This window comes from Ruegeria sp. HKCCA6707 (assembly GCF_013033515.1).
Classification (GTDB): Bacteria; Pseudomonadota; Alphaproteobacteria; order Rhodobacterales; family Rhodobacteraceae; genus Ruegeria.
The window spans coordinates 566,173-1,027,545 of sequence record NZ_WQEG01000001.1 but is presented as its reverse complement, the minus strand read 5'-3'; the positions used below and the strand labels follow the sequence as shown (position 1 = coordinate 1,027,545).

Genomic DNA, 461,373 nt, shown 5'->3' with positions numbered 1-461,373 from the left:
TATCACCACCCCGAACGGGCAGCTGTGTTTCCTCTACGATGATGATGAAGACGGTTTGCCCGTGTGCTGGTGGCCCTTTCTGCACGAAGATCGTCTGATGGTGCGTCTGGTCGAATTTCCACGCAGCGAGATACAAGAAGTGCGCAGCATCACCGAAGACAGTCTGGACTGCCCAGTCACTCCGATAGGTTGAAGAAAGTGGTTGCGGACGGGGGTTTTATCCCCCAAAATATCCACAGGGTCCGACAGAGGCCTAGCGGCAGAGCTTTGAGCAGTGATCCGCACAGATAGGTGAATCAGTTTGCATGGCGCATGGCCCTTTCGGCGATGTGCAAGTCATGGTTGTTGTGGTGCGCTTGCTATCGACCCCAACATATGATGCATGGCGCGAAATGTCGCCGGTCACTGCCATAATTCCTCCATATTTTGTAGGAATCCGCGATTTTTGGCGTGACCTTTGCGGATTCGAAAGTTAAAATCCCTGCAGGATAGGTCAGAAAAACACCGCATTTTGCGGAAAACTTATAGACAGGCGGACAGAGCATGACATTGAATCTTTCGATGCCCGGGCACGACGAATTGAAGCCACGGATTACGGTTTTTGGCGTTGGTGGTGCGGGTGGCAACGCTGTTAACAACATGATTGAGAAGCAGCTGGACGGTGTCGACTTTGTCGTTGCCAATACGGATGCTCAAGCTCTGCAGCAAAGCCAGTCTTCTGCCCGTGTTCAACTGGGTGTCAAAGTGACTGAAGGCCTGGGGGCGGGTGCGCGTCCCGCTGTTGGCGCTGCTGCGGCTGAGGAAAGCATCGAGCAGATCGTCGATCATCTGGCCGGCGCGCATATGTGCTTTATCACCGCGGGCATGGGTGGCGGCACCGGCACCGGGGCTGCGCCGATCATTGCACAGGCCGCGCGTGAGCTGGGTGTTCTGACCGTTGGTGTTGTCACCAAGCCGTTCCAATTCGAAGGCGCCAAGCGGATGCGTCAGGCCGAAGACGGTGTCGACTCGCTGCAAAAGGTGGTCGACACGCTGATCATCATCCCCAACCAGAACCTGTTCCGTCTGGCCAATGAAAAAACCACCTTCACCGAAGCATTCTCGATGGCCGATGACGTTCTCTATCAGGGTGTCAAAGGTGTGACTGACCTGATGGTGCGTCCGGGTCTGATCAACCTCGACTTTGCAGATGTCCGCGCCGTGATGGATGAGATGGGCAAGGCCATGATGGGCACCGGCGAAGCGACCGGCGAGGATCGCGCCATTCAGGCGGCTGAAAAAGCCATTGCCAACCCGCTGCTGGACGAAATCAGCCTGCGCGGTGCCAAGGGTGTGCTGATCAACATCACGGGGTCCGACGATCTGACCCTGTTCGAACTGGACGAAGCAGCCAACCGCATTCGCGAAGAAGTGGACCCCGAAGCCAACATCATCGTCGGCTCAACCCTCGACACCGCGATGGAAGGTGGAATGCGGGTATCGGTTGTCGCAACCGGGATCGACGCAGCCGAAGACCAAGGCGAAACTCCGGTCGCGCGGCGCTCGATATCCGAGCCCTTGACGCGGACGGTCGCTGCCGAAGCTCCGGCGGCAGAGACGCAGGTGGCTGAGCTGGAACAGGCACCTGCTGCGGAAACCACTGTGGCCCCGACGCTCTTTGAATCGATGGAGAATTCCGAAGCACAGGACAACTGGCGTGAGGAACCTGCTGCGCGGCAAACAGAGGATGATGGTTTGCCTCCACCGGCCTATCAGCCGCAAGTCGCCGCATTCGAACCGCAGCCGGAAATGGTTGAACCCGAGCCCTATGCCGCACCCGCTGCTGCTGTCCCGGGAACCCCTTCGCCTGAGGCGCTTGAGCGACTGCAGAAAGCCGTACAAAACGTGCCGGGCGGACAGCGTCGTTTCGCAGCCGAGCGGCCGCAAGCACCGGTCGAGCGGGCCCCGGTCGAAGCCGAAGATCGCCCCCGCTTTGGCTTCAACCGGTTGATTGATCGCATGACCGGTCATGCCGGTGACACTCCGGCCCCAGCACCGCGTCATCAGCCAAGTTTGCGCCAAGCTGACGCTACGGCACCTGTCGCAGAAGAGGCGGATCCTGACCAGGATCGCATCGAAATTCCGGCCTTCCTACGCCGTCAAGCGAACTAAGGCTGGTCACAAAATCCTTGGAAAGAGCCGCCGTCGGGCGGCTCTTTTTATTTTAAAAACAACATACTAACCTCCGGTAAGCAGGGTTTCGCTTATCTGTCACATTCATGTTTCAATCGGTTGCAAAGAGTGAGTTGAGCCTAGACGCCCTGTTCCTTAGGTGAGGATGCGTTAACTCCGCTTCGGCGGGACACCACTCTCGGGGGCACAATTTGCAACATACGCTCAAATCTCCGGTCACGTTCACTGGTTACGGTTTGCATGGCGGCAAGCCCGCGAAAATGATTCTGAAACCGGCAGCTGTCGGCCACGGTATCTGGTTCAAACGAACCGATATCGAGGTCGGCGATACGATGGTTCCAGCCGCCTATGACATGACCGAGCATGTGCCCTTGTGTACGCGTCTGGTGAATGCCAGTGGTGTTTCGGTTTCGACGGTCGAGCATATAATGGCGGCGCTTGCTGGATGTGGATTGCACAACGTTCTGATCGAAATAGATGGCCCCGAAGTTCCTGTGATGGACGGTTCGTCCGTTGCTTTTGTTCGCACCATCATGGCGGCGGGTTTGCGCCGCCAGGCGGCTCCGGTTTTGGCCTATGAGATTCTCAAGCCCGTCAGCGTAGAGCACAATGGCGGCACAGCCAGCTTGGTCCCCTCTGAGAATTTTGAAATCGAGTTTACAATCGATTTTGAAGACAAGATCATCGGACGCCAAAGCGCTTTTCTGAACATGTCCAACGGAGCTTTCGCGCGCGAGCTGTCTGATAGCCGTACTTTCTGCCGCAAGTCCGATGTCGATATGATGCGCGAGAATGGACTGGCGCAGGGTGGTACGCTTGATAATGCGGTCGTTGTTGACGGAGAAACTGTCCTGACACCGGGTGGTTTGCGGCATGAGGACGAAGCAGTTCGTCACAAGATGCTTGATGCGTTTGGCGATCTCTATCTGGCAGGTGGTCCGATTTTGGGTCGCTATATCGGTGAACGGTCCGGCCATACCGCAACCAATAAACTGTTGCGCAAACTGTTCGAGACCCCGGGTGCGGTGCGCCCGGTACTGTGCACGCCTGAACAAGCCGCGCGTTTGCCCGGCCAAGGGCTAGTCGCGAGTGAAATTCCGCAGGTCGCCTGAGAAAGATCAGCTCTGACAACAATTGCGTCAGAGACCCTATAAGGCGTTTTGCACCGGAATTTTATGTGCTAGACCGTTTCCGATCAGGGGCGTGCCCCGATAAGCAAGACGACAAGGATGGGCGGAATGGTTGGCACCAAAGCGGCAGTCAGGTTCGCGGTTGCGATTCTTCTGACAGCAACTTTGACGGCATGCGGAAGCGGCGGCCTTTTCAAAAGCCGGGGGGCGGACCGCAGCCAGAACCTTGAAGGGTTCACGCCGGAACAAATCTATACCCGAGGCGAGTACGAGCTTTCGCAGAATCGCTCGGATGACGCGGCGTGGTATTTCTCGGAAGTCGAACGCCTCTATCCTTATTCCGATTGGGCCAAACGCGCGCTGATCATGCAGGCGTTTTCGTTCCATTCCGATCAGAACTATGCAGAAAGCCGCGCAGCCGCACAGCGCTATATCGATTTCTATCCTACCGACGAAGATGCTGCCTACGCGCAATACCTGCTTGCGCTCAGCTATTATGACCAAATCGACGAAGTTGGTCGCGATCAGGGGCTGACATTCCAGGCCCTACAATCCTTGCGCACCGTGATCGAGGTTTATCCTGATAGCGAATATGCAACCTCGGCTGTTTTGAAATTTGATCTGGCATTTGACCATCTGGCTGGCAAAGAGATGGAGATCGGTCGCTATTACCTGCGTCAGGATCACTATACCGCTGCGATCAACCGGTTCCGTGTTGTGGTCGAAGATTTCCAGACCACCTCACATACGGCCGAAGCGCTGTATCGTTTGGTTGAAGCTTACCTGTCTCTGGGTCTGGTCGATGAAGCTCAGACCGCTGGCGCGATCCTTGGGTTCAACTACCAGTCGTCCGAATGGTATGATGACGCTTATACCCTGCTGACCTCTCGCGGCCTGGATCTGAAGAGCCGGGGCAACAACTGGCTTGCCACGATCTACCGTCAGACCATCAAGGGTGAGTGGTTGTAATCGCTATGGCTTTTGGCTTGGGACGCTAAAGACCCGATGCTGCGCGCCTTGGATATTCGCGACATGCTTATCATCGACCGGTTGGAGCTGAGTTTCCAACCGGGCTTGAACGCGTTGACTGGCGAAACGGGTGCGGGGAAATCGATCCTGCTGGATTCGCTTGGCTTTGTTCTGGGCTGGCGCGGGCGCGCGGAATTGGTGCGCCAAGGCGCGGCCCAAGGTGAGGTTGTGGCCGAATTTGATCTACCCGCCAATCACCCTGCTCATGCTATTCTTGAAGAGGCTGGATTGCCCGGCGGTGACGAGTTGATTCTGCGCCGCATCAACACGGCTGAGGGGCGCAAGACTGCTTGGGTCAATGATCGCCGTTGCTCGGGCGAGGTGCTGCGGGCTTTGTCGGAGACGCTGATTGAATTACATGGCCAGCACGATGATCGCGGCCTGCTGAACCCTCGGGGCCATCGGGCGATGCTGGATGCCTATGCGGCTGCTGGGGACGAACTGGAGGCTGTGCGCGCGGCGTGGTCTGAAATGTCGCGGGCGCGCAAGGCGCTGGAACAGACCGAAACGGCGTTGAACGCGATGCGTGCCGAAGAAGAGTTTTTGCGCCATTCGGTTGCCGAGTTGGATCAGCTCGACCCGCAGCCCGGCGAAGATGCCGAGCTGGATGCGCGCCGCCGCATGATGCAGGGGGCCGAGCGGATCCGCGATGATGTGGCCCGCGCGTTCTCATTGTTGGGGGGTGACGGTGCAGAAGCTGCGATGACCGATGCTGTGCGTTGGCTGGAGAGTGTTTCAGACAGTGCCGGTGGCCAGTTGGAAGAGCCGATCGCCGCGTTGGGGCGCGCCCTGATCGAATTGGGAGAGGCGCAAGATGGTGTTAACGCCTGCCTGCAAGCGCTTGATTTCAACCCGGCCGAGCTGGAGCAAACAGAAGAACGTCTTTTTGCCATCCGTGCATTGGCCCGCAAGCATGATGTGGCCCCGGATGATTTGGGCGCGTATGCGGAAACGCTGCGCGACAGGCTGGGGCGGTTGGATGCAGGTGACGCGGATCTTTCGGAAAAACGCGCGGGTGTTGAAGCCGCGCAAGTCGCTTATGACAACGCAGCAGCTGCGCTGAGCACGAAGCGGCAAGAGGCAGCCACCGCCTTGGACGATGCGGTGATGGCGGAACTCACCCCGCTGAAGATGGAGCGCGCGGTTTTCCGGACGGAAGTCACCACAAGCGATGCAGGGCCAGAAGGGATCGACGCTGTGGCCTTTACTGTGGCCACCAACCCCGGTGCGCCCTCTGGACCGCTGAACAAGATTGCATCGGGCGGGGAACTCAGCCGATTTCTTCTGGCGCTCAAGGTCTGCCTGACGGGGGACGACAGCGCCCGCACGATGATCTTTGATGAGATCGACCGGGGCGTCGGTGGTGCCACAGCCGACGCGGTGGGGCGCCGCCTGGCCGCTTTGGCGCAGGGTGGTCAGGTGTTGGTGGTGACCCACTCACCCCAAGTCGCCGCCCGCGCAGCGCATCATTGGCGGGTGCAGAAACATGTGACAGGTGATCAGACCCTCTCGACCGTGATTCCGCTGGATGATCCTGACCGGGTGGACGAAATTGCTCGCATGGTCGCAGGCGACACAATCACCGACGAGGCGCGCGCTGCTGCCCGTGCTTTGTTGGACGCATGATGGCCAATTCAGCGCCCTAGCGTCTTCCCACGGTCAGGCACGTCGCCTAGTAAGGGTTAAGGACCACCTTCCGAGGATCAATGACCCAGTCAACCCGCACCGTGCTGCGCAATCAGCTCAATCAGGCGCTTTCCGCGTTGCGAGACGCCTGGCGCGTCCTGCACCATCGCGGTCCCAGTCAGGTTCAATTCTGGTTCATTGCTTTGGCCATCGGGATCGCCGCTGGCTTTATGGCGCTTGGGTTTCGGATGGCGATCACCTGGCTGCAGGCATTCCTCTACCAAACCGACAACATTCTATTCCTGCACAGCCATGCTGAAAGGCTTTCGTGGCTGTGGATCCTGCTGTTGCCAGTATTCGGTGGGCTGGTTGTTGGGATAATCCTGCACAAGTTCACCGAAGACGGACGTGTGCGGTCGGTCGCGGATGTCATCGAAGGGGCGGCGATTACAGATGGTCGTGTCGAGACGAAGGCTGGCATCGCCTCTTTCTTTGCATCGCTGATCACGCTCAGTTCGGGTGGTTCAAGCGGTCGGGAAGGGCCAGTGGTTCACATGGCCGGGGTGATTTCCACCTGGGTGAGTGATCGAATTCACGCGGATGGCATCACCGGGCGCGACCTGCTGGGTTGCGCCGTCGCGGCTGCGGTTTCAGCCAGTTTCAACGCGCCCATCGCGGGAGCCCTGTTTGCGTTGGAAGTGGTGCTGCGCCATTTCGCCGTCCATGCGTTCGCACCGATTGTCATTGCCTCGGTCGCGGGCACGGTGATCAACCGGTTGGCCTATGGCGATGTTACGGAATTCACGCTCAATACGCCGGGATCTTTGCAGTTCTACGTAGAGCTACCTGCTTTTCTGATCCTGGGACTGATCTGCGGGTTGGTGGCCTTGCTCCTGATGCGGTCGATCTTTTTTGCCGAGGACATTGGCACCCATATCCAGAACCGGCTGTCCCTGCCACGCTGGCTGCGCCCGGCGGTGTCGGGGGCGATGCTGGGTCTGCTGGCGATCTGGTTTCCGCATATCATTGGTGTGGGGTATGAGACCACGATCCGCGCCTTGACCGGGGATCTGGTTCTGACAACAGCCATCCTTTTTGCGGTGATCAAGACAGTGGCTTTGGCGATCACCATGGGCGGTCGTATGGGGGGCGGGGTGTTCTCTCCGGCCTTGATGATCGGTGCGTTGACGGGGCTGGCCTTTGGCCTGATTGCTACCGGTTTGCTGCCGGATGTGTCGGGAACCCATACGCTTTATGCCTTCGCGGGCATGGGGGCGGTGGCGGCGGCTGTTTTAGGCGCGCCAATTTCAACAACATTGATTGTGTTTGAATTGACAGGTGATTGGCAGATCGGCCTGGCCGTTATGGTTTCGGTCTCGATGTCCACAGCCTTGGCCTCGCGCCTGGTGGATCGGTCTTTCTTCCTGACACAGTTGGAACGGCGGAACGTGCATCTGGCGGCAGGCCCGCAGGCTTATTTGCTGGCGATGCTGCGGGCGGGCACGGTGATGCGCCCAATCGGAGATCCGCGCGCGATCTCCGAGGACGAGGCCAAGGCTCTGATTGAACAGGGGCTGTGTGTCAGCGCCAGCGCTACGCTTGAGGCCGCGATGCCCTATTTCGACCGCGCTGACCTACCGTGTATCCCCGTCGTCGTTCAGGATGATACGGGGCAAGAGAACCCGGTCGGGGCTCTCTATCATGTGGACGCCCTAAAGGCTTATAACCGCGCGCTTGCGGCCACGGCTGCGGAAGAACATTCCTGATCAGCCGCCATAGACGCTGGCCGCATCGCCAAGGTAATTGTCCCAGGCAAACCAATACGAAATATGGCCCGCCACGCGCGGCAATTCCGTGCCATCGGGGCTGATCAAAGCCTCTTCGGTAACGCGCCAGCGTACGCCCTTGGCATCTTGCAAAGTGCCATCCACAGTTTTGAACCTATGCGACTTGCGTTCATAGGCCCGCACACTGCGTTTCTTGGGATCGCCCATCAGAACAACGGGCCTGTCAGCGATGGCGTCGTTGATAACGGGTTTGCCCTGGAACGCATCCAGTGGCCAGGCCCGCGCAGCCCCGAACTGGCGGATGGCAAATACATAGTCCTTTTGGCGGTGCTGCGATTGATCCACCAGTGCGGGGAACATCAACTCGGGCGATGCAAAATATTCCTGATAGACGACCCCCGACCCATAGTTGCGGCGATGTCCGGTGCTGAGCGAAAGAACCTTGCTGTCGGGATGCGAGGCTTTCCAGCTGTCCCAGCGGGTTATCACGACCGGGCGCTGCTTCAGCTCGATCCCGCTGTCGACCAAAGGTCCAACCACCGGTTTGCCGGTATATTGGTTCCATAGTGAATGGGTGGCGCGGTCGAACATCAGTTTATTGGACCGATAGAGAAACCCGGATGAGCCGAAAACCAGCGGTTTGCGCTGTCCGGGAACCTGCGTTTCAAACAGGATGCCCGATCCGCACAAGGTGCAATAGGCCAGAGCGACGGGCACACCTCCGATCACCTCGTTGAACATCTCGTGCCAGCCCATGATGCGCAGCGGATAGGCACGCACATCGCCATTGATTGAAACACCAAAGACCAGATCGTCGTCTTTGAGGTATGAGGCTCCTTTGGCCGAAATCAGCGTTGGATTGTCCAGCGACGGGATACCGTCTTTCTTGACCCCGCCCCAGGTGATTTCTTCAAGGCGGATATTCATCTTGTCGCGCTGCAAATACTCGGGGCGCAGGAAGACGTCAAAATTCTCGTCGATACCCAGAAAAACCTCACGTTTGAACGGGATCAGCGAGGGGTGGGGTACGATCTGCGGATTACGCTCTTGCCAGAGCATCCATTCGAACCAATCTGTTCCAAGATCCTGCCCGCTTAACTCGGCCATGACGGCGGCGATTTCGTCGCGACGTCTGCCGGAATAACGTAGTCCGGTCAACAGGGCGGCAACAACGTCGGGGTCGCCGCGTTCGCGCAGAAAATCCATCCCATACTGAAATTCCGAGGTGATCCCGAACAAGGTGGACCGCACGGCGTCGAGCACGGGATCTTCCTGGGCCCATCCGATATTGGGCAGCATCGCGCCGGCCCCAAGCAGGCTGGCAAAATGGCGGCGAGTTATCATCATGGCTCTCTCTCCAATCGCATCTGGACAGAGTGTGCCCGCAAACGCGATCACATTCACGCAACAGGCGCGTGATCGCGCCGCGATTGAAACGAAAGGACCTAGGCCTTGGGGGTTGGATCAGACTCGTCGGCCTTGGGGGGGCTGTCTTCGGCCCTCAAGGTCAAGGGTGGGTCGTTGGTTTCCGCGGCAATCGGGGCAGGGGCTGAAACTTTTGGTTCTGGGTCTGGAACCGATTCTTCGGGCCCCGGAACGGGCACCGCGCGAGGCGTTCCATCGTCTTCGATCGCGGATGCGGGCTCTACCAACGGTTGGGGCACGGCTTCTTCGACGCGCCGGCGAAACACCAGAAGATTGCGCCAGTTGGTGGACGATCCGGTCAGGCCAGACCGGTCCTCACTGGGCAGAAGTTCCGCGCGCTGATATTCCCACCCGTCCCGACCCATCTGGTTCAGGATCTGTTCGACCGAAACGGCAAAGCGCCCTTCCGGGGTCTTCACACCTTTGGCCTTGGTGCCCTTCTGCGGGGCGGGAACAACTTTGTATTCGTAACGCGACATCACTTGGTCCTGATCTTTTACCGGCGCAAATTAACATGCCATCACGCAGGTGAAAGCACTCTCGGCATATTCTGCAATTTCACTGTGAACTGTTGCGCGAACCCTGCGCTGCTTTCTCGACCAGGGTCAGGCAAACCTCGGTTGCCAGTGCCATATCCTGCACTGATATCCATTCAAGCGGGCCATGGATGCACTGCATGCCCGTAAAGATATTCGGTGTGGGCGTGCCGAATTCTGTCAGGCGCGAGCCATCGGTGCCGCCACGAATGGGAACCGAGATCGGTTCGATCCCATGGGCGCGGCAGGCCTCACGGGCCAAATCCACCGGTGTCATATCGTTTTCCAGCCAATAGCGCATGTTGCGGTATTGGTGACTGATGTCGCAGCTGATCTGGGCGCGCGGCTCGGTCGCTTGAACGGCTGCGCAGACCTGGCGGACAATGTCGCGCTGTGCTTCCAGCCCTTCCATTTCAAAGTCACGCAGGATCAGTTTGATCTCCATCTCGGATGAGCCGCCATTCATGTCGGTGACATGAATAAAGCCCTCGCGCCCGTCGGTGACTTCGGGAGTCATGGTCGCCTGTGGCAGAGTTTGAATGATTTTGGCTGCCAGATGCGCCGCGTTGACCATCTTGTCCTTGGCCAGCCCGGGGTGGATCGGCACGCCGGTGATCTTGATCACGGCGCGGTCAGCCGAGAAGCTTTCATATTCAATCTCACCCACTTCCTGCCCGTCCAGAGTGTAGGCAAAATCTGCTGTCAGATCCTTGGGCAATTGTTCGGTCACGCCGCGCCCGATTTCTTCGTCTGGTGTAAATGCGATGCGGATCGGGCCGTGCGGGATGTCAGGGTTTTCGATCAGATGCCGGGCCATTGTCATCAGGATAGATACGCCCGCCTTGTCATCACCTCCCAGCAGGGTGGTTCCTGACGCGGTGATAAGGTCATGACCGATCTTCGTCGCTAGATAGGGGTGATCGTCGGGGGACAGCACCAGTTCGGCATCATCGGGAAAGGTGATATCACCGCCGTTATACCCTTTGATCACGCGCGGTTTGACGCCGGTTGCGTTGAATTGCGGCGCGGTGTCTACATGGGCCAGAAAACCGACGGTCGGCCCCTCAGCCGTGCCCGGAATCGTCGCCACAACGACGCTGTCACCGGTCATTTCGACATCCTGCGCGCCAATCTCTTTCAATTCGTCACGCAGCAGGTTCAGCATATTGAACTGAATGTCGGTGCTGGGGGTCGAGGCCGAGGTCTCGTCGCTTTGGCTGTCGATGGCCGCGTAGCGCACCAGCCGGGTTTCGAGTTCCTGATCAAATCTGCTTTTCATGGCACCTACCTCTCTGGTGCCGAAGAAAGAGCGCAAACGAAAACGGAGTCAAGCAGATGGCCTGACTCCGCTCAGAACTGGATTGGTTGATTAGGACCCGAGCTTTTTGCTGACCAACTCGTTGACCGCCTTAGGGTTGGCCTTGCCACCGGTGGCCTTCATCACCTGACCGACAAACCAGCCAGCCAGTTTCGGGTTCACCTTGGCCTTTTCGACCTGCGCCGGGTTGGCAGCGATGATCTCATCCAGTGCGGCCTCGATCGCACCGGTATCCGTCACCTGCTTCATACCGCGCTCTTCGACGATCTGCGCCGGGTCGCCGCCTTCGGTATAGACGATCTCGAACAGATCCTTGGCGATCTTGCCCGAGATGGCGTCCGAGGCGATCAGGTCGATGATCCCGCCCAGCTGCGCCGGAGACACGGGCGAGTCGGTGATGTCGTGGTCTTCTTTCTTCAAGCGACCAAACAGTTCGTTGATGACCCAGTTTGCGGCCAGCTTGCCATTGCGGCCTTGTGCCACCTCTTCGAAATAGGCGGCGGATTCCACCTCGGCTGTCAGCACGGAGGCGTCATAATCGGTCAGGCCAAACGCGCTGATGAACCGTGCCTTCTTATCGTCAGGCAATTCGGGCAGCTTGGCGGCGATATCGTCCACCCAGGCTTGCTCGATCTCAAGCGGCAGCAGATCGGGGTCGGGGAAATAGCGGTAATCATGCGCCTCTTCCTTCGACCGCATCGAGCGGGTCTCGCCTTTGTCTGGGTCGTACAGGCGTGTTTCTTGCTCGACCTCTCCACCAGCCTCGACAATGGCGATCTGACGGCGGGCCTCGACCTCAATCGCTTGCTGGATAAAGCGCATCGAGTTCATGTTCTTGATCTCACATCGCGTGCCCAGATGCGAAAAATCCTGCGTTTCCTGATATTTCTCATAGGCACCGGGCAGGCAGATCGAGACGTTCACATCCGCCCGCAGGTTGCCATTTTGCATGTTGCCGTCACAGGTGCCCAGATACCGCATGATCTGGCGCAGCTTGGCGATATAGGCGGCGGCCTCTTCGGGGCCGCGGATATCGGGGCGGCTGACGATCTCCATCAGGCAAACGCCAGTGCGGTTCAGATCAACGAAAGACATGTTAGGGTCCATGTCGTGGATCGATTTGCCCGCGTCCTGCTCCATATGGATGCGTTCGATCCGAACCATGCGCGCGGTGCCATCGCCCAGTTCAACCAGCACTTCGCCTTCACCCACGATGGGGTGGTACAGCTGAGAGATCTGATAGCCCTGCGGCAGGTCAGGGTAGAAATAGTTCTTGCGGTCAAAGGCCGATTTCAGGTTGATATCCGCTTTCAGGCCCAGCCCCGTCCGCACGGCTTGTTCAACGCAATACTCGTTGATCACCGGCAGCATTCCAGGCATCGCGGCGTCCACGAAAGCGACGTTCGAGTTCGGCTCGGCCCCGAATTGGGTCGATGCGCCCGAAAACAGCTTGGCGTTGGATGAGACCTGCGCATGCACCTCCATCCCGATCACCAATTCCCAATCGTGCTTGGCCCCGGCAATGGTCTTGGGTTTGGGCATTTCGTATGTCAGGTCGAGCATGGCGCGCCTCATATCCGCAATCGTCTAGGCCAGCGTATTAGGCCCGGTGCGGCAAAGGAGCAAGGGGGAATGGGGGCAATTCAGTGAAATCGCCCCCGCAGGATCAGTTCCCCGAAAACTGAAGGCCCGAAGGCGTGAAAGTTACGCTCTGACCGCTTCGCAGTTCTTCGCGGAACAGGTCCGAAATGGCGCGCAGCGCGTCAGTGTGGCCACGAGCGGCAAAACGTTCGGGCGAATTGATCCGCAGGCTGTTGTTGAACCCGTCTGCGGCGTGGGCCCAGATCATCGGGTGCAGCTCGGTCATGTGATCACGGATTAGCCATTGCGCGGCTTCGCAGATCTGTTCACGCGCTTCATCAGCCTTGGGGTTGATCCCCGCGCGTTTCTGCAAGGTGATGGCGCAATAAGCGGCCAGCAGGTTGATCATCTGCTGATCCGGGCGACGATGAACGATGTCGCACAAGCCTTCCAGGAAGTACTCGACATCCACCTGTGCAAGCGCGTCGTCATCCAGCGCAATCGCGTCAAACTGAACCCAGGTGTATCCACCTGCGCCCCAGACCGAATGGGTCTGAGCTGCAATGCGCAGCGCCTGAACTTCGAGTTCTTGATGGCTGCCGAACCAGCGCGGCAACAGATGCGTACCCATGGCGCGCATGTGACGTTGGTTCTGCGGATCCAGCGCGATCAGCGCCTCGTATTTCTGTGCAACCCGCGCCTGTGCCTGTGGCTGAGAGGCCAGCAGCGCGCATTCGGCTGCGGCCAAAGCCGGGCTGTCAGCCAATCTGGACTGGCACAAAGGCAGAACCGCTGCCGCTCGGTCGAAATGCGCTGCGCACCGGGCGCTGTGGAGCGGTGGCAACGTCGCGTCGGTCGCTGTTCCGCGCCAAGCCCAGGCCATGTCGATATGGGTCAAGGCAACCACCAGGCCGATCATCGGATCGCCCGAATGAAGGCGGTATTCATTCTCAAGCTCTGAGACCCCGCACAACAGGTCGTATTCCTGAATGGCTTTCCCATCTGACAGCGCGTGTTCGACAGCCAGAACCACGTCGGAACGCGCGCCAAAGGCCAAAAGGTCCACCACGGGTTGGCCGCACGGTGTCACTTTTCGCGCCGCGTCGGCGGCGTGCATTTCTTGCGACAGCTCGTCCCAAAGGTCCTGACGCGCTAGGTATCTTCCGCGTTCGATCAGCTTGTGACCGACTACATCTTCAGGTTGCATCTGGGCAATTGGAATATTCAGTTGTCCCGACGCCAAAAGCTGGGCGGGCACATCAGCAGTAGCCGAGAGCGTTTCGGGATTGGATTGGTCTAGGCGACCGGGTTTTCGGGCGAACATTGCCCCAAGAGACCGTAACATAGTGAACTCGTATTTAACTGAACATTCGTAACGTATTCAGTTTGAAGAGTATTTGTTTTTAATTCAAGAAATCCGCCCGAAAACCTCTGAATCCGAAACCAATATCGTAAGATTCCAGTGAATCGTTTCTAGAAAACGCGGAAATGATGCCGCTCAACGTCGAATCCGGCGCTTTGCAGAACGATCTCGAGTTGTTTGTGGGGTGGCAAAGATTCATCTGGCAAACGTATTCTCTTGTCGGTCTTCAAGATGGCCGAAACCCTGACGGAAAAGTCCCAACGGGTGTCGAACCGGAATTTTTTTACCTCGGCCAAAGCAAGCGACCCCTCTCTTTTTCCACTGTACCAACTCAGCTTGTCGTCGGTTATGGACATTCCGGCACGGGTATCCATGGCGACGTCCCAAAGGGCTGGGAGGGTCGCCAGGGCCAAAAGGCCCATCAACCACCAGGCTGCATCCAGAACGATAATCAGCCCGACCAGAACCGCATAAATGCAGATCAACACCGTAACGGTGCGCTGGTTACGGTTCTGCCGGGTGAATTCGAACACTGGCTTGGTCATGCATTGAGAATCCGCGAGATCATTTCGGTGGTGTCGCGTGAAAGATCCGGCGTGTTTGCGATGCGCTGCAACTGCGTCTTGATCAGTGCTTGTCGGTCGGCATCATAGCGTTTCCAGGTCTGGAACGCACTGCACATGCGCGCTGTGGTCTGTGGGTTGACCGGATCAAGCCGAACCAGCCAGTCAGCCAATAGCGCATAGCCGGCTCCACCTGCCGCATGGAACCCCGCGTGGTTCATCGCCAAAGCACCCATCACAGCGCGGAACCGGTTGGGGTTCTTCCAGTTGAAATCGGCATGTTCGGTTAGGGTCCGCGCGGTCTTCACCGCCGCATCAGGCGCCGCCAACGAGACCTGAAGCCCAAACCACTTGTCCATCACCAGCCTGTCATGTCGCCACTGATCGTAGAAGGCCGACAATTCCTCTTGACCTTTGCCCGCGCGCAGCAGGCACGACAGCGCTCCGAGCTGTTGGGTCATGTTGTCGGCCCGTGTATAAGCCTGAGCCGCCATGGCCCCGCCATCCAGACGCGTAGTCAGCGCCAGAGCTGCTCCGCCCAAGGCGCGCTTGCCCGATTGGCGGGCGTCCGGCGCATAAGGTTCGTCCACCACCGTTTCGCTGTGCAGGCGCGGCAGCAGGTCTTGCACATGTTGGGCGGTTGCTTGTCGCAGAGTCTCAATCGCGGTCCAGATCGCCATGGGGTCGGGCGTGTGGCCCTGTTCGTGCAGCGCGGCGGCCAGTTCGGATTGGGTCGGCAAGCCCAACATCAAAGCCCGGTAGGCCGCATCCAGATCCGCATCCCGCAAAACGGCCAGCAACCCATCCAGATAATCCGCGCCAGGTGTTGCATCCTGCGTGATCATGCGCAGCAGCGTATCCTGAGCCAGCGACTGCCCCGCTTGCCAACGATTGAACGGGTCGGTGTCATGGGCCAGCAAAAAGGCGCGCTCGGCGTCGCTGTGGTCTTGTTCAAGGATCACTGGGGCCGAAAACCCGCGCAGGATCGAGGCCATCGGCTTGGCCGGGAGGCCGGAAAAGACAAAGCTCTGCTCCGCCTCTGTCAGCTCAAGAATTTCCGTTTCGCGCAGCTCATCTCCGTTGGGGCCAAGCAAGCCAACGGCGACCGGGATGACTTGGGGTAGCTTCTCATCCTGACCGGGCGTGGGCTCGGTCCGCTGGCTCAGGGTCAGGGTATAGTTGCCGTTGGCCCAGTCTTCGCTGACGCTGAGGCGCGGGGTGCCCGACTGGCTGTACCAGCGCTTGAACTGGCTTAGATCGCGGCCGGTGGCATCCTCAAAGACCTGCAACCAATCCTCGATTGTGCAGGCCTGGCCATCGTGACGCTTGAAATAAAGATCAAGCGCCTTGGCATAGCTGTCGTCACCCACAAGCGTTTTTAGCATCCCGATGATCTCGGCGCCTTTTTCATAGACGGTTGATGTGTAGAAGTTGTTGATCTCTTGAAAGCTTTCGGGCCGAACCGGATGGGACAAGGGGCCATTGTCTTCGGGGAACTGCCGTGCGCGCAGGTCGATGGCATCGTGAATGCGCTTGACCGGGGCCGAGCGCATGTCGGATGTGAAGTGTGCGTCACGAAAGACCGTCAGACCCTCTTTGAGACACAGCTGGAACCAGTCGCGGCAGGTGATGCGGTTGCCGGTCCAGTTGTGGAAATACTCATGCGCGATGATCGCCTCGATCCGTTCGAAATTCATATCGGTCGAGGTTTCGGGGCTGGCCAGCACGGCAGAGGAGTTAAAGATATTCAACCCCTTGTTCTCCATCGCGCCCATGTTGAAATCATCGACGGCCACGATGTTGAACACATCCAGATCATATTCGCGGCCATAGACGTCCTCGTCCCACTTCATCGACTTTTTGAGCGCCTCCATCCCAAAGGCACACTTGCCTTCATCGCCGGGGCGGACCCAGAGATTCAGGACAACATCGCGACCCGACATCGTGGTGAAGTGGTCAGAGTGTGCGACGAGCTCGCCCGCAACCAGCGCAAACAGATAGGCCGGTTTGGGCCATGGATCGACCCATTCCGCCCATCCGTCACCCTGGTTTGATGGGTTGCCGTTGGACAGCAGCACCGGCAGGTCGCCATTGATGCGCACGGTAAACGTGGACATCACATCAGGTCGGTCGGGATAGAAGGTGATCTTTCGAAACCCTTCCGCCTCACATTGGGTGCAATACATGCCATTTGACATATAGAGCCCCTCAAGCGCGGTGTTGTTGCCTGGGTCAATCTCGACCACGGCCTCCCATATGAAAGGCGCATTGGGGACATCGGCGGTCAGGCCTTTGTCAGTCACTTCGGGCGAGATAGTCGCGCCGTCGATAGAGGTGCGGATCAGTTTCAGCTCTTCACCATGCAGAAAGAACTGGTGATCACTGGCGTTGGGATTGGGTCTGAACGCGATGCGGGACGTGACCCGCGTGGCATGTGCTGCCAAGTCAAAGGTCAGGTGTACAGAGTCGACCAGAAATCCAAAGGGTGTGTAGTCTTTGAGGTAGATTGTGGTCGGAGCAGCGTCGCGCATCGGGGCCTCGTATCAGTTGGGTCGGCGCAGACGTTAGGGGCATCGCAAGATGGCTGCAAGCCGCCGTGATCGTGCGATTTGAAACTGCTTTTTGATATTTTGGTAAATTATTTTTACCAAAATTTGCGCGTTTTTGTTGCCTATCGGAAATTTTCCCCCTAACTGAGGTCGAGAGGAAACTTCGGCACAGTCGGAAAGGGATCGATATGAGTGACAGAGTAAACCGAAACGGGCTGCAAATTGATCCGGTGCTTGTAGATTTTGTCGAGACACAGGCGCTGCCGGGCACGGGTATCGCGGCCTCTGATTTCTGGGCGGGTCTTGCACGGCTGGTCAATGAACTGGGACCAAAGAACCGGGACTTGCTGGCCAAACGATCCGATATTCAAAGCCGTATTGATGGCTGGCATGCCGCACGCAAGGGGCAAGAGATTGACGCCGCCGAGTACCACGGTTTTCTGCGAGAGATTGGGTATCTGGTCGAAGAGGGTGACGCTTTTCAGATCGAAACAGCAAATGTCGATCCCGAAATCGCGAAAACTCCGGGCCCGCAGCTGGTTGTGCCCATCACCAACGCGCGCTTTGCATTGAACGCGGCCAATGCCCGTTGGGGCAGCCTTTACGATGCGCTTTATGGTACCGACGCAATGGGTGATCTGCCCTCAGGCGGCGGATATGACACCGAGCGCGGTGCGCGGGTAATTGCCTGGGCAAAGGCGTTTCTGGATGAGGCCGTACCTTTGGCGTCCGGATCTTGGACAGATGTGTCCGGTCTGGGTGTTGCAGATGGGGCTTTGACCCCCACACTGGCAAATCCGACACAGTTTGTAGGCTTTGGCGGTGGCGCAGAAGCCCCCGAGTTTATTCTGCTCAAGAATAACGGGCTGCACATTCAGATCATGGTTGATGCCTCCAGCACAATCGGGGCAAGCGACCCGGCTGGCATTTCGGATGTGCGGTTGGAATCTGCGCTCTCCACGATCATGGATTGCGAAGACTCGGTGGCCTGCGTCGACGCGGCCGACAAGGTCGTGGCCTATGGTAATTGGTTGGGCCTGATGAAGGGCGATTTGACAGAGGAAGTCAGCAAGGGTGGCAAAACCTTTACGCGCAAGCTGGCCGATGATGTTGCCTATACGGGCGCCAGCGGCGAAGCGGCCACGTTGAAAGGCCGGTCGCTCATGCTGGTACGTAATGTCGGGCATTTGATGACCAACCCTGCCGTTCTGGATGCCGAAGGGCGCGAGATTGGCGAGGGGTTGTTGGATGCGCTCTGTACCACGTTGATCGCAATGCACGACCTGAGCCGCGATGGCGGCAACTCGGTCGAAGGCTCGGTCTATGTCGTCAAGCCCAAGATGCACGGGCCGGAAGAGGTGGCTTTTGCGGTCGAGATCTTTGACATGGTCGAGGACATCCTTGGCTTGCCGCGCAACACCGTAAAACTGGGCATCATGGATGAGGAACGTCGCACCTCGGCCAACCTTCGGGAATGTATCCGGGCCGCTAAATCGCGTGTCGCCTTTATCAACACTGGTTTCCTGGATCGGACCGGGGATGAGATCCACACGTCGATGGAAGCCGGTCCGATGTTGCCTAAGGGTGACATCAAGAACACGCCCTGGATCGCCTCGTATGAGGATCGCAACGTCGATATCGGTTTGGCCTGCGGGCTGAAAGGCAAGGCGCAGATCGGCAAGGGCATGTGGGCGATGCCCGACCGGATGGGCGATATGCTTGAGGCCAAGATCGGTCATCCGATGTCCGGCGCGACCTGCGCCTGGGTGCCGTCGCCGACAGCTGCAACCTTGCATGCCACGCATTATCACAAGGTCGATGTACTCGCCCGACAGGACGAGATCGCGGCAGGTGGCGCGCGCGGCACGCTTGAGGATCTGCTGACCATCCCGTTGTTGGGCGGGCGCAACCTGAGCGACGACGAGATCACGCGTGAGATCGAAAACAATGCGCAAGGCATTCTGGGCTATGTGGTGCGTTGGGTTGATCAGGGCGTGGGCTGTTCCAAGGTTCCCGACATCAATGATATCGGCTTGATGGAAGACCGCGCGACGTGCCGAATTTCCAGTCAGGCCTTGGCCAATTGGCTGCACAACGAGCTGATCAGCCAAGAGCAGGTTATGGCTGCGATGCAGAAGATGGCCGCTGTGGTGGACCGTCAGAATGCGGGTGATCCGTCTTATCAGCCGATGGCGCCTGGGTTCGACGGGATCGCCTTTCAAGCCGCTTGCGATTTGGTGTTCAAAGGGCGTGTCCAGCCTTCGGGCTATACCGAGCCGGTTTTGCATGCCCGTCGGTTAGAGCTCAAGGCCAGCCTGGGCTAAGAGACAGGTATTGGGAACGAGGAGTCTGTCTGCCTCCTCGTGCTCCTCAGAAGATAGTATTGGTCAAATGAAAGGGATCAGGCATGGCAGTTTCCTTGCGCAAGGCGCGTACGATTATTCGCAAGGCTCTGGAAAAAGGGCGTGAACTAGAGTTAAAGCCGCTGTCGGTTGTGGTTCTGGATGCCGGTGGTCATGTCATCGCGTTCGAGCGCCAAGATGGCGCGGCACCCGGACGGTTCGCGATTGCGCAGGGCAAGGCCTATGGGTCGGTCATGCTGGGCATGGCGGGCACCGCGCAGATGCAGCGGGCCGAGGCGCAGGCCTATTTCATGGCGGCTGTGAACGGCGTTTACGGTGGTCAGGTGGTGCCGGTGCCAGGTGGCGTCTTGCTGCTGGATCGCAAGGGGGCTGTCATCGGCGCGGTTGGCGTGACCGGCGATACCTCGGACAATGACGCAGTGGCGGCGATGGCCGGGATCGAAGCGGCTGGCCTGATCGGCGAGATCTAAGCGTCCCCGTCAGAAACAGCTCGGGGCGGCGCAGTGCGTGTCGAACCACGAAACGCTTGCGTGATTTCTACCGAGATACCGTGGTCGACATCTTGCCTGGGTCAATTGTTGATCTTTGTGACGAAAATACACTCATTTGAGGCATATATTTGTTGCTTTGATGCGGTTGTTGAGAAATTCACAGACGAAGCTGCGCCCATGCACTTTGAAACCTGCAACGGATTTGGCATTAAGGCACGAGCCGTCTTGGAGCATGGAGAAAACTGAATGGCGCGTCCGGTTGTCGGAATTATCGGAAACTCGTATCTGCTGAACGATGAGTACCCGACCCATACAGGCGGCACGATGAATTCTGATGCTGTGGCGAATGTTTCGGACTGTATCCCATTGCTGATCCCGTCGGACCCGCGGTTTGTCTCTGTCGCAGAACTGCTTGAGGTCTGTGACGGGTTTCTGCTGACCGGTGGTCGCCCAAATGTGCATCCCGAGGAATATGGCGAGTCTGCAACCGAGGCGCATGGCGAGTTTGACCGCGCGCGGGATGCGATCACGTTGCCTCTGGTCCGGGCTTGCGTAGAGCGCGGTCAGCCGTTTCTGGGCATTTGCCGCGGGTTTCAAGAGGTCAATGTGGCCATGGGCGGCACGCTCTATCCCGAGATCCGCGATCTGCCCGGGCGTCAGAACCACCGGATGCCGCCGGATGGGACGCTGGAAGAGAAATTTGCGCTGCGCCATGTGGTGACGCTCAGCGAAGGAGGCGTGTTCCACCGGTTGTTCGGGGCTCAAGAAGTGATGACCAACACGCTGCACGGGCAGGGTATCAAGAGCGTCGGGCAGAACGTCGTCATCGACGGCCACGCTCCTGATGGTACGCCCGAAGCAATTTACGTTGATGGCGCGCCCGGCTTTACCCTGTCGGTCCAGTGGCACCCGGAATGGGATGCGGCCAACGATCCGGTGTCGCGGCCTTTGTTTCAGGCCTTTGGAGAGGCCGCTCGGTCTTGGGCCGGATGCAAGCGGTCCACACCGCTGCAACGCATGGCCTAGCGTCGAAGGGGAACCGGCCCCAAGGGCCGGCCCCGCATTTCAGATCAGATCAGCAGATCGAACTGCCGGTTCAGCGGCAGCGTGCGTGCGCGCTCGCCGGTCAGGTCAAAAAGCGCATTGCCAAGCGCAGGCATTGAGGGCGGTGTGCCGGGCTCTCCGGCGCCACCCATATGCTTGTTGGTCTCAAGGATGCGCACCTCGGTGAGCGGAGTGTTATGCATCCGCAACCCGTCATAGTCGGGGAAGTTGTATTGCTCGACCTCGCCGTCAGCAAAGGTGATCTCGCCCTGAACCGCGGCGGAAAGGCCATAGATCATGCCCCCGATCATCTGTGCCTCGACCGTCGCCGGATCCAGTGCCAGACCCATATCGCAGGCAATCCAGGCCTTGCTGATGCGGATGCTGCCGTCTTCGTCGACCACCTCGATCACCTGCGCGACCGGAGTGCCAAAGCTGTAGGTCAGAGCCACGCCGCGTCCTACGCCATCGGGTGTTTGCCCGGTCCAGCCAGACATCTCTTTGACCGCAGCCAGACATCCAGCCGAAGGCGCGTGTTCCGACTTGGCCAGAGCCAGACGGAATTCCAACGGATCCTGACCTGCGGCATGGGCCATTTCGTCCATGAAGGTCTCGTGGAAGAAGCCGTTATGGCTGTTGCCGACAGATCGCCAGAACCCCACAGGAATGTCTAGCGGTGCGATATGGCCGCTCATCCGGTAGTTCGGTATTGCGTAAGGCTGATTGAAGAACCCTTCGACCAGAACCTTGTCGGGGCCGCCGCCGGGAAAACCGGTATAGCGTTCCATCGCTTGCTGTGTGCTGGATTGTGCGGCCACCTTGCCGTCGATCAGCACCGCCTGACCGTCTTTGACAGCGCCGCGCATCCGGGCGATCGCGCCAGGGCGATAGAAATCATGGCGCATGTCTTCTTCGCGGCTCCATGTGGTCTGGACCGGTACGCCCGGCATAGCCATCGCGACCTTGGTGGCGATCTCACCAAAGTCCAACTCACCGCGGCGCCCAAAGCCACCGCCCAGATAGGTGGTGTGGATCTCGACCGCCTCAGTGTCCAGATTGGCCACATTCGCCACGCGCATCTGGATCAGGGTCGGGGCCTGATTGCCGCACCACAGATCCAGCTTGCTGCCGGTAAACAGCGCGGTGGCGTTCATCGGCTCCATAGTGGCATGGGCCAGATAGGGTACAGTGTATTCTGCCGTGATCTCGGTCGCGCCTTCGGGCAGCACCGACACATCGCCATCATCGCGCATGGTCGAGTTCGGCTCGGTGTCGAGCGCCTTGGCGATTTCGGCGAAAATGCCCTCGGTTTCAGGCGGGTAGGGGGCATCGCCCCAATCCACGTCGATAGCCTCAACCGCCTGAATGGCCAGCCAGGTGTTCGACGCGATGACCGCAACACCGGTCTCCAGATCAACGATCTTTTCAACGCCCTGCATGGCTTCGGCGGCACTGGCGTCAAACCCTTTCATGTCGCCACCCAGTTTCGGGTTCATCCGCACGCTGGCGAATTTCAGACCTTCGGGCCGGACATCGATGCCAAACTCGGCTGTCCCTGTGGACTTGCCTGCCATATCCAGACGCAGCTGCGACTGTCCCAGTAGCCGCCACTTAGACGGGTCGCGCAGCGGGGCTTCAATCGCTTCGATCTGGCCTGCGGCGGCGGCAAGTTCGGTATAAGGGATCTGTGTGCCATCGGGTGCGATGACTGCGCCTTTTGCCGTTTTCAACTGCTCGCGATCCACGCCCAATTGGTCGGCTGCCGCCTGTTTCAGCGTCTCGCGCGCTGACGCTCCGGCCAGACGCATCCGTTCGAAACCGTCTTTCATCGAGGTTGATCCACCGGTGATCTGCAGGCTGAGCGTTCGGCCCAGAACGCCCAGGGCTTCGCCCAGATTGTGCTGGAAGTCGGTGACGTCATAGCCTTTGTTCGGCAGGCCCTCACCCACAAGGGCCGAGTTGTAATAGGCCGCCGCAGCGGGCCCGTGCAGCACGCGAATGTCGTCCAGCTCAACGTCCAGCTCTTCGGCGATCAAAGCGGCCCATGTTGTCATCACGCCCTGGCCCATTTCCGCGCGCGGGGCGAACAGGGTGATCCCCTCTTGGTCGATCATCACAAAGGGGCTGAGCGCGGTTTCACCCTCTTGAGGTTTCAGCGGGTTGGCCGGAGGGCGGGTGACGTAATAGGCCCCAAAGGCAACGCCACCTACAACGGCGGCAGATCCAATCAGGAAGGTGCGGCGCAGGATTTTTCCGATGCTTGCCATGGATCAGGCCTCCTTCAGCTTAGCGGCGGCATCATGGATGGCCGCACGGATCCGGGGGTATGTCCCACAGCGACACAGGTTGCCCTGCATCGCGTCGTCAATGTCGGTGTCTGTTGGCACCGGGTTCTCGGCCAGCAAGGCGGCGGCCTGCATGATCTGACCGGACTGGCAATAGCCACATTGCGCCACCTGATTGTCAACCCAGGCTTGCTGGATCGCGGCCATCGCGTCGGGTGTGCCCAAGCCTTCGATCGTGGTCACATCGCCCCAGACATCCGACAGGGCCACCTGACAGGATCGCACGGCCTCGCCGTCGATGTGAACGGTGCAAGCGCCGCATGAGGCCACACCGCAGCCGAATTTGGTGCCGGTCAGGCCGACCTCATCGCGCAGTACCCACAAAAGGGGAACGTCATCAGGCAGATCTACCTGATGGGTCTTTCCGTTGATCTTCAGAGCGGTCACCATGGCGCACCTCTTTCGGTTGGAATTGGTCTGACATAATTGTCGAAAAGTGTCAGGGTGTCAATTGACAAAATAAACAAAAACTGTCAAAGGGTTTGTTATGGAAAAAACGATTGACGATCCGAAGCTTGCGGCAATCCTGAATTCGGCGTTTCAGGCCTTTGCCTCTTACGGGTTTCGAAAAACCTCGATGGATGACATCGCCAAGGGGGCGGGGATGTCGCGCCCGGCGGTCTATCTGCATTTCAAGAACAAAGAGGCGATCGTCCGCCATCTGACCGAGTTCTACTATGGTGGGAAGATCGCCGAAGTCGGGCAGGCCTTGGCGCAAGAGGGGACTATTCCTGACGTTTTGGCCGCCGCGATCAATGCACAATCGGACGGGATGGCGGCGATCCTGGCCTCACCCCACGGGCTTGAGATGTTGGATGCCACCAAATCCATGGCAACTGATATCGTCGAAACGGGCGAGGCCGAGTTGACCCGTCTTTATGCCAACTGGCTGCAGCGCGAGGCCGCTGCGGGCCGGGTCAATCTGACCACAGAGGCCTATGAGACTGCAAAGACGATGACCGCCGCCTTGAAAGGTATCAAAATGACGGCCTCTGGTGCGGATGAGTTCGAACAGAGGGTCGCCCAGTTGGCGGCGCTGTTTGGTGCAGCGCTTGAGGTCAGGTAACGCGCTGACGAATCTTGTATTCAGGACGGTCCCATAATCTGTTACCGATGATATCAGCCAGAATATCCACAGCGCGTCCGACGTCTGTTTCGTCGATGTAAAGCGGTGTGAAACCAAAGCGCATCACGTCCGGTGCGCGGAAATCTCCGATCACCCCTCGCGCGATCAGCGCCTGCATGGCGGCGTACCCTTCGTCAAACCGGAACGAAACCTGACTGCCGCGCAAGGCCGGATCGCGGGGGCTGGCCAGGGTCAGGCCCGGGCAGGTTGCTTCGACCTGCGTGATAAACAGCTCGGTCAGTTCGATTGACTTCGCCCGAACCTGGGCCATGTCGGCCATATCCCAGATATCCATGGCGACGGAGAGCGCAGACATCTGGATGATCGGCGGTGTGCCCACGCGCATCCGTTCAATCCCCGCGCCCGGTCGATAGTCGAGATCGAAGGCAAAGGGCGAGGCATGGCCCAGCCAGCCCGACAGGGCGGGGCGCACCTTGTCTGACAGGCGCGGTGCCACATAGATAAAGGCCGGAGCACCGGGGCCGCCATTGAGATACTTATATGTGCACCCGACGGCAAAATCGGCCTTGCACCCGGCCAGATCCACTTCGATGGCTCCGGCTGAATGCGCCAGATCCCAAACCGTGATCACACCATTTGCATGGGCCAATTCGGTCAGAGCCTTCATGTCGTGCCTGCGTCCTGTGCGGTAATCCACCTCGGTCAACATCAGAACCGCCACGTCCTCAGTAATCTGCGCGGCCACGTCTTCGGGGTCGACAACCCGCAGCTCGTGTTCAGGCCCAAGCGAGCACAGCAATCCTTCGGCCATATAGAGGTCAGACGGGAAATTGCCGTTGTCTGACAGGATCACCCGGCGCTGTGGAACGAGTTCCAGCGCTGACGCGACGGCCTGATAGACTTTGATCGACAAGGTGTCGCCGACAACGACGCTGCCCGGCTCTGCTCCGATCAGCCGGCCAATCCGGTCGCCCAGTGCCAGGGGCAAAGCCATCCACCCGGCTTTGTTCCAACCGGTGATCAGCATCTCACCCCACTCGTCTTCAACCATTTCGGTGACGCGCGCCGAGGCGGCTTTGGGCAGGGGGCCAAGGGAATTGCCGTCGAGATAGATGATACCTTCCGGTAGATGGAATTTGGATTTGGTCGCTGCAAAATCGGTCATTTGAGCCCTTGCGAGTTGGGTGGTGCATTCGGCGTATCTGATAGTGGTGCAACTGTCTATCGTGCTGAAACGCAAGGCTCAGCGGCTGCCTGCTGCCAAATCCCCTATCTGCGTCAACCTGAGCTTTTGCCTTCGGGGACGGAAAGCGGTAGGACAACGGTCAAAAGCGACACTTTACCCTAGGGAATGCACTTGCGTCGAATCGATATTCCACCCGTTTGGCTGATCGCGTTTGCAGCGCTGGCATGGCTGCAGGCGCGCAACCTGTCGTTGGGATTGTCGCTTGAGGGTGCGGTGACCGATTTGCTCAGTGGCCTATTGATCGGAGCCGGGATCGTGATTGCCATTTTGGCTGTGGTCGAGTTCCGGCGCCACCGAACAACGGTTTTGCCTCATGAAACACCCAGCGCCATGGTGCAGGCCGGGATCTATAAACGCAGTCGCAATCCGATCTATCTGGGGGATGTGCTGATCCTGACCGGTCTGATCTTGCGCTTTGACGCGGTGCTGTCTCTGGTTCTGGTTCCGATCTTTGTCTGGGTGCTGGAACGCCGTTTCATCTTGCCCGAAGAAGACCGGTTGCGCCGCAAGTTCCGAGCCGATTTTGCCCGGTATGAACGCCAAACCCGACGCTGGATCTAAGCCTGTGATGAATGTGACACAAAGGAATGGATGCTGCGCTTGCGAAATAATCTTTCGCGAGTTAGACCAAGCGTTGACGAAGAATACCTGCCAATCGCACGAACAGTTCGAAAATTAGGGGGAACACCGTTGAAGATAGGAACACCAAAAGAAGTATTTGACGGTGAGAACCGGGTGGCGATGACCCCGGACTCGGCTCGTCAGTTGCAAAAGCTGGGCTATGAATGCCTGATCGAAAAAGGCGCTGGTGCTGCGGCGGGGTTTTCGGACGCAGCCTATAAAGAAGCCGGTGTCGAGGTGATGAAAACCGCGGCCTCGCTGTGGAAAGCGGCCGATATTGTGGCCAAGGTGCGCCAGCCGAATGAGACCGAGCTGAAACGCCTGACCAAAGGCAAGACCCTGATTTCCTTCTTCAATCCTGCTGGGAATGAAGAAGGGATGGAGGCCGCCAAATCCAAAGGCGCCAACGTCATCGCGATGGAGATGGTGCCACGCATCAGTCGTGCGCAGAAGATGGACGCGCTGTCCTCGATGGCCAATATCGCTGGCTACCGCGCGGTGATTGAAGCGGGCAACAATTTTGGCCGGTTCTTCACAGGGCAGGTGACCGCAGCCGGTAAGGTGCCACCAGCCAAGGTGCTGATCGTGGGTGCCGGAGTGGCTGGTCTGGCGGCCATCGGTACCTCGACCTCGCTGGGTGCGATCACCTATGCCTTCGACGTGCGCCCCGAAGTGGCTGAGCAGGTCGAATCCATGGGGGCCGAGTTTGTCTATCTGGATTTCGAGGAAGAACAGCAGGACGGTGCGGCCACAGGTGGTTATGCCAGCGTGCAGTCGGAAGAATTCCGCGAAGCACAGTTGGCCAAATTCCGTGAGCTTGCCCCGGAAATGGACATCGTCATCACCACCGCGTTGATCCCAAACCGCGAAGCGCCAGAGCTGTGGACCAAGGATATGGTTGAGGCTATGAAGCCGGGCTCGGTCATTGTTGACCTCGCGGCGGAAAAGGGCGGCAACTGCAAGCTGACGGTGGCGGATGAGAAGATCGTGACGGATAATGGCGTGACCATTATCGGCTATACCGATTTCCCAAGCCGGATGGCAGCGCAGTCTTCGTCGCTCTATGCCACTAACATTCGTCACATGATGACCGACCTGACCCCTGAAAAGGACGGTCAGATCAATCATGACATGGAAGATGACGTGATCCGCGGTGCAACCGTGACCTTTGAAGGTGACATCACTTTCCCACCGCCGCCGCCCAAGGTGCAAGCGATTGCGGCGCAGAAAAAGCCCGAGGTCAAGGAGCTGACCCCGGAAGAGAAAAAGGCGCAAGAGATTGCGGCCTTCAAGGCGCAGACCAAACAGCAATTCACCCTTTTGGGTGTAGGCGGCGCGCTGATGCTGCTGGTGGGGCTGGTTGCTCCGGCCAGCTTCATGCAGCATTTCATCGTCTTTGTGCTGGCGATCTTTGTGGGCTTCCAAGTGATCTGGAACGTGTCGCATTCGCTGCACACTCCGCTGATGGCGATCACCAACGCGATCTCGTCGATCATCATCGTTGGGGCCTTGATGCAGATCGGTTCGGGATCGTTCCTGGTCATTCTGCTGGCGGCGCTCTCAGTCTTCATGGCCGGGATCAACATCTTCGGCGGCTTCCTCGTAACCCGGCGCATGCTTGCCATGTTCCAGAAATCTTAAGGAGGCCGGGCACATGGAATTTGGCTTCACCACTGCCGCTTATGTTGTTGCGGCTGTTCTGTTCATCCTTTCCCTCGGCGGTTTGTCGAACCAGGAAAGCGCCAAGCGCGCGGTCTGGTACGGCATCGTCGGTATGGCGCTGGCGGTCTTTGCGACGCTGGTTGGCCCGGGGTCCGGCCTGTGGCTGTTGTCGCTGCTACTGATCATTGGCGGTGGCCTGATCGGTCAATATGTGGCGCAGCGCGTGCAGATGACCGAGATGCCGCAACTGGTGGCCGCGATGCACTCGCTGGTTGGTCTGGCGGCTGTGTTCGTCGGCTTCAACGCGCATTTCGAGATTGGCAATGTCGCGCAGGTCATGGCGATTGCCGACAGTGCCAGTCAGGCGGACCTGTCCGATCTGGGCGCCTTTGCCAAGCTTATTGCTAAAAAGACGTCGGCGGAACTGGCCATCCTGCATGTGGAACTGTTCCTGGGCATCTTCATCGGGGCGATCACCTTTACCGGTTCGGTCGTGGCCTATGGCAAGCTTGCGGGCAAAGTGACCTCGGCAGCGACCAAGCTGCCCGGTGGCCATGCGCTGAACGCGGCGGCTGCTGGCCTCTCGTTCATCTGTCTGATCTGGTACACCAGTTCGGGTGGATTCTTCCCTCTGTTCCTGATGACGCTGGCGGCGCTTTTCATCGGCTATCACCTGATCATGGGCATCGGCGGTGCTGACATGCCGGTCGTTGTGTCGATGCTGAACAGTTATTCGGGCTGGGCCGCAGCTGCGATCGGCTTCTCGCTGGGTAATGACCTGTTGATCGTGGTCGGCGCGCTGGTGGGCTCAAGCGGTGCGATCCTGTCCTACATCATGTGTAAGGCAATGAACCGCCATTTCGTCAGCGTGATCCTAGGCGGCTTTGGCGGCACTTCGGGTCCGCAGATGGAGGTCGAGGGGGAGCAGGTTGCCATCGAGGCGGATGGCGTTGCAGCCGCGCTGAACGACGCGGACAGTGTTATCATCATCCCCGGATACGGGATGGCGGTGGCGCAGGCGCAGCAATCAGTGTCTGAACTGGTCCGCAAGCTGCGCGCCAAAGGCAAGAACGTCCGCTTTGCGATCCACCCGGTTGCGGGACGCTTGCCGGGCCATATGAACGTTCTGCTGGCCGAGGCAAAGGTGCCTTACGACATCGTTCTGGAAATGGACGAGATCAACGAGGACTTCCCCGACACTGATGTGGCCATCGTCATCGGCTCGAATGACATCGTGAACCCTGCGGCGCAGGAAGACCCCAACAGCCCCATCGCCGGGATGCCGGTTTTGGAGTGCTGGAAGGCCAAGCAGGTATTTGTTTCGAAACGTGGTCAGGGTACTGGCTATTCGGGCATCGAAAATCCACTGTTCTTCAAGGAAAACACACGTATGTTCTATGGCGACGCAAAAGCGAGCCTGGACAAGCTGTTGCCCATGATCGACTGAACTTTGGATTGAGCAAATTGCAAAGGGCGCCTGCGGGCGCCCTTTTCTTTTTTGATGTGCAGGAAGCTTTGCCTTCTGACCTTCAAGGTATTTTTGAACAGAAGAAGCAGAGGGCGTGGTATACTGATCAAAAATCGAAGCTGCGGGAGATCTGTCTTGGAGAAAGTGAATGGTATCGGCGGGGTGTTCTTTCGGGCACGTGATCCGCAAGCGCTGAGCGCCTGGTATGAAACACATCTCGGGGTCAATCACTTTGACCCGATGCCCTGGAAACAGAGCGAAGGCTATACGGTGTTTGCACCCTTTGCTGAGGACACCGACTATTTTGGTCGCGCCGAACAGCAATGGATGATCAATTTTCGTGTCGATGATCTGGCGGCTTTGACTGCGCAGCTTGAAGCGGCGGGAATCGTGGTCGAGACCAACCCGGACTGGGACAGTGAGGTTGGAAAATTTGCGCGCATTCATGACCCAGAGGGCAATCCGATCGAGCTCTGGGAGCCAAATCAATGAGATAGTGGGGATGTATACCGTAGTATTCTCGTAACTATATGAAATAAAAAGATAATTGATCAAATCCGCGTCTGGCGTATAGTGCGTGCACCGAAGTGGAGCCCGCAATGACCCCGATAGACGACCACCCTTTGCGCTATGCTGTCGCCAATGAGTTGCACGCGCGGCCATTTCCGGTGGCAAACGCGCCGTGCACGGTGATCTTTCTTGCCATCAAGAACCCAGAAGCCGCGGTTGGGCGAGACAAGGGGAAAGACATCGCCCATCTGACCGATTTGTTGGACCGCCACGGAGCTCCGCATCCGCAGCCGGGCGCGACGCATTTCGCGGGTCAAATTGGCCGCCATTGGTTGAAATGGGAGCAACATACGGAGTTTGTCACATATACCGCGATCGCCCAGAATGTCAGCGAGCGGGCCTTTGATCCGGCGGATTTCGAGGTTTTTCCAGAAGATTGGTTGATGTCCAGCACCGGGCAGCGGATCACGTCGATCCTGATGCGTGTCGTTCCGCGACCCGAGAACGAAGATGCGATCAAAGGTGCTTTGAACGATTGGTTCGAACCGGAAAGCCTGGCGGCCTCGCGGGTTCTGGATGACTCGGCCATTTGTGGCAGTGACTTCCGGATCGATCCATCGAGGCATATGCGCTTTGCCGTGTTTGTTGGCGAAGGAACAGGCGAGCGCCGCATCGGACGCATTATCCAGCGCATGTGCGAGATCGAAACCTATAAAGCGATGTCGATGCTGGGTTTTGCCCGCGTCAAACAATTGTCCCCCCGCATCGGAGAGTTGGATGGCAAGCTGACCGAGTTGATGGTGGAAATGACAGATGATACCGCGCCGCCTGACAAGTTGTTGCCTCAGTTGCTGAGCACCTCGACCGAGCTTGAGACGATAGCGGCCCGGTGTTCCTTCCGGTTCGGCGCGACCGGTGCGTATGAGGCGTTGGTGACCCAGCGGATCGCCGTTCTGCGCGAACAGCGGTTCAATGGCAGACAGACCTTTTCTGATTTCATGATGCGTCGTTATGATCCCGCGATGCGGACGGTGAAATCCACGGAACGGCGACTCAAGGCGCTGTCGGACAGGGCTATTCGCGCCGGTGAATTGCTGCGGACTCGTGTGGATGTGGAACGCAGTGCGCAGAACCAGGCCTTGCTGGAAAGCATGGATCGCCGCGCCGATCTTGCCCTGCGATTGCAGCATACTGTCGAAGGGCTTTCGGTGGTTGCCATCAGCTATTACGCGGTGTCGCTGGTCAGCTATCTTTTGTACCCGCTGACAGAGATGGGTCTTAGCAAAGGAGCGCTGACAGCAGCAGTGACGATTCCCGTTGTATTGGCAGTATGGTTCAGCGTAAGGACGGTGCGTAAAAGGCTGGAGTGATCCTTTTTGGCGCTTTGCCGTTTTGGTGTCTGACGTTGCCTTGCTGGTTTCTGACAAGAGGTTTTCCTTGATCAGCGTGTATTCCGCTTGGCGTGCTGTGACGGCAGCCTTTGTCTTGAACGGAGCTTTGTTGGGCATCTGGGCGTCTCGGATCCCGGCGGTACGCGATGTGCTGGATCTGAGCCATGAAGATCTTGGACTGGGGTTGTTGTTTGTCGCTGTAGGAGCGGTCTGCTCATTTCCGGTCACCGGACGATTGACGGATCGGTTTGGTGCGTTTCGCGTGACGCGTATCATTTCGGTTTTGTATCCGGCCTCGCTTGTTCTGCTCGCGTTGGCGGGGGATTTCGCATCCCTGGCGGCGTTTCTGTTCATTTTTGGTGTTTTTCACGGGTCGATGGATGTGGCGATGAATGCCTGGGCGGCCGAGGTTGAGCAGGTCTATGACAAACCCTTGATGCCCTCGTTTCACGCCATGTGGAGCTTTGGAGCCGGGCTTGGGGCGGCGAGTGGGTTTTTCGCCATCGGCTATGGTGTTTCGGTCTTTGATCACTTTCTCTGGGCGGGTCTTGCGGTTGCGGTTTTGACCCTGGCCATGTCGCATGTCCCTTGGGTGTCGAAACGCTCAGCGTCGTCCGATGCGCCTGCTTTTGCGCTGCCATCGGGCATACTGATCCTGGTTGGTTTGGCTGCTTTGTGCGGCACTTTGGGCGAAGGGGCCATCACGGATTGGAGCGCGATCTATTTGCGCGACGAGCTGGGCGCGGCAGAGAACATCGCGACCTTGGGGTTCACCACCTTCTCGATCACTATGGTTTTGTGCAGGTTGTCGGGCGGCTTTGTCATTGCGCAACTGGGAACTGTGCTGGCGGCACGGCTCAGCGGTGTCTGCGCGGCAATAGGTGTGCTGTGCGTGGTGACCGGTCAGGTTTTGGGGCTTGTCCTGTTTGGATTTGCCATGATGGGTGTGGGCTATGCGCTTCTGGTGCCAATTGCTTTTACGCGCGCAGCGAATGACCCGAAGGTCCCACCGGGACGGGCGATCGCGAGCGTTGCGACATTGGGTTATGGTGGGTTCCTGATCGGTCCGCCTCTGATCGGGTTTCTCGCAGATCTTCTGACGTTGCGGCTGGCCTTTGCGGTGCTGTTGCCGCTGGCGATCTTGTCGATTCTGGTGGCCGGCGCGCTGAAGCGCGCCGCCTGATCTTGTTCAGCGCCCGCGAATGCGGGGATCCAACGCGTCACGCAGACCGTCGCCCAGATAGTTCACGCTGAGCACTGTCAGCGAGATGGCCAGGCCCGGCCAGAATACGCGTTCGGGGTATTGCTGAAGGTAGTCCACACCGTCAAACAGCAACCGCCCCCAGGTTGGGAAATCGGGCGGAAAGCCCAGCCCCAGGAAAGACAGCGCGCTTTCGGTGATAATTGCCGTTGCAATGCCCAGCGTGGCCGACACCATGATCGGAGACAGCACGTTGGGCAGGATATGCCGCGTGATGATCTGGCTGTTGCTGGTGCCAATGGACCGCGCGGCCAGCACGAACTCGCGTTCCTTGATGGCCAGCACATCGCCGCGTACGATCCGGGCCGTGGGCATCCATGAGGTGATGCCAATGGCGCAGACGATCAGGATGAAGATCCCGCGCTCTAGCCCGAAGGCCGCCGACAATGGTTCGCGGAACAACAGCATCATGACCAGCAGCAATGGCAGCAGGGGCAGGGCCAGGAACAGGTCTGTCAGGCGCATCAGCGGACCATCCAGACGTTTGAAGAACCCAGCCAGAACGCCGATCAGAGAACCCAGGAACAGCGCCAGAAGCATCGCGGTAATCCCGACCGAGACCGAGGTCTGACCGCCCGACATCATCCGCGCCAGAATATCCCGGCCCAGCTGATCGGTGCCGAACGGATGCGCCCAGCTTGGGCCCTGATTGCGCGAGCGGATGTCGATCTGTGTTGGATCGATGCTCCACAGGTAGGGGCCCAGATAGACACCAGCGACGATGAAAATGAACAGGATCGCCCCGATCATCGCACCTTTGTGGGTCTTGAACTGGTCCCAGACGTCGCGCCACTGGCTACGGGGTGGGGTGGTCAGTTCTTCGGCAACCCCGGCGCCGGGAACGGCGGTTGAAACCGGGGCCAGGCCTTCGTCAGGGATCAGCGTGTCTGATTTGTCGATATCAGTCATAGCGAATCCTCGGGTCCAGAATGCCGTAAAGCACGTCCGCGATCAGGTTGAACAACACGATCAGTACGGCAAAGATGAAGGTCAGAGTTTGCACCATCGGCAGGTCGTTGGCCTGAATGGCCCCGATCAGAAGCTGGCCGATGCCGTTCACCTTGAACACCTGTTCGGTGATGATGGCACCGCCAAAGATAGCGGGAATACCCAGCGCGATCACCGTGACCACGGGGATCATCGAGTTGCGCAGAACATGCACCATGACCACGGTGTATTCGCTCAGGCCCTTGGCGCGCGCGGTGCGGACGTAATCCTGATTGAGGTTGTCCAGCATCGAGGCGCGCATGAACCGGCTGAGCTGTGCGGTGATCTGAAGGGCCAGAACCATGACGGGCATGATCATTTGCTTCAGTTGCACGACAAAGCTGTCCCAGCTGTTCACTACATGGGTGGTGTCATAGATCGATGGGAACCAGCCCAGTTGGACCGAAAAGATCACGATCACCAGCACGCCCGAGAAGAAGGGCGGAACCGAGAAACCGACCATCGACACGAATGTGCCCATCTGGTCGAACCACGAGTACTGGCGGTACGCGGAATAGATACCGATGGGCAAAGCGATCAGGATGGCGACCACATAGGCGGTGCCAACAACCCACAGGGTCTGCGGGATACGCTGAACGACGATGTCCATAACGGGCGAGCGGGTCTGCCACGAAATCACACGCAGGTCACCTTCGGAAAAGGTGGTGCCAAACATGTGGTCGATCAGAACCTGCGGTTCGATCCAGAAAAACTGCACGATCCATTTCCAGAACCGGATATGCATCGGCTGGCCAAGACCCAGCGCTTCGCGCATTTTTTCTTTGACTTCGGGCGGAACAGTAAGCGGAACCTGCGCCATCGGGTCGCCGGGGGCGAGCTCGAGCAGCAGGAAAATGACGAGACTGATGAAGAGTAGCGTGGGTACCGCCAGCACCAGTCGTCTAACAGTAAAGTTGAGCATTCAAAGGCGCCTTTGTTGATGCGTCTTCTTGTAGGGGTGATGCAAACGACCGCGCCCCGATCAATGTCGGGGCGCGGCTTTGCAAGGTTAAGGCTTAGGAACCGGTTTTGCGGTACCAGTCCGCAATGTTCCACAGCTCGCTGTCCCAAACGTTCAGGACAACACCACCCAGTGTGTTTGCGTGGGCCGACAGACGACCACGGTGTACCAGCGGGATCATGCCGCCATTTTCAACCATGATGTCATTCAGCTTTTTCGCGATTTCAGCGCGCGCTTCCAGACCAGCGGTTTCGGCCAGTTGGCCGTGCAGCTTGTCAAACTCTTCGTTGCAGAAGCGGCTGATGTTTTCACCCTGCCACTGCGTGTCAGGACGCGGAGCCTTGTCGCACAGGCCGTTGCCCAGGTAGGACTGCGGGTCGGTGCCGTTGAAGGTGTTGGCGTACATTTCAACGTCAGCATAGAACTTCTGGAACGTGTCAGGCGAACCCGGGTCACCGCCAAAGAAGACCGATGCGTTGATGTTGCGCAGTTCGGTTTCGATGCCGATCTGGCTCCACCACTCTTTGATCAGCGCCTGGAAGTCCTGACGGACAGCGTTGGTCGACGTCTGATAAACCACTTTCAGCGGAACACCGTCTTTTTCACGAATGCCGTCGCCATCAGTGTCTACGATGCCAGCGTCATCCAGCAGTTTCTTTGCGCCTTCAATGTCCTGCGTGTCGCAGGTCATCGAGGTTGAGTTGAACGCCGCAGGTGCCGGAACCCAGTTACAGGTCACTTTACCAGCCTGGCCGTATCCGATCTCAACCAGCAGCGGACGGTCGATGGCCAAAGACATGGCTTTGTAAACCGCTGGATCCTGCAGGAACGGATGCGGATGCTTGGCGGTCGAACGCTCACCTTCCGGCAGGTCGGGGGACGGGTTGGTCTGGTTCAGCATGATACGCTCGACCAGCGGGCCAAAGCCTGCAACCGGTGTGCCCTTGCCGCCTTCCTGCATCTGCGCGATCACTTCGGGCGCCAGCTGAAGGTTCCAGGCATAGTCGAACTCGCCGGTTTCCATCACGGCACGGCCAGCAGCTGTCGCGTCACCGCCGCCCTTGAATGTCACGGTCGCAAAGGCGGGCTTTGCCGGATCGCGATAGTTGTCATTGGCTTTGAATGTGATCACGTCATTCGGTTTGAATTCGGTGACAACAAACGGGCCGGTGCCAATTGGGTTAAAGTTCTGTTCGGTGCACTCAGGTGCTTTCGCGCCCAGGCAATCGGCGAACTGAGCGGCCTGGATGATCGGGCTTTCGCCACCGACAAACGGACCGTAAGGGAAGGGGGTCGGGGCGTCGAATGTGACCTTAACGGTCAGATCGTCCAGCGCTTCGACATTTGTCACGCCTTCAAATTTGGTCACCTGCGCACAACCACCTTCCGGGTCCATGCAGTAGTTCGCGGTGAAGACAACATCAGCCGAAGTGAACGGTGTGCCATCTGACCATTTGATTCCCGGTGCAATCTTCCAGGTGATAGAGGTGAGATCTTCGCTGACGCCACCGTTTTCAACCGTCGGGATCTCGGAGGCCAGGAACGGCACCATGTTGCCGTCTTGGTCGTAGCGGGCCAGAGGTTCGATCACCAACGAGGCGGATTCAACGTCCTTTGTACCACCGGACAGGAAAGGGTTCAGAATGGACGGAGCTTGCCAATAAATGATGCTGACGTTTCCGTCCGATCCACGCTCGGCAAAGGCCATTGGGGCCATTGCCGTGCTTGCAATCGCACCGAGCAAAAGGGTTTTGATCTTCATAATTAACTCCCTAGAAGGGCACGTTCGTGCCTCGATTATTTCCGCAATGCCTGCGGACTTGGCGTTGCCGCTTAGGGGTAAGCTTTTGTCAAGAAACGAAAATTCAAGCGAAGTGCCGTTTTTTTGACCATCTCCCCAGGCGGTTACGAAGGGTATCGAAACAGAACTTGAGAAAAAAGCAAGTGGTGCCGTTGCGAAATCGTGCAATAGGTTTGACTTTTCTACTGACACCGCCTTAGCGTTTGGCATTCAGAAGAAAAATCAACGCCAAGGGGAGCGTACGCGTGCTGGATCAGCCTATTGCCCAGATCAAAAAACTGCGGGTGGAGTTTCAGACCAAGGATGGTCCAGTTGTCGGGGTCGAGGATGTTTCGTTCGAAGTGAATCCCGGCGAAACCGTTTGTATCGTTGGCGAATCCGGGTCGGGAAAATCGGTCTCGTCTTTGTCTTTGATGCGCCTGGTCGAGTTTGGCGGAGGCGAAATTGCAGGCGGTCAATTGCTGTTTGATCGCCGCGAAGGCGATGAGATGGATCTGTCGAAGGCCGATCAGGATCTGATGAAACAGATTCGCGGCAATGAGATCGGAATGATCTTTCAAGAGCCGATGACGGCTCTGAATCCTGTGTTCACGGTGGGCCGCCAACTGACCGAAGGTCTGCGCATTCACAAAGACATGTCCAAATCGCAGGCCGAAGCGCGCGCGCTGGAACTGTTGCGGCAAGTGCGGATCCCCGAGCCTGAACGGCGGTTGAAACAGTATCCGCACGAACTGTCCGGCGGGATGCGGCAGCGCGTGGTCATCGCCATGGCCATGGCCTGCGAACCGCGTCTGCTGATTGCCGATGAACCGACCACCGCTTTGGACGTGACAATTCAGGCGGAAATTCTGGCGCTGATGGACCGTCTCAAACGCGAAACCGGCACGGCGGTGATGTTCATCACCCATGATATGGCCGTGGTTGCCCAGATGGCCGACCGCGTGGTTGTCATGTTCCGGGGCAACAAGGTCGAAGAAGGTACGGTCACCGAAATCTTTGAGAACCCGCAGCATGATTATACCAAAGCGCTGCTGGCAGCCGTGCCGAAGCTTGGTGAGATGCAGGGCAAATCCGCGCCCGAACCGATGAAGCTGCTGGGTGTTGAAGGCCAGAATATCGCTCCTATTCCGGGCACCGAAGAGGTGTTGCTGTCGGTCAAGAATCTGACCACACGTTTTCCGGTCAAGGGCGGGTTGCTGCGCCGGACAATCTCGAATGTGCATGCGGTCGAAGATGTGTCTTTCACGTTGAACAAGGGGCAGACCCTCAGCCTTGTGGGCGAATCGGGCTGCGGAAAATCTTCGGCCGGGCGGTCGATCCTGCGACTGGTCGAGCCCTTGCGGGGTGAGATCAATCTGGACGGCGTTGACATCATGAAGCTGGATCAGAGCGGTCTGCGCAAAGCGCGGCTGGACATGCAGATGATTTTTCAGGACCCTTTCGCCTCGCTCAATCCGCAGATGCAACTGGTGGATCAAGTGGCCGAACCGATGCGCAATTACGGCGTTGCTTCTGGATCGGAATTGCAAGACCGCGTGGCGCAGCTGTTTGACAAGGTGCAACTGCCGCGCAGCTTCATGCGCCGTTTCCCGCATGAGATGTCGGGTGGACAGCGGCAACGGATCGCGATCGCACGTGCGCTGGCCCTGAACCCCAAGCTTATCATCGCGGATGAGGCGGTCTCGGCTTTGGATGTATCCGTGCAGGCGCAAGTGTTGAACCTGATGATGGAACTGCAATCCGAACTTGGATTGTCATATCTGTTCATCAGCCATGACATGGCTGTTGTGGAACGAGTCAGCCACTATGTAGGCGTGATGTATCTGGGCCGGATTGTCGAGCTGGGCCCGCGCGCGCGGGTCTTTGAAAACCCGCAACACCCCTACACGCAGGCGCTGATGAAGGCGGTTCCGATTGCAGATCCGAACAAGCGCAAGTCGGAAAAAGATTTGAATTTCAAGCCGATCCCATCGCCAATTCATCCGATTGACTACCAGCCGGAACCGTCAGAGTACAAAGAAGTTGAACCGGGGCATTTCATTCTGACGACCGACAGCGGGTACTGATCTGCATGGCACAGCGTCTGACGCCGCTTGAGATCATGACCAAGTTGATCTCATTCCCCACCGTTAGTCGAGACACCAACTTGCCGCTGGTGGACTGGGTCGAAGGCTATCTGGAAGACCATGGGATCGTATCGCACCGCTGGCCCGACCCGGAACAGCCGCACAAGGCTGCTCTGTTCGCGCATGTAGGACCCGACGAAGAAGGCGCTGTCGTCCTGTCCGGGCATACAGACGTCGTACCGGTGGATGGGCAGCCTTGGGATACAGACCCATTCATTGTCACCGAAAGAGACGGCAAGTATTTCGGTCGCGGCACCTGCGATATGAAAGGCTTTGACGCGCTTGCGATCTGGGCGCTGGTCGAGGCGCAATACGCGGATATCAAACGTCCGGTGCAATTGGCCCTGAGCTTCGATGAAGAGGTCGGCTGTACCGGAGCGCCACCGATGATCAAGGCGATGCAAAAGGTTCTGCCCAAAGGCTCGGCCGTCATTGTTGGCGAACCGTCGATGATGCAGGCGGTGACCGGCCACAAGGGGGGCTTTGGTTTTAGCACGCATGTCGTCGGGTTCGAGGTTCACAGCTCGATCATGCATACCGGTGTGAATGCCATCATGTCCGCCGCACCCCTGATTGATTGGGCCAATGCGCGCAATTCCGAAAACATGGCTGCGCTGCCGAGCGATCTGGCCTCGGTCTTTGATCCGCCCTGGACCACCTGTCATGTCGGCATGATCAACGGGGGGACGGCCCACAACATCACGGCCAAGGATTGCCGGTTCATGATGGATTTTCGTGTTGTTCCGGGTGAGCAGATCAGCAGATGGCGCGATGCCTACCTGGATCAGGTCCGCGCGGTCGAGGCCAAGATGCAAGCCGTGCACCCTGAGGCTCGCATAGATGTTACCGAAACTTTCGGGGTTCCGGCGTTGACCCCAGAGACGGATGGTGAGGCCGAAACGCTTGTGCGTGCGTTAACTGGGGATAACGCGTCACATGTGGTAAGCTATGGTACCGAGGCCGGTCAGTTCCAAGAGGCCGGCTATTCCGCTGTGATCTGCGGACCGGGGGATATTGCTCAGGCTCACCAGCCAAACGAATTTATTGAAGTAAAACAATTTGATCAGGGCCACCAGTTCATGGAACGACTGGTTCAGCGTTTGTCGCAAGACGCCCGGTAAAGGAGTTTTCTAATGCCTGTCAAAAACCGGTTGGCGGAAATGCAGGACGAAATATCCAAATGGCGCCGCCACCTGCACGCCCATCCCGAACTGATGTATGACGTGCATGAAACCGCGGCCTTTGTCGTCGAGCGGCTCAACGAGTTCGGCGTGGATGAGATTACGCCGGGTATCGGTAAAACTGGCGTTGTTGCCGTGATCAAGGGGCGCACAGATACCAAAGGTCGGGTGATCGGATTGCGGGCCGATATGGATGCGCTTCCCATCGAAGAGGCAACCGGGCTTGATTATGCCTCGACCGTTCCGGGCAAGATGCACGCTTGCGGGCATGATGGTCATACCTCGATGCTCTTGGGAGCCGCGCAATATCTGGCTGAGACACGGAATTTCGATGGCTCGGTCGTGTTGATCTTTCAACCCGCCGAGGAAGGTGGGGCCGGGGGGCTTGCCATGTGCCAGGACGGGATGATGGACCGCTGGGGCATTCAGGAGGTTTATGGCATGCACAATATGCCGGGCCTGCCGGTGGGCGAGTTTGCGATCAGACCGGGGGCCTTATTGGCGTCGTCTGACGAGTTCGAGATCGTTGTCACCGGCCGTGGCGGCCATGCCGCTGCGCCACATGATGCGGTTGATACAACGCTTGTTGCCTCGCATATCGTGGTGGCTCTGCAATCGGTCGTTGCGCGCACTGTGGATCCGATCAAGCGTGTGGTTCTGACCGTTGGAACCTTTGAGACGGACAGCGTGGCCTCGAACGTCATTGCTCACACGGTACGCTTGCGGGGTACGGTGCGCACGCTGGACTCTGAGTATCGTCAGATCGCAGAGCAGCGCGTGCGGCGCATCGCGGAAGACACAGCCTCAGCCTTTGGGGCATCGGCCTCGATGACATGGACACCAGGCTATCCGGTCACGGTGAATTCCGAAGCAGAGACAGCCTATGCCGCCGAAGCAGCGGCAGCGGTGGCGGGTAAGGTCAATGATGGCACGGATCCAATCATGCCCTCGGAAGATTTTGCCTACATGCTTGAAGAACGGCCCGGAGCCTACATCTTTATCGGAAACGGGGACACGGCCATGTGCCATCACCCGGAATATAATTTCGACGATAACGCCATTCCTGCCGGGTGCAGCTGGTTTGCTGAACTGGTCGAACGGCGATTACCGATCGCGTAACAGATAGCGGAGGACCATATGCCAATCAGAAACCGGCTTGCCGAATTGCACAGGGAAATCACCGATTGGCGTCGGGACATTCACGAAAATCCCGAAATCCTCTATGAAACGCACCGCACCAGCGCATTGGTCGCAGAAAAGCTGAAAGCTTTTGGGTGCGATGAAGTGGTCACAGGCATCGGGCGCACCGGTGTAGTGGGTGTGATCAAGGGCAAAAGCGACACCAAAGGGCGGGTCATCGGGCTGAGGGCTGATATGGACGCGCTGCCGATGCAGGAACAGACCGGTTTGGATTATGCCTCGAAAACCGATGGTGCCATGCACGCTTGTGGCCATGATGGTCATACCGCGATGGTTCTTGGGGCCGCGAAATACCTGACCGAGACGCGCAATTTCGATGGCACCGCTGTGGTGATCTTTCAGCCCGCCGAAGAAGGTGGGAACGGAGCCGAGGCTATGTGCAAGGACGGTTTGATGGACCGGTTCGGCATCCAAGAGGTCTATGCCATGCACAACGTGCCCGGTTTGCCCACGGGCCAGTTCGCCATTCGCTCGGGGCCGTTGCTGGCGGCAGCCGACGAGTTCGAAATTCAGATCGAAGGGCATGGTGGTCACGCGGCGAAACCGCAAGAGACGGTAGATACCACAGTGATGCTGTCGCAAATGATCGTCGCGTTGCAGACAGTGGTTTCACGCAATGCGGATCCGATCGCACAAGGCGTGCTTTCTGTCACCTCGGTCGAGACATCCTCCAAAGCGTTCAACGTAATCCCGCAATCTGCGCGTGTGGGCGGTACGGTGCGGACCCATTCCAATCAGATGCGCGGGATGATCGAAAAACGGCTGACCGAGATTGCCGAGGGTGTCTCTGCAACAATGGGTGGCACCGTCAAAGTTACCTATAACCGGGGTGTTCCGGTCACGATCAACGCCGAGGAACAGACGGGCTATGCCGAAGAGGCTGCCATTGCCGTCGGCGGCAGCTGTGCCGAAGCGCCGATGGTGATGGGGGGTGAGGATTTCTCGTTCATGCTGGAAGAACGCCCCGGAGCTTTCATCGTGTTGGGCAATGGCGACAGCGCCGGGTTGCACCACCCCGAGTACAATTTCAACGACGAGATCATCCCGATCGGATGCTCGTGGTTTGCCGAAATGGTCGAGCGCCGGATGCCGGCGGCTTGAGTTAGGAGAGAGAGAAGACATGCCAGTTAAAAACCGATTTGCCGAATTGCAGGATGAAATCACAGCGTGGCGACGGGATATTCATGAAAACCCTGAAATTTTGTTCGAAACTCACCGCACCAGCGCCTTGGTGGCCGAAAAGCTGAAAGAGTTCGGCTGTGATGAGGTCGTCACCGGCATTGGCCGCACCGGTGTTGTGGGGGTGATCAAGGGCAAATCCGACAGCAAGGGCAAGGTGATCGGCTTGCGCGCCGACATGGATGCGCTGCCGATCCATGAGGCGACCGGGCTGGATTATGCGTCCAAAACCGATGGGGCGATGCATGCCTGTGGCCACGACGGTCACACCGCGATGTTGCTGGGTGCGGCGAAGTACTTATCAGAGACACGCAATTTCGACGGGACGGTTGTGGTGATTTTCCAGCCCGCCGAAGAGGGCGGCGGCGGCGGTCGCGAGATGTGCGAAGACGGCATGATGGAGCGCTGGAACATCCAGGAAGTTTATGGAATGCACAACTGGCCGGGTAAACCGGTTGGCAGCTTCTCGATCCGTCCGGGATCGTTTTTTGCCGCGACCGATCAGTTCGACATCACGTTCGAAGGGCGCGGTGGCCATGCGGCCAAACCGCAAGAGACCGTGGACACAACTGTCATGACAGCTCAGGCGGTGCTGGCACTGCAGACGATTGCGTCGCGCAATGCGGACCCGATTGATCAGGTCGTGGTGTCTGTGACGTCATTCGAGACCTCGTCAAAAGCGTTCAACGTGATCCCGCAAACCGTCCAGATCAAGGGTACGGTGCGGACCATGAGCAAAGAGATGCGCGATCTGGCCGAAAAGCGGATCAATGAGATCTGTACTGGCGTCGCGGCGACTTTTGGTGGCACCGCTGATGTGACCTATATCCGCGGCTATCCGGTGATGGTGAACAGCGACGAGCAGACCGAATTTGCAGCGGATGTCGCACGTTCGGTCTCTGGCGCATGTGAAGATGCCCCGTTGGTCATGGGGGGCGAGGATTTTGCCTTTATGCTGGAAGAACGTCCGGGCGCCTATATTCTGGTCGGCAACGGCGACACAGCAGCCGTGCATCACCCGGAATACAACTTCAACGATGAAGCCATACCAGCCGGGTGCAGCTGGTGGGCCGAGATTGTCGAGCAGCGCATGCCTGCGGCGTGACGGCACGGGCGGGGGCTCTGCCCCCGCACCCCCGGGTTTTTTTCAGCCAGATGAAGATGGATCCTGTGGGTTCAGGTCCAGATGGGTGCATAGGGTTTCGATAACGTTGTCGAGGGCGTTGGCCTGGATGCTAACGCAGGATTGCGCGGCATTCTGGGCCTGTTGGAGAGCAGCCGGGTCCGACAGCCAGTTTGACACGGCGGCTGCCAGTTCGGTGGATGATGTGACTTCCACAGCGCCGCCGGTTTCGATCAGTGGCGCAAAGGTTTCCGCGAAATTGAACGTGCCCGGGCCGGTGATGACAGCGGCCCCGGATTGGGCTGGTTCAAACGGATTGTGGCCGCCGATCTCTTTAAGTGAGCCGCCCAGGAACACGATCGGCGACAGCGCGTACCAGGTGCCCAATTCGCCCAGAGTGTCCGCCACATAGACCTGTGTTTGATCCGAGATGGGTTGGGCCGCGCTGCGCAGGGCGCTGGTCAGGCCGGCCTGTGAGATCAAGGCTTGAACTTCGTCGCGACGTTCAGGGTGACGGGGGATCAGCAGAAGCAGCAGCTCCGGGTCTTGCTTGATCAGTTGAGCATGCGCGGCCAGCACCGTTTCTTCTTCGCCTGCATGGGTAGAGCTTGCAATCCAAAGCCTGCGGGATGTGATCTGGTCATGGATCTCCGCCTTGGCGGCTTGGTCCACAGGAAGAGGGTTGGACATGGCCTTGAGATTTGTGCCGGGGTGTACATTTTTAGGTTTTGCGCCCATGTCGATCAGGTTTTGAGCCGTACTGTCGTTCTGGGTAAGAAACAGGCGGAACTGGGACAGTATGAACCCGGCCGTGGCAGGCCGCTTTTTCCAGCCTGCGACAGATTTTTGTGATAGCCGCGCATTCAGCAGTGCCAGGGGAATACCCCGTTTCCCGCTTTCTACGATCAACCGGGGCCAAAGCTCGCTTTCAACAAAGATCGCCGCATCCGGGCGCCAATGGGTCAGGAACCGGCTCACCGGTCCGGCGCTGTCGATCGGAGGGTATTGGTGGCGGCTGCGCAGGGGCAGGCGTTTGGCGATCAGCGCGGCTGAAGTGGGCGTGCCCGAGGTGATCAGAAACTCGGCATCCGGCAGGTGCTGACCCAAGCGATTGATCAGGCTGAGCACCGAGAGGCTTTCGCCCACACTGGCGGCGTGAAACCAGATTACCCGGCCTTTGGGGCGCGGCAGGCTGGCATGGCCCAGCCGTTCATGCTGACGTTGCGTTGGCACATCCGCAGCGGTCAGCTTTTTGCGCACCACGTGCCAGACCAGCGGTGCTGCAACCATGGTGAGGCCGCAATACAGCCGGTAGAGAAACGTCGGTGTGCCGGGCATATCAGCCGCCAGTATGGCTCATGTGACGGCTCATCTGGCCGTCGACCGCCTGCCGGGAATAGTCGAAATCATGACCCTTGGGCTTGAGATTGATGGCGGCGCGAATTGCCTCTTCCAACGCATCTTCGCTATCGGGATGATCGCGCAACGGCGCACGCAGATCGACCATGTCTTCCTGGCCCAAACACATATAGAGCTCACCCGTGCAGGTCAGACGCACGCGATTGCAGCTTTCGCAAAAATTATGCGAGAGCGGCGTGATGAAGCCGATCTTCTGGCCTGTTTCCTCAAGCCGGACGTAACGCGCCGGGCCTCCGGTCCGTTCGGCCAGATCCGTCACCGTATAGTGGTTTTCGTATTCCTTGCGCACGTCTTTGAGCGACCAATATTGGTCCAGCCGGTCTTCGTTGCCGATATCGCCCATGGGCATGACCTCGATCCAGGTCAGGTCCATGTCGCGCTCGGCGCACCATTCGGTGATTTGCGGCAGTTCCGGCTCGTTAAACCCTTTCAGCGCCACCGCATTGATCTTGACGCGCAGCCCCGCCTTTTGTGCCGCATCAATCCCGTTCAGCACCTGTTTCAGGCGGCCCCAGCGGGTGACGCGGGCAAATTTGTCGTCGTCCAGCGTATCGAGTGAGATGTTCACGCGACGCACACCAGCGGCGTAGAGCTGATCGGCAAAGCGATGCAGTTGCGAGCCGTTAGTGGTCAGCGTCAGTTCTTTCAACGCGCCGCTGTCCAGATGCCGGGTCATCCCATTGAAAAACGCCATGATATTGCGGCGCACCAAAGGTTCCCCCCCAGTGATGCGCAGCTTTTCGACGCCCATCTTCACAAAGGTCGAGCACATGCGGTCCAGCTCTTCCAGCGTCAGCAGGTCCTTTTTGGGCAGGAACGTCATGTTCTCGGACATGCAATAAACGCAACGAAAATCGCATCGGTCCGTGACAGACACACGGAGATAAGTGATCGCGCGGGCAAACGGGTCGATAAGCGGAGCAGTCATGCCCCAAAGGTAAAGCGGCAAAGGGGGAGCGGCAAGGGGGATGTGGTGTCTCGGTTGATCGGCGCTTTTGCAGGATCGAGAGGTTTGCCCGTCAAAACCTGCTGCGCTAGGCAAATGTGATGAACACAGCCGTCACTCGGCAAGCAGTTTCAAAACCGCTTTGACGTCTTCTCGACCCAACTCAAGCGTTTCCAAGACTTCTTTGACCTTTGCCCAGTCTTTGCGAGAAATGGCTTCGTCAAATGCAGGCATGAGCCCGCTCGCGAAAAGGCGCTCATTGATGGTTAATCCGGCGTATTTACAAGTCATTTCCCGGTTTCGCCTTTCACAACGCCAAAAAACATTTGCTGGCCAAATCGAATGAGGGCTATGCACTCGTATCACGACAGAGGCAGTTGCGGAGAAAGAAATTGGGGAAAGCTCTTATTTTTGACTGCGAATTTCTGACCGCACCGGGCTCACCTTCTCGCTTTTGGTGTGGCCCTTACGATCCCGACCCTGTTGTTGCTCAGATCGGTGTCACCAAACTTGGATTGACGGATCCCTTTCCGATCTTGGATTCAATGCGCATCTATGTGGTTCCCAAAGATCGAAACGGAAACCGAATTCCACTTGATCCTTTCTTTACCAAACTCACCGGCATTACCGAAGATAACCTCGATGCAGACGGTGTTTCCCTGTTGGCGGCCCTCAAGAGCGTCGAGGAATTTGCTGAAGGGGCGAAGCTTTGGTCGTGGGGCAAAGACGAGTTCAATATGGTAGCAATAAGTTGCTATGTAGAAGGGGTGGCCCCTCCGCTTCCTGCATCTCAATTTGGAAATGCCTGCGATCTTCTGCTCAAGGCCGGGATGCCATACGAGGACTTGAAGACAACCCGCAGCAACACACTTAAAGATTACTACCAAATCGATCACCCGGATCTGCGTGGCCATGCTGCGTTGGATGATGCCTTGTCGGTTGCTTATGTCTTGCAGCACCTGCTCGGCCAAGAAGCGCTGGTTGCGCAAGATTTTTCGTAAGGTTGGAACGCGGCAGTCGCTGCAGTACCCACTCAATTCGGTGTTCCGAAGATTGAGGTCAGAGCTCTACTTTTCCCTCTCGAAGCGTCGTTAGTTTCCCTGGCTAGAATTGCCTATCGGCAACCGCATCATTCCACTGGCAGCTCGGCGCGCAGGCGACTAAGGTTCGCTTATGAAATACATCCTGCTGATTTTCTGCTGCCTGCTCATGGGCTGTGACGCCATTCGGTCGACCTCGGATCGTTTGTTCAATCGGGAAAACCCTGCGCCTGAGGTCGTTTCAACCGCAGAAGAGACGGTGGTTTCGGTCACGCCCGAGGAGGATCTGCCGACGCAGGCGACCGTGAAGACGGGCTGGACAGGGGCCAGGACCGTGGTTGCGGGGTTGGGGGATCCCACAACGCCAGGTCGGTGGCTCCAAACACCATTGGTGGATGTTGAGGTCAACGGGCGCGTGGTGGTGCCCAGCACCGGGGCGCAGGCTTTTGTCACGCTGATCCCGGCCGAAACAGGTGGCAGCCGGTTGTCACTAGACGCGATGCGGGCTTTGGTTTTGCCGTTTGATGCACTGGTTGAACTGGACGTTTACACTTACTGAGCACGCAGGTATTTGCCAGCTTCTCGGCGGGCAAAGGGTTTCATATCTGCGCCGTGTGCGTCCAGGAAAGCGGTCACGCGATCCGGGTCGTGTTTCGACAACTCGCGCAGCCACCAGGCGATAGATTTCTGGATGAACCAGTCTCGGTCAGGCACATAACTTGCGGCCCAACCCAGAATGCGGTCGCGGTGGTCTAGATCTTCGGGCTTGGGGTGGTTCTGCTTGGTCCAGGGCAGGGTGGCGACCAAGGCTGCGCGGCGGGTCCACATATGGTCTGCCCGTGTCCAGCCTTCGACCTGATCCAGCCGGTCGGGCTGTGCCGTCAGGCGTTTCTGCATCGCCATGCAGGCGTGATCGGCGATGGCCCAGGCGTCGAAATCAGGCAGCCAGCTTTGCAGCAGATCCCATACCGCGTCATCCGGGCGGATGCGGGCCTGTGTCAGCAGTTTTGCAGCAGCGACGCGCACCTCGTGAATATTACTGGCCCAAAGCGCATCCGCCAAAGCAACCCGCGCAGGCACGTCCAGCGTTTGGCGCCATGTTTTGGTCAGGTCGTTCAGAACCGGGTTGGCAACGCCCAGATAGGGGCGTTCGACCTTGTGATAAGCGGCCATCTGCACAGCCTTGTCCGGGTCGCTCTGCGCCTTGAGCGCGTTTAGGGCGTCGTCCAGCGTCATCGGCCCAGTTTGTGTAGCAAATGCGCCCGCACGGTGGGCCATTCGGGGGCAATGATCGAATAGACGGCGGTGTCGCGCAGCGTGTCGTTGGGCATCACCATATGGGCGCGCAGGATTCCATCCAGCTGGGCCCCTAAACGTTCAATAGCGCGGCGCGACTGGGTGTTCATCCGATGGGTGCGGAATTCGACGGCATTGCAGCCCAGCTCTTCGAAGGCATGGCGCAGCAACAGAAACTTGGCCTCCGAGTTCAACAAAGTACGCTGCACCGCCTTGCTGATCCAGGTCGAGCCGATTTCGACCCGGCGATTGACCTCATCGGTGTTCATATAGGTCGTCATGCCAACTGGCGTGCGGTCTGGCGTCATCACCGTGAAAGGCTGCATGTCATGCAGCCCAATACGCCGGGTGATTTCGGCCTCCATGCCCTCGGGCGTGGGGATGGAGGTGTACCAGAGCTGCCCCAGATCCGCAGCGGCAGCTTTCAAAGTGTCCGCATGGGACAGGTCCAGCGGTTCAAGCCGAACGTGATCGCCGGACAGGGTGATGGGGGCGGGCCAGGTCATTCGACGGTTACGGATTTTGCCAGATTGCGCGGCTGATCCACATCCGTACCTTTGGCAACCGCTGTGTGATAGGCCAGCAATTGCGCCGGGATCGAGTACAGGATTGGCGCAAGGCTGGTGTGGATATTGGGCATGCGGATTGTCGTCCAGACGCCGTCACCAGCCTCGGCAATGCCATCATCGTCCGAGACCAGAATGACTTTGCCTTTCCGTGCCATCACTTCTTGCATGTTCGATACGGTCTTGTCGAACACCGCATCGCGCGGGGCCATAACCACCACCGGCATATGCTTGTCGATCAGCGCAATGGGCCCGTGTTTCAGCTCACCCGATGCATACCCTTCGGCGTGTATATAGCTGATTTCTTTCAGTTTCAGCGCGCCCTCCATCGCCAGCGGATACATCAGCCCACGGCCCAGAAACAGCACGTCCCGTGCCTCGGACAGGCGTTGGGCCGATTTACGGATCGCGGTGTCCTGATCCAGCGCGATATTCATGACTGACGGCAAGCCACGCAGCGCTGCTGCGTGATCTGCGATTTCATCAGCGCCGAGCGTGCCGCGATCTGCGGCGGCCTTCAGCGCCAACATCAGCAAAACGCTCAGCTGACAGGTGAAGGCTTTGGTCGAGGCAACGCCAATCTCAACACCTGCATGGATCGGCAGCGCAACATCGCTCTCGCGTGCGATCGAGCTTTCGGCCACGTTGACCACAGACACGATCTTGTCCGCCTTGCCTTCGCAATACCGCAAGGCGGCCAGCGTATCCGCAGTTTCACCCGATTGACTGACAAACAGGGCAAGCGTGCGGTCCGAGATCGGCGGTTCGCGATAGCGGAACTCGCTGGCGATATCGACCTCGACGGGCATCTGCGCCAGCTGTTCGAACCAGTATTTGGCGGTCAGACAGGCATAGAACGCGGTGCCGCAAGCGACCATGGTCAGGCGGTCAAGCTTGGAGAAATCCAGATCCGTATCAGGCAGCACGACCTGATCGCCCCCGGTGGGAAGATAGGACCCGATGGCCTGCGCCACGACGACGGGCTGCTCGGCGATTTCCTTGGCCATATAGTGTTTGTGCTCACCCTTATCGGCGCGGGTGTGATCCAGCTTGATCTTGCGCTTTTCACGATTGGCCAGTTCACCGGACTCATTGCGGATTTCAAGCGAATTGCGGGTCAGGACCGCGCGGTCGCCTTCTTCCAGATAGGTGATTTCATCCGTCAATGGTGCCAGAGCAATCGCGTCCGAGCCCACATACATTTCACCATCGCCATGGCCGATGGCCAGGGGCGAGCCCTTGCGCGCGGCAACGATTAGATCATCCTCGCCGTCAAACAGGAAGGCTAGTGCAAAAGCACCCTCTAACCGGTCAATCGTCTTGAACGCGGCCTCGACCGGGGACAGGCCGGATTGCAGGTAGTACTGGGTCATCAAGGCGACGGTCTCGGTATCCGTCTCGGTCTGGAACGAAATACCATTTTCGGCCAGTTCAGCCCGCAAATCGCGATAGTTTTCGACAATCCCGTTATGCACAACTGCCACCGGGCCCGCCTTGTGCGGGTGCGCATTGGTGACGGACGGCGCACCATGCGTGGCCCACCGGGTATGGCCTATGCCGGATTTGCCCGGAAGAGGATCATGTACCAGCAGGTCGCTGAGATTGACCAGCTTGCCCACCGCACGCCGCCGGCCCAATGCGCCGTCATTAACTGTTGCGATCCCGGCGCTGTCATAGCCGCGATATTCCAAACGCTTTAACGCTTCGACCAGAATAGGGGCGGCCTCATGCTGACCCAGAACACCTACAATACCACACATAATTCAAGACCCTTTGTCGCGGCGAGCTTTCTTCGCCTTTAACATGTCAAACAGTTTTCGCGCATAACCCGGTTTGTTCTCTTGGCGCGCGCGCGCCACAGCCAGCGCATCCGGTTCCACATCGCGGGTGACCACGGTGCCGGTTGCGGTCATTGCGCCATCGCCGACAGTAACGGGGGCAACCAGCATAGTGTTCGAGCCGACAAAGACGTTTTCGCCAATGGTTGTCTTGTGCTTCATTACCCCGTCGTAGTTACAGGTGATCGTGCCCGCGCCAATATTACTACCCGCGCCGACGGTTGCATCGCCGATATAGCTGAGGTGATTGACCTTGGCGCCCTCGGCAATCTCGGCATTCTTGATCTCAACAAAATTGCCGACCCGTGTGTTCTCGGCCAGTTCTGCACCGGGGCGCAGGCGCGCATATGGGCCGATTGTGGCGCCACGGCTGACATGGCAACCCTCCAGATGCGAAAAGGCCCGGATCGTCGCGCCGCTTTCCACGGTGACGCCGGGGCCAAAGACCACATTGGGTTCGATTACTGTGTCGCGCCCGATCACCGTATCGGCGGACAGGTAAACCGTCTCGGGTGCCATCAGGGTCACGCCCAGCTGCATCAGTTCAGTGCGGGCGCGGGTTTGGAAAACTCCGTCTGCTTCCGCCAGATCAACGCGCGAGTCCACACCCAGCGTTTCGGCCTCATCACATTTGATCGCCGTGCAGGACAGGCCGCGCGCATTGGCTAGCGCGGGCAGCTCGGTCAGGTAATACTCGCCCGAGGCGTTTTCGTTGCTGACCTGATTGATCAGCTCAAACATCAGTTTCGTGTCACAGGCCATGAGGCCGCTATTGGTAAAGCGGATTGCACGTTGCTCTTCGGTAGCGTCCTTGTATTCGACGATCTGAACCAGCCGGTTGCCCTCCATGATCAATCGACCATAGCGTGGCTGGATTTCGGCAATATCAAAGCCCAACATGACCAGATCATGGGACTGCCGCGCCTCAACCATCCGCTGCAGGGTTTCAGGATTGATGAAAGGCGTGTCGCCAAACAGAACAATCACATCGCCCTCAAAGCCCTGCAACGCGTCGCGCGCCTGAGCCACCGCATGGGCGGTGCCCAACTGTTCGTCCTGAACCACAATCGTCGCTGTTTCGTCTTCCGCACGCGCTGCCTTGGCAACCAGTTCCGCACCGTGGCCGGTTACAATGACCGTGTGCTCTGGGTTCAAGGCACCACCAGCCCGCATAGCATGAACCAGCATCGGTGTCTGGGCGATGGGGTGCAGAACCTTTGGAAGATCTGAATTCATTCTTGTGCCTTTTCCGGCCGCCAGAATGACTAGGGCAATACTCATAAACGCGATTTCTCTTTTGTTTTTTACCGGACCGTTTTATCCGCTGCGTGCAAAGGCGCAAGCCGTTCGGCCATCAAAGAAGATTGCCGATTGCAACACAGGCAGGCGAAAACCTGCCAGAACGGAGGCAGAATGCGAACGGTGATCTTCGATCTTGATGGGACATTGGCCGACACTTCGGGCGATTTACTGGCTGCAGCCAATCATTGTTTCCGTTTGATGGGGCATGGCGATGTGCTGGTTTCAGATCAGGACGCGGGAATCGCCTTGCGTGGCGGGCGGCGGATGCTGACCCATGGGCTGGAACGGGTCGGGGCTTACGATGAGGCAACCGTAGCCGAGTATTATCCGGTTTTGCTTGACGCGTATGAACAAGCTATCGACACCCATACCGCGTTTTACCCCGGTGCGCTGGACGCGGTCGCGGCACTCAAAGGCGCGGGCTATGGCGTTGGCGTCTGCACCAACAAGCCCGAAGGTCTGGCGGATCTGTTGCTGACCCGGTTGGGTGTACGGGATCACTTTGCGTCGCTGGTCGGTGCTGACACGCTGCCCGTGCGCAAGCCTGACCCGGAACCGCTGCGTGAGGCCGCACGGCGCGCTGGTGGCCATCCAGACCATTGCGTGCTGATCGGCGACAGCGACACGGATCGAAACACGGCGCGCGCGGCGGGTGTACCCTCGGTGCTGGTGACCTTTGGGCCGTCTGGTGATGATATGGCCGCATTGCAGCCCGAAGCACTACTGCATCATTTCGACGACCTGCCGGAAATCGTACAGAGCCTTATCGGCGCGGCGGCATGATCCCTTGACCCAAGTGAGGCATGACCTCAAAACAGAAGCCATGACAGAGATATTCACCGGCAATTTCACCCAACAGGAACCCATCCCGGAAGAGGCGATTGAGGCCGCCCTGGCCGTGCTGCGCCATGGGCGCCTGCATCGGTATAATGTGGCCCCGGACGAGTTGGGTGAAACCGCCTTGCTGGAGCAGGAATTTGCCGCGCAAATGGGGGCCAAGTACTGCCTTGCGGTCTCGTCCGGCGGTTATGCTCTGGCCACGGCGCTGCGGGCCGTTGGCGTGCAACCCGGCGATACGGTGCTGACCAACGCCTTCACACTGGCCCCGGTGCCCGGGTCCATCGCCTCGGTTGGAGCGCGGCCAGTGTTTGTTGGCGTGACCGAAAGCCTGACCATTGATCTGGACGATCTGGAGGCCAAGCTGGATCAGGCGAAGGTTCTGATGCTAAGCCATATGCGGGGACATCTGTGTGATATGGACCGCCTGATGGCGCTCTGTGACGCCGCCGGTGTCACCGTGATCGAGGATTGCGCCCACACAATGGGCGCCGCCTGGCGCGGGCAAAAATCCGGGCGACAGGGGGCGGTGGGCTGCTATTCCTGCCAGACCTACAAACATGTCAATTCCGGTGAAGGCGGGTTGCTGATCACCGATGATGAAGAGATTGCGGCACGGGCCACAATGCTGTCGGGCTCCTACATGCTGTTCGAGCGTCACCTTGCGGGCCCCGATCCCGAAGTGTTTGAGCGGATCAAATACACCACGCCCAATATTTCCGGTCGCATGGACAATTTGCGCGCGGCCATTCTGCGCCCGCAACTGCGCGAACTGGACAGACAGGTCGATCGCTGGAACGAACGTTACGTTGCAATTGAAACCGGCCTACGCGACACCCCGGGGCTGACCATTGTCGAACGGCCAGCCGAAGAAACCTATGTTGGCTCCTCGCTTCAGTTTCTGCTGCTGGATTGGACCGCGGATCGCATCGCCGAGGTTCTGCGCCGCTGCGCTGTACGCGGGGTCGAGCTGAAGTGGTTTGGTGGGGCCGAACCCACCGGGTTCACATCTCGCTATGACAGTTGGCGCTATGCCGAGAGTGAGGCGATGCCGAAAAGCGACAGGATTTTGGCGGGGATCGTAGACATGCGGGTGCCGTTGACCTTCACTTTGGAAGATTGCCGGTTGATCGCGCGGATCATCAGGGCCGAGGTCAGCGCCGTCTTTCAATCCTGATCCAATAGCGTGCGTCTTCGACGCACACAGATAAGCAAAAGCCGCCCGTTTCAGGGCGGCTTTTTCTATTGGGTTACGCTGTTGTTGACCGACTCAGCTTTCGTTGATATCTGATTATTGAACACTTGTTCATTAACGCAGGGAAGGGAGCCCCGCATGTTTATGGCCACAATGCAATTCGATCTGGGCGAGGATGTGAATGCGCTGCGCGAAATGGTGCACCGTTGGGCTCAGGAGCGGGTCAAGCCGATGGCGGCTGAGATTGACGCCAGCAATGCTTTTCCCAACGCGCTTTGGAAAGAGATGGGAGAGCTTGGCCTGCTGGGGGTTACCGTCCCCGAGGAGTATGGCGGGGCAGGGATGTCCTATCTGGCGCATACCATTGCGGTCGAGGAAGTGGCGCGGGCCTCGGCCTCGGTATCGCTTTCTTACGGGGCACATTCGAACCTCTGTGTGAACCAGATCAAACTCAACGGCTCAGAGGCGCAAAAACAGAAATACTTGCCACGGCTGATTTCCGGCGACCATGTGGGCGCGCTTGCAATGTCAGAGCCTTCGGCGGGATCTGATGTGGTGTCGATGAAATTGCGGGCTGAAAAGCGCAACGACCACTATCGCCTGAACGGCAATAAATATTGGATCACCAACGGCCCGGACGCGGATACTTTGGTGGTCTATGCCAAGACCGACCCAGAGGCGGGCTCAAAAGGCATAACGGCCTTTCTGATCGAAAAAGAGATGAAAGGGTTCTCGACCTCACCCCATTTCGACAAACTGGGGATGCGGGGGTCGAACACGGCAGAGCTGATCTTTGAAGATGTCGAAGTGCCGTTCGAAAACGTTCTGGGCGAAGAAGGCAAAGGCGTCGCCGTCCTGATGTCGGGTTTGGATTATGAACGCGTGGTACTGGCCGGGATCGGCACGGGCATCATGGCTGCCTGCCTGGATGAGATCATGCCTTATCTGGCCGAGCGCAAGCAGTTCGGTAAGCCGATTGGCAGCTTCCAACTGATGCAGGGCAAGATTGCCGATATGTACACGGCGATGAACTCGGCGCGTGCCTATGTCTATGAGGTCGCCAAGGCCTGCGACAGGGGCGACGTCACGCGACAGGATGCGGCGGCATGTTGCCTCTATGCGTCCGAAGCTGCGATGACCCAGGCGCATCAGGCGGTGCAGGCGATGGGCGGGGCCGGGTTCCTGTCTGACGCGCCGGTCAGCCGCATTTTCCGCGACGCCAAGCTGATGGAGATCGGCGCGGGCACCAGCGAAATTCGCCGGATGCTGATCGGGCGGGAAATGATGAACGAAATGCTCTGATTAAGCAGCCCCGCCACAAGGTGGCGAGGCTCTTCAGGAAAGGATCAGAAGCGATGGACGTAGGATATGCCGACCAGCCAAGGGTCGATATCAGCGGTGCCGATGTCGGTACCGTTCAGCGAAACGTCCGTGTCGATATCGAACCAGCGCAGGTTCAGACGCACTGCTCCGTTTTCACTGACCATGTAGTCAAGGCCAGCTTGTACGGCGATGCCAACGGAATCGTCCAGTTCCAGATCACCCAAGGCCGAGCTTTCGTCAAAGAAAATGGTGTAGTTGATGCCAGCGCCGACATAGGGTTTCCATACCGAATTGGTCGGGAAGTGGTAGTTCAGCGACAGGGTGGGGGGCAGGTGTTTGGTACTGCCAGCATCGATGCTGCCACCCAGTGTGACGTCATGGCTGAACGGTGTTGCAGCCAGCAGCTCGATACCGAGGTTGTCGCGAAAGAAGTATTCAGCGGTAAAGATGACGCTGGTGTCCGAGTCGACTTCCGCGTCGAGCCCGGCCAAAGTTCCATTGTCGGATTTCGGGTCGAGATACCCGGCCCCGATCCCGAAAGTCCAATCGCCCTGGGATTGCGCCGAAACGGGGGCTGCGAGGGCGATGAGTGCGGTGCTCAGGGTCAATGCAGCAAGTGTCTTGGTCATGATTTTGCCTTTGAACAGTGTGATGGCACGATTTTGCACCAAGACCGGGTGCAGGGCCCTGATCTGCATCAAATTCCTGCATTTCGATGTCAGCGGATTGATGTCTTTAACAGACAGAAAATAAATGGAAAAACCAGTGCTTTCCTCTGAGCGCATACCGGGTTTGCACGCTGATGGCAGCTGGGCGATTCCTGACCGGCTGAACATGGCGCGGCAATGCTTGTCACAGCCTGGGGACCGCGTCGCCATTGTCGATTTGAGCGAGGGGCGCACTGAGGTCACTTACGATCAGTTGGGGCAGATGGCAGACGGAATCGCCCATGCTCTGCGCACGCAAGTGCAGCCGGGGGATCGCGTCGGCGTGCTGCTGAGCCAGTCACCGTGGTGCGCCGCGGCGCATCTGGCGATCTGGAAGCTGGGTGCGATCTCTGTGCCGCTGTTCAAGCTGTTCAAACGTGACGCGCTGGCCTCTCGCGTGGGCGATGCCGGGGCGCGTATCGTGGTGACGGACGCAGAGGGCGCTGAACTGCTGGGCGATCTCGCCCGGCCGCTTCTGGTTGATCAGATCACGCCCTCGGATGACCCACTGCCCTTTGCCGAGACCGGACCCGAAGACCCCGCCGTGCTGATCTATACCTCAGGCACCACCGGCAGCCCCAAGGGCGCGCTGCACGGGCACCGGGTGCTGACCGGCCATCTGCCCGGCGTCTCGATCAGCCACAATCACCTGCGCCACGGGGATTGCCTATGGACCCCTGCCGACTGGGCTTGGATCGGTGGGTTGTTCGACGTGCTGATGCCGGGGCTGGCGCTGGGGATTCCAGTAGTCGCGGCCCGGCTTGAGAAATTCACGCCCGAAGCCTGTGCCGATGTGATCGCACGTGGCGGAGTGCGCAACGTGTTCTTTCCACCGACTGCGTTGCGAATGCTCAAAGCGGCGGATCAGAGCATCCCCGGCCTGCGTTCGGTCGCTTCAGGCGGTGAGCCTTTGGGGGCCGAGATGCTGGCCTGGGGGCAGCGTGCCTTTGGCCTGGTGATCAACGAATTCTATGGGCAGACCGAATGCAATATGGTGGTTTCGTCCTGCGCGCAGGATTTCCCGGTACGCCCGGGCTGCATCGGCAAACCGGTGCCCGGGCATGAGGTTGCCGTGATCGACGAGGCGGGCAACCCGACGGATCAAGAGGGTGACGTAGCGGTAAGACGCGGCTCAGCCTCGATGTTGCTGGAATATTGGAACCGGCCCGAAGCGACGGCTGAGAAGTTCCGGGGCGATTGGCTGATCACCGGGGACCGGGGCATCTGGGAGGACGACTATCTGCGCTTTGTGGGCCGGGATGACGACGTGATCACCTCGGCCGGATACCGCATCGGCCCGGCTGAGATCGAGGATTGCCTGCTGACCCACCCGGCGGTGGCCACGGTCGGCGTGGTCGGCAAGCCCGATCCTTTGCGCACTGAAATCGTGAAGGCCTATGTGGTGTTGAAACCGGGGGCAGCGGCGACGGGCACGGAGTTGCAAGACTGGGTCAAGGCTCGTCTGGCGCATTACTCGTATCCGCGTGAAGTGGCGTTTTTGGATGCGCTGCCGATGACGGTGACGGGGAAAGTGATCCGCAAGGAGTTGAAGGCACGAGCGGCGGGAGAATTGTTATGAAAATGTTATTGGTTTCGGTTTGCGTATTTACTCCTGTACAAACAATGGCGGATTGGATGCCCGAGCCAGTACCTGAGAGTGAAATTTGGGACTGTGTGACCCGGTCCGGTAGCGATTGGCATGCTGGCGCTCAGTGTATTGGGACTTTCTCAAACGCCTGTATCGAATCCAGTGGTGCTTATGACAGCATAACGGTTTCACAGTGCAAAGACGCTGAAATGCTAGGCTGGGACGCCATTCTAAACACGGCCTATAACTCGTTGCGAGCCGAATTGTCTGCGCCTGGTACTTTGCCCATCGCAGCCGAGGCTTTGAAGGATGCGCAAAGGGCTTGGATCATCTTCCGAGATGCCGAATGCGTTTCGCGCGGGAATCTCACAACTGGAACAGGGCATTTTGAGGATGGGGCAGATTGCCTGTTGCGGGTCACGGCAACAAGGGCGTTGGACCTCATCGGCTATGGAGGCACACAATGAGTAGACTGAATTCCAAAGCCATGCCCACATCCGAGGGCTTCAAAGCAAACCGTACAGTCCATCTCGAAGCACTGGCGCAAATCTCTGCCGCTGCCGAAATCGCCCGCATGGGCGGTGGAGATAAATCCCGCGCGCGGCACGAATCCCGCGGCAAAATGCTGCCTCGGCGCAGGGTGGCGAACCTGTTGGACCCGGGGTCTCCGTTCCTCGAAATCGGGGCGACGGCGGCGCATGGGATGTATGAGGGCGCGGCCCCTTGTGCCGGGGTGATCGCGGGGATTGGCCGCGTTCAGGGACATGAGGTCATGGTCGTCTGCAACGACGCAACCGTGAAGGGCGGCACCTATTATCCGATGACGGTCAAGAAACACCTCCGCGCGCAGGAGATCGCCGAGGAAAACCGTCTGCCCTGCATCTATCTGGTCGATAGCGGCGGGGCGAACCTGCCCAATCAGGATGAGGTGTTCCCCGATCGCGACCATTTTGGCCGTATCTTCTATAATCAGGCGCGCATGAGCGCGAAGGGCATCCCGCAGATCGCTGTCGTGATGGGCTCGTGCACGGCGGGCGGGGCCTATGTACCTGCGATGTCGGACGTCACGATTATTGTCAAAGACCAAGGCACGATCTTTTTGGCCGGGCCGCCTTTGGTAAAGGCCGCGACGGGCGAGGTGGTCAGCGCCGAAGATCTGGGCGGTGGCGATGTCCATACCCGCCTGTCCGGCGTGGCGGATTACCTGGCCGAGGACGACGCCCATGCGCTGGCTTTGGCCCGGCGCGCGGTCGGGTCGCTGAACCTGCGCAAACCGCGGGCCGTAAATTGGGCCAGCCCCGAGGACCCGGCCTATGACCCGGACGAAATCCTAGGTGTTGTCCCTGCCGATCTGCGCACGCCCTATGACATCCGCGAGGTGATCGCGCGACTGGTCGATGGCTCTCGGTTCGACGAGTTCAAGCCCCGGTTCGGTGAGACGCTGGTGACCGGTTTCGCCCATGTCAAAGGCTGCCCGGTGGGGATCATCGCCAATAATGGCGTGCTGTTTTCCGAGGCCGCGCAAAAGGGCGCGCATTTTGTCGAACTGTGCTCACAGCGCCGTATTCCTCTGGTGTTTTTGCAAAATATCACCGGGTTCATGGTCGGGCGCAAATATGAAAACGAAGGCATCGCGCGGCATGGGGCCAAGATGGTCACGGCGGTGGCGACGACCTCCGTGCCAAAGATTACCATGCTGGTGGGCGGTTCGTTCGGGGCCGGGAATTACGGCATGGCCGGGCGGGCCTATCAGCCGCGCTTTCTGTGGACCTGGCCGAATTCGCGGATCTCGGTCATGGGCGGTGAACAGGCCGCAGGCGTGCTGGCCACTGTGAAACGCGACGGCATCGAGCGGCAGGGCGGCACCTGGTCGGCTGAGGAAGAAGCCGCGTTCAAACAACCCACCCTTGAGATGTTTGAGGAACAATCCCACCCGCTCTACGCTTCGGCGCGGCTCTGGGATGACGGCATCATCGACCCCCGCAAATCCCGCGACGTGCTGGCCTTGTCGCTGAGCGCCGCGCTCAACGCCCCGATTGAGGAGACACGTTTCGGCGTGTTCCGGATGTGATCATGGGTTTTCAGATTGTCAAATCCGACATCACACAATTGCGGGTGGACGCGATTGTGAATGCTGCCAACCGTTCTTTGTTGGGTGGAGGAGGTGTGGATGGCGCCATTCACCGCGTAGCCGTGCCGAAATTGCTTGAAGAGTGCCGTGAACTCCGAGGATGCGAGACTGGCGAGGCAAAGGTAACCGGAGCTTACAATCTTCCGGCACGCATCGTCATCCATACAGCAGGTCCGATTTGGCGCGGCGGAGAATCAGGCGAAATTGATCTGTTGGCTCGCTGCTACGCCAATTGTCTAAGGCTCGCGAGCGCCCATAAGTGTCAGAGGATTGCTTTTCCGGCAATCTCCACAGGTGCATACGGGTTTCCGCATGACAAGGCAGCCGAGACCGCAGTGAACGCGGTCGCTGATAGCCACCTTGAAGTAAACCTTGTTGCGCTCGATGCGCGCACTGAACGACATCTGAATAACGCAATCAAGAATTGGAAAAATAATGTTCAATAAAATCCTGATTGCCAACCGTGGCGAGATTGCGTGTCGGGTTATGGAGACGGCTCAGAAGATGGGCTTGGCTTGCGTGGCCGTTTATTCTGATGCGGATGCGCAAGCCAAACATGTGCAGATGGCTGATGAGGCAGTGCATATCGGAGGGGCGGCTCCGGCTGAGAGTTATCTTAAGGGTGATGTGATCATTCAAGTCGCGCTGCAGTCGGGCGCGCAGGGGATTCATCCGGGCTATGGGTTCCTGTCTGAGAACCCCGATTTCGTTGAGGCTGTTGAGGCCGCAGGGCTGACATTCATTGGACCTTCGGCTCAGGCGATCCGGCAGATGGGGCTCAAGGATGCGGCCAAGGCGTTGATGGAAGAGGCGGGTGTGCCGGTGGTGCCCGGCTATCATGGAGATAACCAGGATGCCGCGCATTTGGCGGGTGAGGCCGCGTCGATTGGTTACCCTGTTCTGATCAAGGCGGTTGCGGGCGGTGGCGGCAAGGGGATGCGGCTGGTTGAGCGGCCCGAGGATTTTTCGGCTGCTCTGGACAGCGCGCGGGGCGAGGCCAAGACGGCCTTCGGCAACGATGCGGTGTTGGTCGAGAAATTCGTCACGAAGCCGCGCCATATCGAGGTGCAGATCTTTGGTGATGGCACCCATGCCGTGCATTTGTTCGAACGCGATTGTTCGTTGCAGCGGCGACATCAGAAGGTGATCGAAGAGGCTCCGGCGCCCGGCATGACCGATGAGATGCGCGCGGCCATGGGGCAGGCGGGTGTGCGCGCGGCTGAGGCTATTGGGTATAAGGGTGCAGGCACGGTTGAGTTCGTCGTTGATGCCTCGGACGGGCTGCGTCCGGATCGGTTCTGGTTCATGGAGATGAACACGCGATTGCAGGTCGAACATCCGGTGACCGAGGCGATCACCGGCGTCGATTTGGTCGAGTGGCAATTGCGCGTGGCGGCCGGAGAAAGCCTGCCCAAGCAGCAAAGCGAACTTGAAATCAACGGTCATGCCTTCGAGGCACGGCTGTATGCCGAGGACGTACCCAAGGGCTTTCTGCCCGCGACCGGTACACTGACCCATTTGCGTTTTCCACCGGAATGCCGCGCCGATAGCGGTGTGCGCTCGGGTGACACGATCAGCCCCTGGTATGATCCGATGATTGCCAAGGTTGTGGTGCATGGCCCGACGCGCGCGGTTGCGTTGGAAAGCCTGCACCGGGCGCTGCGCCGGACAGAGGTTGCCGGAACCGTGACCAACCTTGCCTTTCTGGGGGCGCTGACTCGGCATAACGGGTTTGCGGCGGGCGATGTGGATACGGGCCTGATTGGGCGTGACCTGGATGATCTGGTGCAAGAGACCCCGGCCAGCAAGGCTTCTTCGGTTGCTGCAGCCATGACGGCGCTTGGTCTGACGGAAACCGGCCCTGAGACCGGGATCACTTTGTGGGGCTCTCTGCATCGGGCGGTGCAATTGATACGTGAAGGTGAGATCATCGATCTGGACGTTCAGGTCGAAGGCCCTGATCGGCAGGTTTGGACCATCGGCAGTGACCGGCTTGACGTGCTGCGCCAAGGCGAGGGATGGGTCATAAATGAACAGCTTATGCCTAATGTCGCGGTGGCGGGATCCAGGATTACCGTGTTCGACGATTATGGTCAGGTGTTCGAGATGGTCGACCCTCTGGATCGCGATGCCAGCGCAGCAGGCGATACCAATGTGATCGAAGCGCCGATGCCCGGTCTGGTCAAAGCCGTCTTTGCCACGGCGGGGCAGGCAGTGAAGGAAGGCGACCGTTTGGCCATTCTAGAAGCCATGAAGATGGAGCATTCCCTGCTGGCTGCCCGCGATGGTGTGGTGGCCGAGGTGCTGGCGGATGCAGGTGCTCAGGTCGAGGCAGGTGCGGCGCTGGTTCGGTTGGATGATGCATAAGCTGTTCGAAACGCGCTTGGCGTGTCACTGTCGCGCCATCCGTATTTGGAACGAGAAGAAGCAGGGAAGGTGAAGCCATGAGTGAACGCGTCGAAATCTTTGAAGTCGGGCCGCGGGATGGGCTTCAAAACGAAAAGCGCGATATTCCGGTTGCCGAGAAGATCGCACTGGTGGATTGCCTGAGCCAAGCGGGGTTCAACCGGATTGAGGTCGCCAGCTTTGTCTCTCCGAAATGGGTGCCTCAGATGGCGGGCAGCGCCGAGGTTTTGGCCGGGGTCAAACGCGCGGATGGCGTGCGCTATGCTGCGTTGACACCGAATATGCGCGGATACGAAGACGCTTTGGCCGCACAAGCTGATGAGATTGCGGTGTTTGCTTCGGCCTCCGAGGGGTTTTCGAAAGCCAATATCAACGCAACTATTGCCGAATCCATCGAGCGGTTCGTGCCGATCCTTGAGGCCGCGCGGCATATTGATCTGCCGGTTCGCGGCTATGTGTCTTGCGTGACGGATTGCCCCTATGACGGGCCGACCCCACCCGAGAAGGTGGCCGAGGTGGCAGATACCTTATTCGCGCATGGGTGCTATGAGATTTCGCTAGGCGATACGATTGGAAAAGGGACGCCGGATACCATCGCGCATATGTTGCTGGCAGTGCGGGAAAGGGTGCCAGTGACGCGGCTTGCGGGGCATTTCCATGACACGAACGGGCGGGCCATCGACAATATCGATGCCTCTCTGGCGCTGGGCGTGCGTGTGTTTGATGCGGCGGTGGGCGGATTGGGCGGCTGTCCTTACGCGCCCGGCGCGGCAGGGAACGTCGCGACCGAAGCGGTTGCCGCGCATCTGGACCGGTTGGGGTACGAGACCGGGTTGAATGCTTCGGTTCTGGAACAGGCTGCCGAAATGGCGCGGGCGATGCGAGGCGGTTGATGCCTGTTCTGATAAGTTTCACAGGCTTGCCCGGGGTGGGAAAGACCACGATTGCTCGAAGTCTGGCGCAAGAAACCGGGGCGTTGTGGTTGTGGATAGATCAGATCGAAGCTGCCATGAGATCATCGCACATGCAGGTCTCGGATCTTGCTGATGGGGGATATGCGGCGGCACAAGCCATTGCGGCGGGGGCGCTGCAACAGGGCTATGATGTGATTGCTGATTGTGTGAACCCCATTGCGCTGACGCGTGGGGCTTGGCGCGACGTGGCAACGCAGACAGGAGCGCGGTTTTTGGATATTGAATTCACCTGTTCCGACCCGCAGACACATCGGTCACGGTTGGAAGAGCGGCGCGTGGATCTTGAAGGCTGGGTAGGGCCCACATGGTCTGACGTTTTGAAACGCGAATATGACCCCTTGCCAAATGCATCACTCCATATCGACACGGCGCGGTTGTCTGTCGCGCAAACCGTCGCGCTGATCCGTGCGGCGGTCGATCAGGACCTGGAAGCGGAGAAAAGTTTTGGAAACCCTTGAATTGTCTGTCGATACCCGTGGTGTTGCCACATTGACCCTGGCGCGCCCGGAAAAGCACAACGCGCTGTCGGCGCAGATGATCGCGGAATTGATTGAAGCCGCCAATCGGCTGGCCCGCGATGATACCGTGCGCGTTGTGGTTCTGGCCGCGCAGGGCAAGAGCTTTTGCGCTGGTGGTGATCTAAGCTGGATGCAGGCACAGATGGCGGCCGATGCCCGGACCCGGTTTGTCGAAGCCCGCAAGCTGGCCGAGATGCTGAATGCGCTGAACATTCTACCCAAGCCTCTGATCGGAGCGGTGCAGGGCAATGCTTTTGGTGGTGGGGTTGGGATGGCTTCGGTCTGCGACGTGGCCATTGGGGTGGATAGCCTGAGGATGGGATTGACCGAGACGCGCCTGGGCCTGATCCCGGCCACGATTGGCCCCTATGTGATCGCACGTATAGGCGAAGCACGGGCGCGCCGCGTTTTCATGTCGGCCCGTTTGTTTGATGCGGCAGAAGCGGTGGAACTGGGCTTGTTGGCACGCGCCGTATCGGCAGAGGCGTTGGCCGAGGCCATTGAGGCCGAGGTTCAGCCCTATCTGTCCTGCGCACCGGGTGCGGTGGCCTCGGCCAAGGCCTTGGTCCGGTCGCTTGGCCCGACCATTGATGATGCGGTGATTGACCACACCATTCAACAGCTTGTGTCCCGATGGGAAACCGAAGAGGCGCAGGAAGGAATCGCTGCTTTTTTCGACAAAAGAAAACCTGGCTGGACGTAACACCGGTTGATCAAGTCTGAATTTCCAGCGCTGCAAACGGCCTCAGCTTAACATCTGTAACAATCCCGCGTTGCGGGGTTGTGTTGAGTTGACCCTCTGACCCCACAGGGATAGAGAATGTCCTGTCAAATCGCCAATTGACGGCGCGCCCTTTCGGGACAAGCGCAGGAAAGGAGCTATACGTGGAAGACCTGCTGCGGGAGTACCTCCCGATTCTGGTGTTTCTGGCCGTGGCCATTGGTCTTGGAATCGTCCTGATTCTTGCCGCTGTGGTGCTGGCTGTCCGCAATCCCGACCCCGAAAAGGTCAGCGCATATGAATGTGGTTTCAACGCGTTCGACGATGCGCGGATGAAATTCGACGTCCGATTTTATCTGGTGTCGATTCTCTTCATCATCTTTGATCTGGAAATCGCCTTCCTGTTCCCCTGGGCCGTTGGCTTCCGCGACATCAGCGATGTCGGCTTCTGGTCGATGATGGTGTTCCTGGGTGTTCTGACCATTGGCTTTGCCTATGAATGGAAGAAGGGGGCCCTGGAATGGGAGTGATGACGGGTGCAAACACCGCTGGCGTCGACAAGGAAGTCGCCACCCAGGCCCTGAACGCCGAGTTGCAGGACAAAGGGTTTCTGTTGACCTCAACCGAGGACATCATCAATTGGGCCCGCACCGGGTCGCTGCACTGGATGACCTTTGGTCTGGCGTGTTGCGCGGTTGAGATGATGCACACCTCGATGCCGCGCTATGACGCCGAACGGTTTGGCATCGCGCCGCGTGCGTCGCCACGTCAGTCGGACGTGATGATCGTGGCCGGAACGTTGACCAACAAGATGGCGCCTGCGCTGCGCAAGGTCTATGACCAGATGCCCGAGCCGCGCTATGTGATCTCGATGGGGTCCTGCGCCAATGGGGGCGGGTATTACCACTATTCCTACTCGGTCGTGCGTGGCTGCGACCGCGTTGTGCCCGTGGACATCTATGTCCCCGGCTGCCCCCCCACGGCTGAGGCGCTGCTTTATGGTCTGATGCAGTTGCAGCGCAAAATCCGCCGAACCGGGACGATTGTCAGATGAGTGCTGCTGTCGTCAGGCGCTGGGAAGCCGTTGTTGCTCGGGACGATGTTCCGGGCTGGGTCGAAACATTCCGTGCCCGAGCTTTGCCTGCAATGCGCGCGTTGGACGGGTTCTTGTCGGTTTCGTTCTTGGTCAGACGGGAGCAGGATCCGTGTCACGTTGTCGTGCTGACAAAATGGCGCGATATGGCGGCTATCGTGGCTTACGCTGGCCAAAACGCCGAAAAGACGGTCATGCCTGACTTTATGGCGAAGTTTTTCAAGTCATACGATGCCGAGGCGACGTTTTATGACGAAGTTCTTCAGGAGGGACGCAATGAGTGAAGCACTCAAAGAACTCGGCGCGCAGCTTGAGCTGAAGCGGACCGATTGCGTTCTGTCCTGGGACGTGACCCATGGCGAACTGAACGTGGATGTGGCCCCGTCGAACCTGGTGGAATTCGTCGAATTCCTGAAATCCGATCAGGCTTGCAAATTCTCGACCTTGGTGGACATCACCGGCGTTGATTACCCCGAACGGGCCAAACGGTTCGATGTGGTTTACCACTTCCTGTCGATGTACCAGAACCAGCGAATCCGCTTGCGGGTTTCGGTGCGCGAAGAGGATATGGTACCCTCGATCGTGGATGTTCACCCCTCGGCCAACTGGTTTGAGCGTGAGGTGTTTGACATGTTCGGCATCCTGTTCTCGGGCCACCCGGACCTGCGTCGGATCCTGACCGATTACGGGTTCCGCGGCTATCCGCTGCGCAAGGATTTCCCGACCACCGGCTATACCGAAGTCCGCTATGACGAGGCGCAAAAGCGCGTGGTCTACGAGCCTGTGTCGCTGGTGCAGGAATACCGTCAGTTTGATTTCATGTCCCCTTGGGAAGGCGCGAATTACATTCTGCCGGGGGATGAGAAACAGGAGGCAGAGTAATGGGCAGTATCTGGTGGCTGATCCTTTCAGCGCTGACCATCATTCCGATGTTGAAGATCCTGCCCTTTTTCGGGATCAACAAATATTGGTCTCTGCTCTGCCTTATCCCGTTTGGCACCATCGCGCTGCTGTGGTGGGTTGGTCTGAAACTGCAGGAATTGGAGCGTCGCTGAGATGTTGGGGGAACTGATCATACTGGGCGCATTGGGTGTTCTGCTTGCCGGGGCGGCAGCCAAGGCACAAGACGCTGAAAAGGTCCAGGTTCGGACTGAGGCGAAAAAGAAGAAACGGGGGCGTTGATGGACGGCTCAAGATATGATGACGGCAGCACCGACGCGCTGAGCGGCGAGCAGAAGATCCGCAACTTCAACATCAACTTCGGCCCGCAACACCCTGCGGCGCATGGTGTTCTGCGTTTGGTGCTTGAACTGGACGGTGAGATCGTCGAGCGCTGCGATCCGCATATCGGCTTGCTGCACCGGGGCACCGAAAAGCTGATGGAAAGCCGGACGTACCTGCAAAACCTGCCCTATTTCGACCGGTTGGATTACGTCGCGCCGATGAATCAGGAACATGCCTGGTGTCTGGCCATCGAAAAGCTGACCGGTGTGGAAGTGCCGCGCCGAGGGTCGTTGATCCGTGTGCTCTACTCCGAGATCGGGCGCATCCTGAACCACCTGCTGAACGTGACCACGCAGGCGATGGATGTGGGTGCTTTGACACCGCCTCTTTGGGGATTCGAAGAGCGCGAAAAACTGATGGTGTTCTACGAGCGTGCCTGCGGGGCTCGCCTGCATGCCGCCTATTTCCGCCCCGGTGGTGTCCATCAGGACCTGCCGCCCGAACTGCTGGATGATATCGAGGCCTGGAGCCATGAGTTCCCGTCTGTGCTGGATGATATTGACGGGCTGCTGACCGAAAACCGCATCTTCAAACAGCGCAACGCCGATATCGGCGTGGTGACCGAGGATGACATCCAGAAATACGGGTTTTCGGGCGTGATGGTCCGTGGCTCGGGTCTGGCGTGGGATCTGCGCCGCGCGCAGCCCTATGAATGCTATGACGAGTTCGAGTTCCAGATCCCCGTCGGCAAAAACGGCGACTGCTATGACCGCTATCTGGTGCGGATGGAAGAAATGCGCCAGTCGCTGCTGATCATCCGTCAGGCCATCGCCAAAATCCGCGACTGCCCCGGAGACGTGCTGGCACGCGGCAAGATCACCCCGCCGAAACGCTCGGACATGAAGACCTCGATGGAGAGCCTGATCCATCACTTCAAGCTCTATACCGAAGGCTTCCACGTGCCCGCAGGCGAGGTCTATGCCGCCGTCGAAGCCCCCAAAGGCGAATTCGGCGTCTATCTGGTCGCCGATGGCACCAACAAACCCTACCGCGCCAAACTCCGCGCGCCGGGCTTCCTTCACCTGCAAGCCATGGATTACGTCGCCAAGGGCCACCAATTGGCCGATGTCGCGGCGATCATCGGGACGATGGACGTTGTGTTCGGGGAGATTGATCGCTGAATTGGAGTGAGTTTATTGAGCTTGGGAAGGATGTACTAACTGTGGCTGCGTTGATCGGTGCAATTTGGTCGGCAAAGGAGTTTGTCGTGTCTCGTCAACGAGCGAAGGAGCTTTCGCGTGCTCAGAAAACTGATCACTGGCGTAAGCTTGCCATCCACCAAGTGCTGATGACGTCTGAACAATTCCTCTCAACTAGCCAAGTCACAGAACAGCTGCGGGCAAGTTCTTTCGATCAAAACATCGAAATTAAGAAAAACGAATTGAGTTTACCTTCTGTTCGAAGCGTTCTGATGGAAATGGTTGCTGATGGGACCATAGGACAAGTGTTTCCTGACCACTACGGTATCGTTCAAATCCCCAGAGATATAACTGTTGGGGCAGTTGCAGATAACATAAGAGGAAACCGGGCCGCGCGTGATGCGTTTGCCGAAATTCTAAAGCATCCGGGCCGTTTCACGACTCAGGAATTGTTCGAAGAAATTGGAGGGAACTTCGACCTTTCTTCCTCCGACTTTGCTCTTGCGATTCTGGTGCTAGAACAGAACCATGCAGCCAAACGTGACCAAGCTGGTAAATGGTCACCGACAAGCTCGAAAGAGAACTAATGCTCCGCCGTCTTCACCCCGAACAACCCGATACCTTCGCCTTCACTGCTGCCAACCAGCAATGGGCCGAAGCGCAGATTACCAAATATCCCGAAGGCCGTCAGGCCAGCGCGGTGATCCCTCTGCTGTGGCGCGCGCAGGAACAGGAAGGGTGGCTGACCCGTCCGGCAATTGAATCCGTCGCTGACATGCTGGGCATGGCCTATATCCGCGTGCTTGAGGTGGCCTCGTTTTATTTCATGTTCCAACTGCAACCGGTGGGTTCAGTGGCGCATATACAGGTCTGTGGAACGACCTCCTGCATGATCTGCGGGGCCGAGGACCTGATTGCGGTCTGCAAGGACAAGATCGCCGCCAAGCCGCATGTGCTGTCTGCCGATGGCAAGCTAAGCTGGGAAGAGGTCGAGTGCCTGGGATCATGCGCCAACGCACCGATGGCGCAGATCGGCAAGGATTATTACGAAGATCTGACCGCTGAGAGTTTTGGCAAGATCATTGACGCTCTGGCCGCTGGTCAGGTTCCGACCCCAGGCCCTCAGAACGGGCGCTATGCGGCAGAGCCGAAAAGCGGGCTGACCAGCCTGACCGACCATGAGGCGGGCAAGCCGCAATACAATGCCAGTGTCGCGCTGGCGACCGATCTGGGTGACACGGTCAAGCGCATCGACGGGACAGAGGTGCCGATCCTGACCCCGTGGCTGGGCAAGGATGGCAAGGCAGCCGCGACCAAATCGGCACCGAAACCACCCAAAGCGCCTGCACCCGCAAAACCTGCGGTGAAACAGGCGCAAGAGGCGAAAGAGGCGCAGCCCGAGACATTGACCGCAGCGCGGGATGGCAAGGCAGATGACCTCAAGATGTTGAAAGGCGTCGGGCCAAAGCTTGAACAGACGCTGAACGCTTTGGGCTTTTACCACTTTGACCAGATTGCTGCCTGGACACCGGAACAGGTGGCCTGGGTCGACAGCCGCCTCAAGTTCAAGGGCCGCATCGAGCGTGACGGCTGGATCGAACAGGCGGCGAAACTGGCCGCTGGGGAAGAGACCGAATTTGCCAAACGTGCCAAGAAAGACGGCACTTACGAAGACTAAGACAGGATGCCCATCCGGGGCGTCGGGATGAGATGGATAAGGACAAGGAACAGGCCATAGCCCGCAAGGGTCGCCATATCGGTATCGTCATCGCGGTGACGATGCTGCTTTGGCTTGCCATGTCCTTTATTGGTCCGCAGTTGGGTCTGCCGGGCCGCTATGCACTGCTTTTTGATTTCGCCGCGCTGGCGGGGTTCATTTATGCGGGCGTCAACATTTTTCAACTCTGGCGCATGCGTCAGGACAGCTGAAGGTAACACGCGATGCTGAAGGATCAGGACCGGATCTTTACCAACATCTACGGGATGCACGAGCGTACTCTGCGCGGCGCGCAGGCCCGGGGGCATTGGGACGGCACTGCTGGCCTGATCGAAAAGGGCCGCGACTGGATCATTCAGACGATGAAGGATTCGGGCCTGCGTGGTCGCGGAGGCGCGGGTTTCCCGACCGGCCTTAAATGGTCGTTCATGCCCAAGGAAAGCGATGGCCGCCCATCCTATTTGGTGGTGAACGCCGACGAATCCGAGCCCGGCACCTGCAAAGACCGCGAGATCATGCGCCACGATCCACATACGCTGATCGAGGGCTGTCTGATCGCCTCTTTCGCGATGAATGCGCATACCTGCTATATCTATCTGCGCGGCGAATATATCCGCGAGCGTGAGGCGTTGCAGGCCGCGATTGACGAGGCCTATGACGCAGGGCTTCTGGGCAAGAACGCCGCCGGTTCGGGCTGGGATTTCGACCTGTTCCTGCATCACGGGGCTGGTGCCTATATCTGCGGTGAGGAAACCGCGCTGATCGAAAGCCTTGAGGGCAAAAAGGGCATGCCGCGGATGAAGCCTCCGTTCCCGGCGGGTGCGGGGCTCTATGGGTGTCCGACCACTGTGAACAATGTGGAATCCATCGCCGTTGTGCCCACAATCCTGCGCCGTGGTGCGGATTGGTTTGCAGGCTTTGGTCGTCAGAACAACGCAGGCACCAAGCTCTTTGCGATCTCGGGTCATGTGAACAACCCCTGCGTGGTCGAAGAGGCGATGTCACTGTCTTTTGAAGAGCTCATCGAGACTCATTGTGGTGGCATTCGCGGCGGCTGGGACAATCTGCTTGCTGTGATCCCGGGGGGATCGTCGGTGCCTTGCGTGCGCGGTGAAAACATGCGCGATGCGATCATGGATTTCGACTATCTGCGCAACGATCTGGGCTCGGGTCTGGGGACGGCGGCGGTGATCGTGATGGACAAATCCACCGATATCATCAAGGCGATCTGGCGGCTGTCGAAGTTCTACAAGCACGAAAGCTGCGGCCAGTGTACTCCGTGTCGCGAGGGCACCGGCTGGATGATGCGCGTGATGGACCGACTGGTGCGTGGCGAGGCCGAGCTGGAAGAGATCGACATGCTGTTTGACGTGACCAAGCAGGTCGAAGGCCACACAATCTGTGCCCTGGGCGACGCGGCGGCCTGGCCGATCCAGGGCCTGATCCGCAACTTCCGCGAAGAGATCGAAGACCGGATCAAGGCTCAGAAATCGGGCCGTATGGGCGCAATGGCAGCGGAGTAAAACGATGGATGTCTTTGCAGAATACGGACACGCGATTGCCTCGGTGGTGATCTTCACCCTGATCGTTTTGTTCATGGCGCCCTTCACGGCGCTGGCCAAGCAAAGCAAAGGTCTGGCTCCGGGGGCCACACCCGAACAGGATTATTCAGACAAAGCCTATCGGTTGAACCGGGCCTATCTGAACGGAACCGAAACGCTTCCGGCCTTTGCTGCGGTCACCTTTGCGGCGATCCTGTTGGCGGCAAGCCCGTTTTGGGTGAACCTGCTGGCCTCGGTTGCGCTGGTCGCGCGGCTGGTGATGCTGATCGTACATATTCGCGGAATTGGAAGCCCAAACAGCGGCTTGCGCTCGGTTCTTTATGTATTGGGCTGGGCGTGCATGTTCGTGATTGGCATCATGGCGCTGGTGGCGGCGTTCTGATGGTGCGATCGGAACGTCATAATTGTTTCGAGGGTCACAGCCGGTTTGGACGTGCGGTTGTGATTGCCGCGCTTGTTGCCGTTTCAATGATTGCCGGATGCGGCAACACGATCAAATCATCAGCCGAACGCGTTGCTTTCGATGGTCATGTCTTTCGTGCCAGCGCTAAACAAACAGCCAAACGGACTGAGCCCGCAGCGTTCAGCGTAACGGTCAATGGTGTTTCGAAATCTTTTGATGGTGCGCGAGAGGCGGGCAGACACGAAGGAATCCGGTTCTGCATTCGCAACTTCGGATCATCGCGCATCGACTGGAGCGTCGGGCCGGACACTGAGCAGCTTCAGGTCGAAAACGACAAACTGACCTTCGTGGGGCGTTGCCAACGACCATGAGCGTTTCATTGACATATCCGGCCTCTGGCCAGCCGCTGCTATTGCATAGCAGTGCCGAGCAGCCCCGTCTTGGAGGTTCCAAGACGAAGGGATATGTCATGTCTGTATTGAAAATAGTTGCCTTGTCGGCAGCGATGGTCGTTCCTGCCTCAGCTGATGCGAAACCGCCCTTGCGCGACGTGTCGGAAATAGACAACGAGCTGTACTATATCGCGGTCGCAAACGAGATTTCTGAGTACTGTCCCACAATCAGTGGTCGCCGTTTGAAAGCAATCAGTGTGTTGTGGAGTTTGCGCTCGAAAGCCAACCAGCTTGGGTACACGGACAGCGAGATCCGGTCCTATGTTGAATCGGATGCCGAAAAGGATCGGATGCGCGCCAAGGGCGAAGCCTATCTTGCCGATAACGGCGTTAATTATGAAAAACCGAATTCATTCTGCGCCTTGGGCCAGAAGGAAATCCAAAGAAACAGCGCCATAGGCGTGTATTTGAAGGCGAAGTGAAAGCCATGTCTGACCTCCGCAAGATCAATATCGACGGGCAGGAAATCGAAGTCGATGGTGCGATGACCTTGATCCAGGCCTGCGAAGAGGCCGGGATCGAAGTGCCGCGTTTCTGCTATCATGAACGTCTTTCGATCGCCGGCAACTGCCGGATGTGTCTGGTTGAAGTCGTGGGTGGCCCGCCGAAACCTGCGGCGTCCTGTGCGATGCAAGTTCGTGATTTGCGACCGGGGCCGGAAGGACAACCGCCGGTGGTCAAGACGAACTCTCCTATGGTCAAGAAGGCCCGAGAAGGGGTGATGGAGTTCCTACTGATCAACCATCCGCTGGATTGTCCGATTTGCGACCAGGGCGGTGAGTGCGATCTGCAAGATCAGGCGATGGCCTATGGCGTCTCGGGGTCGCGCTTCAAAGAAGCCAAGCGCGCGGTGGATGATCTGGATCTGGGGCCACTGGTGGGTACCGCGATGACCCGCTGCATCAGTTGCACCCGCTGTGTGCGTTTCACCACCGAAGTCGCAGGGATCACCCAAATGGGTCAGACCGGGCGCGGTGAAGATGCCGAGATCACCTCGTATCTTAACCAGACGCTGCAATCGAACCTGCAAGGCAACATCATTGATTTGTGCCCGGTGGGTGCGCTGACCTCGAAGCCCTATGCCTTTACCGCTCGCCCGTGGGAGCTGACCAAGACCGAGAGCATCGATGTGATGGATGCATTGGGGTCGAACATCCGGGTCGATACCAAAGGGCGCGAGGTGATGCGCTTTCTGCCGCGCAACCATGATGGTGTGAACGAAGAGTGGATCAGCGACAAGACCCGCTTTGTCTGGGATGGCCTTCGCCGTCAGCGGTTGGACAAGCCCTATGTGCGCGAAAACGGCAAGTTGCGCCCGGCGTCCTGGGCAGAGGCCTTGGGCAAAGCCGCCGAGGCGCTGAAAGGGGCCGAAAAGCCGGTGGGTATCGTAGGCGATCTGGCCCCGGTCGAGGCCGCTTTTGCGCTTAAACATATGATCGAGGGGCAGGGCGGTGTTGTCGAGTGCCGCACCGATGGGGCCAAACTGCCTGCGGGCAACCGTGCGGCCTATGCCGGGACCGCAGCGATTGAGGACATCGACAGCGCCGAGCGTATTCTACTGATCGGAACCAACCCGCGCGAAGAGGCTCCGGTGCTGAACGCGCGGATCCGAAAGGCGTGGGCGCATGGGGCTGAAGTGGCCTTGGTGGGGCCCGCCGTCGATCTGACCTACGCCTATCACCACATGGGGGACGACCGCGCTGCGCTGCAACAGATTGTTGATATGGGCGGTGATGACGAGATCAAGGGCAAGCCGTCGCTGGTGATCATCGGCCAAAGCGCGCTGCAAGAGGCCGACGGGGCGGCGGTTCTTGCCGCAGCGCAAACCATTGCTGCCAATACGGAAAGCGGTCTGATCGTCCTGCACACTGCCGCTGGTCGTGTTGGCGCCATGGATGTGGATGCCACCAACGCAGACGGTATGGACGCCGTGAGCGCGGCGGATGTGATCTATAATCTTGGGGCGGATGAGGTCGAGATCGGCGAGGGCGCTTTTGTCATCTATCAGGGCAGCCACGGCGACCGGGGCGCGCATCGCGCAGATGTGATCCTGCCAGGTGCGGCCTATACCGAGGAAAACGGGTTGTTCGTAAACACCGAAGGCCGTCCGCAACTGGCCATGCGCGCCGGGTTTGCACCGGGCGAGGCAAAGGAAAACTGGGCCATCCTGCGGGCTTTGTCCGCCGAGCTGGGCGCGACACTGCCCTATGATTCTCTGGCCCAACTGCGCAGCGCGCTGATCGAGGCCGTGCCGCATCTGGCCCGTATCGATGAGGTTATCGAAAACGAGGTTCAAGCGCTTGAGGCCGGCACATTGGGCAAAGCCAGCTTCCGCTATGCCATCAAGGATTTCTATCTGACCAACCCGATCGCGCGGGCCTCGCAACTGATGGCCGAGCTATCGGCGCAGGCGCAAGCGCTTAAATCTCGGAAGATCGCGGCAGAATGATACAAACCGGTTTCATATCGCATCTGAGCGCGGCGGGTTTCGGGCCCGATGTCGCGCAAAATTTGCGCGTGAAACCAAAGAAAAAGGGTAGCGCACGGGGAACAGATGCTGTTTACACCAACGCGCCGACCCAGCCGCAATATGCGCAGGCACATGGCCTTTGCATCGCGCGCGGAAAACGGAATACCCACGGTGTGAGGACCAATGGCTGAATTCTTTAACACCCCGGGCGGAATAGCCCTCATCGTCCTGGCGCAAGTGCTTGCGGTTGTGGCCTTTGTGATGATTTCGCTGTTGTTCCTTGTCTATGGTGACCGCAAGATCTGGGCCGCCGTACAGATGCGCCGGGGTCCGAACGTGGTAGGTGCCTATGGCCTGCTGCAAACCGTGGCTGATGCGCTGAAATATGTGGTCAAAGAGGTGGTGATCCCGGCGGGTGCTGACCGTACCGTGTTCATCCTCGCGCCGCTCACCTCGTTTGTGCTGGCCATGGTCGCCTGGGCGGTGATCCCGCTGAACGATGGCTGGGTGCTGTCGGACATCAACGTCGCGATCCTCTATGTCTTCGCCATCTCCTCACTAGAGGTTTATGGCGTGATTATGGGCGGTTGGGCGTCGAACTCAAAGTACCCTTTCCTGGGTTCGTTGCGCTCGGCGGCGCAGATGATTTCCTATGAAGTCTCCATCGGTCTGATCATCATCGGCGTCATCATCTCGACCGGCTCGATGAATTTCGGCGCGATTGTCGAGGCGCAAGATGGCCGGTTCGGGTTCTTCAGCTGGTACTGGCTGCCGCATTTCCCGATGGTCTTCCTGTTCTTCATCTCGGCGCTGGCTGAAACCAACCGGCCTCCGTTCGACCTGCCCGAAGCGGAATCGGAACTGGTGGCTGGCTACCAGGTCGAATACTCGGCCACGCCATTCCTGCTGTTCATGGCTGGCGAATACATTGCCATCTTCCTGATGTGCGCGCTGACTACACTGCTGTTCTTCGGCGGCTGGCTGTCGCCGATCCCGGGCCTGCCCGACGGCGTGCTGTGGATGGTTGCCAAAATGGCGCTCTTCTTCTTCCTTTTCGCGATGGTCAAGGCGATCACGCCCCGCTACCGCTATGACCAGCTGATGCGGTTGGGCTGGAAAGTCTTCCTGCCCTTCTCGCTGGCCTGGGTGGTGTTTGTAGCCTTCGCGGCAAGGTTCGACTGGTTCTGGGGCTCGTTTGCCCGTTGGAGCGTAGGAGGCTGATATGACACAAATCGACTACACCCGCGCTGCCAAGTATTTCCTGCTGCAAGATTTCTGGGTCGGCATGAAACTGGGGCTGAAGTATTTCTTTGCCCCCAAGGCCACAGTGAACTATCCGCATGAAAAAGGCCCACTGAGCCCGCGCTTCCGAGGTGAACACGCCCTGCGCCGCTATCCGAATGGTGAGGAGCGCTGCATTGCCTGCAAACTCTGTGAGGCGATTTGCCCGGCGCAGGCTATAACCATCGACGCCGAGCCACGCGAGGACGGCTCGCGCCGCACCACGCGTTATGACATCGACATGACCAAATGCATCTATTGCGGCTTCTGCCAAGAGGCGTGCCCGGTCGATGCCATTGTCGAAGGCCCGAATTTCGAATTCGCGACGGAAACCCGGGAAGAGCTGTTCTACGACAAGGAAAAGCTGCTGGATAACGGCGAGCGCTGGGAAGCCGAGATCGCTCGCAACCTGGAACTGGACGCGCCCTACAGATGACTGACGCGCCCTTAAACCCGTTCGAGCTGATGATGCGTCAGGCGCAGGATATGGCCAAGGCGATGAACCCGGCGATGGAGAGCTTCTCGCCCAAAGGGTTCGAGGCGCTGTGGCCGACCATGCCGAAAGAGGTCATGGAAATGATGTTTGGCAACACCGTCAACCCCGACGGGCTGGATGCCAAGACCCGCTTGCTGCTGACGCTGGCCGGGCTGACCTGTCAGGGCGCGCAGGCCGACACCGCCGTGCGTCAGACCGTTCGCCACGCGCTCGAGGCAGGGGCCAAGAAACAAGAGATCGTGGAAACGATCGGTCAGATGTCGGTCTTTGCCGGCATCCCGGCCATGACCCGCGCGCTGGATCTGGCGCAAGAGGTTCTGGGCGATAACGAGGATGAGGATCAATGACCGTCTTTGCCTTCTATCTGTTTGCCATCAGCGCCATCACCGGCGGGCTGTTCACGGTGATCAGCCGTCAACCGGTGCACTCGGTGCTGTGGCTGATCCTGTCCTTCCTGTCCTCGGCGGGGCTGTTTGTTCTGCTGGGGGCCGAGTTCGTGGCGATGCTGCTGATCATCGTCTATGTCGGCGCGGTCGCGGTTCTGTTCCTGTTCGTTGTGATGATGCTGGACGTGGATTTTGCCGAGCTCAAGGCCGAGATGGCGCGCTATATGCCATTGGCCCTGCTGATCGGCCTGGTCATCCTGATGCAGTTTGTCATGGCCTTCGGAGCCTGGGACAGCGCCCAAGGGGTTGAGGCCAATCTGGCCCAGCCGGTTCCGGTGGACCGCCACAACACCGAGGCGCTGGGCGTTATCCTTTACGATCAATATTTCCTTCTGTTCCAACTGGCGGGCCTGATCCTGCTGGTCGCCATGATCGGCGCCATCGTTCTGACCCTGCGCCACCGTCAGGACATCAAGCGCCAGGACATCGTCGGCCAGATGATGCGCGACCCGGCCAAGGCGATGGAGCTGAAGGACGTGAAACCGGGGCAGGGGTTGTGAGGTTTTTCGTAGTTATGACGATAGGCCTACTGAGTTCCCCAGCGAACGCTTTTACTTTTGAGCCTTACCATTGCGGTAGTGGCAAAGGGGCTCCGTTGTCGGCATCGCATTTCCACATTCTGACTGAACACGTGCTTGCCTACCCGACTCTCGAAGCATACCTGATGCTCGACTGTCGGAGCAAAAGCGCAATTATTGTGCATAACCCCGAACGGGGTTCGAAGAAATATGAAACATGGGGGCATGAGCAACCACAACAGGAAATAAGGAACATTTCGCGCGACATGATTTGTTCTGAGACTCCCGTCGGGTTTCAGGATGCGAAGCACGTTTTCGAAGAGTTGGACTATGAAGTCACAGTGCGCGGTAGTGGGCTGTTTTCTTATAGATTTGGATGCATCTGCCGACAGCACTATGCCGATGGTCACGGCAGGATCGGCGATTTCCTTAGTTGGGAAGATGGGGTAATTGCACCGGCGGAAAATCCAGTAAAAACAAGTTGTTGTGGCGGAGACGAATAATGATCGGACTTGAACACTATCTTACGGTCGCGGCGACGCTGTTCGTCATCGGCATCTTCGGTCTCTTCCTGAACCGCAAGAACGTCATCATCCTGCTGATGAGCATCGAGCTGATGCTGCTGGCGGTGAATATCAACCTTGTGGCGTTTTCCAGCTTCCTGGGCGATTTGGTCGGGCAGGTGTTCACGCTGTTTGTTCTGACCGTTGCGGCGGCTGAGGCGGCGATTGGTCTGGCCATTTTGGTTTGCTTCTTCCGCAACCGCGGCACCATCGCGGTTGAAGATGTCAATATGATGAAGGGCTAAGAGCACTATGGAAACCACCATCCTCTTCGCCCCGCTGGTGGGCGCGCTGATCTGCGGGTTTGGCTGGAAGTTCATTGGCGAGAAAGCCGCCATGTGGACGGCCACGGGCCTGTTGTTTCTGGCCTGTCTGCTGTCGTGGATCGTGTTCCTTGGCTTTGACGGTCAGACTCAACAGATCGAGATCCTGCGCTGGATTGAAAGCGGTTCGCTCTCGACAAGCTGGGCCATTCGTCTGGACCGGCTGACCGCGATCATGCTGATCGTGGTGACAACCGTCTCGGCACTCGTGCACCTTTATTCCTTTGGCTACATGGATCACGACCCGCAATGGCGCGAGGGAGAGAGCTATAAGCCGCGTTTCTTTGCCTATCTGTCCTTCTTCACCTTCGCCATGCTGATGCTGGTGACGGCGGATAATCTGGTGCAGATGTTCTTTGGCTGGGAAGGCGTGGGCGTCGCATCCTACCTGCTGATCGGGTTCTATTATCGCAAACCCAGTGCCAATGCGGCGGCGATGAAAGCGTTCATTGTCAACCGGGTGGGTGACTTTGGCTTTGCGCTGGGGATCTTCGCGATCTTCCTGCTGACCGACAGCATCAACTTCTCGGATATCTTTGCGTCGGCCTCGACCCTGTCGGAGACGCAACTGCATTTCCTCTGGGGGGAATGGAACGCGGTTGAGGTGATCTGCGTGCTGCTGTTCATCGGTGCGATGGGCAAATCGGCGCAGCTGATCCTGCACACCTGGTTGCCGGACGCGATGGAGGGCCCGACGCCTGTGTCGGCGCTGATCCACGCTGCGACCATGGTGACGGCAGGCGTTTTCCTGGTCTGCCGCATGTCGCCTCTGATGGAGTTCGCGCCGGGCGCAACCGGGTTCATCACCTTCCTTGGGGCTTCGACTGCCTTCTTTGCCGCGACCGTAGGTCTGGTACAAACCGACATCAAACGCGTGATTGCCTATTCGACCTGCTCGCAGCTTGGGTACATGTTCGTGGCGGCTGGCGTTGGGATGTATTCGGCGGCGATGTTCCACCTGCTGACGCACGCGTTCTTCAAGGCCTTGCTGTTCCTTGGCGCCGGTTCTGTGATCCACGCGATGCATCACGAGCAAGAGATGACCGAGTATGGCGGGCTGCGCAAAAAGATCCCCTATACGTTCTGGGCGATGATGATCGGCACGTTGGCCATCACCGGTGTTGGGATCCCGCTAACCACCTTTGGATTTGCAGGCTTCTTGTCGAAAGACGCCATTATCGAAAGCGCCTTTGCCGGTGGCACCGGCTATGCCTTCTGGATGCTGGTGATCGCGGCGGTGTTTACCTCGTTCTATAGCTGGCGTCTGATCTTCCTGACCTTCTATGGAGAGCCGCGCGGCGACAAGCACACGCATGATCACGCGCATGAAAGCCCAAAGGTCATGCTGATCCCGCTGGGCGTTTTGTCTCTGGGTGCGGTGTTTGCCGGGATGATCTGGTACAACAATTTCTTCGGTCACACCGACAAGGTCGGCAAGTTCTACGGCATCCCGGTGGCGGAAGCGTCAGAGCATGGTGACGGCCATTCCGCTGATACGCATGCCGCGCATGAGGAAGATGGAACCGCAGACGCCCATCACGGTGATGACGCCCACGCAGATGACAGTCATGCCGATGAGGGACATGGCGCAGAAGGTCATGGTGAGAAAGACGCCCATGGCGACCACCACTATGTGTTTGCCGGAGAGCCGGGGGAAGGCGCGCTCTATATGGCGCCGGACAATACCGTGCTAGATGATGCGCACGCGGTTCCGAAATGGGTCAAGGTCTCACCTTTTGTGGCCATGCTGCTGGGCTTTGTCGTCGCCTATTGGTTCTATATCGTGAATACCTCTCTACCCGCACGTCTGGCGGCGAACCAGCGACCGCTTTATCTGTTCCTGCTGAACAAGTGGTATTTTGACGAGATCTATGACGCGATCTTTGTCAAACCCACTGTCGCGATCGGGCGGTTCTTCTGGAAGCGCGGCGATGGCAACACGATCGACGGCTTCCTCAACGGGATTGCGATGGGTGTTGTGCCCTTCTTCACCCGCCTCGCAGGCAAGGCGCAGACCGGCTACATCTTTACTTACGCCTTCTGGATGGTTCTGGGCATCGCGGCCCTGATCACCTGGATGTCTATCGGCGGGGGCGCGAACTAATGGATAATATCCTCTCCATGGTCACTTTCATTCCTGCGATTGCGGCAGGTCTGATGGCGCTGTTCCTGCATGAGAACGACGCGGCGGCCCAGCGAAACGCGAAGTGGATCGCGTTGCTTGCCACCACCGTGACCTTTTTTGTGTCGATTGGCATTTATACCGGCTTTGACCCGTCCAACACCGGGTTTCAGATGGTGGAAGAGGCCGAGTGGCTTTTGGGTCTGAAATACAAGATGGGTGTGGACGGTATCAGCATCCTGTTTGTGCTGCTGACCACCTTCATCATGCCGCTGACCATTCTGGCCAGCTGGCAGGTTACCGACCGTGTCAAGGAATACATGATCGCCTTCCTGTTGCTGGAAACGCTGATGCTGGGCGTGTTCATGGCGCTGGATCTGGTGCTGTTCTATCTGTTCTTCGAGGCTGGCCTGATCCCAATGTTCCTGATCATCGGTATCTGGGGTGGGGCGAACCGGATCTATGCCAGCTTCAAGTTCTTCCTCTATACCTTCCTCGGCTCGGTGTTGATGCTGGTGGCGATGGTTGCGATGTATGCCGATGCGGGCACCACGGATATCGAGGCGCTGATGAGCCATCAGTTCTCGTCTGATGGGTTCAGCGTTCTGGGCGTCTATATCGTGGGCGGCATGCAGACCCTGATGTTCCTGGCTTTCTTCGCGTCCTTCGCGGTGAAAATGCCGATGTGGCCGGTGCACACCTGGCTGCCGGATGCGCACGTGCAGGCGCCAACCGCGGGCTCGGTTGTGCTGGCGGCGATCCTGCTGAAAATGGGCGGCTATGGCTTCTTGCGGTTCAGCCTGCCGATGTTCCCTGTGGGCTCTGCGGTGATGACTGATTTGGTGCTGTGGATGTCGGCCATCGCGGTGGTCTACACCTCGCTGGTCGCATTGGTGCAGGAGGATATGAAAAAGCTGATCGCATATTCCTCGGTCGCGCATATGGGCTTTGTCACCATGGGCATCTTTGCGGCGAACCAGCAGGGCATTGACGGCGCGATCTTCCAGATGATCAGCCACGGGTTCATCTCGGCAGCCCTCTTCCTGTGTGTGGGCGTCATCTATGACCGGATGCACACGCGTGACATCGACGCTTATGGCGGCCTGGTTATTCGGATGCCTGCCTACGCGCTGGTCTTCATGCTGTTCACGATGGCAAATGTCGGCCTTCCGGGCACGTCCGGCTTCATCGGCGAATTCCTGACCCTTATGGGCGCGTTCCAAGTGAACACCTGGGTGACAGCGGTGGCCGCGACCGGGGTGATCTTTTCGGCGGGCTATGCTCTGTGGCTTTATCGCCGGGTCGTCTTTGGTGACCTGATCAAGGAAAGCCTCAAGTCCATCACCGACATGAGCGCGCGTGAGCGGCTGATCTTTGCGCCTTTGATTGTGATGACGATCCTGCTGGGGGTTTACCCGTCGCTGGTCACGGATGTGATTGGCAATTCCACGGCAGCCCTGATTTCGAACTATGACACGGCTCTGACCGCGGCAGAGGCCGCGACCCAGACCGCCGCATCGCATTAAGGAGGCTTTGGAGACATGATCCAGGCTGATCTGACCGTAATCCTGCCAGAGATCATTCTGGCCGTGTATGCGATGGCCGCGCTGATCGGGGCTGTTTACACCACCAAAGACAAACTGGCCCCGGCTCTGGTCTGGGTCACCGCCGGACTGATGGCTGCGCTGTCCTTTTGGATCGCGACCAATGGTGAAGGAACGAATGTGGCCTTCAACGGAATGTTTGTCGATGACGGCTTTGCCCGCTTTGCCAAAGTCGCCATTCTGTTGTCTGCGGCGGCTGTATTGCTGATGAGCCAGGAGTATATGGCGCGCCGGGATCTGTTGCGCTTCGAATTCCCTTTGCTGGTCGCCCTGGCCGCGGTTGGCATGATGATGATGGTCAGCGCGGGCGATCTGATGTCGCTCTATATGGGGCTCGAACTGCAGTCGCTGGCGCTTTATGTCGTGGCCGCGCTTAGACGTGACAGTGCCAAATCGACCGAGGCGGGGCTGAAGTATTTTGTGCTGGGCGCGCTCAGCTCGGGCCTGCTGCTCTATGGTGCGTCGCTGGTCTATGGCTTTACAGGCACCACGCTGTTCTCGGGTATCATCGCGACGGTGCAGGCAGGGGACGTGTCTCTTGGCCTGTTGTTTGGTCTGATCTTCCTGATCTCGGGTCTGGCCTTCAAGGTCTCGGCGGTTCCGTTCCACATGTGGACGCCCGACGTGTACGAAGGCTCACCAACGCCCATCACCGCGTTCTTTGCGACCGCGCCCAAAGTGGCGGCCATGGCGCTGTTTGCGCGGCTGTTGCATGACGCCTTTGGGGGTATCGTCAAAGACTGGCAGCAGGTGATTGTGCTGTTGTCGGTTCTGTCGATGCTGCTGGGTGCGATTGCAGCGATTGGGCAGCGGGACATCAAGCGGCTTATGGCGTTTTCGTCGATTGCCCATATGGGGTACGCGCTGATTGGTTTGGCTGCAGGGACCGAGATGGGCATCAAGGCGATGCTCATGTATCTGGCGATCTATGTGACGATGAATATCGGAACCTTTGCCTTCATCTTGATGATGGAACGCGATGGCAAACCTGTCACTGATATCGACGCGCTGCGGCAGTATTCCAAACGTGATCCGGGCAAAGCGCTGGCTGTGCTGATCCTGATGTTCAGCCTTGCGGGCGTGCCTCCGATGCTAGGTTTCTTCGCCAAGTTCGGCGTCTGGCAGGCCGGTGTCAGCGCAGGCCTGACGGGTTTGGTTATCGTGTCGGCCATCGCCTCTGTGATCGGGGCGTTCTATTACCTGCGGATCGTGTTCTACATGTATTTCGGGGATGAAAACGAAGATCCGATCGAAACCCGCTCGACCCCGGTTCTCTGGGGTGCGTTGATGGGCTCGGCAGCATTGATGCTGATTGGGGTGTTCTATCAGTTCGGCGTCGAAGGCGCGGCGGCAGCAGCGGCGGCTACGCTTGTCAACTGACCCAGGATCACAACAGACATGGGAGGCTCGGTCAGGTGACCGGGCCTTTTTGACATGAGCGATTGGCCACAGGGATACGGGTTGCACATCGTGCAAGAGGTGGACAGCACCTTGAACGAGGCCGCGCGCATTGCCCCAACCGCCACTGGCCCGGTGTGGATCTTGGCACACCACCAAACCGCAGCACGCGGGCGGCGCGGACGCGCATGGACTCACCCCAAGGGCAATCTGGCGGCAACCTTGCTTTTGCGCCCGGATGAGCCGCCGGAGAAAGCGGCCTTGCGCAGCTTTCTGGCCTCCTTGGCTTTGTTCGATGCCTGTGTCTCGGTCACAGGTCGCGCCACTGGGCTGGCGCTGAAATGGCCCAATGACGTGTTGCTGAACGGCGGCAAGCTTGCAGGCATCTTGTTGGAAAGCACCGGGCAGGGTCGGGGTCTGTCACATCTGGCGATTGGCATTGGCGTGAACCTGTCCGAGGCTCCGGGTGCAGATCAGGTTGAGCAGGGCGCTGTGCGCCCCGTCTCGTTGCTGTCAGAGACCGGAGCGCATGTCACGCCCGAGGACTTTCTGACCGAGTTGGCTGCAGCCTATGCGCAGTATGAAACACAGTTTGCCACCTATGGCTTCGCGCCCATCCGCACCGCCTGGCTGTCACGCGCGGCCCGGCTGGGTGAGGTCATCACCGCCCGTACCGCAACGTCGGAAACTGTCGGAACCTTTGAAACGGTGGACGCCGGTGGCAACCTTATCCTAAACACCGCCAAGGGCCGGGTCAGCATTCCGGCGGCCGAGATTTACTTCTGAAAGGGGCAAATGATGCTTCTGGCGATAGATTGCGGGAATACCAACACCGTTTTCTCGATCTGGGATGGCGAGAAGTTCCTGTGCACCTTGCGCACTTCGACCCACCATTCGCGCACAGCGGACGCGTATTTCACCTGGTATTCCACGCTGGTGAAGCATTACGGGATCGAGGCCAACATAACGGATGTCATCATCTCGTCCACGGTGCCCCGGGTTGTGTTCAACCTGAGGGTCTTTGCGGATCGTTTCTTTGGGTGCCGCCCGCTGGTGGTGGGCAAGCCGGAAACGCTCTTGCCGTTCGAGCCCCGTGTGGATGAAGGCACTCAGGTCGGGCCTGACCGACTGGTCAACACCGCAGGCGCTTTTGATCGGCATGGTGGCGATCTGATCGTGGTGGATTTTGGCACGGCAACCACCTTTGACGTGGTGGCGCATGATGGCGCGTATGTGGGCGGCGTTATCGCCCCGGGTGTGAACTTGAGCCTTGAGGCCCTGCACCTTGCGGCTGCGGCATTGCCGCATGTCGACATTTCCAAGCCGCAGAAGGTAATTGGCACCAACACCGTCGAATGTATGCAATCGGGTGTGTTCTGGGGCTATGTCGGGCTGGTGCGCGAGATCTGCGACAGGATCAAAGGCGAGGCCGGTGTGCCCATGAAAGTGATATCGACCGGTGGCCTCGCGCCGTTGTTCCAACAGGCGGCCGAGCTATTTGATGCTTTTGAAGATGATCTGACGATGCACGGTCTGACCGTGATCCATCGCTATAACAAGGAAAATGGCTCAGCATGAGCAATGAACGACTGATCTACCTGCCGCTGGGTGGGGCGGGTGAAATAGGTATGAATGCCTATGTCTATGGCTATGGCGCACCGGGAAAAGAGCGTCTGATCCTGGTGGACCTTGGGGTTGCGTTCCCCGACATGGACAGCTCACCCGGGGTTGATCTGATCTTTGCGGACATCACCTGGCTCAAGGAACGTGCCGATCAGCTTGAGGCCGTCTTTGTCACGCACGCGCATGAGGACCATGTTGGCGCCGTGGCCCATTGCTATGAAGCCTTGGGCGCACCGATCTATGCGCGCGCGTTCACCGCCAATATCGCGCGGCGCAAGATGGAGGAACATGGCCATCCGGTTGAGGCAGTACGCACCGCCTCGGCCTGGCCCGAACAGATTGAGCTTGGGCCGTTCAAGGTGGGCTTTCTGCCTGTCTCGCATTCGATCCCTGAAAGTGCCGGGTTGATTATCGACAGCCCTGCGGGCCGGGTTGTGCATACAGGCGATTTCAAGCTTGATCCCAATCCGATTGTGGGTGAGCCGTTTGACGCGGACCTGTGGGCCGAAGTGGCCAAGCCCGGCGTCAAGGCGCTGGTCTGTGACAGTACCAATGTGTTTTCAAACCACGCAGGCCGCTCTGAATCCGAAGTTGGACCCGAGATCACGCGGCTGGTCAGCGAAGCGTCGGGCATGGTGGTAGCCACAACATTTGCGTCGAACGTGGCGCGGGTGAAGACCTTGGCCGAAGCCGGGCAGCGGGCCGGGCGTTCGGTTGTGTTGCTGGGTCGCGCGATGCGGCGGATGATCGAGGCCGCGACCGAAACGGGTATTCTGGGTGACTTTCCCAAAGTAATCAGTGCCGAACAGGCATCTGAGGTTTCACGCGATAACCTGATGCTGATCGTCACCGGCAGCCAGGGCGAACGCCGCGCAGCCAGTGCGCAACTGGCGCGTGGCAAATATCTTGGGCTTGAGGTGAAAGAGGGTGATCTGTTCCTATTTTCCTCCAAGACCATCCCGGGCAACGAACGCGGTGTCATCCGCATCATCAACCAATTCAGCGAAAAAGGCGTGGATGTGGTTGATGACAGCTCGGGGCTGTATCACGTGTCCGGCCACGCCAACCGCCCGGATCTTGACAAGGTGCATAAGTTGATTGACCCGCAAATGGTGATCCCGATGCATGGCGAACACCGTCACCTGCGCGAGCACGTCAAGCTGGCTGAATCAGGCGGGCGCACGGGTGTATTGGCGGTGAACGGCACCATGCTGGACCTGACAGGCAACGCGCCGACGGTAGCGGATTACATCGAAACCGGCAGAACCTATCTGGATGGATCTGTGCAGATTGGTGCGTTGGACGGTGTGGTGCGCGATCGCATCCGCATGGCGCTGAACGGGCACGTCACCGTGACTGTCATTCTGGACGAAGAGGATGAGCCGCTGGGCGAGCCTTGGTGTGACACGATTGGCCTGCCTGAAACCGGATCGTCCCGCGCAGCATTGGTCGAGGTGCTGGAAGAAGACCTCAATCAGTTCCTGATGCGGGCAGATGCCAAGACTTTGCGCGATGACGACCAGTTGGAGGAAGCCTTGCGGCGCATTGTCCGCCAAAGCACCAAGTCGGAACTGGGTAAAAAGCCGGAAGTGACGGTTGTGATCAGCCGTATGCGCGCCTGAACTTTAGTCAGCCTGCGGCATGGGATAGCCTTTCAGCCGCAGGAACAGGCTGGCCTCTTCGTTGTTGAGGAAAAACGGGACGCTGTTTGGCGGTTCGGCGTCCGCCGCCCGGGCTGCGACTTCCGCCAGCACCACTTCGGTGATGAATGGCAAGTCAAAGTCGCGAGCGTCGCGGATCTTTATCCATTGCAAATGTGACAACTCGTCTGAGGCATGAGTGAAATCATCCAAGTCCCCGGAGATATCATCCGCGTCGACCAGAAAAAACCGTGCATCAAACCGGCGCGGGCGCCCCGGTGGGGTCAACGCGCGGAAGACAAACTGAAGCGATTGCGCGGACGGCAGAAACCCCATCGCGGCAAAGCTTTGCCAATCTGGCGGAACAGGGTCCGACCACTGGCCGGGCTGACCCAGGATAAGGCCTGTCTCTTCCCAAAGCTCTCGGATCGCCGCCACGGCCAGCGCGTTTTCTAAACCAGGCTCGGACCGGTGCGATAACCTCTCATGACATATGGTCGGAAGGGGTGAGGCAAGGCCGATACTTGCATCGTCTTCGTCGACCGCACCGCCCGGAAAGACAAATTTGTTCGGCATAAAGGCTGCAGACGCGCCCCGTTGCCCCATCAGAATCGACGGATCACCTGTGCGATCTCGCAATACGATGACTGTTGCAGCATTGCGGATTGCAGCCTTGTCTGCACTCATGCGGTTTTGCCAAATCCATGCATGCGTCGTGCCCATTGATAGGCAACCACCACCCCTTTGAGCCGTGGCAGCAAATACAGGGACAGGGCAACACAGCCAATGGAAAAGGCGATGGCCATGACCCAAGGGTCCGGACGCCAGTGTACATAGGACACGTGCAGCGCCGGGGCCAGCAAATGCCCGACGATGAGAATGGTCAGATAGGCGGGGCCGTCATCTGCACGATGGTGAAACAGCTCTTCTCCGCAATGGGCGCAGCTGTCGTTGACCTTCAGATAACTGTGCAGCAGGCTGCCTTCGCCACATTTGGGGCACTTGCACCGAAAACCCTTGAGCAAAGCTGGTTTGGTGGGGCGCTCTTGTTCGACTGTGCCGTTGATCGTCTGGTCTGTCATCCTGATACTCGCGCGATTTGGTGCTCGGTATATAGCGCCATCGTGACCATGTTGAAACGGGGGTGCGTCGCTTTGTGCAGGTCGGCACCAGCTTAGCAAGCTTGCGAATTTCGGAAAGGGGCAAAAAAAACTTTGACGAAAAGCGACGGAAACAGGCGGTGGTGTCGTTTGACTTGACATCAACAGCGGCACAGAGCCGCGCAGTCAAAGGAAAACGACATGAAAACGGTAGGTTTTATCTCGGCGATTGTTGTAACAGCTATCGCGGTCACGGGGTCATCGGCTCTGGCCAAAGGGGGACGTGACAGGGCGCTTCCGACGTTTCAGGAATTGGACGCGAATGGCGATGGTGTGATTTCTGAGGCAGAGGTCACGGCCTTTGGCCAACAGCGCTTTGGCGCGGCGGATACCGATGGTGACGGCCAGCTGAGTCTGGAGGAATTGCAGGCATCGGCACAGGCACGGGCCTCGGAACGTGCAAGCAAGATGTTTAACAAGCATGACGTCAACCAAGACGGCTTTCTCAGCACAGACGAGTTGCCCAAACCGCGCCGCGGCGCGAAGATGTTCGAACGGATCGATGCGGATGGGAATGGCACGATCTCGGAACAGGAATACGCGGATGCCCAAGACAAGATGGAACGCCGGCACAAGCGCAAGGGTGCGCCGGACGCTGACAGCAACTGATGCGGGATGGAGGATCTGACCTCCCAGACGTCTCTGTCGTGCGGCGAGGATCTTGCCGCACAACGGCTCAGCGACGCGCAGTTGCTGAGCCGGTTTGCCGATGGTGATGCCCGGGCGGCGCGAACGCTGACGGATCGGTTGGGGCCGCGCAGCTATTCGGTGGCCATACGCATTCTGGGCAATCGGGCCGAGGCGGAAGACGTAACGCAAGAGGCGATGATGCGGCTCTGGCAGATCGCACCCGATTGGGTGGCCGGGCAGGCGCAGGTTTCGACATGGCTCTATCGCGTGACTCTGAATCTATGTGTCGATCTCAGGCGCCGTAGGCGGCCCACTGCGTTGGAGGACGCGCCCGAACCCGAAGACGGTGCTGCCAGCGTCGCAGAACAGATGCAGGACGTGGCCCGTAGGGACGCGTTGCAGCAAGCGCTGGACCAGTTGCCCGAGCGACAGCGGCAGGCGGTCGTTCTGCGTCATATCGAGGAACTGTCTAATCCGGAGATTGCCGAGATCATGGATATTTCGGTCGAGGCGGTCGAAAGTTTGACAGCGCGTGGCAAACGGTCTCTGACTGCCATTCTGGCGGGTCGCAAAGATGAATTGGGGTATGAAAATGGCTGACCAAGACGAGTTGGAAAATCTGTTCGCCCAAGCGCGGCAGGACCGACCCGCGTTGCCTGAAGCGCTCGCGGTTCGTATCGAAACCGATGCCGAAGCCGTACGTCTGGCGCGTCAGGCACCTGCACCGAAAACCTATCGGCGCTGGTGGCAGGATCTCGGGGGATGGCGCGGTCTTTGCGGTTTGGCCGCAGCGAGTGTCGCCGGTGTCTGGATCGGATTTTCGGCCCCGTCCTTTCTGCCGGATCCAGCGGATTACCTGGTGTCGCAGGATGCCAGCTTTTTGGTGGCAGACTTGAATTTGGACTTTGAAGACCTGGAGGACACGGAATGAGTGAAGCTCCCACACGCAAACGCAAATGGATGAAGGTTTTGCTGGTGGCGTCACTGGCGGTGAACCTTTTGGTCGTCGGCGTGGTCGTTGGGACTGCCCTGCGCTTTTCCAAAGGAGATCCGGGCCGCGTCCCTCCCGGCTTTGGCTACGGTCTTTACAAGGCGTTGCCAAAGGATGACCGCAAGGCCCTCCGCGCGCAGCTAGGGGATGCGCGCACTTTGGGCTCTGGGCGCCGACAGCAGGATTTCGATGCGCTGAGTGCGGCGCTACAAGCCGTACCTTTCGAGCCCGCAGACGTTCAGGTGTTGCTGGATCAGCAGGCTAAAGCCTCAGCTGATTTGCGTGAGACGTTGCACCGGCTTTGGCTGGACCAGATCGAAGCTATGACCGATGTAGAACGCGCGGCCTACGCCGAACGTCTAAAAGAAATTGCGCGCCGTGGGCCGGAAGGCAAAAAGGGAAAAGACAAACCCTAAGCCGCTGTTTTCCCGATCTGAACCTGATTTCGACCCGCTTGTTTGGCAGCGTAGAGCGCCTGATCAGCTGACCGGATCAGGTGATCAATCGGGTCCTTTTCCAGTTGCCCGGACAATTGAGGCGGTTCGCAGAGGTTGACGCCCACGCTGATCGTGGCGGTTATCAAACTGTGTTGATCCGGAAGAAGGAACGGCGTGTTGCAGATGCAATTGCACACCACATCCGCCAGCTCCAACGCCTGCTTCGAGGTGGTTTCGGGAAGAACGATCATAAATTCTTCACCACCAATCCGTGCAGCAAACCCCTTTTTCCCTATCGCGGATTTCAGACGGCGTGCAGTTTCCGTCAGCACCAGATCCCCACCAGCGTGACCAAAACGGTCATTGATGGTTTTGAAATGGTCCAGGTCGGCCAGCATGACTGCAAAGCCACACCCGGATTGCAGGGATTGGCGGGTGATCTGAGCCATTGCCCGCATGGCATAGCGGCGATTGTGTAGCCCCGTCAGAGGATCTGTAAGCGCGTCGGCAAGCCCTTCGCGCATGGTTGCGCGTAAGTTGTCGTCCCGGGATTTACGGGCAATCAACGCCTCAAGCCGCAGCGCGATTTCGTCGGCATCAAACCCGCTCATACAGACCGCATCGGCCCCTCGATCCAGTGCCTCGGCGGCGAGGTTTGTGTTTTCATCCTCTAACACGGCAATCAGCACCGTGTGCCGTGTTGCGCGGCGCGACCGGAGGTCAGCCAAGATGCTCAGCCCATCGCCTTCGCGCCGCATCTTTACGATAACCGCGTTTGGAAGTGTCCCGGACAGCAGCCCGCTCAGGTTCATTCGGGTGTGGCAGTTGACGGAATAAGTCGTGCGCTCGGCCAGAGCGTTGCGCCACAGCATACTCATCTGCGCGGATTGAGACAGAATGGCGACATGGCTGATGCTGGGGGCCAGCAACAGATCCGCTGCGGGTTCTGCAAAGCCCATTGTTTGCGAGTCGTTCCCGATCCGCAGCTCTTGCCGTTCGGCCCGTGCGCGCAGCAAGCTGCGTACACGGGCCAGCAATAGTGTATCCTTGAAAGGATGCGCGATCGCGTCGTCCAACCCTGCGGCCAGAGCCTGCATTCGCGCCGATTTATCATTCTGCGGAACGATCGCAACAATCGGTACGTCTTCGAGTTTGGGATCCGAGGCCAGCAGCTTTTTCACATCTTCGGCGGTCCCATCCGGTAGGCTTTGTGCCGTGAGCACCAGGTCAGGCCGCACCCTGCGCAGAAGCGCCGCCAATCCGTCCAGGCATTCGGCTTGCACGACCTGATACCAGGCTGCGGTCAATTGAACCTTCAGCATGATGCGATTGGTCGAAACCCCGTCGAGGACGAGTATGGTGTCTTGTAGGGACATAGCATCTCACCGTTGGATTGCATGCGTGTCCAAAGTGTTTATGAGTCTGGTTAACAAACCCTTTCCAAATGAGTTACAAAGGCGAGTTTATGCCGATCTCTGCAAGTAACGCCGAAACTCTTGCCTTGAATGTCCTGGGTTGGCTGGTCGCCAATGACGAGCTTTTGCCCGTGTTTCTTGGCGCGACAGGTGCGTCCGGACAGGACTTGCGCGAGTGGGCAGGCGAGCCAGAGTTTCTGATATCCGTGCTTGAGTTTCTTTTGATGGACGATTCGTGGGTTATGTCGTTTTGTGACGCCAATTCCGTTCCTTACGAGTTGCCTGGCCAGGCGCGTGCGCTATTGGCAGGGGATTCCGAGATGCATTGGACTTAACCCACAGGAGCCTGAATTCATGGCCATCGACGCCCTTCTTTTTGACAAGGACGGTACCCTTTTTGACTTCGCCCAGACTTGGGGGGCATTTGGGCGCATGTCGCTGGATCTGCTGACAGCGGGTGATACCGAACAGGCAAGTCGGCTGGGGAAAGCCATCGGCTTTGACTATGCCCAGGATCGCTATGAACCTGACAGCGTCGTCATCGCAGGGACAGTGGACGAAGTCGCCGAGGCTTTGCATCCGCATTTAAACGGCATATCCGTATCCCAGATCGTTGATACTCTGAACGAAGCTGCGGCAGGAATTAACCAGTACCAGGCCGTACCACTGGCCCCATTCTTGCAATCTTTGCGCGGGTTGGGACTTAAGTTGGGGGTGGCTACTAACGACGCCGAAAGCTCGGCGCTGCAGCATCTGGCATCGGTGGGCGTTCAGGATCACTTCGACTTTGTCGCCGGTTACGACAGCGGGCATGGCTACAAGCCTGAACCGGGACAAATGCTGGCCTTTGCCAGACATCTGAATGTCGATCCATCGCGTGTCGCCATGGTCGGAGATAGCCGTCACGATCTTTTGGCCGGGCGGGCAGCGGGTATGGTGACGATCGGCGTGCTGACGGGCATGGCGCCAGCAGATCAGCTTGAACCGCTGGCGGATGTGGTTCTGCAAGATATCGGCCATATCCCGGCCTGGCTCGCCACCAAGTAAAGCAACCGACGCAAAACTGCCGGACCGGAATGGAAAAGCGACATAGGCTGTCGCAGACAGAACGGCCACAAGGTCTGAGTTCGGGGCTTGCTGAAACAGCAGCAAATCCCGGAGGGCAAGATGGCAAATCCCAGAACATCTCGGCGACGCAGTGGCGGGCGCGCAGGTGCGGCGGCGCGGCGCGGCAGCGCAGTGATAGATCAGATGCCCTGGGATCCACCGATCAACACGGACGCGCCAACCGAACCTCTTGGCCCGGAAGGAATCGAGGCCATCCATGATGGCGCTATGCGGATTCTTGAAGAGATCGGGATCGAGTTCCTGAACGAAGAGGCACTGGGTATTCTTCGCGAGGCCGGGTGCACTGTCGAAGGCAGCAATGTGCGGATGGGCCGGGACTTTGTGATGGAAATGGTGGGTAAGGCACCTTCCAGCTTTACCATCACGCCACGTAACCCTGATCGCACAATCACGATAGGCGGGCGCAACCTGTTGTTCGGGAATGTGTCCTCGCCACCCAACTATTGGGATATGGAGATCGGCAAGAAAGTGCCTGGCAACCGGCGCATGTGTCAGGATCTGTTGAAGCTGACACAGTATTTCAACTGTATCCACTTTGCTGGCGGTTACCCTGTCGAACCGGTCGACCTCCACGCCAGTATTCGCCATTTGGATGTACTTTATGACAAGCTGACTCTGACCGACAAAACCATGCACGCCTATTCGCTGGGCAAGGAACGTGTCGAAGACGTGATGGAAATGGTCCGCATCGCTGGTGGTCTGAGCCACGAAGAGTTCGAGGCCACCCCCCGGATGTATACCAACATCAACTCGACCTCGCCTCTGAAACATGACCATCCAATGATTGACGGCTGTTTGCGTTTGGCACGGCGAGGTCAGGCGATCGTGGTCACGCCTTTTACGCTGGCAGGGGCCATGGCTCCGGTTACGATGGCCGGTGCTGTGGCTCAGTCTTTGGCCGAAGCGCTCTGTGCCATCGCTCTCTTCCAGTATGTCCGCCCCGGAACCCCTTGTGTGATCGGGACATTCACGTCGAATGTCGACATGAAAACCGGAGCGCCCGCATTCGGAACGCCGGAATACATGCGCTCGACTCAGATGACGGGCCAGATGGCTCGGTTCTACAACCTGCCTATGCGGTCTTCGGGTGTCTGTGCCGCAAATGTGCCCGACGGCCAGTCGATCTGGGAGACATCGAACTCGCTGTGGGCAGCGGTGCAGTCGGGAACCCACATTGTCTATCACGCGGCGGGTTGGCTTGAGGGCGGCCTGATCGCCAGCCCCGAGAAATTCATTATGGACTGTGAGATATTGCAGCAGATTCAGCGGTATATGCAGCCCGAACTTGTGGCGACCGGACCTGATGAAATCGCGCTCGACGCGATCCGAGCGGTGGGAAATGATGGCCATTTCTTTGGCATTCAGCACACTCAGGATCGCTATACCACGGCCTTCTATCAACCGTTTCTAAGCGATTGGAAGAACTTTGAAGGGTGGGAGGCTGCTGGCGGTATTTGGACCGCCGAACGTGCGCACCACATGTTCAAAGAGATTGTCGGCAGCTTTGAAGCGCCACCGATGGAGGACGCCATCCGCGATGAGCTGGCTGACTTCGTTGCCCGCAGAAAAGCCGAAGGTGGAGCGCCTACAGACTTCTGATCGACTGAGGTATCAGGCGGGTGATGCGCTCAATTCGCTGTATCAAACAGAGAATTTTCGCGGTTTATTAAGTTTTCTGAGCTCAGATCGCATAACGCGTCATTTCAAAGGCACATTATGCATGGTCTGATCATCAAAGCGATTCAGTCGTTTGTTTGCGCTAACTACGGGCGACAAACATGGGTGGATTCGACGACGGCTGCAGGGCTCGAATTTGCCGATTTCGAGGCGATGTTAACCTATGATGTCGAAATCTACCCTAGGGTCCTGGGCGCGCTGTGTTGCAAACTTGATCGCCCGCGCTCGGATGTACTTGAGGATCTTGGAACCTACCTCCTTTCCCATCCAAATATGGAAGGTTTGCGCCGGTTGCTGCGCTTTGGCGGTGTGACCTATGTGGAATTCTTGCAATCTCTGGACGATTTGTCCGACAGGGTAAGGCTGGCCGTATCCGATTTGATTTTGCCTCAATTGGAGCTTCAGGAACTTTCACAATCGGATTTCCGCCTTCATTGCCATTCTGGGCTTGAAGGCTATCCCAGTGTGATGACTGGTGTCTTGCGCGCCATGGCCGACGACTATGGTTCGCTGGTTTTCCTGTCTCAGGAAGCTACACAAGGCCCGATTGAGGTGTTGAAGATCACATTGGTGGAAAGCGCGTTTGCGAAAGGACGGAATTTTGAGCTAGGAGCGCACAGTCATGATCGCTAGAGCGGCATTGGCCCGTCTTATGGATACGTTGTGCCCGATGTATTTGTTGGTGGATCAGAATGGAAACATTCAAGAGGTCGGCCCGACATTGCAAAAGCTGCGTCCCGACATGCCAATGGTCGGTCGTGCATTTCTGGACCTTTTCAAGCTTGTTCGGCCAAGGGATGTGACCACAGTTCCGTCACTACTAGCCACGCCGGGGGCGCGTTTGCATCTGAAATTCCACGACGATCCGCAGACCGCGCTGAGAGGGCTGATAGCGCCTTTGCCAAACGACGCGGGGGCTGTCATCAATTTGTCTTTCGGGATCTCCATCCTCGACGCGGTGCGAGATTATTCCCTGACCAGCGCAGATTTTTCGGGCACGGATTTGGCGATCGAACTGCTGTATCTGGTCGAAGCCAAATCCGCTGCCATGGAAGCGTCGCGTTCGTTAAACCTGCGTCTGCAGGGCGCTATGCTGGCCGCAGAAGAACAGGCCTATTCGGATGCATTGACCGGCCTGAAAAACCGCCGTGCGATGGATCACATTTTGGGCCATTTGGTTTCGATGAACTCAACATTTGCCTTGATGCATCTGGATCTGGATTTCTTCAAATCGGTCAATGACAGGTTGGGCCACGCGGCGGGGGATTTCGTACTGCAACAGGCCGCGCGGATCATGTTGGAGGAAACGCGGGACGACGATTCTGTTTTCCGAATTGGCGGGGACGAATTTATTCTGGTTTTCAAGGGGTTGCAGGATCGCCGAAAGATTGAAACCATTGCAAATCGATTGATCGAGAGGTTATGTGAACCTCTGCAATTTCAAGGACATAGCTGTAAAATCTCGGCCAGTATCGGTATCGCGCTGTCCACACAGTTCGATGCGCCAGATCCGGCAGGGGTCGTCAATGCTGCCGACCTTGCACTGTACTAAGCTAAGCGTGCAGGGCGTGCCCAGCATATGTTCTATGGAAAACTCGCCGGGGCTAGATAGTGAGCCCGCCTTTTTCACATCCGGGTGGGCGGCGCTTAGGCGACCAGTGCTTTGCCAAGCTGATCAGCAATGTGTCGCTGAATGACGGGCAACTCACCGACCACTGGCATCACCAGACCGGAAAACCCGGCCTTTCCAAGCTCTTCGGGGACGTCTTCAAGCACATGGCCGCCTGTACATGCAAAGAACGGCAGGCAAACCGATTGCGAACCAACATCGGATGCAGCTTCGGCGATCGAAGGCGCTTCTTCTACAAACCCTGTGCGAATATCCGCAAACGGGACAAGGGCCGCAAGCTCGGACGCAAAGGCCAGGGTTACTTGGGATGGGTTCAGACTGCGGCCGGATCCATGCGCGGCTACGACCAGATTGGTCTGTTCCGCCTGCCAATCTTTGTTTTGCAGTTCCGTACGCAACGCTTCGGCCACCAGCATGGGCAATTTCGGATCGACGCCCAGCGGGTCCAGAATACGCACAGAGCGGCCAGCAACGCGTTTGGGAAGGGCGCTGGTGACGAACCAACCTTTGGCCATGAACAGGGGATAGATGACTGTATCGGCGGGCAGGCTGTCCAGACAACGTTCTAGCGCCAGGGGCGCAGCCAGGGTCGCAGAGTGGACCTGCATATCAGGGCAAATCGCATGGACCTTCGCGGCAAAACGCGCCAGAGCGGTTTCGGCTGGGTCTGGGTCAGACGGTTGACCATGGGCGACGATAACAGCGTGGGGCATTGGTGGCTCCGAGATGATCCTTTCGCTTAGATGTGATAAACTCGAGCGATGTCAAACTCTTTGCTACCCCAGCAGGGTAAGCCACATCCAGACGGTGAGGATCGAGCCCGCAGTTCCGATCAGAACTGACGAGGCCGCTACGCGTTTGGCACGCCCGTACATATTGGCAAAGACATAGGAATTCACACCAGGCGCCATGGCGGCCGTTATGATGCCCGAGCGGAAGATATCTTGCGGCAGGTCCGATGCACTGCCGAACATCCAGACCAAGCTGGGGTGGATCAGTAGCGAGATGGCACAAACGTACAGGATCGTGCGCAAGTCTCCTTCGGGCCGGTATTTCACCAAGACACCGCCCAGGGCAAAGAGTGCCGCTGGCAGTGCCGCCAGGGTGATCATGCGCAAGGCGTCGTCCAGAACGCTGGGAATCACGATCCCCGAAAGGTTCACGGCAAATCCCAGTGCGATCCCCAGGATCAGTGCATTCTTGAACATGGCAGACAAGACCGACCGCACTGTCTGCATTCCGCCGCGCCCCCGGTTTCGGACGACCTCCATCACCGTGATGCCAAGTCCGTAACAAAAGGGCGAGTGAATGGCGATGATCGCGTAGTTTCCTGTCAGGTTTTCGGGGCCATATGCGCGTTCGGTGATCGGCAGACCCAACAGGACCGAGTTCGAGAAGAGGCAGCAGAACCCGATTGCAACGCTGTCTTCCCAATCGCGGCCAAAGATTATGCGCGCTCCGAAAAGACCTGCAGCAAAGCACAGACCGGCTGCACCATAAAAGCTGCCCAACAGACGCGGATCAAAGCTTGCGCTCAGGTCAAGGTTCGAGATGGCCAGGAACAACAGACAGGGAATCGCGAAGCCTTGGGTGAATTGCATCAACCCATCGACATGAATTTCTTTGAAATATCCAAAGCGCGTGGCGGCGTACCCGGCGCCGATCACGAAGAAGACGGGGAGGATGACGTCGATCAGGCTTTGCAGCATCTGCTCAGCATTCTTGATTTTGCTGCATGTCGCTGACCCTTAGAGATCTTGCAAGATAACCATACCATCATAGGCAGGTGTGATGTGATCCGGTGTTTCCGCAGCCACCGTGTCATAATCCAAATCGATATGCATATTGGTCAGAACCGCACGTTTGGGTGACAAGCGGTCGATCCAGCCGAGGGTTTTGTCCAGATGCGCATGGGTCGGGTGCGGGGTTCGGCGCAGGGCGTCGATGATAAGACAGTCCAACCCTTCAAGATCGGCCCAGGCCGCATCATAGATTTCCGAGACATCTGGCAAATACGCCAGGTTGCCCATGCGAAAGCCCAGCGAGTCAATCGATCCGTGCTCAACGCGGAAGGGATGGAACGGGATTGGACCGCCGGGGCCGTCAATCTCGAACGGGCCATCAATTGTTTTCAGGTCAAGGATCGGCGGGTAGGGTGAGCCTTCGGGTTGCACGAACGCATATCCAAACCGGCCCAGCAGCGCGTTTTGTGTGTCACCGTCGGCCCACACCGGCACGCGGGACTTCATGTTGAACACGATCATGCGCAGATCGTCGATCCCGTTGGTGTGATCAGCGTGCGCGTGGGTGAACACTACGCCGTCCAATCGTCCGGTATCGGTATCCAGCAACTGGCTGCGCATATCGGGCGAGGTGTCGATCAGCACCGATGTGGTTCCATCGGGCCCGTCGCGTTCCACCAGCATCGAGCAGCGGCGTCGGGTGTTCTTGGGGTTGCCGGGATCGCATTCACCCCAATGCCCACCCAAACGGGGTACGCCACCCGAGGAACCGCAGCCTAGGATGGTACAGCGCAATCCGGTCATGCAGCGGCCTGAAAGGATGCGGCTTTCGTGAACAAGCGATCAAAATTTGCCTGAGTCTGCGCGGCGAAATCGGCATAGTTCATGCCGAATACCTCTGCCCCCTTGCGCGCGGTATGGGCGGTATAGGCAGGCTCATTACGTTTGCCCCGATGTGGGGGCGGTGCCAGATACGGCGCGTCGGTTTCTACCAGAATACGGTCGATCGGTGCGGCGGCGAAAATATCCCGCAGCTCCTGGCTTTTGGGGAATGCTGCGATGCCCGACATGGACAGGTAGAACCCAAGCTCCAAGGCGGCGCGGGCCAGTTCGGACGAAGATGAAAAGCAGTGCATGACGCAACCATAGGGCGCATTGCAATACTCTTCGGTCAGAATGCGCGCCATGTCTTCATCTGCGGCACGGGCGTGGATGATCAATGGCAGCCCGGTGCGTTGTGCGGCCTCGATATGAATGCGCAACGATTGCTTTTGCACATCGGCGCTCTCGGCGGTGTAGTGATAGTCCAGCCCGGTTTCGCCAATGCCTACGAATTTCGGATGCTGGGACATCGCGACCAATTCTTCGACGGTTGCCATGGGCTCGTCCGCCGCGCTCATCGGGTGCGTGCCGGCGGCGTAGAAGACGGGGGCATACGCTTCGGCGATGGCGCGAATTGCGGGTTCGTTGCGCAGTTTGGTGCAGATGGTGACCATGCGGGTCACGCCTGCATCAGCGGCGTTGGCGATGATCTGATCCAACTGCCCATCAAAATCCGGGAAATCCAGATGGCAATGGCTGTCAGTGATTTCCGGTGTGATGCTCATCTGCTTTGACCAGCGGTTTCCTGAATCTTGAACACCGTATCTAGGACCAGAGCGGCAGGGTCAAGGTTCACCGCCTGACCATGTCGCGCGCGGGCTGTGATCGTGGCGGCCACTTCGGCCCAGTGGCGGGCCTGTTGCGGAGTGGCCGAAAGGCGGGTCAGGATTTCCGCCTCGTTTTGGGCGGCTTCTGGCTGAGGCGGCAGGCCGCAGGCGCCAGTGATCGCAAGCCGAGACAGAGCGATGTCGATCAGGGTCAGCAGCAGTTCGAACCGTTCAGCCGCACCGCGCTGGGCAGCGGCTTCGGCCAGGGCCAAGGCGCGCTGGCGGTCCATCCGGGGCAGGGTGCCCAAAATGGCGATCAGCTCTGCATAAATCTCAAGCCCACCCAGATTGACCAGCCGCACCGCATCGCCAACCGAACCTGCAGCCAGGGCGGCCAGGTGATCCGTATTCTGGGGCAGCTCGGCCCCGGTCTGGGCCAGTGCCGCATTCATATCGTCTGGGCCCAGCGGGGACAGGCGCAAGCTGCGACAACGTGATCGGATCGTGGGCAACAGCCGGGAGGGTTGGTGCGAGATCAGCAGCAGCGTGGTGCGGGCCGGTGGCTCTTCAAGCATCTTCAGCAGCGCGTTTGCCGCGCTTACATTCATCTCATCGGCTGCATCCACGATCACAACACGCCGCCCGCCATCCGCCGAGGACAAGCCGAAGAATTTGCCCAGCTTGCGGATATCATCCACCACGATTTCGTTGCGCAAACGGCCCTGATCGTTCACCGAGCGCGTGATTGCAGCCAGTCCCGGTTCCGCGCTGGCCAGAATGCGATGGGCAACGGGATGGTCGGGGTCAATCTCAAGCGTCTCAGGTGGGGGCGGTGCCCCAAACAGCCCGCCGTCATCCATGGGGGGCGTGGCCAGCAAAAACCGTGCGATGCGCCAGGCGAGCGTCGCCTTACCCACCCCATGGGGGCCGGTCAGCAGCCAGCCATGGTGCAGCCGGTCAGAGGTATAGGCCTCAAGAAACGCCCGCTCAGCTGCGTCCTGACCAAACAGGCGCATAGTCTCGCGCGGATGTGGCGCACCGGGCGCCTGATCTGGTGCAGGAGTGTCGTCGCTCATGTTTCGTCTAACGCAGGGCTGTCCCAACGATATCTGTCACATCCTGAGCCACAGAGTCCACGTCCCGATTGCCGTCGATGACACGAAAGCGCTTGGGGAACTCTTTGGCCAGATCCAGAAACCCCGCACGCATACGGCGCTGCAGATCGGGGCCAAAGTCTTCAAATCGCTCTTCGACTCCCTGACGCCCTTTGGCGCGCGACAGGCCGGTATTGGGGTCCATGTCGATCAAAAGTGTCATGTCAGGCTCTCGCCCGATCATCAGCGTGTGCAGTTGGTCAACGGCAGCTCGCAGATTGCCACGTGAAAGCCCCTGATACATCCGGGTGCTGTCGGCAAAGCGGTCGCATATCACCACCTTTCCTTCTGCCAGGGCGGGTTCGATGGTGCGTTCCAGATGATCGCGACGGGCGGCGGTGAACAGCAGCAATTCGGTCTCGGCCGACCAGCGATCAGGATCACCCTGCAACACCAGGTTGCGGATTTCTTCGGCCCCGGGGGACCCACCAGGCTCGCGGGTCAGAACGACCTCATGGCCTGCATTTCGCAGGTGATCGGCCAACATGCGGGCCTGGGTCGATTTGCCCGAGCCGTCAATGCCTTCGAATGTCAGAAACAGTCCTTGCTGTGTCAAAGCGACCCCAGCGGGTTGTTCTTGACGACATCTTTCAAAACAATGCCGCCCACGGTCAGCATGCGTACGACAAATCCACCTTCGGCAACAGCATTGGCGGCCACCAATGGCCGGCGTATTTCTGGCAGACCTTCGGGTTTGATCACAAGTTCAGCAAGCTGCTGACCTTTCTGGATGGGTGCATTGACTGGCCCGTCATAGACGACTTCGGCCTGAATATCCTTATCTCCCAGGATCGGGAAAAGTACGGTCAGGTCTTCTTGCGGCACCAGACCTACAGTTTTTTCTGCCCCCATCCAAACCTTGGCTTGTGCTATCGGTCGGTCCGCGTCGGCAACTGTCCTCTCGACAAAATTGCGAAACGACCAGTTAACCACGGCCTCAGCCTCCTCTGCGCGGCGGGCGGTTGTGTCGAGGCCTGTGAGGACAAAGATGACCCTGCGGTCGCCCTGTTTTGCGGACCCGACAAGGCCGTATCCTGCCTCTTGGGTGTGGCCGGTCTTCAGCCCATCTGCGCCGATACCCAATCTCAGCAGGGGGTTGCGGTTTCGCGAGTTTGACGGCGCACGACCATCAAACTCGAACTCTTCTTCTGCAAACAGCGGGTAAAATTCGGGGAAATCCGAGATTAGCCGATCCGCAAGCACCGCCAGATCATGCACTGACATGCGATGCCCGGCTGATGGCCATCCGTTCGAGTTGGTGAAGTTCGAGCGTGTCATGCCCATCTGCTCGGCGCGCTGGGTCATGTATCTGGCAAACCCGGCCTCGGTCCCGTCAGGGCTCAGCGCTTCGGCAATGACAACGCAGGCATCATTTCCCGACAACACAATGATTCCGCGCAACAGGTCCTCGACCGTCACCCGATCCTGGGTGTTCAGGAACATGGTCGAGCCGCCATAACTCATGGCATGTTCGGACACTGGCAATGTCTCGTCCAAGGTCAGGCGGCCATCCCGAAGGGCTTCGAACGCGACGTAAAGCGTCATGAGCTTGGACATCGACGCAGGTGGCAAAGGCTCGTCGGCGTCTTTCGACAGCAGTACCGTCCCTGTTTTCTGGTCCATCACATAAGCGGCGCGCGCCTGTGTGTCGAAGGCGTGAGAGGGCAGCGCCATCAGCGTCAGCCCCACCACCAGGGATGTCGATCGCAGTACAGAAAGCATCATAGTCCTCCTGAATGTCAGTTTTTCGCCGTGAACGCGTCGGTAAAGCCCAGATCCTTAACGTCTGAAAGGATGGCTCTGCGCTCGGCCCGTGTTTTTGCCGGGCCAACCAAGACGCGCCAGATTGTGTTTTCGTCCGTCTTCAACTCCCGCACTTCGGCGGACATGCCGTTGCGGCGGATCTTTTCGGCGGCACTGTTGGCGTTGGACTGAACCGAGAAGGTGCCGACCTGCACATAAGGCTGCGACAAGTTCGAAACAGCAGCCGAGGTGCCAGCCGCTGCTGCCGCGGCTTCGGTCGCTGTGGGCTCGGCCGCGTCAATGGCTGCGGCAGCGCCAGCGATAGGATCCAGCGGTGTTTCGGTGATCTCCTGAGGATCTTTCTTCTGCCACCACTTGCGTTTTTTCGGAGCCTCGTCCGGCGCGGTGACAACCGGATCCGTCAAAGCGGCTGTTTCAACGGCCACGTCAGCTTCGGCTTCTGCTGCATCCGATGCCGCCGATGCACCTGCCTCGGCTGCTATCGCCGCTCCTGTTGCCGCTCCGGCAACAACAGCGCCGGTCGCGGTGTCTTCGGCAGGTTTTTTCTGCCACCACTTGCGTTTCTTCGGCTTTTCCTCGGCATCCTGCGCGGCGCTTTCAGTGTTTTCGGTATCCGAAGACTCCGTAGCTTCCGGCAGGCTTTCATCCTCTGAGTCCGAAGCGATTGCCGCCCCAGCAGCGGCCCCGGCAACAGCGGCTCCAGCCACCGCCCCACTCGCGTCGTCTACAGGTTTCTTTTGCCACCATTTGCGTTTTGGGGGAGTTTCTGCGCCGTCGTCGGCAGAGGTATCGTCAACCGCGGTGTCGGTCTCGGCGCTTGCAAGTTCGGTCGTGTCCGCCTCGGGTTCCGCTGGGGGTGGGGTCGGCGTGATCGCTTCTCGCCTCAGCGCCACAACCTCGACCCGTGTTGGGGCACCTGCCAGAAGGCCCAGCTCTTCCGCTGCCGCAGACGAGACCTGCAGGGCCGGTCCGGGCAGGTTCCGCTCACGCCGGAAAAGAGCCCCGGTGACCGATTTGTTGTTGGTGGTGTTCACAATCCTGACGCGTTCGGGTTGCGCCACATCCGGGTGCGCGACCCAGATACCGCCCAGCGACGGACGACCGTCCCAAAGCCCGGCCTCGGTTATCTGGAATACCTCAGGCGCTTCAACGTCGCGCTGTTCGCCATTGGCAGCTTGCGGAAACAGCTCGACCGCATCGTCATTTTCAACCGTTTCGCTTTCCGCTTCTTCTGGTGTTGCGATCGCAGGAATAAAACCTTCTTCGCATCCAGCCAGAACCAAAGCTGCGGCCAATGCCAACAGCTGATGCGATCCAAAGCGTGTGCCAATCGCTCGCTTCATTGCATTTTCCCTTGCCTGACAAGGCCTTATGGCTGCGCCTCTCCGCGATTAAGCTGGTTCTTTTGCCAGTCTCTAGCGGTCCTCTGCCCGAATCATAACCTGCCCTTGGTCTTATGGAAAGACGCAGCTTGGACTTCGGCAAGATTTCCCGATTTATGTCTTGCCTCTGCCGCGCAGGGGCCTTAGACCCGAGCCCCAAGCGGGGAGGTGGCAGAGTGGTCGAATGCGGCGGTCTTGAAAACCGTTGAACGTGAGAGCGTTCCCAGGGTTCGAATCCCTGTCTCCCCGCCACCCACCCCTATCTCTGTCAGCAAATTCCTAATTTCCCTGTTTTGTCTCGTTTTTTCGGGCGCTTGAGCTATGCCATCTGCCAGAGAGACGACCGTAATACCGTGAGCTGGCCCGATTTAGGCGCAGTGTCTCTGGAGGCACCATCACGCGCTTCGGTTAGGGCCAAATTTCCCTGCTAACAGGGAATTAACATGGAAAATCTTCGGATTTGGGGCATTTTGGTGATTTTGCGCCCTGAATCTATGCTTATTATCAATGGGTTGCGGAAGATTTCCCTACGCAAAATAACAGGGAACATTTTTGCAGGTATCAGGGAAATTTTCCACGGGGAAAAGGGAACGACACGTCCAGATGAGGGATGTCACTGACCGCCTTCGAAGCCGTACAACCTGGCCTGGGCACCCCAGTCCAATGGCACTGGTTTTCGGATGATCCGTTCGAGGGTCAGGTTCGTCGGCTGGCGCCCCTCGAGGATTGCGCTCCGGATCGCGGGCGACAGGAACGCCAGCTGCGAACGGTTGCGAATGTAGGCTTCTGCATGCCCCGTCGCCGCGGCGATCTCACCAAGGGGCCTGCCGTTGCGCAAGTCGGCTGCCCAATCATGCGCAGAGGACAGAGCGCGAAGGAGCGTACGATCTGGTTGAGGCTCGCAGTCGCCGATGACGATCTTTCCTTCGACACCGCGCCGGCGTAGTTCGAAGGGAGCCTCGATCGTCCGAACCGCGCGGTCCATCTCATTGGGTTGCATTTCCAACGCCTCAGCTATACCATCCGCATTCAGCCGCAAGACAATGCCGTTCTTTGTGATCTGCCCATCGTCCAAGATCTTCCGCAGATGCTCTGGCGCGCCCTCTGAGAGCCGACTGGCGAGTCGTCGTGCTTTTGCTTTGATGGTATCGTTGCGCTGCAGTTCGGGTTTTGCGCAAATCCGATAGTCATGGGCCAGCTTGGCGATGTGCCCTGCAGTGGCGTCTGCAACAGCCTACTCCAGTGCCGTCGCTGGCAATCGCCAGCCTCGCGGGTCCGTTCCGCCAGAGACCAGCCGGTTCGAGACGTAGTATCGGATCTGCCGTCCATGACGACGGGTGTGCGTCGGGGTTAGTCGATCTCCGTTTTCATCACGGAGTTTCCCTATGAGCGGTGCGATAGGCCTGGCACCGAGTTGCCGGGCAGCAGTCTTTCGACCCCGCGGCCGTGCACTGGCAGCCTCCAGCTTTTCTTGGACCCGCTCCCAAACGGCCTCGCTTACGATCGGCTCATGCTGCCCCTCCCAGACCTGCGCCTTATGACGGATCTTTCCGATGTAGATCGGGTTACGAAGAACCGCATAGATCTGGCCGCGTGAGAATAGATTGCCGCCCTGGATATGCCCGGATTTGAATCGGTGCCGCTTCGAGCGTAGGCCGATCTCACGTGCACGACGCATGACCGCACTCAGGCAGCCGAGCTCATCGTAGAGCGCGAAGATCGTGCGCACCGTTTCCGCTTCCTCCGCGTTGACGACGAGGCCGCGGATCTTCGGATCAGGATGCGGATCGACCCCCAGCGGGGGCACTCATACCTGTCTCACCTCGGTTGTGTTTTCTGATCCGGAATTGTGCCGCAATTCCCGCGAGTTGGCGCATACGCTTTCAATCAGAGACGGAGCAGACTGTACATTCAGAGGACAATTCAGGCACCAGTCTCAGTGTCACATTTTAGCGGGGTCGCTTTGGGCGGGATTCAGTGTGACGATCTCGACGATCCCGCGGCCGCACCTATTTCACCGAAGCGCCCTGTAGAACGGTCAGTCCACTGTAGCGTCTGTTCAGCGAGGAAAAATCGACGTCACCTCATTTTAATAACGCCTAACAAAGCCTTAGATAGTACAGGAGTAGACATCAACGTTTACGGATAAGCGGAGGGCGTTGCACCTCACAAACACACCTTAATCTGTATTTCGAGTAGTGCGAAAAGCAATCATGGTTAAGTCATCCAAACGTTCTTCATTCGTACTATAATCTTGAAAAGCGCTGTGAATAGCCGACAATAGATCTTCTGAACACGACCACTTTTCCTGTTCAAATACAGATACAATTCTTTGAAAACCAAAAGCTAAGCGTTTTTCTCCACCTAATTGGTCAATCAACCCATCAGTTGAAACAAAAAAATCTGTGATTTGATCTATTTGAACTTCGTGCTCCAAGAATTTTGGACCAATAGGAGTGTCCACATACCCAATGCTCAGCTTATCACCTCGGATTCGGTCAATGCCGATCTTGGATTTGACCAAAAGAGACATACGCGCACCTGCAAACGTCGCCACCCCTTTTGCTGAATCGATCTGGCAAATCGCGGCGTCCATGCCGTCGTTGGAAGTCCCGTTTGCAGTATCCTGATTTAGAAGTGCACGCGTCAAATCGCTCAACTTGGACAGTGCCAGCGACGGGCTAAGCGTTTCATTTTCGAAGTAAAGCCGCTCGAGTGTAGCGATTGCCAACATCGTCATGAAGCCTCCGGGAACGCCATGTCCAGTGCAATCAATTAAAGCGAGCGTCGTAATTGGGCCGTCCGTTTTGATCCAGTAGATATCCCCACCAACCAAATCGCGTGGTTCCCATATGACAGCGAAATCAGCAAAGGCGTCCTCGCACTGGCTTGTCGTAGGCAACAAACCCTGCTGAATTCGCGTGGCATAATTTACGCTTGCGACGATCTGATGGTGCGCCTCTCGGATTTCATTGACACGTTCAACCTCGCGGTCCAGCATTGAGTTATAGCTTTGAACAACCTTGCCAATCTCATCTTCCGACTCGTATGGGACAATTTTAGGGTCATCGTATTGCTCGAACCTTTCGATGGCTTTCAACATTTGGCCTAGAGGTCTGTTGATAAGCCATAAAAATGCAGCAGCGCCTGCTAAGATGAGCGCAAATCCCCCGAGGATTCCAAGAAGGACCACAACACTTACTTCTGTCTTTAACTCATTGTTCAATATCTCCTGATCAATTCGGACCAACATCGTGGCTGGCCCTGCGGCCGTAGGAACAGAAACGACGATGTCTAGACCAGATTTATTTATCTTGTCGCATCCAATAGCAGGCCAGGAAACCAGTGTTTCCAAGCTTCGCTCTAACCTCTGTTCAGCGCAAATAACGTAAGGAAAACCCGAGTAGACGGCGAGCAGACTCGTTGCTTGCGCAAAATTCCCTACTTCAACCAATTCAGCCAACGGGCGCGCTATACGATTGGCAATCGTTGCAACCTCTGCGGCAACCTGATCCGATTGAGCTTTCTTTTTGAATTCATAGTAAAAAAGAAGCACAATGGCATTTAACACGCCTCCGAGCAGGAGGGTCGCCAGAATATGCTTCAGAAATATTCGGCGCTTCAAGAATGCCCAGAGTTTACGCACTAAATGCCTCTATAGTGTCCGGCATCTAGTTCCCGATGTTCTTCATCGCGGCCTGAAGAGCGCCACGATTGTTGACGATCATCTGTACAACTTTGTAGTCCCCGGAAACTTCACGCACTAGAAAGTCTGCGGTCACGGTGTCGCCATCTTCGGTTATCATTTCAGAGCAGACGAAATAGTCATTTCCCGCAAGAAGAACCATGGGATGAACATTTGCTGGGTAAACGGTTTCAAACGCGTTGGTGGTCGTGTCCAGATACGTGTAAGAACCGTCGACCATGACCCCATCGACATGCGAAATCATGGCGGATTGGAGCTTTGCCTTAACCTCAGTTGGAATGTCGGCCGCTGTAGCCGGGTCGGACGATATTACTACGGCGACCACACACAATAGCCTAATCATATTAACCTCCCCACTAACAACCCTGCACGATTGATACACTAAAAATGCATAAATGTGTATCTTATGATATTAAGACGTGAATTGAACTTGGTGCCACCCAAGCATGACCAAGGGGAACAGATGCTTGCAAGCGAAGTCTACGAACTACGCGCCAACCTGCGTCGACAAGGCGTTGTCTTTGCATACAGCGGGTATGTAACCGAAGGTATCCTCAGTGGTGTTGGCGATGCGTTAAAGCAGAAATTAGTGTCTGAAGATGCCGACACCAAAACTCTCCGAAGCGTTTTCGCTGTTTTCGTAGAGCAAATGCAGAACATCATCAGATATTCAGTCGAACGGCTACCAGCCGACGATGAGACCGAGGTACTGGATATAAGTTACGGCATCGTGACCATAGGAAACGAGGCCGACGGCTACGTCGTTCATGCGGGCAATCTGATCCTTTTGAGTGACGTAGACAACATGCGAAAACGACTTTCCGAACTACGCGCCATGAATCGTGAGGAACTTAGGGCTGCGTACAAAGGCCAACTCCGGTCAGAAACTGACGCCGTCAGCAATAGTGCAGGTATCGGGTTAATTGAAATTGCGCGCCGAGCGTCAAAGCCAATCGAGTTTGATTTTATGCGGATTGACGATCAGCACGCATTCTTCGCACTCAAAGCGACGGTTTAAGAGGGTACGAATGCAGAAAATTGATATCCCGGCAACAAACCGCACCCCGGCCGTGGCGTTCGATTTTGACGTTGGCCACCTCAAACTAATTGGGGAATCCTACCCTGAGGATGTTACGACATTTTACAACCCGTTGTTTGATGCCTTAAAAAGTTGGTTGTCGGATGGTTCAATATCCAAATGTCGTTTTGACTTTGAACTCATCTATTTCAATTCGTCCAGCGCCAAGGCCATCATGTTGATCATGGAGCTTTTGGATTCCGCGGCTGAGGCGGGAAAAAGTGTTGACGTTTACTGGTTTCACGACCCCGAAGACGAAACCATGGAAGAACTTGGGGAGGAGTTTGGGGAAGACCTGAAACATGCCAAGTTCACACTGGAAAAGTTGTTGGATCGATGACTATCGACGATCTCTTTGTTCGCGAGAATGAGGCTTTGGAAGTCGCGGAAGCAGCTTTAAACAGTGGACAATTTCCGAATGATGAAACACGCAAATCAATTGAAAACCTTGTCGGAGAATACAGAAAGCTGCTCAGAACCACACGGCGCATGATGCGATTAAGTGATCGTAACGAGCGGGAACTGAATGCATTAGCCGAAAAACAGCGCATCGCCGCCGAAGAAGTTACCCAAAAAAACCAAGAGCTTGAGGCATTGTCAGGAAAGCTTGCCAAATACTTATCGCCTCAAGTCTACAACTCGATCTTTTCCGGTCGCCAAGAAGTTAAACTCGCGAGTAAGCGAAAAAAGCTGACAGTGTTTTTCTCGGACGTCGCCGGCTTCACAGAGCTTACGGATCAGATGGAATCGGAAGATTTAACAGAACTCCTGAACAGCTACCTGACCGAAATGGCGGAAGTCGCTCTGAACCATGGTGCGACGATAGATAAGTTTATCGGCGACGCAATCCTTGTCTTCTTTGGAGATCCGGAGACTAAAGGGGTGCGGGAAGATGCTATGGCATGCGTGAGAATGGCAATTGCAATGCGAGACAAGTTGACAGAGTTGCGGGCAAAATGGAGCCGTCAAGGAATAAGGCAACATTTACAATGCCGTATAGGTATCAATACAGGCTTTTGTACGGTTGGGAATTTTGGAAGTGACGACCGAATGGATTACACCATTATCGGCGGCGCTGTGAACGTAGCATCAAGGTTGGAGCATCAGGCCGAGGAAGGAGAGATTTACATCTCGTACGAAACCTGGGCGCACGTGAACCACGAAATAGAGACCGAAGAAGTCGGTGCTATCCAAGTCAAAGGCGTGGCTCAACCTGTCATGACATACCGCGTCTTGGGTCAAAAGAAATCGAGACCGCGCGCAGAAAAAGTTGTATATGAAAATCCGAATTTTCAAATGTTGTTGGACCCGAGCTCGATGACACCAGAAGAACGCGCTGCAAGCTTAGAGATACTAAAGACGGCGCTTGCGTCACTCCGCAAAGACGAACACTGAGGTCTCGCAGCCAGTGTTTGAACGTGTCTCGGCAAATTCCCACGAATACTCAAGAGTTGTTCCATGCTATGGACAAGGTCGGTTTTGTTCATAGATCTGAATTAGATGTATCCAGCCTCAAGGGTAGCTTCGCCCGCGGACTGTGAGCTCACCCAGCCCAAGACATTGCTCTTGCAGCGGACGGCTGCAATTCGATCTGCGACCGCAGAATAAAGACCTACCATTGGATGTAAGAAGAGAGCTGTTCGCCAAACTTTGCAAAGCCCGCTTTCTGCGCATTGATGTCATTCGGGCATTGCGCAGCATCGGTCAAAGTGGGCTCTCACCGGCCCAATGCTTACGCGGCGATGCCGTTGCGGCAGGCTGACCGAGACCAGTCATCTGTGATTTTCGCCAACCACATGAATTTTCTATGACAAAACAGAGTATCGGACCTTAGACAGCATTGAGCCGACCTTTGTGCGGCTGGCGGCTAATCTTGAAGGTGATCCCAAAGCGGAACTGGAAGTTTTCAGTGTCAACTTGAAAGGAGTGTACTTAGATAGGCATCTCGAAGTTTAGTACTTCGGCGTCCAACAATTGAATTGGCGATACCCGAGCAACTTAAAGTCCAGACTCCGAAACCGGCGTATCGCTGACGAGCTCCAAGAAACTTGAGGCCAAGGTCCTCGCACAATTGAGTTCCAAGACCGTTCACTGAGATTGCCCCAATCTCACGGACAAAGATCTCCCTCTCGAGAAGCTCTTCCAACTCCGTAACAAAACCGGCAAGGAGCAAGCGGGTTGCATTCTCGTGACCACGCGCAACGTAAATCGCTGGACAATACGCGAAGTAATCCCCTGGTAGCAAAGGGCGCTTCAGAAGATCCGGCGTAAGCTACGCTTCATCAAATAGAAGTTCATAAAAACTCTTTTCGGGATCGGATTTTGGAAAAATCAAACCAACGTGTCCAACGATTTTCGACCCGAGCATTACATAGGGCCCTGACAAAAGGCCCGATTTTTGTATGTCACGCCACACAGTATCAGCGGCCGAGAAGCCACCGGGTAAGCCATCTCCATCGTCCACCTCCATGCATGCCACAGCTTGTGTTACCGCCGATGAGGAGCCGCCGAATTCGTTGATCACTTCCTGGTTGTTTAACAAACGATAGGCAGAACCTGAATGTTGTGCTCGCCCGGCCTCCCAATCCTCTCGGCAAGCAATCACATCCTCCAAGCTCCAACCGAGCTTTTCTTGCAGCTGGTACTCAAGGTCACCACGGATATACGACAGCGAGCGCTCATATTTGCTAGCGGCGTCGACACTTACGTTGAGCATCAAAGCCAATTCTTCTTGAGTCATACGGCCATGGCGACCGCTGCCGAGTCGATGGGAGCGTAGTTTCTGAGAAAATAGAGACGTGCAATTTTTCATTTTGGTCTTTGGAACTGCTGGGTTCAACGACGCTAGCATGCCAATATTCCACGCTTTACCCAAACTTCTTACGGGTTTCTTACAGGTCTTTACGATTGTGGTCCGTGGGTTTCAGCCGCGGGTTCGGGCAGCTTGTAAGTTGTCGAACTTTGATTTGGAGAAATACTATGCCCTACTGGACGATGCCCTTTGCGTCGCTTTTTGAAATGCTATGCTTTGCGGGACCGCGTGGTCGAAGAGGTCATGGACGACGAGCAAATGCGGCAAGAAAATAGAGTTCTGTGGAGGCCTATGATGGGATCGGGGCTCAGCAAAGCTGTTCAACTTGCAATGCCCCTAATAACCGCTTTGTCCGCGTCTTCGAGTTTATGACCCTTGCAGCGAACGTGCGGTTTCGGTTCAGGCCAATTCGACACCCGCGAACGACCGGTCTTAAGACATCGAAAGAAGTGCAGCGAAATACATGCCGCGCCTGCGAGCACATGCTGCGTCAGCGAAGGTCAAGAATCCAAATTCGGCTTTGTCCGCGAGACAGCCCTTCGCAATCATTCCACTGAATGCCCACTACTCAACCAGAGATCGCTTCACATAACGCCCATTCAGTGATGTTCTCGGTTCGTTAAGATGTCGACAATCATCCAATGATTGCAAAACTTGCAATCAAACACGAATGCGAACCTTCGCGACAATGCGGAACTAGCCGCAATTGGTTGGGTGCAATGTAGGGATTTTTTCCGTTGGAAGCGCGGGCTGCCAGACAAGGTCGGTCGAGGGACACCAATCTGCCTCAAGTCAGCTTCAAAAGCTTATTGGAAAGTTTGATGTATATTTTTGGATGTCTCGATAAGCGCTTGTTCGATGGTTGCTCTTTGCCGTGCAAATCGCGTCGTTGGCACTGGAATTGAGATCGCGTGCAGGTCTCCGACCCAGTCGACGAAAGAAAACCCGATTGCCGATACGCCGGCAGAATGCTCGTCCAAATCATAGGCAAGGCCCTGTTCGCGGACTGTATCAAGTTCGGAAAGGAACTCATCCAAGTTTCTTTGGATACCATTCCGTTCCCATTCGTTCTTAATGAGCTTTGTTGCATCTCCTTCATCGAGCTGAGCGAGACAAGCTTTCCCGTTTGCAGTGGTGGTCAGTGGAAAAACCTCGCCTACTTGCGAGACCGTAGTCAAACGGTAAACGCCCGGAACTTGATCCAGAAAAACCATACCAATCCCACGCATCACAGCGAGGTCTGTGGTTTCCCCGGTTTTTTGGGTTAATTCCGTCAAAAGCAGCCGGCAGTGTTCGACGATGCTGTACTGCGCGGCGCCTGCGAGAGCGCTTAGTTCGGGGCCGAGCCTTAAGCCACCCCCATTTGCATCTGCTATGACGAGTTTTTCTTCAGCAAGTGCGCTAGTGATTCTCTGTACCGTAGAGCGAGGCAGGTCAACACGCTCGGCGATCTTACCCAAGCTCATTCCGGATTGGTTTTCTTTTAGAACACGCAAAATCGAGGCCGCTCTGGAAATGACCTGAATGCCACCTTTATCTGCTTTTTCAGACATTTATCTACCCCATTCTGTCTTGGCATCGTAGCTGCGGATGCCTGGCATTTTTACAGTGTTGTACCACAATGCGGTGCAAGTCAACCGTATAGTGAGTTTTCTGTTGACCATAATGCGGTGCGTGTGCATCATCATGCGGGACAGGTGGGGAGGCCACCCAGACAATTGAAAAGCGAACACCGCCGCGTTGCCGGCGAACAGAGGAGATATGCCCTATGGTCGAAATCCGCGGCATTGAGTTTCAGGCAAACACCGACAATGACATGGGGCTTGAGTTTTACAATCTGAGCCACAGATATGGGTTTCAGTGCCCCAACTGGCCGTATTTCAAGGACGTCCAGATCGACCGAAAGCACTATATGGCTAAGTCAGGCGTGTTGTCTCAGACGATTACCACGACGATGCACGTAACCACTCATATTGATGCACCGGCGCATGTCGTTCAGGGAACGCCGTTCATCGATGAGGTACCGTTACCCCATTTCTTTGGCTCGGGTTTGGTGGTTTCTGTACCTAAAAAGAAATGGGAGCAAATTACTGGCGATGATCTGGAAAAGGCCTGTGGTCACGCAATCCGCAAAGGCGATGTGCTGATCATCAACACCGGCTGGCACAAGCAGTATGAAGATGGCGACTACTTTGCTTATTGCCCGGGTCTCGTTCCTTCCGCCGCTGAGTGGATGATCGAGAAAGGTGTGAAAGTCGTCGGCCACGATACCCAGGCGAACGATCACCCGCTGGCAACCGCCATTGGCCCGCAGCGCAACGGTCCGATCATGCCGCATCTTGAGGAGGAATACCTTGAGTGGTCAGGTGGAACGCCCTGGGACGTTGACTTCCCAGAATGGGAGCCTGTGCACAACATGCTGTTCTCCAAGGGTATTCTCGGTATCGAAAATGTTGGCGGCGATCTCGATGCAGTAACCGGCAAGCGCTGTACCTTCGCGTTCTTCCCTTGGAACTGGGACCGGGGCGATGGCTGCATTATCCGACTGGTGGCGATGATCGACAAGAACCAGTCCTACCGCATCGAGGCTGGTGAAGATTTCTGAACACTCACGGACCGGTCGCCGGTTCGCCGGTGGCCGCCAATAACCTTGAGCGGAGACGGACATGCATCTGAAGCGTTTTCAAGACGCACAACCCTACGAAGCACCAAACCATTTTGGGTGTCTTGGGCTGCGCTTACAAGGGTTTGAGGAAGGCGGGCCGACAAATCAGTGGATTGGCTTCAGCCAGTTTTTACCAGGCGGTGGTGCCGGGCCGGACTCCACGCCCTTCGAGAAAGTCTACGTCGTTCTGGAGGGCGAGATGACCATCATCGTTGACGGCACAGAAACCAATCTTGGACCCATGGATAGCTGCACGATCGCACCGGGCGAAGTGCGCAAAATAGAGAACCGCGCCAACCACACCTGCAAAATGCTGGTGGTCATTCCGTATCCGCCAGAAAGCTAAGGACGAAAAGAATGTCTGATCCACTCAAGATGTTTGACGTAAAAGACAACGTCGCACTGATCACCGGAGCATCCGGCGCGTTTGGCATGGTTGCTGCGCGCGTTCTGGCTGGTGCCGGGTGCAATCTGGTTCTGGCTGCGGGCAATCAAGAAGCGCTCGACGAGATTGCCAAAGAGTGTAAGGCGCTTGGTGCGACCGTAGTTGCAATAAATTTGCGCCCGACTGATGAAGCGTGCTGTGGCGCATTGGTCGACGAAGCCGTTAACAACTTTGGTAAGCTTGACATTCTCGTTGTCGCGTCCGGCATGAACAAAGTTGCACCGATCAACGACATGGCGCCGGAAACCTTTGACGCAGTGATGGACGCCAATGTGAACCAGAGTTGGCTTTTGGCGCGCGCGGCGGCGGCACACATGAAGCAAAGCGAATATGGCAAGATAATTTTCGTCAGTTCTGCGCGCAGCATCCTTGGACACCCTGCCGGTTACACGGCGTATTGCGCATCAAAGGCTGCCGTGAACGGGATAACCAAAGCCTTGGGATGTGAGCTGGGTCCAACAGGGATTACCGTCAACGCGATCGCGCCGACGGTATTCCGCTCGCCTTTGACGGCTTGGATGTTCGAAGAAACCGACGAAGCTAAAGCAGTGCGCGATGGCTTCCTAACCCGTGTTCCCAAAGGACGACTGGGTGAGCCTGAAGACCTTGCCGGTCCGCTCCTGTTTCTCGCGTCGCGGGCATCTGATTTTTACACCGGGCATATCCTTCATGCCGACGGTGGTTACACGGCGGGTTAAGTGATGGTGCGCAAGAAGCAGCAAATAGCGGTAATTGGCGCGGGTCTGATGGGGCACGGTATCGCCCTAACCTTTGCAAAAGCAGGTCAATGCGTCGCCATCACAGATCCAGTTGAAGAGGCGCGAGCCAGCGTGCCTGCCCGCGTCCGCGCCAGCATGGCCGCGATGGGGGACGACGAGGTCACAATCACAGATACGCTCAAGATGATTGAAATCTTTGCGACGACAGAAAGTGCGGTTCAACATGCCGATGCTGTTTTTGAAGCGGCGCCGGAAAAGTTGGAGCTCAAGCAAGCGATCTTTGCTGAGATCGAGGCGCATGCACCAAAAACTTGCATACTCGCATCCAATACCTCGGTCATGCCGATCACTCAGATCATGTCCGGTTTGCGACCGAAAAACCGAGCTTTGGGAACCCATTGGTGGAATCCCCCGCACATGATCCCGTTGGTCGAAGTCATCAAGACGGAATGGACAGACCCTGAGATTGCACAGACGATGTTCGATCTATTGAAGGATGCTGGAAAAACTCCGGTGATGGTCGAGAAGGACGTACCCGGCTTTATTGGCAATCGCCTTCAACATGCGTTGTGGCGCGAAGCGGTCAGTCTGGTGGAAAACGGTATTTGCGACGCGGAAGCCGTTGATACTGTGATCAAGTCCAGCTTTGGGCGACGATTGGCGGTTCTCGGTCCATTGGAAAACGCGGATTTGGTGGGTACCGACCTGACTCTCGATATCCACGAAAACGTACTGCACGATCTCGAAGCGCACAAGGGACCTTCATCTTATCTCAAATCGCTTGTCGATGCAGGTAAGCTTGGCATGAAATCAGGTGAAGGTTTCAGAAAATGGGCCGAGGGCGAGGCGGATCAGGTTCGCCAACGTGTCGCGAAACATCTGAAAAATCTCGAAAAGAGTTTGTAAGATCAATCAAACACTGGCGGGAGGCCGGTGAAGGGAGGACGTAATGACAAGGACTTTTAGAACGGCCACTAGGCGCAGTTTTATTGCCGGTGCCGCGGCGGCAATCGCCACGCCGGCCATTCTTCGGGCGACGCGCGCCTACGCCGCAAACCCAACGCTGCGGGTCGGCAACGTTAGCCCTCGCACCGGACCGCTTGCTGGTTTCGCTGAGGCCGACGAGTACGTGCTTCAAGCCATACAGCAGGTCTTTTCGGCCGGGTTGGACAACAATGGAAAGACCTGGAATGTCGAGATCATCTCAAAAGACAGCCAGTCCAACCCGAACCGAGCAGCAGAGGTTGCAGCTGACCTGATCTTGGGCGATGAGGTCGATATCATCGTTGCGGCTTCAACACCGGACACGGTGAACCCTGTCGCTGATCAGGCAGAGATCAACGAAGTTCCCTGCATCACCACCGACTGTCCTTGGCAGCCCTATTTCTTTGGCCGCAATGGTGTTCCTGGTGAGGGTTTTGAAACGACCTATCACTTCTTCTGGGGTTTGGAAGACGTGATCGCAGCGTTCCTCGATATGTGGGACAAAACGGGTGTCACAAAAACCGTCGGCGGTCTTTTCCCCAACGATGCCGACGGTAATGCTTGGGGTGATGCGGAGCTGGGCCTGCCTAAACCGCTCGCTGCCGCCGGGTACACGCTGACAGATCCCGGTCGCTATCAGCCACTATCCGACGATTTCTCAAACCAGATCGCAGCGTTCAAGGCTGCTGGCTGCGAAATCGTCACTGGCAACATGATCCCGCCGGACTTTGCGACGTTCTGGAGCCAAGCGGCCCAGCAAGGGTTTAACCCGAAGGTCGTCACAATTGGCAAAGCACTTCTGTTCCCATCCGTCATTGAATCGCTGGGAGACCGCGGTGACGGGTTGTCGACCGAGGTCTGGTGGTCCCCGCATCATCCGTTCTCGTCCTCACTCACCGGCATTTCCTCGAAAGACCTAGCTGAGGGTTATACGGCAGAGTCGGGCCGACCTTGGACCCAACCCCTTGGCTTTAAACATGCCCTGTTTGAGGTCGTCGCAGACGTCATCAAACGAGCGGATGATCTGGAAGACCCGTCTGCGATCATTTCGGCAATCACGTCCACCAACCTGAACACAATTGTCGGGCCGGTGAACTGGGGTGATGGGCCAATGAACAACGTCACCAAAACTCCGCTGGTCGGTGGCCAATGGCAGAAGTCCGGAGACGCCTATGAGTTGCAGATTGTTGCAAACAGCACCGCGCCCGAAGTTCCGGTGACGGCAGATATGAAATTGCTGGGCTAACCAGACATTCGGCGCCGATCTTGGCGCCGAACCCTCCATCCGAGAGAAGTATGACGACAATCTTGAGACTCCAAGAACTGAGCAAGGCATTTGGCGCATTAACTGTCGCCGATGCCATGAGCTATGAGGTTCAGCAAGGCGAGGCACTCGGGGTAATAGGCCCCAACGGCGCTGGCAAAACCTCGATGTTCAACTTGATCACGGGGACGCTCAAATCCAATTCCGGGGTGATAGAATTCAGTGGGCAGAACGTCACCAAATGGAGCGCGGCAAAGCGCAGCCATGCAGGTATCGCGCGTTCTTTTCAGGTCCCGCAGCCGTTTTCGGGCATGACTGTTTTCGAAAACGCGATGATCGCCGCCACGCAATCAGCTGGCATGCATGGACACCAGGCCGAAAACTTTTGTCTGGAGATTCTGGACCAAACAGAACTGCTGCCCAAGGCAAACGTTCTTGCTGGTAGCCTGACTTTGCTGGAGCGTAAACGCCTGGAACTAACACGTGCGCTTTGCGCCAAACCCAAACTGCTGTTGCTGGATGAGATTGCCGGTGGTTTGACCGAAGCCGAGTGCAAGTCACTGGTCCAGACTATCAAAGACATCCACGCCTCTGGCGTCACCATCATCTGGATCGAACATGTTGTGCACGCCCTGCTGGCCGTCGTGGATCGTCTGATCGTCATCGACTTTGGCAAAAAAATCGCCGAAGGCGAGCCACAGGCAATTATGGAAAGCGCTGAAGTAAAGGAAATCTATCTGGGAATCGAAGCCGATGCCTGACTCAATTCTTCAGACACGCGGTTTGAACTCCTACTACGGCGATTTCCAAGCGCTCTATGATGTCGAATTGGACGTCGGCGAGGGAGAAGTTCTGGCAATCATTGGTGCAAACGGCGCAGGCAAGACGACCCTGATGCGGTCAATCACCGGGTTGCTGACGAACGGAGTGGATCAGATTCACTACCGAGGTCAGGATATCAGCCGGCTTCGCGCAGACGAGGTTGCAGAACTTGGCCTCGCCATGGTTCCAGAAGGTCGCCAGTTATTCCCATCTTTGTCAGTCAAAGAAAACCTGATGATCGGAGCCCAAGTTGGTCGCTCGGGTCCTTGGGATCTGAAAGCTGTCTATGATCTGTTCCCGATCCTCGAAGTGCGCAAAAATCAGGCATCAACATCGCTTTCAGGCGGTCAACAGCAGATGGTAGCCATCGGGCGCGCATTGATGGCCAATCCTGATCTGATCCTGTTCGACGAAATTAGCCTGGGGCTGGCACCGATCATCATCAAAGACATCTATGAGGCGCTGCCCGGGATCATCGGCGAGGGCATGAGCGCGATCATCGTCGAGCAGGACATCACCAAGGCACTTTCGGTCTCAAGCCGTGTCTTTTGCCTGCAGGAGGGGCGCGTTTCGTTGGAAAGCGCGTCTGACACCGTTTCGCGCGAAGAGATTTCGCGCGCGTATTTCGGGATCGAATAATATGGAATGGCTGAATCCTATCGTGCAGGGAACTTTGCTTGGTGGACTCTACGCCCTGTTTGCCGCAGGTCTGTCGTTGATTTTTGGGGTCATGCGGCTCGTCAATATTGCCCATGGCGATCTGATTGTGTTGGCCGCATACCTCGGACTGACCGTGACGACCGCGACCGGGATGCACCCAATGGCCGCGTTGGTGATTGTCGTTCCCGCTATGGCGCTGATTGGGTATGCCCTTCAACGCGGCCTACTGAACCAAACTCTGGGCGACGATATTCTTCCACCGCTGCTTGTGACCTTCGGGGTGAGTGTAATTATCCAGAACGGATTGCTGGAGGTCTACACGGCCGACCCCCAAACACTGAATGCCGGTGCGCTGGAAACAGCCAGCGTTGCAGTAGGCGGTGTGACCCTTGGGATCTTACCGCTGCTGACCTTCGGGATCGCCATCGCTGTGATCTGGGGGCTGCAATGGACCTTTTATCACACCTCACTTGGTCGAGCATTTCGGGCTGTTTCCGACAATCAAGACATCGCCCAGCTTATGGGCCTCAATCGCCGGCACATCTTCGGGCTGGCCATGGCGCTGGCTCTCGGAGTGACAGCTGTCGCCGGTATCCTGCTTGGCATTCGTACAAGCTTTGACCCTTCCATCGGTGGAGGTCGCCTGATCTTTGGCTTTGAGGCCGTTATCATCGGCGGGCTAGGCAACCTTTGGGGTACTTTGATTGGCGGCGTTATCCTTGGCGTTGCGCAAACCATCGGGGCCAAGATTGATCCGGGTTGGCAAGTACTAGCCGGCCATATTGCTTTCCTCGTCATTCTTGCCGTTCGTCCGAACGGCCTCTTCCCGAGGGTCTCCGGATGAACTTACAAGACTGTTCTGTTTCCCGATCGTCAAAAGCAGCGAGGGTTGCTGCAATCCTGGCCGCAGTCGGTCTGCTCGTATTGATTGCAGCGCCGTGGTGGGCAGGCCGCGCCGACATGCGCTTGATGGGAGAGCTGTTTCTCTATCTTTCCCTCGCCACCCTTTGGAACCTCATGGCGGGTTACGCCGGTCTCGTCTCTGTTGGGCAGCAAGCCTATGTGGGCTTCGGCGGCTATATGCTCTTCGCACTTACGATGCTGGGTGGGCTGAACCCCTTGGTTGCTATTGCAGCAGCGGGAGCGCTGGGGGCTTTGATCTCGATCCCGGTTGCTGTTCTGATCTTCAGGCTTCGGGGCGCATATTTTGCCATTGGCACCTGGGTCATCGCAGAGGTCTTTCGACTGAGCTTCGCGCAAATCTCAGCGCTTGGTGGAGGGTCAGGATCTTCGCTGCCCGTTGCTATTGTGAAATCACTAGCTTCCGGGCGCGCGATGCGTGAGGCGCTGAGCTATTGGCTGGCACTCGGGGCCGCCGTGCTGGTTGTAACCGCCGTGTATTTCTTCCTGCGTTCGCGCCAAGGTTTGGCGTTGACGGCAATTCGGGACAACGAACTGGCCGCCGGTAGCCTTGGCATCGATATCTGGCGAACGAAGTTCATAGTGTACGTTGTCACGTCGGCATTCACGGCGATGATCGGCGCGCTGATCTTCTTGCAAAAGCTGCGCATATCGCCGGATGCGGCGTTCAGCGTCAATGATTGGACTGCCTTCGTCATCTTCATCGTAGTGATCGGCGGCATCGGTACCATCGAAGGACCGATCATCGGCACACTCGTCTTCTTTGCGCTGCGCGAAACGCTGGCCGACCTAGGAACAACTTACCTGATCGTTCTCGGCGTGGTCGCAATTGTCGTCATGCTCAAGGCGCCAAAAGGCATTTGGGGCGTGATCCGTAGTCGCTATGATCTGCAACTTTTCCCGCTGGGCTATCGCGTAAAGCACACCGGACAATCCAAGGAAAACTGAACCTATGGCCCGTCAGAAAAAGACCATCATTACATGTGCTGTAACAGGAGCGATCCACACACCAACCATGTCGGATGCGCTCCCGTACACTTACGACGACATCGCACGGCAGGCGATCGAGGCCGCCGAGGCCGGAGCGTCGATCCTACACCTCCACGCCCGCAACCCTGAGAACGGGTCGCCATCGGTCGATCCGGACGACTTCGCGCCATTCCTGCCCCGTATAAAACAGGCAACGGACGCTGTTGTGAACCTATCGACCGGTGGATCGCTGACATTGTCCATTCAGGACCGGATCAATCCGGCCAAGACTTTCAGCCCCGAAATGTGCTCGATGAATATGGGTTCGATGAATTTCTCGTTTCACCCATTGGCCAACCGGTATGGCGATGATGATTGGAAATTTGATTGGGAGAAAGAGTATGTCGCGAACTCCGATCAGAACATCTTTCGCAATACGTTCCGGGACATTCGCGAAGCGGCAGAAACACTCGCGCCGCATGACATTAAATTCGAACATGAATGCTACGATGTCGGCCACTTGTATAACTTAAAATTCTGCATGGATATCGGGTTGTTCAAAGCACCTGTTTTCATTCAGTTCATCTTTGGAATCCTCGGTGGTATCGGGCCTGAGGTCGACAACCTGATCTTCATGAAACGCACAGCAGATCGCCTGTTTGGTGATGACTACCGCTGGTCCGTTCTCGGAGCCGGCGGTGCGCAGATGTCGCTTGCTACCACTGCAAGTCAGATGGGCGGCAATCTTCGCGTCGGTCTAGAAGACAGCTTGTTCATCTCACGTGGAAAGCTGGCCGAAAGCAACGCTCGGCAAGTCGCCAAAATTCGACGCATCGTAGAAGATCTAGGCAGTCAGGTGGCGACACCTGATGAAGCCAGGGAAATTCTGGATTTGAAGGGTGGTGATCGCGTAGCCTTCTGACGATTGGACGCTTGGCCTAACCTCTCGTCGAGTGACTTATTTATGTAGTTTCGAAAACCCTTAGGAGGTCGAACCATGCGATTGGTATATTTGGCAATCAGCGCGCTTTTCGTGGGCTTTTTTACCGTTCAGGCTAATGCGCAAAACGAAGCCCAGGACATCACCAACCTTTTGCTCAGCAACCGATCTGGAGACTGCGCGGATTATGCAGGAGTGTATTCCGCTTCAGTGGAGGATGTAACGCGCCAGCAACGTTTTAACTCCGAAATCGAAATCTCGGCAAATAGCCAGCACTGCATCCTCAAGACCAACGGTATCCCCAATCATGATTTCAACGGGCCTACAGCCAACTTCGCTAATAATGTGCGAGAATTGCCTGGCACTTTTCGGATTCCCAGAAATCCGGAAAAGGCCCGCAACCAAACCACGCTGTCGCAACGGAGTTATGATGCGATTTTGTTGAATGGCGTGCCGGTCGATTTGCTTTCGGCTGGGTGTTATCGCCCGAGCGGTCGGCGAGCAGACAAGAACGGCAATGTATTGGCGGGGTGTCGAGACACTGATCCATGGCTGCTCGATCCGCCGTCTTACGATCAGTATTTTGGTGTAGATCTGCACAATGCCCATGCCCAGCCCGATGGCAGGTATCATTACCATTCCAATCCAAATGCTCTGTTTTTGGATAACGACCTTGATAAGCCGTCACCAGCTATTGGCTTCGCCGCTGACGGCTTTCCGATCTACGGGACGATATTCAAAGACAGGGATGGTACGATAAGACCTGCGATTTCCGGCTACCAACTCAAAACTACGCCTCGGCCTGCGCCGCCTAACGGGCCGGGTGGTACTCCGGACGGGACATATATCGACGACTACGAATTCACTGGGGCTGGCGATCTAGATAAGTGCAATGGCATGACTGTGGATGGCCAGTACGGATACTATGTCACGACAAGCTACCCGTGGGTGCTCAACTGCTTGGTCGGAGCACCTGACAGGTCATTCGACAAAAGGTGATCTCTAGCCCCAATTTCGGAGATCCAGTTTTGACCTATCCTGGATTGACCCAGACACTTTGCGTTTTCTCCGCGATGCTAACGGTATCGCGAAATCGCTCGCAATTCTAATCTGATTGGGATTGCCATCTGTTTAAAGCGGTCAAAGTGATTCATTGAATTTGAGACTGCTGCCTTGGGGCTCAAATCAAATGTTCTTTGCACCCAAGCCTTTTAGTCAAGCGTTCCTGTCGATCTATCGGATCATGAGAAATAGAATACTGGGGCTTCAAATGACTTGGCCCCGGTAAACTGTGGGTTGCGACGAAGCGACGAAAACACAATGCTCGCTTCGCCGTACACTGTAGTTACTTTAGGTAGGTGTTGAACCAATCAATAGTGCGGTCCCAGGCTAGGCTTGCCATTTCCTCGTCATAACGAGGCGTACTGTCGTTATGGAAACCGTGATTGGCATTTTCGTAGATGTAGGCTTCGTATACCTTTCCGTTGGATTGCAGAGCGGCTTCAAAATCCGGCCAACCTGCGTTGATGCGCTCATCAAGCTCTCCCATCTGAATCAGCAACGGTGCCTGAATTTTGGCTACATCCTCAACTGCTGGCTGGCGACCATAGAATGGCACGCCCGCGGCCAATTCGGGGTAGGCCACGGCAATTGCGCTGACCACACCGCCGCCGTAGCAGAAACCCACAGCACCGACCTTTCCAGTACAATCATCTCGGTCCAATAGGTATTCAAATCCATTGAAGAAATCGTTCATCAATGCGACCCGGTCCACTGTCTTTTGAAGCTCGCGCCCATCCGCGTCGTTGCCTGGGTAACCTCCCACTGACGTCAGACCGTCGGGGGCCAGTGCCATAAACCCGGCTTTTGCCAACCTGCGCGCCACATCCTCGATGTAAGGATTCAGGCCGCGGTTTTCGTGGATCACCAGCACCCCGGGCAGGGGCTCTTCAACGCCGGCAGGTCGGACAAGGTATCCGCGAACATCACCGGTTCCATTCGGTGAAGGATAGGTGATGTAGTCTGCGTGGATATCGGGATCGTTGAACGAAACTTGCTGAGCCATCGCGTAGTTCGGGCTGAGCATGTTCAGCAGCGCTACCGCTGTCATGCCGCCGACCGCGAACTTACCTGCGCGGTCCAGGAATTGGCGCTTGGTGATCTTGCCGTGCGCGTAAAAGTCATACAGGTCCAGAAGTTCCTGGTCGAAGTCTTTTGCCGTCATGCGAGTCATTGTGGATCTCCTGATGAGTTTGGCTGTCTGAAGGTTGGGTAGTATCCGATCTGAAGGTCTTGATTTGATTGAGCGTCTGGATGGGCTTCCTAAGATACCGCCGGTGACAGTTCCTTGTTCGCGAACCGTTCGCGCAGCACGTTCTTTTGAACTTTTCCCATAGCGTTCCGCGGCAACTCTTGGACGAGTTCGTAGCGGCGAGGATGTTTGAATCGCGACAGCTTGTTTCTGATGATCGACTCGATCTGTTCCACCTGAAGCTGTGATCCGGGCTCAGCAACCAGAGTGGCAATGATCGCTTCGCCGAAGTCTCTGTCGGGGATTCCGAAAACCGCCGATTCCTGAACGCCATCGACATCGGTCAAAACGTCTTCAATTTCTTTAGGGTAGACGTTGTATCCACCAGTGATGATCAGGTCTTTTGACCGACCTACAATCGACAGGTAGCCATCCTCGCTGTATTGGCCCAGATCTCCGGTGATGAAAAATCCATTTTCTCGAAGCTCTTCAGCCGTTTTTTCGGGCATTTGCCAATAGCCCTGAAAAACATTGGGGCCACGTACTTCGATCATTCCGATCTCGCCCTGGGGCAGCGGTTCTCCAGTTTCAGGGTTGGTTACGATCACCTCAGTGCCGGGTATGGCCATACCAACAGTTCCCGCGCGACGCTCACCGCCATAAGGGTTAGAGGTGTTCATGTTGGTTTCGGTCATACCGTAGCGCTCAAGGATACGGTGGCCCGTGCGCGTTTCGAACGCCACATGGGTCTCTGCCAGCAACGGGGCTGAGCCGGAAACAAACAGACGCATGTTCTCTGTGATCTCATCGGTGAAACCTTCGTCGGCCAGCAATCGGGTATAAAAAGTGGGGACTCCCATTAGAAGGGTCGAGTGGGGCAATTCCTCCAAGATCATTCCAGTGTCGAATTTTGTCATCAGCCGCACTTTGGAACCGGCGAGTAGTGTGGTGTTCATCGCCACGAAAAGCCCGTGCGTGTGAAAGATGGGCAACGCGTGAATCAAGCGATCAGCGTCGGTGATACCCCACAAATCCACAAGGGCTTGGGCATTGGACAGCAGGTTTCGGTGGCTGAGCATCGCGCCCTTGGACCGGCCCGTGGTACCTGATGTGTAAAGAAGCGCCGCGAGGTCGTCCGGCGCGCGATCCACAGTTTCGAATACACAAGGCTGTGCGTCCGCTTCGCGGCTCAAACTTGGATTTTCGCCGCCCAAGGTCAACAGCTTTGCACCAGAGCGGGTCGCCAATTGTTCGAATTCAACTTTGTCGTGGCTGTCGCAAACGATTAACGCAGGTTGCGCATCAGAGATGAAATAGTCCAACTCTGCCATGGTATAGGCAGTGTTTAGGGGCAGGTAGACAGCACCTGCCTGAACCGAAGCGGCATAGAGCGCAATCGTGTCGGCCTGCTTGGGCACTTGCACAACGATGCGACTGCCAGGGGAAACTCCGCTGTTCCGCAAGACATGCGCGATTTGCGCGGTGCGCTGCAGAAACGCATCATAAGTGACCACCTGGCCATTATCGAGTTGCAGGAATGGAGCCGTGTTGCCCTCGTGGCGGGCAAACAAACTGTCGTAAAGTGTATTAGTCACGCTGTATTTTCCCTGGGCTTTACCGCAAGCGTCGCAGTTGAAGCCGCGCGAATTGAACGCGAGGCTTGGATCGTGGCACTTGTCGCGAATTCTTCGTGGTAACGTTCTGTTTTGTTCAAATCGTAAAGGTAATTGACCATCGCACCTCCGGACTGGGCGCGTCCGTTTGGCGACTGATCTGCCTGGGCATGCAGGTCATGAAGCTCGGCACCATTTCCCAAGTGAAAGCGCGCTACAGGGTCAAGCGGCATGCCATCTTCGCGCTTGGCGAACATCAAGTACCGGGCGGCCATCGCGCGCAGGTCCTGCGGTGTTGCTGTTTCTGCAAGCACGGCCTCGGCGGCATGCCCGTGTTCCGGGTTGCCTGTTTCACCAGCCAGCCACCGGTTTAGCCCCGGTATCGGCGACAATGTCACAAAGGTATCAAGCCCGCGAAGCTCCCGCGAAAGCTCGGTCACAACCTGCTTGATCAATAGATTCCCAAAGCTGATGCCCGCCAAACCGTTTTGGCAGTTTGAAATGGAATAGAACGCCGCGACCTTTGCCTCCTCGGCTTCGATCGGTTCTGGTGCTTCGGATAGAAGCGTATCTATTGCATCCGGGATTTCGGCGGTCAGAGCGACCTCAACAAAAATCAGTGGCTCATCTGGCATCGAAGGATGGAAGAACGCGAAACAACGACGGTCTGGCGGGTAGAGCCTTCGCCGCAAATCGTCCAGATCGTTGATTTGGTGCACCGCTTCATAGGCGACGATCTTATCCAGAACGCGGGCAGGGGTGTCCCAGCTGATTTGCTTGAGGACAAGAAAGCCCCGGTTGAACCAGCTGCGCAATAAATGGACGAAATCGATATCTGTTCGCTTGAGTTCCGGTTTGGATTTGAGAAAGCGCAGCAGATCAACGCGCATGGCTACAAGTTCCTGCGTCGCACCAGACGGCTGGTTCAGCCGTCGCAATAACTCTTGCCGCCGTGGCTCTGAAACTTCGCTAAGTCTTTCATAAAGGTTGACACTTTGGTCACTGGCGTAGAGGCGGGCTGCTTCAGAAAGCTGATTTGCGTCCAACTCTAGCTTGTCATTCAAATAGACAAAAAAGTCTAGTTTCTCCGCATCATTCAGGGTGTGGTAGCGCTCAAGGATCGTAGACGCGAGCGTGAATCCGGAAACTTCACCTTCCGCAGATAAAAGCGCCTCACATAGTTCGGCAATGGACCGTTTGTCATCCTTGCCACGCCTTTTGTCGGGACGGTCCAGCAATTGGTTTAGTAGATCACCCAGAAACCAATTCCGCTGCATTTCAGGGCTCCATCTGGCTGCTAAGGTACTCACCTGTTCGGCGGTAGTGATCGATTAGGTGCCGAGTTGCGCTGTCTGCGTCGTGATTTAATGCGGCGTCTAGGATTTGCTGATGTTCGGCGGCGATGTCTCGCTTTTTGTAGCTCGACCCGCCGGCCGCAAGATAGCGGTAGCGAATGTTCAGGTCGTAAAGCTGCGAGCAATACCGCAGCAGCAACGGCATTTTCGAATTGTCCAACAAGGCCATATGAAACGCCTTGTGAGCGTTCTCAAAGTCTCGTGCCCCGTTCTGGCTGGCCTTTTTCATATGATGGTGACGCAAGACAAGCCGATCTTCCCAGGCCGCATCCGCATTGGTGATGGAAGCGTGCAACGCGGTTTCTTCAAGGTTGCATCGAAGCAGAAGGATTTCCTCAAAGTTACACTTGCTGACTGGCGCTGCCCGAAATCCGCGCTGATCAATCCGCTCGACCAACATGTCCGAAGTCAAAAGGCTAAGCGCTTCGCGAACCGGACTAGCACCAGTGTCCAAAAGCCCGCGAAGCTGTTCGATCTTAAGCTTTTGGCCCGGAGGTAATACTCCGGTCAGGATCATTTCGCGCAGCCTTCGATACGCTCCATGAGTGGCTGATGTCTCTTTGCCCTCAGTATCAAGCATGGCGCCCATATCCGACTTTTCCTATTTCGCGGTAAATACTCTTGAGCGCTCTTAACTGAGGGCACTCGTTCCAGTCGATAGACCAACTGAAATGTTCAGCGAGCCTTCGTTGATCAACCAGCGCCGAAGTACAAAGCTACGTGCCCCACTTTTGTGCATGGGATCGTCTTCGGCCAGCTTCCGGGCGGACTCAAGGCTGTCGGCGCGATAGATGATCAGCCCTATCCCCTGCATATGCTCGCCGGTTTCATCTGACATGGGGCCTGCAAAAGCCAGCTGCCCCGAACGTTCCAGCTGCGCCTGATACGCCAAGTGATCTGGCAGTGACGCCTTTACATCTTCGGGCGCTTTGGCAGGCGTGCTCAGCGCGACGTAAAGCTCCAAAGCAAGCGCACCGCGGCCTTTTGCTACTGATTTGTAGTCTGCCCAAGCAACCATTTGCCGACTCCAAAAATATCGATATTATTTGACATATGGCAAAATAGTCGGCAAAAATCAAGCGAACTGACATGGATGGTGAAAATGAAATACCTGGTGGGAGAGACTTCGGAAGGCACAGCGGTTTTTGCTGTCAACGGCGAAAACGCATTGAATCTAACGGCTTTGGACCCTGCTGTCGGTTCGGATTTGATGGGTTTGATAGCCAAGCCTGAACTGGCCGACTCACTTGCCAGCAAAATAGACACGGCAGACAGTGTGCCCGTGTCTTCCATCACTCCGGCATTGCCCGTTACCGCTCCAGGAACGATCATTTGCATGGGGTTGAACTACACGGACCACATCAAGGAAGGCGGGTATGATATTCCAGAGTATCCGACGCTGTTCATGCGCGGGAAGAATTCGATCATGGCGGCGGGGCAACCCATGGTGCGGCCTGCTTGTTCCGAGAAGCTCGACTACGAAGCCGAACTTATGCTGATCGTTGGAAAGCGCGGACGCCATATCTCGGAGCGGGACGCGCTGGATTATGTCTTTGGCTACACTGTATTCAACGATGGTTCGCTGCGGGACTATCAGCGCAAAACCGTTCAGTGGACGCCCGGCAAAAACTTTGATGACACGGGCGCGATCGGTCCTTTCACCGTGACTCCGGATGAGTTGCCCAAAGGGGCATCAGGTCTGAAGATCGAAAGCCGTGTGGGTGATGAAATCCTTCAAAGCTCGAATACTGCCAACATGATTTGGGGGGTTCGTCAGGTCATCGCGACGATTTCGGAATATACTACTTTGGAGCCGGGGGATCTGATTGCGCTAGGTACGCCTCCTGGTGTCGGGCACGCCAAAAAGCCCAATCCCCGTTGGTTGAAGCCCGGTGAAACCGTTGAGGTCGAGATTGAAGGCATTGGAATTTGCGCCAGCCCAGTCATTGACGAAAAAGACGCCAAGTCCAAGGTGGCCGCAGCATGACCGCACCAACCGGGGCAGAGCTGGAAGTACTTCGCGCCAAGGCGCAGCAAGATCATCGTGATCTGCGCGAGCGCATTCCACGCTTGTCGGATGACGCGATCGCCTTGATCCTGCGCGAATCCAGATCGCACTACGCGTGGACCAACAAGCCTGTTTCTGACGACATACTTGAAGAGATCTACGACATCACGATCAACGGCGCGACCAGCATGAATACGTTGCCCGCGCGCTTCGTTTTCGTGAAAAGTCCTGAAGGGAAAGAGCGGCTTGCAAAGTCTTTAAAGCCGAAGAATGTGCCAAAGATGATGGATGCTCCGGTCACGGCGATCATTGCCTATGACATGGACTTCTGGAAGGAACTACCCTTTCTTTTCCCGCACGAAGACCGTCGGCCATTGTTCGAAAACAAGCCTGACTACGTGGCAGACACGGCCTTTCGAAATGGCACGCTTCAGGGCGCTTACTTCATGATTGCGGCCCGGGCTGTCGGGTTGGACGTCGGCGCCATGTCAGGTTTTTCGAACAAGATCGTCGATGAGGAGTTCTTCGCGGGCACGACGCTCAAGTCCAATTTTCTTTGCAATCTGGGCTATGCGGACGAAACCGGATTGTTCCAGAAGCTTCCACGTTTTTCATTCGAAAAGGTTTGCTCGTATGCTTGAGGAGGTGACGCTATGGCTATGAGAGTGAAACCCGTCGTGACTTACCGTACGACAGCTCAATGCCCGACTCATGCGCGGACTGAGATACCGATTCGCGATCTTGATGTTGTTGTCGATGAACCCGTAGAACGCGGCGGGACAAATCTTGGTCCGTCTCCGACCGAAACCGCAATGGCAGCCCTGATCGCCTGTACGAATGTCATCGGGCACAAGAACGCACATCGGTTGGGAGTTTACCTCGGCAATGTGACAATCGACGCGAAATGCAGGTTGGACCGGCGTGGTGTGCTGATGGAGGAGGAGATCGATGTTCCGTTTCCGGAAATTGAACTCACCGTGAATTGTGAGACGCCCGCCAGTCAGGAGGAACTGACGCGCGTGGGCGAGGAGACAGCCAAGTATTGCGCCATCGCAAAACTGTTTGAAGCGGCAGGCACGGACCTGACCGTAAACTGGGTCAAAGCAAAAAAATAAAAATGACCCGACTTTCTGGGAGGAGAGAAATGAAAAACTGGACCAAACGCAGCCTAGTGGGCGCTGCTCTGGCAGGTGTCATGGCGATGCCCCTCGCGGCAGAAGAGACCATTTCAGCTGTTGTGATTGATGGGTACCCAGATCGGGCCTTATGGGTGAAGGAATTCACCAACTTCTTTATTCCTGAAGTGAATAAGCGGTTGGCCGAGTCCGGCAATTACAAGATGAACTGGCAGGAGAACTATGGCGGTTCTATTGTAAAACCCAAAGGTGTTCTGGAAGGCATACAGTTGGGTTTGGGCGACATTGGCATCGTCACAACCATCTTCCATTCGTCCAAGCTGCCCAGCCAGGGAATCTCGGGCTCGACACCATTCGTCGCGTCGGATGCTCGTGCAGTGGCCAAGGCAGTTGACGAGATCGCGCGAGAATACCCGGCTATGCAGAATGAGTTTGCTGCGCAAAATCAGGTTTATCTGGCGACAGGCGTTGTGCTCGACACATATCAGATGTTCTGCTCAGAGCCGGTCGAGAAAGTTGCAGATCTTGAAGGACGCAAGATCGCGGGTGCCGGCCTGAACTTGCGCTATCTCGAGGGTATCAAGGACGCGGCAGGCGTACGCGGAGGCCTCACTGATTTCTACAACATGGTTCAAACCGGCCTTGTCGATTGCGTAATGATTTGGCCGGAAGCTTCCAAGACGTTCAAAATCGTCGAAGTGGCCCCTTACATGTTGAAGGCAGACCTTGGTGCGGTGAATACAAAAACAGTCACCGTCAATGCCGACTACTGGGCGAGTCTGCCCGATGAGGTCAAAGAAGTACTACAGGCCGTGGCTATCGACTACCGTGACCACGTGGCAGGTATTGCAATGGATCGAGCCGCTGCATCGCGAGATGCATTTGTAGAAGCTGGCGGATCGATCATTGAAATCTCGGACGAAGACCGCGCTGCGTGGGCAAATGCGATGCCCAATGTTGCGCAGGAATGGGCTGCAACGCTGAATGAGAACGGCGAGCAGGGCACAGATATGCTGGCCGCTTATCTCGGCAAGCTTCAGGATGCTGGTTTCACTGGTGTGCGGGACTGGACGGCCGAATAACTGGCTGGCGATCCACGAAAGGGGCCTTTCATGCTGAAGACCGCAGTTGCTGGCTTGTCGCGGGTCGCCAATTCGCTTGCTATCGTCGCCAATGCATTGGGTACGCTTGTCGTCCTAGCGTTGGTGGTCGTTCTGAATGTTGACGTCATTGCGCGGGGCCTGTTTTCGGCCCCACTGCGCGGCACCTATGAGATGGTGCAATTCTCGGTCGTGATGATCGTGTTCCTGCAGCTGGCCGACGTTGTCAGAGTGGATCGATTGACGCGCTCAGATGGGTTTCTGAACCTGCTACACCATCGTCGCCCCGTTCTGACAGCCAACCTGAGGCGCATCATCAACGCCATTTCGGCAATCTTCATGGCCTTGATCGCCTATGTAACCTTCCCAGAATTTCTTCACATGTGGGAGACACAGGACTACTTCGGAGTGCCCGGTCTTTTCACATTGCCTTGGTGGCCGGTCAAACTGGTCATCGCGTGTGGTACTGCGCTTGCCTGCGTGATCTTCCTGCTCAAGGTCGTCACGGCGCAGGACCGCCCGCAACTTATTCGCACCCCAGAGCATGACGAGGTCGCAGAATGACGCCGATTGAGATTGGCCTGATCTCGGTCGTTGCCATAGTCTTTCTGATTTACGCGGGCGTCTACATTCCGATTGCTTTGGGTGTGGTCTCCTTCGTGTCGATCTGGCTGATGCGGGACAACTTCACGCTTGCGCTCAACCTGCTGAAGGTTGCGGTGGGCGACAGCGCGATGGAATACAGTTTCGCGACAATCCCTCTGTTTACCTTTATGGGGCTCATCGTTTCAAAAGCGGGACTAGGCGGGGATATTTACGAGGTCATGACCATGCGATTTCGCAAGGTCAAAGGCGGTATCGGAATGGCGACCGTCGGAGCAAATGCCGTGTTTGCGGCCGTTACTGGGTCGTCAATTGCGTCCGCATCAGTGTTCACCAAGGTCTCTGTCCCGCAGATGATGGCGCAGGCATATAATCCACGTTTTGCGGTTGGGGTTGTGGCCGGGTCGTCGGTTTTGGGGATGATTATTCCACCCTCGGCGATGCTGATCATCTATTCCTTTGTCGCCGAACAGTCCGTAGGGGACATGTTTCTGGCGGGAGTAATACCCGGTATCATGCTGGCAATAGCTTATGTGGGCGCGATCTGGTTGATGGGCCGTTTTAAACCTGCATTTGTGGGCGGCCGGGTCGTCGAAGACACCGAATGGATGTCCGGGCGCGAGATCGCATCCAAGACCCTGCCCACATTGTTCATTATCACGGTAGTGCTCGGTGGTATTTACACAGGATGGCTAACCGCTGTCGAGGCGGGTGCCGCTGGGGCACTGGTTGCGCTCGTGATCGCAGTCGTACGCAAATCCATGACACCAAGAGCGTTCTGGGACGCGTTGCTGGAAACCGGTCACATTACAGCGGCGATCTTGTTCCTGATTACGGCGGCTTCGATCTATAGTCGCATGCTGGGACTGGCGGGGTTGCCCAATCAGTTGCAGGATTTGCTCGCGGGAAATTCCGCGTCCTTTTGGTCGATCATGCTGCTCTACGTTCTCTTGATGCTTTTTCTGGGAACTTTGCTCGATACGGCGTCCATCATTCTGATCGTCGTCCCGCTGTTCCTGCCCATGGCCGAAGCCCTGGACATGTCGTTGATCTGGTTTGGTATTATCACTGTGGTCGGCGCCGAAATCGGTCTTTTGACCCCGCCTTTGGGCATATCTTGCTTCGTCATCAAATCGACGATCAACGATGACCGAATATCGCTCAAGGATGTGTTTATGGGCGCACTTCCCTTTGCGTTCGTGATGCTGATCGTTCTGTTTATTCTGATCGAGTTCCCGATCCTCAGCCTTGCCCTGATTTAAGGAGGCCCAGATGCGCTCTGTCACCAAAGACAATATCACCGACGTGTTCATGGGATACCTGTCCAAGGACACCGATCCGCGGATGAGAGAAATCATGGGGTCTCTGGTCAAACACCTCCACGACTTCGCGCGAGAAACCAACTTGACACATGACGAATGGCGCGCCGGGATTGCGTTTCTGGAGGGATGCGCTGCAGTGGAATCAGAGGACAGGCATGAGTTCGTGCTCGCCTCGGATGTGCTGGGCCTGTCGTCATTGGTGGACATGTTGCATTCAAGTTCTGATGCAACAAGTTCGTCCGTACTTGGCCCTTTCCATGTCTCTGGCGCGCCGCCACTGCCATTCGGCGGGGATATGAAGCGCCACTACGGTGGACCTGTGCTGCTTGCTGAAGGCGTGATCCGGGACACCGATGGTAATCCGATTTCCGGTGCAGAGCTGGATATCTGGCAAACCGCGCCGAATGGAATGTATGCAAGCCAGGACGAAGAACAGGACACCTATTCTTTTCACGGCCTGATGACTACCGGTGACGACGGTAAGTATGCATTCACGACCGTCAAGCCAGTTGAATACACGGTACCGTCAGATGGGCCTGTCGGGGATATCCTGCGCGCCTGCGGCCGCCATCCCTGGCGACCTTCGCACCTGCACTATATCGTCAAAGCTTCTGGCTACCGTTCTTTGGTCACTGAGATTTTCCCCGACGACGATCCTTATCTAGATCAGGATACAGTGTTTGGTGTTCGGGATGATCTGGTGATGACCTATGTTGAAAGGCCAGTTACAGAATTTCCTGATGGCATGGAGCTTTCTGGTAAGATCACTGAACCATTCTTGCACGTGAAGTTCGATGTGAAGCTTGCCAAAGTCTGAACGATATTGAGGAGGCTTGTGGTGCTGAAACAAATCTTCATTTTAGGTGCCGCGCTGATTTGCAATAGTGCTATCGCAGAAGAGCGCCCGATCTTTGACGCGCATATTCATTACAGCCACGATGCCGTCAAACTGGTTCCTCCCGAACAGGTGGCTAATATCCTTCGGGATGCGGGCGTGCGTAAAGCCCTGGTTTCCAGCTCGGATGACAATGGCACTCAGCTGTTGTTGGCCGCGGCACCAGACATCGTCGTTCCAGCGTTGCGCCCGTACCGTCGTCGCGGTGAAATCAACACCTGGATGCACGATGAAACTGTAATTGACTATCTGGAAGAAAACCTGGCCAAAAACGACTACGAAGCCATCGGCGAGTTTCACGCTTACGGAGACGACATTAAGACGCCGGTTATCCAGAGCATGATTGCACTGGCGAAAGAGCGGAACCTCATTCTACACCACCACGGTGATCGAGAGGCAGTTGACCTGATCTTCAAAGCCTGGCCTGAAGCTCGGGTACTGTGGGCCCACTCTGGCTTTGATGATCCGGCGAGTGTTGTTGACGCGCTGGACACCTATCCCAGGCTTTGGGCCGATTTGGCATTTCGTTCAGACATGGTCTCACGAGGTAGTATCGACCCGAATTGGAAGGCTGCGTTCGAAGCCCATCCCGATCGGTTTATGGTCGGTACGGATACATTTGCGCCGGAACGCTGGTACTATGTCGGCCCCCACGCAGATTTTTCGCGTGAATGGCTGGATTTGCTGCCGGATCAGATTGCGGACAACATCGCCTATGCCAACGCAGAACGTTTGCTGGCATCAGAATGATCCGCAGCGCTTTCTGGTTTATGATTTGGTCCAGCACGGCTTTTGCTTGTGACGTAACTGGGCAACGTATGAATTCGGAAGTTCAAAACGCACCCGAGGTTTATCTGTCCGTCGATGAAATCCCGTTGGCTCGACCGTTTTCCGTTCTGGTTTCTATTTGTAGTGAAACTGCCGTGGGCCAAATGCGTGTGGATGCAACCATGCCCGCTCATCGACACGGTATGAACTATACCCCCAAAGTTACCGCCTTGGGCGGCGGAGCGTTCCGCGTTGATGATATGCTGTTTCACATGCCGGGTTTGTGGGAGCTGCAGGTCTATGTCGACATCAATGGCCAATCAATTTTCTACTCGTCAGAAATTACGCTGAAATGACACTGTGGTTTACAGCTGCGTTAATAGCCCTGACAGGTGCAGTGCGTGCAGAGGTCTTGTTGTCTGCAGACGAAATTGAACAAGCGCTTTCCTTTGGGCCTTGGCCACCATCCTTCCATACGGACCCAAGCAATAGAGTTTCGAACAATGCCAGAGCGATCGCGCTTGGAGAGGCCTTATTCAACGATCCGGTGTTGTCCGTCGACGGTGCATTTTCTTGCGCAAGTTGTCATGATCCGGAACAAGCATTTACAACTCCAGAGGCGCGGGCGCTCGGCCGCGTACTGTTAGATCGAAACACTCCATCGCTGCGGAACCTGGCCGGACTCCGCTGGTATGGGTGGGGTGGCAAAAGCGATAACCTTTGGGCAGCCAGCCTGCATCCGATCATCGAAGAACAAGAGATGGCGCACAGCCCTGAAAGCCTAAAAACAGCAATGTCTGAAAGTGCCTACATTAATGACTTTGAAGCTATTTTTGGCGTCATCCAAAATCAGGGCCCAGAGCTTGTTCTGGTGAATGCCGCGAAAGCTCTTTCGGCTTACTTGGGGACTTTGGTTACAGACCGGACGCAGTTTGACGATTTTCGCGATGCCTTAGAGCGTCGAGATTTTCCAGCGGCTGCCTACTACCCCGAGGCAGCCCAGCGAGGTCTTCAGCTGTTTTTAGGGCGCGGGAATTGCGTGTTTTGCCACAACGGCCCGAGGTTTTCCAACAATGAGTTCCACGATGCTGGTGTACCATATTTTTTGAATGAAACCGAGGTCGACGAAGGTCGGTTTAGTGGATTGAACTTTTTGCTCTCAAGCCCCTACACACTGGAGGGCGACTGGAATGACGATCCGGATAGGCAAGGTGCTTGGGCGGTTCGTAATGTACGCCGGAGCCACGCTGATTTTGGAACCTTCCGCACGCCCAGCCTGCGCGGAGTGGCTGAAACCGCACCGTACATGCATGACGGCAGCCTAAAGGATCTGAACGCTGTGGTCCGACATTACAGCAAAATCAATACGGAAAGGCTGCACGCCGACGGTGAAGCCATTCTCTCGCAATTGAATTTGTCTGAGCAAGAGATTGCAGACTTAGTTGCGTTTTTGATGACGCTGTCCAAGGCGCCTTACTAAAGCGTTTGTGTTCTAAGCCCGGGAATGGGTTATTTGGTAAGCTGGTTCGGCGACTATCGTTAGCAGTGCCGATGAGGGGGTGCTGCTCGCTCTGGGTCAGAATTGCTTGACGTTTGGGTCAGAAATGGATGACGTGATCGGCCGATTTGTTGAGGTTTTGAAGTCGATTGAGTCAAATATCAGTGACGTTCCACATAACTCCCGAAAAACAGTGTTTTCGTCAGTATGGCCCATGTGGTGAATCCGAGGTGTTTTGTCTCAAGACATCTTCGAGGCAACTGCGCTGGGTTTAATGGGGTGTTTCACCCCATTCCATATGGTCCGCCTTCCTGTGGTTCGCCGAATGCCGCCCAAACCTCGTGGCAGGCGCGTTCGAACGCCACATCATCTTTTGGGATGCAGGCCTTGAAATTGGGGTAAGAAATTTGGTTGCCCAAGTTCATCAGCACGGTCACGAGGTGGTTGTGCGGTATGAATGCCCGGTAACGGTAATCGCCGCCCGGTGTTTCGATCACCTGACCGTCCATGCCATAGTCGCGCAGCAATTCAGCGTCCTGTGCGCGGCGAAACCGCAGGCAGACGCGGGATCCCATGTGCGGCCCGCTGGTGTTGCCGTCCTCATTCTTGGCAACGGCTGAGAAAAAGCCCGAACCCTCGGCCTTCGAGAATGCTACCTACATCTGAAGGTCCTCCTATTTTTGGGAAAGGGCGCGCTGTCTATCAGAAAAAAAACATAGGGTCGTCAAATCGAGGGGCTTGCGCGCTTCGTTGCTTGGCCTGGAGGCGCAAACCGAGATCTCAAAATCCGGCAGCGGATACGTGATGGTTGGAGGCTTCGTCCCGCGTAGCAGCCGTCGACACCGAGGGCAGCGAACGTCTGCTTTGAGCCCATAGTTCCGGATTCCGTGCTGGCGACAAACGTCCGCTTCAGCGTTCTTAAACCAAAAAGAATCGTGTTTTGTGCTATTGAGTTGACGGTTTAGAATGCTCAGTAGAATGATCCGCTAGTAATGTTTCTCGGATGCCGACTATTATTGAAGGATGGGTATTTGCAGGAGTTGACCCCTCTTAGATCCGAGGAGCTGGCATCTCAACGGGCAGCCGCTATTGGGCGTTCGATAGCTCTGTTTTTCATAGCAGTTCTTGTGACCTTTTTGTCGCCTTGGCCTGCACCCATCTTCACGGTTGCATTGTTGTTGATCTTTGCGCTTCTGGGTTGGGCCCCTTGGTTGGTTGCAAGTTCGTCGTGGGGAAAACCATGGCATCAATACGCGTTTGTTTTTGCAGATTTCTCATTACTTACGTTCACGTTGTTGTTCCCAAACCCTCTGGTTCCGTTTGATTATCCACCGCAGTTTGCATTTCGCTTTGGCCCCTTCATTTACTTTTTCGTTTTACTCTCGGGACTGGCCTACGTTTATCAGCCGCGATTGGTTTTGTGGGGTGGTGTTTGCGGATCGCTCACTTGGGCAATCGGCGTCGGATTTCTTTTCAACCTTCCCGACACCGTTTCGCCGGAGATCAACAACGCTAATTTGGAAGACGCTTTATCTATGGCAGCCCAGCCGACATTCATAGACATTGATGTTCGAATACAGGAAATTGTGGTTTTCCTCATAGCATCGGGTCTGCTTGCTTTGGCAGTCAAAAGATCGAGAAATATCGCGGTCAGGCAGGCGAGTCTTGCGAGGGAGAAAGAGAATCTCGGGCGATACTTCCCGAAGAAGACAGCGCAGTTTCTCGCGGAACGCTCAGATCCATTTTGGCGCCCGAAGGAGCACAGCGCGGCAGTTCTTTTTGCAGATTTGGTTGCATTTACAACCTGGTCGGAAGAACGCGAACCTGTAGAAACGATTGGCATATTGCGCGAAGTGCACGGAATACTCGCAAACATCGTGTTCCGCCACAACGGAACATTGGACAAGTTCATTGGAGACGGTCTAATGGCTACGTTCGGGACACCCGAGCCAACGGACAGTGATGCGTCAAACGCATTGCAGGCAATGATTGAGATGGTTAACGAATTTGAGCGTTGGAAAAAGACCAAGAGCAAGCTTGAGGGGGGCGATCTCAAGCTCGCAATCGGCGCGCACTATGGTCCGGTCGTAATCGGAAACATTGGAACAAGGCAACGCCTTGAGTTTGCTGTTCTGGGCGACACAGTGAATGTCGCTAGTCGGCTGGAAAGCGCGACGCGAAACGTCGGCTGCTGTGGTTTGGCAAGTAGTGAGCTCGTTGAAGTCGCACGAAAAGAAACCAAAGGAGAAGAATCCGGTTTCATTGACAATTTGATTGAACAAGGTCGGATCAAACTGCGCGGACGGAAAGAGGAAATCGATGTCTTTGGCCTATAGGCCGTTGTCGGTTCGTCCGTCTGAATTCAAACCACGTACCGCTCATTCCGCACTTGCTGTACGGCGGATGGCAACAAATTGGTCAGCGGATTCAGCATTTGAAGAGCAGACATTGGGTGGATTTCACTGAGTGTCCGCTCTGCACAGGAGGCGGACTGTGCAAAGTCTGGGTACAGATCGTAACGAACTCTATTCTCTCAGTATTCCGGCCTTACCGTCTTCAACCCAACCGTTTCTTGAATCTTAGAGTCGCCACCAGCAACCCGAATGCTGCGAACCCGATCATCCAGAGAATTCCCCAACGTAACTCGTATAGCGACGCGTCGCGCAGGACCACGCCGCGGATCATGTCCATGAAATGGGTTGCCGGCAGGACCTGAGCAATCATCTGGACGGGTTGTGGCATGCCGTCGAAGGGGAACATGAAGCCCGACATCAAGATCGAGGGCAACAGGACAAAGATAGTCATCTGCATCGACTGCAATTGGTTCTGCGCAAGCGTGGAAATCACCAGCCCAAGCGACAGGCTTGCGATGATGAACAACAAGGTCACCACAAGCAAAGTGCCCAACCCGCCGTTTATCGGTACATCGAAAAGAACATGCCCTAGGCCGAGGATTATTACGACCTGTATCAAGCCCAGAAAGATGTAGGGGATGATCTTGCCGATCATCAGTTCGATCGACTGAATTGGCGTGTTGATCAGCATCTCCATATTGCCCCGCTCGCGTTCGCGAACAATGGCGGCTGAAGTGAACAGGATCATCGTCATGGTCAGGATCACACCGACAAGGCCCGGCACGATATTGACCGCGGACCGCTGCTCCGGGTTGAAGTAAAGCGTCACCTCGAAGGTAGGCACCTGCCGGTTTGGTGGTTGTTTCAGTAGTTCTGTCAAAGGCATCATGCGCAAGGATTTGATTGCGCTGGAGACCATCGTGTCTGAGCCATCGACGATCCAGTGGGCAACCGGTCGGCTGCTGGTCTGGTTGGTTGCGTTTGGTAGGCCCAGCCCAACAGACGAGCTGCGAGCAAGGCGTTGGCTGACATCCGGAGGTATGATCAGTGCGGCACGCACGCGGGACTCAGTGATTGCGCGCTCCGCCTCTTGAGGGGTGGTCAGCTCTTCAGTGATTGCCACGACCTGTGTGGCCTGAACGATCTGCGCCAGCGTGCGCGACAGCTCGGTTCTGGATTCATCTACCAGAGCGACAGGGACGTGGCGTAAGTTGGTGTTGATGGCATAACCAAATAACAGCAGCTGGATCAGAGGTATCATGATCACCATAGCAAATGTCATCCGGTCCCGCCGCAGTTGCAGCAGCTCTTTTTTCAGCACAGCAACGGTGCGGCGTGGCGAGATCATTGTTCTGGCCCCCGTGTGGCGCTGACAAAGACGTCCTCGAGGTTCGGTCGTTGCGGTGTCAGGGACAGGTCGGGATATGCACTTAGCTTTGTGCGCAGCATATCCGCTGGCTGTGGCTCGGATTTATCAACAAGCACACGCAGCCGTGACCCGACTTGCGCGGTTGATAGGATTTTAGGCTGGCCGTCCAATAGGTGTTTCACCTTTCTCAGGTCAGGTCCTTCAACCTCTATAACATTGGCTTGCAAATCATCCATCAACTGATGCGGAGATCCATCTGCCTTTTTCACCCCGTGTTGCAGGATGGCCAGCCGGTGACAGCGCTCGGCTTCGTCCATGAAATGGGTCGACACGATCATTGTCGCCCCCTGATCCACAAGATCAAACAGCTGTTCCCAGAACGTGCGACGGGTTTCAGGGTCAACGGCCGAGGTCGGTTCATCTAGAAATAACAGTTTTGGTCGGTGTATGACGGTGGCTGCAAGCGCCAGCTTCTGTCGTTGCCCGCCGCTCATGCTGCCGCTGAGCTGATCAGTGTTTGTTGTCAGGTCATAGGTGTGCAGTAGCTCTTCAATCCGGTCCTTGGCCGACTTCACTGGAATGCGATATATTTCCGCCGCGAACCGAAGGTTCTCCAGTACTGTCAAGTCGCGGTAATACGAAAAGATCTGCGTCATATACCCGATCTCGTTCTTCAGCGGCTCAGCCGCTTCGGGCATCGATTGACCTAAAACCGAGATCGCCCCGCTACTGGGTGTCAGCAGCCCAGTCAGCATGCGCATGGTCGTGGTCTTGCCGCAGCCATTGGGACCAAGAAACCCGTAAATCTGGCCTGTTCGGATTTCGAGATCCAGATTGTTAACGGCAGTATTGTCTCCGAACTGCCGGGTCAGACCTTTCGTCGAGACGACAATATCATTCATGGCATGGGGACCTGCACGGGCACTCCGGCGGGCAGGTCAGGGGATGCGGTGGGTAGGTCTATCTCGGCCAAATAGACAAGCCGGGTTCGGTCATCCTGGTTCAAACCGTAATAGGGGGTGAAGGACGCGTTGTCGCTGATCCAGCGGATCACGCCGTCCAACGGATCGGCCAGCCCGTCTACGCGCACTTCCAGCGTTTCGCCGGGTCTCAGATTGACGCGATGTGGCTCAGGAACGTAGACACGCGCATAGGGAGCTTGGCCCGTGACGATCACGGCCACCGGGCTGCCGAAGGTTACTCGTTCACCCAAATTCCACGGTAGGGAATCCAGCACGCCATCTCGGGTGGCGATAACCGTCAAGTTGTCCAGAACAGTTCGCTGCGCGGAAACCGACGCTTCGGCGGCCCGTACGTTGGCTTCGGCAACTGCCAGGTCTTCGGGCCTGGTGCCGTTCTGCAGCTCTTTCAGCGATTCCCGAGCGCTGGCCAGTTCAGCCCGCGCGGAATCGCGTACGGCCAGATCATTTTCCACCTGAGCCTCAGTCACGACCGACTTCTTGACCAGTCTGGCGTTTCGGTCATAGATGGCCTCGGCATCGGCAAGACGTGCAACAGCGCCTGCGACTTTGGCTTTGGCAATTGCAATCTCTTCCTCGCGTGGCCCCACCTGCAACTTCAGAAACGTGGCCCGCGCCTTTTCCAGTTCAGCCTGCGCCAGTGCCAGCTTTGCGCTTTGCAGTGTGGGGTCGAGCTGAACCAGCGTGTCGCCAACCTTGACCACAGCGCCTTCGGCAATTGGTAGATCAACGACGATTTCGCTGGCGGTCGCGGTCAAGGCCACCCGGTCGCGCGCCAATACGCCCAAAGCGACGCTGGTATCGGAACCAGAGCACCGGTCCAGAAAAGCGGGCAGTGCAGCCGCCAAAATAAAAGGTGTGGAGATAGTCAGATTCAACAGGGCTTCCCTCCGGTGATTGGCCTTCGAGCGCGTTGGATAGCAGTCAAAGTATACAATCAGGAAATCTGATTTATGTATACGGTTCAGCAACTACAGATAGCAGGAAAGGTAAAAGGGGCAGGCGCGTCAGCCACTCCTTCAGTATTTCTCCGATCAAATGGAGATTATCTCCCTGCAGGAAATAAGTATCTTTCCCGGTATCAACCACTTCGAAATTGCGAATGGTCCGACGGTACCATGTCACCTTTTTGCCCCAATGGCTCCTCCGGAGCGACGCGTAAAATATCAGCATCGGGGTCCCGCGCTGCGAAGGCCACTATCTTCTCCGGTATTGTTGTATAGTTGGATAGATATCTACAGGGCACCAGGACTTTTTGCCAGGCGATACCCGGTCGATATTTTCAGAATTGTTCGTTTCTACCTCCATCTCGTTCAGGAGGAAGTCTCAAATCAGATTTTCGAATGGCAGATGCACTGCACCAAACGATATGGGTTAGCGGCAGAAAAGTCCGCACACTCCCAGTTCGCCCGCGTATCGTTTTGCATCCGCAGCGAACGGCGGCTCTGACAGGCCGCACCGCGGCGATGGTCATAAAGGATGAACGGCAGCAATGGGCCGAGCAACGCCAATACAAACCATTGATACCAAAAAGGGCATATCGCCACGTGCCAAGGGGCCGTCAGATGCTCTTAAACATCTGCCCCCTCTTTGCTACCCTTGGCCATGCTTACCCAGAACCGATATGCTTTTCGCGAGATGACGTCTGAAGATTTTGCTATGATCTCGGAATGGCAATCGCACCCGCATGTTCGCGAATGGTGGGATTCCAATGAGCCAAGCACGAACAAAGAACTGGAAGACGCACGAGTCCGACGATGGATCGTTTCGCTTGCAGAACGCCCGTTTGCATATATCCAGGATTACACTGTTCACGGTTGGGAGGATCACCCTTTCTATTCCCTTCCGCCGGGATCTCGGGGCATCGACCAGTTCATTGGTGAGCCAGATATGATCGGGCGTGGGCACGGCTCGGCCTTTATCTCTGAGCATCTTAGACGGGTGTTTTCCGCAGGAGTCCCGGTTGTCGCAACAGATCCGCACCCGGACAATGCGCGTGCGATCGCGGCCTATCATAAGGCGGGATTCTCTGTCTTTGGTGAAGCGCGGCAAACGCCCTGGGGGCCGATCCTGCCGATGAAGGTCAGCCTTTAGACAATCTTGCTGCGCCAGCCTGTACATCTGGCGCAAACATTTCTCGCCTTAAACGATTCCATGTTCCGTGACTTGCAGGGGATGCGCTTCCGCCCAATCAGCCAGAAAGGAGGACATCTCGGGAACGGTTGCGAATTGTGAGGTGTTTCGAGGAAGCGCTACACCGTTCGCCAGGGCCAGGCGCGCGCATTCGATGTGTTGGCGATGTGCTTTTTGCGGACAGTTTTCGGACCCGTGAACGATCGTTGAGAGCAAGGTCCCTCCGTAGGCGTTTGTATGGTCGAGGTCAGGGCTCTGGCCCAGAAAATATGACATGACGTCGGGCATTCCTTCCCAACCAGCAAGGTGCAGGGGCGGCATACCCATCTCATCCGGCAGATTTGGCTCAAAGCCAATTTCGACCAGTCGTTGCATGTGAGGCAGGGTTCCTTCGCGCCAGACGAGGCGGCAAAGAAGAAGCTTCATCTCTTGCGACAGGGCATTCATGTCAATCTGGTCGTCCTCCTTTGACGTTCCGTCCGCTGCCCGCGCCAGTTGCTCTTCAATCAACGTCAACTGAGTGGATGCACCTGCGTGTTCCAGAACCGTCGCGACGCCCCTGTTTCCGAAAATGCGGGCAAAAGCATAGGGAGAGTGGCCGCGGCTAACAGCATTTGGGTTTGCGCCATGATCCAACAAGAGCCGAGCGATTTCGCCAGAAGCCAAACGTCGGGCCGCTTGATGCAAGGCTGGGATCACCAAGAAAGGTTCACCCGACGGATGAGGGTTGATGCCTTCATTGGGATCAGCACCGTTTTTCAGCAACAGCCGAACAGCATCGGCGCTGTTGAAGTCAATCGCCCGCGGCAATGCATTTGTTCCCTTCGGATTTGCCCCGTGTGCCAGCAACATACGAAGACCGTCGGTATGGGCCAGTTCCGTGGAATGGTAGAGGGATTCATTGTCGTCGGGATTTGCCCCATGCTCCAACAGCCACCTGGCCAAAGGCATGTTGTCTGCATGGCCGATGGCACCGTAAAGCGCGGACAAGCGATGATCTGCTTCGGGGTCGAAGGCGAAACTGTCATTCACATCTGCCCCGTGTTCGACAAGCAATTCCGCCATAGCAAGCATCTCGGGTTCTTTCTCAGGTTTCATCCCCAGATATCTCGAAAACGCCAGATGCACATAGGTCTCCGCGGCGGGTATTCGCGTGTCGCAGCACCGGGATCCTGCGCAAGGATCTCGCGCATCGCGGTCACGTCATAAAGAGCAACGAGCAAAGGCACCTGACCCTCGGCAAGGTCCGGCTCATCCGCAAGCAGATGCTGGATCGTCGCTTTTGAGCCGTTGTAGAGCGCCCAACGCAGCCGCCCCTGTTTCTGCGCGCGATCCATGCCCTGCGTTTCAACGGCAAGTTTCAATGCTGGCCAAGAAGCGTATCCCGTCTCGCGCGCAATGACATGCAGACAATCCGCGTGTTTGTAGGCACCGTTTGCGGGGGGCGCTACTATGCCATGGACGCGAAGCATGGCACCTTTGTCGCCTTCTGTCAGAGCTTTGCCTAAAGCCTTGGCATCACGGCGCAGTTGATCGAGTGATTTGGTCATCGGTCTTCCCTCCAATGCCCGACCGTCCGCTAATCCGGGCTGAGAAACCGATGTGGTTTTCACACATTCTGTTCGAGGTGCCGATGACAGCTTTCCGCGGACCAGGGAGTCGCCTCGGAACGACCTCAGTTCAGCGTAGCGCTTGCGGGAATTTCCCGCAAGTCAGTAGCGGATCAGAGGGCAGTTTGGGCAATTAATGTTCGCATTAGATGGCTGCCGATTGGGCAGCGATCGCGGCTTTTCGGTTGGCGACTTGCCACCGACTTTTGGGCCAGTCAATTCATCGATTTTGACTGGCAATCAATGTATACTATCGGCTCTAGCTGCCAATCCAACTGTGCGCGGGAGGATCGAATGAACGATAGGAGCAGCCCAACTGAGGGAATGATTGACTATGCAGGAAATTCCCTCCCGCAGAAGCACTCTATTCAATCTCGCGCGGACGATGTTCGGGAGATGGCCGATAAGGTTCTGGCCGCATCAGATGAAATACACATTGCTGACTATGGCTGTGGCACCGGATCAAACGCGATTTTGTCAATCAAGCCTGCCGTAAAGTCTTTTGCTGACCGCTACCCTGGATGCACCATCTATGTTCACCATGTCGATCAGGCGGAAAACGATTGGAATACCCTATTCGAATGCGCTGCTGGCTAGGACGGTTACATCACTCTCTCTTCCAATGTTCGCCCAGTTGCAAGTGTGGGTAGTTTTTTCTCAATGGCTGCACCGGCGTCGTCCATTGACGTTGGAACTTCGTTCGGTGCGAGCCATTGGCTCAGCTTACAGCCCAGCATTTCTTCAAAAGGTGCGCTCTGGTTCGCAGACCTTCAGGGAGAAGCTCGCCTGGCGCTCAAAAGACAAGCGCAACGAGACTGGGAAACCTTCCTAACCTTGCGACTTCGAGAGTTGCGTCGTGGTGGCAGGCTTATGGTCTCGACGCTGGGGGCTATTCCAGATGCGGGCGAGGTCAATGGAATTTGCAGCTCTGGCAGGCATACCTATCGCGCGATGTACCACGTCGCCGAAACGATGGTCAACGACGGGTTGATATCTGAGCATGCGCTTCGTGACTTCCTTATGCCAATCTGGTTTATGTCCAGGGAAGAGGCGCTCGAGCCATTTCTACGTAACAAGGACTTGGCAGATGGCTTTTCGATCGAAAGAGCGGAGGCTGTCCCGGCTCAGCACAACCCGAAAGATATCTTCGCAGACCAAATCAAAGCGCCTCAAGACTACGCCAACAGCTATAAGGGCTTTGTTCGTGCCTTTACCGAGTCCACGTTCAGGCAATCTTTGTTGCGCGGTGAAACTGACCAAATGACCGAAGCAAATCTGAACGAGTTCTACGACCGCTTTGAAGCGCTTATCAAAAACGGGGCAGGCAAATACGCGTTTGAAATCTGGTTGTTGACGATTGAGCTTAGAAAACAATGAGCGGACAGCGAGGCGAATGTGTTTCAAGCTTGCCTTTTTGCAGCACCTGTCTAGCAATTTCGCTCAGCCTTTTTTCCAGGGGGAGCCAAAATGCGTTTTGTTATCTTTATTCTTCTTATTGCCCAAGCCCTTCCGGCGTTTGCGGATAGCGTTCCGGAATGCGGCAAATTTACTGTTTATTTGGAAGACCTTAAAATTACGTCAGGTGGTAACAGTATCGGAGATGTTGCGGTTGGGCATGTCACAGTTTTCAGTGAAAACGACCAGATGATCGGCATGCAGAACGTCACAACGCTGATTGCACCAGATTCGGGCGAGGGTGAAACTCAGCTCATAGTAAACGCTTACCTAACCATCGACGGCAACCAACTGATCTATTCTGGTTCCTACCCCAGCCCGACTAACCCCGACACCGTACCCCATTTCGAAACCCAATTGGCAGTTGTCGGTGGCACTGGAGTGTTCCAAGGAGCGAATGGTCAGGTGAGCTTTTTCGAGAAAGACGCCAAGCGCGCTGCCGCGTTTGATATCGAGTGTTTGGGCTAGCCAAAGTCTTCAAGGGGCGAGGGCGGTCAGAAGAAAAGTCAGCTGCTGGCTATTGATGCACAGATAAAACAGGCAGCAACCTGTCCGCGTTTTTTTTTGCATTCCGCCAGAGGTGGCATCTTGCCGAGTGGCACAAATTGGGCGCGGGACAATGGACAGTTTCACTTGCCTATTAGAATCGAGTTCGAATTCGCACGAAAGCACCCTGGCGTGGGCTGCTAAGTCGATACTGTCGCCTCCGATTGCGCAACAAACCGTTCCATTGTTGCTGACGTACAAATTACGTTCTTTTTAAAGAAATCTTCTGGGCGGTTCACGATGTCGCTGACTTCGCGGCGTTTGCTGAGCAAGACGCTGGTAAAGACTGCACGGAGATAACAGCCAATCGGACGGACAAGAAAATCGTGGATAGGTTCGCAATGGGCACAAAGCCGCATCGTTGACGTAATAGTGGGTAGAAGAATTACAAATTATGAAAAACGTCTCATGTCGAACGTGTTTTACTTGATTTGGCGTTTGAAAACAGATGTATCCCAATGCGGACACAGGCGAAGCCGAGCTGAAACACGACGCCAAAAGCAAATACGCCGATCATAAAAACCAACATCTGATCACCAAGGGTTGAGTATCTTTCAGCCTCACGCAGAACGACTGCGATACCTTCATTAACGCCTATTGCCACGCCAGCGCTGGAGGACATCACCAGAACGACGAAGGCGCGTATCAAATTAGGTATGAGCAGTAGCGCTGCTTCATGCGAGCCTTTGCGCAGTTCGATTATGGCGGTCTTGCCGTTATCAACCACATAGGCCGCAACATACGGTACCAGTGACAATGCGACGATCAGCTCGGGCGAAAGCGAGACGTTGGCTCCCAAGACCTGAAATTGCCGTGGAACAGTGTTTAATAGAAAGAACATGACGACAAACGTTGGGGCTGCGCGCATCAAACCGACGAGCGGATTGATCGCATGCGTCCAAAAGCGCCCCGTGAGCAAGATCAGCACGCACGGAACACCTAATGCCAGCCCAAACGCCAGGGCGATCAGCGCGATCTGGAAGTTGACCACCATGCCAGTAAGCAATTCGCTTGGATAATCCGAATTGAGCAGATTAATCAGCTCGGTCATGATCCGGCCTCCTGCCAACGCACATCAAGTCTTTTGCGCATGACTTCACATACCCAGACGACGCAAATCACAACGGTAATATAGAACAGTAAGACCAGCGTGTAGGTGGTAGCGCGGCCAGCCGCGAAAGATGTTATGTCGGTGAGGGCACTCAGAAGCTCGGGTGCCCCAGTGAAACTGGCAATGGGTGTGCCTTTGGCTGCGTTCACCAAAAATGAAAGAATCTGCGTCAGAGACCGCCGTACAGCCTCGCGATAGAGCGATAGGCTAAAACGCCCACCATGACGTCCGTCTCGGCGCAGACTGTATGCGGCTTCGCCAATCGCTTGACCCGCGTTACAGCCATTCATCAGGCCAAGTGCGATGATCGCCGACCCCAGAGCCACAGCGGGAGAATAGGTGAAGGTTGCGTTCGCGACGGCGGCTACTACCACCAGCGTCAGGATGACCGGCGAAGACTGGATCACCGAGATCACGCTCCAGGCCAGAAAGCGCGCCAGACGATTTGGAAATGCGGCCAGAAGACCGACGATCAAGGCAAAGCCCAGCGTTGCGGTCAACGACCCAATGACAAGGACAAAAGAATTGACGACGCCAGCGGTAAAGATTTCGAAAGCCGGTTGGCTCGTCAGCATTGGCAATGTCGGGGACAACCCAAGCTTGTCTTCCATCCAACTGCTTGTCGATTTGACTGTATCAGCAAACGCCGTTGGGGGTGGAGTTGCATCGAGGGCAGGCAGAACACATGAGGGGTCTTGTAACGCAGCAATTGTTGCGCATCCCGATGACTGCCAGAGACCTCGTTGTTCTTCCAGGAATTGTGTGAAAATTCCGTTCTCGCGCGCAAGTTCGAGGAATTCACCGTCGCGATGCATTATTTGACTTATGAGTTCCAATGCCCGTGCCAGATCGTCGCTGTCGGATTGAGCAACTGCTATTCCCCAGGGCACAGGGTCAAAACCGAATTTGGGCTCGAACCGATCACCAAAGGAGGGTTCCGCAAGGTACGAGGCCAGGAAACTGTCATCATGTGCGACCAACCGACAAACTTGTTCCGTCAGCGCCTCTGGCAGGCGGCTGGCATCTTCGAACAGCATTAAGCGAACGCCTTCTGTGACCAGATGAGCATTCGCGTAGTTACCAATTGTGGTGCAGACACGCTGGCCAGAGACATCGGACCAAGCCGAAACATCTGTTTCGAGCGGGCCTACTATGATTGTTTCTGATTGATAATAGTGGGGGCGGATGAACTTTGCCTGACTGTCCCGGCGCGTATTGTGCCCCATGGTCGCAATCACAACGTCGGCGCCGTCTTCAGCAAGGGTTGATATCCGTGTTGCCGCGCGAACATGTACCCACTCAGGCTCTACGCCGAGCCGGGCAGCTATTGCTCGGGCCACATCTGTGTCGTAGCCGATCCTGTCGGATCGATCTGCATTGCGTGTAGCAAAAAGCGGATAATGCCCTCTTATCCCCGTGCGCATACGGCCAGAACAAAGTATCCGGACAAGACGATCAGCCGTCGGATCGTCGCAGGCTGTGGGCAACTTGACTCGCGCCTCGGTCAGTAGTATTTCGAGGGCTTCATCTGGAGTTTGGGCGCTAACAGGTGCAACTACCAAGGCCGAGGTCAGTATAAAGACGGCCAAAACAATTGCTGTTGCAACCTTCATAAAAGTTCCTCTCCAGCGCCAGATCGAGCGAGCGACAACACAGCCACTTCGCCGAAAGTGTGGTCCCCGAACCGAAAGATCGAATTCCCGGTTTCCCGCTTCAGAATAACTCGATTCATAACATCCAACTTGGTTTGGGGTAGGGGAACCAGAAAGGAGTTGAGTAGGCGAACTGTGAACCCCAGCGCAGCAGCTTTGTCTCGGGTCTCTCCAAGGCCGATGAATGCATTGTGCACGATCAGCGCGCGGCCACGTGGCGCAAGATGCGGGAGCAAGCCTTCAAGGAATTGATCTAGCAGTCTTCGGCCGCTAAGGCCGCCAGCGCTCCAAGTCGCTAAGCGTCCTGCAACAGTGGCTTGATACATTGGAAAGTGAGGAAGGTTAGCCAGCACCAGATCGAACTTCCGATTACCCAAAGGGTCAAAGAGCTGACCTTGGTGAATGTCGTATACCGCCGCAGTCCCCTGGCTTTCTAGCAATGCGATGGTCGACGCGACCGCGTCGGGCTCAATATCAACACCTGTTAGTTGTGCCGCACCCTTTGCGCCTGCTGCAGCGAGTAAAACTCCGCTTCCGCAGCCCACATCAAGTACACGAGCCCCGACCAAACTATTGTTTTCATCTTGAAGACATCGCACCAACGCGGCTGAGTAATCGCTGGGACGAAACGGATCAGTCGTCGACGCACCGTATGCGCTACACATCGTTGATTTCTCGTACCCAAGCGCGTGAGGGCGGGTCGATTTCACCCGCCTCCAACCGCTTCACATGCAAGCTGGCCACCGGATCATCGGGTCGCCTTTCTAGGACTTCGCGATAGGCTTTGAGAGCAGTGTTGTGATCTTTTGCGACCAAAGCATCAAACGCGCGCCGACTAAGCCGAGCTATCTCCAGGGTGCTCTCTGATGGCTCAAACTGGTCACCCGCACCATGTGCTCCTAAAAGTTCGTAAATTGTGACGAGAGAGCGTCGTCCTTTTACCTGCAACTCGTCGATCGGACGAACGCACAAACGATCACCGGCTTCGCGAAAGGTGTCATGGCTGATGCATATTTGTGTACCATAAATTTTGTTACAGTCTTCAAGCCGAGCCGCGATGTTTACCCCATCGCCCAACACAGTGTAGCTCATCCTTTCTCGTGAGCCGACGTTACCGACCAAAACCACGTCGGAATGAATGCCGACCCTAAGCCGCATTTCGGGCTCGTCGGATTTGCGCCAATCCTGGTTCAGACGCTCCAGATCATTTTGAACAGCCAATGCGGCAACGCAGGCATGAAAAGCATGTTCATCCAGAGGTGACGGCGCCCCCCAAAAGGCCATGACACCGTCGCCGACAAACTTGTCGATTGTGCCCTTTTCCTCAAGAACGCGACGGTTGAACATCCCCAATAGCGAAGAAACGCGACTAAGAAGATCCCGCGCTGCAATTCGCTCGGCTAAGGTCGAAAACGCCTCGACGTCGCAGAACAAGATCGACAGGAACCGACTCTGCCCGCCCAGTTCAAGCTTTTGATCTGACTTTAGCAACTGCCGAACCAACTCAACTGGAACAAAGCGAGCAAAAGCCTGGACAGCAGTATCTAAGGTCTCAATTGCAGATGAGAGAATCGCAATTTCTCTCACGCGTGAGCGAACTATCGAGATGTCCGAAGCGCTATCTAGCGATTGTATCCGCTCGACCTTGCGCGCGAGCCGTTGGAGAGGGGAGGCGACGAGGCCTGCAATAATCGTGATTACAGTTAGTTGGATCGCTACGGCGGCCAGCCCAATGATCAGCATCTTGCGGTTGCTCGCGTGAAATTCAGCCGTAAAATCGTCAAGTGGTGTAACCACCATTAATCGCCAGGGCTTGCCCAAGTTTTCGTGGAACGAGGATAGCGAGACGATGAAATCCTGTCCGTCATAAGAAAAGTCGTATACTTCCGCCCCCTCGGATTCGTGGCTCTGGCTATATGCCGTGGCCGCAATTCGATTCTCGGCATCTGCGACATGAGTCAAAGCCACTTGGTTGTTGCCACCGCCGAATTGGGTCATGCCGTCTGAAGCCGCCAGAACCAGCCCTTTGTCGTCCAGCATATAGCTTACGCTATTGTCGCTGACAGGGTTCTCAGCCAGGTACTGCGAAAAGCGATCCAGTGTAACATCTGCGGCGACGACGCCCAGTAAACTACCGTCGATAGAGTAAGGTTCGGCGACAGTAAATCCTACAAGTCCAAATGCCCAGAAGAGCTCTGGATCTGTGATAATAGCGTCGCCTGCCTCTTCTGCCTGTAAATACCAAGATCGACTGCGAGGATCATAACCGCTGTCTATCCCAACGTCGCCAAGAACAGACTGTTCGTTATCAAGAAAGATATACCTATCGAGAATTGGCGGCCCCATGTCCGGTTCGATCAAGCGATAGGCATAGACCGCGTCTTCGGGAGGCTTGGCTCCGTGGAAGGATGCGTCATGATCATGAATGCGTCGCGCTTGACGAAATCCGCCGTCGTTTGTTCCGACATAGATGTTCAACAACGTTTCACTGTAGCCCAACATCTCGAAAAGATAGACTAGCGCTCTGCTGTCGGTGAATAGATCTGGGGCTTGCCGACCAAGCTCTGCCGCCGTCGCGACGAGAGATTTCAATGCTTGGAACTCTGAGTTTATCTGTCGGATTGTTTCGTTGCGGAACCTTTCGACAATGTCCGCAGCGTGATTCCTGAGTACACGCTCACTCGATTGGTAGTTGATCTGAATTGTCGCTAACAGAACCGGAACTGTTGTTAAAAAGAACACCACAATAATTGTAGCTTTGAGCGGAACCGAAAAGCGTCGCCTGGCTACATTTGACCCGTTTAGGGGCGCGACGTCTGTCTGGCTTTCCTGTGTGTTTTGCATAAAGCCAAACCCCGGTAATACTTCAACTGATCATAACACACCTATTTTCCAAAGGTTCCAACTTAAATGTTAGGTAGTAGGCAGTCGCTCAGTTACCAATCGCACAAAGATTAAGCGCCTGTGATGAGCTAACACATGCTCCTTTATCGTCAGATCATTCTTGCCTTATTTCACACGTGTCTCGTATCCCAGCTATGTTTCGGGCCCAGTTTTTTCCAAACAAATCCCGTTCCAGTGAATCCTGTCTTAGGAGAGGCAACCGACAGTAATGCTTGCTTGAACGCGGGCTAGAGTTGATCCGTTTAGGTTTCGCTTATCACACTAACCGATATCCGCCCTATCGGTTGCTCTTGAGTGGTTGATTGCTTGATCCTTTGAGACGGCTCTGTCGAGGTTTTGGAATTTGTTCGGGACATGACCCGACGCTGTTGCCCGAACAACGCCATTTTGCGTGAGAACCGCCGCCTGCGAACCAGGTTCTGGCGGACCAAAGAATTCAACATCTTTGTTGCTTAGGTAGAATTTTGCCTGTCCAACTTAAGCGCTCAAAAACTGTTGTATGGGCGTTGCAACGCAGTTTTGATGTTTTCATGACTAGCACCTCACTTTCCTGGCCCGAAGCGTTGGCCGCGATGAACGCTTGTATCTGTGCATACCAAATCCGCCGTGTGACCACTGTGCACAGCGAACAAGCACCAATCTTGCGCAGCGAAACGCGCGGCAATGGTGATGAAGCCTTCGTTTATGATGTGATGCCCGTTTTTCAGGATGCCGTTGGTTTCCGGGCGCTAAGCGAAACTTATACGCCTGATTTTGAAGCCTGTGGTACCGATGACATAGGCGCCGCACTCGTCGGAGCACTATCACGAGATCGCGCCGTCCTTGCATTGCGTGGAACACTATCACCCAATTTGGTTCGAAACGATTGTGCCGGGTGGATCAGAGATTGGCTACAGGATGCCGAAGCCAAACCTGAACCTTGGTCTGTCGGCGATCAAGGGACTGATGAAGCCGAAACCGGATTTGCGACCGCCGTTATGCGTCTCTGGCCTTGGATCGAACGTAAGCTCGCACCGCGTGTCGCTTCACTCTCGGGTGGGTTGGTGATTACTGGACATAGCAAAGGAGGTGCAATGACCTTTCTTGTCGCGTCGCTCGTCAGGGAAAAATGGCCCGACCTTCCAATTGTGGTCTACGCCTTCGCGCCGCCTGTGGCTTGCAACAGTGCGTTTGCGCGTGCCTACGCGGCTAGCGAATTAACTGATGTAACGCACAGAATCCAAGTTATCCGCGATGCCGTTCCGTATCTGCCCCGGTGGGATCGCGCAGACATTTGGGCAGCGCTCAAACCATCTGGGGTTTTGGAACGCGTTGGTTGGGACGTTCTTGCGCGGCTTGCGCATGATCTGACGGGTAAAGGTTATACCGCTGTGGGTGACGTCGTCGTGATTACGGGCTCACAGGGGTCTGTTTCATACGGGATCGAAGCCGTCCGAGCTTCACTAACCGCAATTGCAACGGCCCTTGAGGCTAAGGAATACGAGGCAGTCGCATCCGCACATTCCAGCGTCTCGAGTTACCTTCGAATGATAAAAACTGCGGCGCGTAAGGCCGGGAATGACGGCTGAGTGCGCCTGATCTTACGCATCGCAGCCTGCAAATTTTTGGCTGCTTTAAGTAAGAGCGCGTTAGACTTCGAAATGGGGAAATCACTAGGACTACGATTACTCCAACTACCTCATCATGCTGAGTTTTTCCCAGTGCGTTTCGCCAATGTCAAACTATGACTGACCAATCGATAACGGTGCTGTTTTCTCAGTGTTTGTGCGTCGTGATAGAGTGTATGCGATTAGAGGTAAGCTTAGTTTCGTCGCAGACTATTCAGCAATAGATCGTAGGTCGAAACCTGCGGGAGACTTTCCCATTCGCAGAGGATTGAGGAACCATTTTCATACGAGTCAGCTTTGACCGCCGCTGCTCGTCGCTTGCTTGGTTGGGGGTAGACGGAACGCATAAAACATCGCGATCAGATTGAGCGCCGCCAGCACGAAAATTGGTGTGATTGGATCCTGAAGATGCGCCACCGCGCCCAGGATTGCGGCAAATGCAATACCCACAAGACCGGCGATGACGTCACCGAGAGCCACGAGATAAGGGCGCTCTTTCTCGTTTGTCATTTCGATTACATACAAGTATCGGCCGTAGATCACGCCGTTGCCGCCCAGAGAAAGCAGTAGGATGACCAATGCGTACAGCCAAACATTCTGTGCATAGCCGATCATTGTAAACCCAAGTGCCAACAATGCCGACAGGGTCGAGATTAAGCATCCAAGCCACATCACCGGTTTAACTGTGACCCGACCGCTGAGCCAACCCCACGCAATGGACCCAATCACCACACCAGCGCTTGCCGCAATAACAAAGTAGCTGAGCGAGTGTTTTGTACCGACGTGGTAAGTAGCGGCATGGATCGTGTAGAAAGGCATGGCCAGCTCGACTGATACAAAGATAAGCCGCGCGGTTAGGAATCTCCTGTACCAGGGGTAAGCCATGCCAGTCTTAAACCCGGTTTTCAACTCGGCCATCGGTTTTGGCTTCTTGGCGGGCTGTGGTGCTACGGTTTGTTCTTCGAAAATCTTGACACCGGCGAAGCTGATCCCTGCAGCAAACATGGCAATCACACCGCACCACATTACCACGATATGGCGCTGCATCGGCTGGTCCGAGACCAAAAGGTCCTTGGTGACCCAGACAACTATGATCGCGAGAATCCCGGAAATGGTAGCCTGGGCAAAAACCATCCGGTTGCGCTTGGCATCTGGGACGGAAACGCCGTAGATCTGACTGGTGCCAAGGCTGGTGATACCCTGACATAGCCCCATGACGATGGCAGTTACTAGGAACAGCAAGATCACCATGAGTTGCGGCAGCGTCGTCGCAAACAACGCAAGTATCGCCAGAACCGTTCCTGTTAGGATGTTCGGTATATAGACTGCCAGTTTTGCGCGGGTCACACGGTTTATGAAGGGTGAGACGAAGATTTCAGCGATCAGGCGCGCACCGGTGACGAAAGGCAGCAAGAGACCTGCTATGAAAGTGGGAGCCCCAAGCGCGAGATACAAGAACGGCAAAACCAGCCGCGGGTTGACCAACTGGTTGCCAATGGTCGACAGCGCTCCGGACCAGAAAATCAACTGATAATTGCGACCGTCAACCGATTTGGGTTGGGGTGGTAAATTCGATTTGCTCATTGATATTCACACACTGCCCTGCGGTTCCGAGTTTTAACAACGTTCACGCAGATACTCAATTTGTTCAACGGCTTGGTGAGGTTGCAAAGCAGTTGGAGCTGAAAGCGCCTCCAAAATGCGCGGATTCTGGCTGAAACGGACGTTAACCGAACGCCTACGATGGTTTTGGTAGGAGGTCTGCGGAGATTCGCGCGAGGCGGCTATGTGGCTTGGCGGGTAAGCCTTGAAAGCGGGCTGTGACCGCAGAGCTTAATTAGGTTGTTTTAGGGTCCGGTATCGGTGTTTCGTCGAAGCTTTACGGTCATTGGGGCATCGCGCAGTCTCAGTTAATTTGTCGTGAAAACCAGCCGTTGACATCTTCTGTTCGCGTGACCGTTTCGTGTGCTATACAACCGCTGTCGACGACAAGTCCGGGCGTTTTCCGTCCAACAGCTTCCAACGCAAGGTCATGGTGCCGAGACAGCAATATCGGACGTTCGGAATTGCTCGAAACCGAGCATCGCGCCGCATGATCGCAAGTCGGCTTCGAGCCTTTGCGAGCACGGCTCATGCTGTGCAAGAGGCTCATCTCAGCCCCTGGGGTGCAACGGCCCAAGGGCCGCGCTGAGACGGCCGATCATGGGCGTTGCATAGGTATTTCGGTTAACGCGTCCCAGGCGTCTTCTTGCGTTTGCGCGGCCTGCAAACTGTCCCAGACCTCTGCCACAAAGGGGTCAGCCGCGGCCATCTCGGAGACAAGCGCGTCCCAGGCTTCCCGGAGGCTGTCTAGGGTCTCGGCGTTGTAAAGGCGGACTTCCACGCCCTGTTGTTCCATTTGCGCGACGGCGGCGGCTTGTGAGTATTCCATCTGCAGGACTGAACGCATCGCGTTGGATCTGGCCGCCATGTCGATGATCTTGCGTTGGCTGTCTGTCAGTCCGTCCCAAACATCGCGGTTGATGACCAACTCAATCATCGTCGAGGGTTGGTGCCAGCCGGGGAAATAGTAGAAAGAAGCCACATCCGGGAAATTCAGCGCAAGATCCACCTGGGGAAAGCTGAACTCGGTCCCATCGATGGCACCACTTTCAAGCGATGGAAAGATCTCTCCGCCTGCGATCAGCACGGTATCCGCACCCAAGCTTGCCAGCACTTCCGCGGCCAAACCCGTCCAGCGCAGCTTGAGCCCGGCAAAATCGTCAGTCCCTTCGATCGCTGTATTGAACCAGCCGCCCGATTCCATGCCGGTGAAGGTTACTGGCATTGTCACGAGGTCAAAGCCTGCATCGTCATACATGCGCTGATTGAGTTCGAGCCCGCCGCCTTCGTAGAACCAGGCCATATAATCGAGCGCTGGCGGCCCGAACGGCATCGACGTGAAAAACGACGCAACGGGCAAGGACCCATGAAGGTAGGCCGCAGCGGTATAGCCCGCTTCGATCTTGCCGTCAGAAACCGCCTGTTGAATGTCGAGGGGTGGGACAATCGCGCCAGGTTCCGCCAGCTCGATCTGGATCGTCCCGCCGGAGGCTGCCTCGACATCTGCTTCGAACTGCCGGATCGTGTTGACGACCGGAAGGCTGGTCGGAAAAGCCGATTGCAGGGTGATCGTGACATCCTGAGCCAGGCTTGGCCCGCTCATGGCCACAAAGGGTAAGGTAGCTAGGGCCAGTTTGGTCATCTTTGTCATGTTGTCCTCCGGGTCTAATGGGTCAGCGTTTTAGGGTGCGCGATTGTCGATGCGATGCATTGGATCATGCTATTTCGAAAAGCTGGTCGATGAGCTGGATCTTGCCGCGGATGCCAGGATTTCTGTCTTAGGAGTGACCGCGTTTGATTGTCTTTGCCGTCTCGATCCAGCTCAGTGCCGCTTTGGGTGATAAAAATGCTTTGAATGCACTCACAATACCCAAGCAGCCGCTTCATAGTTGCATGATCACTCTTGATCAGATTGTTCCGCGACTTTTTGTCGATGTGCAGATTGCTTTCGAAATGTGGATCAAAGATGGCTCCATTGCCCGCGAACTTACATGTATACGGTCAATACGCAAACGCTGCTTTGTCCACATGTCGCAAGTTTGCACAGGGCTGCTTTCCCAAGCTCCGAGAATGACCCAAAAAGTGGGCTGTAAGCGCCACATTTTGACTAATCAGTTATCGGCAGATTTGACCATTTACGAGGGTCTGCAAACATCCGCGACATCTATCGAATCCGCAAAACTATTCGGGGATTGGGGTGAGAGCTGACACAAGCTTTTTTACTAACTCATCCACTCGCTCGGGAGAATAAGTGTTGGTCGCCGCAGCAATCACTAATTCGTCTTCTGGCACCATGTATAGAACTGCATACCACATTGTGTTTGATCCATTGTGCCAAACAGCTTTGGGCTTAGATTTGGTCGTTTGGATAACCCATCCGAGGCCGTAGCCTGACGATACCGGCGTTCGCATGGTCTGACAACTTGTAAGCTCTAAAAAGTCGTTCCGATGACCGGCGCATGCTTGAAGGTGCAACTGTCCCCACTTCATAAGGTCCCTCAAGTTCAAATGCAGTGTTCCCGCCGGCCCCATCCAACGTGGATTGTCTGACAACGGATTTTGAGGTGGGACAGGCATTGGAATCCCCAAAATTGATTTGTGCCCTGTCGCGGCGTCTTGCGGTACTGGCGCACCAAAACCCAATGATCTTAGGCCGAAAGGCATACCAATTTCGGTCTGAATGAGCTCCTCCCAAGTGCTTTTGGTAACCTCTTCGACCACAAAACCCGTAAGAACATACCCGACGTTTGAGTAGTAAAACTCGCCGCTCCGCTTCAGTGGTTCACTCCACATAGCCGATAGGGCCGCGTATCGACCAGCGGAAGGTTTGTTGTTGAATGTCTTTCGCATAACCTTGTTTGGTGGGTTTGCGGGCAGACCTGCAGTGTGACTGAGAAGCTGCCGAAGATTCAACGACCTCCAATCTGGGTGCATGCTATCTTTGTGGGACGGAAGGTATTGGTCGATCGGGGTATCGAGGTCCACCATACCCTTGTCAACCAATCGCATCACCAACGTGGATGTAAAGGATTTGCCAATGGACCCAATATGCCAGGGGGCGTCATCAGCGACAGCCGTTGACCCGCGAAAGGTGGTGGGTCCCGAGGTCTTAACCTTTGGCTCATTTTGCCCGACGACATATGCAACCCCGAGCGCGAACTGCGGATTTGCCTGAGCCGCATTTTCGAATAGTTCGCTTGGATCGCGTTTCTGAGCGCTTACTCCCGCGGGTAGAATTGTACTAACAACGGCGAAAAGCAGAACCTTGGACTTACAAATCTTGAACATCTGGTAACGCTGCACTTGGAAAACGTCGATTTCAATCAGCTTGAGACGAACATTTTGATAACGTGGACAGCTGTATTGCTGCGACCGATCCCAAGTGGCGCGAATGGACAGTGAACACAATACACCCTGGTGTCAGACAGGCGGACGCAACTTGTGCCAATGGGTAAGCTCTTGAAACTTTTGAGCAAGCTCCAGTAGAGACGTCTCCTCGTAATGGTGACCCACCATCTGCAGCCCAATCGGCAAGCCATTTTGGGTCTGGCCGCAAGGCAGGCTTAACGCAGGGTTGCCGGTGAGATTAAATCCGCATGTGAAGGGTACCAGACTCGCAAGTTCTTGCGTTGGGTCAAAATCCGCCAGAGGCATTGCGGGGCGCGGTGTCGTTGGTGTCAGCAAGGCTTGCACATTTGCTTTCTGGAGTGTGATGGCTAGTTCCTGTCGCAATTGAGACCGAATTTTTACCGCGTTTCGCAATTGGTCTTTAGGAATTCCAATCCCGTTATCGATCATCTCCGCGACGGCTGGCGCAAAGTCGTCTCGTCGTTCGTTTAAGGTGCGAGCATTGGCGCAGGCCAACTCTGCGGAAAAGAACGTGACGGTTGCGTCGACAGCCAATCGAAGTGTGGGAATGTCAATTTCGATCAGCTCGATGCCAATTTGGTTGAAAACAGCAACGGCGTCAGAAAATGCGGCTTTGACTTCTGGGTCGAGGTCGCAAATTTGGGCAACCGCCTCAAATGTAGCCTCTCCCAGAACGGCGATCTTGGATGTGGTAGGGTACCTATCGCGATGCGCCGGTTGGTTCTGCAAAGTTGCTTTGTCCCAAGGATCTGGACCTGCAAGAATTGGCAGAATCTGGCGTAGATCTGCAGCGGATCTGGCGATGATACCAACATGATCGATCGACGGCGCAGATGCCTGACGCATCACCCCATGCGAGCTGATCAGGCCCCAAGTTGGCTTCAACCCCGTTGTTCCCGTCATGGCCGCCGGAATGCGAACGGATCCTGCAGCATCGGTCCCGAGTGCAAAGCGGGCGGATCCGACAGCAACCGAAACACCGGCGCCTGCGCTCGATCCACCTGGGTAGCAGGAAACATTCCATGGATTGCGTGTTGGTGGCTGATCCAGTCCGCAGGTCAATTCATGCGCGATTTGCGTTCCGACCAATATCCCGCCCGCTGCGCGAAGCCGTTCGATGGCTGTTGCGTCTTTTGAAGGCACACGATCTTTGTACGCTTTCGAGCCCCCAGATGTCACAACACCCGCCACATCAAAAACCTCTTTGACAGCAAAGGGCCATCCCTCGATCTGGTGCTTTTGCGTGTTTACATGGGCACCTGCCTCGCCGGCCTGAGCGCCAGAAACCATCAGATGTCTGAACGCGTGTACTTTGTCCTCACTGCGCGCTAGGGCATCCAGGGCATTGTCAAGCTGATTGCTGGTGGAGGCGGACATGGGTTTCTCAGATCATTGATGATATTCTATGCAGCCCAATGGCAAATGCTTTTTGGTCCAGGCGCTTTTCGCTCGCTTATGAATCGGTCGTGTTTTCAAGGTCATCCAACAGCTTGTAATCTGTCGGCGGATCGTCGCAAATTCCCGGCCCACATTCTAACAGCGCTGAACCGGCGTTGACGATCGCCAAGCCTAAGATCAGAAAAAACGCGGTCTTGGCCAACGGGCTCCCGCCAAATCTCTCCGTCGCTCTGACGTCGGATGCAAGATCGTACTGCTTCTCAAAGACGAGCATTATTGCGGTCCCAAGGATCACCAAACCAAAGGCGATCCCGGCCCAAGTATAAAAATGCAGGCCGAACACGGGCGAGCCGTAGTGACCCGTCCCAGGAACGATGTGCAACAGAATCTGCCGTATTGAAACGCTGATGCCAAAGATCGCAGCCACCAGGACTATTCCATAGTTTCTTGCCCGGGTCCCCCATAACAGATTCAAACCCAGACCAAATCCGACCGCCACAAAGCCTACGCGTTGAAGCAGACACAGCGGGCAGGGCAGTTCGTACAATACGAGTTGAAAATAAAAGGCCAGAATCAACACAAGGCAAACCGCGAGGACACCAAGCGCGTTCAGATTTCGAGCGAATTCAGGTGACATCGGCAACTCTCACAGCTGGATGGAAAGGGCGGTCGTGGCATGAAATTTCAGCCAATATGCGCTCATCAATAATGTCAGTACAAAAACGGCGTATGAGAACCTTACGAGTTTTAAATACGCAAGCGTCATTGAGCTGGCAAAAAGTGCAAATAGCAATGCAATCATGGGATGCTCCTTACGGATCGAATATATCCGTGGTGACCAATCTCCCAAGCTGAACCGGTTCAGGTTTATTAATCAAGCCCCTAGCGATCATTTCATGGGCAGAGCTTTTTCGGCTGCTGACGACACGTTCATCGTGTAATCGCAGCGACTGTCAGCAATACGGCCTATGCCAGCGGCGTTAGAGTTGAGTTGTAAATGTCTCCTATGTGCTGGTCTTTTCAGTGCCAAATTTTGGTTTTAGGCACATCGCTTCGACCTATTCATCGCGGAACATATGGAAGATTTGGGCTCGAAGCGGACGTTAAACCTGTTCCCCAGGATGATTGCTTTTCGGTTATTGCTGTACTTCGTATTGTTTTGGCGGCGAGCTAGCTTGCGATAGATCGATATCAAACGCGGCTCAATTTAGTTTCTTCACGCAAAGCTGTTGGGTACCCTCTCTATTACAGAAGTTTTCGAGAACGTTGGCGATGTACGGTAAACGTGGTGAGATCATATGACGGGCATTTTGCGGGTAACAGTGCGAGCCGCTTTGTTCCTCGTTCTCATTCTCTTGCTTCTCTGGTCAGCTTTAGCTCTGCCCGTTTTCTCCGGGCTTCGAACTCCGATTTTGGAGAGGATGCTCTCGGAACAGATCGGACAGACGGTTTTGATTGAAGGTGAAGTCAGCATCATACTTGGGGCAACCAGCCACATCCATGCAACCAAAGTGGAGGTGCCCAGCGAGACCATAGAAAATGTGAACCTGGCCGCCCTAAACGTTCTGGAGCTGGAATTGAACCTGCCTGCGCTGATTTCAGGCCAAATCGATATCGACAACCTGATCATCGATGGCCTCAATGTTCGATTGCTAACCGATACAGATGGGAAGCAAAGTTGGGTTGCGGACAATCGGCCTGAGGTCAGTGCCACAGCGTTAGATATTAAAGACAACACGGATGGCATCCTGGATTTTCTGAGCGACAAAACCGTGACGTTCACATCCGTTGCTCTGAAGGTGAACAACGAGACAACTGGTTTCGAATTCGATTTCGAATTGGCAAATCTGTACTTGGATCAACTGGGCGATGATGCGGGTGCTACAGTCACAAGCCAGGGCACTGTGAACGGGCAGAGCTTTCAGATCGAAGGTGACTATCCTCGCGGCCAAGCATTCACCACACATGCGAATTTTGGTGAGATGACCCTTGATTTCAATGGAACTCCCATCACCACACAGAACGGTGGCGGCTTCGAAGGCAAGCTGACTTTGGACACTGGCGAAATTGGCGATCTACTCGAACTTCTTCGTCTCGACCGTGATTTGGAAGGTCAGGCAAGTCTGACGGCCGACATTAAAAGCCAGCACCCGAAGCTGAAAATCTCGGATATCAGCTCTGCTTTGAACCTTGCGGGTGGTGAATTGTTAACAGCGAAAGGCTCGGTCGAAGATCTGATCGATTTTGAGGGTGTCGATCTTGCAATTGACGGACGCTTCTATCCGCAGGGCAATTCACCTGAAACGGCCACAGATCTAAAGGATCTAAGGCTCACAAACCTCTCAACTCAGATCATCGGTGCCGAAAACGCGCTGGAGTTTCAGGATCTGACACTTACGACAAATGCGTTTGACAACGAACTAAAACAGATCGGACCGGTTCGCTTTGGCCGCGTGTTTCGCGCTGACAATGGTAACCTGATGCTGGAAGATATCACATTGCAGGCAGGGCCGCAGGATCGACCATACCTGACTGCGAAAGGCAATATCAAAGACCTGTTGCGCCTGAGAGAGATCGACTTCAGCGGGACGATGTCGATACCGGCATCACTGTTCTTTCAAGAGCAGAGCACGATAGACATAAAATCGCTTGGTAGCGTCGAAGGCAGTTTTTCTGCGGATGACTTGCATGGGTTTCTCAGTCTCAACAAATTCGATGCACACACGGTTGATACCGAAATATGGCAGCTGAAAACCCAGGCCAAGCTTGGGAACGTAAACGACTTTGAAGACCTGTCGTTTGATCTCGACCTAGAGGTCAAAAACAGCGCCCAGTTTCTTGCCGCTATCGGCCGGAAAACAGTCAAAGCCGGACCGTTTAAGCTCAGCCTGTCCGCGCAAGGTAAGCAAGAGGACTTTTCAAGTATGATCGCGTTGACATCCGGCAATTCGACGCTGAGCGCCAACTTGGAAACATCCACCGCTGGTGCGCGTCCGGTGACGAAAGGAAAGGTTTCCAGTCAAAGTATTGCACTTCAGGATATTAAAGACGCGGTTGTCTTTGCTTCACGGATTGAAACGAGCTTTCGTCAGCCCGGAACAACGGGGCAAAAACGCAAAGGTCCGACGGGGAAGGTGACGGACCTGATCGAAGCAGAAGATTTTCTGCTTGATCAAGATGTCGATGTGTCCGTTGAGATCATGAAAATCGAGGGCGAACAGATGATAACAAGTTTGTCCAGCCAATTGAGCGCGAGTAATGGCCTCGCCCAGTTGGGCCCTGTCGATGTCGCCTATGATGGCGGCCATTTCTCCGCCACAGCAAAAATGAATATGGTGAAGAGCCCGCAGTTGCTTTCGCTTCAAGGCACAATAAAAGATTGGAATCTTGCAACCCTCTTCAGCGAGCTTAAAACTAAATACTCTGCCGAAGGGCGCCTTCATGGAAGTTTCGAGTTCACCGGGAACAGGCGCTCGATCGTGGCTTATGTCAACTCGATGAAAGGGTCTGCTTTGATCCTGATGTCCAATGGAGGAATATCAACTAGCCTTCTCGAGTTGTCCGGGCTTGGTATTTTTCCATGGCTGATTTCTGAAGAGCTCAGAAAAGGCTATAGCAAGATCACATGCCTGGCCGCTCCTATCAAAATCACTGCTGGCGACGTGTCTTTCAGTTCGTTTGTTGCGGAAACCAAAAAGGTACAGCTTGTCGCCCATGGCGATCTGGATTGGATAAAGAACACGATTTCAATTCAGGCCGAGGCCCGAAAGCTCGGCAAGCCCTTGTCGCGGAGTGCCTGGCCATTCGAAGTCGTGGGTTCGCTGACGCATCCCAAAATAAAGTTGCTTCATAATAACATATTCCAACAACGCAAGGATGGAGCTACGGAGTTACCCGAAAACCGAAAGTCCTGCGTCCCGGATATTAGTCAACTAAGATAGTAGATTGAGTTTTCCGTATCGAATTCGCTTCGATCCAGACGGTCTCTCAGGAAAATTCGTGTCTCGGCAAAACGTTCTTGTGAGTGCACATATTCATTGAAATCTGAGCCGCCTCTACGCTCAAATAAGCTTGTTTCATTTTCCGGAAAGGGGCCAGCATGTTGACCAGAAACGCTTCATTCGTTTTCGTGGCATGGGTATGGCTGTGTTTTACCGTTTCGTCTTCTAGAGCCGACGTATTGCATCAATGGGTCCAACTCGGACCTTACGAAAAAATCATTGTGAGAGCAATCTCTGCCTTGCCTAACTGCCCTTTGTTGCAGATCGATGGCGTGGCTGTTGCGATGAAGAAGCGCGCGATGCCACAGGACCAGTTTCCTCATCTGGTGTGCGAATACCACGCGCCAAAACTGGCTCAGAAAATAATGCTCGAAGGAAACCTGCTGCCAACGCTGAAGCCAAACGTACGACGAATTGCCGTGATCGGGGATACTGGGTGCCGAATTCGCGGCACCAGAGTACAAAACTGCAAGGATCCAACTGCTTGGCCTCTGAAATCCATACTGGAAGAAATCGCAACCAGATCGCCGGATCTGGTTATCCATGTCGGTGACTACGTCTATCGAGCATCGGAATGTACGGACGCAGAAAAATGCGGCGGATCTCCATTTGGTGATACCTTCAAATCCTGGTCCGTAGATTGGCTGAACCCGGCGGACATTTTGTTCAGGAGCGCCCCGTTTGTCCTCCTGAGGGGCAATCACGAAAACTGTGGACGCAGCGACAAGGGGTGGTTTCGGTATTTTGATGTAGGGCCCGTTCCTACGGATTGTCCCGCTGTAACCCTGCCTTGGATTGCAACCTTGAATGGTCTCGATCTAATTTCGTTTGACTCCTCGGCTGGCCCGGCACCGCAAAGCAGCACAGACCTGTTAGACATCTACCGACTCATGGCCAAAGACCTGTTTGAAAAAATCCGTAGCGAAGCTTGGTTTCTCACGCATAGACCACTTTGGGTAAACATGCATGCGTTCGGGGAACTAATTGATGGTGACGACACTCAGCGGGCAGCGTTTGGCAAAGTCGTCCCTGAGACGGTCAACCTTGTTTTGTCTGGCCACATCCATGCGTTTCAGGCGATCGATTTACTGGACGGTCCAGTGCAGGGGATAAGCGGTAACGGAGGAACGCAGCTCGATCCTATGCCCACCGATATTGCTACCAATGTTGAAGTTGCTGGCAGCCTGGCAAGTGTGGTGGTCAGCAATAACGATTTCGGTTTCTTAATGTTAATCTCGGAAGCAGAGGGTAGCTGGTCGATGGAATCGATTGATGCGAAAGGAAGAACCCGGAATCGATGTCGACTTGTGGGCCGAATGCTTTCTTGCGAATGATGGAAAGCCGAATGTGACTAGAATGGTTCCATTTATCGATGCGTCGCGAACTTATCGGACGGCGAGATTTAGCGTCTTACTGGATACACTTATCCTTCTATCTTGGCGAATAGCTGAAAGCCGAGAGCCCTAGTGCTGGAGAATTGCTGCATACGGATAATGTTCTCTGGCTCAGCACCGGTCAGAGTAGTCGAAGCGGATCTGGACAATTTGAACCCGCAGATGTGCCGCACGCGATACTAGATAAACCGATGATCCTGCTCGATCAGGTTATTGAAATACTTGGACTTGACCGCTCGGATTTTGGTTGGGCAGCCAAATCGTCTCAGTATCCTGTTCACCACTCGAATGCCAGCAGCGTTGACACCACTTTTGTCGAAGACGATCTTGTTTGGGATTCCATTCGAAGACAGGGCTTCAGGAACGATGGGTGATTTACGTTCCTGCGAAGCTCGTGACGGTAGGAGACTGTTATAATTGAACCTCAAACATCGGTGCCGGTCGGCCTCACGGCCGGCGTTTGGCTCATTGATGTTGGGAGCGTTCACGACTGCGGATCCCTGCGAATTGGGTCTTAGGTTTAGCTTGAGTGGCTAACAGTTCGCAGCGGTTACTCATCGGCATAGAAGACTTTTTGTTTGGCGCAAACGGTAAATCAATTATCCTCATCCGGCAGTGTTTTACCGCTTCGGGTAATTCGTATCCATGACGGAGGTTTCATGCCGATATCATAGGCAAGCAAACCATAGAACGCGGTCGCAAGAGGGATTCCATTTGCAGCGATCTCGACGAGTGATCCGGTCACAAAGCCATGCATCATCCACATGGAAAAAGATGACATCGCTCCAATTCTTACAGCCATCGCAGAGTCACGGCTTAAGAGAGTTAAAGAAAGCACTGACGTCCCAACTGCAGGAAGCAATTGCGTAAGAGATCGACTCAGCAAAAACGAAATCGAAACTGCGGACGCCCCAACCGCAGGTAGAAGATGAAGAGGGTTCTCAAAGGTGACATAGGCAGCTATCCAATAGAGTAGAATGAAGAAAACGATAATTGGGTTTCGATATTTCTGATTCACAACACTCGAAACAATCAGCTGTACGGCGATCAGTGCGGCAATTATCGCAGCAAGAGGTACGCCCAGTGCCACGTAGTGCGCTACCCAGAAAATATTTGAAAACCCTAGAAATAGAGTGAGTTTGTTTCGCTCTTAAGATCTGGCAGAAAAAACTTGAAACCCGAAAGCAATCGCACCAAGGAATTGTGTCAGAATGTATGAGATCGAAATCAATAAATGCTATCCCTTCTTTCTTCTTGCGAAGTCGGTTTAGTAAGTCTTTTAGAGGGCAGTGTCTGAAGAAACATACCCAGCCGAGCTTCTCGGACCATCATTCTAAAGAGAACGTACAGCGACCTGATCTGTAAAGGAAAAACCTCCCTGGGGCCCGCTGAATTGAAAAATACGCAAGTACCAAGCTTGGAACAGCTTGATCACGAAAAACATTGAGATCATCGTCTTTGTCGAGACGTGGTCTACTTTGAGCACCTTTCAATCTCTGGCGCCACTCAAGCACCGGCTCATTGCAATCCGCCAACCCTAAGGCGCATAGAATCCATACTTTGCTGCCAAATCCAGACATTCAGGTAATGGACGAATACCATCCGAAGCGGAAGGCGAAGTAATGCAGGCAGCTGCAGCGCTAACGGCATATTCTAGGGATTCCTGCAAGTGATGCTCACCATGCAACCCCATAAGAAACCCTGCAGCAAACGCGTCACCTGCACCCAGCTTCGATTGAATCATCGAATGAGGTAAACAAACGGCAGTTTGTGAGTAATTAAGCCCATCATGACCTGCGCAGACCGCCCCAAATTCTGAATGAAGCACAACGGCTCTGCGAACCCCAAGCTTTAGTATTTCTTGGGCGGCGCGTTGCATTTCGGGAAGCCCTGTCGACGTTTCATCAACTCCGCGTCCCGTGAGCCAGCTGGCTTCGATCTCGTTGAGGATCAGGTAATCCAAGTGCGGCGCTGAACTGGCGATGATTTCACCAAACTGCGGGTGCTTGCGACTGACCAGATCAGCCACCGTCGTTATCCGTGCATCGCTGGCGCATTCCAGTATTCTACTTGCCTGCGTTCTCCCATCCGCGTCAAATGCATCCAAAGCTTCAAGCATGGTCAAATAGCCAAGGTAGAAAATCTTGGAATCAAACCCCAGAACGTCGGAAATTTTTAAGTCGAATTCGTTGTTGGCGCCCGGGTAGTGAAAGAATGTTCGCCTTCCTGTGGATTGGACCGACATGACATCCGTCCACGACGTGCCAAGATCGGCGGAAATTCTAAGCCCGCTTGTGTCTATGCCATGGCGTTTGCAGTCATCGATTATCCAGTCTCCGTCGCTGTCATTTCCCAACAGGCCCTCTGCATGCAGGGGGAATTCAGCGCCCAAAGCCACAAGGTCACGGAGTAAATTATAAGGACCGCCTCCGTTGAACTGGGATTGCGATTGTACCAGTGCCAGTTGATCTTGGTTCGGGTATTCATCGACGGTCTTGACGTGATCAACAATGAAGTTCCCAGCTGCGACCAATCCGCTGCGATGTAACTCTTGCATCTGATTTCCCCTTTGTTTTGATGGCGAAATGCATCGCTGTGTGCTCAGCTTCGGTTTGGGGCAGTGGATTTTAAGTCTGGCTGTTTTTTCTGGGTCATTCTTGCAATGTATTGGTTCTCCACTGTCATCAAGGTGAGCTTAGGCAAAACCTACTCAATGCGAAAGCCACGGTCGTACGGTTTAACCCGTTGATTATCCGATCTCCAATTACTGGTATTTGTTTTGACATTGCTGACACATAACTGAAAACTGTACTGGGTGACGCAAACGGATCGAGCAAGGCCAGTCTTTCGTCACCGATCAGCAGCTTGCAGATGCTCTCGATGCAGCTGTTCATACCGAAGACCAAGGGCATGCATTTCGACACATTTTTTTGTGTCTGGTTTTCAAATTGAAGCAACAGACGCCAGCTCAGTTGATCGAACACATTGGAATTGTTGCCAGGTCTGCCTTGGAGGTCTCTCCATACTTTGAGCGCCGCGATCCTCGGTACGCGGCAACTACAAAACACAGCTCACGAACTAAGTTTGTAGCCAGCTGGATCGTTGGGAGTGTGCAACAACGTACTGTCGAATTTCGGAAGATCATCATGTAACTTCAGCCAGGGCAGCTTGCTCTGGTAGTTGACATGAAAGGTTGGCTTGAATTGCTCGGGGCACTCCATCGATGGCGCATAAAGATGCATGCCACCGGGATAATGCTCGGCCTCAAAACCCATAGGCGATCCGCACGCTTTGCAGAAGTGGCGAAAGACATCCTTGGAGCTTTCAAATGTCTTTGGGTCGTCTCCGGTCCAGCTAAAGGCTACCAGCGGAACGCCCAACCATGCAACTACCGGCGCTGAACAGTTTCGGCGGCAATCATCGCAGTGGCAGTAACAAGCCCAAGTGGGCTTACCCGCGAATTCCCAGCGCGTGCGCTTACAAAAGCAAAATCCTCGAGTCGTCAGATGCTGAGCCTTAGGTATAGCTTCTTAAAGTTCTCACCAGCTTTAGTCAGAAACGCGACCAAGAGGGACATGTTTTAAGTGGTTTACGACACTGCAATCGAAATCTGACCTCTTGTTTCTTGCTCACAGGGATCGCTGATTGCTTCTCAGTTTTTCACTGAGGACGGAATATCCAATAGGGTTCGACCTAAGCGGCGAGTAAGTCTTATTTTGCTCGTAACATTGGTTGCTTTGCAGGCTAACAGACAGCAAACGCTTCTTGACCCAAGCCGTTTTGACAGCAGTAAGGTAATCTTGAATTTGAATAATATCGCGACGGGGCAGCCAAAACTCGTCTAGTACAAACTCGGTGATTTCGGTTCGCTGGTCCAAATCAAAATTGTGCACGTCTGGAAAAAGCATGATCATCCAGACAACCGCCATCATTTCCCGAAAACTGTTGGGCCGAAATCTTGTTGCGCTGGTATGTGCGGAGAAGCGCAAAACCTGCGACATTGATTGCATCTGTGCGGGCAGCTCAAGAAGATTCTGAGAATTCGAATGCCCTAGAAACTTGTTTGCAAAATGGTTGTACAGCCAAGTTGTCGTGTGCGGACGCCCTGTCGACGACGACATCAGAACCATGTGCATCATCCCCGGCTCGCGCAGGACATGGGTTCCCAGCTTGTTCACCAACTCTGGCCAGTACGCGGGCTCAGAGTAGTACAAAGAATGGTGGAGGGTGATCAAATCGAACCGCTGGCCACCGAGCTTCTTAATCACTGTCTCTTGTGCTGACTCATCCGTTCTAATGTCGGTCAGGTAGTCTCCTACTTCAAGGTGGATGTCCTCGAGCATATGGCGTTCCACGACGCAATTGACCGCTCGCAATGCCGCTGGGTCCTTGTCGTAAAGCCATAGACCACCATCAGATAACGCGTGCAGCAATTTTAGCTGCGGTTCTTCGCTTGATCCAATTGAAAGCGACTGAAACCCATAATCCGCTGGCGTTCCACGCAAAATAGATTTCACGCCAAGCATCATGTTTTTGGCTACATCGGCCTTTTCGTCCGTGTAGTTTTCCCAGGTTTTGACCTGATCACGCAGGCTCATCGAAGATGCAGCCAGGCCTTCCTCCAGCAAGTCCGTTCTGTTGGTCACCGCATGCTCCGTTGTCGCAAAACCATGTTTGCTTCAATTCACAACTGCCCGTCTCACATATAAGTTTCAAGCCAGTCTTCAACACCAATGAGCCTTCTCAACTGAGCGAGTCCTCCGTTGTGTTCAGGAAACGGAGGACTCAGGATGAAAGACAAGAGACCGAAGCCCAAAGGCATTGTCTCGAAGTTACGGCAGGTTGAATTACTGATGGGTCTTGTCAGCAGAACTTTGCTTGAGCGGGGCAGGGTGCTCTCGTAGCCTTCGCGTATGATCAAACAATCGCCATTCAAGTATTTCAAAACCAGCCCCGAGATCATCCGCCTTGCGGTGATGTTGCACCTCCGCTTCCCGCTGTCGCATCGGATGTCGAAGATCTGTTGCATGAGCGAGGCATCGACGCGAACGCGCGATGCAGCTTTTCGGGCGCATGCGAAGTCTACAGAAATTCGCCACCGTCCGTTCCTCCGTCTACAACCACTTCAACCACGAAGGTTCGCTCGCCATTCGAGACACCTTCAAGCAGACACGCACCGCCACTCTCGCAGATTGGCGTCAACTTTGTTCCGGATAGGTTCGTGGTTTCCGCGGCAAACTGAGACTGGTTCGAATTCGTCTGACAGCACCGCCAAAAAAACAAACATTCGGTTGTTATGATGTTATGATGTTATGGTGTTATGGTGTTATAAGTTGCCAACACATCAAAGTTTAAGCACCGAAGCTCAGCTTCAACCTCGGGGGAGAAGGAATGAAACTACAATGGCTTTTGTTTTTGTGTGCAAGCCTGGTGGCACCATCGTTGCAGGCACAAGACGACCCAATTCAACACGATGCAGAGTATTACATATTGCAAGCACAACGCGCAGAACAATGGGCGCAGGATGATACCGCTGTTGATGAGGCTTTGGCCGCCTTTCGTGACGGTAACAATGGGCAGCCCCCAAACATAGTCAGCGTGCTGATAGATGATATGGGCTTTGGCGACATGGGCATACCCGAGCTTAACGCGGTCCGTGGGTACGACACTCCGAACATCAATGACTTTTCGGACGAAGCGCTGCGTATGGTTCGGATGTATACCGAACCGTCCTGCACACCAACGCGTGTGGCCCAAATGACCGGCCGCTTGCCTGTGCGTATGGGAATGGGTGACACGACGGTAGATATCGCTGGCTTTGGATTGCCGGGTAGTGAAGTGACACTGGCCGAAGTCTTGAAACAGGCAGGATATGCAACCAGCCACGTTGGTAAGTGGCACATGGGCGACATTTCCGAAAGTTGGGCGATGAATCAGGGTTTTGATTACGCTCAGCACGCCATTCATCAGCAGGGCCAGCTGACCATTTTTAACGATGATGCGATCAAGGAACAGGTCTCGGTCGCGATTCGTGATTATGACGACAAATACACGCTGGATGGCTGGTTCCGACCGGATGCCTCGGCGATGATGACCGTCATCGAGGGTGAAACCGGTGGGCCGATCCGCGAAATCCGCATGGAATCCGGAGAGCGCTGGAACGCTGCCAAATACGATGAGATGAATCAGGCCTTTCAGGACAAAACGCTGAATGAGCTGGAGCGGCTTGCGGGTAGTGACGCGCCATTCTTTTTACAATACTGGCCTATGATCCCGCTGGACAATACCCGCGCCGGCCGTGAAGGGCCGGAAAGCGCGAATGGTGGTCTGTATGTCGACAAGATGCAGCTTTTGGATCAGTGGCTGGGCGATCTGTTCACGCGAATGGATGATCTAGGGCTCAGCGATAACACCATCGTTGTGGTCATGGGCGACAATGGGCATTTCACTAAATACGCGCCGCAATCCGGGTTTACCCCACTGATTTACGCGGGCGGTAAAGGCGACACGACCGAGGGTGGAGTACGCGTCGATGCCTTCATCCGCTGGCCGGGCATGATTGAAGCCGACGGGTTGCTAAACAGCATCATTCACGTCTCAGACCTCTACACCACGCTCTCGCGATTTGCCGGGGCGGATGGGTTCATTCCTAGGGATCGTCTGGTCGATGGTGTCGATCAGTCAGCGGCGCTACTGTCTGCGGATGAATCGAAAGCGCGACGCGATCACGTGATCATCTATTCGGTCGCGAAACCCGAGGCGATCGTTAAGGATCAGCTCAAGCTCAAATTGCCAGGACCGGGCGAGAGTGCAATTTTAGCAAAATTCTTCGATCTTTACCGCGACACCCGCGAAGAATACTCGGTCTCAACCGAAGTCGGATCTTGGGGTGGGCAGGAATTCGTACGTATTCTGGGCCGCCACAAGGCGCGGAAAGAGAAGTACCCCGATACTCCGCCTGCCTACGGCATACCTTATGAGGGGATTGAGAACATTCGTCCCGAGACACAGCAAGCCGTTGAAGCTTTCATGATCAAGCGCGCGTCGCCACAGAAGTAAGCCTGATCCTTCGCAATGAACCTGTGAAGGACTGTGTTAACCAAAGTCGAGGGTAACAGCATGATTGGTAGCATAATATTCGCACTTGGATTGATTGTGTCTCTCGGCATTGGGTTTGTCTATTTTCGCGATCTGGGCGACGTCTCTCAAATGCTGCTCAAAGTAAAGCGCGAGAATATGGTGCGCTTTATCCGCAACGAATACCGCCTGCTCGGCATCGGACTTGGCGCTTTTGCAGCAGCAACACTCGCGCACTTCCTTTTGGGGGGCAGCCCTTTCTGGCTTTGGCTTGTAGCGGCGGTGCTTATCCTTTTTCTTTATGGGTTTCCCTACGTTTGGGTGCATTTGGGGCTAAGGAACCAGCTTAATGACGCCCGGTATTTTCCCATTGAGGAGGCCCGGAAACATGTCGGACCAACTGCGCCGGTCATCGTCATCGAACACAATGGTCATGCGCGCGCACACCCGGATGCGCAGATCATGCGCCCTCACCTGGCGGGCGATGCAGATGGGCTGGGAGGTGAGGATGTGGTCATGACCTATTGCGCAATGGCCAATCTGGGACAGGGCTACACGCCGCGAATAGACGGGCAACGGCTGAACCTCGAGGTTTTGGCCCAGCACGGTAACAACCTGATCCTGCGCGACAACGACACGGGCGAGCCGATCCAGCATATCTACGGTTTCCGCGAGGCGGACCGCGATCCCAACCCTGACGGTCCTGCTTGCCCTCTTCGGCCCGAAGCGAAAATGAAGCCTTGGCCCACCTTTCGAATGACGTTCCGCGGGTTTCAGAAAGCCTATCCCGCAGGTGAGGTGTTTCTGAACAAGCCATCCCCGAACCCCTTGCTGCGCCTACTGGACATGATGACCGAGATCACTTTTGGCTGGGGCATCGGGCGCCAACATCAGGAAGACGCGCCCGTGATGGACAACATGGATCGCTCAGACCACCGGTTGCCGAACAAAACCTACGTCTGGGGAGTGACGATCGGAAAAGATGCGGCCTGCTGGACCGATGGTTTTATCGTCGAGAACAAGTGGATCGTAAATGCCAATGTCGGAGGACAAGATGTCGTGATTAGCCTGGATCCGATATATGAAAGCCTGGGCGTTTGGTATAACGACTCCGGTCAACCTGTGACCCATTGCGATTTCTGGGGCCATTCAGATCAGGGTCAGCTTAAACGTGTCGAAACCCTGCGCGCAGGCGTGTTCTGGCACGTCTGGTCCGAGTTCTTCCCGACCACAGATATTAATCGTGTCGGCAACGCTTCGACGGCAACCGATAGCGCTGCATAAAGAAACTTATGACCAAACAGCCACAATACTTCTACCAATTGTACAAACTTGTATGTTCGATGGGAGGTGCAGAATGATTTCATCAACATGGGTGAAAAACTGCGCTTGCGGAGCAGCTTTATCCGCATCTGTGGCCACCGCGGCTTCGGCATAGCAATCCGATTGGTCCTATGAGGCCACAATCTACCTATTCATGCCTGAAACGGAAACAGCACTGAGCACACCATCGGGCACTCAGGACGGTACACTCAGCTTTTCTGATGCATTGGAGAACCTCGATTTCGCCTTTATGGGAGCGTTCTCGGCCACCAACGGACGTTGGCTGATACTGGCCGATTACAACTACACAGATCTGTCATTCAGCAACAATTCCCCCGGCCCTGTCAGTTCGGGTCTCGAGACATCATTTACCACACAAGACCTGAGTGGTTATCTCGGCTACCGAGCCTATGAAGCGCCAACCATCACCGTGGACATTGCCGGAGGCTTCCGGTGGTTCAGCACCGAAACGGAGTTCACCCTTCTACCCGGCTCGTTACCGGGGCGCACGACAACGGCTGACGACAGCTGGACCGACCCTGTCATCGGTTCCAGAGCACGCGTTCAGTTCTCGGATAAATGGTCGGGCTCCGGTTTTGTCGACTACGGAGGCTACCGCAGTGGCAGTGAAACCTGGCAGGTTCTGCTGACGGCAGATTACGCAATCAAGGACAGGTGGTTAATCCGCGGCGGTTATCGCTATATCTCATTTGACCATGAGATCGACGGTAACGATTTTACATTTGTCCAGTCGGGGCCTGTGCTAGGCGCGACTTATCGGTTCTAGAATTCTTTGCTGGCAAACCCGAGACAAGGTTGTGATGTTACGAACGTCGTTTCGTTGGCGCGTTTCTACCGTAAAACGGTTTAGAGAAACGAATTCGCATGTATCCTCGAATTTGTTTTCGTGTCTGGAACCAGATCTTGCCTCCCGGCTTCGATAGCTGTTTGGAGTTTGTTGTAGCCTTAGAAGTATAGCAATGAATTAAGACAAGTCTAAGGTATCGATGCCACTTTCGACCGCGGATTAAGAATTCACCTAGGCTAGCTTTCGCAACTACAGCGAATGTCGACAACGCGGGCTGCTACCGCGGTATTTCAAAGAGCGGGTGGATGTCGGCTATGGGCCGTGAATGGCGGGACTGATGATCGCCTCACACTCAGTATCCTGCACCGCCTCCGGTCTCTGGTTCGAGCCCATAGCGACCGATGCTGCGGTCGCCATCAACGCCGGCGATGCGGACGAATCTGCCCCTGGGCACAGATACAACTTATCCGCGTCCGCTCACGCTCGCCTGATAGGTCTCCAACGAGCCCGAAAGGGCCAGGCCGTAAGGCGCGTCGTGCCTTTCGCAGAACTCCTGCCAGACCATTCCATAAGGCAGGTCTTTGAGCTCTTCGGTGAAAATGAGACGCTTTGTAAAATTCAGCGTTGCTTCCGCGTCTTTGAGCTCAGCCTGCGGCATGAGCAGTGAACGCAGCAAGGCTTTCTGCATGTTCCGTGTCCCGATCACCCAAGCGGCCGTTCGGCTGATCGTGGCGTCAAAGAAGTCGAGCCCGATGCGTGTCCGCTCGAGTAGGTTGGCAAACACAAGTTCGTTCGCCATCGCTTGAATGTCATCATTCAGCAGGATCACATGATCGCTGTCCCAACGCATGGGGCGCGAGACGTGAAGGAGGATTTCATCAAGCGAGAGGGCGACCGCACTGAGTTTGTCCGCGATGTTCTCGGTGGGGTGGAAATGCCCCATGTCGAGGCAGAGAAGTGTGCCTTTGCGGATCGCGTAACCCAAGTAGAATTCGTGGCTGCCGACTGTACAGGCCTCGACCCCGATCCCGAAGAGCTTGCTTTCGACAGCGTCGACCATCTTTGCTGGCTCTTGTTTCTCATCGCACATGGAGTCGAGCGATGCCTCGAGGCGCGCGCGCGCTGCCATACGGTCTACAGGGATGTCTTTGTAGCCGTCGGGTACCCAGATGTTGTTGACCGCCGACGAGCCAAGCTCTTCACCCATTTTCGCCGCGATGTTGCGCGTGCGACGGCCGTGCTCGATCCAGAAGTCGCGGATACCTTTGTCAGGGTGGCTTAGGGTGAGATTGTCGTCTGCTTTCTCATGCGCGAAGAAAGTCGGATTAAAATCGAGACCAATGCCCTGATCCTTGGCCCAATCGACCCAAGATGCGAAGTGGCGGTATTCGATTTCGTCGCGGTCGGGCGTTTCGTCCGTGTCGAGGTAAATGGAGTGCAGGTTGAGCCTGTGTGTGCCAGGGATTTGACCGTAAGCAAATTCGAGGTCAGCGCGGAGTTCATCCGGTGTTCGGGCGCGGCCCGGGTGGTTGCCTGTCGCCTGGATACCACCTCCAGAGGTGCCGCTACGGGTTTCGAACCCCACCACGTCGTCACCTTGCCAGCAATGCATTGAGATCGGGATCGTTGCAAGCCGGTCAAGCGCTGCTTCGGTATCGACGCCCCAATCGGCAAAAACGGCCTTCGCGCTTTCGTAGGTCATAAGATTCTTCTCCTAGCGCGTAAAGGCCTGAACGTTGCCGGCGTCGACATTGACGATATTGCCAGTTGATTTCGCGGACTTGTCTGAGGCAAAGAAATAGGCTGCTTCGGCGATGTCCTCAGGCAGGACCGAGCGTTTTAGCATTGAACGCTGCCGATACATCTCTTCCAGACCGCCCTTGTCGGTGCCGTAGGTCGACGCGCGTTGGTCGAGCCACTCCCCCTCCCAGATGCGCGACCCACGAAGGACGGCGTCAGGGTTGACGACGTTGACACGGATGCTGGCCTCAGCGCCTTCAAGCGCAAGACAGCGTGCCAGATGGATTTCGGAAGCCTTAGCGGTGCAATAGGCTGACGCATTCGGGCTGGCAGCGAGCCCGTTCTTCGAAGCGATGAAGACGATCGAGCCGCCAATGCCCTGAGTCCGCAGAACCTTGAACGCCTCGCGACTGACAAGGAAATAGCCCGTGGACAGGATTTCCATGTTCTTGTTCCAAAGCGCGAGCGAAGTATCTTCGACCGGGGCAGACGAAGCGATACCAGCGTTCGAGACGAGGATATCGATGCCGCCAAACTCGACGGCTGCCTCGGCGAAGGCCGCGAAAACGGCGTTCTCATCGGTAACGTCCATCCGGACGCTGCGAACGACATCATCGGAGTAGCGGGATTTCAGGTTCTCTTCGACAGACACGAGGGCGTCCGCGTCGATATCGGCCAGGACGACACAGGCCCCCTCGGACAGGTAGCGTTCTGCAGTAGCCGCACCAATGCCGCCGGCTCCGCCGGTGACGAGCGCAATGCGTCCGGCAAGCGATTTCGGTTTGGGCATACGCTGTAGCTTGGCTTCTTCGAGCAGCCAGTACTCGATATCGAAGGCTTCCTGTTCGGGCAGGCCGACGTATTCACTGACAGAAGACGCGCCGCGCATCACGTTGATGGCATTGACATAAAACTCCCCCGAAATGCGCGCAGTGGCCTTGTCTTTGGCAAAGGTGATCATGCCGACGCCGGGAACGAGGTAGACGACCGCATTCGGATCCCGGATCGCAGGGCTGTCGTCGTGTTTGCAGCGTTCGTAGTAGGCGGCGTAGTCGTCTCGATATGCGGCGACCTGAGATGGCAGGCCTTCAAGAACGGTGTCCACATTGTTCTCTGCCGGGTTAAAGTCCACGACAAGCGGACGAATTTTAGTCCGAAGGAAGTGGTCGGGGCACGACGTGCCGAGCGCAGCATGCGGTCGCATATTCTTGGCATTCACGAATTCGAGGACGGTTTCGCTGTCATCGAAATGGCCAACCATGTGCTGTTTGCCTGAAACCATTCCGCGGATCGCGGGCATCAGGCGCGCGGCTACGGCTCGGCGGTCTGCTGGCGCAAGGCTTTCGTGAACCGCTCCGCCGAAAGCTGCGACACCATCTGTTTGGGCCTCGAACCAATCCATGGCTTTCTGAATGATCGCGAGAGAAAGCTCGTAACACGCCTTGGCGTCATCCGCCCAAGTGAAAAGTCCATGCGATTCAAGCACCACGCCATTGGCATCTGGGTTTTTCTTGCAAAAGTCTTCCAGCCAGAGCCCGAGTTCATAGCCCGGTTTTTTCCATGGTAGCCAGCCGATCTCGTCGCCAAATATCTCTTGCGTCAGTTCTTTTGAGTTCTTCGAAGCGGCGATGGCAATGATCGCATCCGGGTGCAGGTGGTCGACGTGCTTCTGCGGGACATAAGCGTGGAGCGGTGTATCGATTGAGGCTGCGCGCGGGTTGAGCCTGAACGTGCAGTGCGGGAGGTATCCGACCATCTCGTCTTCAAACTCGACGCCGCGGTAGAGACCTTTCAACGCGACCAGCTTATCCATGTAAAGTGTCGCGAACCCGTCCATCTTGATGGAACCAATGTCACCGCCCGAGCCTTTGACCCAAAGGACTTCGACATCATCACCAGACAACGGGTCCTGCTCCATCACCTTAGCCGACGTGTTGCCGCCGCCGTAGTTGGTGATACGCTTGTCCGAGCCCAAGAGATTGGAGCGATAGAGAAGCTTTTCCGACTCGCTCATCGTTGCTGCTGCACGGTCGTCCCAGAGGTTCTCAAGTGGTTGTTTCTCTAAGGTCTTCAACATCTGGCCCTCCCGGCTGCGTCCAAACTTCGGATGTGCGTTGTCGATGAGGGTGAGCGAGATGCGTTGTTTTGTCAATCATAAACGATCATAAACGATCATGCTGCAATGCAGAATGATTGATTATGATTGAAAATGATTGACAGATGATGCGAATCTGGACATCGTGGAGTACCAAGGGAGGCGAAAATTGCACGAAACTGAGCGTCATACTGTTATTTTGTCGGCGGTTCAGGATCGCCCATTCGCCAGCGTTGTCGATCTTTGCGGGCTAACCGGCGCGTCCGAGGCCACCATTCGTCGCGACATTGCTACGCTTCATATGCAGAAAAAGCTGCGCCGTGTTCGCGGGGGTGCCGAAGCAATTGCACCACCACAATTCGTCGGTCTCGCGGGGCGGACGTTTGCTGTGAACGAAACAATACGCATAGACGAAAAGCAGGCGATCGCACGGGCTGCGGCAGAACTCTGCGAAGATGGCGACCCGATCATCATCAACGGGGGCACCACGACCTTCCAGATGGTGCACCCGCTGGCCAACAGGCGGATGCAGGTCTTCACCAACTCGTTTCCGATTGCCGAGCACCTGCTCAAGCACTCGAAGAACACAGTCATGCTGCCAGGTGGTGCGATTTACCGCGAGCAAAACATCATTCTTTCCCCGTTTGAAAATGACGTCACACGCAACTTCTATGCGCGTCGCATGTTCATGGGTGCTCAGGGCATTGGCCCAATGGGTCTGATGGAGGGCGATCCGTTGCTCATCCAGGCCGAGGAAAAATTGATGGGGCAAGCGGACGAACTGATCGTTCTGGTCGACAGTAGCAAGTTCGACGCTCGCTCCAGCCTCGTGCTCTGTCCGCTGGATCGAATTGACACTGTCATCACCGATGCGGGGATCTCGGATCGTGCTGCTGCGATGCTGGAAGCCGCTGAAATCAAACTGATCGTGGCGGAAGGGAATGCCGCGGCCGAAACCGGTTCGACTTAAGCGAACCATTCACTATCGCTCGACGGGGAGGATTATCCATGAGCATTACCAGAAGACTGTTTGGCGGCACCGCGATAGCGGCCGCAATGCTGGCCGGAAGTGCTGTGCACGCACAAGACGACATGCGTATCGCGCTCGTGGTTAAAGCACTGGGTATTGGCTTTTTTGAAGCAGCCGCTGAAGGTGCTGAGGAAGCGGCGGCTGAGCTCGGCAACGTCGAGATCATCTATACCGGGCCGACCGACACCACCGCTGAAGGCCAGATTGAGGTCATCAACTCGCTGATCGCCCAAGGTGTCGACGCCATCGCGATCTCCGCCAATGATCCAGATGCTGTCTCCCCCGCGCTCCAGCGGGCTATGCAGCGCGGCATCACGGTTATCTCGTGGGACTCGGGCGTCAACGAAGAAGGTCGGATGATGCACCTGAACCCGTCTTCGACCCCGCTGATTGGAAACACAATCATCAAGCTTGCCGCGGACCACATGCCCGATGGTGGCCAGGTGGCTATCCTGTCGGCATCGGCAACCGCGACAAACCAGAACGCCTGGATTGCAGCTGCGGAAGAGGTGCTCCCGAACTACGAGGGGATCGAGCTGGTCGCCACGGTTTACGGCGATGACCTGTCGGACAAGTCCTATCGTGAAGCACAGGGCCTTATGGCATCCTATCCGGATCTCAAAGCTATCATCGCGCCAACCACGGTCGGTATTCTTGCGTCGTGCCAGGCCGTATCTGACGCCGGCAAGATCGGAGAGATCAACGTCACCGGACTTGGCTTGCCGTCCGAGATGGCGGGCTGCGTCGAGTCTGGTGCGACGGAGAGCTTCGCCATCTGGAACCCGATCGACCTCGGCTATTCGGCAACGATGATCGCGCACGCACTTGCCGCGGGTACCGCGACGGCTGAACCGGGCGCGGAAATCCCGACGGGTCGTATGGGTTCTGTCACGCTCGATGACACGAACGCCGCTGCGATGTCGGATCCGTTCACCTACGACGCGTCCAATATCGATCAGTTCAAAGACATTTTCTGATCGTCGAAGTTGATCGGCGCAGCATGACCGCTGCGCCGACATTCCTCCGAAATGGCAGCTGACCCTGATGTTGATGAAAGCAGAGAAAAAGTCCGAGCCCGCCAGCGCTGAAAACGATATGCCGGTACTTACGCTGAACGGAGTGACAAAGACGTTTCCGGGCGTCACTGCTTTGTCTGAGGTTTCGCTCGAACTGTTCCCGGGTAAGGTCACGGCATTAGTTGGAGAGAATGGCGCCGGAAAGTCCACCGTCGTCAAGATCCTGACCGGCATCTATCAGCCGAACGGCGGCCAAATCGAAATCGATGGATCGCCCATTCGGTTTCCGACGGCACAGGACGCTGGCGACGCTGGTGTCACCGCAATCCATCAGGAAACGGTCCTCTTCGACGAATTGTCGGTGGCAGAGAACGTGTTTCTCGGCCACGCACCGCGAGGGCGCTTTGGCTTAATCGATACCTCTGTGATGATGGACAGGGCCCGCGAAATTCTTGAGGGCATCGGCGCCAACATCGAGCCCAGAACGAAACTAAAAGACCTTGGCATCGCGAACAAGCACCTTGTGGCAATTGCCCGTGCGCTATCGATCGACGCACGTGTGGTGATCATGGACGAGCCGACTGCCGCGCTTAGCCAGAAAGAAATCGAAGAGCTTTATGAGCTGGTCGAAGAACTGAAAACTCAGGGCAAAGCCATTCTCTTTATCAGCCACAAGTTCGATGAAATATTCCGTATCGCCGACAGTTACACGGTTTTCCGGGACGGTGCGCTCGTCGGGAACGGCGCGATCGCCGATGTGACCGAGGCCGAGCTCGTCAAGATGATGGTGGGCCGGGAGGTCAGCCAGATTTTTCCCAACCGGGAGCACAATACCGGTGACGAGATTCTCGTGGTCGAAGGCTATGAACACCCCACCGAGTTCGCGGACATCAGTTTCACTCTGCGCCGCGGAGAGATTTTGGGCTTTTATGGTCTTGTGGGCGCGGGGCGTTCAGAGTTCATGCAATCGCTCTTTGGCATAACCCGTCCCTCGGCCGGTGAAGTAACCATCGACGGCGAGCGCGAAATCATCCGCTCCCCTGCCGACGCGGTTGGCAAAGGCATTGTCTATGTGCCAGAAGATCGGGGACGACAGGGCGCCATTGCAGCGCTTCCGATTTTTCAGAACGTCACGCTCCCATCGCTTGGCCGTACTTCCAAGAATGGTTTTCTGAAATTGGCGGAAGAGTTCAAGCTTGCGCGGGAATACACTGAACGGCTCGACCTGCGTGCAGCCTCGCTGGACACCGACGTGGGTAATCTGTCCGGCGGCAACCAGCAAAAGGTTGTCATTGCCAAATGGCTCGCGACCCAGCCCAAGGTCATCATCTTGGATGAACCAACCAAGGGCATCGACATCGGGTCCAAGGCCGCGGTGCACGAGTTCATGGCGGAACTGGCCGCTGAAGGGTTGGCGGTTATCATGGTCAGCTCTGAAATCCCCGAGGTTCTAGGCATGTCTGATCGCGTCATCGTCATGCGCGAGGGCCGGATTGCGGCGGAACTTTCGGGCGACGACATGGCCCCGGAAACACTCGTGCGGCACGCGGCCGGAATCTAAAGGTGCGAACGATGCCGAAGCAAATCCTCATGTCCCGAGAAGTGCTGCTGACCGGCGCAATCGCGCTTCTTCTCGCGATCATCGCCACGCGCTTCCCCGCGTTCATTACGCCATCGAACCTGGCCAATGTTTTCAACGATACCGCGCCGCTGATCCTGTTGGCCATCGGCCAGATGATCGTGATCCTGACGCGCTGTATCGACCTGAGCGTCGCGGCAAACCTCGCCCTGACGGGGATGGTCGTTTCAATGATCAACGTCGCTATGCCGGGGCTGCCTGTGCCGATAATCATCTTGGTCGCGGTTGGGTTCGGCGCACTGCTTGGAATGGTAAATGGTATCCTCGTCTGGAAGCTCGAGATTCCCCCGATCGTTGTCACCCTTGGGACGATGACAATCTTTCGTGGCACGATCTTCCTCTTGTCCGAGGGCAAGTGGATCAACGCGCACGAGTTTAGCGATCCGTTCAAGGCTTTCCCCCGGGCAGAACTTCTTGGTCTGCCGCTGATGAGCTGGATCGCTATCGCCGCAGTCATTTTCTTCTCCATCGTAATGTCCCGTACCACCCTTGGCCGGGCGTTCTATGCCGCCGGGGGCAACCCGCACGCGGCTACTTACGCCGGGATAGATGTCGGTCGTACCCAGTTCTGGGCCTTCACCATTTCGGGCGCGCTGGCGGGTTTGACCGGATACCTCTGGGTGTCTCGCTTCGCGGTCGCATTTGTCGATCTCGCCGGAGGGTTCGAACTCAGCGTCGTTGCGGCCTGTGTCATTGGCGGAGTCGCCATAATGGGAGGTATCGGTACGGTTGTCGGAGCAATGCTCGGTGCGTTGTTCCTCGGTATCATCAGCAACGCGTTGCCGGTCGTGAACATCTCTCCTTTCTGGCAACTCGCAATTTCCGGAGGCGCGATCATCATCGCCGTCGCCCTGAATGCACAGGCGAACCGTGAGAAGGGCCGGATCATCCTCAAGCGCGCGGAGCATGCGACATGACCAACACCGCCCGTTTCATACCGGATCGCCTGGAGTCGCCTTTGGAACGGCGCTTGAAAAGCTGGGAGACACTTCTGCTGGCCGTGGCAGTGGGCATTTTCATCGTCAACAGCTTTACATCGCCTTACTTCCTGAACGCGTGGAACCTGAGCGATATGACGTTCAACTTCACGGAAAAAGCGATGATCGCTTTCGCGATGGCGCTTTTGATCATTGCCGGCGAGATCGACCTTTCCGTGGCCTCGATAATTGCGCTGGCGTCGACGGCCATGGGCGCTGCGGTGCAGGTTGGCGTGGGCACGCCGGGGTTGGTACTGATCGGTCTCGGTGTCGGGCTGATCTGCGGGGCTTTCAACGGCTTTCTTGTCACAAAGATGGGACTGCCATCCATCGTGGTGACCATTGGCACGATGAGCCTCTTCCGAGGGATCAGTTACATCGTTCTCGGTGATCAGGCCTATCGAGGTTACCCGTCGGATTTCTCGTTCTTCGGACAGGGCTACGTGTTCTGGGTGATCTCGTTTGAGTTCGTTCTCTTCGCCATCATCGCCCTCCTATACTTTGTCATTCTTCACAAAACGAACTTCGGTCGGGCGGTCTATGCCATAGGAAACAACGCGATCGGCGCAGAGTTCTCAGGCATTCGCGTCGCCCGTGTGAAATTCATCCTGTTCCTGTTGACCGGGCTCATGTCCGGTATTGCTGCCATCTGTCTGACCTCGCGACTGGCCTCGACCCGCCCATCCATTGCGTTCGGTTGGGAACTAGAGATCGTGACGATGGTGGTACTGGGTGGGGTCAGCATCCTTGGCGGATCCGGATCGATCCCGGGTGTCGTGATCGCGGCTTTCGTAATGGGGCTGGTCACCTTCGGCCTTGGCCTGCTCAACGTGCCAGGCATCGTGATGTCTATTGTGATCGGACTCCTCCTGATCGGGGTCATCGCATTGCCGCGCCTTTGGGAAAAGTGGAGAGCGTGATGGAGAAATATGCGTTCAAGATGCACCTCAATCCAGGGATGAAGGCCGAGTACAAGAAGCGCCATGACGAGATATGGCCAGAGCTTGTGACCCTTCTGAAAGAGGCGGGGGTCTCGGACTATTCCATTCACCTCGACGAAGCGACGAATATCCTTTTTGGCGTTCTCTGGCGCGCAGACGATCACGGAATGGACGATCTTCCGTCCCAAGACATCATGAAGAAGTGGTGGGCGCACATGGCCGATATCATGGAAACACATGATGACAATGAGCCGGTCACTGTTCCGCTCTCAAACGTTTTTCACATGTCATGACCGGCGGACACGTCGCGGTTATCGATATCGGTAAGACGAATGCCAAACTGGCGCTCGTGCGGCGTTCAGACCTGTCCGAAGTTGCCGTCGTCACCAGGCCAAATGCCGTCCTGCCGGGCCGGCCATATCCTCACTTCGACGTCGAAGGCCATTGGCAATTCCTCTTGGATGGACTTGCGTCCTTCCATGCGGATTTAGGGATCGAAGCCATCACGATCACGACACACGGCGCAGCGGGCGCTTTGATCGCTGCGGATGGATCGCTTGCGGCGCCAATTCTCGACTACGAGCACACAGGTCCGGACGAATGCGCGAGGGCTTATGACGCGATCAGGCCGCCTTTTTCAGAAACAGGGTCACCCCGTCTGACAATGGGTCTGAATCTGGGAGCGCAGCTTCATTGGCAGTTTGCACGCGATCCACTGCTAAAGGAGCGCGTCTCTCACGTCGTGACCTATCCTCAGTTCTGGGCGCACAGACTAACCGGCGTCTTCGCTACTGATGTCACGTCTCTGGGCTGCCATACGGACCTGTGGAATCCCTACAAAGGGCAGTTCTCATCTCTACCAGCCAGACTGGGTATCGAAAACAAGATCGCGCCGCCACGCAAACCCAGCGATGTCCTCGGCAGTGTTACTGCGGAGGTCGCGCAACTTACCGGTCTCCAGGCGGACACAGCTGTCTATTGCGGCATCCATGACTCGAACGCCTCTCTTCTTTCGCATCTCGTCGCTCAAGAGCCCCCATTCAGCGTTGTCTCGACCGGCACTTGGGTGATTGCCATGGCAGTCGGCGCGAGACCGGTGACTTTGGACCCGTCCCTCGACACGCTGGTCAACGTAAACGCTTTCGGTGATGCCGTGCCTTCCGCCCGCTTCATGGGGGGGCGAGAACACGACATTGCTCTCGGCGGCGCTACCGCTCAAGCTACCGAAGCTGATATGCTTCAAGTGTTGAACCGCGGGAGCATGCTTTTGCCAGCTGTGGTGTCTGAGACAGGTCCGTTCGCAGGGGCTCAATCAGAATGGGTAGGTGACGAGCCACAACTGGGGTCGGGGCAGCGAAGTGCTGCCGTCGGCTTTTATCTTGCCATGGTCACGTCGTATTGCCTCGAACTCATTGGTCATGAAGGACCCGTGATCGTTGAAGGACCGTTCGCACGGAATTCAGCATACCTCTTGATGCTAGGAACGGTCTCGCATTCGCCAATCGTTCCTACAGCAAGTGCAACGGGGACAAGCCAAGGGGCAGCCCTTCTCGCGGCGCTGGATAATCCTCTACGACACCAAATGCCCGCAGTTTCAGTTCCTGACAAGCAGATGAGCGAGGCCCTTTTGAGTTACGCGGCCGCGTGGACCCGCGGCCTTGCCAAAGCCTGACTGAGCGGCGCCCGATTCGGGCTCGAAGCGGTCATCCGCGTTTTTTTGCCCGATGACCGCTCTGCGTTCAATGCAGACATTAAGGCGAAAATTCTCGGGATGACCACCAACAATGATCACTATCCGTTCCCAAGCCGTCATCTGACTAATTGAATCAGCTGACTGCCTTGAGCCCATTTCAGCCATTAGAAGGGCCGATTCAAAAGGGTAAATTCAAGTGCCTGAGTTTGGCCCGTTTTCGCGAATCTTGAATATGTGGCATTCTCAGTTCTGGACGAAATCAGAAAAAACTTGATTTAGATCTGTCGTCCGCGGCCTGGGAGGAGCCAGCTATGAATCTAAGACCTGACCCGACTTTTCACGCAACTCCAAAACTTGCTATGGAGGCACCTGCGGAAACGCTCGCTTTTACATTGATGCTCAGTCCCGACGGCTCACAGCCGGATGGCCTAGCCGTTGTAGATGTTGACCCGAAATCGAAGACTTACGGCCAGATCGTTCATCAGCTCATCATGCCCAACAAGGGTGATGAGTTTCATCACTTTGGCTGGAACGCGTGCTCTTCTGCACTTTCGCCCCTGACAGGGCATGCCTTTCTGGAACGCAGATATCTGATCGTACCGGGTATCCGGTCCTCGCGCATCTACGTGATCGACGTGAAGGAACCGTTGAAGGCAAAAATTCACAAGATTATCGAACCCGAAGAGGTGTTCGCCAAAACGGGCTATTCCCGTCCGCATACCATCCACTGCGGTCCTGAAGGAATTTATGTTTCGACACTCGGCGGCGGCGGTGCCGACGGCACAGATGGCCCTCCGGGTATCTTCATCATGGATTGCGAGACCTTTGATATCCTTGGCCGCTACGAGATGGACCGCGGTGAACAGGACAAGCACTATGATTTCTGGTGGAACCTGCCGCGCGACTACATGGTAAGTTCTGAATGGGGGCTGCCGCCGCAGTTTGAAAATGGCATCGTGGCCGAGGATCTGCTGTCCAACAAATACGGTCACAAGATCCATTTCTGGAACCTGCGCGAACGCCGCAACGTCCAAACCATAGATCTGGGTGAAAACCATCAGATGGCTTTGGAAATAAGACCTGCGCATGATCCGGCAAAGGATTATGGTTTTTGCGGCGTTGTCGTGGACACAACAAACCTCCAGGGCGCAATTTTCACGTGGTGGCAGAAGGATGACGGAACTTTCGAGGCGAAAAAGACGATCACAATTGATCCGCGACCCGAGAAGGCCGAGAATCTTCCGCCTCTGTTGCAGGGTTTTGAAGCCGTACCCCCATTGGTCACCGATATTGACCTGAGTCTGGACGACAAGTACCTCTACGTCGCCTGTTGGGGTCAGGGTGAAATGCACCAGTATGATGTGTCCGACCCGATGAATCCCAAGCTGACCGGCAAGGTTGAGCTTGGCGGGATTGCGCGCGGGGCGAAACATCCAAACGGCAAGGATTTTGTCTACGGCCCCCAGATGGTTGAGATCAGCCGGGACGGCAAGCGGGTCTACTGGACCAACTCGCTGTATTCGACGTGGGATGATCAGTTCTATCCTGATGACGAGGGCGGACAAATGGTCATGGCCAATGTCGGGGAAAACGGTGGTCTGGAACTGGACAAGGATTTCTATGTCGAGTTCCCCAAAGGCTATCGCAGCCACCAGATCCGCTTGGAAGGCGGAGACTGCTCAACCGACAGCTTTTGCTACCCGTCTGTCTGACGCGTGGAAGGTTTAAACACGGCGACAGCCCTGTGGTGGGCTGTTGTCGCCTCGGGCATTTATCACGGGGTCAATCCCGGTATGGGTTGGCCCCTGGCCGTGTCCGCGGCGCTGATGGACAAGCAGCGCAACAGCCTGTTCAAGGCGTTGATCGCTTTGGCGGTCGGGCATCTGGTGGCGATGGGTGCCATTCTGTTTCCCTTTACCGCCCTGCTGTTTCTGGCCGAATGGCAGCGTGAGATTCAAATCTTCGCAGCCTGCCTCGTAATCGGACTAGGTGTCTATCTGTTGTTCAACCGGCGTCACCCGCGGATCCTTGCTCGGGTACCACCGTCGCGACTTGCGCTATGGTCGTTTTTGGCAGCGATGGCGCACGGAGCAGGGCTGATGTTGGTTCCTATCTATCTGGGCATCTGTCGTACAATAGCCACTGACGCTGGCCATGCAGCAGCCGCTGATCTGATGACCGGAAACGTCAAAATCGCTGTTGGTGTCGCTTTAGCCCACACCTTGGCCATGACAGCCTCAGGCGGTATTCTTGCGTTCGGTGTTTATCATTGGCTGGGTCTGAGATTTCTCTCAAAAGGGTGGTTCAACCTGGACGTCGTTTGGGCGCTGAGTTTGATCCTTGTGGGATCAATTTCGCTTCTATTTGTTCATTCTGCTGGCTAACACTAATGCCGGGCCGGATAAACCGCAGAACCGCAGTTTGCTTCGTATCGCAGAGAACGGCAGCTTCGTCCGCTGACTGTGAGTTCGCAAAAGCCCCGAGTTTGCAGTAGCGGCGAATGACAGCTTTGGCGGGCCGCAATGCAGCGATGAAGGTTCTTGGCCGATGGCGGCAAAGGGCCGTGTGCGACGGTGAAACGGATCGCTGACGGGTGTTTGCTGAGCGGCATCCGAAGGCGGCAGCGAGCCCGCAGCAGACAGTCCCAACCAAGTGTGCTAGTATGAACTTCCGAGGCATGCATACATCCAAGAACCGGACCTTTGGGAGGATTGTGTATGATTCTGCGTATCTTTCAGGTGACAACACGTCCCGGAAAAGAGGCTGAGTTTGGCCGCTTTTTTCATGAAACTGCTATTCCCCTAATGAATAGTACTCCGGGGATCGTGCGCGTTCTTCCGGGGGGGGCGAGAGAGGAGTCCCCACGAGAATTCAGTTTCGTCATGGTATGGGAGAGCTTGGAGGCCCTTAGGGCCTTCGTGGGAGAAGACTACCAAAGCCCGCACATTGATCCAGCAGAAGCGGAGCTCGTCGAGTCTCGATCCATCAAGCATTACGATCTGGTTGATAGTTGATCACCCAAAAGGATGATCGACATGTCAAAGGGTCAGAGAACATCGCAACCGGACGTCGTGCCCGATCCGCCCAACAAAACCGCTGACGCGTTAGAGGCTTTGGAAATCCAGCTGAAGGAAGCGCTGGATCGACAAGTGGCGACGGCCAAAATTCTGGACGTGGTAAACAGCTCGATTAGAGATCCCCAACCGGTTTTCAACTCCATTGTTGAAGCGGGTCAAATGCTGTTTCCAAAATCCACAGTTAGTATCGGATTGCGGGAAGGTGACACACTGGTATTGGGCGCAATTTCTGGACCAGAGCCTACTGGTGTTGAGGCTTGGCGGGGTCGCTTTCCGGCTCCGCTTCACCCGGAAACCATTCATGGCCACGTCATATTGGCTGGTGAGGCGATTGATTTACCGGATGTCGCAACAGCCCAAGATCAGTTTCGCATGGGTGCCGGAAACTTCCTCGCCTCAGGGTTTCGGGCAGTCACAATGGTGCCAATTTCACAAGGAGGACAAACCGTCGGAGCTCTCGCCGTGTTAAGGCATTCAATCGGTAAACTGCAAAAGGAGCAGTTCGATATTCTAAAGACGTTTGCGGCACAGGCAAACATCGCGCTGGATAATCTGCATTTGCTGAACCAAATGCGAGAAGCGAATGAGACCTTGGAAAACGTCTCCGAACAGCTTGCCAAGTACATGCCGCCGCAACTTTATAAGTCAATAATAGCTGGCAACCAGCAAGCGGCCATCGAGAGCCGACGTCGCAAGCTCACGATCTTCTTTTCCGACATCGCGGATTTTTCCGAAATTACAGATCAGCTCGAAGCAGAGGAACTGACCTCTTTGTTAAACGAGTATCTTTCGGCAATGTCCAAGATCGCGATGAAGCACGGCGCATACTTCGATAAGTTTATTGGCGACGCGATGATGCTGTTCTTTGGTGAACCCGAAAGCCTCGGGGCCAAGGAAGATGCTTCCGCTTGCGTTCAGATGGCGATCGACATGCAAGTTCGCCTGAATGATTTGCAAACGGGGTGGCAACGCAAAGGCTTGATCGATCGACCATTTCTCGCTCGCATAGGCATCAACACCGGTTACTGCACAATTGGCAATTTCGGTTCAGATGATCGAATGGATTACACGGCGATTGGTCGAGAAGTGAATCTTGCTGCACGGCTTGAGGGTGAGTGCGATCCGGGAGGTATCTTGCTCGCAGCGGAAACCTATTCATTGGTGAAAGATTGGCTCGCCGTAGAAGAGCGCGAGCCAGTTCACGTGAAAGGATTTAAGAATCCCGTCCGCACTTACGCGGCGACAGCGATCTACGCTGCTGATCCGCGTGAGAGCCGCATAATTCACGAAGAGGACGAGGGCTACTCACTTACTGTGGACCAAGACCGCATAAGCTCCCAAGCAATCCGTCGGCTAAGGTCCATTATTTCCGATTTGGGCGACTAAACGACAAAACGGTTGGCGTTCAGAAACCTTGGAGCAGACGACAAAAGCAAAGAACGGGCGCTAGTCTAAACTGGAAGGCGCGCGTGGATTTCAATTGGGGCAATTAATCCACGTTCGATATTTCTGACCATATGTTGAACCTTGAGCGAAGTGTTTTCGCCCATGATGAGATGAAGGCCTAACGGTGGAGGGCCATCTGAACGGCTTTGCGCAGACGCCAGATCGGCAAAGAACTGCTTCGCGAATGCTGTACGGTCGATCCGTTCGCTCACCTCGAAACCAACGGAATTCAAAGCCGTCTCATATGTCTCCGGTGGAGCAAGTGCGCTTTGATCTGAGGACGACGCCCATGGCGCCGGATAGTCCATCTGCCCCTCGCCGACTTGCATCACATCGTAAATCGCGAAAATCCCCCCTGGTTTCAGCACTCTCTTTGCCTCGCGGGCGATACCAACTTTGTCCGCGATGTTCATACCCACGTGGATCATGTAAGCCGCGTCCATTGACTTTGCTTCTAGCGGCAAGTCGAGCACGCTGCCTTCGATGAGGTGAACCCGGTCTGACAAGCCTGTCCATTCAGTGAGTGCGCGTCCGGTCTCCACAAACTCATCGGTAAGATCGATGCCCGTTACATGCGCCCCGGTGGCTGCCGCGACATAGCGTGCCGGCCCTGCGAGACCGCATCCAAAATCAACAACCCGGCTTTCTGCTGAAAGGTCAAGAGACTTCACAAACCGTTCGGTCGCGAGACGCCCGCCAATGTGAAACTCGTCAACTGGAGCCAAATCGTCGTGGGAAATCGGAGGGGTCAAGTCCAGCCTTGAACAACCATCGGATATCCTCTTGAGCAAATGTCCAGAATGGTAGTGGTGTGCGACTTCATTGGGATTGGTCATTTGGCTGCCTCCCTAATCGATCGCCATAGAGTACAGGTATTGATCCCGATTGTCAGCTTCGTCCGCAAAGAAGACACCCATCGGACGCTCAATAGGCCAGCAGCTAGGCCTGACGCCGCGCGTTCATTGCGGCCACCTCGGTCTGCCATTCCTTCAATGATCTTCCTCCCTCTAATGCCGCCGCCATCATTTCGGCTTGGCTGAGTGGGATTAGACCATCCACCGGAGGATCGCGATCAAGGTTTGTTGGAAAGGCATAGCCCTCGGCGGAGGCTGCGATCACATTGGCAACCATCCGCCCCGACATGCTCTGCAACACCGGGTAAAGCGCCAGGGACATGGCTGAGCGATCCACGCTTTCAATCGACCGCCCAAATGCTGAACCGACCTGCAATAGGTTCGCCATCCGCTGAATATCGGTTGACCGGTTCGTCCCCGCGCCGTGCATCACGGCTGGGTTGAAAAACACGACGTCGCCTTTCTCAAGCGGCAACTGCACATGATGCTCCGCGAAATAAGCCTGAAACTCAGGTCGATGAAACGCCACATAACCCGCCTGATAACGCTGCGAATAGGGGAGCAACATCGTTGGCCCGCTTTCCAGTGGCATATCGCAATGGGCAATTGCCCCCTGCAGCGTCAAACAGGGTGACATCCTGTGGGCCTGCATCGGATAAGTCGCCAATTGCTCGGGGTTCATGAAGCCCAGATGATAATCACGATGCGCTGTCTGCGCCGCTCCACCCGGGTTCACCCGATTGACTTGCGCCGTCATCTGATACCCGCGCCCCAACCATGCACGCGAAGCCAAAGCAATTGCGTCACTCGAATAGTAGGCGGCAAAATTCTCGGGCGCCGCCCGGCAATGCTTTTCCGCCGCATTCCATACTCGATCATTTGCGCCCGGCTTGGCAAAGTGATCCCCACCGCCCGAGCCTGTGGCGCTTTCTGTTTCGATGATCTGTTCGAAAATCGCTGTTGCTGCGTCCACGACGGACAGGTCTTCCATCCCGCCCTTGATCACGATAATGCCCGGACCCTGATCGAAGACAGCGTTCCATTCCGCCATCAAGTTCAGCGGCGCCTCTGCCTCGGTGCGCACCTTGGCCCCGTCATAGACCGGAATGTTCGACATGACGTCCACGGCGAAGGGCCAATCTGCACGTTGCGTCTCGACCTCAATTTCGGCCCGAAACGCGGCCAAATCGCCCACGCTCTCATCCAGCCAAACCGCAAGCCGTCGCGCAGCTTTCATGTTTTTGACGTCCATCCCGATCCTCCCAAATCGCTCGGAAGAGGAACGATGACACGTGATGCTAAGAGGCTCAACCATTTATCCGGATATGCCCGCCAAGCTCGCGTAGCTGTTGTGGCGCAGTAAGCGAGCAATGATCAGGAGGAACGAAGGGCAGCAAAGTCCGCTTTGGTGAGTTCGGCATGTCGTCGACTTTGCCGGCGCGGCGAATGTCCGTTAAGCGGGCTGCGACTGCGAAACACCAAAATGCGACGAACGGCAGGTATGGGCCGCGGCTTTTTGGGGCGCCTCTAAGTTGTGTCGCCGACATGGTCGACCAACAGCCGGGTGAGAGAGACGCGGCGGCTGGTGTCAAGCCAGACGGCGTAGGTGCCGAGGTCCGGGATCGACCAGTCTGGGATGAGTTCAACGAGCGTGCTTTCACCATCAAACAAAAGAAACGTGCGTTAGAACGGCTGTGCTTTGCCGGAATGACTGTGGTAACCTTTAAGGGACGTGCGGGTTTCAGACGTCAGATGTGCGCCTCCGGCGGTTAGTTAGAGCTCTCTGAATTGTTGAAGTTCTTCGCGCATTGTCGGCCATTCGAAAAATTGGCGCGCTGGAGTTTTCTGCCATTGCCATAGCCGGAGGAAACCGCTTGGAAGGACTTTTGTGACTCGCAGATGACACAAAAACGCTTACCCGGAATGCCGTTACTTGCAGTACTGGGGCGGGTTGCGTCCTTGGCAAGGTAGCAAGGGTTCCTGACTTCGCCTCGGCGTAGTTTCTTGATGTAAATCGCTCGTGCCCTTTCCAATACGATTGGTGCGATTTGCCCCTCAGCCGTACCGACGTACTTTTGTAGCCACGCTGGAACTTCTTGCGTTATCGCATTGGCGCGGTCTGGTAGGGCGCCCACTGACATGGCGATTGTTATGACCGAGAATGCGAGACGGAGTGAATTCGTTGGCAACGGGAGATTCTCTGCCAGAATGCCCTCGGGGTCAGTCTAACATAATTCGCAATCGCAAGGATGCTGGTCAATTGTACCAACGAAGCCTCCTATTGCCTCAAATCCCACTTTTCGGTTGCGGAGGCTTTCTGACATCTTGGACAATAAATCTTGGGATGTTGATTAAGTGTCTGGACAATCCGAGATTTGCTTCCAAATGAAGGCCATGATCACACGTCGAAAGCTCCTGTTGGTTACCGCAGCCACAATTTGTGCTCCGTATGTAGCGCGGGGACGAACGGTGGCGCTGAATGATGCAATCAGCGGTCTTCCGCAGTTGCATTCACTCCAAATTCAACGCGGCGACGATGTCATTTTCGCGCAGGCCCAACAGGGTGCAGGCCTGGATAGGCTGGCCAATATTAAGTCTTGTTCGAAAAGCATCGTGGCTTTGTTGTTGGGTACAGCGATTGACCGGCAGGAAATCCCATCTGTAGAATCCACCTTGCAGGAGGTCGCTCCACGGCTTTTGCCCGCTAATGCGACACCCGGTTCCGAACGCATTACGATGGAGGATCTGGTGACGCTGCGCGCAGGGCTCGAAAGAACTTCGGGCAGCAACTATGGAGAATGGATCAACTCTCCCAACTGGATCGCAGACGCGTTGACACGACCGATGGTTGCTAAGCCCGGACAGCGGATGCTCTATTCTACTGGATCGACCCATGTGCTTGGCGCAGCATTGACCGTAGCAACCGGACAAAGCCTATTGAGACTGACGCGTGAAAGGCTAGGTGCACCGCTTGGTATCGAGATACCTGCTTGGACAAGGGATCCACAGGGCTACTACTTGGGTGGGAACGAGATGGCGATTAAGCCGAGGTCGATGTTGAAGATCGCGGTGTTGCTTCGGGACCGCGGGGCTTTTGCCAACACGCAAATCGTTCCTGAGCGTTGGGTCGTGGCTTCGACCAAGCCACACGGCCGTTCGCCTTTCTCTGGATTGGACTACGGCTATGGCTGGTTTCTGTCCCCTTCAGGCTATGCTTTGGCGCGTGGGTACGGAGGCCAAATCATAGCGGCCCATCCTGAGCGTAACCTTGCTGTCGCAATTACTTCTGATCCTACGCGTCCCGCGCGTTCTGGAGGCTATTTTGGAGAATTGGTCAGATTGTTAGATGGTCCGATTTTGAATGCTACCTAGACGATTCATAAACACTGCTTAGGGTTGGTCATGCTTGGCCTGGACGGCGCTGAACTTTCAAAAAGCCTCCGTCTTCCGTGGGGCGGTGGAGCAACTGGAGCGCCGATTAAATATCTCTTTTGAAAGGTGAAAGAGGCGGTGGCCAGCTTTACTATGTTTCCAAAGCCTTGCTTTGTTGGTCAAGTCATGTCGGTCAAAGATCCCGTTCAGATTTGGCTTGCTTGAGTGGCGCGATCCGTGCGCGGCATTGGGGACATTCCCAATTGGCGCAACTGAGACCGCTTCGAATTTGTCTTTAGAACAACACTCATTCGTTTCAAACGAGCTGGTAGGCGTTTCAAACGAGTTCGTAGACAGCCTAGTTTGGCGGCATTAGCGCTCAATTCAGAGCTCATGAAACTTGGTATTGAAGGTGTGTCTCGAATCGCGAGCTGCCACCGGCACGAGTTGCCTAAAACAACGACGTTGAGCCAACAGACGCTTGATGAATACTACTCTGTTTTCCTGTATTGTTCGGTTGCCAAATTTGGCCAAACGGCTCTTGGTTTTCTCGATCAGTTTCGAAAATGAAGCGAAGAAATACCTCAAGAGTTCGGCTTAGCTAACTGATTAAATAAGGATACAGGCCCGTGACCAGTCTGAAAGCAATCCACCATGCTGCAGTCATTTGTTCGGACTATGAACGGTCCAAGGCGTTTTATTCAGAGACACTTGGTTTGAGGATTGTTGCTGAGAATTTCAGGGGTGAGCGGCAATCTTGGAAGCTGGATTTGGCGTTGCCAGACGGTTCTCAGATTGAACTCTTTTCCTTTCCCAACCCGCCCAAACGCACGTCTCGCCCCAAAGCACAAGGTCTGCGGCATCTTGCATTTGTTGTGGATGATATCGATGCGCTGAAAGACAGTCTGGAACAGAAAGGTGTCCTAGTCGAAGACATCCGTGTCGATGAATATACCGGCCATCGGTTCACTTTCTTCCGCGACCCGGACGATCTTCCATTGGAGTTGTATGAAGCAAAGGCGATTGCTTTGAAGTGATATGTCTCGTCTTTTAGGCTGAGCGAAGCAGGGAGGAAGGCGCATGGAAGTAAAACCTCTTACCGGTGGTTTGGGTGCGGAAATCTTCGGGGTAGACATCCGGCGTGAAGATCAATTCGACGCAATGAAGTCAGCCTTCGCAGAGTATTCCGTTATCGCACTGAGGGGTCAAAGTGTTAGCCCGCAAGAGCATCTGACCTTTGCGAGAAGGTTCGGCCCAATCAACGTGAACCGATTTTTTAAAGCGGTGGACGGCCACCCAGAGATTGCCATAGTGTTGAAGGAGAAGGATCAGCAAGAAGCTGTGGGAGAGGGGTGGCATACTGACCACTCTTATGATCAGGAGCCTGCTATGGGCTCGATCCTGCACGCCCTAGAGGTTCCGCCCCAGGGTGGCGACACGTTGTTTGTGTCGATGGCTGCTGCCTACGAAGCTTTGTCGCCCACGATGCGTGGTTTCTTAGATGGTTTGTGGGCGGTGCATTCCTCTCGCCATGTCTTTGGCGCCAGCATCATGGACACAGAAGCCGCAAAAAGCGGCCGTTTGGGTAACGCCGAAGCTGCCACGCAAGACGCTTTGCACCCCGTTGTCATCACGCATCCTCTCAGTGGTAGGCGAGGGTTGTTCGTCAATCCCGTGTTCACGACCGAAATCAAAGGCTTGAGCGCGGATGAGTCTGCCGCGGTGCTGGGTATGATTTACGATCACTGCAAGCAGCCTGAATTCCAATGTCGTCTGCGTTGGCAGGAAGGGGATATCGCCATTTGGGACAACAGAGCGACGTGGCACAAGGCGATCAACGACTACCATGGGTTTCGACGTCTTATGCACAGGGTGACCGTGGAAGGGGTCGCTCTGACGCATTGATGTAAATGGCGCGCGGCGAATTTCAGCGACTCAGTCAGAGTGCAGTCACGCTGTGAATCTCTTCGATTCCCTGTGATAGTATTGGATGAGGCATCGAACGTCGCGCTTTTTAGCCATGTTTTCTTGTGTTTAAGGAGCGCTTAGAGTTTTTCTTGCCAAAATTGGAACGTTCCACTATGAATTTTGGAACGTTCCAAATTTGAGGAATTCAGATGAACTGGGCATTTGTCGGAGCGAGCACGATAGCTTCGCAATATATGTTGGACGCGGTGCGTCAGCAGGCAGGCAACGACGTGACCTGGGTCGTCAGCAATTCCCCTGACCGGGTGCAAACATGGGCTGATGAGCACGGAATTCCCAATGCAACCACAGACCTGAACGCGGCGCTGTCTGACGATGGCGTGAAAGCGGTCTACATTTCCTCAACCAATGAGAAACACCACGGTCAGGCAATGGCAGCCATTTCGGCTGGTAAGCATGTACTGTGTGAAAAGCCGCTCGGGATGACGCAAGCGGAAGCTATCGAAATGGTGCGTGCGGCTGACACGGCTGGTGTGACATTTGGAACCAATCATCACCTGCGTTGCTCTGGCAGCCATCGCGCAATTCGTGATCTAATTGCAGCCGGGCGCGTCGGAAACGTTCTCTCGCTACGAATCCATCACGCGGTGCATTTGCCCGAGAACTTACAGGGGTGGCGTATCAACTCAGCCGATGCTGGCGGTGGCGTGATCCCTGACATCGTTGTTCATGACGCGGATGTGACGCGTTTCCTGTTGAATGAGGACCCGGTTACTGTTGTCGCGCAAATGGCCAGCTCTGGGATGGGGCAGGGCGTCGAAGACTCCTGCATGTCCGTCTGGACGATGCCTTCAGGCGCGATGGTCATGACGCATGAAAGCTTTACGCACCCCTTTGCCGGTTCTGGCCTGCAGGTGCATGGAGCCAAGGGTTCGATTTTTGCGGATGGCGTCATGACGCAGCGCCCGGTTGGGGCAATAAAGCTGGTGACTGAAGCCGGAAGCGAAGAGATCCCGTTTTCGGACCACTCTCTCTATGTTCAAGGCGTTTCGGAATTTGTCGCCGCAGCGGCGGGACAAGGCCGTCCTGCTGCCGACGGACCTGATGGAGTGAAATCGCTGTCAATCGCGCTGAGCGTTCGTGAGGCCGCAGCGTCGGGTGAAACTATCAACATAGATTATGGCGGTTTCTGATGACCAAACTGGTTTCTGTTTCCGAGGCCGTTTCTCGCATCCCGGACAATGCGGTCGTCTCTGTGTCATCGTCTTCGGCTCTGGGTTGCCCTGATCTTGTTCTAAAGGCGCTTGGAGAGCGGTTTCGCACTGAAGGGCATCCGCGCAACATTACAACGCTGCACCCTATTGCTGCGGGGGATATGTATGGCGTGAAGGGCATGGATTATCTGGCGCAGGATGGTCTGCTAAGCCGCGTTCTCGCCGGATCATACCCTTCGGGCCCCTCTAGCCTCGAGATGCCGGAAATCTGGAAGATGATCGTCGAAGATCGAGTGGCCGCTTACAACGTGCCGTCTGGAATTCTGTTCGATATGCATCGCGAAGCCGCAGCGCATCGACCCGGTGTTCTGACGCAGGTTGGGCTTGAGACTTTCGTGGATCCGGTTCGTGAAGGATGCGCGATGAACGCGCGTGGTGCGGCGGCTCCAATTGTTAACCGAAAGGAATTCGACGGTCAGACCTGGTTGCACTTCCCAAACATCAATCCGAACGTGTGCGTTTTGCGCGCAACCTCGGCGGATGAGTTTGGCAACCTGACCTATGAACATGAAGGTGCCTATCTGGGTGGATTGGAGCAAGCGATTTGCACACGCAACCACGGTGGACTCGTGATCGCTCAGGTTCAACGTGTGACTGCCGCCGGAAGCTTGCGCCCCCATGACGTGCGTGTGCCAGGACATCTGATCGATCTGATCGTTGAAGACCCAGAGCAGATGCAAACGACAGAGACGCCCTATGACCCTGCAATCTCAGGCCAGATTATGCGCCCTTGGGACAGTTTTTCGCTGGCCGAACATGGTGTCGAGAAGGTCATCGCGCGACGGGCTGCCCAAGAACTGCGCAGCGGCATGAGCGCCAACTTGGGCTTTGGCATCAGCGCAATGGTCCCGCGTGTTTTGTTGGAAGAAGGCCATCCTCAGGCGGTGACGTGGGCGATTGAACAGGGGGCTGTCGGTGGTGTCCCACTAACCGGCTTTGCCTTTGGTTGTGCATCCAACGCGCATGCCTATGTGCCGTCACCGCAGCAATTCATCTATTTCCAGGGCGGCGGGTTCGATATGTCGTTCCTCTCGTTCCTCGAGGTTGATGTCGAAGGCAATGTGAATGTCTCCAAACTTGGTAAGAAGCCCTATCTAACTGCAGGATGCGGCGGTTTTGTCGATATCACCGCGCGGGCCAAAAAGATCGTGTTCTCGGGTTGGTTCGAAGCTGGCGCCAAGATTGATCTGGTGGATGATGGCATCCGTGTGAATGCCCCCGGAAAATTCACCAAGATGGTGGACCAGGTCGAACATGTCACATTCTCGGGCCGCCGTGCTCGGGAAACCGGTCAGGATGTGCTCTATGTAACCGAGCGTTGCGTTATTCGCCTGACGGATCAGGGGCTGGTGGCGACGGAAATCATGCCCGGCATTGAGGCGCAGCGCGACATTGTCGAAGCTTCAGGCGGTCGCGTCAAAGTCGCGGCAAATGCGGTTCAGATGCCCAACTCGCTATTCGCAGTTGGCCCGATGGGGATGACACTTTGAGCAAACTGCGCATTCATATCGAGGGTGCAACCGCCGTCCTGACTTTGGACAACGAGGCCAAGCTCAATGCGCTAACTGTAGATATGCTGCACGCGCTGGAAGCTGGCCTGACAGAGGTCGAGCGTGACGTGTCTATTCGTGCGCTTGTTCTGACCGGCGCAGGTGAAAAAGCGTTCTGTTGTGGGGCCGATATTGGCGCTTGGGGTGATCTGAGCCCCGCCGAATTCGCGCGCCATTGGGTCCGTGATGGACATCGCATCTTTGACCGCCTGGCGCGGATCGGCAAGCCAACAATTGCTGCGATCAACGGTCATGCGTTCGGTGGCGGGCTAGAGCTGGCCAGTTGCTGCGATCTGCGCCTGATGACCCCGCGGTCCACGCTGGCTTTGCCTGAAGCTCGGGTCGGGATTGTACCCGGCTGGTCTGGGACACAGCGGTTGACCCGGCTGATCCCCGAAGCTGCGGTGAAAGAGATGGCACTGTTTGGGCGCCGTATTGGTGCTGACCGCGCAGTCGCCTTGGGCTATGCGACCGAGGTGACCGACGACGTTCTGGCGTGCGCGCTTGAGATCACCACCGAACTTAGCGACCTTTCGCCTCGCGCCACCGAAATCTCAAAAAACATGATCCATGCAGCGGTCGGCGAAGACACTCATGCCGTGGTCGAAGCCCTTGGTAGCGCAGCGATTGCCGCCTCAGCGGACCGCGAAGAAGGCGTTGCCGCGTTCATGGAAAAACGTAACCCCTCATTTTCGGGCCTTTGACAATATGAAAGATATCACCATCAACCCTGCTATCGCGTTCGAGTTGCCGCCGTTGTTCGAAGGTCGGCATCTCATCGATGGTAGGTGGCAGAATAGCGCGTCGGGTGAGACGTTCGAACGGCGCTCGCCCTCGCACGGGCACATCGTCAGCCGTTCGGCCTTGGGTGGCGAGGCTGAAGCCGAGGCCGCGATCCAAGCGGCGCGCAAGGTGTTCGACAGCGGTGATTGGAGCCGGGCATCAGGCAAAGAACGGGCCACCGTTTTGCTGAAGGTTGCCGAACTGATTGAGCAGAATGTCGACCGGATCGCACTGATCGAAACGCTGGAAAGCGGTAAGCCGATCAGCCAATCCAAGGGCGAGGTCGGCGGTGCAGCTGACCTTTGGCGCTATGCGGCCTCATTGGCACGCAGCACACACGGCGACAGCCACAACACTCTTGGCGCAGACATGATGGGTGTCGTGCTGAAGGAACCCATCGGTGTCGTGTCCATCATTACGCCGTGGAACTTCCCCTTCTGGATTCTCAGTCAGAAGCTGCCCTTCGCGTTGGCGGCTGGTTGCACCGTTGTTGTGAAGCCGTCTGAGATGACACCGTCGACGACCCTGATGCTCGGCGAGCTGCTCATTGAGGCCGGATTGCCTGCAGGTGTCTGTAACATGGTGTTGGGCTATGGCGTTCCAGTTGGCAGTTTGATGTCCCGCCACGACAGTGTGGATATGGTCAGCTTTACCGGCTCTACCGCAGTGGGCAAGACGATCAGCGCTGTTGCGTCGGACACGCTCAAGAAAGTTGCGCTGGAGCTCGGGGGCAAGAACCCACAAGTCATTTTCCCGGACGCAGATTTGGACGCAGCCGCCGATGCTGTTGTGTTCGGCGTCTATTTCAACGTCGGCCAGTGCTGCAACTCCTGCAGTCGCATCATTATACACGAAGACATTGCCGATGAATTCCGCGAGCGTGTCGTTGCCCTGTCGCGTAAGGTCAAGTTCGGCGATCCTCTGGATCCAACGACGCAAGTTGGCGCGATTGTCACCCCCGAGCATAACTCGAAAATCGACGCATACGTCAAACAGGCGCAGGAGTCGGGTGCCACCATCGCCTTGGGTGGTGCGCCGCTGCAGGTCGAAGGGCTGGGCGATCAGTTCTATCAGCCTACCATTGTTACGAACGTTCAGCCTGAGATGCCGATTGCGCGGGACGAAGTGTTTGGTCCCGTCCTATCCGTTCTGACGTTCAATACACTGGACGAAGCCGTCGCGCTGACCAATGATAGCGCTTACGGTCTGTCGGCAGGGATCTGGAGCGAAAACGTTCACACCTGCCTAGAGTTTGCCCGCCGAGCAGAAGCGGGGACGGTCTGGACCAATACCTGGATGGACGGGTTCCCCGAGGTCGCTTTCGGTGGGGTCAAACAATCCGGGCAGGGGCGGGAAATCGGACGATATGGGTTCGAGGAATTCTTCGAAGTGAAATCAGTGGTCATGCGCGTCGGCAACAGCCGGGCGCCATGGGTTCCGCAAGACTAAGACCGGGAACCAGATTGGTCCCGATGAGAATAACGCATTAAGGGAGGAAACAAGAATGCGTAAATTTTTGAAGACAAAATCGCTGTTTGTGGCAGGTCTACTGTGCACGACCAGCCTTGCACACGCTGAAGACGTGGAAGTTCTGCACTGGTGGACTTCTGGCGGTGAGGCTGCAGCATTGAACGTTCTCAAGGACGACCTGTCCGGACAGGGCATCGGCTGGACCGACATGCCTGTTGCAGGTGGCGGTGGCGAGCAGGCGATGACCGTTCTGCGCGCACGCGTCACCGCAGGCAACGCACCAACAGCCGTTCAGGCTCTGGGCTTTGACATTCTGGACTGGGCCGATCAGGGCGCGCTGGCTGACCTGAACGAAGTGGCAGCGCAGGAAGGTTGGGATGACGTCGTCCCAGATGCGCTGAAAGCCTTCGCCAAGCATGACGGCAAATGGGTATCGGCCCCTGTGAACGTGCATTCGACCAATTGGGTCTGGGCTAACAAGGCGGTGCTGGACGCCAACGGCATTGCACAGCCCACCAACTGGGACGAATTCGTCGCCGCAGTTGAGGCGTTGAAAGCTGCTGGTGTCACTCCGATCGCGCATGGTGGTCAGGCATGGCAGGACGCGACCGTGTTCGATGCTGTCGCGATGTCGACGCTGGGGCCTGACGGCTACAAAGCGGCCTTCATCGACTTGGACGAGGAAACACTGGGTGGCGACGCGATGAAAGAAGCGTTCGACCGTATGGCCTTTATCCGCGACAACGTGGATGAGAACTTCTCGGGTCGTGACTGGAACCTGGCGACAGCGATGGTCATCAACGGCGAAGCCGGTTTCCAGATGATGGGTGATTGGGCCAAAGGCGAATTCCTGAACGCGGGCAAAGTGCCGGGCGAAGACTTTTTGTGCTTCCGCTTCCCGGGTACTCAGGATCAGGTCACCTTCAACGCTGACCAGTTCATGATGTTTGATCAGGGCGGTACGGTATCGGCCGAGCAAGCCGCACTTGCCAGTGCGATCCTGTCGCCATCCTTCCAGATTGCCTTTAACAAGGTGAAGGGCTCTGTCCCGGCTCGTACTGATGTGGATGGCAGCGATCTGGATGCGTGTGGTCAGCAGGGCATGAAAGATTTGGCCGCCGCGGCTTCGTCAGGCAACCTTTTCGGCTCGATGGCACACGGACATGCCGCGCCCGCGTCAGTCAAGAACGCAGTCTATGACGTGGTGACCGCCCACTTTAACGGCGAGTACGGCAGCGAAGATGCCGTGACCGAACTGGTTGACGCCGTTTCGATCGCCAAGTGATCCACAAGTGATCCTCCCGATAGGGCGGCGGTCTGGCCGCCCTGTCACCAAACGGGCGCAAAAGCTCCGATCTAACACGACTCGAACGAGGAGGGCGCGCCATGGCTGCTTCAGCCGACGCGGATTTTAAGACACGCCTTCAGAACTGGATACCCAAGCTGGTCCTGTCACCGTCGCTGGCGATGATGCTGGTCTTTGTCTACGGGTTCATTCTGTTTTCGGTCTACCTGTCATTCACCGATAGTCGCATCCTGCCGTCCTTTGGATGGGTCGGATGGGAAAACTATGACAAACTGTGGCGGCTGAGCCATTGGGAAACCTCGTTGATCAATATGGGGATTTTCGCGAGCCTATACATCGTGATCTGCACCTGTATCGGCCTGGGTCTGGCGATCTTCCTTGATCAGAAAATCCGGGGAGAAGGGCTGCTGCGTCCCATCTACCTCTATCCGATGGCTCTGAGCTTCATCGTCACCGGTACAGCCTGGAAGTGGTTCCTTGACCCTGGCATCGGGTTGGAAAACGTGATGCACACATGGGGCTGGACCAGCTTCGAGTTCGATTGGATAAAGAACCGTGATTACGCCATCTACACAGTTGTTCTAGCAGCCGTCTGGCAGACGAGCGGCTTTGTGATGGCAATGTTTCTGGCTGGCCTGCGTGGGATCGACAATGAAATTCTGCGGGCTGCGCAGATGGACGGCGCGTCGAACTGGAACCTCTATCGCCGGATCATTATCCCGCAACTCCGACCAGCCTTCTTGTCGGCCTTCGTGATCCTCAGCCACCTGGCGATCAAGACCTTTGACCTTGTCATCGCCCTGACCGGGGGTGGCCCCGGTCGCGCCACAGAACTACCCGCGACCTTCATGTATTCTTACACGTTCACGCGAAACCAGATGGGGATCGGTGCGGCGTCGGCCACTATCATGCTGATGACCATTGCCGCGATCATGATCCCGTATCTTTACGCCGAATTGCGGGAGAAACGCTGATGTCTCAAGCTACTCAGGATACCGCAATCCGAACGGGCCGCGTTACGCGCACGTTGATCTATCTGGTGCTGCTTCTGTTCGGTCTGTTCTACCTGCTGCCGCTCTATGTCATGCTGGTGAACTCGGTGAAGCCGTTGGAAGAAATCACCGGCGGCGGCATGATGAACCTGCCGCAGGTGTTCACGATTGAGCCGTGGCTCAAGGCTTGGTCTTCGGCGCAGATCGGCGTCGATCCGACAGGGTTGAAGCCCTACTTCTGGAACTCGATCAAGATGGTGGTTCCGGCGGTGATCGTCTCGACCATTCTTGGGGCGTTGAACGGCTATGTGCTGACCAAATGGCGCTTCAAGTACGACACCATCTTATTCGGACTGATGCTGTTCGCCTGCTTCATCCCGTTCCAGATTGTTCTTATCCCGATGGCACGGATGTTGGGCATAATCGGGCTGGCAGGCACCACCTGGGGTCTTGCACTTGTCCACGTTGTCTACGGGATTGGCTTTACCACGCTGTACTTCCGCAACTACTACGCTGTGTTCCCGACCGAGCTGATCCGCGCGGCGCAGATTGATGGCGCAGGTTTCTTCCAGATTTTCTGGCGCATTCTTTTGCCCAGTTCCGGGCCGATCGCGGTGGTTTCGATCATCTGGCAGTTCACCAACATCTGGAATGACTTTCTGTTCGGCGCGTCCTTTGCCGATGCCAACAGCCAACCGATGACGGTGGCACTGAACAATCTGGTGCAGTCATCAACCGGTGTGAAGGAATACAACGTTCATTTTGCAGGCGCCATTCTGGCGGCCATGCCAACTCTGCTCGTCTACATCGTGGCCGGTCGATACTTCGTCCGCGGCCTGATGGCGGGTTCGGTGAAAGGATAAGACCTCATGGGTTTTCTAGACATAGACAACGCGACCAAATCCTACGGGGCGGTCGAGGTTCTGCACAAGGTCGACATCTCGGTGCAGGAAGGAGAGTTCCTGGTTCTGGTCGGCCCCTCGGGCTGTGGCAAATCCACTCTGCTGAACATGATCGCGGGGCTGGAAGAGATCACCAGCGGCGAAATCCGCATCAAGGATCAGGTGATGAACGGGGTGCACCCGTCCAACCGCAACATTGCCATGGTTTTCCAAAGCTATGCTTTGTATCCCAATATGACAGTCGGGCAGAACATCACTTTCGGTCTTGAGATGCATGGTGTGCCCAAGCCTGAACGCGAAAAAGCGATGCAAGAAGTTGCCAAGCTCTTGCAGATCGAGCAGTTGCTGGATCGTAAGCCCGGTCAGTTGTCGGGCGGTCAGCGCCAGCGGGTTGCAATGGGTCGCGCGTTGGTACGGAACCCTGATGTCTTTCTGTTCGATGAACCGCTCTCGAATCTCGATGCCAAGCTTCGCGTCGACATGCGAACCGAGATCAAGAAGCTGCATCAAAATCTCGGGACCACCATCGTCTATGTGACGCATGACCAGATCGAGGCGATGACGCTTTCAAGCCGGATCGCCGTGATGAACGGCGGTTACGTCCAACAGCTGGGTGCGCCGCAGGAAATCTATGACACGCCTGCGAATATTTTCGTTGCAACATTCATGGGCTCTCCTGCGATGAACGTGGTACCGGCCAAGGTTACGGTTTTGAATGGCCGCCCTCATGCAGAGGTCGCCGTTCACGACGGATCTATGGCGCAACTTCCGTTCAGCCAAGACAACTTGGCCGCATGGGACGGACGCGAGATCTTGTTGGGAATCCGCCCTGAGACTATCACCGATTTGGATGGTGCGGATCGAAAGTCGTCGAACATCGCGCAGATGGCCAACCGTATCGTGGTGACGGAGCCCGCTGGATCGGACACGTTCGTCTCGATGCAATTGGGCGGACGAGATGTGATCGCGCGTATGCGTTCGGATGCCGAAGTGGCACCGGGTCAGGATTTCAACTTTGCAGTGAACATGGAAAAGGCTGTGGCTTTTGATCCCGAAAGCGAGATGCGGATCCTTCCATGAATCGAGCTGACGTCATAATCATTGGGTCGGGTATCGGGGGGGCAACGCTGGCTGCGGCGTTGGCTCCGTCCGGTCGTCGCATCTTGATCCTTGAACGAGGACAGCGGTTGCAGCCTTCACCTCAGGATCGAGACCCAAAAGCGATCTTTGCCAAAGGGCACTTTCGCCCCGATGAAACATGGCTGGACGGAGCGGGCAAACCTTTCAACCCCGGAAACTACTACTGCGTTGGTGGAAATTCCAAATTCTACGGTGCAGCTTTGATACGCTATCGGAAAGAGGATTTTGAGCCGCGTCAGCATATGGGTGGCTACTCGCAGGGCTGGCCCATGCCCTATGAACAGCTGGAGGCGGATTACACCACCGCGGAACAGCTTTACGACGCACGTGGGACCACCAAAGAGGACCCCACCGAACCGCCGCACAGTAGGGGTTACCCGCACCCACCTGTGCCGGATGAGGTTGATATTGCAGACCTGAGAAACCGGCTAAGCCACGCAGGCCTGACGCCATCCTCAGTGCCTTTGGGCGTGGATATCGAAACCTGGTTGCGGGCTGGGCAAACAACTTGGGATGCGTTTCCCAATACATGCGGCGGCAAAATGGACGCCGAAACCTGTGCCCTCGCCGAGGCATTGAAGCATGGGAATGTCGAACTGTTAACTGACGCGCGTGTCCGAAAATTGAAGGCTGATGCCCTTGGTCGTGTCACAAGTGTCGAAGTTGATGGCCACGGTACCCTGCGTGCGCCGGTCATCGTGCTTGCCGCAGGTGCGGTACAGTCCTCGGTACTGTTGCTGCAGTCCGCGAACGACAATTGTCCAACCGGTCTTGCCAATCGGTCCGATCAGGTCGGACGGAACTTCATGAACCACAATTGTTCGGCAGTGCTGGCCCTTCATCCGCTGCGCCGAAACAGGGCGGTCTATCAAAAGACATTGATGTTCAACGACTATTACAACAGCGACGGACAGGGTGGCTTACCTTTGGGCAACATTCAGATGTTGGGAAAGATCACTGGGCCGATCCTTGCGTCGCAAATCCATCTACCTGGTCCAATTGCAGCACTGATCGCAAATCGCAGTTTTGATTTCTACGCTATGTCCGAGGATCTGCCGAACCCAGAAAGCCGGGTTACGGTCGAAGGTGACCAGATCAAGCTGGATTGGAAACGCTCGAATTGGGCTGCGCACGAGGCCCTGGTTGCGCGGCTAAAAGCGCATCTGAAGCAGGCCGGGTTTCCTATTGTATTGTCGCGACCATTTGATCGGCGCACTCCGTCGCATCAATGCGGCACAGCGCGAATGGGCAATGACCCGGCAAGCAGTGTCGTCGACACGTTCTGCCGCAGCCACGACCACAAGAACCTGTTCATCGTCGACGCGTCAGTTCTTCCGACATCCGCGGCAGTGAATCCGGCTCTCACTATAGCCGCACTCGCACTCCGGGCAGGTCGTCACATTATTGAAACGGAGTTCGCCGCATGACCGGAACAGCATTGGTGACCGGAGGACAACAGGGCATTGGACTCGGGGTGGCGCGCGCCTTGATCGCCGCGGGGTACAAGGTCGCAATAGCCTCTCGCTCGGCGCCCTACAGACCGGTCGTTGAGGCGGCTTTGGCAGAGCTTGGCCCAAGCGCAATTTATGTGCAGCACGACGTATCCGACATTGATCACGTTCCAGAGCTACTGGATCAGATCGAAGCCAATTTGGGCCCGATCACGGCGTTTATAAACAACGCAGGCGTAGGAGCGCCAGTGCGTGGTGACATGCTGGACCTGAAGCCCGAGAATTGGGATTTCGTGCAGAACATCAACCTGCGTGGCGCGTTTTTTCTGGCGCAAGAGGTGGCCCGGCGCATGTTGGAGCAGCCGCAAGATACCTATCGTTCGATCACCTTTGTCACCTCTGTTAGCGCGACAATGGTATCGATCGAACGCGCCGAGTACTGCGTGTCCAAGGCGGCCGCAGCGATGATGGCTCAGTTGTTCGCAGTACGCTTGGCCGCCGAAGGCATCGGTGTCTTTGAGCTGCGACCGGGCATCATCGCGACCGAGATGACGGCGGGCGTGCGCGACAAGTATACCGACCGTATCGAGGGCGGTCTTGTTCCCGCCGCACGCTGGGGTGAGCCCGAGGATATTGGGTCCGTTGTTGTCCCACTGGTTCAGGGGCACATGCACTTTGCGAACGGCGCCGCCATCCCGGTGGATGGCGGCTTGTCGATTTCACGTCTGTAAGTCAGGGCACACAAGAATGTCTGAAGGATATGATTTCATTGTCATTGGTGGCGGCTCGGCAGGCTCGGTGATCGCTACGCGTCTTTCCGAAGAACCGTCGGCGCGTGTGCTGTTGTTAGAGGCTGGCTCCACCGACCGTAACCCGCTCTTTCATCTGCCAGCCGGGTTCGCGAAGATGACCAAGGGTATCGGCAGCTGGGGCTGGTCCACGGTTCCGCAAAAGCACATGCAGAACAAGGTGTTCAACTACACCCAGGCCAAAGTGATCGGCGGAGGGTCTGCAATTAACGCGCAAATCTATACGCGGGGTGCAGCTCAGGATTACGATGACTGGAGACAGATGGGGTGCGAGGGGTGGAGTTATGCCGAAGTGCTGCCCTATTTCAAAAAGTCTGAAGACAACGACACCTACGACGACGAATTTCACGGCAAGGGCGGACCGCTGGGTGTGTGCATGCCCGCAGCCCCTTTGCCAATCTGCGATGCCTACATCAAGGCCGCTGGGGAAGTGGGGATTCCTGAAACACGCGATGTGAATGGGGCCAAACAAGATGGAGCGGGGTACTATCAGCTGACCCAGCGCAATGCGCGACGATCCTCTGCTGCGATGGCGTTTATCGCGCCGAACCGCAGCCGACCGAACCTGACCGTGCGCACTGGCGCTCAGGTGCGCCGCATTATGGTGGACAAGGGTAGGGCGACTGGTGTCGAGATGATGAACGGGGACAAGATCTCAGCCGCGAAAGAGGTCATTCTGTCCTCAGGTGCCATCGGTTCGCCGCGCTTGTTGCAACTGTCGGGAATTGGCCCGGCGGATCATTTGGACAGCCTTGGCATCGACGCGGTTTTTCATCAGCCGCAGGTGGGCGCGAATTTGCAAGACCATCTGGATTTGTATTCCATCTGCGAAGTGACCGGCCCGCACACCTACGACCGTTTCGCTAAGCTGCACCTTTCAGCTTTTGCAGGCCTGCAATACCTTTTCACTCGCAAGGGACCGGTCGCGTCCAGCCTGTTCGAAACGGGTGGGTTCTGGTACGCAGACCCGGATGCGCGTTCGCCGGATCTTCAGATGCATCTGGGGCTTGGTACCGGCATTGAGGCAGGGGTCGAGGCGATGCCCAACGGTGGGGTTACACTGAACGCTTGTTTTCTGCGACCCAGATCACGCGGAACCGTCCGGTTGCAAAGCTCGGACCCCGCGATGATGCCGCTTATAGATCCCAACTATCTGGCGGATCCCTACGACCGCGAGATGTCCATTCGGGGCCTGAAGCTGGTGCAGAACATCCTCGCTCAGGATGCGCTGAAACCGTACATCTTGGCAGAACGTTTGCCGGGCCCGGACGTGCGGACCGAGCAGCAGTATTTCGATTTTATCTGTGTACACTCCAAAACATCACACCACTGCGCTGGTACCTGTCGTATGGGCAGCGATGCCGAAGCCGTTCTGGACCCGCGCCTGCGGTTCAATGGGATCGAAGGGCTTCGCGTCGCGGATGCGTCGATTATGCCGACGGTCAATTCATCGAACACCAATGCACCTACTATCATGATCGGGGAAAAAGCTTCCGACATGATCAAACAAGATCAGGGTTTCTAAAAATGATCCGCCATATCGTACTGACCAAATTCCGCGCCGGCGTGACCGAGGAGACAATCGGAGCCATCTACAAAGGTCTTGAGGACGTGTCCAAGGCCCTTCCCGGGGCCAGCGGGTTTACCGGTGGCCGCAGTGAGAGCCCCGAGCAGATCGAACGCGGATACATGCATGGTTTCGTGATCGACTTCGACGATTGGGCCGCGCTGGAGACCTATCAGAACAACGAAACGCACAAGGCGCTGGGCGCGCAACTGGTCGAGAACGCCGTGGGTGGCATCGACGGCATTCTGGTTCTGGATTTGGAGGTTTGAGACAGTGAAATTGATTTTGCCGAATCCTGAGGGGCAGCCGGAACCCTATGCGCTGACCGGAACGCCGTTAGTACCGCGCAAGCCGCAGGTGCCTCTGACGCGCACGGCCTTTGCGGCAGCTCATGTGGTTTCAGACCCGCTGGCGGAACGTAATCCCTGGGATGGGCGTCCCGCAGTTGATTGGGAAGCGACCCTGCGATTTCGTCAGGGACTCTGGGATCAGGGGCTGGGTCTGGCCGAAGCCATGGATACCGCACAACGGGGTATGGGCGTCGATTGGCAGACCGCGCTGGAGCTGATCCAGCGCACAATGAAGGCTGCGCAGGCACATCCGTTGTCGCCTCGGGTGGCTTGTGGGGCAGGGACTGATCACCTGCCTCTAAGCGCGTTGAACACAGCAGGTGAAATCCTGTCAGCCTATGAGCAACAGGCCGAGGCGATCGAAGCCGCCGGAGGGCAATTGATCCTCATGGCGTCACGCGCCTTCCCATCGATCAAGGCAGGTCAGGACACCTACCATGATGTATACCGCGCGCTGATCGATGGGGCTGCGGAGCCTGTAATCCTGCACTGGCTGGGCGATATGTTCGATCCTGCATTGACGGGCTATTGGGGTAGCACGGATATCGACGCGGCCAGCGACTTTGTACTGTCCCTGATTAACGAAAATCCCGCCAAGGTTGATGGGATAAAAATATCCTTGCTGGATCAGGCACACGAAGAATATTTCCGCGCGCGGTTGCCGGACGGCGTGCGCCTCTACACTGGTGACGATTTCAACTACGCTGATCTTATTGCCGGGGATGGAAAGCAATTTTCCCACGCTCTGCTCGGCATTTTCGCTGCTATCGCCCCCGCCGCCAGCCAAGCGCTTGAGGCGTTGGCTATGGGCGACATGGATCGCTACAACGCGCTGTTCGCACCGACAATTCCCCTCAGTCGAGAGATTTTTAAGGCTCCGACGCGGTTCTACAAAGCCGGGATTGCCTATCTGGCATGGCTTAACGGAGCCCAGTCCCATTTCATCATGCCAGGTGGTTTCCAATCCAGCCGTGACATCTGCCACTACGCTCAAGTGTTCAGATTGGCGGATCAGGCCGGTTTACTCTCAGACCCTGAACTGGCTAAAGCACGGATGACCACGCTTCTCAGCTTGCATGGAGTTGAACAATAGCCTGAATGCGAAAACCCACGATCATAGATGTCGCCAACTCGGCGGGCGTTTCCAAGTCGACGGTAAGCCTTGTGTTGCGGGGCAGTCCGCAGGTAAAGCCGGAGACACGCAAGCTCGTCCAATCCGCGATGAAAGAGATCGGGTATGTCTATAACCGATCGGCGGCAAATCTGCGATCTACGGGGACGGCGCTAATAGGTTTGGTGATAAACGACCTGACCAACCCGTTTTTCACCGAGTTTGCAACTTCGTTGCAGATGGCGCTGGCGTCCAGAGGCTATGCGGTCGTATTGGCGAACACAAACGAAGATCCCGAACTTCAGGATCAGGTGGTGAGCGCGATTCTTGAGCACGGTGTTTCTGCTTTGATCCTATCGCCTGCTTATGGCGATGTAACAAACACCCTCTCCGCGGTAGAGCGAGCTGACATTCCGTTGATGCAAGTCTTGCGACAGGTTGAAAGCGAAACAGGCAGATTTCCCTTTATCGCACCTGATTACGCAGAGGGTGGGCGCGCGGCAACGCAGTATCTGATCGAAACGGGCGCGCGGAACATAGCCTTCATCGGTGGTCTGGATGGTGCTGAAGTCACTCAGGAAAGACTGTCCGGCTATATTAGTGCAATGAAAGACAACCACTTGCAGCCTATTGTCAAAACGGGGGAATCCAGCCGATCATTCGGACATAAGGCAACAGTCAGCCTCTTCAAGGAGCAACCGGCGTGTGATGCCGCGGTTTGTTTCAATGATCTTGTTGCTTTTGGGATGATTAATGCCTGCCATGAAGCTCAGGTTAAGATTGGCACAGAGTTTCAGATAGTCGGTTTCGACGACATCAAGGAAGCATCAGAATGCTGGCCAGCTTTGTCTACCGTACACTGCGGCGTCTCTGAATTTGGCGAACAAGTTGCGGACACTGTTTTGCTGTGGTTGCAGGATGGCGCCACGCCAGCACAACACACGCGGACTTCAACGCGCTTGGTATTGAGGGAAACTACGAAAGACACGGTGTAGCAAAAGACTATACCAGCCTTTGTCGGGAGGTCTTGTCAGAATGGTCTTGAGAAGAACTTTGCTTATGCGGGGCAGGGCGGTTGCGTAGGTTTTGCACATAACCAATTCTACCTCTTTCAAATACTTCAAAACTAGCCCCGAGATCATTCGCCTTGCGGTGATGTTGCACCTCCGCTTCCAGTTGTCGCTTCGGGTGTCGAAGATCTGTTGCATGCGCGAGGCATCGACGTGAGACACGAAACTGTCCGATGTTGGTGGAACAGGTTTGGCCCGATTCTTGCTGCTGAGATCAAACGGAAGCGTGTTCAGCAACTGCGCGCCTTCTCCAAATGGACGTGGCACTTGGACGAGGTTTTTGTGAAGGTGAATGGCAAGAGACACTACCTCTGGCGGGCCGTCGATCATGAGGGCGAGGTGTTGAAAGCCGTTGTCAGCAAACGCCGAAACAAAGCTGCAGCACTGAAATTCCGAAAGAAATTGATGAAGCGGCATGGTTGTTCCGAAGCGATCGTCAGAGATCGCTTCGCTTCCTACAAGGCTGCGCTCAGAGAAATGGGCGCGCTTGAAAAACAGCAGACGGGCAGGTGGCTCAATAACCGCGTTGAGAACCCGCACCTCCGGTTCCGGCGACGAGAACGCGCGATGCAGTGTTTTAGGCGCATGCGAAGTCTACAGAAATTCGCATCCGTCCATTCCTCGGTCTATAACCACTGCAACCAGGAAAAATCGCTAGCCAGTCGAGACACCTTCAAGCTAACCCGCGCCGTTGCTCTTAGCGAGTGGCGTCAGCTTTGTTCCGGATAGGTTCACGGTTTCCGCGGCAAGCTTAGACTGGCTCGAATTTGTCTGACAGCACCCCGACGAGCATTCATTCCTTTCTGTGCCGCAAATCCAACCCTCCATTTATCGCTGAATTAGCACAGAACACGGCGCACGACGCGCTACACGTGAGGCGGTGGACCCCATGAAGTAGTTGACCGCCGAGGGGTGATGAGCCCCAACGATAATGAGATCAGCGCCGATCTCGGCCGCAATTTCCGCGATGCGCATCCCGGGTTTTCCAGTCGTCACCTTGCACTCGATGTTATCTTCACCGACGGCAAGGTTTTTGAGTTTATTCATTATCTTCGTTGTCAGGTGGTTTTCGGTCTTAACTGTGACGAATTCTGCAGCAAAACCAGGAATTTGTTCGAGCACGGTGAGCAACGTGATCGTCCCCCCTTCCTCGAGCATACTTTGCGCAGTGGCGATCTTGGAGCTTACCATCGCTTCGTGATCAATGGCGACGGGTATGAGAATTGATTTCGGCATAGCTTTTTCTCTCAAAGTCAGGGCTGGACATAGGTCACATTGGTCAAATTATCTGTCACACGGCAGACGCGCCAGCTAGGGCAGTGCGTGGCCTGATCGCTCGGTCGGTTGCAGCAAACATCGGGGCGACTTTGCTATCGGTTAGGACTAAGTTTTCCGATGGGATTGCGAGCATTTCGACGTCAGCGCGCCTAAAGAGGATGCGCTTGGCCGCGCATTCAAGCTCTTTGGTATAGCCGCCGCCTTCAACGACATAGAGGGTCCTCTGGACGATTTCGTTGACGTAGGTTGCGACACTATGAGCGAACAGTGTGGTCCTACTGAGAAAGTTGCGCGTCACCTAGCTGTTGTCCTATTGGTAGACGTCGGGAAGCAGTGAAGTCGAGAACGCGGGGATGTATGCGATCATCAGCGTAACGATTAGCATGAAGAAGACAAACGGGATGGCGCGATAGGCGATCTTTAGGATCGACTCGCCGGTTATGCCGGATACCACGAAGAGGTTTAGCCCAAGCGGAGGTGTGATAAACCCAACACCAAGCGCTGTGATCATCATAATGCAAAACTGGATATCGTTCATCTCGATCTCTTGCGCTAGCGGGAAGAGGATCGGTGCGAGGATCACGATATTCGGCGTCGTCTCCATCACGCAGCCGGCGGCCACGAGGATCAGAACCATGATGCCGATGAGTAAGTACTCATTAGAGGTCATAGACGTCAGAGCGCCAACAAAACCTTGCGGTACTCCGATAATAGCAAGAGCTTCAGCCAGTGGGATCGAGAACGCGATGATCGGTAAGATCACACCGTTGACCTTGGCGGAACTGACAAGCATCGCGGGAAAGTCCGAGAACTTGAGCGTTCCAATAATGAAGCCAATCACAATTGTGGTGACCACCGCGACAGCGCCCGCTTCCGTAGGGGTTAGGCGACCTGAGAATATACCGAAAAAGATGATGCCGGGAACGAGAAAGGCGTACCAGCCTGATTTCACGGTCTTCCACAGGTTTGCGCGCCATTCAGCGGCCGTCATAATGCCCCCGCCTTCCCACAAATTGAGACGATTCATCACGATGTTTGTCACGAGAATCGATAGAAGGATCAGTAGGCCTGGGATGACCGCCGCCAAGAAGAGCGTCGAAACTGCGATACCGAGGACGAGGCCAATAATAATATATGCAATCGAAGGCGGGATCAGGATGCCAGTGCATGCCCCGGCCGCGACGAGTGCGCAAGCATAAGCGCGCGGATAGCCAGATTCCACCAGCCGATCGATTGTCATCCGGCCTACGGCCGCAGCACCTGCGGCGTCAGAGCCCGAAATCGCGGCAAACATGCCACAAACGAGCACCGTGGCAGAGCCAAAGCCACCCTTGGCCCAGCATGTTAGAGCCTCTGCCACATCGAGAAACTTTCGACTGAGCCCAGTGCGAACAAGTACATCACCTGTAAGGATAAATAGTGGCACAGCGGTCAGCGCAAACGCATCTATGCCCGAGAAAAGCTTTTCGCCCATCAAACTTAGTGGCAACGCACCTGACCAAACGAGCATCAAGATGGTTGCAGCGCCAATAGCAGCCCAGACCGGCACGGCCATTGCTACCAGGAAGATAAATAGGAGGACCGGGCCGTAGAAGTCCCATCCAAGGATCAGTTCAACTTGTTGGGGTGTTCCAAATAGCATCGCTTTGTCTCACTCAATCAAACAGCTTGTCGCCTTCGTAAACGGGACGCCCGTTTCGAAGGTCTGAAACATCGCGTAGGAAGCTTTGCACCAACCGTAAGATCACCAAAGCAAAACCAAAGGGCACAGCCATGAGGAACCACACCTGGGAAATCCGCAAGCCATGTGTCACCGAGCCAAACTTCCAAGAAACGTGAACGGTTTCAAAGGACCAGTAGATGGCCACCAAAGCCACGATGAACATGACGATGTCACCAAAAATGTAGAGCAGCGTTTTCATTGTGCCGGGAACGTAGTGCATCAGGACGTCTATACGGATGTGTCCGCGTTCTTTGACCGCCGCAGCCGCCCCAATCCATGCCAGGTAGATGAATGAATAGCGAACCATCTCTTCACCCCAGATTGAGGAATAGGAAAACACCTCACGCCGGACAACTTCGATGAACATGGTTCCCACGAGCATCACGTAGAATACCAATAGCATCCATCGTTCGCCGTTCTTGTCTATAGCTTTGTAGATGTCTGACATGCGACTCTCCTACCTCGACGCGCGCTTGCGTGATGTCTGGAAACACCGCGGTCGGTCTGTTTGGAAAAAGCGGGATAGGACCTGCGCCAGGGCGACGCAGGTCCCGTGGTTGTCTTAGGCGTCGTGAACGTAGAAGCGGCCTCGGGTGCCCGCAGCCTCTTCTAGCTTGGCGAAGGTATCCATCGAGCCCGCGAGATCGGTCTTAAACCCGTCCCATTCGCTGCGCTGATAGCCACCTGCTTCTTGCCATTCGGCTAGTTGATCTTCGGACAGCGAGTGGAACTCGACGCCATTCTTGATCAGCTCGGCCATCGCGTAAGAGCGTGAGCCTGGCACGGTGGCGAGGTTCTGGTGCTGGGTCACTTCACCCGCAAACTCGATGCCTTCTTGGACGTCAGTTGGTAGACCGTTGAACCATTCGAGGTTGATAGAGTAGACTTGGCTGTCCGGTACAGCTTGCGTGAATGTCACGTGGCTGAGGATTTCGGCGAAGCCGAAAACATTGAGTGCCCCGACTGAGGGATCAAGCGCATCAGCCACTCCTTGTCGGATTGCAGAAGGTGTTTCGCCCCAAGCAACCGGAGTGGGGTTTGCGCCTACAAGGCCGTAGTATTGCTGCAGCATCGCTGAGCCTGGCACACGGAACTTGACTCCAGCCATGTCGCCCGGGGTTATGATCGCGCTACCGCCTTTACGTACAGCAACAACACGCGGGTCGATCACAATGTAAAAGAGCGCTTTGAAACCGGAAGCCGCGATCTTCGGGTCGACTTCTGCTTTCCACGCATCTGACGAGGTCAGGTTAGTGAATCGCTGGTTCGAGCCGCAAAAATAGGGCAGGTTAATCAGGTCTGTGACCGGCGCAAACGGTGCGAAATTAGACACCGAGTGCTGCGCAGCTTGAATCGTGCCACCCTGAACCGCTTGAGCCAGGGCACCACCTGCACCCAGCTGGCCGCCAGGCGCCAGCCGCACATAGACCTTTCCATTGGTCATGTTCTGGATGTTTTCTTTCAAGTTCAACTGCATGATCGGGTACGAACGCGAGGCCCCGATGACGTATGCCGTTGCCAAAGTCATCACGTGTTCAGCTGCCCGCTCTCGGTCTCTCTCTTCGGCAGCGGTCTGTGCCGCCGCTTGGTCTGACCAAAGCACACCTGCTGCACCCGCCACCAACGCGGCTGTAAACCCGCCGGATCCCGCCAGCTTCAAGAAATTTCGGCGCTCAGCTGACACCAACTCCTTATCTTCGCTATCCAAAATACATCCTCCCTTTAGATAGGTTCAGTCTGTTGTTGATTGATTTGACTTTGCCCGCGCTTCGCTACGCAGGATGCCAACGGAAAACGAAATCGCTGCCGCGAAAAGGATCACCATCTCGGTCACCGTGCCTACGATGGGCGCGTCTCCTATCGCGCCTATCACGACATTAACGGTAAACAGCGTCACCAGAGCCAGTGCGATCAAATACGGCATTTGTTCTCCCCGTCGCCTCGTTCAGGCGATTCTTAGCAATGTAAGCGCTTACACCGCGCCATGCAAGCGCTTACATTCTGCTGGCGGCATATGGAGAGGGCGACACAGGTAACGTGCGCAGACCGAAGGCAGTAAAGCTGATCTTTATGGAACTGTGTCGAATGTCAGGAACGACCGCGTGCAGACAATAGAAACTTCTTTAACGATGCGGTTGAAGCGAATGTCATCTGAGGATGCCCGAACTGTTATGCTCAACAGGTGCGCCCGACGACCGCAGGCGCGGGATCGCCGCGCGTATCGTATGCTGCTGCCAGCCAACTGCTTTTGGATCTGCAAACCTGTTGCTCAGGTGCGGCGCGCCATGAGTTTTCGCAGCGTCTCAGTTATAGGCTCCGGAACTGGTCTTGCCGATCTGTGCTTAGCGGGGTCGGTAGGAAGGTTTTCTGTGGGTTTATCGATCATCCAGGTCTCCTTTTGGTCGCGGGACGATCTCGTGCAGCAGATTGCTCAAACTAGGCATTCCCACCAATAGCAGCGTATACGGCTATGAGCAGGAAGCAGACTTTACGGTTGCGCTCGAACAACTTGTGTCCTGATTACGCTTCTTCTGTATCGTTTGATTGATCTTCCTTGATCGGTAGGATGGGTAAACCTTCAAAACTAATCTGGGGTTAAAAATGTACAGGTATGTGCTGACAACATTGGCCTTGTTTTTTGCAAGCTTACTTCATGCCGCAGGTATGGAACGGTGGGGTGAATCCGGGGACTGGACAATCCTGATAGATCCCGAAAAGGGAAACGGCTGTCTCGCGTGGAAGCTTTTTGAAAATGGCATGACCGTTGAAATTGGCGCAGCACCCAATCAGGCCGGCGGCTTTTTTGCCGCTTTTAATCCGGCCTGGGTGCAAATCGAGGACGGGGTGACCGGGATCGTACAGTTCGATTTTGGTGATGCGCAATTCGAGGGCGAGGCGGTTGGTGTCTTCAAGAATGGCGTACCCGGTGGCTACGCCTTTTTCGACAACCCGGCGTTTGTAACCGAGTTTGGAAAACGCCAGAGTGTTACGGTTATTGGTGAAAGTGGGGCCGAGGTTGAACTCGATCTAAGTGGGTCTGCCAAAGCCATTAACGCCGTTCTGACGTGTCAGGCCGAACAACCGGAACCACTAAAGAACTAGGTTGCGTCCAATTATTGCAGTTGATTGACGTCCGGCACACAAGGTTGCCTGTCGACAGGCATGGCATCAGCGCCTTCCGGGGCCTTGTTTCTCGAGCCGCCCACATCCAGCTTGAACTTTGGTGACGTAAGCTGGCCCGTAACATCAAAGGGCCAAGCGCTTCGGGACAGGGGTTTGCCAACGCGCCGCGGCTCCGCTCTTATTGCTATCGTATCGTTCAGCCAATCCACTTGGCCCTTTGCAACCAACTGAACCGATCCCGTTTCAATGACGATGGAGTTCGAGCTCACCCGACCAGCTTGAATTTCAACCGGAGCGACCACGCAAGTGATGTCGGTGTAACCTTGTCGGAACTCTTCTGAAAACAGCCACGGGAAGATACCCAGCCCCGCCAGTTCCAATAGGCTGGTACTGATGTAGCCCTGCGACATCGACAAAGACGCTTTGCCGCGCATCGAGTTGATGAAGTCCTTGCCCGAGGCGGTACTGCCAGAAACGTTGAATTCACCGCTCAAACGTCCATAGGCATCGATACCAATTCCCAATTCATCAAGGATCTCACCGAACTCCCATCCTGAGGTCGATCCCGACAACGAAAGCCAATCAGGTGAATCAACCAGGTCCATGACCGCCCGAAGGCTGAAGTTTCCGCCACCGTAAGCCATCTGAAGGGGGCCGAAATCCACGGTTCCGTCTTTTGCGGACAATTGGCTTGAAACGGATGTTACGCCTTGCTGGCCCACAATCTCATTGAATTCGATCTGTACCTCGATGTCAGCTTCACGTAGCACGCGCTGCACATCCAGAAGATCGGCAGGTTTCCCTTTCTCCTTTGGCAACACCAAGGGCTGGAAGTCTGTCTCCTTCGGCAGAACCAAAGGCTGAACTTCTGCGTCAGGTTCTTGCGAGGTCTCGCCCACAAGGCGTTTCAGTTGGTTCAGCACCGAGGTGAGGTTCTTCAGGTCGTTGAGATCGAGCCTTTCGCTCGTAATGTTGCCACGGACGACGGATGCACTTTCGGGAAACCGTGCATCCAAAGCTGCAATAAGATGCGAAGACCCGGCTTCGAACTTGATTGCGGCATCAAAGTCTTCGCCCTGCCTAGAGGTTTCAGCATCGATAGCCAGTGCGCCAATTCCGACAGGTTGCAATTTGAGCGCGGTCAAAAACTGGGCGCTGTCGTCGATGTCCAGTTCCACGTCGAAATCGAGACCGGCAAGCCCTTTTAGTTCGTTGACAGACAATGCGAGATCGAGCGCCCAGAGATCGGTGTCGTAAGTAGTCGCGTTAAACCTGTTGAGTGAAACCGGCCCACCCACATTGGATATATTGAAATCGGCTTTGATGCCGCCGAACTGGTCGACATAGTCTTCATCAAGGTTGGGCAAAACCAACTTGGCGGGCCCGTTCAGCACGCCATCGAATGTTACGTCCCGAAGCTGAAGCAGATCGAGGATTTCACCTTCGGCTTTCACGACAGGCTCTTCAATTGGCCCGGCTTGCAACGTGATGCCCAGCATGGCGAGCCGGCCGTCTGGCATGCGGCGAATGCTTTCGATAGAGGCTGGACCGATTACGTCTAACCCCTGGTCAAACGCATTAGTCTGGAACAGCAACTTCTCGAATTCGAAGGAAGCCAGGGATCCGACCATGTGCATTTCAAAGCCGGTAAATTTCAGTTCCTGGACACTTTTCGCTGCTGGCGGCGGCCGTCCTTCGGGATGAAGCCGCACATTAAAAAGCAGATCGACGCCCTGAGCGTTGTAGAGGTCATCTATTGAGCCTTCAGCTTCGAGTTTTTGCCCATCCTCCAGGCTTACAGTTGTTATAAACGCCTCAATCTTCAGAGCGTCCCGAGACACGAGTTCTGCTTGCAGTTGACCATTGCCTTCCAGAACACGTTCCAGCCCAACGACGTCCAGAAAATCACCGAATTCACCGGTGTCCATCTCCAAGACTGCGCGATAACCGCCCCCTTCGTCTGCTGAGAAGGGCTCGCCATCATAGCTTACGGTCATTTCGCCAAAACTGGCGCGTGTCGTAAATGGTGCGTCACGGGGGTAGTCGCCTTCGATTTCGAAAACCTGACCGTTGACAGAGCCGGAACCAGAGACCTTTGTTCTTTGTCCATTATCTACTTGTTCGAGCGCGAGGGACTGAAGGTCAAACACAAATGAGAAGCCCGAGACCTTGTCGTCGATGTTTAGCCCGATTGACTTGAAGCTGACGTTCTTGTCGCTCAAGAAGTTCAGGATTCCACTGCTTTCTGTGTCGGTCTCATCGGAACCATCAGCGCTCGCAACCTCTTTTTGATCATCCGCTGATACTGTTTCCTCTGAAATTAGATTGGGTGTTGGCTCGCCTTTTCGCCAGCTTGTGGTGCCGTCTTCGGTCGTCAGAAGATTTGCTTGGAGGCCTTCCACGACGAGATTGTCAAAGTGCAGGCGCCTGTTGGCCAAAGCGGCAATATCCAGCTCCAGTTCCAGCAGGTTCAATTCCACAAGAGCTGACTCCGGCATTGTCAGGCTCGGGATGACCACACCACCGACGTAGATGTAACTCGTACGGCCAAGCGCGACGCTTACATCATCGTTCACAAGAAGTGGTCGACCAATTTGTTCCGAAAGAATTCTTTCTAAAAGGTCGCGCCGCATGTCCGAGAACATCGGAGCAGCAAGCAACAACCAAACAAAGGCGATTGCCGCGAAGGCGAGAAGTGCAACAAGCCCAACTATTTTTGCGAGCCAAACCCTCATTTGCTCTCCTATTGCTGCTCACACTGCTTCGAATTTCCACCAATAAGAAGTCACCAATCCTACTAGCAATTTAGCACGCTTAGAATTGCGCATCTCTTTTAGGATGACGTGTTCATCGGTCCAAAGCTGCAAGTATTCGAGCGTCTCGTTCGTATGGGTCCTCACGGAAATGAACGGCCTCATCTTCGACCCATGCAGTCCAATAGGTCAAAAGGACCGGCATGGGCTCGGGTAGGTCAACTCGCGTTGTCTTCCCGCTATCCAGAATAGATTGCATTTTTTGCCGACTCCAGTCCGGATCTCCCTCCATCAAAAGGCTGGCAAATTCGAACGGATACTCAAGGCGAACGCAGCCGGAACTGAGGTTCCGCTCATTTCGGTCGAAAAGGCTGCGGTCGTTGGTATCATGCAAGTACACTGCGTATTTATTTGGAAACATGAACTTGACTAAACCTAGCGCATTGTCTGGTCCCGGCTGCTGAACCAAAGTGACGCCGGGGTTCTTAGCTCCCCAGTTCACAGCGTTGGCAGGAATCGTCTGACCGTCTTTGTTCCGAACTACGTAATTGTTGCGCGCCAGATAGTCTGGATCCTTGCGGATGCGCGAAAGCTTATCCTTCCGAAAAATCGAAGCGGGAACAGTCCAAGTCGGATTGAATTCCATGTATTCAATTTCATCTCGGAACACTGGGGTTTTTCTGTAGGCTGATCCTGTGATCGACCGAGTGGTCCAAAGCGTCCCATCGGACGCGACCAAGTAAGTACGAGCGCCCGCAATGTTTACCAGCACGAACTCTTCGTCGATTTCGCGCATGAGCCAGCGGCCTCGCTCCAGGCTGAGCCGCAATTTATCTATGCGATCTTCGACAGGTTTGTTGAGAGACGCGAAGGTCTTACCACCAACGACGCCATCTGCCTCCAAGCCGTGACGATTTTGAAAGGTTTTTACCTGTTGCACCAAGTAATCGTCATAAACCCAAGCTGGATTTATTCCGTTTTGGCTGATTTCTGGAAATTCATTTGCTCCATCGTAGCCTTCTGTCGCTAGCCTTTTGCGCAGTTCGGCGACGGCAGGATCCACCATTTCCGGCTTCAGAACCGTTTCTTCGGGAACGGTGTTCCAGCCTCCCTTTGATGCGATAGCTCTGTATTTGCGCAATGCATCAACGAGCATCGTGTATTGCCCGTTGTCGATATCGATGCGTTCAATTAAAGCGCTGAAACCTTCACCTTGAAGATATTGGCTCAATGCAACGGAAGGGTCTTGTTGAATTACTGGTTTTGAGAAATTCCAATCGTCGTCTAGCGCATTTGGATCGACTTTTCCAAACACCAAATGGTGTACGAGTTTTACGGCCGCGTCAGTCGCCAGAATATCGAATGAAGCTCGACTGGAGGCATCGCCACCCTGTGAGGCTTTGAATGCGGATCGAAGCTCTTCTAGTTTGAAGTCCCTCGGCGTAAAGCCCTGATCAATGGCTCCATCCAACTCCTCAAAAAGCTCGTCAACCAAATCAGAACTGGTCCAGGCTGGCGCAAATTCTCTTTCCGCATAGAAACGAGGTAGAAGGATTTCTGCGTCCAAACTCTTGTTGTTTGAAAGTGTATTACTCGCATTCGTATTTGACCGTAGCAGCGCTTCTATCTGCTCCGAGACTTGGTCTGCTGCGCCCAAATTAGGGCATGTTATCAGCGTTGCAATCATTGCCGTTGCAACCGCCGATCTAAGAACTTTCACCATCCCCTCCTAAACAGCCAATCTATATGTGGTTACTTCAACAAAGGATACTTCAGCATTTTGTATAATCAAATCGTAATTTATTGTTCTCAGAGTTTTGCTCGCAAACGTCTCCTTCGCTTGTGTGCGGTCCTCCGGTGAAAGCGGGCCAATGGCTGTTCTGTCCGCGCACAGCAGAAATTCGCCCAAACTCTGCGAGCGGCCGCTTTGAGCCCAAAACGCCGAATGCTGCAGTCCGGGCCAACGACTGTTATGCGCAGAGACCGGACTTTGCAAAGTCTCGCTACGGCATCAAAACGGACGCTTATAGCTGTCTCGGATGTTGCGGGATAGATTCCCAAAAGCGGTCATTGATCTTTTGTACGGCCTCCCAAGCCGACTTCGCGTTTGGATCGCAGAACGACAGCGTCTTCTCAACTTGTAGAGTTCTAAGCCAGGCAGGCTCGATTTCTCTGTTGCCCTCCACCGCATCAAGGCTTGTATCGTGCGTACTCGAAGTCCATATACACAAGGCTTACGTTTTTCTTTTTCGACCTGCTGTCTCCCCAATTCGGCGTTCAGTCTTTCGATTCAGACCGACCACGCCGAGTCGCCGCAATAATGCGGGCGGCAAGTATTTGGAGATTTCCACCATGGCAAAAGGCACAGTAAAATGGTTCAACTCGACCAAAGGTTTTGGCTTTATCGAGCCTGAAGATGGCAAGCGCGATGTGTTCGTACATATCTCAGCAATCGAACGTTCCGGCCTTAGTGAATTGAAAGACGGTCAGAAGGTTACTTTTGACGTCGAAGCTGGCCGTGACGGACGCGAAAGCGCCGCCAATCTGGCACTCGCCTGACCTTTTTTAAGGGCACCCTTTTCGGGTGCCCTATTGAACAATGGGCTACAATAAGCCATTGGAGAACAAGTAACTTGCAACCTAAAGACTGGACGAGGGTGCTCGCGCAATACCGTGTTGCCGATGCGAAGCGCAGTGTTTTTGAACTTGCGATCACAGTAGCTCCCTTATTTGCGCTATGGGCCCTAGCGTGGTTTGCGTTATCTTTTAGTGTCTGGATCGCAATACTACTGGCCATCCTGAATGCCGCGTTTCTGGTCCGTATCTTCATCATTATGCATGATTGCGGTCATGGATCTTTCTTTAGAAGTCGCACTGTTTGCAATTGGACCGGTCGGGTTCTGGGTGTTCTTGCCCTGACACCCTATGACGTTTGGCGGCAAAGCCATGCGATTCACCACGCTTCAACCGGTAACCTTGATCGGCGTGGTATGGGTGACATCCCTACATTGACCACTGAAGAATACCTGAAGCGGAAGTGGTTCGGGCGTGCCGCTTATCGTCTGACCCGGAACCCCGTCTTCCTGTTCGGTGTTGCGCCGATCTATACGTTCTTTATTCAAAACCGTTTACCTCTTGGTTTCATGCGTTCGGGCTGGCTGTACTGGGCAAGTGCGATGGGAACAAACGCTGCAATTGCAGGGATATTGGCCCTAGTTTTTTGGGCCGGAGGCATTGAGGTATTATCGTATGTTTTCCTACCAACCATGATTGTCGCATCATCGATTGGTATTTGGCTTTTCTATATTCAACACCAGTTTGAACACACGACCTGGGAACGGGAAGAGGGGTGGAACCTTCAGAACGCCGCATTCTATGGAAGTTCTCACTATGCCCTACCAGGCATCCTGCGGTGGTTCTCTGCTAACATCGGCGTACACCATGTTCACCACCTTGCCAGCCGCATACCGTTTTACCGGCTAAACGAAGTTTTGCGTGACCATTCTGCGTTAGAAAATTGCCAGCGTATTACTCTATATGAGAGCTTTCATTGTGCACGATTGCATCTTTGGGATGAAAAAAGTCAACGTCTGCTGACATTTTCCGAGGCTTTGTCGAACGCCAATTCCAAAAGGCATTTAGTGTAGTCTGGCGCGTACCAGATAGGCTTCGACCGTATCACCGCCCAGGGCGCGAATGGCCTCTAATCGGTGAAGGCCTTCAATCAGCACGAACCTCTTGTTGTCCGAGCGTATCTGGATCGGGGTCTTCTGGCCGTTCTTCAGGATATCTTCTGCCAGCGTCAGAACTTTTTGTTGATCAAGCGTTTTCGCCCGTTTCACAGGCACATAGATCAGGTCGAGCGGATATGGTCTTTTCTCCAACATAAGCTACGTGAGTAACCTTTCGTGCAATTGTTCCGGTTCAGAGTTCGTTGCAAAAGCGGGGACTGGAACGTGCGTCATAGAACCGAACGAACAGCGTCGCGCAGTTCCTGATGCATAACCCAAGTGGCTGGCTGATCGTCACTTTCGATGTGAGAAAACGCCAGGACCTGAGCGGCGCCATCATGCTGCACCGATCCGGCTTCGGGTAGGTCCAGTTCCAGATATTCTGCGATCAATAGTCCGATTTTCTTAAAAACCTTGATGGAGGCCTCGCGCGATTTGTAACCGGCCGCCTGAGACAAATGACCAATGGTCAGACCGTCCTTGCCTGCGATTGTAAGTGCTTTGAGCATAGTGACTTGCGCAGGGGTGAGCCTAATCTGTCGCAATGCCTCGGCATATTCTCTTTCACTGGGAACGAGGGTGCCGGAGTTTCTCTCCAAACGGCGTTGACCGCTACGTTTCCTGTCTCGTTCACCGAGAATTTCTTTTAATGCTTCGATGGCCAATGCTGGTGTTTCGCCGACTGCATCAGCAATCATTGTCTGCGTTTTAGCCGGTGGCTTGGGGAATGCGCGCGCAACGCTGTTACCGCTCAGGATGCCGGCCTTAATCAAGTACTTTCCAAATTCTTCTTCAATCACTCCTGCGACGTCAGCGTTCCGCGACTCACGAACACTGCGATCCTGAAATGCTCTTTGTTCCAGACCACGAGCTGACATCTTTGAACCGTGAAGGGTTACTTGAGGGGCATTTTTGCGCATCAGAGAAACACCACCACAATTATGGTCGCAACAAACACCAATAACGCGATAAACATCTTTACTCTGTAGGAACAGCAATGCGCCCTTTCGGCCTTGAGCATTTTGCCAAGGTTTTCGTCAATCGAGTTATGGTTCACGGCTTGGTCCTTCCGGATTTGTCAGGCGATATTGATTTCCAGCGAACCTATTTTCGCGGCATATTTTCGGCGCACTTATCGTTCTGTCTTGTGAACGGCCGATTACATTCCCAACCATCACCTCTTCGATTCAAATGAGCGTTGGAAGGGACTAGGATCGCAACGCAACTGTCCTGGTTTGCGCGAAAGCCACGTTCACATTTCCATCCAGAGTAGGTTTCAGGCGCAAGGTATGCATGCTGTGGAACGGCCACAGGCTCACAGCCGCTCTCCGCTGCCCTGTACCCTCTGAGGCATACCCACCCATCCGAGCTTCTTTTGTCGCTCAGACGACCGTTTTTTGGAACTTCTATTGCAACACATGTCTGGCTTTCCTTACGAAATCCCCAGTTGCAGTGTATTTCCTGTGCGCCAAACCGGGTTCCGACGTACCCATTTTGAGGCGCTATCAATTCTTCGCATCTTTCACCGACTTGTCGGAAGAGCCGATTGCACTCCCATCGATCTCCGGTCGATGCAAGATATGCGTTTTTAGGAACTTCTATTTCCTCACAAAAATCTCCAACACGCTTGAATCCATGGTTGCATACCCAACCTGGACCATAGGAACTGCCGGTAAAATGCGCATTTTCAGGTGCGTTTGCTCTTTGACACGATCCGTTCTTGTTTTCGAAGCCTTCGTCACAGACCGATCCATCAGCATTGCCTGCGACTTGGGCAGGAAGCTGCGTTCCGGAGAGCAACACCAAGAGTGTCGGGATCAAACAAAGAACGCGGCGCGAAAACACGATGAGTGACTGATTGAAACGGGGCCTGAGACCTGATCTATCCGGCATCGGGCACGCGATTTATAAGCCATGTTCTGTTCATACGGCGCCTTCATTGATGGGTCACGCGATGACTGGAGCATGTCAGGTGACAGTTGCGAATGCTTGCGAGGAACGAGCTCAACGCGAAGACCCCAGCGCGACCCGTTCCTATGCTGGGGCACATGCTACAGTTAGTCTGAAGGCCATTGGATCATCGAGGCCGGCAGCATCGCGACGACGATTAATTTTCACCAATGCACGTTTGTGGTCCTTTGCCAGAATAGAGTCAAGGAAGTTTCCCTCGTCGCAACGCTAGTACTGCTAAGGCAGGTGTTTGTGAAACAAGCACGTGACCAAGTAGCCTGGTGAACCGCCGAAAGAAGTTACTTGGCATTAATCTGTTGTTGTAGGGATTTGGGGGCGGAGCAGCAGCGAATGGCAGCTTAAGTCCGCGTCTCTCTTGTCGAGCCTGAGTGCGGCGACAGAGCGGTACGTGATCAAGGTTTCCTCGTGGCTATGAATGACTGGCCTGACGTCATCAGCAGCAACGCATCGACATTCGTGCCGCTCCGGTGAACTGATGCTGCGCAAGCACTCGCGGCGCGAGCAAATGGTTGATCTGCCACGCTTCTCGGGAATTGCAAAGTCTAATTGCGAATGTCCGTTTTGGGCTGCGAGCGGCCTGATGCGGTTGCAGCAACTGGGTTGCGGCAAGAAGTCTGCAAAGGGCTCAAAGCAGCTATTCGCAGCACTCGGCTTGAATGACTGCTATGCGGACTAAGCTGCCCTTAGCTGCGCTGCGGCACGTTTGCTTTTCTTGAACGACTGCTCAGCGGATAACGCGGATACGCCGCGGAAGAAAATATTCGATCGAACAGAGCGCATCGCCGCTCAGCTGACTGTTCGGACATATCGCACAATTTTGTGTATGATGCCGCCGAGCCATACGCTCAAACAATTTCGGACAATATTTAATGTGGAGACGATAGATGCAGCATTTGCAAACCAAAGCCCGCAATACTTTTGTCGCCTGTATTAGCTCGTTTTTTGTTTTCGTGCCCGCAGTCTCAGCGGAGGCTAATTTCCAGACGACATGCAACCCAAAAGCGGACCAGGCTTTCAACGAAGGTCTGAATCTCATTCACAACATGATGTACATTCAAGCCGAAGAAGCGTTCAACAAAGCAGCGTCTGCGGATCCAACTTGTGCCATTGCACAGTGGGGCATCGCGATGTCGAACTTTCACCCTCTCTGGCCGGGCACTCCCAGTGAAGCCGAAACAGAGAGGGGGTCTGCTGCAGCGGAAAGACTCGCGTCAATGTCCTCCGAAAGCGCCGTTGAACAAGCATTGATCGACGCCGCCGTGGCTTTCTACGCCTCAAGCCAGGAAGGCTACCGCGCTCAGCTTAAATCGTGGGCGGAAAAACAGGTTGCAGCTGCGGACCAACATGCAGACGACTTGGAGGCCGCGGCGTTTGCGGCGCTGGCGCGCCTTGCAACGGCGCCGCGAGGGGCCGACGGAATCAAAGTAAAGTCGCAAGTGGGAGATACGCTCGACGCGCTTCACCAAAAGGCACCAGAACATCCTGGCGTCATTCACTACGCGATCCACGCCTATGACAATCCGCCACTCAAGGAGCGAGGCAGGCCGTACGCCGAGATTTACGATAAAACGGCTCCAAGCGCTCCACATGCGCTGCATATGCCCGCTCATATCTTTACACGAACAGGAGAATGGGAAAAGTCAATTGATCTGAACAGCCGGTCCGCTGAAGCAGCTCTCGAGCAATCAAAGGACGTGATACAAAGCCACTATGCGCATGCGATCGACTACATGGTTTACGGCCACCTACAACTTGGGAATACAGACGAAGCTGCAGGGCTGGTCGACGAAATGCTCGCAATTCAAAATCATCAGGCTAGTTTCGGAAGCGCATATGCGTTAGCGGCTGCACCCGTTCGCCTGCCTCTTGAGCAGGGACAATGGGACGTCGCGGCGGCACTGTCGCCTGAGATGCATCCGGTCATTCCATGGGAGAAATTTCCACAAACTGTTGCCATGCGGTGGTTCGCGATCGGTATCGGAGCGGCCCGCAGCGGTGATGTCGATACAGCGAAGAGTGCGCTTGCCGAGCTCAAGTCTTTGCACGCTGTGATGAAGGAGCGTGAGCAGGGCTATTGGGCGCAGTTGACTGAAGCACAGATCATGTCGGTGGAAGCCTGGATTGAACTGGCGGGTGGGGACTCTGAGACCGCATTTGCTAAGCAGGCAGCCGCGGCTGATCTCGAGGATAAGATTGGCAAAAGCCCGGTCACACCCGGCCACGTCCTTCCGGCTCGAGAACTTCTTGGGGACATGCTGATGGAGCTTGGAAAACCCAATGAAGCTGCGGTCGCTTATCGGGCGACGCTGGATCTTTCTCCAAACAGAGCAAGAAGCCTCGCGGCACTTCAATAAGTGGCAAAAACACACTTGGTCGGTGCTTTGTAGTTTTTTGCAGCAGCATCGACCGATTTGGGCAAAAGCAGCCACATAGCGAACATGACCCGAACGACTGCCATGCGGACAGAGCTGCCTGATGCTGGCGCAGCGAAAAGTGTCTTATTTGCTCGACGTTATCACCGAACTACTTCTTTCAGCGTAACAGAGTTTACCGAGAGCGGACGCTCACAGCCGCCAAAAAGCTTGAAATCCAATCCAGTCATTCGCCGCGCCTTTGCCCATTGTCAAAACCGCGGGCACGGACAACGAAGATGGTACTGTGCGGGCGCCGTCTGGAGTTTCGTAGTCTCGACCGAAATGTTGCACTTTAGGACGATGACGTGGCACCATCCGCACGATCGTAGTGAAGAGAGATCCCATGAGAATTTCATTGATGGCCAGCGCGGTACTGTGCCTTACCGCTGTTAACCCTGTTAACGCCGAGGATGCTCCACGTCTTGTTTTGCAGCTGACTGTTGATGCACTTCGAGGTGATTTGCCGACCAAGTACTTGGACAATCTTGGCGAAGGTGGCCTTAGGCATCTGCTGGAAACTGGGGTGCACTACATCGATGCGCATCACTGCCACGCCAATACGGAGACCGTTGTAGGACATGCCACTTTGGCGACGGGCGCGACGCCAGCGGTTCACGGAATGATCGGAAATGTCTGGTTTGATAGATCGTTGGACCGCGTTGTGTACAACGTAGAGGACGATACTGCGCCACTGCTTGATGAAGCCGCAGGCGTGAATGAAGACATTGAAATCGATCCGACACAAGCTGCAGCGGGAACAGATGGTAGATCACCCCGCGCGATGTTGGTTACGACAATCTCTGATGAATTAAGCGCATCTACAGCCGGAGCGGCAAAAGTCTTTGGCGTTTCGATCAAGGACCGCGGCGCAATCACAATGGCTGGGCAAAGTGGCAAGGCTTTTTGGTTCTCAAAATCTGCGAACCGCTTTGTCACCAGCTCTTACTACTACGATGCCTATCCCGACTGGGTCACGGCTTGGAACGACCAGGCGCCGACTTCATTCTATCAAGGCGCGACTTGGGAGCTGATGCACCCTCGGGAAGCATATGTCTTTGGCGATCGAGATGACCAACCTTGGGAAACAGATGTCGCTGGGTTCGGGATCACATTTCCTCACTACTACAGCGTGTCTCAGACCAGTTTCGATCCGCTTGACAACCCGTATTTCACAACTTTCCTTACGCTCAGCCCAGCCGGTGATGAGTTGACAGCGCAGTTTGCCAAACATTTGATCGATGCGGAAGCAATCGGTCAGGACGACGTTACAGACTACTTGGCCATCAGTTTTTCGTCGGTCGATTACGTCAACCATGTCTTCGGGCCGTCCAGTCTTGAAGCCGAGGACACGATTTTCAGGTTGGATCAAACTCTTTCGGACCTTCTCGCGTTTATCGACGAACGTATTGGGTTGGAGAATGTTTTGATCGTTCTGTCTGCGGATCACGGAACGACGGATGCACCCGCCTATTTGGAAAGCGTTGGCATTCAAACAGGCCTCGTGGCTCCGGATACTTGGGACCCAACCGAACAAATTACGCGTTTGAAACAGCGTTTTGAGATCACTGGTCCGTTGCTGGCGGGATACGCCCATCCCTATCTCAATATTGATCCCGAGGTTCTGGCGCGCCCCGACATTGATTTGAACGCTCTTGAGGCTGCCATTGCCGAGGAATTATTGTCTTTTCCGGATGTGGCCTTCGCCATCCCGGCTACTGCCATCGAAGCGAACCAACTGCCCGATACTGAAATCATGAAATTGATCAGAAACAACCATAACCCCGCGCGTTCTGGCAATATCTACGTTGTTTTCAAACCTGGCTGGTTTATTGCAGATTTCGATGGCCTTTCAGTGACCTCGACACATGGTTCGCCTTGGAGAGGCGACACCCATGTGCCCATCTTGTTTTCCGGCCCAGGCATTGAGCCGCAACGTGTCGCGCGCCGAGTGTGCACAACATCCATAGCATCTACTCTGTCCGCCTTGCTGAGCACAGCGCGCCCAAATGGCGCAAGCGGCGAAGTGCTTCAAGAAGTCGTGCGTTAGAGAACTAGAATTTTTGCATTGATTGGTGCCATTGCATTTACGCATGGAGACCTCTGAGTCAGCATTTTCAATGCCTCGCCGCATAAAGCTCAGAATAGACGAAATCATTGGTTGGTGGGCAATGTCTGCTTATCATGCTCGGTCGAAACTCAACCGCTGTTTCGTAGAACGGCTGCTTCGAGCCCGTATGAGACCTCAAAATGCCTGCGCAATGTCTTTCGTTAGTGTTTGGTATACAGGATAGCCATCTCTGGTTACGCTGATCATTATGTTAACGGTATTGATTGCGGAGAGTTGGGAGCTTGGGAACAGACGCAACAGATTTCTACGAGGGTTTTTCCGAGCCACTTTTTTCTTTCCCGGTGCTGGTTCTACTTATTTTGATCTTATTACCAGTAGCAGCATTCTTGGGCTTCCGCTTTGGAGTGCTGGAGCACGGGAGATTGGGGTACGACAAAGTTCCTGCGGACAAAATCCCGGGCGGTACATCTCTAGGCGCGATGTTGGCACTATTGGGGCTTTTGCTTGGTTTCGCATTCAGTTCGTCGATCAACTGGCGTGAGGCACGAAAATCGGCACTCATTGAGGAAGCGGCTGATATCGGATCCGCGTTTTTGAGCGCCGATCTGTTGGCGACTGAAGCACGCGATCAACTGCAACCAGTTATTTTGGCGTATGCGAAAACAAGAATTGCTGGCCCGCAAGACGTAAAGACTGAGCAGGCATTCGACGCTTTTCTAGTGCGCACACGCAAAGCACAAGCGCAAATCTGGCCAGCTACTTTGCAGGCTTTGTCAACAGAGGAATCAGAACCGATAAAAGCGCTAGTTGCACGTAGTGTGATGAATATGTTCGACGCTCATACCCGTCGCATTGCGGCAGCGGGAGAGCACATTCCAAAACCCGCAATGATTATGATCGTTGCTGCTGCAATCGTCGCTATTGCGATTGTCGGCAACAGATCGGCCTTGCAAGGACGCCCGCTGACGTGGCGTACATTCACATTTGCAGCCGTTCTTTCCATCGTGATTATTGTGATTGTCGATCTCGACCGGTCTTTGGAGGGCAGTATGCGCGAAAACATCGACCCCATGCTTGAGGTAATTTATGACATGGATGTCGCGCTTGCGCAGAGAAACGGGGGCACCTAAACGCCTCTCATTACGAAATACTCAGATATCACCCTCGAGCTTGAAACGAATGGATACATGGGCGACCTGTTCAAGCGTAACCGGCCATAATTGTCATAAATCAAAGCGGTGAAGAAGAATGCTTCGCTAAATTAGAACCTGATTGGAGATCTGATACAGGGGTACAACGCGATGAAAAAGGCGTTTCTAACGGGAGTTGGTCTGACGTTTATATTTGCCGGTGCGACATTTGCCCAAGGCTATTCCGGTGAACTTGCCATCAATCCTGAAGATGTCCGACTTGGACAACGCGGTTATTCTCCTTTCGTCGATCAGTCTTTTCCAAACAGGGTGTTCTGGGGCGACACGCATTTACACACGTCATACTCGACTGACGCAGGCATGGTCGGAAATGCGCTTGGGCCGGATGAAGCTTTCCGTTTTGCGCGCGGCGAAAAAGTCAGAGCATCCGTTGGCGAATATGCGCAACTTGTGCGCCCTCTCGATTTTCTGGTTGTCGCTGACCACGCCGAGAACCTCGGTCTCGCGCCGATGATTGCAGAGTCAAACCCTCAGCTTTTGGCCAACTCATGGGGCAGACGAGTGCATGAGCTTGTTAAAGCCGGCGACTCGGTTGCGGCTTACGTTCAATGGGGTGAATCGATGATGGCCAACTCCGATCCGCTCGATGATGATGACTTGACCCGCACCTTCTACAATCGGATTGTAAACATCGCAGAACGCTACAATCAGCCTGGCGTCTTCACCTCGCTGCACGGGTTTGAATGGACATCTGTCACCAACGCCAACAACCTGCACCGCGTTGTCATGTTCCGTGACGGCGCGGACAAAGTCGCCGATGTGGTTCCGTTCTCCAATTATGACAGCTCCGATCCGGAGGACCTTTGGGACTGGATGGATGCCTATGAGACGCGAACTGGCGGCAAGGTGATGGCCTTCGCGCATAACGGCAACCTCTCGAACGGTTTGATGTTCAACGATGTGCGGGAGAACGGCGAGCCCATCGACGCTGAATATGCTGAACGTCGGATGCGGTGGGAGCCGCTCTACGAGGTTACGCAAATCAAAGGTGATGGGGAGACCCATCCCATGCTTTCGCCGAACGACGAGTTTGCTGACTACGGCACATGGGATCGAGGCAACTTTGGCACCGAACTCAAGACACCCGAGATGCTGCCGCAAGAGTAGGCGCGCTCGGCTTTGGCACGAGGGCTCGCCTATGAACAAGACATCGGTGCCAACCCATTCAAATTTGGCATGATTGGCGCAACCGACAGCCACACATCATTGGCCACGGCGCGTGAGGACAATTTCTTCGGAAAGGCTTCGCCGGGTGAGCCAGGTACCGGCGAAGAACGTTATCTTGAGAACATCATTCAGCCCGACTTCCTGGGCGATGAAATTGCCGTAAGACACTACGAGGTGATTTCCTCGGGCCTCGCCGCCGCCTGGGCGCGTGAAAATACACGCGAAGCGATCTGGGACGCTTTCAAGCGGAAAGAAGTCTACGCCACGACCGGTCCGAGGATGACCGTTCGTGTCTTCGCTGGATGGGACTTTGAGCCCGAAGAGGTGCATCGCCCGGACTTCGCCGCGGAAGGCTATGCGCGTGGTGTTCCGATGGGGGCTGACCTCTTCGCCGGGCCAGAGGGTACAGCGCCCAGCTTCATGGTCCGTGCGCTGCGTGATCCGGACGGCGCGAACCTTGACCGTATCCAGATTGTCAAAGGTTGGATCGATGCAGACGGCGCACCGCAAACCAAGGTCTTTGATGCCGGATGGGCAGGCGACCGTGCACCCGATGCGGAAGGTAAACTGCCACCGGTCGGTAACACAGTAAACGGCGCGGACTACACCAACACGATCGGGTCTGCCGCACTTGCTGCGCACTGGGTGGACCCGGAGTTCGATCCGGGACAACGCGCTTACTACTATGTCCGCGTTCTCGAAATCCCCACACCGACATGGCTGGCATATGACGAGGCATACTACGGTGATCTCAACCTTCCGGATGACGCTGTCATGGTCCATCAGGAGCGCGCATACACGTCCCCCATTTGGTACACCCCATATCAGTAGGGTCAGTTTGGCATGAGAGAAACGTCATTGGTTCGACTGGCTAACGCCGCCTCGCTGGCGCTATTCATGGTGCTAAGTGGTCTGTTGTCTAAGGCAGAAACGGCGCGGGCTCAGGCTTTGGATTATACGCTTGATGCGCTCTTGGACAGTCGCGACATCCCGATCACTGCTGACAACTTCGTCCGCGCCGCGAATGATCTTGAGCTTAGAAAGTATGTGGAGCTCGCGGGTGGGATAAATCGTTTCTACCACTTCCGGGAACCGACCCCCGTCGAAAACCAACCGACGATCCGGATGAACCGCGACACGCTTTACAGTACAGCGGTCGTTGACATTAGTGAGGGTGCGACGCTAATTCTTCCCGAAGTCGCGGATCGGTACATGACGGCAATGGTCGTTAATCAGGACCACTTCATAAACGAGGTGTTCTTCGGTGGCGGCACCTATACCCTCGAGATGGAAACCTTCGACACCCCGTACGTGATTGTGTATCTCCGCGTGCTGGTCGATGCCGCAGATCCAGATGACGTGGCGGCCGTCAATATGATCCAGAACGCAATAACAATTGAGGCCAACGCATCGAACCCGTTCGTGGCCCCGAACTACGATGACGAAGCTTTTGAGGCGGTAGTCGAACAGCTGCTGCCGCTCGGTGCCCTCGGGTTCGTACCAGACAGCTCACGCATGTTCGGTAAACGAGAAGACGTCCACCCTATACGTCACATGCTCGGCACGATTGCCGGTTGGGGCGGGCTGCCGGAAAAGGAAGCGTTCTACCCTGCGTTTTTCCCAGGTCTGCCCGTCGGCGCGTACAAGATCGAGGTGCCGCAGAACGTACCGGTGGACGCTTTCTGGTCGGTGAGCATGTATAATGCCGACGGCTTCTATGAACCGAACGCTCTGAACGCCTACAGCATCAACTCCGTCACCGGCGCGCAGAATGCTGATGGAAGCATGACCATCCATCTTGGAGACTGCCACGACGGGCGGGTGAATTGCCTGCCCATCACCGAAGGCTGGAACTACGTGGTGCGCCTGTATCGCCCACGTCAGGAGGTCCTAGATGGAAGCTGGACTTTTCCCGCCGCGCAACCTGTGAACTGAGAAGGAAGCCAATGATGTTGAAAAAATTGTTTCCGATTGCACTGCTGGCCCCATCTCTGGGTGTTGCCGAACCAGTGACGCTGGGCACCTTTGTCCGGGCGGAGACGGATCATATGTTCCGTGCCAACATGGCCGCTTTTGACGTGGGTATTGGGGAATTGATTCACGTTCGCAAACCGACGACCCCTGACAATCAACCAGTTATCCGGATGAACCAGGACACACTCTACTCCGGAATCGTCCTAGACCTGTCCGATCCGGTTGAATTTACTCTGCCTGATCTGGGCGAGCGATACATCTCGATGCATGTGATCAATCAGGATCACTACATGTTCGTAGAAACCGCGCCTGGGACCTACAAGCTGACCGAAGAAAACGTTGGTACTCGTTTCGGCTATGTCACTGTGCGGATCTTCATGGACGCCAACGACCCTGAGGATGTGGCAGAGGCTCATGCCGCTCAGGACAGTCTTATCTTGACTGGAGGTGGAGTAGGTCCGTTCGAGGCACCAGATTGGGATCTGGATGATTTGACACAGGCGCGCATGGCCTTAAGCAACCTTGCCGAGCTCGGATTCAGCAGCTTCTACTCGTTTGGCACCGAAGAAGAGACGAGGCCCATCGATCATTTGGTTGGAACCGCTGCCGGCTGGGGCGGACTACCGAGAACGGCTGCGCTCTATGAAATCGACAGCGTCGATGCAAATGATGGCGAAACACCGCATTCGGTGACGGTAAATGAAGTCCCGGTTAACGCGTTCTGGTCTATTACAATCTACAATGCCGACGGATATCTGGAAGCAAACGATCTCGGTCGAAACAGTCTCAACAACGTTACAGCAGAAGCGAATGCCGACGGTAGCATCACCATCAATTTTGGAGCTTGCGAAGATGGGCGCGTGAATTGCATACCGATCACTTCAGGCTGGAACTACACTGTTCGGCTGTACGAACCTCGTGAAGAGATCTTGAACGGGAATTGGTCCTTTCCTGCTATCGAGCCGTCTGAGTAAGAGGGCACTTAAGCTGGTTTTTAGGTGGCTGCTGTGCGCAACGTAGGCACTAATGAAGCCTGCTCTACAACCGCTTGATAGCCAAGTGTGCGCTCGAGGCAGGGCAGAATGTAGTGGTGATCCAAATACACGCGCCGTCATGATCTGGGATGACAGACAGCGCGGGCCATAGTCTGGTCATGGGACTGCCCAGACTATCTGGAACGCGTATTTGGGCAAGCGAAGTCAGCCAGATTGGTGTGGCCGCTGCTTCAAGACAGTGTTGTCCAAATTGGTAACCAACCACCATCATAGTTTGCCCCTACCTTCAAAAGCAGGATTGCGAGATCTAGTACTCACGCAAGCATAGATCGCGCGATAAAAATATTTCTCCCGCGCGTAAAAATACTTGAATTATTGCATATTTGATTCAAGTATTCGAATGCGTGGCAAATTTGTATTACCTCTGTTGCTCATGCATTCGCCAGTGTTGTCTGGTTTGCCTCTTGGTGATGTGGAGTGAGTGGCGTCGCCAAGAGGCCATCATTTGTTTGAATGGCACTCTTTAGAAGAGCTCGAGGTTACGATTGCATAGCAAACTATGGGCCCTGCCGAGCAAATGATCGTATCGTCTACAAAGTGGACATCCAGCGTGATCGAGAGAATAGCTGCTCCCAGCCCAAACAAGAAATGCCTGTATTAAGCTTTCGCGGAAACAGCAATCTTTGCAAATCCATTGTTTCGTGTAGCGCTATCGCATCCGTGTCACGCACGCAGAATTGCATACAGTTCTTCGAGTGCTAATCAAAAGCGGTATGTCACACCGATAACCGGCCCCGACTGACTGAATGTAAAGTCGTTGCCGTTGATCTCGTGATCGAGCGTGATGTAGCGATATCCGCCTCTAATCATCCAGCTTTCGTTTATTGAGTAATCCGCGGTCAACAACACCTGCCAGGTCTCGCTGTCGCTGCTGAATCCGCCATAATCTAAAAACGCCGTGCCGGTCCACCTGTCTGAGAATTTAAACCGAGCACGGGCTCCGACAACAGGGTCAGTCCAGTCTGCGTCCACAGTGGTTGTACGTCCTGGCAACGCTCCGGGCGACAGCGAGAACCGGGTTTCTGTACTAAACCACCTGAAACCTCCTGCAACGTCTAACTGTAAAGTTGGATCTTCATAGATCCGGTAACCAATATATCCGCTCAGAAACTGCGTCTTGAGCGACGTGTCCAGCCCGGAAAATGCGGTGCCAGGCGTGTCATCTCCGAAAGAAAGGTCGGTGTAGTTGTAGTCAGCTAGCAAGCTCCACCGTCCATTTCTGGCAGCAATTGTACCCATAAACGCAAGGTCCAAATTGCTTAGCGCGTCCGAAAAACTGAGCGTCGCATCGATGTTGCCTCGTGGAGTGTCCATCGACGTTTCGGTTTCTGGCATGAACAGGTATATTGTGGCTTCGAAACTCCAGTCGCTGGAATGCGCTGCCATAGGTGCCGCCAAAAATACCAAGTTTAAGAGTGCGGTTCTCCATGTGGGAAGCCGTTGCATTATACCCTCCAAACAAACATCGACTGCAAGGACATTCGACAGCGAAGGCCCGAACTTGCATTCCAGCAATCTGATGTGAATGAGATCTATAGCATTGATCTGAGTCAATAAGCTCCGCGCTCTGTGCAGTACAGAAAGGGCATGTCATTCAGATAGAGGCAAGGTCAGCTTAGCTTTACTGATCTTGGACAGAATAGCTGTTCAAACGTTCCATTGGCTCTTGTTTTGAGGGAAAATCCGCTCGGTACGCGCAGCCGCTATTGGTAAATTAGCAAGCCCCGCATAAAACGTCGGATGACCGGTGTGAGCCCATTTTGACGGATGCTGCACGGCGCATGAATGTCCGGATTAAGCGACAAGCCTGAACACTACACAATTAAAGGCGGTTTGACCTGAGAAACGGGACGCGCATACGCTGTCGTCGACAAAAAAAGCGACAAAGGTTTTTTCATGACATTTCAATTGGCAGGTAACGGACCCAAAATTTACGAAGAAGTCATGGTGCCCCTTTGGTTTGGCCGGTGGGCTGAAGCGCTTGTTGAACAGGCTTCACTAGGTTCTTCGGAACGTGTCTTAGATGTTGCTTGCGGAACAGGTGTGACGACCCGACTGGCGAAGTCAAAGGTTGGAACTAGCGGCCAAGTCGATGGTTTGGACATCAACGCGCCAATGCTCACCAAGGCACAAGAATTAGCTGTTGATCTCGATATTCGATGGATTGAGAGCGATGTATGCGGGAGCGGACTGCCTTCAGGGTCTTACGATGTCATTCTTTCGCAGCATGGCTACCATTACTTTCCGGAAAAGCCCAAAGCTCTAAGCGAGTTCTTGCGGCTTCTGGTTCCAGGTGGGCGCCTGGCCTTCTCAATCTGGGATGGGCATAGCGCTTACACTGAAGCCCTATGCTCTGCTGTTGCCCACCACATCTCCCCCGAGATTGCAGAAAAGCAAAGGGCTCAACGGCAGACGCCAACAGCGAAAAAATTAAAACAGCAGGTCGCGGATCAAGGGTTTTCGGATGTGGCCGTTCACCGGCAAGAACTGATGATCGATGTTCCGCTTGCGCCCGAATTTGTGCCCATGCATCTGGCGTCTATGCCAATTGCAGGCGCGTTTCTCGCACTCGGAGAAGAGGCGCAAAATGCCTTGATCCAGGAGGTCGCGGAAAAGCTCGACGCATATGTTGTAGGAGATAGACTTGTCTATCCTGACGCGGTGAATGTTGTAACAGGACGAAAATAGCATCCCCGCGTCGCTCATTCCTGTGTGAAGCCACAACCCAGTTAGGTTGATATCCAATCGCAAACTTGCTGCGTCTGGCGCTGAAAGCAGACGTTGGCGGAGTTGTGGCGAAAGTACGCTTTGTCCGGCGGTCATTGGAGCAAGCCACAACGAACGTCTGCTCTGCGGACGAAGCAGCCATTGGAAATTCAGATGGCAACGACCGCATTAGCCCAAAACGGGCATTCAAAATCTAGCTTTGAATTAGGTAGGCCTTGAGACATAACACGCGAATGCTCGTGGCGTCTCTGAATTAGAACAACGCCTGAATGGAGCCGGCATGCACCAAAACAATAGTTTGCGAATATTGATCAGGATTGACTTGGTACGATTTCGTATTAAATAGTACGATATCGCACTAATGGAGATTCAAAATGCTAAACCGAAGACGTTTTCTGAAAATTCTAAGCGGAGGCACAATAGTGGCGATAGCCGGCGCGGCTGGATTTCTTACGACACGCACGCCCCATAGTGCTCTGGCTCCATGGATGCCAAAACCCTATCACGATCCCCGCAAAGCAGCATTGTCTTACGCAATACTCGCGCCCAATCCGCACAATCTGCAACCTTGGCTTGTCGAGTTGGTGGGGCAAGACAAAGTGCGCATCCACCGCGATACAGATCGCGAGCTTCCAGAAACCGATCCTTATCATCGTCAACTCTATATTGGCCTCGGTGCATTTGTTGAGACGATGGTTCTAGCAGCAGGGGCTCTCGGGTTTGATGCCCAGGTCAAGTTACTACCAGATGGGGATGACGGACCCATCGCAGAAGCAGTGTTCGTACCAGGCGGGGCATCCGATCCACTCTCAGCTCAAATCCTCAACCGGCATTCAAACAAAGAACCATACACGGAACAGCGGCTCTCCGAGGAGGAAGTGTCGGTCCTTGAAAACTACGCCACTCTGATTTCCGATGAGGATCTGGTGGCCCGTATTCGAGGCCTCACGAAACGTGCTTTTGAAATCGAAATGCGGACCCCACCGGCCCTGAAAGAATCCGTCGACTTGATGCGGATCGGTAAAGCAGAAATCAACGCCAACCCAGACGGGATTGAGTTGCGCGATCCCATGCTGGAAATGCTGCGACTAACCGGTCTGTTGGACAACGAGACCCTTATGAATGTTGACCACCCAGGCACTCAGTCACATATGCGAGGCTACTTCGCCATGCTAGACTCGACACAGCAATACGCAGTCATCACAACAGCCACAAATACGCGAAGCGATCAACTCGATGCCGGACGTCGATTGATGCGTTTCTATCTAAAGACTACCGAAATGGGTCTGGGCGTTCATCCCGTCAGTCAGGCACTTCAGGAGTATCCTGAGATGGCAGATGAGTATGCTTTGGCGCATGAGCTTCTTGCACCGTCGGGCTACACAGTGCAAATGTTGTTGCGCTTGGGACATGGGCCCGAGCCAATTGCCACACCCCGCTGGCCGCTGGAGACCCGAATTCTGAATGAAGCCTGAAGATGAGACCAGCGAAGTTTACCGGTTTTTCACCGAAGTCGGGATCATTAATCAGTTGATCTCGACCAAGCTGGAAGCATTCCTGCCCGGTAGAATGACAGCGACACAGTTTGGAATATTGGGCCATCTGGTTCGACGCCCAGAAGGGGAAACTCCTCTGCAACTTTCTAACGCGTTTCAAGTGCCCAAGACTTCGATGACGCATATGCTCTCAAGTCTTGAAAACCATGCTCTGATTACCCTTGAAGTCAACTCGAATGACAAGCGTTCGAAAATCGCCCGGTCTACGCCACAAGGCGCGGAGTTTTTGAAAGCGTGTAACGAGCGGATGTCGGAAGCTCTGGCTCCAGTTTTGTCCGAACTCGGGTCGGGCCCATTTCGTAATTCCCTGCCGAATCTGACGCTCATACGCGAAGCTTTGGACAACGAACGGGATTAGGAAAAACCAGAGCCAACCAGAACGCTTAGCCAAATTCTTAAAACATCATGCAATCTCCGCCCGGGGGAGGCAGCGGTAATCCTTCAGGCAACGTGGGTGTGTAGTCAAATGTCACAATCTCTGCGCCGCCGTCGAATGCCACGAACAATTGGTTAGACCCCGGTCTGATGGCGATGCCTTCCGGGTCGGTACCGAATTCCAACAGACTTTGCTGGGCGAGCAATTGGCCATCCGCTGTGAACTCATACAGGCTGTTTGACCCTTCCCAGTCATCAACAATCAACATGTGACCGGTGCGTGCGTCAATCGCGATGCCCTGTGCCTCGCTTAAGGGGGGAGAGAGCTTCATGGTATCCAACCTCGCCGTCAAAGCACCCTCTGAAGTGAACCAGGACAACCGTTCCGGGTCATCCTCAACGGTCACGATCTGCCCCTTGGCATTGATCGCGATCCCCTCCGTATCTGCGAAACCGCCGTCCAGTTTGAAAGGTGCTCCGAGCGGCATTCCTTCCTTTGTAACACGTTGAAGACTTCCGAGACCATCGCCCAGCAACAAATGATCCCATTCAATAGCAATTGCTTTGATGCGGAAGAGATCACTGGATATGCGGCGCAACTCATCACCCTGCAATGTAACGAGAATGGCCTCGGGGCCCTCGTTCGCAATCCACAACCCACAAAACGTCGGATCGTAGTCAAGACTTGCGGGTTGATCGAGCTCATAGCGCCCTGTTTCGCGAAGCTGCAATGCCGTGGCCGGGGTCGACACGGCAAAAATCAATAAAGCGGTGGTCCTCACAAACACTCAGGATGCTCCTAGCTGAGTTAGAAAAGTGGGGCGGTGTCGTGACGCGTCAATACAAAGAACGATATATCTCCTCACAACAGAGGTCATCACACTTCCGTTAAAAAGAGACGCAGAACGTCAGAAAACAGCGCCAGGTCACGTGAGTTCTAATTCTCCTGCAATGCAATCCAAGGTGAAGAACTGGAGCAGTTTCTTGCATCGCAGCGAGACCCGGGGCACCGCCTCGAACAACAACTATTGAAGAGTTTGTCGCGTCACCATTGCCGGCGTCGAGTGTTCCTCTGCGTTGGTGTTACCAAATTCGAAGCTTGATGTAAGTTATGCGTATGAACCAATTCGACATTCTGGGACAGCCTTCAGCAGTCCTTCGTCGTCACGTTGACAAGTGCTTCGGATGAGAAAGTCCCAGTACTGGTTTCATCCGCATCAGGATAAGATACGGTGGCGCCTTCGATCTCCGATCCTGTTACAGTGATTTCGCGTTGTCCGATTATGTCATCGACATCGATGGTAAAAGCTAGCCTGTCCCCGGCGGCGAGGGACGCAATCTCCAGCTCAATTGTACTTTGCGCGTCCTCAACCGATGGAAATTGAAGCCGAGCTTCAGCACCCTCTACGAATTCGAGCGGTTGAAAGACCTCCACACCCACGCCTTTTTCGGTAACGTCGAAGATCAGGCGTCCGGCAGATAGCGACAAGTCAATTTTGAGGGTCGATGCTGCTAATTCGCACGTTCCGACGTTTGTCAAAACAAATCGGCCCTTGGTCGCGCCTGCCAAAAAACGAATTTGAACGCCGGCTTTAAGCGAGGTGGTTGCAAAAGTCCGAGGGTCGCCACGAGAATGCTCTTCGGGAGCATACGTTTCTCCTAGATACAAGGTTCTTGATAGATATGGTTCGGCGGGTTTCTTGGATCAGACTTGTGCCCTTTCATCATCGTGGCTCAGCCGATGAGAGTTTTCAAAGTTCCTTTCGTTGTCGTCAGAACGGTTAGGTTGAAACATGCCATTGTCATTCGCGCGTTTTGCCGGAACTTCCTGAAGAATATCAAAGTGTTCGACAACCTTACTTTCAGCATCCAGGCGAAAAAATCGATCCCTGAATACTCGAGACCATCGGGCCAGATTGGTGACAATTGTCTGCCATCAGCATCCATGTGACAGAATAGGTTGATTGCGTAATGGAAGGTTTCAGGCGCATGCGAAGTTTGCAGAAATTCGCCACCGTTCATTCGTCCGCCTACAACCACTTCAACCGGGAAAGATCGCTCACTAGCCGAAACTCCTTCAAGCTGACCCTGGCCGCCGCCTTCGCCGAGTGGCGTCAGCTTTGTTCTGGACCGGTTCGCGGTTTCTAAGGCGAACTGAGACTGGTTCGAATTCGACTGACAGCACCCGTCACAGACCTATGTAACGACCGCCTCTGCGGTGTTTTCGGATGCACATCGACCCACGCGGCAAAACAAACTGGAATGTTAGGTATCCAACTTGGTTGTGTTTCTCTAGGAGAGAGCAACACCTAAGATCGCACAGTCCGCCCAGGGACGAGGTGAAAACCCACGTCGATGCAAGGCTTCACCGCTTCTCCGTTCAGCCGAGCAACCAGCGCTTGTGCGGCGGCCTGGCCGATCCGAAGGTGTGGGACGTGGATGGACGTCAGTCTGGCTTTCAGCACAGATGAAATCGGCATGTCACCCCAGCCGGCAATGCCAATATCTTGGGGGACAGACAGGCCAATTCGATCACAATACTGCATGCCGCCAAAAGCCATCGAGTCATTTTGATAGAAGACGCATTCGACAATGGCCCCGGTGGCGATCAGCTGTTCGGTTCCGTAGTACCCTGGGTAGAAGCTGGCCGTGTCATGCAGACAGAATTGCCGGGTGAGAGTTCCGCCCCCGTCGGTTATCGCTTTGGTGAACCCGTCCAGACGCCTGGACGCCGCATTCGCTGTATCATGCGACGTGCCGACATAGCCAAAGTTTCGGTATCCCAGCCCGATCAAGTGGCGCCCCATTTCGAAGCCGCTGTCGAAATGCGCAAGCCCGACGCTAATGTCTAGGGGACTAGAATTCAGGTCCCATAATTCAACGATCGGAATTCCCGCATTGCGCAACATCTCGGTAGCGCGGGGCAAATGAGACCGGCCTGTCAGAATAAGCCCGGCGGGTTGCCAGGACAGGACCGTTTCGATCCATTTCTCTTCTTCAACCAGCGTATGTTGTGTTAGCCCCAAGACAGTTTGATAGCCGTGTGACCCCAGTTTCTGGTCGATGCCTTCAAGCACCTGAGCAAAGACCTCGTTGCCCAGATCCGGTATCGAGACGCCTACAAAAGTCGAGGAACGATCCCCGGCGAAAACGGTCGCAAGCCGATTCGGCAAGTAGCCCAGAGCGTCCACCTGGGCCATCACTTTGTCGCGGGTTTTTTCCGAATAGCCCCCTTCACCCCGTATGACTCGGCTGGCGGTCATTTTTGAAACGCCCGCCGCCTCGGCCACTTTGGCTAGGCTTACCTTGTTGGTCTTGCTTGGTTTTTCTGTCATTTTCGCAAAATACGTTACCGGTAACTTTTTTCTTGACTGTGCCGAATTTTCCTCGAACACTAGCGGAACGTTACGGGTAACGCTGTCGAAAAGCAAATGCCGTGGCGTGGGGAGGACAAATGAACAAGCAGCGTCATAGTGGTCTGTTGTTTGACAGCATCGACAAGCATTTCGGTGGGACATATGCGCTGCGCGACGTGTCGCTGGCCGTCGAGCGCGGAGAGATTGTTGCGCTTCTGGGCGAGAACGGGGCGGGCAAGTCGACGCTAATCAAAGTTCTGGGTGGTATCCACAAACCGGACTCGGGTCGTGTTCTGATTGACGGCCAACCCTATGATCATCGGCCTGCCGGATTTGGTGAACGTCAGAAGGTGGCTTTCATCCATCAGGATCTGGGGTTGATCGAATGGATGACAGTTGCCGAGAACATTGCGCTGGCGCTTGGCTTCAAGAAACAGTCGGGCCTGATCCAGTGGAAGGATGTTGAGCGGTTCGCGCGAAATGCGCTGGCACGGGTAGATTGTGATTTTGATCCCACGACCCGGGTTGAGGATCTGTCGCGGACCGAAAAGTCGCTGGTGGCGATTGCGCGGGCATTGGCCGTGGACAGCGAGTTTCTGGTTCTTGATGAACCGACCGCGTCGTTGCCGGCGGACGAGGTCGAGCGGCTTTTCGCGGCTATCCGGCCCTTGCGGGAGAAAGGCGTGGGGATGATCTATGTCAGCCATCGCCTGGACGAGATTTTCAAGATCGCTGACCGTGTGGCCGTTTTGCGTGACGGCGAAATGGTTGGGATCCGAAGTATCGAACACACGACACCGGAAGAGCTGGTGCTGAAGATCGTGGGTCGCAAAACGCGGGCCACTGTTAAGTCCGAGACCCCGCCGGGCGATGTCATCCTGTCGCTGACGGATTTCTCGGCCGGTGATGTCACCGCGCTGAACTTCGAGCTGCGGCAAGGCGAGATCGTTGGCCTTGTCGGTTTGCGCGGGGCTGGGCACGAGGCGGTTTCGCGCGCACTGTTCGGGGTCGAGCCGCATGACGGGCAGGTTCTGCTGGCCGGTGAGGTACCGGATCTTACATCGCCGCAAACGGCCATGCAGGCCGGAATAGGTCTGGTGGCCAAGGACCGAACCGAAGAATCCGTGGCAATGAGCCTGAGCATCCGGGAAAACACATTTCTGAACCCTGACGGGTTGGGGCGCCGATTGCTGAGTTTCATGACCCCGGCGCGCGAGGCTGAACAGGCTGAAGCCATTGGTGCTGAACTGGGCCTGTCGCCCAATGATCCGACGCTGGCCATCGAAGCCTTGTCGGGCGGAAACCAGCAAAAGGTGGTGATCGGGCGCTGGTTGGCTACCCAACGCAAGCTGTTGATCTGCGAAGACCCGACCGCTGGAGTTGATGTGGGGGCCAAGGCGGAAATCTATGCGCTTTTGAACAAGGCGTTAGGGCAGGGGGTGGGCATTCTGGTCGTCTCGACCGATTTCGAAGAGATCGCCACGATCTGCCACCGCGCCATTGTGTTCAGCCAGGGCAAGATTGTCGAAGAGCTGAGTGGCACCCGGCTATCGACGGAAAACCTCATTCAATCCGCATCGGCGAGCAACGCCGGGCAAGGAAAGGATATCTCGCATGCAGTCGCTTGAAAGCAGCGCTTTGGAACCCACAAAGGCCGAACTGAAAGGTTTGAGCTTTGGCAAACGGGTGATGCGGTTTCTACCGGTTTACGGTCTGGTCATTTTGACTGTCTTCCTGATTGGCCTCTTTTCGGTTCTTTTGCCGAACACGTTTCCGACGATGCTGAACCTGCGGGCGATTATTTCTGACAAAGCGATCATCGCTTTGCTGTCGCTGGGTGCGATGATCCCGATGGCGGCGGGGCGCATCGATTTGACTGTGGGCTACGGCATCGTTTTGTGGCACATCCTGGCCATCAGCTTGCAGACCATGCTTGGTCTGCCCTGGCCAATCGCGGTTGCGATTGTTCTGGTTCTGGGGGCCTTTACCGGGTTTCTGAACGGCATGCTGGTCGAAGTTGCCAAGATCGACAGTTTCATTGCCACGCTGGGCACCGGCACCGTTCTTTATGCGCTGGCGCTATGGCACACCGGCGGACGGCAGATGGTGGGCGCACTGCCCGAAGGGTTCTATGATCTGTCGACAACCTTTGTCTTCGGGCTTCCGATTACCGGGTTTTATCTGCTGGCCATCACATTAGTGCTGTGGATCGTGCTCGAATACACGCCGGTGGGCCGCTATCTCTATGCCATTGGTGCAAACCAGCGTGCAGCGCAGCTGAACGGCATTCCGACCCGCAAATATGTCATCGGCGCGTTCATGGCGTCGGGCACGATGACGGCGCTGGCCGGTGTGATCCTGGCGTCAAAACTGCGGATCGGTCAGGCCTCGGTCGGGTTGGAGTTTCTGTTGCCCGCTCTTGTCGGTGCCTTCCTGGGCTCGACCACGATCAAACCTGGTCGGGTGAATGTCTGGGGCACCGTTATCGGGGTCGCCATTCTGGCCGTGGGCATTTCCGGTATTCAACAATTTGGTGGCTCCTTCTGGGTCGAGCCGCTGTTCAACGGGGTTACCCTGCTGATTGCCATCGGCATCGCAGGATACGCACAGCGCAGAAAGGGTGCAGCCAAGCGCTGAAGCAAACCGCCGCACCTTGGGGTGTGGGCGACATCTATGCAAAGGGAGGAAATCTGATGCAAAAAAGAACGTTCATGGCGGGTCTGTTGGCCAGCACAATGTTGGCGGGGACCAGCCTTGCCGAACTTCCCTGGGATGGTCCGACAACCGGCCCTGCGGCGGCTGATGGCAAATCGATCGTGGTGCTTGCGGGTGATCTGAAAAACGGTGGTATCCTTGGGGTCACCAGCGGTGTTGAGGAAGCCGCAGCCGCCATTGGCTGGGAGGTTCGTGTTCTGGATGGAGCGGGCTCTATCCAGGGGCGAACGGCGGCAATCGGTCAAGCGTTGGCACTGCAACCCGACGGGATCATCATCAACGGTTTTGACGCTGTCGAGCAGCAGGCCGCGCTGGAAGGTGTGACCGGTGCCAACATTCCGATGGTCGCCTGGCATTCTGGACCCGTGATCGGCTGCGACGCGCCCGGCGGGATCTTTGCCAACGTGTCGACCGACGCGATGACGGTGTCCGAAGTGGCCGCCGAATGGGCGCTTGAGGATGGCGGGACCGATATCGGTGTGGTGATCTTTACCGACTCGACCTATCAGATTGCCATCGACAAGGCGGACCGGTTGCAAGAGGTGATCGAAGCTGGCGGCGGCAAGGTGCTGGAATATGTGGACACGCCCATTGCTGATACTTCATCTCGGATGGGGCCGCTGACCACATCGCTGTTGCAGAAATACGGCGACAGCTGGACCCATGCGCTGGCGATCAACGATCTCTATTTTGACTTCATGGGCCCGGCGCTTGCATCGGCGGGGATCGACAGCGCCAGCGGGCCGCAAGCGGGGTCTGCGGGGGACGGATCTGAGGCCTCGTTCCAGCGGATCCGGTCGGACAATTACCAGACGATCACTGTGGCCGAGCCGCTGAACCTGCAGGGGTGGCAACTGGTGGATGAGCTGAACCGCGCGATCCAGGGCGAGGCGTGTTCAGGTTATGTCACCTCGCCTGCGCTGGTGACCAAGGCCGGATTGGACAAGATCGAGGGCAATGCGTTTGATCCCGATACGCCCTATCGCGAAGCCTACAAGGCGATCTGGGGCAAATAGCTTCTCCCCCCCCCCCGGTCCACGGATCGGGGCCGGTTTGAACCAATACACATAGAAACACGGTCAGCCAGCGCAAACGCGGCTGCTGGCCAAGTGAAACCGGTGGTGGCCTACAGATGGCGACCGCCTTCAGAAGGGGTATCTTTCTTATGGCCGAGCCACTTATAAAGATGCGCGGAATAACCAAGCGATTTGGCGGCGTGACAGCGCTGAGCAATGTTGATCTGGACGCCTATGCCGGGGAAGTGCTTGCCATCGTAGGGGACAACGGTGCCGGCAAATCAACGCTAATCAAGGTTCTGACCGGTGTTTATCAACCCACCGAGGGCGATATCTTTCTTGATGATAAGCCGGTGCGGTTTTCCAGCCATGCCGAGGCCACTGCGATGGGGATCGATGCGGTTTATCAAACGTTGGCATTGGCCGATCACCTTGATCCTGCTGCAAACATGTTCCTGGGCAATGAGCTGACCCGCAAAGTCGCAGGGATCACGTTTCTGGACAACAAGCGCATGCGCTCGGAAACCGAGAGGGTGTTAATGGAGCGGTTGGGCGTGCGGCTCAAATCCATGGATGCGCCCACCGAAAGCCTTTCGGGTGGTCAGCGTCAGGCGGTGGCGATTGCGCGCGCGGTCTATCATGACGACCTGCGTGTGCTTGTGATGGATGAGCCGACTGCGGCTCTGGGCCCGCAGGAAACGGCCCGAACTTTGAAACTGATCGAAACGGTCAAAGCCCAAGGCATCGCCGTTATCCTTATTAGCCACTCGCTGGATGACGTGTTTCAGGTTTCCGATCGAGTCCATGTTCAGCGGCGCGGGCGGCGGGTTGGCGTCGTAAAAACCAGTGAAAGCAACACACAGGAAGTGCTGGGCATGATCGTCGGCGCTGAGGAGGCAGCCTGATGGCTCAGACAGATACACATATGTCAGACTCTCGACCGTTCACCGAGCGGCTAGAGCCCTATATTGCCATCATCGGCCCGATGGTGATGATTTTGGCAATCCTTATGTTCATGGGTATTGCCGAACCTGCGCGGTATTTCCGGGCAACGAACCTGAATCTCATACTGCTCGATGCAGCCCTATATATGCCCATGGCAATGGCGATGACCTTTGTCATCACGCAGCGCGGCATTGATCTGTCCATCGGCTCGATCGCTGCCTTGTCCAGCATCCTTATGGCCTTTCTGATCAAGCAATACGGGTTCAGCGTCTATATCGCGGTTCCGATTGCGATTGCTTTGGGTGCGATCATGGGCTTGATCAACGGCTTGATCATCACCCGTTTCAATGTGCCCGACTTGATCGGGACACTGGCGATGGATCTGGTCTATCGCGGATTTGCTCTGGTGATTGCCAAGGGGCTGGTGCTTGCCCGGTTCCCCGATTTCCTGACCGAGATTGGGCGCGGCCAGATCCCCGGCTTTATTCCGATTCCGGTTGTTCTGGGAATTGCGACCATGATCGGGGGCTATATTCTGCTCAAGCGGACCTATTTCGGGCGATACACCATCGCAATAGGGTCGAACCCCGAAGCGGCAGAGCTGACGGGCATTTCAGTCAACCGTCACAAGGTTTACGCCTATGTTTTGTGCGGGGCTTGTGCTGCATTGGCGGGTGTTATGCTGACAGGCAAGCTGAACGCCATTCAGGCGACATCTGCGCCCTATTTCAACCTGCATGTGATTGCGGCTGTGGTTGTAGGCGGCACATCACTGTTCGGGGGCCGGGCGTCTATGCTCGGCTCATTCGCGGGTGTTCTTCTGCTCAGCATGATGATCAACGCATTGGTCACACTTCGGATCGAGTTCTTTTGGCAATCTGTGGCTTCGGGCGTTGTGATCGTCAGCTCAGTGGCGCTGTATGCCTGGATGCAGAAGAAAGATCGGGATGGGGCAGGGGGCTGGCTGGCCGGTCTTCAAACCCCTGAAGGTCAGAAAATGCTGCGTTTTTCTGCAGCTCTTATCGGTATTCTGATCGCTCTGTTGGCGATTGGGGCGCTGTTTTCCGGATCGGCTGCACCAAGCGGCTAACCGGCATCATGCGGGGTTGCCGGGTCGGGGGTGCAGCCCCGAGCCCGGCTTAGGCTCCGCTCTCATGCAAAGGGAGGAACCATCATGAGACTTTTAACCACTGTATCCTTGATGACAAGCGTAGCATGGTCTGCCGCGGCAATCGCGGACGGCCATGGTAAGCTGCCGCTGAAAGAGCTGCCAGATATCGCCGAGCGCAACTATTGGGTGCCGGATGAGGTGAATGCGGACGGCAAGCTGGAAGCCTTGCAAGCTGTTGTCGGTTCCGAGGCGGTGCCGTTCAGCGGTGCGCTGGACAACCCAATTCAAATCGCGCTGATCTATCCCTCGGCGGATACGTCGGACTTTTGGGCGCGCAACTATCTGGCGCTGACCAAACGTCTGGATCAGTTGGGCATCGCCTATGAGACCACCGAATTCGCGTCGCGTCAGATCGAACACTCGCTGCAGTCGACCTACGCAAACCAGGTCGAACAGGATGCGGACCTGTATGACTATGTGATCTTCGGGCCCTCCGAGCTGGAAATTCAGGCGGACAATATCGACAAGCTGGCGGGCAATGATGGTTTCAGCACCTTTGTCTGGGCATTCCACACACCGCTGAAGGATTTGGCGAACCAGCCCGATGTGTGGTTCGACTTCTCGTCGGCTGCGGGCGCACTGACCATGTGCGATTACATGATTGACCGCTTGGGAGAAGGTGTAACCATGGCCATGAACCGTGGCATTCCGGGCATTACTGACAATCAACGCTCGGGTGACTTCAAAGCCTGCGTGGAAGACAAAGCCGGTTGGACCACCGTTTACGAGCATTATGGCGAGTATCAGCGTGAAGGCGGATTCGAAGGCACATCACTTATCATGCAGGCCTATCCCGAGGCCACTATCATCCACAACGCCAACACAGCGATGGCAATGGGCAGCGTAGAGGCGCAACTGTCGCAAGGGAAAGAGAAAGACATCTTCTCGACCGGTTGGGGTGGCACGGGGCTTGAGCTGGATGCGATCCGACGCGGAGAGCTAGACGCCACACCGATGCGCATGGGCGATGATGTCGGCGCTGCGACAGCCGAGGCGATCAAAGCTGATCTTGAGGATCGCGCAAGCGAGTTGCCGCTTGTCTTCCTCGGGCGGATTACGGTCGCTCATGACCAGATGTCGGCAGAGGAACTTGACGCGCTGCAACAAGAAGCGTTCCGCTTTTCAGGAATTGGAGCGTTGGAACGCTGAGTTCGTGTAACAGGAGCACCCCTCCCTTCAGGTTAAGTCTGATGGCGTGACCTGAGCGGGATGGGTGCAGTAAATTGTCCGCTCGCAACCGGACTGGAAGCAATGAAGAAGCCACGATGACAGAACGAAGATTGTCTGCCGCAGATCCTGGTCAGTGTCTTCGTGCCGGGTCGATCATCGCCGGTATCCTGTCGCAACCTTGCCGCTGGGCCAAGAAGACAAATCAGGCCATTTGGAAGCCTGGCCCGAACAGCCCGGGAAATCATCTAGATCAATCAGTTGGGGCGAGCCTAGCTACGGCAACACCTTAATGGACGAGAAGGAAGACTGAATGTTTGGTGTTATCGAAGGAACCGGGTTCGAAGTGATCGATCCGGCGTTTGAGGCCTGCTTTGTCGGTCACGTCCGGGTCGAGCGCCTATGGACCGGTGCGCGCTGGTCAGAAGGGCCGGTATGGCATGCGGCGGGTCGTTATCTTTTGTGGTCCGATATTCCAAACAATCGCATTTTGCGTTGGGATGAAACGGATGGGTCGGTTTCGGTGTTCCGGCAACCTTCAAACAATTCGAACGGCCAGACCGTCGACAGACAGGGGCGCCTTGTCACCTGCGAGCATCTGACCCGCCGCGTCACGCGCACCGAACATGACGGGTCGATCACCGTGATTGCCGACCGGTTTGAGGGGCGGCGTCTGAACTCACCCAATGATGTTGTGGTGAAATCCGATGGCTCAGTCTGGTTCACCGATCCCTCTTACGGGATCCTGATGGATTACGAGGGCGACCGCGCAGAGCCTGAACAGGACGGGTGCCATGTTTATCGCGTGTCGCCCGAGGGGGAAATCGCGCGTGTTGCTGACGACTATCTCAAACCTAACGGGCTTGCCTTTTCGCCGGACGAAAGCAGCCTCTATATTGCTGACACAGGTGTGACCCACGATGAAGGTGGCCCCAGGCACATTCGTCGCCACTCGGTGAACGCGGATGGTACGCTGTCAGGTGGTGAGGTATTTGCCGAATGCACCGAAGGCCTGTTCGATGGGTTCCGTGTGGACACTGACGGCCGGATTTGGAGTTCGGCCGCTGACGGGGTGCACTGCCTAAGCCCCGAGGGTCAGCTGATCGGCAAGGTCGAGATCCCCGAAATGGTCGGGAATGTCTGTTTTGGTGGCGCAAAGCTGAACCGGCTGTTCATTTGCGGAACCACATCGCTTTATTCGGTTTACCTGAACGTGAATGGTGTTTCGCCAGTTTGATGAGGCGCCAGGCACCTCATTTCAGGTGCTGGTTCAACCAGGGTCCGTGGAAATCCGTACCCTCTTGGTCGGTCCGCTGAAACCCGTGTGCGCCGAAAAAGTCACGCTGACCCTGGATCATGTTGGCCGTGCCGCGTGACTGGGTGATCGTGTCGAAATAGGTGAGCGCAGCCGCCATTGCAGGCACCGGAATGGCCGCCCCGGCGGCGGTCACCACCACCTTGCGCAGCGCGGGCAGGGTGCGACTGACAAGATCGGCAAAATAGGGCGCAAAGATCAGGTTGGCGGGCTTTGCTTCAAGCGCGGTTGCCATGTCGTTCAGCATGGATGACCGAATTATGCAGCCTTCGCGCCAGGTTTTGGCGATGTCGGGCATTGGCAGGTTCCAACTACGGTCATCGCTTGCCTTTTCAAGCAGATCAAAGCCTTGCGCATAGCATAGAATCTTCCCTGCAATCAGCGCATCACGCAGATCATCCGTATTCAGCGTGGTGTCTGTCGGCAAGCTGCGCTCGGCGGGGGTGAACAGGCGTTCTCCTTGTTGGCGCAGGGGTTTACCAGCCGACAGATTGCGTGCCGCAACCGCAGCTTCGATTACCGTGACCGGAGCACCCAACATCTGGGCCTCAATCGCGGTCCAGCGACCGGTGCCTTTTTGCCCTGCGCTGTCCAGGATCACATCCAGCATCGGTTGCCCGGTGGCGGGATCGACAGAGTTTGCAACCTTGCCAGAGATTTCGATCAGATAGCTTTGCAGCGCACCTTCGTTCCAGGCGGTGAAAATCTCGGCACAGGCGCTGGAGGACAGGTTTAGCCCATCGCGCATAATCCCATAGGTTTCGGCGATCAACTGCATATCGCCATATTCGATCCCGTTATGCACGGTCTTCACGAAATGCCCGGCGCCGTCCTGACCCATCCAGGTGGCACAGGGCTGTTCCTCGTATTGTGCTGCAATGGCCGAAAGCATGGGCGCCACCCGGTCCCAGGCCGCTTTGGGGCCACCGCCCATGATTGCCGGGCCAAAACGCGCGCCCTCAGCCCCACCGGATACACCGATGCCCAGAAACGGCAGCCCGTCTTGTTCCGCCTTGTTGGCACGGCGCACGGTGTCGTGGAAATTTGCGTTGCCCGCGTCAATGATAAGGTCATCTGAGTCCAGCAGGGGCCGCAGCGCTTCAATCTGGTCATCCACGGGCGCGCCAGCCGGCACCATCAGGATGATGTTGCGCGGCGATTTGAGCGCGGCGACAAAAGCCTCAAGTGTGTCACAGGGCACAAAGCTGCTGGCCAGTTCTCCGGCCTCGTCCATGAAGGTTGCGATGCGCGACGTGGTGCGATTGTGGACCGCGACACTGAACCCGTTATCGGCCATGTTAAGCGACAGCATCGCCCCCATTGTTCCTAACCCAATCAGTCCGAAATCGGCATGCGCTGTCATCTGTGTTCTTTCCTTGGTTACGTGAGTTATGATACCGGTACCATTGTTGATGGAAAAGGAAAAGCGGTATGGATGCTCTGACGGTTGAAACTCTGAAACTAAGCCATTTCGCGGTGATGAAAATGCTGGGCGCTGCTATCGCACGGGCCGAGGAGATCGGGCAACCGCAATGTATTATCGTCGTCGATGCCAGCGGTGAGACGCTGGGTGAGATTCGCATGACCGATGCCAAGTATCTCAGCCGCCTGAGCGCGCGGGCTAAGGCCCGGACGGCGGCGTCCATTGGATCGCCGTCGGACGTGATCCCCGAAGCGGTCCGGCCCCATATCGCGGCGGCCACGCAAGGTGCTGTGACCGGTCTGGGAGGTGGGCTTCCGATCCGTGTGGGAGGCGTGTTGGTGGGTGGCATCGGCGTTGGCTCGGGCAGCCCGGATCAGGATATCGATGTCGCCCGTGCGGCGCTGCGCGCGGTGGGGGCGGATATCTGAACCGGGCAGTCCTGTCAGGACGGGAACGCGATTTGCGCCTTGATGGCTTTGGTTCGGTCCGAGGCGAGATCGAACGCGGCGATGGCCTCGTCCAGGGGCAGGGTCTGGGTGATCAGGGGCGTCACATCCAGCCGTTTGTTTTGCATCAGCTCAACAGCGGTGAAGAACTCGGCATGAAACCGGAAGGATCCGCGCAACTCAAGCTCTTTGGCGGTCATGGCCTGAACAGGCAAGGACATGTCGCCGCCCAGCCCAAGCTGCATGATCACCCCGCCCGGTCGCAGGACCGGAACCGCGCCCGCAAGCGCTGCGGTGACGCCCGAGCATTCAAACAGCAGGTCAAAATAGCCTTTGTCAGCGGTATAGGCCTCCAGCGCGTTTGGGTCGGTTGCGATGTTGTGCACGATGTCGGCGCCCACCGCCTTGGCCATGTCCAGCGTGAATCCGGTCATGTCGGTGGCCACGATCCGAGCGGCCCCGGCGGCGCGGGCCACAAGAACCGCAAGCTGGCCGATTGGCCCGCATCCCGTGATCAGGACCTTTTTGCCCATAAGGTCGCCGGCGCGTCTGGCCGCGTGCAGCACCACGGAAAGCGGTTCGGCCATCGCCGCTTCACCTGCTGTCAGACCGGTGGCGACGGCGCATTGGCGGGCATCCGCCACGATATATTCGCAAAACGCGCCCTGAATATGCGGGAAGGGCATGGCCGAGCCGTAAAAACGCATGTTCAAGCAGTGGTTATGGGCCCCGTCCAGACAATATGCGCAGCGATAGCATGGGCGCGACGGCGATATGGCCACCAGATCTCCGGTGGCCAGCCCCGTAACATCGGGGCCCAGAGCCTGCACCGTGCCTGCAACCTCATGGCCCAGGATCATCGGCTCTTTCAGGCGGACCGTGCCAAAACCCCCGTGGTTGTAATAGTGCAGGTCCGACCCGCAAATGCCGCCGCGCGCCATTCGGATCAGAACCTCGCCCGGGCCGGGCTTTGGGATTTCGCGCGTTTCGATGCGCAGATCTTTGGCCGCATGGGCAACGATGGCTTTCATCATGTCAGGCATTTTCGACCTCAGATAACCGGGGTGGGAAGGGGTTGGCCCGCGAAATGAGCCGTCAGGTTGTCGCGCAAGAGTTGCCCCATGGCCTTGCGTGTCTCGATAGTGCCGCTGGCGTGGTGGGGTTGCAACAACACATTGGGCAGATCAAGAAAACGGGGATCAAGCGCGGGCTCGCCTTCGAACACGTCCAAAGCGGCAGAGCCAAGACGGCCCCCTGACAGCGCGGCGATCAGAGCATCCTCATCAATATTCGAGGCGCGGCTGATATTGATGATCATGCCGTCGGGCCCCACGGCGTCGATCACCTCTGCGCCGACGATATGGCGTGTTTGGGCAGAGGCGGCCAGGGTGACAAAGAGGAAGTCGCTGTGCCGGGCCAGTTCAACCGGGTCGGGCACAAATGTCCAATCGGGGGCATAGTCCTTGGCCGCGATATCGCTGTAAGCGATGTCCATGTCGAACCCGGCCAGCCGTTTGCCCACTTCGAACCCGATTCGCCCCAACCCAAGGATACCGGCTTTGCGCCCGAAGACCCGACGTTTGAGCGGGTAGAGCCCTTGTTTGGCCCAATCCCCGTCGCGCACCCAGGCCTCGGCCCCGATCATCCCGCGTGACTGGCACAGCATCATCGCCACACCCAGATCGGCCACATCCTGTGTCAGAACATCCGGCGTATTTGTCACGCGGATAGTCCGGGCTTTGGCCGCGTCCAGATCAACGGCGTCATAGCCCACGCCATAGACGCTGATCAGCTCCAGCTGTGGGCAGGTCGCAATCATGTCGGCATCCGCGCCCAACTCGCCCCGGGTCGCGATGGCGCGCACGTTCGGGCCATGCTGGGCCAGGAACGCGGCCTTGTCTGGCGCTTCGAACAGGCGTTTTGCGTCAAAGACAGTATCGATTGGGTTTTGATCCCAATCCGGGTAGGGTCCGACTTGCAGAATTACGGGTTTGGCCATTTGAGAATCCTGTATTGACAAACTATGGTACCGGTATCATGGTATCGGTAACAACATGATCTGACAAGGCGCATTCCACATGCGCAAGGAAGGAGAGGTCAGGGTGCCTGATACAAACTTATTTTCACTCGCGGGAAAGCGCGCACTGATCACCGGATCGTCGCAGGGGATCGGCTTTGCCCTGGCGCAGGGATTGGCGCGCGCGGGCGCACAGATCGTCCTGAATGGGCGTGATCTGTCCAAGCTGAGCGCTGCGGCTGAGCAGATCGAAGGGGCTGCCACGCTTGCCTTTGACGCCACCGATCATGATGCGGTGCGCGCGGCCATTGACGGGTTCGAGGCCGATCAGGGTGCCATCGACATCCTGATCAACAATGCCGGTATGCAGCACCGCACCCCGCTGGAGGACTTTCCGGCAGACGCGTTTGACAGGTTGTTGCAGACCAATGTGGCCAGCGTGTTTCACGTTGGGCAGGCCTGTGCGCGGCACATGATTGGGCGCAAAGCGGGCAAGATCATCAATATCGCCAGCGTCCAGACGGCCTTGGCCCGCCCGGGCATCGCACCCTACACAGCCACCAAAGGCGCGGTTGCGAACCTGACCAAGGGGATGGCCACCGACTGGGCAAAACACGGGTTGCAATGCAACGCCATTGCGCCGGGCTATTTTGACACCCCGCTCAACGCGGCATTGGTGAGCGACCCCGAGTTCAGCGCCTGGTTGGAAAACCGCACCCCTGCCGGACGCTGGGGCAAGGTCGAGGAACTTGTGGGCGCGGCGGTCTTTTTGGCGTCGGAGGCGTCGAGCTTTGTCAATGGCCATACGCTGTTTGTGGATGGCGGCATTACGGCGTCGCTGTGATGCGTTGTTATGTTCTGATGGGGGTCTCTGGATGCGGAAAATCATCCATTGGCCGTGCGTTGTCGATCACCTGTGATATGACGTTTGTCGACGGTGACGACCTGCATCCACAGGCCAATATCGACAAAATGGCAAGTGGCCTGGTTTTGGACGATGCCGATCGCGCGCCCTGGCTGGAACAGGTCGGGGACGTGCTTGCACAGACTCCGGGCCCGGTTGTTGTCGGGTGCTCTGCGCTTAGGCGATCCTATCGCGACATTATCCGCGCACGCGTGGCCGAACCGGTCCGGTTTCTGCACCTGGATGCGGCCGAACGGGTGATGCTGGCGCGGGTCAGTGCGCGGGCGGGGCATTTCATGCCGCCGTCTTTGCTGCAAAGCCAGTTTGACGCGCTGGAAGGGCTGGCCGCAGGTGAGCTTGGTACGCGGATCAGTATTGCCCGCCCGTTCCCAGCGGTGGTGGGGCAATCAGAATCCTACATTAGGGAGACATTGATATGACACGGAAACTGGCCCTGGTTGGTGCCGGAGCCATGGGGGGTGCCATCGGCACTCGACTTTTGGAGACGGGCAATCAGCTTGCGGTTTTTGACCTCGACCCGGATAAGGTCGCCGCATTGGTCGAGAAAGGCGCAACGGCTGCGGCAAGCGCTGCCGAGGCCGCCAGCGGTGCGGCTGCCACGATCACCAGCCTGAATGCCTCAAAGATCGTGGGTCTGGCGGCCTTTGGCAAAGACGGGATCGCGGAAGGCGCGGATACCGGCGCTTTGATTATCGATATGTCGTCCATCGACCCCGAAGCGACGCGCAAATTTGCCAATATGGCCGATGAGCAAGGGTTGGGATGGGTGGACAGTCCTCTGTCCGGCGGCGCCCCAAAGGCGTTGATCGGAGAGCTGACCTTGATGCTGGGCGGTGCGTCCGATCATGTGGACCGCGCGATGGCAATCCTGTCGGATGTTGCCGCCAATATGACCCATATGGGCGGTCCTGGGGCGGGGCAGACCACCAAGATGATCAACCAGGTGCTTTGTGGGCTAGGATTTCTTGCCGTTGCCGAGGCGACGCAGCTTGCACTGGACGCGGGCGTTGACGCGACCAAGATCCCCGTGGCCCTCAAGGGCGGGCGTGCGGACAGTGCTCTGTTGCAGGAGTATATGCCACGCTTTGCCACCAAAGATTACCGCCGCACGGGGCGGATCGACAACATGGTCAAAGATTTGAACATGGTGAACGATCTTGTGCGGCGCACGGGTACATCGATGCCAATGACGGCGCTCTGCACCGAAATCCACCGGATGCTGACCGCTGCCGGTCTGGGAGGAGAGGATCAGGCCGCGGTGATGGAATTTTTCAGCGGTGCAAAACAGGAGACATCGGAATGATCACGCGCTTTGCTCTTTTTGAGGGGTCCGTGAAGGACGGCCAGACCGCAGCCTTTCGGCAAGCGGTGCAGGACCGGCTTGTTCCGCTTTGGACACAGTTCACTGGCAATCTGGGCGTGCGCGTGATGTTCGGCGAAGACCGCGACGCGGGCGCGCCCGAGTTTCCTTTGATCCTTGCGATATCCTATCCTGATCAGAAAACGATGGAAGAAGCCCTTGAATCTCCAGCCCGTTACCAGTCAAAGGATGTTACCGGTGACATCGTGTCCGAATTCTTTATGGGGAAAATCCACCATCATGTCACCGAACTGAACGCTTATAACGAGTGAGGTTTCATTGAGCGTGCGCGTTACAATGCGGGATATCGCAAAAGAGGCGGGCGTTTCTCCGATGACGGTCTCGCGTGCGCTCAAATCCGATGGCTCGGTCAATGCCAAGACCCGCCAAATGGTTCAGGATGTGGCCGACAAGCTTGGCTATGTTTATGACACCACTGCGCAGGCCTTTCGGGCACAGCGCAGCGGCTTTTTGGCGCTGACACTGCCGTCGATCAACAACGCGAATTTCGCGACGACCCACAAAGCACTGACCGAATCTCTGGCCGAAACCGATCTGCAATTGCTGCAGGGGATCACCAATTACGATGTGGTCCGGGAAGAACAGATGGTGCGTCAACTGCTGGCGCGTCGGCCTGATGCGATGATCCTGACCGGTGGCACCCATACCGATACCACGCGAAGGCTTTTGGAATCAGCCTCGATCCCGGTCTTTGAAATCTGGGACATCCCCGAGGCGCCGATTGGACATGTGATCGGGTTTTCCAACTCGGACGCGATGGGGTTGATTGTTGACCATCTGGCGCAGAGCGGGCGTCAGCGATTGGGTTTTGTTGGCGCGTCAGCGGACACCGACGCACGGGGCCACGAGCGCCGTCTGGGCACGATCAAAGCTGCCCGTGAGCGTGGTTTGGCCGAGGTGCTTGACCTTCAGATCGGACCCGCGCCTGCGACCATGTCTTCTGGCTTGGAACTGGTCATGCGCGAAATCGACCGAATTCGGGGACTTGATGCGCTTGTCTGTGTGTCCGACCCGGTTGCCTTTGGCGCCATGATGGCGCTCGAATGCCTCGGCCTGACAATCCCGGGGGATATCGCGGTGACCGGGTTTGGCAATTTCGAGATTTCGCGCATCAGCCGACCAAGTATCACAACGCTGGATGTGGGCGCGCAAGAGATCGGAACACTGACAGGCAGATGTGCAAACGAGATCCTGTCGGGAATAAGTGCGCAAGACGCGGTAATCGAAACGCTGACTCCGCGTCTGTTGGTGCGCAAAACGACTGGTTAGGTGCAAGCGGTAAACCGAGCGCAGCGGATGCAGCCCCAGTGTCTGCAGCATCCGTCGATTGCTTGCTAAGCTCAGTGGGGGGGGCGGAACTACAAGATGCTGACGGATCTGAAAAGTTCAGGTAGCAGGCGTTGGCTGTGACCGGCCGGACAAAGGCTGAAGCAGAAGATGTCCTAGAAGCGATCTATCCGCTGCTCCTGAGGCACAGTTTGCCAGAACACATCCGGACAGACATAAGACTGGGCTTCGCTGCCGAAGCAATGCAGGAATGGGACTTGTCAGACTAACTTTATTTGAGCAGGGCAGGGGTGTTGCGTAGCGACTGGGAATGACCAAACCTGCCGCCTTCGAGTATTTCAAAACCAGTCCCGAGATCATCCGCCTCGCCATGATGCTGTATATCCGTTTTCCGCTTTCGCTTCGAAATGTGGAAGGCTTATTGCACGAACGGCGGATTGAGGTGAGCCACATTCCGTCCGATATTTGTGGAACCGTTTCGACCCGATGTTTGCCTCGGAGATCAAAAAAAGGCGAGTCGAGCAATTGCCTGCACGCTCAAAATGGAAGTGGCATTTTGACGAGTTTTCGTGAAGGTGAATGGCAAGCTGCATTATCTTTGGCGGGCCGTTGATCACGAAGGTGAGGTGCTGGAAGCCGTTGTTGCCAAACGCCGAAACAAAGCTGTAGCACTGAAATTTCTTAAGAAATTGACGAAACGGCACGGTAAAGCGAAAACCGTTGTCTCAGATCGCTTCGCATCGTGTCGGGCGGTTCTTTGAGAGCTTAGAACTCCCGAAAAACAGCAGACGGGCAGGTGGCTCAATAACCGCGTTGAAAACCCGCACCTCCCGTTCCGGCGACGCGAACGCGCGATGTAGCGTTTCAGGCGCTTGCGAAGTCTACAGAAATCCGCATCCGTCCATTCCTCCGTCTACAACCACTTCAACCGGGAAAGATCGCTGGCCAAACGAGACATCATCAAGCTGACCCGCAGCGCAGCTCTCGCCGAGTGGCGCGAACTCGGTGCGGCATAAAGGGCAGCGCTACCGGCCTGGCTGAGACTCGTTCGAAATTGTCTGACAGCACCTTCTCTGAGCCCTTCAAATGCTTCAGAACGAAGGTACTCATCTATCTTGTCGCGAAACAACTATGTGCCCTTGATTGCCAAATCTAGATGCAACGTGTCTTTGACGACGGGCAAGTAGCGCAATTGGCTTGCATAGTGGTGAGTTGCCAATGAAAGGACTCCCGGTGTTCCGACAGAACGATCAGGAGTCCGGGAAGGCTCAGCCGTGTTGCGTTTCCAGATCACTCGAACGCAAGGGCTTCAGGCGCGGGATCAGCATGGGAACCATCGCCTGGTACGCGCGATACGTATCGCCAAACTCGCGTTCCAGAGACCTTTCTTCGAACCATAGGCCGATCATCACGTAAACCATCATCAGCCCGGCAAAGAGCGCGTGACCAACAGTCATGTGTGGAGTGCCGAACAAGACTAGAATGACGCCAAACTGCATCGGGTGACGCACGAAACGATAAAGCCCGGGCGTTCTGAATTGTGGTTTGGGCATAGGTTGCGATCTGTTCGCGGTCCAAATCTGTCGCAGGCCAAACAACTCGAAATGGTCGATCAGAAAGGTCGAAAGCAAAACCAGAAAGACACCAAGTGCACAGATGCCATAGGTCAGCCAAGCCAAAGCGCCATCAACGATCCAGATCGTTTCGGGCAGCGGGCGCCACTGCCACATGGCCAGGATCAGAAACAGGGCCGATTGCAACACATAGGTGCTGCGTTCTGCATCGGCAGGAATGATCCGCGTCCACCAGGATTTGAACGCCTGTCGCGCCATGAGGCTGTGAAAAAAGCCGAAGAGGAAGATCAACCCGAAATTGATGACGACGGCGACGGGCCAAGCGGATGTGGTCCCATCGTTGATCGCCTTCGGAACAGGCAGTTGCAGGAGAAAGCCGATCATGTACAGAAAGGCCACATTGAAAAGAACATAGGCAACAGCGCCATATAAGATCAGGCCAGGGCGGTTCATAGGTCACGCTCCAATTCATTTTGTTTCAGATGATCCCTGTTTGCCCGAGCCGGATGATGCGATGCTTGATCCTTTCATGGAGGTTTTCTGGTTATTTTCTGAAGACTTGACGATCATGCGGACCATCCGCTGCCAAGGCGCATTGCTTGGGTGCGAAATCAGCGCCATATGGGTGCCGCGATTTGCGTTCACGCTTTACGAAAAAACTGAATTCGCGCAGAATTACCCGGTGAAATATGCATTTGATCAGTACGTTCTGGACGCAAGTCGCCTGCAATTGACGCAGGAAGACGTTCCAATTGCTACCGAGCCGCAAGTGTTTGCGCTGCTTCGACATCTGATTGAAAACCGTGAACGTGTTGTGTCGAAGGATGAGATTTTTTCGGTAATCTGGAAAGGCAGGATCGTTTCAGATGCAGCTCTCAGCAGCCGCGTAAAAGCGGTCAGAGCAGCAATTGGTGATGACGGCGCGCGGCAGGCCTTGGTCCGAACTGTGCACGGGCACGGGTTCCAATTTGTTGGCACGGTCGAGGAAAGGCATGACAAGACCAGCTCTGCAGCGGTTTTATCGCAGCCTTCCATTGCCATCATGGCAACCACAATGGTGCATCCAACAGATGCTCAACGGGCTTTTGGCGAAGGGTTGGAGGACGATATAAGCGCAGCCATTGGCCGGGTGGGAACGATTTATGTCGCGCGTTACTCTGGCCAGAATGACGCAAAGCAAGCCGCCGCAGAATTGGGCGTTCGGTACGTGCTTGGCCTCAAGCTGAGATTTGCGGGGAATGCGTTTCGCCTAAATGCTTCTTTATTGCATGCCGGACGGCAGGCAGAGGTTTGGGCAGATCGTTTTGAAGGGCAGCTTGAAAACCCTTTTGAGGCGCAAGACCTGGTGGTTGCGGCCATTCTGGGCCGCCTCGTCCCGAATATCATGATGGTTGAAGTGCAACGCGCCTTAGCCGAGGCTGACTTGACGGATGCCTATCATGAACTCCTGCGAGCGACACCGCTTTGCATGCGGATGGACGCGGATGACAATCGGCAGGCCGTGGTCCATTTGCGACGTGCATTGGTATCAGATCCCGAACATGCCTTGTCACATGCCATGCTTGCGTGGTGCCTGGGACAACAGGCGATGTCCGACTGGGCCCCTGACGGACCGGCTGCACTTGCAGAGGCGATGGAACATGGCAAAAGCGCACTTGACCTTGCGCCACGCGATGCACTGGTTCTGACTTTCGTAGCCACGGCCGAGGTGGCTGCAGGGCAACATACTGCTTCGCGCCATCACCTTGAGTCGGCCCTTGCGCTGGACCCAAGTCTGGCTTGGGCCTGGGCCATGTTGGGAGCCGTGGAAACCTTTGCTGGGAACATGAACGAAGCAGTCGCAAACTATGAAAGAGCTTTACGTCTTAGCCCGCATGATCCGATGAGGTTTAGCTATTACTTTGGCATTGGCGCCGCCCGATACGGATTGGGCGAATATGAAGATGCCTTATCTCTGCTGGAACAAGGTTACATTGAAGCGCCCGGCTCGACATGGGCGCCGCGATTGATCTTAGCCTGTGCCGCCGAACTTAACCTGACCGACAGGATGCATACCATGGCCGCAAAAGTTCGTAGCGTGAGGCCGGATGCCACTGCCGAGAAACTTGTAGAAGCAAGTGTCGTGAAAGATCAGGCATACCGTGATCGCATGCTCAACTCGTTTCGCAAGGCAGGTTTTTGAAACTCAGATCCCGCGCCGACGGCTCAAGCGACCTTTCTGTTTGGTTGGTAGTGTTTCATGCGCGCAATTCGCGTATCGCCAAATCCACGCAAGAAGACTGTCTCGGCCTCACAGAGCTTGAAATCGTCGATCAGTTCGTCGCGCATCGAGTCGCATACCGTGATCTCCATGGGTTTGGACTGAGCCTGCAAACGCGCGGCCATATTCACCGCAGGGCCAAAGACATCATAGACGTATTTCTGAACACCAACCACTGAGCCGACAACGGAGCCGCTGGCGATGCCGATACGAGCGTGCCATGTGTGCGGGTGCGTTTGATTGCGTCTCTCCAGAAAGCGCATCATTTTGGCTGCGACCCGCGCGGCTGAAAGCGCGTGATCTGGCGTGGAATGCGGTAACCCGGTCACCGCCATATAGCAGTCTCCGATGGTTTTGATCCTCTCGCAGCCGTGATGCTCACCAATCTGATCGAATGCTGTGAAAATTGAGTTCAGTTCGGAAACCGTTACATTCGGATCGCCAGCTGCGGCCATCTTGGTAAACCCGACAAAATCCAGCATGATGACGGTCACAGGCTCGAACAATCGCGGCGTCACACATCCAAATGTCATGAATTCCTCAAAGACCGATTTCGGCATCATATTCAAAAGCAGTTTTTCAACCCGCCGGTTTTCTCGCTCCAACTCGCGGGTGCGCTTATCAACCATGGACGCATAGCTGTCGATCATGGCTTCGGTCTCGCGCAGGCGCGAAATGTTTTGACCTTCAATGACAATCAGCGTGTTGCCCTCGTATTCTGCTTCATGGGCACTGAGTTCAACGACCAGAGTTCGATGTTTGACCTTTGTGCGAACCTCCACCGGTTCCCTGTCTGGCAGGTCTTTCAATGTGAACGATGTACCCAGATTCAAAACTTGACCCTGTACCGCGTCGCTGAACCATGTCTCAAACGTTTGGTTCAGCGAAACGATGACGCCGGTGTCAGCGTCGACGATGCAGATTCCAACATTGATGGAGCCAAGCAGGCTTGCACTAATTTCTTGGATTTGCATGGAACTACCTAACTATCAGCGAACGGCGCGCTTCAACGGCGCATAGCGTTTTGGAAAGATCGTCTGGAGCAAAGCCCGCTTCGGTAAGCGTCTCACTCAAAAGCGCGATAACTTCATCGAATTGCGCGTTTGTTAGGGCCATGTGACGATGTGCACTCACCAGTCGTTGATCTGTGTACTTTGCGGGTCCCCCCAATATCGACGCGAAGAATTTCATCTGGTGATCAATCAATTTGGCCATATCAACGTTGTCGAAGAAAGGACCCACAATATCGCTGTCCAGCACGCGATCATAGAAATTGATGATCACCGAATGCAAAGCCCGCATGCCGCCATATTTGTCAAAAAGCGGGAGTGATCTTTGGTATTCGGTCTGCCCTAGCATGGAATATCTCCTGAGAATGGCTTGCCCGGCGAATTGCCGCCGGGCCGATGGCTGTTCATGCTCTGTGAATGATGATCTCGGCGTATTCTGCTGGAACAATCATGGCCTGAGTATCGGTCGAGTGATTTCGTGCAACTGCGATCAGATCTGCTGCGAGTTGCGGTGCGCGCTCGCCGACGGCGTCGAAGGCTTTGTGCATTGGGCCGTAAATCTCGCGCCACCTTTCCACCCAATCTTGAGGCGAACGCTCACGGAAGGTGAATTGGCGTTTTGTGATTTCGATCTTTCGAGCTTTTGCCCCAAAGAGCTCTTGCAAACGCGCCTCGGTACCCCATTCCAACGGAGAACGAACGCCCGAAACCTGTGGCACATGCCGCCCTATGGTTCGAAAAACTTCGCCAATGAAGCTTTCTGGCGTCCAATTGGCAAGACCGATGGTGCCTCCGCTGCGACAGACGCGCAGCATTTCATCGGCCGCCGCCCGTTGATTGGCCGTAAACATGACGCCAAACGTAGATGTGACGTGATCAAAAGTCGCTCGTTCAAAGGGCAGATCTTCTGCGTCGGCTTCTTGAAATGCAACGGTTAACTGCTCGGCTTTGGCGCGGGCGGCACCCGCGCGCAACAGACTGGTAACATAGTCTGTGGAAACGACGTTGCAGTGTCTCCGCGCTGCAGCCAGGGTGGCGTTGCCGTTTCCGGCAGCAACATCCAGAACGTGGGCGTCGGGTCTCAAATCCATCGCCTCTGCAAGGGTTTCACCAACGATTTGCAAGGTCGTGCCTACGGCGGCGTAGTCACCTGAAGACCATGTAGCGTGTTGTTTTGACTTCACCGCGGCCAGATCTGGTGCGGCGGCAAGTGAGGTGGCTGTATTCATTGTCTGTCTCCATTGATTTTGCTTTCAATGGAACAACTCTTGCCAAAAGTCGGGATTTGAAACTTGCAGAAGACCTGTAGAATGTCTGATGTTTTCTGCAAATTTGTCGGATTCTGGTTGTTTCGATTGAGATCGCTGGATCTCCTCGTCTAAGGTGGCGCCCTGTCAAATTGAGTTCCTCGATTGCCGCTGACAAATGTCTGCTATGCGCGAGCGGCTGCGACGTCCGGATTTAGTGTTCAATGACTGTTTCGGGCCGGTCTCGTATCGCTCGACTATGTTGGTTTGTTACGAGTATTAGGTTTTTGACCTCAGGCTTGCGGACCACGCTTAGATTCGTAAGTTAAGCGCCGACATCAGAGAGGGCATGGAATGAACTGGTCCGAATATCTCGACACACACCAGTCGCGCTTTATCGAAGAATTGTGCGAATTCATTCGTATTCCATCGGTTTCAGCCAAACCCGAGAACGCGGGCGATGTACGGAAGGCCGGGCAGTGGGTCGTTGATCGCTTGGTCGCGGCGGGAATGGAAAACGTCCAGATGATGGAGACTGCAGGCCATCCGGTGGTGTGTGCCGATTGGCTGCATGCCGGGTCCGATGTGCCCACAATCCTGATCTATGGTCATTTTGACGTGCAACCAGCTGAACCGTTCGAGCTCTGGTCCTCGCCTCCGTTCGAGCCGACGATCCGCGGGGATCGGATCTACGGGCGCGGCGCGACTGACGACAAAGGTGCGATGTTTATTCCGATCCTTGCGGTCGAGGCTTTGTTGGCTGAGGCCGGAAAATTGCCAGTCAATGTGCGGTTTTTCTTTGAAGGCCAGGAAGAGATCGGCTCTCCTGACCTGCCACCCTTTATCGAGGCAAATCTCGACCGGCTTCAGGCTGATATGATCTTTTCCGCCGATGGTAGCCAGTGGGATACCGAGACGCCGCAACTGGTTCTGGGTCTTAAAGGGCTCACCTCGCTTGAGATTTCGGTTCAGGGTGCAAAGTCGGATTTGCATTCAGGGATGCATGGCGGCGGGGTCGCAAATCCGGCAATGGCGCTGGCCCAATTGCTGGCCAGCATGAAATCCCCTGACGGTCGGATCACTGTCGATGGTTTCTACGATGATGTTGTTGAGTTGACGGATGAAGACCGCGCGGCAATTGCACGGGTGCCATGGGACGAAGCAGCCTATCTGGCCCAGACAGGCGCTCCGGCGACGCTGGGTGAGCCAGGATACACGACGCGCGAAAATCTCTGGGCGCGTCCAACGCTTGAAGTCAACGGTTTGACCAGCGGTTGGCAGGGCGAAGGCACAAAGACAGTCTTGCCAGCTTTGGCTTCGGCCAAGATAACGTGTCGACTGGTCGCCAATCAGAATCCCGAAAAGATATTCGACCTGATCTCAGCCCATGTCGAAGCTCACTGCCCGCCTGGTGTGACCGCTCAGGTATCGCGCAACCCCGGGCGCGCGGACCCGTTTCTTGTGCCGGCAGGTCACAACGCAACCGCGATCGCGGGACAGGTTCTCGAAGAGGTATACGGCAAACCCGCGTACAAAACCCGTGTCGGTGGTTCGATTCCTGTGATGTCGACCCTGTTGGACGAGCTGGGTTTGCATGCCGTCATGTTTGCTTTCGGACATGAGGATGAAAACCAACACGCCCCGGACGAGTTCTTCCGTCTGCCGACATTCCGACGCGGCCAAACAGCCTACGCACGGTTAATGGAACGGTTGGGTGAATAGGTAGCTGCAGCCTCGTTTTACCCGGTTTCACAGGCTTCCGACATCACTGCGTAGGTGCGGTCAATGACATGCCGCACCTCTGCAAGAAACCGGTCTTCATGATGCGTGACCAGCCACTGATCATGTTCCAGATCATCAATCAAAGGTGACACTGGATTCAGGCGCGGCTGTGTGTTTCCGATAAAGGTGGGCAGAACCGCCTTGGCCAGTCCTGCATTTGCAAGCTCCAGCGCGTTGTGCGGTGCGGTCACTTCGATGGCGTCGTCTTTTTGCGCGTGTGCCTTCAACCATCTGGCCGAAGGTGTGTTGGACATTACCCGTGCCCAGGTCGAAACGCTTTCATCCGTGGCATAGACTGCAAACCGAACCCGCCCGATCTTGCGACCCGCCAGGCCGATCTCCTCTGGCCGGTGGTTTCGAATGCCGATCGCGGCCTCCCGGTGTCCGATCTTCAACACCTCTTCCGACGAGATGAACCGCAACCGAACCGGCATCGACCCGGTAAGCCTTCCAACGGCGCCGATCAAAACCCTTGTCACCCAGGTCCCGGCCGAGATTTTGACCAAAGGTGGCGCGCTGGCGAGGCTGCTTTCGGTGACAGGTATGACACGTGCTTCGATGCTTTCGACCTTTTTCAACAGCGCTAACCCATCTTCGGTCAGGTCATACCCTCGCGGTTTCCGGTGAAACAGCTCGCTTCCCAGGTTGCGCTCCAACTCGATCATGCGCCGGCCCAAGGTGGGTGCGCTCTTGCCTGTCTGTTCGGCAGCTGGCCCAAGACCGCCCGCTCGAGCAACCGCAAGGAAAAGACGCAGGTTATCCCAGTCAAAGTTACATTCATTCATGAAACGAAGATTGCATTCTGTGTTGTTGATGAAAAGGCTGTGATGACGTTTTTTCCTGAGGATCAGTCAGGAGGCCCACAGATGAACTTTCTCGAAACCGAAATTGCACCCCTTGGCATGGGATGCTGGCCGATCGGCGGCAAGATGTATTGGGGCGAACAGTCGCTTGGATACACACGATCAGATGACGGAACTTCCATTCGCACGATCCACGCTGCTTTGGATGGTGGGATCACATTGTTTGACACCGCCGCTGCCTATGGTGCAGGGCATTCGGAACGTTTGTTGGGCAAGGCGCTAAAGCATCGGCCCGACGCCCTGATTGTCACAAAGATCGGGGTTGGGATTGATGAGGCAAGCAAGCAGATATCGTTTGACCCTTTCACTGCGGATCAAGTTGGCCCTGCCGTCGATGGGTGTCTGTCGAGGCTAGAACGTGATCGGATCGATCTTTTGCTGTTGCATGTAAACGATATGCCAGTTGCCCAGGCCGAAGCTGTGTTTGACAGGCTGGAGCAATTGAAAGAAGTCGGGAAACTACGTGCCTACGGTTGGAGCACAGATTATTCCCAAAGCACACTGGCCGTCTCATCCAGGGAGAATTTCAGGGCGGTCGAATACGTGATGAACGTCTTTTTCGACGCACCTCGCATGCAACAGGTTGTCAAAAAGGAGGGGCTTTTGTCCCTTATCCGCTCGCCTCTTGCGATGGGGTTGCTCACCGGCAAGTATGATCGAAAGAGCGTTATGTCGCGAAATGACGTGCGCGCATCCGGCGAAAACTGGATGGAGTACTATACCGATGGAAGGGTAAACCCTGATTTCATGCGAAAACTCGAAGCGGTTCGGGATCTATTGACAACTGATGGTCGGACGCTCGTGCAGGGCGCTCTCGGGTGGATATGGGGCCAATCAGAGACATACGTACCGATTCCGGGCGCGCGGACGGAAGAACAAATTGAGGGCATTTCAGGCGCACTGACTTTTGGTGCCTTGCCGGTTGAAGCGATGAATGAGATTGAAAACTTGATTACGCGCAACCCCAACGAGCCAGACCGCCCTAGGTAGCTTGAAGAACCGCATCAAAACTTCGCACCCGCAGTGAATGCCGGCAACAAGGGTTGCGAACGCGGCATTCCCATTTTCCGATCAAGATCTGCAAAGGGCTGTGAGAGATTTGGCAGGGCAGGGCGCCGCATCACGAAAACGTAGACCGGCGATCGACGGAATAGAGCCCAATGCGTAAATATTGGCAAACCAGACTGTTCCTCCAAATTTGCTGGCAAGAAACTCAATTTCTCGGACGCAATGTCTGTATATATGTTGGATCAACCTTTTCGAACTGCAGGGCGCTAGACTGAGATGAACCCAGTTGAAACCAAGTACGCCAAAAGTGGGGACACTTACATAGCTTACCAGGTGGTCGGTGACGGCGATTTAGATGTAGTCTATGTGCCCGGTTGGGTTTCTCATGTAGAGCTTTGCTGGGAAGAGCCGACGCTTAACCGTTTCCTGTCCCGAATTGCGTCTTTTGCGAGATTGATCATTTTTGACAAGCGGGGAACTGGTCTGTCAGACCGGGTTTCGAACGATCAACTGCCTACGCTAGAAGAACGCGCTGACGATCTGCTTGCGGTTATGGATGCAGCTAATTCTTCGCGCGCGGCGCTGATCGGGTTTTCAGAAGGTGGCAACCTGGCGGCTTTCTTGGCCGCATCACACCCTGAACGCACGGCCGGGCTGATTATGTTTGGCGCATTCGGCAAGCGCATTTGGAGCCCGGACTATCCCTGGGCACCCACTCCGGAAGAACGTCAAAAAGACTACGAGTTCGTCGAACGAGAGTGGGGTAACCTGATGGACCTGGAGCATTATGCGCCCAGCAAGGCCAATGATGAGGCTTTTATGCGACGAACGTGCGCCTACCTAAGGCGAAGCGCCAGTCCCGGTGCGGCTGTAACGCTGCTCAAGATGAATACCGAGATAGACTTGACCAATGTGCTCCCCGCCATCCACGTGCCAACTCTCGTGTTGCACCGCAGTGGTGATCGAGATGCGAATGTAGAAGAAGGGCGTTGGATTGCAGATCGGATTTCAGGCGCCCAGTTCAGGGAGCTGCCCGGTGACGATCATTTTCCGTGGGTTGGAGACTCTGACGCGATCCTTGACGAAATTCAGGCTTTTGTCACCGGTGAGAAACCCAGCCCTCCGAGTGAACGCGTTTTGGCGACGATTTTGTTTACCGATATTGTTGGTTCTACGGATCTAGCCCATCGATTGGGTGATGCCGCGTGGAAAGACCTGCTCAACCAACATGACCAATTGTGTGCTCAGGCCATCACTGAGCATAATGGTCGGCTAGTAAAGGGAACCGGCGACGGACTGCTGGCAACCTTTGACGGTCCTGGAAGGGGTATATCATGCGGAAAGAAAATCGTTACCATAGCTCGTGGTTTGGGGCTTTCTGTCCGCTGTGGCTTGCATACAGGAGAGTGTGAACTGCGTGGCGACGAAATAGCAGGTGTGGCTGTCCATCTGACCGCCCGCGTTTCAGCACTGGCAGGAGCAGATCAATTGCTTGTCTCCCGAACCGTGCGGGACCTTGTTGCCGGTTCAGGCCATACTCTAAGGGATGAGGGAGAGCATAGGCTCAAGGGGTTTTCCGAGAAGTGGTCGATCTATTCCGTTCATCTCTAGACACTCGTTTGTTGTGAATATTCTAAAAAGCCAAAGTCGCAGCGAGCGGCCACGTTGTCGCTTGTTCGTACCCTTCGCAATCCCTAAAACATTTCGGTCGCGGCGAATGTCGGCTATGCGGGTCGCCTCAGGCCCATGCGAAGTTTACAGAAATTCGCCACCGTCCATTCCTCGGTCTACAATCACTGCAACCAGGAAGGTTCGCTCACCAGCAGCGTCATCTTCAAGCAGAAACGCGCTGCCGCTCGTGCCGAGTGGCTTGAACTTGGCGCGGGATAAAGGGCAGTATCACTTGCCCACCAGAGACATGTTCGAATTCGTCTGGCAGCACCTTAGAAACGAACTATGGCGCAATGGGAAGCTCAAGCGTAACACTAGCGCCGTTTTCGACTTGGTTGATTGAGACCATTCCCCCGTGGCGCTTCGCTACAGCTAAGACAATCGACAACCCTAAACCGCTACCTTCGGAATACTCCAGCTGTGAAAATCGACCGAACACGGCTTCGCTTTGGTCGGGTGAAAGGCCGGTTCCGTCATCGGATACAGTTAGTTTGACCCACCCTTCGTCGTAGCGCAGCACTACAGAAATTCGGCTGAGTTCGGCGCCGCCGTGCTTAACTGCGTTGTCCAGAAGGTTTTTAATAGCCTCTGCCAAAAAAACCCGATCTCCGGACACCCAGACTGTTGGTTCTGGCATTGTGACTTCAAATTCGATCCCTTTTGCGAGGATATGAACGCCCATGTCAGCGCAGGCCTCTTCCACAACCGCACGGAAATCAATCTTGTCCATCTGATCCTGATGCGTGGGCTGCCGTAACCGCTCCAAAGACAAAAGCTGCTCGGCTACCGTGGCGGAGTTTTTCGCTGCCGCCACAAGCTCGATAAGCCGTTTGTCCTTGTCTTCATCCGTTTTTGCGTCTCGCAACGCCTCGGCCATGGATTGAACCGCTGCCGCTGGATTTCGCAGTTGATGCGCGGCTTCTGAGATAAACACTTGATGGGCGTTGATGCTTTGCTCGACCTGTCCAAACAGCCGGTTCAAGGTCTGAACAATGCCAAAAACCTCGACTGGAACCGGGCGTTTGATCTCGCTGAGGTCGTCGGGTGAGCGTAGGTCGATCGCATCCTGCAAATCCAGCAAGGGCCGCAGACCACGTGCGACCCCGAACCACACGACTACAGAAAGTGTGGCCAGCAGGATGCCCATCAGGATCGCGGCGCGGATCGACAGTTCGTTGGCAAAAGCGTTGCGGTCTGCAACGCGCTGCCAAGCTGTTACCGTCGCATCGCCCACGAGGTTATCGAGTGTGACCCGCTCGGTCATTTTCAGGACACGCACCGACTCATCCCGATAAACTGCTTCGAAAAACTGCGGCTCGTACGCGTCTTGCTCAGTCGGGTTTGCAGCGGCCGGAGGATATGCATACCCAGTGACGTAAATTCCACCGGGTCCGGTCACGTGATAAAAAATCTCTCCGCCCGATGCATCGCGGATCAGGCTGCGTGTAGTCGGCGAAAGAGCATCGCCTTCTGACACCGCTACATCGCGCGAAATGGCCAGGCCAGCGGACAACAGGCTGTCGTCAAAAAGCTCCTGTGCCGTTTGTTGAGCGACCGTGTAGCGCCAGTATCCAAGCAGGATTGCGAGTAACACCAGTGGCGTCAGGATTAGAATGAAGAGCCGAAGCCTGAGCGAACCGTGCCGGATCACTTTTCCACCTCAAGCAGATATCCGAGGCCACGGGCCGTCTTGATCCGGAGGCCAAAACTCTGAAGGCGCTTCCGCAGTCTCGAGACATGTGGTTCGACAGCTGAATCGTCGACATCGGCTCCGACGCCGTAGACATAGTCGGTCAACTGACCTTTGGGGACGATCCTGCCGCGTCGTTCCAACAGACATTCAAGCACAGCCATCTCCCGTCGCGGCACATCGAGCACTTGACCCTTCGCGCTAACCTGCCGGGCGGTGCGGTCGAACTCGAGGTCTCCGATGGTTTCTCGCGTGCCGTAGTTCAGTTGTTTGCGGCGGGATAGCGCGCGGATACGGGCCTCAAGTTCATCCATCTCGAAGGGTTTCACCAAGTAATCGTCGGCACCCATATCAAGACCCGAAACGCGGTCGCTCGTCTCGGTGCGTGCGGTCAGCAAGATGACGGGTGCGCTGTCACCCCGGTTGCGCAAAGACCGCAGGATCTCAAGCCCTGACCGACCCGGCAGGTTGATGTCCAGAACGATCAGGTCTGCGCCTTCTTGCTCCAAATACAAATCGGCCGCGCCACCATCTGTCAGCACGTCAGCGGCATGGCCCCGATCCCGCAGGCGATAGGCAATAGCGTTCGCAAGGGTCTCATTATCCTCGACGATGACGATCCGCATTCGGGCTCCTGCAAGTTTCGCGCAAGGTTGGCGCCCCATGATTGCCAGATGGGAGGGGGAATCAACCCCGCAGTTCTAATTGCAATCACGGTGGCGCGGAGGGCGCTGACGTGGTTGTCTGGTCAACAGGGAGGAACCAATGGCCATTTCCAACTTCACTCGTCGTACCGTCGTGGGGCTGATCGCCGCTGCCGGACTCGCTGCACCTGCCGCTGCCGAGGTCGATTTCTCGGGCAAGACCATCGAATGGGTCATTCCGTTCTCGGAAACGGGCGGGTCGGCTAAATGGGCCAATTTCTTCGCGCCACTGCTATCCGAGGCATTGCCCGGTCAGCCGACTGTGGTAGTCAAGTTCATGCCGGGCGCGGGATCAACCAAAGGCGCGAACTGGTTTCAGGAACAAAGTCATGATGACGGTACCCTGTTGTTTGGCACGTCCGGGTCTACTCAGTTCCCGTATCTGCTGAGCGATCCTCGCGTACGCTATGAATACAACGATTGGATTCCGGTCATGGCATCCGGAACGGGTGGTGTTGCTTATCTGAACGCCGAGGACGGAGCCAAGTTCGACGGCTCTGCAAATGCGTTGAAGGACACCAATTTCATCTACGGCTCGCAAGGTGCAACCCGTTTGGACCTTGTACCTCTGCTGGCCTGGCAGATGTTGGGTATGAATGTGGAACCGGTATTTGGGATCAAAGGCCGCGGGGATGGTCGGCTGATGTTTGAACGTGGCGAAGCCAATATCGATTACCAGACGTCCTCGGGCTATCTGGGTGGTTCGGTCCCGCTGGTCGAAGCCGGTCAGGCCGTTCCCATGATGACTTGGGGCGCATTGGATGCTGATGGCAATATCGTTCGTGACCCGACCTTTCCGGACATTCCGACCTTTAAAGAGGTCTGCGAGGCCACCGATGGATGCGAAACGAGCGGCGAAGCTTGGGATGCATGGAAAGCCTTCTTCGTGGCGGGTTTCCCGGTTCAGAAACTGGCATTCCTGCCCGGAGACACACCACAAGAGGTGGTCGACGCATACACCGCAGCGTTCCAAACCGTAACTGAGCGTGGAGACTTTGCGGACATTTCGTCCAAACGCGTAGGCAAGTATCCGGTATTCGTCGGCGACGGCTCGAAAGCTGCACTGCAAACAGCGACCAACGTGGACGATGATGCCAAGCAATATGTCCTGAATTGGCTGAAAGAGGCCTACGGTGTCGAGCTAAACTAAGCCGACACCTAGTCGCGCGCCCAATGAAGGGCGCGCAATTTTCTTCTTACAAGACAATTTATGAAAGGCGGCCGCTATGGAGGTTTTCGCCACAGCTCTACCTGCGCTTGGTGATGCGTGGGGTTTGATCCTTCAACCTATCGTTCTGGGCTATCTCGTTCTTGGCGTCGTTATGGGGCTGGCAGTGGGCGTTTTCCCGGGTCTCGGAGGCATTGCCGGCCTGTCGCTGTTGCTCCCTTTCATGTTCGGTATGGATCCGATTCTGGGTCTGGCCCTGATGATCGGGATGGTTGCGGTGGTTCCGACCTCTGACACTTTCGCATCAGTTCTGATGGGCATTCCCGGTAGTTCTGCGTCGCAGGCAACCGTGCTGGACGGCTTCCCCATGGCGAAAAAGGGCGAGGCTGCGCGGGCCCTGTCGGCAGCCTTCTCCTCGTCCCTGTTCGGTGGGCTGGTCGGCGCAACCTTCCTGACCATGTTCATCCTGATCGCGCGGCCTATCGTTTTGGCCTTCGGCTTGCCCGAGATGCTGATGATCACAATCCTCGGTTTGTCTATGGTCGCCATTCTGGCGGGGCGCATCCCGCTGAAGGGCGTCGCAGCTGCCGGTTTGGGCCTGATGGTCGGCACGATTGGCGAGGCCGACGCGGGCGGCTCGCTGCGTATGGCGACTTATGACATTCCGTATCTGACAGATGGTCTGAAACTGGTCATCGTGGGACTGGGTATCTTCGCCGTTCCCGAGATCGTCTCACTGCTGCGGCAAGATCGTTCGATCGCCAAAGGGGCATCTTTGGGGGCCGGTTGGCTGGACGGGGTCAAAGACTGGTTCGCCAACATCTGGCTTTCAGTGCGTTGTTCTATCATCGGCGTGGTTGTCGGTGTCATTCCGGGCCTCGGGGGGTCAGTGGTCGACTGGATCGCTTACGGTCATTCGGTTCAATCCACAAAAGACAAAAGCAACTTCGGCAAGGGTGAAGTGCGCGGGGTCATCGGCCCGGAAAGCTCAAACAACGCCAAAGAAGGTGGTGGGCTAGTTCCGACCCTGCTGTTTGGTATTCCCGGTTCGGGCTCGATGGCGATCTTCATCGGCGCGGTGGCGCTGCTAGGGTCGGGTGATATCGAGGTCGGTCCTAGCATGCTTAAGGACAATCTCGACATCACCTATTCGATCGTCTGGCTGCTCGCGCTTGCCAATGTCGTAGGCACCATCCTGTGCATCGCAGCCTCGGGCGGCATCGCCAAGCTGACCACGATCCGCTTTACCTATCTGGCCCCGTTCCTATTCATGCTGATCAGCTTCGCCGCCTTCCAGTCCGGCCAGAACTTCGAAGACCTGCTGGCCCTGTTCGTGATTGGCCTGATCGGCATCTTCCTGCGCCGTTTCGACTGGTCGCGCCCGGCCTTTTTGATTGGCTTCGTATTGTCGAACCCGGTCGAGAAATTCACAAACCAAGCCTTCCAGATCGCCTCGTTCCGGTTCCGCAAGAGCTTTGGTGAAGGCATGGAATACGTCTTCAGCCCCATCGTCATTGTCCTGATCTTGGTCACAGTCGTCTCGGTTATTCTGGGCATCCGACAGGCCAAGATGATCATGGCTGAAGGTAACGTTCAGGCGGGTACAAAGCGCGCGCCTCTGATCTTCCTGCTGGTGATCATGGCCTATCTGATTGTTGCTTTGGTCAACGCCAACATGATCCCCGACTACAATATGACCGACAAGATCATCCCGCTAGTGATCGGCAGCGTCTCGCTGTTTTGCTGTGTGATCCTGCTAATCCAGATGATGCGGCGGCCCGAGGGCGACGCGATCTTTGCCGACAAGGAAATCGCTGGTGAGGACGCAACTGCACCTCACGGACTTTGGTCCACACTGGCGTGGTTCGCCAGCCTGATTGCGGCAACCTGGGTGGTGGGTTTCATCCTTGCGCTGCTGGGTTTCCTGATCGCGTTTTTCCGCATCCGTGCCGGGGCAAGCTGGCAGATGACGCTGATCCTGACGGCCTGCGGCATCGGCTTCATGTGCCTGATGGCGGGTGCTCTCAACCGCGATTTCCCACCGGGGCTATTGCAGGACCTGGTCAGCCTGCCCTGGCCGTTGAAGTGAGGAGTTCAAAATGACCCAAACCGCAATTCCTTACATTTTCATGCGCGGCGGCACCTCGAAGGGCCCGTACTTCCGCCGCTCGGATTTACCCGAGGATTTGGAGACGCTGGCCGAGGTGCTGATCGCCGCCCTTGGTTCCGGGCAGTCGCTAAATATCGACGGCATCGGTGGAGGCGCGGCGGTGACGACCAAGGTCGCGATGCTGTCAGTCAGTGAGGATGATTGGGCCGATATCGACTATTTCTTCGCGCAGGTCTCGGTCGAGGACAAGCTGGTCGATTTCAAACCCACTTGCGGCAATATCCTGTCTGGTGTTGCTCCTGCTGCAATCGAAATGGGTTTGTTCCAACCGCTGGGCGATGAAACCGAAATTCGCATCCGGGCTGTTAACACCGGAGCTCGGGTTGTCGTCAAAGTGAATACGCCCGGGGGCGAATTGACTTACGAGGGCGATGCAGAGATCGCGGGCGTGCCCGGTCATTCTGCTCCGGTGCAGCTGAGTTTTATGGGTGTGGTGGGCTCGGCTACTGGAGCGTTCCTACCCACGGGTAACCTGCGCGATACAGTTCAGGGCTTCGAACTCACCTGCATGGATGTCGCCATGCCGATGGCTATTGCCCGCGCCGCCGACTTCGGGTTGACGGGCTATGAAAGCGCCGAGGAGTTGGACGCTAACCGCGTGTTCTTTGACCAGATGGAGACCGTTCGGATCGAAGCAGGGCAGCGGATGGGTATGGGGGATGTGTCCAAATCGGTTACCCCCAAATTCGGCCTCGTCGCGCCGGCCAGAGAGGGTGGAACGCTTGCAGTGCGGTATTTCATGCCGTGGAAAACCCACCCGACCATGGCGGTCACCGGCGCGCAATGCATGGCATCTTGCGCTTTGACACCCGGCACAGTTGCAGATGGATTGCTGGATCGTCCCACGACAAGCCCGGCTGAGGTCGTGTTGGAACACGCCTCGGGCAAAATCGACGTGCTGGTGGATTTCTCCTGCGATGACGGGTTCACCGTTATTGCAGCAGGTTTGGTACGAACCGCGCGCAAGTTGGCCGATGGACATGTTTATGTGCCGGAATCTGTGTGGAACGGCAGTTGAAGTGGTGATGATCATATTGTATACTTTGGTATACAATATGGAGATGCCACGATGGACAACTATTCCGAATGCCTCGATATCGCGCGTCAGGAACTCAGGTTGGCGCAGTCGGCCCTGCGGCGCGACATCGCGGACTACCCGACACCGATTGCTGGCTGCGATGAGCAGTTCAACCATCTGCTGGATCAAAGCGAACGGGTCCGCAATGCGCTTGCCGCTCTCGACACACGTCATTTTGTTCCGACCCCAAGAAAACTGACCACCGAGCAGGGAATAGAAAGCCGATGAAGGTCCACATTCTTGATGACTGGTTTGATACACTGCAGCGCTTGCCCTGTTTTGGAAAGCTATCCGGCCATGACGTGAAGGTCTGGACAGATCATGTCGAGGATACCGACCAATTGGCCGCGCGCTTGCAGAGAGCTGAGGCGCTTGTGCTGTTTCGCGAACGCACCAAGATCACCCGTGACTTGATTGAAAAACTCCCAAACCTGAAATTGATCAGTCAACGTAGCGTATACCCGCATGTCGATGTGCAGGCATGCTCGGACAACGGAGTGCTGCTGTGTTCGAATATGCATGGCGGGACGCCGTCTTATGCCGCAGCAGAACTGACTTGGGCGTTGGTCATGGCTGGGATGCGCGACTTGCCCGCACAAATGGCCTCGGTCAAAGCGGGGCACTGGCAAGCAGGCGTGGGCAAGACGCTACGGGGCCGTCAACTGGGGTTCTATGGCTATGGCCGGATTGCTCGCGCGGTTGCGGGCTATGCCGAGGCGTTCGGGATGAATGTTGTTTGGTGGTCGTCTGAGGAAGGCCGGGCACGTGCGCAGGCGGATGGAGTGCAGGTCGCGCACAGCCGAGAAGCGTTCTTTGGTGAAAGCGATGTCGTTTCAGTCCATGTGCGCCTGAAACCGAACACGCGCGGGATTATTACCGCATCGGATTTCGCACAGATGCAGCCGGGGGCGTTGTTTGTGAACACCTCGCGGGCCGGGCTGATCGTGCCGGGTGCTTTGCTGGCGGCGCTGAACGACGGTCGCCCGGGCAAAGCGGCGATTGATGTTTTCGATACCGAGCCTTTGACCGATCCGACCGATCCTTTGTTGTCGCATCCAAACCTGATCGCGACACCGCATATCGGCTTCGTCACCGAGGATGAGTTCGACCTTCAATTCGCGGATATTTTCGATCAGGTGAACGCCTTTGCCAAAGGTGCTCCGATCCACATGATCAACCCCGAGGTTTGGACCATCGCAGGATAGAAATTTGGCGATGGGCTCACCGATGATCACCAACGCGATCCTTGTCAGATGATGGGTGATTGCAAAGCTCAAATCTGCGCTCGAGACGATAGCCAGAATCGTCATCTCTCCGCCAGCCGGGCGCGAAGGCCGCAAATAGGCAGACGCTCATTGGGCCGAACAAGAAATGCAACGGCAGGTTCAGTACCCAAAAGACTCCAGTGCCCAGCACCGCAAGGCTGAAGGCTGCAACCCGCTTTTTCCAAAGTGGCGATGCGATCAACTTAGTGGGCAAGGGGTGGTTCCGATGCGGTTGACTCGAAGTGTATCCAAATGTATCCAAGTGGTCGCAATGAAAGAAGCGCGAGCATGATGACCTTTCAAAACGACCTGCAACACCCCGGCCCGCAAGGCAATTCTGCGTATCAGCGCCTGCTGGACGAGATTCGCGAAGGCACTCTTCTGCCCGGTGACCGGCTGCGTGAAATTGAGCTTTCGGAACGGTTGGGCGTCAGCCGTACCCCGGTGCGCGAAGCGATCCGGCAATTGGAGGCCGACGGGTTGGTCACGCATATCCCGCGGCAAGGCGCGACTGTGCGCAGTCTGGATTACGCCGAGGTTATGGAACTTTATGAGATGCGCGCGGTGCTTGAAGGGACGGCGGCCCGTCTGGCAGCCCGCGCGGCGTCGGATGTCGAGCTGGATGAGCTCGAGGTTCTGAATGACCGGCTGGCAGAGGCAGGTACGGGTGCGGACGCGGCGCAAATCAACAGGGTCTTTCACGCAACGCTTCTGGACGCGGCTAAGAACCGGTTTCTCGCGAAATCCATGCTGTCCTTGCAAAAGGCGCTGTTGATCCTCGGACCGTCTCAGTTGCTGGATGGCGACCGGGCTGAGGCAGCGGTGGCGGAACATCGGCGCATCATGGCCGCTTTGAAGACCCGCGACGGCGGAGCGGCTGAAACAGAGATGCGGGCGCATATTCAGGCTGCGCAGCGTATGCGAATCCGCGCATTGCAGGACCGCGACCGTTCAATCGAAGAAAGCCAGTAGGTAAACAGGATATGGCCACCCCAAAGGAAGCTTACGATATCGCTGTGATTGGGGGCGGGAACGCGGCCCTTTGTGCCGCTATGACCGCTGCCGAGTCAGGCGCCCGGGTTCTGATACTTGAAACGGCGCCAAAACCTTATCGCGGTGGAAACTCGCGCCACACGCGTAATTTTCGCTGCATGCACAAATCTCCCCTGGGTCCTCTGATCGAGGAGTATGGCGAAGACGAATATCTCTCGGATCTGCTGAAAGTCACTGGTGGTAAAACCGATGAGTATCTTGCCCGCCTTGCAATCCGTACCTCGGAGGAATGCTTGCCCTGGATGGAAGAGCGCGGGGTTCGGTTTCAGCCGTCTTTGTCGGGAACTTTGTCATTGGCGCGGACCAATGCGTTCTTTATGGGGGGCGGTAAGTCTCTGGTAAACGCGTATTATCGGACGGCGGCTGGGCTGGGCGCTGATGTGCTGTATGAAGCCGCGGTCACACATTTGGAGCTGAATGGTGATCGGATCGATTGGGTCGATTACACCTACGAAGGTCAGTCCCATCGCATTAGACCCAAGGCGGTGATCGTTGCCTCCGGCGGGTTTCAGGCGGATACGGATTGGCTCACGCGGGCCTGGGGTGAACCAGCCAAAAACTTCCTGATACGCGGCACACCTTACAACAGGGGCGTCGTGCTGGCCGATCTGTTGGGCCAAGGCGTCGATAGCGTCGGTGACCCGACCCAATGCCACGCTGTTGCTATTGACGGGCGTGCGCCTAAATACGACGGCGGCATCGTCACCCGTCTGGACTGCGTGCCGTTTTCCATCGTCGTGAACAAGGATGCCCAGCGGTTCTATGACGAAGGTGAGGATGTCTGGCCCAAGCGCTACGCGATCTGGGGGCGACTGGTCGCGGCGCAGCCGGATCAGGTAGGTTATGTGATCATCGACGCCAAGTCGCTGAATCTGTTCATGCCGTCCGTATTCCCCCCGCTAAAGGCGGACACGTTGGAGGAATTGGCCGGGTTGATGGACCTGCCTGCAAACAAGTTGAAAGCGACGATCAGCGAATTCAACGCCGCTTGCGGTGACACCAGCGGGTTTCATCCGACCGAGCTGGACGGGGTCGCGACCTCGGGCCTGACACCTCCCAAGACCAACTGGGCGCGCCCAATTACCGAACCACCGTTCTATGGCTATTCACTGCGCACCGGTGTGACCTTTACCTATCTTGGGTTGAAGGTCGACGCGCAGGCCCAGTGCTCGACCCAAAATGGAAAGATCAAAAACCTGTGGGCCGCAGGCGAGACCATGGCCGGTTCGATCCTTGGGCAGGGTTATCTGGCCGGTTTCGGAATGACCATCGGAACCGTGTTTGGACGCATCGCAGGACGTGAGGCAGCCGCTTATGCAAACTGATCTAATTCAGGAAGCCCGCCGTCAGGCCGAGATCTGCAACGCTTGCCGTTATTGCGAGGGATATTGTTCGGTGTTTCCGTCGCTTCATACGAAACGGGCGTTCTCGGACGGAGACATCACGCAATTGGCCAACCTATGCCACAACTGCCGGGGATGTTATTACGCCTGTCAGTACACCGCCCCACATGAGTTCGATCTGAATCTGCCCAAGGCGCTGGCCGAAGTGCGGCGCGATAGCTGGGAAAGCTTTGCGTGGCCGCAGCCGATAGCGCGCCGGTTCCACACCCATGGCGGCGCGATCGCGTTGGCACTTGTGATCGGATTTGCCCTGTTGTTCTGGGCCATCCGCGCCATCGGCTCCAGTGGAGGCGAGGGGTTCTACGCTGTCCTGTCGCACAACGCGATGGTTGCGATCTTCGCACCCGCCTTCTTGCTGCCTCTGTTCAGCATTGCCATCAGTCTTCGGCGCTACTGGGCCGAGGTGGAGGGCAAGCCCATCCAGATGTCTGATCTGACGGCTGCGCTCAAACGCGCAGGCAAGATGCAGGATTTGGCCGCAGGCCATGGCGAAGGCTGCAACTTTGAGGACGAAGACCGGTTCAGTCAGGGCCGACGCCACATCCACCACGCCATCATGTATGGGTTCCTGTTGTGCTTTGCGTCGACCTCGGTGGCGACCGTCCTGCACTATGTCTTCGGATTGCACGCGCCGTATGGGTTCTGGTCGCTGCCGAAACTGTTCGGAATCTCCGGAGGTATTTTGCTGACGGTAGGGTGCGGTGCGATGGCGCTGCTCAAGCTAAAGTCAGACCGAGACCTCGGCGATCCGTCGGCATGGGGTGGGGATATCGGCTTTATCCTGTTGCTCGGGTTTGTCGGGTTCAGCGGGCTGGTTCTTTATGCCCTCGGAGCAACGCCGCTGATGCCTGCGCTTTTGGCCATTCACCTCGGATCGGTTCTGACCTTTTTCCTGCTGATGCCTTACACAAAAATGGCTCATGGGTTCTATCGGCTAGCTGCACTTGTTAGGGATGCTCAGCGAAAAAGATATGCGTCCGCAGTCCTTTAACAGCCCGTTGCGCCTGTGCGAGCAGAAAGAAGATGCAATGGGACGAACGATGGTTTTGAAGAACTCTGCGTTAAAGCACCTCGAGTGGCCGTCAATGTCCGGAGCGGGCCGTTGTGCGCGCTCTTCATGCATTGAGGGGGTGCAATATCTCAGCGGTCCTTTCTCTCAACCATTGATGAGGCGCGCTGTCTGAAACCCGCCGGTGCCAGACCAGAATCAAACGGGCGGGGTCAACCGAGATCGGCGGGACAAACACGTTCAGACCGGCGGATTCGGCAACACGATGCGCCAAAGCCGATGGAAGCAAGGCGATGAGGTCGGACCCGGCGACCGCGCGGTAAACACCGGAAAATACGGGAAGTGTCATCACCACATTGCGCCGACGTCCGACGCGCGCAAGCGCCTCATCCCCAAGACCATTCGGAGTGCCCGTTGTCGAAAACAGAACGTGCCCTAGCTCGCAAAAAAGATCGAGCGGCAGGGTATCGCCATGTACAAGCCCTCTTTCAACTGCCTTTGGGTGATCCTTACGCGCAATGACGGAGAACGAAGAAGCGAACATCTCTTGCGCTTCCGCCCAGTCAGGCAACGGCGTTTCGGGGAGCAACGCGAAATCCACCTCAATGTCTGCAAAGGCGTTGACACGATTATCTGGCACAAGATCGACAAGATGAACGCTGATCCTAGGTGCATGCACCGTCAAATATTCGGCGAGCGCCGGCATGAGCATCTCTGCGAAGAAATCGCTTCCTGATATCCGGAACCTGTGCACCGCAGTTGCAGGATCAAAGGCGTCTTTCGCGGATATGAGTGTTTCAACGCGGCTCAGGATCTCTTGCAGAGGCTCTCTTAACGATAGGGCGTGCGCGGTTGGTTCAAGTTTCTGCCCGTTCCGAAAAAACAGCTCATCGCCAAGAGACAGCCGCAGCCGTTTCAGCGCGCCGGATACCGCCGGTTGTGAGAGGCCCAAACGCTCACCTGCCTTGACGGTCGACATCTCGATTAGCAGCGCATTCAGCACGCGCAGAAGGTTCAGGTCAAAACGAGATAAATTGGCCATGTGAATTTATATCATATAATTAATCGATTTCACAGATTGATAAGCTGCGCCTACCCTTTGATCAGTTCTCACGATCTGCCACAGGAGGAGCATTAAATGCTGGATCGTCCACGCACTTACAACGTTCTGAACATACTTATGAAATTTCATGCGTTCCCGTCGGAAACGATGGACAAGTTTTGCCTCGTTGAATGCCTTGTTCCGGTCGGCGCAGGGGCGCCGCCGAACCACCACGCCGGTGAGACCGAGTCTTTCTTCGTCCTTGACGGTCAGATTGGCTTCTCAGTCGATGGCAAGGACATCCTCGCGGGCCCAGGCGACCACATCGCAATCCCCGATGGAGCTGTGCACGCATTCCAGGCCGTCGGCGACAAACCGGCCCGCCTGTTGATAATCAACGCGCCGGGTCACATGCACGACCGGTTCTTCACCGGTGTGGGTCAGCCGCTGCCGGAAGGCCAGACCGAGCTGCCCGAACCTGGCGAGCCGGACCTGACCTCGGTTCTGTCCATCGCAAGCGAGGTGGGCATGACGTTCGTGGCACCGGCTGGAGAACCGGCATAGCGCCAAAACCTAAACGTTGGAACAGAGTTGGCGGGATGCGAACAGGTCTCGCCTACATGTTCCAAAGGCATGCGTGGGTTGGCTTGGTCCTTGAGTGTCTTTTTATCACTTTATCAAATCTGAGCGCCGAAGGATTGTCCGTTTTGTGGGCCGCTTTTGCAGCATCCGGGTGGGCTGGTGAACGGCGGTTGTGGGCTGTCTGTACAGCGTCATGAGGGATGGCTTTGAACCTATGCAGCGCTCCCCGAGGGCCATTAGCGCAACGCATTGAACATTTTGTCATTGAGCTCACAGATCGCGATCCGCGCGGGCCCTGGCTGCGGCTGCGCGAAGGGCCGGTCTGATGAGGGTGAAGCCGAACTTTTCGAAAAAGCGACCCGTCCAAAACGGTCGATCATAGCGAAAAACTCTTTGAGGTTCAGGATTGAGGCTGTAAGTGGCCTTCACGGCAAAATCAAATGATGGAGGGTATCATGGCCAATCGCATCAAACCCGAAGACCGCGCCTCCTTTCGAGGTCATTTCTAAGCGTCGCAAGTCCTTCCCATCGGAGACACGCGTCAAAACTGGCGTTCAAACGGTGCGCGGGCGATGTAGAACTCCAAGAGAAACTCGGACGTAACGATCCTTGCCCTTGCGGCTCGGGGAGGCGCTACAAACGCTGCTGTCTGAAGAGCGGCAGGTTCGACGGCAGTCGTCGGGATTACTACTTTCAGAGAGCGCCGGTAATCCGGCGCTCGACAATTGCGCAACGACAAAGGCCCTGATCCTCAGCGAGCGGCTGAGGCGGCTTTGTTCTTATTTTCTTGCAAAATCTATACCTGTCATCCGCGTGTATGACAGGTGATTGCGCTCAACCCTCATACACTTCTGCTCAGCCACTAAAGAGAGTTCGGAGCCCAGCATGGATTTGCAATCAATTGGAATAGTCGCGCTCAGTCAAAAACATCTGACGAGTTATGACTCTGGGGATGAAGACGCTTACTATACCAAAATGGCCAGATTGGAATTTATCAGTAGGCTGCAAGAGAAAGCACGATTGATGAGTAAATGGGTTTTCAAACGTCACCGCTCCATCAGCATTGCCCAACATCCACAACGAGCAAAGTTTACCACCAGATCATGACGCAAGGAACGAATGAAGATCGTGACGCCGTCCTCGCTGTCATAGAAGCCGAGACCGAAGCTTATCTCCAACGTGACTATGACGCCTGGCAATCCTATTGGCTTGATGGTCCACAGACACGTCGCGTCCAAACCCATGTCGCTACAGGCGTAACTTTGGTGAAAGGGGACGAGATCAAAGAGCAAATGAGACGCATTTTTTTGTAACCTGTTAAATGGAGTCCCCCGAAAGCGTTCGAACGCGAAAACCTGAATATGGTGATCAGCCCCGAGATGGCCTGGGTCAGCTATGACCAGAACAGCGATATGTCCAGCATCGCTGATGGAACCTTGCGCCGATATCATGAGCTCAAGATTCTGCAAAAGGTCGATGGGGTTTGGAAAATCAGTTGCTTGGTAAGCACCCAAATAAGAGCGAATTGTGAAAATGCGCCCCTGATTGAGGTCGATAGGTCTGGCGAAATGATCTGGATGAACGAAAGTGCAAAAAACGACTGCCGCTCCATCCGATGCTCATGAAGAAAGGGCGGAAACTCTGTGCAATCGACGACGAGGCGCGAATATTGCTGCTGGGGGCGCTGAATTGGCTTTATGAGATCAGAAGTCATCTCACACCCGGTTTGCGCGAGGAAGCTGTAAGCCGCATTGTTCCACTCGGACAAGACGATGCTGGTGTTGCACATGTCTGCTGGGCTCTGCTGTGCGACGGCAGATTTTTCATTGCATTTGACGACGAAGAGCGGCTGAATAGCCAAGTTGCGGCTGCTGCTGAAGCCTATGGCTTATCGGATACACAGGAAAAACTGGCCCTAGAGCTTATAGCAGGTGCTGATATCTCAACGGCTGCGGAAATGCTGGGAATAAGTCCAAATACCGCGAAAACGCACCTGCAAAGAATATATGACAAAATTGGTGTCCGATCGCAGTCCGCATTGGTGAGAATGCTGCTTACCGCCGTACGTCGCGAAGTATAGAGCTTTGCCGATCTGGTTTTCTAAGCAGCTATTGGCACGAGCTATTGGTTTTCCGGTAACCGCAAACCTTGCAATGCAACCGTTGCGTGGTGTTCATCGCGATTGCCGAGACCGCGCGTTTCCGCCAGGGATCATGAGATGATCTCGCTTAAGTTGAGCTTTTGTCAGCACTTTTTGTGGAATTCCTGACGACAATATATGCATCGAGTCTTTCTGGTTCTGGCGGCTGTTGTGCCGTGATCCAATGTGCCAGCGCGTCTGCGACGCGTTCTCCCATTTGAGAAACCGGTAAATGTACGCTGGTAAGGGGTGGAACTGACACAGACGACGTCGGAAGATCGTCAACACCCACCATGGAAATCTGATCCGGTACAGCGATTTCTTGGGCTTGAAAGCCAAGCAAAATACCCAGCGCAACAACGTCGGACAGGCACAAAATAGCGTCCGGCTTCGTGTCAAGATTGCTCAACTTATGTGCTACGTCAGCACCGCCTTGGTGACTGATCTCGGTTTCGAAGGTTGTAAGCTCTCCGGTGAATGGAAAGTCTTTGAGACCGGCAAGACGGGCACGCGTGCGGTCATTGTTATGAACGGGGCCATGTACGACCGCTATGTTACGATGACCGAGATCGTTAAGATGCTGTAATGCAAGTTGTGCCGCCGCCGCGTTGTCGTATCCGATCGTCGGCAGCGGGTTTTCAGGATCAAAGAATGACGTAATGATCGTTGGCATCATTGTGCGTTCGATCAGATCGTGAAATGCAGGGCTGTGCGTGACTCCTGTGACGATCAAGCCTTCTGCGCCGATATCCACTAGGCTTTTGGCTTTTTCGGCTTCGATGTCCAGATCTGCCTCGGTGGTCGCCACGATCAGAGATAATTGGTGGTCTGACAGTTTGCGCTCTAACGCGGCAAGAAACCGGGCAAAGATTGCATTGTCCAGAGTGGGAACCAATGCTCCGACAAACCGGGTACGGCCTGAATTGATCGCACGAGCGGCGGCACTTGGTACAAATTTCAGATCCGCAATGGCGGTCTGAACTTTTTCCAAAGTGTCTTTCTTTACGACAGCCGGTTCGTTCAAAACCCGCGAGACTGTGGCGACAGATACGCCAGCAGCTTTAGCCACATCTCTGAGATTTGCGCGTTTTTTGGGCTCTGGGGTTTTTTTCATCGAGAGGATTCATGTCCGTTTGGCGGGCTTCTGAGGAAAGAGTTGACATATGTAACTAGTTTCAGCAACCTCTGTAACTAGTTACATTTTGGGAATCCGATACGGATATGCTGGGGTCATCTGTCTTACATAAGTTCACAAACACCGGGTTTGATGGCCCTGGCCGCCATTTCCCCGGATTCCAAAAAGCGTCTGATTCCCGCACCTACATCCTTGCCCCGCGAGAGGCTGTCCGACTGGTTTTGCAGTCAGGAGATTTGCTGTCGATAGAAGGGTTTGGCCCAGAGCAGGCACTGGAAGTTGTGGCCCTTACCCAAGATGGGCGACCGGGATTGACTGCGTTGAATTTGTCGAAAACCGGGGTGGTCAAATGGGGCGATTTTGACGGTACACGGTTTCTGGCTTGGATTGAGGCGCAGGGTGGAGATCGGCAGGTTCCTTGTCACCGGCTCGACCGTGGGACCGAGCCGTTGATTCTCCGAACTGGCGACGCGGTTACGGTCTGGGTGATCCGTCCCACCGGGGTTGCCGGGTTTGTTGACGGCAGTGCGACTGGGAACATCACGGTCCTGCACAAGTCGGCGATGACCAAAGAGCCGCATCTGCCACCCTTGCTCGGTGATACGCGCGACGAATTTACGGTACAGCGCGGCAGCGCGCAGGCCTATGAGTTGAAGGCCGGCGAATTTGTTCAAATCATCGATGTTGAGGGTCAGCAATGTTCCGACTTTATGGCTCTGCGAGCCATTGGGTTGGATCAGGGACAAGAGTGGATGATCGACTCGACCGCGACCCGGTCGATGGTTCGGCGCTCTTATCCCATCCCCGGCTTATTAGACAAGTTCTTTGATCGCGAGATGCGCCCGTTGCTGAACGTGGTACAAGACACATGTGGGCGGCATGACACATTTGGTTTGGCCTGCACCGCGCGCGGTTATGAAGAACGCGGGTTTCCCGGGCATCTGAATTGCTCCGATAACATGTCGAACGCTCTGGCCCCTTACGGTGTGGCGCGCCGAACCGCGTGGCCCGCAATCAATTTCTTCTGGAGCACTTGGATCGATCCCAAGACCCATCACATTTTGACCGAAGAATCCCATTCGCGCGCCGGAGACTACGTCGCTTTGCGCGCTCTGGAGGACCTGGTTTGCGTTTCGACCGCCTGTCCTGACGATATCGATCCCATTAACGGCTGGAATCCGACCGATGTGCATGTGCGCATCTACCGACCCGAAACGCCCATCCGCAGAGCGGTTGCCTATCGCGAAAAGGAAGACGCGCCCATGTCGATCAGTCAGGAGTCTGCCTTTCACGACCGTTTGTCACCTCTCACCCAGCATTTTGCCCCGGCGCGCGATCTGTGGGCACCGGTCAGCTATCCGGCCTATGGCACATTGGGTGAATATTGGGCTTGCCGTCAGGCGGTGACTATTCAGGACATGAGTGGCTTACGCAAATTTGACGTTGTCGGCCCCGATGCCGAGGCTTTGATGCAGTTGGCGACAACGCGCAATGTAGCAAAACTGCCGGTTTGGCGCGGGTCTTACACGCTGATGTGCGACGAAAGCGGTTCGGTCATCGACGATGGCACACTGTTCCGCCTTGCGCCCGAGATATTCCGCTGGTGCTGCGGGTCCGAGGAAAGTGGCCGGGCTTTGCAAGAACTGGCCGATGCGCGCGATCTGCAAGTGAGGGTGCATGCGCTGTGTGGGGCGATGCCGAACCTCTCGATCCAAGGACCGAAGTCGCGCGACCTTCTGCGCAAGATTGCCTTTACTCAGCCACATGTCCCCAGTTTGGATCATCTGAAATGGTTCGGTGTCACTGTCGCTCGTTTGAACGACCGTGAGGGCGAGCCTTTTATGCTGTCGCGCTCGGGGTATACCGGTGAATTGGGGTACGAAATTTTCTGTTCCAAATCCGACGCCGTTGCCATCTGGGACGCAGTTGTGGCCGCCGGGGAGGAGTTCGGGATCACCCCAATGGGTTCGGCCGCCCTCGACATCATTCGGATCGAAGCAGGGCTGGCCGCGGCCAACGCGGAATTCGCGCCGGGCGTCGATGCGTTTGAGGCCGGTTTGGGTTTTGCGGTCGATCTGACCAAGTCCGAATTCACCGGGAAAGCGGCACTGGAACGCAATGCGCGCGATGCGCGCCGGGTGCTCAAAGGACTGCTGATTGGATGTGACGACGTGCCCGCCCATGGGGCCCCAGTCTATGCAGGTGAACGGCAAGTGGGCCTGGTCACTTCGGCTACGCGCTCGCCGATGCTGGAACACGCGATCGCCATGGCGCGGCTTTCGGTCGAACAAGCGGAGAACAGCACTCAACTGGAGGTCGGTCAACTCGACGGGCGGATGAAACGCCTGCGGGCCACCGTCACGGACATTCCATTCATCGACCCGCAACGCAAGCGGGCGCGCGCCTGATGGCGCAAATAACTCTACGCAACGGGAGAAACGATATGAAAACACTAAAGCTTACAGCAATCTTGGCTCTGGCCATGGGTGCGACGACGGCAATGGCACAGGACAAGGTCATGGTGGGCGAACCCAGCTGGCCCGGCGCCAAGATCATGAGCCGCGTGATCGGGCAGGTCATCGAAACTCGTCTTGGTGGTGAAGTCGGCTATGCTCCCGGCGCGAACGCAGTGATCTTTGCTGCCATGGATGGCGGGCGTGGTGACATCGACGTGCATCCGGATGTCTGGTTGCCGAACCAGTCGTCCTTTACCGATGAATATGTCGACCAAAAAGGTACCGTGGGTCTGTCTGCTGGCAGCTACGAAGGCCGTGCCGGGATCTGCGTGCCGAACTACATGGTCGAGGATCACAACATCCGCTCGATCTACGATCTGGCGACACCGGTCGCACAAGAGCTATTCGACTCGGATGGTGACGGCATGGGCGAAGTCTGGGTTGGTGCCTCGGGCTGGGCTTCGACCAACACCTTCAAGGTGCGTGTGCGGGACTACGGTATTGAGACCTTTCTAACACCGACCACCGAGGACGAAACTGTGTTCTATTCGCGTCTGAAAGATCAGATCGACCAGAAGAAAGGTGCGGCCTTCTATTGTTATGCGCCACACTACGTACACGCCTTGTATGACGTGACCATTCTGGAAGAACCCGAGCATGATGCGGCCACTTACAAGATGGTGCAGCCCGATCAGGATGCGGATTGGTACAACAAGTCTCATGTCAGCACGGGTGAGCCGGTCAAGACCGTGACCGTTGCACATTCCAAATCGCTGGATCAGCGCAACCCGGCAGCAGCGTCGTTCCTGGCCAATATCGACATGGATGCGGGTGAACTCAGCGGCTTGACCTATGAGGTCGTGGTCAAAGGCCGCGACACGGATGAGGTCGTAGCTGAATGGATAGCCGCCAATGGCGATACCGTCGACAGCTGGTTGGGTCTGACCACCAACTAAAACCTGCGCGCCCCTGGGTGCCGGGGGCGCGATCCAACTCAATTCCGATGGGGCCAAAATGACAGCGCAAATCGCAATCGACGCAAAAGGCGTGTGGAAAGTGTTCGGCGAGCGCTCGCAAGAAGCTTTGAACGCCATCCATAGTGAGGGGCTGAGTAAGGCCGAGGTCTTGGAACGCTTCAACTGCGTTGTAGGTGTGGCTGATGCCAGTTTCGAGATCGAACGAGGTGAGCTGTTTTGCGTCATGGGCCTGTCGGGGTCGGGAAAATCAACCCTTGTGCGCCATGTAAACCGTCTGCTGGAGCCTACAGACGGCCATATCTATCTGGATGGTGAGGATGTGATGGGCCTGAATGATGAAGGCCTGCGAGATCTGCGCAACCGTCGCGTCGCCATGGTGTTTCAGAACTTTGGCCTGATGCCGCACCGGACAGTGCGCGACAATGTAGCGATGCCGCTAGAAATCCGCGGCACCGGCAAGGCCCGCCGTTGGGAAGAGGCGGATCGCGTGCTGGAACTGGTTGAGCTGAACGGCTGGGAAGACAAATACGCACATGAGCTGTCGGGCGGGATGCAGCAGCGTGTCGGCCTCGCTCGCGCGATCGCCGCCGATCCAGAGGTTTTGCTGATGGACGAACCGTTTTCGGCTCTTGACCCTCTGATCCGCAAACAGTTGCAGGATCAGTTCATGGATCTGAGCCACAAGTTGAACAAGACCACGATGTTCATCACTCATGACCTGGACGAAGCGATCCGCATTGGCCACCGGATCGCGATAATGAAGGATGGGCGCATTGTTCAAATCGGAACACCCGAAGAGATCATCCTCAATCCTGCCGATGACTATGTTGCCGACTTCGTAGCCGGGATTTCCAAGCTCAATATGATCTTCGCCCATGCCGTTATGAAACCCGTCGACGAGTTCGAAGCACATCATGGAGAGGTGCCCCAGGACGCAAAAGAAGCCCATCCGGATATGGATTTGTCTGATCTAATGAACCTCTGCGTGGATGGCCACGGCGTAGTGGCGGTGACACAGGACGGCAAGACCGTAGGCGTGATCAATCGTGCGGGCTTAATCCGTGCGATCCAGGACAGCCAGGCATAAGGGGACCGTTATGAAACATGTTGATGTCCAACAGATCCAGCCGGAAACCGCCGACCGCCTAAATGGGCTGATCGGAGATTTCGTGGGGCAGGAACAGTCATATTACCAAAAGACCTTCTCCTACATGATGCAGGCGCCAGGCTATCGCTTTACGCTGAACAAGGCAGCGGCGATCCTCGGACCGATCTGGTTCGGCGCACGGGGGCTATGGTCATGGTTCTTGGGATTTCTGGTGTTGGAAACACTAGCCTATATCCAGATCGGGCTGGGCTTGTTCGGAGATCTCGGGCGCGAGTTTCGCGAGCGCGCGGAACAAATCGAGCAAACGTTGGAGCTTCGACGCCAACAGATCACCGCAGCAGAGCAATCTGGAGCTGCGTCGCTGGATTCGCTGAAACGTGCAGCAGAATCCTTGGAAGGGGCCTTGGCCGGCGCGCAAGAGGCCGCGCGCACAGCCGACTCAACTGGCTTGACCTATCTGACCGTCGGCATTGTTTTGTTGTTGGCCGTCAAGTTTCTTACCGCATCTCTGGCCAATTGGACGCTTGAAGGGCAATTTGCGCGGTGGCGCTCTGACCCGAGCGTGGCGCACGGGTGGTCGGTCACCCGACTAGCCGTGGCTACAGCGCTGACCTTCGTGGTGGTGATCTTGTCGATGATCAAATTCGCGCAGCCTGATGCTTTGGCTGTGCTCAAAACCTTCCCCACCAACCGCGACTGGCGGTTGAATGTCGGAGACGGTGTGCAGGCCGTGTTTGAATGGACCAAAACCGCCGGACGAGGCTTCTTTGACGGGCTGACCTTAGGGATGCGTACTCTGCTGGACTGGATCGAAGTTGTGCTGGTTGATACCCCCTGGCCGGTAGTGGCTATGGTGATCATCATGCTGGCCTACCTTTCGGCTGGCGCCCGCGTGGCGATTTTTACCGGCGCAGCGCTGGCCTATCTCGGGCTTCTGGATTTCTGGGAAAAAGCGATGACAACCATCGCGCTGCTTGGCGCAGCCGCGCTGATCTCGATTACCTTGGGCATTCCCCTGGGTATCTACTGCGCGCGTCGTCCGCGTGCGTTTGCCATTGTGAGGCCCATTTTGGATTTCATGCAGTCGATGCCTTCCTTCGTCTACCTGATTCCGGTTGTGGCCTTTATCGGCTCTGGCAAGCCTGCTGGCGTGGTCGCGACCATGATATTTGGTAGCCCACCAGTGATCCGTTTCACAGTGCTTGGCTTGCAGCAGGTCCCTGAAACCGTGCGCGAAGCCGCCTTGGCCTTTGGCGCAACACCGCGCTACTTGCTCTGGCGTGTTGACTTGCCCTTGGCGCATAAAACAATCATGGCCGGTGTAAACCAAACCATACTGATGTCGCTGGCCATGGTGGTTGTCGCCTCGCTGATCGGCGCAAAAGGATTGGGTGAGGACGTGCTGGAAGCTCTGCAATATGCAGCGGCGGGGCAGGGGATACTTGCCGGTCTTGCGATCCTGTTCTGCGCACTCATCCTGGACCGGATTGTTGCGGGTAAGAGATAACGAGAAATAGTCAGCAGACGCGGGTGCGGGTTTAAACTGAACTAGCGAATCCGATTGCCAGTTTGAGCTGTCGCCTCAGGCCACATGATGCGGTATCCAAGCCATCTTGGCGAGCAGTCGCGCCGTTCGCCACTCCAAAGTGGCTTCCAGTTCACGACACAGCGTTGTTCGGTGCTGAGCCCACTTTGACCAAGTCAGTTTTCGGGCCATTTGCCGACGGTAGTGATACCGCCTCTGACGAGTTCGGTATCTGGTTTTTTACGCGGCTCTCTCGAGCTGCTTAACTAGTTTTTCGTACTTTCTGATCCTAGAATCGAGGTCTTTCTGAGTTTTCAGTTGTATTCTTGTGATACGGGAGTCGCTCTCCTTTTGAATCTTCTTGGCGTAGGCCGCCCAAGAAACCGGATCCCATTTGAATTTTCTGTTTTCCACGATGTCGACATAAGCCGCCGCCCAAAACGAAGGTTTGTTCATATCAGACCATGCCTTCAGTGTGGCTTTCGCGAAGAGGACAAGGTTCCCGTCCGCCTTTACGTCGTCGGACACTGCGCCACCGACCAATTGGGCGTATTGGTCCGCTTTACTACCGACAAAACCCTTTAGCGTTTCTTTGTTCAGCTTTGCGAGTTCGGCGCCGGTTACTTTAGTAGATTTTTTTGCGGCAACAGCCAGATTGCTAAGGCCCACAGCCATGGTGGCCAGCATCGCAATCAAATCCTTCTGATCCGTAGCTTTCTTGCACTTTTGCAAGTCGCGCGCGTTTTCTTTGCGAAGTCTTTCAAAGTCACTGTTCATCTCCGCGCGAAGCTTCTTGAGTTTGCCCAGAACTTGCTTGTAACGCGTGAGAGTTTTCTTTTTGTCTGACATTTTACCCATTCCTATTTTTACTTGTTAATCAGGATACTTACTTCGTACGGCACGCAGGTTTCCGCGATAGTCGAGCTGGTTTAGTGGTCAAGTTCATTCTGAAGACCTCCTGCCTATTTCAAGCGCTTGAGCTCTACGTTCTTGATAAATTGCTGATCAAACCGACCAGGCTCGAACCTCGCGGACTGTCCTTTTTGAAGCGACACCAGTTTTCTTGAAAAAGTAACTTGTCGAATTGTGGCATTACCAAAATGAGAGCTTAGAGATGCTCGAAACTTGAAGTTACCATTCTCGTCCAGGGTTGCTTTGGCTTTGGGCAACCCAGCTGAATTGCCGGTAAAGTCGCGATGGTAGGTCAAAGATAATTCGTCGCTTCCGTTTTGACTGAAACGGTACACCGAAAGCACTTCCTGACGTCCGGGTTTGTAATACGGATCGTAGTGGTATTTGGCATATTCATCGTCCCAACGGCGGCGAACAACAACCTCATAGCTCCCATCCAAAGCGGCGAGATTTGTAGTCGTCGCAGATGAATTGGGCTCAACGCTTCGGTTGTCTATTTTTGGCACTCGGGCGAGCAGCATCTCATATGTATTTTCATTGAGATATCCTGTCTGAGACAAACCGTTTGCGGCCTCGAAACGACGGAGAGCTGTTCTCGAGCGAGGTCCGAACAATCCATCCGCAGCGCCCGGGGAAAATCCTGAACTGTCGAGTGCTCTTTGGATGCTGCGGTATTCCGCGCGTCCGATTCCCAATGCGTTTTCTGCGACAACCAATGGATCAGGGGCCGTATTCGTTTCAGGGACCTCTCTGGATGGTTGGAGAGCAGCTAGATCGGTTTCGCCTTGTTCTTGAGTGCTTTGGGGCGCGGGGTCTGAATTCTGTCGAGGCTTGTTGGCGGCGCTCGCCGTCACCTGTTCCGACAATTGCCTGGCAATGTTGGCCGCTGACGTTTCCGGAAACGTATCCACGATCTTTTGCATGGCTTCGAGACGCGCTTTTTGGTCGGGGATGCCAACCGCCAGGTTCAATTGTTGTGTGGCCAGGTTTTCGTCGCTCAATTTTTCTTTTGGAGTTTCAACCGTCCCAACCGAGATCCTGAAATAGAATTCGCGCGACATCTGGCTAACAACCTCGGGGCGTTGTCTGCCGTCAGTTTCTTCCAGAACATCTGCAGACACGCGCTTGAGCATTGTAGAAACTTCAATACCTGGAGTTTTGATGTGACTGAGAAGCGCTTTGGTAAACGGAGAATTCGGTCCAGTTCCATCATAAGCTATTTTTCCAGGGGTCGTGGCAAAAGCGACGAGGCTGTCACTATATGCACCTCCCACCACAGCAAGCCCTCGACCCAGCCCAAGTGAGCGCGCCTGGTCCGGCACCCGATCCCTCAATGCATTTGCAAGCGGGTTGTCTCGGCAGGCATCGATAAAAGCAATTGAGGTCGCGGCTCGGCTTTCCATCAGGTTCAATACCTTGGACAGCCTTACAGCTTCGGAGTCGATAAGATGTTGGTTCTGAACTTTTGCGTCAACTGAAAGCAGGTAGTTTTCCCCCCGCAATTGCATTCCATGTCCGGCATAGAAAAAAAGCGCATGAGTTGCGCCATCAAGCCTTTGTTCAAAACGCAGAAGGGCTTCGCCAAAGTCTCTTTGAGACGCATTTTTGACTTCGATGACTTCGAATCCAAGTTGTTTCAAAACTTTGGAGATTTCGAAGGCATCATTTACAGGATTTGTTAAGCGTTCGGTGTTTTCATAGTCACTATTGCCAACAACAAGCGCCACTCGCGAGGCAAGTGACGGCGCTGCAAAGCCGAGGAAAACGACAAAGAAAAATAGAAAAAACCTGAGCAACTTGGTGACCCCCCCACAAACTCTTCAAGCCAGTATTCGATTTCCTTCTCGATGTTGGGCACACATAATACGCGGCTTTCAAACTTCCGCTGTGTGCTATTTCACATTCATAACAGAAACCAATTGAATCGATAAATCCTCAGGAACCTCTACCCGTTACGAGCGATGTTTGCTTCGTCGTTTCACTCTTGAGAACGCATCGTAACGCGGGTTTTTGCTGAATTGGGCAGAGCTTATGGCGTTCGCATTCGTTGCCGTTACAGGGACAGTACCATCAGGCGAATGCGCTCAGATCGGTGAGGTCAGAAAAATTCTGAATAGGTACTGATATGAACCGCTAAATGAAACGCCCCGGAAACGCGTGATTTGAAAGGACTAAACAGTATCGCAAAAATCAATTGGAACGAACAGGCCGATCCGATTGTTTTAGCGGCCTCACAGACACGCGTAGTTTTGCAAAGGCCATTCGGGTAGAACCGGTCATTCTAATGTACCTTCCAACACAACAGAGCGTGCGTTCCTGCCCGAGCCATCAAACCACATGGTCGGGACAACATTGTCGATGTCCCGCCGCCCCCGGGCTTCATACTGAAATTGGGCGTATGTTTTGCTGCCTTTGCCGTGATTTCTGTTTGGCTTGGACGGCAACCAATTGGTGTAACCTACCGGTTCACCGCTAAACCAACGCCAACCGGTAATCGCGCTGTCTTCTTTTGGGTCTTTTCTGAACCCAAAATATGGTCCTGCCTTGTAGCTGGTTCTTGTTTTACTGTCGTAACCGACCTCGAAGAAGGCCGGGTCACTTGCGATCATTCGAACGACGAACGCGTTCTCTGCGGAAGATGTGATTGCGGCCAGATCCAAGCCGCATTGCTGCGCTTCTCTACGCGCATTCTGGACCGTACCGGAATACATCAGCACAACGTAAAGGCTCCCACCAAAGGTTCCATAGACGCTTTTTCGAAGCCCAAGGCACTTGAGGATCTGAGTAATTTCTTCGGACTCACCCAGCTGTTCAAGCTCGGGTATACTGTGCCGGACCGCAAAGGAGTTGCTTATGAAGCTTTCATCTGTTTCGACATGGGGCCTGAGCCCTAGGCCGAAAAGAACTGCTACATCCGCATATCCAGCTTGTTCCAACCCATAGTTTGCCTGAAACGCCCTGATGCCAGCTCGGGTCCGCGGCCCGAATACACCATCAGGAACACCTACTTCAAAGCCATTGTCATTTAGGCTTTGTTGCAACTTCTTTTTCTGCGCGAGATCCGGCAAAAGCGCAGCCTCTATCGCACCCAAACGCCCGCTGTTTTTGATCCAGGCAGGTGTGATTTCATCCATTCTTTGAAGCGTTTCATAAGCCGTCGTGGCCGCGATGGGCTGGGATCTTGAAACCAAGTCCCAGCCCCTGATTGTGTTTACTTTCATTGCGGCTGCCAGCGCGCTTTCCTGTTTTGCCAGCGGCTGTGAAGCCGGAGCAACAGACCCCTGTAAGTCCGGCGCAGGCAAGGCAACTTTTTCGATCTTTGGAACCAAAAAAATGTCTTTGCCTGGCAATGAACCGTAGACAAAGGGTTCCTGGTACCCGTCAGTGAGAGTAATTACGCGGTCGCGAACCTTGCGAAACAATTTTCCAAGTTCCAGACCAGGTTGTTCAATGTATTCCAAAAGAGCTTGTGCATAGGGGCTATTTCGGCCGTCGCCATCCTGCGCCAGTGTTCCGCCACGGGCTGCATAACCGACTACGACACCGCCCGACTCGACAGCAGCCAATCCGCTCCCGATCGACCGGGTAATCGAGCCCTGTTTCATATTTGCGAGAAAGGGGTTGTTGCGGCAAGCGTCAACAATCACGATATTCAGAGCGGATGAACCAGCAATAGATTTAACAATAGCGTCCAGACGAATGGCTTCGAATTCCACGTCGCGGTCGCTACGCAATGCTGCATTCACTGGAATCAAATAGTTTGTGTTTTCGATTTCAATGCCGTGACCCGCGAAATACACCAATGCGACTTCTGCATCTGCTGCGGCTTTTGTGAAGTCGCGCAATGCAATTCTCATATCTGTGTAGTTCAAGTCTTTTTGCAGCGTGACCGTAAATCCAATTCGCTTCAATGCATTGGAGATATCTTGGGCATCGTTGGCTGGGTTGCGCAGATTTGGGACGTGTTGATAGGCAGAATTGCCGACTACAAGCGCTACGCGCTTCCCGTTGGCTTCTGCCGCAAGTGGCGCGATCAAGATCAAACCAATCGCCAACAGGTACCAGATGTGACGGCGCCATTTGCACATAGAGATCATAATTATTGACTCAACTTTGAAACGATTAACGCCTCACCTTAGCACGAAATAAAGCCGCAACCGAAGTCAGGATCACTTAATGCAACGCTGACGAGAAGCTGCTATTTGTTTAGATGCGCGACTACGTTTAGCGTCACGGTTTCCGAGGCAAACTGAGACTGGTTCGAATTCGCTGACAGCAAGCTTTATTGCACAAACCCCGATCTGTTGGTCGGGCGCTGACGTCAGACAGTTGGTTTGGTCCGCGCTTCGAGCCCTAGGGGTAGAAGGCACCCAAAGCGTTTCTCTGATGTCAAGCGGATCTGCCTTTCGCGAGGGAGCGGTAGAAATCTTCAAAAATCGCATCCCGCGCCACGTCATAGGCCTCGAGCATCAGGTGGCGCGACGGGTCATTCTGCCAATAGAGTTCGGCGTTCAGATGTGGCGAGTTTGTCAGATGGGTCGGCACATAAGCAGCATCGAGCATCCAGGCCACATTGATGATGTCCCAGATCACCCATGTTTTCGTGTCCGGCTCGGATATCGCGTATTTCACATGCAAGGGGTTGTTGGTGTAAAGATGCCATAAGTAATCGCCGATTGCTCCGCGACCTTTGACAAAAGCCTCCATTTCCGGCTTGGAAATCGTCAGCTGTGCGCCGACATGGTAGCCTGGTAAATACACATGCGGCACGCCACACTCGAACAGCAATCGCGACGATAGCTGATCTTGCACGAGATTCAGTGACGGTTCATTGCAAAACGGCGCATAGCTGGGAAAGCCTGAGGTCCAGACCACAACGATATTGTCGATGATGTCCGGCGCCATCAGCAGGGCGGAGCCGATGTTTGGCAATGCTCCCATGGCGAGGACATAGACCGGCCCGTCTTCGCGGTTACGTGCCTGTTTGATGATGAATTGGGCCGCATCCGAATCCACCGGCGCGTCATAGGACGGCAAATGCTGTGTCGAGCCATGGAACACTCGGCCTTCGGAAGCGACACCACAGGCGTCAAAAACGCGTAGGATTTCATCATAAGAACGCGCTTCGCCTACATCCGGCGTTACAAATTCAATGTCATCCGCCGTGCGTCCATCAGCCAGCAATCGCTGCGCCCATCCTGCGAAGGGGCCTACAAATTTGCTGTCATGGTCTGTCCCACTTCCCTGTTGCAAGGCAGCGACAGCATCATAAAGACCATCGCGATGGTGCAGGAATGAATAGGGCGCGGCTGTGACACCTTCGAGGTTCAGACGATCTTGCGACAACAGCGCCCAGGCCACGGCGTATTGATCGTCGATCTCGTTGGCGGTGTCGGTGTCGATGATAACGCGTGGCATCGCTCCCGGTCGGTCCAGCCGGGTTTTCATTAACTCGGGGTCCAGAGGGGTGAACCGTTCTACGGCCTCATTCAAAGTCATCATGTCTTTGCCTTTCTAGTTGCCGAAGCCTTTGCCAAATGCCTCTTCTTTGATGAACCGCTCGGTCACGACCAAAAGAATGATGCCGGGGACGGTCACAACCAATGTGATGCCAGCTGCGGACGCATCCAACGTCCCGCCCGCGATCTTTGAGAAAAGCAGTGTGGGCAAGGTAATGATTTTGCCCTGACCCATGAAAAAGGTCAGAAGGAAGATGTTTGTAGATACCAGAAACGTGAACAGAGCCCCGGCAACAACGCCTGGCAACAGCATGGGCAGTGTCACCATGCGCAGGATTTGCCAGCGCGATGCGCCCAAGATCATTGCCTGTTCCTCGAAGTCACGGCCCAGCCCCTGATAAACAGCGGTGAGCATTCGGATCATGTAAGGTATGGTCGGAATAAGGTGGACAATGATGATCCCCGTATAGGTCCCGGCCAGTCCGATCTGGATAAAGATCATCAGCAGCGCGATGCCAATGGCCGCCTCGGGCACGATGAGAGGCATGGAGAGGAAGAACTCAAAAGCTGGTTTGCCGCGGAAACTTTCACGTGCCAAAACGCGCGCTGCGGGCAGGCAGATGATCAGACAGATCACAGTTACCGCGCATCCGATGAAGACGGTGTTCAGCGTAGCTTCCCACACCTGGCTATAGGGCGAGATCACGTAATCCCAGGACAGGGGCAGCACGGATTTCTCACGTTGCTCCAGCCACCATGTGCTTGGCAGCAGATCAGGCCAGGCCCAGCGGAACGCAAAGCTTTGGATGATCAGCGGGATGAACGGGCCCAGTATGAACCCCGCTACCAACCATAAATAGACCTTCTGAAACGGTGAAAGCCGTTCGCTAAGCGCAGTGGCATTTGCGTTCCGACGCGCCATCGTCACTGCCTCCCGATGCGGCGTTCATAGCGCCGGTAGATCGCAAGATAGCTATAAAGGATGCCACCTGCGATCAGGGCGATGGACACAACTGTAGCCATCCCCTGCAACTGCAGTGTGTAATCCGCGTCGTTGAAGTATCGCCAGGCGACCACCGGCAACGTGTCAGGAAAGCCGCCGCCAAGAATGAACGGCGCTTCAAAGGCCCCGATGTTGAAGGCAAAGATGATGAGCGTTGACGAAATGATCCCTGGCAGGATTTGCGGCAGCGTCACCAAGAAGAAGATCTGCCGCTTGTTGGCACCCAGGATCGCTGCGGCCTCTTCCGTCTCGCGTCCGACGCCCAACAGAACGGCGTAGATGGTCAGGGCAACGAACGGTGTCTGTTTCCAGACATAGACGGCGATAATACCCCACCCCATATGCGTCTTGAGGATCTGCGGAAACTGCGCCGGGTCGTCGATCAGACCTGCAAAAGCCATCAACCGCGACAGCATCCCGCCGTTGCCCAACATGATCACAGCTAGAGCAATGCCGACAGTGTAGGGGATCATCAGCGGGAGTTTATAGAGGTATTTATACAGCGTTTTGGAGGGAAAGGTTCGCACCAACGCAAGCGCCAGCAGAATGCCCAGGATCAGCGAAAGAATGGTCGCCGCAACGGCATAGTAAAGCGTCAGCCAGAGAGATTGCCAAAACGAGGCCTGACTCCAAAGTACGCCGAAATAGGAAAAATCCGGAAAGGTGTTCACACCAAACCAGGGCGCAAAGCCCAGCGATTGCATCACGCCAAGCACAAGGGCGCCGCCAAACAGCACCGTCAGGACAAGCACAACCGGCAGCAATTGCAACAGCATCAGCCGCCGTTCCCGACGAAGCCGTGCCAACTCATTTGGTGCGGAATCACCCATTCTCAAATCCTTGTTCGAGCCCCCCGCTTGCGAAGGGGGCTCTGTTTGGGTGTTCTTAGTTCAGGTTTGCAACCGCGCGTTCCACGATCACGTCGATCGGGTCAGTGCTTTTGCGTTCGATGTATTCCAGCCAAGTGGCTTCGATAACATCGACCAGCGTTGCGTTGGTGTCGGGCGCGGTGTTTGCGTCCAACTCTTGCTGAGTGATGCCGACAAAACCCGGTGAGGCCGCGGTCAGTTTGGCAACGTCCTCTTCGGACAGACGCCACGGATCGATACCAGGTGGCATACCGGCAACTTCAAGCTTGGAGGCCTGAGCTTCGACCGAGGCCATGTAGTTGGCCATGACCAGCGCGGCGGCGGGGTTCGGCGCGTTCGCGGGAATGACAAGATAGTTCTTGTTCTTGATCATATTGCCCTCGGGGAAGATGAACTGCTCCGCCCCTTCAGGGTAAGTACCATCCCGCAAACCGATTGCGACACCGTAAAGGCCGAATTGGCACGAGAAATCAATCTCACCGTTCAGGAACAAGCCATTCAGGGCCGACGGGTCTTCGGGATATCTTGCACCGCTTCCTGACGCGCCCAGTAGCAATCCGTCCAGCTCTTTCAGGTATTCCATGCCCGGTGTGATCAACCGCGCCAATTCTGCAGCGCCGAGATCGTCAATCGAGTTCTGGAACGGAACCGCACCATTGCCGTCCGGGTTATGCGCATAGATCGCGGCCTGAACGAAGGTGTTGCCGATGAAATGGGGTGGTTTGACATAGGCGAACTTGCCGGGATTGGCTTCAAGATAGCCTTTCAGATCCGCAAACGTGCTCGGTATGTCTTCTTTCGCGACCCGCGCAGTATTGACCGAGCACACATATTGCTGGCCTGACCAGGGCATCTCGGATGCGTTGGTTTCGACACCAAAGTCGCGCAGGTTCAGCAATGCACGTGGATCATCGGCATTCCATTCGATGTTCGCGCTGTTGGGAAGCTTGTCGGCAAAAGCGCCAAACAGAGCGTTCTGGCGTTTGAGCGTGGCAAAGTTTTCACCGTTCACCCAGATCGCGTCAACGCTGCCTTCACCCAGACCTTTGCCAGAGCCGAGCTCGGCCAGAACCAAATCAACAGCGTCCTTGGTGCCGGTTATGCGAACAGGGTTGAGCTTGACACCCTCTGCCTCAAGCCCCGGCGCGGCAAAGCGATCCATCCAGATGTTGATCTGATCGCTGCCACCCCAATAGTAGAGGTTGATTTCGCCCTCTTCCTTGGCGCGGGCCTGAATTTCCTCCCAGGTCGCTGAGCCGGATGTCACGGCATCACGGAAAGCCTCGACATCCTGCGCATAAGACGCACTCGTCACCAACCCTCCAAGCAGGGATAACGTAAGAAGTGTTTTCTTCATGGTCTCCTCCTCTGATTTCTTTCCACTAGTCGTTTTTCTGAATGACCCAGATCCGCTCGGGCGGGATGGTCAGCCAGACGTCTTGCCCGACGTCGATAACGCGGCGGGATTGTTCTGTGACCTGAACCGTCTCGTGGCCGCAGGTGACCCCGTAGGTGATGTTGGCGCCAAAGAAATCTCGGGTCGCGATGGTGCCCCGAAAAACGTTTTGCACATCCGTTGGTTCGTCCAGATGCAGGTCGATCGCTTCGCTTCGTAGCATCACCGAGCGCGTGCCATTCTGCGACGGCGCGTCAAAGGTCAACGCGCCAAAATCCAGCGTTGCGGTCTTGTCGTTGATCTGCGCCGCAAAGACGTTTGTAGCCCCCATGAAATCGGCGACCTCAACGCTTTTGGGGTGTTTGTACAAGGTATCGGGCTCGTCAAACTGGGCGAGATTGCCGTTGAAGATCACGGCCACCCGGTCAGCAAGTTCCATAGCTTCGATCTGATCGTGGGTTACAAAGATCGTGGTGATTCCCAGCCTCTGCTGCAGGTTTCGAATAAAGCGTCGCATCTCGCCGCGCAGCTTGGTGTCGAGATTTGCCAGAGGTTCGTCCATCATCAGGACAGAAGGGTTGGTGATCAACGTACGCGCGATGGCCACGCGCTGCATCTGCCCGCCCGATAGCTGCGCGGGAAATCGGTGACGAAATTGTTGAAGTTGCACGACATCGAGAATTTGCTCCAGCCGGTCTTCGGCCTCGGCCTTGTCGGTTCCGCGTACCTTGAGCCCGAACAGAATGTTCTTTTCCACGGACATATGAGGGAACAGCGCATAGCGCTGGAAAACCATGCCGACATTGCGGTTTTGCACCGGCACTTCTGAGACATCCTTGCCGTCAAAGCAAATCTGGCCGCTCGTCGGAATTTCCAGCCCGGCAATCATCCGCAGCGTTGTGGTCTTGCCGCAGCCTGACGGACCTAACAGGGCGACAAGCTCTCCGGACGCGATGTCGAGATCGATATGGGAGATCGCGGTGAAATTGCCATAGTCCTTGCGGACCCCTTTGAGGTGAACAGCCGTCACAGGCCAGCTCCTTGTGGCAGGCCGTCATGGGACGGTATGATCGGCAACGCAGACATACTGCACCATTGGGCAAACTCCTCGAAAACGGCGCGGTGGCGACCGGGAACAAGGATAAAGTGATGTTCCAGTCCGTGTTCCAAAACCGTTGTCACGACGTCACGCGCTGACCAGGCGCCCTTTGCGTCAGAAAAGTCTCCGATCCAACCGCGGCACCCGGTAAAGCCCGGGGCCGGGCCTTCGGAAACTGCGCCTTCCAGCACAAAACGCGCCGTGCCATGGCGCGAGACGCGCAGGATCGTACAATCGCCATGGGCAAACTCGTAATCCGCGATAGCACCGTGAATCGGCCCGGCCTCGGTGCCGCGTCCGATCATCGGGTGGTTGATCCACGCAATCCCTTTGTCCGCCATATACAGCGGCCCACCGCCGCCATGCCACATCAGGATCTGGTCGCGGTCGAAATCGGGTGAGGTCATGTCCAGCAAACAGCCCACGCGACCAGTCAGAGACTTGGCCACCAGCTGCGTGACAGCGCCCAGAACATCGCCCTCTGATGCGATTGGCAGCGCATCGTTTTCTTCAAGCCAGCTGAACGCCGCACCGGGATGCATTCCGGGATGATCCTGCAAGGCGGGCCAGTCGGACACCGTCAACGCATCATAGCCACCCTCTGCCGCGATTTGCCGCAAGGCCAGAACCGCACGGGCGGTCAGGACCATCTGGTCATCAGAAACGCCGCGCACTTCGGCGGCTCTGGTCATGGCTGACAGCTCGGCCGCCACATCCGCATCGGATTGAGCGGTCATCAGGTCGGTCATGCGGTGGATATCCACATGCTCGGTCCAGACGCCAAGCTGGCGGAGCAATGTGTCGGATGACACCTCCATATTGTAGAAGGTCATGGCCAGTCCACCGACGACCCCGATCCGCACACCGTCCAGCGCCTTGCGCGCAGTAAGCGCGCGGATGGTTTGGCTCATCCGCTGTTCCAGGTGTTCTTCGTCGGGCGCGCCCAGATACCACTGCACCGGGAATTGGCGGGTGTCCCGCACACCGCGCAGGATCGACATCGACATGTTCAGCGATACAAAATTGTTAAGCTGTATATCCTCGGTCAGCGTTGGTTCGGGCGTGGCCCAGACACCCATGGGCAGGTTTTCCCGCGCCACTTCCCGCACTACGTCACCCATGGTGAAACCACCGTGCAAAAGCAGCAGAAAATCCGCGCCTTCTGCACGCAACTCATCCACCGCACCGCGGGCTTCGACCCCATTCATCGGAACTGTTTCGGCAACCACGACTGAGACGTCGTAGGAGGCGGCAAGTTTACGTAGCCAATCAGAGCATGCCTCGAACACACCGTGCTTGACGGGGAAGTAGCTTGGAAGAGAAGCGTTGATTAATCCAATCGTCAGCGACATGAGTATCGCCCTTCCTAAGCGGTCTGGCGCGGGGCGGCCCCGGCCAGATCAAAACTGATGGGTCCCTGACGGAACACCTGATCAAAGAAAACCGGCGCCCCGTCGGCGTCAAAGGCAGTGCAGGCCTGCGACAGAATTGGGGTGCCGGCGGGTATGTTCAGCAGTTCGGCAATTTCCGGTTCGGCAAGCAGGCTGTCCAACGTCTCGCACGCGCTGGTCCAGGCCAGTGCGAACACTTGCTGCAAAATTCTGAGAATGGATTGGCTCTGCCCGGTTTCCGGAAAATGATCGGCTGAGATATGCGGCACCAACCGGCTGGGGATCCATGTCTGGGTCAGCATACCCGGCACATCATCGATGGTGCGTAGCCGTTCAACCAGAACCAGCGGTTCATTGAAGAACTCGTTGACGGCGGCTGGCACTGTCTTAGCCTGGACCTCAAGGCGCAGCAGCCGTGCCCCGGGCACGCGGCCTTCGCGCAGAACCTTGTCGGTGAAAGACACAAGGCAGGTCGAGGTCGGTGGCGACAAAGTCGCGACGTTGTATCCGCTGCCCTGGCGTGAGGTGAGATAGCCGTCGCGCACCAGAATTTCCAAAGCCTTGCGGATGGTGACCCGGCTGACGCCAAAGGCATTTGACAGTTCGCTTTCGGTAGGCAGACGCATTCCAATTGCATATTGCCCGGTTTGAAGCCGGTTCAGAATTTCATGATGAACCTGCTTGTATTTGGCCACCTCCATCATGTCAGCGCATCCTTCAAGGCATCCAACCGTTCGCGGCCGGTCGACTGCATCCATCGGGCCATCGCAGCAGGGCCTTCAGCACCAAAAATGTCGATTGCATCGCTCCAGATAGCGCGCCCGCACATAAACCCGTTTGCATTGACTCCCGCTTTGCGTGACAGGGCCAATGCATCGCGGAATTGTTCGAACGTGACCCCGGCGCTGAGGTAAAGGAGCGGGATGTCGCCCGCCGCCGCAGCGGCTTCGCGGAAGGCCGCCATGGCTTCGGCTTCGGACATGGCGGAGCCGACTTTGGCGATGTTGATGGGAATTTCGACCTTCAGGACATCAATATTGAATTCTGGAGCGGCAAAAGTGCGGGTGGCCGATCCGACGAGCCCCGGTTTGGCGATCGCATATTCGGCAGAGCTGCTGTCGGGAATGGCGCGATCATAGACGAGCGGTTCGAACAGAAATGTCACCCCGTGTTCGCGACATGCGGCCCCGATCTGCGCCACCAGCTCCTGCTTGCGCTGATTCAGCTCTGCCGGATCGTTCGGCCCGTAGTAGAGAAAAAACTTCAATATCTCGGCACCCAGAACCGGATAGTCGGCAACGCTCAGATTGTCCGGCAGTTTGGTCATCCGGTCGTCGTCTGAGATGTGGTACACGTCCGCCTCATAGGCCAGCATTTTGACGCAGTTTGTGTCAAAGGACGGCAACAGCTCTCGGCCCAGCGAGGCATCAACCAGCATGGTGGTGGCAAACGGGCTGAGCGTTTCAACTGTAATACGTTTGAAATCCAGCAAATCACCTGGGCGCGCTTGTGAACCGCGCACCTTGCGCAGGGCGGCCTCGAGCCCGCTGCCTTGATCAACGGCGACACCATAAACAGGATCATCAAAGATGCTCATGTGGCCTCCATCCTGATCTGCGGGAAAAACGGCGTGTCGGAGGGTGCCAGCCAGTGCCGCAACATCTCCTCAGTGGGTTCCAAGAAGGAAATCGAGAACCCGCCCATTTCCTGGGTTGTGACATAGCTGCCGATCATCGGAGCAATCGCGCGAATGCCGTGTTCGGCCAGCGCGGTGCGGGTTTCCTCCCAAACGGTCAGCTGCTCCATCATTGTGGTGCCGCCCATTCCGTTGACGATCACGCAAACCTGTGCGCCCCTTTGCATGGGGCGGTCGGCCAGCAGAGCGTCAACCATCCGCCGGACCAGATCGCGCACGGGGCCTGTTTTGACACGCCCAACCCCCGGTTCACCGTGAACACCCATACCGAGGAAAACTTCGTCGTCAGGCAGTTCGAACATGGATTTCCCCGTCAAGGGTGACACCGGCGGCGTGATCGCCGCTGCAAGAGTCACAAGCCGCTCGCGCACGGCTTTGCCCAGGGCCATCAATGCCTCAAGCGACTGGCCTTCCTCGGCCGCTGCCCCAAGGATCTTGTAGATGAACATCGTCCCCGGCGCACCGCGCCGGTCCTGTTTGCGCTCTGGCGGTGCGGCGGAAATGTCGTCATACATTGGTAGGGGAAGGGTCTGGACGCCCAAATCCTGTGCCATCATCGTGGCTGCGCGCCCGTTGATCATGTCACCGGAATGCTGCGATATCAGCAGGATCGAGCCCGCCGCGCCGGTCACTTCGGAAATCCCGTCAAGGATCAGATCTGCCGAAGGCGCTGCAAAAACATCTCCAACGATATTGGCGTCCAGCAGCCCGGCGCCGACAAAGCCCATGGCAATCGGCTCATGTCCCGAGCCGTTGCCGATCAACAACGTGACTTTCTCATCGGCGTTCTTGCGGTTCGCAGATCCGCGAATGATCACGCGGGGATCGCTCTGGCCGCGTTGCACTTGGGGAAATGCGCTGACAAAGCCGTCCAGCATATCATCGACCATCGTCTCTGGGGTGTTGAACAGCTTTTTCATGGCGACACCTCCGCAAGGGTCTCCAGAAAAATCACCACCGAGGCAGCGCCGGGATCCATATGCCCGCGCCCTGCATTTTCGACATATTGCGCGCGGCCCCTACGGGCGGACATGTCCACGGTTGCGTCGCGCCCCTTCGTCGCGGCAGAGATCATTGCCGCCACTCCGCTGTGCTGCGCGGCAAGCGCCGGGTACAGGGCGTCGACCATGCTTTTGTCGCCCGGTGCCACGTCCCCCAAATCGCAGATACGGTCGCATGCTCGTGTCAGGTTCAGGGGTGCACCTGTGTCCAGGTGCGTTTCTATTTCAAGCAAGATCAGACCGAACAAAGTGCCCGATGCCCCGCCCGAGGCGCGCATGAAGGCTTTTGCGCGTTTGCCATCTTCTGCCGTCGTTGCCTTTGTCAGGCCACGCTGCATGGTTGTCCCGTGATCGCCATCCCCTATGGCAGCGTCCAGCGTGTTGAGATGGTCGGCTTCACGGGCATAGCGGGCCTGCAGCAGTTGAAAGAAACGGTCAGCTGACATCGCCAAAGACCTTCTTCAAATAGGCCAGCGTTTCCACGGCAGCGCGTGTTGGGTCGGGCTCGATATCGCGCCAGATGTTGAGATCGCGGCTTGACGCATGTCCGGCCATCACGAACATCTCGGCCACGATACAGCCTTTGTAACCGATATCTTTCAATGCCTTGGCATCAGCGGGGAAATCATAGCGGCCCAAGCCCGGCTGCCCCCGGTCATTGTCCGACACATGATAGTGCACCAGCGTATCACCGGCCGCGCGGATTGCTGCAGGTGGGTCTTTCTCTTCGATATTCATGTGGAAGCTGTCGAGCAGCACACCGATGTGATCCGATCCTGTCGCGCGAGCAATTGCGCAGGTCTCTGCCGCTGTCGAGGTCAGGTCGCTTTCGAACCGGTTGAGCGCTTCGATCCCAAGGTAAACGCCCTCGGCCTCCAGAACCGGAGCGACACGCGCCAAAGTCTCCGCTGACCGAGACGCGCGGGCGGGTTTGTTGGCTGGGTCGAAAACACCCCAAGGTGCGGCGACCACACCGGCGAGGCTTTTGGATCCCAATCGCGCGGTTGTCCGGATCGCATCGCTAAGTACAACTACCGCGTTGTCACGGATGGCCGGATCTTCTGAGGTCGGGTCCGCATCGGGCCCGAGGCCGGTTGAACATGTTACGGTTAACCCACACTCGCTGGCCTTTGACCGGATCTTGTCAGCCCGATCAAGCCCGACGCCAAGCAGCGAGAGTTCGACAATGTCATAGCCGATTTGAGCAACAGTTTCGAGGATCGGGTCCGGATCGTCGGTCCAGGCCTTCATCCACAATCCCGAATGGATACCGAACTTCACGCCAACTCCCCCCCTGTTGCAATCACATTAGTAGTAACAAATTGATTATGTCAACAGATCGCTAGCCTGGGTCTGTTGTGGGCAGCCGTGTGATCAGCAGAAGGCTGAGAAACAAAAACCCGATGCAGGCCAGAAGGGTCAGCCGCATATCACCGGTCTGGTCGTACAGCCATCCCGCGCCCCACGGCCCCAGCAAGCCGGCAACGCCCCATCCGGTAAAAACCCAGCCAAACGCGCTCGAAAACGCCGGGGCTGGAACGCGTGCGGATACCAACAACGGTGTTTGTGCGGCGATCTGGCCATATGACAGCGCCACCAGAAAAATCAGCACCGTCATCATCATCTCTGACACGCCAGGCACCAGTAATGCGGACAATGCCGCCACCGAAAGCAGCACGGCACCGACAAAGCCGCGCAACGGTCCACGACGGGTTGCCACACCGGCAGCCGAAAGACGCCCCAGCGTATTGCCTGCGGCAACACCGAAAACTGCCATTCCCGCAGTATGTGTGCCGGAAGGCAGCAGTTTCGGGGCAAGGCCCAGAACAATTAGGCCAGCGCAGGAACCGGTGGCGAAGATAGCCCAAAGCAAAAGGATCACGCGGTTTGGTTTGATGACCTCTGACCGCACGGTTGTGCGGATCGCGTTGGTGTCCAATGCGGGTTTCGTCACTGACGAAACCGCAGCGATTAGAACCATGCACCCCAATACAGGCAATAGCGCGCTGAGCGACCAGCCAAGCTCGATCAGCCATACACTCATCGGGCCAAAGACAACTCCGCCCAATCCGAACGCGGCGACGCTGACGGGAACAAGGAGCGTTGGCAGACGCGAAGCTGCAGCAACGCCCAGTGCGTGATTGTAAAGCGCCCCCGCAGCAAACCCAAAGCCGATGCCATAACCCAGCACAAACACCTCAAAAGCCTGCGCCCGCGCAGACAGCAGCAGACTTGCAGCTGCCAGGCCCGAAATAGCAGGCAGGCATGCACGTGCTGGCAGTTTGGCTAACAGAGCAGGGCCAATCAGAACACCAAACGTAAAGCTGACCAGCGCAAACGAGAACACCATGGATGCGGAGGCGTTGCCGACGTCAAACGCGTTTTGAACAGCGGGCAAAAGGCCGGACCAGCCGTAAAGACTGCCACCGCCAAAACATCCCAATACCGGCAGGGCCTGGCTAAGCCAATGGACATTCCGAGTCGTCAACGCTCGGCCCTTTCAACAATTTGCTATTACAGACTTGTATGAACAAATTTACTGAGTCAATCTCCCTCCGGGGAGGATCGCCTATTGGTACTGGTCATCGGTGCAGCATTGACGCCTTTCAACCGGCGGCGCGACGGGTCTGGCTTTCGGGATTGGGCTGCGCAGGCGTTCAGCGATGCACTTAGGATGGCCGGGTTGGAACCCGGCGATATTGACGCGCTGATTGTTTCTTCGGAAAGCGATTTTTTCACGCTTCAACTTAACCCGGCTTCTGTGATTGCCCAGGATATTGGTCTTTGCGGTGCAGAGACGTTGCGGGTTGAGGGTGGGGGCGGTTCAGGTCAATACGCGGTTCATGTAGGTGTCGAACGCATCCTGTCTGGACGGGCGCAGAGGGTTGCTGTCTTGGGCGTAGATCCGTCAGCCAGTGCGCTGGACGGTGACAGCATTCGCGAGCTCTATGGCTATTCTTTCGATTTCTGGACCGATGGCCTTTCGGGTATCACCGCAACTGGCCTTTATGCCCTGTCCTGGCAGGCCTTTGCGGCCGAATATGGTGCAGCAGGGACCGATCTGGACCGCGTCGCCACCAAAAACCGTTGCAACGCTTGTGAGAATCCCGGCGCGCATCTTCCTAGGATACATACGGCGGAGGAATTTGAAGCCTCTCCAGTGATTGCATCCCCGTACAAACGCCTGCATTGCTCGCCCCTTAGCGACGGGGCGGCTGCGCTGATCCTGTCCGCGCGCGAAGCAGCACCTGCCTTGCGACAAACCCGTGCACCCGCGATCACCGGCATTGGGGCGGCATCCGATCTGCCCGGCTTGGGTCATCGCAAATCTCTGGGTCGTTTCGAAGCCAAATCACTCGCGGCGAAGCGTGCCTATGAAATGGCGGGTATCAGCGCCTCGGCGATTGACCTTGCAGAGGTTTATGACGCCTATGTAGGTGCTGAGTTACAAGCGATTGCGGCGCTCGGCCTGTCCGCTGATCCGGTTGCCGCTTTGCGGGATGGTCGGTTTGATGCGGATGGCGCTTGCCCTATCAATCTGTCCGGTGGTCTGATCGGGCAAGGTGCGCCGGTTGGGGCAACGGGGGTCGGACAAGCCGCCACCTGTGCGTTGCTGCTGGAAGGCCGATACCACAAGGGTCTGCAGCCAGAACGTCCGCTCGGCCACGCTTTGGCCGATACACATGGCGGCGTCGGCACAAGCTGCGCGGTGACTGTGCTACGGGCAGGGGGGCAGGCATGAAGCATCAGGTTTCACTTGATTATTCCCTGGCCGAAGGATGGCTTGCACCGTGGATCGAAGGGTTGCGGCAGGGCAAAGCCATCGCATCGCATTGCAAAACATGCGGCGGCGCACAATTCCCGCCTCTTCGTGTTTGCCCCGATTGCCGAACACCTTCGGACGGCTGGGTCACACTGTCCGGCCGGGCTGCGATCCAATGGCGGACCACGGGCGCGGATGGCGACTTTGCTGTGGCCAAATTTGAGGGCGCACATGGAGCAACGGTGCTACGCAGTGCGCACCTACCGCCCCATGCCGCGCACGGGCGTCTGCGCGCGTGCGCGGAAGGCCCGCCCATCCTGCAGCTTGAACCGGAGCCGGACCTATGAGCGACTATCTTGAATCCCTTGATCCGGAGCAGTTGGCGGCCCTTCATCTGGCACCCGCCAAAGACGGCGAATACAAGATCACCTGGCCGGCGGATTACAACATTTATCGCGCGACAGTTGGCCGTTTTCTGGGGCCCAAAGACCGGGACCGGACTGCAATCATCTACGAAGCCCCCGATGGCACGACCTCAAGAATGAGCTTTGCCGAGGTCGACGCGGCCGCTACGGGCCTCGCTGCCGCGCTACGCGACCTGGGGTATGGCAAGGGCGACCCGGTAGCGTTGCACACGGGTCAGCACCCAGACACAGCGATTGGACATATGGCAATAGCCAAAATCGGCGCGATCGCGGTGACGTTATCTCAGCTTTACGGGCCGGATACATTGGCCCATGCGCTGAATGATTGCCGGGCCGGTGTGATCCTGACCAGCCGATCCGCGTGGGAGCCTTTGCGCGATGAATCCTTTCCGCATCTGACCCATGTGTTCATGCGAGATCCGGGCGCTAACGACATTGATCTGGATGAAGCAATGCGCGATGTGCCCGATACGTTTGAACCGGATTTCAGCGGCGCGGATGATCCTGCGTTGCTGATGTACACCTCCGGTTCGACCGGCAAACCCAAGGGGATCATGCACGGTCACCGGGTTCTTGCGGCCTATACCCCGTCGATCAACCTTTTCTTCAACCTCTCTCTGGACGACCCTGATGCCGTTTTCTGGTCGCCGTCTGATTGGGCCTGGGTTGGCGGTCTTCTGGATATGCTGTTTCCTGCCTGGATGGCCGGGCGTCCTGTGGCCACGTCACTAGAACGGTTTACGGCCAAATACGCTTATGAATTCATGGCACGCCATAAAGTCACGCATACATTTCTGGCCCCGACAGCGATCAAACGGCTGGCGCAGCATCCAATGCCCAGAGAAGAATATGAACTGGCCCTGCGCGTGATCTGCACCGGTGGGGAAGCGCTGGCGTCAGAGACCCTCACCTGGGCGGAAACCCGGCTGGGAGTGGTCTGTAACGAGTTCTATGGCATGACCGAGGTCAATCATCTGATCGGAAATTGCGCTGCGCTTTATGAGCGCAAGCCGGGGTCGATGGGCCAGGCCTATCCCGGCCATCATGTCCTGCTTGTGGACGGCGACGGGCAAGAAGTGGCGGATGGCGAGCCCGGCGAAGTTGTAACCCCGCTTGGTTCGCCGACCCAGTTCCTTGGCTATTTCAACAACATGGAAAAGACCCAGGAGATGAAGCTTGGGGCATACTGGCGTACCCATGACCTCGCCGTGCGCGATGCCGAGGGCTATTTCTGGTACAAAGGGCGTTCAGACGATTTGATTAAGTCTTCGGGCTTTCGAATCGGACCTGCCGAAATCGAAGAATGCCTTCTTTCTCATCCCGGCGTGGCCGAAGTTGCTGTGATCGCCAAACCTGACCCCGACCGCGGGTCCATTGTCAAAGCAGTGGTCAAGCCCCGTGCGAATGTCACGGCCGATGAGGCGCTGGCAGAGGCGTTGAAAGAACATGTGAAAACCCGCCTTGCGGGTTACAAAGCGCCTCGCGAGGTTGAGTTTGTCGACGAATTCAAGATGACATCTTCTGGTAAAATTAGCCGTCGCGCTTTGCGCGAGGCTGAACAGGCGTCAGCAAAAACCAACCGCCTTGATACGGAATAGCACCAGCGGTGTTTCTCTATTGCGGTGCTTCCTGCGCGACCTCTAAGGCAAGCTGCAGCGCTACCTCAAAAGTAGCAGTGTTTGCGCGGGCAAGCTCTGCCTGACTGTGATCGGGCAGCGGGTCCAGGAAGGTGCGCCCGTCTGCCAGCAAATCCCACGTGCAAAGCAAGGCAAGGCTGGCGCACCCATATCGCGTGGCAACGGCGGCCACCGCGCTGGCTTCCATATCCACCGTTTGCAAACCTTCTTTTGCCCAAGCGGAACAGATCTCGTCGCTTTGCGCAAACAGGCTGGGCCAGGTGACGTGTGAGGTGTTCAGCGCTGTGCAACCGGCCGCGCGCAGCAGCGTTTCCGCCCGCGCGCACCACTTGGCATCGAAATCGACTTCGTTCCCGGCGCCGTAGTACTGAGAGACACCATCGCGTGCCGCCGCGCTGCGAGGAACCGTCACAGCGCCCGCTGGAATTCCGGGGGTCATTACTCCGCAGGTTCCAATCTGAATGATCAGGGCTGTGCCAAGTTGCGCAAAAATCTGGCTGGGCTCGACGGCCCGAGCTGCACCATATGCACAGCAATACGCCACGCGCGCCTCTCCGAAACTGCCGGTTAAAATATCAGGAAACGGTAGCTCCTGAACGTCGTTAAGCCGTGCCAGTCGAGTCTCGCATGCCTGAGCGCGCCACCAGGTCCCCTCAAGGATCAAAACATGTGGAACATCCCCGGCGGAGAGACCCAAAGCATTTTCCCAAACTGACCTGTCAAAATCCAAAATCGCCAAATTTCGGAACCTCGCTGTCAAACTTGTTCGGTATTTCAAAAGAGCTTTACCGCGAAATGGTAACGACACAACCAATATCCGATTTCGAAGTATTGCTGGTCAAATGCACAAGCAGGTTGTCCAAGCAAGAGCGGCCACACATTTGTGCCGTGTGGTGTAGTCCTTGCTTTGTGGTGTTGTCGGTATAAAATCCGATGCAGAACCAACGGGTTCGCACCTATTACCGCAGCATCTGTCAAAAGTGCCGCACAGCTAATTTGGCACTCTCGTAGAATACGGGGCGCGATCAACACACTCTAGCGAATGCAATGAGTTTTGTCGGTTAAGTTTGCAATAAGTTCCAAGTCCCGGGCCAAGAGATCAAGGCCCACAACCGAAATGAACGACAAGCCAAGTTCGGCTGGAATGTCGAGGACGGTCGACTAAAACCCTTCAATTGCGGTTTCGACTTGGCCACAAAACTCATCAATATCGCGCTCTAACATATCGCTTTGTCGCGTCTCATCTCTGACTGCGGCCAGTTCATCTATGACAGCCCGTACATCTTCACGTGGCGCTGCCTCGGCGATGCGCACCAACGCTCGAATGAGGGCAGCGGTTACGAGGCCATTGCCCCGGGCAGCGCGTCTTAGGGCTGGCATCGAGTCTTGAAACAGCGATGCAGCGGTGATGGACGGGTAAACCACCCGCACGGTCCCGTCTTCATCGCGATACACACCCGTGCAGAGCTTGGACGACCACGCGCGGGCCAGGGATGCCGATAGGCGGTCGATGCACACAATCGCGGTGAACGTGTCGTTGACGCCCGGCGATAAGGCCCGAAGTGCGATTTCCACGAGAAGATGGACAGAAAAGCGAATATCGCCGTTAGGATCTCGCGCAGGGATCAACGGAGCTGCCGCTTGCACCCGATCATTGAGGCTCTCGTCACTATCACCATATACATTGGCCAATGTGTCCGTTGGGACCATAAAGCCGCCTGGTTGCACATCAAAAACGACGACTGCTCCTGCTTCCTTGGCCGCACTCACCAGACCTTCGGTATTGATCGCGTTCACATACCCAGTGCCCGAAGCCGAGACTTGGCGCTTGTCTCCCTCTCTAGGAATTGCCTCTGAAGACGGAATATCTGCGCTGTTTTCGATCGCCGTGCTCACTTGGCGATCCAAAGCTTCCGAAATCCGCGCCGCTTCCTGATCAATGGTTACGCGCGTCGATACGGTATGAACGAAAAGCAAAAGCAAAAGAACTGAAATGATTGAATAGATTATGCCAATCGCGACGGCCAGGTTCACGGAAGTGCCATCCCGTACCAGCCACAAGATCAGCAAGCTGTATAAAAACGTAGCTCCGAGTGAGCCAACGGCGATCTGGTTTACCCGGTCTTCGCCAAAGCGCTGCAAAAGCCTGGGACCTATGGATCCTGCTGCCAAAGTATAGACCAGTAGAACAATAGAATAGACCATGACCAATGCGGACATGGACGCTGCCGAGATTGCGCTTAGTACATCGCTCGCGGTTTGATTTGAAACGCTGAGCCAATCGGATGTGGACCATCCCCAGCTCATGAGCGCTTGTTCGGTCTTAAAGACAATCCCCGCCACCAAAAGACCTGAAAGGCTGATGGCGGCAGGGATGGTTAGGAACCCGCGAAAGTACCTCATTATTTTTTTGGGTGTTTGCATTCCGGTCCCCATTCACAATGCGGGCTTCGTTCGCCACGCCAGCGTTAAGATTTACGCAAACCGGTTGGCTGCCTGTTTCAGAGCGCTTTGCATATCGCCCCACGCAGACTCGTAACCCTCTTTGACATCTTCCCAGGCTTCGTCACTGGTCGACTTCAAATCTTTTAGCTGAGCCTCTGCGTCAGACCTTAGTTTGTAGAGCTTGCTGAGCTGTTCCTCGAGCTCAATCGCCGCTTCTGCCTCAGCCACTTTCAGCTTGGCTTCAAGAGCATCAATTTGGGCATTCCAACTATCCAGTTGCAGCTGTGCCTTTTTCTCATAACCAACACGTGTCATGTCTATTCCTTTCTTCTCAAACTTTGGTTCAGGTCGATGCGAGCCGCCAATCAGGCCGCGACAATTGCCTTGAGCATCCAGACCGCTTCTTCATGCTTCGCCATTCTGGCATTCATCAGATCCTCGGTCGCTCCATCGCCATAACGGGCAGCGGTTGCGGCAGTCTCACGCAAGTTCCGGGCAATCGCTTCGTGGTCTGCGACCAGTTGTTTGATCATGCCCTCTGCGTCTTTAACTGTCTCCTCTTCGGTCAGCTTGGCTTGGCTAACCATGTCCGTGAACGAGATCGGGGCCACCTGACCCAATGCGCGCACCCGCTCTGCCAATTCATCCGCAGCTTCGAACAGGTCGCGATACTGACGCTCTGTCAACTCATGGATCGGCAGGAAAAGCGGGCCTACAACGTTCCAGTGCGTCCCTTGCGTTTTCACCATCAGAACCATGGTGTCGGCCAATACTTCCGTCACCGCGTTGGCGATCCAGGCGTTTTTATTGATGCCTGTGTCGTTCGTTTCTTCCTGAACTTCAGACTTCAAAACTTGCTGTATCATTTTCACTCCGTTTCGTTGCTTGCGGAGTAATACCTAAGGGCGAAATAAAAATTATCAATTAAAAATATATACTTAACATATGTATCCAGCGCATCATAGGGGGCTTCATGATGCTGGGTATCCGGCCCAACATGCCAACATTGCTGTAGACACGCAGGCTCATTGCCATACATGCTTGGAGTAACTGACGTAAGCTACTGAGGTCATGCCAGTGTCTGATCAAAATCGACCACCAAAGCGCACGGAAAAACTGCAACTGATGCTCGACCTAGAAGAGCTCAAGGCCATTGATGATTGGCGCTTCGAGAACAGGTTGCCTTCCAGAGCGGCCGCCATTCGAGAGCTCATCCGTCGCGGCTTGATTTCGAACGAGTTCGAAGAACCACCCACTGACGCACCGTCCGGCGAGTTTCGGGTTGTGGATGAGTGACACGAACATCCACAGCGCACCTTTGCGGAACCTGTGCCAGCGTAGCGCCCCACGCTGCCGCCGACCGAATGCATTCCTCCATTGTCACCGCGCGCAGCCTATTCCGGTAGTCTTGCATTTTTCACCGGTTTAGGCGGCTGGCAGAACAAAACTGATCCATCCGGACACAATCCGCTGTGACAGGATAGATTCATCCGCCAATCGGTAGGAGACCAAGCTCGCAACCGGTTTCTGCAATCAGGCTGCGCACAGCATCGCTATCTTAGGACGGCCTCCAAAGCTCATGGCCTGGCGCGCCGGATATACGATGGTTCAGTGCAGTGACCCTGTATGGGTCAATGTCAAATGCTCCGAGCTTAACAATCCGAATAGGTGGAAGCGGCTCACCGTTAAGCTGTTCAAGGGTTTTCTGGGCGTCACGTCTGCGGGGCAGGTGGCATCGCTTGGTCTTCGACAAAAGGCCCGAAACCCGGCGGCTTTAGACTGCACGGCCCGAAACCTTGCGATTGCATATTTGGTGCTGCATAGTGCGCTATCTCGTTTGGGACCAGGCGGTATGGCGACGCGGTATTCCGAAGTGAACCCACAGAAGTTGCCGAGCATTTTGCATCGGATCAAAAACGCGTCCTGCATGGACAGCGTGGGGTTGTTTCTGAACAACGCTGATGGCCGGTTCAGCCAAGGCATGATCATTGGTTTGCCGGAAGATTTCGAACATCTTTACCGGAGTATCGGTCAGCCGATTGACCCGGTTCTGGCGTATGTGCGGCGCACGGGGCGTCCGGCCTCAACCCAGACACATCTGGGTTCACGTTGGACGACAAGTCAGCTTTATAACAAAGTGTCGCGCAAATTCGGGCTCGACGGGTTTGCCGCGCTGCCGATCTATGATGGTCAGGATATGCACGGGATTTTGTATTTCGGCACAGAGCGGGTCGAAACAACCGCGCAGCTCAACACGGACGGGTTGCTGGACCTGTCTGTGTTTGCAACGCAAGTGTCGACCGAGATTGCGCAATTGCCACGGCAGTTGCCCCATCTGACCCCACGCCAAAGGGATGTGGCCGAGCTTGCGTCAGCGGGGTTGTCAAATGCGGAAATCGCCAACGAGCTTTCTACCGGTGAGTCTGCGGTCCGCAAGCACCTTAAGGCGCTCAACCGGGTATTCGGCACCGACAACCGAACCGCCATGAGCGCGGCCTATCGGTCCTCGCTTTAGGGTACCCGTTCGGGGACTGTTCAACGAGTTCGTATTCTTCAAACTGTTCTGCGACAACAGGACAGGAGAAGACAAATGGTTAAAGTTGCTGCCGTTCAAGCCGCTCCGGTTTGGCTGGATGCCAAGGGCACATTGGACAAGACCATCGTCCTGATCGAAGAGGCGGGAAAGCAAGACGTCAAACTTATTGCCTTTGGCGAGGTGTGGCTGCCAGGATATCCATATTCCATCTGGTTTGTGCCCCCCATGGCCGGGATGGACGTGGTGATGCGTCACCGGATGAATGCCATCGAGGTCGACGGCCCTGAAATGAAAGCCATCGGCGAGGCGGCAAAGGCGGCAGGCACGCATGTGATGACCGGGTATGCCGAGCGCGCGCATGGATCGATCTATTGCGGTCAGGCGCTGATTGACGACCGGGGTGAATTGATCATGTCGCGCCGCAAACTAAAGCCAACGCACATGGAACGCACGGTTTGGGGCGAAGGTCCAGCAACGGATCTTAAGGTCAATGAAACCTCGATCGGACGCGTCGGTGGTCTGTGTTGTTGGGAAAACCTGCAGCCGATCAACCGTCACGGCATGTTCAGCTTGGGCGAACAAATCCACGTCGCGGCCTGGCCGTCATTCGGTATGTTCAAGAACGTCCCGCAAGCCTTTGCACTTTCAGCGGAAATGAACATGAATGAAAGCCGCAGCTATGCGCTTGAGGGCAGTTGCTTTGTGCTTTGCCCCAGCAGCATCATCACCGAGGATCTGATCGACGAAATCACGCTGGGGGATGAGCGTGCCAAGCAGCTTGTGCAGCCCGGCGGGGGCGAGGCGGTGATCTTTGGGCCCGACGGCTCGCGCCTGACCGATCCAATTGACGAGCATGAGGACGGTTTGGCCATCGCCGACATTGATCTGGCAATGATCGAAGCCTCCAAAATCTTTATCGATCCCGCAGGCCACTATAATCGCCCCGATGTGGCACGAACGGTGCTTGAACGCGCATCGAGCGGAGCGGAGCCGACCCCTGAAACCGCCGTGGAACCGGCTTCGGAAGAGGCGTGATGCATCGTTGACCTCGTGGTTACGCGGCCGTCGTCGAGAAATCGCTGACGGCCGCTCTTGGGGCCACGTCGCTGATCATCTCAGAACGCAGTCTATCAAGGAGGGGCCGATGACAGACCCAACACCCGCAATTCCAACGCATGAAGAGTTCTACACCGACCAGCAGCGCAAGCTGCAGGACTCGCATGGCCACACCAAACTGTCTCATGCCGTCATTCAGGCCATCGTCCGCGATGAGTTGGAAGAGTATCACATCGACTATATCGAAAGTCGCGACTATTTCTTTCTGTCTACGGTCACAGCACAGGGCGAGCCGACGGTGTCCTACAAGGGCGGGCCCGTGGGCTTTGTGAAATCACTGGGCGACAACCGGCTTGTGTTTCCGAACTATGATGGCAATGGCATGTGGCTTTCGATGGGCAATATCGACGCCGCATCCAAGATCGGCATGCTGTTCATGGACTTCGAGACACCTTGGCGCATCCGCGTTCAGGGCGAGGCGAAGCTTTTGAAAGACCCCGAACTGATGGCCCATTTCCCGGGCTGCAACATGGTTGCCGTGGTCGAGGTCACACGCGTCTTCCAGAACTGTGCGCGTTACATCCACAAACACAAACGAACCGAGCCGCACTCGATCTACGTGCCCGACGCCGAAGGCAACCAACCTTTCCCGGCCTGGAAACGGATCGAACCGATCCAGGACTTTCTGCACGAAGACGACCAAGGCAAAGCCGCCGAAAACGGCGGCACAATCACCGAAGAAGAATACATGGGCAAGATCATGGACGGCACGTCCTGATCGGCACTACAATAGCATGCCGCAGAGGGAGGAACGCACCATGCTGGACAAAGCCCCAAGCTATTCCATTGATCCGAAAGCGTTCTGGAATGACCCTTATCCGGACCTGAAGCATATTCAACAGATCGCGCCTGCGGTCGAAGTGCCTGAACTGGGGGCGGTGCTGATCACGCGGCGTGACGATATTTTTGAGCAGGAAAAGCGCATCGACGTCTTTTCGTCAAAGCAGCCGGGCGGTCTGATGACCGTTCTGATGGGCGAAAACCTGATGCGCAAAGACGGCGATGACCATATGGCTGAGCGCAAGATCATCTTTCCTGCGCTCAGCCCCAAAACTGTCCGTCAGGTCTGGGCCGATAAGTTTGCCGAAGCAACGGACCGCGTTCTCGACAGCCTCGCGGACCGCGAAACCTGCGATCTGGTGCGCGACTACGCGATGCCCGTCTGTGGTGAGGCGCTGAAGGTCATCACAGGCTTAACCGAAATGACGGCGCAAGAGATGGATCGCGTCAGCCAGCACATGATAGACGGCTGCGCCAATTACGGTGGCGACCCCGAAGTGGAACAGCGCTGCCATGCCGCAACGTCCTTTATCGATGCGCATATCGACCGGATGGTGTCCAAGCTGGAGGCTGCCCCCGACACCTCGCTTCTGTCCGTGCAGCTTGCCGCCGGCCTCAACATGGAATCAGCGCGCGCCAACATCAAACTCACGATTTCCGGTGGCCAGAACGAGCCTCGCGATGCGATCTCGGGCGTTGTTTGGGCACTGCTCACCCATCCCGACCAATTCGCGATGATCCAATCCGGTGCAGCAAACTATGCACATGCGTTCGAAGAATATGTGCGCTGGATCTCCCCCATCGGAATGTCACCGCGTCAAGTTGGTCGGCCCGAGCGGGTGCTTGGATACGACTTTGCTCCGGAACAACGCGTTTTTTTGATGTTCGGCGCCGCCAATCGCGACCCGCGCGTCTTTGAAGATCCCGACTGCTTCGACCTGACACGCGACACTGGCAAAGCCATCGCCTTCGGGGCAGGACCTCATTTTTGTGCAGGAGCGGCGGCCTCAAGGACGCTGATTGCGGATATTGCGCTGCCCAAACTCTTTGCCCGCTTCCCGAACCTATCCCTGGATGGCCCTGTCCCCTTCGGTGGCTGGGCGTTTCGCGGGGCCTTGTCAATGCCGGTCCGATTGCGGGGCGGACGCTAAGAGCACCCAACTCAGGTTTTCGAGGTGGCTGGAAATCCAAAGAAGTATGAAGCGCGAGTACGTTTTCCGGGCGGACAAATTCTGCGCCAGAGAAACTCACAGGCCGAATGATGGTTTTGCCCGCTCATTGGCGCGCCGACCCGGTTGTGGCCTATCGACGGTGTTGGGTTCAGGGGAATGAAAACCGGCGAATGACAGCTCCGGTGCTTTTGAGTGCAGCTTAGTCGAACCACATTGGATCTCGGCATTGGGCAGTCCAGTGCCGAAGACCACAACAATGCGACTACTGCTGAGCTTTGTGGGTCTACCAGCTTCCAGGTTCGATAAGCGAACGCTGAAATGACAAATCGGAAATCAAGGATAACCCATGTCCTCGACCATTTCCGAAATGCTTGACCAGGGCTCTGTCTGCGCGCCTTTTCCCAGGGACTGCCTTATCATTGATGCGCTGAACATCGGCAACGTCTCTTTCGCGCGTTCAATCAGTTTTTGCGCAGTGGCATGGTCTCCGCGCCGCGCCGCCGAAAGCGCAGCTACTGCGGGAGGATGCCATACCTTGTCGTTTGCGAGCATCGCTTCACGTGATCTTTCTTCTGCGGCCTCGAGGTCGCCTTCACCACCACGGCAAACCAGCCCGGCTGCTTCAGTTGTCAGAAAGGCCCAAATCACCGGATCGTGCGGGCTCAAGCGTCGGGCTTTTTCCTCATGCGCAATCGTTGCATCCCAATCTGCCAAACCCAGCGATGCGATGCCCCGGGCGTGATGCAACACCGCATGATTGTCGTTTAGCGCAAGGCCGTTATCCGCCGCGATCACGGCTTCTTTCATGCGCCCTGTCGCGCCATATAAGAGAGCGATTGCGCAGTAAGCCTCTTCCTCGCGTCGATCAATGTCGAGTGCTGACTGGGCCAATTCCAGCCCCTCGGCCATCGTAGCGGCAGGGTCTTTTGCGACACCAAGCCGAAGCAAGAAATACCTTTGTCGCGCCAAAAGTGCCTTTGGCAGGGCGAAGCCCGGATCTGCTTTGATGGCCGCTTCAAATATCGGGTCCGACTCCGCCATTGCCTCGGGTGTGGCACGCGCAAATATCGCGTAGGCGCGTTGACAGAGTTCCCACGCTGAAAGGCTGTGGGTCGGTGCGCGCCGGGCGAGCATACGCTCATGGGCACCGATCTCGGGTTCGACGCCTGTAACGATGGCACCGGTGAGTTGATCGAGAATGTCGAACAGATCGTCTGCAGGCCGGTCCCAGTGGTTGGCCCAAACCTGTTCTTCGTCGCTCGCGCCGATCAATCGCGCGGACACGCGCAAACGGTTCCCGCCGCGGCGAACCGACCCCTCGACAACGTATTTTGCACCAAGTTTTTTCCCGAGTTCCGAGCCGTTCTGGTCTTTAGAATACACAGCGCGAACCGAGCTTGGAGAAATAACGACCAGCCGTCGAAAACGCCCCAGCGCAGCAGTGACGTCCTCGACCAATGCTGATGCAAGAAATTGTTGATCCGGGTCGTCAGTGTTGATTTCGAAAGGCAGCACGGCAACGCTGGGGACGTCGCGGCTGGTCTGTGAGGCGGGCAGGGGGTCGGCACCATCTACATTTACGCACCAGACTTCTACGGGATTTGGAATATTCTTAACCGATTGCAGCCCCAGCGACGTGATAGCAGTATCTATGCGTCCTTCGACCTGATCCCGCACTTGGCGCGAGATACAAATGCCACCAACCGGTGACAAACTCTCAAGCCGGGCTGCTATGTTCACGGCGTCACCCAGCACGTCGTCGCCATCGATCACCACATCGCCAAGGTTTATGCCAACACGAAACCTCAGGCGGTGCTCTTCTGGTTCCACGGCTTGCCGTGTTCGCATACCATCCTGCACTTTGAGGGCAGCACGTAATGCGGCCACTGGCGAGGCAAATTCGACCAGAAACCCGTCTCCCATTGTCTTCACGACCCGACCTTGGTGTTCAGAAATTGCGGGATCTATCACCTTGGCTCTGGCGTCCCTCAGCCGTTGAATCACACCCTCTTCGTCATCCGCCATAAGGCGCGAATAGCCAGCGATATCCGCGGCCAATATTGTCGTTAATCGTCGTTTCATCGGAATTCTGACGCGACCTCGGTTCCGTGATTGTCGAAGCGTAGCTTAGGATACAGATCAAGAACAAGAGGCTGCGCCTGGCTCGATCCAAGAGGTTTTGTCGGAAGGTCTTCGCTCAAGCGGGGCAGGCGGTGACGTGGCGTTTGCCAATGGCAAGACCCGCATCGTTCGAATGGATCAATACCAGACCTGAGATCATCTGCCTGACGGCGATGCGCTATACCCGGTTTCCGCTTTCATTTCGGAACATGGAAGATCAGTTCCATGAATGCGGTTTCGATGCCAGCTACGAAGCAGTCTGGTATCGGTCGAGCAGGTTCGGCCCGATGTGTGTTTTAGAGATCAGAACGCAGCGGTTGCAACACGCAAGCGCCTCTTCGAAGTGGAAGCGGCATGTTGATGAGGAGTTGGTGAAGGTGAATAGCTGGCGACACTTGCTTTGGCGCGGTCGATCATCAGAATATCGGGGCGGCCAAGGCGGTTTCAATCTTCTCGAAAGCCGCCGCAACGGAGCCGGGTTCGGAAACATCCAATTGCGCGGCTTGGACGCTTATCCTATCTCATTCGTTGCAAGCCGCCCCTTTGCCAGATCGCGCGCACATCAGTACCGTTGATCTGTGGTCTTGGGCCAATTGGTCTGAAATCTCTTTTCCAATGCCGCAGTTGGCTTCGGTCACGAGTGCGATGCGCTGACCTGTGATGCTCCTTCCTTTAATTCGCCTCGGCAGCGCGCTGGCCAGCAAGAGCGACCAGACTACGATCCCCAGTCTCCCAAAGTGCGGTCATGGTCATCGACGTGACGCGCCAGCGGTCATTTGATTTCACAAGCTCATAGTCATAACGGCCACCCAGCACCCACAATCCATCATCAAGATGATGGGTTGCCGTAAAATCGGCCTGCGCTCTGGCCGATGAATCGGACAATGATGTGACCGTATGATTGGTTACCATATGATGGGTCGAGTCGAACCCGGGCAGAAAAGCAGACCATCCCGCCACAAGCTCGTCAGCGGGCTGCGTGACCGGGTCACCGCCCCATAGGCTGGTGTAATCCGTCGTGACAGTATCGGCAAACGCACCGCGCACTCGGGTCCAGTCGTGGCGGTCTGCGCCTGCTGCGATATCGGTGATCGCAGTCGAAATGCTGGCGGGTTGTTCAGCGAAAGCAGCGGTTCCGATCACGGATACAGCAGCAAGTGTGGAAGTGAGTTCTTTGCGCATGAGGTTGCTCCGAATATGCAGGGGGGACGCCGAATGATCATTCGGCGTCCAAATGGGGCTTAGTTATTCAAGCCGACGCGGAAGTGGTCGGCGATGGTATCTGCTGCGCGAGCGACATCCTCGGGGTTGTCGTAGAAATCGAACTGCGTGACGTCTTCCAGCCATTGCGCTGTCGCCTCGCCTGCGAAGCCAGCAAGGAAGGTCTGAACGCCTTGCGGGATCGCCGCGCTTTCCGAGTGCACGATAGCCAGCGGTTTGTCCAAACGCTGCGGATTGTCGGCAGGGTGATAGGTCAGCCAACCCTCCCAGCCCGCATTGTTCCACTTGTCATCATATTCCGGGATCGCCCCACGGTCGGCCTCATAGTAATATCCACCGATCGGCATCAGCACACCTTCGGCACCTTCGGGACCTGCGGCAGGGATGATCTGCCCCCCTGCAGCTTCGGCCGCGTGGGACACCTCGATCAACCCGGCGACACCTTCTGCGCCGCCATAGACGGCCTCGACGATCTCTTGATTCTGCAACCAGGGCGCAACCAAACCCAACCGCTGGACCAACGGGTTGCCGGAAACCGCGTCGACCATGTACCCGGCCGAGGCGCAGATCCCCAGACCGTTGATGTGATCAGCGTCCACTTCGGGCAGGGTCGCAATAAATGCGATTGCGGCTTTGATGTCAGATGTCTTTGCTTCGGGGCTTTCAACAAAGCGCACTTTGTTTGGCAGATCGCCTGATTTACCCCAACCGCGGAAATCAAAGGTGAAGGCAGCAAAGCCGCGTTCGGCCATCTCGCGCGCATAGTTGGCGGGCATCTGTTCCTGAACCGATGTCCAGGCGCCTGTCACAACAACCGTGGGCAGCGGTTCTGATCCGCGCTCTTCCGGCAAGTACAACGTGCCGGACAACGTGGCGCCTTTGTTTTCAAAGGTTACGGTGCGGGTTTCAACTTGCGCAACTGCAGCTGTCGAGGCCATCAACGCTGCGGCGGTGTTCAGGGCGAGGGTGTTCATAGCGGTATCTCCCAAAAATCTGTCTGGATGGGCACGAGCCCGATGACATCTGAGATACGCTGTCGGCGGCAGGGATACTTGCACCGGACTGCTGCGTTTTTGAAAGATCCTGCTTTACACAGCTTTTGCAGCGCGGAATGCGCGCGGGGTCTGGCCCACCACCTGTTTGAAACTGCGCGTGAAATGCGCCTGGTCTGAAAATCCGCATGCCAGGGCGATATCGCCCAGTGGGCGGGCGGGATCTTCCATCATCTTCATCGCCTGTTCGACCCGGTAAGCCATAACATATTGCATGGGGGTCGAGCCCAGCGTCTCTTTGAAAACGCGCGCAAAATGCGAGGGGCTCATGCCCGCCTCAGAGGCCAGTTGATCGACAGAGATAGTTTGATCCAAATGGTTCTGAACATAGGCCAGCACCCGTTGATAGTGCTGAGCCGTAAAGCGCGCAGACAGCTCAACCTCTTCAGCTCGGCGTTTGCCGTACTTCTGCAGAAGTTTGACCAAAAACACCCGGCTCATGGCTTCGAACATCACCGCCGAGGACATATCGTCCGTTGCCAGCGCATCGCGAAGGATAACGCCTGCGGCACATAAGTCGGGATCGGAAAACTGCGGCTGATCGTGAAACTGCTCCGGAGCCAGGAGCATGCCAAGTTCAGACTGCGCGAAGTGTCGGACTTTGTCCGGATGCAAGGTAATCACGATCACGTCGGATCGCCCGTACCAGCGCCAACCGGACCGCATGCCTGCCGGGGTCACGATGACCTCGTCCTTGCAAAAGGTGAAATCCCGCAGTGTCCCATCCCGCCAATTCTGAACGCGATGTCCCTTTTCCTGCAGGTTCAGAAGGACATGATGTTCCGTAAACACCTCTTCCGGCATCCGGTCAGGTTCGGCCCGAAAATACCGCACCGACATCAGGCCCGCCGCTGAAGGGCGCTGCATCGCATCACTGTTCAGCAACGGTTCCGACGGATAGATATCAGCATATCTTAGAGGCAATAAGCGGCTCCGGCTGGCGACATAGACAGATTTGCAGGTCTTGGCTGTGCAGACAACATTGGATACCGGTGCCAACAGATACCGGGTCAAACACCTTACTGACGTTTTAGGTGGTCGATATCCAACGTGGCTGGTCGAACGCCAGTGACAGTTAAAGTATCGTCGCGGATCAAGAATGTGAGACTACAGTGACCGAGACTGATCACCTGAACCACTGGTTGATTTCCGATGGCCGCCTGCTGGGCGACGAGAGGCTGATTGTCAAAGGCTATTGCGAAGGATTGACCGCTCAGGGCGTGCCCTTGGCCCGCGCACGGATCGCACAGAACTACTCCAACCCTTTGCTTAGCGCATGGGGGATCATATGGACCCCAGAAGAAACCCGCCGATACACGGTGCCGACCACGATTTTGTCGACCGGTGCCTGGCACGGCAGCCCCTTCGAATATGTGGTCACGCAGCGGCGGCCGTTGCGCAAACGTTTGATTGATCTGGACCTTCGGACAGAACATCCCATCTATACCGAGCTGGTCGAAACCGGTGCTACCGATTTTCTGGCCATCCCGCTGGAGCACGGCAACGGGTCGGTTCAGGGCACCAGTTTCACCTCGAATGCGGATGCAGGGTTTTCGGATGAGCACATCCAATTCATTGAAAAGACGCGATACGCACTTGCGGCTGCTTTGGAACCCATTGCGATGCGTCATTCGCAAAAGAGCCTTCTTCAAACCTATCTGGGCCACGGTCCCGCCGAAGAAGTCGGCCAGGGGCATATCAGGCGCGGAGAGCACAGAACAGTTTCTGCCGCTATCCTATTTGCAGATTTGCGTGGCTTTACTGAGAAAGCCTCTTCCTGGTCCGAAGACGACTTGCTTAGCATGATGGGAGAGTACTTTGAGATGGTGGTAACACCCATCCAGAATAACGGGGGTGACGTTCTCAAATTCATGGGAGACGGCATACTTGCTGTTTTCAATGTCGATGATAACGCGGAAGCCTCATGCATATCTGCGGTGCAGGCGGCAGAACAAGCTCTGGCCAACCTAAGCGATTACAATGAAACCGCCGCAGACAAGGAAACCGAGGCAATAGAATTTGTAATCGGCATCGATTTCGGCCGAGTTACCTTTGGCAACATCGGCAGCCCTGATCGCTTGGACTTCACCGTCGTCGGTCAAGCTGTGAACGTGGCAAGTCGTATTCAGGACCTGTGTAAGAAACTCGACGAAAAGATACTGGTGACACAGAGCGTTGCAGAGCGGATGACACGAAAAATGCAGTCAGCCGGCTATCATTCCATTCGCGGATTGTCCCATGAGATCGTGGCTTTCAAGCTCCAAGACTGACTGTTCCGAAGTCAACTGCTCGGCGAACCGGGTTGGTTTTGTTTTGCCAATTACAAGACTTTATCTTTTGCCCTGTCAGGCAGCGACATTTGCGCGTTCCTTGATTGGCCAGACATGAGGGCAGTGGCACACATCAACTTCGAAACGTAGCACTCTGATTTCACGAGCGTATTTTGGGTTTGAATGTCGTTTCGTACCGGCGTCTATTTCAGATGCGACAAAGCCATTTTGCTGGCGTGGGTAGGAACTAGAGAAAGGCATTCGCAACGCCGCGTGCATCACAGCCAACGCGCCACGGAATCGAACAATAAGATGAGGCTAACTCTCTCGTGGTTTGTGTGACAACTGATCATAAGCCTAAGAAGATCAACAGTTTTCAATGATGCTCAAGTCTTGCCCAGTTTCTCGAGAAGCTTATGCGAGAGTGCTTCTCCAACGAGCCGAGCGGCGCGGGGCAAGGGGCGACGCGCATCAACCGAAACGCTGATGGATTGCGGACGAAGACCCTGATCCGTCAGAGGTACGAAGCGCAGTTTGCCGCTTTCCAACTCGCTCAACGCGTCCAGCCGCGAGGTGATCGCCAGGTATCTTCCACTGATCAGCATCTGCTTCAGAAACTGAAGCGAGTTTGTCACAAGCACAGGCTCGGCGGTTTCGAAAAGCCATCCAAAGCGCTTGTCGAGGTATTCGCGAACGGGTAGCACGCGGCTTTGCGCTGCCAGGGGGTACTCCGCCGCCTCGCTCAGCGTTGTGCTTGTATGGTCCCAAAGCGGATGGTCTTTGCCGACGACGCAGCCGAACGGCAATGGGGAGGACCAAAGAACATGGCGGGAGCGATCATTCGGGACGTTGAAGGCCAGGGCGAGATCGATGCTGCCGATATCCAGCTCATGCGCGGCTTCTCTTGGCGTCATGACGTCGACGGCAAACCTGATCCGCGGATACTGCTCTGCGAAGGTTGAGACGAGTTCGGGCAGGATCGAGTTCACGAGACTGTCCATCGCGCCCAGCCGGACCGTGCCGAACTGCTCTCCGCGCATTGTGCGCATCTCTTCTTCAAGGCGCTCTTCATCTGCCCGCCAGCGTCGAGCCAGCAGCACAACGGCCTCTCCGGCGGAGGTCAGTCGCATGCCGCGAGCATGCCGTTCGAAAAGCGGCGTCTGGCAATCTTCTTCGAGCGCGATGATCTGTCGGTCAATGGCGGAAGCGGCAATTCCGATGGATCGGGAGGCCGCCTGGATAGAGCCCACACGCGCGACAGTTTCCAGATAATTCAGCGCCCTCGGCAATAAATGCAGTGGCATGCTGGTTCTCCTACTGTTGCCTTTTTGCGAATGCAGCATGGATATTTTTGAAATAGATGGCAATGCAAGATCGGTGTTAGCTGTGCCTTAGACTTGGGGGTTCAGATGCAAGGCACCGCGCCGCACAGCTTTTCAGTTCAGGCTTTCAATCAGGCAACATTCGATCAGGCGACGGCCATGATGGAGCGGATCGTCGAGCGTTCGACCTGGTTTGCGCGCCGTGCGGCGGAAGCCCGACCCTTCGGCACCGTAGACGAGCTTGCGGCATGGCTAGATAACGAAGTGCGGGACCTCAAGAAAGACGAGGCACTGCAGCTGCTTTGCGCTCATCCCGAACTGTCACCGCCAGATCCCACGTCAATGACACTCGCCTCGCAGATGGAACAAGGTAGGCTCGAGCTTCTGGATCTCGATCGCGAAACAGCTGCGGCGTTGGCGGATATCAACCAGCGCTATGCTCAACGGCATGGCTATCCGTTGATCGTCGCCTTACACGAACACACGGAATTCGGGGCGATCCTCGACCAGTTCGATCTGAGGATTTCGGCAGCCCCGGAAGAGGAACTCAGACGATCACTGGGGCAGGTGGTTTCCGTGATGAAAGCACGCCTGTCCCGACTGACGGACAAAACGTCAAATCCGCAGGAAGCTTTTCAGGTGGAGGTAACGAGCGCCAATGTGGGAGGTCCAAAGAGATGAGGGCTTTCCTGCTGCGGTTGCGCCGAAATGAAGAGGAGGCTCGGCCACCTCATGCCTATCTAGGGGCGCTCGGTGGAGCCGGGCTTCTGGCGCTGAGCATCGTGTTTATCGTCGGTGGATACGAGCTTGGCGTCGGCTCGTTGCGCCGCCTTGGAACCGGCGCGTTTCCGGTGATCACCGGCTTCATTCTTGCGGTTCTATCTTTGATCGTCATCGCTGCCGATTTGCGCGATACCTCGGACGCCGAGCGCCCGGACTGGATTTCCTTCGCAGCGATTGGTGCGGCGCTGGCCGTCTTTGCCCTTACCGTGGGGCGGATCGGATTGGTCCCCGGCGCATTTCTGACCGTGATCACCGCTAGTTTGCCCGACCCGTCATTGCCGGTCCTTGGCAAGTTCATCCTGGGCGCATTTGTGTCGCTGGCCTGCTGGGCGCTTTTTATCGGGCTGATCGGCCTACCATTCGCGCCGTTTGGAGGGGTCTGACATGGAGAACCTCATCGGTTTCGGAAACGGACTGCTCGTCGCTCTGCAACCCGAGAACCTGCTCTATTGCTTTGTCGGCGTCTTCCTCGGCACCTTCATCGGCGTGTTGCCCGGCATCGGCTCGATGGCCGCGATCTCGATGATCCTGCCACTGACATTCTATCTCGAACCAACCTCGGCACTGGTGATGATCGCAGGGGTTTACTACGGGGCGGAATACGGCGGGTCGATTGCGTCAATTTTGATGAATATTCCCGGCACGCCGTCCTCCTCGATTACGTGTATCGACGGTTATCCGATGGCCCGTGACGGGCGGGCGGGCATCGCGCTTTTCGGCAGCGCAATCGCGTCATTCGGGGGCGGCATCATCGGCATGATCGTGATGGCCATACTGGCCCCTGGGCTTGCAGAGCTTGCGCTCAACTTCGGGCCGACGGAATATTTTGCGGTAATTTTGCTGGGCCTCGTCGCGGCCTCGGCCGTTTCTAACGGCAACCCGATCAAGGGCATAACAATGGTTGTTGCGGGCCTGATGTTGGGCACTGTTGGCGTCGATATCACAACCGGAGCTGAACGGTTCACCATGGGCATTCCCGAGATGCGCGACGGTGTGCATCTGGTGATCGTTGCCATGGGTCTTTTCGGAGTGGGCGAGTTGATCGTCTCGATCCGTGCGAACGCCAAGGGCGCCTTTCAAAACGAGATCGACTACAAGAAATTCTATCCTTCGCGCGCGCAATGGAGAGCCATGTTTGCGCCGATCCTGCGGGGATCCGGCATTGGTAGCTTCTTTGGCGCGCTGCCAGGCACGGGACAAACGGTTGCCTCAGCCGTGGCCTATGCGGTGGAAAAAAAGGTTTCGCCCAATCGCGAGAGCTTTGGCAAAGGGGCGATTGAGGGCGTTGCCGTTCCCGAGGCTGCAAACAACTCGGCGACACAGACCGCGTTCATTCCCACGCTAACCCTTGGAGTGCCGGGGAGCGCATCCATGGCTCTCGTGATCGGGGCGCTGATGATGTATGGGATCGTGCCCGGACCGCGGCTTCTGGTCGAGCATTCCAATCTTTTCTGGGGGTTGGTGGCGAGTTTTCTGATCGGGAATATTTTGCTTTTGATCCTGAACATCCCACTGATCGGGCTGTGGGTGCGGTTGCTGAAGATCCCATACCGTTACATGTATCCAACGATCATCGTGTTGATCTGCATCGGGGTCTATTCGCTTAACAATAATGTTTTTGATGTCTGGCTGACGCTGGCCTTCGGCTGGGCCGGATATCTTATGCGGCTCTTCCGGTTCGAACCAGCGCCTTTTCTGATCGGTTTCGTCCTCGGCCCGATGATGGAGGAACAGCTGCGCCGTGCGATGCTCTTGTCACGCGGCGACGCCACCGTTTTCCTGACGCGTCCGATCAGCGGGATCCTGATCGCGATCACCGTCATCCTTCTTGCCTATGCCATCGCTTCGGCGCTTAGGGCACGGCGTCGCGCGCGCAATGTCGCAGCCGCTCTGTCCGAAACCGAAGCCCTTTCGACCTCCAAAAAAGGATAATCAGACCATGAAACACTTCCTCGCCATGAGTGCCGCCGCCCTCGTTTTCGCCGCACCTGCCGTTGCCGACCCGGGCAAATGGTCCGACGAGCCCGTCCGAATTGTCGTAACCTTCCCGCCGGGTGGTACCAGCGACCTGATCGCGCGTGTGCTGGCGCAGTATTTCGAAAGCGAGTACGGCCAGAAAGCGGTTGTTGATAATCGGCCCGGAGCAGGTGGCACGGTTGCAGCCGATTTCGTCGCCGAGCAGACGCCCGATGGCACAACCCTGATCCTTGGCAACAATGCCCCTTTCACCATTGCGCCGACCCAGTTCGAGGATCTGCCCTATGATCCGATGGGTGACTTCACACATATCGCGTATCTTGGCGCCTCGACGCCTGCTTTGTTCGTGCAGCCATCTTCGGGCATCACAACGATTGACGAATACATCACCCAAGCCAAAGGCGACGGTATCACCTATGGTTCTTCGGGTGTTGGCTCGATCACGCATATCCTTGGAAAGGCGGTCGATATCGAGCTTGGGATCGAACAGATTCATGTCCCTTATCAGGGTAGCGCGCCAGCTATTCAGGATTTCCGTGCAGGTGTTCTCGAAGCTTATTATGACATGGTCGCGCTCAACGGCGATCTTATCACCGAAGGCGAAACCCAGCCCATCGCGCTTGCTGCGCCGGAACGTTCAGCGGCATTCCCCGACATCCCGACGTTCCGCGAACTTGGCCATGATATCGTGATCGAAAACTGGACAGGACTTTCGGGCCCCGCTGGTATGGATCCTGAAATGGTCAAAACGATCAACGATACGGTGGCCGAGATCATGCAGCTAGAACCGGTGATCGAACGCCTTGCACAATTTGGTGTCGAGCATACGCCGATGTCAGCCGAAGACTTCACGACATTCGTCGAGGGTACGATCACAACATGGGAGCCGCTTATCAAAGCGGCCAACGTGAACGGTTGAAAGATTGGAACGCGGGGCGCTCTTGGCGCTCCGCAATCACCAAAGACTCCAGCATGAACGTTTCGATCATCTTTGTCGGGGAACTCTATGATAACGGGTTCAACCAATGCGCCCTTGAGGGCGTGCAGAAGCTTCAACGGAACGAGGACACAGGCGTCGTCAACGTGGTGAGCGGTATCCCATATGATACTGCCGCTATGGCTCAGGCGCTGCGCGATGCGGCCGAGCACTCGGACGGTGTTGTCTTCGTCGGTGGGCAGGGCAATCGGGTCACACCAAACGTCGCGGATACCTTTCCCGAACGCGTCTTCGCTATCGTGCAGGGTAATGTCGCAGGGTCGAACATTGCCAGTTATGACGTGCTTCAGGAGCAATCCGCCTTCCTCGCCGGGGTATTCGCCGCACGCATGACGCGGACAGGAACCGTTGGCCATTTGTCCGGGCACCGCGTCGTGCCTGGCCTGAAGGGGCGCGCTGCGTTTGCGGCAGGTGTTCGCTTTGCCGACAAAAACGTCCGGCTTGTGAGCGGTTTTTGTGGCACACAGGATGACAGCGCGGTGACTGAGGCGTGGACAGCTGCCATTGCAGGCGAGGGGGCCGACATAATCTTCACAATGCTCAACGCGGCGCGGGATGGTGCAACCCGAGCGTGCCGCATGACCGGGATGCATCAGATCGGAAACGCCGCAGATTGGTGCCGAGCCGACCCCGAAGTGTTCGTGGCCTCGGCCATGGCCAGGATTGACCTGGGTGTGATGCGCGCCATTTCCGATATGCAAAGCGGGTTCCGCCCGAACGAGATCGTGCACCTCGGGATCCGTGAAGAAGCGGTTTCCCTGTCGATGGGACAGGATGTACCGCAGCCCGTCCGGCAGGAAATCGCGGCGCTTGCAAGGAAAATCGCCGAAGGTACCGTTCCCGTTGCAACAAGCTATGACGGCCCGGAATTCGAGTTCGCCGCATGACCGAAACAGCCATCAAGCCTGGTGGGATATCAATCCATGCTGTGGATGTCGCGCACGGGGTGCCTGCGGCCAACCTTTCCGTTCTGCTTATCCGCTGCGATCCTGACAAGACAGAGATTGCGCGTGGACAATGTGCAGAAAGCGGCCATTTTTCGCATCCGGTTTCCGACGGGGTCGGAGTGACCCGAGGTCTATACGAGATCACATTCGGTGTCGGAGTGTATTATCGAACGAATGGTATCGTGTTGCCCGAGCCTGCCTTCGTCGAAGATGCGGTGTTTCGTTTCGGGATCGACAGAATCTCCGAGCATTTCCACATCCCGTTCAAGTTTACACCCTGGGGGTTTTCTCTTTTTCGCGGAGGGGCATGAAACCCGATCTGTTTTTCGGACAGGCGCGAAACGCAGCTAAGCGGCAGCGTGTCCTCGCACTCTCGAATTTTATCAGTTTTGATGATCGGACCCGAAACGTGCAACTGCCTCGAATATCGAAAATCCGGAATGCGGGATGCAAGGCGTGCATCCGTGCGCAAGGTCTGCCTTGAGCCCCTTCGAACGGTGCTACCACCCAGATGGCAATGTTTTTAGCGGATGCCAAAGCATACTCGAGTTCCGGCAAGGGTTTTGAAACCGGCGGTCCAGTTCCTGACTATTGCGCGTCGTGAAAGATAATCCCAAGAGTGTGGCGCGTTCCGCTTTTGATGCGGCTAACACCGTGGCGCATTTTTACACGATAATCTCTCTTGGCACCCGAAACCGGTCGATCTCGCACTGCAAAAACGACTGCATCCCCTTGTTGTAGGGGCACGACCTCGACACGGCTTTGCATGCGAGGGCGCTGTTCGGTTAAGACAAACTCACCACCATCGAAGTCCAAACCGGGCCGCGACAGCAACACAGCAACCTGAAGCGGAAACACCAACGCGCCGTAGACATCCTGATGCAGACAATTGAAGTCACCGGGGACGTATTGCAGCAACAATGGCGTCGGGCGGACTTGCCCAGCCTCGTGGCATTGTTCGAGATATTCATCATGGTTTTCGGGGAACCGGGCTTCGAACCCCATCCGCGCGTTCCACGCATTGGCCACGGGAACCAGTAGGGGATATAGCTGCGCGCGCAAATCCTGGACCATTTTCGGCAAGGGGTAGGTGAAATACTTGTACTCTCCCTTACCGAACCCGTGGCGTGCCATTTGGATATGGCTGCGAAACGGAGTTTCTGAGGCATAAAGCGCGGCCAGATCAGCGCATTCGCCCGGTGCGAGCAAACCCTTTAGCTTTGCACAGCCATATGCGTTCAGATCCGCCGCCACTTCATTGGCTGATGAAGATATCTTCATGCCACTGCTTCCCGTTTCAACAGAGAACGTTTGCGCGCGATGCCCCAGCGGTATCCCGACAGGCCGCCATCTGTACGCACAACCCGGTGACAAGGCACAGCGACAGCGATGTTATTCGCCCCGCACGCTTGGGCCACTGCACGAAAGGACTTGGGTGCCCCGATCTTTGCTGCAATGTCACGATAGCTTGCAGTGGTGCCAACGGGAATGTCGCGCAGCGCCTCCCACACCCTTTGCTGAAATGCGGTTCCTCGAATATCGAGAGGCAGATCAAAGCCGCGCGACGGATCATCGACAAAGCGGATCACATGGCCGATGACCTGTTGGTAGTTCTGATCGTCCCCAATCAGATCGGCATTCGGGAAGCGCGACTGCAGGTCTTCCAGAACCTGCTCTGGCGTGTCGCCGAACAATAGTGCACAGACGCCTTTTTCCGTGCTGGCAACGAGAACCGAACCGAGAGAGCTTTCTCCTATGGCAAACAGGATCCGGACATCTTTGCCACCGTTTCGAAAGCGGGTTGGTGTCATACCCAGCGTTTTGGTTGCGGTCTCATAGACTCGGCTGCTGGAATTGTAGCCCGCGTCATAGATCGCACTTGTGATAGAGCCCTCGTTGCGCGCCAGGTTCGCGCGGAAGTTTTCGATGCGATGGGTCTTGGCATAGGCTTTTGGCGTCACCCCCAAGGTCGCTTTGAACTTGCGCTGAAAGTAAAACGGGCTGACGTGAAAGCGTTTGGCCAGCTCCGACAGGCTTGGCTCTTCTTCTGCCTCTTCGATCACGCGGCAGGCTTGTGCTATCAAACCGACCCATTTGTCTTCGAGGCTATGGTGATCGGGTTTGCATCGCTGGCAAGCACGAAACCCGTGTTCTTCTGCGTCTTGCCCAGTTTCGAAAAATTGAACGTTTTTGCGTTTGGGCCGCCGGGACGGGCAATCTGTACGGCAATAGATTCCAGTCGACGAAACCGCGTAGTAGAAATGAGGTATGGGATTGGACACCCGGTTCAGGACATCGTCCCACATTTGTTCTGTATTCTGCATGATATCCTCCTTGAAAAAGCGTCGTTGAATGGTCGCCGGAACACTCGGCTCAGAAACTCCGATTTTTGCGATCAATGTGAGCGGCGGAATGTAAGGTTGATGCGTTGTGCACCCAGATCGGGATGCACACCTGCGCGAAGTGTCCGCACCCCGTGGTAGAACAACCGTGATGGCCCGCCCCAAACCAGCACGTCGCCATGCTGGACCGAGATCAATCGCACGGGATCTCGACGTTTCTTCCCTCCAAATTCGAATGTTGCAGGAAGACCCAGCGACACCGATACGATGGGCTGTGAAAAGTCGTGCTCGTTCTTGTCCTGATGCAAGGAAAGCCGCGAGCCCGGCTCGTAGCGGTTGATCAGACAGGCGTCTGGCGCAAAGAACGGATACCCCGCTTTCGCCGCCGCATCGAGCGCCAGCGCCATGAAAACGTCCGGCATAGATGGCCAAGGATGTCCCGTGACCGGATCTTGGCCAAGATATTCATAGCCGTTCCGGCTGCTGATCCAGCCAAAGTCACCGCAGTTGGTCATCGCAACGGACATTTGATTGCCGCCCGGCGTGATCATTTTACGAAAGGGTGCCTGTTGGGTGATTTGTTCCAAGGCGCGGGCCAATTCCCCAACAAAGGGGAGCGCAAAACCGGGCAAAAACGACGCCCCCTCTGGAAGCTGCTGCGCGTCATTCAATTCGGCAAACAAATCCGCGTGCATTGTCCATCTCCTTTTGGTTCTTTCAGAAATGCGGTGAAACGGACCGCCAAGCAGCCCGTTTCTTGCGCATTAAGCTCACTCAGACTTTGTTGATCGAATTGCCGCCATCCACGATCATCGCGCTGCCGGTAACAAAGCTCGAGTCGTCCGAAGCCAGGAATAACGCGGCTTTGGCAATCTCTTCGGGTTCGGCCATGCGTTTGAGCGCGTGGATTGACTCGTAAAAGCCCTTAAGGTCTTCGTTCGTGTCCCAGTCACCCGCCATCGCGGTTTTGGTACCCCCGGGCAGGAGCGTATTGGCCCGAATGCCTTCGGATCCATGTTCCGTCGCCAAGACCTGTGCCAGACCGATCAGCCCGGATTTGCTGGCTGCATAGGCCCCCATGCCGGGAAAGGCCGCTGTGTGACCAACAAAGCTTGAGGTAAAGATGATCGACCCACCACCGCTGCGCTTCATGGCCGGGATCTGGTGTTTGGCGGCGTAGAAGGCGCTGGTGAGGTTGGTTTTCACAACCGCATCCCAATTGTCCGAACTCATATCGGGGATCGGCACAGCGTCTCCCATAGCTCCAGCATTGTTCAAAGCCGCGTTGAGATCGCCATAAGTATTCTCAGCCATTTCGACCAGTATTTTTGCATAGCTCTCGTCGCCCACATCACCGGCAAGGCATATTGCGCGCCCTCCGCTTTGATTGATCTGACCCATTATCGACATCAGCTCTTTTTCGCGCCGCGCACCCAGCACAAGGTTTGCCCCTTCCTTGGCAAACAAAAGCGCGGCGGCCGCGCCGATACCGCTGCTGGCTCCGGCGATGATTACGGTCTTGTCTTTGAGTTGCATGTCTTTTTGCTCCACATTGTTCATGTGCGAGCAAAAAACACGGTCCTTCAGCTCGGAAATATCCGGTTCTTGTGGTCAAAGTGAATTGGGCGGAATCTTTGCCTCAAAGCATGATGGCTTCGTCCTTTACCGCTGCAATTCGGGTCCATACCGTCACCGACAACAGGATTTCAGCTGAGCATTGCCGCCACAACAATCGTTCATCAGGAATGACAGCAGCGACCCGATGGCTTCGAAATCAACAAAGTAACGGATGCTTCGGCTTTGCCTTTCGCTTTGCACAAATCCCGCTTCGGCCAGTGCCGATAGGTGAAAGGATGCACGCGACGGGCTTGCCCCGACATTTTCTGCGATTTCCCCGGCACTCATCCCGCCAGGACCCGCGATCACCAGAGCTTTGATAACCTTCAGCCGATCTGCGTTGGACAACGCCTGAAACATCGTTGCCGCCGTATTCTCATCCATATTTCAAAGCCTCTTGAAATGATAACGCTCAAGGTGCAATATATTTCAAGAATCATTGAAATGAAAGGCTCTGAAATGAACTTCTCTACCTTGCTGTCTGCTCTGAAATCCTGCGACCCCGACGCAAAACTCGTTTTCATGTCCGACGGTCGCGAAATAGGGGCAGGCTATCACGTAACCGAGCTTCGCCATTCCTCGTCAAAAGGGATCGACTGTGGCGGCAACATTGAAACTTGGGACGAAGCTCGGCTTCAGCTTCTGGATGGGGCCGGTGACAGCCATATGAGTGTTGGGAAATTCAGCGCCATCGTTTCGAAAAGCCTTAAGAGCATTCCTGAACTCTCCCACGCCTCTCTGCACGTTGAGTTTTCCCCCGACAATATAGGTTTGAATCTCAAGACGATGGATGCCCCAGAACCTTATGGAAACGCCGTCGTAATCCAACTTCATGACGCACGAGCGCTATGTAAGCCAGCGCAACGTAGCGCGTTGGTGCCGTCGGCGACCTCGGGTTGTTGCGGTTCGACCAAGGCTGCTGCAACATGCTGTGCGTAAAGCCATAATCTGTTCTTCGGCAGCGCCGTTCGCACCGATTGGCGCTAACTTGGCGCTGCCTAACGGGCAACTATTCTGACTCGGTCGAGACTGGTTCGAATTCGTCTGACAGCTGCTGATGTGCTCTTGCTGTCGTCAAGCAAAAGCCGCCATCACGCCGCGCAGCTCGGCCAGCCCGCGCATCCGGCCAATGAGCGGGTAACCCGGCGTGCTATGCCCCCCCAGATCTCCCAGCAGTTCTTGCCCATGATCCGGGCGCATAGGGATTTGCCAGTCGTCACGTCCGTGGGCCTTTCGGCGGTTCTGCTCGGCCATCAGCGCGCGGATGGTACCGACCATATCGGTATCGCCTTCAAGATGCGCTGCTTCGAAGAAATCCGGTTTCTGCCTGTCTGCTCCTTCGATGCGTTTTGTGTTGCGCAGATGCACAAAGTGGATGCGGTTGCCATGCCTGCGCACAAACTCCGGGCCGTCGAAATCGGCTGCAACCCCAAGCGATCCGGTGCACAGCGTCGCGCCGTTCGCAGACAGGTCAACCGCCTCAAGCACCGCGGCATAGTCGTCGCTGCTTGACATGACGCGCGGCAGACCGAGCAGGGAGAAGGGCGGGTCGTCAGGGTGACAGCACAGGCGGAGGCCAAGTTCTTGCGCAAGGGGTGCGACCTCAGACAGGAAATCGATCAGGTTGGCGCGCAACCGGTCGGCATCTATGTGGGAATAGGTGCTCAGCAATGCGCGGACGTCCTCGACGCTCCATTGATCATTGGCGCCAGGCAGCCCGGCGGTGATATTATGTTGGAGCTGCGCTTTCGACGTGTCCGGCATGGCCGAAAGTCGTGTTTTGGCAGTGGCTTGTACCGCATCCGAATAGTCTTCGACCGCACCCGCGCGCTGTAGAATATGGATGTCGAAAACCGCGAAATCGGTCAGGTCAAACAACATGGCCGCACCACCATGTGGTTGTGGTGCGCGCAGGGCTGTCCGTGTCCAATCCAAGATCGGCATGAAGTTGTAACACACCACCTTGATCCCGCAGGCGGCCAGAGCCCTGAGACTGGACCTGTAGGCGTCGATATGCGCAGCCATATCAGCGGATTGCGTCTTGATGGCCTCGGACACTGGCAAGCTTTCAACGACATCCCAACCATAACCTGCGGTGGCGAGCAGCGATTGCCGTTCCGCGATTGAGCCTTTGTCCCAGGCCTGACCCGGTGGGATGTGATGAAGGGCCGTAACGATACCTTCAACCCCGACTTGATGCAGATCGGCCAGGGCTATGGGGTCCTGAGGTCCGAACCAGCGCCAGCATTGTTTCATGGCTGCCATCCTTCATACAGTGGGTGGTCGGGTTTGATGGGCAGGTCCACGCGCTGACCCGTTCGGGCGGCGTGATAGATTGCCGTGACCAGACCAACTGAGGCCGCGCCTTCGGCAAGGCTGACCGCCGCGTTTGGCTCGGTTTGCAGGGCTTTGCCGAGCTCGGTAAAAAAACCTTCAAAACCAACAGGTTCTGGCGCGCAGCTGGCCAAGGCCGCATCAATCTTGGCTTGATCTTCGGGGTTCCGGGCGACAAAGCTCCAGGGCGGTTGCCCCGGCGCGTAAGGTTCTGTGCCGGATGTGGCTGTCAGATGCTCAAAAACGATCCGCAAGCGGGTCTCATCCTTGGCGGCCCCCAGGGTGATATTGCTGGTGCATAACGCGCCAGAGGCCATCTGAAAGCAAATGGTGGCGCAGTCCTCGGTTTCGATCGGGTTCACGCGCGTGGTGGTCATCGCCGAAAGCGACGCAACTTCGCCTGCGATATGGGTCAGCAAATCATGGTTGTGGATCGCGTGCCCCAGCACCGCGCCGCCGCGTTCGCCTGCCCATGTTCCACGCCATGGTACGGCATAATAGTCGGCCCCCCGGGACCAGTGCGTTTCAAGCGCGGCGGTCTGAACGGCGCCTGTCAGACCGCTGCTTTGCAGGTGTCTCAGCTGCGCGAGGGACGGCCCCCAACGGTATTGAAACACAGGGAAAACGTGCCTGCGCGCCTTTTCCGAGGCGTCGATGATCTGCTGCACCTCGCGCATCGAGGTGGCCAGAGGTTTCTCGCAGACGACGTGTTTGCCAGCAGCAAGCGCCGCCAGAGTGATCGGGACGTGCAGATGCGGTGGCAGGCAGATATCGATAAGGTCGATGGTCGGATCATCAAGGACGTCCTGAATGTCGGACACGGCCCGAAAACCTGAAACTCCTCGGATCTCTTCAATGCGCGCTGTGTCCTTGTCGACCACCGCACTCACGCGAAACGTGTCGCTCAGCAGTTCCAAGGCGTCCAGATGCTGCGCCCCGATCCCGGCGCCGAGGATTGCGACGTTGATCATCGAGCTTCCGCCATTTCCTGCGCCCGCAAGGCCAGTTCCATGACGGTAAAGCAATGGGTTTGGGTCATCGCCGTTTCGGTGCGGTTGCGGATATCGTCGGCCAGACGCGCGAAATAGGGCAGGCCCGCATCCGAAGCGTCGATCTTTTGGCATGTCTCGCCATTGACCAGGATCAGATGGTCGGTACCCTCAGCGCCGCCCACATCGACGTATTTCCGCAGCTCGACATAGCCTTCGGTGCCCAATATCGTCAGCCGCCCATCCCCCCAGTTGGGCAGAGCATCCGGCGTATACCAATCCACGCGGATGTATCCGGTGCCCTGATCACTGCGCAGACTGACCTCACCAAAATCCTGCAAGCCGGGATCGCCCGGATTGGCATAGTTCGCGACAAATGCATTCGTGATCTGGGCGCTGTCAGATCCGGTGTAATGCAGGAACTGGTCGATCTGATGCGAGGCGATATCCGCCAAAATGCCCCCATATCGTTCGCGCTGAAAAAACCACTCGGGCCGGGTCGCGCGGTTCAGGCGATGAGGGCCCATGCCGATAGTTTGGACGACCTTGCCAATAGCCCCTGCAGCAACCAATTCACTTGCACGCGTGCTGACAGGTGTTTCAAATCGTTCGGAAAAATTCACTGACCAGATCCGGCCTGTGTCGGCAACCGCTGTCTTGATCTGGTCGAGTTGGGCAAGCGTGGTGCAGCCCGGTTTGTCGCTCATGACATCCATGCCGTGTTGCATGGCCTGCACCGTCAATCTGGCCCGATCCGCCGGAACCGCAGAGATCAAGGCAAGGTCCGCGCCGCTGTTCAGAGCGTCCTCCAAAGTGTCGAGGCGAGGGATATCGGGAAAGCGTTTCACATATCCCGGCAGCGTTTCCGGCGTGCCCTCTGTCCAATAGCCGACGCAATCGACGCCCACTTTGCGCATGTTTTCGGTCATGCCATAGATGTGGCGGTGGTCCAGTCCGATGGCGACGCAGGTCAAACTCATTGGGTAACTCGTGTTATCTGGCCGCTTTGATTGGCGGATTGCATTGCATCGATCACCGCATGGGTGCGCAGGGCACTGCGACCGGTGGCCATGGGCGGTGTGCCAGAGCGTATGGCTGCGGCAAAATCCTCGATGACCGACTGATGCCACGCATGTGTAAACGCCATAGGGTCGGCGCCCCCGCCGGTTGAGGCGGTTTCGCCGGTTTTGGTTTCGGTGCCATCCAGAGAGGTCACCGTGAGAACGCCCGATCCCAGATGGGCCTTGGCGCGTGTGCCCTGAATGGTGATGGTTTCGGCGGCACCGGGAAAGTCAGCAGTTGTGGCCATCAACGTCCCGACCGCTCCGTTTTCCATCTCAAACAGGGTACCGGCCCAGTCTTCGGCCTCAAGATCATGCAAGGGCGTTGTTCGCATCATTGCCTGGAGGTTTGTTATGGGCCCCAGCAGCCACATCGCAAGATCCAGCGTATGTATGGCTTGCGAGATCATGACCCCACCACCATCGCGGGCATAGGTGCCGCGCCCCGGTTCGTCATAATAGCTTTGATCCCGCCACCACGGGACACGGATATCGACCGTGGCAATCGTGCCCAAAGCGCCTGTCTCCAACACCTGCTTCAACGCTTGCGAGGCAGCGCGGGCGCGATGTTGAAACACGATGCCCAGCGGAACGCCTGATACTTCGCAGGTTTCAACGATTTCTGTCGCAGTCTTCAGTGTCCGTTCAACGGGTTTTTCCATAAGAATTGGTTTTCCGGCAGCGGACAGTATCCCGACCAATTCTTTGCGCTGATCGGGGGGCGTTGCGACGATGGCGAAATCGATGTCAGGGTCGTTTGCGATATCCTCAACTGAGCCGAATGCCCGCGTGCCATTCCGGCGGGCGAACTCTGCGGTGCGTTCGGGATTGCGCCCCAAAACGCCCGCAAGAGCAAGGTCTTGATCGGACGCTTTTATCGCAGCGACATGCGTGCCGGCGACCATTCCCAAGCCGATCAATGCGATGTTCATAGAGCCCCCCAAAAACTTGGTTTCAATGTGGGGTTTTGTTGATGAAAGATGCAACCAAAAAAACTATGCTGGCAGGTGAGAATTTCTGTTTAGGAGGCTGAATTGACAGGTAATTTGGGGGAGGTAGCGGAAAACCTGTACCTCGGCATCAAGGATATGCCGATTGTTTCGCCTCATGGCCATTGCGACCCGGCGTGGTTTGCCTCTGACGCACCGTTTCCAAACCCGGCCGAGCTGCTGGTTGTGCCCGATCACTACGTGTTCCGAATGCTGTATTCGCAAGGTGTCCCGCTGCACGAGCTTGGGGTGGGACCAGAGGGGCGTAACACCGATCCGCGCGATGTGTTTCGTACCTTTGCCCGGCATTGGAATCTGTTTCTGGGAACACCGTCGCGGGTCTGGATCAGCTATGTCCTGCGTGAAACGTTGGGGATCTCCGAGGCGTTGTCCGAGGCGTCTGCTGACGCAATCTATGACCAGATTTCCGACCAACTGGCCCGCCCTGCGTTTCGTCCAAGGGCATTGTTTGACCAGTTCGGGCTTGAGGTTCTGGCGACCACGGATTCCGCGTTGGATGACCTGTCTCACCACGCCGAAATCCGCCGCAGTGAATGGGGCGGGCGGGTGATCCCAACCTTTCGACCAGATGGAGTTCTGGACGGCGCCGACCCCGGTTTTGTGCAGAACCTTGCGGCGCTTGAAACGCTCACAGATTGTGATCTGGGAAGCTACGACGGATATCTGCAAGCCCTTCGCAAGCGGCGTGCGTTTTTCATCGAAATGGGGTGCACCGCAACGGATCATGGTATCGAGCGCGTGCATACTGAGTGGCTGGATGAACCCGATGAACTCTATCAGCGGCTCAAGACGCAAAAAGCCTCGACCCAGGACGCGCGCCGGTTTTACGGGCATATGCTGATTGAAATGGCGCAAATGTCGGTCGAGGATGGGCTGACCATGCAAATCCACGCGGGCAGCAAGCGCAACACCAATCATGATCTGATGCGCGACTTCGGGCGCGACATGGGCGCGGATATTCCGATCGCAATGGATTGGGTGAACGGGTTGGAGGCGCTGTTGAACCGGGTCGGGAACATCCCCGACTTGCGCATCATCCTGTTCACCTTGGATGAGGCCACCTATGCCCGTGAACTGGCCCCCATGGCCGGGCACTGGCCTTGCCTGCGGATCGGTCCTCCGTGGTGGTTTCACGACAGCCCTGCAGGCATCGCGCGTTACTTCGATCAGGTGGTCGAGACGGCGGGATACTATAATCTGGCCGGGTTCAACGATGACACGCGCGCCTTTCTGTCGATCCCCGCGCGGCATGATCTGTGGCGTCGGGGTGTTGCGGATCACCTGGCACAGCAGGTTGCGCGTGGCTATTTCGGGCAAAGCGACGCCGAAAGACTGGCCAGACTGTTGACCACGGATCTGGCGCAGCAGGTATATGGGTTGCAAAACTGATGGCCACAATTCTTCACTTCGGGCTTGGAAATTTCGCCCGCGCACATCTGCTGGACTATACGGCGCAGGCCAGTGGATGGGACGTGATCGGCGTTAGTTTGCGCTCGTCCGGCGTCCGCGACGGGCTGGTCAAGCAGGGCTTTGCCTATGACTTGTGTGTGCAAGGGCAGGGCGTAAAGCGCATCGAGGTGATAAGCGATGTTTTGGTTGTGCCCGAAGATCGCGCGGCGGTTTTTGAGGTGATCCAGACCGCAGATATCATTTCGGCGACCGTGACCGAAAAGGGGTATCATCTGGATGCAAGTAGCAAGCTGAACCTGCAAGACCCGGCGATCCAGTCGGATCTGTCAGGGCAAGCGGTTTCGACTCTGATCGGGTTCCTCGGTCATGGTTTGGCGCAAAGACAATCGCCGGTAACTGTGCTGAGCTGCGACAACCGGTTCGAGAACGGGGCGGTCCTGAAATCAGCGGTGTACGATTTTGCACAGGCTGCCGGGTTGGATTTGAATTGGGATATCCTGAGTTTCCCCAATTCGATGGTCGACCGTATCACCCCGGCCACGACAGACGCGGTGCGCGCGATCAGTGGTGACCCGATGGCCGTTCCGACCGAGGCGTTCTCTGAATGGGTCATCGAAGACCGCTTTGCAGGTGCGCGCCCGGATTGGCCGGGTGTGCAACTGACCGATGATGTTGCACCGCATGAAAAGCGCAAACTGCGCATGTTGAACGGCGCGCATTCGCTTTTGGCCTATGGTGGGCTCGGGCGGGGCCTGACCTATGTGCATGAAGCGGTGGCCGATCCGGTCTTGCGCCCTCTGGTGACCCGGTTGATGGCGGATGCAGGCAGCACTCTGCCCGCGGCGTTGCAGGATCAGGTTCCGGCCTATGCGCAAGCGTTGATCCACCGGTTCGAAAATCCAGAGCTGGCACACCGCCTCGATCAGATCGCGATGGATGGCAGTCAGAAACTACCCTACCGGTTCTTGCCGACCCTGCGTGAGACGGGGTCAGAAGCCGTTCGGGACGGGCTGCGGTTTTGGATCGCGTTTTGTCTTTCGGAAACGGCGCAGGGCAGGGCATTGAACGACCCACTGGCAGATGAGATCGCGACGGCCGCAAGACAGACGGATCCGGTGCCTGCATTGTTGAAATTGATCGGTGCCGAGGATCTTGTGCCTGCCCTTCGGCAGAAGTGAGTTTGGCCCCTTGGTGTGGCCAACTGCTAGGCTTTTTCTCGTTTCCAGATGATCAGCCCTGCGCTCATGATCAGGGCGGCACCGGTCAGGGTGCGGGCGTCCGGAACAGTGCCAAAGACCAGATACCCCCAAATCGCCATATAGATCAGGTAGGAGTAGGTGAACGGCATCAACTGGTTGGCTGTGCCGAACCGATGCGCATTGGTCAGCAATTGGTGGCCAACCCACCCGAAGACGCCCAAAGCGATCAGAATAAGCACTCCGCCAATATTATCAGGTTGAACCCAGAACCAAAGGGCGAAGGGCAGCAGAACAACCGTGCCAGTCAAACCCAGATAAAACTGCATCGTGTCAACGGCGACGACACCTGACAACTTGCGCGTCATGATGGAATACAGTGCCAGCGCTGTGGCATTATAGACGATCAACAGCATCGCTGGATGAAAGACAGTGCCAAAGGGGCGCAGGATGATCAGAACACCCAGAAACCCCAGAATGATTGCGCCGATGCGCCAAGGCCCAACTTTCTCTTTCAGCACAAAAACGGTCAGAAAACACACGATCACCGGGCTTGAGAACATGATCGCCGAAACGACTGCCAGCGACAGAAACTGAAGCACGTAAAAATTGAAGACGGTGGCTGAGACCAACAGTAACGCGCGGCTGATCACCTGCCACGGGTGATCGGTCTGAAAGCGGCGCAGCCCCAATCCACCTTTTGCAACAACGCCCAGAGAGATCACGAAGTGGCCCGCATAGCGCATGAAGGCCAGTTGAAACGCAGGAATTCCGGCCACGGCCAGCCACTTGGCGCCCAGATCGACAATCGAAAAGGCCAACCACGCCAACAGCATCATCAGAATGCCGAGGCGCGGAAGATCCGCTGTTGAACTGGCCGTGACAGGCATCACTCAGCTTTTGAAGCGATTGACATAATAGTCCACCATCTGACTGACCATATCGTCTGCTTGTCCGCTGTCACGCGCATCATTGAGCGCAGACAATGTGCCCTGTGACATCACGCTTGTGACACCGGCCTCTTTGGCCATGCGGTCGTAATAGCCGAGATCTTTCGCGGCGTTCTTGATTGCAAAGGCCAGTTGGTTCGGGTCGCCCTCGACCCCGTAGGCTGCGACAAAATCCATCATACCGGAATGCAGCGGGCCTGCAGCCATCACCTCATGAAGCTGTTTGCGGTCAACACCCGCCACATCCGCCATCGCCAAAGCTTCGGCCATAGCGTTGGCCACTGTCATGCCAAAGAAGTTGTTGATCAGTTTGATTGTATGCCCCGAGCCGACCTCCCCGAGGTAAAAGACGTTTTCGCCCAGATCTTTCAATACCGGTTCGGCATTGTCATAGGCCGCTTTGTTGCCCGAGGTCATGATGTTCAGTTTGCCTTCCAGCGCATGCGCCGGGGTGCGGCCAAGCGGAGCGTCAAGATAGCTGCCTCCGGCCGCTGCAACCTCAGCCGCAAGGGTGCGCGTGCTGCCGGGAAGCGAGGTGCCGAAATCGATGACAATTGCACCGTCTTTCAATCCGGCGATTACCCCATCGGCACCGCGCATACGGCCTTCAACCTGATCCGAGGTGCCCATGCACAGCATGACGATATCGCTGGCCTTGGCCAGTTCGCAGGCATTCGCGGCCTCAGTCGCGCCCCTGGCAATCGCAGCATCCAGATGGGTGCGGTCACGGTTTCCCAGAACGGTGACGGCATAGCCTTTGTCCAAAAGGCGGCTGACCATGGCGCCGCCCATCAGGCCCAGACCAATAAATCCAATTGATGGTTTGCTCATTGGGTGTCCTTTCCATCCAAGACCTTGCGGTCAGCTATATCCTGCCCCGGCGGGTTGCGCGCGGAGCGTTTCTTCTATCATCGTGGCAATTTCGAGTGTGCGCGCGGCATCGGCGACGTCGATCAACGGTGCCGCCCCATCGATTACTTCCAAAAAGTGATCCAGTTGCGCCGCCAAAGGGGGCTGATCCTGGATCGGAGTTTCCAGCGGTTGTCGCGTCGCAGCCGTGCCCCAATCCTGCCCCTGCCAGAGCGTCATCGAGGGGTAACTGATGGCACCTTGGGTGCCTGTGATCCACATCATGTCTTGCCCGGTAGTGCCGATATTTGGGTTCTCACCAGTTCCGGCCTCAAACCCCCATGGGCTTGGGGCGGCGTCTGTGAAGCTGATGGTTCCGGTGGCACCGGTGTCAAAGGCCAACGCGACGGCGCCGCTTTCAATGCGTTCAGACCCGCGCAAAGATGCGCCGCGCAGGGCCGCGATTTGGGTAATCTCGCCGATGACAAAGCGCAGTACATCTATGTCATGCACAAGGTTGATCATCACGGGGCTGCCATCCGATGTGCGCCAGTTCTGCTGGAAATAGCTATCGGGTTTGCGCATGGCCCACAGCAATGAGATATTGATGACCCGGCCAATTGCCCCTTCGGCGATCTTACCCCTCAGTTGTTGCAAGCTGCGGTGATAGCGCCGGTGATGACCCACCAGGCTTTGAACGCCCGCGCCTTGCAGTGCCGCTTGCAGTCGCTGAGCGTCCCCGACCGAACCGGCCACCGGTTTTTCGATCAGCACATGCCATCCGCGCTGGGCCGCCTCGATCCCGTGATCTGCGTGCAGATGGGTGGGCGTGGCAATGATGGCGCCATCGACCTCTGCTTCGACGGAACCCATGCAGTAAAACCGCGGGGCTTCGATCTGGATGGTGGGGTCGGGATCGGCCAGCCCCACCAGCGCGCAATCGGGATGGTGCATCACAGCCTGCGCGTGGCGCATACCGATCAACCCGCCTCCGACCACTAGGATCCGCTTCACGTTACCGCTCCGATCTGCTGTGGCGGGGCCTCATAGCAGCAGCGCGATGATACCGGGCCAAATCAGCAGCACCGAAAGCGCCAGCAGCTGAATTCCGATAAAGGGCAGGAAGCCGCGGAAGATATCTGTGAGGCTGATATGGGGCGGGGCCACCGACTTCAGATAGAACGCCGCAGGGCCAAAGGGTGGAGACAGGAAGCTGACCTGCATGTTCATACAGAACACAACGCCAAACCAGATTGCCACATGGCTTGGGTCAAGTTGACCAATAAGCCCGATCTCTTCGATGGGTAGGCGCAGCACGATGGGCAGGAACACCGGAATGATCAGCAGCACAATGCCGACCCAATCCATGAAGGCCCCCATGAAAAGAAGGATCAGCATCATCACCAGAATGACCAACATCGTGGGCAGGTCCTGTCCAACAATCAGATCGGCCACATATTGCGGCCCACCCGCGATGGTATAGGCACCCGCCAGCGCCGCAGCACCAATGGTGACCCAGATGATCGTACCGGTGGATTTGAGCGTGCGCATAAGGCTGTCCCAAACCAGTTCAAAGGATCCTTCGCCCCTGAGAACGGCAATGATCAGAACGGCAAAAGCGCCCATGCCCGCCGCTTCGGTGATGCCGGTGATGCCGCCATAGATCGAGCCCAGTACAACGCCGATGACCACAATCGGGGCGACAAGACCTTTGCCCATCTCCCATCCGATTTTTGCGCGTTCGCGCCCGAAGACGAAAAAGATCAGCAACAGCGAAACGATGGTGATGCCTGCAAACCACGGCAGGTATTCAACCGTTCCCAGCCGCGCAGGTTCGCCCTGGCTGGCGGCGTTCGAGCCTGAAAGCTCGAAAAAGGCCGCACGGATGAACAGGACGGTCGAAAAACCAGCGACGACAATGCTCATGAACGCGGCAAAGAGTTTGCGCTTTTCGCCAGGTTCAGGGTCGTTGGGATCCGGTTCCGGCAAAGGTGCATGGTCCGGGTTCAGCTGGGTGCGAATGATGATGTAGAGAATGATCATCGAGGCCAGCATGAAACCGGGGATGAACGACGCGGTGAACAGCGACTTGATCGAGGTTTCCGTGATCAGCCCGTAGATGATCAGTACAATCGAGGGCGGGATCATGGTGCCCAGCGACCCGGACGCACAGATCACCCCAATCGCGAGGTTCTGGTTATATCCCAGCCGCAGCATCTGCGGCAGGGCGATCAGGCCCAGCAGGACTACTTCACCCCCAATAATGCCGGACATGGCGGCCATGATAACGGCCATGATCGAGGTCACGATGGCAATCCCACCGCGCGTCCGCGACAACCAGACATTCAGCGAGGAATACATGTCCTTGGCGATCCCGGACCGTTCCAGCAGCGAGGCCATGAAGATGAACAAGGGCACGGATATGAGCACGTAGTCCGTTAAGAGCCCGTATATTTTCTGGGCCAGGATATATAAGGGCCCGGTGCCCGGGCGCCCGGTGAGAATGCCGTCTCCGAAAGAGAACGGGTTCAAAAGCAGGGTAGGCTCGAACTTCAACACCAGAACCAGAACGGCCAGCGAAGCCGATGCCAGACCCAGAGGCATACCGATGGCCAAAAGCGCGATCAGCGCGACCATCAGGATGAGAGAGATTGTTCCAATGTCCATCAGTCTTGCCCCACCGCTTTCTTGATCATTTCTATTTCGTCTTCGTCTGGTTCATCGGTGTGGATTTCTGGCTCTTTGTTCCAATCTGCGATCAGGTTCAAAATCGCCTGCATCGCCACAAGTGTGATCACGATCAGCACCATGGGCTGCAGGGTCGCTGGTATCGGTGGGTTGAAGGCCGAGCCGTAAAGCTCCCATTTATAAAGCTTATTGACGAAAACCTGCTTGAAGCTGCCGTAGACCAGAAAGAACGCAAACAGCACGATAAGCACCGTCGAGATCGTATCGAATACGCGTTGAAGCCAACGAGGCACGGCATCATAAAGCAGGAAAATCCGAATATGGCTGCGCTGCTGCATGGCATAATAGCCGGACATCAGGAATACGAAACTGGCAAACCAAAGGGTCATCTCGTTGGCCCATTCGGTCGGCTTTTCCAGAATGTACCGCATGAACACTTCGTACAGCATCACAACGGTCATGATCGCGATCATCATCATGGTGACACGCCCGATGAACAGCGCGAAATGATCCATTGCCGTGGGGCCGTCAAACTCCATCGCAGCCGGTCGAACGGTCTTGGTTCCGATCACAGCAAGGATGGGTAAAAGGATCAGCGCAGCAAGGTCGATGATGTCGATGAACCCGCCGAAAACGCCCGCCATTTCGGGTGTCACGTCACTGCGCAGATAGATTTCAGTGACCTGGCTTTTGAGTGATTCAGACTCGTAAGGCAGCCAGTCCAGCAAAAAGGCTGGCAGGTGCCAAACCAGCCAACTGGCCGTGGCGACGAAGGCCAGGGGGATGAGCCACTCTATGAGCCCGCCTGAGTTTTTATGCATCGTTTAACCCTCGTCCCTATCCGTCGATCGTGTAATGCGTGATGAAGTCCCGATTTGGCTCGACCCCCAGTCCGGGGCCGGTCGGGATCGTGACGCGGCCGTTATTGGCCTTGACCTGTTTTTGAATTTCCAGCGGAACTGTCAGTAGATCATCCCGGAACTTGTTGTCTGTCGTGTCGAACTCCAGCATCGGTTCCCACGGGTGCAACCCACCCGGCAGCGCGGGCATGGACGCCAGAAGATGCAGATTGGTCGCAACGGCGATGGCGCTGCCCCAGACATGATTGACCACAGGTGTGAAATGCGCGTGGCAAAGCGCCAGCACCCGAAGGTATTCCGAGATACCGCCCAAAGCGCAAACCTCGGGCTGCGCGATGTCTAGGCCCCGGTTTTCAAGAAGATGTCGCCAGGCCCAGCGGTTGAACACCGCCTCACCACCCGAAATGTTGATCTTCAACCCGGCGCGAAGTTCGCGATAGCCGTCAATGTCTTCGGGCGCGACGGGTTCTTCGAACCAATAGGCGTCCAGTTCTTCAAGCGCGCGGCCAACGTAGAATGCGTCCGAGGTTGTGTAAGCGTGGTTCGCGTCGACCATGAACCGAAAACCGTCACCCACGCCTCTCCGAACGGCTTCGCAGAGTTTGACATCCGGTTTTGGACCGAACCCGGTTTTCATCTTAGTGGCGGTAAAACCCATCGCTTTGATTTGCGCGGCTTCGTCCTCGAAACGCCGTGCAAGATCATCGACCGGTTCATCCCGCAGCATCATGCCATAGCCATAGCAGGGCACGGAGTTTCGATGCGCACCGCCCAACAATTTGTGCAGCGGCAAGCCAGAAACCTTACCCGCAATGTCCCAAAGCGCGATGTCCACGCCAGACAAGGCCTGGATCGGCATACCGCTTTGGCCATGGTCTCGCAGAAGGTTATACACCTTGTGCCAGATCACGTCCTTGTCCAACGGGTCCATGCCAAGGACCATTGGTTGAATAACTTTCTCGACGATGGATTTGTTGGCAACGGCCACATTGCCGGGGCCAAAACACTCACCCCAGCCGGTCACCCCCTCGTCGGTCTGAACCTCGACCAGATGGGTTGTGCGCCTGTCGTAATACTGCTGCGAATAGCCAAGAACTTCCGGCATATCGTATTGCAGGACGTGGCTTGTTATTCTGGTGATTTTCATGAAATCGGGGTCCCGGCGCAAGTTCGGACAGGCCGTTCGCGCGGCCTATCCGTTGTCAGCCAACATTCAGCTGAAGCTTGATTATTGCATCGCGCCCATATCGCGCAGGAAGTTGATATGGCTCTCCAAAAGCGCCTGGGCTTCGGGGGTCGTGGCAAACTCGGTCCAACCAACTTGAACAGCTGCGCGGTAAGCGGCCAGATCTTCCGGTGTCCATTCGTACAGCTGTACGCCCTTCGCCTTCAGGTCTTTTGCTGTTTGCGCGTTCTGCACTTCGTTGATTGTGGCGTTGTGCAGTGCCAGGCTGTCCATGGCGACTTCCATGATCTTCTTGTGGTGCGCAGGCATCGCGTCCCACACGTCTTTGCGGCACGCCAGATGGTCTGCCGGCATCGAGTGGAAGCCAGGATAGTTGGTGTGTCCAGCGATCTCATAAAGACCCAAGCCCACGTTGTTGGTCAGGTTTGCAGCATCCGCACCGTCGATAATGCCAGTTTCCAGCGCGGTGAAGATCTCGTTAAAGTCCATCACGATGGGTGACGCGCCAAGCTCGGCAAACACCTTGGTGGCCAGACCCGGAGGTGAGCGGAATTTCCAATCCTTGAAGTCTTCGACCTTGGCAATCGGTTTGGTGGAAGACAGCGATTCCGGCCCCGGAATCCACCACCCGATGAACTCCATGTCATAGCCATTGTAAAGGTCGTTTACCGCGTCTCTGCCACCACCATGCAGCAGCCAGGCCATTTGCTGATAGGGGTTCTGGTAGCCGCCGAGCAGGTCGCCCGCGAACTGGAATGCAGGGTTTTTACCGGTTTGATAGCCACCACCGGTCATGTCGCAGTCCAGAATCCCGGTTGCTGCAGCGTCAAAGGTTTCCACCGATTTGACCACTGATGACGAATAGAACATTTCAACTTCGATTTCGCCATTCGACATCTCTTGGATGTCTTCCACGTATTTGGCAGCCATCTGTCCGGACAGCGTTTCAGGCGAGAAATGCGTTTGAATTCTAAGCTTGGTGGTCTCCGCCACCGCGAAACCGGCTGCCATTGTTGTAGCTAGGGCCGCCACGGCAGCTGTTTTGACTATTTTCATATTGTCCTCCCAGACGTTGAGCGTTCCTTGGGAAAGGAGATCTTTCTGCCTCCCTTGCCGTTACGCAGTTTGACGTTAAGCCGAAGTAGCGGATGCAACAAGAAGAATTTGAGATTTTTAATAATTTCGAGATTATTGCCAAAAATCAAAAATACGTTTAGGACGGGTTCAAGCCCAAACGCAGAGGTGCGTTCCCAAATGAGTGAAGAAGTTGATATCTATCAAAGCCTTAGAAGGCGTCTGATCTCTCGGGGATTCGAGCATGGAGCCAAGGTTCGAGCTGAGGAATTGCGAAAGGAATACAATTGCTCGGCCAGTACCGTTCGCGAAGTTCTGTTTCGATTGTCAACGGTTGGCCTTGTCGACTTTCAAGAGCAACGGGGTTTCCGTGTTCCCAAACGCTCGCCCAAGAAGCTTATCGAGCTGACCCATATTCGGATTTTGCTGGAAGCCGAGGGCACAGCGATGTCAATTCGCAAAGGCGGAGTGGATTGGGAGGCAAGGCTAACGGCTGCCCATCATAAGCTTAGCCATATCGAAAAGCGCATTCATGCTGCCGAAGATCCAAGTGATCTGGTCGAGATTTGGTTTACGTCGGAAAAGGAATTTCACGAGACGCTCATATCCGCCTGTGGATCGGACACTCTCAAGCAGATGCATGGCCGGATCTACGCGCAATTCAGGCAGCAACTGATGGTGGCTGATCGAAATTTCGGACATATCTCTCAGAACATCAGGCATCATGCCGATATTCTGAAGGCTGCTTTGTCAGGGGATGAGCAGTTGACGCGGGACAAGATCCACGACCACCTGAAGCGCCATCTCACGGGAAAGACGATGGGAGACTAACGGCCAAAGTCATCCTCGAGATAGGCTTGGATGATGTCGTCGAAACTGGTTTCCGCTGTGAAACCCAGCGACAGTGCGCGTTTTGTGTCGAAGTTTCGTGGCCAGCCTTGGACAATGCTGTCGATTGTGGGATCCGGTCTGTACTTGATCAGATTGGCCGTGTTTGCACCGGCCGCTTTTCGCAGCGCTTCGATTTGTTCTGCAACTGTGCAGCTGACGCCGGGCATGTTTAATGCCCGCCGACCTTTCAAACGCGCTGTGTCCAACTGTGCAGCATGTGTCAGAAACCCGGCTGCAGCGCGGGGGCTTGCGTGCCAATGTCGTACGGTGTCGGCCACGGGTAGGACAGCCTCGACCCCATTCAAAGGTTCTCGGATGATCCCTGAGAAAAACGAGGACGCTGCAGCATTGGCCTTGCCCGGGCGGACACATATCGTTGGCAAGCGCAGCGACAGACCATCGATGTACCCCTTGCGGCTAAAGTCCGAAACCATCAGTTCCGACGCGGCCTTCTGCGCTCCGTAGCTGGTCAAAGGGGCCGACAGAAATTCGTCGTCGATCTTCTCGGGAAAGGGGGCTCCGAATACGGCAATCGAGGATGCGAATACAAACCGGGGGCGGTATTGCCCCTCTGAGGCGTCATGTTCATCTTTCAGCGCATTCAGCAGCGCCCAACTTGCCATCAGATTCACATCCCAGCCCAAGGCAAAGTCGGCCTCGGCCTGACCTGAAACGATCGCGGCCAAGTGGAAAATCAGATCGGGCCGCCGAGCAGCCAGGGCCTTGGCCGCAGTCGGAGCAGCAATATCGCCGACGATCTGTTCACCAGCTGCGCTGGGCGACGGGAAACCAAGATCAAAAAGCGTAACCCGCGCGTCGGGCCCAAAGGGGTTTTCGGTTGAAAGACGCTGCGCCAATTTCTGGCCGAGCATTCCACCGCCGCCGATGACAAGGATCTGTGTCATGACATGCCGTTCCGTTTTTTAAGTTCCAGATACAAGGCCGAATGATCCCAATCGGCGCCGCCCATGTCTTCGATCAGATAGGCGAACCGGTCGCGTACGCTTTGCGTGCTGGGCAGTTCCAACCCCAAACTGCGAGCTTCTTCCAACGTGTTGTCCAGGTCCTTAACCTGAAATTTAGACAAGCCACCCGGTTCGAAATTGCCTTCGGACATGCGTTCGCCATGCTGTTGCAAAATGACGCTATCGGCAAATCCGCCAGTCAGAGCTTTGCGCAGGGCTGCCGGGTCCGCGCCGCCTTGCTGGGCCAGCAGCGTTGCTTCGGCTACGGCGGAAATGGTCACGGCGACGATGGTTTGATTGGCCAGTTTGCACAATTGTCCGGCAGCGCTGGGGCCTACGTGAACCGGGCGACCCATCGCGGACAGGACCGGTTTGACCTGATCCATCACCTCGGCTGCTCCACCGACCATGATTGCAAGTGTCGCTGCTTCAGCCCCTTTGGTGCCGCCGGAGACCGGTGCATCCAAATGCGACACTCCAAGCGCTGCCAACTGGGCCGATTGGGCGCGGGCATGTTCTGGCTTGGCGCTGGACATGTCGATCCAGATTGTTCCAGGTTTCAGCTGTTCACAGAAAGACGAATCGTCCAGTAGCGCACCGGTGGCGTAGCCATCGGACAGCATGGTGATGATGATATCGGCATCCTTTACCGCAAGCGCCGCGCTGTCTGCCACCTTCGCTCCGTCCGAGGCCAAAGGTTGGGCTTTTTCAAGGCTGCGGTTCCAGACCGTCAACGGGAAGCCTGCCGCCAAGAGATTTCGTGCCATCGGGCCACCCATAAGACCGGTTCCCAAAAACGCCACGTTCGGTTTTTCGCTCATGTTTTTCTGTTCTCCTCAAACTGCACCGCGCAGGGTTATGGTCAAACCCGCATCTCTGACTTACGCTAACGGCCTGAGGCCTACATGCCAGAAATCGTTTTAAACCTGCATAGGTTTCTTTGTATTTCAGGTGGCCTGGGGAACAAGCATCACCGATTCGGTTGCTAGATATGAGGTCGAAAAGTTTTTATGTCAGAACGACTTAAGGGAAAGCGAGTGCTGGTTTCAGCTGCCGCTCAGGGGATCGGTCGGGCCAGTGTAATAGCCATGGCGCGCGAAGGCGCGATGGTCTTTGCGACGGATATAGACACGCAAAGCCTATCTTCGATTCGCGACGAGAATCTCGAAAATATCGAAATTTTCGAGATGAATGTCAGGGATGACGACAGCGTCCAAGAGGCAGTTGCGCGGGCCAAGCCGGATGTCCTGTTCAACTGCGCGGGCTTTGTTCATCACGGCACCATTCTGGATGCGACGGATGACGAATGGGACTTTGCGATGGATCTAAACCTGCGCTCGATGGTGCGCACGATCAAGGCTGCGCTGCCTGGGATGCTCGAAAGAGGAAGCGGGTCGATCATCAATATGTCCTCGGCTTTGGGGTCTATCATCGGCGCGCCGAACCGTTTTGTTTACGGTACAACCAAGGCCGCTGTTGTCGGGCTCACAAAGTCGGTGGCCGTTGATTTCATAACACAGGGCATTCGGTGCAACTGCATTTGCCCGGGCACGGTCGACAGCCCAAGCTGGCGCGATCGGGTCGACGCCCTTGGCAAACAACTGGGCAGCCGGGAAGAGGCCCTGGCACAGTTTGTGGCGCGCCAACCGATGGGGCGTGTTGCCAAGGCAGAAGAGATCGCAGCTCTGGTCGTTTATCTGGCAAGCGACGAGAGCGCATTCACCACAGGACACACACATATCATTGACGGGGGCTGGTCAGGCCAATGACAAAAATATCCAAAGACGATCTGCGGTCGCGCAAGTGGTTCATGAATTCCGACAACCTGGAAATGACCGCTTTGTATCTTGAAAGATACCTCAACTACGGGCTGACGCGGGAAGAGCTGCAGTCTGGCAAGCCGATCATCGGCATCGCTCAGACCGGCAGTGATCTGAGCCCCTGTAATCGGCATCATATCGAGCTGTCTAAACGGGTGCGCGACGGGATCATTGCTGCCGGAGGGACATGTATCGAAATCCCGGTGCATCCGATCCAGGAAACCGGCAAACGGCCTACCGCCTCGCTTGACCGCAATCTGGCCTATCTGTCTTTGGTCGAAAGCTTGTTCGGCTATCCGCTGGACGGGGTCGTGCTGAATATCGGATGTGACAAGACTACGCCCGCGCTGCTGATGGCTGCCGCGACGGTGAACATCCCGGCGATTGCCTTGTCTGTGGGGCCGATGCTGAATGGCTGGTGGAAAGGCGAGCGGGCCGGATCGGGCACCGTCATCTGGAAAGCGCGCGAAGATCTGGCCGCCGGAGAGATCGACACCAATGAGTTCATGGAAATCGCCGCCGCCTCGGCGCCTTCGGTGGGCTATTGCAACACGATGGGTACGGCCACCACGATGAATTCGCTGGCTGAGGCTCTGGGCATGCAGTTGCCGGGTTCTGCAGCGATTCCAGCGCCTTACCGCGAACGTGGGCAGATCAGCTATGAGACCGGAAAACGCATTGTCGAGATGGTCTGGGACGATCTGCGCCCCAGCGACATCATGACCCGTGCGGCGTTTGAGAATGCAATCGTCATCAATTCGGCCATCGGCGGGTCGACGAATGCGCCGATCCACCTGAACGCGATTGCCCGGCATCTGGGTGTGCCGCTGGACAATGATGACTGGCAAAAATTCGGCCATGACGTGCCGCTTTTGGTCAACATGCAGCCCGCCGGGAAATACCTGGGCGAAGATTATCAGCAGGCGGGCGGTGTTCCGGCTGTTATCGGAGAGCTGATCGAAGGCGGGCTGCTGCCAAACCCGGATGCGATCACGGCAAACGGGCAATCGATGGGGCAAAACTGCACCAAGCGCCGGTCACTGAATGCGGATGTCATTAAGCCGGTCAGCGACCCGGTCAAGGAGCAGGCGGGCTTTATCAACCTGTCAGGAAACCTGTTCGAAAGCGCGATCATGAAAACTTCGGTGATTTCGCCCGCGTTTCGCAAGGCGTATCTGTCGAACCCGGATGACCCGGATGCGTTCGAGGGCAGGGCGGTTGTGTTCGACGGGCCCGAGGATTTTCATCACCGCATCGATGACCCGTCTGAGAATATCGACGCGAACTGCATTCTGATCATGCGCGGGGCTGGGCCCAAAGGCTATCCCGGTGCTGCCGAAGTGGTGAACATGCGCCCGCCTTCGTATCTGCTGAAACAGGGGATCGAGGCATTGCCTTGCATTGGCGATGGGCGGCAATCGGGCACTTCGGGAAGCCCATCGATCCTGAATGCCTCACCCGAGGCCGCAGTAGGCGGTGGTCTGGCCCTGGTGCAAAACGGTGACCAGTTGCGGATCGATCTGGGCAAGGGCACTGCTGATATGCTGGTTCCGTTGGAGGAGCTGCACGAACGGGCCCGCGCGCTAGAGGCTGCTGGCGGATACGCCATGCCACCCAACCAATCGCCCTGGCAGGAGATTTTCCGCGAAAAAGTCGATCGGTTGGATCGCGGCATGACCCTGAAAGGGGCGGATAAATACAGCGATATCGCGCGCAAATTCATGCCGCGCGACAATCACTGAAGGGGGGACAGACATGAAACTTGTACGTTACGGGGATGAGGGATCAGAAAAGCCCGCTTTGGTGGATGCGGCTGGACAGCTGCGTGATTTGTCGGCCCATGTGTCCGATATCACCGGGGCCATGCTGGACGATCAGACACTGAAGCAACTGCGCGCGCTGGATCCCGAAAGCCTGCCTGTTGTCGAAGGTGACCCCAGGATCGGGGCATGTGTTGGCAATATCGGGAAATTCCTGTGCATTGGTCTGAACTATTCGGATCATGCGGCCGAGACCGGAGCTGACATTCCCGAACACCCCATCCTGTTCTTCAAGGCAAACTCGGCCATCGTGGGACCCAATGATGATGTGGTGATGCCGCGCGGGTCGACCCATACGGATTGGGAAGTGGAACTGGGCGTGGTGATCGGAAAGACCGCCAAATATGTCGCGAAAGCGGACGCGTTGGACTATGTCGCAGGGTATTGCATCGTGAACGATGTGTCCGAGCGGCACTTTCAGACCCAACTGACCGGTCAGTGGACCAAGGGTAAATCCTGCGACACCTTTGGTCCCACCGGACCTTGGCTGGTGACCCGCGATGAGGTGCCGGACCCTCAGAACCTGGGCATGTCACTGGATGTGAACGGTCGGCGCATGCAGACCGGAAACACCGCCACGATGATCTTTACGGTGGCGGAAATCATCGAACATCTGAGCCAGCTTTTCACCCTGCACCCCGGTGATGTGATCTCGACAGGCACACCACCCGGTGTTGGCATGGGGATCAAGCCCGAACCGGTCTTTCTAAAAAAAGGCGATGTGATGGAGCTGAGGATCGACGGGCTGGGCACGCAAAAGCAGAAGGTAGGCCAAGATGACTGATCTGTTGCAGATCGGCGGCATCACCGAACGCATGCGTGAGCGTTTGATGGCGGAGTTTGATATCCACCAGACAACCGATTTCAACGCCGAAGATATCACGCATGTCATCACAAACGGCCATGACGGGGTGCCGCAGGATCTGATGGATTCACTGAGTAATCTCAAGATGATTAGCGTCTATGGGGTTGGCTATGATGCGGTTGACGCGCAGACCGCTGCTCGGCGTGGGATCATGGTCACGCACACGCCCAATGTCTTGAACCAAGAGGTGGCAACAACGGCGGTTCTGTTGCTCTTGTCCTGTTACCGAGAGCTGTTGCGCGACGATGCCTATGTACGGTCTGGTCGCTGGGAAACCGAGGGCAACGCGCCTTTGACCCGGTCGGCTGATGGACGAAAGATCGGCATTCTGGGTCTTGGCCGCATCGGACAGGCCATCGTTGACAAGCTGGAGCCCTGGGCACCGGAAATCTCTTACCACACGCGCAGCAAAAAGGATGTGCCCTACCGGTATTTCGACTCTTTGCGCGACATGGCCGATCATGTGGACGTGCTGATCTGCATCACACCTGGCGGGCCTTCGACAAACAAGCTGGTCAATGCCGAGGTCCTGCGCGCACTGGGGCCTGACGGAACGCTGATCAATGTCAGCCGGGGCTCGGTCGTGGACGAGGCCGCCTTGATCAACGCGCTTCAAAACGGAGAGCTGGGCTGGGCCGGTCTGGATGTGTTTGCAGAGGAACCGCGCGTGCCCCAGGCCCTGCGGGACCTCCCCAACGTCGTTCTTCTGCCCCACGCCGGTAGCGCCACGGTTGAAACACGGGCCGCTATGGGTGATCTGACTGTCGATAATCTATTGCAGCATCTCAAAGATGGTTCGGTCCTGACTGCCGTGCCGGAATGCCAAGATCTGTAAAGGGTCGGTCTGACAGGTGCTTGAGTTTGTTGTTGCGGTTTTCTTCCTGCTGATCACGCCGGGGCCGGGGGTTCTGACCACTGCCGGTATCGGTTCGGCCTTTGGCTTCCGGGCAGGCCTGGCCTTTATGGCCGGTCTGATGGTGGGCGGATTCATCAACATGATGCTGGTGATTTCAGGCGTCGCCGCTGCTGCTCTGGCCGTGCCTTTGCTGAGAACGGTGCTGCTGTTTGCCTCGGTTGGATATCTGCTGTTTCTGGCCTGGCGCATCGCCAGCGCGGGATCAAAGGTTGGCTTTTCGCCCGCTGCGGCCCCGCTTGGGTTCAGGAATGGCCTGATGCTGCAATTCATCAATCCTAAGGCCTATGTGGTCAGCACTGCGCTATTTTCCGGCTTTGCCTTCCTGCCCGAAGCACCGCTGTGGGAGGTCATCCTGAAACTCATTCTGTTCAACATGATCTGGGTGCCGGTGCATTTGATCTGGCTGGGTATGGGCGCAAAGCTGGGCAGTCTTGATCTGAGTGACAAAACCCATCGCGCGATCAACTTTGCGATGGCGTTTTGCTTGGGCGTGGTTGCACTGGTGGCGCTGGTCTCGGTGCTTTGATTGGCTAGGTCTTCATATGATCTCCTTGACGGAACGGCATAGAGCTTCAAACTGAGCGCAGGCGATTTGCACCATAAGGTTCGATTTTTCACGGAGGACGTTTGATGAAGGTTGATGGAGTTCACTACCGGTCGATCTGGCGCGATGCGGACAGCGGAGAGGTGCGGATCATCGATCAGCGATGGTTGCCCCATGCGTTCAAGATCGTCACCTTGTCCTCGCTGGAAGATTTCGAAGTCGCGATCCGCGACATGTGGGTGCGCGGTGCGCCTTTGATTGGCGCGACAGCCGCCTATGGGATCGCCGAAGCCATGCAGCGCGACCCCTCGGATCAGAACTTCGAACACTCAAGCGCTGTGCTGTATGCCACACGCCCAACCGCAGTGAACCTGCGCTGGGCGCTGGATCGGTGTCGAGAGGTATTGCTGCCATTACCGACAGAGCAGCGTGCGGATGCGGCCTGGGCTCTGGCGCTTGAGGTCTTTGAAGAAGATATCGAGATCAACCGCCGCATCGGTGAAAACGGTTTGACGCTGATCAAGGACATTGCGGCGCGAAAGAAAGACGGCGAACCGGTTCGCCTTCTGACCCATTGCAACGCGGGTTGGTTGGCAACAGTGGATTGGGGCACAGCAACCAGCCCGATGTATCACGCGCAGGCCGCTGGCATTCCGATTCATGTTTGGGTCGATGAAACCCGCCCCCGCAATCAGGGGGCGCTGACCTCATGGGAATTGGGCGAGCAGGGGATCAGCCATACCTATATCGTCGACAATGCGGGTGGGCATCTGATGCAGCGCGGGATGGTTGATTTGGTCATTACCGGCACCGACCGCACCACCGCGCGTGGTGACGTCTGCAACAAGATCGGCACCTATCTCAAGGCGCTCGCCGCGCATGACAACGGAGTGCCCTTCTATGTGGCGCTGCCGTCACCCACCATCGACTGGACGCTCAGCGACGGGGTTGCGGATATCCCCATTGAAGAACGCGCCGAGTTGGAAGTAAGCCACGTTCTGGGCATGACCGAAGGGGACGAGATTGGCGATGTGCGGGTAACGCCCAAAGGAACACTGGGCGGCAACCCAGCCTTTGACGTAACACCCAACCGGCTTGTGACCGGTCTGATCACCGAGCGCGGTGTCTGCGATGCCAGCGCCGATGGTCTCGCGGGTCTATTCCCCGATAAGGCTGGGACCAAGTAGACAAGCGCGCTTGCGTTCGGCCTCAAGGCTCTTCGCATCTTAGATCTCAACGCGGTACAATCGCTTGCTCTGAAAATAGTCTCAATTCGAGATAAAAAGATGTTTTAAATCGTAAAATTCGTTATAGTGAATTTGTGAATCTGAGGTCGCAGCGAATGAGCCAACAGACCACAAGACGCGCATTGCTAAGCGCAAGAGTGCTGAGAAGGGACGAAGATGCGATTCGTCCACCGGGTTGGGTTGAGGCCCGATTTGATGATCTGTGCAGCCAATGCGGAGATTGTGTTTCAGTCTGCCCGGAAGGTATTTTGAAAGCTGGCGCTGATGGTTTTCCGAAAGTCGACTTTGACCTTGCGGCTTGCACCTTTTGTGGCCGCTGTGCCGAAAGCTGCCAAACCGGTGCCCTTTCAGCCGAGCATGTTTCGCTATGGCCCTGGCGTGCACTCATCCATGACCATTGCCTCTCAATGACGGGCATCAGCTGCAGGTCGTGTCAGGACAGCTGTGACCAAAGCGCCATTCGTTTCAAACTGCAACTGGGGGGTCGCGCGCAGCCAGAGATTGATTTGGACCGCTGCACCGGTTGCGGCGCGTGTGCGTCCGTATGCCCAGTAGGTGCTGTATCTTTCGAACAACAATCTGCTGTCGCGCCAGAGGTTCTGTCATGAATATCTGTGGCTGCCTGGTCCATGTCGCACCTGAACGCAGCGGCGTTGCGCGCCAGGCCATGGACACCACACCGGGTGTGGAAGTGCATGCCGAGGCTGAGGATGGTCGTTTTGTCGTTGTCGTCGAAGACACCGAGGATCGGCTGGCCTCGGAAACCATCATGGATTTGCACCATATCCCGGGCGTCGTCGCGCTGGCCCTCACATATCACCATTTCGAAGACCCCGAAGCATCGCCTCTGAATTCAACCGAATAGCCCAACCCAATCGCCGGAGACCCATGCCATGACCCTCTCTGACTCGCGCCGGACCTTTCTGAAAGCCACTGCAGCGGCGGCAACGGCGTCAACCGCAGGCCTATCGCTTGGTGCCGGGCCTGCTGACGCTCAGTTCGGCGTTCCTGATATCAAATGGGATAAGGCGCCCTGTCGGTTTTGCGGCACCGGCTGTACGGTTTTGGTTGGCACCAAAGAAGGGCGAGTGGTGGCCACGCAAGGCGACCCGCAGGCCGAGGTCAATCGCGGGCTTAACTGCGTTAAGGGCTATTTCCTGTCGAAGATCATGTATGGCAAAGACCGCCTGACTCAGCCTTTGCTGCGCATGAGAGACGGCGAATACGCCAAAGACGGTGATTTCCAACCGATCTCATGGGATCAGGCTTTCGACATCATGGCCGAAAAATGGAAAGAAACCCTCCGAACCAAAGGTCCCGAAGGTGTTGGCATGTTCGGGTCCGGGCAATGGACCGTATGGGAAGGCTATGCAGCGTCCAAGCTGATGAAAGCGGGGTTCAGGTCGAACAATATTGATCCAAACGCGCGACACTGCATGGCTTCGGCCGTAATGGGGTTCATGCGCTCCTTTGGTGTGGACGAGCCGATGGGCTGCTATGATGATCTTGAGGCTGCAGATACCTTTGTACTGTGGGGCTCGAACATGGCCGAAATGCACCCCATCCTCTGGTCTCGCCTGACGGACACGCGACTGACCAAGGAAGGTTGCGAAGTTCATGTTCTGTCCACATTCGAGCACCGTTCGTTCGAATTGGCAGACAATGGCATGGTCTTCACCCCGCAGACTGACTTGGCCATCCTCAACTACATCGCAAATCACATTATCCAGACCGGGTCTGTGAACGAGGAGTTCCTCTCAAAACATGTCAACATAACCAAAACCGCCACGGATATCGGTTATGGGTTGCGGGATGAGGACCCCTTGCAATTGGCGGCTGCAAACCCGAATTCGGGCGAGCTGACGCCCATCAGCTTCACCGAGTACGCCGAATCCGTAAAGCCATACACGCTTGAATACACAGCAGAAATATCAGGTGTGCCTGCGGACAAGCTTGAGCGATTGGCCCAGCAATACGCTGATCCGGATCGCAAGGTCATGAGCCTGTGGACCATGGGCTTTAACCAGCACACGCGTGGTTCATGGGTGAACTCGCTCATGTATAATGTGCACCTTCTGACCGGCAAGATCTCCGAGCCGGGCAACTCGCCATTTTCCCTGACCGGGCAGCCCTCGGCCTGCGGGACAGCGCGCGAGGTCGGCACTTTCGCCCATCGTCTGCCAGCAGATTATGTCGTCACCAACCCCGAGCATCGCGCCAAAGCGGAAAAGATCTGGAAGCTGCCTGAAGGGACTATTCCGGACAAGGTTGGTTTTCATGCCGTGCTGCAGAACCGAATGCTGAAAGATGGCGTCTTGAACGCCTATTGGGTGCAGTGCAACAACAATATGCAAGCCGCCCCGAACATGAACGAAGAAGGCTGGCCAGGCTATCGAAACCCGGACAATTTCGTCACCGTTTCCGATCCGTACCCCACTGTCACAGCCATGTCGGCTGATCTGATCCTGCCCACGGCCATGTGGGTTGAGAAAGAGGGGTGCTATGGCAATGCCGAGCGCCGCACCCAGATGTGGCGCCAGCAAGTGCACGCGCCCGGCGACGCCAAATCAGACCTTTGGCAGTTGATGGAGTTTTCCAAACGCTTCACCGTGGAAGAAGCCTGGGGAGATGAGTTTGTCGCCACGGCGCCCGAGATGGCGGGCAAGACCTTGTACCAGGTTCTTTTCGAAAACGGCAATGTCGACAAGTTCCCCCTTAGCGAAATTCAGCATGGCCACCCGAATGATGATGCCAACCATTTCGGCTTCTACGTTCAAAAAGGCCTGTTCGAAGAATACGCCGCTTTCGGGCGCGGGCACGGCCACGATCTTGCGCCGTTTGAACGCTATCACGAAGAGCGTGGTCTGCGATGGCCGGTGGTCGATGGCAAGGAAACATTATGGCGCTATCGCGAAGGGCATGATCCTTACGTGGAAGAGGGCTCGGAACTGCAATTTTATGGGTTCCCGGACAAAAAGGCCAAAATCATCTTCGCCCCGTATGAAGCTCCGCCCGAAATGCCCGATGATGAGTACAATCTGTGGTTCTGCACCGGTCGTGTATTGGAACACTGGCACTCGGGTTCGATGACCCGCCGTGTACCCGAACTGCATCGGTCTTTTCCGCTGGCCGTGGTCTATATGCACCCGGACGATGCTGCAGACCGGGATTTGCGCCACGGGCAAGAGGTCAAGGTCGCGACCCGGCGCGGAGAGATCACCAGCCGGATTTCGACCAAAGGTCGAAACAAGATGCCGAAAGGCCTGGTATTCATGCCGTGGTTTGACGAAGGGCAACTAACCAACAAGCTGACGCTGGATGCGACCTGCCCGCTGTCCAAACAGACCGATTTCAAGAAATGCGCCTGCAAAGTCGAGCGTGCCTAAACGAGGTGACGGTTCAGCCGTTCCGCACACAAAAGGATCATGCAAGATGAACAAGATTGCCGTTTTTGCCTCCGCCCTTCTGATCGCGTTCGGCAGCATCGCTCTGGGCCAAGAAATCAAGGACTTGCGCGGGACGCCCCCGGACGCACCGAGCGTTGTCAACATGAGCCTGCAATGGGAAGGGCGCGAAGGGCGGATGGTCAGGAACTATCGCCAGCAGCCTCCGCTCATTCCGCATTCGATCACCCAGTATCAGATCGATCTTCGCACGAACCAGTGCCTGTCCTGCCATGACTGGACCAAGGCGGGTGAACGCAACGCACCAACGCTTTCGATGACCCATTACCTGGATCGCGACGGGACCGAGTTGGATCACATCGCAGGCACACGGTATTTCTGCAACCAATGCCACGTGCCCCAGGCCGATACAGACGTATTGGTCGAAAACACTTTTGTGCCGTCCCACGGCGAGTAACCGACGCGGATCAAACAAGGAGCACGCAACATGGCAGACTCCCAAGACACACGAGGTCGCATACGCCGCCTGTGGGACTGGTTCTGGAGCCCGATCCCGGTGCTAAGCGTCGGCTTTACCCTGATTGCCGGGTTTCTGGCAGGCATCCTGTTCTGGGGTGGGTTTCACTGGACGCTTGAACTGACCAATACGGAAGAATTCTGCACGTCCTGCCATTCGATGGAGACCAATCTGGGCGAGTATCGGGAAACCATTCACTACAACAACCACTCAGGCGTGCGGGCCATTTGCTCGGACTGTCATGTTCCACATGAATGGAACCACAAGATCAAGGCCAAGGTTATGGCGGTCAAGGACGTCTATCACGAACTTGTTGGAACCATTTCGACAACCGAGAAATACGAAGCGCACCGCCTCAGCATGGCCGCAGCGGTCTGGAAAAAGATGAAAGCATCGGACAGCCGTGAATGCCGGAACTGTCACAACTTCGACTATATGGATTTCACCATTCAGGAAGCTCGCGCCGCCTCGGAACATCAGCGCGCGATTGACAACGGCATGACCTGTATCGACTGCCATCAGGGTATCGCACACAACCTCCCGCCGGGCTACCTGGAGGAATATCAGAAAGTAACCGAAACCCTGAGCGCGCAATCTGTGATGCCACCAGAGAAACATGCAGCGGCAGGCGATGATATTCGGGCCTTTCTGGACAACGCAAGCGACTGAAGCGGGGCGAGTATGCTGGATATTCTAGGAACAATTGGCGGAAACGTCCTCAGCCTGCCGGGCATTCTGGGGTTGGCGTTGGGCATGATGACGCGCAGGCTGTGGTTGGGAGCGTTGATGGGCGGTGTCATAGGCGTAATCGAGACATTGATTTTCGCGGGCTGGCGTTTCAGCAATGTTGAGGCGACGGAACTTGTAATCGCCATCATCGTTGGAGTTTGTGCCGGATCACTGGGTACAGCGATCCGCCTGAAAGGTGCGACGGTGTGATTTGAGCCCTGACGTGCCGATCCGGACTTGCAAATCAACTTAATTTTTGTTGCGGATTGTCAGATACCTGTGCTGCAATTTTAAAGTCAGCACATAATTCTGATAGCCCAAGGAAGAACTATGCCGGATCCTGTCATTCCCTTCCCGAAACCGCCGGTAATTCCAACTGCGGATGGCAACGTGTATCCGGTGCGCCGTGTTTATTGCATCGGCCGAAACTACGCTGCGCACGCTATCGAAATGGGCCATGACCCAAACCGTGAGCCACCTTTTTTCTTTCAGAAGAACCCCGACAATCTGGACCCTTCGGGGCAGTTTCCCTATCCGGCCCGTTCCGCCGATGTACATCACGAGGTCGAACTGTTGGTGGCTCTTAAATCGGGGGGCACCAACGTCCCGCTGGATCAGGCCTTGGACCACGTGTGGGGGTATGGCGTAGCGCTGGATATGACGCGCCGCGACTTGCAGGGAGAAGCAAAGAAAGCCGGACGCCCGTGGGAGATCGGCAAAGCCTTTGAACGCTCGGCCCCGGTTGGAGTATTGCGACCCGTTGCGGAAATCGGGCATCCCGAGCAAGGGCGCATCGCCTTGTCTGTCAACGGCGAGCTGCGACAAGAGGGCGATCTGAACCAAATGATCTGGAAAGTGCCCGAGATGATTTCGTACCTGTCGGACTATTTTGAGCTTGGCGCTGGTGACGTCATCCTGTCTGGCACGCCTGCCGGAGTGGGGCCAGTCGCAAAGGGCGACAAGATGGATGCGTTGGTCGAAGGTATCGGTAGTATGGCCGTACAGGTCATTTGATCAGACCTAATCGATCTGTCCGTAAAGCTTTGCCTTGGCGGTATGCAAATCTAGCTCAACACAAAGCGTGTGATTGATACAGACCGGTTTTGATATCATCAAAGGTTTCGGGGGTCTTCCGGCAGAGCCGAGGGCAGACTATTGAAAACCGGCCCCTGCAACATAATTCCAAATGCGTGATGCTGCAGTTGGGATCAAAACAGGCGACGAACTGCAATGTGATGCGAACCGGCGCTTTTGCGTGATAGAAGGCAAAAAGACTATCATCATTGTGGCCCAAGCCATACATCCAAATACCTGACGCAGCAGTTCGGAGTTCGTCCATGTCCTTTCGCCATCTCATTTGTGCCGCACTTTTTGCTGGCGCTATGCCGTCCTTTGCGATGGCGCAATCCGCATCCGAGCCGGGCAAGGATTTGTCGATTGAATTGAATGCGATACAGGACGTTTCTGGCAGCTGTAGGCTGATCTTTCTGGTCACAAATGAAACCGGTTCTGAAGTCCAAAGCGCGGTTTTGGAGACTGTGATCTTTGACCCTGAAGGTGGCTTTGTTCGGCTGTCGCTTTTGAATTTCGGTGATTTGCCCTCGGGCCGCCCGCGTGTTCGGCAATTTGTCGTACCGGACCGCACTTGCGCGTTGGTTGGCCAGGTCTTGATCAACGGAGTCAGTTCTTGCGTCATCGATGGAACTGAAAGCCAGCTCTGCAGCGATGCGCTGACACTGAGCAGCCGTATAGATATGGAGCTTTTGGGATGAACCCTTTCATGGCACTTCGCGAAATCCTTGCGCTGGGCGGGCCAGTGGTGGCGATCCTGATCGTCATGTCCGTCCTGACCTTGGCGGTAACGCTCTATAAGCTTTGGCAATTCGCGGCGTGCGGGGTTGGCCGGCACAAGGTATTGTCGCAGGCGCTGGCCGCCTGGGATGCCGGAGACACGCGGGCGGCACGCAGCCGGTTAGAAGCCAGCAGCAGCTACCTTGCCCCGATTGTCAGCGCAGCGATGGAGGCGCCGGAAACCCCCGGTCTGGATGCGCGTCTCGACGCCGAGGCCGGTTTGGCGCTGGCCGGGTTAGAACGCGGTTTCCGATTGCTGGATACGGTTGCGCAGATTGCGCCGTTGTTGGGTCTGTTTGGCACCGTTCTTGGCATGATCAGCGCGTTTCAGAACTTGCAAACTGCTGGCGCTTCGGTCGACCCCTCCTTGCTGGCGGGCGGGATCTGGGTGGCGCTGATCACCACAGCGGCAGGGCTGGCGGTGGCGATGCCGACCTCGATGATCCTGTCCTGGCTTGAAAGCCGCACCGCGCGCGAGCGTGTGTTTGCCGACAAAGCCTTGCGCACGGTTCTGGTGCCTGGCACTTCGGTTCAGCCCGCAACAGAAGCCGGTGCCATCGGGGCGACGCCTGAAAATGCGTAACCCGGCTCCCTTTGTAAGGCGGCCTATGTCGATGACACCGCTCATCGACGTGATCTTTTTATTGTTGCTGTTCTTCATGCTTACCTCGACCTTTTCCAAATTCGGTGAGATCGAGCTGAGCAATGCGACAACAGGGGCAGGGGCTTCGGGCGAACAGGTTGAACGCGTGTTTCTTCAGCTTGGCGCGGAGCGGTTGGATCTGAACGGTCAGCCCGTGCTGCTTGACGTGCTGGCCGAGCAGCTTGAACCGGGTCAGGTTCTTGTCAGTCTGGATGACGATGTCACGGCCCAGCGGCTGGTTGACCTGCTGGTGCGCCTGCGTGGGCGCGAAGGTCTGACCGTCACGGTGTTGGAGTAGCGCGATGATCCGCCCCCCTCGCCAGACACGACGACGCGATTCAACCATTCCGCTGATTAACGTCGTTTTCCTCATGCTTATCTTTTTCCTGATCGCAGGCACGATCTCGGTGCCGCTGGACCCTGATCTGGATTTGGTGGACACGGCTGATCTGCAAGGGCGCGAGCCGCCTGATGCGCTGGTTTTGCATGCCGATGGCACGCTCAGTTATCGCGGGCAGGGGCTTGCTCTGGAACAGTTCATGGCAGGGCAGGAGCCCGGCGCTGTGCGGATTGTGCCGGATCGGAACGCACCGGGCCCGCGGCTGATCGAAGTCACCGGGGAATTGCGTCGCCTTGGGGCGACCTCGGTCTTTGTGGTCACTGAAAAGGCGCTGGAATGATCCGTCGCTCGCTCTTTGTTGCGGCGCTTGCAGTTGCCCTGTCTTTGCTGGCCCATCTGATTGGCCTCAGCATGACGGTGTCGACCGAGCCAAACGCACCGTCAGGGCAGAGCCGGACAGAAGCGGTTGAACTCAGCAATGCCTTCGAAGATCTTGCCGAACCTCTGTCCGAGCCGGAGGAGCCCGAGCCCGAGCAGCCAGAACAGCCCGAAGACGAGCCCGAACCACCTGTCGAGCCACCGCTCGAGCCCGAAGTCCCGATCTCCGAGGCCCTTGTAGCCTCGCAGGATCCGCAAGCGGATTCCTTTGCACCGGATACCGGCAGTGAAGATCTTGTGCAGCCCGAAGCACCCGAAGAGGTGGTCGAAGACCCGGTGGAAGAGGTGGGCGGCGATGATAGCGAAGAAACGGCGGTGACCGATGTTGAGCCGGTTTTCGAATCTCCGGTTGGTGTTCCTGAAGGGGTTGAAATTCAGGCCGAAACGCCCGAAGCAGATGCGTTGGAGGCCGATGCTCCTCAAGAAATTGCCGCTTTGCCGCCCGAGCTGATCGAAACCGCTCCTGCTGCCCCGCTGGAAGGTGAAGCAATTGACCCGGACATTTCTGTCTCACCCTCTGAGACGCCATCAGAACAGATTGAGCCGCAAGAGACAGAGGCGGAAGACAGCGTCCCGGATCAGGGTCTGACAACGTCGTTGCGGCCACGCCTGCCGGATCGCAACGCCCGGCCCGCAGCGCGCGGAACCCTGCAGGGGGCGCAGAACTTTGACAGCTTGCGGTTCCCGCAACAAACCATCGACTCACCTCTGACCTCGTACCGGCGCGAGGGGCGGGATGTGTTCCGCCAAGGCCAGCAAGGCAATCGTTCAGGCGGGCGTGGGCCAGGCAACTCGGACACCACAAACTATGCCGGTCAGGTTTTGGTGCATCTCAACCGATCACCCTTGGTTGCAGTGTCGACCAGAGGATTCGCGCAGGTGTTTTTCGAGATAAATCCTGACGGCAGTCTGGCGTGGGTTGATGTGATCGACAGTTCGGGCGCGCCGGATGTGATCCGGGCCGCCAAAGAACAAGTACGCATCGCCGCGCCCTTCCCGCCACCGCCCAGTGGGCGCAGCCGCAAGTTGTCGTTCTTCTATCAGATCAGATGAGCCTTGGGGGCAGCGAAATGGGCCCAACTCACCCCATCATTGCTCGGTCAGGATAACTGGACTAACCTGCCAGCACGGGTACCCGTCGCGCCTTATGTTTGGCCGTCCGGGGTTCGGGAGGAATGGAGACAGGCAAACTTGCGTGATGCTTGAGATGGGCCTTGCGTATTTTGCCTGACCTTGGAGGCTGGTGCGCGGCAATGCAATCTACCAAGACCGTAGAAACGGATGATCAGTCATTGGACGCTGAACCGCGGCCTTTGGAGTGGATCGAACACACAGACGACATACACAAAAAGGTCGTGCTGGTGGACTGGATGCTTGGCAATCGCTGCAACTATTCCTGCAGCTATTGCCCACCGGCGTTGCATGATGGCTCCAAGGGTTGGCAAAGCTATGACGATGTCCTTGGAATGATCGAGGCCCTTCAAGAGCATTACCACAACCGGTTGGGACGTAGGGTTTGGCTGCAGTTGACGGGGGGCGAACCCACGCTGCATCCCAAAATCAAAGAGATCCTGAGCGCCGCGCGCGCCCACGACATGAAGGTCAGCATGATCTCGAACGGGTCGCGAACGGAACGGTTCTGGCTGGCCATCCGCGACAAGCTGGATTCGCTGATCCTAACGCTTCATCTGGAAGAAGCCGAGTTTGACCACGTTCATCGCGTTATCGCGATCCTGTCCGAGGTTATCCATGTGCAGGTCAATCTGACCATGCTGCCAGAGCGGTTTGACGAAAGCTATGAGATGGCCCGCAGGCTGGGGGCCGATTTTCCCAACATCGCGATTGTAATGAAGCCTTTGCGTCTTGAGTTTGGCGATGCGCTTTATCCGTATAGTGATGAACAGATCAAGAAGATGCAGGAGCGTATGTCGACCCCCAGCGCACCCAACGGGCGGTTGCGGCATCCACGGGGTACGATGACTCGGTTCGATAAAGCTGGTGGATATGAGAATCTTCGTCCCAACGCGTTTATCTTAAGGAACGAAAACCGCTGGCGAGGTTGGAATTGCAACGCTGGGCTCGAGTCTCTTCGAATTTCGGGCGAGGGCAAGGTGTTTCGAGCAGTATGTGGTGTCGGCGGGCAGTTGGGCGAGCTGGGCCATAAGCTTGCCCTACCAGATGACCCCATCATTTGTGACCGGGAAACTTGCTCGTGCGTCGCCGATATTCTGATCTCGCGCGCCCGTTGGCACGAGCTGCCAAAATCAGAGTAACCGGTAAAAATGGCGCGCGTTGCGCTGTCATGTTGCTCAAAACAATTCGCACCAGTCGATAGCACTGTCGCCCCAAGAACTTAGATATTGCCGGATTCCGCCTAAGAAAACGGGTTAGCTTGTCTTCAATTCGTCAATTTTCTATAGTTTCAGGCGGGTTTGTTTCTAAATTTCAGCGATCAAATGTGTAACGGTTTCACCTGCTGAGATAAAAAGAAACGTTATGTGTGCTTAGGGTGCCAGTTGGGGGATATGATGTCGAAGGATAGCGAGACAAGAGCGCTACCTGAAGTTGACGGCGACGACCTCCAAGGGGTGTCGGAAGTTCGCAACTTTCTGAAATCCTCGGACTGGCAGCAGATGCTTGAAAACGCTCGGATTGAGCGGGCAAAAAACTTGGCTGCGCGGGCGCAGGGTGAAGCGGTCCCAGCTTCATCACCGAACCGCCCTGTTGCACAAGAGGTTTCAACCACAGCGGAGCATCGCCCAACACCCAAGACTTGGCTGGACCGGATCGAAGAAGCTCGACTCCAGCGCGAGGCGGTTATGGCTCAGCGCGATGGTGAGTCGTCTGAAGCTCTTCTGAAACCTCTTGATGCCATCCCGTCGGACGGTCTCAGCAACCGCGTGACTGGCAAAAGCCGCAAACATTCGGAGGCAGCGCAGACCGAGCCAAAGGCTGCTGAAATCTCGGAAGAGGACCCGTCGCATCAGCCTGCGTCCATCGAGGCAGAACAGGTCGAAGGCCTGCCAAAATTGCCAGGTGTCACGCGACCTTATGATGATGATGTCGATGACGGCCAATTTTTGCAGCCAAATTCCGAGCCGGTCGAAATGCTGCCAAGCGCGGGTCGCGACAAGACGCTTCTCCGAAAGCTTCAGCGCAGTTTGAGCAAAAAAGAGAGCAGCAAGAAATACCGATTTGGTGCCATAGCCTTGGGGTGCGTCATTGGAGTGGCAGCCAGTTCGGCTGTTTTCTTCGTGGTGTCTGACTCGTCACTGCCCAGCTTGTCCGAGCGCGATAGCGTCGCAAGTTCCAGCCCGGACCCGACTAATACGTCAACACCACAAAGCACGGTAATCGAAGCGCCCGAGCCGCTGCTTTCGGGGGCACCCAGCCTGACGGATCGCAGTCCGGGCCAGCCGACGGGTTTGCCTGAAGTTTCAGTTCAGTCTGATCTGCCGTCGGCAACCGTGACCGAGACAGATCGTTTGGCGTCGCTACAGCCGTCAGCGCCTGAGCTAAAGCAGCCATCGAACGTCGTTGAGGTGTTTGTCCTGCCGGGGGTGCCCAGGCTTCAAGCGTCGGTTTCTTCTCTCAAGCCACCACCGGAGCCAACAATCACAGGTGATCTGAGCCCGGGGCAGGTCGCTGATGCGCGCTTCGCACAGTTTGAGACCGGGCCACTGGTCAGGGGCAATGCGCCGGTGCATGCCTTTGTCTCTGCGCGTGAAATGCAAGGCAATTGGGATGGCTTGGCGGTTTCTCCACCTGCGGCACCCCTGGCAGTGACGCAGCTTGGCGGGTTCGCAGCTGACAACCCGTTCGTGTCAGGGGCCGAGCGGGCCTCATTGCCGACAGAAGCTCTTTCCTATGGTGTCGAGGTAAGTGGCACAGGTGTGGCCACTGCGTTTTCTGATCTTTACACCGACACGACAGTGGTCGCGCTGGACTTTTATGAACTGCCGGATTTGAGTTATTCCACAAGCCCGGTGCAGCGCCCCAGCACAGCAAGTCTGGCCGAACCGGATGAGGCGGTAATAGAACGGTTGGAAGACGCCATCGCAAGCGCATTGACACCCAGACCTTTGGTTCGGCCCGAGCCCGTTGAAAACAGCGATGTGCCTGATGAAGCCGCAACACCCGCTCTCGAGAATCGGGCTGATTTCAGACTGTTTGCTCCAAATCGTTTGTCGGAAGGAACCGTGCAGGCGGTGGTGTCAGAGCTGGAAGCCACGGGACATCAACTCAGCGGGACCGCGCGGGTCGGTTTTGGGATTACACAGACGAATGTAAGGTTCTATCATCCCGAAGACGCCGAAAAGGCAAAAGCACTGGCCGAAGATGCTGGCGCTTTGTTGCGGGATTTTACTGGGTCCAGAGCTAAGACACCCAACGGTGTGGTCGAGCTGTGGTTGGCAGGCGAAAGCTCGGGCCGCGCCCGGTCAAGCACAACACGCAGCAGTCGCAATACATCGCCGGCAGCTCAGACCCAACAATTGCGAAACCAGGTTCTGAACAAGCTTAGGTCTGCGACGAATTAATGAATTGCTTAAATGTAAAAAAAACCGTGTATACTGGACATTGTGACAACCCGGGCGTCGAAGAATGACAGATCGCAGACTCTCTGGAATAGTGACAGCGCTGCTTTTGCTCAGCGCTGCTAGTGGCGTGCGGGCTGAGATCACCATTGACCAGCTTTTGATTATAGATCAGTACCTGTCCAGCAACGATACCCAGTCGCTTTACGCTTATCTTCAGCGAAACCCGCAAATCATGGCTGGCAACGACGAATTGTCGATAGAGTTGCGAAATTTTTATCAGGCAGCCTCGGCGGGCAGCCTCGATTTTGACTATTCGGAAGATCAAGCAGCGGCTTCCGATACAACATCGACTGAAAGTGCGACGCAGTCTAGCGCTCTGCAGCATTAGGATCCGATGTCATTGTCACTCTCGGTTGCCGATTTGACCCTGCCGAAAATCGCTTATGTGGTCGAACCCCGGTTTTCGGGTGGGACATCGTCAGCCGTAGCGCAGGAATTGCGGGTTGCAGCACAGTTCGGGCAGCTTTCGGTCCATGCCGTAACCTCCAAGACGTTTGGTAAAAAGCAGCTTGTCGCACCATCGTTGCGGCGTGTTCTGGACGAATTGCACATACCCTTGATCTGGGATGCGCCCCGTATCAGTGCCGACTTTGTAATCTTGCACAATCCCTCGTTTCTGAAGTTCCAGGATGAGTTGCCTACTAAGATTTTTGCCCGTGAACTGATCGTTGTGACACACGAGAACTTTTTGCGTCCGGGCGGCGAAGAGGGGTTCGATGTCGCGAATTGTCTGAACCAGATCGAGGCCGCAAGTTTGGCTTTGAAAAAAACGCTGGCACCGATCTCGGGCCATAATAGAAAGACCGTTACGGATTGGTTGGACCGAAGCTGTGCCGCAAAGCATTGGCAAGTTCTAAAGGCGGATTGGTTTAATATTTGCGATTTTGAACTTACCGAGCCTTCCAACCAACCCAGCGATCGGCGTGGCAGACACTCTCGTCCCGGGTTCGAGAAATTTCCAACCTTGATCGATCTGGATCATTGCTTTTCCCCTCAGGCGCAGGAAAACGTCATTCTTGGTGCGGATAGTTTGCTTGAGGCGGGATTTCAGCGCCCGCATTGGACCCTGCTTCCATTTGATGCGATTTCGGTGAGTGATTTCTTTGAAATGATTGACTTTTACGTCTATTTTACCGCGCCAACATGGCAGGAAAGTTTCGGGCGGGTCATTGCCGAGGCAATTGCCGCTGGCAAGGTTGTTCTGACCGATGCCAATACTGGGCAGGCTTTCGGTGACGCGGTCGTGAAATGCAAACCCGGTGAAGTGGATGAAATCGTTGCGCGTTTTGTTGCTCAGCCTGACAGCTACCAAAACCAGGTTCGCAAAGCGCAGCAGATGTTGGCGGAATACTCTTCACAGAAGTTCGAGGCCATGATTTCAGGCGTTCTGTCCAGTCGCAGCGAGGTACAGCCATGATCTTTGTCGAAGCGGGGCAACGATCATTGCGGTCTTTCGACTCGCAGTTGATCTTCGCAGAACAGCTGAATGCGCGCGGTTTCAACGCGTGCATAGGATCCGAGTACCTGCCGGAAAACGCCGGGCGGGGGCGTATCTATGAGGCCGCAAAGTTTTTGGTGGATCAAGAAGAGTATCAGGCTTCAACCGTTTTCATTCTTGGTGCCGAGGAGATCGACGATCTTTTGCTTTCCTCGCTCAGACAAAAGAAGCTTGCTCTGGAAACTCCGGTCATCGCGACAGGCCGTTTCAAATCGCAGCAAAACTATGTCGGGGCAAAAGCGCGCCTGGCCTATGCGCTTGGTCGTGAGGCAAATGTTATCGACCTGACAGAAATGCAGCCTCGCTCGATCCTGCCCACGGCGGCCAGTCCGCTTGTGGCCGAACTTGGCCAGGGTCCGCGCCCCATCCGCCAGAAGACTGCCGTCACGGTTGTGCTGGGGTCGATCGAGCTGGACACGACCGATACGTTGTCCTGTCTGGCCCGCATGAGCAATCAGAGCGCCTATACACTCAGGATCATCGTGAGCGGCGCGCAGAACGAAGCGATAAAAGCGTCTCCCTTCAGTGACTTGCCAACGCTTCTTTACACTGATCTGTCACCACACAGCTTGGCTGGCAGCACTGATATTTTGGCCATGTTCGGCACGGGCGTGGCCGGCGTTCGCATGGCGACTCTGGCGGTTGAGCTGATTGCCGCTGGTGGTGTCGCAATTGACTGCACCGAAGATGAAGCGCTTATGTCAGCGGGCGCACCTGCTTTGCTGGGGCCCAAGTCCCTGTTTGCCTTTGATGGTTATCTGACCGGAAAGGTTCTGGGCCACAGGGCGATGATCGCGCAACAGGCGTCGAAATCTCCTTGGTTGCAGACGGTCGATATTGCGCGGTTGGAGGCTGCGGCGGGGCTGTCCGCACCCGCCCACAAGACCGCGCCATCCGGGCGCCAAACCCTTTTTCTTCCGACAAATGGAGTTGGGCTGGGACACGCGCAGCGCTGTACGATTATCGCCAAGGCTTTGCCGCAACGCAGCAAGCCGATCTTTGCCGCCTTTCCCAGCTGCGTGCCCTTGGTGCGCCGTGAGGGCATCGATTGTATCCCTTTGGTGGCCAGGGCCAGCGCTGAGGATCACATCAACGCCAACGATATTCTGACCTATCGACGCCTGAGCGCCGCTTTGAACACCGCCGATACATTTGTGTTTGACGGGGGCTATGTCTTTGATTCTGTTTATCGGGTTATTCAGGAATGCAGGCTCTCCGCCGTGTGGCTCAGGCGTGGGCTCTGGCCAAAAGGGCGTTCAAGACCGGCGATGCTGCGCCGCGAGGGCATCTTTGATCGGGTTATCGTACCCTCTGAGGCTTTCGACGAGTTGAACGACGCCTATAGCTATGGCGATCACGTCCATTATGTGGGCCCCATCGTGCGCCAGGTGGATCAATCCAAATCCGAGCGCGAGGCGCTCAGGGAAAGATTGGCGGACCGTTTTGGCCGCGACTTCAAGCATCTGGTGGTCAGCATGTTGGGCGGGGGTGTTGCCTCGGACAGGTCGGCGCAGTTGCAAGCCCTGTCGGGCATGTTCGAAAAGCGGACCGATTGTCTGCATCTGGTGGTCACATGGCCCGGAAGCGTTGTGCACCCATCGGCCTTTGGCTGGACCAATACACGGGTGGTACATACGCTTGAGGCCACGTCACTTGGCCTGGCAGCTGATCTGGTGGTGTCGGCGGCCGGGTATAACTCGGTGCTTGAAATCCTTTACCATCAGCTGCCCGCGATCCTCATCCCGCAATCCGCGCCCTATCTAGACGACCAGGAACGGCGCGCGCGGGCGCTCGCGGATCGTGACCTATGCGCAATCGTGACCGAGCGCGAGTTGATGAAGCTTGAACGCACAGTTTCCGACTGCCTGGACCACGGCGAGACCGAAGTCTATCAAGCGGCCCTTCAAACGATCGAGCTACCCAAAACCGGGGCAGAGCAGGCCGCGAGGCTGATTGCAGAGGTAGGAGGCAACCATGGCTGAGACTTCCTGGTTTGAAATACTCAGCCGTATCTCGCCGAAGAAACCGGTCAAGCTGGATGATCTGATCACAGACGGACGCAAAATGGCGCCGCTTGGAAAGGTACTGTTCCCTGAAACCGGCCTGGCGCCTGCGGTGGATCTGTGGGACCGTGATGGAGCCGGGTCCACCCATATCGGTATCCGTATCGTTGAAGCGCCCGAAGACGTCCATGATATTGCAAGACTGTTGGCCGCCGCAGCGTTGGAGCGGTCAGTAGAGCCCGTGATCCTCAGCCGTGTGGATTTCTGCGGGTTTGAGCAGTTTGGCTTTCGCATCGAACGTCTTCCGGACGATCCTCAGGCCGCATTGGCCGCCGAAGAAGAACTGCGCAAGTTCTGGGATCTTGCGATCATAATCGATGGCCAGGATATCGGGCTTTTGGGGTAGTCGGCACGTCTGCGACCACCCCAGCTTGGCGTCAGATCGATTTGAACCCCGCATCCAAGGCCGAGACAATCGTGTCCACATCCCCGCTGCTCAGGATCAGGGGCGGGGACAGGATGATGTTGTTGCCTGATACGCGCACCATTGCACCGGCGGCATATGCCGTCTTTTGGACCTTGCCGATGGTGGCCTTGTCTATTGGCGTTTTGGCTGCGCGGTCAGAGACCAGCTCGAGCGCGCACATCAAGCCATAGCCACCGCGCACATCGCCTATGGTGTCGTAGGTTTTGGCCAGGTCTTGCAGCCCTTCGAACAATTGCTGGCCGCGCGCGGCTGCGTTGTCCTTGACGTTCAGCCGTTCGGTTTCCTGCAAACAGGCAATCGCCGCCGCAGCCCCCACAGGATGGCCGGAATAGGTATAACCTGATCCAATCGCTGCTTTGCCGGATGTGTCCTTTTCGAACGTTTCCGAGATCTCATCGCTGATCATCACAGCGCCAAACGGAAAATAGCCGTTGGTGATCGCTTTGGCAGTCACGGCCATATCGGGCTTTACACCAAATCGCCGCGACCCGCTCCATGCGCCAGTGCGGCCATAGGCTGTGATCACCTCATCCGCGACCAAAAGGATCCCGTGTTTCGAACAGATCTCGCGCACGCCGGGCATAAAGCTTTCATGCGGCGGGATCACGCCACCTGCACCCAGAACAGGCTCCATGATCATCGCGGCGATGGTCGAGGGGTCTTGGAACTTGATCTCGTCTTCAAGCGCGGCCAGACACAGCTGTGCCAGCTTTTCGGGATCACTTTCGTTGAACGGATTGCGATAGGGGTACGGTGCCGGAATGTGGTGGCAGCCGGGCATGAGCGGTTCATATTGTGTGCGGAAATTGGGGTTTCCGTTCACTGATGCCCCCAGCGTATGAGTCCCGTGATAGCCTTTCTTGAGGCTCAGGAACTTGACCCGTCCCGCGTCCCCTCGGATCTTGTGATATTGGCGCGCCAGACGCAGCGCGATTTCCACCCCATCGGATCCGCCCGAGGTGAAAAAGGCGCGCGACAAGCCATCGGGTGCGAAAAACTCGCGCAGCATCCAACTGAGTTCGATGACCAGATCATTGGTGGTGCCGCGAAAGATCGAGTAATAGGGCAGGCGGTTCAACTGAGCGGTGATGGCATCCTTCACCGGCTGGCAGGAATAGCCCAGGTTCACGTTCCAGAGCCCGCCAACCCCGTCAACAACACTGTGCCCGTCCACATCCGTGATCGTCACCCCTTCGCCCCCGACGATGATGTCAGGCGGATTATTCAGGCTGTCAGCCGGATGTGCCATCGGGTGCCACAGGTGGCGCGCGTTGTTTTCTTTCAGAAAGTTGCTGTCCTTCATCAGATCACCTGTTGTGCCAGAGTTTTGTCGCCCCAATCGGGCGGCAGAGTGTCGAAGCTGCGCGGGAAAACGCCGCCCAGCGCGGTTGAGGCATGCGAGGCCTCGACCAGAAGTCTTTGTGCGATGTCGCGCAGCTTTTCGGGATTGGCGCGCACGGTGGGTACCGCGACTGCCAAAGAGCCCACAACCCGTTCGCCTTCGCCGAACACCGGCGCACCGACCGAGGTGACGCCTTCGTCAAACGTGCCGCTCACGGACACAACGCCAAATCTCTGCACCTGCTCGATCTTGGCCTTCAGTGCAGCAGGATCCGAGATGGTCTGGTCGGTGAATTTCGACAAAGGTCGCGTCAGCACCTTGGCCCGCGTGTCTTCGGCGCAAAAGGCCAGCGCGGCGATGCCCGATGAGGTTGCGTGCAAGGGCAACATCTCGGCAATATCGAAATGGACCAGAACACCGTGCAGGCTGGGGTCGGCATGAATAACCGGTGACAGCACCTCGCCCTGCAAGAGGCTGGCATGGGCCAGCTCTCCCACCGCTTCCGACAGATCAAATACGATCGGTTGCAACAGCTTTCGCACCGGAAACAGCGTCTCGCGCAGCGCGGAAAGGCGCAGCAGGGCCGGGCCCAGGCGATAGGCGCGGGTTTCGGGATGCTGTTCCAGAAACCCGTTCTCGGCCAGTTCGGTCAGATGACGATGCACCGTTGCCTTGTCCCGACCGGTCAGGCGCACAAATTCTCCCAGGCCGATCTCGGCCCGGTCGCGGGCAAAAAAGCCCAGCAAATCCAGCGCTTTGGTGATCGTGCCCATTCAGCGTCCCTCCATCTCGAAGAAAGCGGCGATTTCTTCCGCAAACAGCGCGCGGTCGGCGGGTCCGGCCTGCACCGAGGCGCGCGCGGTCTGTGTGACGGTTTCACCGACATAGTCGGCGTATTCGTCAACCAGATCGGAGATGAAGCCTTGTGTCATTTCCGGGTGATGCTGCACCGTGAACACAGCATGGCCTATGGCATACCCTGCGATCGGACAACCGGGGCTTTCAAACAGGCGCTGCGCGCCGTCGGGCAACGCTCCCACCTGTTCGATATGCGAGCCATAAAGCTGCAAGACATCGCCATTCCCCGACCACGGTGCCCGCGCCACGCGGCGGGTCTCGATCCGCCCATGCGCCCAGCCCTCGGGATTGCGCACAATCGGCGCGCCCAGAGCCTTCGCAATAATCTGATGCCCAAAACAGGCGCCAAAAAGCGGTATGCCGCGTGTGATAATGTCCGTGATTAATTCCGAAAGCTTCTGCATCCAAGGCAAGTCTTCGGTGACCGAGGCCGGGCTGCCTGTGATCATAACGCCATCGAACTGGTTTATGTCTTCCGGAAACTCATTCCGGCAGACCCAGAACGCGGTCACCTGCCAGTTGGGCCTAACCCCGTGGATCAGGTCCGCGAATTTCGCGTCATCCAAGGGGCGCGCTTTGGCAAAGGCGCTGTCATCGGTGTTGGTGACAAGGCAGGCTAATCGCATCTCAGACAAACCACACATAGAAATCCAGCAGAGCGTCAGGCTCCAGCTCGCGCGTCTTACGGAATTCGCGCTCTTTCATGAAGGCATGATTTTCAACCAATGCGCGCCCGACCGCATCGACCAGAGCGGTGTCGGCTGTCAGGTCCTGTATGGCCTTGCGCAGGTTCGGCGCGGTGCCGGTGCGGGCATCCACCGTGTCGAACCCGTCGCCGGTCTCGATCGGGGGCAGGGTCATCTTGGCCTCAAACCCCAGCCGCGCGGCCTGAAGAACGGCAGCGGCGGCGGTATAGGGGTTGGCGCTGGCATCCGCCATGCGGTGTTCCAGGCGCGCCTTGGCCCCGCCTTCGCCCGAGACGCGCGTGGTCACGCCCCGATGATCGCCGCCCCAGTTCTTCCAATAGCCCGACAGCGATGATGGCTGTAGGCGACGGTAGGATCCAGCCGTCGGGGCCAGAAGACCCGCCAGACCTTCGTGGTGATGCACAAGCCCGGCCAGACAGCCGCGAGACAGATCGTTCAGGTGATCGGGGCCGCCGAACTCGCCAGACGCCAAGGCGTTCTGCCCGTCTGCATCCTTAAACGAGAAGTTGATATGCATGCCCGATCCGCCCATCTCGGACAGAGGTTTGGGCAGGAAGGTCAGAACGATCCCGTGGTCCAAAGCCACTTCGCGCGCCATCTGGCGGAACAAGACGATATCATCCACTGCTTTCAGAGCGTCGTCAAAGGTCAGTGTGTATTCGAACTGGGGGCTGTCGTATTCTGCGGTGATCAGGTCCAGCTTGAACCCCATCTCAAGCGCCTTGTTCCAGATCACGTCGTTGATCCGCATCGGATCGGTAAAGGGGCCGGTGCCATAGACCACGCCCCCCGGTGTGTCATAGGGCCGTAACCGTCCATCTTCGCCCCCTTGCAGGGCATAGGCCTCCAACTCGATCCCCAGCTTCGGTTTGAGCCCGTGCTTTTCCCAATCAGCGATCGCGCGTTTCAGTGCCCCGCGAGGACACAGCGGCAGGGGGCTGCCATCCGCATCATAGAGATCGCCCAAAACAATCGACGTATTGGGCTCCCACCCTTGGCGGACGTCCTCGCCACGCCAGCGCAGTTCCATATCCGGCGCGCCTTCGCGCACCATGGCGTGCGGTGCGTCCAGCAAGAGATCGCGGTCGTAATGCACGCCAAACGTTGCGCGGGCAAACCGGGTCGAGCCATCGCCGATCTTGCTGGCGGGCAGGTATTTGCCACGCGGGATCGAAAGGTGGTCAATGAACAGGGCGCGTAAACGGTTCGACATTGGCTTCCTATTGCAAAGTGACGCGAACGGGCATCCGCTTGATGCCGTTTACGAAGTTCGAGCGGACAAAGGCCTCGGGCCCATCCGGTTCGATGGTTTTGATGCGCTTGACCAGTTCCTGAAACAGCACTCGCACCTCAAGCCGGGCCAGATGCATGCCCAGGCAGACATGCGGGCCACCCTGACCCCATCCCAGCTGTCGGTTGGGCTTGCGCGACAGGGTCAGGCGATAGGGGTCTTCAAACATTGTCTCATCCCGGTTGGCGGAAATGAACCAATAGAGCACCTTGTCACCTTCCTTGATCTGCTGGCCATGCACCTCGACATCCTTCATCGCGGTGCGGCGGAAATAGGTGGCGGGTGAAGCCCAGCGGACGATTTCATCCGCAGCGGTGCCCCAAACCTCGCCAGCGTGCAATTCCTCCAGCAACCCGTCCTGCCGCGCCAGCGCCTGAATGCCTGCCGCGATGGAGTAGCGTGTTGTATCATTGCCCGCGGCCACCAGAAGGCAAAAGAAATTGCGGAACTCTGTGTCCGAGATCGTCTCACCATTTTCATCGGGCTGCAGGATCAGATGCAGGATGCCGCTTGTGTCCCCTGTGGCGTTCTTCTTGTCCATCAAGGCGCGAGAATAGTCGTAAAGCTCAGCCCCAGCTGGTGAGTTGAAGGGCATCAGCCGGAACGCATCCGTATCCATCTTGTCGACCACATGCTGGGTGAAATCGGGATCGGAATTGGCCATCAACGCGTCGCCCTTGTCGACCAGCCAGGGCAGGTCTTCATCCGGGACGCCCAAGATCTGCCCCAGCATCCGCATCGGCAATTCCCGTGCGATGTCTCGGGTGGCGTCAAAGCTGCCTTTTTCAAGCGCGTTGTCCAGAATGGGCCCGCACAGTTCGCGGATCTGTTCCTCGAACCCGGCGACCACCTTGGGCGAGAACGCTTTGGCTACTTTCATACGCACTTTGCGATGCTCGGTCCCGTCGGTCTCCTGAAAGGTGCGGCGGGCCATGTATTCCTCATGGGTCTGATCCTCCATCCGAATGCCGCGCGCCGAAGAAAAGGTCTCGGTGTCGCGGATCATCTTGTCGATATCGGCGTGGCGCGTGATCGACCAGTAGCCCTTGCCGCCGTCAAACTCGGACCAGTGACAGGGGGCCTCTTGCCGCAACCGCGCGAAGGTATTGTAGGGCGCACCGCCCGCAAAGCTGTCATGCGAGCCGAGATCGGCAAACCCGTCATCGTCAGGAACCCACATGGTCATAGAAACGTCTCCGTCTTTGTTGTTTTGTGCGGTTTTCGAAATGGCGGTGCGACCGGCCAGCGATGCGTTTCGCAAAGGCGTTCGAAGCCTTTTTCTGCGGCTTGCGACGGTCAACCGGTTTCCATTCGCGCCAAACGCGCCAGATGGTCGAGCCGATGATGATCAAGATCACGCAAAACAGCAGGAAGGCGATGGGGCGGTCGATGAAATCCATCGGCGTTTTGACCCGCGCCAAAGAGGCCCGCAGTTTGACCTCCATGATCCCGCCCAGCACCATGCCCAGGATGATCGGCACGATGGGCATGTTCAGGCGTTTCAGGACAAATCCGATCAATCCGAACACCGCCGCGATGACACAATCCATGGTCGAGTTGCGAATGGAATAGACGCCAACAAAGCTGAGAAGCAGGATGCACATGCCCAAAAACCGGTTCGGGATGCGCGTGAGGTGTACCAGCCAACCGGTTGAGACCAGCAGGAAACCCACAACAATGACATTCAGAACCAAAAGCGCGATGTAAAGCGCGACGACAAAGTCCATATCGTTCTGGAACAGCCCTGGTCCGGGCACCACGTTATGCACGTAGAACACCGACAGCATCATCGCCGTCAGCGCCTCGCCCGGGATGCCAAGGGCCAGCAACGGGATCATCGCGGCTGCGGGCACGGCGTTGTTGGCGGTCTCGGATGAAATCAGACCTTCAGAGGAGCCATGCCCAAAAGCTTTGGGGTTCTTCGACAGTTTGCGGGCCGAGGTGTAGGACATGAACTGCGCGGTGAATTCTCCAACACCGGGGATCATCCCCATCACCACGCCAAAACTGGCCGAGATGGCCGCAACGCGAGGATGTCGCGCCAATTCGCGAAAGCCCTGAAACAGCGATCCGCGTGAACGCGGCAGGCGGATCTTTTCGTCATCCATGGTCAGCAGCAAAAACGCCTGAGACAGCGCAAAAAGACCCAGCACAACCACGATCAGGTCAAATCCTCCAGCCAACCAGCTTTGACCGAAAGTGAAACGGCGGGTATAGGCCGCAGGTTCCAGCCCGACTGTGCCAATCAGGATGCCAAAACCTGCAAGGGCTGCGGCGATAGCCATTTGTCCCTTGTGCGCGACGACGACCAGAACAAGGCCCAGAAGCGCAGCCAGAAAGATCTCGCGCGAGCCGAACATCGGGGCGATCTTGGCCAGAACAGGGGACAGAAAAATGAGACAGACAACCGAGAAGACACCGCCCAGAAAACTGGCTGAATAGGCCAGCGACAAGGCGCGTCGGCCTTCCCCTCGCAGTGTCATCGGGAACCCGTCATAGGTAGTCAGCGCGTTGACGGCCGTGCCCGGTGTATTGATCAAAATGGCAGGGATCGATCCGCCATACATCGATGACCCGTAGATCCCCAACAGCAGCGTCAACCCGACAATCGGGTCCATCGAGAAGGTTGCGGGCAAAAGGATGGCGATGGCCACTGCGGGCCCAACACCCGGAATGGCGCCAATGGCCACACCGCCCACCGCCCCGACCAGCAGCGCAAGCATCACGTCCCAGCGGGCAAGAACGTCAATGGCGGACAGGATCAGATCCATCAGAGATACACCAGAAAGAAGGTTCGCACCGAAGCGGGAAGAAATTCATAGATTTGCGCGCCGGGTATGTTGACCCCAAGAAGACCCTTGAACAAAACCACCATCGCAACCGCAAAGAGCGCGGCGATCATCAACCCCATACGTGAGCGATAGCCCAATCGGTAGGTCAGCGCGCAGGCGAAGAGGATGCTCATGGGCAGAAAGCCCAGCCTTGGGACAGCTGCAACATAGACGAGAAACCACAGGAGGTATTCCAAAGGCTCGGCCCAGCGCCGCGCCTCGCCCCAATCCAGTGCGTTGGGCTTGCGTCGTCGCATCAGCCGGAAATGGATCGCAAAGCCACCCAGCATTGTGATCAGGGCAATCGCTGGCCACAGGCGGGGTTGGCTGCCGATATTGCGTGCTTTTTCCGTCCATTCGGTCTGTGTGGTGATCTGCGACAGCAAGATCAGCGTCAGAACCAGACCGGCGACAACAAAGACAACCTGCCCGGACGTCTTGGTCTTGACCTGCAAAAGCTCGGAATCGTCCATCAGGGGGGTCCTTGTCGAGTGAGAGAGGGCGGGTCGCCGCCCTCTCGGGCCGTTGGTCTTACTGACCCAGCGCTTCCGAGATTGTACCCAGTGTCGCTTTGTCCTCGGCGATCACTGCTGCGCTTTCGTCGGCGTTCAGCCAATAGACCAAGGCACCGGTTTCAGCGGCCAATTGCTGCGCGCGTTCGCTTTTGACGGTCTTCTCGGCAACCGCGGCAATTTTTTCCCGTACATCGGCTGGCGTATCTTTGGTGACAAAGAGACCGTTCCACAGCGAGATGTCGAGCGACGGTTCAACCTCGCCGATTGCAGGCGTGTCGGGCACCTTGCTGATCCGCTCGCCTGTGATCGACACCAGAACCTTCACGCTGTCCAGACAAGGCAGGATGAGTTGCAGCGTTGTGTTGATCACATCCGCATCGCCCGAAGCCAGCGTGTTGCAATCCAGCGCGTCAAAGGCAGCGTCACCACCCCACTCGAACCCCATAGTTGCCGACAGGGCCTTGGTTACCTGTGTCGGGGTCAGAACATCGCCGAAATGGCCAAGGAATACATCGTTTTCTTTCGCGTAATCTGCCAGTTCCTGCATATTGGAATAGGGTGCATTGCCGGATGTGGCGACAACAAACGGATAGGTCAGGAAGATACCAACCGGATCAAACTTTTCGGGTGTCAGCTCGGGGATGTCGATCTCATGCCCGATCAGCGACACGGCGGGTACAAACGAGCCGATGGTGTAGCCATCTGCAGGCGCTGTGGCCACTTCGACCGCGCCCGGGAAGGGGCCGCCACCGCCGCCGGGCTTGTTCACCACGGCAGCGGGCACGCCATATTCCGCTTGAAAGTCTTCGGCGATCATCCGGGTCAGCACGTCTTCCAGATCGCCCGGAGGCCACGGGACGATAAAGCTGACGGGTTTTTCGGGATACTCAGCCAGCGCCGGTCCGGCCAGGCCAAGGGCAAGTGCGGCCAGAACCGCCTTCGTCATTTTGGTCATGTCATCTCCCTGCGAGATCAGATTTAGTTGGTTTATTATATGAACCTTAGGTATCAATAATTTTGTTTTTGGAATCCTTGCCTGTCAACAAAAAAATCCCTGTTGACAAAAGCGGCCCAAAACTAGGAAAGTTTTTTGCCACCTAAGGTTCATTATTTAAACCTAGCGAGACTGACTTGGACAAACCCAGAATCGACACCCTTCGCCATCAGCCGGTTCCTGACGCGAAACATGTGATCAACGGTGCGCGCGTTGACGCATCAGATGGCCGTACGATGCCGGTGATTTCTCCGATAGATGGCAGTACATTGACGACCTTGCCGAAAGGTACGCGCGAGGATGCAGACCGCGCGGTTGCGGCGGCCCGGTTGGCGTTTGACGACGGGCGCTGGTCCGGACTTGCCCCCGCTGCTCGTAAGAGAATCCTTTTGAAATGGGCCGATCTGATTGAAGCGCAGGCTGAAGAACTTGCCGTATTGGGGGTGCGCGACAACGGCACCGAGATCGGCATGGCCTATAAGGCCGAACCGCTCAGCGCAGCGGGAACGATCCGGTATTTCGCCGAGGCCACGGACAAGATCTTTGGCGAGATAGCGCCCACAGCCCCCGGGGCGCTGGGGCTGGTGCACAAGCACCCGGTTGGCGTTGTAGGGGCAATCGTGCCGTGGAATTTCCCGATGATGATCGGCAGTTGGAAGCTGGGCCCGGCCTTGGCCGCCGGATGCACGGTGGTTCTGAAACCCGCCGAGACGGCTTCGCTCACCTTGCTGCGTTTAGCCGAACTTGCGTTGGAGGCAGGCCTGCCGCCGGGGGTTCTGAATGTGGTCACCGGCGAAGGCGCTGTGATCGGAGCGGCAATTGCAGAGTCCAACGAGGTTGATGTGCTTGTCTTTACCGGATCCGGGGCCACGGGGCGACGGTTGCTGGAGGCGTCGGCGCGTTCGAACCTCAAGCGGGTCTATCTTGAACTGGGCGGCAAGTCGCCGAACATTGTCTTCGCCGATGCGCCCGATCTGGATGAGGCCGCTAAGATCTCGGCGGCAGGTATCTTCCGCAACTCGGGGCAGGTCTGCATCGCCGGGTCGCGCCTGCTGGTGCAGCGTGAGATCCATGATGTCTTTGTCGATAAGCTTGTGGCGCAGGCCAAAGCGATGCAGGTCGGTGATCCGCTGGACACTATAACCAATGCAGGTGCTGTGAACTCCGAGCGTCAATTGGCGCAGAACCTTGCTTTCATAGACGAGGCGCGCGCTGCGGGGCGCACCATCGCCACGGGCGGCAACCGTATCCTGCAAGAAACCGGCGGCACCTATATGGCACCGACCATCGTGACGGATGTGCAACCTGATGACCGGATCGTGCGCGAAGAGGTCTTTGGCCCTGTTCTTACAGTGCAGGTCTTTGACACCGAGGAAGAAGCCATCGCGCTGGCCAACGACACAGAGACAGGGCTGGCCGCAGGGGTTTGGACCTCAAACCTGTCGCGGGCACATCGGATGATCGCGGCGATTGAGGCCGGGGTGGTGCATGTGAACACCTATGGCGGGGCGGATGTCACCGTGCCGCTGGGCGGCGTCAAACAATCGGGCAATGGGCATGACAAGTCTTTGCATGCGTTCGACAAATACCTGAACCTGAAAACCGCATGGATCAAGCTTTGAGGGTCTCTTGAGATGACGGACAAAACCATCCTTCTGGTTGGAACCTATGACACCAAAGATGATGAACTGAATTACCTTGCCGATACCATTCGGGGGCAGGGTGGTCAGGTCATGACAATGGATGTGAGCGTTCTGGGGGATCCGTCAAAGCCGACCGATATCTCAAAGCACGACGTGGCCGAAGCCGGGGGCCACAGCATCCAAGAGGCGATCGACAGCGGGGATGAGAACACGGCCATGCAGATCATGGCCAAGGGCGGGGCGATACTGGCGGCCCGGCTGCAGGCTGATGGAAAGGTCGACGCTGCGCTTGTTCTGGGCGGCACTATGGGCACCGATCTGGCGCTGGATATCTGTTCGGCCCTGCCGGTTGGCGTGCCGAAATATATCGTGTCGACGGTGTCCTTCTCACCGCTGATCCCGCCCGAGCGTTTGCCCGCGGATGTACAGATGATCCTTTGGGCGGGCGGGCTTTATGGCTTGAATTCGGTCTGCAAAGCCTCTCTCAGTCAGGCCGCTGGCGCGGTGCTTGGCGCGGCGCGCGCGGTCGAACGGCCCGACGCGGCCAAACCGCTGATCGGCATGACGTCTTTTGGGAAAACAGTGCTGAAATATATGGTGGCGCTGAAACCCGCACTGGAACAGCGCGGGTTCGAGGTTGCGGTGTTTCATGCAACCGGCATGGGCGGGCGTGCGTTTGAAAGCCTGGCATCCGAGGGGCGCTTTGCCGCCGTGATGGATTTCGCACCGCAAGAGGTGGGCAACCATTTGATGGGGTCTTCAATCTCGGCCGGGGCGGATCGGATGACGGCGGCGGGTCTGTGTGGCACGCCTCAGATCGTGTCCATCGGCTGCTATGATCTGGTGGATTTCGTGGGCTGGCAGGACACGCCCCAGAAGCTGCGCGGGCAAGAGACACATGCCCATAACCGCCTGTTGTCTTCGGTCATGATGACAGCAGATCAGCGCCGCGAGATGGCGCGCGAAATCTGCGCGAAACTGTTGCAGGCCAAGGGTCCGACGACTCTAATCCTGCCAAACCAGGGCGGCAACGAATGGGACCGGCCCGGCGGACCCCTGAGTGACCCCGCAGGTTTAGCCGCGTTCATAGAGGAGGTTCGCGCAAACTGTCCGCCGAATGTGACCCTGATCGAGTTGGATGCACATATTAATGACCCGGAATTTTCCGAGGCCGCGTTGAAACAGTTCGACGCGTGGCTTGCGCAGGGAGCGGTCGCGCAGCCCTAAGCGTGGCTTAGATCAAAGCGCGGCGGGGTCAGACCGGCCTGAAACCAGTTGACCAATGTGACGATCGAATAGACCGGCAGCCCGGTGGCGCGTTGAATATCGGCGGCATAGGGGCACATATTTGTGCACTCCAGTACCAGCGCGCCAATCTCAGGGTGGTCTGCCGTCAGCGCCAGCGCCGCCTCGAGATTGTCTGCCCGCGCTTTTTCGACATCCAGTGTGAGTTTGTTGTCCAGAATGGCCCGCGTAAACTCCATCCCATGTTCCGTTGACCCAATGGGCGTGCCTTCAGGGACCTGTGCGCCTGCCAGATGCGCGGGTGTCAGCGTCGAGGCCGAGATGGTCAGGATACCGGCCCGCTTAGCTGCGGGCAGGGTTCTGTTCACCATATCCACCTGCATCAAAGATGAGGTCACAACCGGCACCGGCAGCGCCGCGGCGAGTTCCTCCTGAAACAGCGAAAGAAACCCGCAATTGGTGGTAATCCCGTCCGCACCGTCTTTGACCAGATCACGTGCCGCATCGATAAAGGCGCCCAGCATGCCATCGGCATTCTTGCGCACGACGTGATCAGGGGTGGCATCCCGCACGACGCGGTAGAGCACCGGAAACGGCCAGGTCAACGCGTTGCCCATATCACCTGGAATACGGGGGAATTGCGCGTCCAGCATCAAGATACCAACCGACGCGCCATAGATGGATTTGCCGCCTTTTGCGATCATGGTCTATGCGTCCTCGATGATCCGGGACGAGATCCCCTCGGGCCCATCCATATAAATGCTGGAAATACCGTGCCGCACGGCTTCTTGCACCTGATCCATGCGTTTGGCGATATGCGCGCCCATCACCTGAGCAGCGCTGTCCGCGTCGCGTGCGATCAACGCTTGCATCACGCGTTTATGTTCGTCTTTTGAGCGTTGCACACGATCCATACTCATCGATACCCAACGGATATAGCGGATGCGCTCGTTGATCCGGTCAAGCGTTTCGACCAATTCTGCATTGCCGGTCAGTTGGGCAATGCCAAGGTGAAACGCCTCATCGCGCGCGACCGCCTCGGCAATCGTCAGGCCGGTGATGTCGATGCCGGTTGCGTAAAGCTCGGTTTTCAACGCATCCAGATCTGAATCCAAGGCTCTTTCGCAGGCGCTGCGCACAGCGGCGGTTTCGATGATACGACGCAGTTCGAACAGGTCGAACACGGTTTGTGCATCCAGCGGGCGGCAAAAGAAACCCTGGCCGGGGCGGAAATCGAACAAGCGTTCTGCCACAAGGCGGTTCAGCGCCTCTCGTAACGGCGTACGGCTGACGCCGAGCTCTTTGGACAGCGCAACCTCGTTCAGCCGGTCACCCGGGCGCAGGCGAAAGGAAACGGCCATCGCCTTGACCTGCTCATAAATGTCATCGACCCGTGGACCTGCCATCAAACCCGCCTGAAATCTGCTGTTCAACAGGTGGCATAGAGCGCGGTTGAAATCAATATACAAAACTGTATACAGGTCTGTGCGCAGATTCTGGAGGGAAGTGCTTGCCATGACTGGAACCAACCATTTGACCGGTGCAGAAGCGATGGTGCGGATGCTGCAAGCCCATGATGTGCGCCATATGTTCGGCCTGTGCGGCGACACGACCTTGCCGTTCTATGACGCTTTGGCACTCATGGATCATGGCATTCAGCACATCCTGACTAGGGACGAGCGCCATGCGGCCTATATGGCGGATGGCTATGCGCGGGTCACTGGAAAGCCGGGGGTTTGCGAAGGCCCCTCGGGCGGAGGAGCGACCTATATTCTCCCCGGCGTGGTCGAGGCCAATGAAAGCTCGGTGCCGATACTGGCGATCACGTCGGATGTGGCCACGACAAGCCGGGGGAAATACCCGCTGACCGAGTTGGATCAGCCAGCGCTCTTCAAGCCGTTGACCAAGTGGAACGCATCGCTCGATGACCCGTCGCGGCTGCCGGCTATGGTGCGGGCAGCGTTCCGAGCCATGACCACGGGCACGCCCGGTGCCACCCATTTGGCGCTGCCCTTTGACACGCAGAAAGGGCCGGTGGACGAGGCCGAGATTTGGGCGGATGACCGCCATCGGTCCTTCCCGGCGGAACGCGTAGGTCCCGACCCGGATGCCATCGAAGCAGCGGCAAAGGTTCTGGCGCAGGCGAACTCTGCCGTTTTCGTCTGCGGGGGCGGGCCGGTTTTGTCGGGTGCGACAGCGGCCCTGTCGCGGGTGGCCAAACTGTTGGATGCGCCCGTCGCAACAACGGTGTCCGGGCAGGGGGCGATTGCCGAAACCGATCCTTTGGCGCTGGGTGTTGTCGGCTCGAACGGCGGGGTCGCGGCGACCCGAGCGGTTATCGATCAGGCCGATGTTGTTGTCTTTGTCGGATGTCGCGCCGGATCTGTGACCACCGAACGCTGGCGAAGCCCGGCGCGCGGTGCAACGATCCTTCACATCGACAGCGATCCCCTGGTGATCGGAGCCAATTACCAAACCGAAGTCGCCATTTGCGCAGATGCCAAATTGGCGCTCGAAGCGCTGGCCGATGCGCTTGAGCAGCAACAAGACTTACCGTCCATGGGCGGCGCAGCCAAGGCAAGCGCTGCCTGGGCCGCAAAGCTTGCGGGCTTTAATCCGCTTGCGGCAAGCCGGGACACGCCGATCCGCCCCGAGGCGGTGATGGCCGCGCTGATGGACCTTTTGGACGATGACGCGATTGTTGTGGCCGACCCCGGCACGCCTTGCCCCTATTTCAGTGCGCATTACCGCTGGCCCAGGGCAGGGCGACATTTCATCACCAACCGGGCGCATGGGGCTTTGGGCTATTCGCTGGGCGCTGCGATGGGGGCACATGTCGGGCGACCCTCGGTGAAGACGCTGGCCGTGATGGGTGACGGTTCGTTCGGTTTTGCCTGTGGCGAGTTTGAAACTATGGTCCGGCACAGGATGCCGATCACTTCTATCGTTTTCTCAAACGCGGTGTTTGGATGGATCAAGGCAGGGCAGAATGCGGGGTTTGGTCAGCGGTTCTATAACGTCGATTTCAACCGGACCGATCACGCGGCTGTGGCAAACGCCTTTGGGGTCAAATCCTGGACGGTTCAGGATCCGGCCGAACTGAACGGCATTTTGAAACAGGCCCTTGCCCAGGACGGTCCGAGTTTAGTCGACATACACTCCCAACCGCTTCACGAGGCCGCCGCACCGGTTTCGGAATGGGTGGCATAAGACGCGATTGACGCGGTCAACTGCGCCAGAAACGCCTGTGCAATCGCGGACAAAGGGCGAGTTTTGGCGGTGATCACGGCCAGATCCAGCGTCACTGCCGGTTTGAATGGGCGGGTGAGATAGCCGCTCTCACGGTCAAACGCGACTGTGAAAGGGTCGATCATGGCGACGCCCATGCCTTGTTTGACAAAGCTCAGCAGGTTTTCGGACAAATGGGTATGGATCTGCGTGCGCCACGTGCATCCGGCGGCCTGAAAAATATCGCGGGTTCGCCGGTGTGTCTGATGCTCGGGGCCCATCACGATAAACGGTTCATTGTCTAGTATCTGGGGCGTTAAAACCTCATATACTGCCAGCCCGCTGTCGGCGGGAAACGTTGCCAAGGTCTCAAAGTTGAACACTTGGTATTCCAGCGTGTCATGCAAGATCGGCAACTCGACCACGCCAATCTCGAACAGGCCAGAGATGACCCATTCCTGAATTTTCGAGGAATATTGCGACTGGAAGCTAACGGACAGGTTGGGGCGGGATTTGGCGAATCGCGCTATTTCCTGCGGCATGAAGCCGAAGGACAGCATGTGTGGGGCGGCGACCTGTAATTGACCAGGGTGCTTGTTTTGAAGGTCAGTTACCGCCTGGGCCACATGATCCAGACCGCGTACCACAGTGTCGACCTCTCGATACAAAAGCTCTGCCTCAGGCGTGGGCATCAGGCGGCCTTTGGTACGCTCGAACAAGGGCAGGCGGGCTTCGCGTTCAAGCTGAGACAGTAGATTGCTGATCCCGGGCTGAGAAATCCCCAAGACGGATGCGGCCCCGGTGACCGTTCCGGTTTCCATGATGGCGTGAAAGGCCTGAAGTTGGCGAAAGCGCAGGGACATCGCTTACCTTATCATTTCTTCTGATGGAGTTGCCAAGAATTAGTATTTGAAATGATATGTAGGTCAAGGCAGGCTTTCAGGGTGGAACCGGGGGCTGCATGGGCGACTTAGATCAGAAAATCGTGGGGTACGACCTGTGGCACCTTGAACTGCCGGTTACATCGCGCCGCGATCACGGGATTGGCTCGGTCGAAGGCACTTGCGAGATCGTGGTGCTGCGGCTGACGTCAGAAGATGGCTCGCAGGGTTTTGGCGAGGCGTCGCCCTGGTCGGTCTTTACCGGCTCGCCCGAGGCCAGCTTTGCGGCGCTGAACCGGTATCTACGCCCACTCGTCGTGGGTCAGCCGGTTGCGGATCGGGCCAGGATTATGGCGCAGGCCGAAAAAGCGGTGGCCCATTGCACCGAGGCCAAGGCGGCGCTTGAGACAGCGCTTCTGGACCTTACGGGTCGCATCAGTGGTGTCCCCGTCTGGGCGCTGCTGGGTGGACGATGCCGCAGCACGATCCCGCTCAGCTGTTCCATCGCCAACCCAGATTTTGCACAGGATATCGATCTGCTGGCCCGACTGAAGGATGATGGCGTGCGGATCGTCAAGTTAAAGACCGGGTTCAAAGATCATGCGTTCGATATCATGAGGTTGGAATACCTGGCGCAGAATGCCCCCGAATTCTCGGTGCGGGTGGACTATAATCAGGGCTTGTCGGTCGAGGATGCCCCGAGCCAAGTGCGCGATGTGGCGCAGTTTCGTCCCGATTTCATCGAGCAGCCTGTGCGGGCGCATCATTTTGGTATGATGGCGCAGTTGCGGAAGATGGTTGACGTACCGCTATTGGCAGATGAAAGCGTGTTTGGGCCCGAAGATATGGAGCGCGCCGCCCGCGAAGGAATTTGCGACGGCGTATCGGTCAAGATCATGAAATCTGGTGGCCTATCGCGTGGCCAAAGCGTTGCGCGCATTGCTGCGGCGCATGGGCTGAGCGCTTATGGTGGCGACATGTTCGAGACCGGATTGGCCCATCTGGCCGGTACACATATGATCGCCGCCACGCCCGAAATCACACTTGGATGCGAGTTTTATCAGGCCTCCTACTTTCTGGCTGACGATATCCTGCAAGAGCGCTTTGCGGTCAGCGACGGCAAGGTCGTCGTTCCCAATGGTCCGGGTTTGGGTGGCATGCCGGATATTGGCAAGTTGGAACATTACGCAACCGCTCGGGCGCAGGCAGCATGAGCGAACAAAAGACCATAGCCATCATCGGAGCCGGGATCGTTGGTGTCTCGACCGCGATCTGGCTGCAAAGAGATGGTCACAAGGTTATTCTGATCGACAAGGCTGGACCGGGTGAGGGCACGTCTTACGGGAATGGTGGTGTTCTGGCTTCATGCTCGGTAGTGCCCGTGACCGTGCCGGGGCTGCTGAAAAAAGCGCCTGGGATGCTGTTTGATCCGATGCAGCCATTGTTCTTGAAATGGGGTTACCTGCCCAAGCTGTTGCCCTGGCTGACGCGGTATCTAAAGCACGCCAACGCAGAAGATGCAGATCGGATTGCGGCAGCCCTTACACCCATTGTCGGAGACAGTCTGAACGATCACACCGCACTGGCGCAGGGCACAGGAGCGGAAAAGTGGATCGCTCCTTCGGACTATATGTATGTCTATGACGACCGCGCGCACTTTGAAAGCGATGCCTTCGGATGGCGCATCAGGCGCAAGAACGGGGTCAAATGGCAGGAACTCGAAGGGCAAGAGTTTCATGACTTCGACCCGATATATGGCCCGCAGATCGGATTTGCGGCGAAGATGGCCGAACATGGTCACATCAAGGATCCCGGAAGATATATCAAAGACTTGGCCGGTCATGTTAAAGCGCAAGGTGGTCAAATCATCCGCGCCGAAGTGCAAGCCATCGTGCATGAAAGCGGTCGCGTTACGGCCGTAAAAGCCGGTGGGCAACAGATTGAGTGTGACGCGGCTGTGCTGACAGCTGGCGTTTGGTCTGGCCCTTTGGCAAAATCCCTGGGCATATCGGTGCCGCTGGAAACCGAGCGCGGGTATCATCTGGAATTGATCGAACCCTCGGCCATGCCGCGTTGTCCGGCCATGATCGCCTCGGGCAAGTTTGTGGCTACCCCGATGGAGGGGCGCATCCGTTTGGCTGGCATTGTTGAATTCGGAGGGCTCGAGGCTGAACCTTCGCCCGCCGCGTTCGATCTATTGCGCAAGAACGCCAAAGCGGCGTTTCCGGGTTTGACATGGCGCGAAGAAAGCGAATGGATGGGACATAGGCCAGCGCCTGCCGACTCGATCCCTGTCATTGGGGATGTGCCGGGGACTGACGGAGCTTTCATGGGCTTTGGTCACCATCACATCGGCCTGACGGGTGGCCCCAAGACGGGGCGGCTTTTGGCGCAGATGATCGCGGGCAGAAACCCGAACATGGATGTAAGTGCCTATGCACCTGCACGTTTCGCAACCTAGACAGATCGGTGGACAACACTGACACAACGAATTTCAACCGGGAGAACATGATGAAAAAACTGACACATCTTTTGGCAGCAACTGCTTTGACTGCCGCCGCAGCTGCACCCGCTTTGGCCGAGAAATGGGACATGCCGATGGCCTATTCGGCGTCAAACTTCCATTCGGCCACCGGGGCGGAGTTCGCTAAATGCGTGACCACTGGCACTGGGGGCGAGATTGAAATTGTCACGCACCCGTCGGGATCGCTGTTCAAGGGTGCTGACATCAAACGCGCAATCCAGACCGGGCAGGCCCCAATCGGTGAGCGTCTTCTGTCCGGCCACCAGAACGAAAACGCACTGTTTGGGTTCGACTCGATCCCTTTCCTGGCCACGTCCTTTGACGATAGCGCCAAGCTCTGGGAAGCGGCAAAGCCTACAATCGAAGAACTGCTGGCCGAGCAGAACCTGACGCTGCTTTATGCCGTGCCTTGGCCACCGCAGGGGCTGTACTTCAAGAACGAGGTGAACTCGGTTGCCGATATGGAGGGCATCAAGTTCCGCTCGTACAACAACGCGACATCGCGGCTGGCCGAGCTGACAGGAATGTTGCCCGTAACCATCGAAGCGGCCGAGATCAGTCAGGCTTTTGCCACAGGTGTTGCCGATGCGATGGTGTCATCGGGATCCACAGGGTATGACCGTAAGGTCTGGGAAAGCCTGAACTATTTCTACGAAGTGGATGCATGGCTGCCGCGCAATTACGTGATGGTGAACTCCGACGTTTGGTCGGGTGTTTCTGACACCAACAAAAACGTCATCAAGGCCTGTGCCGAACTGGCCGAATATGCGGGCAACTGGCGAGCCAAGGAGTACACGGGCTTTACCCTGCAAGGCCTGCGCGATGGTGGCATGACCGTTGGTCCGGCTTCTGAGCAGATGGTCAATGAACTGAAAGAAATCGGTGTCACCATGACCAATGAGTGGCTGGAAGCCGCCGGAGATCAGGGCAAGGCGATTGTCGACGCGTTCAACGCGTCTCAATAACTGATTGTCGTCGGGCGGCGGAGCATTTCGCCGCCCGAATACCAACCAAGAAAACAAACACGGGGACAGCATGGGTGCTTTGCGAGGGCTTCGGTCCGTACTGGATTTCATTTATCTGGCAGCAGGGGTTCTGGCAGCGCTGAGCCTGATCGCCATCCTGCTGTTGATCGTGGTGCAAATGCTGGCCCGCTGGACCGGTGAGGTCTTTCCGGGCGCGCCCGATTATGCCGGGTACGCCATGGCCGCCGCCTCGTTCCTGGCCTTTGCAAATGCATTGAACCGAGGCAGCCACATCCGGGTCTCGATCCTGCTGAACGCCGTACCCGAAAGCGTGCGCCGTATTCTTGAGGTCTGGTGCTTTGCCATCGGCACTGCGGTGATGTGGTACTTCTGCTGGTACGCCTACCGGTTTGTCTATTGGAGCTGGAAGTTCAACGATATCAGCCAGGGGCAAGACAAAACCGCTTTGTGGATCCCGCAATCTGCGATGCTGATCGGCGCGGTGATCCTTGCGATTGCGCTGACCGACCATCTTATCCACGTGCTCATCAAGGGCGATCACCGGATCACCCGTGATCTGGCCGATCAAAGCCAGGGAGAATAAGCGCATGGAAAACCTCTCTGTCATCATCCTCTTTCTGTTTGTTTTGTTCACCTTGCTGGGTACGGGTGTCTGGGTGGGCCTGGCCCTGATGGGCGTCGCCTGGGTCGGGATGGAGCTGTTCACCACGCGGCCCGTGGGCGATGTGATGATCACAACCATCTGGTCGGCCTCTTCTTCCTGGACGCTGACCGCGCTACCGATGTTCATCTGGATGGGCGAGATCCTCTATCGCACGCGATTATCTGAAGACATGTTCAAGGGGCTGTCCCCTTGGATGGCGCCTTTGCCAGGTGGGCTCGTGCATACCAATATCGTTGGCTGCACCGTGTTTGCCGCCGTGTCAGGCTCGTCTGCGGCCACCCTGACCACGGTGGGCAAGATGTCGATCCCTGAACTGCGCAAACGGAATTATCCCGAGCGCATGATCATCGGCACACTGACCGGGGCTGCAACGCTAGGTCTGATGATCCCACCCTCGCTGACGCTGATTGTTTATGGCGTGACGATCAACGAATCCATCACCAAGCTGTTCTTTGCGGGTATCCTGCCCGGCCTGGTGCTGGCGGCGATGTTCATGGGCTATGTCGCGATCTATTCCAAGATCGGCAAAGACTGGAATCCCAATATCGAGGGCAAGTTGACCTTCCGCGAAAAGCTTAGAAACTCACGGTTTCTGCTGCCGGTGATCCTTCTGATCACGGTTGTGATCGGCTCGATGTATCTGGGCTATGCCACCGCAACCGAGGCCGCCGCCTTTGGTGTGATCGGGGGTCTGCTGCTGGCCGCGGGGCAGGGCTCGCTGACGTGGAAAACCTTTACCGAAAGCCTGATGGGGGCCACGCGCACCAGTGCCATGATCGCGCTGATCCTTGCAGGCGCGGCCTTTCTGTCGCTGTCGATGGGCTTCACCGGCCTGCCGCGCGGGCTGGCCGATCTGATCGCCGGGTGGGAGCTGACCCGGTTCGAGCTGCTGATGGTTCTGCTGGTGTTCTACATCATTCTGGGGTGTTTCCTTGACGGTATCTCATCGGTTGTTCTGACCATGGCCGTGGTCGAGCCGATGATCCGTGATGCTGGGATTGACCTGATCTGGTTTGGTATCTTCATCGTGGTCGTTGTCGAGATGGCGCAGATCACACCGCCTATCGGCTTTAACCTCTTTGTGATGCAAGGCATGACCAATCATGAGATGGGCTATATTGCGCGTGCAGCGATCCCGATGTTCCTGATCATGGTGCTGATGGTCTTTGTCCTGATCTGGTTCCCCGAGCTGGCCACATGGTTGCCGGAAAACCTGCGGCAATCGCCCGGAGGGTAACCTGATTTGAACCCGCTCCATCTGGCGGCCCGCCATGGTCCCTATGTGTTGATCGCAGGGCTGGTGGCGGGTCTTTTGCTGCCCGGGCTGGCACAACCGATGCGCCCCTTGTTGCCGCCGCTCGTCGTGATGTTGCTTTTCATCACTGTGCTGCGGATGGACCCAGCAACACTTGTGGGAAGCCTCAGGGATCTGGGGCAGGGGATCGGCGTTGTCATCCTGTTCCAGGTGCTGCTGCCCATGGTCGTACTAGCCGTCGGATTCGCCGGGGGCTGGATCGGTGCACCGTTGCTGTTGTCGGTATTGATCATGATGTCGGCACCATCCATTTCGGGCAGTCCCAACATGTGCCTGATGATGGGCTATCCGCCTGAATACGCGATGCGTTTGATGATTCTGGGTACCGCGCTTCTGCCGCTGACGGCGCTGCCGGTGTTTCTTTTGATGCCTGAGCTGGGCGATTTTTCCACCGTTCTGACCGCCACGACCCGACTCTTCCTGACCATCGCCGCCGCTGCAGGGGCGGCGCTTGTGTTGCGCATGACCCTGCTGCGGCGCTTGTCCAGCGAGATGTCTCTTTCAATTGAAGGGCTTGCCAATATTACCCTGGCCGTCTTTGTCATCGGCCTGATGCCGTCGGTCAGCGCCACAGCACTCACAAACCCGGCGGCGGCGGTGTTCTGGATCGCTTTTGCCTGCCTGATCAACTTCGGCGCGCAGCTTTTGGCGTTCAAATTGACCCGCAAGACTCTGCCCGGTGAGAAATCCACAGCAATTTCGGTGATCGCAGGAAACCGCAACATCGCGATTTTCTTTGTCGCCCTGCCGCCCGAGGTTACGGCCCCAATCATGGCGTTCATCGGCGCCTACCAGATACCGATGTATCTGACGCCTTTGGTGATGGAGCGGCTTTATCGCAACGGGCAAGCTTAGGGGCAGACATGCTTCGGTTTCCAGGGTTTTCCAACTGTGGACACAAGGAATGGATTGTCTTCACCTGCTCAGAGGGTTAGGGAGTCCGAACCGGCCCTTTTTCGGCGCTGTGCGGGCGTGATGGAATGGTAGACATATCAGACTTAAAATCTGAAGGGCGTATGCCCGTGTGGGTTCGAGTCCCACCGCCCGCACCAGAAACTTTCCTCTGCCAATTGGAAAACGGCAGGAAAGCTAGGAATTCGCGCGCCATGCGGGTTATCATACATTCTGCATTCCCTATATAAGGTTCGGAACACTCAGGCCGGAGGATGAGATGCCGTTGACAGTCAAAGACATGATGGAAGCCGCAAACGCGGTTGTAGAGCGTATTGATACCGCGCGCGCGCAGGCGTTGATGGGGCAAGGGGCTCTGCTTTTGGATGTGCGCGACGGGACCGAACTGGAACGCACCGGCCGCGCTGAGGGGGCACATCATATTCCACGCGGGATGCTTGAGTTTCGCGCTGATGACGCGGTTCCATCGCATGACCCGGAGCTGCGCAAAGATCGCGCCATCGTGCTACATTGCGCCTCGGGCGGTCGTGCAGCTTTGGCCGGGAAGCTGCTGAAAGATATGGGGTATCCCGAGGTCTATAATCTGGGCGGCCTGTCTGACTGGATCAATGGTGGTGGCGCTGTGGTGGGCCCGGAATAGGTCTGATCTTGACGCAGATCAGGGAAGTCTTTGCACAGGAGCGATATGGGAATTGGGACTCCAAGTGGAAGGTTCTCAGCCCATGTTTCGACTCGCCTCTGTGCTTTATTCTTTGATCGCAACCGCTTTCGCCGGAAGCGCTGTGATCGCTGTGCTGTCGGCGGGCTTTGTCACCACGGTCGCTATCATATCAGCTGCTCTGGTCGGGGGTCTGTTGGCGCTGCCCGCAGCTTGGTTCGTGGCCAGGCGGCTTTATACGTCGCAAGCCTGATCAGGCGTTCAGAAAAGCCCGGACTGCGGCCTCGAACTCTCGTGGTTTTTCGGCGTGCAACCAATGCCCGGCACCGGGGATCTTGGCAAATTTTGCACCGGGGAACAGGGTGCGGATCGTGTCGCGATGTTGCGGCAGAACATAGTCCGATGCGCCACCCGACAAGAACAGGGCCGGACCTGGCCAGTTGCATGTGTAGGTTGGAAATCCCATGATGTCAGGCATCGCGTCGGCGAGCCCGTCAAGGTTCAGCAGCCACCGTTTCTCTTTCACATCCAGTGATTGCGTGAAAAAGCTCTGCAAAGCTTTCTCGACCCCCAGATCGGCCAGTTGCTGTTCCGCGTCCGAGCGCCGCTCGACCCGGGACAGGTCAACCGCACGCATGGCCTCAATAAACTGGATCTGGCTGTGCGTGTACCGCACCGGGGCGATATCCGCGACCACCAATTTGCGCAGTAGATTCCAGTATTCCAGCGCCACAGCCATCGCCGCTTTCCCGCCCATCGAATGCCCCAGCAGGTCAACCGGCGCGCCCAGGTCGTTGATGACCTCGGCCAGATCACGCGCCAGATCTGGATAGCCGTGATGGGGATCCCATTTGCTGTGTGCGTGGTTGCGCATATCAACAGCCACAACTTGGCGTTCATCCGACAACCGGCGGGCAATGACGCCCCAGTTCCGCGCCGACCCGTACAGGCCATGGGCAATCACAAGGGTGGGGCGGTCGGTGGGGGTACCGTGGACAATGGTGTTCAGCATATCCCGGGTGATACCTTTCGCCGCCGGAAACAGCCACCCCCATTGTCGCCAGCAAACGCACCGGTTAGGGTGCCGCCGCAGGAGGGGCCATGCCGCAGAATACCGATGTTCAGAGCCAGATCGCCGAGACAATTGAACTGTTGCGCGGCAAGCTGGGCGTGCGCGACAAAACCCTTGCCGCTTCGGTCAAACGCGCCAAACGTCGGCTGCCGCGCAGGGTCTATAAAGAGGCGATGGTACTGGCCCAGGCTGAACCTCTGGCGGATCACCCCAAGCTGCGACTGGTGCTGGATACAAAGCGGCTGGCACGCGCCGCGGATGAGGTACAATCCCATCTGCGCGCCATAGATTTGGCCGATCGCCGATGGGGGTGGTTTCTTGGGCTCTTGGGCTCGTTGTCCTTCAACCTGATCGCCCTGACTGTTCTGGCCCTGATCGTTCTGTACTGGCGCGGCTTGATCTGAATAGGTCTTTTGGCTTATCCGCAAGGGGATGAACACAGTTCACCTTTTTGGGGATACGATGACCACAAAAACTCAGATCCGGCGCCAACAATTGCGCGAAAAGCTGGTTGAAGCGGCCGAGATTCGGATCGCCCGGGATGGTTTGTCGGAACTGCGCGCGCGTGATCTAGCCAAGGATGCAGGCTGCGCTGTGGGCGCAATATACAATGCTTATGAAGACCTGACGGCGATTGCCATGGCGGTCAATGGGCGCACATTCCTGCGTCTGGAACAGGCGGTAGGCGCATCCTTCGACGGCACGGAATCCCCGGTTGAGCGGTTGATCGTCATGAGCACGGCTTATCTGCATTTCGCCAATGCGCACACAAACCTGTGGCGGGCCTTGTTTGACCTGCAAATGGCCGATGATAGCAATGTTCCCGATTGGTATCGCGAAGCACTCAAAGGCCTCTTTGCCTATATCGCTGAACCGGCGCGTGAACTTTTTCCCGATCTCGACCGGGCCGAGATGGATCTGATGACCCGCGCGCTGTTCTCGTCGGTCCATGGCATCGTCACGCTGGGTCTCGAAAACCGCATATCCGGTGTGCCTCCGGAACAGATCGAGCGCATGATCGCTCAGGTTCTCTCACGAATTGGAAACAAATAGTTTCCTGAACGTCGTTCAAAAAATTATTGAACGACGTTCACGATCTTGTTATATTCGTTCTGTGAACAACGTTCATTCGGAGGATCACATGTTTGGAACGTTAAAGACCTTGATCAGTGGGGCCAATGCGCGGGCCGAAGAGCAATTGCGCGATGCCTACTCGATCGAGTTGATTGACCAGATAATTCGCGAAGCAGAGCAAAATCTGAAAGCAGCCAAATTGACCTTGGCCAGCCTGATTCAGCGTCAGCGCGGCGAGACCCGCCAGATCGAAACGCTGCAAACCCGGATTGACGAGTTGATGGAACGGGCAGGGGCTGCCCTGGCCGATGGTCGTCAGGACATGGCGGAGACGGCGGCGCAAGCGGTGGCGGATCTTGAAAACGAATTGGTGCTGCGGCGTCAGACAGTTGATCGGCTGGACGGGCGCATTCTGCAATTGCGCCAATCTGTACAAGCCGCAAACCGTCGGATTCTGGATCTGAAGCAAGGCGCTATTTCCGCCCGGGCGGTGCGTCGTGAACAGAGTTTGCAAAAGCGCCTGAACCGGCATCTGGGTGGCGACAGCCCGATTGACGAAGCCGAGGCGTTGATCACTCGCGTGATGAACCAGGATGACCCGTTCGAGCAGTCCGAAATCCTGCAAGACATCGACCGGGGGCTGGATCACCGTGACATCGGGCAACGGATGGAAGAGGCGGGCTATGGCCCCAAAACCCGCAGCACCGCTGCGGATGTGCTCAGCCGTCTCAAAGCATCGCCGAAAAGCTGACTTTTTGACCAAGACATAGAAAACTCGGAGACTTGAAATGACCAATCGTAACGAAAACAACCTGATCCTGATTCTGAACGGTGCCGGCGTGGCCTTGGCCTATCTGTTGCTTGCAATCTCGCTGTACCTGTCAACCGACGTGCCGCTTTCGACCAAAGGCTATTGGGGCATGGGCGTCGTGCTGCTGACCCTCAGCCTGATCAACGTGGTGAAATACCGCTTCGACAGCCGCTCTGCCGAAGATCGCATCAACCGGATCGAAGAGGCGCGCAACGAAAAGTTGCTTGAGGATGCTCTGAAGGAAACAGACGCCGAGATCTGATCGCAGCCGCGCCACGCCGCAAGGCGTGGCGCTTGGCCCAACGCTTTCAGCGCATCTGTGATGCGCGCAAAAGGGGCGGGAGCCTTGTTGACAAGAACGGCGCCGAATTCGCGCCGTTCTTTACCGTTTACAGGTTTGGGTAGATCGGGAAGCGGGCGCAAAGCTCTGCAACTTTGGCCTTCACTTCTGCTTCGACCGCGCCGTTACCATCTTCACCGTTGGCAGCCAGCCCGTCGACCACTTCGATGATCCAGTCGGCGATCTGGCGGAACTCGATCTCGCCAAAGCCGCGGGTGGTGCCAGCGGGCGAGCCCAGACGAATGCCCGAGGTGACGGTTGGCTTTTCCGGGTCAAACGGCACACCGTTCTTGTTGCAGGTGATATGCGCCCGGCCCAGAGCTTTCTCGGTCGCGTTGCCCTTGACGCCCTTGGGGCGCAGATCAACCAGCACCACATGGGTATCGGTTCCGTGGGTCACGGTGTCCAGGCCGCCTTTGATCAACTGATCCGACAGCGCTTGCGCGTTGGCGACAACCTGCTGGATATAGGTCTTGAACTCGGGCCGCAGCGCCTCCCCAAAGGCAACAGCCTTGCCCGCAATCACATGCATCAGCGGCCCGCCCTGAATGCCTGGGAAAATCGCCGAGTTCACTTTCTTGGCGATGTCGGCATCATTGGTCAGGATCATGCCGCCGCGCGGACCGCGCAGGGTTTTATGGGTGGTGGTGGTGGCCACATGGGCATGCGGGAAGGGGCTGGGATGCTCGCCTGCCGCGACGAGACCGGCGAAATGGGCCATGTCCACATGCAGATAGGCACCGACCATATCGGCGATCTCGCGCATACGGGCAAAGTCGATCTGACGCGGAATGGCCGAGCCACCCGCAATGATCAGCTTGGGCTGATGCTCTTTCGCCAGCTCTTCGACCTGATCATAGTCCAGCATGTTGTCCTGCTGTCGCACACCATATTGCACAGCGTTGAACCATTTGCCCGACTGGTTGGGACGCGCACCATGGGTCAGGTGACCACCGGCGTCCAGGCTCATGCCCAGAATGGTATCACCGGGCTGAATCAGTGCTTGAAACACTCCCTGGTTGGCCTGTGAGCCCGAATTCGGCTGCACATTGGCAAACTCGCAGCCAAACAACTGCTTGGCGCGATCAATGGCCAGGTTCTCGGCGACATCCACAAACTGGCACCCGCCATAATAGCGACGACCGGGATAGCCTTCGGCATATTTGTTGGTCATCACCGAGCCCTGCGCCTCCATCACGGCGGCAGAGACGATGTTTTCGGACGCAATCAACTCGATCTCGTCGCGCTGGCGGCCAAGTTCGGATGTGATCGAGCCAAAGATCTCGGGGTCACGGTCGGCAAGGGACTGGGTAAAGAAACCGGTGTCACGTAGGTTGGCGTTCATAAGGGCTCCACATGGCTGAGGTGAGTCTTTGACGGATTTCCTATAGGAAACAGTCCGGGGGAAAAAGCCTGTAAAGCGACTTATTGGCCCGTGAGGGCGTCAATGCTGGCCTAATGCGGAAAGGTGTGTTTGTTTCGGAACCAAATGTGCAGCACTGGAAACCACCCAAGATGACCAAACGAATCGCTTTCCTGGCCAGTGACATCGATGTCGCCCAATCCGCGCGCGAAGTGCTGGTCAAACGCCACGGGAACGCAGCGCCCCGCGATGCGGATGTGGTGGTCGCACTGGGTGGCGACGGTTTCATGCTCAGGACGCTGCACAGCACCCAGCATCTGGATGTACCTGTATATGGGATGAACCGCGGCACAATCGGATTTCTGATGAACGAGTATGCGGAAACTGACCTGATGGCCCGGCTTGCCGAGGCCGAGGAAGAGGTCATCAACCCGTTGCATATGAAGGCGATGGACCAATCCGGCCAACTGCATGAGGCTTTGGCGATCAACGAGGTCTCGTTGCTGCGGGCAGGGCCTCAGGCCGCGCGTTTGAAAATCACCGTGGACGGGCGCGAGCGTCTGCCCGAGTTGGTTTGTGATGGTGCGCTGTTGTCAACGCCCGCAGGCTCGACCGCCTATAACTATTCCGCCCACGGGCCAATTCTGCCGATTGGCTCTGACGTATTGGCGCTGACAGCTATCGCGGCCTTCCGCCCGCGTCGATGGCGCGGTGCTTTGCTGCCAAACACCGCCAAAGTACGGTTCGACGTCCTGGATGCCGCCAAGCGCCCGGTGATGGCAGATGCCGATTCGAACTCATGCCCCGATATCGATTGGGTCGAGATCCGGTCCGAGCCTTCGATCCGGCATCGAATCCTGTTTGATCCCGGCCATGGGCTGGAAGAGCGTCTAATCTCGGAACAATTCACCTGATTTTTCAGACATCTGGCGATTTCATTTTTCTTATGTGAACCAGTTCACATTCAGCGATTTCACCTTTTGGTAGTGTGAACTTGCCCGGAGAAAACGCCAAGGTGGAAGTGAGTGGCCATCTAACGGTGTAAAGATCCTTAGCGCAGTTTTAGCGCGGGCTTGTGTGGGTGGTGCCACGCTTGTCTTTTGATCTCTGGGTTTATTTTAGAAAGCGGACCCCGGGCACAATAACCCGGGGTCAATTTCATTTGGGGCGAACTCAGCCTGTCTCTAGCTTTTCCCAGAGGATCGGAGCCATTTGCCCAACACGGTCTTCGATGGCTTGGGCTGCGTCCACCGCAAGGTCTTCGCGCCACCGCCGGGCGGCGATCTGAACATTAATCGGCTGTGGCCCCTTGGGCAGCATCGCCAGCCGCGACGGAACGCTGGCGGCGGGCAATCCCAGAAAGTTCATTGAATAGGAATAGACCGCGCAGCCCAGAACCTCATGCACGCCTTCGGCACCTTCTGTGTCTCGGTCGGGGCCAAAGAAGGGTTGTGGCAGGAACGGGGACAGGACCAGCGGGTAGTCTTGAAGAAACAGGGACCATTCCCGCGCGTAATGCGAACGCTTTGCCATCATCTGCAACAGTTCGGTTTCTACAATCGGCGGAAACTCCTGAAAGTAGACGTCAAAGATGTCGCGTATGGTTTGCGACCCTGCGGCCTCAATATCGGATTTCAGCAGGGTCAGAACTTCACCCATCAAGGCGCGATACCCAGCACGCCCACATTCGAACACATCTGGCGGCTCAACCTCGTGCACGTCATATCCCGCGTCCATCAAGGCATCGCGCGCAGTATCCAGCGCCTTGTCGACCTCATCATGCAGAGCATAGCCAAAGGTGTTCTTGGTGAACGCAACCTTGGTGGGGCCATCCATCGCCTCACCGCGCCAGGGCAGGGGTACGTGAAACGGGTCACGCGGGTCGGATGCGATCAGGCTGGGCATGGACAGGTGCAAATCGGCGGCAGAGCGTGTCAGCAGGCCCTGGACGGACATGGACTGCGCCAGCATCCCGCGTTCTACCGTTTGACTGGGGTTCCAGGCGGGCACACGACCCAGGCCGGGCTTGACCGTCACCGCACCGTTGGCCGCCGCCGGAAACCGCAGGCTGCCGCCTATGTCATTGCCGTGGGCCAGGGCACCGACCCCGGCCATGACCGCAGCTCCGGCGCCGCCAGAGGATCCGCCGGGTGAGATATGTTTGCCCCAAGGGTTATGCGTGCGCCCGTGCAGCGGGTTGTCGGTGTCGGCACGGAAAGAAAACTCGGGCGTATTGGTTCGTCCGATTACAATCGCGCCTGCCTTTTGCAAATTGCTGACGACCGGAGCGTCATCGGGTGCGATCACATCCTTCAGAGCAACAACCCCGTTCGAGGTGGCATGCCCTTTTTGGTCGACATTGATCTTTATGGTCACCGGCACACCATGCAGCGGACCAACCGGCGCGCCCGCGTCGCGGGCTCGGTCAAGGTCGCGGGCGCGTTGCAGGGCTTCGACGCCCAGGTCCTCGACCACGGCATTTAGCGTCGGATTGACCTGCTGCATCCGGTCCAGCGCGCTTTGAACGGCGTCCTCGGCGCGGATATCACCGCGCGTCGTTTGCGCTGCCAATTCGGTGGCGCTCAAACGCCAGAGTTCGGTTTTTGTCATGGGCCCTCGCTGTCTGTGCTCGACAGTAAGGGCCGCTTAAACACTTGCAAGCAAAACAGCGCGCGCCGTCGCCGACGCGGCGGTTATTTGGCGTAGCCGATGGTTTTCAATGCGTCCGTGATCTCGTCCAGGATGGCCGGATCGTCGATGGTCGCGGGCATCTTATAGTCCTGCCCATCCGCAATCGACACCATCGTTCCACGCAGGATCTTGCCTGAACGTGTCTTGGGCAATCGCGCCACAACCACGGCCTTTTTAAAGGCCGCCACCGGCCCGATCTTGTCCCGCACCATGGTGACCACCTCTTGCACCACGTCATCGTGACCGCGATCCGAGCCAGTATTCAGGCACAGAAAGCCAACCGGCATCTGGCCCTTCAACTGGTCCGACACCCCGATCACGGCGCATTCGGCCACGTCCGGGTGGGCGGCCAGAACTTCCTCCATGCCGCCCGTGGACAGGCGATGGCCTGCCACGTTGATCACGTCATCAGTACGCGCCATGATATAAAGGTATCCGTCCTCGTCGATCATGCCCGCGTCACCGGTTTCGTAATAGCCGGGGAAATGATCCAGGTATGAGGTCTTGAACCGCGCCTCGGCATTCCAAAGCGTCGGCAATGTACCGGGGGGCAGGGGCAGCTTGACAGCAATTGCGCCCAACTCTCCGGCTTTCATCGGGTGTCCGCCTTCGTCGAGGATTTGCACATCATAGCCCGGCATCGGTTTGGCGGGCGAGCCCAGTTTGATCGGCAATTCCTCGATCCCCAGCGGGTTGCCTGCAATGGCCCAGCCGGTTTCGGTTTGCCACCAATGGTCGATCACCGGCACGTTCAGCGCATCCTGCGCCCAGGTGATCGTGTCGGGATCTGCGCGTTCTCCGGCAAGAAACAGGGCACGCAGGTTCGACAGGTCGTAATTGGCCATCAGCTCACCCTTGGGGTCTTCGCGTTTGACGGCGCGGATTGCGGTGGGTGCGGTGAAGAAGCTTTTGACCTTATGTTCTGAGATCACCCGCCAGAACGTGCCCGCATCCGGTGTGCCGACAGGTTTGCCTTCGAACACGATGGTGGTGTTGCCGTGGATTAGCGGTGCGTAGCAGATATAGGAATGTCCGACGACCCAGCCCACATCTGAGGCCGCCCAGAACACATCGCCGGGATCGACATCATAGAGGTTTTTCATCGTCCAGTTCAGCGCCACCAGATGGCCTGCGGTTGGGCGCACAACGCCTTTCGGCGCGCCCGTCGTTCCAGAAGTATAGAGGATATAGGCCGGGTCATTGCCGTCGACCGGCACGCATTCGGCGGGTTCAACACCATATTGAAACCCGTGCCAATTGACATCGCGCCCCTCGATCAGTTCGGCCACTTCCTGTTCGCGTTGAAAGATGACGCAGAAATCGGGCTTGTGGTCGGCCAGCTCAATCGCGCCGTCCAGCAGAGGTTTGTAATGCACCACACGACCGGGTTCCAGCCCGCAAGAGGCTGCGATGATTGCCTTGGGTTTGGCATCATCGATGCGCACTGCCAATTCGTTGCTGGCAAAGCCGCCGAACACCACCGAGTGCACAGCACCCAGGCGAGCACAGGCCAGCATCGCCTCAAGTGCTTCGGGGATCATCGGCATGTAGATGATGACCCGGTCCCCTTTCTCAACCCCTTTGGCCCGGAGCGCGCCAGCAAGGTTGGCGACGCGGTTGCGCAGCTCGACATAGGAGATTTCGCGCTTGGTCTGGGTGATTGGGCTGTCGTAGATGATGGCGGTTTGTTCACCCCGGCCATTTTCGACATGACGGTCCACCGCGTTCCAACAGGTGTTCACCCGCGCGTCGCTGAACCATTCGTAGAGGGGGGCGTTCTCCGCAAACAAGGCCTTGCTCGGAGGGCGGACCCAATCGATCCCCTTGGCGGCATCCATCCAGAACCCCTCGGGGTCGCTTTTCCAGCTGTCATATACCTCCTGATAGGCCACGGCGTCCTCCTCTCCATAAACCTGTGATACCGTGTTACGGATCAGCATTGCATCGAACAAGCGGCTCGAATAACGGCGCGGCAGTTTATCGCAAAAAATTTGCAGATGCCGCTAAAATCACCTGCAAATTTTTGCAAACCCAAGAATATGCAAGCCGATTTTCACATGATCTTCCGAGTATTGCAAAACTGCAAATTTCGATCTGCAAACGGTTTGCGCTATCAGAATCAGACTTGGATAAATACCTACCCGTAGTGGTCCACTGGCGTTCCCGCGATGGCCGCCATGTTCAACAATCCGCGTGCGGTGATCGAAGGTGTTACGATATGGGCTTTGTTCCCCATGCCCATCAGGATCGGTCCAACCTCAAGCCCGTTGGCCTTCATCTTCAGGATATTGCGCACACCGCTGGCGGCGTCCGCATGGGCGAAGATCAACACATTGGCGGGCCCTTCAAGACGCGAATTTGGGAAAATCCGTGCACGCAGTTCCGGGTCAAGGGCCACATCCAGGTTCATTTCGCCCTCGTACGTGAAGTCCCTTGGTTCCGAATCCAGGATCTTAAGCGCGGCCCGCAACCGCTTGCCCGAGCCTTCGGCCTGATTGCCGAATTGAGATTGCGAGCAAAAGGCGATCTTGGGTTCCAGCCCGAACCGGCGCACGTGGCGGGCTGCGCCGATTGTGGTCTCGGCCAGTTCCTCGGGCGAGGGCAACTGCCGCACGTGCGTATCCGCGATGAAGAGAGGGCCATCTTCGAGGATCATCAACGACAGCGCGCCGTGGGGCCGCAGATCATCTTCGTCCAGAACCTGTTCAACATAGTCCAGATGCCAGCGGTATTCGCCAAAGGTGCCGCAGATCAGGCTGTCAGCCTCGCCGCGATGCACCATGATGGCGCCTATGGCGGTTGTATTCGTACGCATGATGGCCTTGGCCAAATCCGGAGTGACACCCCGGCGCTGCATGATCTGGTGGTAGGAGTTCCAGTAATCATAATAACGCGGGTCATTTTCCGGGTTAACGATCTGAAAGTCCTGACCGGGCCTGACCGTCAGGCCCAACCGTTCACACCGCGCGTCGATTACATCAGGGCGGCCGATCAGAATGGGCGTTTCGGTCGTTTCTTCCAAAATCGCCTGAGCGGCGCGCAGAACGCGTTCGTCCTCGCCCTCGGCAAAGACAATCCGGCGCGAGGCATTGGCGGCAGCCTCAAACACAGGGCGCATCAGTAGGGCGGACTTGAATACCGTCTGGTTCAGCTTTTCTTTGTAAGCCTCAAGGTCGTCAATCGGGCGCTTGGCCACTCCGCTTTCCATCGCGGCTTTGGCCACCGAGGATGACACAACGCCAACAAGGCGCGGATCAAAGGGCTTGGGGATCAGGTATTCGGGCCCGAAGGTCAGCTGCTCACCTTTATAGGCTGCGGCAGCTTCGGCGCTGGTTGTTGCGCGCGCCATTTCGGCGATGCCGTCAACACAAGCGATCTCCATCGCGTCATTGATCTCGGTCGCGCCTACATCCAGCGCCCCGCGAAAGATAAAAGGAAAGCACAATACGTTGTTGACCTGATTGGGAAAATCGCTGCGCCCGGTGGCGATGATCGCGTCAGGCGCAACCGCGCGGGCGTCTTCCGGCAGGATCTCGGGCGTGGGGTTGGCCAGCGCGAAAATGATCGGTCGCTCGGCCATTTTCTGCACCATCTCGGGCTTCAGGACATTTGGCCCGCTCAGTCCCAGAAACAGGTCTGCATCCCCGATCACGTCATCCAGCGTGCGCAAATCAGATGTCTGCGCGAACTGGTCCTTATGCGGGTTCATGTCTTCGGCACGGCCTTCATAAACCAGTCCGTGGATGTCACAGAGCCAGATATTCTCGCGCTTTACCCCCAGCTTGACCAGCATGTTCAAGCACGCGATCCCCGCCGCGCCACCACCGGTCGAGACAACTTTGATGTCCTCAAACGCCTTGCCGGCCACATGCAGCGCGTTCTTGGCCGCAGCCCCCACGACAATGGCCGTGCCGTGTTGATCGTCGTGGAACACCGGAATGTTCATCCGTTCGCGACAGAGTTTTTCCACTATAAAACAATCGGGTGCCTTGATGTCTTCAAGGTTGACCGCACCAAAGGTCGGCTCCAGCGCGCAGACGATATCGGCCAGTTTTTCCGGGTCGGGCTGATCGACTTCGATGTCAAAACAGTCAATGCCTGCAAATTTCTTGAACAGGACGGCCTTGCCTTCCATCACTGGTTTTGAGGCCAGCGCACCGATATTGCCCAAGCCCAGAACCGCGGTCCCGTTCGAAACCACGGCCACAAGGTTACCGCGCGCGGTGTAAAGCTCGGCGTTCGAGGCGTCGGCTTTAATCTCAAGGCTGGCTTCGGCCACACCCGGAGAATAAGCGCGCGCAAGGTCGCGCCCATTGGCCATTGGTTTCGTGGCGCGAATTTCAAGCTTACCGGGTTTTGGATGAGCGTGATAATCAAGTGCGGCCTGCCGCAGGTTTGACGTGTCCGACATAGGCGATTCAGCTCCCTCTCCAAAACTGGTTTAGGGGTAATCCTTTTTTTCGGCTTTGGCCATGACGTTACGTTCCGCATGAACAGCGGCCCGTCGGTTTGGAATCTTGCATTGAATATTTTCACAAAACTTTTACATTCTCGCGATCTTCGACCAAGAAAATCGAGCAGCAAGTCTACAAAAGATGAGTCAGCAAGAAGAAAACCCGGACAAGACAGTCGCTTGGCCCGATGCCGTCGTAAGACCAGAAAACCACTTGTGGTATTGGGTTGCGCTGCTTGTTGCTGTTGCTTTGTTGGCCATCGAAGTTCTTTGGCCGATGCGCATCGTTCCGCTCAGCCAGGAAGGCGGATTGCTCGAAACGATTTCGGCTGCTGCGTTGTTTACAGCCGGTATCGTCGCGTTGGTGCGGTATCCGGGCCTCAAGCGTCTCTATCTGGGTGTGGTCTGTTTCTTATTGGCCGAGCGCGAGCTAGAAGCCGACGTCTACGCGCCCGACAGCATGCCGTTTGCGATTTTGAGCGGGTTGGACTGGGCGCTTGACCTGACCGTCGTGCGCGTCGTTTTGCTGCTCGTTGTGCTCTATGGTCTGGTTTTGCACGGTGTTCCGACCGCTTGGAAAGCGATCAAAGCAAGGGCGCCTTTTCTGATCGTGTTTGTATTGGCAGGGCTGATGGCCGTGATCGCGCAGGTTCTGGAAGAAATCAGTGGCGCATATGGCGCGTCTCTGTCTGTAACAGCGATGACCCGTCTGTTTGTTCTGGAAGAAACGCTTGAGATGTTCTTTTCGATTGGCCTTTTGGCTTCGGTTCTGATCGGATGGCCGAAACGTCAAACCGAAGAGACCTTGAATGACACGCCCCTCCCAACAGGCCGAAACACGCGCTGAAATTCGTTTGCCCACGCAAGAACTGCGGGACGACATTCCATTCTATACCAAGGTTCTGGGTCTGCGCATGGATATGATCTATCCGGCGGACGATCCTCGGGTCGCGGTCTTTTCGGGCCACGGGTTGCGCATTCGGATCGAAAAGGATGCGCCTGAAAACCCCGGCACGTTGCGCATCCTGACCGATGATCCTCAAGGCTTTGCTGATGGTCCGCGCGTTTTGGTGGCCCCAAACGGCACGCGGATCGAGATCGATGAGCTGAACCCGCCCATGGTCATGCCTGAAACGGTGCATTCCTTTGTGGTGCGCAGGCTGAAAGACCAGGCGCCCTGGATTATCGGGCGGGCGGGGATGCACTACCGCGATCTTGTGCCCGACCGGTTGGGCGGCTCGATCATTGCCAGCCATATCCGCATCCCGGACGGTGGCCCGGTGCCGGATATGGTGCATTTCCACAAGGTGGGCTTTCAGCTCATCTTTTGCATCCATGGCTGGGTCGACGTGGTCTATGAGGATCAGGGCGACAAGATGCGTCTGACCGCAGGAGATTGCTTTATCCAGCCGCCCGAGATCCGGCATCGCGTGCTGGAAGCCTCGGACAATGTGCAAGTGATCGAAATCGGGGTTCCTGCCGAACATGTCACGGAGATCGATCACGACATGACCTTGCCAACGCCGCATCTGCGGCCCGACCGGGAATGGCAGGGGCAGAAATTTGTGTTCAATCAGGCCGAAGGTGCCGAGTGGGGTCCGTTTCGTCTGCCGGGTTATGTTTGCCGCGACACCACGATTGCGGAGAACACCAAAGGCGTGGCCGGGGTTCAGGTGGTACGCAAAGGGCAGGGGCAGCCGCAATGGGCGACCCATGACACCGATATCCACTTTTCCTTTGTGATGGACGGTCAGGTCACATTGGAAGGTGAGGGACGGGAACCGTTCCGGCTGGAACAAGGGGATGCTTTTGTCATCCCACCGGCCATGCGCACCCGTCTTACGGATGCCACGGAAGATCTTGAACTGCTTGAGGTCACTTTGCCGGGCACTTTCAATACGGTGTTGGACGGGGGCTGAGTTTGGACCAAAAAAGCCGCAAACGGGGCTTCAATTCCCCGCGCGCTTTCCAGTAGGGTGGGTCATTCTGACCAGATGATCAAAATTTAGGGAATCGCTATGTCGCTGAAAGACGCTGCCTTGGCCGTGCGGGAAAACGCCTATGCCCCTTATTCGAACTTCAAGGTGGGCGCGGCGGTGCGGTCAGACACGGGTGAGATCTATGCCGGATGCAACGTGGAAAACGTGGCCTATCCCGAAGGCACCTGCGCCGAGGCCGGGGCCATTGCAGCCATGGTCGCTGCAGGTGAGCAGACCTTGACCGAAGTCTATGTGGTGGCCTCAAGCCCTGAACCCGTGCCGCCCTGCGGTGGGTGCCGTCAGAAACTGGCGGAATTTGGTGCGCGCGACGTCAAGGTCACTCTGGCCACAGCCACTGGGGTTGAGATGGAAACCACAATTGGTCAATTGCTGCCGGGGGCCTTTGATGCCTCGCATATGGAGGACGTGTGATCCGATGGATGCCCGTTCGATCATTGCAAAGCTGCGCCGGGAAGAGGTGCCCACAGGCGATGAGCTGAAATGGTTTGCCCAAGGGCTGGCGGATGGCAGTGTCAGCGACGCGCAGGCCGGAGCTTTTGCCATGGCCGTGTGCATGGGTGGGCTGGGCCCGCAGGGCCGCGCGGATCTGACCATCGCGATGCGCGACAGCGGCGAGGTGTTGCAGTGGGATTTTGACGGTCCGGTCATCGACAAACACTCGACCGGTGGCGTTGGCGACAGTGTAAGCCTTGTGCTTGCGCCGGCTCTGGCCGAGATGGGGGCCTATGTCCCCATGATCTCGGGCCGGGGGCTTGGGCATACCGGGGGGACGCTCGATAAGCTTGAGGCGATCCCGGGCGTCGCCACGCTGATCGGCCAGACGCGGTTGAGGCAGGTGCTGACCGAAACCGGCGCTGCGATCGTTGGTGCCACAGGTCAAATCGCCCCGGCGGACAAGCGCCTCTATGCCATCCGTGACGTGACAGCGACTGTGGAAAGCCTGGATCTGATCACCGCCTCGATCCTGTCGAAAAAGCTGGCTGCCAGCCCGGATGCCCTGGTGCTGGATGTCAAAGTTGGCAGTGGCGCCTTCATGAAAACCCTTGATGATGCACGCAAGCTGGCAATAGCGCTGACCGAAACCGCCAATGCGGCGGGTTGCAAGACCTCTGCGATCATCAGCGATATGAACCAACCTCTGATCCCGGCGCTGGGCAATGCGCTTGAAGTGGCGGAGGTGATGAAGGTTCTCACCAGCGGTCAGCCTTCACCTCTGGCCGAGATATCGGCTGAGTTGGGCGGCGTTCTGCTGGCCGATGCCGGGATGTGCGACAGCGCTCGGGCTGGACGAGACAAACTGACCGAGGTGATCCGCGACGGCCGCGCTGCCGAACGCTTTGGCCGGATGATGGCAGCCGTTGGTGGCCCTGTGCATTTTGTAGACAATTGGGCGCGGTTCCTGCCCGAGGCGAATGTGATCCAGGAGGTGAAGGCCCCCCGAGCAGGTTACATCACGGCCAAAGATGGTGAGGCGCTTGGGCTTGCGGTTGTCGCGCTGGGCGGTGGGCGACAGGTGGAAAGCGATGAGATTGATCCGGCGGTCGGTCTGTCAGGGCTGCTGCGCCTGGGCGACCGGGTGACCAAAGGCGCTCCGCTGGCTGTTATCCACGCGGCCCGAGAAGATGCCGCGCAGGCCGCGTCTCAGGCAGTGTTGAACGCCATCACCATCAGCGACGCGCCGGTAGAGGTGCCTCCTCTGGTCCACGAAAGGCTCACCGCATGAGCCGGGCCTTTCTGGTGGTCATGGACTCGGTCGGAATCGGCGGCGCGCCTGACGCGGATCGGTTCTTTAATGGCACGATCCCCGATAGTGGCGCCAATACCCTGGCTCATATCGCACAGGCTTGTGCTGAGGGACGGGCCGAAGAGGGGCGGTCAGGGCCCTTGCACCTGCCGCATTTGGATGCGCTGGGATTGGGCGCGGCGACTCGGCTTGCGTCCGGTGATCCAACCCCAGGGTTGACGGCCCAGCCAACAGGGCTGTGGGGCTGCGCGCGTGAGCATTCGCCGGGCAAAGACACCCCCTCAGGCCATTGGGAACTGGCGGGCCTGCCAGTGCCATGGGACTGGCACTATTTTCCGAATACAACACCCAGCTTTCCCAAGGATCTGACCCGCGCGGCGGCCGCGGCAGCGGGCACCGATGGGATACTGGGAAACTGTCATGCGTCGGGCACGGCCATCATTGCCGAACTGGGGGGCGAGCATATGCAAACGGGCTGGCCGATTTGCTATACTTCAGCCGACAGCGTCTTCCAGATCGCTGCACATGAAGAGAGCTTTGGCCTCGACCGGTTGCTTGAGATGTGCCGCATGCTCGCCCCGCGTTTGCATGAGATGAAAGTGGGTCGTGTCATAGCGCGGCCCTTTGTCGGTACGCCCGAGGACGGGTTCACGCGCACCACCAACCGCAAGGATTTCGCCATTCTACCGCCCGCGCCGGTGCTTACCAACTGGGTACAAGACGCAGGTCGCAGGGTTCATGCAGTGGGCAAGATCGGCGACATCTTTTCGATGCAAGGCATCGACACGCTGCGCAAAGGCTCGGATGCGGATTTGATGAACCACCTGTCGGACCTTGTGGACAGCGCCGAAGAGGGCAGTCTGAGTTTTGCAAATTTTGTCGAGTTTGACAGCCTCTATGGCCACCGGCGCGACATCAGCGGCTATGCGCGTGCGCTGGAGTGGTTTGACGCGGGGATCGGCGCGTTGTTAGCACGGTTGAAGCCCGCTGATCTTATGGTGCTTACGGCCGATCATGGCAATGATCCCAGTTGGGTGGGCACTGACCACACGCGCGAACAAGTACCCGTGCTGGTGGCCGGGCAGGGCTCAGGCCAGATCGGTCAGGTCAACTTTGCCGATGTCGCCGCCAGCATCGCCCATCATCTGAATATCCCGGCGCATGGGCCCGGGCGGAGTTTTCTATGAGCGTCGCAGACCTTCCCAAAATCGAACTTCATCTGCATCACGAAGGCGCGGCCCCGCCCGCCTTTATCCGTCAGTTGGCACATGAAAAGCGCATCGACCTCAGCGGGATTTTCAAACCCGATGGCAGCTATGACTTTCGTGATTTCGCCCATTTTCTCAGCGTCTACGAGGCCGCCTGTGAGGTTTTGAAATCGCCCGAAGATTTCCGGCGCTTGACGCTGGCTATTCTGGAGGAAAGCGCCGCCAATGGGGTGGTTTACTCTGAGACCTTCCTCAGCCCCGATTTTTGCGGCGGTGGCGATCTGCAGGCCTGGCGCGACTATCTGGCCGCCATTCAGGACGCGGCGGTTGAGGCAGAACGCAAATTCGACATCACCCTGCGCGGTGTCATTACCTGTGTGCGTCATTTCGGGCCCGAGAAAGCCAAGGCCAGCGCCCGTTGCGCGGCTGAGACCGCAGGCGACTGGATCACCGGCTTTGGCATGGGCGGAAACGAAAGCGTCGGCGCGCAGGGGGATTTCAAATGGGCCTTTGATTGTGCCCGCGAGGCAGGGCTGCGCCTGACCACCCATGCCGGAGAGTTCGGCGGGCCCGAAAGCGTGCGCGATGCGATCCGCGATCTGGGTGTTGAGCGGGTGGGGCACGGTGTACGTGCCATCGAAGACCCCGATCTGATCCGCGAGATCGTGGATCGGGATGTGACGCTTGAGGTCTGCCCGGGCTCAAACGTCGTTCTGGGGCTTTATCCTGAATTTGCCGCCCATCCCATCGCGCGGTTGCGCGAGGCGGGCGTCAAGGTCACGGTTTCGACCGATGATCCTCCCTTTTTCCATACCACAATGCGGCGTGAATATGAGATGCTGGCCCAGGCCTTTGGCTGGGGTGCCGAGGATTTCGCGGCCCTCAATGATACCGCATTGAACGCGGCCTTTTGCGATGAAGAGACCCGCGCGCGGGTCAAGACAAGACTGGAGACACCATGAGCGAACACCTGACCGTCGTAGATCACCCGCTGGTGCAGCACAAACTGACGCTCATGCGGGACAAGGGCACCTCGACCGCCGTGTTCCGGCAGTTGCTGCGCGAGATCACTTTGTTGCTGGCCTACGAGGTCACGCGCGAGATGCCGATCACCACACGCCATATCGAAACCCCGATGGAAGAGATGGACGCGCCTATTCTGGCGGGGAAAAAGCTGGCGCTGGTCTCGATCCTGCGCGCGGGCAACGGCATGTTGGACGGTGTGCTGGAACTGGTCCCCTCGGCGCGGGTCGGCTTTGTCGGGCTTTACCGCGATGAGGAAACACTCAAGCCGGTCCAGTACTATTTCAAGGCCCCCGAAGGGCTGAAAGACCGGTTGGTGATCGCGGTGGATCCTATGTTGGCTACCGGCAACAGCTCGGCTGCCGCGATTGATCTGCTGAAAGAGGCCGGTGCCACGGATATCCGGTTCCTGTGCCTGCTGGCCGCTCCGGAAGGTGTGGAGCGTATGAAAGAGGCGCATCCTGACGTGAAGATCGTCACGGCGTCGCTGGATCGCGAGCTGAACTCGAAAGGCTATATCATGCCGGGGCTTGGCGACGCTGGTGACCGGATGTTCGGCACCAAGTAAGCGCGCTCAACCGCCGCAGATATTCTGAAGCTGGACCCAATCGCGGTCCGGCAGCACCTGTTCCTGAGCGCGACCTGCCATCGGGTCGGCCTCGATCAATCCCAGAACCGTCTCGCCCGTGATATCCTTGGCATAGGCATAAGGGGTCGAGGGCAGGGCAGATCGTGCAAAGACGTCAAGCAGATCGTCATCGTCAAGACGGGGCTTGGGCTCGGTCAGCAATTGTTCGGTATAGTCGTCAATGATCTCGGGCGTCAGTTCTCCGGTGGTCAGTAACCGGAACGCCGCGGTTGTGCCGGTGCGATCCAGCAGATCGTCCAGCGGGTCTTTCAACTCGGCCCGAGCGCGGGCGGCGATCACATAACCTGCGGCAACCGCCGGGTCTTCGTGGTCTTCGACCAGCGCACGGTTCAGCAGCACGGTGCCTCCGGGCAGGCTCTGGCTGTCAGGCACACCCGCAGGAAGGACCACGATCTGACGCACGCCGGTCCGCCGGGCCAGAGTGTCCAACGAGGTCTGCACATCCGCCGAGCCGCAAGCCTGACCTGACACCCGCTCGATCCGGTTCAGGATTGCGGTTCCGATCTCTTCTCGCTTGATCTCGGGCAGGACTTGCACAACATGGCGTTGCAAGGCACCGGGCAACCACAAAAGCAAAACACCCACGACAGCCAGCACAACCCCGACCACGCTGATCCAGCGCAACCGTCCGGGGTGGGGCCGTGTCCGCTCGATCGCGCGCTGCAACCGATCAATGGCATCCAGCATGGTGGTTTCGGTTTCTGCAAGCTCTAGCGTTTCGCCAGGATCGCCATCGGGGTTGAAGATGGCGGGAAACTCGCCTGGGTTTTGGCGTTCAAGTGCCGCAAGCGACCAATGGGTCAGCGCACTATCGTTGAAATCCGAAACAGTAAGCGTGGCTTCGCCAATTGAAATGACCACCTCGCGCCGCTGAGCGTCGGGCGACGGGCGCCACAGACCGGTGGCCTCGATCCGCTGGTACTGTTTTAGGGCTGTCATTTGGACATGCTGCTCGGATTATTATTCTAAATTCATAACATGGTGTAATCAAAAGGCGCAAACCTGTTGCGACCGGAACTGCCGCTGAAAACGCACAAATCAAACATCTAAGTGATTGCCAATACCGGCACCACCTGAGTTTTGGGGCAAGGGTGCGATCGATCCCGCTTTCCCGGCGGCGCCTACCCCCGGCCTGTGCGAAAATCGCCAGGAGATTCGGGTATTGTTTTGATCGCAAAGGCGAACTTTAGTTTCCGATCAAAATCGCAATTCGCCAGGATCAGCCTTTTTGTTTCGGATTTAGCGTGCAAATAGGCCCGATTAACCCTGATTAAGGCGCAAATGTGTCCCAAATCTGACCCCTGCTAAAAATTAGTGCTACCTAAAAACTGTGTTTGTTTAAGGGTGCCGAGTGGGGGTTGGCACAGGTGTAGGGTAATGAGTGTAGTAGAGTATTCGAACAAACAGGGGCATGTTGCCCCAACGTCGTCGGGTGCCTTGGTTTCTGCGCGCAGAGGGGGTTTTGTGCATGGAACCAAGGTGGCCACGACAAGCGGTTGGAAACCGGTAGAGCGTCTTGTTCCGGGGGACAGGGTTCGGACGTTGGATAATGGTTTCAAGGAAGTGCGACGCATTTCCACTGATACCGTAGCGATCCCTGAACAAGAGCAAAACCCCGACAACCTGCCCATACTGGTGCCCTCGCGTGCCGCGTATAACGGGCGGCCGGTCTGGATCATGCCGGAACAGGGTATGGCGCTGGACCACAGCAAGATCGATCCGACGACGGCTGGTTCAACCGTTGTGGCCGCGCGATTGTTAAAGGATATCGGTCCCTTACGCGCTGGAGTTCCAGCGGCAACATTCGATGTATGTACGCTGTTTTTCGACGAAGATCAGGTCATTTTTATCGAAGGCGGGCTGCAAGCCTACTGCGCCGCCAGTCGATTTGGGCAACGGTCGATGAACTCGTCCACGTCGTATCACGTCACAGATGAACACGGCGCTGCGGATCTGCTGCGCTACGTGGTAGCACGCGGAAGTCTAACCGTGTTGTCCAATCCGCTAGGCGCATTGCCCGCACCCATTCCCAACGAACCGATTTTTCCTGTGCGTCCGGCGACGTCCCGTCGGCGACCGGGAAGACCCGGTAGACCGGGATTGCCTACACTGTTCCTGCGCTCCGAATGGATGATGATCGCTCATCACCCGTAAGGAAGATACGCTGAACGGTGGGAAAGCTGGCGCATGAGGGGTATGCGCCAGCTTTTTTTGTCAGGCAGCTTTCGCGTCGGGGGCGAAGCGGCCATAGAAGCTTTGACCTTTCTGCGCCATTTCGCGCAGCAGAGGCGGGCAGACGAAGCGATCACCATAGGCCTTTGCCAGCTGGTCGCAGCGTTCAGCGGCGTAAGGCGTGCCGATGATGTCCAGCCAGCTGAGCGGGCCACCCGACCATGGAGCAAAGCCCCAACCCAGAATGGCACCCACATCGCCTTCGCGGATGTCTTCCAACACGCCTTCTTCCAATGCGCGGACCGCTTCCAGTACCTGAGCGAACATCAGGCGTTCCTGAACTTCGATCAGCTCAGGTTGATCTTCGGTGTGCGGATACTTGTCTTGCAGTCCTTTCCAGTACTCGGTGCGTTTGCCCTTTTCGTCATAGTCGAAGAAGCCCGCGTTTGCCTTGCGGCCCAAACGGCCCTCGGCCTCCATCCAGAAGATCAGATCATCTGCCGGGCTGTCTGGATAAGCATCGCCCATCGCGGCCTTTGTCGCGCGGGCAATCTTTGCGCCCAGATCAATCGAGGTCTCGTCGTTCAATTGGATCGGTCCCACGGGGAAGCCCAGCTGACGCGCGGCGTTGTCGATCAGCACCGGGCTCACGCCTTCTGTGATCATCCGCAGACCTTCGTTGATATAGGGTATGATGCAGCGGTTGGCATAGAAGAACCGCGCGTCATTCACCACGATCGGCGTTTTGCGGATCTGGCGCACATAGTCCAGGGCCTTGGCAACCGCACGATCCCCGGTGTCCTTGCCTTTGATGATCTCGACTAGGAACATCTTTTCAACCGGAGAGAAGAAGTGGATGCCGATGAACTGTTCGGGCCGAACGCTGGCCTTGGCCAGATCGGTGATCGGCAGGGTCGAGGTGTTTGACGCAAAGATGCAATCCTCGGGAATGATTGCCTCGACCTTCTGGGTCATCTCGGCCTTGACGCCAGGGTCTTCGAATACGGCCTCAATGATCAGATCACAGCCTTTGAGGTGATCCAAATCAGGGGTCGCGGTGATACGGCCCAGCATTGCCTCTTTCTTTTCTGCTGTGACTTTGCCGCGCTTGATCCCTTTGTCCAGATAGGTCTCGGTATAAGCCTTGCCTTTGTCAGCGGCTTCCTGATCGCGGTCGATCAGCACAACCTCCATACCCGCTTGGGCCGAGACCAAAGCGATACCAGCACCCATCATGCCCGCACCCAGAACTCCGATCTTCTTCACGCGCTGATCAGGTACGTCCTTGGGCCTTACCGCGCCTTTTTCCAGCGCTTCCTTATTCAGGAACAGCGACCGGATCATTGCGCCCGAAGACGGGTTCATCAGGACGGATGTGAACCACCGCGCCTCGATCTTCAGCGCGGTGTCGAAATCAACCAGCGCGCCCTCATAGACGGCACTCAACAAGGCCTTGGCTGCCGGGAAAGCGCCTTGGGTCTTGCCGTTGACCATCGCCGAGGCTCCGACGAAATTCATGAAACCCGCCGGATGATAGGGCGCACCGCCTGGCATCTTATAGCCCTTGGCGTCCCATGGTTTGACAAGATCCGCATCCTTGGCGTTCAGCACCCATTCCTTGGCTGCGGCCATCGGATCTTCGGCGATTTCGTCGACATAGCCTGCGCCCTTGGCCTTCTTGACGTCCAGCATCTTGCCTTCCAGCAACAGAGGAGCCGCCGCGATCGCGCCAACCTTGCGGACCATCCGGGTTGTGCCACCCGCGCCAGGGAAGATACCGACCATGATCTCGGGCAGGCCGAATTTCGCCTTGGGATTGTCCGCCGCAAAAATCCGGTGCGTGGACAGGGGCAGTTCCATCCCGATCCCAGCTGCGGTGCCGGGCAGCACCGTCGCAATCGGCTTGCCACCCTTCTTGGATTTGGGGTCCATACCTGCCAACTCGATCTTGCGCAGCAGGGCGTGCATTTTCATCGTGCCTTCAAACAGGCCCTTGGCCGGGTTGTCACCTGCCTGTTCCTTCATCACGGCCAGCAGGTTCAGATCCATGCCGCCTGCAAAAGAACCGTCCTTGCCCGAGGTGATGATGATGCCTTTGACGTCATCATCTGCCAGAGCGTCGTCAATGCAGTCGCTCAGCTGCGCGAGCCCGTCAAAGGACATGACATTCATGCTTTTCCCCGGCACGTCCCAGGTGATCGTGGCGACGCCGTCCGCGTCTTTGGTCAGAGTGAAATCAGTCATTGTCATCTCCAATCTGGTCAGGTGTCAGCGGGCTGCCATCTTTACGTGTGAAAGAGAAACCGTTCTCATCATCCTTCACCATCATGTCCAGGTCGCTGTAATAGGCGGTTTCTGTCGGGGTCCGAGTGCCCACCACCAGAAAACTCGCAGGCGCGTCGGTTTTGTTCACAAGGTGATGGCCATTGGCCTCACCGGCAGGCCAGGTCGCGCAATCGCCGGGCAACATCTCATGCTCGCCGTCATCGTCGATCAAAACGCACCTGCCGCTGAGCATGATGGCGAACTCATCCTGCTCCATGTGGTAATGGCGCAGCGAGGACAAACCGCCCGGTTCAAGTCGCACGATGTTGACCCCGAATTGAGTCAGCCCGCCTGCATCCCCCAGCGCCTGGCCAGAGCGGCCCGAGACTGCATCGGCCAGTTTCCCGGGATAGGAGGTGCGGCTTTGGAACGGGATTTTCGAAAGATCCAGTTTGGGCATCAGACACGCTCGATAATGGTTGCGGCGCCCATGCCGGACGCGATGCAGAGCGTGGCCAGGCCGGTTTCCTTGTCCTGACGTTCCAACTCATCCAGCAGTGTGCCGATGATCATCGCGCCAGTTGCACCCAGCGGATGCCCCATCGCAATCGAACCACCATTGACGTTCACCACTGCCGGATCGACGTCAAATGCCTGCTGGAACCGCAACACGACCGAGGCGAAGGCTTCATTCACTTCAAACAGATCCAGATCGCTGATCTTCATGCCATTATCGGCCAGAATCTTCTCGGTCACTGGAACCGGGCCGGTCAGCATGATGGTGGGATCAGTGCCGATCTTGGCGGTTGCCCTGATGCGCGCACGTGGCTTGAGGCCGTATTTCTCACCAAATTCCTTGTTGCCGATCAGAACCGCCGCAGCGCCGTCAACAATGCCCGAGCTATTGCCAGCGTGGTGGATATGGTTGATCCGCTCAAGATGCGGATATTTCAGCATGGCCACCTTGTCGAAACCGGGCATCTGCTCACCCATCATCTGAAAAGACGGGTTCAGAGCGCCAAGTGTCTGCATATCGGTGCCTGGGCGCATATATTCATCACGGTCCAGAATGGTCAGGCCGTTCTGGTCGGTGACGGAAATGACCGACTTTTCAAAGCGATTGTCTTCCCAAGCGGCTGCCGCGCGTCTTTGTGACTCGACCGCCAGGGCATCAGCGTCATCGCGGCTGAACCCGTATTCGGTGGCGATGATATCGGCCGAAATGCCCTGCGGGACAAAATAGGTCTCCATCGCCAAAGAGGGATCAACGGCGATTGCGGCACCATCGCTACCCATTTTGACGCGACCCATCATCTCGACACCACCGGCGATGTAAGCGTCGCCCGCGCCACCTTTGACCTGGTTTGCAGCCAGGTTCACGGCTTCCATTCCGCTGGCGCAAAAGCGGTTGATCGCCAGACCGGGTATCGATTGGTCCAGATCAGAGGCCAACACGGCGGATCGCGCCAGACAGCCGCCTTGCTCCATCACCTGCGTGACATTGCCCCAGATCACGTCTTCAACGGCACGACCTTCAAGATTGTTGCGCTCTTTCATCGCGTTCAGCGTCAGGGCGGACAGACGCACCGAGGTCACCTCGTGCAGGCTGCCATCTTTGCGGCCCTTTCCGCGCGGGGTACGCAGGGCGTCATAGATATAAGCTTCGGTCATAGGTCTTCTCCTTAAGCGCGATCCGACGGGTTGCCGGGCATCAGGTCATAGGGGTGTTTCCAGCCGGGCTGAGCAGACAGGCGCGTCAGCCAGGCATCGATATGGGGCCAATCGGTGCGGTCAAAGCCAAATGGCTCGGGGTAATAAAGATAGCCGCAACAGCTGAGATCGGCATTTGTGATGCCATCGCCGACAATCCAGTCGCGCCCCTCCAGATGGGTGTTGAGCGTGTCGTAAGCCGCTTTCAGACGCCCTTGGTTAAAGGCGATGACATCTGGGTTGCGATGTTGTTCGGGCAAGAAATTGATCAGGAACCGGGTCAACCCCGCCATTGAGCTGAGCTTGTGATTGTCCCACAGGACCCAGCGAAGCACGTCATACCGCTCTTGCCGGTCTTTTCCGCCGAACTTGCTAGACTTTTCGGTAACATAAGCCTGGATCGCACCTGACTGAGAGAGGCTGAACTCCCCATCAACCAAAACTGGCGCCTCACCCAACGCGTTGACTTCGCTGCGATATTCCGGTGTACGCGTCTCGCCGTTGAAAAAGTCGACAAAGACAGGCTCCCATTCTAGCCCCGACATCTCAAGCGCAAGGGCCGCTTTGTAGGAATTGCCGCTTTCTCCGAAACAGTGAAGTTTGATTGTCATTTCAACGCCCCTCCCGTGGCGCGTTTGGATAGGTCGGATTTTCCGTATTTATGACGAGAAGAAGCCAAGGGGTTTTTCTCACGTCGTAAGGCTTCATTAAGGTTAATGTGGCCTTGTCCAGTGTGTGGTACAGGCTGCCGAGCCGATGACCGTACGAGGAGAAGCCCCGCCGTCCCGGTTGCGTTTTTCCAGTTAAGTTTGCGACCCAGATGGCGGGGTGGATGAGACTGTGCCTTCTTCTCGTTCCAAATACGGCCGCCGGAGGCGGATTTAGACTTTGCCGTAGGTGAAGTGGTTAATATTGAGCCCTGCATCATCTTTTGCGCGCTTCCAGTTCCGAGTTGAAGATGCGCAGGCGGTGGGTCAGGTTTTCCTCATTTATGACGCTGTTGAAGTTCTCGAACAGAAACGACAGAGCCTCGCCTTCGTCCAAACCTGCCTCGCGGGCAAAGCCGCGAAGCTTGCGGTAGCCGTCTTCGGTCATGGCGACCGGAAAGCGGCGGGTCAGGCGAAAGCGTTTGGGCATCAGATCTCCTTTATGCGGGTGGGCCTGGGCAAATCCGTCCAGGCCCAGACTGCGATCAGAATTGCGCTGCGTCCAATGACATCACGGTGTCTGCCCCGGTCTGAATGCGGGCGAGGTGCATTGCGGTGGCGGGCAGGCGGCGCGCCATATAGAAACGGCCGGTGGTGATCTTGGTCTCGTAGAACGCAGTATCCGATGCACCGCTGTCCAGAGCATCTTGCGCGGCCTTCGCCATCTGTGCCCACATCAAACCCAGGCACACATGGCCGAACATGTGCATAAAGTCGTAAGATCCAGACAGCGCATTGTTCGGATTTTTCATGCCTTCTTGCATGAAGTACATGCCCGCAGCCTGCAGATCCTTTGACGCGGCCTTCAGCGGTTCGATAAAGGCTTTGTCATATGCTTCGTCTTTGCCGCCGTTCTCTTTGCAAAAGCTCTTGACCATCTCGAAGAACGCCATGACATGCTTGCCGCCATCCTGCGCCAGTTTCCGGCCCACAAGGTCCAGAGCCTGAACGCCGTTGGCCCCCTCATAGATCATCGCAATCCGGGCATCGCGGGTGTATTGCGACATACCCCATTCTTCGATGTAGCCATGGCCACCATAGACCTGCTGGGCCTGTACGGTCATGTCATAGCCTTCGTCTGTCAAAAAGCCCTTGATCACCGGCGTCAGCAGCGAGATCAGGCCATCCGCATCCTTGTCACCGGACCGGTGTGCTTTGTCGATCATTGTGGCGCCCCACAGGATGAACGCGCGTGCGCCTTCCGTAAAGCTTTTCTGATCCATCAGGTTGCGGCGGATATCGGGGTGTACGATCAGCGGGTCAGCCGGGCCATCGGGGTTTTTCACACCGGTTACGTCGCGGCCCTGCAGCCGGTCCTTGGCGTAATCCACTGCGTTCTGATAGGCGGCCTCGGCTTGTGCCAGCCCCTGCATGCCAACGCCCAGACGGGCCTCGTTCATCATGGTGAACATGGCGCGCATGCCTTTGTGTTCTTCGCCCAGAAGATAGCCGGTCGCTTCGTCATAGTTCATCACACAGGTCGAATTGCCGTGGATGCCCATTTTCTCTTCGATATTGCCGCAGGCCACTCCGTTGCGCGCGCCCAGGCTGCCATCTTCGTTTACGTGGAATTTGGGCACGATAAACAGCGACACGCCCTTGATTCCCTCAGGGCCGCCAACGATCTTGGCCAGCACCAAGTGAATGATGTTATCGGCCATGTCATGCTCTCCGGCCGAGATGAAGATCTTTTGGCCCGAGATTTTATAGCTACCATTTGCTTGCGGTTCCGCCTTGGTGCGCATCAGGCCCAGATCGGTTCCGCAATGGGGCTCGGTCAGGTTCATGGTGCCGGTCCACTCGCAGCTGACCATGTTGGGCAGATAGGTGTTCTTTTGCTCGTCCGTGCCGTGGGCCAGAATCGCCGAAGCCGCGCCATGCGTCAGGCCCTGATACATGGTAAAGGCCTGGTTTGCGGCCGAGAACATCTCACCCACTGCTGTGCCCATCACGTAGGGCATGTTCTGCCCGCCATATTCCTCGGGCATGTCCAGTCCGGTCCAGCCGCCTTCCTTGACTTGCTCAAATGCGTCTTTGAAACCAGTGGGCGTGTAAACGACGCCGTTTTCCAACCGACACCCTTCGGTGTCACCTACCACATTCAACGGGTGCAGGACGTTGCTGGCGACTTTGCCGGCTTCTTCCAGCACGGCGCCGGTGAAATCGGCTTCCAGCTCATCATAGCCTGGGATGTCCGACTGCGAGACGTTCAGAACGTCATGCAGGATGAATTGGGTATCTTTGGTGGGCGCGGTGTAGATGGGCATGTGAACCTCCCTGGTTTCGTCTGTCCAGAGGGCGGGCTTATTCAGCCGCCTTCTTTTCCTGTTTCATCGAAGCAATGACTTTTTCGCCCCAGCGTAGCTGTTCTTTCAGATCGTCGATGGCCTGTGTCAGCTCGTCCCGGCGCGATTCCATATCGGCCAGACGCTCGGTCGCGATCTCATATGTCCGGCACATCTGGGTGAGCTGCTGGTCGCCCACGTGGTACAGATCCAGAAGTTGACGGATCTCTTCGAGGCTGAAGCCAAACCGTTTTCCGCGCAGAATCAGCTTCAGGCGCGCACGGTCGCGTTTGGTGAACAAACGCTTTTGGCCTTCGCGGATTGGAAACAAAAGCTCTTTCGCCTCATAAAACCGCAGGGTGCGCGGCGTGACATCATAGGCCTCGCACATCTCGCGGATCGTCATCAGGTCTTCGGTCATGTCTCAACTCTCATCACTGGCGTCATGCCAACCGACTTGCGCAGTCGTTGCGTGTTTTACAACATGCCGATGACGTTTACGTAATGTGGACGCTGCGTCACAAAAAAGTTGACGTAACTTCCATTCGCGTAAATGGGCCGCGTTGTAATTTTCTTGCCCCTAGGGCAGCCCAAATTTCAGGTGTAGGGAGAACTGCAACGACCTTCGTGCCTGGAGCGCGCAGATGCACAGGTCAGGCCGCCGCGGTGTGTGATCTATTTCAGCAGCTTTGCAGTTTGGTCGCGCAGTTCCTGCAAGGCCGTCATGGCTTCGTCCAACTGTTCGCGTTGCTTTTGCAACTCGGGCATCTGACGATCCGCCATTTCGATGAATGCCGCCATTTGCGCCTGGTTGCCCTGATCCTCGTAGATCAGCAGCCATTGACGGATTTCTTCCAGCGAAAAGCCGAATGTCCGACCGCGCATGATCAGCTTCATACGGGCGCGTTCGCGCGGGCCGTAGTAGCGCGTTCGCCCCTCACGTTCTGGCTGAAGGAGTTCGATATATTCGTAATAGCGCAATGTACGTTTGGTCACGTCAAACGCGTCGCACATTTCGTTCAGTGTCAAACGGCTTTCCGACATACCTTTCCTCCTCGGCTGCACGTTAGGCGGTCACTGTGGGCAGCGCAACAGCCGGGGTTGCTCTTTCTGGTGGTGCGGGCTCATAAAGGGGCACGACCAGAACAGGACGCAAGCCCATGGTAGACAAGACAGTTTTAGCCCGTCAGTTCATTGAGGCGATCCCGCACGCCAAGGCGCTGGGGCTGAACCTGACCAGCATTGGCGAAGGAGAGGCTGAGATCACGATGCCATACAATGCGCAGCTGATCGGTGATCCGCGCACCGGTGTTATCCATGGGGGCGCGGTGTCGACGATGCTGGATACCTGTTGCGGAGCGGCGGTCATGAGCCATCCTTCAGCGCCTGGCGGAACAGCAACAATAGATCTGCGTATCGATTACATGCGAGCCGCCACACCGGGGCAAAGCATACGGACCCGCGCCACCTGCTATCACATCACGCGCAACGTGGCTTTTGTGCGGGCCACCGCAACGGATGATGACCAGGAAACACCGGTCGCAACCGCGTCCGGTGCCTTTACCGTTGAGGGTGGTTAAGATGGCGCGCTCCCGTCCAGAACCCATGCAGGTGGTCAAGCAACGCCGTGACGCGGCGCTTAAAGCGCTGGTCGAAGGCGTGCCCTATATCCGCTTTCTCGACATCACCTTTGATCGGCGCGGCGACGAGCTGACGGGTGTGTTGAACTTTGACGAAAAGCTGATTGGCAATCCTTTTCTACCCGCGATTCATGGCGGTGTCACCGCGGCTTTTCTGGAAGTGACCGCCGTGATCACGCTGAGTTGGGAAACCATGTTTCCCAGAATTGAAAGCGGCGAGATTGAAGCACAGGACATCCTGACCGACGAAAGCATCCGCTTTCCCAAAACGATCGATTTCACGGTCGATTATCTGCGCTCGGGCCTACCACGCGACGCCTATGCGCGCGCATTTGTGAACAGGTCGGGGCGGCGCTATGCTTCGGTCCGGGTCGAAGCCTGGCAAGATAATCACGCGAAACTGTTTGCACAGGGAACCGGGCATTTCCTGATGCCGCAACCCCCCAAACCAAAGGGCTGAGTGTGGAGGACGCCAACGCGCCCATCACCCATCGGCGCGTTCTGAAGATCGCGCTGCCGATTGTGCTGTCAAATGCGACCGTGCCCATTTTGGGTGCGGTCGATACCGGTGTGGTCGGGCAGATGGGGCAGGCGGCCCCGATCGGGGCGGTTGGCATGGGCGCTGTGATCCTGTCGGCGATCTATTGGATCTTCGGATTTCTACGCATGGGCACAACCGGTCTGGCCGCACAGGCGCGCGGGGCCGGGGACACAGCCGAGACAGGTGCGCTCCTGATGCGCGGTTTGCTGCTTGGGGGCACAGCCGGTTTGATCATGATCGTGGCGCAGCTGGGTTTGTTCTGGGGCGCGTTTGCCCTGTCACCCGCCAGCCCCGAGGTTGAGGCACTGACGCGGGATTACCTGGAAATCCGCATCTGGGGGGCGCCCGCGACGATTGCGCTGTATGCGATCACAGGCTGGTTGATTGCTATCGAACGCACGCGCGGCGTGTTTCTTTTGCAGATCTGGATGAACGGGCTGAATATTGTGCTCGATCTGTGGTTCGTTCTGGGGCTGGGCTGGGGCGTGGAGGGCGTGGCCATCGCTACGCTGATTGCCGAATGGTCAGGGCTGGCGCTGGGCGTATGGTTGTGCCGCGAAGGCTTTGCCGGCCAAAGATGGAAAGATTGGCCGCGCATCTTTGATGCCCAACGGCTTAAGCGGATGTTGCAGGTGAATACGGATATCATGATCCGGTCTGTCCTGCTGACCGGGTCTTTCACCACGTTTCTGTTTGTCGGGTCTGATCTTGGGGACGTAACTCTGGCAGCCAATCAGGTGCTGTTGCAGTTTCTTGAGATCACCGCCTTTGCGCTGGACGGGTTCGCCTTTTCCGCCGAGGCGCTGGTGGGTGGCGCGGTGGGTGCACGTAACCGGGGCGCGGTCAGGCAGGCCTCGATCATGGCGTCCCAATGGGGCGTGGCGGGGGCCATCATGCTGGGGCTAATCTTTTTCCTTGCAGGGCCCGCGCTGATCGACCTGATGTCAACATCACCTGAGGTTCGGTTGGCGGCACGAGACTATTTGATCTGGGCGGCTCTTGCCCCTGTGATCGGGGTGGCAAGCTGGATGTTTGATGGCATCTATATCGGCGCCACCTGGACCCGGGCCATGCGAAACGCGATGATCCAGTCTGTTGCGATCTACGTGTTGGCTCTGTTCGTTCTGGTGCCCATGATGGGCAATCACGGGCTGTGGGCCGCGCTGATGGTTTTGAACATCGCGCGCGGTCTCACGCTGGGATGGCGCTATCCAAAGCTTGAGGCGGGGGTGGCCTAAAGCAACTCCAGCAGGGTCTCGGGCGGGCGTCCAAGCGCCGCTTTGTCACCAGCGATGGCCAAAGGGCGCTCGATCAGGATCGGGTTGTCCGCCATAGCCTGGATTAACACGTCCTCTGAGTCTGTCTTCGAAAGCCCCAGCGCCTTGAAGGTCTTTTCGCCTTTGCGCATCATATCGATGGCGGGGAGACCCAACTTCTTTAGCGCGGCCCGGATCTCAGCGGTCGTGGGCGCATCCTCAAGATATTTCCGAACCTCAATCTGCGCGCCTTGATCTTGCAGCAACGCGAGGCCCGCGCGCGATTTTGAACAACGTGGATTGTGCCAATATTCGATCACAGCCATTCCTCTCGTTTGCTACCCACCGCCTGTGCGACCGTAGTGTATCCATCTCGCTCCAAAAGCTGATCCAGCCCGTGGGCGATCTCAGCCGCCAAAGAAATGCCGCCATAAACCATCGCGGTATAGAATTGCACCGCAGAGGCCCCGGCGCAGATCTTGGCATAGGCCTGTTCTGCAGTGCTGATGCCGCCAACGCCGATCAAAGGGATTTCGCCACTGGTCAGCTGGCTCAGCTGCGCCAATACGCGGGTCGACTTGTCGAACAAGGGTACACCCGACAATCCTCCGGCCTGATCCTTGTCGGCGCTGCGCAAGCCATCGCGCGACAGGGTTGTGTTGGTGGCGATCACCGCGTCCACCCCGGTCTCGCGCGCGACATCGGCGATGTCTTGCAACTCGTCTACCGTCAGATCAGGTGCGATTTTCAGAAAGATCGGAATGGGGCGGGGCAGAGCGTCGCGGGTTTCGATCACACCACCCAACAGCGCGCCAAGCGCGGCCTTGCCCTGCAAATCCCGCAGCTTTTCGGTATTGGGCGATGAGACGTTGACCGTCGCAAAATCCAGATGCGCCGCGCAATGGGCGAGGACTTTGGCAAAATCGCCGGGACGGTCGTCGCTGTCTTTGTTCGCGCCAAGGTTCAGCCCGATCACCGCGTCATTGGGACGCGCAGCCAGTCGCCCGGCCATGACTTCCATGCCTTCATTGTTGAACCCAAAGCGATTGATCGCGGCGCGGTCTTCGGTCAGGCGAAACAGGCGTGGTTTGGGGTTCCCGGGCTGCGGGCGCGGCGTGACCGCTCCGACCTCGATGAACCCAAACCCGGCGCGCGACAGAGGGGTCAGCGCCTCACCGTTTTTGTCGAACCCAGCAGCAAGCCCAACGGGGTTGGGCAAGGTTAGCCCGGCCACATTTGTTCTCAGTCGTTCGGATGTTACCGGCCCCGGTGTCGGAGCAAGACCGGCGGTTAGAGCCTTGATCGACAGCCCATGCGCGGTTTCAGGGTCAAGCCGGTGCAGGGCTGCCAGCCCCAGTCGCTCAGTCAATTTCATCCGAAAGAGGCTCCACCTTCTGTGGGCGCACACCGGATCAGGCGAGAGGTTTCGACCGCCGCTTGCCGGTGCACCACCGCCGCGCGATAGGCCGGGTCTGTTACCATCTCCAGAAACGCGTGTGCGGTGGGGTATTGTGCTATGAACACCGCGTCCCAGGCTTCGTCCTGCGGACCGATGAGCATCGTCTGAAATGCCCCGCGCCACAGGATCGACGCGCCAAGCCGGTCGATGATCGGAGCCGTTTCCGCTCCGTAGTTGCGATAGGCCTGCGCGCCGCTCAGCCCGGCGCCCGCCAGCGCATGATCGGTGGGGTAGTCTGCGATCTTGCGGAATTTGACCAGGTTCAGCATCTCGATCGGGTGGTCACGGTCGAGGGATTTGAATGCTTCGAATTGTTCGCGCTCGGGATCGATGAAACTGGTCATTCCATCTCCTCGGGGAATTGGTGCGCCTGACCATCAAACGGCAGGTCGCGGGCCCAGATCACATCTGACATGCGGATCTGACGGTAGAGATGTGGGAACAGCGCGCCTCCGCGCGAGACCTCCCATTTCAGGTCGTCTCCCATAGCTTCACCATCGCAGGCCAGAAGGGTGAGATCGTGTTCACCCGCAAAATGCTTGGCCGCAGTTTCCTGCGCCTGCGCGGCTGTCGAGAAGTGCACAAAGCCATCGCTTACGTCAATTGGGGCCCCATCCGTGGCGCCCGTCGCCTGCAACGCGGCCCATTCGTCGGCGCGGAAAATCTTGTAGATCAGCATGCGTGTGTGATGCCCCGCGCGGCGGGTAGAATCAAGCCGGATTTCCCCCTTTGACTCTTGGCCATCCACGTCGCACGATCATGCGCATAACGACAGGGAGTCCAACTATGTTCAACCGTTTGCTGACATCTGCCGCAGCACTTGGCCTAACGGCCGGTATGGCGTTTGCAGATTACAAACTGACCATTCTACATACCAACGACATCCACAGCCGCATCGAATCCATTAACAAATACGATTCGACCTGCGGCGCCGAGGACGAAGCCGAAGGCAAGTGTTTTGGTGGTGTGGCCCGCCTGAAAACACTGGTCGATGCCCGCCGCGATGCGCTGGCAGATGACAATGTATTGTTGCTTGATGCTGGTGACCCGTTCCAGGGGTCGCTGTTCTATACAACCTACAAAGGCGCTGCCGAGGCCGAATTCATGGAAGCCATCGGCTATGATGTGATGGCCGTGGGCAATCACGAGTTTGATGATGGCCCCGAAGGACTGGCAGCATTTATCGAAGCGGTCAGCTTTCCGGTGATTTCAGGCAACCTTGACCTGAGTTCGTCAAAAGAACTGAAAGGCAAGGTAGACAACCATGTGGTACTGGAGGTCGGCGGCCAGAAGATCGGCATCATCTCGGCCTTGGCGACAGATACGGTCGATACATCAAGCCCGGGCAAGGACGTGGTGTTTCAGGATGAGATCGAAAGTCTGAAAGCGGATGTTGCCAAGCTGCAGGAAGAGGGCGTCAACATCATCATCGCCCTGAACCATGTGGGTCTGGCCAAGGATATTGAAATTGCCGAGCAGGTGCCAGGCCTTGATCTTGTGGTTGGTGGCCACTCGCACACACTCTTGTCCAATACGCAAGAAGGTGCGGCGGGCAGCTATCCTATGATGGTGGGCGATGTGCCGGTCGTTCAGGCTTATGCCTATTCGAAGTATCTCGGCGAAGTCACACTGACATTCGACGATGATGGCAACCTGATTTCGGCAGAGGGCGAGCCGATCCTGCTGGACGCGTCCGTCACCCCGAATGAGGCTATTGCCGCTCGGGTGTCCGAGATGGGCGCTCCGATCGAAGAGATGAAGCAACTGGTGGTGGCTGAAAGCGCCTCGGCCATCGAAGGGGACCGCTCGGTTTGCCGTGTGCAGGAATGTGAGATGGGCAACCTTGTGGCCGATGCGATGCTGTCTCATGTGGCAGGTCAGGGTGTTCAATTGGCCATCGCCAATTCGGGCGGTCTGCGGGCGTCGATTGACGAAGGCGAGGTCACCATGGGCGAAGTGCTGACAGTGCTGCCGTTCCAGAACACTCTGTCGACCTTCGAGATCAGCGGGCAGGGCGTCATCGATGCCTTGGAAAACGGTGTCAGCCAGGTTGAAGAGGTCAAAGGTCGTTTCCCGCAGGTGGCTGGCATGACCTTTACCTGGGATCCATCTGTTGCACCGAACGAAGGCCGGATTACCGAAGTTCTGGTGGCCAAAGGGGATGGGTTTGAACCTATCGATCCTGCGGCGACCTATCTGGTGGTGACCAACAACTATGTCCGCAATGGCGGCGACGGTTACTCGATGTTCGAAGGCGACGACAAAAACGCCTACGACTTTGGCCCAGACCTGGCAGATGTCACGGCGGCATACCTGGCCGAAAACGCACCCTACAAACCCTATGTGGATGGGCGCATCAAGCAGAAGTAATCTCTGTAGAACTCAGAAAGGCAGCACGATAAGTGCTGCCTTTTTTCGTGTCCGGGGTCAGGACAAATCGTATTCCGGCCAAAGCGCCGGATCAAAACCTTCAAGCATTGGCCGGATGTGGTCTTCGACCGCGCGCCATCCACCAATTGACTTGGTCGAAATCTTGTTGCGCACCTGGTCTATGCTGGCTGTCTTTACCAGTTTTGTATTCTTTTCAGGCTGCACCATTTTTTCGTGCCACGGAATGCCGCAAAAATCTGTCACTTTGCGGCTCAACGTCTCGGGGTCCGAGACCAGATCCTCGTAAGGTACGGTCAGGATGCGATCCCCAAACCCTTTTTGCCAATGGGCCATGTATTTGCGGTAGAGGTTCGCAGAATGTGCGATGGCTTCCAGATTTGACGCATAGCGCATCCCTGGGGCCGGGAAACGACGTATCCATTTCGAAAGGCCGACGTCGCGCGGATCACGTAACATGTTGATCACACGGGCATTGGGAAACGCCGCCAGCAAGAACCCAACTTGTTGATAGTTATGGGGCATCTTGTCCACGAAAGCGATGGTGTCTTCCGGGATCGGGGGCAGCAATTTGCGGTATTCACCAGCGAAAACGGTGGCATCTTCCGAGGTAAAGGGCACACCCTTCTGATAAGGCTCAGCGCTGAGATCTCCTGAGATCATCAACTCACCGCATCCTGCTATGCCCGGAGCAGAGCTGAGCATCATCTCCATAAGTGTGGTGCCAGATCGCGGTTGGCCAATGACGAAGATCGGTTGAGGGGATTGGATCACATCAGAAGACGGGGCCGGAGCATCTACAGGGAACAGGCGACAAAGCGTTTCGAAGGTCTGTTCTTCCAGATTAAGATCATAGGGATTGGATTCATGCTGCGCAGTATTTGCCTTTGCGAACTGAGGCATGGATGCGTCCAGACCTTCAGAGCGCCGCAGCAAAATCGCTTTGGCAAATTCAAGCACCGAGTCCTGTTGCTCGCTTTGCGCGATGGCGTTCTCGATCGCCGTTCGCAAAACGGGGAATTCATCTTCGGGCGCGCTCTCAGCCAATGGGTACAATACCGCAGCATTTTTGGGATTTCGCGCAAAGATACGGTCAAGTATCTCCTTCGCACCTTCCTTGTCCCCCGACTGATGCAGATTCGTGGCCCGTCTGATCGCGATGTCTTCGACATCCGGTGCAAGCTCATAGGCACGAGCGATGTCGCGTGTGGCATGTTCGTTAAATGCTATTTGCCCATAGGCGCGCCCACGGTTGGACAGCATTTCCGCGTTGTCGGGTTCCGCCTGAAGGCGTTTGGTTGCGTGGTCAATAATAAGCCGCCAGTTCTTGCCCTTTAACTGAATCTCGTCTGTGACACGGACCAGTTCCTTGTTGTCGGGAAAAACCTTCAGCTTCTGCTCGGCATAGCTCAAGGCGCGCGGGATCTGACCTGTTTGCATAAGCGCGTTCGCGAGGTTTTCGGCAAATTGCGGATCTTCGGGCTTTCGTTTTGCAGCCTCAGCAAAATAAGGGATCGACTTGCGATATTGTTGCATCTCGGTCAGCACAAACCCTGCGATGGCAAGATAGTCCGTGTCTTTGGGGAATTTCTTGACCCCCAATTGCGCCTTTTTCAATGCCTGTGCCAGCTTTCCAGCCTCAAGATCGCTTATTGCTTTGGTCTTGAGCGATTTCGCTGTTTGTTGTGCCATGTCGGTGATTTTAGACCTTGTGTCTGAACGAATACGCCTTGAAAGTTGTTTATCCATGTGTGGCCGGATTGCAAACACTCTCCCCAATGACGCCATGGCGCAGCTGTTTTCGGCGCGCCCATCCAACACTCTGCCCGAGGTGCCGAATTTCAATATCTGCCCAACCAATGGGGTGCATGTGGTCCGGTCGGGCGCGGGTGGGCGCAAGCTGGATTCTTTGCGCTGGGGGTTCTTGCCACATTGGTACAAATCACCGACCGATGGGCCGCTGCTGATAAACGCGCGGGCAGAGACGTTGGCGGAAAAACCTGCCTTTCGCGCGGCCTGCCGCGAACGCCGTTGTCTGATCCTTGCGACCGGCTTTTATGAATGGACCAGGACCAAGGACGGAAAACGCCTGCCTTGGTACATCCACCGCCGGGATCAGGAACCGATTGCTTTCGCGGGCGTTTGGCAGGATTGGGGATGTGACGACGCGCGACAATCCACTTGCGCCATCGTGACCACCGCCGCCAATACGCATCTCGGTGCGATCCATCACCGAATGCCCCTAATTCTCGAGCCGGAAAATTGGTCGCTATGGTTGGGAGAGGAAGGAAAAGGCGCGGCGCGGCTGATGCAGCCAGGGGCCGAGGAGGTATTGGACTATTACCGCGTGAGGGTCGAGGTGAACTCGAACCGGGCCAGCGGCCCCGAACTGATCGAACCGTTTGACGCAGAATGACCGCCGAACTTCCCTTTCACCGCGTCGCAGATTAGATCGTTGATATGGCTATGACATTCTCCAGTTTGGCGCAGCTTTACGCGCACGGGTTTGACACGGTGATCGATGTGCGCAGCCCTGCGGAATATGCCGAGGATCATTTGCCGGGGGCGATCAACCTGCCGGTTCTGGACGATGAGGAACGCGCTCGGGTGGGGACGATCTATGTGCAGCAAAGCTCGTTTCTGGCGCGCAAGCTGGGTGCAGCTTTGGTGTTTCGCAACACCGCCGACCACATCGAACAACGCCTGAGCCATCATGAGGGCGGCTGGCGACCGTTGGTTTATTGCTGGCGCGGCGGGCAGAGGTCGGGTTCTTTCGCGTGGACGTTGCAACAGATCGGTTGGCGTGCGGATGTCGTCGACGGCGGATATCGGACCTATCGGCGGCTGGTGAACGCTTACCTGTATGAGGACCCGCTTGCGCAACGGCTGGTGGCGTTGGACGGCTATACGGGCACGGCAAAAACCGAAATTCTGGCGCGATTGCGGGCGCGGGATGTTCAGGTTCTGGACCTTGAAGACCTCGCCAATCATCGCGGGTCTTTGCTGGGTGAACAGCCCGGAGGGCAACCCAGCCAAAAGGCCTTTGAATCGCAACTGGCGGCTGCGCTTTGTGCATTGGATCCGGCACGGCCCGTGGTGGTCGAGTCGGAATCGTCCAAGCTTGGCAAGCTGATCTTGCCGCCCAGTGTCTGGCAGGCCTTATGCGCGGCGCCGCGCATTCGAATCGAGGCCACGGTCGCAGACCGAACGGCCTATCTGGTGCAGGCCTATGACGATATTCTATCCGATACCGAGCGCCTGCGCGACAGGCTCTCACCGCTTCGGGCGCATCGGGGACATGCGGTTGTCGACGGATGGATGGCGTTGATCGCAGTTGGTGACAAACCCGCGCTCACGCAGGCGCTGATGGAGCAGCACTATGATCCGGCCTATGAGAAATCTCGGCGCGGTCGTACCGTAGAGGAGGTCGCGCGCATGCAGGTGGCGCTGGATGCGCAGGGTCTTTCCGTCGCGGCGTCGCGGATCGAAGAGATTTTGGATCAGCTTTGAAGCGCCAGACCCGGCGTTTCGGTCAGATGCCCAATGATTGCAGCGGGATAGCCTGCGGCCTTCAACTGATCACAAAGCACGGTTGCTGTATCCGGCGCAATGGCGGCCAGTAGACCCCCGGCGGTTTGGGGATCAAACAGCAAAGCGGCTTTTCCGTCTTCGGGCAGGTTCGGCACAAGCGCGCGGTTTTCCGGATAGAGCGTCGAAGCCACACCGCGCGTGGACAGCTCGACCGCTCCAGGCAGCGTGGGAATAGCATCAAGATCCAGCACCGCGCCGCAGCCAGAGGCTACGCAGAGCCCGTGCAAATGCCCGGCCAGACCAAACCCCGTCACGTCGGTCATCGCATGGGCCGCGCGCAGCAGTCTGGAGGCCTCGCCCTGAGGCTGGCTCATGTGCGTGTAGGCCTGGGCAACCCATTCCCCCTCCGCGTCCCCGGCCATTTCGGCAGCCATCAAGACGCCGCTGCCCAAAGGTTTGGTCAGGATCAACGCGTCCCCCGGCTTGCCGCCAGACAGGGTGATCGGCTCGTTTTCACACAGGCCGGTCAGGGTGAAGCCGATGGTCATCTCATCGCCCATCGAACTGTGCCCGCCGACAATTTCCGCTCCGGCTGCGCGGATGACCGCGTCGGCTGTGGCCATGATCTCGGTCAGCGTGCGGCTTTGCAACGTGGCGGACATGCGCGACAGGATGATAGTGGCTGTGGCCGCCTGTGGCTGGGCCCCCATTGCCCAGATATCGCCAAGCGCGTGAACCGCGGCGATGCGGGTCATCAGCACCGGATCGTGTACAAAGCCGCGCAGATGGTCTGAGGTCATGACCTGCCGCGCGTCGCCGGTTTTCAGCAGGGCCGCGTCATCGCCGGGCAAGGGCACCACATCGTCGCGCGACGGGGGGGGACGCTGGTTCAAAACGTCCGTTAACGCGCCACGTCCCAACTTGGCCCCGCATCCGCCGCACATGGGCTTATCCCCCAGCGCCTCTTGCACCCCCGCAGCGCGTGCGTGGGGCAGGGCCGGAGGTTCCATCTTGGGCAGATCGCGAAACTTGTTCATGAAGTTTTGATCGATGTGGTCTTTCCAGCGCCACATCAAAGACCCGCTGAAGGACTTGCCCAACCGTTCACCCAGCGCGGATTTCCCGCCCAGCGAGATGAGCTTGAGGTAATCATTCTGCGGCACATACCGTTTCAGTCGTCCGGACCCCAGCGCGGCGCGGAGGTTGTTGAACAGGATAGGCGCTTCCCGCACCGCATAGACGCCTGCCTTGGGGCGTGGGTTTTCCGTCAGATGCGCGCAGTCGCCTGCGGCAAAAATCAGCGGCTCACTGGATTGCAAATAGCTGTTCACCTTGATGAAGCCGTCCTGCATCTGAAGTCCGGTTTCGGCAATCCAATCATAGGGTTTCGCCCCGGCCGCCCCGGTGACGAAATGCGCCGCGATCTGTTGCCCGTCCGTCAGTTCCACATGTTCTGCGGTGATCCGCGCTATGCTGGCGTTTTCGATCAGAGTCACACCCAATTCGGCCATCGCCTTGCGAATGGTATCGGCTGATTTGGGCTTGGTCGCGGTCAGCGCGGTGGCATTGTCGATCACGGTCACCGTGCCTTGCCTGCGCCGGCTAAGCAAAGCGTGAGCCATCGCCATGGCAAGCTCGGCCCCGGCCACGCCGCCACCGATCACGACAATGGAGGCAGGACCGTCGCCTGACAGGTATTCGGCCCAACGCGCTGCAAAACGTCCCAGCGGCTTGGCGGGGACGGCGTGTTCCGCAAATCCGGGCAGGGCAGGCATGTCCGAGGTGATGCCCACATTGATCGCGGCCACGTCAAAGGCAATCGGCGGTCGGTGGGGCAGATGAACGCGGTGGTTTTCCGCGTCGATCCCCTCTACGGCGCCCAGAACCACCCGGGCCCCGGCAAAACGCGCCAGTTTGACCAGATCGATATCCAGCGCGTCTCGGTCATAATGCCCCGCCACAAACCCCGGCAGCATACCCGAGTAGGGCGCGGTCGGGCCGGGGTTTATCACGGTCACGCGCGCACCCGGCAGCGGGTTCATGCCCCATTCACGCAAAAGCAGTGCGTGGGTATGGCCCCCGCCAATCAGCACCAGATCGCGGGTCAAAGGCAGGGGCGGTCTGTTCATGGGTCTTAATTCGCGCTGTGATCCGGGACGTCTTCGACCTGCTCAACCGCGTGGGTGGCCCAAAGCTCATCCTCGCCCGCGTCCGGCAAATCCTGTGGCTGTTCATGGCGGTGAATATGCCATTTGGCAATGAACAGGGCCGTGATCGGTGCTGTGAGGAAAAGAAACAGCGTGATCAACAGCTCGTGCAGAGACAGTTTGCCTTCCAGCAATACAGAATGCGCGATGGACGCCAAGAGCACCCCGCCAACGCCCAGTGTTGTCGCCTTGGTGGGTGCGTGCAGTCGCGACATCGGGTCTTTCAACTTGATCATCCCGAACGATCCGACAAAGCCGAAAATGCCAGAGACGATCAGGAAAAAGGCGATCAGAATTTCGAAAATACCTGTCATGCCAGCCTCATTCGATAATGTTGCCGCGCAGCATGAAACGCGCATATGCCACGGTTGAGACAAAGCCGAGCATGGCGATGATCATAGCTGATTCAAAGAAGATCTCGGTGCCTTCCTTCAACCCGTAGAGGATCATCAGAGCAATCGTGTTGATCACCATCGTATCCAAGGCCAGTACGCGGGTGCCCACCCCATCTGCGGTGATGATCCGCCACAGGCACATCATGATCGCCGCGCCGAAACAGGCAAAGGTGAAATAGAGCGCATAGGTGATCATTCGAAAATCTCCTTCAGGCGGCGTTCGTAGCGTTGTTTGATCTCATCCCGAACGGCGGCAGGGTCGGGGGCGTCCAGGCAATGGACCAGCAGGTTGTGACCCTGCGCCGACAGATCACAGCTGACTGTACCGGGTGTCATGGTGATGGTGCCAGCCAATACCGTGATCGCCTCGGGCGTGCGCAGATCAAGCGGGACGCACACCCAGTTCGGCTCACGGTCAGAGTCGCGTTTGAAAAGGATGATCCGAGCCACGGTGATATTCGCAATCACGATGTCCCACAGCACAACCAGGATGTATTCGACCACCATGGACCAGTTGCGCAGCTTGGGGCGATCTGGCCAATAGGGCTGCGTTATGAATGGGATGATGATCCCCAAGAGCAGGCCAAACACGACCGAGTTCAGCGAGCCGTTATTGGCCAGCAGGACCCACACAACCGTCAGCAGGAAAGTCAGGTGTGGGTGCGGGAAAATTCGCCTGAGCAGCTTCATCATTCTTCCCCTCCCAACACAGCCGAGATGTAATCATCCGGCGTGAACAATTGCGCCGCTGTCCCGCTGGCATAGGTCAGCGCCGGGCCGGCAAATATGGTCAACAAGGCAAGCCCCGCGACGACCCCAAACACGGATGCAAAGGCCAATCCAGGCGACGGCTCTGGCGTGCTCGATATCTGCGCGTCGTCGTCTGTTTCTTCGGTGGGTGGCGGAGTGATCGCGGCATCATAGCTCTTCCAGAAGATCAGCGTACCTGCCCGGGCCAGGCCGACAATGGTTACGAAAGATCCAATCAGGATAACGGCCCAAACCGCCGTGGCATCCGGTGCGTCGCGGGAGGCATCAAGCACCAACAGCTTGCCGATGAAGCCTGACAGCGGCGGCATGCCCGCCAGCGCGATGGCACCCACAAAGAACAGGGCGGCGATCAGCCCGTTCTGTGCCATCGGGGCCTTGGGCTCAATCGCGCCTCCGCGGCGTTCCATAACCATATCCGCCACCAGAAACAGCAAAGCAGTCGCCAGCGTGGAATGGAAGATATAATAAAGCGCCGCAGCAGTGGCGGTCTCGCTGAACAAAGAGATCGCGATCAGCAGGGTCCCCATCGAGGCGATGGCGCAAAAGGCAACCATTCGCGCGATATGGTTCGAGCCCAATATGCCGATTGTACCAACAGCCAGCGTCAGCAAAGCGGCGGGTTGCAGCCAATCGCCGATCAAACCATCGGTCACCGCCACGTCGGGGCCAAAGGCCAGAGTATAGACCCGCAGGATCGAATAGGCTCCTACCTTTGTCATGATCGCGAACAGCGCGGCTACCGGCAAAGGCGCGTTGGCATAGCTGGCGGGCAGCCAGAAATGCAGTGGCAATACAGCGGCCTTGATGCAGAAGACGAGCAACAGCAAAACCGCGCCAACCCGCAACAGGGCGGTATCTTCGGGTGGAATCTCGGCCACGCGCACGGCCAAGTCGGCCATGTTGAGCGTGCCGGTCACGCCATAGATCGTTCCCAATGCGAACAGAAATAGGGTCGAGCCGATCAGGTTATAGGCCACATATTGCACGCCGGCCTTTAATCGCACTGCGCCACCGCCATGGGTCATCAGGCCGTAAGAGGCGATCAGCAGCACCTCGAAGAAAACAAACAGGTTAAAGGCGTCGCCGGTCAGAAAGGCGCCGCAGACACCCATCAGCTGGAAATGGAACAACGCATGGAAATGCTTGCCCCTTTCGTCCCAGCCCGAGCCGATGGCATATAGGACAATCGGCAGGGCCAGCAACGCGGTCAGCAGCACCATCATCGCTGAAAGCTTGTCCAGCACCAGAACGATCCCGAACGGCGCTGGCCAGTCACCCAGCTCATAGACCTGAATATCACCGCCAGAGGCCTGCGCGGTGATGGTCAGGGCAATGCCCAGCAACCCGACAACACCGGCGATTGAGAAGATGCGCTGCAAGTCCAGGTGATAGCGCAGCACCATGATGATGAAAGGGGCCAGGATCGCAGGAAGAACGATCGGCGCAACGATCCAATGGTTCATGCGTCTTCTCCCGGCGCGTCCACGCTGTCATCGGGTTTCATGTCGATATGATCGTCCTTTGACGACAGATAGGCACTAAGCGCGATCATCACGATCACCGCCGTCATCCCGAATGAGATCACGATGGCTGTCAGCACCAACGCCTGAGGCAGCGGGTCGGTATAGGCGACGTCTTCGTATTTGTTCAAAACCGCAGGCGCGTTCAGCGCCAGACGCCCAGTCGCGAACAGGAACACGTTAACCGCATAGGTGATCAGCGAAAGGCCCAGAATGACAGGAAAGGTCCGGCGACGCAGGATCAGGAAAATTCCGGCCGCCGTCATGACGCCCACGGCAGAGGCTACAAGCGCTTCCATCAGCCCTGCTCCTTCTCTTTATCGTCTTCCGGGGGACTGTCCCGCAGCGGGTTGATGTCCATCGGGAACTCTTGCGCCATACCCGGCTGCCAGGCGAAGCGGGACAGGCTGTCCAGCGCCAGCATCACGGCCCCAAGCACGGCCAGGAACACGCCCGTGTCAAACAGGATTGCTGTGGCCCACTCAAATTCTTCCAGCGGCGGCCAGTTGATATAGCCAAAATCACTGGTCAGGAACGGCCGCTCGTTGAACCAGGCGCCGATCCCGGTGGCGGCGGCGATCAAAACGCCCCAGCCGATGGTGCCGTGGTAATAGAACCGTTGCCGCTCAATCGCCCAGGTATAGCCGCTGGCCATGTATTGCATCAGGAAGGCAATGGCGACGATCAGGCCGGCGATGAAACCACCTCCGGGTTGGTTGTGACCCCTGAAGAAGATGTAAGCGCCCACCATCAGGGCTATGGGCATCATTACACGGGTGGCCACAACCATCATCAGCGGATGGGAGTCGCCCGATTGCGGCCAATGCGGTTTGCGGTTCAGCAGATAGGCGCGGACATTGCTGCCCAGAACGGCCTCGGTCAGGGCAAAGATGATCAGCGCGGCGATCCCCAGCACAATGATCTCTCCGAACGTATCAAATCCCCGGAAATCCACCAGGATCACGTTCACTACATTGGTGCCTCCGCCGCCTTTGTACGAGTTGGCGAGGTGAAAGTCCGAGATCGTCGGGAAGGCAAAGTCCCGCAGCATGATGGCATAGATCAGTGCGCCAGAGCCAATGCCCGCCACAACGGAAATCGCGGCATCGCGCCAACGTCGCCCGGCGGTGCTGTCCCAGGGTGTGTCGGTGGGCAGAAAGTTCAGCGACAGCAACAACAGGATCATCGTCACCACCTCGACCGAGATCTGGGTCAGCGCCAGATCCGGGGCCGAGAGATAGTTGAAGGCCATCGAAACGATCAAGCCGACCACGCCAATCAGCACCAGCGACAGCAGGCGGTTTCGGTGGAACCACATGATCGCCAGCGTCGCGCCCACCAGACAGATCCAGCCAATGATGGGAATGATCTGCGCAGGCAAGGGTACGCGCGTTGGCAAACCCATACCGCCCGTGGAAAAGGCGTAGTAGCCCAAGGCAACGGTGAAGGCGATCAGGATGATGGCATAACGGCTGATCACGCCATTATGCAGCTCATCCGTGATCCAGTGGCTCAGGCGGGTCAGCGCATTGATAATGGCCTCGAAAATCACCTTGGCCTCGGGGCGGGGCAGGGCGTTCCAAAGGCGCTCGGCATGGCTGTGCAAAGACAGAAGGAACAGACCGCCCAAAGTGGCAATCACCGACATGTAAAGCGCAGGTGTAAAGCCGTGCCAGAGTTTCAGAGAATAATAGGGCAGCTTTTCACCCCCGATCACCGCGCTTGAGACGACGGCGACCAAAGGCCCCACGATTGCTGCAGAGTACAGACCGATTAGAACAACCAGCACGACCAGGAGCGAGGGCGCAATCCACAGACCCACAGGCGGGTCATGTGGCTTGGACGGATAGGAGTCGCGCTGCGGCCCAAGGAACACATGGCTGACGAAGCGGAACGAGTAAGCAGCTGAGAAGAGCGCCGCGACCACGGCCAGAACTGGCACGAGGTAATGCGAGTTCAGCCAGGTCGTGTGAACCGTCTCCTCCAGCATCATTTCCTTCGACAAAAACCCGTTCAATGGCGGAAGACCCGCCATGGACAGGGCGGCGATTGTGCCAATTGTGAAGGTGATTGGCATCAGGTGCCGCAGCCCACCCAGCTTTTTGATGTCGCGTGTGCCGGTCTCATGATCGACAATGCCTGCGGTCATGAACAAGGCGGCTTTGAAGGTGGCGTGGTTGATGATGTGGAACACGGCAGCGACGGCTGCGAATTTGGTGCCAAAGCCCAACAGCATGGTGATCAGGCCCAGATGGGACACGGTCGAAAACGCCAGCAAGGCCTTGAGGTCATCCTTGAAGAGCGCAATCACCGCACCGATCAGCATGGTGATCAGGCCTGTGGTTGCCACGATATAGAACCACGCATCCGTGCCCGCCAGAACCGGCCACATTCGGGCCATCAGGAACAGGCCTGCCTTCACCATGGTGGCCGAGTGCAGATAGGCCGAAACCGGAGTGGGCGCCGCCATCGCGTGAGGCAGCCAGAAGTGAAACGGGAACTGCGCGGATTTGGTGAAGCAACCCAGCAGGATCAGGATCAGCGCGGGCAGGTAATAGGGCGAGGCCTGGATCAGCTCTTTGTTTTGAAGAATGACGCTCAGGTCATAAGACCCCACGATATTGCCCAGGATTAGCATCCCCGCGATCATCGCCAACCCGCCTGAGCCGGTGACAGCCAGCGCCATGCGTGCGCCCTGCCGCCCTTCAGGCAGGTGTTTCCAATAGCCGATCAACAAGAATGAGCTCAGCGACGTAAGCTCCCAGAAAATAAGCAGAAGAAGGATATTGTCAGACAGGACGATGCCCACCATCGCGCCCTGAAACAGTAGCAGATAAGTGTAGAATTGCCCCATCGGGTCTTCGCGCGACAGGTAGAACCGCGCGTAGAGGATGATCAGCAGGCCGATGCCCAGGATCAGCAGCGCAAAAAGAAAACCCAGCCCGTCCAGCATGAAGTTTGCGTTCAGCCCAAGGATCGGGATCCAGTCAAACCGGGCGGTGATCACCTCGCCGCGCATTACCGATGGGATATGGATCAGCAGGCCCATCAAGGCCAGAAACGTGGTCAACCCTGCGGCAGAAGCGGCGGCATTCCGACCTGCGCGGATCAGCAGGGCAGGAAACACAGCGCCAAGGAAAGGAAGGGCCGCGATAAGGAATAGGGACAATTGCGATACTCCGGGATGGGCGGTCAGGGTGAAACCAATTTTGTAAGGATATTTTTTCCACTGTCCAGAACTTGCAAGTTTTTCACGGTGTTCTACGGAGCCCCTACGGCGCAGGACTTAATGCGATATAATGACGCGAACTTGATCAAAGCCCGGATTTTCGGCGCGGCAAGCCAAACCCATCTGTGGTAGAAGGCACCAACGCACAGGAGGCGACAGTGGCACAGAAGACGAACCGGACTCGGCGATGGGTACTGGTCGGCGGCGGCGCAGCCGTTGCCGCTGGGTTTGCCATACGCGAATACCGTCTGATCCCCGAGGCGCATGCGGGTGGGCGCATTACGGTCACCGAGGCGCATGACCAGGCCACGCAAGGCAATATCCTTCTGGTCGATATCAGAACACCGCGCGAATGGCGGGCCTCAGGCGTTGGCGCGGGTGCGGTGCCTTTGGACATGCGGCGCGAGGATTTCGTTCAGGCGTTGACGGATCTGGTCGACGGCAACGCAGCAGCGCCGGTCGCTCTGATCTGCGCGCGCGGTGTGCGGTCGGCACGGCTCAGCAATCAGCTGATCGCAGCAGGGTTTACCAATATCATTGACGTGCCCGAGGGCATGTTGGGCTCGGCCGCCGGGCCGGGATGGGTTCGGGCCGGCTTGCCGGTACAACAATATCAAGAGGATGCAGGATGATCCGAGAGTTTAGCCTGGCCGCCGGATTCGCCGTAATCGGCCAAACAGCGATTGCCGCCTGTGCCGATCAGGACGGGGTATGCGAGACACCAATGGGGGCCTATCACATCGAGTTGCCAGACAATGACAACGCACCAATGGTCGTGTTCCTGCATGGCTATGGTGGCAGTGGACAGGGCACCATGCGCAATCGCGGTATGGTTCAGCCGCTGCTGGATCGCGGTTATGCCGTAATGGCACCCGAAGGGCTGGAACGCCCTGATCGCGGGGGCACCCAAAGCTGGAACTTCTACCCCGGTTTTGGCGAGCGCGACGAAACGGCCTTTTTAAGCGAAGCGGTGCAGGACGCCGCAGACCGGTTCGGCATCAATGCGGAACACGTTATGCTGGGCGGGTTCTCTGCGGGGGGTTTTATGGTGAACTACCTGGCCTGCGAAGCACCGGAAGCTTTCTCGGCCTATGTTCCTGTCTCGGGTGGCTTTTGGCGCCCGCACCCGGAAACCTGTGAGGGGCCCATCCGTATGTTCCACACCCATGGCTGGACCGACAATGTGGTGCCGCTGGAAGGGCGGCTGCTGGGCGGCGGGCGCTTTCAGCAGGGTGATATCTATGCCGGGTTCGAGATCTGGCGCGAGGCCAATGGCTGCGTGGATCACAAACCCACCGGCTTCAGCACCACCGGCAATTTCATGCGCCGCCACTGGAGCAACACCTGCGACGAAGGCAGCGCGCTGGAATTTGCCTTGTTCCCGGGCGGGCATACAGTGCCAACCGGATGGGCTGACATGATCGTGGACTGGTATGAAGGGCTTCCCGACAGCGAGGCCGGGGGCTAATTCATTCGGCCGGGGTCAGATTGGATTTACCCTCGACCAGATCTTTCAATTCATTGCGATAGCGGCGGGCCGAGCGTGTGATCGCAGGCTCGCTGAAATCCTCGCGCATGCCAACCATGCGACGCGCAGCCCCGGCAGATACTCCACTAAGTGCTGACAGCGGGATTGCCAATGCAAGGCTGATCGCAATCGGTGCCAGCCAGATCGAGACAAGGCCCGACAGGATACCGACACTCAGCGCAACGCCGCTGACCGTCTCAAGCGCGTGACAAATAACCAGTGTTCGCAGCCCATAGCTGCCGCCATCGCGCGCTTGCGGCGACCATCCGCGCTGAACGCCAAAGGCGGTGCGGAACACAGCGATCATCTGCTGGACCATCAGGATCGGCGCATAGAGGATGGACAGAACCACCTCGGCCAGAAACGAGGTCACAAATCGCCGCTCGCCACCGAAATCGGCATACCGCACACCGCTGAGCGGCAAGGCCAGAACGCCCAGCACCTTAGGGGCCAGCAGCATGGCATACATCACCAGAATGATCAGCACATGGCGGGTTTCGCTCATCTCGGGCCATTGCGGGAACAGCGGGTTGTCAGGGCTGAAATAATGCAGAACCGACGCGTCCTCACCCTGACCAATCACAGCCCACATCACCAGCAAGGCAAACCACAAGGGCGACATCAAATAGCCCACGGCACCATGGAACATGTGAAAGCGCGACACGGCCCGGAATCCGCTGGAGCCCAGCAGTTTCAGATGTTGCAGGTTGCCCTGGCACCACCGCCGATCCCGCATCGCGTGGTCGATCAGGGTGGGGGGTGTTTCCTCGTAAGAACCACGGATGCGCGGCAGGAACCGAACGGCCCAACCGGCGCGGCGCAGCAGACCGGCCTCGACAAAATCGTGGCTCATGATCATCTTCTCCTGACCGCTGAGCGACCGCAGCTTGGGCAAACCCGCACAAGTGGCAAAGGCCTTGGTGCGGATAATGGCGTTATGGCCCCAATAGTTGCCCTCTTGCCCGCACCAACGGGCCAGACCTTCGGCAAAAGCGATGCCATAGACGCCATTGGCGAATTGCTGCATCCGGGCAAAGACCGATTGTGCGCCGATCAGCTGCGGATAGCTTTGGATCAACCCCGCACCCGGATCACGCGCCAGCGCATCGGTCAGGCGATAGATCGCGCGCCCGGTCATCAGGCTGTCGGCATCCAGCACCAGCATCGCGTCCCATTCGGCCCCCCAGCGGCTGACCCAGTCCGAGATATTGCCAACCTTGCGGTCGGTATTCTGTTCGCGGCGGCGGTAATAGAGCTCTAGCCCCGGGGCCAGCGTGGTGCGCAATGCCTCGACGCTGGCCTGTTCCTGCGCTGCGATTTCGGGGTCGCGCGTGTCCGAGAGGATGAACATGGCATAGTGATGCTGCCCACCCCGCGTCTGAAGATCCTCAAGCATCGTGCGGGCATTGCCGAGCACGTTCCAGGGCACTTCGTTATAGATCGGCGTCAGCAGCGCCACGCGCAGCGGCTGCGCCTTTTGGTTCCGGTTGGGCGCGTCCTGACGCGCCAGCGACACCATGCCCAGCAGCACGGTGCAGACCGTGAAGGAAATCCAGAAGAAGTTGAACGAGATCAGCGTCAGCAGGATCGCTTCGACCAGATTGATCCCTTCCGCACCAAACCAATCGCTCATGACCCACAGCAGGCCAAGCGTTGCGGCCATGGCAGGTGAAAACGCCAGCGCGCGCCAGAACCCGGCCGAGGGGCCGCGGGCGTTGGACGGTGCATCCGCGTCGCGAAACCGCGCCTGAAAACTCTGCGCTGGCATCGCCAGAGGTGCCTCGGGCGGCATGATATGCAGATCGCGGTTCATATGGTCCAACGGTAGAGCCAGACCTCAGAGGCTGGCTGTTTGTCTTTCAGAAGCTGCGCGCGCAGCTCAACATGGTTGCGCTCGCCAGGCTGGAAGGAAAACGCCAGCCGCAAACCGCCCGTTTCGGGGTTGCGTTGCAAAACGCCATCCGAGGTTTCGGCATGAGGCGAATCCACAAAAATCGTCATCGCGTCAATGTCGTCAAACAGATCGCTGGCCTCGAAATCGATCACCGCCAGACGGCCTTCTCCAAAGGTGTTTTCCCCCATGGCCGAGTTGATCACGCGTGGCATCGGCGTGCGCTGAGGCTCTTCACCCCAGATCAGGCGATAGGACAGGTCAAACTGGCTGCCTGCGGCATAAGGCTCGGCTGGGCGCCAATAGGCAACGATATTGTCATAGATCTCCTGATCTGCCGGTATCTCGACCAGTGTGACCGTGCCTTTGCCCCAATCTTCATTTGGCTCTACCCAAAGACCGGGCCGCTTGTGGTAGTTGGCCTCAAGATCGGCGTAGTCCGAGAAGTCGCGCTTGCGCTGCATCAGGCCGAAGCCGCGCGGGTTCATATCCACGAAAGACGAGATTTGCAGGCGCGTAGGGTTGGCCAGGGGACGCCACAGAACCTCACCCGCGCCATTGCGGATCATCAGCCCGTCGCTGTCATGTACGGCAGGGCGGAAATCATCGAACCGGCTGTGATTTGTGTCGTCAAACAGGAACATTGAGGTGCCCGGCGCGATACCCACATGCGGCAGCTCTTCGCGGGTGAAGAGGGTGGCTTCGACATCCATCACGCAATCCGCACCCGCCGTGACGTTGAAACGATAGGCGCCGGACACAGAGGGGCTGTCCATCAACGCGTGCACAACCATGTTGCGCTGGCCCGGTTTGGGACGCTCCAGCCAGAAGCGAATGAATTCGGGGAATTCCTCACCATCCGGGTCCCCGGTTTTCAGCGCCAGCCCGCGGGCGGACAGGCCATAGACCTCGTGCAGCCCGATCGCGCGGAAATAGCTGGCCCCCTGCCAGACGCAGAATTCGTCAGTCTTGCCGGGGCGATGCATTTCGGTACGCAGGCGCAGACCCGAGAAGCCCAGAGTGTCATCGATCGGCAGCTTTGGCACGTCTTCGGATTTGTCGAACATCGCCAGATCGAAGACGACGGGCTTGATCATGCCGTCCTCGACCGTCGAAACCTTTACGGTGCGCGGGAAATACAGCCCAGGAGTAAAGAAATCGACGTTGAACGGCGTCTCGGTCTCATACCACAGCGCGCGGTCCAGACGGAAACGGATCGAGCGATATTGCTGATAGGTCAGGTCCTGCCATTCCTGTGGCACCATTTCGCGCTCAGCATAGGGGCGGCTGGCCAGATCCCTGGCCATTTCAATCACATCATTGCGGTCGAACGGAACCTCGCCCCCCGTTGCATATGCTGAAGGGGCCAGCGCCAGCGCTGTTGAAGAGGCCAGAAACGCGCGACGGGTAAAATTCATTTCTTCGACCTCCAGGGTTGTGACTTGAACCAAGCTGCCAGATAGGCCACGCCGATGATCATCGCAAAGCCAATCATGTTGGCCGCAAAGACAGTGGCAACATCCCGCCCAGCCTGATCCAGAACGACGCCGATCAGGCGGGCAGCGGCCATGGAAAACACAAACACAGCAAGGGATTGCTGACCGACCTTGGTGATGACGGCCAACAGGGCCTGCCAGATCCGGGCACCAACGCTATGGCCTGTGGCGATCAGACGGTGACCCTTTTCGCCCGCTGCGACCCAGCCCAGATAGGCCAGCGCCAAGAAGTGCACATAGCGCAACAACCCAAATTCGGTCTTGCCGCGCAGCTCTTCGGTCAGCGGCCAGCCCTTGCGCAGCACCGCCCCCAAATCCGGGGCCGCATTGTTGATCCAGCTAAAGACTTTCCACGAGCCGAAAGGTGCAGACAGGATCAGGAATGCCACCGCGACCCAGATCAGGGTTTTTGATACAGGAGGAGCAGGGATCCAGCCGCGCATGAATGCAAAGCCGGTGAAAAACAGCAACTGCCAGCCGAACGGGTTGAAAAACCACTGCCGCTCTGACCACGGCTCGGCCGGCAAGGCCAGCAGACCGGTCTGCGCCACTAGCCATATCGCCACACAGACGCCCGCCATCAGCCAGAAGCTGACACGATAGAGCGCCATGTAAAGCGGCATCAGCGCCAGCACCACAAGATACATTGGTAGGATGTCAAAGTAGTTAGGCACATAGGTCAGCGTGAAAATCCCGACCATCTGCGAGGCAGGGTCCTTGAAGAAATGCTGCAGGTTCAGCGACGAGATATAGGTCTTTTCAAACGCACCGGTCTGATCGAGCGCGGCCATCGTCATGGCAACAAAGAAAAACAGGCAGATATGGGCCCAATAAACCTGCCAGATGCGGAAGGCCACGCGTGCGGTCCCCATCCACCAGCCTTTTTTCAGGAAGGCCCCGCCAAAGGCGATTGCCGATGCCATGCCCGAGCAGAAAACAAAGATCTCTGTCGCGTCGGAATAGCCAAACCGGGCCGGGATCCAGCGGGCCCAGGGGTCGTTCGGGATATGCGCAATCAGGATGATGAACATCGCGATGCCGCGATAGAAATCCAGCCGCGGGTCACGCGTACGAGCAGGGGCCGCGGTGGTGGCCGCAGCGGGTGCAAAGTCAGAAGAGGGCGAAATTGTCGCCATTCGGTCTTGGTCCTTATTGGTCTTGTCGTTACTCAGCCGGAACGCTTTGTGCGTCGCGATTGTCGCGGGCTGCTTCGATCAATGCGCGACGGGCCAGCGCATAGTTATCCTCTCCGCCACAGCGTTTGGCGCGGCGATCATCCAAAATCCGCTCTACATCATCCAGGCGCCCCGCACGCAAGCCGGAATCGATTGTAATCCGTTCGAAAACGTCCCGTTGCGCGTGACTGCCGCCTGCCAGCTGCATACCCGCGCGCGCGGTCGATAGGAAGTTGAACGCTTCGCCGTACAGCCCGTCACCAAAGGCTTCGAGCCCTTTTGCTGCGGCAACGCCCGGGTCTGACATGCGGATTGCCGTATCACCGTGATTGCGCTGCGCGTCCTTCTGGATTCGGTTCAGCATCTTTCCAGTGGCATCGCCACGGTTGTCACCGGTCAGGGCCAACAGATAATGCAAATCGGCAAAGATCAGGCAGCCGTCCTCGGTGCGCGCTGCACTCAGGTCTGCCAGCTCTTCCCACCGGTTACCGACATTCACGCCCTCAAGTTCCAGCCGCGACAGCAGCGAGGTGGCGTTCGAAATGTCCCGGTAGTCGTCAGTCTTGTCTTTGCGGATATGTTCATCATAGAGCGCCATCACCTGATCGACCTGACACAGATCCAGATGCATCAGCGCCTTATGCCACCAGACGTGATAGCGGAAGTTGTTGCAATGCGCCCAAGCCTCTTCGCGCCCGGCCAGCCAGTCGAGACCAAGCTGCGCGTTGCCCGTCATTTCATGCACATGCGCCACCGCGTGAAGGCCCCAGGCATCGTCCGAGACCATCCACAAAGCCTGACGGCCCGCGATCTCGGCCTTGTCATAGGCTCCGGTTTCTTCAAGTGCGAAGGAGTGACAGCCCAAAAGGTAGCCACGCCCGGCATGGCCGGGCTCATAGGCTGGCATCACCCGTTCAATCGAGCGGCGCATGCCCTCTGCGTCGCCCAACACGAAACGGGTCGCATGGCTGAGTTTCATGGCAAGCGTGTCTTCGGGATGCGCGCGAAGAATCTCTTCAAATTTCTGCACTGCCTGCGATGGTAAATCGGCCAGATAGAGTGTCAAAGCGTCAACATAAAGCTGTTCGCGTGCCGAAACGGGCTGCCTCTCAATTGCGGCCTTGGCGGACGTCAGCGCTTCGGCTGCGACCGGATACATCTCGCGCCGGCCCAGCAGGATCATGAAAAGGCCCTTTACCGCATGGCCGAGCGCGAAATCTGGCTCAAGCTCCAGCACCTTGCCCAGGTGCTGAGGGGTGACGGCGGCATGTGCCATGAACCCAAGCAGAACACCATCCCAGGCTTCGACGGCCGCCGGCTGGGTCAGGGTGTTCAGTTGTCCAAAAACGTCGTGTTTCATGCTTGGGTCCAATCTGGTTGCGGTATTTACACTGTTCGATGTAGCAGAGTGTGCATTGCCCACGTACCAGTATCGACCGTGCTCTCGAATTGGTGAAATGCCGTGTGCGCAAAACCCGAATTAAACCGCCGATTCAACGGCATGTTTCAGCAACTTGCCGCCGAATTGGGCAAGTGTTTCAGTCTTCGAAGGGGTTTTCGGCGTTCAGAACAGACGATGTGTCCGCGCCGCAGACCGGAGGGGCGCTGCGATATGTTACAGGTGTGCGTGACAATTTGAGCGGATTCCCGATCAGGTCGACTGTTCCGGGCTGCGCTTGCATGGCGATCTGCATCTGCCTGGCAGCAACCTGATCCGTTGAAAAAACCTGATCCAAGGTCTGTACCGGGCCCACCGGAACCTTGACCGCCTCAAGCCCCGCGATGACCGCCTGCGTCGTCAGGCTTTGAACCGCAGGGCGCAGGACCGCATTCAATGCATCCCGATGTTCAAGTCTGGACGGGTTGGTTGCAAATCTGGGATCTTCGGCCAGTTCGGGTTGGTCGAGAAAGCCACAGAGCTTGCGAAACTGACTGTCATTGCCCACTGCCAGGATCACGTGCCCATCGGCTGTTTCATAGACGTCATAGGGAACGATGTTGGGGTGCCCATTGCCACGGCGCTGCGGAACGTTGCCGGATGTCAGATAGTTCACGCCTTCATTGATCAACCACGACACCTGTGTATCTACCAAAGCCAGATCGATTTGCTGTCCTTCGCCGGTTTGGTCGCGATGCCGCAGCGCGGCCAGAATTCCAACCGTCGCATACATCCCGCACATGACATCAGCGATGCCCACGCCCACTTTCATCGGCGCACCGTCGGGATCCCCGGTCAGCGACATGATCCCGCCATAGCCTTGGGCCATCAGATCATAGCCAGGTTTGCTGGCGTTCGGTCCGGTCTGTCCATAGCCCGAGATTGAACAATAGACGAGGCCGGGAAACTCAGCTGACAAATTGGCATAGTCCAGCCCGAACTTGGCCAGCCCTCCGGGTTTGAAATTTTCGATCAGAATATCTGCATGAGACGCCAGCCGCCGGATCTCGGCCTGACCTTCGGGCGATGAGATATCCAGCGCCACGGATTTCTTGTTGCGATTGGCCGACATGAAATAGGCGCTGAGATCCGAGGCGTTGCCCTCTGCATCTTTCACATAGGGCGGGCCCCATTGCCGTGTGTCGTCGCCACCCGTGGCCGGGTTTTCGATCTTGATCACAGTGGCGCCCAAGTCACCCAGCAATTGCGTGCAGGTCGGACCGGCCAGAATGCGGCTCAGGTCCAGAACTTTCACGCCTTTCAGCGGTCCTTCAGATGCGGCCATCATATGCTCCACGGTCAATTTCAGCCGCTATAACGGTGAACTTGTCCGCTTGCACGGCTTCATTCAAAGCTGCGCGCAATTCCGCACGGTTGCGCACCGTGTGACCGTTTCCACCAAAGGCGCGTCCCATCGCTGCAAAATCGTGGCGGTCGAAATCGACGCCGCGATTGCCCATCTGACGCTGACGTTGTTTCAGCTCGATCAGCGCAAGGCTCGCATCCACAAAAACCAGAAAGATCGGGTTATACCCCGGGTTTCGTGCCATTTCGGCGGCTGTCGACAGCTCTCCTGCTACCATCAGGAACCCCGCATCCCCGGAAAAGCTGATAACCGGACGGTCTGGCGCGGCCAATTTCAGCCCCATCGCCATCGGCACCGCACATCCCATCGTGCATAGAGCCGAGGATTGGATCAGCCCGCGTTCTTCATGGCAGTTCCACATCTGGCTTAACAGGATGCGGTGGGCGCCACTGTCTGCGGTGGCCAGCGTTTCAACGGGCAGGGTGGCGCGCGTCTCGGCGATTACTGCCGCAGGCCCCCAGTCTTCATCTGTCGGAAACGCCTGCGCCAGCGCGGCCTTGACCTGTTCAGGCTCACCAGCAGGCCACGTTTTCCGCGCGGGGTTGCCCTTGGCGATGGCTTCCAAAGTCTCACCCGTGTCGGCCACAAGGTTCAAACCGGCCTGATGCATATAGTGATCGTTGACCACCGCAGAAATATCGATGACGCGCTTTTCCGCCGGATCCCAGATCTCACGCCAACCGGGGCGCATTTCGATCGGGTCATAGCCCAGACTCAAGACCAGATCGGATTGTTCGACCAGTGGCACCAGATGCTTGTCGGCCAGTGGCGATAGGCCAGCTCCGCCAAGACACAGGGGATGATCTTCTGGCACCACACCCTTGGCCTTGTATGTGGTCAAAAAGGGAATGCCGAAATGTTCCACAAAAGCCTGAACCACGCTGCGCGAGTCATCATAGAGCACATCCAGACCGATGATCGCGATAGGCCTCTCGGCCTCGGCCATCCAGCGGCGCGCCTTTTCCAGACACTCGCCACCGGGGCTGACCGGCGCCACCTTGGCCAACCGGCGGCGTTTGACGCCGGTGACGGGTGTATCTGCGACCGAGATGGGTACATCGATATGCACGGGGCCCGGGCGCGGCTGATTGGCCAGCGAGACGGCTTTGTCGGCAATGATATCTGCGCCCTTGGCGGTCAGTGTAAAGCTGCCTTTGGTGATCGAATGATAGACCTGACCGTGATCCATGACCTGATGGGTATAGGTCAGCGCCTCATCCGCATCGACACAGCCGGTCAAAACGATCATCGGCACCCGATCTTGCAGCGCATTGGCCACAACGTTGATCCCGTTCATGGCACCGGGCCCCAGGGTGGCGACCAGAATGGCAGGCGCGCCGTCGCGGTGATGTACCGCTTCGGCCATGAACCCGGCCGAGTTCTCGTGTTTGGTCAGATGAAAGGTGATCCCCGCCTTTTCCAACGCGTCCACAAGGGTCAAAACCTCACCGCCAGGCATCCCAAAGGCATGGCGGCAGCCCGCCTCATAAAGTCGTTGGGCCAAAAGATCCGCAGCGCGGGGCGAGGGGTCTTGCATCAAACATACTCCGAAATCACTTCTGACCTGCAAATTGCGGAGGTCTGGCGCGGAAGCAAGTCGGTTCACGCCAGTGTGACTATTTGACTGCGTCTTCGGCGATGTTTTGAAACGTTTTGTCCAATTCGCGCGCGATTTCTTGCAATGGTGCGCCGCCTTCAAAGACGTAAGGCGCAAAGACAAAGCTTGGAGTTTTGTAGGACAAGTTGGCCGAGCCATCCGGGTTTTCCGTCACATAAAACCGGATCGGTGCTTCGATCATGGCGCTGGTTGAGGTTTCCAGAACGCGCACCGCATAGTCGTTGTTAAAGACGCCAATCACCCGGTTGCCGGGGATCGTAATGCCACGTGCCGCCGCCGCTTTGGTCGGCCCGGCCTGCGTCACCACGATCAGCCCGTTTTCCTTCACCGCCGCTTTGGTTGCATCGACCAATTCGTCATAGCTCTTGTCTGTCGGGTAAACCGCCCAACCGTCTGGCGTGTCCTGCGCCATGGCGGGCAGAGTCCAAAGAAAGAGCAATGGGATAAGGCGTTTCATGGCATGTCTCCGGTCTCTCAACGCAGCCTATGTGCCAGAAATGCAGGTTTCATGCACACACAAAGCCGTGTGGTCCGTTTAGCCGTCGCGCTGTTTCAGCAGATAGATATCCATGATCCAGCCATGATCTGCGCGCGCTTTCGCGCGGGTCGTCAGGATCTCTTCGGCAACCCGGTCCAGAGGGCCCTTGATCAGCAACTCTTCTTTCATGCCAACATAGGCGCCCCACCAGATCTCGTATCGCTCCATATCAAGGTTTCGAAAAGAACACTCCCCGTCCAGCATGACGGCAACTTTCGAGGCCGATTTGGGCCAGCCTTCGTCGCGAAGCCGGCGCCCGGTGGTCACCACATAAGGCGCGCCCAGATCGTTGATTGGAATTGCATGGGCTGCTGTCAAAGCCTGCAACGCAGTGATGCCGGGAATAACCTTGATCTTCGGGTTGTGCTTCAGACGCGCGGCAATCCGCAGTGAACTGTCATAGAGCGACGGATCGCCCCAGATCAGCAGGGCGATACGCTCAGCACCGGGATGCGCGTCCATCGCCTCTTGCCAGCGCAGAGCGATCGCATCATGCCATTCATCAACGCCGCGCAGGTATCCGTCATCGCTCCGGCGTTTCGGGATATCGAAATAGACTAGATTGGGCGCTGTGTCAGTCACCTGAGCGATGATGTCTTCGCGCAGCCCGGCCAGATCCGCTTTGTCCACACCCTTGCGCGGAATCAGGATCACCTCGGCTGCGCGGATCGCCTGAACGCCCTGCAGCGTGACGTGATCGGGATTGCCGGTTCCTATACCGATCAGGCTCAGCTCAATCATCGTCAAACGCAGCCAAAGGCCCATAGAGGATCAATGCCGGTGCTTTGCCAACCTCGGATTTCAACTGCTCGGCCAGTTCCCCAATCGTTGCCCGCTGCAAGGTCTGAT

The 461,373-nt window shown here is 56.6% G+C and carries 436 protein-coding genes, 2 tRNA genes and 8 pseudogenes (2 of these 446 cut by a window edge); 265 read left to right on the top strand and 181 right to left on the bottom strand.

Going from position 1 to position 461,373, the window contains the following annotated elements; all coding sequences use genetic code 11:
* From GOW40_RS05005 to GOW40_RS04980, 6 genes are all read left to right on the top strand, one after another.
* Positions 1-193, top strand: the final stretch of a protein-coding gene (locus tag GOW40_RS05005) for a hypothetical protein (RefSeq protein ID WP_171128060.1). It extends 230 nt beyond the left edge of the window; the window shows 193 of its 423 coding nt (coding positions 231-423); its start codon lies beyond the left edge, outside the window; it ends in the stop codon at positions 191-193.
* A gap of 350 nt (positions 194-543) precedes the next feature.
* Positions 544-2,151, top strand: coding sequence for a cell division protein FtsZ (gene ftsZ / locus GOW40_RS05000; protein WP_171128062.1), 1,608 nt, complete (start codon positions 544-546; stop codon positions 2,149-2,151).
* Between the two features lie 212 nt (positions 2,152-2,363).
* On the top strand, positions 2,364-3,284 hold the full coding sequence (gene lpxC, locus GOW40_RS04995; RefSeq protein ID WP_171128064.1) for a UDP-3-O-acyl-N-acetylglucosamine deacetylase: 921 nt from the start codon (positions 2,364-2,366) through the stop codon (positions 3,282-3,284).
* A gap of 126 nt (positions 3,285-3,410) precedes the next feature.
* Positions 3,411-4,271 (top strand): outer membrane protein assembly factor BamD, encoded by an 861-nt coding sequence (locus GOW40_RS04990; protein WP_171096850.1) that lies wholly within the window; start codon positions 3,411-3,413, stop codon positions 4,269-4,271.
* A gap of 36 nt (positions 4,272-4,307) precedes the next feature.
* The gene (gene recN, locus GOW40_RS04985; RefSeq protein ID WP_171130398.1) at positions 4,308-5,957 is read left to right on the top strand and encodes a DNA repair protein RecN; all 1,650 of its coding nucleotides are present in this window, start codon (positions 4,308-4,310) and stop codon (positions 5,955-5,957) included.
* An 80-nt stretch (positions 5,958-6,037) separates the two neighbouring features.
* Positions 6,038-7,723, top strand: coding sequence for a chloride channel protein (locus tag GOW40_RS04980; protein ID WP_171128066.1), 1,686 nt, complete (start codon positions 6,038-6,040; stop codon positions 7,721-7,723).
* Here the strand turns inward: GOW40_RS04980 and GOW40_RS04975 are convergent, their stop codons facing one another.
* From GOW40_RS04975 to pepN, 7 genes are all read right to left on the bottom strand, one after another.
* The gene (locus tag GOW40_RS04975) at positions 7,724-9,091 is read right to left on the bottom strand and encodes a DUF3179 domain-containing protein (RefSeq protein WP_171128069.1); all 1,368 of its coding nucleotides are present in this window, start codon (positions 9,089-9,091) and stop codon (positions 7,724-7,726) included.
* Between the two features lie 98 nt (positions 9,092-9,189).
* The gene (locus tag GOW40_RS04970; protein WP_171096857.1) at positions 9,190-9,648 is read right to left on the bottom strand and encodes a DUF4177 domain-containing protein; all 459 of its coding nucleotides are present in this window, start codon (positions 9,646-9,648) and stop codon (positions 9,190-9,192) included.
* Between the two features lie 79 nt (positions 9,649-9,727).
* Positions 9,728-10,984 carry a peptidase T gene (gene pepT / locus GOW40_RS04965; protein ID WP_171230886.1) on the bottom strand — a complete coding sequence of 419 codons (1,257 nt, stop codon included), beginning with the start codon at positions 10,982-10,984 and terminating at the stop codon, positions 9,728-9,730.
* A gap of 90 nt (positions 10,985-11,074) precedes the next feature.
* Positions 11,075-12,586 carry an Asp-tRNA(Asn)/Glu-tRNA(Gln) amidotransferase subunit GatB gene (gene gatB, locus GOW40_RS04960; protein ID WP_171128073.1) on the bottom strand — a complete coding sequence of 504 codons (1,512 nt, stop codon included), beginning with the start codon at positions 12,584-12,586 and terminating at the stop codon, positions 11,075-11,077.
* A gap of 103 nt (positions 12,587-12,689) precedes the next feature.
* The gene (locus GOW40_RS04955) at positions 12,690-13,811 is read right to left on the bottom strand and encodes a hypothetical protein (RefSeq protein WP_254444263.1); all 1,122 of its coding nucleotides are present in this window, start codon (positions 13,809-13,811) and stop codon (positions 12,690-12,692) included.
* Positions 13,812-14,077: 266 nt separating this feature from the next.
* On the bottom strand, positions 14,078-14,512 hold the full coding sequence (locus GOW40_RS04950) for a hypothetical protein (RefSeq protein ID WP_171096863.1): 435 nt from the start codon (positions 14,510-14,512) through the stop codon (positions 14,078-14,080).
* Entirely contained in the window at positions 14,509-17,061 is a 2,553-nt protein-coding gene (gene pepN, locus GOW40_RS04945; RefSeq protein WP_171128077.1) for an aminopeptidase N, read from the bottom strand. Before pepN ends, GOW40_RS04950 begins: the two co-directional genes overlap by 4 nt.
* Positions 17,062-17,267: 206 nt before the next feature.
* On the opposite strand from pepN, the gene GOW40_RS04940 reads away from it, so the two are divergent.
* The 3 genes from GOW40_RS04940 to GOW40_RS04930 all read left to right on the top strand — a co-directional run bounded on the left by GOW40_RS04940 (position 17,268) and on the right by GOW40_RS04930 (position 20,959).
* A complete protein-coding gene (locus GOW40_RS04940) occupies positions 17,268-19,403 on the top strand; it encodes a malate synthase G (RefSeq protein WP_171128079.1) in 2,136 nt (711 codons plus the stop codon).
* An 83-nt stretch (positions 19,404-19,486) separates the two neighbouring features.
* Positions 19,487-19,912 (top strand): heme-binding protein, encoded by a 426-nt coding sequence (locus GOW40_RS04935; RefSeq protein ID WP_171128081.1) that lies wholly within the window; start codon positions 19,487-19,489, stop codon positions 19,910-19,912.
* 267 nt (positions 19,913-20,179) lie between these two features.
* Positions 20,180-20,959 carry a gamma-glutamyl-gamma-aminobutyrate hydrolase family protein gene (locus tag GOW40_RS04930; protein ID WP_171096871.1) on the top strand — a complete coding sequence of 260 codons (780 nt, stop codon included), beginning with the start codon at positions 20,180-20,182 and terminating at the stop codon, positions 20,957-20,959.
* A gap of 44 nt (positions 20,960-21,003) precedes the next feature.
* Here the strand turns inward: GOW40_RS04930 and GOW40_RS04925 are convergent, their stop codons facing one another.
* The gene (locus tag GOW40_RS04925) at positions 21,004-23,244 is read right to left on the bottom strand and encodes a xanthine dehydrogenase family protein molybdopterin-binding subunit (protein ID WP_171128082.1); all 2,241 of its coding nucleotides are present in this window, start codon (positions 23,242-23,244) and stop codon (positions 21,004-21,006) included.
* A gap of 3 nt (positions 23,245-23,247) precedes the next feature.
* Entirely contained in the window at positions 23,248-23,712 is a 465-nt protein-coding gene (locus GOW40_RS04920; RefSeq protein WP_171128084.1) for a (2Fe-2S)-binding protein, read from the bottom strand.
* A 97-nt stretch (positions 23,713-23,809) separates the two neighbouring features.
* On the opposite strand from GOW40_RS04920, the gene GOW40_RS04915 reads away from it, so the two are divergent.
* Positions 23,810-24,388: a TetR/AcrR family transcriptional regulator gene (locus GOW40_RS04915; protein WP_171128086.1), complete on the top strand. Its 579-nt coding sequence runs from the start codon at positions 23,810-23,812 to the stop codon at positions 24,386-24,388.
* On the opposite strand, the gene kynU is transcribed toward GOW40_RS04915, so the two are convergent.
* Positions 24,381-25,574, bottom strand: a complete 1,194-nt coding sequence (gene kynU, locus GOW40_RS04910) for a kynureninase (protein WP_171230885.1) — start codon at positions 25,572-25,574, stop codon at positions 24,381-24,383. The two genes, GOW40_RS04915 and kynU, sit on opposite strands and share 8 nt — an antisense overlap.
* Positions 25,575-25,766: 192 nt before the next feature.
* Here kynU and GOW40_RS04905 point away from each other — a divergent pair, with 192 nt between their 5' ends.
* From GOW40_RS04905 to GOW40_RS04880, 6 genes are all read left to right on the top strand, one after another.
* On the top strand, positions 25,767-26,216 hold the full coding sequence (locus tag GOW40_RS04905) for an isoprenylcysteine carboxylmethyltransferase family protein (protein WP_171096887.1): 450 nt from the start codon (positions 25,767-25,769) through the stop codon (positions 26,214-26,216).
* A gap of 129 nt (positions 26,217-26,345) precedes the next feature.
* The gene (locus tag GOW40_RS04900) at positions 26,346-27,917 is read left to right on the top strand and encodes a Re/Si-specific NAD(P)(+) transhydrogenase subunit alpha (RefSeq protein WP_171096889.1); all 1,572 of its coding nucleotides are present in this window, start codon (positions 26,346-26,348) and stop codon (positions 27,915-27,917) included.
* A 13-nt stretch (positions 27,918-27,930) separates the two neighbouring features.
* Positions 27,931-29,385 (top strand): NAD(P)(+) transhydrogenase (Re/Si-specific) subunit beta, encoded by a 1,455-nt coding sequence (locus tag GOW40_RS04895; protein WP_171128090.1) that lies wholly within the window; start codon positions 27,931-27,933, stop codon positions 29,383-29,385.
* A 156-nt stretch (positions 29,386-29,541) separates the two neighbouring features.
* Positions 29,542-29,898, top strand: coding sequence for a VOC family protein (locus GOW40_RS04890; RefSeq protein ID WP_171096893.1), 357 nt, complete (start codon positions 29,542-29,544; stop codon positions 29,896-29,898).
* Positions 29,899-30,005: 107 nt separating this feature from the next.
* Positions 30,006-31,286, top strand: coding sequence for a DUF3422 family protein (locus tag GOW40_RS04885; protein ID WP_171128092.1), 1,281 nt, complete (start codon positions 30,006-30,008; stop codon positions 31,284-31,286).
* 76 nt (positions 31,287-31,362) lie between these two features.
* Positions 31,363-32,490, top strand: a complete 1,128-nt coding sequence (locus GOW40_RS04880) for an MFS transporter (RefSeq protein WP_371731815.1) — start codon at positions 31,363-31,365, stop codon at positions 32,488-32,490.
* A gap of 6 nt (positions 32,491-32,496) precedes the next feature.
* Here GOW40_RS04880 and GOW40_RS04875 read toward each other — a convergent pair whose 3' ends face one another.
* From GOW40_RS04875 to GOW40_RS04865, 3 genes are all read right to left on the bottom strand, one after another.
* Positions 32,497-33,477, bottom strand: coding sequence for an ABC transporter permease (locus GOW40_RS04875; RefSeq protein ID WP_171128097.1), 981 nt, complete (start codon positions 33,475-33,477; stop codon positions 32,497-32,499).
* On the bottom strand, positions 33,470-34,477 hold the full coding sequence (locus GOW40_RS04870) for an ABC transporter permease (protein ID WP_171096899.1): 1,008 nt from the start codon (positions 34,475-34,477) through the stop codon (positions 33,470-33,472). The genes GOW40_RS04875 and GOW40_RS04870 overlap by 8 nt, the downstream gene beginning before the upstream one ends.
* A gap of 94 nt (positions 34,478-34,571) precedes the next feature.
* Positions 34,572-36,278 carry a peptide ABC transporter substrate-binding protein gene (locus GOW40_RS04865; protein WP_171096901.1) on the bottom strand — a complete coding sequence of 569 codons (1,707 nt, stop codon included), beginning with the start codon at positions 36,276-36,278 and terminating at the stop codon, positions 34,572-34,574.
* A 284-nt stretch (positions 36,279-36,562) separates the two neighbouring features.
* Between GOW40_RS04865 and GOW40_RS04860 the strand changes: the two genes are divergently transcribed.
* From GOW40_RS04860 to GOW40_RS04840, 5 genes are read left to right on the top strand one after another with little or no spacing between them, the layout of a single operon-like run.
* Complete coding sequence (locus GOW40_RS04860; protein WP_171128099.1) at positions 36,563-38,383, top strand: ABC transporter ATP-binding protein; 1,821 nt, start codon at positions 36,563-36,565, stop codon at positions 38,381-38,383.
* A 5-nt stretch (positions 38,384-38,388) separates the two neighbouring features.
* Entirely contained in the window at positions 38,389-39,564 is a 1,176-nt protein-coding gene (gene argE / locus GOW40_RS04855; protein WP_171136555.1) for an acetylornithine deacetylase, read from the top strand.
* A gap of 12 nt (positions 39,565-39,576) precedes the next feature.
* Positions 39,577-40,743: a M20 aminoacylase family protein gene (locus tag GOW40_RS04850; RefSeq protein ID WP_171136554.1), complete on the top strand. Its 1,167-nt coding sequence runs from the start codon at positions 39,577-39,579 to the stop codon at positions 40,741-40,743.
* A gap of 18 nt (positions 40,744-40,761) precedes the next feature.
* Positions 40,762-41,925 carry a M20 aminoacylase family protein gene (locus tag GOW40_RS04845; protein WP_171128105.1) on the top strand — a complete coding sequence of 388 codons (1,164 nt, stop codon included), beginning with the start codon at positions 40,762-40,764 and terminating at the stop codon, positions 41,923-41,925.
* A gap of 19 nt (positions 41,926-41,944) precedes the next feature.
* On the top strand, positions 41,945-43,108 hold the full coding sequence (locus tag GOW40_RS04840; protein ID WP_171128107.1) for a M20 aminoacylase family protein: 1,164 nt from the start codon (positions 41,945-41,947) through the stop codon (positions 43,106-43,108).
* 42 nt (positions 43,109-43,150) lie between these two features.
* Here GOW40_RS04840 and GOW40_RS04835 read toward each other — a convergent pair whose 3' ends face one another.
* Together GOW40_RS04835 and moaA are read right to left on the bottom strand one after the other, a co-directional pair.
* Positions 43,151-44,464 (bottom strand): 3-deoxy-D-manno-octulosonic acid transferase, encoded by a 1,314-nt coding sequence (locus GOW40_RS04835; RefSeq protein ID WP_171128109.1) that lies wholly within the window; start codon positions 44,462-44,464, stop codon positions 43,151-43,153.
* A 1-nt stretch (position 44,465) separates the two neighbouring features.
* Positions 44,466-45,473 (bottom strand): GTP 3',8-cyclase MoaA, encoded by a 1,008-nt coding sequence (gene moaA, locus GOW40_RS04830; RefSeq protein ID WP_171128110.1) that lies wholly within the window; start codon positions 45,471-45,473, stop codon positions 44,466-44,468.
* A 410-nt stretch (positions 45,474-45,883) separates the two neighbouring features.
* Between moaA and GOW40_RS04825 the strand changes: the two genes are divergently transcribed.
* Together GOW40_RS04825 and GOW40_RS04820 are read left to right on the top strand one after the other, a co-directional pair.
* Positions 45,884-46,492 (top strand): exonuclease, encoded by a 609-nt coding sequence (locus GOW40_RS04825; protein ID WP_171230884.1) that lies wholly within the window; start codon positions 45,884-45,886, stop codon positions 46,490-46,492.
* A 172-nt stretch (positions 46,493-46,664) separates the two neighbouring features.
* A complete protein-coding gene (locus GOW40_RS04820) occupies positions 46,665-47,090 on the top strand; it encodes a hypothetical protein (RefSeq protein WP_171128115.1) in 426 nt (141 codons plus the stop codon).
* Here GOW40_RS04820 and GOW40_RS04815 read toward each other — a convergent pair.
* From GOW40_RS04815 to glmU, 4 genes are read right to left on the bottom strand one after another with little or no spacing between them, the layout of a single operon-like run.
* Positions 47,084-47,767, bottom strand: a complete 684-nt coding sequence (locus GOW40_RS04815) for a DNA alkylation repair protein (RefSeq protein ID WP_171128117.1) — start codon at positions 47,765-47,767, stop codon at positions 47,084-47,086. The two genes, GOW40_RS04820 and GOW40_RS04815, sit on opposite strands and share 7 nt — an antisense overlap.
* Entirely contained in the window at positions 47,764-48,333 is a 570-nt protein-coding gene (locus tag GOW40_RS04810; protein WP_171128119.1) for a GNAT family N-acetyltransferase, read from the bottom strand. The genes GOW40_RS04815 and GOW40_RS04810 overlap by 4 nt, the downstream gene beginning before the upstream one ends.
* Positions 48,330-50,153: a glutamine--fructose-6-phosphate transaminase (isomerizing) gene (glmS, locus tag GOW40_RS04805; protein ID WP_171128121.1), complete on the bottom strand. Its 1,824-nt coding sequence runs from the start codon at positions 50,151-50,153 to the stop codon at positions 48,330-48,332. Before glmS ends, GOW40_RS04810 begins: the two co-directional genes overlap by 4 nt.
* Before the next feature lie 3 nt (positions 50,154-50,156).
* Entirely contained in the window at positions 50,157-51,512 is a 1,356-nt protein-coding gene (glmU, locus tag GOW40_RS04800) for a bifunctional UDP-N-acetylglucosamine diphosphorylase/glucosamine-1-phosphate N-acetyltransferase GlmU (protein WP_171128123.1), read from the bottom strand.
* 132 nt (positions 51,513-51,644) lie between these two features.
* Here glmU and GOW40_RS04795 point away from each other — a divergent pair, with 132 nt between their 5' ends.
* The 3 genes from GOW40_RS04795 (at position 51,645) to GOW40_RS04785 (ending at position 54,867) form a co-directional block, all read left to right on the top strand.
* Positions 51,645-52,316: an HAD-IA family hydrolase gene (locus tag GOW40_RS04795; protein ID WP_171096927.1), complete on the top strand. Its 672-nt coding sequence runs from the start codon at positions 51,645-51,647 to the stop codon at positions 52,314-52,316.
* A 40-nt stretch (positions 52,317-52,356) separates the two neighbouring features.
* The gene (locus GOW40_RS04790; RefSeq protein WP_171128125.1) at positions 52,357-53,547 is read left to right on the top strand and encodes a DegT/DnrJ/EryC1/StrS aminotransferase family protein; all 1,191 of its coding nucleotides are present in this window, start codon (positions 52,357-52,359) and stop codon (positions 53,545-53,547) included.
* Between the two features lie 156 nt (positions 53,548-53,703).
* Positions 53,704-54,867 carry an isovaleryl-CoA dehydrogenase gene (locus GOW40_RS04785; protein ID WP_171128127.1) on the top strand — a complete coding sequence of 388 codons (1,164 nt, stop codon included), beginning with the start codon at positions 53,704-53,706 and terminating at the stop codon, positions 54,865-54,867.
* A gap of 44 nt (positions 54,868-54,911) precedes the next feature.
* Here GOW40_RS04785 and GOW40_RS04780 read toward each other — a convergent pair whose 3' ends face one another.
* On the bottom strand, positions 54,912-55,517 hold the full coding sequence (locus GOW40_RS04780; protein WP_171128128.1) for an OmpW family protein: 606 nt from the start codon (positions 55,515-55,517) through the stop codon (positions 54,912-54,914).
* A 124-nt stretch (positions 55,518-55,641) separates the two neighbouring features.
* Between GOW40_RS04780 and GOW40_RS04775 the strand changes: the two genes are divergently transcribed.
* The 35 genes from GOW40_RS04775 to GOW40_RS04610 all read left to right on the top strand — a co-directional run bounded on the left by GOW40_RS04775 (position 55,642) and on the right by GOW40_RS04610 (position 86,049).
* Entirely contained in the window at positions 55,642-57,174 is a 1,533-nt protein-coding gene (locus tag GOW40_RS04775; protein ID WP_171128130.1) for an AMP-binding protein, read from the top strand.
* On the top strand, positions 57,171-57,650 hold the full coding sequence (locus GOW40_RS22330; RefSeq protein ID WP_371731808.1) for a lysozyme inhibitor LprI family protein: 480 nt from the start codon (positions 57,171-57,173) through the stop codon (positions 57,648-57,650). The genes GOW40_RS04775 and GOW40_RS22330 overlap by 4 nt, the downstream gene beginning before the upstream one ends.
* A complete protein-coding gene (locus GOW40_RS04765; RefSeq protein ID WP_171230883.1) occupies positions 57,647-59,254 on the top strand; it encodes a carboxyl transferase domain-containing protein in 1,608 nt (535 codons plus the stop codon). Before GOW40_RS22330 ends, GOW40_RS04765 begins: the two co-directional genes overlap by 4 nt.
* Before the next feature lie 2 nt (positions 59,255-59,256).
* Positions 59,257-59,760, top strand: a complete 504-nt coding sequence (locus GOW40_RS04760; RefSeq protein ID WP_171128135.1) for an O-acetyl-ADP-ribose deacetylase — start codon at positions 59,257-59,259, stop codon at positions 59,758-59,760.
* Positions 59,750-61,681 carry an acetyl/propionyl/methylcrotonyl-CoA carboxylase subunit alpha gene (locus GOW40_RS04755; RefSeq protein WP_171128138.1) on the top strand — a complete coding sequence of 644 codons (1,932 nt, stop codon included), beginning with the start codon at positions 59,750-59,752 and terminating at the stop codon, positions 61,679-61,681. Before GOW40_RS04760 ends, GOW40_RS04755 begins: the two co-directional genes overlap by 11 nt.
* 77 nt (positions 61,682-61,758) lie before the next feature.
* Entirely contained in the window at positions 61,759-62,613 is an 855-nt protein-coding gene (locus GOW40_RS04750; RefSeq protein ID WP_171128140.1) for a hydroxymethylglutaryl-CoA lyase, read from the top strand.
* The gene (locus GOW40_RS04745) at positions 62,613-63,152 is read left to right on the top strand and encodes an AAA family ATPase (protein WP_171128142.1); all 540 of its coding nucleotides are present in this window, start codon (positions 62,613-62,615) and stop codon (positions 63,150-63,152) included. Before GOW40_RS04750 ends, GOW40_RS04745 begins: the two co-directional genes overlap by 1 nt.
* Positions 63,139-63,915: a crotonase/enoyl-CoA hydratase family protein gene (locus GOW40_RS04740; protein ID WP_174840322.1), complete on the top strand. Its 777-nt coding sequence runs from the start codon at positions 63,139-63,141 to the stop codon at positions 63,913-63,915. The genes GOW40_RS04745 and GOW40_RS04740 overlap by 14 nt, the downstream gene beginning before the upstream one ends.
* A 182-nt stretch (positions 63,916-64,097) precedes the next feature.
* Complete coding sequence (locus tag GOW40_RS04735; RefSeq protein WP_170768082.1) at positions 64,098-64,463, top strand: NADH-quinone oxidoreductase subunit A; 366 nt, start codon at positions 64,098-64,100, stop codon at positions 64,461-64,463.
* Positions 64,454-64,987 (top strand): NADH-quinone oxidoreductase subunit B family protein, encoded by a 534-nt coding sequence (locus GOW40_RS04730; RefSeq protein WP_010442777.1) that lies wholly within the window; start codon positions 64,454-64,456, stop codon positions 64,985-64,987. Before GOW40_RS04735 ends, GOW40_RS04730 begins: the two co-directional genes overlap by 10 nt.
* Positions 64,984-65,310 (top strand): antibiotic biosynthesis monooxygenase, encoded by a 327-nt coding sequence (locus GOW40_RS04725; protein ID WP_171128145.1) that lies wholly within the window; start codon positions 64,984-64,986, stop codon positions 65,308-65,310. The genes GOW40_RS04730 and GOW40_RS04725 overlap by 4 nt, the downstream gene beginning before the upstream one ends.
* Positions 65,303-65,908 (top strand): NADH-quinone oxidoreductase subunit C, encoded by a 606-nt coding sequence (locus GOW40_RS04720; RefSeq protein ID WP_171128147.1) that lies wholly within the window; start codon positions 65,303-65,305, stop codon positions 65,906-65,908. Before GOW40_RS04725 ends, GOW40_RS04720 begins: the two co-directional genes overlap by 8 nt.
* The gene (locus GOW40_RS04715; RefSeq protein WP_171128149.1) at positions 65,908-66,081 is read left to right on the top strand and encodes a hypothetical protein; all 174 of its coding nucleotides are present in this window, start codon (positions 65,908-65,910) and stop codon (positions 66,079-66,081) included. The genes GOW40_RS04720 and GOW40_RS04715 overlap by 1 nt, the downstream gene beginning before the upstream one ends.
* Before the next feature lies 1 nt (position 66,082).
* On the top strand, positions 66,083-66,208 hold the full coding sequence (locus GOW40_RS22325; protein ID WP_256367826.1) for a hypothetical protein: 126 nt from the start codon (positions 66,083-66,085) through the stop codon (positions 66,206-66,208).
* The gene (locus GOW40_RS04710; protein WP_171128151.1) at positions 66,208-67,431 is read left to right on the top strand and encodes an NADH-quinone oxidoreductase subunit D; all 1,224 of its coding nucleotides are present in this window, start codon (positions 66,208-66,210) and stop codon (positions 67,429-67,431) included. The genes GOW40_RS22325 and GOW40_RS04710 overlap by 1 nt, the downstream gene beginning before the upstream one ends.
* 41 nt (positions 67,432-67,472) lie before the next feature.
* Complete coding sequence (locus GOW40_RS04705; protein WP_171128153.1) at positions 67,473-68,036, top strand: hypothetical protein; 564 nt, start codon at positions 67,473-67,475, stop codon at positions 68,034-68,036.
* Positions 68,036-69,127, top strand: coding sequence for an NADH-quinone oxidoreductase subunit NuoE (nuoE, locus tag GOW40_RS04700; RefSeq protein WP_171128155.1), 1,092 nt, complete (start codon positions 68,036-68,038; stop codon positions 69,125-69,127). The genes GOW40_RS04705 and nuoE overlap by 1 nt, the downstream gene beginning before the upstream one ends.
* Before the next feature lie 32 nt (positions 69,128-69,159).
* Complete coding sequence (locus GOW40_RS04695) at positions 69,160-69,378, top strand: DUF5337 domain-containing protein (protein ID WP_171096957.1); 219 nt, start codon at positions 69,160-69,162, stop codon at positions 69,376-69,378.
* 12 nt (positions 69,379-69,390) lie between these two features.
* The gene (nuoF, locus tag GOW40_RS04690; RefSeq protein WP_171128157.1) at positions 69,391-70,689 is read left to right on the top strand and encodes an NADH-quinone oxidoreductase subunit NuoF; all 1,299 of its coding nucleotides are present in this window, start codon (positions 69,391-69,393) and stop codon (positions 70,687-70,689) included.
* Between the two features lie 4 nt (positions 70,690-70,693).
* Complete coding sequence (locus GOW40_RS04685) at positions 70,694-71,110, top strand: MAPEG family protein (protein WP_171128159.1); 417 nt, start codon at positions 70,694-70,696, stop codon at positions 71,108-71,110.
* Positions 71,111-71,169: 59 nt separating this feature from the next.
* Positions 71,170-71,502, top strand: coding sequence for a hypothetical protein (locus GOW40_RS04680; RefSeq protein ID WP_371731807.1), 333 nt, complete (start codon positions 71,170-71,172; stop codon positions 71,500-71,502).
* A gap of 98 nt (positions 71,503-71,600) precedes the next feature.
* A complete protein-coding gene (locus GOW40_RS04675) occupies positions 71,601-72,005 on the top strand; it encodes a DUF5333 domain-containing protein (protein WP_254444262.1) in 405 nt (134 codons plus the stop codon).
* 5 nt (positions 72,006-72,010) lie between these two features.
* Positions 72,011-74,032, top strand: coding sequence for an NADH-quinone oxidoreductase subunit NuoG (nuoG, locus tag GOW40_RS04670; protein WP_171128163.1), 2,022 nt, complete (start codon positions 72,011-72,013; stop codon positions 74,030-74,032).
* Between the two features lie 204 nt (positions 74,033-74,236).
* The gene (gene nuoH, locus GOW40_RS04665; protein ID WP_171128165.1) at positions 74,237-75,274 is read left to right on the top strand and encodes an NADH-quinone oxidoreductase subunit NuoH; all 1,038 of its coding nucleotides are present in this window, start codon (positions 74,237-74,239) and stop codon (positions 75,272-75,274) included.
* A 1-nt stretch (position 75,275) separates the two neighbouring features.
* On the top strand, positions 75,276-75,770 hold the full coding sequence (gene nuoI / locus GOW40_RS04660) for an NADH-quinone oxidoreductase subunit NuoI (protein ID WP_170570317.1): 495 nt from the start codon (positions 75,276-75,278) through the stop codon (positions 75,768-75,770).
* Positions 75,767-76,177 (top strand): carboxymuconolactone decarboxylase family protein, encoded by a 411-nt coding sequence (locus GOW40_RS04655; RefSeq protein WP_171096966.1) that lies wholly within the window; start codon positions 75,767-75,769, stop codon positions 76,175-76,177. The genes nuoI and GOW40_RS04655 overlap by 4 nt, the downstream gene beginning before the upstream one ends.
* Complete coding sequence (locus GOW40_RS04650) at positions 76,174-76,776, top strand: NADH-quinone oxidoreductase subunit J (RefSeq protein WP_171128167.1); 603 nt, start codon at positions 76,174-76,176, stop codon at positions 76,774-76,776. Before GOW40_RS04655 ends, GOW40_RS04650 begins: the two co-directional genes overlap by 4 nt.
* Before the next feature lie 95 nt (positions 76,777-76,871).
* Positions 76,872-77,297, top strand: coding sequence for a hypothetical protein (locus tag GOW40_RS04645; RefSeq protein ID WP_171136551.1), 426 nt, complete (start codon positions 76,872-76,874; stop codon positions 77,295-77,297).
* Positions 77,297-77,602, top strand: coding sequence for an NADH-quinone oxidoreductase subunit NuoK (gene nuoK, locus GOW40_RS04640; protein ID WP_005984024.1), 306 nt, complete (start codon positions 77,297-77,299; stop codon positions 77,600-77,602). Before GOW40_RS04645 ends, nuoK begins: the two co-directional genes overlap by 1 nt.
* Positions 77,603-77,609: 7 nt before the next feature.
* Entirely contained in the window at positions 77,610-79,784 is a 2,175-nt protein-coding gene (gene nuoL / locus GOW40_RS04635) for an NADH-quinone oxidoreductase subunit L (protein ID WP_171128169.1), read from the top strand.
* On the top strand, positions 79,784-81,328 hold the full coding sequence (locus tag GOW40_RS04630; protein ID WP_171128171.1) for an NADH-quinone oxidoreductase subunit M: 1,545 nt from the start codon (positions 79,784-79,786) through the stop codon (positions 81,326-81,328). Before nuoL ends, GOW40_RS04630 begins: the two co-directional genes overlap by 1 nt.
* Positions 81,329-81,343: 15 nt before the next feature.
* A complete protein-coding gene (gene nuoN, locus GOW40_RS04625; protein ID WP_171128173.1) occupies positions 81,344-82,786 on the top strand; it encodes an NADH-quinone oxidoreductase subunit NuoN in 1,443 nt (480 codons plus the stop codon).
* 54 nt (positions 82,787-82,840) lie between these two features.
* The gene (locus tag GOW40_RS04620; RefSeq protein WP_171128175.1) at positions 82,841-83,590 is read left to right on the top strand and encodes a biotin--[acetyl-CoA-carboxylase] ligase; all 750 of its coding nucleotides are present in this window, start codon (positions 82,841-82,843) and stop codon (positions 83,588-83,590) included.
* Positions 83,591-83,602: 12 nt separating this feature from the next.
* Positions 83,603-84,382 carry a type III pantothenate kinase gene (locus GOW40_RS04615; protein ID WP_171128176.1) on the top strand — a complete coding sequence of 260 codons (780 nt, stop codon included), beginning with the start codon at positions 83,603-83,605 and terminating at the stop codon, positions 84,380-84,382.
* Positions 84,379-86,049: a ribonuclease J gene (locus GOW40_RS04610; protein ID WP_171128178.1), complete on the top strand. Its 1,671-nt coding sequence runs from the start codon at positions 84,379-84,381 to the stop codon at positions 86,047-86,049. The genes GOW40_RS04615 and GOW40_RS04610 overlap by 4 nt, the downstream gene beginning before the upstream one ends.
* 3 nt (positions 86,050-86,052) lie before the next feature.
* On the opposite strand, the gene GOW40_RS04605 is transcribed toward GOW40_RS04610, so the two are convergent.
* Together GOW40_RS04605 and GOW40_RS04600 are read right to left on the bottom strand one after the other, a co-directional pair.
* Positions 86,053-86,754, bottom strand: a complete 702-nt coding sequence (locus GOW40_RS04605; RefSeq protein WP_171128180.1) for an NUDIX hydrolase — start codon at positions 86,752-86,754, stop codon at positions 86,053-86,055.
* Positions 86,751-87,149 (bottom strand): DUF983 domain-containing protein, encoded by a 399-nt coding sequence (locus tag GOW40_RS04600; protein ID WP_171096987.1) that lies wholly within the window; start codon positions 87,147-87,149, stop codon positions 86,751-86,753. Before GOW40_RS04600 ends, GOW40_RS04605 begins: the two co-directional genes overlap by 4 nt.
* Before the next feature lie 219 nt (positions 87,150-87,368).
* On the opposite strand from GOW40_RS04600, the gene GOW40_RS04595 reads away from it, so the two are divergent.
* From GOW40_RS04595 to GOW40_RS04580, 4 genes are read left to right on the top strand one after another with little or no spacing between them, the layout of a single operon-like run.
* Positions 87,369-87,836: an EF-hand domain-containing protein gene (locus tag GOW40_RS04595; protein WP_171128182.1), complete on the top strand. Its 468-nt coding sequence runs from the start codon at positions 87,369-87,371 to the stop codon at positions 87,834-87,836.
* A 6-nt stretch (positions 87,837-87,842) separates the two neighbouring features.
* Entirely contained in the window at positions 87,843-88,457 is a 615-nt protein-coding gene (locus GOW40_RS04590) for an RNA polymerase sigma factor (RefSeq protein WP_171128184.1), read from the top strand.
* Positions 88,450-88,788: a hypothetical protein gene (locus tag GOW40_RS04585; protein WP_171128187.1), complete on the top strand. Its 339-nt coding sequence runs from the start codon at positions 88,450-88,452 to the stop codon at positions 88,786-88,788. The genes GOW40_RS04590 and GOW40_RS04585 overlap by 8 nt, the downstream gene beginning before the upstream one ends.
* Positions 88,785-89,264, top strand: coding sequence for a periplasmic heavy metal sensor (locus tag GOW40_RS04580; protein ID WP_171230882.1), 480 nt, complete (start codon positions 88,785-88,787; stop codon positions 89,262-89,264). Before GOW40_RS04585 ends, GOW40_RS04580 begins: the two co-directional genes overlap by 4 nt.
* Here the strand turns inward: GOW40_RS04580 and GOW40_RS04575 are convergent.
* On the bottom strand, positions 89,261-90,661 hold the full coding sequence (locus GOW40_RS04575; RefSeq protein ID WP_171128191.1) for a diguanylate cyclase: 1,401 nt from the start codon (positions 90,659-90,661) through the stop codon (positions 89,261-89,263). The genes GOW40_RS04580 and GOW40_RS04575 overlap by 4 nt on opposite strands.
* 89 nt (positions 90,662-90,750) lie before the next feature.
* On the opposite strand from GOW40_RS04575, the gene GOW40_RS04570 reads away from it, so the two are divergent.
* From GOW40_RS04570 to GOW40_RS04550, 5 genes are all read left to right on the top strand, one after another.
* Positions 90,751-91,035: a DUF3572 domain-containing protein gene (locus GOW40_RS04570; RefSeq protein ID WP_171128193.1), complete on the top strand. Its 285-nt coding sequence runs from the start codon at positions 90,751-90,753 to the stop codon at positions 91,033-91,035.
* 19 nt (positions 91,036-91,054) lie between these two features.
* Positions 91,055-91,747 (top strand): HAD family hydrolase, encoded by a 693-nt coding sequence (locus GOW40_RS04565; protein WP_171128195.1) that lies wholly within the window; start codon positions 91,055-91,057, stop codon positions 91,745-91,747.
* Positions 91,748-91,867: 120 nt separating this feature from the next.
* A complete protein-coding gene (locus tag GOW40_RS04560; RefSeq protein WP_171128197.1) occupies positions 91,868-93,427 on the top strand; it encodes a trimethylamine methyltransferase family protein in 1,560 nt (519 codons plus the stop codon).
* Between the two features lie 117 nt (positions 93,428-93,544).
* Positions 93,545-94,138, top strand: coding sequence for a heme NO-binding domain-containing protein (locus GOW40_RS04555; RefSeq protein WP_171128199.1), 594 nt, complete (start codon positions 93,545-93,547; stop codon positions 94,136-94,138).
* Positions 94,128-95,057, top strand: coding sequence for a GGDEF domain-containing protein (locus GOW40_RS04550; RefSeq protein WP_254444261.1), 930 nt, complete (start codon positions 94,128-94,130; stop codon positions 95,055-95,057). The genes GOW40_RS04555 and GOW40_RS04550 overlap by 11 nt, the downstream gene beginning before the upstream one ends.
* Before the next feature lie 95 nt (positions 95,058-95,152).
* Here GOW40_RS04550 and GOW40_RS04545 read toward each other — a convergent pair whose 3' ends face one another.
* The gene (locus GOW40_RS04545) at positions 95,153-95,848 is read right to left on the bottom strand and encodes a CbiX/SirB N-terminal domain-containing protein (protein ID WP_171136549.1); all 696 of its coding nucleotides are present in this window, start codon (positions 95,846-95,848) and stop codon (positions 95,153-95,155) included.
* 63 nt (positions 95,849-95,911) lie between these two features.
* Positions 95,912-96,802 (bottom strand): AEC family transporter, encoded by an 891-nt coding sequence (locus GOW40_RS04540; RefSeq protein ID WP_371731814.1) that lies wholly within the window; start codon positions 96,800-96,802, stop codon positions 95,912-95,914.
* Here GOW40_RS04540 and GOW40_RS22430 point away from each other — a divergent pair.
* Positions 96,749-96,880 carry a hypothetical protein gene (locus GOW40_RS22430; protein WP_371731818.1) on the top strand — a complete coding sequence of 44 codons (132 nt, stop codon included), beginning with the start codon at positions 96,749-96,751 and terminating at the stop codon, positions 96,878-96,880. The genes GOW40_RS04540 and GOW40_RS22430 overlap by 54 nt on opposite strands.
* 3 nt (positions 96,881-96,883) lie before the next feature.
* Here GOW40_RS22430 and GOW40_RS04535 read toward each other — a convergent pair whose 3' ends face one another.
* Genes GOW40_RS04535 through GOW40_RS04510 form a run of 6 tightly spaced genes read right to left on the bottom strand, consistent with a single transcriptional unit; the run spans position 96,884 to position 102,787 of the window.
* On the bottom strand, positions 96,884-97,681 hold the full coding sequence (locus tag GOW40_RS04535) for an MBL fold metallo-hydrolase (RefSeq protein ID WP_171128204.1): 798 nt from the start codon (positions 97,679-97,681) through the stop codon (positions 96,884-96,886).
* Complete coding sequence (locus GOW40_RS04530) at positions 97,678-98,484, bottom strand: TatD family hydrolase (RefSeq protein WP_171128206.1); 807 nt, start codon at positions 98,482-98,484, stop codon at positions 97,678-97,680. Before GOW40_RS04530 ends, GOW40_RS04535 begins: the two co-directional genes overlap by 4 nt.
* The gene (locus GOW40_RS04525) at positions 98,481-99,602 is read right to left on the bottom strand and encodes a DNA polymerase III subunit delta' (protein WP_171128208.1); all 1,122 of its coding nucleotides are present in this window, start codon (positions 99,600-99,602) and stop codon (positions 98,481-98,483) included. The genes GOW40_RS04530 and GOW40_RS04525 overlap by 4 nt, the downstream gene beginning before the upstream one ends.
* Before the next feature lie 7 nt (positions 99,603-99,609).
* Positions 99,610-100,236 (bottom strand): dTMP kinase, encoded by a 627-nt coding sequence (tmk, locus tag GOW40_RS04520; protein WP_171128210.1) that lies wholly within the window; start codon positions 100,234-100,236, stop codon positions 99,610-99,612.
* Positions 100,233-101,402 (bottom strand): D-alanyl-D-alanine carboxypeptidase family protein, encoded by a 1,170-nt coding sequence (locus tag GOW40_RS04515; RefSeq protein WP_171128212.1) that lies wholly within the window; start codon positions 101,400-101,402, stop codon positions 100,233-100,235. Before GOW40_RS04515 ends, tmk begins: the two co-directional genes overlap by 4 nt.
* A 17-nt stretch (positions 101,403-101,419) precedes the next feature.
* Complete coding sequence (locus GOW40_RS04510) at positions 101,420-102,787, bottom strand: SPOR domain-containing protein (protein WP_254444260.1); 1,368 nt, start codon at positions 102,785-102,787, stop codon at positions 101,420-101,422.
* A 201-nt stretch (positions 102,788-102,988) separates the two neighbouring features.
* Here GOW40_RS04510 and GOW40_RS04505 point away from each other — a divergent pair.
* Positions 102,989-103,078 (top strand) — tRNA-Ser (locus GOW40_RS04505).
* Positions 103,079-103,439: 361 nt separating this feature from the next.
* Here GOW40_RS04505 and GOW40_RS04500 read toward each other — a convergent pair.
* The 4 genes from GOW40_RS04500 to GOW40_RS04485 form a co-directional block, all read right to left on the bottom strand.
* Entirely contained in the window at positions 103,440-103,901 is a 462-nt protein-coding gene (locus GOW40_RS04500) for a hypothetical protein (protein WP_171136548.1), read from the bottom strand.
* A gap of 159 nt (positions 103,902-104,060) precedes the next feature.
* Positions 104,061-104,633: a recombinase family protein gene (locus GOW40_RS04495; RefSeq protein WP_171128216.1), complete on the bottom strand. Its 573-nt coding sequence runs from the start codon at positions 104,631-104,633 to the stop codon at positions 104,061-104,063.
* A gap of 372 nt (positions 104,634-105,005) precedes the next feature.
* Complete coding sequence (locus GOW40_RS22145; protein WP_171128218.1) at positions 105,006-106,472, bottom strand: SpoIIE family protein phosphatase; 1,467 nt, start codon at positions 106,470-106,472, stop codon at positions 105,006-105,008.
* 25 nt (positions 106,473-106,497) lie between these two features.
* A complete protein-coding gene (locus tag GOW40_RS04485) occupies positions 106,498-106,875 on the bottom strand; it encodes a hypothetical protein (protein WP_145974863.1) in 378 nt (125 codons plus the stop codon).
* Positions 106,876-106,995: 120 nt separating this feature from the next.
* Here GOW40_RS04485 and GOW40_RS04480 point away from each other — a divergent pair, with 120 nt between their 5' ends.
* From GOW40_RS04480 to GOW40_RS04470, 3 genes are read left to right on the top strand one after another with little or no spacing between them, the layout of a single operon-like run.
* The gene (locus GOW40_RS04480; protein WP_109313324.1) at positions 106,996-107,550 is read left to right on the top strand and encodes a SiaB family protein kinase; all 555 of its coding nucleotides are present in this window, start codon (positions 106,996-106,998) and stop codon (positions 107,548-107,550) included.
* A 10-nt stretch (positions 107,551-107,560) separates the two neighbouring features.
* Positions 107,561-107,950 carry a DUF1987 domain-containing protein gene (locus GOW40_RS04475; RefSeq protein WP_058276474.1) on the top strand — a complete coding sequence of 130 codons (390 nt, stop codon included), beginning with the start codon at positions 107,561-107,563 and terminating at the stop codon, positions 107,948-107,950.
* Complete coding sequence (locus tag GOW40_RS04470) at positions 107,947-109,005, top strand: adenylate/guanylate cyclase domain-containing protein (RefSeq protein WP_171128220.1); 1,059 nt, start codon at positions 107,947-107,949, stop codon at positions 109,003-109,005. The genes GOW40_RS04475 and GOW40_RS04470 overlap by 4 nt, the downstream gene beginning before the upstream one ends.
* A gap of 877 nt (positions 109,006-109,882) precedes the next feature.
* Here GOW40_RS04470 and GOW40_RS04465 read toward each other — a convergent pair.
* Positions 109,883-110,350 carry a helix-turn-helix transcriptional regulator gene (locus GOW40_RS04465; RefSeq protein ID WP_171230881.1) on the bottom strand — a complete coding sequence of 156 codons (468 nt, stop codon included), beginning with the start codon at positions 110,348-110,350 and terminating at the stop codon, positions 109,883-109,885.
* 878 nt (positions 110,351-111,228) lie between these two features.
* Positions 111,229-111,975, bottom strand: a complete 747-nt coding sequence (locus GOW40_RS04460; RefSeq protein WP_171128224.1) for an IclR family transcriptional regulator — start codon at positions 111,973-111,975, stop codon at positions 111,229-111,231.
* A gap of 215 nt (positions 111,976-112,190) precedes the next feature.
* On the opposite strand from GOW40_RS04460, the gene GOW40_RS04455 reads away from it, so the two are divergent.
* The 11 genes from GOW40_RS04455 to GOW40_RS04405 all read left to right on the top strand — a co-directional run bounded on the left by GOW40_RS04455 (position 112,191) and on the right by GOW40_RS04405 (position 121,810).
* Positions 112,191-113,027, top strand: coding sequence for a cyclase family protein (locus tag GOW40_RS04455; protein WP_171128226.1), 837 nt, complete (start codon positions 112,191-112,193; stop codon positions 113,025-113,027).
* Between the two features lie 61 nt (positions 113,028-113,088).
* Positions 113,089-113,433 (top strand): cupin domain-containing protein, encoded by a 345-nt coding sequence (locus GOW40_RS04450; RefSeq protein WP_171128228.1) that lies wholly within the window; start codon positions 113,089-113,091, stop codon positions 113,431-113,433.
* Positions 113,434-113,444: 11 nt separating this feature from the next.
* Positions 113,445-114,230, top strand: a complete 786-nt coding sequence (locus GOW40_RS04445; protein ID WP_171128230.1) for an SDR family NAD(P)-dependent oxidoreductase — start codon at positions 113,445-113,447, stop codon at positions 114,228-114,230.
* Between the two features lie 3 nt (positions 114,231-114,233).
* A complete protein-coding gene (locus tag GOW40_RS04440) occupies positions 114,234-115,157 on the top strand; it encodes a 3-hydroxyacyl-CoA dehydrogenase family protein (protein ID WP_171128232.1) in 924 nt (307 codons plus the stop codon).
* A 43-nt stretch (positions 115,158-115,200) separates the two neighbouring features.
* Positions 115,201-116,481 (top strand): ABC transporter substrate-binding protein, encoded by a 1,281-nt coding sequence (locus tag GOW40_RS04435; RefSeq protein ID WP_171128234.1) that lies wholly within the window; start codon positions 115,201-115,203, stop codon positions 116,479-116,481.
* Positions 116,482-116,531: 50 nt separating this feature from the next.
* On the top strand, positions 116,532-117,260 hold the full coding sequence (locus tag GOW40_RS04430) for an ABC transporter ATP-binding protein (RefSeq protein WP_171128236.1): 729 nt from the start codon (positions 116,532-116,534) through the stop codon (positions 117,258-117,260).
* Positions 117,253-117,960, top strand: coding sequence for an ABC transporter ATP-binding protein (locus tag GOW40_RS04425; protein ID WP_171128238.1), 708 nt, complete (start codon positions 117,253-117,255; stop codon positions 117,958-117,960). Before GOW40_RS04430 ends, GOW40_RS04425 begins: the two co-directional genes overlap by 8 nt.
* Position 117,961: 1 nt before the next feature.
* Complete coding sequence (locus tag GOW40_RS04420; protein WP_171128240.1) at positions 117,962-118,825, top strand: branched-chain amino acid ABC transporter permease; 864 nt, start codon at positions 117,962-117,964, stop codon at positions 118,823-118,825.
* Positions 118,826-118,941: 116 nt separating this feature from the next.
* Positions 118,942-119,850 carry a branched-chain amino acid ABC transporter permease gene (locus GOW40_RS04415; protein WP_254444258.1) on the top strand — a complete coding sequence of 303 codons (909 nt, stop codon included), beginning with the start codon at positions 118,942-118,944 and terminating at the stop codon, positions 119,848-119,850.
* Positions 119,851-119,854: 4 nt separating this feature from the next.
* Complete coding sequence (locus tag GOW40_RS04410) at positions 119,855-120,793, top strand: 3-keto-5-aminohexanoate cleavage protein (protein ID WP_171128245.1); 939 nt, start codon at positions 119,855-119,857, stop codon at positions 120,791-120,793.
* Positions 120,794-120,868: 75 nt separating this feature from the next.
* Positions 120,869-121,810, top strand: coding sequence for a YHYH protein (locus GOW40_RS04405; protein WP_171128247.1), 942 nt, complete (start codon positions 120,869-120,871; stop codon positions 121,808-121,810).
* A gap of 346 nt (positions 121,811-122,156) precedes the next feature.
* On the opposite strand, the gene yghX is transcribed toward GOW40_RS04405, so the two are convergent.
* The 5 genes from yghX to GOW40_RS04380 form a co-directional block, all read right to left on the bottom strand.
* The gene (yghX, locus tag GOW40_RS04400) at positions 122,157-123,044 is read right to left on the bottom strand and encodes a YghX family hydrolase (RefSeq protein ID WP_171097048.1); all 888 of its coding nucleotides are present in this window, start codon (positions 123,042-123,044) and stop codon (positions 122,157-122,159) included.
* A gap of 89 nt (positions 123,045-123,133) precedes the next feature.
* Positions 123,134-124,657, bottom strand: a complete 1,524-nt coding sequence (locus GOW40_RS04395) for a malonyl-CoA synthase (protein ID WP_171128249.1) — start codon at positions 124,655-124,657, stop codon at positions 123,134-123,136.
* Entirely contained in the window at positions 124,654-125,952 is a 1,299-nt protein-coding gene (locus GOW40_RS04390; protein WP_171128250.1) for a malonyl-CoA decarboxylase domain-containing protein, read from the bottom strand. The genes GOW40_RS04395 and GOW40_RS04390 overlap by 4 nt, the downstream gene beginning before the upstream one ends.
* 1 nt (position 125,953) lies before the next feature.
* Positions 125,954-126,610 carry a GntR family transcriptional regulator gene (locus GOW40_RS04385; RefSeq protein ID WP_254444256.1) on the bottom strand — a complete coding sequence of 219 codons (657 nt, stop codon included), beginning with the start codon at positions 126,608-126,610 and terminating at the stop codon, positions 125,954-125,956.
* Positions 126,611-126,661: 51 nt separating this feature from the next.
* A complete protein-coding gene (locus GOW40_RS04380; protein ID WP_171128255.1) occupies positions 126,662-127,048 on the bottom strand; it encodes a YciI family protein in 387 nt (128 codons plus the stop codon).
* 84 nt (positions 127,049-127,132) lie between these two features.
* Between GOW40_RS04380 and GOW40_RS04375 the strand changes: the two genes are divergently transcribed.
* The 10 genes from GOW40_RS04375 to GOW40_RS04330 are packed head-to-tail and all read left to right on the top strand — an operon-like array spanning position 127,133 to position 135,342.
* Positions 127,133-128,017, top strand: a complete 885-nt coding sequence (locus GOW40_RS04375; RefSeq protein WP_171128257.1) for a fumarylacetoacetate hydrolase family protein — start codon at positions 127,133-127,135, stop codon at positions 128,015-128,017.
* On the top strand, positions 128,014-128,679 hold the full coding sequence (locus tag GOW40_RS04370; protein WP_171128259.1) for a malonic semialdehyde reductase: 666 nt from the start codon (positions 128,014-128,016) through the stop codon (positions 128,677-128,679). Before GOW40_RS04375 ends, GOW40_RS04370 begins: the two co-directional genes overlap by 4 nt.
* Positions 128,680-128,691: 12 nt before the next feature.
* On the top strand, positions 128,692-129,153 hold the full coding sequence (locus tag GOW40_RS04365) for an OsmC family protein (RefSeq protein ID WP_254444255.1): 462 nt from the start codon (positions 128,692-128,694) through the stop codon (positions 129,151-129,153).
* A gap of 29 nt (positions 129,154-129,182) precedes the next feature.
* Entirely contained in the window at positions 129,183-130,256 is a 1,074-nt protein-coding gene (locus GOW40_RS04360) for a C4-dicarboxylate TRAP transporter substrate-binding protein (RefSeq protein WP_171097062.1), read from the top strand.
* Positions 130,257-130,286: 30 nt separating this feature from the next.
* Positions 130,287-130,838, top strand: coding sequence for a TRAP transporter small permease (locus GOW40_RS04355; RefSeq protein WP_171097064.1), 552 nt, complete (start codon positions 130,287-130,289; stop codon positions 130,836-130,838).
* Complete coding sequence (locus GOW40_RS04350) at positions 130,835-132,139, top strand: TRAP transporter large permease (protein ID WP_171128263.1); 1,305 nt, start codon at positions 130,835-130,837, stop codon at positions 132,137-132,139. Before GOW40_RS04355 ends, GOW40_RS04350 begins: the two co-directional genes overlap by 4 nt.
* Before the next feature lie 10 nt (positions 132,140-132,149).
* Positions 132,150-133,016 (top strand): dioxygenase, encoded by an 867-nt coding sequence (locus GOW40_RS04345; protein WP_171136545.1) that lies wholly within the window; start codon positions 132,150-132,152, stop codon positions 133,014-133,016.
* Between the two features lie 21 nt (positions 133,017-133,037).
* Positions 133,038-133,844, top strand: a complete 807-nt coding sequence (locus GOW40_RS04340; RefSeq protein ID WP_171128267.1) for an amidohydrolase family protein — start codon at positions 133,038-133,040, stop codon at positions 133,842-133,844.
* Positions 133,841-134,218: a hypothetical protein gene (locus tag GOW40_RS04335; protein ID WP_171128270.1), complete on the top strand. Its 378-nt coding sequence runs from the start codon at positions 133,841-133,843 to the stop codon at positions 134,216-134,218. The genes GOW40_RS04340 and GOW40_RS04335 overlap by 4 nt, the downstream gene beginning before the upstream one ends.
* Positions 134,215-135,342, top strand: coding sequence for a cytochrome-c peroxidase (locus GOW40_RS04330; RefSeq protein ID WP_171128272.1), 1,128 nt, complete (start codon positions 134,215-134,217; stop codon positions 135,340-135,342). The genes GOW40_RS04335 and GOW40_RS04330 overlap by 4 nt, the downstream gene beginning before the upstream one ends.
* Positions 135,343-135,644: 302 nt before the next feature.
* Here GOW40_RS04330 and GOW40_RS04325 read toward each other — a convergent pair whose 3' ends face one another.
* Positions 135,645-135,935 carry a hypothetical protein gene (locus GOW40_RS04325; RefSeq protein WP_171128274.1) on the bottom strand — a complete coding sequence of 97 codons (291 nt, stop codon included), beginning with the start codon at positions 135,933-135,935 and terminating at the stop codon, positions 135,645-135,647.
* A 456-nt stretch (positions 135,936-136,391) separates the two neighbouring features.
* Here GOW40_RS04325 and GOW40_RS04320 point away from each other — a divergent pair, with 456 nt between their 5' ends.
* The gene (locus GOW40_RS04320; protein ID WP_171097079.1) at positions 136,392-137,696 is read left to right on the top strand and encodes an adenylate/guanylate cyclase domain-containing protein; all 1,305 of its coding nucleotides are present in this window, start codon (positions 136,392-136,394) and stop codon (positions 137,694-137,696) included.
* 220 nt (positions 137,697-137,916) lie between these two features.
* Here GOW40_RS04320 and GOW40_RS04315 read toward each other — a convergent pair whose 3' ends face one another.
* The 3 genes from GOW40_RS04315 to GOW40_RS04305 are packed head-to-tail and all read right to left on the bottom strand — an operon-like array spanning position 137,917 to position 140,941.
* Positions 137,917-139,062: an ABC transporter permease gene (locus tag GOW40_RS04315; RefSeq protein WP_171128276.1), complete on the bottom strand. Its 1,146-nt coding sequence runs from the start codon at positions 139,060-139,062 to the stop codon at positions 137,917-137,919.
* Positions 139,059-139,985 (bottom strand): ABC transporter ATP-binding protein, encoded by a 927-nt coding sequence (locus tag GOW40_RS04310; protein WP_171230880.1) that lies wholly within the window; start codon positions 139,983-139,985, stop codon positions 139,059-139,061. The genes GOW40_RS04315 and GOW40_RS04310 overlap by 4 nt, the downstream gene beginning before the upstream one ends.
* Entirely contained in the window at positions 139,982-140,941 is a 960-nt protein-coding gene (locus GOW40_RS04305; RefSeq protein ID WP_254444253.1) for an HlyD family secretion protein, read from the bottom strand. The genes GOW40_RS04310 and GOW40_RS04305 overlap by 4 nt, the downstream gene beginning before the upstream one ends.
* Before the next feature lie 727 nt (positions 140,942-141,668).
* On the opposite strand from GOW40_RS04305, the gene GOW40_RS04300 reads away from it, so the two are divergent.
* Positions 141,669-142,157, top strand: a complete 489-nt coding sequence (locus GOW40_RS04300; RefSeq protein ID WP_171128280.1) for a GNAT family N-acetyltransferase — start codon at positions 141,669-141,671, stop codon at positions 142,155-142,157.
* A 48-nt stretch (positions 142,158-142,205) separates the two neighbouring features.
* Here the strand turns inward: GOW40_RS04300 and GOW40_RS04295 are convergent, their stop codons facing one another.
* Positions 142,206-143,294 carry an ankyrin repeat domain-containing protein gene (locus GOW40_RS04295; protein WP_254444251.1) on the bottom strand — a complete coding sequence of 363 codons (1,089 nt, stop codon included), beginning with the start codon at positions 143,292-143,294 and terminating at the stop codon, positions 142,206-142,208.
* Entirely contained in the window at positions 143,291-143,746 is a 456-nt protein-coding gene (locus tag GOW40_RS22140) for a hypothetical protein (RefSeq protein ID WP_254444248.1), read from the bottom strand. The genes GOW40_RS04295 and GOW40_RS22140 overlap by 4 nt, the downstream gene beginning before the upstream one ends.
* 303 nt (positions 143,747-144,049) lie before the next feature.
* On the opposite strand from GOW40_RS22140, the pseudogene GOW40_RS04285 reads away from it, so the two are divergent.
* Positions 144,050-145,183, top strand: a pseudogene (locus tag GOW40_RS04285) (hypothetical protein).
* A gap of 90 nt (positions 145,184-145,273) precedes the next feature.
* Complete coding sequence (locus GOW40_RS04280; RefSeq protein ID WP_171128285.1) at positions 145,274-145,729, top strand: hypothetical protein; 456 nt, start codon at positions 145,274-145,276, stop codon at positions 145,727-145,729.
* Between the two features lie 484 nt (positions 145,730-146,213).
* Here the strand turns inward: GOW40_RS04280 and GOW40_RS04275 are convergent, their stop codons facing one another.
* The 4 genes from GOW40_RS04275 to GOW40_RS04260 are packed head-to-tail and all read right to left on the bottom strand — an operon-like array spanning position 146,214 to position 151,414.
* A complete protein-coding gene (locus GOW40_RS04275) occupies positions 146,214-146,858 on the bottom strand; it encodes a hypothetical protein (protein WP_171128287.1) in 645 nt (214 codons plus the stop codon).
* The gene (locus GOW40_RS04270) at positions 146,855-148,531 is read right to left on the bottom strand and encodes a transporter substrate-binding domain-containing protein (protein WP_171128289.1); all 1,677 of its coding nucleotides are present in this window, start codon (positions 148,529-148,531) and stop codon (positions 146,855-146,857) included. The genes GOW40_RS04275 and GOW40_RS04270 overlap by 4 nt, the downstream gene beginning before the upstream one ends.
* Entirely contained in the window at positions 148,528-149,235 is a 708-nt protein-coding gene (locus tag GOW40_RS04265) for a methyltransferase (protein ID WP_171128291.1), read from the bottom strand. The genes GOW40_RS04270 and GOW40_RS04265 overlap by 4 nt, the downstream gene beginning before the upstream one ends.
* The gene (locus tag GOW40_RS04260) at positions 149,228-151,414 is read right to left on the bottom strand and encodes an adenylate/guanylate cyclase domain-containing protein (RefSeq protein ID WP_171128293.1); all 2,187 of its coding nucleotides are present in this window, start codon (positions 151,412-151,414) and stop codon (positions 149,228-149,230) included. The genes GOW40_RS04265 and GOW40_RS04260 overlap by 8 nt, the downstream gene beginning before the upstream one ends.
* A 590-nt stretch (positions 151,415-152,004) precedes the next feature.
* Between GOW40_RS04260 and GOW40_RS04255 the strand changes: the two genes are divergently transcribed.
* Positions 152,005-153,042, top strand: coding sequence for a lipase family protein (locus GOW40_RS04255; protein WP_171230878.1), 1,038 nt, complete (start codon positions 152,005-152,007; stop codon positions 153,040-153,042).
* A gap of 330 nt (positions 153,043-153,372) precedes the next feature.
* Here the strand turns inward: GOW40_RS04255 and GOW40_RS04250 are convergent, their stop codons facing one another.
* Both GOW40_RS04250 and GOW40_RS04245 read right to left on the bottom strand, forming a co-directional pair.
* Positions 153,373-154,665: an MFS transporter gene (locus GOW40_RS04250; RefSeq protein WP_171128297.1), complete on the bottom strand. Its 1,293-nt coding sequence runs from the start codon at positions 154,663-154,665 to the stop codon at positions 153,373-153,375.
* A 616-nt stretch (positions 154,666-155,281) separates the two neighbouring features.
* The gene (locus GOW40_RS04245) at positions 155,282-156,334 is read right to left on the bottom strand and encodes a TRAP transporter substrate-binding protein (protein WP_171128299.1); all 1,053 of its coding nucleotides are present in this window, start codon (positions 156,332-156,334) and stop codon (positions 155,282-155,284) included.
* 143 nt (positions 156,335-156,477) lie between these two features.
* On the opposite strand from GOW40_RS04245, the gene GOW40_RS04240 reads away from it, so the two are divergent.
* Positions 156,478-156,891, top strand: a complete 414-nt coding sequence (locus GOW40_RS04240) for a hypothetical protein (RefSeq protein ID WP_171128301.1) — start codon at positions 156,478-156,480, stop codon at positions 156,889-156,891.
* Here GOW40_RS04240 and GOW40_RS04235 read toward each other — a convergent pair.
* From GOW40_RS04235 to GOW40_RS22135, 4 genes are all read right to left on the bottom strand, one after another.
* Positions 156,865-157,971 carry a serine hydrolase gene (locus GOW40_RS04235; RefSeq protein ID WP_171230877.1) on the bottom strand — a complete coding sequence of 369 codons (1,107 nt, stop codon included), beginning with the start codon at positions 157,969-157,971 and terminating at the stop codon, positions 156,865-156,867. The two genes, GOW40_RS04240 and GOW40_RS04235, sit on opposite strands and share 27 nt — an antisense overlap.
* 132 nt (positions 157,972-158,103) lie before the next feature.
* The gene (locus GOW40_RS04230; protein WP_171128305.1) at positions 158,104-159,429 is read right to left on the bottom strand and encodes an amidase; all 1,326 of its coding nucleotides are present in this window, start codon (positions 159,427-159,429) and stop codon (positions 158,104-158,106) included.
* Positions 159,430-159,505: 76 nt separating this feature from the next.
* On the bottom strand, positions 159,506-160,087 hold the full coding sequence (locus tag GOW40_RS04225; RefSeq protein WP_171128307.1) for a disulfide bond formation protein B: 582 nt from the start codon (positions 160,085-160,087) through the stop codon (positions 159,506-159,508).
* A gap of 9 nt (positions 160,088-160,096) precedes the next feature.
* The gene (locus GOW40_RS22135) at positions 160,097-160,252 is read right to left on the bottom strand and encodes a DUF5993 family protein (protein WP_254445635.1); all 156 of its coding nucleotides are present in this window, start codon (positions 160,250-160,252) and stop codon (positions 160,097-160,099) included.
* A gap of 496 nt (positions 160,253-160,748) precedes the next feature.
* On the opposite strand from GOW40_RS22135, the gene GOW40_RS04220 reads away from it, so the two are divergent.
* From GOW40_RS04220 to GOW40_RS04210, 3 genes are all read left to right on the top strand, one after another.
* Positions 160,749-163,391: an AsmA family protein gene (locus tag GOW40_RS04220; protein ID WP_171128309.1), complete on the top strand. Its 2,643-nt coding sequence runs from the start codon at positions 160,749-160,751 to the stop codon at positions 163,389-163,391.
* 158 nt (positions 163,392-163,549) lie between these two features.
* Positions 163,550-164,785, top strand: a complete 1,236-nt coding sequence (locus GOW40_RS04215; RefSeq protein ID WP_171136543.1) for a metallophosphoesterase — start codon at positions 163,550-163,552, stop codon at positions 164,783-164,785.
* Positions 164,786-165,036: 251 nt separating this feature from the next.
* Positions 165,037-165,219: a hypothetical protein gene (locus GOW40_RS04210; RefSeq protein ID WP_171128313.1), complete on the top strand. Its 183-nt coding sequence runs from the start codon at positions 165,037-165,039 to the stop codon at positions 165,217-165,219.
* A gap of 221 nt (positions 165,220-165,440) precedes the next feature.
* On the opposite strand, the pseudogene GOW40_RS04205 reads toward GOW40_RS04210, so the two are convergent.
* From GOW40_RS04205 to GOW40_RS04190, 4 genes and pseudogenes are all read right to left on the bottom strand, one after another.
* Positions 165,441-165,980: pseudogene (locus GOW40_RS04205) on the bottom strand (YgjV family protein); the annotation flags it as partial.
* Positions 165,981-166,382: 402 nt separating this feature from the next.
* On the bottom strand, positions 166,383-167,402 hold the full coding sequence (locus GOW40_RS04200; RefSeq protein WP_171230876.1) for a carbohydrate kinase family protein: 1,020 nt from the start codon (positions 167,400-167,402) through the stop codon (positions 166,383-166,385).
* 514 nt (positions 167,403-167,916) lie between these two features.
* Positions 167,917-168,351 carry a GFA family protein gene (locus tag GOW40_RS04195; protein ID WP_174840328.1) on the bottom strand — a complete coding sequence of 145 codons (435 nt, stop codon included), beginning with the start codon at positions 168,349-168,351 and terminating at the stop codon, positions 167,917-167,919.
* Between the two features lie 123 nt (positions 168,352-168,474).
* Positions 168,475-169,491 (bottom strand): hypothetical protein, encoded by a 1,017-nt coding sequence (locus GOW40_RS04190; RefSeq protein ID WP_171128316.1) that lies wholly within the window; start codon positions 169,489-169,491, stop codon positions 168,475-168,477.
* Positions 169,492-169,758: 267 nt separating this feature from the next.
* Here GOW40_RS04190 and GOW40_RS22425 point away from each other — a divergent pair.
* The 4 genes and pseudogenes from GOW40_RS22425 to GOW40_RS04170 all read left to right on the top strand — a co-directional run.
* Positions 169,759-169,889, top strand: a pseudogene (locus GOW40_RS22425) (IS6 family transposase); the annotation flags it as partial.
* A gap of 347 nt (positions 169,890-170,236) precedes the next feature.
* A complete protein-coding gene (locus tag GOW40_RS04180; protein ID WP_171128318.1) occupies positions 170,237-171,904 on the top strand; it encodes a sulfatase-like hydrolase/transferase in 1,668 nt (555 codons plus the stop codon).
* Between the two features lie 60 nt (positions 171,905-171,964).
* Positions 171,965-173,206: a DUF3179 domain-containing (seleno)protein gene (locus tag GOW40_RS04175; RefSeq protein WP_171128320.1), complete on the top strand. Its 1,242-nt coding sequence runs from the start codon at positions 171,965-171,967 to the stop codon at positions 173,204-173,206.
* A 193-nt stretch (positions 173,207-173,399) separates the two neighbouring features.
* The gene (locus GOW40_RS04170; RefSeq protein ID WP_254444244.1) at positions 173,400-174,032 is read left to right on the top strand and encodes an outer membrane protein; all 633 of its coding nucleotides are present in this window, start codon (positions 173,400-173,402) and stop codon (positions 174,030-174,032) included.
* A 484-nt stretch (positions 174,033-174,516) separates the two neighbouring features.
* On the opposite strand, the gene GOW40_RS04165 is transcribed toward GOW40_RS04170, so the two are convergent.
* Both GOW40_RS04165 and GOW40_RS04160 read right to left on the bottom strand, forming a co-directional pair.
* On the bottom strand, positions 174,517-175,755 hold the full coding sequence (locus tag GOW40_RS04165) for an L-rhamnose isomerase (protein WP_171128322.1): 1,239 nt from the start codon (positions 175,753-175,755) through the stop codon (positions 174,517-174,519).
* A 12-nt stretch (positions 175,756-175,767) separates the two neighbouring features.
* Positions 175,768-177,870, bottom strand: a complete 2,103-nt coding sequence (locus tag GOW40_RS04160) for a bifunctional rhamnulose-1-phosphate aldolase/short-chain dehydrogenase (RefSeq protein WP_171130417.1) — start codon at positions 177,868-177,870, stop codon at positions 175,768-175,770.
* Between the two features lie 187 nt (positions 177,871-178,057).
* On the opposite strand from GOW40_RS04160, the gene GOW40_RS04155 reads away from it, so the two are divergent.
* From GOW40_RS04155 to GOW40_RS04105, 11 genes are all read left to right on the top strand, one after another.
* Positions 178,058-178,858: a DeoR/GlpR family DNA-binding transcription regulator gene (locus GOW40_RS04155; protein ID WP_171097124.1), complete on the top strand. Its 801-nt coding sequence runs from the start codon at positions 178,058-178,060 to the stop codon at positions 178,856-178,858.
* Between the two features lie 38 nt (positions 178,859-178,896).
* On the top strand, positions 178,897-179,895 hold the full coding sequence (gene rhaS, locus GOW40_RS04150; protein ID WP_171128324.1) for a rhamnose ABC transporter substrate-binding protein: 999 nt from the start codon (positions 178,897-178,899) through the stop codon (positions 179,893-179,895).
* A gap of 67 nt (positions 179,896-179,962) precedes the next feature.
* A complete protein-coding gene (locus GOW40_RS04145; RefSeq protein ID WP_171128326.1) occupies positions 179,963-181,495 on the top strand; it encodes a sugar ABC transporter ATP-binding protein in 1,533 nt (510 codons plus the stop codon).
* Between the two features lie 11 nt (positions 181,496-181,506).
* The gene (locus GOW40_RS04140) at positions 181,507-182,490 is read left to right on the top strand and encodes an ABC transporter permease (protein WP_171128328.1); all 984 of its coding nucleotides are present in this window, start codon (positions 181,507-181,509) and stop codon (positions 182,488-182,490) included.
* Positions 182,487-183,470, top strand: coding sequence for an ABC transporter permease (locus GOW40_RS04135; protein WP_171128329.1), 984 nt, complete (start codon positions 182,487-182,489; stop codon positions 183,468-183,470). The genes GOW40_RS04140 and GOW40_RS04135 overlap by 4 nt, the downstream gene beginning before the upstream one ends.
* Entirely contained in the window at positions 183,470-183,784 is a 315-nt protein-coding gene (rhaM, locus tag GOW40_RS04130; protein ID WP_174838841.1) for an L-rhamnose mutarotase, read from the top strand. The genes GOW40_RS04135 and rhaM overlap by 1 nt, the downstream gene beginning before the upstream one ends.
* A complete protein-coding gene (locus tag GOW40_RS04125; protein WP_171128333.1) occupies positions 183,781-185,163 on the top strand; it encodes an FGGY-family carbohydrate kinase in 1,383 nt (460 codons plus the stop codon). The genes rhaM and GOW40_RS04125 overlap by 4 nt, the downstream gene beginning before the upstream one ends.
* A 332-nt stretch (positions 185,164-185,495) precedes the next feature.
* Positions 185,496-186,896: a selenium-binding protein SBP56-related protein gene (locus GOW40_RS04120; RefSeq protein WP_171097136.1), complete on the top strand. Its 1,401-nt coding sequence runs from the start codon at positions 185,496-185,498 to the stop codon at positions 186,894-186,896.
* A 3-nt stretch (positions 186,897-186,899) separates the two neighbouring features.
* The gene (locus GOW40_RS04115; protein ID WP_171097138.1) at positions 186,900-187,568 is read left to right on the top strand and encodes a hypothetical protein; all 669 of its coding nucleotides are present in this window, start codon (positions 186,900-186,902) and stop codon (positions 187,566-187,568) included.
* A 333-nt stretch (positions 187,569-187,901) separates the two neighbouring features.
* The gene (locus GOW40_RS04110; protein ID WP_171230874.1) at positions 187,902-188,198 is read left to right on the top strand and encodes an antibiotic biosynthesis monooxygenase; all 297 of its coding nucleotides are present in this window, start codon (positions 187,902-187,904) and stop codon (positions 188,196-188,198) included.
* Positions 188,199-188,219: 21 nt separating this feature from the next.
* Positions 188,220-189,647, top strand: coding sequence for an adenylate/guanylate cyclase domain-containing protein (locus tag GOW40_RS04105; RefSeq protein ID WP_171136541.1), 1,428 nt, complete (start codon positions 188,220-188,222; stop codon positions 189,645-189,647).
* A 65-nt stretch (positions 189,648-189,712) separates the two neighbouring features.
* Here GOW40_RS04105 and GOW40_RS04100 read toward each other — a convergent pair whose 3' ends face one another.
* Both GOW40_RS04100 and GOW40_RS04095 read right to left on the bottom strand, forming a co-directional pair.
* Positions 189,713-190,543 carry a class I SAM-dependent methyltransferase gene (locus GOW40_RS04100; RefSeq protein ID WP_171128339.1) on the bottom strand — a complete coding sequence of 277 codons (831 nt, stop codon included), beginning with the start codon at positions 190,541-190,543 and terminating at the stop codon, positions 189,713-189,715.
* A gap of 103 nt (positions 190,544-190,646) precedes the next feature.
* Positions 190,647-191,813, bottom strand: a complete 1,167-nt coding sequence (locus GOW40_RS04095; protein WP_171128341.1) for a phytanoyl-CoA dioxygenase family protein — start codon at positions 191,811-191,813, stop codon at positions 190,647-190,649.
* A gap of 293 nt (positions 191,814-192,106) precedes the next feature.
* On the opposite strand from GOW40_RS04095, the gene GOW40_RS04090 reads away from it, so the two are divergent.
* The 20 genes and pseudogenes from GOW40_RS04090 to GOW40_RS03995 all read left to right on the top strand — a co-directional run bounded on the left by GOW40_RS04090 (position 192,107) and on the right by GOW40_RS03995 (position 212,363).
* Positions 192,107-192,334 (top strand): hypothetical protein, encoded by a 228-nt coding sequence (locus tag GOW40_RS04090; protein WP_171230873.1) that lies wholly within the window; start codon positions 192,107-192,109, stop codon positions 192,332-192,334.
* Between the two features lie 621 nt (positions 192,335-192,955).
* Entirely contained in the window at positions 192,956-193,933 is a 978-nt protein-coding gene (locus tag GOW40_RS04085; protein ID WP_171130419.1) for a serine hydrolase, read from the top strand.
* 393 nt (positions 193,934-194,326) lie between these two features.
* On the top strand, positions 194,327-194,503 hold the full coding sequence (locus GOW40_RS04080; RefSeq protein WP_171097151.1) for a hypothetical protein: 177 nt from the start codon (positions 194,327-194,329) through the stop codon (positions 194,501-194,503).
* A 59-nt stretch (positions 194,504-194,562) separates the two neighbouring features.
* Positions 194,563-194,970, top strand: a complete 408-nt coding sequence (locus GOW40_RS04075) for a VOC family protein (protein WP_371731806.1) — start codon at positions 194,563-194,565, stop codon at positions 194,968-194,970.
* Positions 194,971-195,013: 43 nt separating this feature from the next.
* The gene (locus GOW40_RS04070) at positions 195,014-195,838 is read left to right on the top strand and encodes a TauD/TfdA family dioxygenase (protein ID WP_171128344.1); all 825 of its coding nucleotides are present in this window, start codon (positions 195,014-195,016) and stop codon (positions 195,836-195,838) included.
* 212 nt (positions 195,839-196,050) lie between these two features.
* Complete coding sequence (locus GOW40_RS04065; RefSeq protein WP_171128346.1) at positions 196,051-197,052, top strand: Gfo/Idh/MocA family protein; 1,002 nt, start codon at positions 196,051-196,053, stop codon at positions 197,050-197,052.
* On the top strand, positions 197,052-198,623 hold the full coding sequence (locus tag GOW40_RS04060) for an acyl CoA:acetate/3-ketoacid CoA transferase (protein WP_171128348.1): 1,572 nt from the start codon (positions 197,052-197,054) through the stop codon (positions 198,621-198,623). The genes GOW40_RS04065 and GOW40_RS04060 overlap by 1 nt, the downstream gene beginning before the upstream one ends.
* On the top strand, positions 198,620-199,387 hold the full coding sequence (locus GOW40_RS04055) for an enoyl-CoA hydratase/isomerase family protein (RefSeq protein WP_171128350.1): 768 nt from the start codon (positions 198,620-198,622) through the stop codon (positions 199,385-199,387). Before GOW40_RS04060 ends, GOW40_RS04055 begins: the two co-directional genes overlap by 4 nt.
* A gap of 4 nt (positions 199,388-199,391) precedes the next feature.
* Positions 199,392-200,915, top strand: coding sequence for an aldehyde dehydrogenase family protein (locus GOW40_RS04050; RefSeq protein ID WP_171230872.1), 1,524 nt, complete (start codon positions 199,392-199,394; stop codon positions 200,913-200,915).
* A gap of 55 nt (positions 200,916-200,970) precedes the next feature.
* On the top strand, positions 200,971-202,221 hold the full coding sequence (locus tag GOW40_RS04045) for an ABC transporter substrate-binding protein (RefSeq protein WP_171128354.1): 1,251 nt from the start codon (positions 200,971-200,973) through the stop codon (positions 202,219-202,221).
* 101 nt (positions 202,222-202,322) lie between these two features.
* The gene (locus tag GOW40_RS04040) at positions 202,323-203,216 is read left to right on the top strand and encodes a carbohydrate ABC transporter permease (RefSeq protein ID WP_170376146.1); all 894 of its coding nucleotides are present in this window, start codon (positions 202,323-202,325) and stop codon (positions 203,214-203,216) included.
* The gene (locus tag GOW40_RS04035; protein ID WP_068340098.1) at positions 203,216-204,097 is read left to right on the top strand and encodes a carbohydrate ABC transporter permease; all 882 of its coding nucleotides are present in this window, start codon (positions 203,216-203,218) and stop codon (positions 204,095-204,097) included. Before GOW40_RS04040 ends, GOW40_RS04035 begins: the two co-directional genes overlap by 1 nt.
* Before the next feature lie 6 nt (positions 204,098-204,103).
* A complete protein-coding gene (locus GOW40_RS04030) occupies positions 204,104-205,216 on the top strand; it encodes an ABC transporter ATP-binding protein (RefSeq protein ID WP_171128356.1) in 1,113 nt (370 codons plus the stop codon).
* The gene (locus GOW40_RS04025) at positions 205,213-206,703 is read left to right on the top strand and encodes a GMC oxidoreductase (protein WP_171136540.1); all 1,491 of its coding nucleotides are present in this window, start codon (positions 205,213-205,215) and stop codon (positions 206,701-206,703) included. The genes GOW40_RS04030 and GOW40_RS04025 overlap by 4 nt, the downstream gene beginning before the upstream one ends.
* Complete coding sequence (locus tag GOW40_RS04020; protein ID WP_171128360.1) at positions 206,700-207,458, top strand: 3-ketoacyl-ACP reductase; 759 nt, start codon at positions 206,700-206,702, stop codon at positions 207,456-207,458. The genes GOW40_RS04025 and GOW40_RS04020 overlap by 4 nt, the downstream gene beginning before the upstream one ends.
* A gap of 16 nt (positions 207,459-207,474) precedes the next feature.
* Entirely contained in the window at positions 207,475-209,061 is a 1,587-nt protein-coding gene (locus tag GOW40_RS04015) for a GMC family oxidoreductase (RefSeq protein WP_171230871.1), read from the top strand.
* A gap of 2 nt (positions 209,062-209,063) precedes the next feature.
* Positions 209,064-209,372, top strand: coding sequence for a Dabb family protein (locus GOW40_RS04010; RefSeq protein ID WP_171128365.1), 309 nt, complete (start codon positions 209,064-209,066; stop codon positions 209,370-209,372).
* Between the two features lie 4 nt (positions 209,373-209,376).
* Positions 209,377-210,546, top strand: a complete 1,170-nt coding sequence (locus GOW40_RS04005; protein ID WP_371731804.1) for a dihydrodipicolinate synthase family protein — start codon at positions 209,377-209,379, stop codon at positions 210,544-210,546.
* Positions 210,547-210,551: 5 nt separating this feature from the next.
* A complete protein-coding gene (locus GOW40_RS04000; protein WP_171128367.1) occupies positions 210,552-211,559 on the top strand; it encodes a LacI family DNA-binding transcriptional regulator in 1,008 nt (335 codons plus the stop codon).
* Positions 211,560-211,656: 97 nt separating this feature from the next.
* Positions 211,657-212,363 (top strand): annotated as a pseudogene (locus tag GOW40_RS03995) (IS6 family transposase).
* A gap of 99 nt (positions 212,364-212,462) precedes the next feature.
* Here the strand turns inward: GOW40_RS03995 and GOW40_RS03990 are convergent.
* The 5 genes from GOW40_RS03990 to GOW40_RS03970 form a co-directional block, all read right to left on the bottom strand.
* Positions 212,463-212,870, bottom strand: coding sequence for a universal stress protein (locus GOW40_RS03990; RefSeq protein WP_171097179.1), 408 nt, complete (start codon positions 212,868-212,870; stop codon positions 212,463-212,465).
* Between the two features lie 352 nt (positions 212,871-213,222).
* Positions 213,223-214,554 (bottom strand): TRAP transporter large permease, encoded by a 1,332-nt coding sequence (locus tag GOW40_RS03985; protein ID WP_171097184.1) that lies wholly within the window; start codon positions 214,552-214,554, stop codon positions 213,223-213,225.
* 13 nt (positions 214,555-214,567) lie between these two features.
* Entirely contained in the window at positions 214,568-215,083 is a 516-nt protein-coding gene (locus tag GOW40_RS03980) for a TRAP transporter small permease (RefSeq protein ID WP_171097186.1), read from the bottom strand.
* A gap of 114 nt (positions 215,084-215,197) precedes the next feature.
* Positions 215,198-216,343, bottom strand: coding sequence for a TRAP transporter substrate-binding protein (locus GOW40_RS03975; RefSeq protein WP_171097188.1), 1,146 nt, complete (start codon positions 216,341-216,343; stop codon positions 215,198-215,200).
* Between the two features lie 24 nt (positions 216,344-216,367).
* A complete protein-coding gene (locus tag GOW40_RS03970; RefSeq protein WP_171097190.1) occupies positions 216,368-216,559 on the bottom strand; it encodes a hypothetical protein in 192 nt (63 codons plus the stop codon).
* Between the two features lie 833 nt (positions 216,560-217,392).
* Here GOW40_RS03970 and GOW40_RS03965 point away from each other — a divergent pair.
* Complete coding sequence (locus tag GOW40_RS03965) at positions 217,393-217,737, top strand: hypothetical protein (protein ID WP_254444242.1); 345 nt, start codon at positions 217,393-217,395, stop codon at positions 217,735-217,737.
* Positions 217,738-217,748: 11 nt separating this feature from the next.
* Here the strand turns inward: GOW40_RS03965 and GOW40_RS03960 are convergent, their stop codons facing one another.
* A complete protein-coding gene (locus GOW40_RS03960; RefSeq protein ID WP_171128373.1) occupies positions 217,749-220,493 on the bottom strand; it encodes an AsmA family protein in 2,745 nt (914 codons plus the stop codon).
* 112 nt (positions 220,494-220,605) lie between these two features.
* The gene (locus GOW40_RS03955) at positions 220,606-222,198 is read right to left on the bottom strand and encodes a murein L,D-transpeptidase (RefSeq protein ID WP_254444240.1); all 1,593 of its coding nucleotides are present in this window, start codon (positions 222,196-222,198) and stop codon (positions 220,606-220,608) included.
* 665 nt (positions 222,199-222,863) lie between these two features.
* On the opposite strand from GOW40_RS03955, the gene GOW40_RS03950 reads away from it, so the two are divergent.
* Positions 222,864-223,070, top strand: a complete 207-nt coding sequence (locus GOW40_RS03950; RefSeq protein WP_171128375.1) for a cold-shock protein — start codon at positions 222,864-222,866, stop codon at positions 223,068-223,070.
* Positions 223,071-223,144: 74 nt separating this feature from the next.
* Positions 223,145-224,158, top strand: coding sequence for a fatty acid desaturase (locus GOW40_RS03945; protein WP_170452345.1), 1,014 nt, complete (start codon positions 223,145-223,147; stop codon positions 224,156-224,158).
* Here the strand turns inward: GOW40_RS03945 and GOW40_RS03940 are convergent.
* Entirely contained in the window at positions 224,150-224,398 is a 249-nt protein-coding gene (locus GOW40_RS03940) for a ParB N-terminal domain-containing protein (protein WP_039524390.1), read from the bottom strand. The genes GOW40_RS03945 and GOW40_RS03940 overlap by 9 nt on opposite strands.
* 74 nt (positions 224,399-224,472) lie before the next feature.
* The gene (locus GOW40_RS03935; RefSeq protein WP_171128377.1) at positions 224,473-225,240 is read right to left on the bottom strand and encodes a hypothetical protein; all 768 of its coding nucleotides are present in this window, start codon (positions 225,238-225,240) and stop codon (positions 224,473-224,475) included.
* 1,388 nt (positions 225,241-226,628) lie between these two features.
* Between GOW40_RS03935 and GOW40_RS03930 the strand changes: the two genes are divergently transcribed.
* From GOW40_RS03930 to GOW40_RS03900, 7 genes and pseudogenes are all read left to right on the top strand, one after another.
* Positions 226,629-226,889: a hypothetical protein gene (locus GOW40_RS03930; protein WP_171128379.1), complete on the top strand. Its 261-nt coding sequence runs from the start codon at positions 226,629-226,631 to the stop codon at positions 226,887-226,889.
* Between the two features lie 208 nt (positions 226,890-227,097).
* Positions 227,098-228,567 (top strand): lipopolysaccharide assembly protein LapB, encoded by a 1,470-nt coding sequence (locus tag GOW40_RS03925; protein ID WP_171128381.1) that lies wholly within the window; start codon positions 227,098-227,100, stop codon positions 228,565-228,567.
* Positions 228,568-228,970: 403 nt separating this feature from the next.
* Complete coding sequence (locus tag GOW40_RS03920) at positions 228,971-230,674, top strand: alkaline phosphatase family protein (RefSeq protein ID WP_171128383.1); 1,704 nt, start codon at positions 228,971-228,973, stop codon at positions 230,672-230,674.
* A 302-nt stretch (positions 230,675-230,976) separates the two neighbouring features.
* Positions 230,977-231,825, top strand: a complete 849-nt coding sequence (locus GOW40_RS03915) for a hypothetical protein (protein ID WP_171128385.1) — start codon at positions 230,977-230,979, stop codon at positions 231,823-231,825.
* Positions 231,826-231,996: 171 nt separating this feature from the next.
* Positions 231,997-233,904 (top strand): annotated as a pseudogene (locus GOW40_RS22125) (DUF3604 domain-containing protein).
* Between the two features lie 12 nt (positions 233,905-233,916).
* Positions 233,917-235,008, top strand: a complete 1,092-nt coding sequence (locus tag GOW40_RS03905) for a DUF1214 domain-containing protein (RefSeq protein ID WP_217352228.1) — start codon at positions 233,917-233,919, stop codon at positions 235,006-235,008.
* 14 nt (positions 235,009-235,022) lie between these two features.
* Positions 235,023-236,021 (top strand): DUF1214 domain-containing protein, encoded by a 999-nt coding sequence (locus tag GOW40_RS03900; RefSeq protein WP_171136537.1) that lies wholly within the window; start codon positions 235,023-235,025, stop codon positions 236,019-236,021.
* Positions 236,022-236,804: 783 nt separating this feature from the next.
* Here the strand turns inward: GOW40_RS03900 and GOW40_RS03895 are convergent.
* Positions 236,805-237,548: an outer membrane beta-barrel protein gene (locus GOW40_RS03895; RefSeq protein WP_171128388.1), complete on the bottom strand. Its 744-nt coding sequence runs from the start codon at positions 237,546-237,548 to the stop codon at positions 236,805-236,807.
* A gap of 450 nt (positions 237,549-237,998) precedes the next feature.
* Here GOW40_RS03895 and GOW40_RS03890 point away from each other — a divergent pair, with 450 nt between their 5' ends.
* The 3 genes from GOW40_RS03890 to GOW40_RS03880 all read left to right on the top strand — a co-directional run bounded on the left by GOW40_RS03890 (position 237,999) and on the right by GOW40_RS03880 (position 240,743).
* Positions 237,999-238,790 (top strand): class I SAM-dependent methyltransferase, encoded by a 792-nt coding sequence (locus GOW40_RS03890; protein ID WP_170758886.1) that lies wholly within the window; start codon positions 237,999-238,001, stop codon positions 238,788-238,790.
* Between the two features lie 527 nt (positions 238,791-239,317).
* A complete protein-coding gene (locus GOW40_RS03885; RefSeq protein ID WP_254444239.1) occupies positions 239,318-240,304 on the top strand; it encodes a twin-arginine translocation pathway signal protein in 987 nt (328 codons plus the stop codon).
* The gene (locus GOW40_RS03880; RefSeq protein WP_171128392.1) at positions 240,294-240,743 is read left to right on the top strand and encodes a MarR family winged helix-turn-helix transcriptional regulator; all 450 of its coding nucleotides are present in this window, start codon (positions 240,294-240,296) and stop codon (positions 240,741-240,743) included. The genes GOW40_RS03885 and GOW40_RS03880 overlap by 11 nt, the downstream gene beginning before the upstream one ends.
* 37 nt (positions 240,744-240,780) lie before the next feature.
* On the opposite strand, the gene GOW40_RS03875 is transcribed toward GOW40_RS03880, so the two are convergent.
* Together GOW40_RS03875 and GOW40_RS03870 are read right to left on the bottom strand one after the other, a co-directional pair.
* Positions 240,781-241,548: a hypothetical protein gene (locus GOW40_RS03875; protein WP_371731803.1), complete on the bottom strand. Its 768-nt coding sequence runs from the start codon at positions 241,546-241,548 to the stop codon at positions 240,781-240,783.
* A gap of 359 nt (positions 241,549-241,907) precedes the next feature.
* Positions 241,908-242,429: an aggregation factor core gene (locus GOW40_RS03870; RefSeq protein ID WP_171128394.1), complete on the bottom strand. Its 522-nt coding sequence runs from the start codon at positions 242,427-242,429 to the stop codon at positions 241,908-241,910.
* Positions 242,430-242,731: 302 nt separating this feature from the next.
* Between GOW40_RS03870 and GOW40_RS22120 the strand changes: the two are divergent.
* Positions 242,732-242,908: pseudogene (locus GOW40_RS22120) on the top strand (IS6 family transposase); the annotation flags it as partial.
* Between the two features lie 161 nt (positions 242,909-243,069).
* On the opposite strand, the gene GOW40_RS03865 reads toward GOW40_RS22120, so the two are convergent.
* Entirely contained in the window at positions 243,070-244,095 is a 1,026-nt protein-coding gene (locus tag GOW40_RS03865; protein WP_171128396.1) for a LacI family DNA-binding transcriptional regulator, read from the bottom strand.
* A 119-nt stretch (positions 244,096-244,214) separates the two neighbouring features.
* Here GOW40_RS03865 and GOW40_RS03860 point away from each other — a divergent pair, with 119 nt between their 5' ends.
* The 7 genes from GOW40_RS03860 (at position 244,215) to GOW40_RS03830 (ending at position 252,367) form a co-directional block, all read left to right on the top strand.
* Positions 244,215-245,744, top strand: coding sequence for a sugar ABC transporter ATP-binding protein (locus tag GOW40_RS03860; protein WP_171128398.1), 1,530 nt, complete (start codon positions 244,215-244,217; stop codon positions 245,742-245,744).
* The gene (locus tag GOW40_RS03855; protein WP_171128400.1) at positions 245,731-246,753 is read left to right on the top strand and encodes an ABC transporter permease; all 1,023 of its coding nucleotides are present in this window, start codon (positions 245,731-245,733) and stop codon (positions 246,751-246,753) included. The genes GOW40_RS03860 and GOW40_RS03855 overlap by 14 nt, the downstream gene beginning before the upstream one ends.
* Positions 246,754-246,809: 56 nt before the next feature.
* Complete coding sequence (locus GOW40_RS03850) at positions 246,810-247,847, top strand: substrate-binding domain-containing protein (protein WP_171128402.1); 1,038 nt, start codon at positions 246,810-246,812, stop codon at positions 247,845-247,847.
* A 149-nt stretch (positions 247,848-247,996) separates the two neighbouring features.
* A complete protein-coding gene (locus tag GOW40_RS03845) occupies positions 247,997-248,752 on the top strand; it encodes an ATP-binding cassette domain-containing protein (RefSeq protein ID WP_171128404.1) in 756 nt (251 codons plus the stop codon).
* Positions 248,752-249,882 carry an ABC transporter permease gene (locus tag GOW40_RS03840; protein WP_254444238.1) on the top strand — a complete coding sequence of 377 codons (1,131 nt, stop codon included), beginning with the start codon at positions 248,752-248,754 and terminating at the stop codon, positions 249,880-249,882. Before GOW40_RS03845 ends, GOW40_RS03840 begins: the two co-directional genes overlap by 1 nt.
* A gap of 84 nt (positions 249,883-249,966) precedes the next feature.
* Entirely contained in the window at positions 249,967-251,112 is a 1,146-nt protein-coding gene (locus GOW40_RS03835) for a substrate-binding domain-containing protein (RefSeq protein WP_171128406.1), read from the top strand.
* Positions 251,113-251,443: 331 nt separating this feature from the next.
* Positions 251,444-252,367: an SMP-30/gluconolactonase/LRE family protein gene (locus GOW40_RS03830; RefSeq protein WP_171128408.1), complete on the top strand. Its 924-nt coding sequence runs from the start codon at positions 251,444-251,446 to the stop codon at positions 252,365-252,367.
* A 16-nt stretch (positions 252,368-252,383) separates the two neighbouring features.
* Here GOW40_RS03830 and gndA read toward each other — a convergent pair whose 3' ends face one another.
* The gene (gene gndA, locus GOW40_RS03825) at positions 252,384-253,808 is read right to left on the bottom strand and encodes an NADP-dependent phosphogluconate dehydrogenase (RefSeq protein WP_171128410.1); all 1,425 of its coding nucleotides are present in this window, start codon (positions 253,806-253,808) and stop codon (positions 252,384-252,386) included.
* A gap of 68 nt (positions 253,809-253,876) precedes the next feature.
* Between gndA and GOW40_RS03820 the strand changes: the two genes are divergently transcribed.
* The gene (locus GOW40_RS03820; RefSeq protein ID WP_171128412.1) at positions 253,877-254,296 is read left to right on the top strand and encodes a heme-binding protein; all 420 of its coding nucleotides are present in this window, start codon (positions 253,877-253,879) and stop codon (positions 254,294-254,296) included.
* 14 nt (positions 254,297-254,310) lie between these two features.
* Here the strand turns inward: GOW40_RS03820 and GOW40_RS03815 are convergent, their stop codons facing one another.
* Positions 254,311-255,345, bottom strand: coding sequence for an L-idonate 5-dehydrogenase (locus GOW40_RS03815; protein ID WP_171130432.1), 1,035 nt, complete (start codon positions 255,343-255,345; stop codon positions 254,311-254,313).
* 20 nt (positions 255,346-255,365) lie between these two features.
* A complete protein-coding gene (locus GOW40_RS03810) occupies positions 255,366-256,313 on the bottom strand; it encodes a 2-hydroxyacid dehydrogenase (protein WP_171128414.1) in 948 nt (315 codons plus the stop codon).
* 103 nt (positions 256,314-256,416) lie between these two features.
* Between GOW40_RS03810 and GOW40_RS03805 the strand changes: the two genes are divergently transcribed.
* The 6 genes and pseudogenes from GOW40_RS03805 (at position 256,417) to GOW40_RS22420 (ending at position 260,940) form a co-directional block, all read left to right on the top strand.
* The gene (locus GOW40_RS03805) at positions 256,417-257,175 is read left to right on the top strand and encodes an SDR family oxidoreductase (protein ID WP_371731802.1); all 759 of its coding nucleotides are present in this window, start codon (positions 256,417-256,419) and stop codon (positions 257,173-257,175) included.
* Positions 257,175-257,675 (top strand): gluconokinase, encoded by a 501-nt coding sequence (locus GOW40_RS03800; RefSeq protein WP_171128418.1) that lies wholly within the window; start codon positions 257,175-257,177, stop codon positions 257,673-257,675. Before GOW40_RS03805 ends, GOW40_RS03800 begins: the two co-directional genes overlap by 1 nt.
* Positions 257,672-258,559, top strand: coding sequence for an NAD(P)-dependent oxidoreductase (locus GOW40_RS03795; protein WP_171128420.1), 888 nt, complete (start codon positions 257,672-257,674; stop codon positions 258,557-258,559). The genes GOW40_RS03800 and GOW40_RS03795 overlap by 4 nt, the downstream gene beginning before the upstream one ends.
* Positions 258,556-258,888 (top strand): hypothetical protein, encoded by a 333-nt coding sequence (locus tag GOW40_RS03790; RefSeq protein WP_171128422.1) that lies wholly within the window; start codon positions 258,556-258,558, stop codon positions 258,886-258,888. The genes GOW40_RS03795 and GOW40_RS03790 overlap by 4 nt, the downstream gene beginning before the upstream one ends.
* Positions 258,889-258,913: 25 nt before the next feature.
* Complete coding sequence (locus GOW40_RS03785; protein ID WP_171230870.1) at positions 258,914-259,906, top strand: substrate-binding domain-containing protein; 993 nt, start codon at positions 258,914-258,916, stop codon at positions 259,904-259,906.
* Between the two features lie 328 nt (positions 259,907-260,234).
* Positions 260,235-260,940, top strand: a pseudogene (locus GOW40_RS22420) (IS6 family transposase).
* Between the two features lie 252 nt (positions 260,941-261,192).
* Here GOW40_RS22420 and mddA read toward each other — a convergent pair.
* Complete coding sequence (gene mddA / locus GOW40_RS03775; RefSeq protein ID WP_171136533.1) at positions 261,193-261,951, bottom strand: methanethiol S-methyltransferase; 759 nt, start codon at positions 261,949-261,951, stop codon at positions 261,193-261,195.
* 15 nt (positions 261,952-261,966) lie between these two features.
* Positions 261,967-262,119 (bottom strand): hypothetical protein, encoded by a 153-nt coding sequence (locus tag GOW40_RS03770; protein ID WP_171230869.1) that lies wholly within the window; start codon positions 262,117-262,119, stop codon positions 261,967-261,969.
* 61 nt (positions 262,120-262,180) lie between these two features.
* Between GOW40_RS03770 and GOW40_RS03765 the strand changes: the two genes are divergently transcribed.
* The gene (locus GOW40_RS03765; protein ID WP_171230868.1) at positions 262,181-263,680 is read left to right on the top strand and encodes a winged helix-turn-helix domain-containing protein; all 1,500 of its coding nucleotides are present in this window, start codon (positions 262,181-262,183) and stop codon (positions 263,678-263,680) included.
* A gap of 23 nt (positions 263,681-263,703) precedes the next feature.
* On the opposite strand, the gene GOW40_RS03760 is transcribed toward GOW40_RS03765, so the two are convergent.
* The 3 genes from GOW40_RS03760 to GOW40_RS03750 are packed head-to-tail and all read right to left on the bottom strand — an operon-like array spanning position 263,704 to position 265,997.
* On the bottom strand, positions 263,704-264,732 hold the full coding sequence (locus GOW40_RS03760) for an adenylate/guanylate cyclase domain-containing protein (RefSeq protein WP_171128431.1): 1,029 nt from the start codon (positions 264,730-264,732) through the stop codon (positions 263,704-263,706).
* Between the two features lie 4 nt (positions 264,733-264,736).
* Positions 264,737-265,216, bottom strand: coding sequence for a group 1 truncated hemoglobin (locus GOW40_RS03755; protein WP_217352227.1), 480 nt, complete (start codon positions 265,214-265,216; stop codon positions 264,737-264,739).
* Positions 265,173-265,997 (bottom strand): class I SAM-dependent methyltransferase, encoded by an 825-nt coding sequence (locus tag GOW40_RS03750; RefSeq protein ID WP_171128435.1) that lies wholly within the window; start codon positions 265,995-265,997, stop codon positions 265,173-265,175. The genes GOW40_RS03755 and GOW40_RS03750 overlap by 44 nt, the downstream gene beginning before the upstream one ends.
* A 372-nt stretch (positions 265,998-266,369) precedes the next feature.
* Here GOW40_RS03750 and GOW40_RS03745 point away from each other — a divergent pair, with 372 nt between their 5' ends.
* Complete coding sequence (locus GOW40_RS03745; protein ID WP_171128437.1) at positions 266,370-267,737, top strand: dipeptidase; 1,368 nt, start codon at positions 266,370-266,372, stop codon at positions 267,735-267,737.
* A gap of 17 nt (positions 267,738-267,754) precedes the next feature.
* Here the strand turns inward: GOW40_RS03745 and GOW40_RS03740 are convergent, their stop codons facing one another.
* On the bottom strand, positions 267,755-268,582 hold the full coding sequence (locus GOW40_RS03740) for a LysR family transcriptional regulator (protein ID WP_171128438.1): 828 nt from the start codon (positions 268,580-268,582) through the stop codon (positions 267,755-267,757).
* A gap of 81 nt (positions 268,583-268,663) precedes the next feature.
* On the opposite strand from GOW40_RS03740, the gene GOW40_RS03735 reads away from it, so the two are divergent.
* The 3 genes and pseudogenes from GOW40_RS03735 to GOW40_RS22105 all read left to right on the top strand — a co-directional run.
* On the top strand, positions 268,664-269,650 hold the full coding sequence (locus tag GOW40_RS03735; RefSeq protein ID WP_171136532.1) for an aldo/keto reductase: 987 nt from the start codon (positions 268,664-268,666) through the stop codon (positions 269,648-269,650).
* A gap of 294 nt (positions 269,651-269,944) precedes the next feature.
* Positions 269,945-271,279 (top strand): adenylate/guanylate cyclase domain-containing protein, encoded by a 1,335-nt coding sequence (locus tag GOW40_RS03730; RefSeq protein WP_171128440.1) that lies wholly within the window; start codon positions 269,945-269,947, stop codon positions 271,277-271,279.
* Positions 271,280-271,402: 123 nt separating this feature from the next.
* Positions 271,403-271,558, top strand: a pseudogene (locus tag GOW40_RS22105) (IS6 family transposase); the annotation flags it as partial.
* Positions 271,559-271,622: 64 nt separating this feature from the next.
* On the opposite strand, the gene GOW40_RS03725 reads toward GOW40_RS22105, so the two are convergent.
* Together GOW40_RS03725 and GOW40_RS03720 are read right to left on the bottom strand one after the other, a co-directional pair.
* Entirely contained in the window at positions 271,623-272,990 is a 1,368-nt protein-coding gene (locus GOW40_RS03725; protein WP_371731801.1) for a sensor histidine kinase, read from the bottom strand.
* Positions 272,987-273,655, bottom strand: coding sequence for a response regulator transcription factor (locus GOW40_RS03720; RefSeq protein WP_171128441.1), 669 nt, complete (start codon positions 273,653-273,655; stop codon positions 272,987-272,989). The genes GOW40_RS03725 and GOW40_RS03720 overlap by 4 nt, the downstream gene beginning before the upstream one ends.
* Before the next feature lie 139 nt (positions 273,656-273,794).
* On the opposite strand from GOW40_RS03720, the gene GOW40_RS03715 reads away from it, so the two are divergent.
* From GOW40_RS03715 to tcuB, 8 genes are all read left to right on the top strand, one after another.
* Positions 273,795-274,883, top strand: coding sequence for a tricarboxylate transporter (locus GOW40_RS03715; RefSeq protein ID WP_171128442.1), 1,089 nt, complete (start codon positions 273,795-273,797; stop codon positions 274,881-274,883).
* A 76-nt stretch (positions 274,884-274,959) separates the two neighbouring features.
* A complete protein-coding gene (locus GOW40_RS03710; protein ID WP_171128443.1) occupies positions 274,960-276,990 on the top strand; it encodes a tripartite tricarboxylate transporter permease in 2,031 nt (676 codons plus the stop codon).
* A 10-nt stretch (positions 276,991-277,000) separates the two neighbouring features.
* Positions 277,001-278,089 carry a 4-oxalomesaconate tautomerase gene (locus GOW40_RS03705; RefSeq protein WP_171128444.1) on the top strand — a complete coding sequence of 363 codons (1,089 nt, stop codon included), beginning with the start codon at positions 277,001-277,003 and terminating at the stop codon, positions 278,087-278,089.
* A 51-nt stretch (positions 278,090-278,140) separates the two neighbouring features.
* Complete coding sequence (locus tag GOW40_RS03700; RefSeq protein ID WP_171127980.1) at positions 278,141-278,377, top strand: hypothetical protein; 237 nt, start codon at positions 278,141-278,143, stop codon at positions 278,375-278,377.
* Complete coding sequence (locus tag GOW40_RS03695; RefSeq protein WP_171128445.1) at positions 278,374-279,354, top strand: D-2-hydroxyacid dehydrogenase family protein; 981 nt, start codon at positions 278,374-278,376, stop codon at positions 279,352-279,354. The genes GOW40_RS03700 and GOW40_RS03695 overlap by 4 nt, the downstream gene beginning before the upstream one ends.
* 348 nt (positions 279,355-279,702) lie before the next feature.
* A complete protein-coding gene (locus tag GOW40_RS03690; protein WP_254444237.1) occupies positions 279,703-280,386 on the top strand; it encodes a GntR family transcriptional regulator in 684 nt (227 codons plus the stop codon).
* Between the two features lie 11 nt (positions 280,387-280,397).
* A complete protein-coding gene (tcuA, locus tag GOW40_RS03685) occupies positions 280,398-281,792 on the top strand; it encodes an FAD-dependent tricarballylate dehydrogenase TcuA (RefSeq protein WP_171128447.1) in 1,395 nt (464 codons plus the stop codon).
* Positions 281,782-282,861: a tricarballylate utilization 4Fe-4S protein TcuB gene (tcuB, locus tag GOW40_RS03680; protein WP_171128449.1), complete on the top strand. Its 1,080-nt coding sequence runs from the start codon at positions 281,782-281,784 to the stop codon at positions 282,859-282,861. Before tcuA ends, tcuB begins: the two co-directional genes overlap by 11 nt.
* A 124-nt stretch (positions 282,862-282,985) precedes the next feature.
* Here the strand turns inward: tcuB and GOW40_RS03675 are convergent, their stop codons facing one another.
* Complete coding sequence (locus tag GOW40_RS03675; RefSeq protein WP_171128451.1) at positions 282,986-283,921, bottom strand: LysR family transcriptional regulator; 936 nt, start codon at positions 283,919-283,921, stop codon at positions 282,986-282,988.
* 96 nt (positions 283,922-284,017) lie between these two features.
* On the opposite strand from GOW40_RS03675, the gene GOW40_RS03670 reads away from it, so the two are divergent.
* Both GOW40_RS03670 and GOW40_RS22415 read left to right on the top strand, forming a co-directional pair.
* Positions 284,018-284,485 carry a cupin domain-containing protein gene (locus GOW40_RS03670; protein WP_171128453.1) on the top strand — a complete coding sequence of 156 codons (468 nt, stop codon included), beginning with the start codon at positions 284,018-284,020 and terminating at the stop codon, positions 284,483-284,485.
* A gap of 436 nt (positions 284,486-284,921) precedes the next feature.
* Entirely contained in the window at positions 284,922-285,251 is a 330-nt protein-coding gene (locus GOW40_RS22415) for an SEC-C metal-binding domain-containing protein (RefSeq protein WP_217352226.1), read from the top strand.
* A 298-nt stretch (positions 285,252-285,549) separates the two neighbouring features.
* Here GOW40_RS22415 and GOW40_RS03660 read toward each other — a convergent pair whose 3' ends face one another.
* Positions 285,550-285,954, bottom strand: coding sequence for a hypothetical protein (locus GOW40_RS03660; RefSeq protein WP_171230867.1), 405 nt, complete (start codon positions 285,952-285,954; stop codon positions 285,550-285,552).
* A 170-nt stretch (positions 285,955-286,124) separates the two neighbouring features.
* Here GOW40_RS03660 and GOW40_RS03655 point away from each other — a divergent pair, with 170 nt between their 5' ends.
* Entirely contained in the window at positions 286,125-286,583 is a 459-nt protein-coding gene (locus GOW40_RS03655) for a helix-turn-helix transcriptional regulator (RefSeq protein WP_171128455.1), read from the top strand.
* A 148-nt stretch (positions 286,584-286,731) separates the two neighbouring features.
* Here GOW40_RS03655 and GOW40_RS03650 read toward each other — a convergent pair whose 3' ends face one another.
* The gene (locus tag GOW40_RS03650; RefSeq protein ID WP_171128457.1) at positions 286,732-287,757 is read right to left on the bottom strand and encodes a LacI family DNA-binding transcriptional regulator; all 1,026 of its coding nucleotides are present in this window, start codon (positions 287,755-287,757) and stop codon (positions 286,732-286,734) included.
* Positions 287,758-287,999: 242 nt separating this feature from the next.
* On the opposite strand from GOW40_RS03650, the gene GOW40_RS03645 reads away from it, so the two are divergent.
* From GOW40_RS03645 to GOW40_RS03630, 4 genes are read left to right on the top strand one after another with little or no spacing between them, the layout of a single operon-like run.
* Complete coding sequence (locus GOW40_RS03645; protein ID WP_254444236.1) at positions 288,000-290,186, top strand: DUF1989 domain-containing protein; 2,187 nt, start codon at positions 288,000-288,002, stop codon at positions 290,184-290,186.
* Between the two features lie 35 nt (positions 290,187-290,221).
* Positions 290,222-291,190 (top strand): glycine betaine ABC transporter substrate-binding protein, encoded by a 969-nt coding sequence (locus tag GOW40_RS03640; RefSeq protein ID WP_171097275.1) that lies wholly within the window; start codon positions 290,222-290,224, stop codon positions 291,188-291,190.
* Between the two features lie 58 nt (positions 291,191-291,248).
* Entirely contained in the window at positions 291,249-292,298 is a 1,050-nt protein-coding gene (locus tag GOW40_RS03635; protein ID WP_171128461.1) for a glycine betaine/L-proline ABC transporter ATP-binding protein, read from the top strand.
* Between the two features lie 10 nt (positions 292,299-292,308).
* Positions 292,309-293,826, top strand: a complete 1,518-nt coding sequence (locus tag GOW40_RS03630) for a proline/glycine betaine ABC transporter permease (protein WP_171230866.1) — start codon at positions 292,309-292,311, stop codon at positions 293,824-293,826.
* Between the two features lie 258 nt (positions 293,827-294,084).
* Here the strand turns inward: GOW40_RS03630 and GOW40_RS03625 are convergent, their stop codons facing one another.
* From GOW40_RS03625 to GOW40_RS03555, 15 genes are all read right to left on the bottom strand, one after another.
* Positions 294,085-294,693, bottom strand: a complete 609-nt coding sequence (locus GOW40_RS03625; protein ID WP_171128463.1) for a hypothetical protein — start codon at positions 294,691-294,693, stop codon at positions 294,085-294,087.
* A 113-nt stretch (positions 294,694-294,806) separates the two neighbouring features.
* Complete coding sequence (locus tag GOW40_RS03620; RefSeq protein WP_171128465.1) at positions 294,807-296,552, bottom strand: caspase family protein; 1,746 nt, start codon at positions 296,550-296,552, stop codon at positions 294,807-294,809.
* A 480-nt stretch (positions 296,553-297,032) separates the two neighbouring features.
* Positions 297,033-298,811 (bottom strand): caspase family protein, encoded by a 1,779-nt coding sequence (locus tag GOW40_RS03615; RefSeq protein WP_171230865.1) that lies wholly within the window; start codon positions 298,809-298,811, stop codon positions 297,033-297,035.
* A 334-nt stretch (positions 298,812-299,145) separates the two neighbouring features.
* Positions 299,146-300,258, bottom strand: a complete 1,113-nt coding sequence (locus GOW40_RS03610) for a nucleoside hydrolase (protein WP_171102403.1) — start codon at positions 300,256-300,258, stop codon at positions 299,146-299,148.
* A 12-nt stretch (positions 300,259-300,270) separates the two neighbouring features.
* The gene (locus GOW40_RS03605; protein ID WP_171230864.1) at positions 300,271-301,137 is read right to left on the bottom strand and encodes an ABC transporter permease; all 867 of its coding nucleotides are present in this window, start codon (positions 301,135-301,137) and stop codon (positions 300,271-300,273) included.
* Positions 301,138-301,139: 2 nt separating this feature from the next.
* Entirely contained in the window at positions 301,140-302,048 is a 909-nt protein-coding gene (locus tag GOW40_RS03600) for an ABC transporter permease (protein WP_171128471.1), read from the bottom strand.
* Between the two features lie 55 nt (positions 302,049-302,103).
* Complete coding sequence (locus tag GOW40_RS03595) at positions 302,104-303,444, bottom strand: ABC transporter substrate-binding protein (RefSeq protein WP_171128473.1); 1,341 nt, start codon at positions 303,442-303,444, stop codon at positions 302,104-302,106.
* 25 nt (positions 303,445-303,469) lie between these two features.
* Positions 303,470-304,513, bottom strand: a complete 1,044-nt coding sequence (locus GOW40_RS22410; RefSeq protein ID WP_217352225.1) for an ABC transporter ATP-binding protein — start codon at positions 304,511-304,513, stop codon at positions 303,470-303,472.
* Positions 304,510-305,934 carry an L-fucose/L-arabinose isomerase family protein gene (locus GOW40_RS03585; RefSeq protein WP_171128475.1) on the bottom strand — a complete coding sequence of 475 codons (1,425 nt, stop codon included), beginning with the start codon at positions 305,932-305,934 and terminating at the stop codon, positions 304,510-304,512. Before GOW40_RS03585 ends, GOW40_RS22410 begins: the two co-directional genes overlap by 4 nt.
* Before the next feature lie 14 nt (positions 305,935-305,948).
* On the bottom strand, positions 305,949-306,677 hold the full coding sequence (locus tag GOW40_RS03580; protein WP_171128477.1) for a GntR family transcriptional regulator: 729 nt from the start codon (positions 306,675-306,677) through the stop codon (positions 305,949-305,951).
* Complete coding sequence (locus GOW40_RS03575; RefSeq protein ID WP_171128484.1) at positions 306,674-307,570, bottom strand: tagatose 1,6-diphosphate aldolase; 897 nt, start codon at positions 307,568-307,570, stop codon at positions 306,674-306,676. The genes GOW40_RS03580 and GOW40_RS03575 overlap by 4 nt, the downstream gene beginning before the upstream one ends.
* On the bottom strand, positions 307,567-308,589 hold the full coding sequence (locus GOW40_RS03570; protein ID WP_171128486.1) for a dihydroxyacetone kinase subunit DhaK: 1,023 nt from the start codon (positions 308,587-308,589) through the stop codon (positions 307,567-307,569). Before GOW40_RS03570 ends, GOW40_RS03575 begins: the two co-directional genes overlap by 4 nt.
* Entirely contained in the window at positions 308,586-309,116 is a 531-nt protein-coding gene (locus GOW40_RS03565) for a DAK2 domain-containing protein (protein WP_171128487.1), read from the bottom strand. The genes GOW40_RS03570 and GOW40_RS03565 overlap by 4 nt, the downstream gene beginning before the upstream one ends.
* Positions 309,106-309,951, bottom strand: coding sequence for a sugar phosphate isomerase/epimerase family protein (locus GOW40_RS03560; protein ID WP_171128489.1), 846 nt, complete (start codon positions 309,949-309,951; stop codon positions 309,106-309,108). Before GOW40_RS03560 ends, GOW40_RS03565 begins: the two co-directional genes overlap by 11 nt.
* Before the next feature lie 61 nt (positions 309,952-310,012).
* Entirely contained in the window at positions 310,013-311,158 is a 1,146-nt protein-coding gene (locus GOW40_RS03555; protein ID WP_171128491.1) for a nitrate/nitrite transporter, read from the bottom strand.
* Between the two features lie 84 nt (positions 311,159-311,242).
* On the opposite strand from GOW40_RS03555, the gene GOW40_RS03550 reads away from it, so the two are divergent.
* The 3 genes from GOW40_RS03550 to GOW40_RS03540 are packed head-to-tail and all read left to right on the top strand — an operon-like array spanning position 311,243 to position 314,456.
* Positions 311,243-312,412: a thiolase family protein gene (locus GOW40_RS03550; protein WP_171128493.1), complete on the top strand. Its 1,170-nt coding sequence runs from the start codon at positions 311,243-311,245 to the stop codon at positions 312,410-312,412.
* The gene (locus tag GOW40_RS03545; RefSeq protein WP_171128495.1) at positions 312,409-312,780 is read left to right on the top strand and encodes a Zn-ribbon domain-containing OB-fold protein; all 372 of its coding nucleotides are present in this window, start codon (positions 312,409-312,411) and stop codon (positions 312,778-312,780) included. Before GOW40_RS03550 ends, GOW40_RS03545 begins: the two co-directional genes overlap by 4 nt.
* Positions 312,777-314,456, top strand: a complete 1,680-nt coding sequence (locus GOW40_RS03540) for an acyl-CoA synthetase (protein WP_171136348.1) — start codon at positions 312,777-312,779, stop codon at positions 314,454-314,456. The genes GOW40_RS03545 and GOW40_RS03540 overlap by 4 nt, the downstream gene beginning before the upstream one ends.
* A gap of 16 nt (positions 314,457-314,472) precedes the next feature.
* On the opposite strand, the gene GOW40_RS03535 is transcribed toward GOW40_RS03540, so the two are convergent.
* From GOW40_RS03535 to GOW40_RS03520, 4 genes are all read right to left on the bottom strand, one after another.
* The gene (locus tag GOW40_RS03535; protein WP_217352221.1) at positions 314,473-315,234 is read right to left on the bottom strand and encodes a hypothetical protein; all 762 of its coding nucleotides are present in this window, start codon (positions 315,232-315,234) and stop codon (positions 314,473-314,475) included.
* Positions 315,235-315,656: 422 nt separating this feature from the next.
* Positions 315,657-316,898, bottom strand: coding sequence for a DUF2254 domain-containing protein (locus tag GOW40_RS03530; RefSeq protein ID WP_171230862.1), 1,242 nt, complete (start codon positions 316,896-316,898; stop codon positions 315,657-315,659).
* Between the two features lie 72 nt (positions 316,899-316,970).
* Positions 316,971-317,255, bottom strand: coding sequence for a coiled coil domain-containing protein (locus GOW40_RS03525; RefSeq protein WP_171128504.1), 285 nt, complete (start codon positions 317,253-317,255; stop codon positions 316,971-316,973).
* 50 nt (positions 317,256-317,305) lie between these two features.
* On the bottom strand, positions 317,306-317,806 hold the full coding sequence (locus tag GOW40_RS03520) for a Dps family protein (protein WP_171128506.1): 501 nt from the start codon (positions 317,804-317,806) through the stop codon (positions 317,306-317,308).
* Between the two features lie 211 nt (positions 317,807-318,017).
* Between GOW40_RS03520 and GOW40_RS03515 the strand changes: the two genes are divergently transcribed.
* The 5 genes from GOW40_RS03515 (at position 318,018) to GOW40_RS03495 (ending at position 322,523) form a co-directional block, all read left to right on the top strand.
* Complete coding sequence (locus GOW40_RS03515; RefSeq protein ID WP_152456637.1) at positions 318,018-318,236, top strand: hypothetical protein; 219 nt, start codon at positions 318,018-318,020, stop codon at positions 318,234-318,236.
* A gap of 283 nt (positions 318,237-318,519) precedes the next feature.
* Positions 318,520-319,455 (top strand): response regulator transcription factor, encoded by a 936-nt coding sequence (locus GOW40_RS22405; RefSeq protein ID WP_371731800.1) that lies wholly within the window; start codon positions 318,520-318,522, stop codon positions 319,453-319,455.
* A 75-nt stretch (positions 319,456-319,530) separates the two neighbouring features.
* A complete protein-coding gene (locus tag GOW40_RS03505) occupies positions 319,531-320,511 on the top strand; it encodes a carbon-nitrogen hydrolase family protein (protein ID WP_171230861.1) in 981 nt (326 codons plus the stop codon).
* A 109-nt stretch (positions 320,512-320,620) separates the two neighbouring features.
* Positions 320,621-321,310 carry a pyridoxamine 5'-phosphate oxidase family protein gene (locus GOW40_RS03500; RefSeq protein WP_171128510.1) on the top strand — a complete coding sequence of 230 codons (690 nt, stop codon included), beginning with the start codon at positions 320,621-320,623 and terminating at the stop codon, positions 321,308-321,310.
* Positions 321,311-321,350: 40 nt separating this feature from the next.
* Positions 321,351-322,523, top strand: a complete 1,173-nt coding sequence (locus tag GOW40_RS03495) for a cytochrome P450 (protein WP_171128512.1) — start codon at positions 321,351-321,353, stop codon at positions 322,521-322,523.
* A 354-nt stretch (positions 322,524-322,877) separates the two neighbouring features.
* On the opposite strand, the gene GOW40_RS03490 is transcribed toward GOW40_RS03495, so the two are convergent.
* Positions 322,878-324,626: an adenylate/guanylate cyclase domain-containing protein gene (locus GOW40_RS03490; RefSeq protein ID WP_171128514.1), complete on the bottom strand. Its 1,749-nt coding sequence runs from the start codon at positions 324,624-324,626 to the stop codon at positions 322,878-322,880.
* 149 nt (positions 324,627-324,775) lie between these two features.
* Between GOW40_RS03490 and GOW40_RS03485 the strand changes: the two genes are divergently transcribed.
* Complete coding sequence (locus GOW40_RS03485; RefSeq protein ID WP_171128516.1) at positions 324,776-325,240, top strand: hypothetical protein; 465 nt, start codon at positions 324,776-324,778, stop codon at positions 325,238-325,240.
* Positions 325,241-325,337: 97 nt separating this feature from the next.
* On the opposite strand, the gene GOW40_RS03480 is transcribed toward GOW40_RS03485, so the two are convergent.
* From GOW40_RS03480 to GOW40_RS03470, 3 genes are all read right to left on the bottom strand, one after another.
* Complete coding sequence (locus GOW40_RS03480; protein WP_171128518.1) at positions 325,338-325,847, bottom strand: nuclear transport factor 2 family protein; 510 nt, start codon at positions 325,845-325,847, stop codon at positions 325,338-325,340.
* A 59-nt stretch (positions 325,848-325,906) separates the two neighbouring features.
* Positions 325,907-326,860: an alpha/beta hydrolase gene (locus tag GOW40_RS03475; RefSeq protein ID WP_171128520.1), complete on the bottom strand. Its 954-nt coding sequence runs from the start codon at positions 326,858-326,860 to the stop codon at positions 325,907-325,909.
* Positions 326,861-326,974: 114 nt separating this feature from the next.
* Positions 326,975-327,862: an AraC family transcriptional regulator gene (locus tag GOW40_RS03470; RefSeq protein ID WP_171128522.1), complete on the bottom strand. Its 888-nt coding sequence runs from the start codon at positions 327,860-327,862 to the stop codon at positions 326,975-326,977.
* 188 nt (positions 327,863-328,050) lie between these two features.
* Between GOW40_RS03470 and GOW40_RS22400 the strand changes: the two genes are divergently transcribed.
* Positions 328,051-329,208: an adenylate/guanylate cyclase domain-containing protein gene (locus GOW40_RS22400; protein ID WP_171128524.1), complete on the top strand. Its 1,158-nt coding sequence runs from the start codon at positions 328,051-328,053 to the stop codon at positions 329,206-329,208.
* Between the two features lie 386 nt (positions 329,209-329,594).
* On the opposite strand, the gene GOW40_RS03460 is transcribed toward GOW40_RS22400, so the two are convergent.
* Positions 329,595-330,551, bottom strand: coding sequence for a LysR family transcriptional regulator (locus tag GOW40_RS03460; protein ID WP_254444235.1), 957 nt, complete (start codon positions 330,549-330,551; stop codon positions 329,595-329,597).
* A gap of 66 nt (positions 330,552-330,617) precedes the next feature.
* Here GOW40_RS03460 and GOW40_RS03455 point away from each other — a divergent pair, with 66 nt between their 5' ends.
* From GOW40_RS03455 to GOW40_RS03430, 6 genes are read left to right on the top strand one after another with little or no spacing between them, the layout of a single operon-like run.
* Positions 330,618-331,211 (top strand): 2-oxo-4-hydroxy-4-carboxy-5-ureidoimidazoline decarboxylase, encoded by a 594-nt coding sequence (locus GOW40_RS03455; RefSeq protein WP_171230860.1) that lies wholly within the window; start codon positions 330,618-330,620, stop codon positions 331,209-331,211.
* On the top strand, positions 331,208-331,696 hold the full coding sequence (locus GOW40_RS03450; protein ID WP_171128529.1) for a tripartite tricarboxylate transporter TctB family protein: 489 nt from the start codon (positions 331,208-331,210) through the stop codon (positions 331,694-331,696). Before GOW40_RS03455 ends, GOW40_RS03450 begins: the two co-directional genes overlap by 4 nt.
* 1 nt (position 331,697) lies before the next feature.
* A complete protein-coding gene (locus GOW40_RS03445; protein WP_171128531.1) occupies positions 331,698-333,245 on the top strand; it encodes a tripartite tricarboxylate transporter permease in 1,548 nt (515 codons plus the stop codon).
* 7 nt (positions 333,246-333,252) lie between these two features.
* A complete protein-coding gene (locus tag GOW40_RS03440) occupies positions 333,253-334,209 on the top strand; it encodes a tripartite tricarboxylate transporter substrate binding protein (RefSeq protein WP_171128533.1) in 957 nt (318 codons plus the stop codon).
* A gap of 53 nt (positions 334,210-334,262) precedes the next feature.
* Positions 334,263-335,174: a BMP family protein gene (locus tag GOW40_RS03435; protein ID WP_171230859.1), complete on the top strand. Its 912-nt coding sequence runs from the start codon at positions 334,263-334,265 to the stop codon at positions 335,172-335,174.
* Entirely contained in the window at positions 335,171-335,545 is a 375-nt protein-coding gene (locus GOW40_RS03430; protein WP_171136352.1) for a hydroxyisourate hydrolase, read from the top strand. Before GOW40_RS03435 ends, GOW40_RS03430 begins: the two co-directional genes overlap by 4 nt.
* A gap of 277 nt (positions 335,546-335,822) precedes the next feature.
* Here GOW40_RS03430 and GOW40_RS03425 read toward each other — a convergent pair whose 3' ends face one another.
* From GOW40_RS03425 to GOW40_RS03405, 5 genes are all read right to left on the bottom strand, one after another.
* Positions 335,823-336,515: a 2OG-Fe(II) oxygenase gene (locus GOW40_RS03425; RefSeq protein ID WP_171128538.1), complete on the bottom strand. Its 693-nt coding sequence runs from the start codon at positions 336,513-336,515 to the stop codon at positions 335,823-335,825.
* The gene (gene ada, locus GOW40_RS03420) at positions 336,512-337,558 is read right to left on the bottom strand and encodes a bifunctional DNA-binding transcriptional regulator/O6-methylguanine-DNA methyltransferase Ada (RefSeq protein ID WP_171128539.1); all 1,047 of its coding nucleotides are present in this window, start codon (positions 337,556-337,558) and stop codon (positions 336,512-336,514) included. Before ada ends, GOW40_RS03425 begins: the two co-directional genes overlap by 4 nt.
* A gap of 71 nt (positions 337,559-337,629) precedes the next feature.
* Positions 337,630-338,271, bottom strand: a complete 642-nt coding sequence (alkB, locus tag GOW40_RS03415) for a DNA oxidative demethylase AlkB (RefSeq protein WP_171128541.1) — start codon at positions 338,269-338,271, stop codon at positions 337,630-337,632.
* 79 nt (positions 338,272-338,350) lie between these two features.
* On the bottom strand, positions 338,351-339,112 hold the full coding sequence (locus GOW40_RS03410; RefSeq protein WP_171128543.1) for an SDR family oxidoreductase: 762 nt from the start codon (positions 339,110-339,112) through the stop codon (positions 338,351-338,353).
* 153 nt (positions 339,113-339,265) lie between these two features.
* Positions 339,266-339,577, bottom strand: a complete 312-nt coding sequence (locus GOW40_RS03405) for a helix-turn-helix transcriptional regulator (protein WP_171207888.1) — start codon at positions 339,575-339,577, stop codon at positions 339,266-339,268.
* An 18-nt stretch (positions 339,578-339,595) separates the two neighbouring features.
* Here GOW40_RS03405 and GOW40_RS03400 point away from each other — a divergent pair, with 18 nt between their 5' ends.
* Positions 339,596-340,132 carry a DUF6428 family protein gene (locus GOW40_RS03400; protein WP_171128547.1) on the top strand — a complete coding sequence of 179 codons (537 nt, stop codon included), beginning with the start codon at positions 339,596-339,598 and terminating at the stop codon, positions 340,130-340,132.
* Positions 340,133-340,267: 135 nt separating this feature from the next.
* Here the strand turns inward: GOW40_RS03400 and uxuA are convergent, their stop codons facing one another.
* The 4 genes from uxuA to GOW40_RS03380 are packed head-to-tail and all read right to left on the bottom strand — an operon-like array spanning position 340,268 to position 344,509.
* Positions 340,268-341,449 carry a mannonate dehydratase gene (uxuA, locus tag GOW40_RS03395; RefSeq protein WP_171128549.1) on the bottom strand — a complete coding sequence of 394 codons (1,182 nt, stop codon included), beginning with the start codon at positions 341,447-341,449 and terminating at the stop codon, positions 340,268-340,270.
* Positions 341,446-342,498, bottom strand: a complete 1,053-nt coding sequence (locus GOW40_RS03390) for a Gfo/Idh/MocA family protein (RefSeq protein ID WP_171128551.1) — start codon at positions 342,496-342,498, stop codon at positions 341,446-341,448. Before GOW40_RS03390 ends, uxuA begins: the two co-directional genes overlap by 4 nt.
* Positions 342,495-343,496 (bottom strand): Gfo/Idh/MocA family protein, encoded by a 1,002-nt coding sequence (locus tag GOW40_RS03385; protein ID WP_171102379.1) that lies wholly within the window; start codon positions 343,494-343,496, stop codon positions 342,495-342,497. The genes GOW40_RS03390 and GOW40_RS03385 overlap by 4 nt, the downstream gene beginning before the upstream one ends.
* A complete protein-coding gene (locus tag GOW40_RS03380) occupies positions 343,493-344,509 on the bottom strand; it encodes a Gfo/Idh/MocA family protein (protein WP_171128553.1) in 1,017 nt (338 codons plus the stop codon). The genes GOW40_RS03385 and GOW40_RS03380 overlap by 4 nt, the downstream gene beginning before the upstream one ends.
* 102 nt (positions 344,510-344,611) lie before the next feature.
* Here GOW40_RS03380 and uxaC point away from each other — a divergent pair, with 102 nt between their 5' ends.
* Complete coding sequence (gene uxaC / locus GOW40_RS03375; protein WP_256367820.1) at positions 344,612-345,976, top strand: glucuronate isomerase; 1,365 nt, start codon at positions 344,612-344,614, stop codon at positions 345,974-345,976.
* Positions 345,976-347,175 (top strand): mannitol dehydrogenase family protein, encoded by a 1,200-nt coding sequence (locus tag GOW40_RS03370; protein WP_171128555.1) that lies wholly within the window; start codon positions 345,976-345,978, stop codon positions 347,173-347,175. Before uxaC ends, GOW40_RS03370 begins: the two co-directional genes overlap by 1 nt.
* A gap of 26 nt (positions 347,176-347,201) precedes the next feature.
* Here GOW40_RS03370 and GOW40_RS03365 read toward each other — a convergent pair whose 3' ends face one another.
* The 7 genes from GOW40_RS03365 to GOW40_RS03335 form a co-directional block, all read right to left on the bottom strand.
* Entirely contained in the window at positions 347,202-348,083 is an 882-nt protein-coding gene (locus GOW40_RS03365; RefSeq protein ID WP_171128558.1) for a DMT family transporter, read from the bottom strand.
* 3 nt (positions 348,084-348,086) lie between these two features.
* On the bottom strand, positions 348,087-348,974 hold the full coding sequence (locus GOW40_RS03360) for an NAD(P)-dependent oxidoreductase (protein WP_171128560.1): 888 nt from the start codon (positions 348,972-348,974) through the stop codon (positions 348,087-348,089).
* Positions 348,975-349,004: 30 nt separating this feature from the next.
* A complete protein-coding gene (locus GOW40_RS22395) occupies positions 349,005-350,006 on the bottom strand; it encodes a Gfo/Idh/MocA family protein (protein ID WP_171128561.1) in 1,002 nt (333 codons plus the stop codon).
* Between the two features lie 30 nt (positions 350,007-350,036).
* Positions 350,037-351,659, bottom strand: coding sequence for a TRAP transporter large permease subunit (locus tag GOW40_RS03350; protein ID WP_171128564.1), 1,623 nt, complete (start codon positions 351,657-351,659; stop codon positions 350,037-350,039).
* Positions 351,659-352,501, bottom strand: coding sequence for a TRAP transporter small permease subunit (locus tag GOW40_RS03345; RefSeq protein ID WP_171102372.1), 843 nt, complete (start codon positions 352,499-352,501; stop codon positions 351,659-351,661). The genes GOW40_RS03350 and GOW40_RS03345 overlap by 1 nt, the downstream gene beginning before the upstream one ends.
* Before the next feature lie 16 nt (positions 352,502-352,517).
* Entirely contained in the window at positions 352,518-353,687 is a 1,170-nt protein-coding gene (locus GOW40_RS03340; protein ID WP_171128566.1) for a mandelate racemase/muconate lactonizing enzyme family protein, read from the bottom strand.
* 81 nt (positions 353,688-353,768) lie between these two features.
* A complete protein-coding gene (locus tag GOW40_RS03335) occupies positions 353,769-354,782 on the bottom strand; it encodes a TRAP transporter substrate-binding protein (protein WP_171102370.1) in 1,014 nt (337 codons plus the stop codon).
* 198 nt (positions 354,783-354,980) lie between these two features.
* Between GOW40_RS03335 and GOW40_RS03330 the strand changes: the two genes are divergently transcribed.
* Entirely contained in the window at positions 354,981-355,631 is a 651-nt protein-coding gene (locus tag GOW40_RS03330) for a GntR family transcriptional regulator (RefSeq protein WP_171128568.1), read from the top strand.
* On the opposite strand, the gene denD is transcribed toward GOW40_RS03330, so the two are convergent.
* On the bottom strand, positions 355,628-356,596 hold the full coding sequence (gene denD / locus GOW40_RS03325) for a D-erythronate dehydrogenase (RefSeq protein ID WP_171128570.1): 969 nt from the start codon (positions 356,594-356,596) through the stop codon (positions 355,628-355,630). The genes GOW40_RS03330 and denD overlap by 4 nt on opposite strands.
* Positions 356,593-357,477: an NAD(P)-dependent oxidoreductase gene (locus GOW40_RS03320; RefSeq protein WP_171128572.1), complete on the bottom strand. Its 885-nt coding sequence runs from the start codon at positions 357,475-357,477 to the stop codon at positions 356,593-356,595. Before GOW40_RS03320 ends, denD begins: the two co-directional genes overlap by 4 nt.
* 189 nt (positions 357,478-357,666) lie before the next feature.
* On the opposite strand from GOW40_RS03320, the gene GOW40_RS03315 reads away from it, so the two are divergent.
* The 24 genes from GOW40_RS03315 to GOW40_RS03200 all read left to right on the top strand — a co-directional run bounded on the left by GOW40_RS03315 (position 357,667) and on the right by GOW40_RS03200 (position 380,295).
* Positions 357,667-358,425, top strand: a complete 759-nt coding sequence (locus GOW40_RS03315) for an SDR family oxidoreductase (RefSeq protein ID WP_171128574.1) — start codon at positions 357,667-357,669, stop codon at positions 358,423-358,425.
* Positions 358,422-360,218, top strand: a complete 1,797-nt coding sequence (locus tag GOW40_RS03310; RefSeq protein ID WP_171136353.1) for an IlvD/Edd family dehydratase — start codon at positions 358,422-358,424, stop codon at positions 360,216-360,218. The genes GOW40_RS03315 and GOW40_RS03310 overlap by 4 nt, the downstream gene beginning before the upstream one ends.
* Positions 360,219-360,231: 13 nt before the next feature.
* Positions 360,232-361,080 carry a fumarylacetoacetate hydrolase family protein gene (locus tag GOW40_RS03305; protein ID WP_171128578.1) on the top strand — a complete coding sequence of 283 codons (849 nt, stop codon included), beginning with the start codon at positions 360,232-360,234 and terminating at the stop codon, positions 361,078-361,080.
* Positions 361,073-361,996 (top strand): 2-hydroxyacid dehydrogenase, encoded by a 924-nt coding sequence (locus GOW40_RS03300; protein WP_171128581.1) that lies wholly within the window; start codon positions 361,073-361,075, stop codon positions 361,994-361,996. Before GOW40_RS03305 ends, GOW40_RS03300 begins: the two co-directional genes overlap by 8 nt.
* A 16-nt stretch (positions 361,997-362,012) precedes the next feature.
* Complete coding sequence (locus tag GOW40_RS03295) at positions 362,013-362,603, top strand: LysE family translocator (RefSeq protein ID WP_171128583.1); 591 nt, start codon at positions 362,013-362,015, stop codon at positions 362,601-362,603.
* A 104-nt stretch (positions 362,604-362,707) separates the two neighbouring features.
* Positions 362,708-363,808, top strand: a complete 1,101-nt coding sequence (gene mtnA, locus GOW40_RS03290) for an S-methyl-5-thioribose-1-phosphate isomerase (RefSeq protein ID WP_171128585.1) — start codon at positions 362,708-362,710, stop codon at positions 363,806-363,808.
* Between the two features lie 155 nt (positions 363,809-363,963).
* Positions 363,964-364,476 carry a ferredoxin-type protein NapF gene (napF, locus tag GOW40_RS03285; RefSeq protein ID WP_171128587.1) on the top strand — a complete coding sequence of 171 codons (513 nt, stop codon included), beginning with the start codon at positions 363,964-363,966 and terminating at the stop codon, positions 364,474-364,476.
* On the top strand, positions 364,473-364,733 hold the full coding sequence (locus GOW40_RS03280; protein WP_171128590.1) for a chaperone NapD: 261 nt from the start codon (positions 364,473-364,475) through the stop codon (positions 364,731-364,733). The genes napF and GOW40_RS03280 overlap by 4 nt, the downstream gene beginning before the upstream one ends.
* Positions 364,734-364,761: 28 nt before the next feature.
* Positions 364,762-367,254, top strand: coding sequence for a nitrate reductase catalytic subunit NapA (napA, locus tag GOW40_RS03275; protein WP_171128592.1), 2,493 nt, complete (start codon positions 364,762-364,764; stop codon positions 367,252-367,254).
* A 46-nt stretch (positions 367,255-367,300) separates the two neighbouring features.
* The gene (locus GOW40_RS03270) at positions 367,301-367,729 is read left to right on the top strand and encodes a nitrate reductase cytochrome c-type subunit (RefSeq protein WP_171102357.1); all 429 of its coding nucleotides are present in this window, start codon (positions 367,301-367,303) and stop codon (positions 367,727-367,729) included.
* A gap of 30 nt (positions 367,730-367,759) precedes the next feature.
* Positions 367,760-368,458 carry a NapC/NirT family cytochrome c gene (locus GOW40_RS03265; protein ID WP_171128594.1) on the top strand — a complete coding sequence of 233 codons (699 nt, stop codon included), beginning with the start codon at positions 367,760-367,762 and terminating at the stop codon, positions 368,456-368,458.
* 12 nt (positions 368,459-368,470) lie between these two features.
* The gene (locus GOW40_RS03260) at positions 368,471-368,728 is read left to right on the top strand and encodes a hypothetical protein (RefSeq protein WP_171102355.1); all 258 of its coding nucleotides are present in this window, start codon (positions 368,471-368,473) and stop codon (positions 368,726-368,728) included.
* Between the two features lie 120 nt (positions 368,729-368,848).
* Complete coding sequence (locus GOW40_RS03255; protein ID WP_171128596.1) at positions 368,849-369,532, top strand: fumarylacetoacetate hydrolase family protein; 684 nt, start codon at positions 368,849-368,851, stop codon at positions 369,530-369,532.
* A 323-nt stretch (positions 369,533-369,855) separates the two neighbouring features.
* Positions 369,856-370,290 (top strand): hypothetical protein, encoded by a 435-nt coding sequence (locus tag GOW40_RS03250; protein WP_171128611.1) that lies wholly within the window; start codon positions 369,856-369,858, stop codon positions 370,288-370,290.
* Positions 370,287-370,952, top strand: a complete 666-nt coding sequence (locus tag GOW40_RS03245; protein ID WP_171128613.1) for a MotA/TolQ/ExbB proton channel family protein — start codon at positions 370,287-370,289, stop codon at positions 370,950-370,952. Before GOW40_RS03250 ends, GOW40_RS03245 begins: the two co-directional genes overlap by 4 nt.
* 31 nt (positions 370,953-370,983) lie before the next feature.
* Positions 370,984-371,310: a biopolymer transporter ExbD gene (locus tag GOW40_RS03240; RefSeq protein WP_171128615.1), complete on the top strand. Its 327-nt coding sequence runs from the start codon at positions 370,984-370,986 to the stop codon at positions 371,308-371,310.
* A gap of 4 nt (positions 371,311-371,314) precedes the next feature.
* Positions 371,315-371,692: a biopolymer transporter ExbD gene (locus GOW40_RS03235; RefSeq protein WP_171128617.1), complete on the top strand. Its 378-nt coding sequence runs from the start codon at positions 371,315-371,317 to the stop codon at positions 371,690-371,692.
* Positions 371,689-372,843 (top strand): energy transducer TonB, encoded by a 1,155-nt coding sequence (locus tag GOW40_RS03230; RefSeq protein ID WP_171136354.1) that lies wholly within the window; start codon positions 371,689-371,691, stop codon positions 372,841-372,843. The genes GOW40_RS03235 and GOW40_RS03230 overlap by 4 nt, the downstream gene beginning before the upstream one ends.
* 200 nt (positions 372,844-373,043) lie before the next feature.
* Complete coding sequence (locus GOW40_RS03225; RefSeq protein WP_171128621.1) at positions 373,044-374,063, top strand: radical SAM protein; 1,020 nt, start codon at positions 373,044-373,046, stop codon at positions 374,061-374,063.
* Positions 374,064-374,318: 255 nt separating this feature from the next.
* Entirely contained in the window at positions 374,319-376,328 is a 2,010-nt protein-coding gene (locus GOW40_RS03220) for a hypothetical protein (protein ID WP_171230858.1), read from the top strand.
* 64 nt (positions 376,329-376,392) lie between these two features.
* Positions 376,393-376,716 carry a hypothetical protein gene (locus tag GOW40_RS03215; protein ID WP_171128625.1) on the top strand — a complete coding sequence of 108 codons (324 nt, stop codon included), beginning with the start codon at positions 376,393-376,395 and terminating at the stop codon, positions 376,714-376,716.
* Between the two features lie 6 nt (positions 376,717-376,722).
* A complete protein-coding gene (locus GOW40_RS03210; RefSeq protein ID WP_171128627.1) occupies positions 376,723-377,805 on the top strand; it encodes a hypothetical protein in 1,083 nt (360 codons plus the stop codon).
* Positions 377,802-379,868, top strand: a complete 2,067-nt coding sequence (locus tag GOW40_RS03205; protein WP_171128629.1) for a glycosyltransferase — start codon at positions 377,802-377,804, stop codon at positions 379,866-379,868. Before GOW40_RS03210 ends, GOW40_RS03205 begins: the two co-directional genes overlap by 4 nt.
* Positions 379,861-380,295 carry a hypothetical protein gene (locus tag GOW40_RS03200; RefSeq protein WP_171128631.1) on the top strand — a complete coding sequence of 145 codons (435 nt, stop codon included), beginning with the start codon at positions 379,861-379,863 and terminating at the stop codon, positions 380,293-380,295. Before GOW40_RS03205 ends, GOW40_RS03200 begins: the two co-directional genes overlap by 8 nt.
* Before the next feature lie 31 nt (positions 380,296-380,326).
* Here GOW40_RS03200 and GOW40_RS03195 read toward each other — a convergent pair whose 3' ends face one another.
* From GOW40_RS03195 to GOW40_RS03160, 8 genes are read right to left on the bottom strand one after another with little or no spacing between them, the layout of a single operon-like run.
* Complete coding sequence (locus tag GOW40_RS03195) at positions 380,327-381,679, bottom strand: aminotransferase class III-fold pyridoxal phosphate-dependent enzyme (protein WP_171128633.1); 1,353 nt, start codon at positions 381,677-381,679, stop codon at positions 380,327-380,329.
* Positions 381,679-382,491 (bottom strand): IclR family transcriptional regulator, encoded by an 813-nt coding sequence (locus tag GOW40_RS03190; RefSeq protein ID WP_171128635.1) that lies wholly within the window; start codon positions 382,489-382,491, stop codon positions 381,679-381,681. Before GOW40_RS03190 ends, GOW40_RS03195 begins: the two co-directional genes overlap by 1 nt.
* The gene (locus GOW40_RS03185; protein ID WP_254444234.1) at positions 382,492-383,202 is read right to left on the bottom strand and encodes a type 1 glutamine amidotransferase; all 711 of its coding nucleotides are present in this window, start codon (positions 383,200-383,202) and stop codon (positions 382,492-382,494) included.
* 1 nt (position 383,203) lies between these two features.
* The gene (locus GOW40_RS03180) at positions 383,204-384,496 is read right to left on the bottom strand and encodes a glutamine synthetase family protein (RefSeq protein WP_171128640.1); all 1,293 of its coding nucleotides are present in this window, start codon (positions 384,494-384,496) and stop codon (positions 383,204-383,206) included.
* A 7-nt stretch (positions 384,497-384,503) separates the two neighbouring features.
* Positions 384,504-385,760: a cytochrome P450 gene (locus tag GOW40_RS03175; protein WP_171128642.1), complete on the bottom strand. Its 1,257-nt coding sequence runs from the start codon at positions 385,758-385,760 to the stop codon at positions 384,504-384,506.
* A complete protein-coding gene (locus GOW40_RS03170; protein WP_171128644.1) occupies positions 385,741-387,345 on the bottom strand; it encodes a tripartite tricarboxylate transporter permease in 1,605 nt (534 codons plus the stop codon). The genes GOW40_RS03175 and GOW40_RS03170 overlap by 20 nt, the downstream gene beginning before the upstream one ends.
* Positions 387,345-387,878 (bottom strand): tripartite tricarboxylate transporter TctB family protein, encoded by a 534-nt coding sequence (locus GOW40_RS03165; protein ID WP_171128646.1) that lies wholly within the window; start codon positions 387,876-387,878, stop codon positions 387,345-387,347. Before GOW40_RS03165 ends, GOW40_RS03170 begins: the two co-directional genes overlap by 1 nt.
* A 58-nt stretch (positions 387,879-387,936) precedes the next feature.
* A complete protein-coding gene (locus tag GOW40_RS03160) occupies positions 387,937-388,875 on the bottom strand; it encodes a tripartite tricarboxylate transporter substrate-binding protein (protein WP_171128647.1) in 939 nt (312 codons plus the stop codon).
* 176 nt (positions 388,876-389,051) lie between these two features.
* Here GOW40_RS03160 and GOW40_RS03155 point away from each other — a divergent pair, with 176 nt between their 5' ends.
* Both GOW40_RS03155 and GOW40_RS03150 read left to right on the top strand, forming a co-directional pair.
* A complete protein-coding gene (locus GOW40_RS03155; protein ID WP_171128649.1) occupies positions 389,052-390,536 on the top strand; it encodes an aldehyde dehydrogenase family protein in 1,485 nt (494 codons plus the stop codon).
* A gap of 12 nt (positions 390,537-390,548) precedes the next feature.
* Positions 390,549-391,784, top strand: coding sequence for a Tm-1-like ATP-binding domain-containing protein (locus GOW40_RS03150; RefSeq protein WP_171128651.1), 1,236 nt, complete (start codon positions 390,549-390,551; stop codon positions 391,782-391,784).
* Here GOW40_RS03150 and GOW40_RS03145 read toward each other — a convergent pair.
* A complete protein-coding gene (locus GOW40_RS03145; protein WP_171128653.1) occupies positions 391,781-392,506 on the bottom strand; it encodes an aspartate/glutamate racemase family protein in 726 nt (241 codons plus the stop codon). The two genes, GOW40_RS03150 and GOW40_RS03145, sit on opposite strands and share 4 nt — an antisense overlap.
* 3 nt (positions 392,507-392,509) lie before the next feature.
* Positions 392,510-393,208: a GntR family transcriptional regulator gene (locus tag GOW40_RS03140; RefSeq protein ID WP_171128655.1), complete on the bottom strand. Its 699-nt coding sequence runs from the start codon at positions 393,206-393,208 to the stop codon at positions 392,510-392,512.
* 109 nt (positions 393,209-393,317) lie between these two features.
* Between GOW40_RS03140 and GOW40_RS03135 the strand changes: the two genes are divergently transcribed.
* Entirely contained in the window at positions 393,318-395,012 is a 1,695-nt protein-coding gene (locus GOW40_RS03135; protein ID WP_171136356.1) for a thiamine pyrophosphate-binding protein, read from the top strand.
* Here GOW40_RS03135 and GOW40_RS03130 read toward each other — a convergent pair.
* The gene (locus tag GOW40_RS03130) at positions 394,973-395,893 is read right to left on the bottom strand and encodes a LysR family transcriptional regulator (protein WP_171128659.1); all 921 of its coding nucleotides are present in this window, start codon (positions 395,891-395,893) and stop codon (positions 394,973-394,975) included. The two genes, GOW40_RS03135 and GOW40_RS03130, sit on opposite strands and share 40 nt — an antisense overlap.
* Before the next feature lie 98 nt (positions 395,894-395,991).
* Here GOW40_RS03130 and GOW40_RS03125 point away from each other — a divergent pair, with 98 nt between their 5' ends.
* From GOW40_RS03125 to GOW40_RS03085, 9 genes are all read left to right on the top strand, one after another.
* Complete coding sequence (locus GOW40_RS03125) at positions 395,992-397,125, top strand: enolase C-terminal domain-like protein (protein WP_171128661.1); 1,134 nt, start codon at positions 395,992-395,994, stop codon at positions 397,123-397,125.
* Positions 397,122-398,372 (top strand): FAD-binding oxidoreductase, encoded by a 1,251-nt coding sequence (locus GOW40_RS03120; RefSeq protein ID WP_171128662.1) that lies wholly within the window; start codon positions 397,122-397,124, stop codon positions 398,370-398,372. Before GOW40_RS03125 ends, GOW40_RS03120 begins: the two co-directional genes overlap by 4 nt.
* Before the next feature lie 50 nt (positions 398,373-398,422).
* The gene (locus GOW40_RS03115; protein WP_171102326.1) at positions 398,423-399,400 is read left to right on the top strand and encodes a TRAP transporter substrate-binding protein; all 978 of its coding nucleotides are present in this window, start codon (positions 398,423-398,425) and stop codon (positions 399,398-399,400) included.
* Between the two features lie 70 nt (positions 399,401-399,470).
* Positions 399,471-400,004 (top strand): TRAP transporter small permease, encoded by a 534-nt coding sequence (locus GOW40_RS03110; protein WP_171128664.1) that lies wholly within the window; start codon positions 399,471-399,473, stop codon positions 400,002-400,004.
* Positions 400,005-400,008: 4 nt separating this feature from the next.
* Positions 400,009-401,322, top strand: a complete 1,314-nt coding sequence (locus GOW40_RS03105; protein WP_171102324.1) for a TRAP transporter large permease — start codon at positions 400,009-400,011, stop codon at positions 401,320-401,322.
* A 6-nt stretch (positions 401,323-401,328) separates the two neighbouring features.
* Positions 401,329-402,255: a hypothetical protein gene (locus GOW40_RS03100; RefSeq protein WP_171128665.1), complete on the top strand. Its 927-nt coding sequence runs from the start codon at positions 401,329-401,331 to the stop codon at positions 402,253-402,255.
* A gap of 111 nt (positions 402,256-402,366) precedes the next feature.
* Positions 402,367-402,452: transfer RNA gene (locus GOW40_RS03095), tRNA-Leu, on the top strand.
* Positions 402,453-402,571: 119 nt separating this feature from the next.
* Complete coding sequence (locus GOW40_RS03090) at positions 402,572-402,952, top strand: rhodanese-like domain-containing protein (RefSeq protein ID WP_171128667.1); 381 nt, start codon at positions 402,572-402,574, stop codon at positions 402,950-402,952.
* An 82-nt stretch (positions 402,953-403,034) separates the two neighbouring features.
* Positions 403,035-403,223, top strand: a complete 189-nt coding sequence (locus tag GOW40_RS03085; protein ID WP_171128669.1) for a hypothetical protein — start codon at positions 403,035-403,037, stop codon at positions 403,221-403,223.
* Here GOW40_RS03085 and GOW40_RS03080 read toward each other — a convergent pair whose 3' ends face one another.
* Complete coding sequence (locus tag GOW40_RS03080) at positions 403,224-403,982, bottom strand: alpha/beta fold hydrolase (protein WP_171128671.1); 759 nt, start codon at positions 403,980-403,982, stop codon at positions 403,224-403,226.
* An 89-nt stretch (positions 403,983-404,071) separates the two neighbouring features.
* Between GOW40_RS03080 and GOW40_RS03075 the strand changes: the two genes are divergently transcribed.
* The 4 genes from GOW40_RS03075 to GOW40_RS03060 all read left to right on the top strand — a co-directional run bounded on the left by GOW40_RS03075 (position 404,072) and on the right by GOW40_RS03060 (position 406,189).
* Positions 404,072-404,446, top strand: coding sequence for a hypothetical protein (locus GOW40_RS03075; protein ID WP_171128673.1), 375 nt, complete (start codon positions 404,072-404,074; stop codon positions 404,444-404,446).
* Positions 404,447-404,504: 58 nt separating this feature from the next.
* Positions 404,505-405,095, top strand: a complete 591-nt coding sequence (locus GOW40_RS03070; protein ID WP_171102319.1) for a TetR/AcrR family transcriptional regulator — start codon at positions 404,505-404,507, stop codon at positions 405,093-405,095.
* Positions 405,096-405,183: 88 nt separating this feature from the next.
* On the top strand, positions 405,184-405,867 hold the full coding sequence (locus GOW40_RS03065; RefSeq protein WP_171128675.1) for a PspA/IM30 family protein: 684 nt from the start codon (positions 405,184-405,186) through the stop codon (positions 405,865-405,867).
* A gap of 37 nt (positions 405,868-405,904) precedes the next feature.
* Positions 405,905-406,189 (top strand): hypothetical protein, encoded by a 285-nt coding sequence (locus GOW40_RS03060; protein WP_171128677.1) that lies wholly within the window; start codon positions 405,905-405,907, stop codon positions 406,187-406,189.
* A gap of 127 nt (positions 406,190-406,316) precedes the next feature.
* Here the strand turns inward: GOW40_RS03060 and glyA are convergent, their stop codons facing one another.
* Positions 406,317-407,612, bottom strand: a complete 1,296-nt coding sequence (gene glyA / locus GOW40_RS03055; RefSeq protein ID WP_171128679.1) for a serine hydroxymethyltransferase — start codon at positions 407,610-407,612, stop codon at positions 406,317-406,319.
* Positions 407,613-407,782: 170 nt separating this feature from the next.
* On the opposite strand from glyA, the gene GOW40_RS03050 reads away from it, so the two are divergent.
* On the top strand, positions 407,783-408,544 hold the full coding sequence (locus GOW40_RS03050; protein WP_171128681.1) for an NAD kinase: 762 nt from the start codon (positions 407,783-407,785) through the stop codon (positions 408,542-408,544).
* Positions 408,545-408,803: 259 nt separating this feature from the next.
* Here the strand turns inward: GOW40_RS03050 and GOW40_RS03045 are convergent, their stop codons facing one another.
* The 3 genes from GOW40_RS03045 to GOW40_RS03035 form a co-directional block, all read right to left on the bottom strand.
* The gene (locus GOW40_RS03045; RefSeq protein WP_171230857.1) at positions 408,804-410,240 is read right to left on the bottom strand and encodes an amidase family protein; all 1,437 of its coding nucleotides are present in this window, start codon (positions 410,238-410,240) and stop codon (positions 408,804-408,806) included.
* Between the two features lie 83 nt (positions 410,241-410,323).
* Complete coding sequence (prpE, locus tag GOW40_RS03040) at positions 410,324-412,213, bottom strand: propionate-CoA ligase PrpE (RefSeq protein ID WP_171128685.1); 1,890 nt, start codon at positions 412,211-412,213, stop codon at positions 410,324-410,326.
* 245 nt (positions 412,214-412,458) lie between these two features.
* The gene (locus GOW40_RS03035; RefSeq protein ID WP_171128687.1) at positions 412,459-414,732 is read right to left on the bottom strand and encodes an NADP-dependent malic enzyme; all 2,274 of its coding nucleotides are present in this window, start codon (positions 414,730-414,732) and stop codon (positions 412,459-412,461) included.
* A gap of 184 nt (positions 414,733-414,916) precedes the next feature.
* Here GOW40_RS03035 and GOW40_RS03030 point away from each other — a divergent pair, with 184 nt between their 5' ends.
* The 7 genes from GOW40_RS03030 to upp all read left to right on the top strand — a co-directional run bounded on the left by GOW40_RS03030 (position 414,917) and on the right by upp (position 421,317).
* On the top strand, positions 414,917-415,621 hold the full coding sequence (locus GOW40_RS03030; protein ID WP_171128689.1) for a hypothetical protein: 705 nt from the start codon (positions 414,917-414,919) through the stop codon (positions 415,619-415,621).
* Positions 415,584-416,693: a cupin domain-containing protein gene (locus GOW40_RS03025; RefSeq protein ID WP_171128690.1), complete on the top strand. Its 1,110-nt coding sequence runs from the start codon at positions 415,584-415,586 to the stop codon at positions 416,691-416,693. The genes GOW40_RS03030 and GOW40_RS03025 overlap by 38 nt, the downstream gene beginning before the upstream one ends.
* 99 nt (positions 416,694-416,792) lie before the next feature.
* On the top strand, positions 416,793-417,185 hold the full coding sequence (locus GOW40_RS03020) for a cytidine deaminase (protein ID WP_171128692.1): 393 nt from the start codon (positions 416,793-416,795) through the stop codon (positions 417,183-417,185).
* Positions 417,186-417,189: 4 nt separating this feature from the next.
* Entirely contained in the window at positions 417,190-418,497 is a 1,308-nt protein-coding gene (locus GOW40_RS03015) for a thymidine phosphorylase (RefSeq protein WP_171128695.1), read from the top strand.
* Positions 418,494-419,705, top strand: coding sequence for a phosphopentomutase (locus GOW40_RS03010; RefSeq protein WP_171128697.1), 1,212 nt, complete (start codon positions 418,494-418,496; stop codon positions 419,703-419,705). The genes GOW40_RS03015 and GOW40_RS03010 overlap by 4 nt, the downstream gene beginning before the upstream one ends.
* Positions 419,702-420,688 (top strand): adenosine deaminase, encoded by a 987-nt coding sequence (locus tag GOW40_RS03005; protein ID WP_171128700.1) that lies wholly within the window; start codon positions 419,702-419,704, stop codon positions 420,686-420,688. The genes GOW40_RS03010 and GOW40_RS03005 overlap by 4 nt, the downstream gene beginning before the upstream one ends.
* The gene (upp, locus tag GOW40_RS03000) at positions 420,685-421,317 is read left to right on the top strand and encodes a uracil phosphoribosyltransferase (RefSeq protein WP_171102307.1); all 633 of its coding nucleotides are present in this window, start codon (positions 420,685-420,687) and stop codon (positions 421,315-421,317) included. Before GOW40_RS03005 ends, upp begins: the two co-directional genes overlap by 4 nt.
* A gap of 6 nt (positions 421,318-421,323) precedes the next feature.
* Here the strand turns inward: upp and GOW40_RS02995 are convergent, their stop codons facing one another.
* Positions 421,324-422,337: a hypothetical protein gene (locus tag GOW40_RS02995; protein ID WP_171102306.1), complete on the bottom strand. Its 1,014-nt coding sequence runs from the start codon at positions 422,335-422,337 to the stop codon at positions 421,324-421,326.
* 438 nt (positions 422,338-422,775) lie between these two features.
* On the opposite strand from GOW40_RS02995, the gene GOW40_RS02990 reads away from it, so the two are divergent.
* Positions 422,776-423,552 carry a Hint domain-containing protein gene (locus tag GOW40_RS02990; protein WP_171128702.1) on the top strand — a complete coding sequence of 259 codons (777 nt, stop codon included), beginning with the start codon at positions 422,776-422,778 and terminating at the stop codon, positions 423,550-423,552.
* A 60-nt stretch (positions 423,553-423,612) separates the two neighbouring features.
* On the opposite strand, the gene GOW40_RS02985 is transcribed toward GOW40_RS02990, so the two are convergent.
* From GOW40_RS02985 to GOW40_RS02950, 8 genes are all read right to left on the bottom strand, one after another.
* Positions 423,613-425,814: a 3-hydroxyacyl-CoA dehydrogenase NAD-binding domain-containing protein gene (locus GOW40_RS02985; RefSeq protein WP_171128704.1), complete on the bottom strand. Its 2,202-nt coding sequence runs from the start codon at positions 425,812-425,814 to the stop codon at positions 423,613-423,615.
* The gene (locus GOW40_RS02980; protein WP_171128706.1) at positions 425,807-426,295 is read right to left on the bottom strand and encodes a cupin domain-containing protein; all 489 of its coding nucleotides are present in this window, start codon (positions 426,293-426,295) and stop codon (positions 425,807-425,809) included. The genes GOW40_RS02985 and GOW40_RS02980 overlap by 8 nt, the downstream gene beginning before the upstream one ends.
* A complete protein-coding gene (locus GOW40_RS02975; protein WP_171128708.1) occupies positions 426,295-427,506 on the bottom strand; it encodes an acetyl-CoA C-acetyltransferase in 1,212 nt (403 codons plus the stop codon). The genes GOW40_RS02980 and GOW40_RS02975 overlap by 1 nt, the downstream gene beginning before the upstream one ends.
* 11 nt (positions 427,507-427,517) lie before the next feature.
* Complete coding sequence (locus tag GOW40_RS02970; RefSeq protein ID WP_171128709.1) at positions 427,518-428,156, bottom strand: glutathione S-transferase family protein; 639 nt, start codon at positions 428,154-428,156, stop codon at positions 427,518-427,520.
* A gap of 313 nt (positions 428,157-428,469) precedes the next feature.
* Complete coding sequence (locus tag GOW40_RS02965; protein WP_170495439.1) at positions 428,470-428,682, bottom strand: hypothetical protein; 213 nt, start codon at positions 428,680-428,682, stop codon at positions 428,470-428,472.
* A gap of 55 nt (positions 428,683-428,737) precedes the next feature.
* The gene (locus GOW40_RS02960) at positions 428,738-430,519 is read right to left on the bottom strand and encodes an acyl-CoA dehydrogenase C-terminal domain-containing protein (protein WP_171136357.1); all 1,782 of its coding nucleotides are present in this window, start codon (positions 430,517-430,519) and stop codon (positions 428,738-428,740) included.
* A gap of 37 nt (positions 430,520-430,556) precedes the next feature.
* Positions 430,557-430,958, bottom strand: coding sequence for a MerR family DNA-binding transcriptional regulator (locus GOW40_RS02955; RefSeq protein WP_171102299.1), 402 nt, complete (start codon positions 430,956-430,958; stop codon positions 430,557-430,559).
* A gap of 254 nt (positions 430,959-431,212) precedes the next feature.
* The gene (locus GOW40_RS02950) at positions 431,213-431,581 is read right to left on the bottom strand and encodes a MerR family DNA-binding transcriptional regulator (protein WP_171102298.1); all 369 of its coding nucleotides are present in this window, start codon (positions 431,579-431,581) and stop codon (positions 431,213-431,215) included.
* A gap of 116 nt (positions 431,582-431,697) precedes the next feature.
* Here GOW40_RS02950 and GOW40_RS02945 point away from each other — a divergent pair, with 116 nt between their 5' ends.
* Genes GOW40_RS02945 through GOW40_RS02935 form a run of 3 tightly spaced genes read left to right on the top strand, consistent with a single transcriptional unit; the run spans position 431,698 to position 433,956 of the window.
* The gene (locus tag GOW40_RS02945; protein ID WP_171102297.1) at positions 431,698-432,117 is read left to right on the top strand and encodes a PaaI family thioesterase; all 420 of its coding nucleotides are present in this window, start codon (positions 431,698-431,700) and stop codon (positions 432,115-432,117) included.
* Between the two features lies 1 nt (position 432,118).
* Positions 432,119-432,637, top strand: coding sequence for a PaaI family thioesterase (locus tag GOW40_RS02940; protein ID WP_171102296.1), 519 nt, complete (start codon positions 432,119-432,121; stop codon positions 432,635-432,637).
* Between the two features lie 2 nt (positions 432,638-432,639).
* A complete protein-coding gene (locus GOW40_RS02935) occupies positions 432,640-433,956 on the top strand; it encodes an MATE family efflux transporter (protein ID WP_171128713.1) in 1,317 nt (438 codons plus the stop codon).
* On the opposite strand, the gene arsC is transcribed toward GOW40_RS02935, so the two are convergent.
* Genes arsC through GOW40_RS02915 form a run of 4 tightly spaced genes read right to left on the bottom strand, consistent with a single transcriptional unit; the run spans position 433,953 to position 436,112 of the window.
* Positions 433,953-434,294, bottom strand: coding sequence for an arsenate reductase (glutaredoxin) (arsC, locus tag GOW40_RS02930; protein ID WP_171130442.1), 342 nt, complete (start codon positions 434,292-434,294; stop codon positions 433,953-433,955). The two genes, GOW40_RS02935 and arsC, sit on opposite strands and share 4 nt — an antisense overlap.
* Positions 434,291-435,349: a quinone-dependent dihydroorotate dehydrogenase gene (locus GOW40_RS02925; RefSeq protein ID WP_171128715.1), complete on the bottom strand. Its 1,059-nt coding sequence runs from the start codon at positions 435,347-435,349 to the stop codon at positions 434,291-434,293. Before GOW40_RS02925 ends, arsC begins: the two co-directional genes overlap by 4 nt.
* Positions 435,346-435,777: a DUF1330 domain-containing protein gene (locus GOW40_RS02920; RefSeq protein WP_171128718.1), complete on the bottom strand. Its 432-nt coding sequence runs from the start codon at positions 435,775-435,777 to the stop codon at positions 435,346-435,348. The genes GOW40_RS02925 and GOW40_RS02920 overlap by 4 nt, the downstream gene beginning before the upstream one ends.
* Positions 435,774-436,112, bottom strand: a complete 339-nt coding sequence (locus GOW40_RS02915; protein ID WP_171128720.1) for a DUF952 domain-containing protein — start codon at positions 436,110-436,112, stop codon at positions 435,774-435,776. Before GOW40_RS02915 ends, GOW40_RS02920 begins: the two co-directional genes overlap by 4 nt.
* A 107-nt stretch (positions 436,113-436,219) precedes the next feature.
* Here GOW40_RS02915 and GOW40_RS02910 point away from each other — a divergent pair, with 107 nt between their 5' ends.
* On the top strand, positions 436,220-437,803 hold the full coding sequence (locus GOW40_RS02910; protein WP_171128722.1) for a bifunctional UDP-sugar hydrolase/5'-nucleotidase: 1,584 nt from the start codon (positions 436,220-436,222) through the stop codon (positions 437,801-437,803).
* 57 nt (positions 437,804-437,860) lie between these two features.
* Here GOW40_RS02910 and GOW40_RS02905 read toward each other — a convergent pair whose 3' ends face one another.
* Complete coding sequence (locus GOW40_RS02905; protein WP_171128724.1) at positions 437,861-439,513, bottom strand: sulfotransferase; 1,653 nt, start codon at positions 439,511-439,513, stop codon at positions 437,861-437,863.
* A gap of 55 nt (positions 439,514-439,568) precedes the next feature.
* On the opposite strand from GOW40_RS02905, the gene GOW40_RS02900 reads away from it, so the two are divergent.
* A complete protein-coding gene (locus tag GOW40_RS02900; protein WP_171128725.1) occupies positions 439,569-440,237 on the top strand; it encodes an SOS response-associated peptidase in 669 nt (222 codons plus the stop codon).
* Positions 440,238-440,281: 44 nt separating this feature from the next.
* Positions 440,282-441,331: a tRNA 2-selenouridine(34) synthase MnmH gene (gene mnmH, locus GOW40_RS02895; RefSeq protein WP_171128727.1), complete on the top strand. Its 1,050-nt coding sequence runs from the start codon at positions 440,282-440,284 to the stop codon at positions 441,329-441,331.
* Here mnmH and selD read toward each other — a convergent pair.
* Genes selD through GOW40_RS02860 form a run of 7 tightly spaced genes read right to left on the bottom strand, consistent with a single transcriptional unit; the run spans position 441,322 to position 449,414 of the window.
* A complete protein-coding gene (gene selD, locus GOW40_RS02890) occupies positions 441,322-443,481 on the bottom strand; it encodes a selenide, water dikinase SelD (protein WP_171128729.1) in 2,160 nt (719 codons plus the stop codon). The two genes, mnmH and selD, sit on opposite strands and share 10 nt — an antisense overlap.
* Before the next feature lie 5 nt (positions 443,482-443,486).
* The gene (locus GOW40_RS02885; protein ID WP_171128732.1) at positions 443,487-443,873 is read right to left on the bottom strand and encodes a Na+/H+ antiporter subunit G; all 387 of its coding nucleotides are present in this window, start codon (positions 443,871-443,873) and stop codon (positions 443,487-443,489) included.
* Positions 443,874-443,880: 7 nt separating this feature from the next.
* The gene (locus GOW40_RS02880; RefSeq protein WP_171102285.1) at positions 443,881-444,150 is read right to left on the bottom strand and encodes a K+/H+ antiporter subunit F; all 270 of its coding nucleotides are present in this window, start codon (positions 444,148-444,150) and stop codon (positions 443,881-443,883) included.
* Complete coding sequence (locus tag GOW40_RS02875; protein ID WP_171102284.1) at positions 444,147-444,644, bottom strand: Na+/H+ antiporter subunit E; 498 nt, start codon at positions 444,642-444,644, stop codon at positions 444,147-444,149. The genes GOW40_RS02880 and GOW40_RS02875 overlap by 4 nt, the downstream gene beginning before the upstream one ends.
* Positions 444,644-446,188, bottom strand: coding sequence for a monovalent cation/H+ antiporter subunit D (locus tag GOW40_RS02870; RefSeq protein ID WP_171102283.1), 1,545 nt, complete (start codon positions 446,186-446,188; stop codon positions 444,644-444,646). The genes GOW40_RS02875 and GOW40_RS02870 overlap by 1 nt, the downstream gene beginning before the upstream one ends.
* On the bottom strand, positions 446,185-446,544 hold the full coding sequence (locus tag GOW40_RS02865) for a Na+/H+ antiporter subunit C (protein WP_171128734.1): 360 nt from the start codon (positions 446,542-446,544) through the stop codon (positions 446,185-446,187). The genes GOW40_RS02870 and GOW40_RS02865 overlap by 4 nt, the downstream gene beginning before the upstream one ends.
* Positions 446,544-449,414, bottom strand: coding sequence for a monovalent cation/H+ antiporter subunit A (locus tag GOW40_RS02860; RefSeq protein ID WP_171128736.1), 2,871 nt, complete (start codon positions 449,412-449,414; stop codon positions 446,544-446,546). The genes GOW40_RS02865 and GOW40_RS02860 overlap by 1 nt, the downstream gene beginning before the upstream one ends.
* Positions 449,415-449,632: 218 nt before the next feature.
* On the opposite strand from GOW40_RS02860, the gene GOW40_RS02855 reads away from it, so the two are divergent.
* Positions 449,633-450,106 (top strand): rhodanese-like domain-containing protein, encoded by a 474-nt coding sequence (locus GOW40_RS02855; RefSeq protein ID WP_171102280.1) that lies wholly within the window; start codon positions 449,633-449,635, stop codon positions 450,104-450,106.
* Entirely contained in the window at positions 450,103-450,942 is an 840-nt protein-coding gene (locus tag GOW40_RS02850; protein WP_171136359.1) for a PHB depolymerase family esterase, read from the top strand. Before GOW40_RS02855 ends, GOW40_RS02850 begins: the two co-directional genes overlap by 4 nt.
* 1 nt (position 450,943) lies before the next feature.
* Here the strand turns inward: GOW40_RS02850 and mdoH are convergent, their stop codons facing one another.
* The 9 genes from mdoH to cobA form a co-directional block, all read right to left on the bottom strand.
* On the bottom strand, positions 450,944-452,815 hold the full coding sequence (mdoH, locus tag GOW40_RS02845; RefSeq protein WP_171130444.1) for a glucans biosynthesis glucosyltransferase MdoH: 1,872 nt from the start codon (positions 452,813-452,815) through the stop codon (positions 450,944-450,946).
* Positions 452,812-454,311 carry a glucan biosynthesis protein gene (locus GOW40_RS02840; protein WP_171128740.1) on the bottom strand — a complete coding sequence of 500 codons (1,500 nt, stop codon included), beginning with the start codon at positions 454,309-454,311 and terminating at the stop codon, positions 452,812-452,814. The genes mdoH and GOW40_RS02840 overlap by 4 nt, the downstream gene beginning before the upstream one ends.
* Positions 454,308-455,525 (bottom strand): OpgC family protein, encoded by a 1,218-nt coding sequence (locus GOW40_RS02835; protein WP_171128742.1) that lies wholly within the window; start codon positions 455,523-455,525, stop codon positions 454,308-454,310. Before GOW40_RS02835 ends, GOW40_RS02840 begins: the two co-directional genes overlap by 4 nt.
* A gap of 28 nt (positions 455,526-455,553) precedes the next feature.
* Positions 455,554-456,924, bottom strand: a complete 1,371-nt coding sequence (locus GOW40_RS02830; RefSeq protein ID WP_171128743.1) for a tetratricopeptide repeat protein — start codon at positions 456,922-456,924, stop codon at positions 455,554-455,556.
* Positions 456,925-457,102: 178 nt separating this feature from the next.
* Positions 457,103-458,287, bottom strand: coding sequence for a CaiB/BaiF CoA-transferase family protein (locus tag GOW40_RS02825; protein WP_171128745.1), 1,185 nt, complete (start codon positions 458,285-458,287; stop codon positions 457,103-457,105).
* On the bottom strand, positions 458,274-459,905 hold the full coding sequence (locus GOW40_RS02820) for a thiamine pyrophosphate-binding protein (RefSeq protein ID WP_171128747.1): 1,632 nt from the start codon (positions 459,903-459,905) through the stop codon (positions 458,274-458,276). Before GOW40_RS02820 ends, GOW40_RS02825 begins: the two co-directional genes overlap by 14 nt.
* Before the next feature lie 79 nt (positions 459,906-459,984).
* On the bottom strand, positions 459,985-460,443 hold the full coding sequence (locus GOW40_RS02815; RefSeq protein WP_171128749.1) for a DUF302 domain-containing protein: 459 nt from the start codon (positions 460,441-460,443) through the stop codon (positions 459,985-459,987).
* Between the two features lie 78 nt (positions 460,444-460,521).
* The gene (gene cobF / locus GOW40_RS02810) at positions 460,522-461,265 is read right to left on the bottom strand and encodes a precorrin-6A synthase (deacetylating) (RefSeq protein WP_171130446.1); all 744 of its coding nucleotides are present in this window, start codon (positions 461,263-461,265) and stop codon (positions 460,522-460,524) included.
* Positions 461,258-461,373, bottom strand: the end of a protein-coding gene (gene cobA / locus GOW40_RS02805) for a uroporphyrinogen-III C-methyltransferase (RefSeq protein WP_171128751.1). It continues 613 nt past the right edge of the window; only the last 116 of its 729 coding nucleotides appear in the window; the start codon falls outside the window, past its right edge; it ends in the stop codon at positions 461,258-461,260. Before cobA ends, cobF begins: the two co-directional genes overlap by 8 nt.

Coding starts and splice junctions, on each gene's coding strand:
- ftsZ (WP_171128062.1), top strand. CDS start 544: ATGACATTGAATCTTTCGATGCCCGGGCACGACGAATTGAAGCCACGG.
- GOW40_RS04990 (WP_171096850.1), top strand. CDS start 3,411: ATGGTTGGCACCAAAGCGGCAGTCAGGTTCGCGGTTGCGATTCTTCTG.
- recN (WP_171130398.1), top strand. CDS start 4,308: ATGCTGCGCGCCTTGGATATTCGCGACATGCTTATCATCGACCGGTTG.
- GOW40_RS04980 (WP_171128066.1), top strand. CDS start 6,038: ATGACCCAGTCAACCCGCACCGTGCTGCGCAATCAGCTCAATCAGGCG.
- GOW40_RS04975 (WP_171128069.1), bottom strand. CDS start 9,091: ATGATGATAACTCGCCGCCATTTTGCCAGCCTGCTTGGGGCCGGCGCG.
- GOW40_RS04970 (WP_171096857.1), bottom strand. CDS start 9,648: ATGTCGCGTTACGAATACAAAGTTGTTCCCGCCCCGCAGAAGGGCACC.
- pepT (WP_171230886.1), bottom strand. CDS start 10,984: ATGAAAAGCAGATTTGATCAGGAACTCGAAACCCGGCTGGTGCGCTAC.
- gatB (WP_171128073.1), bottom strand. CDS start 12,586: ATGCTCGACCTGACATACGAAATGCCCAAACCCAAGACCATTGCCGGG.
- GOW40_RS04955 (WP_254444263.1), bottom strand. CDS start 13,811: ATGCAACCTGAAGATGTAGTCGGTCACAAGCTGATCGAACGCGGAAGA.
- GOW40_RS04950 (WP_171096863.1), bottom strand. CDS start 14,512: ATGACCAAGCCAGTGTTCGAATTCACCCGGCAGAACCGTAACCAGCGC.
- pepN (WP_171128077.1), bottom strand. CDS start 17,061: ATGCGCGACGCTGCTCCGACCACAATCTACCTCAAAGACTACACACCC.
- GOW40_RS04940 (WP_171128079.1), top strand. CDS start 17,268: ATGAGTGACAGAGTAAACCGAAACGGGCTGCAAATTGATCCGGTGCTT.
- GOW40_RS04935 (WP_171128081.1), top strand. CDS start 19,487: ATGGCAGTTTCCTTGCGCAAGGCGCGTACGATTATTCGCAAGGCTCTG.
- GOW40_RS04930 (WP_171096871.1), top strand. CDS start 20,180: ATGGCGCGTCCGGTTGTCGGAATTATCGGAAACTCGTATCTGCTGAAC.
- GOW40_RS04925 (WP_171128082.1), bottom strand. CDS start 23,244: ATGGCAAGCATCGGAAAAATCCTGCGCCGCACCTTCCTGATTGGATCT.
- GOW40_RS04920 (WP_171128084.1), bottom strand. CDS start 23,712: ATGGTGACCGCTCTGAAGATCAACGGAAAGACCCATCAGGTAGATCTG.
- GOW40_RS04915 (WP_171128086.1), top strand. CDS start 23,810: ATGGAAAAAACGATTGACGATCCGAAGCTTGCGGCAATCCTGAATTCG.
- kynU (WP_171230885.1), bottom strand. CDS start 25,574: ATGACCGATTTTGCAGCGACCAAATCCAAATTCCATCTACCGGAAGGT.
- GOW40_RS04895 (WP_171128090.1), top strand. CDS start 27,931: ATGGAATTTGGCTTCACCACTGCCGCTTATGTTGTTGCGGCTGTTCTG.
- GOW40_RS04885 (WP_171128092.1), top strand. CDS start 30,006: ATGACCCCGATAGACGACCACCCTTTGCGCTATGCTGTCGCCAATGAG.
- GOW40_RS04875 (WP_171128097.1), bottom strand. CDS start 33,477: ATGACTGATATCGACAAATCAGACACGCTGATCCCTGACGAAGGCCTG.
- GOW40_RS04870 (WP_171096899.1), bottom strand. CDS start 34,477: ATGCTCAACTTTACTGTTAGACGACTGGTGCTGGCGGTACCCACGCTA.
- GOW40_RS04865 (WP_171096901.1), bottom strand. CDS start 36,278: ATGAAGATCAAAACCCTTTTGCTCGGTGCGATTGCAAGCACGGCAATG.
- argE (WP_171136555.1), top strand. CDS start 38,389: ATGGCACAGCGTCTGACGCCGCTTGAGATCATGACCAAGTTGATCTCA.
- GOW40_RS04850 (WP_171136554.1), top strand. CDS start 39,577: ATGCCTGTCAAAAACCGGTTGGCGGAAATGCAGGACGAAATATCCAAA.
- GOW40_RS04845 (WP_171128105.1), top strand. CDS start 40,762: ATGCCAATCAGAAACCGGCTTGCCGAATTGCACAGGGAAATCACCGAT.
- GOW40_RS04840 (WP_171128107.1), top strand. CDS start 41,945: ATGCCAGTTAAAAACCGATTTGCCGAATTGCAGGATGAAATCACAGCG.
- GOW40_RS04835 (WP_171128109.1), bottom strand. CDS start 44,464: ATGCCCGGCACACCGACGTTTCTCTACCGGCTGTATTGCGGCCTCACC.
- moaA (WP_171128110.1), bottom strand. CDS start 45,473: ATGACTGCTCCGCTTATCGACCCGTTTGCCCGCGCGATCACTTATCTC.
- GOW40_RS04820 (WP_171128115.1), top strand. CDS start 46,665: ATGAAATACATCCTGCTGATTTTCTGCTGCCTGCTCATGGGCTGTGAC.
- GOW40_RS04815 (WP_171128117.1), bottom strand. CDS start 47,767: ATGACGCTGGACGACGCCCTAAACGCGCTCAAGGCGCAGAGCGACCCG.
- GOW40_RS04810 (WP_171128119.1), bottom strand. CDS start 48,333: ATGACCTGGCCCGCCCCCATCACCCTGTCCGGCGATCACGTTCGGCTT.
- glmS (WP_171128121.1), bottom strand. CDS start 50,153: ATGTGTGGTATTGTAGGTGTTCTGGGTCAGCATGAGGCCGCCCCTATT.
- glmU (WP_171128123.1), bottom strand. CDS start 51,512: ATGAGTATTGCCCTAGTCATTCTGGCGGCCGGAAAAGGCACAAGAATG.
- GOW40_RS04795 (WP_171096927.1), top strand. CDS start 51,645: ATGCGAACGGTGATCTTCGATCTTGATGGGACATTGGCCGACACTTCG.
- GOW40_RS04790 (WP_171128125.1), top strand. CDS start 52,357: ATGACAGAGATATTCACCGGCAATTTCACCCAACAGGAACCCATCCCG.
- GOW40_RS04785 (WP_171128127.1), top strand. CDS start 53,704: ATGTTTATGGCCACAATGCAATTCGATCTGGGCGAGGATGTGAATGCG.
- GOW40_RS04780 (WP_171128128.1), bottom strand. CDS start 55,517: ATGACCAAGACACTTGCTGCATTGACCCTGAGCACCGCACTCATCGCC.
- GOW40_RS04775 (WP_171128130.1), top strand. CDS start 55,642: ATGGAAAAACCAGTGCTTTCCTCTGAGCGCATACCGGGTTTGCACGCT.
- GOW40_RS22330 (WP_371731808.1), top strand. CDS start 57,171: ATGAAAATGTTATTGGTTTCGGTTTGCGTATTTACTCCTGTACAAACA.
- GOW40_RS04765 (WP_171230883.1), top strand. CDS start 57,647: ATGAGTAGACTGAATTCCAAAGCCATGCCCACATCCGAGGGCTTCAAA.
- GOW40_RS04760 (WP_171128135.1), top strand. CDS start 59,257: ATGGGTTTTCAGATTGTCAAATCCGACATCACACAATTGCGGGTGGAC.
- GOW40_RS04755 (WP_171128138.1), top strand. CDS start 59,750: ATGTTCAATAAAATCCTGATTGCCAACCGTGGCGAGATTGCGTGTCGG.
- GOW40_RS04750 (WP_171128140.1), top strand. CDS start 61,759: ATGAGTGAACGCGTCGAAATCTTTGAAGTCGGGCCGCGGGATGGGCTT.
- GOW40_RS04745 (WP_171128142.1), top strand. CDS start 62,613: ATGCCTGTTCTGATAAGTTTCACAGGCTTGCCCGGGGTGGGAAAGACC.
- GOW40_RS04730 (WP_010442777.1), top strand. CDS start 64,454: ATGGGAGTGATGACGGGTGCAAACACCGCTGGCGTCGACAAGGAAGTC.
- GOW40_RS04725 (WP_171128145.1), top strand. CDS start 64,984: ATGAGTGCTGCTGTCGTCAGGCGCTGGGAAGCCGTTGTTGCTCGGGAC.
- GOW40_RS04720 (WP_171128147.1), top strand. CDS start 65,303: ATGAGTGAAGCACTCAAAGAACTCGGCGCGCAGCTTGAGCTGAAGCGG.
- GOW40_RS04715 (WP_171128149.1), top strand. CDS start 65,908: ATGGGCAGTATCTGGTGGCTGATCCTTTCAGCGCTGACCATCATTCCG.
- GOW40_RS22325 (WP_256367826.1), top strand. CDS start 66,083: ATGTTGGGGGAACTGATCATACTGGGCGCATTGGGTGTTCTGCTTGCC.
- GOW40_RS04710 (WP_171128151.1), top strand. CDS start 66,208: ATGGACGGCTCAAGATATGATGACGGCAGCACCGACGCGCTGAGCGGC.
- nuoE (WP_171128155.1), top strand. CDS start 68,036: ATGCTCCGCCGTCTTCACCCCGAACAACCCGATACCTTCGCCTTCACT.
- GOW40_RS04695 (WP_171096957.1), top strand. CDS start 69,160: ATGGATAAGGACAAGGAACAGGCCATAGCCCGCAAGGGTCGCCATATC.
- nuoF (WP_171128157.1), top strand. CDS start 69,391: ATGCTGAAGGATCAGGACCGGATCTTTACCAACATCTACGGGATGCAC.
- GOW40_RS04685 (WP_171128159.1), top strand. CDS start 70,694: ATGGATGTCTTTGCAGAATACGGACACGCGATTGCCTCGGTGGTGATC.
- GOW40_RS04675 (WP_254444262.1), top strand. CDS start 71,601: ATGTCTGTATTGAAAATAGTTGCCTTGTCGGCAGCGATGGTCGTTCCT.
- nuoG (WP_171128163.1), top strand. CDS start 72,011: ATGTCTGACCTCCGCAAGATCAATATCGACGGGCAGGAAATCGAAGTC.
- nuoH (WP_171128165.1), top strand. CDS start 74,237: ATGGCTGAATTCTTTAACACCCCGGGCGGAATAGCCCTCATCGTCCTG.
- nuoI (WP_170570317.1), top strand. CDS start 75,276: ATGACACAAATCGACTACACCCGCGCTGCCAAGTATTTCCTGCTGCAA.
- GOW40_RS04655 (WP_171096966.1), top strand. CDS start 75,767: ATGACTGACGCGCCCTTAAACCCGTTCGAGCTGATGATGCGTCAGGCG.
- GOW40_RS04650 (WP_171128167.1), top strand. CDS start 76,174: ATGACCGTCTTTGCCTTCTATCTGTTTGCCATCAGCGCCATCACCGGC.
- nuoK (WP_005984024.1), top strand. CDS start 77,297: ATGATCGGACTTGAACACTATCTTACGGTCGCGGCGACGCTGTTCGTC.
- nuoL (WP_171128169.1), top strand. CDS start 77,610: ATGGAAACCACCATCCTCTTCGCCCCGCTGGTGGGCGCGCTGATCTGC.
- GOW40_RS04630 (WP_171128171.1), top strand. CDS start 79,784: ATGGATAATATCCTCTCCATGGTCACTTTCATTCCTGCGATTGCGGCA.
- nuoN (WP_171128173.1), top strand. CDS start 81,344: ATGATCCAGGCTGATCTGACCGTAATCCTGCCAGAGATCATTCTGGCC.
- GOW40_RS04620 (WP_171128175.1), top strand. CDS start 82,841: ATGAGCGATTGGCCACAGGGATACGGGTTGCACATCGTGCAAGAGGTG.
- GOW40_RS04615 (WP_171128176.1), top strand. CDS start 83,603: ATGCTTCTGGCGATAGATTGCGGGAATACCAACACCGTTTTCTCGATC.
- GOW40_RS04610 (WP_171128178.1), top strand. CDS start 84,379: ATGAGCAATGAACGACTGATCTACCTGCCGCTGGGTGGGGCGGGTGAA.
- GOW40_RS04605 (WP_171128180.1), bottom strand. CDS start 86,754: ATGAGTGCAGACAAGGCTGCAATCCGCAATGCTGCAACAGTCATCGTA.
- GOW40_RS04600 (WP_171096987.1), bottom strand. CDS start 87,149: ATGACAGACCAGACGATCAACGGCACAGTCGAACAAGAGCGCCCCACC.
- GOW40_RS04595 (WP_171128182.1), top strand. CDS start 87,369: ATGAAAACGGTAGGTTTTATCTCGGCGATTGTTGTAACAGCTATCGCG.
- GOW40_RS04590 (WP_171128184.1), top strand. CDS start 87,843: ATGGAGGATCTGACCTCCCAGACGTCTCTGTCGTGCGGCGAGGATCTT.
- GOW40_RS04585 (WP_171128187.1), top strand. CDS start 88,450: ATGGCTGACCAAGACGAGTTGGAAAATCTGTTCGCCCAAGCGCGGCAG.
- GOW40_RS04580 (WP_171230882.1), top strand. CDS start 88,785: ATGAGTGAAGCTCCCACACGCAAACGCAAATGGATGAAGGTTTTGCTG.
- GOW40_RS04575 (WP_171128191.1), bottom strand. CDS start 90,661: ATGTCCCTACAAGACACCATACTCGTCCTCGACGGGGTTTCGACCAAT.
- GOW40_RS04570 (WP_171128193.1), top strand. CDS start 90,751: ATGCCGATCTCTGCAAGTAACGCCGAAACTCTTGCCTTGAATGTCCTG.
- GOW40_RS04565 (WP_171128195.1), top strand. CDS start 91,055: ATGGCCATCGACGCCCTTCTTTTTGACAAGGACGGTACCCTTTTTGAC.
- GOW40_RS04560 (WP_171128197.1), top strand. CDS start 91,868: ATGGCAAATCCCAGAACATCTCGGCGACGCAGTGGCGGGCGCGCAGGT.
- GOW40_RS04555 (WP_171128199.1), top strand. CDS start 93,545: ATGCATGGTCTGATCATCAAAGCGATTCAGTCGTTTGTTTGCGCTAAC.
- GOW40_RS04550 (WP_254444261.1), top strand. CDS start 94,128: ATGATCGCTAGAGCGGCATTGGCCCGTCTTATGGATACGTTGTGCCCG.
- GOW40_RS04545 (WP_171136549.1), bottom strand. CDS start 95,848: ATGCCCCACGCTGTTATCGTCGCCCATGGTCAACCGTCTGACCCAGAC.
- GOW40_RS22430 (WP_371731818.1), top strand. CDS start 96,749: ATGAATTTCTTTGAAATATCCAAAGCGCGTGGCGGCGTACCCGGCGCC.
- GOW40_RS04535 (WP_171128204.1), bottom strand. CDS start 97,681: ATGACCGGATTGCGCTGTACCATCCTAGGCTGCGGTTCCTCGGGTGGC.
- GOW40_RS04530 (WP_171128206.1), bottom strand. CDS start 98,484: ATGAGCATCACACCGGAAATCACTGACAGCCATTGCCATCTGGATTTC.
- GOW40_RS04525 (WP_171128208.1), bottom strand. CDS start 99,602: ATGAGCGACGACACTCCTGCACCAGATCAGGCGCCCGGTGCGCCACAT.
- GOW40_RS04515 (WP_171128212.1), bottom strand. CDS start 101,402: ATGCTTTCTGTACTGCGATCGACATCCCTGGTGGTGGGGCTGACGCTG.
- GOW40_RS04510 (WP_254444260.1), bottom strand. CDS start 102,787: ATGAAGCGAGCGATTGGCACACGCTTTGGATCGCATCAGCTGTTGGCA.
- GOW40_RS04485 (WP_145974863.1), bottom strand. CDS start 106,875: ATGATTAGGCTATTGTGTGTGGTCGCCGTAGTAATATCGTCCGACCCG.
- GOW40_RS04480 (WP_109313324.1), top strand. CDS start 106,996: ATGCTTGCAAGCGAAGTCTACGAACTACGCGCCAACCTGCGTCGACAA.
- GOW40_RS04475 (WP_058276474.1), top strand. CDS start 107,561: ATGCAGAAAATTGATATCCCGGCAACAAACCGCACCCCGGCCGTGGCG.
- GOW40_RS04470 (WP_171128220.1), top strand. CDS start 107,947: ATGACTATCGACGATCTCTTTGTTCGCGAGAATGAGGCTTTGGAAGTC.
- GOW40_RS04465 (WP_171230881.1), bottom strand. CDS start 110,350: ATGACTCAAGAAGAATTGGCTTTGATGCTCAACGTAAGTGTCGACGCC.
- GOW40_RS04460 (WP_171128224.1), bottom strand. CDS start 111,975: ATGTCTGAAAAAGCAGATAAAGGTGGCATTCAGGTCATTTCCAGAGCG.
- GOW40_RS04455 (WP_171128226.1), top strand. CDS start 112,191: ATGGTCGAAATCCGCGGCATTGAGTTTCAGGCAAACACCGACAATGAC.
- GOW40_RS04450 (WP_171128228.1), top strand. CDS start 113,089: ATGCATCTGAAGCGTTTTCAAGACGCACAACCCTACGAAGCACCAAAC.
- GOW40_RS04445 (WP_171128230.1), top strand. CDS start 113,445: ATGTCTGATCCACTCAAGATGTTTGACGTAAAAGACAACGTCGCACTG.
- GOW40_RS04440 (WP_171128232.1), top strand. CDS start 114,234: ATGGTGCGCAAGAAGCAGCAAATAGCGGTAATTGGCGCGGGTCTGATG.
- GOW40_RS04435 (WP_171128234.1), top strand. CDS start 115,201: ATGACAAGGACTTTTAGAACGGCCACTAGGCGCAGTTTTATTGCCGGT.
- GOW40_RS04430 (WP_171128236.1), top strand. CDS start 116,532: ATGACGACAATCTTGAGACTCCAAGAACTGAGCAAGGCATTTGGCGCA.
- GOW40_RS04425 (WP_171128238.1), top strand. CDS start 117,253: ATGCCTGACTCAATTCTTCAGACACGCGGTTTGAACTCCTACTACGGC.
- GOW40_RS04420 (WP_171128240.1), top strand. CDS start 117,962: ATGGAATGGCTGAATCCTATCGTGCAGGGAACTTTGCTTGGTGGACTC.
- GOW40_RS04415 (WP_254444258.1), top strand. CDS start 118,942: ATGCGCTTGATGGGAGAGCTGTTTCTCTATCTTTCCCTCGCCACCCTT.
- GOW40_RS04410 (WP_171128245.1), top strand. CDS start 119,855: ATGGCCCGTCAGAAAAAGACCATCATTACATGTGCTGTAACAGGAGCG.
- GOW40_RS04405 (WP_171128247.1), top strand. CDS start 120,869: ATGCGATTGGTATATTTGGCAATCAGCGCGCTTTTCGTGGGCTTTTTT.
- yghX (WP_171097048.1), bottom strand. CDS start 123,044: ATGACTCGCATGACGGCAAAAGACTTCGACCAGGAACTTCTGGACCTG.
- GOW40_RS04390 (WP_171128250.1), bottom strand. CDS start 125,952: ATGCAGCGGAATTGGTTTCTGGGTGATCTACTAAACCAATTGCTGGAC.
- GOW40_RS04385 (WP_254444256.1), bottom strand. CDS start 126,610: ATGCTTGATACTGAGGGCAAAGAGACATCAGCCACTCATGGAGCGTAT.
- GOW40_RS04380 (WP_171128255.1), bottom strand. CDS start 127,048: ATGGTTGCTTGGGCAGACTACAAATCAGTAGCAAAAGGCCGCGGTGCG.
- GOW40_RS04375 (WP_171128257.1), top strand. CDS start 127,133: ATGAAATACCTGGTGGGAGAGACTTCGGAAGGCACAGCGGTTTTTGCT.
- GOW40_RS04370 (WP_171128259.1), top strand. CDS start 128,014: ATGACCGCACCAACCGGGGCAGAGCTGGAAGTACTTCGCGCCAAGGCG.
- GOW40_RS04365 (WP_254444255.1), top strand. CDS start 128,692: ATGGCTATGAGAGTGAAACCCGTCGTGACTTACCGTACGACAGCTCAA.
- GOW40_RS04360 (WP_171097062.1), top strand. CDS start 129,183: ATGAAAAACTGGACCAAACGCAGCCTAGTGGGCGCTGCTCTGGCAGGT.
- GOW40_RS04355 (WP_171097064.1), top strand. CDS start 130,287: ATGCTGAAGACCGCAGTTGCTGGCTTGTCGCGGGTCGCCAATTCGCTT.
- GOW40_RS04350 (WP_171128263.1), top strand. CDS start 130,835: ATGACGCCGATTGAGATTGGCCTGATCTCGGTCGTTGCCATAGTCTTT.
- GOW40_RS04345 (WP_171136545.1), top strand. CDS start 132,150: ATGCGCTCTGTCACCAAAGACAATATCACCGACGTGTTCATGGGATAC.
- GOW40_RS04335 (WP_171128270.1), top strand. CDS start 133,841: ATGATCCGCAGCGCTTTCTGGTTTATGATTTGGTCCAGCACGGCTTTT.
- GOW40_RS04330 (WP_171128272.1), top strand. CDS start 134,215: ATGACACTGTGGTTTACAGCTGCGTTAATAGCCCTGACAGGTGCAGTG.
- GOW40_RS04325 (WP_171128274.1), bottom strand. CDS start 135,935: ATGGGATCCCGCGTCTGCCTGCGGTTTCGCCGCGCACAGGACGCTGAA.
- GOW40_RS04315 (WP_171128276.1), bottom strand. CDS start 139,062: ATGATCTCGCCACGCCGCACCGTTGCTGTGCTGAAAAAAGAGCTGCTG.
- GOW40_RS04310 (WP_171230880.1), bottom strand. CDS start 139,985: ATGAATGATATTGTCGTCTCGACGAAAGGTCTGACCCGGCAGTTCGGA.
- GOW40_RS04300 (WP_171128280.1), top strand. CDS start 141,669: ATGCTTACCCAGAACCGATATGCTTTTCGCGAGATGACGTCTGAAGAT.
- GOW40_RS04295 (WP_254444251.1), bottom strand. CDS start 143,294: ATGAAACCTGAGAAAGAACCCGAGATGCTTGCTATGGCGGAATTGCTT.
- GOW40_RS22140 (WP_254444248.1), bottom strand. CDS start 143,746: ATGACCAAATCACTCGATCAACTGCGCCGTGATGCCAAGGCTTTAGGC.
- GOW40_RS04280 (WP_171128285.1), top strand. CDS start 145,274: ATGCGTTTTGTTATCTTTATTCTTCTTATTGCCCAAGCCCTTCCGGCG.
- GOW40_RS04275 (WP_171128287.1), bottom strand. CDS start 146,858: ATGACCGAGCTGATTAATCTGCTCAATTCGGATTATCCAAGCGAATTG.
- GOW40_RS04270 (WP_171128289.1), bottom strand. CDS start 148,531: ATGAAGGTTGCAACAGCAATTGTTTTGGCCGTCTTTATACTGACCTCG.
- GOW40_RS04265 (WP_171128291.1), bottom strand. CDS start 149,235: ATGTGTAGCGCATACGGTGCGTCGACGACTGATCCGTTTCGTCCCAGC.
- GOW40_RS04260 (WP_171128293.1), bottom strand. CDS start 151,414: ATGCAAAACACACAGGAAAGCCAGACAGACGTCGCGCCCCTAAACGGG.
- GOW40_RS04255 (WP_171230878.1), top strand. CDS start 152,005: ATGACTAGCACCTCACTTTCCTGGCCCGAAGCGTTGGCCGCGATGAAC.
- GOW40_RS04250 (WP_171128297.1), bottom strand. CDS start 154,665: ATGAGCAAATCGAATTTACCACCCCAACCCAAATCGGTTGACGGTCGC.
- GOW40_RS04245 (WP_171128299.1), bottom strand. CDS start 156,334: ATGACAAAGATGACCAAACTGGCCCTAGCTACCTTACCCTTTGTGGCC.
- GOW40_RS04235 (WP_171230877.1), bottom strand. CDS start 157,971: ATGTTCAAGATTTGTAAGTCCAAGGTTCTGCTTTTCGCCGTTGTTAGT.
- GOW40_RS04230 (WP_171128305.1), bottom strand. CDS start 159,429: ATGTCCGCCTCCACCAGCAATCAGCTTGACAATGCCCTGGATGCCCTA.
- GOW40_RS04225 (WP_171128307.1), bottom strand. CDS start 160,087: ATGTCACCTGAATTCGCTCGAAATCTGAACGCGCTTGGTGTCCTCGCG.
- GOW40_RS22135 (WP_254445635.1), bottom strand. CDS start 160,252: ATGATTGCATTGCTATTTGCACTTTTTGCCAGCTCAATGACGCTTGCG.
- GOW40_RS04220 (WP_171128309.1), top strand. CDS start 160,749: ATGACGGGCATTTTGCGGGTAACAGTGCGAGCCGCTTTGTTCCTCGTT.
- GOW40_RS04215 (WP_171136543.1), top strand. CDS start 163,550: ATGTTGACCAGAAACGCTTCATTCGTTTTCGTGGCATGGGTATGGCTG.
- GOW40_RS04210 (WP_171128313.1), top strand. CDS start 165,037: ATGATCCTGCTCGATCAGGTTATTGAAATACTTGGACTTGACCGCTCG.
- GOW40_RS04200 (WP_171230876.1), bottom strand. CDS start 167,402: ATGCAAGAGTTACATCGCAGCGGATTGGTCGCAGCTGGGAACTTCATT.
- GOW40_RS04180 (WP_171128318.1), top strand. CDS start 170,237: ATGAAACTACAATGGCTTTTGTTTTTGTGTGCAAGCCTGGTGGCACCA.
- GOW40_RS04175 (WP_171128320.1), top strand. CDS start 171,965: ATGATTGGTAGCATAATATTCGCACTTGGATTGATTGTGTCTCTCGGC.
- GOW40_RS04170 (WP_254444244.1), top strand. CDS start 173,400: ATGCCTGAAACGGAAACAGCACTGAGCACACCATCGGGCACTCAGGAC.
- GOW40_RS04165 (WP_171128322.1), bottom strand. CDS start 175,755: ATGACCTACGAAAGCGCGAAGGCCGTTTTTGCCGATTGGGGCGTCGAT.
- GOW40_RS04160 (WP_171130417.1), bottom strand. CDS start 177,870: ATGTTGAAGACCTTAGAGAAACAACCACTTGAGAACCTCTGGGACGAC.
- rhaS (WP_171128324.1), top strand. CDS start 178,897: ATGAGCATTACCAGAAGACTGTTTGGCGGCACCGCGATAGCGGCCGCA.
- GOW40_RS04145 (WP_171128326.1), top strand. CDS start 179,963: ATGTTGATGAAAGCAGAGAAAAAGTCCGAGCCCGCCAGCGCTGAAAAC.
- GOW40_RS04140 (WP_171128328.1), top strand. CDS start 181,507: ATGCCGAAGCAAATCCTCATGTCCCGAGAAGTGCTGCTGACCGGCGCA.
- GOW40_RS04135 (WP_171128329.1), top strand. CDS start 182,487: ATGACCAACACCGCCCGTTTCATACCGGATCGCCTGGAGTCGCCTTTG.
- rhaM (WP_174838841.1), top strand. CDS start 183,470: ATGGAGAAATATGCGTTCAAGATGCACCTCAATCCAGGGATGAAGGCC.
- GOW40_RS04125 (WP_171128333.1), top strand. CDS start 183,781: ATGACCGGCGGACACGTCGCGGTTATCGATATCGGTAAGACGAATGCC.
- GOW40_RS04120 (WP_171097136.1), top strand. CDS start 185,496: ATGAATCTAAGACCTGACCCGACTTTTCACGCAACTCCAAAACTTGCT.
- GOW40_RS04110 (WP_171230874.1), top strand. CDS start 187,902: ATGATTCTGCGTATCTTTCAGGTGACAACACGTCCCGGAAAAGAGGCT.
- GOW40_RS04105 (WP_171136541.1), top strand. CDS start 188,220: ATGTCAAAGGGTCAGAGAACATCGCAACCGGACGTCGTGCCCGATCCG.
- GOW40_RS04100 (WP_171128339.1), bottom strand. CDS start 190,543: ATGACCAATCCCAATGAAGTCGCACACCACTACCATTCTGGACATTTG.
- GOW40_RS04095 (WP_171128341.1), bottom strand. CDS start 191,813: ATGGACGTCAAAAACATGAAAGCTGCGCGACGGCTTGCGGTTTGGCTG.
- GOW40_RS04090 (WP_171230873.1), top strand. CDS start 192,107: ATGGTCGACCAACAGCCGGGTGAGAGAGACGCGGCGGCTGGTGTCAAG.
- GOW40_RS04085 (WP_171130419.1), top strand. CDS start 192,956: ATGATCACACGTCGAAAGCTCCTGTTGGTTACCGCAGCCACAATTTGT.
- GOW40_RS04080 (WP_171097151.1), top strand. CDS start 194,327: ATGAAACTTGGTATTGAAGGTGTGTCTCGAATCGCGAGCTGCCACCGG.
- GOW40_RS04070 (WP_171128344.1), top strand. CDS start 195,014: ATGGAAGTAAAACCTCTTACCGGTGGTTTGGGTGCGGAAATCTTCGGG.
- GOW40_RS04065 (WP_171128346.1), top strand. CDS start 196,051: ATGAACTGGGCATTTGTCGGAGCGAGCACGATAGCTTCGCAATATATG.
- GOW40_RS04060 (WP_171128348.1), top strand. CDS start 197,052: ATGACCAAACTGGTTTCTGTTTCCGAGGCCGTTTCTCGCATCCCGGAC.
- GOW40_RS04050 (WP_171230872.1), top strand. CDS start 199,392: ATGAAAGATATCACCATCAACCCTGCTATCGCGTTCGAGTTGCCGCCG.
- GOW40_RS04045 (WP_171128354.1), top strand. CDS start 200,971: ATGCGTAAATTTTTGAAGACAAAATCGCTGTTTGTGGCAGGTCTACTG.
- GOW40_RS04040 (WP_170376146.1), top strand. CDS start 202,323: ATGGCTGCTTCAGCCGACGCGGATTTTAAGACACGCCTTCAGAACTGG.
- GOW40_RS04035 (WP_068340098.1), top strand. CDS start 203,216: ATGTCTCAAGCTACTCAGGATACCGCAATCCGAACGGGCCGCGTTACG.
- GOW40_RS04030 (WP_171128356.1), top strand. CDS start 204,104: ATGGGTTTTCTAGACATAGACAACGCGACCAAATCCTACGGGGCGGTC.
- GOW40_RS04025 (WP_171136540.1), top strand. CDS start 205,213: ATGAATCGAGCTGACGTCATAATCATTGGGTCGGGTATCGGGGGGGCA.
- GOW40_RS04020 (WP_171128360.1), top strand. CDS start 206,700: ATGACCGGAACAGCATTGGTGACCGGAGGACAACAGGGCATTGGACTC.
- GOW40_RS04015 (WP_171230871.1), top strand. CDS start 207,475: ATGTCTGAAGGATATGATTTCATTGTCATTGGTGGCGGCTCGGCAGGC.
- GOW40_RS04010 (WP_171128365.1), top strand. CDS start 209,064: ATGATCCGCCATATCGTACTGACCAAATTCCGCGCCGGCGTGACCGAG.
- GOW40_RS04000 (WP_171128367.1), top strand. CDS start 210,552: ATGCGAAAACCCACGATCATAGATGTCGCCAACTCGGCGGGCGTTTCC.
- GOW40_RS03990 (WP_171097179.1), bottom strand. CDS start 212,870: ATGCCGAAATCAATTCTCATACCCGTCGCCATTGATCACGAAGCGATG.
- GOW40_RS03985 (WP_171097184.1), bottom strand. CDS start 214,554: ATGCTATTTGGAACACCCCAACAAGTTGAACTGATCCTTGGATGGGAC.
- GOW40_RS03980 (WP_171097186.1), bottom strand. CDS start 215,083: ATGTCAGACATCTACAAAGCTATAGACAAGAACGGCGAACGATGGATG.
- GOW40_RS03970 (WP_171097190.1), bottom strand. CDS start 216,559: ATGCCGTATTTGATCGCACTGGCTCTGGTGACGCTGTTTACCGTTAAT.
- GOW40_RS03965 (WP_254444242.1), top strand. CDS start 217,393: ATGACCGTTGAAATTGGCGCAGCACCCAATCAGGCCGGCGGCTTTTTT.
- GOW40_RS03960 (WP_171128373.1), bottom strand. CDS start 220,493: ATGAGGGTTTGGCTCGCAAAAATAGTTGGGCTTGTTGCACTTCTCGCC.
- GOW40_RS03955 (WP_254444240.1), bottom strand. CDS start 222,198: ATGATTGCAACGCTGATAACATGCCCTAATTTGGGCGCAGCAGACCAA.
- GOW40_RS03950 (WP_171128375.1), top strand. CDS start 222,864: ATGGCAAAAGGCACAGTAAAATGGTTCAACTCGACCAAAGGTTTTGGC.
- GOW40_RS03940 (WP_039524390.1), bottom strand. CDS start 224,398: ATGTTGGAGAAAAGACCATATCCGCTCGACCTGATCTATGTGCCTGTG.
- GOW40_RS03930 (WP_171128379.1), top strand. CDS start 226,629: ATGACTGGCCTGACGTCATCAGCAGCAACGCATCGACATTCGTGCCGC.
- GOW40_RS03925 (WP_171128381.1), top strand. CDS start 227,098: ATGCAGCATTTGCAAACCAAAGCCCGCAATACTTTTGTCGCCTGTATT.
- GOW40_RS03920 (WP_171128383.1), top strand. CDS start 228,971: ATGAGAATTTCATTGATGGCCAGCGCGGTACTGTGCCTTACCGCTGTT.
- GOW40_RS03905 (WP_217352228.1), top strand. CDS start 233,917: ATGAGAGAAACGTCATTGGTTCGACTGGCTAACGCCGCCTCGCTGGCG.
- GOW40_RS03900 (WP_171136537.1), top strand. CDS start 235,023: ATGTTGAAAAAATTGTTTCCGATTGCACTGCTGGCCCCATCTCTGGGT.
- GOW40_RS03895 (WP_171128388.1), bottom strand. CDS start 237,548: ATGCAACGGCTTCCCACATGGAGAACCGCACTCTTAAACTTGGTATTT.
- GOW40_RS03890 (WP_170758886.1), top strand. CDS start 237,999: ATGACATTTCAATTGGCAGGTAACGGACCCAAAATTTACGAAGAAGTC.
- GOW40_RS03885 (WP_254444239.1), top strand. CDS start 239,318: ATGCCAAAACCCTATCACGATCCCCGCAAAGCAGCATTGTCTTACGCA.
- GOW40_RS03880 (WP_171128392.1), top strand. CDS start 240,294: ATGAAGCCTGAAGATGAGACCAGCGAAGTTTACCGGTTTTTCACCGAA.
- GOW40_RS03865 (WP_171128396.1), bottom strand. CDS start 244,095: ATGACAGAAAAACCAAGCAAGACCAACAAGGTAAGCCTAGCCAAAGTG.
- GOW40_RS03860 (WP_171128398.1), top strand. CDS start 244,215: ATGAACAAGCAGCGTCATAGTGGTCTGTTGTTTGACAGCATCGACAAG.
- GOW40_RS03855 (WP_171128400.1), top strand. CDS start 245,731: ATGCAGTCGCTTGAAAGCAGCGCTTTGGAACCCACAAAGGCCGAACTG.
- GOW40_RS03850 (WP_171128402.1), top strand. CDS start 246,810: ATGCAAAAAAGAACGTTCATGGCGGGTCTGTTGGCCAGCACAATGTTG.
- GOW40_RS03845 (WP_171128404.1), top strand. CDS start 247,997: ATGGCCGAGCCACTTATAAAGATGCGCGGAATAACCAAGCGATTTGGC.
- GOW40_RS03840 (WP_254444238.1), top strand. CDS start 248,752: ATGGCTCAGACAGATACACATATGTCAGACTCTCGACCGTTCACCGAG.
- GOW40_RS03835 (WP_171128406.1), top strand. CDS start 249,967: ATGAGACTTTTAACCACTGTATCCTTGATGACAAGCGTAGCATGGTCT.
- GOW40_RS03830 (WP_171128408.1), top strand. CDS start 251,444: ATGTTTGGTGTTATCGAAGGAACCGGGTTCGAAGTGATCGATCCGGCG.
- gndA (WP_171128410.1), bottom strand. CDS start 253,808: ATGACAGCGCATGCCGATTTCGGACTGATTGGGTTAGGAACAATGGGG.
- GOW40_RS03820 (WP_171128412.1), top strand. CDS start 253,877: ATGGATGCTCTGACGGTTGAAACTCTGAAACTAAGCCATTTCGCGGTG.
- GOW40_RS03815 (WP_171130432.1), bottom strand. CDS start 255,345: ATGAAAGCCATCGTTGCCCATGCGGCCAAAGATCTGCGCATCGAAACG.
- GOW40_RS03810 (WP_171128414.1), bottom strand. CDS start 256,313: ATGGCCAAACCCGTAATTCTGCAAGTCGGACCCTACCCGGATTGGGAT.
- GOW40_RS03800 (WP_171128418.1), top strand. CDS start 257,175: ATGCGTTGTTATGTTCTGATGGGGGTCTCTGGATGCGGAAAATCATCC.
- GOW40_RS03795 (WP_171128420.1), top strand. CDS start 257,672: ATGACACGGAAACTGGCCCTGGTTGGTGCCGGAGCCATGGGGGGTGCC.
- GOW40_RS03790 (WP_171128422.1), top strand. CDS start 258,556: ATGATCACGCGCTTTGCTCTTTTTGAGGGGTCCGTGAAGGACGGCCAG.
- GOW40_RS03785 (WP_171230870.1), top strand. CDS start 258,914: ATGCGGGATATCGCAAAAGAGGCGGGCGTTTCTCCGATGACGGTCTCG.
- mddA (WP_171136533.1), bottom strand. CDS start 261,951: ATGAACCGCCCTGGCCTGATCTTATATGGCGCTGTTGCCTATGTTCTT.
- GOW40_RS03770 (WP_171230869.1), bottom strand. CDS start 262,119: ATGGCGCTGATTTCGCACCCAAGCAATGCGCCTTGGCAGCGGATGGTC.
- GOW40_RS03760 (WP_171128431.1), bottom strand. CDS start 264,732: ATGCAAATCCAAGAAATTAGTGCAAGCCTGCTTGGCTCCATCAATGTT.
- GOW40_RS03750 (WP_171128435.1), bottom strand. CDS start 265,997: ATGAATACAGCCACCTCACTTGCCGCCGCACCAGATCTGGCCGCGGTG.
- GOW40_RS03745 (WP_171128437.1), top strand. CDS start 266,370: ATGAACTGGTCCGAATATCTCGACACACACCAGTCGCGCTTTATCGAA.
- GOW40_RS03740 (WP_171128438.1), bottom strand. CDS start 268,582: ATGAATGAATGTAACTTTGACTGGGATAACCTGCGTCTTTTCCTTGCG.
- GOW40_RS03735 (WP_171136532.1), top strand. CDS start 268,664: ATGAACTTTCTCGAAACCGAAATTGCACCCCTTGGCATGGGATGCTGG.
- GOW40_RS03730 (WP_171128440.1), top strand. CDS start 269,945: ATGAACCCAGTTGAAACCAAGTACGCCAAAAGTGGGGACACTTACATA.
- GOW40_RS03720 (WP_171128441.1), bottom strand. CDS start 273,655: ATGCGGATCGTCATCGTCGAGGATAATGAGACCCTTGCGAACGCTATT.
- GOW40_RS03715 (WP_171128442.1), top strand. CDS start 273,795: ATGGCCATTTCCAACTTCACTCGTCGTACCGTCGTGGGGCTGATCGCC.
- GOW40_RS03710 (WP_171128443.1), top strand. CDS start 274,960: ATGGAGGTTTTCGCCACAGCTCTACCTGCGCTTGGTGATGCGTGGGGT.
- GOW40_RS03705 (WP_171128444.1), top strand. CDS start 277,001: ATGACCCAAACCGCAATTCCTTACATTTTCATGCGCGGCGGCACCTCG.
- GOW40_RS03700 (WP_171127980.1), top strand. CDS start 278,141: ATGGACAACTATTCCGAATGCCTCGATATCGCGCGTCAGGAACTCAGG.
- GOW40_RS03695 (WP_171128445.1), top strand. CDS start 278,374: ATGAAGGTCCACATTCTTGATGACTGGTTTGATACACTGCAGCGCTTG.
- GOW40_RS03690 (WP_254444237.1), top strand. CDS start 279,703: ATGATGACCTTTCAAAACGACCTGCAACACCCCGGCCCGCAAGGCAAT.
- tcuA (WP_171128447.1), top strand. CDS start 280,398: ATGGCCACCCCAAAGGAAGCTTACGATATCGCTGTGATTGGGGGCGGG.
- tcuB (WP_171128449.1), top strand. CDS start 281,782: ATGCAAACTGATCTAATTCAGGAAGCCCGCCGTCAGGCCGAGATCTGC.
- GOW40_RS03675 (WP_171128451.1), bottom strand. CDS start 283,921: ATGGCCAATTTATCTCGTTTTGACCTGAACCTTCTGCGCGTGCTGAAT.
- GOW40_RS03670 (WP_171128453.1), top strand. CDS start 284,018: ATGCTGGATCGTCCACGCACTTACAACGTTCTGAACATACTTATGAAA.
- GOW40_RS03660 (WP_171230867.1), bottom strand. CDS start 285,954: ATGATATCGGCGCAAGGTTCCATCAGCGATGCTGGACATATCGCTGTT.
- GOW40_RS03655 (WP_171128455.1), top strand. CDS start 286,125: ATGAAGAAAGGGCGGAAACTCTGTGCAATCGACGACGAGGCGCGAATA.
- GOW40_RS03650 (WP_171128457.1), bottom strand. CDS start 287,757: ATGAAAAAAACCCCAGAGCCCAAAAAACGCGCAAATCTCAGAGATGTG.
- GOW40_RS03640 (WP_171097275.1), top strand. CDS start 290,222: ATGAAAACACTAAAGCTTACAGCAATCTTGGCTCTGGCCATGGGTGCG.
- GOW40_RS03635 (WP_171128461.1), top strand. CDS start 291,249: ATGACAGCGCAAATCGCAATCGACGCAAAAGGCGTGTGGAAAGTGTTC.
- GOW40_RS03630 (WP_171230866.1), top strand. CDS start 292,309: ATGAAACATGTTGATGTCCAACAGATCCAGCCGGAAACCGCCGACCGC.
- GOW40_RS03625 (WP_171128463.1), bottom strand. CDS start 294,693: ATGTCAGACAAAAAGAAAACTCTCACGCGTTACAAGCAAGTTCTGGGC.
- GOW40_RS03610 (WP_171102403.1), bottom strand. CDS start 300,258: ATGATGACTTTGAATGAGGCCGTAGAACGGTTCACCCCTCTGGACCCC.
- GOW40_RS03605 (WP_171230864.1), bottom strand. CDS start 301,137: ATGGCGCGTCGGAACGCAAATGCCACTGCGCTTAGCGAACGGCTTTCA.
- GOW40_RS03600 (WP_171128471.1), bottom strand. CDS start 302,048: ATGGGTGATTCCGCACCAAATGAGTTGGCACGGCTTCGTCGGGAACGG.
- GOW40_RS03595 (WP_171128473.1), bottom strand. CDS start 303,444: ATGAAGAAAACACTTCTTACGTTATCCCTGCTTGGAGGGTTGGTGACG.
- GOW40_RS03585 (WP_171128475.1), bottom strand. CDS start 305,934: ATGTCGCTGACGATTGGATTAATCAACGCTTCTCTTCCAAGCTACTTC.
- GOW40_RS03580 (WP_171128477.1), bottom strand. CDS start 306,677: ATGATGGAGGTGGCCAAATACAAGCAGGTTCATCATGAAATTCTGAAC.
- GOW40_RS03575 (WP_171128484.1), bottom strand. CDS start 307,570: ATGAGCATCTTTGATGATCCTGTTTATGGTGTCGCCGTTGATCAAGGC.
- GOW40_RS03570 (WP_171128486.1), bottom strand. CDS start 308,589: ATGAAAAAGCTGTTCAACACCCCAGAGACGATGGTCGATGATATGCTG.
- GOW40_RS03565 (WP_171128487.1), bottom strand. CDS start 309,116: ATGTCAGCTGACCGTTTCTTTCAACTGCTGCAGGCCCGCTATGCCCGT.
- GOW40_RS03545 (WP_171128495.1), top strand. CDS start 312,409: ATGAAGCATCAGGTTTCACTTGATTATTCCCTGGCCGAAGGATGGCTT.
- GOW40_RS03540 (WP_171136348.1), top strand. CDS start 312,777: ATGAGCGACTATCTTGAATCCCTTGATCCGGAGCAGTTGGCGGCCCTT.
- GOW40_RS03530 (WP_171230862.1), bottom strand. CDS start 316,898: ATGAGGTACTTTCGCGGGTTCCTAACCATCCCTGCCGCCATCAGCCTT.
- GOW40_RS03525 (WP_171128504.1), bottom strand. CDS start 317,255: ATGACACGTGTTGGTTATGAGAAAAAGGCACAGCTGCAACTGGATAGT.
- GOW40_RS03520 (WP_171128506.1), bottom strand. CDS start 317,806: ATGATACAGCAAGTTTTGAAGTCTGAAGTTCAGGAAGAAACGAACGAC.
- GOW40_RS22405 (WP_371731800.1), top strand. CDS start 318,520: ATGGCCTGGCGCGCCGGATATACGATGGTTCAGTGCAGTGACCCTGTA.
- GOW40_RS03505 (WP_171230861.1), top strand. CDS start 319,531: ATGGTTAAAGTTGCTGCCGTTCAAGCCGCTCCGGTTTGGCTGGATGCC.
- GOW40_RS03500 (WP_171128510.1), top strand. CDS start 320,621: ATGACAGACCCAACACCCGCAATTCCAACGCATGAAGAGTTCTACACC.
- GOW40_RS03495 (WP_171128512.1), top strand. CDS start 321,351: ATGCTGGACAAAGCCCCAAGCTATTCCATTGATCCGAAAGCGTTCTGG.
- GOW40_RS03490 (WP_171128514.1), bottom strand. CDS start 324,626: ATGAAACGACGATTAACGACAATATTGGCCGCGGATATCGCTGGCTAT.
- GOW40_RS03485 (WP_171128516.1), top strand. CDS start 324,776: ATGGCAAGACCCGCATCGTTCGAATGGATCAATACCAGACCTGAGATC.
- GOW40_RS03480 (WP_171128518.1), bottom strand. CDS start 325,847: ATGCGCAAAGAACTCACTTCCACACTTGCTGCTGTATCCGTGATCGGA.
- GOW40_RS03475 (WP_171128520.1), bottom strand. CDS start 326,860: ATGAACACCCTCGCCCTGAACACCGCCGCAGCGTTGATGGCCTCGACA.
- GOW40_RS03460 (WP_254444235.1), bottom strand. CDS start 330,551: ATGCTGCATTCGCAAAAAGGCAACAGTAGGAGAACCAGCATGCCACTG.
- GOW40_RS03455 (WP_171230860.1), top strand. CDS start 330,618: ATGCAAGGCACCGCGCCGCACAGCTTTTCAGTTCAGGCTTTCAATCAG.
- GOW40_RS03450 (WP_171128529.1), top strand. CDS start 331,208: ATGAGGGCTTTCCTGCTGCGGTTGCGCCGAAATGAAGAGGAGGCTCGG.
- GOW40_RS03445 (WP_171128531.1), top strand. CDS start 331,698: ATGGAGAACCTCATCGGTTTCGGAAACGGACTGCTCGTCGCTCTGCAA.
- GOW40_RS03440 (WP_171128533.1), top strand. CDS start 333,253: ATGAAACACTTCCTCGCCATGAGTGCCGCCGCCCTCGTTTTCGCCGCA.
- GOW40_RS03435 (WP_171230859.1), top strand. CDS start 334,263: ATGAACGTTTCGATCATCTTTGTCGGGGAACTCTATGATAACGGGTTC.
- GOW40_RS03430 (WP_171136352.1), top strand. CDS start 335,171: ATGACCGAAACAGCCATCAAGCCTGGTGGGATATCAATCCATGCTGTG.
- GOW40_RS03425 (WP_171128538.1), bottom strand. CDS start 336,515: ATGAAGATATCTTCATCAGCCAATGAAGTGGCGGCGGATCTGAACGCA.
- ada (WP_171128539.1), bottom strand. CDS start 337,558: ATGCAGAATACAGAACAAATGTGGGACGATGTCCTGAACCGGGTGTCC.
- alkB (WP_171128541.1), bottom strand. CDS start 338,271: ATGCACGCGGATTTGTTTGCCGAATTGAATGACGCGCAGCAGCTTCCA.
- GOW40_RS03410 (WP_171128543.1), bottom strand. CDS start 339,112: ATGCAACTCAAAGACAAGACCGTAATCATCGCCGGAGCCAGCAGCGGT.
- GOW40_RS03405 (WP_171207888.1), bottom strand. CDS start 339,577: ATGGATGAGAATACGGCGGCAACGATGTTTCAGGCGTTGTCCAACGCA.
- GOW40_RS03400 (WP_171128547.1), top strand. CDS start 339,596: ATGATAACGCTCAAGGTGCAATATATTTCAAGAATCATTGAAATGAAA.
- uxuA (WP_171128549.1), bottom strand. CDS start 341,449: ATGAAACAATGCTGGCGCTGGTTCGGACCTCAGGACCCCATAGCCCTG.
- GOW40_RS03390 (WP_171128551.1), bottom strand. CDS start 342,498: ATGATCAACGTCGCAATCCTCGGCGCCGGGATCGGGGCGCAGCATCTG.
- GOW40_RS03385 (WP_171102379.1), bottom strand. CDS start 343,496: ATGAGTTTGACCTGCGTCGCCATCGGACTGGACCACCGCCACATCTAT.
- GOW40_RS03380 (WP_171128553.1), bottom strand. CDS start 344,509: ATGAACATCGCATTGATCGGCTTGGGAATGGTCGCCGGCACGCATGTC.
- GOW40_RS03370 (WP_171128555.1), top strand. CDS start 345,976: ATGGCCACAATTCTTCACTTCGGGCTTGGAAATTTCGCCCGCGCACAT.
- GOW40_RS03365 (WP_171128558.1), bottom strand. CDS start 348,083: ATGCCTGTCACGGCCAGTTCAACAGCGGATCTTCCGCGCCTCGGCATT.
- GOW40_RS03360 (WP_171128560.1), bottom strand. CDS start 348,974: ATGAGCAAACCATCAATTGGATTTATTGGTCTGGGCCTGATGGGCGGC.
- GOW40_RS03350 (WP_171128564.1), bottom strand. CDS start 351,659: ATGGACATTGGAACAATCTCTCTCATCCTGATGGTCGCGCTGATCGCG.
- GOW40_RS03345 (WP_171102372.1), bottom strand. CDS start 352,501: ATGCATAAAAACTCAGGCGGGCTCATAGAGTGGCTCATCCCCCTGGCC.
- GOW40_RS03340 (WP_171128566.1), bottom strand. CDS start 353,687: ATGAAAATCACCAGAATAACAAGCCACGTCCTGCAATACGATATGCCG.
- GOW40_RS03335 (WP_171102370.1), bottom strand. CDS start 354,782: ATGAAAATAGTCAAAACAGCTGCCGTGGCGGCCCTAGCTACAACAATG.
- GOW40_RS03330 (WP_171128568.1), top strand. CDS start 354,981: ATGAGTGAAGAAGTTGATATCTATCAAAGCCTTAGAAGGCGTCTGATC.
- denD (WP_171128570.1), bottom strand. CDS start 356,596: ATGACACAGATCCTTGTCATCGGCGGCGGTGGAATGCTCGGCCAGAAA.
- GOW40_RS03320 (WP_171128572.1), bottom strand. CDS start 357,477: ATGAGCGAAAAACCGAACGTGGCGTTTTTGGGAACCGGTCTTATGGGT.
- GOW40_RS03315 (WP_171128574.1), top strand. CDS start 357,667: ATGTCAGAACGACTTAAGGGAAAGCGAGTGCTGGTTTCAGCTGCCGCT.
- GOW40_RS03310 (WP_171136353.1), top strand. CDS start 358,422: ATGACAAAAATATCCAAAGACGATCTGCGGTCGCGCAAGTGGTTCATG.
- GOW40_RS03305 (WP_171128578.1), top strand. CDS start 360,232: ATGAAACTTGTACGTTACGGGGATGAGGGATCAGAAAAGCCCGCTTTG.
- GOW40_RS03300 (WP_171128581.1), top strand. CDS start 361,073: ATGACTGATCTGTTGCAGATCGGCGGCATCACCGAACGCATGCGTGAG.
- mtnA (WP_171128585.1), top strand. CDS start 362,708: ATGAAGGTTGATGGAGTTCACTACCGGTCGATCTGGCGCGATGCGGAC.
- napF (WP_171128587.1), top strand. CDS start 363,964: ATGAGCCAACAGACCACAAGACGCGCATTGCTAAGCGCAAGAGTGCTG.
- GOW40_RS03280 (WP_171128590.1), top strand. CDS start 364,473: ATGAATATCTGTGGCTGCCTGGTCCATGTCGCACCTGAACGCAGCGGC.
- napA (WP_171128592.1), top strand. CDS start 364,762: ATGACCCTCTCTGACTCGCGCCGGACCTTTCTGAAAGCCACTGCAGCG.
- GOW40_RS03270 (WP_171102357.1), top strand. CDS start 367,301: ATGAACAAGATTGCCGTTTTTGCCTCCGCCCTTCTGATCGCGTTCGGC.
- GOW40_RS03265 (WP_171128594.1), top strand. CDS start 367,760: ATGGCAGACTCCCAAGACACACGAGGTCGCATACGCCGCCTGTGGGAC.
- GOW40_RS03260 (WP_171102355.1), top strand. CDS start 368,471: ATGCTGGATATTCTAGGAACAATTGGCGGAAACGTCCTCAGCCTGCCG.
- GOW40_RS03255 (WP_171128596.1), top strand. CDS start 368,849: ATGCCGGATCCTGTCATTCCCTTCCCGAAACCGCCGGTAATTCCAACT.
- GOW40_RS03250 (WP_171128611.1), top strand. CDS start 369,856: ATGTCCTTTCGCCATCTCATTTGTGCCGCACTTTTTGCTGGCGCTATG.
- GOW40_RS03245 (WP_171128613.1), top strand. CDS start 370,287: ATGAACCCTTTCATGGCACTTCGCGAAATCCTTGCGCTGGGCGGGCCA.
- GOW40_RS03240 (WP_171128615.1), top strand. CDS start 370,984: ATGACACCGCTCATCGACGTGATCTTTTTATTGTTGCTGTTCTTCATG.
- GOW40_RS03235 (WP_171128617.1), top strand. CDS start 371,315: ATGATCCGCCCCCCTCGCCAGACACGACGACGCGATTCAACCATTCCG.
- GOW40_RS03230 (WP_171136354.1), top strand. CDS start 371,689: ATGATCCGTCGCTCGCTCTTTGTTGCGGCGCTTGCAGTTGCCCTGTCT.
- GOW40_RS03225 (WP_171128621.1), top strand. CDS start 373,044: ATGCAATCTACCAAGACCGTAGAAACGGATGATCAGTCATTGGACGCT.
- GOW40_RS03220 (WP_171230858.1), top strand. CDS start 374,319: ATGTCGAAGGATAGCGAGACAAGAGCGCTACCTGAAGTTGACGGCGAC.
- GOW40_RS03215 (WP_171128625.1), top strand. CDS start 376,393: ATGACAGATCGCAGACTCTCTGGAATAGTGACAGCGCTGCTTTTGCTC.
- GOW40_RS03210 (WP_171128627.1), top strand. CDS start 376,723: ATGTCATTGTCACTCTCGGTTGCCGATTTGACCCTGCCGAAAATCGCT.
- GOW40_RS03205 (WP_171128629.1), top strand. CDS start 377,802: ATGATCTTTGTCGAAGCGGGGCAACGATCATTGCGGTCTTTCGACTCG.
- GOW40_RS03200 (WP_171128631.1), top strand. CDS start 379,861: ATGGCTGAGACTTCCTGGTTTGAAATACTCAGCCGTATCTCGCCGAAG.
- GOW40_RS03195 (WP_171128633.1), bottom strand. CDS start 381,679: ATGAAGGACAGCAACTTTCTGAAAGAAAACAACGCGCGCCACCTGTGG.
- GOW40_RS03190 (WP_171128635.1), bottom strand. CDS start 382,491: ATGGGCACGATCACCAAAGCGCTGGATTTGCTGGGCTTTTTTGCCCGC.
- GOW40_RS03185 (WP_254444234.1), bottom strand. CDS start 383,202: ATGCGATTAGCCTGCCTTGTCACCAACACCGATGACAGCGCCTTTGCC.
- GOW40_RS03180 (WP_171128640.1), bottom strand. CDS start 384,496: ATGTCGAACCGTTTACGCGCCCTGTTCATTGACCACCTTTCGATCCCG.
- GOW40_RS03175 (WP_171128642.1), bottom strand. CDS start 385,760: ATGACCATGTGGGTTCCTGACGATGACGGGTTTGCCGATCTCGGCTCG.
- GOW40_RS03170 (WP_171128644.1), bottom strand. CDS start 387,345: ATGGATCTGATCCTGTCCGCCATTGACGTTCTTGCCCGCTGGGACGTG.
- GOW40_RS03165 (WP_171128646.1), bottom strand. CDS start 387,878: ATGGACGATTCCGAGCTTTTGCAGGTCAAGACCAAGACGTCCGGGCAG.
- GOW40_RS03160 (WP_171128647.1), bottom strand. CDS start 388,875: ATGACCAAAATGACGAAGGCGGTTCTGGCCGCACTTGCCCTTGGCCTG.
- GOW40_RS03150 (WP_171128651.1), top strand. CDS start 390,549: ATGACGGACAAAACCATCCTTCTGGTTGGAACCTATGACACCAAAGAT.
- GOW40_RS03145 (WP_171128653.1), bottom strand. CDS start 392,506: ATGATCGCAAAAGGCGGCAAATCCATCTATGGCGCGTCGGTTGGTATC.
- GOW40_RS03140 (WP_171128655.1), bottom strand. CDS start 393,208: ATGGCAGGTCCACGGGTCGATGACATTTATGAGCAGGTCAAGGCGATG.
- GOW40_RS03135 (WP_171136356.1), top strand. CDS start 393,318: ATGACTGGAACCAACCATTTGACCGGTGCAGAAGCGATGGTGCGGATG.
- GOW40_RS03130 (WP_171128659.1), bottom strand. CDS start 395,893: ATGTCCCTGCGCTTTCGCCAACTTCAGGCCTTTCACGCCATCATGGAA.
- GOW40_RS03125 (WP_171128661.1), top strand. CDS start 395,992: ATGGGCGACTTAGATCAGAAAATCGTGGGGTACGACCTGTGGCACCTT.
- GOW40_RS03120 (WP_171128662.1), top strand. CDS start 397,122: ATGAGCGAACAAAAGACCATAGCCATCATCGGAGCCGGGATCGTTGGT.
- GOW40_RS03115 (WP_171102326.1), top strand. CDS start 398,423: ATGAAAAAACTGACACATCTTTTGGCAGCAACTGCTTTGACTGCCGCC.
- GOW40_RS03110 (WP_171128664.1), top strand. CDS start 399,471: ATGGGTGCTTTGCGAGGGCTTCGGTCCGTACTGGATTTCATTTATCTG.
- GOW40_RS03105 (WP_171102324.1), top strand. CDS start 400,009: ATGGAAAACCTCTCTGTCATCATCCTCTTTCTGTTTGTTTTGTTCACC.
- GOW40_RS03090 (WP_171128667.1), top strand. CDS start 402,572: ATGCCGTTGACAGTCAAAGACATGATGGAAGCCGCAAACGCGGTTGTA.
- GOW40_RS03085 (WP_171128669.1), top strand. CDS start 403,035: ATGTTTCGACTCGCCTCTGTGCTTTATTCTTTGATCGCAACCGCTTTC.
- GOW40_RS03080 (WP_171128671.1), bottom strand. CDS start 403,982: ATGCTGAACACCATTGTCCACGGTACCCCCACCGACCGCCCCACCCTT.
- GOW40_RS03075 (WP_171128673.1), top strand. CDS start 404,072: ATGCCGCAGAATACCGATGTTCAGAGCCAGATCGCCGAGACAATTGAA.
- GOW40_RS03070 (WP_171102319.1), top strand. CDS start 404,505: ATGACCACAAAAACTCAGATCCGGCGCCAACAATTGCGCGAAAAGCTG.
- GOW40_RS03065 (WP_171128675.1), top strand. CDS start 405,184: ATGTTTGGAACGTTAAAGACCTTGATCAGTGGGGCCAATGCGCGGGCC.
- GOW40_RS03060 (WP_171128677.1), top strand. CDS start 405,905: ATGACCAATCGTAACGAAAACAACCTGATCCTGATTCTGAACGGTGCC.
- glyA (WP_171128679.1), bottom strand. CDS start 407,612: ATGAACGCCAACCTACGTGACACCGGTTTCTTTACCCAGTCCCTTGCC.
- GOW40_RS03050 (WP_171128681.1), top strand. CDS start 407,783: ATGACCAAACGAATCGCTTTCCTGGCCAGTGACATCGATGTCGCCCAA.
- GOW40_RS03045 (WP_171230857.1), bottom strand. CDS start 410,240: ATGACAAAAACCGAACTCTGGCGTTTGAGCGCCACCGAATTGGCAGCG.
- GOW40_RS03035 (WP_171128687.1), bottom strand. CDS start 414,732: ATGTCGGACACGTCAAACCTGCGGCAGGCCGCACTTGATTATCACGCT.
- GOW40_RS03030 (WP_171128689.1), top strand. CDS start 414,917: ATGAGTCAGCAAGAAGAAAACCCGGACAAGACAGTCGCTTGGCCCGAT.
- GOW40_RS03025 (WP_171128690.1), top strand. CDS start 415,584: ATGACACGCCCCTCCCAACAGGCCGAAACACGCGCTGAAATTCGTTTG.
- GOW40_RS03020 (WP_171128692.1), top strand. CDS start 416,793: ATGTCGCTGAAAGACGCTGCCTTGGCCGTGCGGGAAAACGCCTATGCC.
- GOW40_RS03015 (WP_171128695.1), top strand. CDS start 417,190: ATGGATGCCCGTTCGATCATTGCAAAGCTGCGCCGGGAAGAGGTGCCC.
- GOW40_RS03010 (WP_171128697.1), top strand. CDS start 418,494: ATGAGCCGGGCCTTTCTGGTGGTCATGGACTCGGTCGGAATCGGCGGC.
- GOW40_RS03005 (WP_171128700.1), top strand. CDS start 419,702: ATGAGCGTCGCAGACCTTCCCAAAATCGAACTTCATCTGCATCACGAA.
- upp (WP_171102307.1), top strand. CDS start 420,685: ATGAGCGAACACCTGACCGTCGTAGATCACCCGCTGGTGCAGCACAAA.
- GOW40_RS02995 (WP_171102306.1), bottom strand. CDS start 422,337: ATGACAGCCCTAAAACAGTACCAGCGGATCGAGGCCACCGGTCTGTGG.
- GOW40_RS02990 (WP_171128702.1), top strand. CDS start 422,776: ATGAGTGTAGTAGAGTATTCGAACAAACAGGGGCATGTTGCCCCAACG.
- GOW40_RS02985 (WP_171128704.1), bottom strand. CDS start 425,814: ATGACTGATTTCACTCTGACCAAAGACGCGGACGGCGTCGCCACGATC.
- GOW40_RS02980 (WP_171128706.1), bottom strand. CDS start 426,295: ATGCCCAAACTGGATCTTTCGAAAATCCCGTTCCAAAGCCGCACCTCC.
- GOW40_RS02975 (WP_171128708.1), bottom strand. CDS start 427,506: ATGACCGAAGCTTATATCTATGACGCCCTGCGTACCCCGCGCGGAAAG.
- GOW40_RS02970 (WP_171128709.1), bottom strand. CDS start 428,156: ATGACAATCAAACTTCACTGTTTCGGAGAAAGCGGCAATTCCTACAAA.
- GOW40_RS02965 (WP_170495439.1), bottom strand. CDS start 428,682: ATGCCCAAACGCTTTCGCCTGACCCGCCGCTTTCCGGTCGCCATGACC.
- GOW40_RS02960 (WP_171136357.1), bottom strand. CDS start 430,519: ATGCCCATCTACACCGCGCCCACCAAAGATACCCAATTCATCCTGCAT.
- GOW40_RS02955 (WP_171102299.1), bottom strand. CDS start 430,958: ATGACCGAAGACCTGATGACGATCCGCGAGATGTGCGAGGCCTATGAT.
- GOW40_RS02950 (WP_171102298.1), bottom strand. CDS start 431,581: ATGTCGGAAAGCCGTTTGACACTGAACGAAATGTGCGACGCGTTTGAC.
- GOW40_RS02945 (WP_171102297.1), top strand. CDS start 431,698: ATGGTAGACAAGACAGTTTTAGCCCGTCAGTTCATTGAGGCGATCCCG.
- GOW40_RS02940 (WP_171102296.1), top strand. CDS start 432,119: ATGGCGCGCTCCCGTCCAGAACCCATGCAGGTGGTCAAGCAACGCCGT.
- GOW40_RS02925 (WP_171128715.1), bottom strand. CDS start 435,349: ATGAAATTGACTGAGCGACTGGGGCTGGCAGCCCTGCACCGGCTTGAC.
- GOW40_RS02920 (WP_171128718.1), bottom strand. CDS start 435,777: ATGACCAGTTTCATCGATCCCGAGCGCGAACAATTCGAAGCATTCAAA.
- GOW40_RS02915 (WP_171128720.1), bottom strand. CDS start 436,112: ATGCTGATCTACAAGATTTTCCGCGCCGACGAATGGGCCGCGTTGCAG.
- GOW40_RS02910 (WP_171128722.1), top strand. CDS start 436,220: ATGTTCAACCGTTTGCTGACATCTGCCGCAGCACTTGGCCTAACGGCC.
- GOW40_RS02905 (WP_171128724.1), bottom strand. CDS start 439,513: ATGGCACAACAAACAGCGAAATCGCTCAAGACCAAAGCAATAAGCGAT.
- GOW40_RS02900 (WP_171128725.1), top strand. CDS start 439,569: ATGTGTGGCCGGATTGCAAACACTCTCCCCAATGACGCCATGGCGCAG.
- mnmH (WP_171128727.1), top strand. CDS start 440,282: ATGGCTATGACATTCTCCAGTTTGGCGCAGCTTTACGCGCACGGGTTT.
- selD (WP_171128729.1), bottom strand. CDS start 443,481: ATGAACAGACCGCCCCTGCCTTTGACCCGCGATCTGGTGCTGATTGGC.
- GOW40_RS02885 (WP_171128732.1), bottom strand. CDS start 443,873: ATGACAGGTATTTTCGAAATTCTGATCGCCTTTTTCCTGATCGTCTCT.
- GOW40_RS02880 (WP_171102285.1), bottom strand. CDS start 444,150: ATGATCACCTATGCGCTCTATTTCACCTTTGCCTGTTTCGGCGCGGCG.
- GOW40_RS02875 (WP_171102284.1), bottom strand. CDS start 444,644: ATGAAGCTGCTCAGGCGAATTTTCCCGCACCCACACCTGACTTTCCTG.
- GOW40_RS02870 (WP_171102283.1), bottom strand. CDS start 446,188: ATGAACCATTGGATCGTTGCGCCGATCGTTCTTCCTGCGATCCTGGCC.
- GOW40_RS02865 (WP_171128734.1), bottom strand. CDS start 446,544: ATGGAAGCGCTTGTAGCCTCTGCCGTGGGCGTCATGACGGCGGCCGGA.
- GOW40_RS02850 (WP_171136359.1), top strand. CDS start 450,103: ATGATCCGAGAGTTTAGCCTGGCCGCCGGATTCGCCGTAATCGGCCAA.
- mdoH (WP_171130444.1), bottom strand. CDS start 452,815: ATGAACCGCGATCTGCATATCATGCCGCCCGAGGCACCTCTGGCGATG.
- GOW40_RS02840 (WP_171128740.1), bottom strand. CDS start 454,311: ATGAATTTTACCCGTCGCGCGTTTCTGGCCTCTTCAACAGCGCTGGCG.
- GOW40_RS02835 (WP_171128742.1), bottom strand. CDS start 455,525: ATGGCGACAATTTCGCCCTCTTCTGACTTTGCACCCGCTGCGGCCACC.
- GOW40_RS02830 (WP_171128743.1), bottom strand. CDS start 456,924: ATGAAACACGACGTTTTTGGACAACTGAACACCCTGACCCAGCCGGCG.
- GOW40_RS02825 (WP_171128745.1), bottom strand. CDS start 458,287: ATGGCCGCATCTGAAGGACCGCTGAAAGGCGTGAAAGTTCTGGACCTG.
- GOW40_RS02820 (WP_171128747.1), bottom strand. CDS start 459,905: ATGCAAGACCCCTCGCCCCGCGCTGCGGATCTTTTGGCCCAACGACTT.
- GOW40_RS02815 (WP_171128749.1), bottom strand. CDS start 460,443: ATGAAACGCCTTATCCCATTGCTCTTTCTTTGGACTCTGCCCGCCATG.
- cobF (WP_171130446.1), bottom strand. CDS start 461,265: ATGATTGAGCTGAGCCTGATCGGTATAGGAACCGGCAATCCCGATCAC.